This window comes from Flavobacterium sp. GP15 (genome assembly GCF_014281985.1).
Classification (GTDB): domain Bacteria; phylum Bacteroidota; class Bacteroidia; order Flavobacteriales; family Flavobacteriaceae; genus Flavobacterium; species Flavobacterium pygoscelis.
Window position 1 is genome coordinate 1 of the sequence record NZ_JACFTC010000001.1, and the last position, 461,373, is coordinate 461,373.

Sequence of the window (461,373 nt, forward strand, 5' to 3'; positions counted from 1 at the left end):
AGGAAAGTTATTTATGTTGAATTTTTCCCTTCTAAAGCCGAAGCAATGAAAAGAGAAAAGTATTTAAAAACTGGAATTGGAAGAGAATTTATTAAAAATTTAATCCACAACTAATAACCTAATTAACTCCCATTATTGAGATTGAGCAAAGATTCTAATAAACTTTATTCCTCAAAGCTAATTATATCAAGCTACTACAAGAAATAAAACATTTTTTAAAGTTTTTAGTTGCAATTCTCGAATTTAGATGTACCTTTGCACCCACATCGCGGGATAGAGCAGTAGGCAGCTCGTCGGGCTCATAACCCGAAGGTCACAGGTTCGAGTCCTGTTCCCGCTACTAAGTAGCCTTATTGAGATTACAAAACGCACATCGCGGGATAGAGCAGTAGGCAGCTCGTCGGGCTCATAACCCGAAGGTCACAGGTTCGAGTCCTGTTCCCGCTACTAAGAAAAAGCTTCAGAGAAATCTGAAGCTTTTTTGTTTATATTACTTTTAAAATTAAACTTCCTCCAAATTTAATTTGATTTAAATTACTTAATTTAGATTGTCAGTGCGAAGTCAGGAGACATTCGCAAAGCGTTTCATAATAACACGTGGGAGAGCTGGGGAAGATAGGTCCAAAATTCTAATTATTTTTTTACATACTAGTGGATACTGGATAATCTAGGTACATAACTTACCTTTTTGTTATACTTCCTCTTTCTTAATAAGCACTGTTTACTTTAAGAAGCTAAATAAACTTTCCTTATTTTTTAAATATTAGAAAATATATTATTAGAAAAATTAAAATGTAAAAAATGAAGGGTCATGGTTAACCTTCCAAGCATTAGATAGTCTAGGAAACAATTCCTTTTCACCAGATATAGTTTTCCAATTCATAATTTTCTCTCTAATTTCTAACTCTGCTTTACCATAAACAAATTCTTTTTGTTGGCTAATATGTGTAATTTTAATTTTGGCTTTACCAGATTTTAGCTGACCATTTATAGAAAGGGCAACGGGGTAGGATTTATTATTTGGATAGTACGTTCCTGTAATTTTTCCATCATCTAAATTAGTTTCAATAACAAAAGATAAATATGGTAAAGGCTGTGGATTTATAATATCTCCTTCTGAACCCCATGCTCCATTGAAAAACTCCCTTTTCTTAACTTGCTTTTTCTTAAAAACACCGTAAATAAAATACAAACCAGTACAAATTGCCGAAATTAAAGCAATTAGCATTGCTACAAAACTTATATAATCGGACTTAGAAAATGAATCTTTACTCACTTCTAAACCATTTAATCGTCTTTCCGTTTCTTTTGCTGTGTATGTTGTATACTTTACAAATTCACTATCTGATTTTCTTGCTTTTTCTAAAACAATTATTCTATTTTGTAAATTTAAAACGAGAGAATCTTTATTGTCCATTTTATTTATTATTTCTTGATATTCTTTCTAATTTTAAATGCTTATAATTTATCAACATAAGATGTTTTTTTTATAAAGATAATCGCAAACATAAACAATCTTATAAAAATCATCAATAAACTCGTTAAATTTTTCAAGATTTCCCGCTACTAGAAAAGCCTCAGAGAAATCTATAGCTTTTTTTATGGTTCAAGCTAAAAATTAAAAAAGCTCAAGAGACTTCTAAAAATTCACAATTTAAAAGAAACCAAAAAAAAATGCGCAAAGTCCACAGAGACATTTGCGCAGTTTTTATGAGAAGACTTGAATAAAGAATATTACCAAATTGTTATTCTGTCTTTTTTGGGCAAAAACATTTTATCTCCAGCTTGTACATTAAATGCTTCGTAAAAAGGTGTCGTATTCATTAAAGGACCATTAACTCGCCAATTTGGTGGAGAATGAGGATTATTGTTAATCCACAAACGCAGGAACTCGTCTTTCATTTTTACTCTCCATATTTTCGCAATAGAAATAAAAAAACGTTGGTCTGGAGTAAAACCATCAATTTTTGTATTTCCTTGTCCTTCTTCAGTCATTTTAAAAGCATCATAAGCAACTGCTATTCCAGCAATATCTGCCGTATTTTCGCCAACTGTCATTGCACCATTAATATGTAAATCACCTAAAACGGTATAAGTACTATACAAATTGATAACCTGTTGTATTCTTGCCTTAAACTGAGCATAATCCTCTTTTGTCCACCAGTTTTTTAAGTTACCATTCTTGTCATATTGAGCACCTTGATCATCAAAAGTATGGGTTATTTCGTGACCTATAACCATTCCAATACCTCCGTAGTTAAGCGCATCATCTGCATTATTATCAAAATATGGGGGTTGTAAAATACCTGCAGGAAAAACAATTTCATTTGCAGTAGGGTTATTATAGGCCGTAACTGTTGGAACTGTAGTAAACCATTCTGATTTATCGACTGCTTTGCCCAATTTTGCCAATTGAAATTGATTTGCAACTGAAGCCGCCGAAACCATATTCTCAAAATAAGTATTTCTAGCTATGTTTACTTTGCTATAGTCTTTCCATTTATCAGGATATCCTATTTTCTTAGTAATGGCAAACAACTTTTCCTTAGCTTTTTGTTTCGTACTTTGACTCATCCATTCTAATTTATCAATTCTTTTGGCATACGCTTTTTGAAGATTATTCACCAAGATCAACATTCGTTTTTTAGCATCTTCTGAAAAATATTTCTTTACATACAATTCACCCAACGCTTCACCTAAGTAATTATCAACAACATTAGCCATTTTTTCTCCACGTGTTTTTTGAACAGCTTGACCAGAAAGCACTTTGGTATACTCAAACGAGGCATCTACAAAAGGCTTACTTAAATCATCTGAATATCTTTCTATAGAATTTGCTTTCAAGTAAATTTTCCAATTAGTAATGGGGATGGTTTTTAATAACTTATTAAGGGCATCATAATAGGCAAGTTGTCCTACATTAATAGAATCGGTTTTTGCACCTAAATTGTTTAAAAAAGTAGTCCAGCCAATATTGGGATGTCTTTTTACAAGATCTGTGACAGCCATTTTATTATAATTTGCTTGCACATCTCGAAGTTCCACTTTTGTTTTATGCGAAACGGCGAGTTGTTTGTCGATGTCATAAACCAAATTAGCATTCTTTTTAGCCTCTATAGCATTACTACCTGTTTGTTGAAATAATGTAGAAAGGTATTTTTTGTACGCTTCCTGTATGGCAACAGTTGATGAATCTGATTTAAAATAATAGTCCCTGTCAGGCAAACCGATACCCGTTTGATAGATTTGGGCTATGTTCATACTACTATTTTTTTCATCGGGTGACACACCAAAACCTATAATAGAAGAATTGTCTACTTTTACTTGATCAACTACAAAGTTCATTAAAGACGGTAAATCACTAATTGCATCAATTTTGGCAAGTAAAGGCTTGATAGGTGTATAACCGCGTTTTTCAATCGTTACTGTATCCATACCTGATGCATAAAAATCTCCAACCTTCTGCGCTATACTTCCTGCTGAATTCTTGCTTTGCGAAATACTATCCAATATTCCTTGCAGACGCATTCGTTGTGGGTAATTCATAAACATATAGGTACCAACTCCGGATTGCGATGCAGGTATCTTTACAGAATCATACCATTTGCCATTTACATATTTAAAAAAATCATCACCAGGTCGCAATGTGGAATCTATTCCAGTGATAGCAATATTTTTTTCCCCTTGATGTTTGGAGCAAGCTGTAAAAGCTATGAATGCAATGAAGAGTAGTAATGAATTTTTCATAATCTAAATTATTTCTATTAAAGTGTAGTAAAACGCTTGAAGTTTGATATTTTAAAATGTATATGCCTGGCATAGCTAATTTTAGCAGAACAATATACGAATTCAGTTTTTAATTATAAAGTTTTTTGTTAGAATGGTTCCCACTTACTTCAGAGAAATCTGAGGCTTTTTTTATGTTCATTTTGAAAATTGATTAAAAATTACCCATAAAGAAGTCACCAATTCGCACTTTCGTTCTAAAAATACTTCTTCATAAAAAATCTTATAACAATGACTGAAGTATTATATCAATATAAAATTTAAATGGTATTGTATAACAAAACAGCCTTTAAAAAGGGTAAATTTCGAATAATTTATTAATAATAAAATTATGAGAAATTTTTCAATACTTCTGATATCACTTTTCTTTTTATCCTGTCAGCAAAAAGAAAACAAGCAAGATGCTGATATCAGTTCAGATGTTGATCCCAAAGGAAAAAAAATAGAACAGCAAAAAGAACAAAACAAACAAATAGATGACACCATAGCTATGAATTTTAAAAATCAAGAAGGTTTTTATATAGCAGAGGGCTCAATAGATTCTATTGATTCGAGAGTTTATCTAAAATTTAATAATGAAAATTTCAAACAGCTAGATGCAAAGATTGTCCCTACTACAGGAAAGGGAAACATCCGTTTCAACCAAATTATTTTCCCTGATAAAACCTCAGATGGCCCATTTGGAATGGATTTAAAAATTGACCTTAAACAAAAAGGAAATTACATTATAGTAATTGGACATTCATTAATGGCAGATAATCCTTTTTATGGAAAATTTAAAGTTCAGCTTGACGCAAAAAAATAGCAGAATAAAAAGCACCTTTTGATGGAGCTAATATATGTTAGAAAACCAAAAAAGATCAAACATTATTAAATGTTTGATCTTTTTTGGATACTTAAATATAAGCAATTTAATCTTGTAAATTATAGGGATAATTAGTGACCGTCAAATTCTCTGCGGTTATAAAAAGCATCATTATCACTGTCAGAATCATCGCGAGACTTCTCATCAGGATAATAGGAATCAAATACTTTTTTTTCATAGTTCCTGTCAAAATTTTGCTCTCGATTATATCGTGTTGTTTTTCTAAAAGTATTATAATCTATACTATTAGCCATGACAATTTTTGTGTCTTTATTTATGGTTACAGATCCAATAGGTATAATAATATGGCTATCTCCATCCTTATACATAAATTCATTTACACTTTCGTTTGTTATAGCTTCATGAACTTCATTTTTACTGTCTTCTATTAATCCTTTATCGACATTGACATCTAAATAAACTACGCGTTGCATATCTTTATTTACCCATAGATTGTCGACTTTACCAATAGTGCGGTTATCTGCATCTACAATTTTCCAACCTCTTACGTCCGAATAGTCTGAAGACACTTTATAATCAGAAAGTTCATCTAGTCGGTATAAATTTTTAACTTTATTTTCCATATCTCTTTATTTTTAATAGTATCAATTTATTTATTCTCTAAATCTTTTTACAGAAATTAATATGCAATCATTACTCTGTTGATAATTTCAGAGAACCTTTTCTGCCTCTTTTCTTTAGCATAATACAAGCAAAGCAGCTATTAATTAACTATAAAATTTCACACTATATAGAGTGATTTATTTCCACAACTTTCCTAATTAATTTGCTGTAGTATCTACACTTGTAGTGTTTTCGATCACTGTTGTGTTTTGAACCTGAGTTCCATTATCTTTCAAAAAGATGAAATATACAAGCGCTGCTATTAACACTATTGCTATAACCCATGGCCATATCGGCTTCTTTTTCTCAATTTTAATTTCTGCCATAACTAATTTTTTATAATTATTAATATTCAACTTTTATTTAAACTAAAGGTACAAATGAGTATGTATTACTAAGTATTTAATTTCAACTATAAATTACATAATTCCCAGCAACCTAAAAATTAACTATTTAAAATATTTTTGGAAAATTAAAGTTGAGAATCAAAAATTAAGATCAATGCTATTTTAATCTTAAAGAAAGATTGAAATTAAAAACCCATATAAAATAACATACCAACTATGAGTTCCCAAGGTTGAATTACAAAAAAATAGCCACAGATTAAATTAATTTTCACAGAATAAATCTTTTTAATCATATTAAGCTGCGGCTAAAAATTTTAAACCTAAAGAAAGATGTACATAAAGCACTCAGTTTTAAACTCAATTTATTGCCTATAAACACTCATAAATCAATCAATTTTTATTCACCAAATAAAATTCTGCGCACAAAATCAAAAGATACTCGTAAAGCAATTCATAGGAACTTTTTTAAAACAACAGAAATAAACAAGTCGTAAAAGTTATTTAAATCGAAATCTCTTTTACTTTTACCAAATGTTAGAAATTCTTTATCAAGATGAATATATTATAGCCATTAATAAACCCAGTGGATTGCTGGTTCACAAATCATTTTATGCACGCGATGCTAAAGTGTACGCCATTCAAGAATTGAGAAATCAAATTGGAGGGCAACACGTATATCCTATTCATCGTTTAGACCGCAAAACATCTGGTGTCTTGTTATTTGCTTTAGATAAGGAAGTTTTAAAAATTATGAATGATAGTTTTGCCACGCGTGAAGTCGAAAAAAAATATTTAGCCATTTTACGCGGTTGGTCACCTGAAGAACTAACGATTGATTATGACTTAACCAACGACGATGACATTACACAAAATGCAGTAACCTATTTTCATCGTTTACAAAATACTGAAATTACTTTAGAATTTAATAACAAACCAACTTCACGCTATTGTTTGGTAGAAGCGATTCCAGAAACGGGACGCATGCATCAATTGCGAAAACATTTCAAGCATATTTTTCATCCCATTTTAGGAAGTCGTCCTCATGGTTGTAATAAACAGAATAAATTATGGTTGGAGAATTATGAACTAAAAGGAATGATGCTTCATGCACATCAGTTAATTTTTAATCATCCCATAAAAAACGAACAAATTATCTTGAATGCCAAGATTAATGAAGAGTTTAGTAGAGTAGGAACCATTTTAAATCTAGATTTAAGTCAGTATCAATAGAATCATAATTTTTAAATGTTTTTCATATTGTATTGTTTAAAACTCACGCCAAAATACTATTATTACTGAAAACCGATTCAATATCTATTCCCCAAAAATTAAAAAAAGTAACTTATAAATAGCGTCTTTTTTATTCCATGCAATTCCTCAAAATAATCTGTAGTATTACATTTTTCTAAAAAATATACAGAAGAGAACAACAATCATTATTTAATTTAAAACGAAACAGGCTGATAAGTAAGAAAAGTTTATCTACTTTTGCCTTCGCAATGGTTTACCTATACTTTTCGGTATAGCTAACTAAGAGGGAATCAGGTGTAAATCCTGAACAAGCCCGTTACTGTAAGTTCCATGCAACATTTTGACAGATTTCTTTTATTAGTAAATCTTAACTTTTGCCACTGTTTTATCTGCATGATATAATGGGAAGGCGGTTCAAAATGGGAACAAGTCAGGAGACCTACCACTGCAAATACATTGAAGCTTTCGCGGACCAGAGCTTTCAAACACAAAAATTCAGAATCATATTTGATTTTAATGAATTCAATTACATCTATTTTTTTTAAATAGCCACATTGTTATGCACTTATGTAAATTAAGATTGTATCGTCTGTTACATGGTGGATTATTGTTGTTCGTATGGATTATATTTTCAAATCCAGTCGTTGCACAAAATAATCTTCCTGTACCTAAAAAAGAATCTGATTCTTTAAAACCACATCCTTTGAGTGAGGTGATACTGTATTTAAATAAGCGAGAATTTAAAATCGAATCGCCTATGCCAGTTCAAATTTTATCTGGCAAGCAATTAGAAAAACTAAATAGCCTTTCTGTTGCTGATGCTATTCGATATTTTTCCGGTGTTCAACTTAAAGATTACGGCGGTATTGGCGGATTAAAAACAATCAATGTTCGCAGTTTAGGGAGTGCACATACAGCGGTTTTTTATGATGGAATGACAGTAGGTAATGCGCAAAATGGACAAGTAGATTTGGGTAAATATTCCCTTGATAATATAGAAGCCATAGAATTATATAACGGCCAAAAATCCTCTATTTTTCAACCAGCGAGAGGTTTTTTTGCCTCTAACACACTCTTTCTTAGATCGAAAACACCAGAATTTAAAAAGGATAAAAATACAAATGTGCGTACTGCATTAAAAACAGGCTCGTTTGGACTTTTTAACCCTTCCCTACTACTAGAACAAAAGCTTTCTCAAAAAACCTCTTTTACTACGAGCGTAGAATGGACAAAAGCAGACGGACATTATAAATACCGTTATCAAAAAAAAGCCGGTTATGACACAACAGCTGTAAGACAAAATGGCGACGTTGCGGCCTTTAGAGGAGAAATTTCATTCAACTCAAAGATTAGCGAAACAGCAAAAGCAAGCTTGAAAGCCTACTTTTATAATTCAGAACGAGGATTACCTGGGGCGATTGTAGCTAATAACTACGACCATATTCAGAGACAATGGGATAGTAACTTTTTTATTCACGGCTCTTATCAAAACTCATTTTCGGATGCATATGATTTACTAGCCAATGTGAAATTTAGCAAAGACTTTAGTCGTTATCTGGATCCAGATTACAAAACGCTAGAAGGTGCTCTAGACAACAAATACTATCAAAATGAATTTTATGCCTCAATTGTAAATCTGTACAAGATAAATAAATGGTGGAAAATAGCGCTAGCAACTGATTTTTCAATTAACACTTTAGAGGCTAATTTATATCGTTTCCCCTATCCTACCCGATATTCCTATCTCGGTGCTTTATCCAGTGAGATGCATTGGAATCGTCTAGACATTCAAGCAAGTCTTTTAGATGCTTATGTAGATGAGCAAGTCAAATATTATCAGCAGGGAAAAAATCAGAATGTATTTTGTCCGGTACTCTCCGCTTCCTATCAACCCTTAGAAAATAAGAATTTCAGAGTGCGTGCTTTTTATAAGGAATCTTTTAGAATGCCAACTTTCAATGACTTGTATTATACTTTTATTGGCAACAGTTCCTTGAAACCAGAATTCACAACACAGTATAATTTTGGAACCACTTATTTGCTTGAACCTAGAAAATTTTTACAAACTGCCTCTTTTCAAGCTGATGTTTATTACAATCGTGTAAAGGATAAAATAATTGCCATGCCGTCTTCTAATTTATTTCGATGGACAATGATGAATTTAGGAGAAGTTGAAATCAAGGGATTAGACATCAATTTTAATATGATTTTCAAACTACCTGCAGAAATAGCACTAGATCTAGGCCTCTCTTACACTTATCAAATCGCAAGAGACATTACTCCAAAAGGCAGCACCTACGGAGACCAAATTCCTTATATACCAAAAAATAGTGGAACACTAACCTCCAGCATTAACTGGAAAAAATGGCAACTAAATTATAGTTTTATTTATACTGGTGAACGTTACAGTCAGAAAGCAAATATCCCTGTAAACTATGTACAACCTTGGTACACCAGTGATATGGCTGTAATTTGGGACACTACAATTTTAAAAAAACGTATAAAAATTGGTGCTGAGGTAAACAATTTAATGAATCAATATTATGATGTAGTCTTAAATTTTCCGATGCCTGGACGAAATTATCGATTAAACCTCGCTATTAATTTTTAAAAAAACAACCTAAAAAGTCAAATTATGAAAACAACAAAAAAAAATTTAATTCTTCTGATAGTCGTAATAAGCAGTTTTACTTCTTGTCAAGGTGATGATCCTATAATTAAAGAAGAAATAGTAGAACTTCCTTCACAAACACCAACAGCGGTTGAGGGTTTCTATCTTTTGAACGAAGGAAACATGAGTTCTAATAAAGCTTCATTAGATTATTATGATTACAAAACAGGAGTTTATAAACGTAACATTTACAGTCAAGCCAATCCAGAAGCTACGTTAGGGTTAGGAGATGTAGGAAATGACATTGCTGTTTATGGTAATAAAATTTATGCCGTTATAAACAACTCAAATAAAGTTGAAGTGATGGACGCGAAAACTGCAAAGCGTCTAAAGGTTATTGATTTAAAGAACGGACGTTACGTGACTTTTGGTAACGGAAAAGTATATGTGAGCTCTTATGATGGCGAAATAGGTTTAGATAACAACACTCCAAATGGTTTTGTTGCCGAGATTGACACAACCTCGCTAAACATAGGCAGAACAGTAAAAGTAGGCCGACAACCTGAAGGATTAGCCGTATTGGGACAGAAACTATATGTTGCTAATTCTGGAGGATACAATCCTACTGATTATGAAAGAACCGTATCTGTAATTGATTTAAAAAAATTTACAAAGACAAAAGATATTGATGTGGCTATTAACTTAAATCGTCTAAAAGTAGATAGTGATGGCGATATTTATGTAAGTTCTCGTGGAGATTATTATTCTATTGCCTCCAAATTATTTGTGATAGATTCAAAAACTGATTTAGTAAAAAAAACATTTGACATTGCCTGCGCAAATTTATGGATTGCCGGAGATCAAGCCTATGTAATTGGTTCAGAATTTAACTACACTACTTTCGAGAATGTAATTACTTACTCGCTCATAAACACAAAAACAGAAACCCTTTTACCGCAATCTTTTTTACCAAAATCTGTTAGCGATTTAATAACAACTCCCTACGGAATTGCGGTAGATCCAATATCATTTAACATTTATATCACCGATGCAGGAGATTATGTGTCTCCAGGAAAATTATACTGTCTTGATAAAGATGGAAACACAAAATTTACGGTGACTACCGGTGACATTCCAGCTCATATTGCTTTCAAACAAAAATTCAAATAACAATTAATAACCCTTTAAGTAATTCTAAAAATGAAAAAAATTCTATTTGCTTTGTCCCTAATCTTGACGTTGGCTGCTTGCTCTGATGACGAAATAGTCTCACCAGAAATTGAAATCACAACACCTAGTGGTGGTTTTGCAGTTGATAAAATGCAATGGCTAAGAATCGCACCGGAATTAAAAAACGCTGACAAGGCAACATATACTTGGTCTTTAGATGGTAAAGAAATTGCAAACACAGTCAATTTACTTTATACTTTTGCAGAAGCTGGATCTCATAACCTAGTTTTTAAAGTAAAAAATGAAGGCGGAGAAAACTCAAAAACTTTTACAATAACGGTAAACGAAAAAAGCTACTTTAATAAAATAACTCGTGTATTTGATTATTTACCTGCACCTGGACAATCCATTAACAAACTTCCTACTGCAACTGCTAACGACACTGATGAAACCATGCGTCTTGCAGCGGAAACAAAATTATCAGCCAATAATATGATTAGTCTTGGTGGTTTTGGTGGTTATGTAACTTTTGGTTTTGACCATACCATAATCAATAAAGAAGGAAATGATTTTATTGTTCTAGGAAATGCTTTTGAAAATAATGCAGAACCAGGCATTATTATGGTTTCTTACGATGCAAACGGAAACGGTAAAGCTGACGATGAATGGTATGAAATTGCCGGTTCAGAATACAACAAACCGACCACGATAAAAAACTATGAAATCACCTATTACAAACCAGAAAGTGAGCCAGTAAGCCCAACTGAACTTAATTACATCAAATGGACAGATAATCAAAACCAAACTGGATACATTTCTAAAAACCAATACAACAAGCAAAGTTATTACCCTTTATGGAAAGGTGCGACAGTGACATTCAAAGGAACTTTTTTAAAATCTAATTTAGAGAAAAAGTCACTTTGGGTTACTCCTGCTTACGAATGGGGATATGCTGATAACTGGTCAAATATGGATGAGAAAGCTCAAATTGATATTAGTTGGGCTGTTGATAAAAATGGAAAATCTGTAAAATTAGCTGCAATTGACTTTATTAAAGTATATAGCTCTAATCGTGCAGAAAACAGTTCAACTGGAGAAGTTTCAACAGAAGTTTCTGGATTTACTGATTTAAATTTAAAATAAATTTTACTCTATATCAAATAAAAAAAGCTTCAGAAAAACTGAAGCTTTTTTTATTTATTAAAATAGAGTAATTAATTATGACTTTTAAAAGGTTTTAAATTAAAGAGGATTTATTAAATATAAAAAAACCTGTAGCAAATGAGCCAACAGGTTTTAACTAAGTTCACTAAAAACGATACTAAACCAACAAACAATTATTAAATTATAATGTAATTCTTAATCTTCTGATACAATAGCAGTATTTCTATCGGCTTTAACATTTAATAATACAGCAAGTCCCTGATCATTAAGCATAGTCATATTTAGAGTGTCTAAAAGAGCTAAATCTTTAGAAACAAAACCTTTAAACCTATTGTAAGAAATATTCATTTCTTTTAATTTATTTAATTTTTCTAATTCTAGTGGTACGCCACCATTCATTTTATTATCAAACAAGCTAAAATTTTCAAGTGCAACTAAATTTTTAACATCTTTGCTTAATTCACCTACGAAGTTATTACTATTTAGAAGCAAGGTTTTAATGCTTGTAATCGCATAAAGTGAATTGGGAATGTATCCTTCAATTTGATTGTTAAATAATGAAAGTGTTTCTAAATTTCTTAGGTTACCAATATTTTCAGGAAGTTGTCCTGAAAGTCCATTCATATACAATTGTAAATCCTTTAAATTAGATAATTCGCAAATTGAAGTAGGAATTTCACCTAAAAACTTATTAAAAGACAAATCTAAAACTCTCAATTCTTTTAATTTTCCAATAAAAGTAGGTATGGTTCCTGAAATTTGATTTTTGTGTAAATCTAAAACCTCAAGGTTAACCAAATTTACAATCTCAACTGGAAGTGCACCAACTAAGTTATTGTTTTCTAAATGAATCGCAACCACTTTATCATTTTGTACTGTAACACCATTCCAACTAGAAACTGGTGATGACAAATCCCACGTTGTCTTCCATTGTTTTCCATTTGTAGATTCATACAATTTTATCAATGCATTTTGCTCTGCAGGAGACACCTTAGCAAACATTGAAAAGGAAAATAATGCGATTAATAATAAGCTGTATAGTTTTTTCATGATCTTGATGTTTTCTTTAACACATTTAAAAATAACATCATTATCGCTAATCAACAAATAAAATCGATGAAATACACAATTAAATAATTAACAAAAATAAAAATCTTACATTTATATATGCTTTATTTTATTTTAATTGAACTAATAAATGTAAACTCTGCGTTACTAACATTTTATTAAAACTCTTTTTTGTCATAATTTCATTCAAAAAAAAAAATTAAAAAACTCCTTAGTTTGAAATGCCGCTTGTATATAAAAGGAAAAAGATTCCTCATGAAATAATATTAATTTACACTAATAAAAAAGAAATTCAACTTTTATAAAATGCTTTCAATATTTTTGGCAAGATCAATATCTTTATCGGTAACACCATCTGCATCATGTGTAGTTAGACGAATAGTTACTTTATTGTAGACGTTGAATAGTTCAGGATGGTGATTGGCTTTCTCTGCAAAAAGTCCAACTTGAACTATAAAACCTAAAGCTTTTGAAAAATCTAAAAATTTAAAATTTTTCTCTATACCATTATTATTAAATTTCCAGTCTTTAAGTTCTGATAACTCTTTTTGTATTGATTTTTCTGTATACGTTCTCATAATGCATTTTTTAATTTTTATAAAGTTAGTTAAATTTTAAAGAATCAGAAATATATTAACTTTATTGATTATTTTTGAAAAATATCTTTTTACAACTTGAATACAGAGTACTCTTTTACAATTTATAATTCTACTGAACAACTTCCTTCAAACTGGGACAGCATAGCAGTCTCAAGTGTTTTTTTATCTAAAAACTATTTAAAAGTACTAGAACAATCATCTCCTGAAAATATGATTTGTCATTATATTGGTATTTTTAAAAAAGAAAAATTAGTTAGTATTGCCCTTTGTCAATTTCTTGATTTAAACAAATTAGAATCTTTTGGAGAGCGAGATAAATGCATTAAAACTACCGTTAGAAATCTAGTTTTCAAAAACTTTGCCTCACAAGTATTAGTAGTTGGAAATAACATGTTGACTGGCCAAAACGCATATGCTTTACTAAACGAAATAGAGGAGAAAACCGTAATTGCATTATTACACGAAGCTACTAAAGAATTAAAAAAACGCTACAAATCAAAAGGGATCACGATCCACATTACTACATATAAGGATTTTAGTAAAACGCAAATTGAAAACTTTGAAACTTGCGAATTTAAGAATGATTATCAATTTTCGACACAACCTAATATGATTTTTTATATTAACGAAAATTGGAAAATAGAACAAGATTACATAGATTCTCTTTCAAAAAAATACAGAGATCAATATAAAAGAGCTCGCAAAAAAGCAGTAGGTATTGAAAAAAGAAAATTACATCTAGAAGAAATAATTTTACTAGAAGATGCTATTTATGACTTGTATTTTCATGTGGCAAAAAATGCTCCTTTTAATACTTTTTTCTTACCAAAAAATCATTTCAGAGTTTTTAAAGAAATTTTTAAGGACCAATTTCTTTTCTACGGTTATTTTTTAAATGAAGAATTAATTGGATTTAATACTTTAATAAAGAACGGAAAAACGATGGACACTTATTTTCTTGGATATAACGATACCATTCAAAGGGAAAAGATGTTGTATTTAAATATGCTCTACGACATGATTGCCTATTCTATCAAAAAAGATTTTGATGAAATTGTTTTTGCAAGAACAGCTTTAGAAATTAAAAGTTCTGTAGGTGCTAAACCCGTAAAAATGTACGGAATTATATCGCATAATAATTCGATAGTAAATTCATATATGTCAAAAATATTCAAGTATTTAGAACCTGAAACCATTTGGCAAGAGCGAAATCCTTTTAAATAATAATATTTATACAACGGGAATTGCGACTTTCATTTGTTTTGGTAAAATTTCGATATTGAGTTTAGTTTCAGCTCCACAATATTCACCATCAATTTGAAAACTTACAGGAACGTTAGTAGCAATTACTGCTTTAGCAGTAGAAATAATTTCGACATCATTATTATCCAAAGGCATATTCCCAGTAATAATTTTCCCTAAAACAACTAAATCCATATTCTTTAAAATTACCAATTCAAACTTTCCATCGTCCATTATTCCGTTTGGATTTATAGAAACGCCTGTGCCATATTTTTGTGAATTGGCAATAACAATCATTCTTGCTTCACATTCAACCGTTGGAAAATCACCGGTGATAGTAGCGGTAAATGGATCGTCTAAATCAATTAAGGTGTTTACTGTTTGCAAGGCATAACCCAATTTTCCTCGAATACTGCTGTTTTCATAGTTTTTTATCATTTCGGCATTGAGACCAAGATCACTCAAATGAATGCTTTTTTTTCCGTTGATGGAAATCATATCCATTTCCATATAGTGATTATAAAATGCAATTGGCAAATTCTCTTCAATTGTAGTCGGCAAATTTAAGTCTACTGCTAGACCATTTGCAGAACCTGCAGGCAAAATACCAATAATAATATCTTCATCTTCTAGGGCTTCAGCAACCATTTTTATAGTTCCATCACCTCCAGCAACTATTACTCGCTCTGTTTTATGACTCTTATAAAATTCTTTTAGGCGATCACTATCTGATACTCCAGAAGTTTTGAAAATGTGGATATTAAAATTTTCCTTTTCTGCAAAAGCAGTTATGGTATTAATTAATTCAGTCTTATCAATACCTCCTGAAATAGGATTTACAACTAGGATACAATTATTTTTCAAAATTTATTCTGCTTTATTGATTAAAAATCTTTAAATTCATCTACTTTCAAAAGTACTACAATATATGAAACCAATTTTAAAATTATATCGAGGTTACGCAAATGAACAAGAATTAATTGTTATGGGTCATGTTTTTAAACCTACAACTACTGAAGAATATAATTTTCAAAAAAAAAAATTCAAAAATGCGAGATCTATTATCCGATTATTTAGAATTAAAACACAAAGCAATGCAGATGTTTATTTGAATCACTGTAATACTAAAATTCACACTAAAACCCTTAAAGATGGCTACTTTAAGTTTTGCGTTCCATTAGATCAAAATAATGCGTATGGCTGGATTGATTATGAAGTAAGCATCATTTATAATAAAGAGGTCATTAGCACAACTGAAAGCTATATTAGACCACACAAAGGGAATTTAGGCATTATTTCGGACATTGATGATACCTTTTTGATTTCTCACACCAAAAGCCCTTTAAAAAAATTATACATCTTATTATTTAAAAATATAGATAAAAGGAAAGTTTATACCGATGTTGTAACTCATTATCAAGCTTTAAGTACAGCCAAAAGAGACAACAAAGATGAATTTAATGTTTTTTTCTACGTATCTAGTAGTGAATGGAACTTATATTATTTCATTAAAAAATTCACTCAAATTCATAATTTACCTAAAGCAGTTTTACTTCTAAAAGATATTAAAACAAGCTTAAAAGATTTTTTATGGACTGGTAGAGGAGATCACAATCACAAATTTGAAAAGGTAAAACACTTATTAGAATTTTACCCCAATTTACAATATATACTTCTAGGTGATGATTCCCAGCAAGATGCTTTTTTATATGAAGCAATATGCAAAATATTTCCCGTTACTGTAAAAGCAGTTTACATTAGGCAAACCGGAAGCGTTAAAAAAGAAAAAGTAATCACTGTTTTAAAAAATTTAGAAACTTTAGATGTTGCTGTGTGCTATTTCAAAGACAGTAGCGAAGCTATTGCACATTCAAAAGCTATTGGAATAATAGAATAAAAAAAAGAGTCCCGTTTTAGGACTCTTTTTTTATTAGGCATTATCTATCTCTTCTTGAACTAATTCCCAATCGAGAAGTAGTTTGTCTAATTCTGCTTTTTTCTTATTGTATGCAGTAAAAAACTTAGCATCTTCTATGTGTTTGTCATAATTAGAAGCAAGCATTTTATCATCTTGCTGAATATCTCTTTCTAATTGTTTGATTTGACTTTCAACTTTACTTAATTTATTTTGCAAAGCCTTCCCTTTTTTCTGATCTTCATAAGAGGCTTTATTACTTTCTTTTGGCGAAGTCGCTTTTTGAGCATCTTTTTTCTCCACTTCACGCATATTTTCCATATTGCGCTGTTCTAAGAAATAATTAATATCTCCTAAATATTCTTTTATTTTTTGGTCTTTAAACTCGTACACTAAGTTTGACATTCCTTGCAAAAAATCCCTATCGTGAGAAACTAACAATAAAGTTCCACCAAATTTTTGCAATGCTGCTTTCAACACGTTTTTAGATTTTATATCCAAGTGATTCGTAGGCTCATCCATCAACAATACATTGATTGGTTGCAAAAGTAATTTACAAAGCGCTAAACGGTTTCTTTCTCCTCCAGAAAGCACTTTTACCTTCTTTTCTACATCATCACCTCTAAACAAGAAAGAACCCAGCATATCACGTACTTTCATACGATTCGTATCTGCTGCTGCATCTTCCATCGTTTGAAGTAAGGTAATTTCGCCATCCAAATACTCTGCTTGGTTTTGTGCAAAATAACCCAATTGTACATTATGCCCTAGTTTAATATTTCCTTGGTATTCAAACTCATCTACGATAGCTTTGATAAAAGTAGATTTACCTTGACCATTTTGTCCCACAAAAGCAATTTTACTTCCGCGCTCTACTAAAAGATTAATATCTTTTAAAATGGTTTTATCACCATAACTTTTAGTAACATTTTCTGCTTCTATCACTACTCTTCCTGGCTCTTTTGAAACTGGAAATGTAATATTCATTACTGAATTATCATCTTCATCAACTTCTATGCGCTCTACTTTGTCTAATTTCTTGATTAAAGACTGTGCCATAGAAGCTTTAGATGCTTTCGCACGGAACTTTTCGATTAACTTCTCTGTTTCTTCAATTTTTTTGGCTTGATTCTTTTGTGTTGCCAATTGCTTTTCACGAATTTCATGACGCAATTCTAAATATTCTGAGTAAGGCTTATTGAAATCGTATGCTTTTCCTAATGAAATCTCGATAGTTCTATTAGTTACATTGTCCAAGAACATTTTATCGTGAGATACAATCACTACAACTCCCGCATAATTACGCAAAAAACTTTCTAACCAAATAATACTCTCAATATCCAAGTGATTGGTTGGCTCATCCAGCAATAAGATATCATTAGATTGCAGCAACAACTTAGCTAATTCAATACGCATTCTCCATCCACCAGAAAAAGTCTCGGTTTGATTGTCAAAAACTTCACGTTTAAATCCTAAACCCAGTAAGATTTTCTCTGTATCACCTACATAATTATAACCACCAAGCAATTCAAATCGATGGGTGTAATCAGATAAATCTTCTATAATTTGACTATACTCTTCACTTTCATAGTCTGTACGAGTAACCAATAAATGATTAATTTGTTCAAGCTTTTTTTCTACAATTTTAATTTCTGTAAATGCTTCATAGGCTTCTTCCAAGACAGTTCTTCCTTCTTCAAAATCGATATCTTGACGTAAGAATCCCATTTGAACTTCTTTCTCTGTTGCAATCTGACCAGAATCGGGTTTGAAATCTCCAGCTAGAATTTTAAGCATTGTTGATTTTCCAGCACCGTTTTTTCCAACAAGACCAACTCTGTCTCCAGCACCCAATCGAAAGGTAACTTCTTCAAATAAATAAGAACCGCCAAAGGAAACAGATAAATTGTGTATATTAAGCATGTATTATGGTTTTATTCCTTTTTGAATATGTAAATTTGTAACTCCAAAAAAGGAAAAATTAAATTTTTTGCAAATGTTAAAAAAAGGATCCAAATTATATAGCATTTTAACAGGAACTTGTCCTAAATGTCAGAATGAGAGTATGTATTTCGACAAAAACATACTTCATTTGGATAAAATTTTAAAAATGAACGATACTTGCAGTCATTGTGGATTAAAATATCAAATAGAACCCTCTTTTTTTTATGGCGCAATGTATGTTAGTTATGGTCTAAATGTCGCCATCGGAATCGCTGCTTTTATCATTTCATTTTTGTTTTTTAGCTCAAGTCTAAAAGTAGCTTTTATAGTAATTATTGCAGCTATTGTTTTATCATTTCCATTTGTTTTGCGTTGGTCTAGAAACATTTACATTAACATGTTTGTTTCCTATGATCCAAAAACAAATTTAAAATAATATTATTTTTTAATCTTCTTGTAAAACCTTTTTATATCGACTTCGATATCTAAAGGTTTTTTTAATTCTATAAACTCAAAAAGAGCTTTCGCCATCGCTGGCCCTAGCATTACTCCTCTAGTTCCTAATCCATTCAGAATATGAATTGAATTATATTCAGCATGCGTTCCTAAAAGTGGTCTTCTGTCTTTTACAGTAGGACGAACACCTGCAAAATGAGATATAATTTCAAAATCACAGGTAATAATTTCCTTAATTCGCTCTATTAACTCTAATTTTCCTTCTTCTGTTGGCAAATCAGTTTTATCTTTCCAATTGTAAGTAGCACCAATTTTAAATAAATCGTTCCCTAAAGGCAAAATAAAAACGCTAGTATTAACAATTACATCTAAAGATAGTTCTGGTGCTTTTATAATAAAAAGCTCCCCTTTGGTACCGTCTAAGGGCAAATCATTAAAATACGGATTGGAATGTAAACCGAAACCTTCAGCAAAAATAATATGCTTTGCTTGAATATCTTTATAACTAATGTAACTTGATTCAACCTGCAAAGCTTTGTAATCAAATTTATCTTTAAGAAACAAATTATTTGATTTTAAATATTCTCTGTATTTATTTAAAAGCAATGAAGTATCAACGTAACCCGTCTCTAAAACTTCACCATATCCATATGGCGAATCTATACTCTCATATTTTTTTGAAATTAATTGAGTAGATAAAAAAGGAGTCAAAGCAATTTTATCTGAAGCTGAAAACCAATTATTTTGTTCTTCTATTGAAAAAAACTTCCTTAATATGGGAGTTTTAAAATCGACTTTACAAGCTATTTTTTTTTCAATAGTATCATAAAAATCAACCATCAATTCCAACTGTTCCTTTGCTTTCCATACTTCACTAAAACGTTTTAATATAACTGGATTATAAAGTCCACCAGCAATTTTAGAAGAATTTTGAGAGTCATCATCCAAAACAAATATAGTTTTTCCATTATTCAATGCTATTTCTGCGAATGAAATTCCTGCTAACCCACAACCTACAATTAAGTAATCAACCATTTGAGATACGTTCTATTAAAAAAGCAAATATAAGTCTATAAAAACAAAAAAACTCTTACTACAAGAGTAAGAGTTTTTTTTGTTTTGATATATATCAGAATTAATAATTCCACATATCCGATTCGAAATTTCGTATTTTATCTTTTACTCTTTCTGATTCAAGCAATTGATTTTGAGCATTATCTTTCATGTATTCGTCAATATTTCTATCACCGTACACATTTTCTTCTTTATAGATAACACTATTAAAACGCCTTGAATTTAAAATTTGATCAAATGAAATTGGTAATGCAGAATTTTTATCATTAAAAGCTTTAGCATCATGCAAAACTTCTCTTGCTGCTGGGAAAAATATCCAAAAAAGTTCGATATAATCTTTCTCATCACTATTCATAGAATAGACATCAGGAGTTACAGGACAAATTCCTAATAATCGATACTTTAATTCACTTTGACGTTTATCAAAATACCAATATCCTTTAATCTTATATTCAGTAACATCAGCTGCAGAAAGATCTTGTCTTAAAATATATTCTTCTGAAATTTTATTTCCAGCATTAATTTGCTCTCTACCTGCATCAGTAGTATCGATACGAGTTAGAGAAGCTTGAATATCTCCTAAAGATTTTTTAGTGTTAAAATAACTATCAGTATAAACTTCAGTAATTGCACCATTTTTCATTGCTTTTGTTAGAACATCATACAAAGATCTTCTATCTGATCCTACATTAGCAGTATCAATTGGAAAATATAAAGCAAAATTAATCTTTTCGCTTAAGTCAATAATTTCCCAAGTTGTTTTTCCCATCAAAACATCTCTATCATGCACATAACCGTAAGCTAATGGCTTATCATTATCTGAAATAAGTTGTGCAGCAGTTTTAAGTCCTATTTGGTCCGGAGTTTTAGCATTAAGCAAATTAGATTGCCCAAAAGTTGAAAAACTTCCCGTAATAGAAATAATAGCGATTAAAAAATTTCTTACATTCATCATTGTATCTTTATAAGATAATTAAGTAGATTAAAAAAACTACTAGTTATTGTATTTCAAAAATTACTGGTGCAGTTCTTGGCAATAAATAACTACCAGCTCCAATAAGTTTAGTTTTAATTTCAGAAATAGTAACTTGGTCACCTCTTCCTGCTTTTGCAAGCACTGCTTTACACTGTGCATTCATTTTATCTCCTTGTACAACTACTGTAGGTTGTCCTGTAACTTTAAGATTAAATCCAACAACATCTAAGCCAACTTCAAAATCAAAATCAACTAACTTAGCACCAATTGTTGCAATTTCAAGATTTGATTTAGGTCCTTTTACAACACCCATTTCACCTCTAATTGTACCAGCTGGACCAGGAATACCTTTAATTCTAAAAGCTTTTTTATCAGAAACTTTAGAACCATCATTAAGAGTAGCACTTACATTAATGACAACTTCATTTCCTGCACCTGGACTCATACTGTATTTTCCACCACCTGCAGAATTTAATCCTGGAGCAGAAGCAGTAACTTTATCACTAGATACACCTGCAAAAGATATAGTCATAGGATTGACAACACCTCTGTATACTACATTCATCTTATCAGCAGAAATTGTAGCAGAATTAGGTCTAGGAACAACAACATAATTTCCTTTAAATTTTAATGGAATAGATTTTCCATCTTCCATAAAAGTAAATTGACCATTAATAGCTTGCTCTCCAACACTTCCAGCTGTCATAGCAATAACCGCTTGACCGTTTACAATTTTACCTGGACCAGAAAAAGAAGTAGGTGTTGTATTTTTGTCATAACGACCTAAAACCACTTTACCTGTAACTTGTTCTCCTTGAAAATAAGCGCTTTTATCTAAAACTACTATCGCTTCATAATTGCTGTAAGAGGCAGCAGCAACAGCAGCCTTACCTAATAAAGTATTATAAACATCAGTTTCAGATTTTTTAACATCATTCTGCCAAGCAGATAATTTTGCTAAAGATGCAACAGCTGGGAAACCTTTAAAATGATAATCTAAATAATCAATCCCTACTCCGTCTTTATTTTTAACTTTAGATAAATCAAATTTACTATTCACTTCAGCTAAAATTGAAGCTAATTTTTGGTTATTACCTAAAGCAGATTTCATGTCTGCTTTGTATTTTTCTACAGTTGCAATAACTTCTTTACCTTTTGCAGAATACCCAGCTGGACTAAACCACAATTGGTCTAAGTTGTCGCCTTTATCCATTTCTTCATAAGGTAATTTACCAGTCTCAGGTTTAACTTGAGTACCCTTTAAAACATCTGTTTTAATTTTACCAATATAATCATAAAAAGTCTTAGTAATACCTTCTACTTTGTGTGCAGTAGCTGAAGCTGCAGTAAATTCTCCACCTGCTTCTGAAGCTTTTGCATCTAAACCAGCCAACATCTGAGTGTTAGACAATTCAGCCGAAGCATTAGAACTTTCAAATTTTTCATTCATTAATCCAAATGCAGACAACACTTCTTTGGACATATTTAATGCTAACATTGCGATAAAAACCAAGTACATTAGGTTAATCATCTTCTGTCTAGGGGTTAGTTTTCCTCCTGCCATATTTTCTAAATAATTAGTTTATTATTTTTTTATAGTTTGAAACTAATTATCCTTTATTATTCATTGCAGAAAGCATACCTCCATAAACGTTGTTCAAAGAAGACAAATTAGAAGTCAATGATAACATTTGATCTTTTAATTTTAAGTTGTTTTCAGCAACTTCTTCATTTATTTGAGCATTTCTAGATGCGCTTTGTAATTGTACTTTGTACAAACTGTTCAATGATTCCATTTGAGCAGCTGCCAATGTCAACTCTTCACTATATTTTTTAGTAGAAGCAATTGAATCTACAGTAGGAGAAATACTCTTAGCTGCTGATTCAAAGTTTTTAATACTATTTCCTAAACTAGCCATTAACTCACCATCAATTTTCGCATCTTTTAACATTGCGTCTAATTTTTGAGATAATAAACCTTGTGCTTCTGTAGTATTTTCTACTTTTTTAACCGCTGTTTTAGCTTGTCCGTTCCCTAATTCTGGATAAACCAAAGTCCAATCCAAATCATCATCAACTGGTTCGAATGCAGAAAGTGCAAAAATAAGTGCCTCCACTACAAGACCAATTGTAAGCATCAAGTTCCCTGTTATAACTCCAAATTCAATATGGGTAATTTTAAATAATGCCCCAATAATTACAACTGCCGCTCCCATACCATATGAGAAATTCATCACTTTTTTGCTTAATAATGCCATAATAATTTTTTTTTAATATTTAGTAGATTTGGTTTGTTTTTATTTCTTTTTTCCGTTACCAGTAGCTTTAGTTCCCATATAATCTTGAACCGTTCTAAAACCGATATAACTTCTTGCTGAGTCAGCATATTCATAATCTCTTGTACTTACCTGTAGGAAGTAAGCAACGTCCTTCCAAGAACCTCCACGCAAAACCTTACGTTTATTTGAACCGTCTTGAACATTTGGATTCATAGAAGATACATATTCATAAGCATTTGAATCATAAGATGAATCAGTCCACTCAGAAACATTTCCTGCCATGTTATATAAGTTATAACCATTTGGATCATAAGACTTAGCTTCTACAGTATATAGAGCTTCATCTGCAGCATAATCACCTCTATTAGGCTTAAAGTTTGCTAAGAAACAACCTCTGTCGCTTTTTGTATAAGGACCACCCCAAGGATAAGTAGCAGATTCTAAACCACCTCTAGCAGCATATTCCCATTCTGCCTCAGTTGGCAATCTGAAACTATTTACTAAATCATGACCTTTTTTCTTTGCTTTCACATAAGTATTCTTATTTAAAGTTCTCCAAGCACAAAATGCTTTAGCTTGAGTCCATTTAACACCAACAACAGGATAATCACCATAGGCTTTATGCCAGAAGTAGTCATTATGCATTGGTTCATTATAAGAATAAGCAAAATCTTTAATCCAAACTGTAGTATCTGGATAAACCTTTACTTCTTCAGTTTTGATAAAATCTTTTCTGTTACCCACTTTTGCTTTAGCAGCAGCCTGAATATCCATCCAAGAATACCTGAATTTTAATTTATTGACATCCATAGTACGCAAACCATTATATGATTCCGCTATTGGAATATACATAGAATCCATAACTTCAGTGTAATATTCATCTGGATACAATTTTGTATCTTTAATCAATTTTACTTTTCTGTTTAATTTTCTACCAGCATACTGATCATCAGAAGTTCCTACACTATAATAGTTATCATACATGTATTTATCGTAAGGCGACATCTTAGCAGGGTCCGAATCGTTAAAAGCAAAATCACCAATACTAGTGGCATTTTTACCTTTACCCGTTCCAGGAGTTTGCCCATTTAAATCTGCAAAAATAGCTAAACGAACTCTAACAGTAGAGTCTTTTACCCATTCTACAAACTGTCGGTACTCACTATTAGTAATTTCCGTTTCATCCATGTAAAAAGCACGAACAGTAACTGTTTTTGTAGGAGCATCTTCTACATTGGCTAAATCAGCATCTGATTTACCCATAATAAAAGCACCCCCGGGTATTAATGCCATTCCATATGGCTTCTCAGGATGCCATTTTCCTCCATTAATACCAACTAATTCTCCTTTATCGCTTGATTTACCACAGCTAACTAGAAGGGTTAAAATTGTTGCAAAAGCTATGAACTTCTTCATGTAAATTTGGTTATCTATTCATTATTTTTAAGGCTGTAAACCTATTTATTTTTTTTAACAAAAACAATTTTTTTAGCACTAAACAATTTTTTTTTTTTTAAAGCTAAATATCCAGTAAAAAAGGGGGTTACAGTATGTTTTTACGTTGTGCTTTCCACCATCTTTCGGGTAGCTCTTGGTTGCAAGCCAGTAAATATTCGTCAAAAGAGCAGGGTAACAACGTATTTCTTTTTAATTTATTATTAACATTTGATACAAATGGAATTTCTATCCACCATCGATCTGTTTTGTCACTTTTGTAAAAAATCAACTCTTCTTCTTCTAAAGGAACAATATATTTTAAGTAATTATTTTTACTTCCAAAAGGGTATTCATTTGAACGATAGTGAAATCCTTCTATAAAATACCAAACTATTTGAGCAATAATTACAGCTTCTTGTGCTGAATTATTATGATTAAATATCCCAAAAGAAGATACTTTATCACTTATCCCTGCATACCTAGAAAGCGAACAAATTTCTTTACCATTAAATCCGTTAGGCTGAAATGAAACAAAATTACCTGAATCAGAAGACTTAATTGAATTTAAATCAATACTCACCAAGTCCGCATCTCTAAAAACAGGCTCCGAAATCACAATATTATTACAAACCTCTCCTAATCTATAGGCATCGAAATATAATTTCTCTATTAAATCTATTTCTTCTTGTGAATTAAAATAAGTTTGAAATCCTAAATTACAATAATTAAATAAATTATTAGGTTCATCAATAATTATTTTTGTTAGATAAGAAGATGCCGACATTTCTTCCTCTTCTTTTCCAAAATCAAACTTACTATCAATAGCAACTAAGTTAACCATTTGCTCTAAATCATCATAAGCCCTATAAAGAGCGTAAGTTAAATCTTGAGAACCCCCAATTACAATTGGAATTATTTTTTTCTTAATTAAACTTGCTACTACTTTTTTTACTGCAAAGTAGGTATCGTCAATAGAATTTCCAGGCAGAATATCTCCTAAATCAGCAATCGAAGTATTCCAATTCCCAGGAAACAGACTATACAATTCCATTCTCACTGGAATTAAATCAATATCAGAAATTGCCTTTGCATCACCTCTATTGTCAAAAACGCCAATTATAGCAATTTTAATTTGATCCAGATCAGGGAATTGCTCTTCCGTATGAAGTACAATTTTACTCCCTAATTGCTGCGAAGTCAATGTACCAATATGATCTAAAACTTCACTGTCTATAGGTTTTAAAAAATCAAATTCCATTCTATTCTTTTTTTATCCTCTAACCAGCCTCTCTAAAGGAGAGGGAGACGAGATATTATGTTGTTTGATTTTACTATTTCTTTTTTGAAACTGCCTTTTTTACTGCTGGTTTTTTTGCAACGGCTTTCTTTACTGGAGCTTTTTTTGCAGCTACCTTCTTAGCGGGAGTTTTCTTGGCAATCATTTCTTGAACTTCCTCAAGTGTCAATTTTGTAGCATCAACATCCTTACTCAATTCAATTTTGATTTTGCCTTTAGTAATAACCGAACGACCCCAACGCGCTTTTTCTACTAAAATACCTTCGTCTTCCCAATTGTGCAAAACCTTGTCAATATTTTTTTGTAACTTATCTTCAATTAAGGCTTCGATATCAGATTGTGATAAATTATCAAAGTCATATTTTTTACTTACATTAATAAATAAACCGTCCCACTTAATAAAAGCTCCAAAACGCCCCACTCCTTTTTGAACACCTAGCCCTTTATAAACAGCTATTGGCGCATCTGCAAGTGCTTTTTCGTCAATTAATTCTTTAGCTCTTTCAAAATCTACATCTAAAGGATTTTCACCTTTCGGCAAAGAAACGAAAGCGGCTCCGTGACGAATATAAGGTCCAAAACGACCATTACTCACCTCAACTTCTTCGTCTTTATAATTCCCTAGATTTTTAGGCAGCAAAAATAAATTTAAGGTTTCTTCTAAAGTTATATTACCAATGTTTTGATCATTCATCAAACTAGCAAACTTTTTCTCTTCATCATCCGCAGCTCCAATTTGAGCCATTGGTCCAAATTTTCCTAAACGTACCGAAACTGGTTTTCCTGTTTTTGGATCTGTTCCCAGAATTCTCTCACCACTTTCTCTTTCAGCATTGGCCTCAACATCTTTCACATTAGGGTGAAATTGATCGTAGAATTCCTGCATCATTTTTGCCCATTCAATATTTCCTTCGGCAATTTCATCAAAATCTTGTTCCACTTTTGCAGTGAAATTATAATCTAATATATTACCAAAATTCTTTACTAAGAAATCAGTAACAATTGTTCCAATATCTGTAGGAACTAATTTTCCTTTATCCGAACCTGTATTCTCTTTCAGCAACTTCTCTCCTACTTTTCCAGATTGTAGAGTCAGTTGGGTATAATTACGTTCTTGACCATCAAGATTTCCTTTTTCAACATAATTTCTGTTGATAATTGTAGAAATTGTTGGCGCATAAGTAGAAGGTCGACCAATGCCTAATTCCTCTAACTTCTTAACCAAAGAAGCCTCAGTATATCTTGCAGCAGCACGAGAATAACGTTCCGTCGCTGTAATATAGTTATTTTGTAATTTTTCGTTGACTTTCATAGCAGGTAACATACCTTCTTGCTCTTCATCATCATCATCATTTCCTTCTAAGTAAACTTTTAAGAAACCTTCAAAAAGTAATACTTCACCAGAAGCTGTAAAAACTTCACCGTGATTATTAGCTTCAATTTTTACATTGGTGCGCTCTAGTTGCGCATCACTCATTTGCGAAGCTAAAGTTCTTTTCCAAATCAAATCGTATAAACGGGCTTGATCGCGATCGATGTTTACAGTATGACGTGACATATCAGTAGGACGAATGGCCTCGTGCGCCTCTTGAGCTCCTTTACTTTTATTAACAAAAGTTCTTGGCTTAGAAAATTCCTTACCATACGATTTAATAATCTCAGCTTGAGCCGCCTCCATGGCATCTTTAGAAAGGTTTACACTATCCGTTCTCATATAAGTAATAAGTCCCGCTTCGTACAAACGTTGCGCTAATTGCATGGTGATTCCAACTGGAAGATACAATTTACGCGCTGCTTCTTGTTGTAAAGTAGAAGTGGTAAAAGGTCCTGTTGGAGATTTTTTGGTTGGTTTCGTTTCTAAATCCGATACCTTATATGTAGAGCCAATATTTTTACTTAAAAAATCTTCCGCTTCTTTTTTAGTATTAAAATTTTTAGGCAGTTTTGCTTTAAATGACTTACCACTTTCGTTAGTAAATTCAGCCACAACAGAATAAGTTGCTACTGCATTAAAATTCTGAATTTCTCTTTCGCGTTCCACAATCAAGCGAACAGAAACAGATTGTACACGTCCGGCAGAAAGTCCGCCTTTAATTTTTCTCCATAAAACTGGAGACAATTCGTAACCCACCAATCGGTCAAGTACACGTCTTGCTTGTTGTGCGTTTACTAAATTATAATCTATTTCACGTGGATTATCAATTGCTTTTAAAATAGCATTTTTTGTAATTTCGTGAAATACAATTCGTTTTGTTTTTGATTTGTCTAATTTTAATTCTTCGGCTAAATGCCAAGAAATAGCCTCACCCTCGCGATCCTCATCACTTGCTAACCAAACCATATCGGCTTTTTTAGCTAATCCTTTCAATTTAGTAACCAAAGCCTTTTTATCAGCAGAAACTTCATATTTAGGTTTAAAACCATTTTCTACATCCACTCCAATTTCCTTAGAAGGTAAGTCTGCTATATGTCCATAACTAGACTCTACTTGAAAATCACTTCCTAAAAATTTCTCGATTGTTTTTGCTTTTGCTGGTGACTCTACTATTACTAAATTCTTTGCCATATCCCGATTGTTTGTGTCGGCAAAAGTAGAAGTTTTTTTTAAATTTAAAGTTTTTTAAAATTTAAAAGTCAAAATTCCCTTTGTAAGACACTACAAAGAACAAAGTTCAATAATAATATTTAAAAAAATAAAGCAAGTTATTATTTACAAAATAAGATTCTGAAAAAAGATTGTATCTTTTGTACTCTTTTTAAAATTCAAAAAAATAATAGTGAATGACTTAAAAATCATAACTTATTATTACAGTTAAAAATTATTATTCATTCTGAACAAAAACCTTATACAAAACATAAAAAACTAAAACATTGTTAATTCTTAGTCTGACATCTTGTCATATTTATTTGAATTCACTTATCTTTGCACTTTAAATTAGCTGATGGAAAAGATTATTGAAGAAAGCAAACAAGGCGAAAGTCTTGTTCTAGAACATAAACCCGAGAATACAAAGAAACTTTTTATAGAAAGTTACGGATGCGCAATGAATTTTTCGGATAGTGAAATTGTAGCATCTATATTATCTAGCAATGGATATAACACTACTCAAACTCTGGAAGAGGCCGATTTAGTATTAGTAAATACTTGTTCTATTCGGGATAAAGCTGAGCAAACAATTAGAAAACGTCTGGAGAAATACAATGCGGTAAAACGCATCAATCCAAAAATGAAGGTTGGAGTTTTGGGCTGTATGGCGGAGCGTTTGAAAAGTAAGTTCCTGGAGGAGGAAAAAATCGTTGATCTTGTTGTAGGGCCAGACGCTTACAAGGATTTACCCAATTTACTTAATGAGGTTGAAAACGGAAGAGATGCTATTAATGTAATTCTTTCAAAGGACGAAACCTACGGTGATATTTCACCTGTTCGATTGATGAGCAACGGAATTACTGCTTTAGTTTCGATAACCAGAGGTTGTGACAATATGTGTACTTTTTGTGTAGTACCGTTTACTCGTGGAAGAGAACGCAGCCGAGAGCCACAAAGTATTATGAATGAAATTCAGGACTTGTGGAATAAAGGTTTTAAGGAAATAACGCTTTTAGGTCAAAACGTAGATAGTTATTTATGGTATGGCGGTGGTCTGAAAAAAGATTTTTCTAATGCTTCCGAAATGCAAAAAGCAACTGCGGTAGATTTTGATCAATTATTAGAAATGGTAGCGGTTGGTTTTCCAAAAATGCGCCTTCGTTTTTCGACTTCAAATCCACAGGATATGCATGAAAGCATTTTGCATGTTATTGCTAAACATTCAAATATTTGTAAACACATTCATTTACCAGTACAATCAGGCAGCAATCGAATATTAAAGGAAATGAATCGTTTGCACAGCAGAGAAGAATACATGAATTTAATTGACAAAATCCGTTCTATTATTCCGGATTGTGCCATTTCGCAAGATATGATTTCAGGATTTCCAACGGAGACAGAGGAAGACCATCAAGACACATTAAGTTTAATGGAATATGTAAAGTATAACTTTGGCTATATGTACAGCTATTCGGAACGTCCCGGAACCTTAGCAGAAAGAAAACTAGAAGATGATGTACCCGAACTAACAAAAGCAAGAAGATTACAAGAAATTGTTGACATGCAACAAAAACATGCTTGGTTTCGTTCTGAAGAATTTATTGGAAATACGGTGGAAGTTTTGGTAGAGAAAGTTTCAAAAAAATCTACTGAGGAGTTTTCTGGAAGAAATTCACAAAGTATTACCGTGGTTTTCCCAAAAGAGAATTATAAAATAGGAGATTTTGTACATGTAAAAATTACAAGTTGCACAAGTGGCACTTTAAAAGGTGAAGCGATTGGATATTCTGAGATGAATTAAAAAAATAAATTATGAATTTATCTAATTTATGGTTAAGAAATAATAATGAGATTGCTTTGCATTATGCCTAGTAACTCCTCGCAATGACATATGGAAACAGTTCAAAACATAAAACAAAGATTTGAGATTATTGGGAATGACCCAAAGCTTAATCGTGCGATAGAAAAAGCCATTCAGGTTGCTCCAACAGATATTACGGTATTAGTTGCAGGAGAAAGTGGTGTAGGTAAAGAAAACATTCCAAGAATAATACATTCTCTTTCACACAGAAAACACGGAAAATATATCGCTGTAAACTGTGGTGCGATTCCGGAAGGAACTATTGACAGTGAACTTTTTGGACATGAAAAAGGTGCTTTTACTGGCGCTACAAATACCCGTGAAGGTTATTTTGAAGTAGCTGATGGAGGAACTATTTTCTTAGATGAAGTAGGTGAATTGCCACTTACAACTCAAGTAAGACTATTACGTGTTCTAGAAAACGGAGAATTCATCAAAGTAGGATCTTCTCAAGTTCAAAAAACAAATGTCCGTATTGTAGCAGCTACGAATGTCAACTTATTCGACGCTATAGAAAAAGGGAAGTTTCGGGAGGATTTATATTATCGATTAAGTACCGTAGATATTGTTTTACCACCATTAAGGGAGCGAAAAGACGACATTCATCTATTGTTTAGAAAATTTGTTGCCGATTTTGCACATAAATATAAAATGCCACCTTTAAAATTGGATGAAAACGCAATACCAGTATTACAAAAATTCCGCTGGAGTGGTAATATTAGACAATTGCGAAATGTTGCGGAACAAATCTCCGTTTTAGAAACCAACAGAGATATATCTGTAACTACATTGCAATCTTATTTACCAGAACAAGGAAGCAATTTGCCGTCTGTAATTAAGGACAAAAAGAGCGAAAACGATTTTAGTACAGAAAGAGAGATTTTATATAAAGTCCTTTTTGACATGAAAAGTGATTTGAATGATTTGAAAAAATTAACATTGGAACTCATTCAAAACGGAAGTTCTAAAGTGCAAGAAACTAATCAACATTTGATTAAAAAAATATACGGCTCAAAAGATAATGATAGTGAGATTGATTTTGAAGAAGAACCAAGATCTGCATTAATCACATCGCAAAACAATGATGATTTGTATCAAGAAAACGATGACAATTATCTTTTTGCTGAAACCATAGAGGAAGAAGAAACCTTACGATTGGAGCAAAAGGAAATTGAAATGATTAAAAAATCTCTTGAAAAAAACAAAGGAAAGAGAAAAGCGGCAGCAGATGAATTGGGGATTTCCGAAAGAACTTTATATCGAAAAATAAAGCAATTCGACTTGTAGTTAAAACTAAAAAAAACACTATTAAGAAGTAAATTAAATCACTTACTTTTATTAAACTAATATGAAAAAAATATATTTATTAGCGGCACTAATTATTCTTTTCGCTACCAACAGTTGTTCAGTATATAACTTTACAGGAACAGGGAAAATTGATGCAAAAACATTTCAAGTAGGCTTTTTTCAAAACAATGCGGAACTTATAGAACCTGGAATTGACAGAAGATTTACATTAGAACTTCAAGATTTAATCCAGAACCAGACTAACCTAAACTTAGTTAAAAACGGCGCTGATTTATCCTATGAAGGAGAAATAACAGATTATAGAATTAGTCCAATGACTGCAACAGCTGATCAAAGAGCAGCGCAAAACCGTTTGACTATTAGAGTAAATGTTCGTTTTACTAACAAGAAGAAAGAAACTGATGATTTTGAAAAACAGTTTACTTTTTTCTATGATTATCCTGCAGAACAACAATTAGCAGGATCAACGTTAAACTCCGCTTTAAAAGATATTTTTGAAAGAATTACACAGGATATTTTTAATGAATCCTTAGCCAAATGGTAGTAAATCATTGGTTTTAGATTTCAATTAAAAAAAAAAACAACACTCAAATTATTATCTTGCATGAATGTAACTGAATTTATTTATTTGATTAACAAAACTGATGCAATCAATGAAAAGCAGACAGAGGCTTTAGAAAAGGTAATAGATGAGTTTCCTTATTTCCAAAGTGCTAGAGCGGTTTATCTGAAAGGTTTATACAGTCAAAATAGTTTTAAATATAATGCTGCTTTAAAAAGAACAGCGTCACATTCAACAGACAGAGCTGTCTTATTTGATTTTATCACATCCGATACTTTTAGTTCGATTGATAAAACATCAAATGTGATAAAAGTAATAGAAACCTTTGATGTTCCGAATCAAGATATAGAATTTTTAAAAGTAGAACAAAAACAAGAAGAAGTAGATTTAAAATCTAATACAATACAAGAATCGATTTTAACTACTACACAAGATGTCCTATCTGTTGCTACTATTGAACCTACAGAAACAATTGAAGAAAAATTAGCTATTGGTCAGCCACTAGATTTCTCCAAAAAAGAACAACATTCTTTCCAAGAATGGTTACAACTTTCTCGCTCGCAACCTATAAAAAGGGAATCTGAAGAGACTATAGCGGAACCTATAATTTTAGAAGATGCAGATAAAAGAAAAAAAACAGAACTGATTGATAAATTTATAGAAACCAGTCCTAAAATCTCACCTGTAAAACACGGAGTGCCTTCTTCTATCAATCTCAATGTAAATTCTCAGGACAATTCTTTTTTGATGACAGAGACTTTAGCTAGAGTTTACTTAGAACAAAAAAAATATCAAAAAGCGATTCAAGCATATGAAATATTAATTTTGAAATATCCAGAAAAAAGTAGTTTCTTTGCAGACCGCATATCGGATATTAAGATTTTACAACATAACAATAATTAAACAATGAGCACATTTTCAATTTTTTTAGTTTTAATAACTATAGTTTGTTTTCTATTAATCGTAGTTATAATGGTTCAAAACCCTAAAGGTGGTGGATTATCTTCTACTTTAGGCGGTTCTCAAATGATGGGAGGAGTACAAAAAACAACTGACTTTTTAGATAAAAGTACTTGGACATTAGCAACAATTTTAATTGCGCTTATACTTCTTTCTACCTTAAGTTTTACTGGATCATTGAGCGATAACGATTCTAAAATCATTGATACTAAAACAAGTACAGCTCCTGTAGCTCCTGTTCAAAATACACCTGCTGTACCTAATCCAGCAAAATAAAAATACTTTCCCTATTTTTAAAATGCCAGCTTGTCAAAGCTGGCATTTTTTATAAGAAAATGTGTCAGTTTATATAGGATGGCATAATTTCTGAAATCCTATAAGCATTCATAAAAACAATAAAATAAAATATAAAATCATGGCTTTAAACATCAAACCACTTTCAGACAGAGTTCTTATCGAACCAGTTGCGGCTGAAACAAAAACTGCGTCAGGGATTTTTATTCCAGATACAGCCAAAGAAAAACCACAAAAAGGAACTGTTGTTGCCGTTGGAAATGGTACAAAAGAACATACAATGACTGTGAAAATCGGAGATTCTGTACTTTACGGAAAATACGCTGGAACTGAATTAAAATTAGAAGGAAAAGATTATTTGATTATGCGTGAGGATGATATCCTTGCGATTATCTAAAATCCCCTCCCGACCTCCCCAAAGGGGAGGAGATTGGAATCAATAAAATATTTACAAAAATATATCTAACTCGGATTTCTTCCCTTTAGGAAAAGTTTGAATAAATAAAGAATAATAAAAATGGAAAAAATATTTAAGATTGGGGATACAGTTCGTCTAAAGAGTGGAGGCCCACTAATGACTATCAATAACAACATTGACGAAATTCAATACGAAGGCCCAGCTATATTCTATGGAGAAGTAGAATGCAAATGGTTTGATAACAAAAATACTATTTGTAAAGAAATCTTCAAACAAGATGCATTAGAAGAATCAGAAGATTAAAAACTATTAAAACAATTGGCAATAGTATGGAAGCGCATAGCCCAAAGCCTACTGCCTAAAGCAATTTAAAATGGCAAAAGATATAAAATTTGATATTGAAGCACGTGACGGATTAAAACGTGGTGTTGACGCATTAGCAAATGCAGTTAAAGTAACTCTTGGACCAAAAGGTCGTAATGTAATTATTGGAAAATCTTTTGGTGGACCAAATGTCACGAAAGATGGTGTTACTGTTGCAAAAGAAATTGAATTGAAAGATCCATTGGAAAATATGGGTGCTCAAATGGTTAAAGAAGTGGCGTCTAAAACCAATGATTTAGCTGGAGACGGAACTACAACTGCTACCGTTTTGGCGCAAGCAATCGTAAAAGAAGGTTTGAAAAACGTTGCAGCTGGAGCAAATCCTATGGACTTGAAACGCGGTATCGACAAAGCTGTTGAAGCTATTGTTGCTGACTTAGCAAAACAAGCTAAAGTGGTAGGAAGTGATTCTGAAAAGATTAAACAAATTGCTTCTATTTCTGCTAATAATGACGAAGTAATTGGTGAATTAATCGCTACTGCTTTCGCAAAAGTAGGAAAAGAAGGTGTGATCACTGTTGAAGAAGCTAAAGGAACTGATACTTACGTTGATGTTGTTGAAGGAATGCAATTTGACAGAGGATATTTATCTCCGTACTTTGTTACTAATTCAGAAAAAATGGAAGTAGAACTAGAAAGTCCTTACATCCTTTTATACGATAAGAAAGTTTCTTCTTTAAAAGAATTGTTACCAGTTTTGGAGCCAGTTGCTCAATCTGGAAAACCACTATTAATTATTGCTGAAGATGTTGATGGTGAAGCATTATCTACATTAGTTGTAAATAAATTACGTGGAGCCTTGAAAATCGCTGCTGTAAAAGCACCTGGTTTTGGAGACAGAAGAAAAGCAATGTTAGAAGATATCGCTATCTTAACTGGTGGAACTGTTATCTCTGAAGAAAGAGGATATACGTTAGAAAATACAACTTTAGAGATGCTAGGAACTGCTAAGAAAGTAACTATCGATAAAGACAATACTACAATTGTAAGTGGTGCTGGTGAAGCTGACATGATCAAAAATCGTGTGAACCAAATTAAAGGTCAAATGGAAGCTACAACTTCTGATTATGACAAAGAAAAATTGCAAGAACGTTTGGCTAAATTAGCTGGTGGAGTTGCTGTTCTTTATGTTGGTGCTGCTTCTGAAGTAGAAATGAAAGAGAAAAAAGATAGAGTTGATGATGCACTTCACGCAACTCGTGCTGCAGTTGAAGAAGGAATCGTTGCTGGTGGTGGTGTAGCACTTTTGAGAGCTAAAAATGTATTAAGTACTTTGAAGGCTGATAATGCTGACGAAGCTACAGGAATCCAAATCGTATCTCGTGCCGTAGAATCTCCTTTGAGAACTATCGTTGAAAATGCAGGTCTTGAAGGTTCTGTTGTGGTTGCAAAAGTAGCTGAAGGAACTGGAGACTTTGGATATAATGCCAAAACAGACGAATATGTTGATATGCTGAAAGCAGGGATTATTGATCCTAAAAAAGTAACTCGTGTAGCCTTAGAAAATGCAGCTTCAGTTGCGGGAATGATCTTGACTACTGAATGTGCTTTGATCGACATTAAAGAAGAAAATGGTGGCGGAAACCCAATGGGTGGTGGTATGCCAGGAATGATGTAATATCTATCCGAAACAAAATAAAAATCCGTTTACCTAAAGTAAACGGATTTTTTATTTAATAGCAATTATAAATTATGGTAATGACAAACTATATTTTTAATAGAGACAAAAAAAATCCGAAAATTAAATTTTCGAATTTTGTATATAGGCTATTCTTTATCAGCTGGCCTTTTCTTTAATAACTTGATCAATACTGGAAAAGTAGAAATCAAGACAATGATAATAATAATATATTCGATGTGGTGTTTTAAATCAATGCCTTGCTTTAAGAAAATACCGTAAAGATAATGACCTGCAAAAATTAAGATAAAAGACCATAAGAATGAACTTAATATATTAAAGAACATAAACTTCTTTTTATCCATCGATACAATTCCTGCTATAATAGGAGCAAACGTTCTAAATATTGGTAAAAAACGGGCGAAAATAATAGCTTTTCCACCATATTTTTCAAAGAAATCCTTTGATTGAAGTAGGTATTTTTTCTTAAACCAAAAAGTATCTTCTTTCTTAAATAAGTAATAGCCACTTTTAGCACCAAACCAATACCCAACCATGTTTCCTAAAATACCCATTGCTGTGACTGAAAGTGAAAGCAAAAGAACATTCATAAAATCATTAGGAATATGAATAACATTGGCCATTAACTCGCCGCTATAAATTCCAGCTAGAAAAAGTAAACTATCTCCTGGAAGAAAAAAACCTGCAAAAAGTCCTGTTTCAGCAAAAACTATGAATAAAACAATGTACAAGCCTATTTGAACTCCACCAATACTCAATGTAATATAAAACTCTGGGTTGATCAATTGAGTCCAGTCAAAATTATTCATAAATGTCTTTTTTTGTTAACGTGTATAAGTTCGTGAAAGTAATAATAATTTATATCATCAACAATTTAAAACTCCACTTTAAAGTTTAATTAACTTAATTAAATTAAAGAAAAATCAAATGCTAATTCCCATGTAATTTAAAACTAATTTCTTTCATATAAGCAGCAATGATGTAGGCTTTCATAATCTTCGGCTGTAGCCTTTACCTCATCTGTATCGTGTCCTACTTTTGCAATTGCTTTTTTTACAGCTAACGGAGTTGTTTTTTCTTCGTTAATTATCAAATTAAGTTGATGTGTTGCAACATCCCATGAAGCCGATTTTACTCCAGGCACCGTATATGCCGCTTTTTGAATGCGCTTTTGACATTGTTCGCAATTCCCATTTACCTCTGTAACATATTTTGCATTTTTATTCTTTTTTTCTTGTGCTTGAGTTACAAACCCAACTAAAAAAAGTAAAAGAACTATACTTAAATTTTTCATTTTTTCTATTTTATTTTATTTTAAACTAATTATTTTATTTTAAATCGCAATCCTGCATAATACATTTGTCCAAAAACAGGTGCATAAACAATTGACGCATCAAAATTGGGACCAAAAGGATTCTCACTTCCCAGAATTGCTTTATCTTGTTTGTAATTTCCAATATTTTCTCCTCCAACATACATTTCGAAAGTAGAAGAAAAAGTTCTAGTAACTTGAGCATTCATCACAGAATAAGATTTTGAAAATTCCGGCAATCTATCATTTACTGGATTTGACACCGTATTAGGTAATTGTTGCTGACCAATCCAATTGAAAGTGTAATCAAATTTCCATTGTTTACCATGTTCTAGAATATGTGTTGCATATTCTAAATTACCAAAAAACCTGTGTTTTGCTTGTAAAGGATTTTGGTACTTTCCTGAAAGATAATCTGTGTTTACATCATAAAATTTATAAGCAGATCGCAAATTGAAATGTTGCGCCAATTCATAATTAAATTCGAACTGCATTGTATTGGCAGTGGATTTTCCTTTCAAGTTATAAATCAAAACTTGTTGTGGACTTTGCATCAAATCGACAACCGCTTGATTTTGAAAATCAGTTCTATAAAAATCAAAACCAACATCGGCACTTTTGCCAAAGAGCGAGAACTTTTGAGCAAAACTTACTCCGTAATTCCAAGCAATTTCTGGATTTAATCCATAAATTTTTCCATTAGAATCTAAAATATCAAAAGTTCTAGAACTCGCAAATAAAGGTTGATTTTCTGCAAAAATATTAGCAGAACGTTTTCCTCTTCCTGCTGAAAATCGCAAAACTGCCTTATCCCAAGGATTATACCTAGCGTGTAATCGTGGTGTTACGAATGTTCCGAGACGGTTATGATTATCAATTCTACCCCCTAGAATCAAACTAAAATTATCTGCATTGTCATAAGTATATTCAAAAAAAGCACCTATAGAAGTATCTGCTCTACTATAGTCATTAATATTTACAAATTCTTGGTATTTGTCGTAAGTAAAATTCAAACCTGTAGCAAATTTATTCATCGTATTGCTGATAATCGAGTTAAAAATCAAGTTCGAATAATAGCTGCTTTGTTTAATATTATATTGGTTTAAACCAAAATAAGAATTTTGATCATGAATATTAAATGCATTTTGAAAACCAATACTTTGATAAGGCATGTCTTTAAAAACATAACCTATTTTTGTAGAAATATCCAAACGTTCTGTATTAATTTCTGAACCCCAAAAATTAGTTGTCCCTTTGTCTTTATTGGTATTAAAATCTAATTGTCCTGTTTGTTTTTTATCATTCATGTATCTGAAATTGATAAAACTCACTAAACCTTTTTCTTCATCATAATACTGATATCTGTTGAGAACATTAATTTGTTTTGCCAACGGATTATCCAAAAAGCCATCTTTATTTTTATCCATTTTAGAAACTCTTGCATTGCCATGCAAAAACAAGCTACTACTCCATTTATCGGAGAGTTTAGTGTTAAAATGGGTATTTAATTCAAAACGAGAATCGGTAGAACCGTAAGCATTTAAGAAAAATGGAATGTCATTAATCGGCTTAATTAACTCCGTATTTATTTGGCCCGAAATACTCTCGTAACCATTCACTACGCTTCCTGCTCCTTTAGTGATTTGAATACTCTCTACCCAAGTCCCTGGTGTAAATGACAAACCATAGGCTTGAGAAGCACCTCGAACAGAAGGGACATTTTCTTCGGTTATCATTAAATACGGACTAGTTAGTCCAAGCATTTTGATTTGTTTTGTTCCCGTCAAAGCATCTGTAAAATTGACATCAATTGATGGATTTGTTTCAAAACTTTCTGCCAGGTTACAACAAGCTGCTTTAAGTAATTCTTTGCTGGTAATTATAGTGGTGTTTCCTGTAACCGTATAAGATTTTTGAATTCCTTTTTGCTTTTTTGTTATTTTTACTTCTTTCAAATTCTCTTGTGAAAACATAGGAATCGAAAGAAAAACAGCAATCAGAAGTATTGCTTTTTTATTCATTATAAATTTATTTAATGTTTATAAAAAGTAGACTCAAACCACAAAGAAGTGATCTGACTTTATAAAAAACATTAAAATCAAGCGTAGAAAATATATTGGCTGTACAATTTAAAGAGTGGTGGCGCATTTGCCTCGCAAAAATAAGAAGTGACTTCAATACTTTTAAGATTTTCAATCGAAAAAAAAGAAATGGTTTGTACTTGCTTAATAACAAAATAATAAGGAGCAGAAAAAGAAAACACTTTAAGAATTGTGTTATCTGATTTTTTTTGAAAGTTGACTACTTTATCTTTACAACAACTGTCTTTTTTAGTTACTGTTTTTTCGCAACACCCTTTTTCAATTTTTTGAGGAGCAATTCTATTTACCGAAATAGAGGCAATTTCGTCTCCACAGTAATGCACATTAAAAGCCATCCCTACATTGGAAACCAATAGTAGAAATGCTAAAATTATACTAGTGCATCTTTTTAAATTCATGTTGCAAAATTAGACAATAAACACAGCATTAAAATCAAAATAGTGTTAAAACTTATAATTCGAATTCCTGACCAATTAATGGAATTTTACAATTAAACCCATATTTTTCTTGAATTTTAATACGTAGTTCATCCGCTGGCTGATTTTCTCCGTGAACTAAAAATACTTTAGTAGGTTTATTTTGTAGATCCGATAACCAATTCACTAAATCATTTTGATCACCATGAGCTGAAAGACCTCCTATTTCTACAATTTTTGCATTTACAGGATAGTATTTTCCAAAAAACTTAATTTCTTTTGCTCCATCTAACATTTTTCGGCCACGAGTTCCTTCAGCTTGATAACCAACCATAATTATAGTTGTTTCTGGCTGCACAATATAATGCTCTAAATAACTCAAAACTCGACCTCCAGTAATCATTCCGCTAGCAGCAATAACTACTTTTGGGCGACTATCCAAAATTATCTCGTTTGTTTCCTTGTGTTCAGAAACTAATAGAAACATTTTACTCACTTTATCACATTCCTCAACCGATAATTTATGCCATTTTGGGTTTTCTCGAAATATATTTAAGGCATTAATTCCCATTGGTGTATCAATAATATAGGGCACATTAGGAATTCTTTTCTCTTGTTTTAATTGCCATAACAAATACATAATAGTTTGAGCTCGTTCTACGGCAAAACTCGGAATAATAACCGTTCCACCACTATTAATTGTATGATTCACATACTTTTCGAGCTCTGATTTAATATCTAAATGTGGATGCAACCTATTGCCATAAGTGCTTTCTAAAAAAACATAATCAGCCTTTTTAGGTTTAGTCGGCGGAAACATTAAAACATCATCATTTCTTCCAATATCGCCAGAGAAAACCAAAGTTTTATCTTCTAAGGTTATGGCAATTGTGCAGGCTCCTAAAATATGTCCTGCCGTAGTAAAAACAGCTTGAATTGAATCATTTAAAGAAACAGCTTCACCAATGCCAACCACACTGAAAAGAGGAAAAACTTTTTCCGCTTGTTCTACTGTGTAAAGAGGCTCAGCAATTTCGTGTTTAGAATACTTTCCTTGATTGGCTTTATTAGCTTCTTCTTCTTGAATTTTAGCACTGTCAAGGAGAATTAATTTCGTAATTTCTTTAGTTGGACCAGTACAATAAATTTTCCCATTAAAACCTTGGCTTACTAATCTTGGCAACCAGCCACAATGATCTAAATGACCATGAGTCAAGAGTACATAGTCTATCGTAGAAGGCAAAACTGGCAATGGATCCCAATTCATTTCTCTTAGCGGTTTAATCCCCTGAAACAATCCGCAATCAATCAAAATACGCACTCCATTACTTTCGACTAATGTTTTAGAACCAGTTACAGTTCCCGCTCCTCCTATAAATTTAACTTTCATCTTTATTGCTTTTTTAAAATCAATTAAAACCTCTATTCTTTAATTACATTCGCACAGCTCTGCAGCTTCTTTTAAAACATTTTTTATACGATTGGAACTGATTCCTATTTTTTCTAAAGCAGTAGTGTTGTTTACTATTTCTTTAACTAAAATCACATCCATTACCAATAGTTTGTCTTTTTCAGCAACAGTCAATGTTGTCAAACAAGTAATTGGATAGAGTGCATTATCATCATTTTTGGTCTTTAAATTATCTTTTGAAGGATAATCCCAACTCAACAAATTGATTCCTGAACATTTCGCAAAATCCATTGCGTCCTTAGTAAAGCGATTATTGGTAACAATCCAACATTTTGAAATTACATCTTCTTTTGTAAAAACAGGATGTTTTCTTTCCTTTAAATCATTAAATCGTGATAAAATATACATAGGAACTTTTACATCTGAAGCTGCTTCTCTACCCATATGAAATTTACACTCTACCATTGCTATAACTTCATTTTTCTTAATAAGCACATCTACTTCATGAGAAACACACTTACCTGATAAAGTTAAATTAGTAATTACATTATATCCTTCTGATGCAAATAGACGAGCAGTATATTTTTCGAAGAAAAAGCCAGCAGGACCCAATAAACGAATAGCTTCTCTAAGATTATAACGAGCTGCATGAGAATTAGCTGTTTTTTTTAACAATGCAAATGCCATTTTGTAAATCTTTTTTGTCGAAATACCTTCGTAAATTTCTTTTTGAATTTGCTTCATAATTCCATCTACAACTGCTACACTTGCTCCAGACTTTAGCAATGAACTTTTCAGTTTAACAGGATTAAACTCGACGATAAGACCCGAATGTTTTACTATCTTCATGCTTGAATAATTTTAATACCAACTCAATAATATTAAATAAAGATACGCATTAAAAGCTGCTCTATCTTTGTTTTTGATAATAAAATCCTGCAACAAATAGCAATAAAAAAAGAGGCTGAATTAAGAACCTTCTGATATAAAAAAGTATCCAATTGTAATTTCCAACAGCAAAAAACACTATATAAATAAAGATACAAATAAAAAGAAGGAAGAGAAAACAATACAACGCAGCGGCAAATTTCAGGAGTGAAATTTCCTTAAAGACTACATAAATAATACAAAGAGAAAAAAAAGTATTTAGTGAATATCTGAAAAACAACCCTGTAATTAGAGGAAAGAACTTAACAGCTGGCAAGGACAAATTAGCAAAGTCTTTCTTGAAAAAATCTAAAAAAGGATCATAGAATAATTCATTTTCAAAGGCACGAATTAGAACCAAAAAAAGAATTTGCAATATGATAAGTTTATTACTTACTATTTTACGAAACATATTTTGAAAATTTACGCACCCAGATTAACCATAATAAAAAAACAACACTATAAATAAATAATGGAAAAAGAACTTCATGCAATATCACTTCTTGTTTTGGAAAATAAAACAGTAATACAGTTAATGCAGCTATTCTAAAAACATTTAATAGATAAATAATTATACTTCCGCAAAAAATAAAGAGAAGAGTTGGTGTTAATTTGCTTGAAAAAGCTACTACAAATGAAACAAACAAAATTATAATACTAATTGCATTACAACCCTCTACGATGCGGGCAATATATTCCTTATGAAAAAATAATTTCATGTAGGATCCTGTATCGCTCTCTACTACCGAAACTTCTTCACCAAAAAATAGCAAAATCTGTTCTGTATTCTTACTCACAAACTTTGTAACAGCATCCGTTTTATTCTTTTCTAAACTGCCTAAATATTGCTGATAAATAAAAGTAAGAATGAAATAAGTTAAAAAAAAACTAGCCAAAAAAATTAAGAAAGGTTTATACTGAATAAAATATTTTTTCAAAATCTATATATTTTTAAACAAATTAATTTATTTTTTGAAATTACTTTAAATACTTTTACAAAATAAAAACAAAACGATGACATTTCAAGAACTACAACCAAAAGTAACTCAAATAACTTTGAATACTAGCCTTTCTCGTGATGAAAAGCTTTTAACAATTTGTCAACTACTTAGCGATTCTATTTCCCACTACAACTGGGTAGGGTTTTATTTTGCTAATCATGAAACTCAAACATTACATTTGGGCCCGTATGTGGGAGCAGAAACAGATCACACTGTCATTCCGTTCGGAAAAGGAATTTGTGGACAAGTAGCAGTATCTAACAATAATTTTGTAGTTCCTGATGTTGCTGCTCAAGACAACTATATTGCTTGTAGTTTTACCGTAAAATCCGAAATCGTGGTTCCATTATTTGTAAATGGAGAAAACATAGGACAAATTGATATTGACAGCCATGTAATTGATCCTTTTACAGGGGAAGACGAGCGTTTTTTAGAATTTGTAAATTTAGAAATTGCAAAACTTTATTAAACTAAATTACACTTATTCGTTATCTTAAATGAAAATAAAATTATATACAATTATTGCAATATTAGTTACGTTTTTTTCCTATTCTCAGGCCAACAAACCTATTAGTCGGATGATTTTTCTGGATTCATTAGACACTGAAACATCACAAGGGGAACATTTATACTCTAGAATTATTAAAAATTATTTTTCTGACAGAACAAGTTACGAATTTACAGAATATTATAAATCTGGAAACATAAAAAGCACCGGAATCACTAAAAATAAAGACTATTTAGAGATAGACGGGACTTATATTACCTATTTTGAAAACGGGAAAAAAGAATCTATTTCAAATTATAAAAATAAAAAAACAACTGGTAAGTCTTTCAATTATTACGACACCGGAAATATTCAATCAGAAATTGAATATTTAGAGAACGAAGACGAATTCGCTGTAAATTATAAAGTATTACAGGCATGGAATAAAGAAAATCAACAAGTGATATTTGATGGCAATGGCAAATTCGAATCATTTGAAAATGAGCATTACATTGTTAATGGCATAATTGCAAACGGACTTAGAGAAGGAAAATGGGAAGGATACAATAAATCCAACACTATAAAATTTATCGAAAATTATGCAAAAGGAAAATTAATTTCTGGTATCACTACAGATTCTAACGGTATCGAAATACCTTATACGTTATTATTTGAAAAAGCAAAACCAGAAAAAGGATTAAAACATTTTTACGATTATGTACGTTATAACTTTGTAAGACCAAATGAAACCGAATGGCAAAATACCTCTGGAAAAATACACTTAACATTTACCATAGAAAAAAATGCTACCGTAAATAACATCGCTATAATAAAAGGAATAAACGAACAATTAGATCAGCAAGCAATACGAACAATACAAACCTATAATAAATGGTTGCCCGGATATTCTAGAGGACTGCCAGTAAGAGTTCAATATCGCATTCCAATTACATTACCATCAAATAAATAGTTTATCAAAGAAAACAAATGAATTGTATTTGTCAATTCAAAATTTTATATTACTTTTGCAACCGTCTTACAATAGCTGTATGACATACATAAAAATCATTAAACAAATATTGGAATGTATTTAACTAAAGAGATTAAAGAAGAAATCTTCGCTAAACACGGAGAAAAAACAAACACTGGAAAATCAGAAGCTCAAATAGCTTTGTTCACGTATAGAATTACCCACTTAACGGAGCACTTGAAAAAAAATCGTCACGATTATAATACAGAGCGTTCATTAGTATTGTTAGTAGGTAAAAGAAGATCTTTGTTGGATTACTTGAAAAAGACTGAAATCAACAGATACCGTGAAATTATCAAAGTATTGAATATCAGAAAATAATCAATAAAAAAGAGGTGCGAAAGTGCCTCTTTTTTATTTTACAATTTAGAGTTTAAAAATTCTACTTCAGTCCTGACACAAAAGGGATTAGAATTAAAACTTCTCCAAAAAATGATTACTACCATAAAGTAATCGACAATAAAAAAAGTTTGGTTTTTCATTGGGTTTTAGGCATTAACTACGCAAAACAACAACTACAACACAACTAAAACCCATGTTTAACTAAAAAAATTAAATTTATGATTCCACAATTATTTGTAGAAACTATCGATTTAGGTGATGGCAGAAACATCACAATCGAAACAGGTCGTTTAGCAAAACAAGCGGACGGTTCTGTAGTAGTAAGAATTGGAAAAACTGTAATTTTAGGTACAGTGGTTTCCTCAAGAAAAGCAAGTCCTGGTATCGACTTTTTACCATTAACGGTAGATTACCGCGAAAAATTTGCTGCAGCAGGTCGTTTTCCAGGAGGTTTCTTCAAAAGAGAAGCACGCCCAAGCGATAGTGAAGTATTAACAATGCGTTTAGTTGACCGTGTATTGCGTCCACTTTTCCCAGATGATTACCATGCAGAAGTGCAAGTTATGATTCAGTTAATGTCTTATGACGAAGATATTATGCCAGATGCATTAGCAGGTTTAGCAGCTTCGGCAGCACTTGCTCTATCTGACATTCCTTTCGAAACTTTAATTTCTGAAGCTAGAGTTGGTCGTATTGATGGAAAATTCATCATTAACCCATCTCGTGCTCAATTAGCATTATCAGATATTGATATGATGATTGGAGCTTCTATGGATTCTATCGCAATGGTAGAAGGTGAAATGAAAGAAATTTCAGAAGCAGAAATGCTTGAAGCAATCAAATTTGCACACGAACACATCAAAAACCAAATTGCTGCTCAATTGCGTTTGCAAGCTGCTTTTGGAAAAAAAGAAGTTCGTACCTACGAAGGAGAAAGAGAAGACGAAGCTATTTATGCGAAAGTAAAAGCAGCATCTTATGATAAAATTTATGCTATTGCAAGCAAAGGTTCATCTAAACAAGAACGTACTGCAGCATTTGAAGAAGTAAAAGAAGAAGTAAAAACTTTATTTACTGAAGAAGAATTAGCAGAAAACGGAGATTTAGTTTCTAAATACTTCAAAAAAACAAACAAAGAAGCAGTTCGTAACGTAACCTTAGATTTAGGAACACGTTTAGACGGAAGAAAAACTACTGAGATCAGAGATATTTGGTGTGAAGTAGATTATTTACCATCAGTTCACGGATCTGCATTATTTACTCGTGGAGAAACGCAAGCATTGGCAACAGCAACTTTAGGAACCTCTAGAGAAGCAAACCAAATTGATTCTCCATCAGAACAAGGGGAAGAAAAATTCTACTTGCACTATAACTTCCCTCCTTTCTCAACTGGTGAAGCTCGTCCTTTAAGAGGAACTTCAAGAAGAGAAGTTGGTCACGGAAACTTAGCGCAAAGAGCCTTAAAAAATATGATTCCTGCTGATTGTCCTTACACTATTCGTGTAGTTTCTGAAGTTTTAGAATCGAATGGTTCTTCTTCTATGGCGACAGTTTGTGCTGGAACATTATCATTAATGGATGCTGGTATTCAAATGATTCGTCCTGTTTCTGGAATTGCAATGGGATTAATTACTGACGGAGATCGTTATGCTGTATTGTCTGATATTTTAGGTGATGAAGATCATTTAGGAGACATGGACTTTAAAGTAACTGGAACTTCTGAAGGAATTACAGCTTGTCAAATGGACATCAAAATTGACGGTTTGAAATATGAGATTATGGAAGCGGCGCTGGCTCAAGCTAGAGATGGTCGTTTGCATATCCTTGGAAAATTAATCGAAACTTTAGCAGCTCCGAAAGCAGATGTTAAAGCGTATGCTCCAAAAATCATTACAAGAAGAATTCCTAATGCATTCATTGGTGCCTTAATCGGACCTGGTGGAAAAGTAATTCAAGAATTACAAAAAGCTACTGGAACTACAATTGTTATTAATGAAGATCCTATTACTGAAGAAGGAGTTATTGAAATCTTAGGTACTGATCCTGCTGGAATTGAAGCAGTATTAGCTAAAATTAAGTCAATCACTTTCAAACCTCAAATGAATGAGTCTTACGAAGTGAAAGTAATTAAAATGCTAGATTTTGGTGCAGTTGTAGAATATACATCCGCTCCAGGAAACGAAGTTTTATTACACGTATCTGAGTTAGCTTGGGAACGTACTGAAAATGTTGCTGATGTAGTAAACATGGGCGATATTTTTGAAGTGAAATACTTAGGTATGGATCCAAAAACTAGAAAAGAAAAAGTGTCAAGAAAAGCACTTTTACCAAGACCTCCACGTGAGGAAAGAAAAGAGTAATCAGATCTTAAGTTTACTAAAGGTTTATTTATAGAAAACCCCAATTCATTTAGTTGAATTGGGGTTTTCGTTTTAATCAAGAAATATTATGTTTGATTACTACAATAAAAAAGCATGTTCTCTAAAGAATTCAAAAAAGCATTGCAAGAACTACCAAGTGCCGAAAAAATAAATTAATCTTTAGACTTTTAAAAATAGGTCTGGACCTTGCTAATAGATTGTATTTTGAACTTGTAGACACCTAAACTATTGAAGAAAAAAGAGCAACTTTCGAGTTGTTATTGAGTAAAAAAATTAAACAAATCACAAACCGTTTTTACTCAATAGGTTATTCATTACAAAATACGCGATATGTAAGTGGTGACATTACAGAACGTATAAAAAATAAATAAAGATAAATATGGCGAGATAATTCTTAATCTAAAAACGCTGAACGAACTATTACAATTAAACAACAAAAAAAATGAAAAAACAGCTATGCATGAGCATATCCTTTTTGCATTTACGTTATTGTAAGATTATTTAAAATTATGATTTTAATGAAAGCTATTGATGAAGAATTATTTAATTGAATTCAGAAATTATCTTGCAAGATTGGGAAAATTCATTTCTAATAACACGTTCTTAATACGAACCGCAATTAATAATAGTCTTGATATAAACTAGTTATTTAATGGCGAAACACCAAAATACATTGCAGTGTATCACAAAGAAATAAGAAAACAATGCTTTCTAAAATAGAGCTTATTTAATTCATTCTGAATTTGCTTCTATTAGAAACCTCTGAGAAAATGTTAGTTTTACGAATTATTAATTTAAAAAATCTTTTGAGCAATAAACTGCATTAGGGATAGTAGCAATTGTTTGAGCTCTTATTGTGAAGTAAAGCGGAACAATAAAGCGAGTGCGAATAGCCCGACCGCAGGGAATGCCACAATTTAAATTCAGTATGTATGTAATTTAAAAAATCTTTTCAAATTATTGTAACTTTTTTGTAACTCGCTACGTATAACTATTTGTACACTTAAAACTGAGGAGACAAAAACATGAGACAACTTAAAATCACCAAGCAGGTAACGAATCGTGAAACTGCATCATTAGACAAATATTTACAAGAAATTGGAAAAGTTGATCTTATTACAGCAGACGAGGAAGTAGAATTGGCTCAAAAAATTAAGGCTGGGGATCAAAAAGCCCTAGAAAAATTGACAAAAGCTAATTTACGTTTCGTTGTTTCGGTGGCTAAACAATACCAAAATCAAGGATTAACGCTTCCTGATTTAATTAACGAAGGAAACTTAGGATTGATTAAAGCAGCACAACGTTTTGATGAGACACGTGGTTTCAAATTCATTTCGTATGCAGTTTGGTGGATTCGTCAATCGATTCTTCAAGCTCTTGCTGAACAATCTCGTATCGTTCGTTTGCCTTTGAACAAAATTGGTTCTATCAATAAAATCAACAAAATGTACGCTTTATTAGAGCAATCTAATGAACGTCCACCATCTGCTGAGGAAATTGCAAAAGAACTAGACATGACCGTGAATGATGTAAAAGAGTCTATGAAAAACTCTGGTCGTCACTTATCAATGGATGCACCACTTGTAGAAGGAGAAGATTCTAACCTTTATGACGTTTTACGTTCGGGTGAATCTCCAAATCCAGATAGAGAATTAATACACGAATCATTACGTACTGAAATTGAGCGTTCATTGGAGACATTAACTCCAAGAGAAGCTGATGTTGTACGCTTGTACTTTGGTTTAGGCGATCAACACCCAATGACTCTTGAAGAAATTGGAGAAACTTTTGACCTAACTCGTGAGCGTGTGCGTCAGATTAAAGAAAAAGCAATTCGCAGATTAAAACACACTTCAAGAAGTAAAATCCTTAAAACTTATTTAGGATAAAATATAAATTCCACTGATAGGAATTGAACAGTAAACAACAGTTTGATTGACTGTTCGTTTTTTGATTGATGATTGAAACTCCGGCTGATTACCGGAGTTTTGCTTTTTTATCCCCCTAACCCCCAAAGGGGGAATTATAAAAATACTGCTTTTAGACATTGCAATTGATTTGGGCGTGTACCTTCGTAAAAACTTCGGGCCGGGCTTTTCGTTACAATCTTTTTTATTTTATTGTGCTACGCTACATAAAATAAAAAAGGATTTCCACTTCACTCCCTCACGCAAAACGGAATTAAAAACTCACCAATTGTCTTCATAAAAAAACTTTCGCAATCATATTAAATAAACTAATTTTGCAGAAACTACAACATAATAGTCTAAACCAGATTTAGATTAAACAACAACACAAATGAAAAATACACTTATTGCACCCTCAGTATTAGCAGCTGATTTTGGAAATTTACAACGCGACATCGAAATGATTAACAATTCGGAAGCGGATTGGTTTCATATTGATATTATGGATGGTGTTTTTGTTCCTAATATCTCTTACGGAATGCCCGTTTTAGAAGCAATTACAAAGCACGCAAAAAAAACAGTAGACGTTCACTTAATGATTATCGATCCTGATCGTTACATCAAAACATTTGCTGAATTAGGCGCCAATATACTTAGCGTACATTATGAAGCCTGTACCCACTTGCATAGAACTTTACAAGCTATAAAAGCTGAAGGGATGAAAGCTGGAGTAGCAATTAATCCACATACTAATATTGATTTATTAGAAGATGTAATAAATGATATTGACTTGGTTTGTGTCATGAGTGTAAATCCAGGTTTTGGAGGTCAATCTTTTATAGAGAACACTTACGCAAAAGTTAAAAAGCTAAAAGCATTAATTAATAGAACGGGAGCTACAACACTAATAGAAGTTGACGGTGGCGTTACGAACAAAAATGCAAAACAACTTGTTGAAGCTGGAGCAGATGTTCTAGTTGCTGGAAGTTTTGTTTTTAAAGCTGAAAATCCAGTACAAACCATACACGATTTAAAGAAACTAACTACTTTCTAGAAAATGGCGCCTTTAGCGCCATTTTTTATTTATAATAGTTTCCTATATAATTCAAAGTTCCCGGCTCTGTTACTAACTAATACAAAGCTTCCAGCCTTCAAAAGGCTAGAAGCTTTATAAAAAAAAGATAACAAAAAGCCACAAAAAAACCGCCAATCTTTCGAAAGGCGGTTTTTATTTTAATCTATGACAGCATTTTCTTTTTTGTCATAGAAATGATATTCTAAATACGTGTAAGCATCACGAGGTATGATTTTCACCCACTTTTTATGTTCAAGAAACCATTTTGAACGTAATGATGGAAAACCTTTGGTAAGGTATGCAGCCACAAATGGATGTACATTAAGCACAACATCTTTGTGGTTTTTTAATACTCTTTCTAGATCAAAAGTAATCTTGTCAATGATTTGTATTGGCGCTTCAATTTCGCCACTTTCATTATTAGGATCTTCCTCTCTAGTTTTAATATTTACTTCTGGTCTTACTCTTTGTCTAGTAATTTGAACTAATCCAAATTTGCTCGGAGGTAAGATCTTGTGTTTTGCTTTATCATCGCTCATTTCCTCTTTCAAGAAATCGAACAAGACTTTACGATTTTCGGGATTAGACATATCAATAAAATCAATGACTATGATTCCGCCCATATCACGTAGACGCAATTGTCTAGCAATTTCGGCAGCAGCAATCATATTGACTTCCATGGCGGTATCTTCTTGGTTGGTAGCCTTATTAGAACGGTTTCCGCTGTTCACGTCGATAACATGTAACGCTTCAGTATGTTCAATAATAAGATATGCTCCTTTACTCATGGATACTGTTTTTCCAAAAGAAGTTTTGATTTGTCTCTCTATGTTATATTTCTCAAAAATTGGAGTGTCCTTAGATTGATAAAACTTAACGATTGATTGTTTGGATGGTGCAATTTCTTGCAAATAATCCTTTGTTTGGTTGTACAACTCTTCATCATCAATTTGAATACCACTAAAGGTATCATTAAACACATCTCTTAGTATTGAAGAAGCCCTGTTGAGTTCTCCTAATACTTTGGACGGATGATGAGCAGTTGGTAATTTTTTACACATTGCAGTCCATCTGCTGAGCAGGTTCTGCAAATCTTTTTCTAATTCGGCTGTATTTTTGCCTTCGGCTACTGTGCGAACAATAACACCAAATCCTTTTGGTTTGATGGATTGTACTAATCGTTTCAAGCGTTCTTTTTCTTTTTTGTCTTCTATTTTTTGTGAAATAGAAACGCGGTCAGAAAATGGAACTAAAACTATAAATCTTCCGGCTAGAGAAAGCTCAGCGCTAATTCTCGGTCCTTTGGTAGATATAGGTTCTTTGACAACTTGTACTAAAACAGATTGATTGGCACTCAATACATCAGTAATGGTACCATCTTTGTCTATTTCTTTTTCAAACTGAAAGGTTTTTAGGGAGAAATCTTTTAATTTACCTGCGCTTACAAGTTTTATGAATTTCAGTTGGGAAGCTAAATTAGGACCTAAATCATGATAATGTAAAAAGGCGTCTTTTTCGAAGCCAACATTTACAAAAGCTGCATTAAGTCCAGCAACTGGCTTCCTTATTTTGGCAATAAAAATATCACCAACCTGGAAGTTGCTTTCTTCTTCTTCTTTGTGTAATTCAATTAGTTTTCCATCTTTTAATAAGGCAAAATCTACGGCTTCAGAACTCGATCGGATGATTAATTCTTTATTCACACTGTAAATTTTTATCCGAACTTTTAGCAACAAGTTTAAAATTTTAGTCCTCAAACCAAGGCTTAAGAACTTATATCTTAAAACTCATAACTGAATTGTAAGGATGGATTAAACAATATTTTAACAGGTATTGTACCCGGGGAAACTTATAGATTTTAGATTCTCGATTTCTGATTCTTGATTTCTGATTTTAATAAAATCTGAAGTCTACAATCGTTAATCTTAATTCTTAAATCATTCCGTTTCGATTTCAATGAACTTTTAAAAAGAAAAAAGTAGTTATAAACTACTTTTTCTTTTTGTGACGGTTAGCTCTCGCTCTTTTTTTACGTTTGTGAGTTGCTACCTTATGTCTCTTTCTTTTTTTACCACTTGGCATATCGTATCGATTTTATGATTAATTAATATTATTATTTTGCTTCGTTATTTATCTTAACTCCTTCTACAAAAACTTTTGCAGGTTTAAATGCAGGGATATTGTGTGCAGGAATTTTTATTGTTGTATTTTTTGAGATATTTCTACCTGTCTTCTCAGCTCTAGTTTTTACAATAAAACTTCCAAAACCTCTTAAGTATACATTGTCACCAGTCTCTAATGAATTTTTTACTTCATTCATAAAAGTCTCTACAGTTGCCTGAACATCTCCTTTTTCAAGACCTAGTTTCTCTGAAATTTTTGCTACGATATCTGCTTTCGTCATTTTCTTTCCTATTATATTATGTTGTACTATTTTTTTGAGGTTGCAAATATATGAATTTAAAAAACAATTAATCAACCTAATTCATTAAATTTTAATCACATAAACTTTTACTTTTGCAGTCTAATATTTAAACATGAATTTTTCTAACTTATTGATAAAATGGTACTTACAAAATAAACGTGATTTACCTTGGCGAAACACCACAGATCCCTACCCTATTTGGCTCTCGGAAATCATGTTACAACAGACCCGAGTAGCGCAAGGAACACCTTATTTTTTATCTTTTACAACCGCTTTTCCAACCATTTTTGATCTCGCCGCAGCAAGTGAAGAACAAGTACTTAAACTTTGGCAAGGTTTAGGGTACTATTCTAGAGCTCGAAATTTACATAAAACCGCTCAATATATAGCTTCTGATTTAAACGGTATATTTCCTGATAACTATAATGACTTACTAAAACTAAAAGGAATTGGAGAATATACAGCCGCCGCGATTGCTTCTTTTTCTCATAATGAAGTAGTACCTGTTGTTGACGGAAACGTTTTTCGAGTGCTATCTCGTTATTTTGATGTAGAAACTGATATTGCGCAGGCTTCCGCCAAAAAAGAGTTTACTGCTTTGGCTTTTGAATTAATACCTAAAGACAATCCTGCTCTTTTCAATCAAGCAATAATGGAATTTGGCGCTTTGCAATGCGTTCCTAAAAGTCCTAATTGCAGTATTTGTATTTTTAACGAAAGTTGTGCCGCTTTACAAAAGAAGAAAGTAGACCAATTGCCCGTAAAGTCTAAAAAAATAAAAGTTAGAAACCGATACTTTAATTATATAGTAGCATCAGATGAGAACCAAAACACGATCATACAAAAACGAACTGATAAAGGAATTTGGCACAACTTATATGAATTTCCTTTATTAGAAACAGAAAAAGAGGAAGATTTTAGTTTTGTTTCAGAACAAATACAAAACGAATATTTTAAAGAAAATAAGATTTCGAGTATCTTAGAAAACAACGACAAAAGTATTGTACATAAACTATCACACCAGCATTTGCATATTAAGTTTTGGAAAGTCAATATAAAAGGTGCTATTAAGGAAGGAATAGATCAAGACACATTAAGGTCATTTCCCTTCCCGATTGTGATTCATAATTTTATTGAAAAGGAATTAAATTAAATATTTCTAAAAAAATGTATCTTTGGTATAAATACCACAATCTACGATGAACGGAACATTAAATAAGGTTATGCTAATTGGTTTTCTTGGCGATGACATCAAAATGCACTATTTTGATGGAGGAAACTGCATTGGTAGATTTCAACTCGCCACGAACGAAGTCTATATAAACAAAACCACAAACGAAAAAATCACCTCTACAGAGTGGCACAACTTGGTTGTACGAAATAAAGCCGCTGAACTTTGTGAAAAATATCTTTCCAAAGGAGACAAAATATACGTCGAAGGCCGAATCAAATCGCGCCAATGGCAAGCTGAAGACGGAAGTACTAAACACACCAGCGAAATTCAAGTGACCGAATTTACTTTTCTAACAACCAAAAAAGATAGCGAAAGTAACAAACAATTTCCTGCAACAGATATTGCAAAAAACACTAATTTTGCCTCAGAAAAAAATGACTTGCCTATAAACGACTTGCCATTTTGAATGTTTAACTAATCTTTACTAATTTGGACCCAGAGCCCAGTTTGTCTTTTATTAACACTATCGACACCCATTTAATATTGGGTCTTTTAGCGATAGTTGTTTTGTTATTTTTCTCCGCATTAATTTCCGGTGCAGGAGTAGCATTATTGTCTCTTTCTCAAAAAGAAGTTGATTGCTTATCTCAAGAAAATAATTCTAAGGGGAAAATTATTGCTAAACTTTTAGAAAAACCAAAAAAATTATTAGCAACTCTTATGATTGCCAATAACTTTCTTAATATCTCTATAATTTTATTTTTTGCATTTATTGGAGAAAATATTTTTGAAGCAATTTCCAATCCGTTTTTAAAGTTAAACGTCGAAATAATTATAATTGCATTTTTAATTTTACTTTTTGCAGAAGTATTACCAAAAGTTTATGCAAGTAGAAATCACGTGAAATTTGCTAAAAATATTGTATTTCCAATTGCTTTTTTAGATAAATTATTATCGCCAATCAGCTTACCATTACGTGCATTCACTATTTATCTGCACAACAAATTAGGCAAACAGAAAACAAATTTTTCTGTCGATCAATTGTCTCAAGCACTTGAAATGACAACCTCTGAGGACACTTCTTCTGAAGAACAAAAAATTCTAGAAGGAATAGTTAGCTTTGGGAACACTGATACAAAACAAGTGATGAGTCCTAGAATTGACATCTTTGCATTGGAAATCACAGAACCATTTATTGAAATTTGTCCTAAAATTATTGAAAAAGGATTCTCTAGAATTCCTGTATATCGCGACAACATCGATCAAATAGAAGGTGTTCTTTATGTTAAGGATTTATTACCACATATAAATACAAACGAATATGACTGGAAATCATTATTAAGAGAACCGTTTTTTGTGCCTGAAAATAAAAAACTAGACAACTTATTAAAAGATTTTCAAAGCATGAAAAGCCATCTCGCCATTGTTGTAGATGAATATGGCGGTACTTCTGGACTTGTTTCGCTAGAAGATGTTATCGAAGAAATTGTAGGTGATATTAGCGATGAGTTTGATGACGAACACATTAACTTTTCTCAAATTGATGACAAAAATTATCTATTTGAAGGAAAAATAAATTTGAAAGATTTTTACAGAATTATTGATGTCGACGAAGAATTATTCGAAAATAAAAAAGGAGAAGCAGAAACATTAGCCGGATTTATTCTTGAAATTTTAGGAAATTTTCCAAAGAAAAATCAAAAAATAGCTTTTGAAAACTGTCTATTTACAGTAGAAACAGTAGATCAAAAAAGGGTAAAACAGATAAAAGTGACTCTAGAATAAATCTTTCCATAAGATTTGAAATAGATAAAAAGAACAAAAAAATGACAAAAAGAACTATTGCTTGCATGATAATAATCCTAATTTCACTTTTAAATTACAGTTGTAAAGACGAGGTTTTACCTAAACCTTCTAGCTACTTACGACTGGATTATCCCGAAGCAAAATATGTTGGTTTTGAAAATGAATGTCCTTATGCTTTCGAAATGAATTCGGATGCTATCATAAAAAAGGAAAAGAATTGTGATTATACAATTACCTATCCTAAAATGAAGGCCACTATTTACTTGACCTATAAACCTGTTATAAATAATATTGACAAACTGTTACGTGATGCACAGAAATTAACGTACGAACACGTTATAAAAGCAGATGATATTTTAGAACAACCTTATTTGAATCCCGATAAAAAAGTTTACGGTATGTTTTATCAAGTGGAAGGCAACGCAGCTACGAACGCACAATTTTACGCTACAGATAGTACTAAACATTTTGTAACTGCTTCTATTTATTTTTATGCCAAACCAAATTACGACTCTATAATGCCAGCGGCAAGTTATATCAAAAATGACATGCAACGATTAATGGAAACTTTAAAATGGAAATAATATTTTAAAAGTATTACTGTTTTAAAGAAACATATTTACAAAAAAAGCTTCTCAATTGAGAAGCTTTTTTTATGCGAAATTTTAAAATATTAGATTTTTACCTCTTTTACTTTGTATGTCTTACCATCTGCGGCAGCTTCTACCACTTTAGTCAATTTTGCTTGATCTTGAACTGTTTTGTCAAAAGTAACTGTAGCCAACTTTGTATCAAAATCTACTTTAGCATCTTGTACACCATCCAGTCCACTTAAGTCTTCTTGTATTGTTTTAGCACATCCTATAGCGCATGTCATTCCTTCTATTGCAAAACTTGCCGTCTGAAGATTTTCAGCTGCAATTTCTTTTTTTACTTTTGGAACAGTACTTTCAGTAGCTTCCGCAGTTCCTTTCAAATCTTTTTCATTGGTTTTATCTTTACATCCAACAAATAAGACACTAGCAAGAGCGAAGGTCAACATTGATTTTTTGAAATTCATTATATTATAATTTTAGAGATTAAGAGTTCCTTTTAATACTTCAAAATTAATCAAAAAAAGAAGGAATATTTCATAAAATAATTACAATTTTGGGGCAAAATCAGATTTATGAAATCAAACCAGTTAAAATGGCTCTACTTAACACTTCTAGCCCTAGTTTGGGGAAGTTCTTTTATATTAATAAAAAAAGGACTCATTGGTTTAACAGCTTTACAATTGGGATCACTACGCATTATTTTTGCTGCTCTTTTTTTATTCCTAATTGGTTTTAAAAATTTATCAAAAATTCCTGCTCGAAAATGGAAATATATTGCCTTGACTTCATTAGTCGGAACTTTTTTGCCTGTTTATTTATTTGCTATTGCTCAAACAGAAATTGAAAGTTCTGTTAGTTCTATTTTAAACTCCCTTACACCTTTAAACACTTTACTTTTAGGCGCCTTTTTTTTCGGATTGCATTTTAAAAGAAATCAAATTTTAGGAATATTAATTGGCCTAACCGGAAGCATTTTATTGGTTTTTAATGGCGCTCTTAATCACCCTGAACAAAACTATTATTACGCTATTTTGGTCTTAATTGCTTCAATTTGTTATGCATTAAACGTTAATATAATAAAAAAACATTTACACGATTTAAGCCCATTGAGTATAACAACTGGTAATTTTACAATATTGTTCATTCCAGCTTTTATCCTGTTATTTTTCTCTGGTTTCTTTGAAGTGGTTCAGGAAATCAAAGTACAACAGTCTGTGCTTTTTATTATGATATTAGGCATAGTAGGGACCGGAATAGCCAATATACTTTTCTTTAAGTTAATACAAATCTCATCACCAGTTTTCGCAACTTCTGTAACCTATTTAATTCCTGTAATTGCTTTTGGATGGGGATTGTTGGACAATGAAATACTTACGCCCGTTCAATATTTTGGCGCCTTTATTATTTTAATAGGTGTGTATTTATCCGCAAAAAAATAATTGCACCATTACGAAACAATGATAATTTAAAACAATAAAGGCTGTCTAAAAGACAGCCTTTATTTAAATAATTCAATTAAAGATTACTGAAAATCAGCATCCGATACTCCTTCGTTTATTTTGACATCTGATATTTTTATATCCAATTCAAAACCTACATTTTGTATAATATTAAAAGGAACTTTAACTCCTTTTACTACTCTGTAATCTGAATAATTTGTAGTTTGAGAAATGCTCTTACCACCTTGCTCCATCACTTTCGTTTCAGCAACTTTTAAACCTGTATTTACATCATAGAAAAGCGTTGTTTTACCATTTTTGATTGCGTAAGCATCCTTACCATTAATAGATTCAATACTCTCTAAAATTAACCCTTGTTTTTTAGAAAGTAAAAGCTCTTCAATTGGAGTAGCAGCTGCTTTCATTTCGGCAAGCGCAGCACCTTCAATAATCTGACGTTGCCCTTGTTGCATCACATAACCTCCTTTTTCATTAACCACTTGCTTCATTATACTCATTGTCCCCATAGCCAACTCTACCATTAATTTTCCTTTGGCATCAATTTTAGAAACAAAAGTCAATGGAGAAGGCGCTTGAGGAATCGTCGTTGTTCCATTCAATGCAATTGTTTTAACAGCTGAAGCTGCTTTCTCACCACCGATAGCTATAATATAATTATCAATAACTGTTTTTGCAGTCAATCCTGCTGGAACTGGTTTTTTAAATTCTGGTTTAGCAGTTGGATTTCCGTACTTATCAAAATAGAAAACTGGTATCTGTAATTTTTCTAATCCAGCTGCAACATCAGATGCTTTTCCAACAATTACAATTCTACTGTTGTCAACTTTAAAATATTTGTTTGCAACTCTTAAGACATCATCAGCAGTTACCGCACTTATATTTTTAATGTAATTTTCGTAAAAATCAGCTGGTAAATTTTGAGTTTGAATTCTTAATGCATATCCTGCCACAGTTTGTGGTTTTTCAATTTGCATTACAAATCGACCTATATAACCCGCTTTTACACTAGCTAACATGTCTTCAGTCACTTTTTCAGTTCTAATTTTTTTGTATTCTTTTATAATCTCTACAACCGTACTGTCTGTCACAGCATTACGAACTTGCGTAGAAGCATTAAAAGTAGCAATACGCTTATCACCACTTATCGCTGTTCTTGCACCATAAGTCCATCCGTGAGCTTCTCTCAAGTTCATGTTAATATAACTATTGAAGTCTCCACCCAAAATTTGATTTGCTATCAATACAGCAAAGTAATCTGGATCTGTCATTTTTAGACTTGACATATTAACAACTGTAACTTCTGACTGTACCGCATTTGGCATGTCTACAAAGTTAATTTGAGTGCTTGATACATCTTTTGGATCCGTATAAGAAATAGAAGGAGCGGTATCTTTTTTCCATGAACCAAAAAACTTTTCTACCATTTTTTTAGTTTCATTGAATTTTACATCTCCTACAATGATTAGATAAGCATTACTAGGAACGAAATACGTACTGTAGTTTCTTTTTACATCAGCCAAAGTAACATTTTTCAAAGTTGCTTCGCTTACATATTCACCAGAAGGATGATCTTTACCATAAGCTAAAACATCTACTACTCTTCTAGCAACGGCAGAAACACTTTTCTCATTTGCTTTAAGACCTTCAATAAGTTTGGTTTTTTCTTTATCAAATTCTTCTTGAGTAAAATTTGGATTTAATGCGCCATCGGCCATTAACTCTAAAACTCTACCTGCATACTTTGATAAAGAATTTGCTGAAGCACCATTTGAACTAAAGTTAATATTAGCTCCTAGAAAATCGATCTCTTCATTGAAAGCTGTTTTAGAAATTTTAGTTGTTCCACTTCCCATCAACGTACTTGTCATATCAGAAAGTCCTTTTTTGTCTCCTTCTGCATATGGATCATTATCTAAAGTAAGACTGAAAGCAACTCTAGGCAATTTATGGTTTTCAACAACCATAACTTTCAATCCGTTTTTTAATTCAAAGGTTTGCGGTTTTCCGATTTTAACGGTTGGAGCAACTCCAGGTTTTGGCTGAGGAATGATTTGTCCTTGCATAATAAGTGTTAAGAACAAGCTTGATAAAATTAATATTGATTTTTTCATAATGATATATCTTAGTTTTGAGCTTTGTCTTTAGATGGAACATAATCCAAAACTAATCTTTGATTTGGATTCAAATATTTCTTGGCGATATCTCTAATCTCTTCACGTGTAACCGATTGATAAATATCGTTCTCCGTATTAATTAAATTTACATCTCCGTATAATAAATAGTAAGTTGCTAAATTATCTGCAATACCATCAATAGTTGAGTTGCTGTTTACATATTGATTCTCGAATTTATTCTTTAATTTCTGTAAATCTTTCTCACTTATTAATTCTGTTTGTAGATTTACAACTTCAGAATCTATTTCAGCAAGAATATCAGCAGCCGTATTAGGAGCTTGAGGTAATCCGTAGATAATATAACTTCCGTAGTCCTCTTGACTGTTACTAAAAGCACCTATTTGCAAGGCCATTTTTTTATCGTCAACAATTTTTTTGTACAATCTAGAACTTTTTCCATCCGTTAATATCGAAGAGATCATGTCTAAAACTCTTGCATCTCTAGTTTTCATAGACGGTGTTCTATAGGCAGCTACAATAGCAGGAATTTGAATGTTTGCATCTTCAAACTTTGCTTTTATTGTTTCTGTGATAGGATCTTCTACAAAAGTTTCTCTTTTAATAGCTGCTCCTTTTTTGATAGGTCCAAAATATTTTTGAATCCATTCTTTAGCTTGCTCCTTTTTAAAATCTCCTGCAACAACTAAAACAGCATTGTTAGGAACATAGAATTTCTTATTAAAAGCTTGAAATTCCTCTAAAGTTGCAGCATCTAAATGTGCCATAGAGCCAATTGTTGCCCAACGATAAGGATGCTTCTTAAAAATATTCTTTTTTACTTCTGCCAAAAAGTTTCCGTATGGTTGATTGTCAACACGAAGTCTTTTTTCTTCTTTTACAACTTCATTTTGCGTGTTCACACCAATTTGGTTAATAATAGGATGCAACATTCTCTCTGCTTCCATCCACAATCCTAATTCAAGATTGTTAGACGGGAAAACTTCGTAATAATAAGTTCTATCGTCAGTGGTGTTGGCATTATTCACACCACCATTACTAGTTACAATTTTGAACCATTCTCCTCGCTTTATATTCTCTGTTCCTTCGAATAATAAATGTTCAAAAAAGTGAGCAAATCCAGTTCTTTCCGGATTTTCGTCTTTAGCACCTACATGATACATTACAGATGTGATGACAGTTGGAGCTGACGGATCATTGTGTAAAATTACATGCAAGCCATTATCTAAATTGTATTCCTCAAATGCTACTTTTTGAGCAGAGGCTACTCCTCCTAGCATAAACAAAGCACCTAAAGCCATTAATGATTTTTTCATAAGGTTAATAATTTTGTTAATATGAATAATAAGTAGTATTCCTAAAGAGATTGTTACAAAAAAAAAGAAGAAAAATTCTACTTTAACACTTGTTCAATTCAGTAAGAAGAGTAATGAAAAAAGAACAACAAAAGGATGAATTAATAAGTAGTGATATTTTTTGTTACACAGATTGCAAGTTAAAAATATAATTGTATATTTGCAACCTTAAAAATTATTAAAACCAATCAGTATGTATGCAATCGTAGAGATAGCAGGGCAACAATTCAAAGTAAGCAAAGACTTAAAGGTTTATGTTAACCGTTTGACTAATGAAGAAGGTTCAAAAGTTACTTTTGACAAAGTTCTTTTATTAGATGACAACGGAACTATCACTTTAGGCGCCCCAGCTATAGAAGGTGCTTCAGTAGAAGCTAAAGTGTTACAACACTTAAAAGGAGACAAAGTTATCATTTTCAAAAAGAAAAGAAGAAAAGGATACAAAAAGAGAAACGGTCACAGACAATATCTTACTCAAATTGTAATCGAAGGAATTACTGGTGTTGGTGCTAAGAAAGCAGCTCCTAAAAAAGCAGCAGCTGAAACAACAGAAGAAGTTGAAGCTCCTAAGAAAAAAGTAGCTAAAGCTAAAAAAGAAGATACACAAGAATAATAACAAAATAAAACTAATACGTCATGGCTCACAAGAAAGGTGTCGGTAGTTCTAAGAATGGTAGAGAATCAGAATCAAAACGTTTAGGTGTTAAGATTTTTGGTGGTCAAGCTGCTATTGCTGGGAACATCATCGTAAGACAAAGAGGTTCAAAACACAATCCAGGTGAAAATGTTTACATCAGTAAAGATCACACACTACACGCAAGAGTAGATGGAGTTGTTATGTTCCAAAAGAAAAGAGATAACAAATCTTATGTATCTATACTTCCATTTGAAGTTGAAGCATAATTGAATTGTTTTCAAAATAAAAAAAACCTTTAGAGAAATCTAAAGGTTTTTTTTATGCATAAATTTTTTAATTGCTATCTAAAGAGATGATTCTTAACTTTTAATTGAAACACTTCCTTTGTGACCAACTAATATAAAAAAGAAAAGTAGATATCAAAATACTGAATCTTTAAGAAACAAAAAAAACGCCCTATAAAGAGCGTTTTAATAAAACATAAATCGTTAAAGAGTAGTAAAAAACTCGTAGTGGCCGCGACAGGGTTCGAACCTGCAACCCTCAGAGTCGAAATCTGATATTCTATCCAGTTGAACTACACAGCCATTTTGATTATAGATTGCTTATTAACAATTTTAGATTTGTAATTTAAAATCGTTAACAACACTATCCTTTAAACCAATAATTTCTTTACAAGTGTTGAAATAGTTTTTCCTTCGGCAGTTCCGCCTAATTGTGCTGCTGCTAATCCCATAACTTTTCCCATTGATGCAATTCCAGAAGCTCCAGTTTCAGCAATGATTTTAGCGATTACCGCTTCTACTTCTGCTTCGGTTAATTGTGCTGGTAAGAATTTTTCGATTACTGCAATTTGAGCCAATTCAGGTTCTGCTAAATCCAAACGATTTTGCTCAGTAAAAATCCTAGCGCTTTCTTTACGTGTTTTTACTAATCTTTGAAGCAATTTAACTTCGTCATCAGCAGAAATTTCTTCTTTTGATCCAGATGCAGTCTGAGCTAATAATATTTCAGATTTGATAGCTCTTAAAGCTTCTAGTGCAACTGTATCTTTGGCTCTCATGGCAACTTTGATATCGTCCATGATTTGTATTGATAAACTCATTTTATTTTAGATATTAGATTCTTATTATTAAATTCTCCTTTACAAAATAATCCGTATAAGGACACTAAATTATTGCCCCAGATAGAAAAGAAAAGCCTTTTTGAAAAAAATTCATTTTTTTATAAAACTTAAAAAGCGACCTTGGAAGCTCTTTTAAGTGCTTATAAAAAAGAATTTTTGATAAAAGCTTGAAATGACAGCTGGATTAAGGCACACAAAATTAAAGAAATTTAATGGGAATAACAATAAAACCACCGTTTCCTATAGTAGAAAAAATAACCCGAAAATTCAATTGAGTTTTCGGGTTATTTTAATTTAGTAAGTATTACTTAATCTACATTATCATGCAAATATGAATTGTTTGAACGCAATTGTAAATCATTATTACTATCCGTTCCTACTGAAATTCTTGAATTCGTATTATTTGCAGGATTATTAGAAATATCAATCCCTAATCGTTTGTATGCAGGTTCCTTTTCGTATTCATCAATTTTAGAAACGTTGTTATGAAACTTATAATTGAATTCTTTTAATTTCTTTCTTCTCTCATCTGCTCTCATTCGCAACGACTCTTCTATTGTCATTTCCATTGGAGAAACTGGTTCAAAATCAACATTTACAGGCTCTGATTTTTCCACTTGTTTCATGGTAATATTCAACTCAGCAGGAATTACAACTTCTGGCGTTTTTGCAACTGGTTTAGCTGTGAATTCTGGCTCTAGATCCATATACTCTTCTAGAGAATACTTAATTATTCCACTATCAGTTAACTCCGTTACTGGCACAAATTGCACCGCTTCATTTACTTTAATCTCTTTTGTTTCGTTTGTAAGTTCGAAAAGAACTTTATTTTCCTTTACTTCTTCTACTACTGCTGGCTCTGTTTTAAAAAGAGGTAGATCAAATGAAAAAGTAGTCTGCTCTTGTCTTTCAACAACTTTTGGCTGCGGAATTTTGGCTTGTACTACTGGTGCTGTAATTGTAAAATCTACATCACTTATAGGAGAGACAATTTCGAAAGTTACGTCAAGATTTTTAATAAATTCTGACATCACTGTTAATTCATCTTTTTGAATCAAAGGTTGCTCAATTACTGACTCAGGAACGACAACTGGCTCAGGAATTACAACTGTATCTTCTAATAAATCAAAAACAACTCTTTCATTGGAGTTCGAAACTTGCGAATCTGCATTTAAATCAAATGCTGTAACTGATTTACTGCTTAGATTATAAACACTTCTTTGTTCATCCTCAAGCGTATGAATTATTTTCTTAGGTTCTGTATTTACAATTTCGTTTTGTTGCTCAATATCAAATCCTGTTGCAATTATAGTTACTGCAATAGCATCTCCAAGAGACTCATCTTCACCAACTCCCATAATAATATTAGCATTGTGACCTGCTTCTACCTGAATATGATCGTTGATTTCTCCTATTTCATCAATAGTTATTTCATTAGTTCCAGAAACGATAAGCAACAATACGTTTTTGGCACCAGTTATTTTATTATCATTTAACAAAGGAGAATCTAAAGCAGCGATAATCGCTTCCTTAGCTCTGTTTTCTCCAGAAGAAACTGAAGATCCCATAATAGCAGTTCCGCTATTAAAAAGAACCGTTTTAGCATCTCTTAAATCGATATTCTGAGTGTAGTGATGTGTAATAACTTCAGCAATTCCTCGTGAGGCAGTTGCTAAAACTTCATCTGCTTTTGAAAACCCAGCTTTAAAACCAAGATTACCATATACTTCTCTTAGCTTGTTATTGTTAATAACAATTAACGAATCGACTTGCTTACGCAATTTTTCGATACCGATTAAGGCTTGCTCTTGACGCACTTTACCTTCAAAAAGAAAAGGTAATGTTACAATACCAACCGTAAGAATATCTCTTTCTTTAGCCAATTGAGCTATTACTGGCGCAGCACCAGTACCTGTTCCACCACCCATTCCAGCAGTAATGAAAACCATTTTAGTATTGCGATCCAACATTTTTTCTATGTCAGAAATGCTTTCAATCGCTGATTGCTGTCCTACATCAGGATTAGCTCCAGCACCAAGTCCTTCAGTAAGATTAACACCTAACTGAATTTTATTTGGTACAGAACTGCTCTGTAAAGCTTGAGAATCCGTATTACATACGATAAAGTCAACACCTTTAATTCCTTGCTTAAACATGTGGTTTATAGCATTGCTTCCACCACCACCTACTCCTATAACTTTTATCACATTTGATTGATTCTTTGGTAAATCAAATGAAATACTTCCAAATTCTGAGTCGCTCATCATTTTATTTGGTTTTTTTTTGAAATTGTTATATTATTAATCTTTTTATTATTTTTAAAGGCCGCGCCTTTTACTCTGCATTATCTAAAAAATCTTTAATCTTATCTACATAACGATCAAAGAAATTTCGTTGTATTCTATTTACAGTAGAATTGTGTTTTTCATTTACACTTTGATCTACTTGTTCTTCAACACTTTCGTACACTTCTTGTATGGGCGCTTGAACAACTGCAGGTCTGTAAGTTGGAATTTTAGGTTGTTCTAAAGCCTCAACTCGAATAGCACTTTGTGATTTATTCTCAATACTCTTCATTACCAATCCTACCGCTGTTGCGTACAAAGGACTTGATATTTCCTCATCTGAATTTCCAGCTAAATGCTCATTTGGATATCCAATTCTAGTATCCATACCTGTAATATACTCTACTAACTGCTTAATGTGTTTTAATTGAGCACCGCCACCTGTCAGTACAATACCAGCAATTAATTTTTTACGAGGATCTTCATGACCATATGCTTTGACTTCTGTAAAAACTAGATCAACGATTTCTACAACTCTCGCATGAATAATTTTAGAAAGGTTCTTTAATGAAATTTCTTTCGGTTCTCTACCTCTTAATCCAGGAATAGAAACAATCTCGTTATCTCTATTTTCACCAGGCCATGCTGAACCAAACTTAACTTTTAATAATTCCGCTTGTTTTTCAATGATCGAACACCCTTCTTTAATATCATCTGTAATCACATTACCACCAAAAGGAATAACCGCTGTATGACGTATAATTCCATCTTTAAAAATAGCTAAGTCAGTTGTTCCTCCACCGATATCGATTAAAGCAACACCAGCTTCTTTTTCTTCTTGACTTAATACTGCATCTGCAGAAGCCAAAGGCTCTAAGGTTAATCCTGACAACTCAATTCCAGAACTTTGAATACATCTCCCTACGTTACGTATAGAAGAAGCTTGGCCTACTACAACATGAAAACTAGACTCTAATCTTCCGCCATACATTCCTATTGGTTCTTTTATTTCAGATTGGCCATCAATTTTGAATTCTTGTGGTAAAACATGTATGATTTCTTCACCAGGTAACATCGCCAATTTATTTACTTGATCTATCAAAAGTTGAATGTCGTTTCCTCCTATCACTTCTTCAGGATTATGTCTGCTTATGTAATCTGTATGCTGAATACTGCGAATGTGTTGTCCAGCAATTCCAACTACTACGTCTTTAATTTTGTAACCTGAATTATTTTCTGCCTCTTGAACTGCTTGTTGTATTGATTGTATAGTTTGAGTAATGTTATTCACAACACCTCTAGCCACACCTAAACTTTTAGACTTTCCAATTCCTAAAATTTCTAGTTTACCATATTCATTCTTTTTGCCTATCATGGCAACTATTTTTGTTGTCCCAATATCTAGACCTACTGCAATGTTATCTTTTTCCATTATCTATTATTTAGTGCAAACTACTTGTTCCGTAAATCGGAGGTCAATTTTTTTATATTTATACAACGAACTATCTAAAACTGCTTTTTGAAAAAAAGCTTTATAATTTTTAAATTTTCGCTCCACATTATTCAGATTACCAAAATCAATTTGATAATTAAAATTCCTGTTGAGCATTATTAAGCTACCATTTGGCATAATTTGTATTCCGATTATATTTTTTTTCAAAAATGAATCATCAAAAATTACGCGAAACAATTCAGCTAAATCTTCGTTATTATTTTTATTTATTTCTCCTGAAACAAGGGGAACTCTTGCAGTGAAATTTGATGACAAAGGCATTCTATCCCCTTCGTAATCAATATAAAAAGAACCATTACTATCAAATACTCTAGAAACAGGAGTCTTTTGTTTTACCACAGCTTTTAAAACACCATCAATACTCACAAATACATCTGACTTCTCAATCATCTGATGTGAATTCAAGTTTTTTTCTAGCTTATTCAAATCTAAATTAACTTTTTCAATACTCGTTACCGCACTATTATTTTCTATTAACAATTTATTAACCGTTTCCTGTTTAATAAAAGGCGCGTTATCTCCTACAAAAGTAATGATTGTTTTTGACAATTTCCTATTTTCATTTCGTTTTGAAGTAAATGAAAATAAAAAAATAACCAATACAAACATTAGCACTAATCGTATGTTTATCCAATTAAAGAGTTTCATTTATCGCTTTCTTAATTGATGGTACTAATTCTCCAATATTACCCGCTCCAATTGTAACAATAACGGTAGCTTCACTTTTCAAAATTGAGGCTATTAAATCCTCTTTTTCTACTAATTTCTTATTATTATTGGTCATCTTTTCCATAAGCCATTGAGAATTTATACCTTCCATAGGTAACTCACGAGCTGGATAAATGTCTAATAAAAGTACTTCATCGAATGCTGATAAACTTTTAGCAAAATCATCAGCAAAATCTCTTGTTCTGCTAAATAAGTGGGGTTGAAAAACAGCCAAAACTTTTTGATTTGGATACAACTCCCTAACCGCTTGATTCACTGCATTTATTTCAGTAGGATGGTGTGCGTAATCATCAATATATACTTTATCAACGGTTTTAATTTGATAAGAAAATCTTCGTTTAATTCCCTTAAATGAAGCAACCGCAGCAGCAATAGCTTTAGTTGGAGTACCAAATAAATCTGCCATTGCAATAGCCATTAGTACATTCATTAAATTATGTTTCCCCGGCAACCCAAAATGAATGTCCTTAATAACCGAAGTAGGTGTTTGAACGTCAAAAACATAACTTCCATCACCAATCCTAACATTAAACACTTTATAAACAGCCTCTTCATTTATAGCGCAAATAACCCCTTCTATAGGGAGCTCTTTGGTAATAAAGAGTTTAGATTTGTCTGTTATTTTTGAAGCAAATTCTACGAAAGATTCTTCAATTGCCTCACTTGTACCATAAATATCTAAATGATCAGCATCCATAGAAGTTATGCAGGCAATATTAGGATGCAGGTGTAAAAAAGATCTATCAAATTCGTCCGCCTCGACAACAGTTATAGTTTTTCCATTTCCAATTAAATTAGAATTGTAATTTTCTACTATTCCACCAATAAAAGCAGTTACGTCAGCTCCAGCTTCATTCAAAATATGACCTAAAATACCTGATGTAGTTGTTTTTCCATGCGTTCCAGCAACTGCAAAACAAAAAGTATCTTTAGTAATTAATCCTAAAACTTCTGCTCTTTTTTTAATTATATAATCTCTTTCTATAAAATAATTCCATTCAGAATGAGCAGTAGGAACAGCAGGTGTAACAATAACTAAAGTATTTTCATTGTAAAAATCTGAAGGTATCAAATTAATATTATCCTCAAAATGTATTGAAATTCCGCTTTCTATTAATTCAGAAGTAAGAACAGAAGGCGTTTTATCGTATCCACAAACTTGCTTGCCTAAATTTTTAAAATAGCGCGCAAGATTGCTCATACCGATTCCTCCGATACCTATAAAATAAACGTTATGTATTTGATTTAAATTCATTTTTAATTTTCAATATTACTTGTAATAGCACTTTTAGTTTTACTTCCAAAATACCCGTAGAATGTTAAACTTGATTTTACTGTAATTATTTTATTAATTTTATTATTTCCGCCACAATATCTTTTGTAGCATTTGGTTTTGCTAATTTTTTCATGTTTAAACTCAAATTGTTTTGAAGGTTTTCATCATGCAACAATTTGTTAAAAACAGACTCAAATTTATCCTCTAATTCACTCTCTTTTATCAATAAAGCTCCCTTTTTATCAGCAATAGCCTTGCCATTCTTAGTTTGGTGATCCTCAGCTACGTTAGGAGAAGGAATAAAGATTGTAGGCTTACCAACCAAGCATAACTCTGAAACAGATGACGCTCCGGCACGAGAAATAACAAAATCGGCAGCTGCATAAATTAAATCCATTCTATCAATAAAGGAGACCACTTGAACATCTTCTTTCTCTGAAAAATGTCTGTATTCTGACATATAAAAATTACCACACTGCCAAAAAACTTGAACACCAGAAGCTAATAAAAAATCCAATTCTTTTTCTATTAACTGATTTATTCTTCTAGAACCAAGACTTCCACCAAGAATTAATAAAGTTTTTTTATTGGTATCTAAATTAAAATAAGAAAGAGCTTCACTTCTTTTTGAGTAAATATCTAAAACATCTTGACGAACTGGATTGCCCGTTAAAATCATTTTCTCTTTTGGAAAAAAACGTTCTAAATTTTCATAAGCAACACAAATCGTATTTGCTTTTTTACTTAACAATTTATTTGTGATTCCTGGAAAGGAGTTCTGTTCTTGAATAACAGTTGGTATCCCCAATAAAGTAGCTATTTGTAATAATGGTCCGCTTGCAAAACCACCGGTACCAATGACAACATCTGGTTTAAATTGGCGTACAATTGTACGCGCTCTAAACAAACTACTAATTAACTTTAATGGAAAAAGTGCATTGTCAAAAGTTATTCTTCTCTGCAATCCGGCAATCCAAAGTCCCTTAATCCGATAACCCGATTGTGGTACTTTTTGCATTTCCATTTTATCTTTGGCACCTACAAAAAGAAACTCAGCATCTGGAAAACGAGTTTTTAATTCATTTGCGATAGCAATTGCAGGATAAATATGTCCTCCTGTACCGCCGCCACTTAATATGAATCTATATTGTTTCATTTTCTTAAACTTACTGAGTTAGTATTATTTTATATTACATTAGAAAAAAAATTACTTGTTTAAAACTGCTTGCATTGGATTTACAGCTTTGTCCTGAATTGAATAATCTTCTTCTAAAACAAATTCTTCTTCTAATTCTCTATCTATTAATTTTTGTAATGCTTCTTCTCTTTTTGCCGCTTCTTTTAATTCTTGAGTAATTTCCTCTTCTTTTTTAGTTACGCCTATAATAATGCCTAAAGCAATACAAGTCATCCAGATGGAAGTTCCTCCACTACTAATTAGAGGCAACGTTTGACCAGTAACTGGCAAAAGCTCTACAGCTACCGCCATATTTATCATGGCTTGAAAAATCATTGGAAATCCCAATCCTATTACTACCAATTTTCCAAAGAGTGTATTGGCTTTGTGCGAAGCAATGACAAACCTAAAAAGCAATAATAAATACAAGGATAAAACTCCCAAACCACCAATTAAACCATATTCCTCTACTATAATTGCATATATAAAATCGGAAGAAGACTGTGGTAAGAAGTTTTTCTGAACACTTTTTCCTGGTCCTAGACCATATATTTTACCTGAGGCAATGGCGATTTTTGCTTTTTCTATTTGGTAATCATCTTCATCGGGTTTGTTTGTACTAAAACTTTCAATTCGACTTTCCCAAGTTGCAACTCTATTAAAAAATTTGGCATCTGGAAAAGCTTTTGAAATCAATATAAAAAACCCAAGAAATAAAATACCAGTTCCAATAATAATAGCCAAGTATTTCATTGGATAACGACCTATAAAAGCCAACATTAATATCATAGAAAAAATCAATGCCGTTGTCGAGAAATTAGATGGAAGAATAAAAATTAGCGTAATGAAAACGGGCAACCAAAGCTCTTTTAAAGATTCTACAAAATCAATTGGATTTTCCCTTGTTTTGGATAAATAGCGCGCTACAAACACAAACAGCACTAAAGCAGCAAATGCAGACGGTTGAAATGAAATTCCAACCAGTGGAATTTGTATCCATCGGCTTGCATTGGCTCCACCAATTACAGTTCCTTTGATCATCGTTATAGCTAAAACTAACCAAACAACAGGCAACAACCATTTAGAAATTGATCTAAAATAATGATAAGGCACTTTATGTATATAATACACAATAAAGACTCCACATCCTATGTGAGCTAAATGTTTAACTAAATATCCTAAAGTATTTCCTGTTCCGTGGCCTATGTAAGCCAAATTACTACTCGCACTCAAAACAGGCATAAACGAAAACAAGGCGAGTAAGGCCACAAATGACCAAATCCCTTTATCTCCTTTTAAATTACCTATTAATCGCTTCATACTTTATTATCTTCAAATTTTATAAAACTCTTTTTATATTACAAATGCTTAACAGCTTGTTTGAATTGATTTCCTCTGTCTTCATAACTTTCAAACAAATCAAAACTAGCACATGCTGGCGATAACAAAACAGTATCTCCTTTTTCTGTTAATCTTTGAGCCATTTTTACAGCATCATTCATATTGTCTACTTCAACCATAATATCTACTACATTGCCAAAAACATCAATAATTTTTTTATTATCAACACCAAGACAAATGATCGCTTTTACTTTCTCCCGAACTAAAGCCATCAATTCATTATAGTCATTCCCTTTATCAACACCACCAACAATCCAAACGGTTGGTGTATTCATGCTATCTAAAGCATAAAAAGAAGCGTTAACATTAGTTGCTTTGGAATCATTTATATATTGAACATTCTGTATTTTTAAAACTTTTTCCAAACGGTGTTCTACTCCTTGAAAATCAGATAAACTCTCTCTAATAGTAGCTTTTCTTATTTGCATTAATTTTGCTACAGAGCTTGCTGCCATTGCGTTTTTCATATTATGCTTTCCTTCTAAAGCAATGTATTCTGTGTTCATTGTAAATTCTTCTTGACTGATTTTAATCTCCATTTTATTATCTTTTATATAGGCTCCTTCGCTGAAAATTTTCGTCAATGAAAAAGGAATTAATTTTGCTTTTGTTTTGTGAGTGCTTAACCATTGGTTAATCGCTTCATCGTCTGCATCGTATATGAGGTAATCATCCTCGGTTTGATTCATTGTTATTCTAAACTTAGAATCGATGTAATTTTCGTATTTATAATCATATCGATCCAAATGATCTGGACTGATATTGGTAATAATTGCGATATGTGGTTTAAAATCTTTGATTCCATCTAATTGAAAACTACTCAACTCCAACACATACGAATCGTATTTATTATCTGCTACTTGCCAAGCAAAACTCTTTCCTATATTTCCTCCTAAACCAGCATTTAATCCTGCTGATTTTAACAAATGATGAGTAAGCATTGTAGTAGTGGTTTTACCATTACTTCCTGTGATACCAATAATTGTTGCATTTGTATAAGGAGCAGCAAACTCAATTTCTGACATTATTGGAATTCCTTTTTCTTTTAGCTTTTTTACTATTGGTGATTTGTCCGGAATTCCTGGACTTTTCATCACCAAATCTGCATTAAGAATCAGATTCTCTGTATGCATTTCCTCTTCCCATTCAATTCCATTTATAAGAAGAACCTCCTTATAGTTCCCTTTTATTTTTCCAAAGTCTGATACAAACACCTCATATCCTTTCTTTTTTCCTAGAATAGCAGTACCAACACCACTTTCTCCTCCACCTAAAATCACTAATCTCATACTATCTTAATTTTAAAGTAATAATGGATAATATGGCTAACATGATGGCAACAATCCAGAATCGAGTTACAATTTTACTTTCGTGATATCCTTTTTTCTGATAATGGTGATGCAAGGGAGACATTAAAAATATTCTTCGGCCTTCGCCAAAGCGTTTCTTTGTATATTTAAAATAACTTACTTGTAGGACTACAGATAAATTTTCGACAAGGAAAATTCCACACAATAATGGAATTAGCATTTCTTTACGCACCGCTATTGCCAAAACAGCAATAATTCCACCAATAGTTAAACTTCCTGTATCACCCATAAAAACGGAAGCTGGATAAGAATTGTACCATAGAAATCCGATAAGTGCCCCAACAAATGCCGCTATAAAAACGGTCATTTCACCTGAATTGGGGATATACATAATATTGAGATAGTTTGAAAAAATGATATTTCCAGAAACAAAAGTAAATATGCCCAACGCGAGAACAGAAACTGCTGAAGTTCCGGCAGCAAGTCCATCAATTCCATCTGTAAGATTTGCACCATTAGAAACTGCTGTTATAATAAAAATAACCACAGGAATAAAAACCAGCCAAGCCCATTTTTGGTAACCATCACCAGTCCAAGCTAATAATTCAGCATAATCAAATTCATTATTTTTAAAGAAAGGTATTGTCGTTACTGTAGATTTCTCTTCAACGGGCGCTTGAACAATTACATTTTCTGTGGTAACTCTAAAAATATTTATTTTACCTGTATCTTGTCTTACAGTAACTGCAGGACTAAAATAAAGTACAGATCCCACAATCAAACCCAAACCAACTTGCCCAACAACTTTAAAAATTCCTTTTAATCCCTTTTTATCTTTTTTAAAGATTTTTATATAATCATCAATAAAGCCAATAGTTCCCATCCAAAGTGTGGTAACCGTCAACAAAACAATATAGATATTATGTAATTTCGCAAAAAGTATTACCGGAACAAGAGTGGCAAAAATTATAATTAATCCACCCATGGTTGGCGTTCCCGCTTTCTCATTTTGTCCGGCTAAACCTAACTCACGAACAGTTTCACCAACTTGTTGCCTTTGTAAAAACTGAATAATTCTTTTTCCATAAATAGTTGACAACAGCAACGATAACATAAATGCTAATGCTGATCTAACAGTAATGTATTGAAAAACTCCTGTACCAGAGATATCCAATGTTTTGTCTAGATATTCAAATAAATAATATAGCATATATGATTATGAGTTAGTTGATTATTTATTAAGTTGTTCTAAAATTTCCTTTATTGTTTCCATATCGTCAAAATGATGGCGAATGCCTTTTACTTCTTGGTAGGTTTCATGTCCCTTACCAGCAATTAAAATTATATCGTTAGGCTGAGCCAATTGACAAGCTGTTTTTATTGCTTGTTTTCTATCTGTAATACTTAAAACTTTTTTATAGTTTTGAGGTGCAACACCTTGCTCCATTTCATTAATAATAGCCTCAGGATCTTCCTCTCTGGGATTATCAGAAGTAAGTATCGCTTTGTCACTTAATGCAGTTGCGATATCTGCCATTATCGGACGTTTCGTTTTGTCTCTATTCCCTCCACAACCCACAACTGTAATTAGTTGTTCATTTTTAGTTCGAATATCATTTATAGTTTTCAAAACATTATCTAATGCATCCGGAGTATGCGCGTAATCTACAATTGCAGTAATATTGGTTGCTGATACTATAAATTGAAATCTTCCAGAAACGCTTTCTAAATCAGATAATAATCGAAGTACTTCAAGACTTTCCAATCCTAACTCAACTGCTGCACCATAAATCGCTAATAAGTTATAGGCGTTAAAAGTACCTATCAATTTTACCCAAACTTCATTTCCGTTTATTTTTAATAACAAACCAGAAAGTTGGTTTTCAAGAATCTGAGCTTTATAATCGGCATAAGATTTCAGAGCGTAAGAACGTTTTCTTGCTGTTGTATTTTGCAACACTATTTGTCCATTTTTATCATCGATATTAGACAATGCAAATGCAGTTTTAGGCAAATGATCAAAAAATGATTTTTTAACATCTCTATATTCTGCAAACGTAGGATGGTAATCTAAGTGATCATGCGATAAATTAGTAAATATTCCTCCCACAAAATGCAACCCTTCTGTTCTTTTTTGATGAATACCATGTGAACTCACCTCCATAAAACAGTATTCAACACCTTGATCTACCATTTCTTTTAGATAATGGTTTATGGCAATAGAATCTGGTGTAGTATGAGTGGCTTTATATTCAATAGTGTCAACTACAATTTTTACCGTAGAAAGCAACCCTACTTTAAAACCTGCTTTTTGGAATAACTGAAATAATAGGGATGCAATTGTAGTTTTACCATTGGTACCCGTAATTCCAACTAACTTTAAATGCTGAGATGGATCACCAAAAAAATTGGCCGCCATAAAAGCCATAGCAGTATTGGTATCTTTCACTAATACATAAGTAACCTCTTTTTCAATTTTTTCAGGAAAAGTGTCGCACACTATGGCTACTGCTCCTAGCTGAATTGCTTTTTCTATAAAATCGTGCCCATCAGAAACAGAACCTCTTATTGCCACAAAAATATCATTAGATCCAATTTTTCGAGAATCAAAATCTAATTTATGAATAGCAACATCAGTCGAACCCTTTACGGCCTCGATAGCTACCTTGTACAATATATCTTTTAGTAAACTCATGATAATTCTAATAATATCGTTGCGTTCTTAACAATATTTTGTCCCGCTTCTACCGATTGTTTTTTTACTTTTCCAACTCCTAAAATCCGTACCTTCAAACCTAAATTACCCAACAATGCTACTGCATCCATACCAGACATTCCTTTTAGATTTGGCACTAATTGTTGCTTAACGTGAGATTTAACAAAATAAGAATCGTAATCACTTTCTTGTTTTGGAATTTTTCTGTCTAAATTTTTAATTTCATTCGTTGAAGGCGCATCCGTAAATATTTTTTGTGCAATTCTTTTAAAAACGGGTCCAGCAACATCGGCACCATAATAATTATTATTGACTGTATTTGGTTTATGAACCACCACAATACAAGAATATTTAGGATTGTCTGCAGGGAAATAGCCAACAAAAGAAGAAGCATAATGTTTGTCTGCACCTCCATTAATTCCATAATTTACTGCCGCAGTTCCCGTTTTACCTGCCATTGAAAAATCTTTAGAATACAATTTAGATCCAGTACCTTTTTTAACCACATTCTCTAAAACCGCGCGCAATTTTAAAATAGTTGATTGCGAACAAATTCTTGGATTTAAAACTTCTTTATCGTATTTTTTTATGGTTCTATTCCATTCTTTAATTTCAGAAACGAACTGAGGTTTCACCATTTCCCCATTATTTGCAACAGCATTATAAAAAGCTAATGTTTGCATAGGTGTAATTGAGACGCCATAACCAAAAGCCATCCAAGGCAGCGAAATATTAGACCAATGTTTGTCTTTAGGTTGTGGTATATAAGGTCTTCCTTCGCCTTTTATTGAAAGTCCTAATGGTTTGTTTAATCCAAAATTATTAAGATGATTTACAAATTTTGAAGGTTCATTTTTATAATTCTCATACACCGCTTGAACCATAATCGTATTAGACGAAAGTTCAAACCCTCTTGCTAATGAAATCTTACCGTAACCCCCAATATGCGAATCGCGTACTTTTTTGCCAGAATAAACGATAACCCCACCTTTACTATCATAAACACTACTAGTATCTGCTTTTTTATCTTCAAGAAGTGCCATCAAATCGGCAAGTTTATACGTAGATCCAGGCTCATGTGATTCGGCTACTGCATAATTCGTTGTTTCGAAATATGAACCATCAGTGCCTCTTCCTAAATTTGAAATTGCTTTTACATGACCCGTTTTTGTTTCCATAACCACTACACAACCATGATCTGCTTCATATATTTCTAACTGTTTTAGTAAAGCATGATGCGCAATATCCTGTATGTAAACATCTATAGTTGAGATAACATCATACCCGTCTTGAGGATCAACTTCATTCAAATCTCTTATTGGCTTCCATTGCCCTTTGGCAATCTTTTGTTTTAAAATTTTACCGTCTTTACCATTAAGATAATCTCTAAACGCCCACTCTATTCCTTTACCATCATACGATTCGCCTTTTGAAGTGCGCTCATAACCTACCGTTCGTTCAGCAATTTTACCTATTGGATGTTCTCTTACCGTTTCTTGCTCGATTATAATCCCTCCTTTATAGGCACCCAAATTAAATAATGGAAAACCTTTAATTTTAAAGTATTGTGTATAACTCAATTTACGAGCAATCAAATAATATCTGTTTTTGTTCGCTCTAGCTTTTCGAAGTTCATTCTCATAAAAACCCGATGATTTACCTAAAACTGTTGCTAACGAATCTGACAATGCTCTAACATTTTTCTCAAATGATTCTGGCTTTGGAGCCAAAGCATCAAAATGTATTTCATAATTTGGAATTGAAGTAGCCAAAAGACTGCCATCAGCAGAATAAATATTTCCTTTATTGGCTGGAATTACAAAATTCCTAACGGTTCTTTCTTTAGCCAACTTTCTATAATAATCCCCTTCAACCCACTGAATATTAGTTAATTTAACGGCAATAGCAATAGCCATGACAAAAATGCCAAAAGCTACCATGTATATTCTATAAGATATGTGCTTATCTTCTACTGCCATAATTTTCCTAAAAAGGTTTTATCTTCTTCTTTTATTACTTTTATTTTTACTGGAGGAACTGTTGATGGGAAAATTCCTTTCTCAATCATTTTTTCAGAAACAGTAGACTCCATTTTCAGTTTCATCAACTCAGAACGCCTGTCAACAAACTCAGAGCGCAGCTCTTTAGCTTTATTAGTTAACTCGACAATTTTAAACACCTTTTGTTCAAATCTCTGAGTGTTAGCAATCATTAGAATAGCTAATAAAATTATAAAAACAATAAAACGCCAGTTCTTGACCGCATCCTCATTATTAAGGAATTTTGCCTTTAACAAACCGTATACTCCGTTTTTCATCTTTTAATAAATTATCTCTTTTCTGCTATTCTTAATTTGGCACTTCTAGCCCTATTGTTTTCTTTTATCTCTTGATTATCCGGAACAATTAGTTTACCGATGGTTTTGAATGGAACCGAAAAATTACCAAAAAAATCACGTTCAGGTTCTCCTTCAAACAGACCGTTTTTCATAAAACGCTTGACTAATCTGTCTTCTAAAGAGTGATATGATATTACACTTAATCTGCCTTCAGGACTTAAAATCTCTAGTGATTGCTCTAAAAATTCTTTCAAAACATCCATCTCTTGATTTACTTCAATTCGGATAGCTTGATAAATCTGAGCTAATATTTTATTTCGAATTCTTTCCGGTAAAAATCGCGCTAACACTTCTTTTAACTGATCTGTAGTTTTAATAGGACTATTTTCTCTAGACTCAATTATTGTTCTAGACAAAAGCGGAGCATTTTTTAATTCACCATAATCCAAAAAGACTCTCTTTAAATTAGCCTCATCATACTCATTAACCACTTTATAAGCATTTAAATCATTTTTTTGACTCATTCGCATATCCAATCCAGCATCAAATCGTGTAGAAAAACCTCTTTCTGGCACATCAAATTGATGAGAAGAAACTCCTAAATCTGCTAAAATTCCGTCTACACTTTTAATTCCGTAAAAGCGCATGAAACGTTTTATAAATCTAAAATTCTCATTAATCAGTGTAAATCTTTCGTCTGGCAATGCATTTGCCAAAGCATCCTCATCTTGATCAAAAGCAAAAAGTTTTCCTTTTGGACCCAGTCTAGACAAAATTTCTTTTGAATGACCACCTCCACCAAAAGTCACATCAACATAAACACCATCAGGTTTAATGTTTAAACCATCTACTGTTGCATGAAGCAAAACCGGATTATGATATTCCATTGTCGTCGTCATTTATATTACCCATTACTTCTTCTGCTAAATCTGCAAAATCTAAATCCTCACCACTTATTGATTTCTCATATAAATCTTTATCCCAGATTTCTACAATATTCACTGCCGAAGAAAACACTACTTCTTTTGCTATACTTGCAAAAGAAACCAAATCCTTAGGAACTAATAACCTTCCTAAAGCATCAATCTCAACCACCTTAACCCCTGCAGTAAAGCGACGAATAAAATCATTATTCTTCTTTACAAAACGATTGAGTTTATTTATTTTTTGCATCATTAAATCCCATTCCTGCATAGGATATAACTCTAGGCAAGGCTGAAACACAGAACGCTTCAAAACGAATCCGTTTTGAAGTGAGGAAGCCAATTGCTTTTTCAAAGGCGCTGGCATGAGCAATCTTCCTTTAGCATCGACTTTACATTCATATGTCCCAATAATTGTATCCAAAGAATAGTATTAAATGATGTAGAGCAAAAATATAAAAAAAATTACCACATTTTACCACTATATACCACTTTGTTAATAAGTTTAACCACTTTACTCCCGAAAAGCCTAATTTATAAGCAATCAGAGCTTTAACAATTATTTACTTTATTTGTAAGAAACATAATGTTATAAAAAACAACATTTTGAAGATGTCTAAACAGCCTATTAAAATGGTTCAGATAAATCAGAAAAAGACATAAATAGAGAAGAATAATCCAACAAAAAAGAGGGTTTTAATGTTTGAACAGAATAATTTTACAATTAAAAATTGTTGTAAGAATTAATTTTTATTTATTAAATCATATATTTGTCAAAATTGAAAATTCGGTTTCAAACAAAATGGAAAAAAACTATAAAAAAGAAGGTAGATACAGCTATTATGAAGCTGGAGAAGGAATCCCAATCGTTATACTTCACGGACTAATGGGAGGACTCAGTAATTTTGATGCTGTTGCTAGTTACTTTTCTACAAAAGGCTACAAAATCATCATTCCAGACCTACCCATATACACTCAAAATATTTTAAAAACTAATGTAAAAAGTTTTGCAAAATATGTAAAAGATTTCATCACATTTAAAGGTTTAGAACGCGTTATATTATTAGGTAATTCATTGGGCGGACACATAGCTTTGTACCACACTAAAATGTATCCTGAAAAAGTAGCAGGTCTTGTAATTACAGGAAGTTCGGGACTTTACGAAAGTGCAATGGGAGATAGTTATCCTAAAAGAGGGGATTACGAATACATCAAGAAAAAAGCAGAAGATGTTTTTTATGATCCTGCGGTAGCCACAAAAGAACTTATAGATGAGGTTTATGAATCTGTGAATGATAGAATAAAACTGATAAAAACATTAACAATTGCTAAAAGTGCAATTCGTCATAATATGGCTAAAGATTTGCCAAAAATGCATGTTCAGACTTGTATCATCTGGGGAAAAAACGATAAAGTTACACCTCCTGATGTTGCAGAAGAATTTAATAAATTATTACCAAATTCTACTTTATATTGGATTGACAAATGCGGACATGCTGCTATGATGGAACATCCAGATGAATTTAACAATTTACTGGAAGAGTGGTTAACCAATACACATTTACCAGTATAATTTTATACCAAGAGAATTTTTACACAACATAAAAATGAAAATTAATACCGCAGAATTTGTTATTAGTAACTCCGAAGTAAGCAAATGTCCTAAAGATTTTTTGCCGGAATATGCTTTTATTGGTAGATCAAATGTAGGGAAATCCTCTTTGATAAACATGATAACAAATCATAAGAAATTAGCAAAAACATCTGGAAGACCTGGAAAAACACAATTGATCAATCACTTTTTGATTAACAGCAATTGGTATCTTGTCGATTTACCAGGTTATGGTTATGCAAAAGTGTCTAAGAAAACAAAATCTATTTTTCAGGAATTTATAACAGACTACTTTGAAACAAGAGAACAATTAGTATGTGCATTTGTTTTGATTGATATTCGCCACGAAGCGCAAACTATAGATATCGAATTTATGTCGTACATGGGAGAAAGTGAAATTCCCTTCTGTATTATTTTTACCAAAGCAGATAAAATTAGTAAAGTAAAAATAGATTCACATATTGCCGCTTACAAGAAAAAAATGTTTGCTAATAACTGGGCCGAAATGCCTCATTATTTTGTAACCTCAGCAACAGAATCAACAGGAAAAGAAGAATTATTAGGCTACATAGACGAAGTAAACCAAGAAGTATTTAAAAACAACAATCAGTTTTAAAATGCTCTAAATAGACTTGGAAAAATAGACATGACAAGAAAAAAAATTATCTCAATTCCTATTTTAGCCATTGTTTTATTGCTTTTTGCTTCATGCAAAAGCAATACTTACGTCTTAACTAATATAGATTATAAAACAGGCGTTGATTTTACAAATGGAAAATGGTTGCTTAATCAATTAGATAGTCCAGGCTACAATTCTGAAAGGCTTACTAATGAGGCCGCCACCTTTTTTAAAGATAATTTAAAAGATCGCTATTTTTACAGAGAGGACGTGAGCAATTTATTGATACCTTATAAAATCCCATTAAACCCAAGTAAACAAAAACTTCAAGAGCTAAAAATCGGAACAGGTTTTGACTATTTCATCAATATTTCTTCTAAAAAAAACAAAGACGAAATAGGAATAATTGGACTATACGAAGACGAATACTCAACTGGAGCAAACCAAAGCGAGGTAACACTAGAAATATATGACTTGAATTCACAAGAAATAATCTATTCTCAAAGGGCAATTGGAAAGGAATCCGCTAAAAAAGAAAAGTCAGTATGGGAAACTCAAAAATCAAATAAATTAATCGATAACATTTCTTTTCACAGAAGCTCAAGTACGCTAATGACAGGAAGCTTGAAGAAGATCCTAAAAGATTTGCAAAAAAAATCTATACAAAATTAAAAATTCTTTCAGTCTAAAAAACCATTAATTCAACAAAAAAAACTGCAATTGAAACGAATCAAATTGCAGTTTTTTTTTGTTTAAATTTTGAAGCTATACTTCATACAGAATAGTTTGTGATAAAAGATTAACTATTTACCCAACTCTAATTTCTCTGCAAAATAATCGCAAAAATCTTTCATGGTATCTGACATTTTTTCGTCATCTGTAGCACGTTTAAAAGTTTCTGACATTGCTACTAAAGTTTGGTGAAAGAAAATTTTCATTTCATCAACAGGCATATCTTTCGTCCACAGATCAATTCGCATACTTTCCTTTGCTTTGCTATCCCAAATAGAAAGCATAATCGCTTTAGCCTCTTGCGCCTCCACACCTCCATCTTGAGCAGACCACATTAATTTTTCTGGAACACGGTTTTCATCTAATTCGACTAAAAACTTAATTTCGGATGTATTTTTATTTGACATTATTTTTTGGGTTTGTATTTAGATTTTTCGAACAACTCTTTTGCATTCATTTTTAATAATTCGGAAATAGGCATATCATTATTTTTCGCAAAAGATCGTACTATTTGCCAACCGATCCATGCTCCGACTCTTCCCGGAGAATCATTGTCAATCTCAAGATAAAATTTAGAGAAAGGAGCTGGGTTTATAAATCGGGAAATTAATTTTTGATCATTATTATAAAGCATTTCTCTTTCTATAAAATAGCGCCACATATAATTTTCATTTTCCTCACACCAAGTAATTTGTTCTGGCGTGTAACCCATTTTTTCTGCATCTGAATACTCAGGCAATAATAAATCTTTTAGATATAATTGTTTGCCATTGTATATCATCTGTGTTAAAAGATCTTTATCAAGGACTGGTGGAATTTTACGTGTCGAAAAACTAGCCACTAGGTCAGGAGCGATTTGTTTTTCTACAAAATTTTGCTTTAAATAATTTGGGAATTGATAAAATTTGTGCTCTTTTCCCAGATATAATTCTAAGGAGATGATGACTAAACTATCTGCATAAATAGCCTTATTATTATAGTCCATTTCTGCGATAACAGTAATCACTTTTGGTGTTTTTGTTTCTGGAAAATAATATTTAATGTGTTTAAAAAGAGTTTCTAATTCTTCCTTTTCAGGTTCAAAATTAGCATACTTTTTCTGAACCTCAGTGTACACTTCTTTCCAAATTGGATCCTGCATTTTGTTAATCCAAACACTGTTGTCATTTCCTGCAGGAAAAAAAAACGGAAATTGTTTTTTGACCTTATCTAAATCTTGAGGCTTCGTTTCAAAAAATAATTGATCAAAACGCTCCACTTTTACTTCTAAAGGAATTACCGCTATGGCAGTTTCAAATTTATTTTTCTTATTACAAGATAAAATAAAGAGACAAAAGACTACAAGCAACAGATATTTTTTCATATTTATTAATTAAATTTGTTTCTAAAGAAAAATTAGGAAACAAAAGAATGAGTAATTCATTTTGCAAATATACATTCCTGCTTCTTAAAATGTAAATTATTATGACTAAAAAAAGCACCATTCAAGTTGAAAAAATAAACGATCAAATTGTTAAGTGGTTAAAAACTTATGCCGAAAATGCAAAGGTAAACGGGTTTGTGATCGGTATTTCTGGCGGAGTAGATTCAGCCGTAACCTCAACCTTATGTGCTCAAACAGGATTAAAAGTTTTATGTGTTGAAATGCCAATTCATCAAGCACAAAGTCATGTAACTCGCGGAAAAGAACATATTGAACAATTAAAGTTACGTTTCCCAAATGTAAGTAGTATTGAAGCGAATCTAACGGATACTTTTGAAACTTTTAAAACCGTTGTCCCAGAAAATGAAGATGTTGCCAAATTAAATTTAGCATTAGCAAATACTAGAGCAAGATTAAGAATGACCACTTTATATTATTTTGCTGGAATTCATGGACTATTGGTGGCAGGAACAGGAAATAAAGTTGAAGATTTTGGAGTTGGTTTTTACACAAAATATGGTGACGGTGGAGTAGATCTAAGTCCAATAGCTGATTTAATGAAATCGGAAGTTTTTTTATTGGGTCATTATTTAAAAATAACTAAATCAATTTTAGACGCCTCACCAACTGATGGATTGTTTGGTGATGATAGAACAGATGAAGATCAACTTGGCGCTAGTTATGATGAGTTAGAATGGGCAATGTTACAAGATGAATCTAAAAAAAGCGCAACAGATTTTACAGGAAGAGAACGTATTGTTTTTGAAATATACAAGCGATTAAATCGTATAAATCAACACAAAATGATCCCAATTCCCTTTTGTAGAATCAATAAATATTAAAGAAATCATATTTTCTATTGATTTGCAATTAATTACAGAAATTATTTATTAATTTTACGAATCCAATTACAAACAATTCTAAAAACTTAAAATTATGATTAAAGTATGTATAGCCGATAACTATCCTGTTGTGCATTTTGGAGTAAAATCTTACTTTAAAGATAATGCAGACATTTCGATAGTTGCCAATGTTGGCAATTTCTTAATGGTGCGGGATATACTTCAAACAAAAGACATTGATGTCTTAGTAATAGATTTGGAACTAGAAGGTCTTTCCAGCATTTTTGAGGTCAAAGCACTTTTGAAAAATTTTCCAAAAACAAAAATCATTATCTATAGTGGTCTTTCTGAACAGATTTATGCACCAAATGCCATAAAAGCCGGAGTATCTGGTTTTGTACACAAATCTGAAAAATTAGAAACTTTAGGTATCTCTATTATCAAAGTCTACCAAGGCAAGATAATAATGAATGAGACAGTAAAGAAAAATTTAGCATTGATTGCTAAACAAACTAAAAGTGAACGTTTGTATCGCAAGTTATCTAATCGTGAAGTTGAAGTTTTACGTTATTTAAGTGGAGGTAAAAAGAACCATGAAATTGCTGAAATTTTAAATCTTAACGAAAAAACGATTAGTACATACAAATTGCGTTTATTAACTAAGTTAAATGTTACCAACCTAGTAGACTTAGTGGATAAAGCAAAAAAACTAGAAATAGTTTAGTATCGAGACATTACTCTTCCCAGTTTTTTAGAAAAAGAATGGATTAATGTATTGTAATCCATTATCATTGATAAAGACTCTGTATTATCCGAATTTGATTCAGATAGCACAGAGTTTTTTAATGTTTATATTGTACAACTACTCTACCAGTCTTATAAGAGAATTTTGTTTCAAGTTTTTTATAATCAATTATTTCAGTTATTACCTCAGTATTATCTACTCCAAATTCTCTAGAAATAGAATTCTTAGCATTTTCTATAAATTGACTTATCAAATACCACCTTAATGTAAATAAGTTATCCGTAACATTTTGATTCAACTGTTCTAATTTAGTTTTCGGAAAAATATTTTGTCCTTCCCAATCATGCAATACATATTTCTCATTATTCATCACAATATCTGTAATTATTTGAGCAAATTCCGGTTTCAAATGCATTATATATCTCTCTAAATTAAAATTATCATTTTGCAAATAAACACTTATTAAATCATTATATATTTCTTTAAACAAACCAGTTGCAAATTCTATTTCATCCTCCTGTAGACTTAAATATATTTCTTCATAAACCTTTCTATCTTTCATTACAACTACCTCCTCAACTTCGCCTTCAGGATTAGTTGCAATCAAAACCCCTTCAAATTTTTCAGAAACATTTCCGTATGATAAAAGTATATTTATAATTTCACATTCTACAATACCCAAAGTATCAACTTTTTCTATATCAACGAGATTTTGATTCTTAACAACTTCAAATGCTTTTTGTCCTGAATCTTCTGCTTGTTTTTGTTTTTTACCAACATCTGTAACTTCTTTTTGAACTAATTGTGCTAAGGTACTTTGCAACACTTGCTCTGAAATATCCATAATCCTAGAACATTCCTGAATGTAAATTTCTCTTTGAATACGATCTGGAATTTTTGAAATACTAGTAACCATATCTCGAATCAAATCTGCTTTTTTGATTGGATCGTTCTTGGCTTCATTCATCAAAAGTGACGCCTTAAATTGAATAAAATCTTTAGCATTATTTTCTAGATATAAAACTAAATCATCATGAGAAGTCTTTTTGGCAAAACTATCTGGATCTTCACCGTCAGGAAAAGTACATACTTTTACGTTCATCCCTTCCTCTAGTATCAAATCGATTCCACGAATAGAAGCACGAAGTCCTGCTGCATCGCCATCAAAAAGCATCGTTACATTCTTAGTCAACCTATTGATCAATCTGATTTGATCTGGCGTCAATGCTGTGCCAGATGAAGCAACAACGTTTTCTATTCCTGCTTGATTAAACTGAATCACATCTGTATAACCTTCAACTAAATAACAATTATTTAGTTTAGCAATAGATTGTTTGGCTTGAAAAATTCCGTAAAGGACTTTACTTTTATGGTAAATATCACTTTCAGGCGAATTTAAATATTTTGCTGCTTTTTTATCGTTGGTCAAAATCCTACCTCCAAAACCCAGCACTCTTCCTGACATACTTTGAATAGGAAACATAACACGCCCTTTGAAGCGATCAAATGGACGATCGTCTTTAGGAATTGTTAAACCGGTACTTTCCAAAAATTCTAATTTATACCCTTTTCCTAGCGCTTCCTTAGTAAAAGCATCCCAGGCTTCAGGAGAATAACCTAATCCAAATTTTTCAATAGTGTCATTTGTAAATCCTCTTTCTTTAAAATAAGAATAACCTATCGCTTTTCCTTCTTCTGAATTTAAAAGCGTATTGTGAAAATAGGTTTTAGCAAATTCTGAAACTAGATACATACTTTCTCTAATATCGGTATTTGCTTTTTCTTCATCAGTTTGCTCTGTTTCTTCGATTTCAATATTGTATTTTTTGGCTAAATACCGAATGGCCTCTGGATACGTAAATTGTTCGTGTTCCATCAAGAACGCAACCGAGTTGCCACCTTTTCCAGAACTAAAATCTTTCCAAATTCCTTTAGCTGGAGAAACCATAAACGAAGGAGAACGCTCCTCAGAAAAAGGACTCAATCCCTTGAAATTACTTCCTGCTCGTTTTAAATTTACAAAATCACCTATTACCTCCTCTACTCGAGCAGTTTCGAAAACAGTATCAATGGTCGCTTTTGAAATCAAAATATATTGGGAAATTAAAATTATTTTAAGATTGCAAAAATACGCAAATCAAACCTCAAATTCTAAATCTAAAACGAAAAAAAGCGCCTCTTCCGAAGCACTTTTTAAATAACTAACTAACTCAAATAAATCTTAATTAAAATCGAAACGCAATCCTAAAGAAACATTATTCTGATTCACAGCATTATTTTTAAATAACGGATTTAAATCATATTTCAAATATAAACTTGTCGATTTATAACCTGCATAAGTACTTAAACCATAAATAAAATCTGTTGTGTTAAAATCGCCTTTGACTTTATCAGTAACTTTTAGGTCATTGTCATTATATTTTATAATTTGCTTTGATTTCAAATTAACTCCTGCATATCCTCCGACTCCTAAACGAAAGCTATTGTGGGTTCTAAATAACGGTTTCCCATTTGAATCTTTATTACCAGAAAAATCAAATTCTAAATGTAAGGGCGCGACTAAATAAACATTTTTAAAACGTGAATCATTTAAATCTCTAGAATCTACAGTAAGATCTGTTTGATTTCCATTCACAACAAAACTGCGATTATCCGTTGGACGAAGATTATTATACATCAAAGAAAGACCATATTTAGCGTGCAAAAGATTATTCTTTTCTAAGATTCTACTATTGTACGTAACGCCAAGTTCATAAAAATGAGATCCAAAATACCTAAAATCTGACTTATTCACATTTCCATTTGTGACTACATTATTCAATCCCGCAGCAAAAACTAATTGGCTTGTAGTTCTTTTAGACAATCTACTTTCTTTATCCTCATATCCATTATAAAACTTCATCGAAGTCACATTGAATTCTCTATTATTAGAACCTATAGAATCATTACTAATCCCAATAATGACTATGGTTGAGCCTCTTTTATCATTTTCAGCATTATCAAATTTACCATCTACTCTATCTTGAATTAACTGATTCAATTTCTTCTCCTCTAAAGCTACTTTAGTTTCGATAGTATTGGCACGTACTTTTGCTTTTTCTAATTTGAGTGCTTCTGCTTTTTCTTTCGAAATTAATCCTTTTTCTACTTCTTGATCAATAGCATCTACTTCATTTTTTAATGCCTTTTTTTCTCTATCCTTCACCAACTTAATTTCGTCCCCTATTGCTTTGGCTCTTTTTTCAAAGGAAATCAATTTATTGTCTCTTCCTTTATTGTAGCCTGTTTCCGCAAGAGAATCATCTACTATTTCTATAGTAATGTCTTTAAACCAAACTTGACCTGTTTCATTTAATAAAACACCATAAGAAATAGAGGTAGCATCAACTGGTACAAATAATACGATTTCATATTTTTGCCAGTCTGTTGTTCCTTTAATGCGTCTATCGTTCATATTGTCAAAAGCGAGAACTTGAGCTGAATAATAATCAACACGCATCCATAATGCAGCACCAGATTTTGCTTTTTCACTTTTTACATATCCAGACATTTTAACTGTTTTTCCTTTATATAAATCAGATGGAACGGTTTTCATAAGGGAACCAAAACCATAAATCTTATTTTTAACTGACTTCATGGTAAAAATATTTTGATCCATTAGCTGTGGATTTTTTTCAAAACTCATGTTGTAATTAGGAGAATTTGGTTCCCAATATGACCAGTCTAGCACATATTTATAACTTCCCGTACTTTGAGCGTTTAATTTGGCGACCATAGCGACCAAAAGAATAACTGTAAATAAAATAATTTTTCTCATGATTTTCGTTTTTTGATTGATGATTGATGATTGGTTTAATCTTGATAATTTCTATTAACTAAAACTGTTTTTATAGCATTATAATTTTTACTGAATTTATCTAATGCTTTTTCTCTAAAAGATTGATTTAATTCGGTTTCAGCATCAGAGAGCAAGCTATTTGCACTAACAGTAATCCCTATATTGTTTGGTTGAACAGCTTTGTTTTCGTAGTTCGTGTTACTAATTTCAGCTAACAATTTTTCAGCAGAACTGTATCTTTTAGAAATATCTATGGTATTTCCACTATTTTCAACAGTACTATTTATCGGATTTCTAGTAGATGAATCTTTTAATGCATTAGATTTTTGAATTAGATTACTTTTCGAATTAGTGGCAACAGCAAGAACTCCAGAAGATTTTGGCATTCCGTTTTGGACCGTTTTAGATAAACCTTGCTGTTTTTTTCGAATAGGCTCTCCAATGTGTGTATCGTTTGCTTTTTGCTCAAGAACGATTGGGTTAATCGTTTTTGTTTCGACACTATCAGAAGTGTTAAAATAAAACGTTGAAATCATTAAAAACCCAACAAAACTAGCTGCAATATAAATCCAAGAGAACTTACTTTTTGGCTTTTCGGCAGCAGTTAACATACTATCCAATTTTTCCCAAGCCATTGGCGTCGGTTTTATTTCCCTTACGTTTAATTGCGCTTTAAATTGTTCTTCAAAATTATCTGGTTCCATAACTGTAATTTTTTAACTTGTTAATCTGTCCTTGCAACATTTTTCTAGCATGTGATAATTGCGACTTTGATGTTCCTTCACTTATTCCTAATAAACTTGCTATTTCATTGTGCTTAAAACCTTCGATCGCAAATAAATTGAACACCATTTTATAACCTTCTGGTAAGCCATCGATCAAAAACTGAATATCATTTATTGAAAATTTGCTTTCTATATTATTAAAGCTTTCTTCCAAATAACTTTCCTCTTCGATGTATTTAACTTTTTTATTGACTCTGATAAAAGAAATACATTCATTGACCATTATCCTTCTAATCCAACCTTCAAAACTTCCTTTATTTTCGAAGTTTTGAAGGTTAACAAAAACTTTCATAAAGGCAGTTATCATAATGTCTTCTGCTTGATGTATATCCTTTATATATTGGCGGCAAACACTTAACATTTTAGGAGAAAATTGAGTATAAAGCTGCTGTTGTGCTTGCCGATTATTTTCGACAGCCAACTGAATTAACTCTTTTTCTTGTTGATGTAATTGGATTACTTTCATAAATGATTTCAATGACAAAATTCAATAGTAATAGCAAAAAAAATATTCTTGTTTTAATTGCTTTTTGACATTGAATAAGACTTCTATTAGTATAGACGATAATGAAGACAAAAAGGTTGCATGGATAATTTTAAAAAAGTAAAAAAATATCTAAAAACAAAATTAAATTACTGATTTACAATGCATAAAAAATAATGTAGAGTACAGGATTTTTAATAAAAAAATCAATTATTCAAATTAAACTTATAAATTTTCTAATTCTATAATTTATTTTTTTCTTTCAATTACGTAGTTAACCATTAAGATTAGCGCCTCTTTATATTCAGAGTCAGGATAATTATCCAAAAGAGATAAGGCCTCCTGCTGAAATTCGATCATTTTATTTTCAGCGTAGACTAAACCGTTATTGTTCTTTACGAATGCAATAACTTCTTTAACTCTTTTTTTATCTTTATTGTGGTTTTTTATAGAATTGATCAACCAACTTTTTTCTTTTGAAGTACACGTATTCAAAACATGAATAAGTGGTAAAGTCATTTTTTGTTCTTTAATATCAATTCCGGTGGGTTTACCAATGGCTTCATCAGTATAATCAAACAAATCATCTTTGATCTGGAAAGCCATTCCTATAAGCTCACCAAATTTTCTCATATTCTCCACCTGAACATCATCTTCAATTACAGATTTTGCACCAAGCGCACAACAAGCAGCAATAAGTGTTGCTGTCTTTTTTCGGATAATGTCGTAATAAACGTCCTCGGTAATATCAAGTCTTCGGGCTTTTTCGATTTGTAGCAGCTCACCCTCGCTCATTTCGCGCACAGCGACAGATATGATCCTAAGCAAATCAAAATCACCATTATCTATAGAGAGTAATAATCCTTTAGACAATAAATAATCGCCTACTAATACGGCAATTTTATTTTTCCAAAGTGCATTAATAGAGAAAAAACCTCTTCGTCTGTTGCTATCATCTACAACATCATCATGCACTAAAGTTGCAGTATGAATCAGCTCTATGACACAAGCACCGCGGTAAGTTCGGTCATTTACGATGCCTTCTGAAACCATTTTGGATGTTAAAAAAACAAACATAGGTCGCATTTGTTTCCCCTTTCTATTGACAATGTAATAGGTAATTCTATTCAACAAAGCCACTTGCGAGGTCATCGATTCATAGAACTTTTTTTCAAAAAGTTCCATTTCTTTAAAAATGGGCTGTTTAATTTGAGAGGTGACATTCATTTCGCTTTCAAAGTTACATCTTTTCGTAGTTATAAACAGACTTAAAATAAATTTTACTAATCGAAATTAAAAAAACTTACTCTTAACATTGCTAACCAATTCTTAATTAACAATTCGTCATTGTTAAAGTTTCCTTAATTAGAACTTGTTATCTGACTTCTAAGTTTGCACCACAAACATAACTAGAAAAAAAATGAAAATTTTAAAACAAAATTTACTCTTACTTACATTAGTATTTTGTGCAAATTTAATGAGTGCTCAATCAAAAACTATTCAAGGAAAAGTAACTGATTCTTCTAAATTTCCACTGATGGGAACAACCATTTTAGTCAAGGGAACTAAAAAAACAACCATCACTGATGCCAATGGAAAATTCTCAATTAATACTGAAAAAGGAAATACTTTAGTTTTTACCTTCATCGGTTTTGTAACTAAAGAAGTAGTTGTAGATCGTCAAGAAAATTTAGAAATAACACTTCAAGACGACTCAGTAGTTTTAGGAGAGGTGGTAATTACCGCTTTGGGAATAAAAAGAGAAAAACGCGCTTTAGGATATGCCTCTCAGGAATTAAAATCAGATGATATTAATAAAGTAAACTCTGCTAATTTCGTTTCAAATTTAACCGGTAAAATGTCTGGAGTACAAATTACAGGCTCTGGAAATGGGATTACGAGCTCTTCGAGAATTACTATCAGAGGCGACAAATCATTAAACATTAACAACAACGGACCCTTATTTATTGTAGATGGTATTCCCATTAACAATACCGTTTATGGCGTAGGAAGTTCTGCAACAAATCAAGCCGACTTACCTACTGATTATGGCAACGGAGCTTCGGAAATTGATCAAGAAAATATTGAAAGTGTTAACGTATTAAAAGGGGCTGCAGCATCTGCTTTATACGGCTCTAGAGCAGCCAACGGTGTTATTGTAATAACAACCAAATCTGGAAAAAAGAATAAAGGTTTGGGAGTGACTATTTCTTCTTCTTTTATGACCAGTGAGGCATTGCGACTACCTGAGATTCAAGATCAATATGGCGCGGGTTCCAAACAAGTGTATGACCCAGGAGCCGATACCAATTTAGGACCACGTTTAGGTTCTGGTCTTGCTATACTTCAGAACGGAAGTCCAGGTTATGCAGTGGGCCAAGGCCAAGTTTTACCCTTTGAGTTTAGATACAACTTAAATGATTTTTTTAGAAAAGGAAGTTCAATTTCTAATTCTGTCTCTATTTCTGGATCGGATGAAAAAACAAATTTTAGACTTAGTTACGGAAAAACGACAAGCGAAGATATTGTTCCCAATTCTAATTTAAGAAGAGAAAACATAAGTTTAAATCTAAATTATTCTATTTCAGATAAATGGAAACTCGCAACTGTTGCCACTTATACTAAAAGCAACAGCGATAACACTCCTGTTACAGGTTATGGTAGCCAAGGTATTATGTATAATTTGCTTTGGAATCACACTAATGTAGATTTGGATTGGTTAAAAGAATATTGGATTATAAAAGACGTGAAACAAAACAGCATGTTTGGCTGGGGAGACAATCCTTTTAAAATTGCTTATGAAAATATAAATGCGTTTAAGAAAGGACGCATTTTTGGTAATGTTTCTTCAACATATCAAATCAATACTGATTTTTCCTTAATGGGAAGAATAGGAATGGATAATTCGAATGATTTTAGATGGTCTCGCAGACCAATTGGTTCCTCACGATATACACAAGGAATGTATCGCGAGCAAACTATAGGATTTACAGAATACAATGCCGATATGCTGCTTTCTTACGATCATACTTTTGGTGATTTTTCTGTTAAAGTTTCTTATGGAGCCAATAGCATGAACCAATACACATCCGAAAGTAAAATTGAAGGACAAGGAATAAGTATTCCTGGTATATATAATTTGCAAAACATCAATGTACTGCCTATTCAATCTAGAAATATTTATAAAAAGCGCATTAACAGTATCTACAGCTTAGCCAACATAGGCTATAAAGACTACTTGTATTTAGACCTAACAGTAAGAAATGATTGGTCCTCTACGCTTCCTGTGAATAACAACTCTTATTTTTATCCATCTGCTTCTTTGAGTTTTATTCCAACTTCTTTGTTTGAAATGAATGATAACATTGATTTTTTGAAATTGAGAGTAAACGCAGCATCTGTAGGTAACGACACCGATCCTTATCGATTAGTAAAAACCTATTCTAACGGTTCACTTCCTGGAACTTTGACTAATCCGGACGCAATTTTAAATAGTAATTTAAAACCTGAGATTGCCACATCGTATGAAGCAGGAATTGAAGCCCAACTTTTCAAGAAGAGAGTAACACTTGATGTGAGTTATTATGTCACTAATTCTAAAAATCAAATTGTAGGTTTAGATATTTCACAAGCTTCTGGATTTAATTCGAATGTTATTAATGCGGGTAAAATTCAAAATAAGGGATTAGAATTGGGATTGGGAATTACACCTATTAGAACCAAAGATTTTGAATGGTCGATAAATGCAAATTTCACTAGAAATAGAGGAACTGTAAAAGAGTTAACACCAGGAATTGACAATTACATCATTGCTCAAGGCCCAAGTGGCGGAACAATAGAAGCTCGTGTAGGAGAACGAATGGGCGACATGTACGGGCGTGGTTATTTGAGAAGTCCAGACAATCAAATTGTATTTGACGATATGGGATCTCCGATACTTGATACTAAAATAAAAAAAATAGGAAACTACAATCCTGATTGGATGTTAGGTCTTACTACTAATTTGAAATATAAAAATTTCAATTTCAATGCTCTAGTAGACATAAGACAGGGAGGGAAAATATATTCGATGACAAATTCTATCGGAATGGAAAGTGGCATATTAGCCGTTTCATTACCTGGTAGAGAAACAGGAATAATAGGAAAAGGCGTTGTACAAAATCCAGATGGAAGCTATAGTCTCAATACAACTTCAGTAAGTGCAGAAAACTGGTATTACTCTAATGCTTATAGAAGAGATAATATAGAAGCCAATACGTTTGATACTTCGTATGTAAAATTGAGAGAAGTGAGTTTGAATTATAGACTATCAACTAAATGGATAACTACTTTTAAAATGCAAAATCTAAGCATTGGTTTGGTAGGAAATAATTTAGCCCTTTGGACAAAAGTCCCTAACATAGATCCAGAAACACAAGCAATAAGTGGTGGCACTTTATTGCCCGGTTTTGAAGTTTTACAACTTCCCTCTTCTAGAAATTACGGAATCAAATTAAATGCTTCATTCTAAAATAATAATCATGAAAAAAATAATTTTACTAATAACACTATTCACATTTAGTGTTTCTTGCACCGATGGATTTGAAGAAATTAATACCAATAAAAACCAACCTACTACTTCACAGCCAAAGCAACTTTTACCAAATATAATATTCAATTTAGCAAATAGTAATGTTTCAGATTCATACAACTTTGGAGATATAGTAGCACAATACGGAGGCAATTATGAATACAATGAATTGGATATTTACAATTGGGGTTCAGATGATCGTTTTTGGGAAAAATACAAATGGCTGAATGACATATACGATCTTAAAAAACAAGCCATCGCTTTAAACGATAAAAACTATGAAGCTGTAAGTTTAATTTTAGAAACTTACTCGATGAGTTTAATTACAGATACCTATGGCGATGCTCCTTATTTGGAAGCTTCAAGAGGAGAAGAAGGCATCTTAAAACCCAAATATGATTCACAAGAGGAAATTTACACCCAACTGCTATTGAATTTAGATAAAGCCAATAGTATAATTGACACTAAATTAAAAATCGAAGGAGATTTATTGTTTAATGGTGACATGCTAAAATGGCGAAAATTTGCTAATTCACTACATTTAAGGTTATTGATGCGTATTTCTAATAAAAAAAATGTTAGCCTCACAATAAATGAAATTGTTAGCAAACCATCACAATATCCAATATTTCAGTCAAATGCAGACAATGCTACTTATTTTTATTCTGGAAGTTATCCTAACATTTCTCCAATGAGTGATGGTATCAATAGATTATACGGTTATAATATCGTAATTCCTTCTACTCATTTAGTAAACACCCTAATAGCAAATAGTGATACTAGACTTGACGAGTGGATTGACCCAATAGAAGGTAAAAATAATCATTTAGGGTTGTTACCAGGTCTTACATTAGATAAAATTGGAGAACCTACCAATTATTCTAGAAGAGCCGAAGATTATTTTTATACAAAAACAAAAATAGCCTCACTATTGATGACGTACAGCGAGTTAAACTTTTTATTAGCAGAAGCTAGTCAACGCAATCTTATTACTAATGGTAATGCACAAGGATATTACAATACTGCAGTAGAAGCTTCATTCAAACAATGGAATGTTACGATGCCTTCCAACTACTTAACAACTATTGCTCCTTATAATTCTACCACAGAAGTTTTATATGTACAAAAATGGTTGGCTCTATATCATACAGGAATTGAGTCATGGTTAGATTGGAAAAGAACAGGGAAACCTAGCTTTATAAAAGCAGGACCCGGATCCAAAAATAACGGTAAAGTTCCTAGACGCATCATGTATCCAAGTCTTGAACAATCTGTAAATGCAGAAAACAACAATAAAGCACTACAAAAAATGGGTGGTGATGATATTAACAAAAAAATATGGTGGGATAATTTTAATTAAATAAAAAAAACATGAAAAAAATATTTTTGATATTACTACTTTTTAGTGCTATACATAGTAAAGCACAACAAGCCGAAAACATAATTATCATTACTACAGATGGTTTTAGATGGCAAGAAGCTTTCAAAGGAATGGACGAAAATTTAGCAAGAGATAAAAAATTCAATCAGAACGACAGCAGCTACATTTATAAAAAATATTGGGCTGAAAATCCCAAAGAACGACGAGAAAAACTTATGCCTTTTATGTGGTCTGTTTTAGCAAAAAAAGGACAACTGTATGGCAATAGAACTTTAGGAAATAAAGTTAATAATGCTAATCCGTATTGGTTTAGTTATCCTGGATACAACGAAATCATGACTGGATATGCTGACACATTAATCAATTCGAATAAATATCCTGCCAATCCTAATGTAACCGTGTTAGAATATCTAAATAAACAACCTAAAATTAAAGGAAAAGTAGCCGCTTTTGGAGCTTGGGATGCTTTTGACAATATTTTAAATGAAAAAAGAGCTGGTTTTCCTGTAATATCTGCATTTGATAAAACAGGAGGCAAAAATCCAACAGCGAAACAGCAACTTATTAATGCCATGCTTGCCGATTCTTTCAAACCCTTTCACGAGGAAGAATGTCTAGATGTTTTTACCCATTATGGCGCATTAGAAGAATTGAAAACCAATAAACCTCGTGTGTTATACATCTCTTATGGAGAAACAGATGAATGGGCTCACGCTGGCTTTTACCGTTCTTATTTGGATGCGGCTCATCAAGTGGATGCCTGGATGAAGGAGATTTGGAACTTTGTGCAAAATGACCCACAATACAAAAATAAAACTGCGTTGATTTTTACTACTGATCATGGACGCGGCGATCTCACAAAAGCAGAATGGACTAGTCATGGCCCTGATATAAAAGACGCCTCTGAAATTTGGTTTGCTGCAATGGGACCACAGATTGAAGGTAAAGGAGAAATGACTAATGAAAATCAATTGTATCAAAATCAATTTGCACAAACCATTGCCAAAATCATGGGATATACTTATGAAGCAAAGCATCCTATTTCAAAAGAAATTCCTGGAGTAATTAAATAATTCGACCGTTTAGAAATTTAAAAAAGGGTTTGACAACAGTGTCAAACCCTTTTTATTTTTATAATCTGTAGGTGTTTTTTTTTTAAATTAAGCTTCTTTATTTGCTAACTGTCCACATGCAGCATCTATGTCTTTTCCTCTACTACGTCTCACTTTAACAACAATTCCGCTGGCTTCTAAAGCTTTAATATAAGCATTTATAGACTCTTCTGAGGCTTGTTGAAATTCTCCATCATCAATAGGATTATATTCAATCAAATTAACTTTACAAGGAACATATTTACAAAACTTCACTAATGCATCAACTGATTCTTTATTATCATTAATTCCTTTCCAAACCACATATTCGTAAGAAATCTTGCTTTTTGTTTTTCTATACCAATATTCTAATGATTCTCTTAAATCTGCTAAAGGGAAATTAGCACTAAACGGCATTATTCGAGAGCGAATTTCATCAATTGCGGAGTGTAAAGAAACAGCTAATTTAAATTTAACGTCATCGTCAGCTAATTTTTTTATCATCTTTGGTACTCCAGAAGTCGATACCATAATTCGTTTTGGAGACATGCCCAATCCTTCTGGCGAAATAATCATTTCGATTGCTTTCAAGACATTATTATAATTCATCAGCGGCTCACCCATTCCCATGAAAACAATATTCGATAAAGGATGATTGTAATACAACCTACTCTCTTTATCTATAGCTAATACTTGATCGTAAATTTCTCCAGGTTCCAGATTACGCATTCTTTTTAATCGTGCTGTGGCACAAAAATTACAATCTAAACTGCAACCTACTTGGCTAGATACGCAAGCTGTTGTTCGTGTATTAGTAGGAATTAAAACCGACTCTACAACTAAACCATCATGCAAACGAACGGCATTTTTTACAGTTCCATCCTCACTTCGTTGAATCGTATCTACATTGATATGATTGATGACAAAATTAGCTTCTAGCTTATTTCTTGTTTCTTTTGAAACATTCGTCATATCCTCAAAACTATGCGCCCCTTTACTCCAAAGCCATTCATATACTTGATTCCCACGAAAGGCTTTATCCCCATTCGTAACAAAAAATTCTCTTAATGCTTCTTTCGATAAGGCTCGAATGTCTTTTTTATCAATTTCCATGATGCAAATTTAATGACAATTTCTTGATTTGTTGTTTTGATAATTTGATAACTTTGCTACCAATTGAAAATTATCTAAATAATGCATTTCATTTCCCAAGAACTAGAAGACTACATCGAGCAACATTCTGAAAAAGAACCTGCTTTATTAGCCGCTTTAAACAAAGAAACCTATCAAAAAATTTTACTTCCAAGAATGTTAAGCGGACATTTTCAAGGTCGAGTTTTAAGCATGCTTTCTAAACTTATTCGCCCTGTAAACATATTAGAAATTGGAACTTACACTGGATATTCTGCTTTGTGCCTGTGCGAAGGAATGCAAGAAAACGGGACACTTCATACCATTGATATAAAAGAAGAGCTGGTTGATTTTCAGCGAAAGCATTTTGACAAGTCACCTTGGGGAAAACAAATTTTTCAGTATTTAGGAGAAGCGGTAGATATAATTCCAACGCTACAAACTAAATTCGATCTTGTTTTTATAGATGCCGATAAAGAAAACTATATCAATTATTTTGAATTGATTTTACCAAAGATGAATAAAGGAGGCATTATTTTATCTGATAATGTATTGTGGAGCGGTAAAGTTCTGGAACCTATTCAACCGAATGATATTAGCACAAAGATAATAATGGAATACAATAAATTACTGAAAGAAGATCCTAGAGTAGAAACAGTTTTGCTACCTATTCGCGATGGTTTGACTGTTAGTAGGGTTTTGTAATTAAAAAACAGCATCCAAAAATTTAGAACCTATCTAACAGATTTAGTCTATATTTATTAAAGAGCAATAGTATTATTAGACTTCTAAATATTATAAGTTTGGCTTTGGAAAATACTTTTTTTGTGCCACTTTATATAATTTATACATTAGGAAACCAAAAGTAAATCCGAACAAATAACCCGTTAAAATATCTCCTGGATAATGCAATCCTAGATAAATCCTACTGTAAGCAAATATAAAAGGCCAAAGAAAGATTAACACAAAATATTTAAAATACGATCTTAAAGTAAAATATAAAAAAGAAGCAACTGCCATTGAATTTGCTGCATGTCCAGAGAAAAAACTGAAAGAGTTGCGTACTTGCACCACTCTTATGAAAGAATTGATTTCAGGATTATTACAAGGACGCAATCTTTGAAATCCATTTTTAAATAAATTGGTCATTTGATCCGTAAACGTTACTAAAAGAGCCACAAACAATAAAAGATATAATGTTTGCTTCCCGCCAATTTTTTTAAAAATAACATACAACAAAAGTAAGAAAAGCGGAATCCAATTGCTTTGTTTGGTTATAAACAACCAAAGGGCATCGTAGGTAGGAGATCCTAAACCATTCAAAAAAACCAATAATTCAGTGTCTAAAGAAAGTATTTTCTCTAACATTACATTTGACGTTTTATAGGTCCAGAAACATCTTCAATAATTTCTTTAGTTCCTTCTAACGAGCCATTAACATCGCCAAGTAAGTTTTCTTTAGCTTTATTAAGTTCAGTACTAATATTTACAGCAAAATCATTATACTGAGACGTATCACCCAATAAGTTATCCTTTACTTTATTAATTTCCGAAGTGATATTACCCTGTAAATCTAATAATGATTGTGAATCAAATCCGTTAGATTCAGCTCCTTTTTGAATTTCACTTTTTATATCATTTGTAGCATTCTTTAACTGTGCCATCGCTTTACCCATAGTTCGAGCGACTTCTGGAACTTTATCAGATCCAAACAGCATTAAGATTATAAACATGATAAAAATTAATTCGCCACCACCTATACCAAACATAATTTTATTTTTTAGTGTTACAAAGATATTAAATTTTGAACCTTGTACTTTTAAATATTTCATAAAAAAAAAGACTCTTTTCAGAGTCTCTTTTTTTATGAAATATTTCTTTAGTCAAATTTAGATTTTACTTCTTCTTTTGGCCAAGTATTATTAGTTACATCAATATCAGCTGTTTCTAATTTTGGATCTACTTGTATTTTCTTAATTGCTTTTTCAGTAGCATATACTTTCTTAGCGGTATCATTGTTCTTTCTCCAGATTTGAGCAGGATATTTAAACATTTCGGTTGTATTGTCTTCATAAGTTAATTCAACAATAATAGGCATAATCATTCCGCCAGGTTTATTGAACTCTACTTCATAAAAATACTTCGGAGATTTTAATTTTGTTTTCTCGTCGGCTGTAAATTTTTTATTTACATAGTCTGAGAGTAAATTTACGTCTTCTATCTTAAATGCTTTTTTATTTTTAGCAGATAACTCTCCGCTTGTTCCAGGAACTAAATAAACGAAAGGTCCTTTTTCTTCACCAAAACGTCCTCTTTTTACTATTGCATCCTTTAATTCTTTAGTAGCGGTTTCAGAAACATAATATTGTTTTACCTCTTTTATTCCAATATCTACAAAATCAGTAGAATAAAACCAACCTCTAAAGAACCAATCTAAATCTACTGCCGAAGCGTCTTCCATCGTTCTAAAAAAGTCTTCAGGTGTAGGATGTTTGAACTTCCATCTGTTTGCGTAAACCTTAAAAGCATGGTCAAATAATTCTCGACCCATAATAGTTTCTCTAAGAATATTTAATCCCGTTGCTGGCTTACCATAAGCATTTGCACCAAACTGAGCAATGGTTTCTGAGTTAGACATAATAGGTTCTAAAAATTTCTGATCTCCACTCATGTAAGGAACTATTTTACTTGCTGGACCACGACTAGAAGGAAAATTTGTTCCTAATTCTTGTTCTGCCATATATTGCATAAAAGTGTTTAAACCTTCATCCATCCAAGACCACTGACGCTCATCTGAATTTACAATCATTGGAAAGAAATTGTGTCCTACTTCATGTATAGTCACACCAATCATTCCGTTTTTTATACGCTCACTTACCACTCCATTTTCATCTGGACGACCGTAATTCCAACAAATCATTGGGTATTCCATTCCTTGATCTTCTGCAGATACAGAAACTGCTTTTGGATAAGGATAATCAAAAGTATGAGAGGAATAACTTTTTAACGTATGCGCGACTGTTCTTGTTGCTGTTTCTCCCCAAAACGGATTTGCTTCTTTAGGATATATTGAAACTGCCATTACTGATTTCTCGCCCATCTTAACAGCCATCATATCAAGAATAAATTTTCTTGAAGTAGCTATTCCAAAATCTCTAACGTTTTTAGCGCTAAATTTCCATGTTTTTTTCTTGTTAGAAAACCCTTTTTCTGCTGCTTCTGCTTCCGCTTGGGTAACAATTACAACAGGCTTATCATAGGTTTTCATAGCCAATTCGTATCTTTTTACTTGCTCCGGCGTAAACACTTCGCTTCTATTGGTTAAATCTCCAGTAGCTTCCATAACATGGTCTGCAGGAACTGTAATATTAACATCAAAATTTCCAAAAGGAAGTGTAAATTCCCCTGTTCCCCAGAACTGCATGTTTTGCCATCCTTCAACGTCATTATAAACTGCCATTCTTGGGTAGAATTGTGCAATTACATATAATTTATTTCCGTCTTTTTCAAATAATTCATAACCTGAGCGACCTCCCTCTACTCTATAATTATTGATGTTGTAATTCCATTTTACACCAAAAGAGAATTTCTCTCCTGGTTTCATAGGCGTAACTAAATTGATACGCATCATAGTATGATTTATAGTATAAGACAATGGTTTTCCTGTTGCATCATTTACTGCTTCTATATTAAAACCACGCTCTAAATCTTGTTGTAAAAACTTATTAGCAAAGTTTGCTGCAGGAAAGACTTGCTCCATTCTTTGGCTATCAGCCAACGGAGTTTCTGACGTTTTTGCTGCTTGATTTTGATCTAACTGAACCCATAAATACTCTAAAGTATCAGGAGAATTGTTATAATAGGTAATCATTTCCGATCCTTTTATGCTAGATTTCTTGTCATCTAACTCAATATCTATTTTATAATCGGCTTGTTGTTGGTAATATGCTGGCCCTGGCGCTCCAGAAGCTGTACGAAACATATTAGGCGTTGCTAACAGATCATACATTTGACTAAACTTATTGTTGTCGTATCTTCCTGTTTGTTTAGTGGTTGTGGGTGGATTTTTCTCCTGTGCAAATAATAACGCAGGAAGAAATAATAATAGGGATAATTTTTTCATAGGTTTAATTCTGGTTTTCAGTCTGTGAAAATAATAATTTTATATAAATTTATTGTTAATTATTAATATTTTAACAACCCTTTAGAAGAAGATTCACTAAAAAGTAAGGTGTTTTTGACTCCTAATACATTAAAATGCATAATATTTTGCTGCTCAGAGTTTCCTTCTGTTATAACAGCATTATAAATATCTAACGTATTAATCTTATGTATGTCTTTAATACTAAAATAACATATAAGCACATCACCTTCCATTTCTTTACTTAAAAACTGAATTGGTTTTGCATGACCATTTACTTTGATGTAAAACTTTTCGGCAAGATACTTCTTAAAGAGAGTAAGATCTTCCTCGGTTTCTTTATCAGAACCTAAATTAATTTTCTTTTGGTATTTTTTAGCTAATGAATTATTTAAATCATCTACAAAAATACGAGTGGTTATTTGTATCATTTTCTTTTCGGGTGCGTAATTAACTTGGTACAATGCCACATAAAATTTATGAACATCAAAAGAAGTTAATGTTAAAAATAACATTCCCAAAAAAGTAATTAAAATTGTTTTTTTCATTTTTCAAAAGTAGTTATTCTTTTAAACTCTTCATTCTTGGTGATTAGAAAATCAATCAACATAAACTCATCTTTCTCTTTCAAAAGATTTTTAGACCTTGGGTCGTTTTCACAATAATCCAGAAAAAGTCCAATTTCGCTCGTTTTTAATTTTAAGGTATTCGTAAAAAAATACGAATCTACTCCTTTATACACTGTCTCTGAAAAACTGACAGTCGAACCTGCTTTTTCAACATCTTTCTTGAACATTTTAGAAACCATCTTAAAAATTCGAACAAAATCCATTCCGTTTTCTATAGTTCCATCAGAAGGCATCACTCTGTTTTTTGGTGAGGTTGCAGCATCATCAGTAAACTTTAGATCTACCATACTTTGAGAACTTGGTAGCGCAGGCTTAATTTCGGTTTTCCCTTTAATAATTACTTCCTTTAGTAAAGTAGTTTGAGATTCTAAATTAACAATAAACAAAGGTTTTGAAAAATCCTTTTCTTGCAATACAATCTTTTTAGATTTGAAAGAAGTACTCAAAACCAGCAAAGTATCTTTCGGCATGGCCAAAACATCAAAAAAACCTTGATTACTAATAAAGGTTCGCGTTTTCGAATTTAAATTAAAAACGTAACCGTTATCAACCAATGCGGTTTCGTTTTTGAATTGACCATGCAAGGGTTTTCTATTTTCATTTTGAGCAAAGATAAACTGAGTAAAAAAAATCAAACAAAGTATTTCGATTTTGGTTTTCATTTGGAGGTTGTTTTATATTATATTTTTAGGGAAGTAATTCAAAATTGCAACAAAATCTTTCTATAATTTATTTATTTTTCAAGAACGATAAGTGCTTTATATTCTTGAGCTAAGGTAATCATAAAAAAAGTAATTTCCTCTTCATTTTTAGAAGATAGCACTTTCAAGAAAGCATCATTTTCGACAATGTAGTATTTAAAACCACCAACATATTCAGAAGAAATACCTAATCTAGTAGTAAAAAAATCGTCTGTATACAATTCTGATATCTTATTTAGATTTATTTCTTTTTTTTCTAGGACTACCAATTTCTTCAACCTTTTTGTCCTGCCATTAATCTTGTTTATCAATGGATCAAGTTCCATCGAACCACCCAATAAACCTAACAACATAATTGGTTTAAAATCACCAGCGGTTTGTAGTTGTCGCTCTGCTGGAGAAAAACTTTTTGGCGCTTTAGACATTATCCCTAATGAAACTGCCGAAAATTCCTTTTTACTAACAACTACTTCTTTAAGCGGTGTTGTTTTCGGAGACATTTTTACAAATAATACTCCAGAGGAAAAAGTAGTTAAATTAATTTGTAACCGATGGGATTCTAGGTTTAAGGAAGTAAAAACCAAAACATCATTTATTTTAGCAGAAATAAAAAAATCACCAACTTTATTACTAACGGCTGTTTTATCATTTGCTGTGTTTAGAATGTTTACACCGCTGGCAGCAATTGAGTCTACAATAATTTTACCTTGCAGCATTTTTTCAATACCATTTTGGCCAAAAGAAATTTGGCTCATAAAAGACACAAAACCGATTATCAGTCTATTTATTTTCAACGGCAATTATTTGTTTATAATTTTCTGCAAGTTTTACAACTAAAAAAAGAGTTAAGGTTTTATTTTTAGCAATTAACGCATTGGCAAAATCAGCATCATCAATGCAGTAATATTGAAATCCCTTAATGTAATCTAAAGGGATTTTTAGCGTTTCCAGATAATATTGTTCTTCATACAACACATCCATTCGCGCTAGCAACTGTACTTTTTTCTCTACTATAATTTCTTTTTTCAACATGGCTTTGCGTCCCGAAACAGAATTAAGCAATCCATCGATTCCTCCTCCAGAAGTTGCTGTATATAGTTTTCTTTCGGCGGCTGTATATTTTTTCTGGCCATAAGGAATAATTCCTAAACTTTCTGCTGTAATAGCAGATTCATTTATTAATACTTCTTTCAAAATAATACTTTTGGCATGCATCACTACTTGTAAGATCTCTTGAAGTAAATCTTGATCTGTAACTTTGCGACGTAGAGTTTCTAAATTTACTGCTGAAAAAACAATAATATCACCCGTTTTAAGAGACAGGATAAAGTTTCCTTGCGCATCAGAAACCGTGGCTTTTTGAGTTGTAAAATTCACGATATTTACTTTATCAACAGCAACAGAATCTGCAAAAATTCTTCCTTTCATTTCTTTTATAATAACTCCTTGTCCCAATGCAGCATGCATCAAGAACAAAAACATCAACTGTAGCGTAATTTTAATTTTCACGGGCAATTATTTCTTTGTATTTATTTGCTAATTCTGTAAGCAAAAAGGTAATTGTTGATGGATTCTTAGATTTTAAAATCGAGACAAATTCATCGTTTTCAACGGCGTAATATTCAAAACCTTTTACATATTCCGAAGGTATTTTTAATTTACTTACCAAATAATCATTAGAAAACATACTTTCTAATTGAAATAAATAAAGTTCCTTCTTTTCTACTTTAACTTCTTTCTTGAGCATTTTGGTTCTTCCAGAAATCCAATTAAGCAATGGATCTGCCGAAATAGAGCCACCTACCATTGTACCCGCATTTGCTGTTGCATTGAGATTATTAGCCGTATTTAACCTTCTTTCAGCCGGCGTATACACTCTTTGTCCACTTGGAATAATCCCTAAAGAAACAGCGTTAATACCATTTCTAACGACCACTTCGTTTAATTGATTGACTACGGGTTTCATCCTAACTACAAACAATGAAGTTTGAAAATCTTCATTAGACAAAACCACTATCGTTTCTCTAAATTCTGTTGCACTAAATAATAATGTATCACCAACTGTAGCATATAAAGAAAAGATACCGTCACGATCAGAAACAACTGCTTTTTGTGTCTTTTTATTTATAACGTAAACATCCTCTAAAACCATTTTTTCTGCACTTACTTTGCCTTTCAAAAGTACCTGATCCCTTTCTTGTGCCTTGATTTGCATGGTAGAAAAGATTAAAAATAAACACACAATTCTAATCATAGTTAGGAAGCTGAATTTTGATTCACGGTAAAAGTATCCTAATGCCTTCTAAATTAACTATTAATGACTTGGTAAAAAAATGTTAATTAAAAACTTGAAATATAAAAAAGGGATCAATATCTTTAGCCTAAATATACCTCTCTAATATGAAAAACATACTAATAGCAAGTACATCAACACTTGCAAACGAAGAATTCTTAGACTATTTATTACCCGAATTAGAGCATCATTTTCATAATTGCACAACAATTCTATTTATTCCTTATGCCAGACCTGGTGGAATTTCTCATGATGATTATACAGCAAAAGTAGCAATGGCTTTTGCCAAAATAAACAAAAAAGTAAAAGGAATTCATGAATTTGAAGATGTTACATTCGCGCTAAAAAATGCAGAAGGAATTTTTACAGGCGGCGGCAACACCTTTGTCCTAGTATCACAGTTGCATAAAAAAGGCCTAATGACAACTTTATCTGAAGTGATAAAAAATGGAACCCCTTATTTAGGAACTAGTGCCGGAAGTAATATTTGCGGACTTACAATGCAAACCACTAATGATATGCCAATTGTTTATCCACTCAGTTTTCAAACTCTTGGAGTTATTCCTTTTAATTTAAATCCACATTATTTAGATCCAGACTTAAACTCCAATCACATGGGAGAAACTCGTGAAACTAGGATAAAAGAATTTCATGCTTACAATACTGTTCCTGTTTTAGGACTACGAGAAGGCAGTTGGCTTGATGTTAAAGGAGAAAAAATCACTTTGAAAGGAAATCTAAACGCTCGTGTTTTTAAACAAAACCAAGTACCAGAAGAATTAGAAGCAGAATCCGACCTTAGTTCTTTAAAATAAAACTTAAAAATAGAGACCAATCTGTTTTTTTTTATTTAAGATAGAAAATTAAAAAACCTCAGATGAAAGTTTGAGGTTTAAATAAAAAGATAATAAAACTCAAAAAGGTTTTTAAACAAAAAAGCCTTAAACAAAAGTTTAAGGCTTTAGAGCGAAAGACGAGGCTCGAACTCGCGACAACCAGCTTGGAAGGCTGGAGCTCTACCAACTGAGCTACTTTCGCATTATACAGTAAAAAATTTTCAAATTAAATTTGAAACTAAGAGCGAAAGACGAGGCTCGAACTCGCGACAACCAGCTTGGAAGGCTGGAGCTCTACCAACTGAGCTACTTTCGCATTAACAACGGTGCAAATATAATTAATAAGTTTGCTTGAATGCAAGTTTTTTTATTAAAAAATCTAAAACATAGCGCGAAATACTTTTCAATAAAAGTACTTTTAGAGGCTAATGAATTTAATATTAAAATATTATAACGCTAGAAGCTTCCAAAAATAATTTTAAAAAAAATGAAAAAAATAAAAAAAATCAGTGCTTTAGAGACTTATCCGGTAAGACATCCGGTGCTTCGTGAAGGAAAATCAATAGAAAGTTGTCATTTTGATGGAGACAATTTAGAGACTACGATTCATTTTGGATTGTATTTGCAAGATAATATCATAGGAGTTGTATCAGTATTCGAGTCAAAAAATGAAATTTTTACGAATAAAAAACAATTTCAAATCCGTGGAATGGCCGTTTTAAAAGAACAACAGAGGAAAAAATTTGGAGCAGAATTGATTATTGCTACCGAAAAACATTGTTTTGAACAAAAGCCCTGTTTAATTTGGTTCAATGCCAGAAAAGAAGCTATTGAATTTTATAAAAAAATGGGATATAAAACCAATGGTTTATCTTTTGAAATCAAAGACATCGGAACACATATTATTATGTCTAAAAACTGCTCTTCTTCATCTTAGAATTAAAAAAAAACTGGAATACGGACTAATTCAATGATTAAAAAATAGAATTGTTTTACCTTTAAATGAGATCATTAAAAGGATCAATACAATCGTTTTAAAATAAAATTTCCTTGTTGATTCCCTATTCAAAAAAAGGGAATCGACAAGGAAAAATAATATGGAAATAAAAACAAAATATTCAAAAGAAAAAGATGATTTTAATTTCAAATAAGAATGTTCGAATTTATGAAATTGATTTGATTCCGAATTTAGAATCTCTAGAAGGATGATAAATAAAGAAACAAGATTTATCTTTTATTACATTAATGATGTCTTTAGACAATTCAACTGGAACAGCAGGACAACCTTGACTTCTACCTAATCTATGATTGTTTTTTATAAAAGATTCAGAAACATAATCTGCAGCATGCATCACAACTCCTCTTGCTCTTGCGTTATCATTAACTCCTTTTTCTAAGCCATCTAATCTAAGAGACATACCGTGTTTTCCGTTATAAATTTCTCCTGTTGAATAAAAGCCTAAACTACTTTTATAAGATTCATTGGCATTTGAGAAATTGGAAGCAAATTCTTCACCGGTATTTCTTCCGTGAGCAACAAGAGAATTAAACAATACATCACCTGTAATTACATTAATTACCCAAAGTCTTTTAGTATTAGAAGACAAACTAAAATCAATTAAAGTTAAAATCTCTTTTTTAATTAATCCTTTTTCTTTTAAAGAATAGTACCCTTTTAAAGCTACTGCAAAGCTTTCTAATTTTGGCAAGGCAAATTTACTGGAGTGCAAATTATTATAAGCTGATTCAATTTTAGCCTCTACATTGGTCTCTACGACTTTCGAATAAAGGACAGGTTTAGTAGTTTTAGTTTCAGAGAATGAAGCTCTATTAATAGTAAAGGAAGCAAGTACAAATAAAATAGTAGGAATTATCGTATAAATCATTGATTTTCTTTTAGTTATAAGTGTTTGGGTTTGCAAACGTAAGAAAAAATAAAGAGCGAAAAATGTATTTAACACAATTATACTACTGTTACAAAGAAAAATAGTACTAATAATTCAACGAATCACTAAAAAAACAAAACTTCTTATGTTAATTTGGTTATTTTTGTTTGGATTAAACCATTAAAATATGTCAAAACCACATTCATTCTTGCTATTTTTTTTATTATTCTTAAATCTTAGCGCTTTTAGTCAAAAAAAGACACTTTTAACAAAATTTACTACAGAAAACATAATTATTGATGGAAAAATAGAGGAAGAAATATGGAAAACAGCAGCTCTTGCATCTGATTTTGTTATGTTTGAACCTGATAATGGCAAACCGATAAATGCAACAAAAAAAACTGAAGTGAAAATTGTCTATGATAACGATGCTATTTATATTGCAGCCTTACTTTATGATGATGAGCCTACTAAAATTAAAAAAGAAATCACCAATCGGGATGTTTTTGGTGTCTCTGATCATTTTTCGGTTTACATAAATGGATTTAACGATGGACAGCAGGATTTCCGATTTTTTGTAAGTGCAGCAGGCGTGCAAATGGATTGTATAGCCACTGAAGATTCTGAGGATTTTACTTGGGACGCTATTTGGGATAGTCAAGTAAATATAACTGATTTTGGTTGGATTGTAGAAATGAAAATTCCGTATGCTGCTTTGCGATTTTCTAAAGCGAATAAACAAACATGGGGTTTGAATTTTATGCGAGAAATTAAAAGAGACGTACAAAAATATACCTGGAATCACATTGATACAAAAATTGGAGCAGTGATTCCGCAAGCAGGAATACTTGAAGGAATTGAAAACATAAAAACACCTACTCGCCTATTTCTGATTCCTTACACCTCAGCCTACTATCAACAAAGTGACATTGGCTCTGACACTACCCTAAAAGCGGGACTTGATATCAAATATGGCATCAACGATTCCTTTACATTAGATGCTATTTTAGTACCCGATTTTGGACAAACAAAATTTGATAATGCTATTTTAAATTTACTCCCTTTTGAACAAAAATTTGAAGAAAACAGACCCTTTTTTACTGAGGGAACAGATTTATTTAACAAAGGAGGTTTGTTCTATTCCAGAAGAATTGGAGGAGAACCAAGTACGTATCCTAATCTTACGGATGAGGAAGAAATAACAAACTATCCTAGCACAGTGAATTTATTAAATGCTGTAAAAATATCTGGGCGTACAGAGAAAGGATTAGGAATAGGCTTTTTGAATGCCATTACAGAAAAAACGAAAGCGACTATTTTTAATTCCTTGACCAACGAAAAAAGAAAAGAAGTTATTGAACCTTTAACAAATTACAATGTTTTAGTACTCGACCAAAGATTCAATCAAAATTCCTCTGTTTCTTTTGTAAATGCCAATACTACTAGAAATGGAGAATTTAGAGATGCTAATACTTCTGCCTTAGTTTTTGACCTGAACACAAAGCAAAACACCTATAATTTATATGGAGATTTTAAGTTTAGCCATGTAAATACGCTTGAAGATTATAATGGATACAAAACAGCATTAAACTTTGAAAAAACAAGTGGAAGATATCGTTATTTATTTTCAGGAAAATACATCTCAGAAAACTATGATATAAATGACTTAGGAATTGTTTTTTACACCAATTACCACAGTGCTCTTGCAAATGGAAGTTATAGAATATTAAATCCAACAAAAGTATTTAACACCTTAAAGATTGAACAAGAACTTAATTTAGAAATTCAAAATACTACGGGAAAAATTCAAGAAAACTGGTATAAAACGGTATTCAAAGGCACCTCATTAAACAATGATTATTTTGAGTTAGGAATTGTTTTAAACCCACTAGAATCCTTTGATTTTTATGAGCCACGCGAGTACGGAAGTTATGTATATATACCAAAAAGAATTGCTTCTTATTTTGGTTTTGAATTGAATAGAAATAATCCATTAACGCTAGACATGACGGTCAATTTCACAAAATATGATGAACAAAAAAGAATTACAAGCGGATTATACATAAGTCCAAAATATAGATTTAATGATAAAATATCATTGGCCTACGCATTAGAATACACCAAAATGAAAAACGATCGAGGTTGGGTTGACTCTAATAATTCAGGAATTATTTTTACCGAACGCAATCGGGAGATCCTTCAGAACGATCTTACCGGAAAATATTCGTTAAACAATAAAATGACTATAAATCTTACTGCCAGATATTATTGGTCCTATTCTAAAAACCATGATTTTTTTACTTTACAAAACAACGGTTACTTGGCTCCAAACAGCACTTACAATTTAAATAAAGACCGAAATTTTAATTCATGGAATTTTGATTTATCCTATTCGTGGTGGTTTGCTCCAGGAAGTGAAATTTCAGTTTTATACCGTAATTACGGTCTTGAGAGAGCAAGTACGGTAGAAAAAGAGGTGTCAAAAAATCTTAAAAACATTTTTAATAGTGATCTTACCAATGTACTTTCAATAAGCTTGCGTTATTTTATTGATTATAACGTTATAAAAAACAAATTTTAATTTTTCTATAATAAATTGTAACAATGACTTAAAAAGAGAGTCTATTAAAAAAACTATTAAGTACGTCGGCAACTTGTTCCTATCATGCTATTTTGGTTTTATAATCATCATCATCAATCAAAATATGAAGAACTCGCTTTTACTTTGTTTTTTATTCATTTCCTTATTTGGCTACAGCCAAAAAAAAATCTTACAGACTAAATTTATTTCAGAAAAAATTGAAATTGATGGAAAGCTTGACGAAACTATTTGGCAATCGGCTCCAATTGCTAGTGATTTTGTTATGTTGACACCGGATAATGGAAAAAAAATCCCAGAAAATAGGAGAACTGAAATTAGAGTATTATATGATAACGACGCTGTATATATAGGTGCTTTATTATATGATGAAAGTCCAGATAAAATCTTAAAAGAAATTACTCAAAGAGATAATTTTGGTACTTCGGATCTTTTTGGTGTTTTCATAAATGGGTTCAATGACGGGCAGCAAGATTTCCAGTTTTTCGTAAACGCAGCTGATGGTCAAGCCGATTGTATTACCACTGATTCTAATGGAGAGGATTATTCCTGGGATGCCGTTTGGAAAAGTAAAGCGGTTATTACAGACAAAGGTTGGGTTGTAGAAATGCGAATCCCTTATGCAGCGTTGCGGTTTTCAGCAGAAAACAAACAAACTTGGGGTCTTAATTTTTTTAGAGAAATTAGACGAGATCGACAAAAATACACTTGGAATTTTATCGATACCAAATTAGGAACTTTTACCCAACAAACAGGAATTTTAGAAGGAATTGAAAACATAAAACCACCTACTCGTCTTTTCCTTTTACCGTATTCTTCATTTTATATAAATGCGAGTGATAAACAAAAAACAAAAGGAACTCTAAAAGGAGGTTTAGATCTAAAATACGGAATAAATGATGCTTTTACGTTAGACATGATACTTGTACCCGACTTTGGGCAAACAAAATATGATGACAAAGTCCTTGTTTTAGGTCCTTTTGAACAACAATTTAATGAAAACAGACCTTTTTTTACAGAAGGGACAGATTTATTTAGCAAAGGTAACTTGGTTTACTCGAGACGAATTGGAGGAAACCCAAGCATCTATCCAGAAATTAATAATGATGAAGAAATAATTGATAATCCTGCAAGCGTAAATCTTATAAATGCTTTAAAAATATCAGGCAGAACAAAAGAGGGATTAGGAGTTGGAATCCTAAATGCCGTAACCGAAAAAACCAAAGCTACCATAAGAAATAATAACACACAAGAAGTAAGAAATGAAGTAGTTGAACCCTTAACCAATTACAATGTTTTAGTTTTAGACCAACGTTTTCGCAAAAACTCATCAATTACTTTTGTAAATACAAATGTAACACGAAATGGCAGTTACAGAGACGGAAACGTGAGTGCTTTAGTTTGGGATTTAAATACTAAAAAAAATACATACAGCCTAACTGGAGATTTTAAATACAGTTTCATCAATGATATCGAAAACAAAAAAGGAGTTAATTCTCAATTGAATTTTTCTGAAACTAGTGGAAAGTTTCGTTATGGAATTGGTGCAGACATCACTACCAAAGATTTTGACAATAATGATTTAGGAATTAATTTTGAAACTAATTATTATAGTTTATACGGAAATGCCAGTTATAGGATTCTCAACTCTACCAAACATTTCAATAGTTTTAGCGCACGATTCGATACCTATTCTCAATTTCATAAAGAGAGTGGAAAAATTCAATCGGGAAACCTGAACTTTCAAATTAATGCAAATGATAAAAAAAATAGATCTTTATCAATAGGAATTGATGCTAACCCAGTAGAAACTTATGATTACTACGAATCTCAACAAGCTGATAAATATGTAATTCTTCCTGCTAAAATTGGAGGATTTATTTATATATCAACGAATTATAACAATAGGTTTGCAATAGATTTTAATCCCTCTTATGCTATTTTTAATGAATCTGGACGAACAACCTATGGTTTTGATTTCGGTCCTAGATACCGTTTTAATGATAAGTTATCCATTAATTATAATTTCAGCTTTTTTAGAAGAAATAATAACAAAGGACGTATCGACAGTATTGACGATGATCTAAATACAAACACACCAAACACCGTCATTTTTGCAAATAGAAACGTTATAACATATGCCAATACTTTTTCAGGAAAATATGCTTTAAATAGTCAAATGTCTTTTAATATTTCTTTACGTCATTATTGGTCTTATGCTGAAAATAAAAACACCTTAGCATTACAAAATAACGGAAGACTTACAAATTTTGCAGGATACACCACTAATAAAAATTCTAGTTTCTATTCTTGGAATGCTGATTTATCTTATTCGTGGTGGTTTGCGCCAGGCAGTCAAGTTTCTGTCTTGTATCGAAATAACGCAGGTGCTTTTGAAAGAAATATTAATAAGGATTTTAGAAATAATGTAACTAATTTATTAACTAATGACGCTTTAAATCATACCTTTTCAATTAGCGTTCGTTATTTTATTGATTACAATCAAGTTAAAAATAAATTCTAAATCCATTTATTTTAAAAAAAAGCCCTTTTGATTTTACATTAATCATTTTATTTTAACCAAATCTATATATCTTCAATAGTTAACTGAATTGGCGCTAAGGTTTTTAGAAATACTTTATCTTTGTTTAAAATAACTTTGTGATGAATAAAAAAGTAATTCTTATGATTTTGGACGGTTGGGGAAAATCTCCAGATCCAAAAATTTCTGCAATCGACAACGCTAATGTTCCTTTTATAAATAGCCTATATAAAAATTATCCACATGCTCAACTTCGAACAGACGGTTTGAATGTAGGATTACCCGAAGGTCAAATGGGAAACAGTGAAGTGGGACACATGAATCTTGGAGCTGGTAGGATTGTATATCAGGATTTAGCCAAGATTAATTTGGCCGTGGCCAATCATACTCTCGCTAAGGAACCTATATTAGTAGATGCTTTTAAATATGCCAAAACACACAATAAAAAAGTACACTTTTTAGGGCTACTTTCAGATGGTGGCGTACATTCGCACACTTCGCACTTACGAGGTTTGATAGATGCTACGCAAGAACATGGATTACAAAAAGTTTATGTTCACGCCTTTACTGATGGTCGAGATGTGGATCCGAAATCAGGCAAACATTACATTCAAGACTTACAAGATTATATAGCCAATACTTCCGTAAAACTAGCTTCGATCATAGGTCGTTACTACGCCATGGATAGAGACAGAAGATGGGAAAGAATAAAACTAGCCTATGATCTATTAGTCAACGGAATTGGAACTCATGTTACAAATGCCGTAGCATCTATCGAAGAAAGTTACGAAGTTAATGTCACCGACGAATTTATTCATCCTACCGTTATCGTAGATGCATTTGACAAACCACTCGCCACTATAGAAGAAGATGATGTGGTTATTTTCTTTAATTTTAGAACAGATCGAGGTCGTGAGCTAACAGAGGTTTTAACTCAAATGGATTGTCACGAACACAACATGCACAAATTAAACCTGTATTATGTAACACTCACTAATTATGACGAAACTTACAAAAATATAAAAGTCGTTTATAATAAAGACAATATTACAGAGACCCTTGGAGAAGTTTTAGAGAAAGCGCACAAAAAGCAAATTAGGATTGCGGAAACAGAGAAATATCCGCATGTAACATTTTTCTTTTCTGGTGGTAGAGAATTGCCTTTTGAAGGAGAATCTCGTATTTTAAAAAATTCTCCAAAAGTAGCTACTTATGATTTACAACCAGAAATGAGTGCTTTTGAATTAGCAGATGCATTAGTCCCTGAACTGAATAAAGGAGAAGTAGATTTCGTTTGTCTTAATTTTGCCAATGGCGACATGGTTGGTCATACCGGAATAATGAGCGCTGCAATACAAGCTTGTGAAGCGGTTGATAAATGTGTCGAAAAAGTAATTTCAGCTGCCTTAGCAAATAATTACACCACCATAGTTATAGCAGATCATGGGAATTGCGAAACCATGATTAATCCTGATGGAAGTCCAAATACAGCACACACCACCAATCCGGTACCAATTATTTTAGTAGATAAAGAGTTGAAAAAAATTCAAAATGGGGTTTTAGGAGATATAGCACCTACTATTTTAGAGTTAATGGGAATTGAAAAACCTAATGTTATGACACGTCATTCTTTGTTATAAATAAAAAATAAATGCATAAATGCTATCTCAAAAGGATAGCATTTTTTTTATAGAATACTTTAGTTATAAATTTTGTTGAACTAGTACTTCTGAATTCTGCCAAACAACGTAGTTAAGGTGCCTCAAGCATTAAGAATAGTACAAAAATACAGTGAAACTAATTCATAAATTAAATAAACAGCTCTACAAAATAAATAAACAGACCAACTATACCACCAACAACAGTTCCATTAATTCTGATAAATTGTAAATCCTTGCCTACTTCTAATTCTAACTTATCAGCAATTTCTTTTTTGTCCCAACTTTGCATAGAATTAGCAATCAAATCTCCGATGGCTTTTTTATTACGAAGCAAAATGCCCAATAAATCAATTTTTAAAAAATTATTAATTTTAGTAGTCATGACTATATCATTTTGAATGGTTAATCCAAAATTACTAATCATTCGAGCTAAACTTATTTTAATTTTTGATTCCTCACCGTTATTTATATCCTCAGTAACTGCTTTTTTTATTTCCTGCCAAATTGATCCAATATAATTCTGAAACTCTTCTTTCTGAGTAAAATCTATAATTATGGAGTTAATCTTTTGTTGCATTTCGGGAGCGTTTTTTAGCTCTTCAATAAAATTAAATACATATAAATTTATCTTTTCACGAATAGTACTATCAGGCTCTTTTGCACTATTCAAAAATTCATAAAGTCCATTATAAACCCCTTTTGCAATTTTTTTATCAGCAACGCCCATGGTGTACCAAGGTGTAGCACTTTTAACTTTCTCATCAATTTCAATCCTATTCGTTTCTAATTCTGAGGCCAAAACGGTCAATACATTGGTTATAAATTCAGTTTGTTTATCACTTTTTGATAGTGATTCTAAACCCAAAGCAATCCATTCACTAAAATTTAGTTGCTGCAATTTAATTTCAAACTGCTGCTGAATAAAATTTTTAACATCGGTATCATCAATAGTTTTTAGAACACCGGGAATTACATTTTCAACTAATAAAGAAGCAATTTTAGTTGAATTTTCCTCGTTTTTCAACCAATTAGTTGCTTTAGTAGCAAAATCAAATTCGTCTAATTTTATCTCTAATTTCTCTTTAATTAAAAATTCATCCGAAACAAAACTGCCTAAATTCTGACCAATAGCGTCTTTATTATTAGGAATTAAAGCAGTATGCGGAATTGGAATTCCTAATGGATGTTTAAACAACGCTACTACAGCAAACCAATCAGCAATTCCGCCTACCATAGCTGCCTCACTAATTGCTTTAAGCCAACCCACTTTATAATGATGCGCTACAAAAAAACAAACCACCGCTATTCCCAAAACAAATAGCGCAATGTTTTTCATCTTTTTTAAATTTGTTTTTTTGGTTTCATTCGAATTCATAAAATTATTTATTTTTTATTTTACACTAATTTACTGTTTTGTTTTCAAAGCATTTATTTGATTTCTATCTAATTTTAAAAAAAGAGTATAATAAAAACGCTTTTTATAAATACCGTATGAAACTAATTAAATAATTATAAAATCGTACTTTTGCAAACTGAAAAACAAGTATTATGATTATTGTAAAATCACGTGAAGAAATAGAATTGATGCGCGAAAGTGCGTTGATCGTATCAAAAACATTAGGAATGGTAGCTTCTGAAATAAAAGAAGGAGTTACTACTTTATATTTAGACAAATTAGCCGAAGAATTTATTCGTGATCATGGTGCAGTACCTAGTTTTCTAGGATTATATGGGTTTCCAAACTCATTGTGTATGAGTCCAAATTCTCAAGTGGTACATGGAATTCCAAATAACAAACCATTAGAAAGTGGCGATGTAATTTCTGTAGACTGTGGCGCTTACAAAAACGGATACCATGGTGATCATGCCTATTCCTTTGAAATTGGTGAAGTAGCTCCAGAAACTAAAAAATTACTACAAATTACTAAAGAATCTTTATATGTAGGAATCCGAGAATTAAGATTGGGGAACCGCGTAGAAGATGTTGGAAATGCCATTCAGAAATACACAGAAGCTCATGGTTACGGAGTAGTTCGTGAATTAGTAGGACACGGCGTGGGCCAAAAAATGCATGAAGATCCTGAAATGCCTAATTATGGTAAAAAAGGAAGAGGAAAACTTTTTGTAGAAGGAATGGTGGTGGCAATCGAGCCCATGATCAATCTTGGAACAAGAAATATAAAACAACACAAAGACGGTTGGACTATTACAACAGCCGACGGAAAACCGAGTGCCCATTTTGAGCATGACGTTGCTATAATTGATGGTAAACCAGAGATATTATCCACTTTTGCTTATGTGTATAAAGCGTTAGGAATTGTTAGTAATGAAGAAGATGAATTTAGAAAAACACCTTTAGTTCTGTAATGAAGAAACTTTTTAAACTCGTACTCAACACCATACCGCGCCCATTACTGATTCGTTTAAGTTACGTGGCACGTCCTATTATCGCTTTTTCATTAAAAGGAAACAAATTTACCGATCCTATTGACGGAAAAAGTTTTAAATCGATGTTGCCTTATGGCTACGAAACGCAAAGAAACAATGTTCTTTCTCCAAGTACACTTTCACTAGAAAGACATCGATTATTATGGTTGTATCTTAAAGATGAAACTGATTTTTTTACTTCTAAAGAAAAAAAGAAAGTATTACATTTCGCACCAGAACAAGCCTTCTATAAACTATTTAGAAACCAGAAAAACTTAGATTACACTACTACGGATTTATTTTCTCCTCTTGCAGATGTAAAAGCAGATATTTGTAACTTACCTTTTAAGGACAATCAATACGATGTTATTCTTTGCAATCACGTATTAGAACATATTCCGGATGATACCAAGGCAATGCAAGAATTATATCGTGTTCTAAAGCCGGGCGGAATGGCTATTTTACAAATTCCTCAGGATTTAAAAAGAGCAGTTACTTTTGCAGATGATTCGATTACCGATCAAAAAGAACGTGCTAAAATTTTCGGACAGTACGATCATGTTCGCATTTACGGAAGGGATTATTTTGATAAATTAAGAAGTATTGGTTTTACCGTAGTTGAAGAAGATTATACTAAGAAAATTGCACCCGAATTAGTCGAAAAATATTGCTTAGCTAAAGGAGAAATTATTCCTGTTTGTTTTAAATAAGATAGTGTTTTAGCAAAAAAAGATTCAAATCTGAATTCTATATAATTTGTTATATTTACCTCTCAGACATTTAGAAAGATGATTAAAACAATTTTTGCCCACTTTTTTCTGCTTTTTACAGTTAGCTCTTCTTTTGCACAAGCAGAAAAAGAGGTGGTTCCTCCTTACAATATCAAAACAATTTCATTTGTTCAAAACGAACAAAATATAATTCCAATCTTAAATTTGGGTGAAGGTTTTCAGTTGCAATTTGATGATCTTTTTGGCAACGAAGCCAATTACTATTATGAAATAATTCACTGTGATTATAATTGGATTCCTTCTGGATTACCCAAAAATGAGTATCTTGAAGGCTTTGATAATCAACGCATTCAGGATTACACCAATTCTTTTAATACTTTACAAATATATTCGCATTATAAACTATCGATTCCCAATCAATTTACGCGGAAATTAAAAATCAGCGGCAATTACATGATCAAGATTTTAGACGAAAACAAAGAAGTTGTTTTTTCTAGAAAACTTATATTATGCGAAGATTTAGTTTCAGTTCCCCTGCAAGTTAAACGCGCACGAACGGTTACTAATATGGATACGAAACAAAATTTAGATTTTGCCATTAGATCCAATACGATTACTTTTCAAAACGCATTAAAGAACGTAAGAGTGGTAATTATGCAAAATAGTCAACTAAATAACGCCATAAAAAATGTAGTTCCACAATATACAATTGGCAATGAGTTAATATATAAATACGATGCAGAAACACAATTTTGGGCTGGTAATGAATTCCTGTATTTCGAGAATAAAGACATCAGAGCTGCCGCGAATAATGTTGGAAAAATAGACTCTGACACAGCCATTTATGGTTCTCGATTGTACACAAATGCTGCAAGAGCTAATTTCCCTTATTCTTTCAGTCAAGACATCAACGGAAATTTTGTTGTTAAAAATATAAATGCATCAAATAGCGAAATCGAAGCAGATTACGCTTGGGTTTATTTTAGCCTTTCGGCTCCCAGTTTTAGACTTAACAAAGATATTTATGTTACGGGAATGTTTAACAACTACAATCTTACACCAGAATATAAACTCGATTACAATCCTAAAAAAGCAACTTACGAAAAGGCGATTTTAATTAAACAAGGATTCACAAATTTTCAATACACCATTGCAGACAACAAAGGAAACATTGATTTTGAAAATGCGATTGATGGTAATTTTTATCAAACAGAAAATAATTACACCGTTCTGGTTTATTACAGAGAAGGAATAGACCGTTATGACAGAGTAGTTGGAAAAGGCAGCGCAAGTTCTGTAAATAGTACCAACTAAAAATTCTTTTTTGATAATTGGCAAATCGACATCTATTTTTTGTAATTTTGACGACAACAAACACGATTTTACACACTTATTATGGTTTCTCAAATAACAAGAGGCATAAAAATATCTGTATTAACTAGTTTTGAAGGAACTTACTTCAAGAACTACAAGTTACACTTTGCCTTTAGTTACCAAATTACAATAGAAAACCACAGTAAAGATTCTGTACAATTAATTTCTCGTCATTGGGAAATTTTCGATTCATTAAATGATATTGAGGTTGTAGATGGCGAAGGTGTAATAGGAAAAAAACCTGTTTTAAAACCAGGTGAATTACATACCTATAGTTCCGGTTGCTTGCTCTCCTCTCCCTATGGCGCTATGAAAGGGTATTTTAACATGATCAACTTTACCTCTACCAAAAACTTTAAAGTTATTGTACCGTCTTTCAGATTGTGTGCTCCATTTGCTTTAAATTAGATTTTTAAACTCTGTTAGAAGCCAATCCTGCTCTCCAATACAAGTTTTCATGTTCTCGTTTGTTTTTTTCTAAGCAAAATAAGGAGCTTATAAAGTCGCTCTTATTTTACAAGAAAAAATACAACGACACCCACAAAAAGCTTTCCTTTTCTATCAGGGCTAAAAAGCAACTATATACAAGTTTAGTCTTTACTTAACAACATAAAATATCATTTCTTTAAAGAATCCTTCGTACTTTTGTTTTTTATTTAAAAACACAACGAAGATTTTTAATTTTATAATTTTACAACTATGTTAAAAGGATTTTTTCATGTACCAAAAGCGGTAAACGAGCCTGTAAAAAGCTACGCACCTAATTCACCAGAAAGAGCAGCTGTACTTGCAGCTTACAAAGCAATGTGGAATTCTAAAATTGACGTTCCACTTTATATCGGAAGCGAAGAAATTAGAACTGGAAATACTAAAACAATGTCAGCACCTCACGATCACCAACATATCGTAGGTACCTACCATTTAGCAGAGAAATCTCATATCGAAGGCGCAATAGCAACAGCACTAAAAGCAAGAAAAGCATGGACAAATATGGCATGGGAACACCGCGCAGGTATTTTCTTAAAAGCTGCTGAATTGATTGCTGGACCATATAGAGCAAAAATCAATGCTGCAACAATGATTGCACAATCTAAATCTATATATCAAGCAGAAATTGATGCTTCTTGTGAGTTGATCGACTTTTTACGTTTCAACGTACAATACATGACGCAAATTTACAGCGAGCAACCAAAGTCGAATTCAGACATGTGGAATCGTGTTGAATACAGAGCATTAGAAGGTTTTGTATACGCTATTACTCCATTTAACTTTACTGCAATTGCTGGAAACTTACCTGCAAGTGCCGCATTAATGGGAAATGTAGTCGTTTGGAAACCAGCAGCTACTCAAGTATATTCAGCTAACTTGTTGATGCAAATCTTTAAAGAAGCAGGATTACCTGACGGTGTAATCAATATGGTAATGGGAGATTCTGGAATGGTAACGGAAACGTTATTAGCAAGTCCAGATTTTGCAGGAGTTCACTTTACAGGTTCAACAGGAGTTTTCAATGATATTTGGGCAAAAATCGGAACAAACATCAGCAAATACAAAACATACCCTAGAATTGTAGGAGAAACTGGAGGAAAAGATTTTATTATCGCGCATCCATCAGCCAACCCAAAACAAGTTACCACAGGAATTGCTCGTGGTGCATTTGAGTACCAAGGTCAAAAATGTAGTGCTGCTTCTCGTGTATATGTGCCACAAAGTTTATGGCCAGCGATTAAAAGCCAATTAGAAACGGATTTGAAATCGATGAAAATGGGTTCTCCAGAAGATATGAGCAACTTTATTACTGCTGTTATCTCTGAAGCTTCATTCGACAAATTAGCGAAATTTATTGATCAAGCTAAAAAAGATACAGATGCTGAAGTTATCATTGGTGGAAACTATGATAAATCAAAAGGATATTTTATCGAACCAACTGTCATCTTAACAACAAACCCTAAATACACTACAATGGAAACTGAATTATTCGGACCAGTTGTAACTATTTATGTGTATGAAGATGCTAAATGGGCTGAGACTTTAGAATTAGTAGACACTACTTCTGAGTATGCTTTAACTGGTGCAGTTTTCAGTCAAGATCGTTATGCAATTGAAGAAGCTACAGTAGCGTTACAAAATGCTGCAGGTAATTTCTATATCAATGATAAACCAACTGGAGCTGTAGTAGGAATGCAGCCATTTGGTGGAGCTAGAGGATCAGGAACGAATGATAAAGCAGGTTCTATGCAAAACTTATTGCGTTGGACTTCTGCTAGAACAATCAAAGAAACTTTTGTAACTCCAGAAGATTACAGATATCCGTTTTTAGGAGAGTAATTAATTGTCTTAAAGTTTTAAAGTCGAAAGTCTTAAAGCTTTATACGAGTATAAAAAGCCGAATCTAACTAATTAGATTCGGCTTTTTACTTTAAGTTATTTCCTTGGCTGTTATATCGACTTTACGACTTTCAACTTTACGACTTATTAAACCACAAACTTCAATGGCAAATGCACTACTTTCTTAGTTTCAAAAAACTCATCCTCAAAGAAATCAGCTAAATTATACTCCGTTGCTTTTGGAAAGTCTTTTAATTCTTCCGTTAAATCACCACCTTTCAAATACAAAATTCCGTTTTTTAATTCGTGTTTGTTCTGTTTCTTAATTTTGGTTTTTACCCAAGAAACAAAATCCGGCATATTGGTAACGGCACGACTCACAATAAAATCGAAATCACCTTTTACCAATTCAGCACGCAATTGTTCTGCTTTTACATTTTTCAGTTCTAAAGCATCTACAACTCCTTGCACTACTTTTATTTTTTTGGCAATAATATCAATTAAATGAAATCGCGTTTCGGGAAAAAGAATCGCCAACGGAATTCCAGGAAAACCTCCGCCTGTACCCACATCAAGTACATAAGTTCCAGGTTCAAATTTTATAATTTTAGCAATTCCTAACGAATGCAAAATATGCTTGGTATATAAAGCATCTATATCTTTTCTAGAAATAACATTAATTTTTTCATTCCAATCATGGTATAAAAAATCTAGTTTTTCGAACTGCTCTTTCTGAATATCAGTTAAATTGGGAAAATATTTAAGAATCTCGTCCATCACTTATTTTTTTAACAAAAGTAACACTTTAGAGTTAAAATTTTTATCTCATTTTTGCATATCCAAAAATTTATAATAATTACCTTTGAAACTTATTAAAGACATATGAATAATACAGCTCCAACTTTTGCAAAGCAAGATAATCTGAAATTTTTCAGAACCCTTAACTCTCGGGTTAACAATTACTTTAAGGAAAATAAAATCCAGAAAACAGGTAATTGGAAATTATACTTAAAAACAATAATCTTATTTACTGTTTTTCTAGCTCCCTATTTCTTAATTCTAACCTTAGATATGCCTTTTTGGGCGCATCTTCTATTGACAATTGTAATGGGAATTGGAATGGCAGGCGTAGGAATGAACGTAATGCACGACGGAAATCACGGATCCTATTCTAATAAAAATTGGGTTAATAAATTTATGGGAGGAACTATTTATGTTCTTGCTGGAAATGTGTACAACTGGCAAGTACAGCACAATGTGTTACACCACACGTATACCAACATTCCAGGGCACGATGAAGACTTAGATGCAGGACGCGTTATTCGTTTTACAAAAGATGCCAAATGGTACAATTTTCACCGTTTTCAACAATATTACTCTGTTTTTCTTTATGGTTTACTAACTTTCAATTGGGCTATCACAACAGATTTTAGACAAATGAGAAGTTACTTGAAACGAAAATTATCTTACGGAGAAGCGAAAAGCCCAAAAATACTTTGGACCACTTTAATAATCACAAAAGTAATTTATGTGACTATTTGGATTGCTTTACCTATTATCATAGGAATCACGTGGTGGAAAGTGCTTATTGGTTTTTTTATAATGCATTATACTGCTGGATTAATTTTGAGTGTTGTATTTCAATTAGCACACGTTGTAGAGGAAACGACCAATCCTTCTCCAAATGAATTAGGCGAAATGGACAATACTTGGGCCATTCACCAATTGTTTACTACAACGAATTTTGCTCCAAAAAACAAAATTGTTAACTGGTATACAGGTGGTTTAAATCACCAAATTGAGCATCATATTTTTCCAAATATCAGCCACATTCATTACGGTAAAATTGCCAAAATAGTAAAGGAAACAGCTCAAGAATGCAACCTGCCTTATTACGAATATAAAACGATGAGAAGCGCTGTTATTGCACACTTTAAACATCTAAAACAATTGGGTATGAAACCTGCTCTATAAAAACAGCATTTAAAAACTCAATTTTCTTTTACAAGACCGCAACATAACTATTATTAACCACCCTGATTTTTACAGCAACTCAGGGCAATCAACACTATTTATAATGAACAACCCACTTTCAGACAGAATTAACAACCTATCTACATCACAAACATTAGCAATGGCAGCATTAGCTAGAGAATTAAAAGCAGAAGGAAAAGACATCATCAGTTTAAGTTTAGGAGAACCTGACTTTAATACACCTGACTTTATCAAAGAAGCAGCAAAACGAGCCATTGATGAAAATTATAGCACTTATTCTCCCGTTGATGGATATGTAGAACTGAAAGAAGCAATTTGCAGAAAATTTAAAAGAGACAACAACTTAGAGTACAAACCTTCTCAAATTGTAGTTTCTACTGGAGCAAAACAATCTTTATATAACATTGCACAAGTCATGCTTAATGATGGGGACGAAGTTATTTTACCCGCTCCATACTGGGTTTCCTATTTCGAAATTGTAAAATTATCTGGCGGAGTTCCTGTAGAAGTTCCTACCTCAGTAGAAACCGATTTCAAAATTACACCAGAACAATTAGAAGCAGCAATTACTCCTAAAACAAAAATGATGTGGTTTAGTTCTCCCTGCAATCCTAGCGGATCTGTTTACAGTAGAGACGAACTAACAGCATTAGCTAAAGTATTAGATAAATACCCAAACATATATGTTGTTGCCGATGAAATATACGAGCACATTAATTTCTCGGGAACTTTTTGTAGCATCGCCTCTATACCAGGAATGTTAGAAAGAACAATTACCGTAAACGGAGTAGCTAAAGCCTTCGCAATGACAGGATGGAGAATTGGTTACATTGGCGCACCAGAATTTATCGCAAAAGCGTGTACCAAAATTCAAGGTCAAGTAACTAGTGGAGCCAACAGTATTGCACAACGCGCTACCATAACTGCCGTTGACGCTGATCCTTCTGTATTAAACGATATGGTTCAAGCGTTCCATAGTCGTAGAGATTTAGTAGTAGGATTAATCAAAGAAATTCCAGGAATGAAAATTAACGTTCCAGAAGGCGCTTTTTATGTATTTCCAGACGTTTCTGCATTCTTCGGAAAAACATTAAAAGGAACTTTAATCAAAGATGCGAATGATTTCTCTATGTACCTTTTAGGTGAAGCTAACGTAGCGACAGTAACTGGTGAAGCTTTTGGTAACGCAAACTGCATCCGTTTCTCTTATGCAACTAGCGAAGATATTTTAAAAGAAGCCTTACGCAGAATAAAAGAAGCTGTCGCTTAATTAAAACACACTTTCACAATATAAAAATAGTTTAAGATTCGAAGTTTTATCGCTTCGATCTTAAACTATTTTTTTTTGGGCGTAACCCTGCTTTCACTAAAGTTACAGCACGGTCGGGCTATACGCTTCAATCTTTTTTATTATTTCGCTATCGCTTCATAATAAACAAGGATTTTCACTACTATCCCTTACGCAAATCTACAAATTGTTTATGTTTATATAAATTAACTTTCTTTACCTACTCAATTTACTAAAGAGTACAGAAACGAGTTAAAATCCATTAAATCAACAACATAATTATTTTTTATTACATCTATTTAAACAACAAAATGAATTTTGGTAAGAATATATTTCTATATTTGATTTAATAAACTATTTATTAACTTATTTTTAAATTACTAATTATAACCTATTTCAATATAAAAATATGGAAGCAGAAATTAAATTAAAGTTAGAACAATTACACAGTAGAGTTGATTCATTAAAAGATCAAATTAATACTGAAGAAGCTACTAAAAATGCTTTTGTAATGCCATTTATACAAATTTTAGGTTACGATATTTTTAATCCAACAGAAGTAATTCCAGAGTTTATTTGCGATATAGGAACTAAAAAAGGGGAAAAAATAGATTATGTTATTAAAAGAGATGGTGAACCTATATTAATAATTGAATGTAAAAATTGGAAAGAAAATGTAGATGCACATAATTCACAGCTACACAGATATTATCACGTTTCGAAAGCTAGATTCGGTGTTTTGACTAACGGGCATATTTATAATTTCTACGCAGATTTGGAAAAACCTAATATAATGGATGAAAAACCATTTTTCACTTTAGACTTATCTAATCTAAAAGATACTAGTTTAAAAATATTAGATAAATTTACAAAAAACGGATATAATTTAGAGGCAATACTAGATTCAGCAGAAGGATTAAAATATATAAAAGCAATAAGAAATGAATTTGAAAAAGAATTAAAAGATCCTTCAGATGAAATAGTTAAAATGTTAGTTAGTAAATTTTATGAGAAGCCATTAATAGCGTCTAGAATGACTGCTTTTAAAGAATACACTAAAAAAGCATTTTCTAATTCTATTAATGAGTCCATAAATTTTAGACTAAAGAATGCTTTAGATATTAATGAGACTATACCAACCAAAACTGACGAAACGATTTCATCAATAGACGACAGCTCTGAAGCACCAAAATTTGTAACCACGGAAGAAGAGCGTGAAGGTTCTCAAATAATAAAGGCAATATTAAGGGAAATGTTACCTACCTCAAGAATCGGATTTAGAGATACCCAATCTTATTTTGGCATTCTGTTAGATGACAACAATCGCAAACCTATTTGTCGTCTTCATTTTAATTCAGCAAATAAATATATTGAGCTTTTTAATAATGGTAAAGACAGTGGAGAAAAAAAACTATTAAATTCGTTAGATGATATTTATAACTATAAAAAAGAGTTATTACATACTTTGAAAAATTACGAATAATAATATTAGACATACTAAATAAATAAAGCAATTTGAATAATATTTTAAGCTAAATTAGAATATTCAATCTAAAAAAATCACTAAAGAATACTATAAATATTTTTTAAAATTGTGTAATACAATTTATTACAAGTTTCTACAACTTTGTATTATACATTAATTAAAAAATTATATCATGTTAAATACAGATGAAACCACAAAAGAAACAGTAAGCACATTAGAAGGATTAATTTCAATTCTAGAGGATGGAAAACTAGGATATACCAATGCAGCAGAACACGCTGAAGAGGCATCAATAAAATCTGATTTTATACAATATGCTCGTGAACGTTCCCTTTTTATTGTAGAACTTCAAGATGAAATAAACAGACTAGGAAAATCAACTGATGAGTCTGGTGGAGGAGCTTTAGGAGCGCTACACCGTACTTGGATTGACATTAAAGCGTCGTTTACTGGCGGAGATACAGAAGCGATTATAAACGCTTGTATTACTGGAGAAGAAGCTGCAATTGAGAAATATGAAGAGGTTTTGAAAAAAGACCACTTACAAACCAACCAAATTGCTATGATCACGAAACAATTAAATAGCATACAAAGTACTTTAACTAAAATTAAAGCAAAAAAAATATCTTAATTACTATTAGAATATTTTTATATAAAAACCACTTAGCTTATGCTAAGTGGTTTTTATTTTTTAATAACTATTTACAAATATGGTGTGCTGAGCTCCAATTTTAATCGAATTAACAAACCGTTATAAAAAACTCTTTTTATAATTCTATTTATTTTTAAAAAAATAGCTATTCGTTAGAAATCTTGGATAATTAATTAGACCTTTGCAGACTTTTTTGAGGGAACTCTAAAAAGACTAAAGTTTTAAAAATTAACAATTTATCATCAACTAGATGAAAAAGAAAATAGAAATACTTGCTCCAGCAAAAGATTTAATACACGGAATGGCAGCCATCAACAGTGGGGCCGACGCAGTATATATTGGAGCACCACAATTTGGAGCACGCTCTAATGCAACGAACTCGATCGAAGATATAGCTGAATTAGTAAAATATGCTCACTTATTCCACGCTCAAGTTTTTGTTGTAATCAACACCATCTTATACGATAATGAATTGGAAACGTGTCGTCAGATGATTTGGAAATTGTACGACATTAAAGTAGATGCGCTTATCGTGCAAGATATGGCAATCATGGAAATGGAGTTACCTCCAATCGTTTTACATGCAAGCACACAAGCAAACAACCGCGACGCTGACAAAATTAAATTCCTGAAAGATGCTGGAATGAAACGTGTCGTTTTAGCTCGAGAATTAAACCTTCATCAAATAAAAACAATTAGTACAGCATCAGATGTAGAATTAGAGTTTTTTGTAACAGGCGCTTTGTGTGTTTCCTTTAGTGGAAACTGCTACATGAGTGTTGCCAATGGAGAACGCAGCGCCAACCGTGGTTCATGCGCTCAAAACTGTCGTTTGCCTTACAACTTAATTGACGGACACGGTGAAACATTAATCAAAAACAGTCACTTACTTTCTATCAAGGATTTTGATGTTTCAGATCAAATTCCAAACTTAATCGAAGCGGGAGTTTGCTCTTTCAAGATAGAAGGCCGATTGAAGGATATTGTATATGTAAAAAATAATGTTTCATATCTAAGACAAAAACTAGATGCTTTTCTAGAAGGAAATGAAAGCTACACTAAAGCTTCTTCGGGAAAATGCACCTTTACTTTCGATTCTGCTTTAAACAAAAGCTTCAATCGGGGATACACCGATTATTTTGTAAACGGAAGAGACCAATCTATCGGGTCTTGGGAAAGTCCAAAATCAAAAGGTCAATATATTGGTAAATTAATCAAAACAATTGGTAACGCTTACCAAATTGAAAATGGAGAACTACTTAACAATGGCGATGGACTTTGCTACATAAACGACAACAATGAAGCAGATGGAATCTATGTAAATAAAGTCGAAAACGGCTTAGCCTATCCCAATGTTTTAAAGGAATTAAAAGAAGGCACTTTTATTTACCGCAATAATGATGCTGCCTTTATCAAAATCGTAGAGCGCGAAGATAGTGCGGTTCGAAAAATAAGTACTACTTTATTATTGACCGAAAATGAAAATGGTTTCGAATTAATCGCTACTGATGAAGACGGTTTTGTGAGCACAGTTCATTTAGAACATGCTAAAGAGCAAACTAAAAACAACGAATCTATTGCCGAAAATATAAAAACACAATTGGCTAAAACAGGATTCACTCCTTATAAAGCCGATGAAATTAATGTGATGTTTTCAGAAAACTGGTTTCTACCTATTTCAAAAATCAATGAAATGAGACGTACTGTTTTTGAACAATTATCAGCAATTCGTATGGCTGGCTACAAAGTTGAAGAACACCAATTGGTTAAAACTTCACATCCTTATCCTGAAACTAAATTAGATTTCATGTACAATGTATCTAACAAATTGGCACGTAAATTTTATGAGCGTCACGGTGTTACGGAAATAGAAAAAGCATTTGAATTACAATGGGAACCAGGAAAATCTCGTGTAATGACTACTAAATATTGCATCAAATACGAATTAAAAAAATGCCCTATACATCAAAAAGAAATTATGGGCGAGAAGTTAAAAGAACCTCTAGTCTTAAAGCAAGGCGAACTAGAATACAAATTGAAATTCAATTGCAAGCCTTGTGAAATGGAAATTTGGGAAAAAGATGCTGAGTTTGAAATTGAAGAAGATCATTTTCATTAATTGAGAAGTAAAATAAAAGCGTTCAAAAATTTATTTATAAATTTTTGAACGCTTTATTATTTCTAAAAATCAGTAATTTATCGATTTTTATTAAAGAATCTAATAAAATCAATTGCTCTTATTTATTTTTTTTAGTCGGTTTCTTTTTTGTAACCTTAGTTGCTTTTGGCTTTGCTACCTCTTTTGCATCCGATTTTACCTCTGCTTTTACTTTAGACTTTGGTTTAACATTATATAAGTTTACTACCTCTTCTATATCATCATACTTATATTCTTTTTCTTCAATCTTTTTCGCAATTTCTTGATTATCATTAAAATAATAGACTGCAAATTCTCTGAAAAAAGCATTATACCCTACAGAAGCTCCGTTTGAGCTCAAAGACACAAGTGTTGGATAATCTTCGTTTTTTCTTTTTAAGTAGTGATGTACTTCTTCAGAAACCACTTTCATTTTTCTAATTTTTATTTTATCTGCTTTTGTCTTTCCTTCTTTAATAGCATCACCCTCAACCTTAGCGTCTTTAATTCCATAGGACAATCCTCCTAAGTATAAGGAGACTTTGCCTTCCATTGTTTTACAAATCCAGCCTTCTTTTTCAATCTTTGTCTCTTTTCCTTTTGCTTTATATGTTTTTGTTTTAGTATAAAAGAAAGTATAAATCAACTTTTTATTTTCATCAAATATCTGTACCGAGTCAATATCTTTCCCATCAAATTTTTCGCTTTTATCAGCGACTCTCACTTTTATTCTTTTTTCCTTAAAACCTGGAAAATGCACTAGCCCACTAACATTTTGATTGTCCTTTTTAAAAACAATACCTTCTGCTTTCTGTTGCCCCATTCCCACATTGAATGTAATTTGGGAGTATCCTAATGTAGTTAGAAATAAAGCAGTGATCAATAAAAAAAAATTTGTTTTCATTATTTTTTGAATTATAATTATGATTTAAAAACCCACAAATATATAAATATAGTTCTCTTTTTGTGAGAAAATTCAATTTAAGTTATTCAAAAGTTATAACCATAAATTAAAATAAATTTTAACGTATTATAAAAAGTGTTTTTCTATTTTTACTACTCAATTAAGATGAGATAAAATGAAAATATTACTTCTAGGTTCTGGCGAGCTGGGTAAAGAGTTTACCATTGCAGCACAAAGAATCGGACAAAAAATAATTGCTGTCGATAGCTACGCAAATGCACCAGCGATGCAAGTTGCGCATGCTTTTGAAGTTATCAATATGTTAGACGGAACAGCTTTAGACCGTATTGTTGCCAAACATCAACCTGACTTTATTGTCCCAGAAATAGAAGCGATTCGTACGGAACAGTTTTACAAGTACGAAAAGCAAGGAATTGTAGTTGTTCCTTCGGCGAAAGCGGCCAACTTTACAATGAACAGAAAAGCAATTCGGGATTTAGCTTCAAAAGAATTAGGATTAAAAACGGCTAATTATCGCTATGCAACCACCGCTGAAGAACTACATAAAGGAGTTGAAGCAGTAGGAATGCCTTGCGTTGTAAAACCGTTAATGAGTTCGTCTGGAAAAGGACAATCTACAATAAAGACAATTGCCGATATTGATAAAGCATGGAATTATGCCGTTGAAGGTTCCCGTGGTGATGTAGTAGAAGTAATCGTCGAAGCATTTGTCCAGTTCAATTCGGAGATCACTTTACTAACTGTTGTTCAAAACAACAATCCCACCTTATTTTGCGCACCTATTGGTCATAGACAAGAACGTGGCGATTATATGGAAAGTTGGCAACCTGCACGTATTTCCGACAAGGACTTGTATGAGGCACAAGATATGGCCGAAAAAGTTACCGAAGCATTAGGTGGCGCTGGTCTATTTGGCGTTGAGTTTTTTCTAACAGATGAAGGCGTTTATTTCTCGGAGTTATCACCTCGTCCGCATGATACAGGAATGGTCACCTTAGCAGGAACCCAAAATTTTAATCAATTTGAATTGCATTTAAGAGCAATTTTAAGTTTACCGATTTTTGAGATTACTCTAGAAAAAGCAGGTGCTAGTGCTGTTATCTTAGCTTCAGAAAATTCAGAAAATCCAAGCTATTCCGGAATCGAAAAAATAGCAGCTTTACCAAAAACTGACTTTAGAATCTTTGGAAAACCAACTTCGAGACCATACCGAAGAATGGGAGTTGCACTTGCAAACGACATTCTAGAAACACCAATTGAAGAAATTGTGGAAAGAGCAAAAAATGCTGCTACCTTAGTAACCGTAAATTTATAATTATGAAAAAAATAATAGTAGCAACATTTTTATTTTTCGCAGTAGCAATAAGTGCTCAAGAAAAAAAAGAGGAAATAAAACCACAAATTGTAGAAGCCGCTTGCGGTCAATGTCAATTTGATATGAAAGGACATGGCTGCGATTTAGCCGTTCGCATTGATGGGAAATCCTATTTTGTAGATGGCACTTCAATAGATGCACATGGAGATGCACATGCTGATGACGGTTTTTGTGCTGCAGTCAGAAAAGCAGAGGTAGTTGGAAAAATAGTTGACGATAGATTTAAAGTGACTTCTTTTAAACTAGTACCTAAAAAATAAAAAAAGGCTTGCAATAATCACTGCAAGCCTTTCTTTTTACTACTTCTTTTTCATACTCGATTTTAGATTAATATTTTCGAATGTTGAAATATCAATTACTTCTTCTAAATCTAAATCAAAGGAAACTGAAATACTATCTCCGATAATTGTTACGGGCAACTGACTTGATATTTGAGAAGAACCCACGAAAATATTAGGATAATCTTTCACTTTAAAATAATAAAAGCTATTTCCGTTTTTAACATCATTTTGAATTCGAGTAACTACTGATTTTACTGTTTTTTTATTAGAGACATTATTGGGATTTATCTTGTTATCCGCCATATTATAGACGTTTTTAAAAGCGGTCAATGTTTCTCTCATCGTATTTCCTACTCCAACAATTGTATAATCGGAAATATCAACCATAGCAAACATTTTTACCAAACCTCCATCATCTTTAAGCGTCATCACATAAGCAGGTATATTATTGATGTTATACGGAATAGGCAGCGAAGCTTTATATCCTTTTTCTTGAACTTTCCCTTCGGCTGAACTTTGAGCAGCAAATTCTGTCGCTCCACTTTGCTTGTAAAAGGTCGCTTCTTTTGTTCTAGTATCTACCAATACAAAACCTACTGCAGACTCATCTTTCCCTACAGAAGTCAATCCGGTGTACCAATAGGATTTGTTATCTTTTCCGTACACTAAAGTCAAACCTTCTGTGGTTTGTAATTTATCTGCATTGGAGAAGTTCCAATACCCATGCACATATTCTCCCCAATCATTTAATTGGTCTTCTATAAAACCTAAAGGCTGAATGCGATCTACCCATAGTGGCGTTTTAGCAATTGAATATTCAGTCATAGCTCCCGATTGTGCATCAACAACAACAATTCCATTAGCTTCTTTTCCAGAAAAACCAATTCTCTTTTCATATTTAGTGATCACCCAAAATGGATTTCCAGCATCATCAATCTCAAAACTAAAATCGGCTAAACCAGCAGTGGCATATCCATTAAAATAAACATGGCGATGCAATTCACTACCAAAATAAGCACCGGGTTGGTACTTAATCTTTATCGCTTTTCCGCCCACATGTTGCACTAATTTCACATCACGCTCATTGGTTGCAGAAACCATTACATATCCTGCAGTTCCCTCTTGGTTATTAAACCATTTTAAAAGTCCAGAATGTAATAAGGGCGCAACCCAATACAACTCATCATTTACTTTTTGAATGCAAAAATCTCCTAATTCTACTTGACTTCCAAGAGCAGGCTGAGAACCTAATATTTTCTCTCCTAAAAGATAAGCTAACTTTTCATCGACCACTCTAATTTTATCTATAGAAATTGGAGCAATATGGTTTGTAATTTTTTCTCCATTTTTAACTTCACCAATTAATTTCTGATAGGAATCGCTTCTAAACATTTTCGTACTAGTAATAAGTGGTAATAAAATACAGTATGATAAAAGTATAGCTACTAAAACATATAAATACTTACTTGGCATAGCGGCAAGCTTTACCTGCTTTGTTTTTTCTGAAACCGTTAAACCACTAGAATATACAATAACTAGAATAACCAATACTAATAAAATAAAAGCGAATCCAGTAAAACCATAGTTTATTACTGGCAAATTGATGTAAAATAATATAAAGGCTACAACAGCAAGTGCTAAAACGGATAGAATTTTTTTCATGACTTTCTTTTTATACTTCATTAGTATAAAAGTTAAAGATATGTTACAAAAATTGCTGACAGAATTACAAGGACCAAGCATTCTGTCATGAATATTGCTATTTTTAATTCCTTAAGGTAAACAAAAGAGATTTTTTTAAATAGGGTAAAAAATAGTATTTTTGCATTTGATTCCTTTTTAATAGAAGAAATTGGTAAACAATAAAAAGATAAATATGAAAGCATATGTATTCCCGGGTCAAGGCGCACAATTCACAGGAATGGGCAAAGACTTATATGAGAATTCTCCACTAGCAAAAGAATTGTTTGAAAAAGCAAACGAAATATTAGGTTTCCGCATCACAGACATTATGTTTGAGGGAACTGCAGAAGAATTAAAAGAGACTAAGGTTACGCAACCAGCAGTTTTCTTGCACTCAGTAATTTTAGCAAAAACATTAGAAGATTTTAAACCAGAAATGGTAGCAGGTCATTCATTAGGTGAATTTTCAGCTTTAGTTGCCAATGGTACTTTATCTTTTGAAGATGGTCTTAAATTAGTTTCAAAAAGAGCACTTGCTATGCAAAAAGCTTGCGAAATTAAGCCTTCAACAATGGCAGCAGTTTTAGGATTAGCAGACAATATCGTAGAAGAAGTTTGCGCTTCGATTGACGGTGTTGTAGTAGCAGCAAACTATAACTGTCCTGGACAATTAGTAATTTCTGGCGAAACGTCAGCAGTTGAAAAAGCGTGTGAAGCCATGAAAACAGCTGGTGCAAAAAGAGCTTTATTATTACCTGTAGGCGGAGCATTTCACTCGCCTATGATGGAACCAGCAAGAGAAGAACTGGCGGCAGCTATTGAAGCAACTACGTTCTCTACTCCTATTTGCCCCGTTTATCAAAATGTAACTGCAACAGCAATTTCATCACCAGAGGAAATCAAGAAAAACTTAATAATCCAATTGACTGCTCCCGTAAAATGGACACAATCGGTACAGCAAATGATCGCTGATGGCGCCACTTTATTTACAGAAGTGGGCCCTGGAAAAGTATTAGCCGGTTTAATTGGAAAAATTGACAAAGAAGCGGTTACCGCGAATGCATAATATTAGTTAACAGTGATCCGTTTTTATGGGTCAGTCTATTTTAAAATAAAAAATCCTCATAAATACATTTTTATGAGGATTTTTGTTTTATAATCTATTCGCTTCTTCGCAATGATTATTTAATATTCCAGTAATCAAATAATTTTTGCCAGAATTTTCGAAAAAAACATACCAAGTGGTTCGTTTATTAGAGTTGTAAAAAATATAATTTGAACCAAGATATTTTAATTCTTGCGGAGTTTTCCGATTTGGAAAGTCTCTTATATTATCAGAAACAAATTGTATTAATTTTTCTAAATACTTGTCTGCATTTTCTTGATAAGAAAAGTATTTTTTATTGAATAATAAAAATACTAAATCATCGAAATAATCTAAAATATCATTTTTATAAATTATTTTTTCCAAGGATACTTACTTATTCGTTTCTTCATTTCTGATAAAAGCTCTTCAGGTGTATATCCATTTTTGAATTCCTTATCAAAATCGAAATTTTCTCCAATACCCTTTTGTTTTAAAGTAGTTTTGTAAGCCGTAATTGGTTCTTCCGCTTTGTTTGAATTTTCTATTTTATCGTTCATAATGAATGTATTAGCGAAACAAATTTACAAAAAAATCCCAAACCATCATTTTGATAATTTGGGATCTTTAATAAATATCAATTTAAAAATCTAACCTCTAATTTTCTGTTCCCATTTCCAAGCACTTGCCATCGCTTCTTCAAGCGTAGATTGTGCTTTCCAACCTAGAACATTATTTGCCTTGTCCGTATTGGCGTAAGCCGAAGTAATATCTCCTTCTCTGCGTCCTACAATTTTGTATGGCAATTTTTTACCGCTCACTTTTTCAAAACTATTTATCACTTCTAAAACAGAACTTCCTGTTCCTGTTCCTAAATTAAAGGTTTCTACTTTTGCTGTGTTTTTTTTGTTTATTAAACGCTGTAAAGCTATTACATGGGCTTTCGCCAAATCTACAACGTGAATATAATCACGAATAGCCGTTCCGTCTGGTGTTGGATAATCGTCGCCGTACACAGCCAATTCTTTTCGCAATTCAAAACCTGTTTGAGTAATAAATGGTACTAAGTTTTGAGGAACACCAATAGGCAATTCACCAATTTCAGCAGATGGATGGGAACCAATAGGATTAAAATAACGCAACAAAATAGCATTAATATTGGTCACTTTTGCGGTATCAGTTATGATTTCTTCTCCTACCGCTTTTGTATTTCCATAAGGAGAAACGGCCTGTTGAAGTGCTGCATCCTCCGTAATTGGCATCTTTTCGGCTTGACCGTAAACCGTACAAGAAGAACTGAAAATAAAATTGGCTTCGGGTTTTTGTTGTAATTGTTGTAAAACATAAATCAGTGCACTGATGTTATTTTCATAATACAACAAAGGGTCTTCAACACTTTCACCTACCGCTTTTGAAGCTGCAAAATGAATTACACCAGATATATCACTATTCCTTTTGAAAAAATCTTGTACTTTCTCTTTTTCGCGTAAATCTAAATTTTCAAAAATGGGCTTTTTGCCTGTAATTTTTTCAATTCCATCTAAAACACTCAAAGAAGTATTGGAAAGATTATCTACAATTATAACTTCAAAACCTTCGTTTTGCAATTCAACTACGGTATGAGAACCAATAAAACCTAAACCTCCTGTTACTAATACCTTCATTTTTATTAATTATTTTGCTTCAAGAATCTATTTTAAAAATTCTAAAACGCTATCTGTAATGTATTTAATTTGTTCATCATCTAACTCCGTATGCATTGGCAATGATAACACTTCTTGCACCAATTGATTCGTTACTGGAAAATTTTCTTCTTTGTAACGCGTATCTAAATAAGCTTTTTGAGAATGTAATGGAATTGGATAATAAATAGCACATGGAATTCCTTTGTCTAATAAATGCTGCATTAATCCATTTCTATCTGCCGCAATAATACGCAATGTATATTGATGAAAAACATGACAATCACAAATATCACATATCGTTGGTGAAATAATATTTTTATGTCCTTCAAAAGCGGCTGAATATTTTCTAGCGGCGTCTTGTCTTGCTTTGTTGTATTGGTCTAACAAGGGTAATTTAGCATTCAGAACAGCTGCTTGAATACTATCTAAACGAGAATTTACACCTACAACATCATGGTGGTAGCGTTCGTACATTCCGTGATTTACAATTCCACGTAATTTATGTGCTAAAGCATCATCATTAGTAAAAATAGCACCTCCGTCTCCATAACAACCAAGATTTTTAGACGGAAAGAACGAAGTTGCACCAACATGACCTATCGTTCCTGCTTTCTTTTTTGTTCCGTCAGAAAACTTGCAATTAGCGCCAATTGCTTGCGCATTATCTTCAATTACATATAGATTATGTTCTTTGGCAAGAGCCATAATAGCTTCCATATTAGCGGCACGACCAAATAAATGAACCGGTACAATTGCTTTAGTTTTTGGAGTAATGGCTTTTTTGATTCCTTCAATAGAGATATTCATGTTAACTAAATCAACATCTACTAAAACGGGTGTCAATTGTAGCAAGGCTATAACCTCAACAGTAGCAGCAAAAGTAAAATCGGCAGTAATTACCTCATCTCCTGGTTTTAAATCTAGACCCATCATTGCAATTTGCAAAGCATCGGTTCCGTTTGCGCATGGAATTACGTGTTTTACGTCTAAATAAGTTTCTAGAGATTTTTGAAACTGATGAACTTGAGGTCCATTAATATAAGTATTGGTTTCTAAAACTTCTTGAATTGAACTATTTACACTTTCTTTTATCTTATCGTATTGACTTTTTAAGTCAACCATTTGAATTTTTTTCATTGATTTTGCTTGTTTAAAGTTCGAAAGGATACTGTTTTTAAAAACAACGAACTCTTTCTAAAAACGAAGAACAAAAATAGTTATTATTGAGTTCAAACCAATGAACACCACTTAAAATAAATTCTATTTTGATGAAATAAAAAAGTGAAGCTGTAACAAAATAAATTTTAAGCATTTCATTCGAAGAAACTAAAATAAAGAAACCGTATTTTAGCCCCAAATTCTAAAAGATGCTTTTTCTCTATAACTTAGTGGTTCAATTTGCTGGTTTTTTATTAAAAATCACAGCCATTTTCAGTCCTAAAATGAAACTTTTTGTAGAAGGACGAAAAGATGTTTTTTTAACATTGCAACAAAAAATAAATCAATCCGATCAAACAATTTGGTTTCATGCCGCTTCTTTGGGCGAATACGAACAAGGTTTACCTGTTATAGAAGCTGTAAAAAAACAATTTCCGTCTCATAAAATCATTCTTACTTTTTTCTCACCTTCTGGTTATGAGGTTCGTAAAAACAACTCTGTAGCAGATGTAACAGTTTATCTTCCATTAGACACCAAGAAAAATGCGGATACATTTTTAGAATTAGTGCAACCCGATTTAGTTTTTTTTATTAAATACGAATATTGGCCCAATTATTTAGCGGGCCTTAAAAAACGAAACACAAAGACTTATCTAATTTCTGGAATATTAAGAGAAAACCAACTTTTTTTTAAATGGTATGGTGGTTTTTACAGAGAAGCATTAAACGCTTTCACTTACTTTTTTGTACAAAACGAAAAGTCTAAAAAACTCTTGCAAAGTCTAGGCAAAACAAATGTTTCAATTTCTGGAGATACTCGATTTGACAGAGTGGCTACCATTTTAGAAAAAGACAATTCATTAGATTTCATTTCTCAATTTAAAGACAACAAAACCACAATTGTTATAGGAAGTTCTTGGCCAAAAGATGAAAACTTATTGATTAATTTTATCCATTCAAACGCAATGAAAATTAAATTTATAATTGCGCCACATAACATCAAGAAAGAACAAATTCAACAATTAAAGAGTAGCATCACTAAAAAAACGGTCTTATTCACTGAAAAAGAAGGACAGAATTTAGCTGATTTTGATGTTTTTATTATTGATACTGTTGGTATTCTAACAAAGATTTATAGCTATGCAGATATTGCTTATGTTGGTGGAGGTTTTGGAAATCCTGGTGTTCACAATTTATTAGAACCTGCTACGTTTGGTGTTCCAATTGTCATCGGACCTAACTATTCTCATTTTCCAGAAGCAACCGCATTAGTCAATATGGAAGGTTGTAGTGTTATAACAAATGCTAAAGAATTAAAAGAAACCTTTATAAACCTAATTCGGAATGATGATATTAGGAATGAAAAAGGACATATTTGCGAAACTTTTGTACAAATGAATAAAGGGGCTACTTCTATAATTTTAAAAAATATTTTAAATGATACATTTTAAACCATTAGTCACTACAGATATAGAAACCATAGTGTTGTTGATGCAGGATTTCTATGCGATAGACAATTATCCTATTGACCTAAAAGTTAGCAAATCTTTATTTAAGGAATTCATTGCCAATGAAAATCTGGGAAAAGCATGGCTTATTTTGAACGAAGATGAAATTGTGGGTTATGTGATTCTAACTTTTATTTTCAGTTTTGAATACCAAGGAAAAATTGCTTTTTTAGATGAATTGTACCTAACCAAACAAGCTAGAGGCAAAGGAATTGGAGGTCAAACTGTATCATTTGTTAAGGATAAAAGTACAGAATTGGGATTAAAATTAATCTACTTAGAAATAGAAAATCACAATCAAAATGCACAAAAATTGTATATTGCCAACGGTTTTGAATTGCATAATCGAAAATTAATGGCCCACAAAATCAAGTAAAATTGCAAACTAAATATATAAACATGAAATTTTTAAAACTATTCCTATTATTATTTGTTATTCAGACACAAGCCCAACAAGGCGGTATGTGGATTCCTTCCTTACTAAAAGGCATGAACGAAACAGAAATGAAAAATCTAGGCATGAAAATGTCTGTGAAAGAGATTTACGATGTAAACCAATCTAGTATGAAAGATGCCGTTCCTCATTTTAACGGTGGTTGTACTTCTGAAGTAATTTCTCCAAAAGGATTAATACTAACCAATCACCATTGTGGATATTCTCAAATTCAATCACACTCTACAGTAGATCACGATTACCTTGCAGATGGTTTTTGGGCTTATAAAATGGAGGACGAATTACCAAACGAAGGTTTGACCGTAACATTTATTGTAAAAATTGAAGATGTAACGACAGCTGTATTGAACGGAACAGCTACACTTACAAATGAAGCAGAAAAACAGAAAAAAATCCAAGAGAACATTTCAGCATTAAGCAACTCTCTACCAAAGGAAAGTTGGCAAGAAAACAAAATTCGTACATTTTATGAAGGCAATCAATACATGCTTTTTGTAACAGAAACCTTTACCGATGTTCGTTTGGTGGGCGCTCCACCGACCTCAATAGGAAAATTTGGATCAGACACTGACAACTGGGTTTGGCCACGTCATACAGGAGATTTTTCTTTATTCAGAATTTATGCTGACAAAAATAATCATCCAGCAAAATACTCAAAAGACAACGTGCCTTATACACCAAAACACTTTTTACCCATTTCACTTGATGGTGTAGCCGAAGATGATTTTACTTTAGTATTTGGTTATCCAGGAAAAACAAATGAGTATTTACCCGCAGTTGCAATTGAGCAAATTGTAAATGAGTTAAATCCAGCAAAAATAGAAATTAGAGACAAAGCCTTGAAAGTTGCTGATGGTTTTATGCGAAAAGACAATGCCATCAAAATTCAGTATGCTTCAAAATATGCTAGTATTGCTAATTATTGGAAAAAATGGATTGGAGAAACTCAAGGATTAAAAAAATCAAATGCTGTAGCTGTAAAAAGAGAAGCTGAGAAAGTTTTTCAACAAAAAATAGTTAAAGCAGGGAAAGAAAAAGAATACGGAACACTATTAGCTGATTTCGAAAAGAACTATGCTGCAATCGCTCCTTATGCCGTTGCAAGAGAATATTTTATGGAGACAGTGCAACGCAATACAGAAATGCTTAGCACCGGATTTAAATTATACCAATTAGAACAAGTTTATAACGCTAAAGGTGAACAAGCTTTTAATGACAGAAAAACTAATTTAATTAGTAGTTTGGCAGATTTTTATAAAAACTTTAATGCAACAGTTGACGAAAAAGTTTTTGAACAATTGATTGATTTGTATGCTAATCAATCATCTAAGCAATTTTTACCAAAAGGATTAACGAACATTAATGCTAAAAATTTAGCTTCAGAAATATATAGCAAATCCAAACTTAAAGATTACGACAGCTTGAAAAAATTACTTTCTGGCGATGCAAAAACTGTAATAGCAAACTTAAATGCAGATCCCGCTTTTATCTTAGTAAAAGAATTGTCAGATAAGTACACTAAAGAGATTGCGCCAAAATATGATGAAATCAACTTAGAGATCACTGCATTGCAACGTACTTACATGAAAGCACAATTAGAATTAAACACGGACAGCCGTATTTTTCCAGATGCCAATAGTACTTTAAGAGTTACTTACGGAAAAGTAAAAGGATACGAACCTAAAGATGCTACTCTTTATACACCAATAACGTATTTAGACGGTGTAATGGAAAAGTATATTCCTGGAGATTATGAATTTGATGTTCCTGCAAAACTAATTGATTTATACAAAACTAAAGATTACGGTCCGTACAGCGAAAATGGAAAAATGCCAGTGAATTTTATAGGCACCAATCATACTACAGGAGGAAATTCAGGAAGCCCTGCAATTGACGCTTATGGGAATTTAATTGGACTTAATTTTGATCGAGTTTGGGAAGGAACAATGAGCGATATCTATTATGACCCTAGTATTTGTAGAAATATAATGGTTGACATAAGATATGTTTTATTTATTATGGACAAATATGCTGGTGCTAAAAACTTAATTAGCGAATTAAAACTAGTTCACCCAAAACAAGGTAAAACACTAAAAAAGAAGACCTTAAGTAAAAAATAAATTAAAAAAAGGGTTAAATTAGCGATATTAAAAACTAATTTAACCTTTTAATCAACTGGCATAATAATTGCTATTTAAATGAACGTTGGTGAAAAATATTATTTTTTAAAAAAAAAATAAAAATATATTTTACATATTAAAAAATTTATATCTTTGCCACGAATTAATAATTAACCTTTTATAATAAATTAAGATGAAAAAAGTATTTTTAAGTTTAGCTGCTGTTGCTGTATTAACTGTTGTATCATGTAAAAAAGCTGACGCTTCTGCTGAAGAGTCTGCTAACGCTGTTGATTCTGCTGCTATGGTAGTTGATTCTGCTGCTATGGTTGTTGATTCTGCTGCTACTGTAGTTGATTCTGCTGCTGCTGTTGCAACTGATGCTGCTGCTACTGCTACTGAAGCTGCTGCTGAAGTAAAAAAATAATTAGAACTTAAATTCTAAAAATTTTAAAGCCATCCCGCTAAGCGAGATGGCTTTTTTATTTCCTATCACTAGACTTCATAAAGAAACAAAGTGATTAATAAAAAAAGAGAATGTCTTTACTAATAAAGACATTCTCTTTTTTTATTAATCAACAACAAGGTTAGTCCTGAAAAATAAAATCATTGCCTGAAAAATCTAATATTTCAGAAACCGATCCATAACGTACAATTTCGTCGATCCCTTTTTGCAAACGCAATGAAGTTGTATATTTTCTACTGGTGGCAAAATGAACGCCATCCAACATTAGTTTAAAATAGAATTTTCCAGTTGAGGATTTAAATTTTAAAAAATCTGCTGTTTCTATTTCACGCTTAAATCTTTCAATATCTTCTTCACACTCAAACTTAAGCTCATAACTGAGACTAGTAAAAACCACTTTCCCTTTTCTAGAAGTAAAAACAAATTTATACTCATCATTAAACCTTCTACTAATAACAAAAGCCCCCATAATTTACTTTAAATAAATTTGACAATCAAAACGAATAAACACATGACTACTCGCTTCATTTTTTAAATTATGACATATCACCCATAAACTTCTTTATCTACTATAAAACACAGTCATTTGATGCTAAAAACTAACTATAACATTAGTTAATGTAATTTAATAGACTCGATAAAACATAGAGATTGTATTACTTTGAATCACACCAATAAATCTGAAGTAGTCATTTTATAAAATAAAAAAAGCTCCAAACATAGTTTGAAGCTTTTTTAGTACTCAGAGCGGGACTTGAACCCGCACGAACATTGCTGTTCACTGGATTTTAAGTCCAGCGTGTCTACCAATTTCACCATCCGAGCATTATGTGGTGTGGAGCGAAAAACGGGGCTCGAACCCGCGACCTCGACCTTGGCAAGGTCGCGCTCTACCAACTGAGCTATTTTCGCATTTTCAATTCTTTAAAAGAACCACAATACTTGTTGTGTATTGCGGATGCAAATTTAGGACTTTTATTGAGTTACGCAAGATTTTTTTATAAAAAAATACAATAAAAAAGCTAAACTTCTGATAACCTATTATTTAAAAACAATAAAATTATTTCCTAACTAACATTCTCTTAATTTCATTGAGTTTCATCAAGGCCTCCATAGGAGTAATAGTATTTATATCTAGATTTAAAATCTCTTCTTTTATCTCTTCTAACAAAGGATCATCTAAATTAAAGAAACTCATTTGCATTTCCTCTTTAGCCTCTTTAATTCCATTCAAGGCATCACTAGAATGATTTTTCTCTAATTTTTTCAAAAGCTTTTGCGCTTTCAAGATTACTATTTGTGGCATTCCGGCCATTTTCGCCACATGTATTCCAAAACTATGAGCACTCCCTCCTTTTACTAATTTTCGAATAAAAAGAACAGTGTCTTTGAGTTCCTTTACTGCCACGTTATAGTTTTGAATTCTAGGTAAAGATTCACTCATTTCATTCAATTCGTGGTAATGGGTAGCAAACAAGGTTTTAGGTCTTGAAGGATGCTCATGCAAAAACTCTGCAATTGCCCAAGCAATAGAAATTCCGTCATAGGTACTAGTTCCTCTTCCGATCTCATCTAACAATACCAAACTTCTATCTGAAATATTATTCAAAATTGAAGCCGTTTCATTCATTTCGACCATAAAAGTAGATTCACCCATCGAGATATTATCACTCGCTCCTACTCTCGTAAATATCTTATCAACAATACCCATTCTAACACTCTCTGCAGGAACAAAACTTCCCATTTGAGCTAACAGTACTATTAAAGCAGTTTGACGCAAAATAGCCGACTTACCAGACATATTAGGACCGGTAATCATAATAAGCTGCTGGGTTTCTCTATCCAAGAAAACATCATTAGCAATATACGGAGTACCCACCGGCAATTGTTTTTCGATAACAGGATGTCTTCCGTTTTTAATTTCTAGTTCGAATGTCTCGTCTAATTCTGGGCAAACATAATTATTTTTTATGGCGAGTTGGGTAAAAGAACACAAGCAATCCAACTGCGCTACCAAGTTCGCATTCATCTGTACTGGCTTAATATAAGTAGCAATCCAACCAACCAATTGCTCGAACAACTCTGCTTCAATTTTATGAATTTTCTCTTCAGCTCCTAGTATTTTTGTTTCGTATTCCTTAAGCTCTTCCGTAATATAACGCTCAGCATTAACTAAAGTTTGCTTGCGAATCCATTCCGCTGGAACTTTATCCTTATGCATGTTTCTCACTTCTATATAATAGCCAAAAACATTATTAAAGGAGATTTTTAATGAAGAAATTCCCGTTGCTAGAGATTCTCTTTTTTCAATTCCATCTAAGAATTCCTTACCAGAAGTTGATATAGCTCGCAAATCATCCAATTCTGCATGAACGCCTTTAGCAATAGCATTTCCTTTAGCAATAGCTACCGGAGCATCTTGATTCAATACCGTTTTTATTTTCTCACGCAACAATTCGCAACTATGCAAACTATCACCAATAATTTTTACTGCTTCTTGCGGACTTTGCAAGGCTAAATCTTTAATCGGAATAATAGCATCCAATGATTCTTTTAGATAAACCACCTCACGAGGAGATACTTTTCCGGCTGCTATTTTAGAAATTAAACGTTCTAAATCAGATATTTGTTTGATTTGATTTTGAATATTCTTAAAAACATCTTGATTGGCTTTCAAATAAGAAACTACCTCATGACGACTTTTTATTTTAACACTATCTTTCAAGGGCAGAGCCAACCACCTTTTTAGCAAACGGCCTCCCATTGGCGAAAGCGTTTTATCAATAACATCCAGCAAAGTAACCGCATTTGGATTGTAACTGTGATATAATTCGAGATTACGAATTGTAAAACGATCCATCCAGACATAAGCGTCTTCGGCAATGCGCTGAATACTCGTAATGTGTTGCACTCTATTGTGTTGCGTTTCAGAAAGATAATATAAAATTGCTCCCGAGGCAACAACGCCCTCTTTAAGCTCTTCTACTCCAAACCCTTTCAAAGAAACGGTTTGAAAATGCTTTGTTAAGGTTTCAAAAGCATAATCTTCCTTATAGATCCAATCTTCTAAATAAAAAGTATGGTAGTCCTCTCCAAAAGTTTCTCGGAAATCATTCTTATTATTTTTTGGAATTAAAACCTCACTAGGATTAAAATTCTGTAACAGCTTATCTATATATTCTGCGTTTCCTTGAGCCGTTAAGAATTCACCTGTAGATACATCCAAAAAAGAGATTCCTATTGATTTATTGGCAAAGAAAATAGCAGCCAAAAAGTTATTTGTTTTAGACTGTAAAACCTCATCATTCATAGAAACACCAGGCGTAACAAGCTCAGTAACTCCTCTCTTCACAATTGTTTTAGTCATTTTGGGATCTTCTAGCTGATCGCAAATTGCTACACGAAGTCCTGCTTTGACTAATTTAGGCAAATAGGTGTTTATAGAGTGGTGCGGAAAACCAGCCAAGGCAGTCTCTGTTTCAGAACCTGCTCCGCGTTTGGTTAGAGTAATACCTAAAATCTTTGAAGCCCGTACTGCATCATCACCAAAAGTCTCATAAAAATCCCCAACACGAAACAACAAACAAGCATCAGGATACTTTCGTTTAATCTCGTTATACTGCTTCATTAAAGGCGTTTCCTTAACCAATTTATCTTTAGATGCCAACTTACTTTATTTTAAAAATGAATGAAAAAAATTCTGTGAGCGAATTTATAGATTTATAGTCAATTATTAAAGATCCAAAAAAATATTAATGATTTTTAAGATGAAATTAAGCTATTGGCATGATTTTTTCTTTAAATTTGTCAAACCAATTAAAAAAAACAAATAAAATGAAAAAGATAATTACACTAGCATTATTACTAGTTGTAGGAGTTACGGCTTCTAACGCTCAAGAAACTTCAAAAGCACCTAAGAAAATCAAAGCTAAAACTACAGCAGTTGCAAAAATTGAAGGTGCAGGAATGGTTTTTCAAACAGAAACTATTGATTACGGAACTGTTGCTTATAATTCTGATGGTAAACGTGAATTTGTATTTACTAACAACGGAAACAAACCATTAATCATTACTAATGCACAAGGTTCATGTGGCTGTACAGTTCCTACTTATCCAAGAGAACCAATTGCTCCAGGAGCAAAAGGAGTTATTGGAGTAAAGTATGATACTTCTAGAGCAGGACAATCATTTAATAAAACAGTAACTTTGACAACTAACGCTGTTGAACCAACTAAAGTACTTACAATTAAAGGAAATGTTTTAGCAGCTGATGCCGCAAAAAGCTAATTAATATAAATTAATAAGAAGAAAGCTTCCCATGAATAGGAAGCTTTTTTTTTGAATAATAGCCAAAATATGAGAAAGCTTGAAAATAGCGAATTAAATCGAAAATCTATTGAAGGTTTCAAAGAATCCGAAAAAACGCCGATTATTTTAATATTAGATGACATTCGTAGTTTACACAACATTGGTTCTGTTTTTAGAACAGCAGATGCTTTTTTGATCGAAAAAATATACCTCTGTGGCATTACTGCTACGCCTCCCAACAAAGAAATACATAAAACGGCTCTTGGAGCTACAGAAACAGTTGCATGGGAACATCATCAAAACGTTCTTGAAGTTATAGAAAACTTAAAAAAGGAAAACGTAATGACGCTCGCAATCGAACAAGTAGAAAGCGCTGTTTTTCTTCAGGATTTCAAAGTTGAAAATAAAAAGAAGTATGCTTTAGTTTTTGGAAATGAGGTTTATGGAGTTTCTCAAGAAGCAGTTGCACTTTGTGATGGATCAATTGAAATTCCACAATTGGGAACCAAACATTCTTTAAACATTTCAGTTAGTGCCGGAATTGTAGTTTGGGATTTATTTGTTAAAATCAAGCAGTTAGAAAATAAGGTAGATTAGAAAATGTGAAAATTAATATTTTCTACTGATTTGTTTTCTTTTGAATTTCATCTAAAATAAAAAGGTAGTCTTCTTGATTTTTAACGAAATCCCTATCGGAAACATCAATTATCAAAACGTTCAGTTCCGTTTGAGATTTTATATAATCCAAATACCCATTGTTAATCTTATCCAGATAATCTGCAGGTATTTCTTGTTCGTAACTTCGTCCTCTTTTTTTTATGTTTTGAAGCAAACGCTCTGAATTTTGATATAAATAAACATACAAATCGGGCTTTGGCATTTCTTTATAGATGATATCAAATAGATTGCGATACAAGCGATACTCATCATCAGCCAAGGTAATTTTAGCAAAAATTAGCGATTTAAAAATATGATAATCTGCAACTATAAAGTCTTTAAACAAATCAAATTGAGCTAAATCATCTGATAATTGTTGGTATCGATCTGCTAAGAATGACATTTCTAAAGGAAAAGCGTATCGGTTTTGATCTTTATAAAATTTAGGCAAAAAAGGGTTATCCGCAAAACGTTCTAAAACAGTTTTTGCATTAAAATCCTCTGCAATTTTAGTAGTTAAAGTTGTTTTTCCCGCTCCGATATTCCCTTCAAAAGCAACATAATTAAATTGCTCTAAAGGAATATTTCCCAAAGGGCTTTTTAAATTTTGAACTATTTTACATTCACTTTCATCAAGAGAAAATTCTAATAATTCTACAATATTTTTTTTAAAAATAGGATGCTTCCAATCTAGATTTAAATCCTGAATTGGCAATAGAACAAATTTCCTATCTTGCATCAAAGGATGCGGAATTTGTAATTTTTCAGAATTAATTATTGCTTCATCAAATGCAATAATATCAACATCAATAATTCTAGATTGATATCCTGGAACTACGCCACGAACTCTTCCCAACTTTTTTTCTACTTTTAGAACTTGCGACAAAATTTTAGAAGCAGAACTTGTTGTATGCATCATTAAAGCACAATTGTAAAAAGCATCACTATCAAAACCCCAAGAAGGACTTTCGTATAACTTAGAAACCTTAATTACAGTTCCTATTTCTTGATGAATTAATGCTATACAGTTCTCAATAGTTTCCAGTCGATTGCCCTGATTACTCCCTAGCGATAAAATGACCTGATGTTGTGATTTCATATTAACCGCAAATTAACTAAAACAAATTTAGATAAGTCGCATCTTTATAAAGCTTGTTAATAACTAATTTTAGAATTATAACCTTTAAATTTGTAACATATTAAGCGCATCGAATACTTATTAAAAAAACACAAATATGAAATTTTTAGGAAATGTATTAGCGACCATCATAGGGATTTTTGTATTCTTTATGTTGTTCTTCTTTGGAATACTACTTATTGGAGCCGCTTTTGGTGGCGAATCGGAAGTTGTTACTGTAAAAAGCAACTCCGTAATCGAATTGAATTTAGACAGAATACAAAATGACTATGCAGGAAAATATAAAGATCCTTGGGTCACTATCTTTTCAGATAACAAAAAAATAGGATTAACGGATATCATTAATTCAATTGAAAAAGCAAAAACAGATACTGATATCAAAGGAATATCTATCTTAAATGACAATTCATCCTTAGGAATGGCACAAAGCAAAGCACTTAGAGATGCGCTAGAAAGCTTTAAAAAATCTGGAAAATTTGTAATGGCTTATGCTAATTCTTATTCACAAAAAGAATATTACTTAAACTCTGTTGCCAATACAATTTACATAAATCCTGTAGGCGATATGGATTTTAAAGGTCTCTCAGCAGAAATTATGTTTTTCAAAGACTTTCAAGAAAAATCTGGCCTTAAAATGGAAGTTATTCGTCATGGAAAATACAAAAGCGCAGTAGAACCCTTTTTAGAAAATAAAATGAGTGATGCCAATAGAGAACAAACTACAGCATTACTAAATTCAGTTTGGAGTTCTGTCGTTTCTGATATTTCTAAAAGCAGAAACATTTCAGTTACCAAATTGAATGAAATTGCAAATGGACTTTTGGCTCGAACACCAGAAATGGCAAAGGCAGAAAAACTAGTTGACATTATCGCTTATGAAGACGTGTACCACAGCGCTATCAAAAAAGCATTGAAAGTTGCTGAAAATGAAGACTACAACAAAGTAAACATAACCGATTATGCTCAAAAAATAGCCACAACAGCTCAGTCTTTTGACAGTAAGGATGAAATTGCAATTATTTACGCACAAGGAGAAATTATGAGTGGCGAAGGTGATGTAAACGTTATTGGCGAGGGTTCTATGCGTCGTTCTTTACAACAAGCCAGAAAAAATAAAAATGTTAAAGCAATTGTACTCCGTATTGATAGTCCAGGAGGAAGTGCATTGACTTCTGATTTGATTTGGAGAGAAATAGAATTAACCAAGAAAGTAAAACCAATAGTGGTTTCGATGGGTAATTATGCTGCTTCTGGCGGATATTATATTGCATGTAATGCAAATACCATTTTTGCAGAGGCAAACACAATAACAGGTTCTATTGGTGTTTTTGGTGTTCTTCCTAACTTTACTGCATTGGCAACTAAAATAGGAATCAACACTGAACAAGTTAAAACGCATGAAAATGCGGCAAATTATAGTCCATTTGTCCCTATTGACGAAAATTTTAAAGCAGTGACATTAGAAGGTGTAGAACACATTTACAAAACTTTTGTAACGCATGTTGCAGAAGGTAGAAAAATGACATTTGGCCAAGTAGATGCTATTGCACAAGGTAGAGTTTGGACAGGTTCCGAAGCGTTAAAAATTGGTTTGGTAGATAAAATTGGCGGACTAAATGATGCTATTGCAAAAGCGGCCTCTTTAGCTAAAATCACCAAATATAGCACTCAAAATTATCCAGAGTATCAGAAAAATTTGGATGATTTATTGGCTAATTTGCCTTTTGCTACCTCCAAAGCAACTTTTATAAAAGAAGAAATTGGAGAAGAGAATTATCGTATTTTACAAGAAATTAAAAGATTGCAAACCAGATCAGGAGTTCAGGCTATAATGCCTTTTGGAATTAACATCAATTAATTTTTTATACTACTTACTACAATCCGTTTGAAAGAAATTTTAAACGGATTTTTTTATTTTAATTTTAGCCCTATCAAGCAAGAGTCGATATAATACTAATGCAATAGACACTAGTAAATTATAATTACTATTTTTGCTACAATTACATACATTATTATTGCCTTATAAATTTAAACAAAACTAAATTATGTTAAAAACAATATTAAAAGTTATTGGCGCCTTCATCATACTTTTTCTGATTGCTTTATTTACTATTCCTTATTTTTTTCAGGATCAGATAAAAGCAAAAATTGCTGAAGCTATCAACGAAAAAGTTGATGCAAAAGTTAGCTTTTCGGATGTAGATTTAAGCTTAATAAAAAATTTCCCTGGTGCTAATGTTACCATCAGCAAATTGGCAATTATAAACAAAGCCCCTTTTGAAGGTGACACACTAGTATCATTAGGCGAGCTTAATTTAAAAATGTCTATTAAAGAATTATTTAAAGATAAAAAAGAAGCGATTAATATTGATGGAATTTCATCAAAAAACGGATTAATCAATATCATTTTCAATAAAGAGGGAATTGGTAATTTTGATATTGCTCTAAAAAATAAAGAGACAAAAGACGAAGGGAAAAGCGATCCTTTATTATTGAAAATTAAAGATTACAAAGTAGAAAATTTTCAATTTCGCTATTTTGATGAAACATCCAAAATAAAAATGGTTATTGATAGTTTGAATCATCAAGGAAATGGAGATTTTGCTTCGCAGAAATTAGATTTAGTCACTAAATCAACTGCAAAAGTTTCTTTAGACATGGACAAAGTCAACTACATGAAAAATGTCGCCTTAACCCTAGATGCAGTTTTAGGCATTGATTTAGAGAAAAGTAAATATACTTTTAAAGAAAATAAAGCGCTTATTAATCAGTTGCCTTTGCAATTTGACGGTTTCATTCAAATGGTAGAAGCGGGTCAAGTTTATGATTTGAAATTTAAGACTCCAACTTCTTCATTCAAAAACTTCTTAGGAGTAATTCCTGCGGCTTATTCTGCCAGTTTAGACAATGTAAAAACAACAGGTGATTTTACCGTTGTAGGATTTGCAAAAGGATTGTATTCTGATACAAGTGTACCAAAATTCAATATTGATATTAATTCCAAAAACGCCTCATTTAAATATCCTGACTTACCAAAAACAGTAGAAAATATAATTATTGATACTAAAATCATAAATGAAACAGGAATTCTAAATGACACTTACGTAAACATTGGTCAGCTATCTTTTAGAATAGACCAAGATGTTTTTAATGCAAAAGCAAAAATTACAAATGTTACGCAGAACGCAATCGTTGATGCTGCATTAAAAGGAACCATAAACTTGGCTAATTTAACAAAAGCGTATCCTGTTAAATTAGACAAACCTTTATCTGGAATTTTAAAAGCCGATGTTACGACTAAATTTGATATGGAATCGGTTGAGAAAAGTCAATATCAAAACATTAATAATGCGGGAACAATGAGCTTATCTGGTTTTAAATACGCAGATGAGAACGGAAAAACCATGAATATTAGTACTGCGTTGGTTCAATTTAACCCAAGTCAAGTTAACTTGAAACAATTTGATGCCACTACTGGAAAAAGCGACATTAGTGTAACAGGAATTTTAGAGAATTTCTATGGTTTTATATTCAGAAACCAAGAATTAAAAGGAAATTTCTTTATGAACTCGAAACAATTAGCTGTTGATGATTTTATGACCAAAGGAGAAGAGTCTAAAACAGATTCTAAAAAAGCAGAAGCAATGAAAATTCCTGCTTTCTTAAATTGTACGCTTACCGCAAAAGCGACTACGGTTTTATATGACAATTTAACACTGAAAGATGTTTCTGGAAAACTGATCGTAAAAGATGAAAAAGTAACTTTAGAAAACGTAAAAACTTCCATATTTGGTGGTACAATCGGTTTGAGCGGAGACGTTTCGACTAAAGGAAAAATTCCGACTTTCGACATGAATTTGAATTTGAATCAAGTGGATATTGCTCAGACTTTTACTCAACTAGATATGTTGAAAAAAATAGCACCAATTGCAGGAATTGTTAATGGAAAATTAAATTCGACCATTAAATTAAATGGAAATCTTGATGCAACTGAGTTTACACCTGATTTAAAAAGTATAACTGGTGATTTATTAGGGCAACTACTTTCTACCACTGTAAACTCTAGCAATTCAACTTTATTGACAGCATTGAGTTCTAATATTAAATTTATTGATGTAAGTAAAATTAACTTGAATGACATCAAAGCTGCTATTACTTTCAAAGATGGAAAAGTAAATGTAAAACCTTTTGACATCAAATATCAAGATATAAAAGCAACAATAGGCGGAACACATGGCTTTGACCAAACTATGAATTATAATTTAAAGTTTGATGTTCCTGCAAAATATTTAGGATCTGAGGTAAATGCTTTAATCGCAAAATTAGCACCAGCAGATGCAGCAAAAATAGAAAGCTTTCCTGTAACCGCCATATTAGTAGGTAATTTTACAAATCCCAAGATTACAACCGACATTAACAGTGCAGTAACTAAACTTACAACACAATTAGTGAATCAGCAAAAGGATCGTTTAGTAAAACAAGGAACCTCAGCACTGACAGATTTGTTAAATAAAAATAAAAAACCTGGAGACACCGTTAAAACAGTTATTCCGGCAACAAAAGAGGAAGTAAAAGCAAAAGTAAATGAAGAGGTAAAAAAGAAAGCAGCCGATGTATTGAATGGTTTTTTCAATAAAAAGAAAAAAGTAGCCGATACAACAAAGGTGAATTAAAAATTGAGTTATTTTAAAAAAGGCTAAAAAGTAAATTACTTTTTAGCCTTTTTTTTATACGTTTATGTTTACAATATATCCTTCTGAACTACGAACATTGAATACAGTTCCGTCATCAAAAATTAAATACTGCCCTTTTATACCTTTTAATTTTCCTTGAAATTGTGGTGTTTTATCTAAACTTAAACTAGCCACTTTCGTTGGATATTCTAAAACAGGATAATGCATTTCATACAGATCATTTTTTTGACTAAAGAAATATTCTTGCACTTCTGTTGGAATTAATTTTTCTAACTTCAATCTTTCTGCAATCAAATCTACATGTTCTACTGAATTAGTTAGCATTTTTCTCCAATTCGTTTTATCGGCATAATGATTCTTCAAGGCTACTTCTGTAATTCCAGCCAAATATCGATTGGGAACTTCAACAATAGAAATCGCCTCATTAGCTCCTTGATCAATCCATCGTGTTGGCATTTGAGTTTTTCTAGTTACCCCTACTTTCACTTCACTTGACAAAGCTAAATAGACAATGTGTGGCTGCAACTGTACTTTCTCTTCATAGGCTAAATCTCTGTCGGCAATACCCAAATGAGCAGTGCTTAATTCCGGTTTCATAATCCAATCTCCAACCGAAGCACTTGAATAAAAGCAATCGTAGCAAAAACCTTGGCGAAATATTTTTTTCTTTTTACCACAATTCAAACATTGGTAACCCACAAAGTTAATCTCTATATTTTTATCCAATAATTGATTAACATTTAGAAAACTATTTTCGAAAACCAAGTAATATTGTATTGGATTTCCAAATTCGGTTTGCATTTTGGTTAGAACACCTTCGTAAGTCATTGCGATTATTTATAGTTGTTGAATGAAAGTAAACTTATGATTTAAACTCACTTTGTAGAACACAATATGTTCTTTTGTAATTATAATATTCAATCTTTAGTACAATATAGAAGTGTTTTTTATAAAAAAACACTATTTTTGATACTTTGACAAAGTTAGTATTTGTCAATCGATATTCAAATCTTAAATTAACAATCGTTACTCTAAAATCAGAAATCTAAATGCCACTAACCATAATCAATTCGTTTGCTTCTTGGGTTCTCAAACAACGAATCCATCAAATCGAACTTTTCTTGAAATACCCAAATGAAGTTCAAGAAGAATTACTTATGAATTTAGTGCAGTCCTCAAAAAACACGATAATTGGTAAAAAATACGATTATACTTCTATCAATTCCTACGCTACTTTTGCAGCTCGAATTCCAATTTCTTGTTATGAAGAATTACAACCGTTGATAGAAAGAACGCGTCAAGGAGAACAAAATGTTTTTTGGGAAGAGCCGATAAAATGGTTTGCGAAGTCTAGCGGAACTACCAATGCCAAAAGCAAATTTATTCCGGTAAGCAACAAAGCATTAGAAGAGTGCCATTATAAAGGAAGTAAAGATTTATTGTGTTTGTATTTAAATAACAACGAAGATTCTTCACTTTTTACTGGTAAAAGTTTACGCTTAGGCGGAAGCTCACAGATTTACGAAGACAATGATACTTTTTTTGGTGATTTATCGGCGATTTTAATTGAAAACATGCCAATTTGGGCAGAATTCAGTAGCACACCAAGTAATAAAATTTCGTTGATGAGCGAATGGGAATCTAAAATCGCTGCCATTATAAATGAAACCAAAAATGAAAATGTAACTAGTTTTGCCGGTGTTCCTTCTTGGATGTTAGTTTTAATGAATAAAATGCTAGAGGAAACGGGCAAAGGAAATTTACTTGAAATTTGGCCTAATCTAGAAGTATATTTTCATGGAGGAGTAAATTTCGAACCATACCGAGAACAATATCAAAAAATATTACCTAAAAAAGATTTCAAATACTACGAAATATACAATGCCTCCGAAGGTTTTTTTGCCATTCAAGATGTAAACAATTCTAGTGATTTATTGTTAATGTTGGACTATGGAATATTTTATGAATTTATTCCGATGGACACATTTGGAACACCCAACCAAAAAGTAATTCGATTAGCAGACGTAGAATTATTCAAAAATTACGCTTTAGTAATTACTACTAATTCTGGATTATGGCGTTATTTAATAGGCGATACCGTTCGTTTCACTTCATTAAACCCATATCGCATTCGGGTTACGGGTAGAACCAAACATCACATTAATGTTTTTGGCGAAGAATTAATGGTCGAAAACACCGATCAGGCTATTGCCAAAGCGTGCCGATTGACTAATATACAAGTTGTTGATTATACTGTAGCACCCGTATTTATGGAAGGTAAAGAAAAAGGCGCTCACGAATGGATGATTGAATTTAAAGAAAACCCACAAGACCTAACTAATTTTCAAAAAATATTAGACGAAGCGATACAATCTCTAAACTCTGATTACGAAGCCAAAAGACACAATAATATGACGCTAAATCCGCTAATAATAAATGTAGCACGCAAACATTTATTTTACGACTGGCTGAAAGATCACAATAAACTGGGCGGACAACACAAAATCCCTAGATTGTCTAATCATAGAGATTATTTGGAACAGTTAAAAAATATGCAATTTAGTATCGTAGTTTAAATTTATAGATTTATAAAGGAAAATTCACTGATTGGTTTGATTACTTTTTTTATACATTACTCCATCATATCAATATGTCGGTCATGGTATCCTAAAAGATATAGAACACCATCCAATCCTAAGCTTGAAATAGAACTTCCTGCTTTTTCTTTAACGGATGGTTTTGCATGAAAAGCAATTCCTAACCCAGCTAAACTTAACATTGGTAAATCATTAGCGCCATCTCCTACTGCTATCGTTTGATTAATATGTATCCCTTCTTTATCTGCAATAGCTTGCAAATATTCGGCTTTCTTTTTGCCATCTACAATTTCGCCGAGATAATTCCCTGTCAATTTACCATCAATAATTTCGAGTTCGTTTGCGTGAACATAATCGATTCCTAATTCCTTCTGTAAGTATTTTCCAAAAAACGTAAAACCACCAGATAAAATAGCCGTTTTATAACCGTAATATTTCAAGGCTTTCATCAAGCGATGCGCTCCTTTTGTGATTGGTAAATTTTCTGCAACATTTTGCAATACATCTTCGCTTAGCCCCTTTAATAAAGCCATACGCTGTTTAAAACTTTCACTAAAATCTATTTCGCCGTTCATAGCTGCTTCGGTGATCGCACGAACTTGTTCTCCTACACCTGCTAATTCTGCTAATTCATCTATAACTTCAGTTTGTATCAAAGTAGAATCCATATCGAAACAAACTAAACGTCGGTTTCTACGATACATATTATCTTCCTGAAAAGAAATATCAACGTTCAGCGTTCGTGAAATTTCCATAAAACTAGCCGTCATAAAAGTTTTATCTACTATTGTACCGGTTACGGAAAGTTGAATACAAGAACGAGGAAATTCTTCTTTTTCAACAATAGAAACCCGACCTGTTAATCTTTTAATGGCATCAATATTTAACTTTTGATTGGACAAAATTCTTGTCACAGCCGCCAATTGAACAGCAGTAAGTGTTTCTCCCAAAACATTGATGCTGTAACGTTGTTGTCGTTGCCCTTTTACCCAAATTTCATAATCAGCAATAGAGATCGGAATAAACTTCACTTTGACTTCCAATTCATAAGCTTTAAATAACAAATCTTTCAATACAGGCGCAGAAGTGGATTCCGCTTTTATTTCAAATAAAATCCCTAAAGAAAGTGTGTCATGAATATCAGCTTGACCAATATCTAAAATTATTGCATCATAGTTAGCCAACACAGAGGTTAATCCTGCCGTTACACCTAATTTATCTTGACCAGAAACTTTTAATAAAATGACCTCTTTATCTTCTACTTTCATCCTGCATTATTTTGATTATGAAGTAACAAAAATCGGCATTCTAATCATGATAAAAAAAAATAATGCTTCTTTTTAGACACAATAACAAATAGTGTAAAATTGACACAAAAAAACCCGCTCAATGAAATGAACGGGCTAGTCTTTTTATCAAATATGCAATTTTTAAGAGGCAATCTCTAATCGCTTCAATAAATTTTTATTTAATGTTTCTTGTGCATACTTCACATCAATTTCTAATGTTTTATCATCAGAACTTGGCAATTCATACATCGCATCGGTTAAGATTGCTTCGCATAAAGAACGCAATCCACGAGCTCCTAATTTGTATTCTAATGCTTTATCTACAATAAAATCTAACGCTTCATCAGTGATCGTGAAAACAACTTCATCCATCAAGAATAACTTTTCGTATTGTTTGATTAACGCATTTTTAGGTTGTGTCAAAATTGCTCTCAACGTTTCTCTATCTAATGGATCCATGTGCGTTAACACTGGCAAACGACCAATAATCTCAGGAATCAATCCAAAATCTTTAATGTCTTTTGGAATAATATATTGCAACAAATTGTCTTTATCAATATTATCTACATTTTTTGATGTAGAATAACCAACAGCCTGACGATTCAATCGTTTAGAAATAATTCTTTCTATACCATCAAAAGCACCACCGGCAATAAACAAAATGTTCTGCGTATTGACCTCAACGAATTTTTGATCTGGATGTTTACGACCTCCTTTTGGCGGTACGTTTACAACAGTTCCTTCTAATAATTTCAGTAAAGCTTGTTGCACTCCTTCTCCTGAAACATCACGTGTTATTGATGGATTATCACTCTTACGGGCAATTTTATCAATTTCATCAATAAATACGATTCCTCTTTCGGCTTTGGCCACATCATAATCAGCTGCCTGCAAAAGACGAGTCAAAATACTTTCGACATCTTCTCCCACATAACCTGCTTCGGTAAGCACTGTTGCATCAACAATTGCCAACGGAACGTCAAGCATTTTAGCAATAGTCTTCGCTACTAATGTTTTTCCTGTTCCCGTTTGTCCCACCATGATGATGTTACTTTTTTCAATCTCTACTTCGTCATCTAATTGCTGTTGCATCAAACGTTTATAGTGATTGTAAACCGCAACCGACATTACTTTTTTAGTTTGATCTTGACCAATTACGTATTGATCTAAGAACGCTCTAATTTCTTTAGGTTTTTTCAAAATCAAATCACCAACAGATTTTGAACTTCCGCCAGATTTTAATTCTTCTAAAACAATTCCGTGTGCCTGTTCGATACATTTATCACAAATATGCGCATTGATTCCAGCAATCAGCAAGCTGGTTTCTGGTTTCTTTCTCGCACAAAACGAACATTCTAATACTGCTTTTGCCATTCTTTTAAGTCTAAAGCCATAAAGTCATAAAGTCAAAAGTCATTCGCATTGCTCCTGACTTTAGACTTTAGACTTTCGACTATATTTTTACTTTCTTATTAAAACCTCATCAATCATTCCGTATGCTTTTGCTTCTTCAGCAATCATCCAATAATCACGTTCACTATCTAAATGAACTTTATCAAAAGTTTGTCCTGAATGTTGAGAAATGATATGGTACAATTCATCTTTCAATTTCAACATTTCACGTAAGTTGATTTCCATATCAGTAGCAACTCCTTGTGCTCCTCCTGATGGTTGGTGAATCATAACTCTTGAATGTGGCAATGCCGAACGTTTTCCTGCTGCTCCTGCACATAGTAAAACCGCACCCATAGAAGCTGCCATTCCTGTACAAATGGTTGCTACATCTGGTTTGATGTATTGCATCGTGTCATAAATTCCTAAACCAGCGTAAACACTTCCTCCTGGAGAGTTCAAATAAATTTGAATATCCTTTGAAGCATCAGCGCTTTCAAGAAACAATAATTGTGCTTGAACGATGTTTGCAATTTGGTCGTCAATTCCTGTTCCTAGGAAAATAATACGGTCCATCATTAATCTTGAGAAAACGTCTAATTGTGAAATATTCAATTGACGTTCTTCTATAATATAAGGAGTCATATTAGTTGGTGGAGTCATTGCACCTACGATTTTATCGTAATACATTGAGTTCACTCCTTGGTGCTTTGTAGCAAATTTTTTAAATTCTTTACCGTAGTTCATTTATATAAGTTTAAAAGTTTGAATGTCTTAAAGTCAAAAAACATAACGCAAAGGTCGTACCTTTTTATAGTTAATGTCAATATGTCTCGTTTTTAGCCCAGGTAGCAGTGAAAAGCTTTTTGAAATCGTGTTGCTTTTTTTCTTGCATGAAAAGAGCGACTGAAAGAAGCTCCTTTTCTTGCTTAGAAAAAAGCAAACCCGATGAAAAAACTTGCAACGGATAACTGGATTAGCTCCTGACAGTATTATAAATAAAAAGAGCGCCAAAAAATATTTATTTTGACGCTCAAATATACTTATTATTTAGAAATTATTCTCCGTATGAAGCGGCAATAAATTCTTCATAAGTCACTTCTTTAGTTGTTGGATTTGCTTTTTCTTTAAATAAGTCAAGCATTTTCTCTCCTACCACTTGGTCAGAAAGTCTTTTTACTTCGTCTTGGTTAGACAACACTCTAGCCACAATTCCTTGAACTTCTTCGTCCGTTGGATTTGTTTGACCAAATTGAGCCATTTGTTGACGGATATTTTTTGTAGTGAATGATTTTAAGTCTTCAAAAGTAACTTTGATTTCGTTTGTAGCCATTGCTCTACCTTCGATCAACTGAAAACGCAATCCTCTTTCCGATCTTGCATATTCTACTTCAGCTTCCTCAGGAGACAATTTTTTCTCCCCTACTGTTTGCAACCATTTTTTTAAGAATTCAGCTGGTAAATCAAATTTCGTGCTTTCGATCAAGAAATCTTGAACATCAGCTAATAATTTTTGGTCTGCTTGTTGCGCGAATTGAGTTTCAGCATCTTCTTTGATTTTAGCTTTCAACTCCTCTAATGTAGCTACATTTCCAGCTCCAAACAATTTATCGAACAACTCTTGGTTTAATTCTGCCAATTCTGAACCGTTGATTGCTTCGATTGTAAAATCTACATCAACAGCAATTGTATGCACGTCATCATGACCAATTTTCATTACGTCCATCAATTGATGTGCGTCTTCAAACAAACCATTTGTATTTACAGTCACAACGTCACCAACTTTTTTACCGATGAATTTATCAGCAGTCGCTTTGTCTTTGAACATATCCAAAGAAATAGTCGTTGCATTGTTGATTCCAGCTTCTTCGTTTGCGAAAGTTCCCGTAATATCTGAATCTGCCACCACAACTTCTTGAGGAATTGCAGTACCAAATTGTTTTTGGATACGTGCTACTTGACCGTCAATCAATTTATCGTCAGCTTTAACTACATATTTTACAATGTCGTTTTTACCTTCAAGATCCAAAGTAAAGTTAGGAACCAATCCAATTTCGAATTCAAAAACCAATTCTTCAGCATCCCAAGAAAAGTTCTCGTTTACTTTAGGAAGTGGAGTTCCAAGAAGGTTTAATCTTTCTGATTGCACAAAACGCTCCAAAGCTAAGTCAACCACTTTTTGAACTTCTTCTTGTTTGATTGCTTTTCCGTATTGTTTTTCAACAAGATCTTTAGGCACAGCCCCTTTTCTAAATCCTTTAACGGTTGCCAAAGGCATTTTTTCGTTTATTCTTTTTGCTACTTGACCTTTGTAATCCATGTGAACTACAGTCATTACAATTGTCTCGTTTACAGCGTCTATTGCTACTCTTTTGATATCCATCTTCTTCTTTAATTTATTATTATAAATTCGGACTGCAAAATTATAAAATTTTTACAAGTTCCACAAGCTTTTTACTACTGAACCTTATGAGCGGATTCTGAGGTTAAAAATCTAAAATATGTACTGTGTTTTGGGCGTGTCCCACCTTCGTTCCTCTACGGTGAGTCAGGCTTTTCGTTGCAATCTTTTTAATCATTGCGCTGGCGCTGCATGATAAAAAAGGATTTTAAATGCAAACGAAGTTCACTGAATACCAAAAAAAATAGAATTTAATGAAGTAATCCTTCACGCGGGTTGTGTGTGGAAATGTGATATATCACAAAACTGAATTGGCTGTATATGAGAATAGAAAAATATATTTCTTTAAGATTAAATAGTATATTTGATTTCAAAGTTTAATTTTAAAAATGAACAACAAAAAATTTAGTTTTACTAATGGAAATAAGCGCTAAAATAGAATTTGCATTGAAAAAGTTAGAAACTCAAGAAAGCAGAATTTTAAAATTAGGCGAAATCATGCATCCTGGAGTTACCTACCCAGTAGATCTTCTTGCAAATACAGTAATGGATAGGTCATTACAATTAATATTTGGATTCACCACTCTAATTAGGAGCCAAAATTACATAGCTGCATGCCATTTAGTTAGACCTCATTTGGATAATATTATTAGATTTTCAGCTACATGGTTAGTAGAAAACCCACAGCAATTTGCATTGGACATTATTGACGGACGTCAAATTGATAAAATTAAAGATCGTGATGGAAATTTACTAAAGGATTGGTATTTAAAAAACAAACTAAACGATGAGTTTCCATGGGTTGAAAACATGTATAAACAAACTTCAGGATTTATTCACTTAAGTAATAAACATTTTTATTCGGGATTAAAGATAAAAGACATAAAAGAGCGAACTATAGAATTTAAAATAAGTAAGAATGATGTGTATATCACTGATGATTTAAGACTTGAGGCGATAATGGGAATGAATGAAATTACAGATATATTATGTGATTTTATAGAAGGCTGGATTCACACTAAAAAAACCTGTTAATGTTTTTTTAGTTGCTAGCATTGCAAAGCTAGCGTGAGCATCCCGATCATGCCGAATTAAACGATAATTACTTCCTGTCGCGAAAACATAAACTTAAAGTAAGATAAATGCTTTTTATATAAAATTTATAAAAATACCATTTCTTTAAATTACAAGTATAAATCTATTAGAAATTATTCACTTTCGAAATAGAAATCAAATTAATCTAATATAGTTTAAGAGTGGGACGCTTACAATAGCACTAAATATTGTAGTAAAATAATAATTAAAAAAGCTGTTTTTTGGTCATTTCAACAAACAAGAGAACAAACAAAGATTCTTCCTTCGTCAGAATGACAAAGTTGGAGGGTTAAAACCTCAACTAAATAACTTTGGTTTCAGCGGCACGCTCGCAGTAACTAAAACTTATAAAATATAATCATCTTCGATTTTGAAAAAGAAATAAAAAAATAAATTAAATTCGATTTTGAAAAAAAGTTGACTGAATTTCCCGCTACTTTTAAAAATCTAAAAAAATGGAACAGAAATACAGTATAAAAAACGGCGAAATAATATTTGATGAAATTTAATATTAAGCTTCGGGATAAAATGCTCAACTTTAAAACAAACACCAAACAAGATTTATTTAAACTATTAAAAAGGTATATTTGGTAAAATCGTAATGAATGCGGAAAACCAAAGGTTTCTATTTGTATAATTTAAAGTCTCAAGCTTGTTTTGCTGGGATTTAGAATTTCAAAGATTCCATAAAAACAAATCCATGAAGATCACTGCTCTATTTAAAGAATTTTACGAAAGCGAAAAAGCAGGAGGTGTTATTTTACTTTTTGTGACCATTATTTCTCTTGCCTTAGCCAACTCTCCTATTCAATCTAGTTATATTGCCTTTTGGGAATTTGACATAGGCGGTCACAGCATTACGCATTGGATAAATGATGCGTTAATGGCGGTATTCTTTTTGCTAATTGGTTTAGAATTAGAACGCGAAATCTACAAAGGAGAACTCTCTGATATAAAAAACGCTTCTTTTCCTCTTATTGGAGCCATGGGAGGTTTTATCATTCCGGCATGTATTTTTCTTCTATTCAACTTTGGTACTGCAACACAAGCTGGAGCAGGAATCCCAATGGCTACCGATATTGCATTCGCTATTGGAATTCTTTCTTTATTAGGCAACAGAGTTCCGCTATCATTAAAAATATTCTTGACTGCATTAGCCGTAATCGATGACTTAATTGCTATTATCGTTATCGCAATATTTTACACAAAAACGATTATCTGGACAAACTTATTATTGTCTCTAGCAGTGTTTGCAGTTTTAGTACTACTCAACCGACTTAAGGTTAAAAACCTAATTCCTTATCTCGTTGGAGGAGTTGTAATTTGGTATTTTATGTATAATTCTGGAGTTCACGCCACCATAACTGGAGTTTTACTAGCGTTTGCAATTCCGTTTGGTAATGGTGATAAAAAATCAACTTCTTATGTTTTGCAACATTTTTTACACAAACCGGTTGCCTTTATAATTCTACCGCTTTTTGCAATTGCTAATACCAGCATCGCTATTGGAGCTGATTGGCAAAATGGCTTAGGCGAATCAAACAGCATTGGTATTATTGCAGGCTTAATTTTAGGAAAGCCTATCGGAATTGTAGCTTTTGCTTTCACTGGAGCGTTAATTGGATTATGCAAACTACCAAAAGGACTGCAATGGAAAAATATTGTTGGTGTTGGTTTATTAGGAGGAATTGGATTTACGATGTCCATTTTCATTACTATTCTTGCCTATGATGATGTTGCCTTAATAAATAGTTCAAAAATTGCTATCATACTTGCATCGGTTACCGCAGGATTGCTAGGTTTTGTATTTTTAAAATTTACATTAAAACCTAAAAGAAAATCTAAAAAACTATCGGAACTTGAATAGCGTACTCACATTTAGTAAAATCGGAAAACATAAAAAAAGCCTCAAAATAAAATTATTTTGAGGCTTTTTTTTTAAAGAAAATAAAAATTAATTTAGTAGCCCGTAGCGGAATCGAACCGCTCTTACATGGATGAAAACCATGCGTCCTAACCGATAGACGAACGGGCCTTACTTTTCAATTCGAGTGCAAAAGTATAACTATTTTTCAGATTTGCAAAACCACATACCAAAACTAAAAACAGAAAACTATCTTTTTTTTTATTTCTAATTCATAATTAGCAATAAGAGTGAGTATTACATTCCTTTTTTTTAAAATATAATTTTACTATCTTTTAATACTATACATTCTTAGAAGTCGAAAACCTTATAATAAATCACAAAAAACGATTTTTAACCCAATAAATTTTCTGATTTTGGGGCAAAAATTAAAGAAAAAACTTTAATCCGTTTTAAAATCGTTGATCATAAATTTACATTTCTTCTTTATCAATTATAGAATTCAAATAAAAAAACTAATTTAGCTCGTGAAAATATTAATAACTCCTAAAAATAGATTTAAAATTAATTAGATTGAGAACGTATTTTAAATATATCATTTCACTATTTCTGACTTTTGCTCTGATTGTAAATGATTGTCCTTTAAATTCTCAAACCAATTCCGTAGATTATTATCAATTTTCGAATATAGTTATTTCAAAAGAATGGAACTTTGGTCGTTCTAAAACATACTTATTCAAGCAGAGAAATAGAGCTAAAAAAACTTCCTTTTTACATCTTATACTAAATCTACTTTTCAAAAAAATTCACAATTTCGAAACTCTACTAATCCTCAAAGTGCGAATTGTATCCTATCAAAATATAAGAGCTATCAAAGCGCAGCAGACCTTCTTGGTCAAAATAATTACTTCAAGTAATTCTGATTCTAGTTTATACATAGCTTAGAAATTTCTTTCTATGCCTTTATGCATTCTATGCATACCGACGATGCCAAATGTCTAATCATTTATCATTTACATGATGTATAAACAAAATAACAAATCACGTTTAGAAAAATCTAAACCCTTTATTCTTTGGACCAAAAGAAAAATTATGCTAATCATTACTGCTTTTATGATTGGAATGTCAAACGGAATGAATAAAGGAGATGAAATAACAATGAAAAATCAAAGTCAAACCGAACAACAACACAGAAAATATTGATTTCATTGCTATTAAACACCTAGCAAATCAATTAAAAAAAGTTCCTAAATCATTTTGATTTACAAACTAAAAAACTAAGGCTAACCAAAATAAGCTAGCCTTAGTTTTAACTAAAAATAAAATTATTTTCTTTTTCTATACAAGTGAGCTGCCGCTAATATTACGCCAGCAAAAATCAATATTGAAACCCACCAAAATAAGGGCAATCCAAAAAATGAATTTCCATCTGTAGTCACTTTTACTGTATCAATCATAATGCTATTTTTTACACAATTTACGCAATATTATTTAATTCAAATTAAACCAAACGAATTGTTATTTTAGTTCAAAAAGAAAAGTTTTAACACCAATATGAAATACAAATGACACAATGCAATTAGACTATATTGAAGATACTACAGATTTAGATGTCTATTTCAATTATAATAATACCTACAAGGTCCTAAAAAGACCTTGCAGGAAATTGAAGACTAAATTGATTGTAATGTACTTCATTAAATTATCATACTAACTAAAACGACTATAGCACTCCTAAATGGCACAACCTAATTAAACTTCATTGAAGATACTACATATTTAGATGTGTATTTCAATTGTAATAATACTTACAAGGTCCTAATAAGACCTTGCAGGAAATTGAAAACTAAATTAATTGTCATGTACTTCATTAAATTATTACAATAACGAAAAGAGTAAGGCACTCCTGCAAGGTTTTGAAAACCTTGTAGGTATTATTATTTATTAAAGTTAACAGCTAAAAATCACAAAAAGAATTAGGAGAAATCTGAAAACTAATTTAGTTAATAATTTAATCCTCTAATTATAAAAAAGCTTTTAAATAATACTACAACTTAACATTACGCAATCGCAACGCATTTGCTATTACCGAAACCGAACTAAAACTCATTGCCAACGCAGCAATCATTGGCGAAAGCAAAATTCCAAAAAATGGATATAAAACACCCGCAGCAATTGGAATACCAAGCACATTATAAAAGAACGCAAAAAATAAGTTCTGATTGATATTTTTCATCACCGCATGACTGAGATTTTTAGCTTTTACAATGCCTTGCAAATCACCTTTTACCAATGTTATTTTGGCGCTTTCTATCGCTACATCAGTTCCAGTTCCCATGGCGATTCCAATATCGGCTTGCGCCAAAGCTGGAGCGTCATTGATTCCGTCTCCCGCCATAGCCACAATTTTGCCTTCAGCTTGCAAACGTTTTATTTCATTTAATTTATCTTCTGGTAAACAACCCGCTTTAAAAGAGGTTAAATTCAACTCTTTTGCTACTGCTTTTGCTGTGTTTTTATTGTCACCAGTAAGCATAATCACTTCTACTCCTTGGCGTATTAATTCCTTTATTGCCGCTACACTTGTTGGTTTAATAGCATCTCGAATAGCAATAAAACCACAAGTCACACCGTCAACGCTAATATATGAAACAGTTTTTCCAAGTTTCTGTTCTGCTATAACTTTATTCTCTAAATCGACCGCTATTTCATTGCCAATCGTTTCCATCAAACTTCTATTTCCAAAAGCTACTTTTTTATTCGCTACAGTACCAACCACTCCTTTTCCTGAAATAGCTTGAAAATCTTGAACTTCTATTAATGCAATTTCTTTTAGTTCGGCAAACTTAACAACTGCTTGCGCTAAAGGATGCTCACTATATTTATTTAAAGAGGCGCAATTTTGCAATAGCTCGGCTTCGTTATGTTGCGTTGAAAAGACCTTCTCTACCGATGGTTTTCCTTCTGTGATTGTTCCTGTTTTATCGGTTATTAATACATTAACTTTGTTCATATTTTCTAAAGCTTCTGCATTTTTTATCAAAATACCAGAGTGTGCTCCTTTTCCAACACCTACCATTACAGACATTGGCGTAGCTAATCCCAATGCACAAGGACAAGCAATAATCAAAACAGCAATCGCATTTATAAATCCATAGACCAAAGCGGGTTCAGGACCAAAATTTGCCCAAACAATAAAAGTTATAATTGATGCTAGCACAACTGTAGGTACAAAATATTTTGCAATCTTGTCAGCTACTTTTTGAATAGGCGCTCTAGAACGACTGGCAGCATTTACCATTTGTACAATTTGCGAAAGCAGTGTTTCCGAACCCACTTTTTCAGCAATCATTACAAATGATTTATTTCCGTTGATGGTTCCCGCTACAACATCATCATTCACTTTTTTATCAACCGGAATGGGTTCACCCGAAATCATTGATTCGTCAATAGTACTTTCTCCGCTAGTAATTTTTCCGTCAACTGGAATTTTATCTCCAGGTTTTACACGCAGTAAATCTCCTTTTTTTATATCATGAATGGCTATTAATTTATCTACACCATTACTTACTATTGTGGCTTGCGTTGGTGCTAATTTCAAAAGTTCTTTTATCGCTCCACTCGTTCTACTGTGGGCTCTTGCTTCTAATAACTGACCTAATAAAACTAAGGTTAAAATAACTGTTGTAGCTTCAAAGTAAAGATGAACCGTCCCGTGATGCGTTTTAAATTCAGCTGGGAAAATTGCTGGAAAAAACAAACCGACTAAACTAAAAAGAAAAGCTACCCCTGATCCAATTCCTATTAGCGTAAACATATTTAGATTCCAAGTAACAATAGATTTCCATGCACGTACAAAAAACATCGAACAAGCATAAAAAACCACCGGAAGTGATAATATCAATTCTACCCAATTCCATGTTTGCGTATCCACAATTTTGTTCAATGGATTATTCGGAATCATATCTGACATTGAAATTATAAAAATAGGAATTGTAAACAGAAGCGAAATCTTCATTTTACGCCAAAGCTCATTATAGGCTTTATTTTCTTCACCATCTTTTGGTTCCATTGTCACTAAGTCCATTCCGCATATAGAACAATTTCCGGGATGATCTTGTATTATTTCGGGATGCATCGAGCAAGTAAACATGATTTTGGTTGCTTCTAAATCCGGAGCTTTTACCAAATCCATTCCACACACTGGACAATCGCCAGCATCATCATATACTTTTTCGCCCTCGCAAAACATGGGACAATAATATTTTCCTGCGGCATTTTTAGGAAGTTCAACAACCACTTCTTCTATTGGTAATTTTAAATCATTGGGATTAAAAACCTTTATGGAGTATTTTCCAGCAGCAGTAAGTACTTCTTGAAATTCAGAAGTTTGAATTGGTTTTTGCATGGTGATAGTAGCAATTGGCGGATCTAAAGTAACCGTTGCTTGTATTTCTTCCATTGCATTCAATGCTTTTTCGACTTTGTTTCTGCAACCATCGCAAAACATTCCAGTAATTGTATATTTATAGGTCATTATTTTATAGGATTTGATGTGGGAAGCAAAATTACCATAAATAAAGACGAAAGAACTTGTACAATTCTGGATCTCTTATGTAATATTTATAGGTTTTCTATGAGGTGTCTTTTTGGCTCTTTTGAACTTTTAAAGCATGTTGGCGTTAGACCTGTTATTTTTTTAAATTGTTTACTTAAGTGGGAAGAACTGCTATAGTTAAGTTGAAAAGCAATTTCATTTAAAGTTAACTCATCATAAACAAGCAACTCTTTGACTCTTTCAATTTTTTGAAGGATGTAATAGTGCTCAATAGTTGTGTTTTCTTGTTGCGAAAAAACACTGCTTATATAACTGTAATCTTGACCAATAACGGCAACTATATAATTTGATAAATTCGTCTGGAATTGATTGTCTTTAAAATAAACTAAATCAATGATCAAATTTTTTACTTTCTCGACCATTCGGCTTTTTTTATCATCAAGGATTTCAAAACCTAAGGTTATTAATTTCGCATTGAGTTGCTGCTCCTCTTCTTTGTCTAAAGTTTCGGAAATAACTGCGATTCCCAATTCGACTGAAATGGGATGGAGTCCAAACTTTACAAGTTCAGACTCCACGACCATAATGCATCGGCTGCAGACCATGTTTTTAATATACAGCTTCATTATTATTTAATAGTCTCTACAACTTCTCCACATTTTAGCATTTTAGTTCCATAATACGGATTTTTTACTGCATTCTCCTTACTTAACCAGTTAGCTCCTTTTCCGTCATTTGCCATAGGGCAAAACTGGTAATAAACAGGAGTTTGAAACTTAGCTACTTTAACCAAATCATACATTTTTTTAGACAAAGACACAAAAAGCAGTCTTTGTGCTTTTACATCTTGAGTTGCTGCAATACCCTTGGCATCAGCCATAACATTTTTCATTACTTTCATCCAAACTTTATGAACTTCTTTTGAAAGTTCACCCATCTTTACTTCGCTCAAAGAAGTGACTAACAATTTTGCTTTAGCAGCAACTGTTACGCCATCAGTCTTCACCAATTCATCTTTAAGTAGAAAATAATTCTCAAAAACACCATTTAATTTAGCATCCAGCATATCAGTTTTGAATGAAGAGACAGAGCTGCTTCTTGTTTGCTTAGGCATTTTGACTTTATCAGTTGAAGATTTTAAGTTTGTTGCATTTACATTTGAAATGAAAAATAAAACCATAATTGCAATCACAGATTTTTTTATAGTACTCATTGTGTTCTTTATTTAAAATTATATTTGAGTATAAATTTAATGATTTTAAAGTATCAAAGTGGCAGAATTTTATTCTTTTTAGTTTTGATAAAAGTCAAACTCCATTTTTTAGTATCAAAAAAAAAACAAACTAAAAAGAGAAACTGGAATACCCTATTTTAAAAAAAAAGCTCAGTATCGTAAGACACCAAGCTTTCCTATAAAGAAAATGAGCAAATTATTACTTTCCTTCTCCTAGAATCCCATTCATAACAGACTGCAAAACGGACAATACAATACTAAATAACAAGGCCGTAAAAAAGGTGTCTACTTTAAAACCACCTACAATATTGGTACATAATATAATAATAAGTGCATTGATGATTAGCAAAAACAATCCTAAAGTAAGAATCGTAACTGGCAAAGTAAAAAGCACTAAAATTGGCTTGATAAAAATATTAAGCAATCCCAATACTATTGCCACAATTAATGCGGTAGAAAAACCAGCGACATGAACCCCGGGCATAAAATTTGAAATAAGCAAGACTAAAGCTGCTGTAACTATTATTTTAATCAGTAAATTCATTTTTTGTGTTTTTTAAGTTTTAATAAATATAGTAATAATTAAAGTAGGTTTTACTATTGTAAAAAAGCAGTTACTTTTTGATAAAATTCTGCTGGATTTTCTGCATGCAACCAATGTCCAACATTTGGAATAGTTTCTATACTTGAATCAGGAAAATGCTTTTTGATATTTTCAAAATCGCGATCTAATATATATTTCGAATTTCCACCACGAATAAATAATGTGGGTTTGCTAAAAACGAGATCCTCTGGAAGCGCAACCCCAATTTCATCCATTTTATGATTAAAAACAGCTAAATTGAATCGGAAAGCCAATTGACCTGGCTCTACCCAATATAAATTTTTCATTAAGAATTGGCGTGTTCCAAAATCAGGAATAAAGTTTTTCATAATCTCTTCCACATCCGAGCGACTTGGTTTTATAGAGAAATCAACAGCATTTAATCCTGCCAAAATATCCTGATGATGCTGTGGATAAAACTTGGGTCCAATATCAGCAACAATTAATTTGCTTACTAATTCAGGATGTCTTGTTGCTAAAAGCATCGCTACTTTTCCGCCCATGGAATGCCCAATGATATTAATTTTTTCGAGATTATGAAGTTGACAATAGTCGAAAACATCTTCAACCATGATTTCATAACTAAACTCTTCCGACTGTAAACTGCGACCGTGGTTGCGTAAATCTAATGCATGGACTTCGAAATTTACAGCGAACTGTGTGGCTAAGGTTTTCCAATTATCAGACATTCCTAGAAATCCATGAAGGATTAATAGTGGCTGACCAGAACCTTCTATTTTTGAATAAAGCGATGACATAATTAAAGTTGTTATTCATTAGCAAAGTGTAAAGTTATAAAACAAATTCCACATATAAAAAATCACTAAAAATGGGTATTGTGAGTAGATTACAATGCGGTACATTTGCCCTGTATTTGAGGTTTTCTTGTAACTGAAATTATTTCACACGAACAAGCTGACAATCAGATATTAACTTTAATAAAATAAAAAAAATGATTAAAAAATTATTATTACTTTCAGTAATTGTATCACAACTTGCAGTTTCTTGTACAAACAATGACGAAACAGAAATTACAACTGACGCAACTTTACAAGAGCAAATTGCAGATATCGTTAAGCAACCGTACTCTAAGTTAACTCCTGCGGAGCAAAAAATTAAACTAGAAGTTGAAGCCAATGAAATGCTAAATCAACTAGAAAAATCTAAAACTTCTGGTGCAATTGAAGCCATGGAAAACTTAGAAAGATTATTACAAATTGATGCAATTGATGTATTTGGAGGTAAAAACAATAATAAGATAGAGGATATTTTAAACACTGCGGATGTTTACGGAATATACACTTGGAATAATACTAACAAAATCTGGGTTAAGACTACTTCAAAAACAGAACTTCAGTTTATTTTTCCTGCAAAAAAATCGCAAAATGCTAATAATGCTGTTTTTTCTTGTAAAAGTGTAGCGTCTAATGTAAAAATACAAATAGTCGATACATACGGGAATGGGTATTATGACAATGCAACTGGAATATATATTCAAATTCCAGATGTTAAAGATTCTTTCTTTTTACCTACATCAGCTGATGCCGTATTAACGATTGATAAAGTAGAAGCTGCTACTTTTGCACAGACTGCTAAATACTCTACTAAAAATGAAAGTCCAGATGATTTTAGCTATAAAATGACATTAAATGATGGTTATGCTTGGGAAATAAATGCAAAAAAAGCAACTGAAAACACTACAAGAGCTTCCTTTACTTACAATAAAAAGAATCTGATTGAGTTTAATGCTGGTAGTACTGCAAACATTGATGCACTTTTAGATAATGATGAAATTACATCATACAGAGGAAAAGCGAATGGTTTAATCAAAATAATGGAAAATTTTATTATTGTAGCTGATATGGATCTAGCAACAATGACCACTGACGAAGCTGCATTAAATAAAACTTTAATTAAGCCCAATTACAACAGCAGTACTTATTACTCAGAAATAAGCGCATACAATAAAGCTTTGGCAGAAGGAAATGTTAATTTAAGCAATAAAAACATCAAATTAATTTTGGTTTCTAAAAAAGACGGAACAAAAATAGCAGATGTTATCCAACGTTCTGTAAAAGGTTACTCCTTCATTAATTATTCACAATGGGTAACTGACAAAAACAATTCTAATGGTGGGTATTGGTCATGGAATAGCAACAACAGTAACGGCACCTTGGTTCAAGATTATGATCAAGTTTACAACTTAAAATTTGGTGATCAAACAGAAGTAGAAATGAGTGCTTATTTCTCTGCTGGATTTGAGAAATTTGAAGCTAAATTTGAAGATTTCATTAAAGCTTTTGATAGAAAATAAAAGATTTAAAATATTTTAAAAATAGGGCTGTCTCATAAGGACAGCCTTATTTCTTTTTAGTTGTTTTAATTATTATCGTACTCTGACCGTATCCGGACCAAATCCCTATTCCGCCCTTAATGTTAGATTTTAAGCTTGTATTAGAAGGATAGATTGGATTTCGGCTATTGACGATTTCATTTTGCCAACTATTCCAGAAATCTAATGATTCTTTATTTTGAGTTCTTAACTTTACGTGAATCACGTCTCCATCACTAAAGTAAGGAGTGAATTTAGTTTTAGGAAAAAGCAAAACCCCTCTATTTACTTGCTGCGAAACTGAAGTTGTTTGAAAGTTTAAATCATCTAAATTACCATAAAAAGAAGGCACAAAAACAGGCTCTTTACCTTCAATTTTTGTTGCAATTTGATAATAATTCTTTTCGTTTAGTGGGTCATCAAATTTTATAAAAACGTATCCTGTTGTATCTGAACTATTCTTTTTTAAATACTCGGCACTTTTTAGAGTTATACTTTTAGGGATCGTTGTAACCGATTGGATTACACGATTAAGATATTCAATTTTTAAAGTATAATTTTTTCCTGATTCGCCTTTTAAAATAGAGCCAAAATAAATAAATGGAGGTAATCTATTTTTGTCGTTTTTCACCATTAAAACTTCTGTTGAAACGCCATCAGATACTGTGATTTTCGCAGACCGTATTACATGATTTAAAACATTTGTAGAGTCTATCACATCCGTGACCGAAATACTGCTAGATAGTAAAACCTGAGCAAAATCACCTTCTTCAATCCACCCTTCAACTACCACTTTAGACTCCATAGTTTTCTGTGTACTAAAATCATCTTTAATACAACTTGTTAACAGTAAAACAAAAAGTAATAGAATGTATTTTTTCATATGTTAAAATTTAAAACTCCAGCTTATTGAAGGTAATATTCTGTATAAAACCTTCTTTTCTTGCTTAACAACTACACTGTTTTTATCTTTATTAACCTCGACATTCAAAACTACATATATGGGGTTTTCAAGATTGAAAGTGTTATAAATAGAAAAATTTAATGCACTTTCTTTTTTAATTGTTTTCACAAAAAAATAATTTACTGAGAAGTCAGTTCGAATATAACTAGGCATTTGGGCATTATTATATTTTGAATATTCTTTAACCGGATTGTTATTAATAAAATACCATGAAGTAGGAATTGTAAAGCGATTTCCGGAGCTGAAAATTTGAGTAACACCAAAATTCCAGTGAGAATTTAAATCATACATTCCCACCAAAGAAAGATTATGACGTCTGTCATATTTAGCATAATAACTGTTTCCATTATTTAGTGCTTCAAATTTGCGATCGGACCAGCTCAATGTGTAACTAAGCCATCCTGTAAACTTTCCGTTATTTTTTCGGACCATCGTTTCAATTCCGTATGCGGTTCCGTTGCCCACAAGCAAATCATTTTTCAAGGTCGTAATTTCGTTAAATTGCGTTACCCCATATGGATATTCCAGTAAATCTTTCATGGAACGATAAAATCCGCCAAAAGAAGAAACTAAATTTTTAGAAATATTTTGGTTGGAACCAAAAGAAAACTCATTTGAGGATTGTGGTTTTATTCCTTCTGAACTGGCGATCCAAAAATCAGTTGGAATTCCAACGCTTGAAGTAGTGATCATACTTAAATATTGATAATGCTTGTTATATGATCCGTAAAAAGAATAATGATCATTTAAACTATAGTTTAAAATTACACGAGGTTGAAAATGAAGATAAGAATCTTTCTTAGTACCTGCACTGTAATAATTAATGCGAAGTCCAATCTCTGCCTTAAAGTATTTATTTAAAACAGGCTTAAATGTTGTATAAACAGCTAGTTCATTGGCATTAATACTATTGTTTTGTGTGGTATTATTTGCGCTTACTAAATTCTCTAAAGTAATTTTTTGAGGATTCAAATAATGGTAGACATATTGTAAACCAGATTCTACAGGAATATTTTTAATTTGATAACGAAGTGAATTTGTATAACCTAAATCTTTAACGGAAGACGAAACTACAAATTGCATTGTGGCTTGCTCCATGTTTAATTCATTGCTATATTTAGTAAAATACAGCTCATTTAACATACTTATTTCTGGAGATAACGTAGTAAGTAAGGTTGGTGAAACGGTGAAATTATTCCATTTTAATTTTGTTTTTAAAGTAAGATTATCATCTTTTATTTTTAGTTCGTCACCACTAATAAAGGAATTAACACAAAACACATTGTTTTTAGAAATTTGAGTAATAAAAGTCAAATTCCCATCTGAAAATCCATATTTTAAATCTTGAACATCCTTGTTTTTTGAACTTGATTTTAATGCAGGTGCTAAAATCTCATCTATAAATGTTTTCCTGCCAGAAATATAAAGACCCGACTTATCAGTTATTGGGAGACCTAAAGTTACTTGGGATGCTAAGAGCCCTATGTTTCCCTGAATTTCAAATTGCTTTGGTGCTTCTTTAAAGGGAAGTAATACTGTAGTTGCGCTCAATCGGCCACCATATTTTGAATTGGAAGATGACTTATCAAATTCCACTGTTTTAATATGATCCGTATTATAAAAAGGAAAAACGCCTAATAAATGTGACATTCCGTAAATATGTGCTCCGCCATACAATATGGTATTATGTCCGGGATCACCCCCTCTTACATATAAATAACCGTTAGCATCGCCAGAATTTTGCACTCCTGGTGTTAATTGTAGTATTTTAATAATGTCTGTTGTGCCAAGCAAAGAAGGGACTGAAGAGAGCTGTTTTAAATTAAATGATAACCCGCCTCCAGTTAATGCGGTGATGCTAGTTTTTTTTTGGTTTAAAACAACAACTTCCTTTAAAATAGAAATATCAGTGTCTAAATCAATTGCTATCACAGTGTCTCTTGCAAACTCAATTTGAAGTATTCTCTCCACACATCCCACCTCACTGATTACAATTTTGAACTGACAAAAAGGAATTTTGTGAATAAAACGACCTAAACTGTCGGTGATCACGTATGAATTGTGATTATTAGCTTTAAAAGAAATGCGTGCGCCAGTTGCATTTTCGTTTTGGTTAATTGTAACATTTCCGCTGATCGTTCCTTGTTCTTGTGCAAAAAGACAGGTATAGAAAAACAGAAAAACGAGAGTAAATATTTTTAGCACTTTATTTTAATAAGAAAAATGCGAAATTAAACAATTATAACCCAACTATATCAGGTTATAATTGTTTAATTTTTATCTTATTTCATTTTTTGTAAATACATATTTACCACATTTTCTAAACCTAGATATAAAGCTTCTGAAATTAATGCGTGGCCTATAGATACTTCTAGCAAACCAGGAATATTTTGTTTAAAAAACTGAATGTTATCCAAACTTAAATCATGACCAGCATTGATTCCTAAATTTAATTCATTTGCAAAAATAGCCGCTTTGATATACGGATCAATTCCTCTTTCGTTGCCTAAACTATATTGGTGTGCAAAGGCTTCTGTGTATAATTCGATTCTATCGGTTCCGGTTTTTTTAGCGCCTTCGATCATTTCATGAATAGGATCTACAAAAATAGAAGTTCGAATACCGTGACGTTGAAACTCTTGAATCATCTCTGTCAAATAGGCTTGATTTTTTACTGTATCCCAACCTGCCGAAGATGTAATGGCTCCAATAGCATCAGGAACTAAAGTTACTTGCTCTGGTTTGCATTCTAAAACTAAATCTATGAAATTATGTTGTGGATTTCCCTCAATATTAAATTCCGTGTAGACGATCGGTTTCAAGTCACGTGCATCTTGATAACGAATATGACGTTCATCTGGTCGAGGATGAATGGTGATACCTTGCGCTCCAAATTTTTGAATATCGGTCGCTACTTTTAACAAATCGGGCACATTTCCACCGCGAGCATTACGCAAAGTGGCTATTTTATTGATATTTACACTTAACTTTGTCATGAAAACTGATTTTTATTTTGATACTACTATTTAGTAGAAGCAAAAATACAAAGTAAAATCTAGGACTTTTTGCTTATTTTTGATTATTTTGCATCGAATATTGAGGAATGATTTATGACAGAAATTACAGAATACATCACTAATGATTTTAAAGCGATTGACAGTCAAGATACCATATCTACTGTTCAAACGTTTTTTGACGATTTACATTTTTCGCATTTTCCAATTATCGAAGAGGGTATTTACATTGGGAGCATCGCAGCAGAAGATATTGAGACCTTTGATTTTGATAAAAAAGTAACCGATTATCGTTTTACATTAGAAGGTTTTTTTGCAAGAACCACAACAATTTGGCTTGATGTTTTAGAAGTTTTTGCCAAAAATCACACTAATTTAGTTCCCGTTTTGGATGAGAATAATACTTATGTGGGATATTATGAAATAGAAGACATCATGAAATTTTTTCATGAAACTCCTTTTTTGAAAGAACCAGGTGCCATCATCATTGTCAAAAAACCCATATTGGATTATTCTATGAGCCAAATTACTCAAATAGTCGAAAGTAATAATGGTAAGATTCTAGGAGTATTTATTTCCGAAGCAGATGCTTCTAGTGTAGAGGTGACTTTAAAAATAAGTTTAGGAGCAATGAATGAAATCATCCAAACTTTTAGAAGATACGATTATGAAATCATGTCCGACCATCAGGAAGATAATTACATCAACAATTTAAAGGAACGTTCTGAATATTTAGACAAGTACCTTAATATATAACAAAAAAATTAGGAAATGGTTTTCATTAAAAAAGAAATCACTATTTATTGGGTCCTCTTTTTTCAATTAACAACTATTTATCTCACTATCAAATTTAAAAAAAATGAAAGTAGCGATCTACGGTCAATATTATCAAAATAGCACACAACCCATTATAAACGACATCTTTGTTTTTCTCACCAAAAACAATGTAGAGATGATCATAGAAGCAAATTTTCTATCGATGCTTTACGAACGTAAATTAGTAGAGAATAAATATAAAACTTTTACTTCTCACTTAGAATTAGATTCTAGTTTTGATATGTTAATTAGTATTGGCGGAGACGGAACAATTTTAAGAGCTGCTACATTAGTTCGTGATTCTGGAATACCAATCTTAGGAATTAACGCAGGCAGGTTAGGTTTTTTAGCAAGCGTTCAAAAAGAGAATATATCTGAATTCCTTCAATTTGTGTTAGATAAAAAATACACTATTTCTCAAAGAGCACTAATTAGCATAGACTGTTCTACGCCAAATGAGTCTATTGAAGAAATGAATTTTGCGATGAACGAAATCACAGTGAGCAGAAAAGATACTACAGCGATGATAACCATTGACACGTATTTAAATGGAGAATATTTAAATTCCTATTGGGCAGATGGCTTAATTATTTCAACACCTACAGGAACAACTGGCTATAATTTAAGTTGTGGCGGACCTATCTTGACTCCAGATGTAAAAAGTTTAGTAATAACTCCTATAGCACCACACAACTTAACCACTAGACCTCTTGTTGTACCAGATAGTACCGAAATTCGATTAAAAGTTTCAGGTAGGGAGGCCAATTATTTAGTCTCACTAGACTCCAGAGTTACGTCGGTAAAGAATGAGTCGATACTTACTTTAAAGAAAACACCTTTTAATATCAATATGGTAGAAATACCAAGAGAAACTTTTGTACAAACATTACGCAACAAATTACTTTGGGGAGAAGACAAAAGAAATTAATTCATTTTGAAAGAATGCGATACGATTTTATCCTTTTTTAACGTTTAAATAAACAAATACTTATTTTGTATTAAATAACTATGATAAAAAAATAGAGAATTAAACGAATGGGTATTGAAACGAATTGATAATTATTATATTTGCACGCAATTTTTGATTAAATGAACAAGATTTTTTATTTTTTTATTTGTCTTATCCCATTCATGGGTGCTCAAGCTCAAATTCATGAGGTTGGAGTATTCTTAGGAGGTAGTAATTATATTGGAGACGTAGGACCTACAACGTACATCGCTCCAAATAAATTAGCATTTGGTTTACTCTATAAATGGAACAAAAGTCCTAGACATTCCTTTCGAGCTTCCTATATTCAGTCAGAGATTACTTCAAATGACTTAAATTCTAAAGAAAACAGTAGAACTCAAAGAGGATACCGTTTCGATAATGATTTAAAAGAATTTAATTTAGGTTTAGAATTCAACTTTTTTGATTTTAATCTTCACAATTTAGACAGAAAAATAACACCGTATGTTGCCTCTGGAGTCAGTTACTTTTTTAGCAAATACGAAATATCAGATCCTCAAACAGGCGCTAGATCTGGTGGAAGAACAGAGAGAAGAAAATCTATAGCAGTTCCTATGATAGTCGGAGTAAAATCAAATTTATCTCCTCATTTAATTCTTGCTCTTGAAGCCGGAGCACGATATACACTGACAGATAATATAGATGGCAGTTTTAATAACAATTTCGGAAATATAAATAATAATGATTGGTATGTATTTTCAGGAGTTACACTAACGTATACTTTTGGAGAAAAACCCTGTTATTGTGCACAATAAATAAATGAATTTACTACAGGACATTGACCCGTTAAGACTACCAAAACATCTAGCCATAATTATGGACGGTAATGGTCGTTGGGCAAAACAACAAGGACTTTTGCGAGCTTTAGGTCATGAAAGCGGAACAAAATCTGTAAAAGTAATTATAGAAGCTAGTGCTAAACTTGGCATTGAGTTTCTTACTTTATACGCTTTTTCTACTGAAAATTGGAACAGACCAAAATTAGAAGTCGAAACCTTGATGAGAGTATTGATTAATTCTTTGAAAAAGGAATTAACTACTTTGCAAAAAAACAACATAAAGCTTACTGCAATTGGTAATTTAGAGCAATTACCAAAATCGGCACAAAAGGAACTTCTTGATGTAATTGACAAAACAAAAGAAAATACGCAAATGACTCTAACCTTGGCCTTAAGCTACGGATCTAGAGATGAACTTGTCAATGCGGTAAGAAATATATGTAGTAAAGTTAAAAATAATATAATTTCAATAGACAGTATTGACGATTCAATTATTAATGAGCATCTTTACACGCAAAATTTACCAGACGTAGATTTATTAATACGAACAAGTGGAGAACATAGAATAAGTAACTTTTTGTTGTGGCAGATTGCTTACGCAGAATTATATTTTACTGACATATTATGGCCAGACTTTAAAGAACAAGATTTATATGAGGCTATCGTTAGTTATCAAAAAAGAGAACGTAGATTTGGAAAAACAAGTGAACAAATTAAATAATTTTTTAGTGTTAAATAAAAGCATAAAAATAGCCCTTACCGTTTTGATTTTTGGAAGTTTTTCATCAGTGAAAGCCCAAGAAAGAGTTCCTTTTGATCAAGGCAAAAAATACATTTTAGCCGATGTTGCTATAATCGGAGATATCAGTTTCAATTCACAAACTGTCGTTACTTTTTCTGGTTTACAAAAAGGACAAGAACTTACTATTCCAGGTGAAGAAATCAGTACTGCTATCAAAAAACTAGGAAAACTTGGTCTTTTTGATGAAATTACTTTTTATGTAAATAAAATACAAAATGACAGTATCTATCTTGACTTAAACCTTATCGAATTACCAAAATTAAATGAGGTAAAGTTTGTTGGGGTTAAGAAAAACAAAACAGAATCTTTAATCAAAGATAATAGTCTTACTAAAGGTAAAGTGGTCAATGAAAACTTGATAACAACTACTAAAAATTATATTGAAAACAAATATAAAAAGGACGGTTATTACAATACTAAAGTTAATATCAACACAGTAAAAGATACCACTGTTGCCAACCAAGTCAATATGCTTGTTACTATTGACAAAGGAACAAAAGTAAAAATACATGAAATTGACTTTGTAGGAAATACAAAGTTATCTGATAAAGTATTGCGCAAAGCAATGAAGGATACTAAACAAAAAAATCCTATCCGTATCCTAAAAGCATCCAAATTTATAAAAGAAAAATACAAATCTGATTTAGAAAAAGTGGTTGCTGCTTACAAGGAAAAAGGATATAGAGATGCTCGTATCATTTCAGATTCTGTAACTTATAATAAAGCTAAAAAAGCACTAGATATAAAAATTAATGTAGAAGAAGGTAATAAATATTATTTTGGAGATATTAAGTTTTTAGGAAATACTATTTATAGCGATCAAGGTTTGAGTCAAATTTTAGGCGTTAAAAAAGGAGACGTTTATAATGGAGTTTTACTTGAAAAAAGAATAGCCGATAAGACTAAGCCTGACGGAGAAGACATTACCAATTTATACCAAAATAACGGTTATTTATTCTCTAATATCAATGCAGTAGAAGTCAGAACAGCAAACGACACTATTGACTTTGAAATTAGAGTTACAGAAGGACCAATTGCTTATTTTAATAAAATCACCGTAGTAGGTAATGACAAAACTAATGACCGAGTAATTTATCGTGAGTTAAAAACTAAACCAGGCGAAAAATACAGTAAAGATTTATTAGTAAGAACAGTAAGAGAAATAGGTCAGCTTGGATTTTTTGATCCAGAAGCAATAGATCCTAAATTTAAAAATGTAGATTCATCAGCAGGAACTGTTGATATAGAATACAATCTTGTTGAAAAAGGGTCCAGCCAAATCGAACTTCAAGGAGGTTATGGTGGTGGTGGTTTCATCGGAACACTAGGATTATCATTTAATAATTTTTCTGCTAGAAACTTATTAAACAAAGATGCTTACAAACCATTACCAATGGGTGATGGTCAAAAAGTATCATTGCGTTTACAAGCGAGCACGTACTTTCAAACTTATAGTGTTTCCTTTTCGGAGCCATGGTTTGGTGGTAAAAAACCAGTTTCTTTTAGCACATCATTGTCATACAGTAAACAGTTTTTAAATAACTACATTACACAGAGAGCAGATAAATCAAAAAGTTTTGACATCCTGACTTTATCTGTAGGAATTGCAAAAAGATTAACTGTGCCTGATGATTATTTCGTATTGTCTCAAGCTGTAAGTTACCAACACTACTCTTTAAATAATTACAATACTGGATTATTTACTTTTGGAGATGGTACTTCTAGAAACTTAGCTTATACAATAGGATTAACAAGAAGTAGTAAAGGTTTAAATCCTATTTTCCCGACTTATGGTTCTGAGTTTAGTATAACAGCAAAAATGACACCTCCTTATTCGTTATTTAATGGGATCAATTATGCTACTTTAGGAGATCAACAAGAATACAAATTAAAGAACACTGTAGACAGACAAAATATACCTGACACAAACGGTAATATTGTAAATATTGGAGATTATATCGACAGTAATGGAAACAAGGTTGCTGACTATACTCTTGCTGCAGCAGATCCTAGTAAAGTGGATCAAAAGAGATTTAATTGGTTAGAATATTATAAGATAAAATTTAAGGCTGATTGGTATAGTAAAATATACGGGAAACTAGTTCTTAAAACGATGGGTGAATTTGGTTTCCTTGGTGCATACAATCAAGAAAGAGGAGCAGTTCCTTTTGAGCGTTTCTATCTTGGTGGTGATGGATTAGCAAATTATTCAATGGATGGTAGAGAAACTATTCAATTAAGAGGATATCCTAACAATTCATTGACACCTACAAATAATGCAGGAGAGCAAATTGGAGCAACTGTATTTAATAAGTTTTCAATGGAAATGCGTTATCCTATAACCTTAAAATCATCGGCATCAATTTATGCCTTAGCCTTTGCAGAAGCAGGTTCATCATATGCTAGTTTTAAAAGCTACAATCCGTTTGCTTTAAACCGTTCTGCTGGTGTTGGTTTACGTGTCTTTATGCCGGCATTTGGATTATTAGGAATTGATTTTGGATATGGTTTTGATAGCCTTCCTGGAGAAACAAAAGCACATGGATGGGAACCTCACTTTATTATTGGTCAACAATTTTAATAAAAAGTGCTCATGATTTCTAAATAAAATAGCTTTTATGAAAAAACAATTTTTATCTGTATTTTTAGCATTGATCACATATTCTGGGGTTAATGCTCAAGCCAAAGGAACGAAATTAGGCTTTATTGACATGGAATACATTTTAGAAAATGTATCCGATTATACGGAAGCTAAAAATCAGTTAGATCAAAAAGCCAATAAGTGGAAATTAGAAATTGAAACAAAAAAAATTGAAATCAATAAATTAAAAGAAGCCCTAAAAGCAGAAAAAGTTTTATTGACTAAAGAACTAATAGAAGAGAGAGAAACCGAAATTGCGTTTCTTGAAAATCAAAACTTAGAATATCAATTAAAAAGATTTGGGCCTAATGGAGATTTAATGATTCAAAAATCTACTTTAGTCAAACCAATACAAGATCAAGTTTTTACTGCAGTTCAGGATATAGCTGAAAGATTAAAATATGATTTCATTTTTGATAAATCTTCAGATCTAACAATGCTTTTTGCAGCCAAAAGATTTGATATTAGTGAGCAAGTTTTACGAGTATTAAACAGAACAGAAAAAAGAGAGCAACTCACTAAAAAACAGCAAAAAGAAGCTGAAATAAAAGAAAGCAAAGAAGATGCTTTGGATGATAATCCAGATTTAGCAGAAAGAAAAAAACTTATAGAGGAGAAAAAGACGGCACGTGAACAAATTCTAGAAGAGAGAAAATTGCTTCAAGAACAAAAGAAACAAGAATTTGAAGATAAAAGAAAACAAATTCAAGCTGAAAGAGAAGCTAAAAAAGCTGGCACGGTTTCTGCAAATATCAAAGAAGACAATGCGGTAACCACTCCTAAAAATGTTGAAACTAAAAAAGAATCCTTGGAGGAATCTAAGCAAAAAGAAAATGATGCGAGACTAAAAATTTTAGAAGACCGTAAAAAGGTTATTGAAGATCGCAAAAAAGAATTAGACGAAAAAAGAAAAAAAACAATAGAAGAAAGAGAAGCTCTTAAACAGGCTAAAGAAGAAAAAACAAAAGAAAATACAAACAATAATTAATTACTTAATATTTTTAAAATGATGAAACAAATCAAAACTCTACTAATTGCTGCGATATTAATGTTAGGAGCAAATCAAACTATTAATGCACAAGCAAAAACAGCTCATGTTGATGTAAGTGAAATTATGACAAAAATGCCAGCAATGTTAGATGCTCAAAAACAACTAGATAAATTGAGTGGTACATATGATGTTGAATACAAAAAAATGGTTGATGAATACCAAGGAAAATTAAAAAAATACGAAGCAGAAGCTGCAACAGTAACAGAAGCGATCAATGGAGACCGTTCTAAAGAAGTTCAGGACATGCAAAAAAGAATTGTTGATTATAGAGATAATGCTCAAAAAGAATTACAACAAAAAGAATCTGATATCGTTAAACCATTAATGGAAAAAGTAAGAGCTTCTATCCAAAAAGTAGGTAAAGCAAAAGGATTCCAATATGTATTAGACGGTTCTTCTCTTTTACTTGCTGATGGTCCAAACTTGACTGCTGATGTAAAAAAAGATTTAGGTTTCTAAAAAATAGAACATTTATTTGATAAACCGCTCCAACTATTATTAGCTGGAGCGGTTTTTTTTTGGACTAATAATTTTTTAGGAATTTTAAATCAGAGCACTTAACTTTGTTTTAATGGAAAACAATGAAGCAATAGGAATATTCGACTCTGGTATTGGCGGCACCTCTATTTGGTCGGCTATTCACGAACTACTACCTAACGAAAAAACGATATATTTAGCAGATAGTAAAAATGCACCTTACGGACAAAAAACGAAGGAAGAAATCATCGCTTTAAGCATGAAAAATACAGAGTTCTTACTCAATATGAATTGCAAGTTAATTGTTGTGGCATGCAACACGGCTACCACCAATGCAATTCAAGAATTAAGGGCAAAATACGATGTACCATTCATTGGTATTGAACCTGCTATAAAACCAGCTGTATTGCATTCTAAAACTCAAATAATTGGGGTCTTAGCGACACAAGGTACCTTAAGCAGTACCCTTTTTAATAAAACCACAGAGAAGTATCAGGACACCAAAATAATTGAACAAGTAGGCAATGGATTAGTTCAGCTGATAGAGTCTGGACAAATCAATTCTCCTGAAATGACTCAATTGCTCAACTCCTATCTTAAACCAATGATAGAAGCCAACATAGATTATTTAGTATTAGGCTGCAGTCATTATCCTTATCTAATCCCACAGATTAAAGCTATTCTACCTAATCATATTCAAATAATAGATTCTGGTGAAGCAGTTGCCAAACAAACTCAAAAACTATTGAGTGAGACCATAGGATTTAATTCATCTACTAAAAGTGAAACAGTATTTTATACAAATACTGACTCCTCTGTTCTTAAACAAATTTTAGGAAATAAATATAAAGTACAAGAAAAGGAGTTTTAAACTATTTGTCTTCTTTTAACCAGCCAGAATACATAACATAATTATTAGAAATACGTTCAATTTCTCCAGCAAAATCAGATTGATCGATATCTTTGACTTTTTTTGCAGGAACTCCTGCCCAAATTGTACCAGCACCAACAACTGTATTTTGAGTAATTACAGCACCTGCTGCCACAATAGAATTACTTTCTACAACACAATTGTCCATGACAATGGCTCCCATACCAATTAATACGTTATCATGAATGGTACAACCATGCACAATTGCATTATGGCCAATTGAAACATTATTACCAACTACGGTAGCGTGTTTTTGATAAGTACAATGTATTACAGCTCCATCTTGAATATTGACTTTATTGCCAAATTTGATAAAATTTACATCTCCTCTAATAACAGCATTGAACCAAACACTACAATTTTCTCCAAAACTAACATCGCCAATAATTGTTGCATTTTCGGCTACATAACAGTCTTCAGGAATAGATGGCGTTTTGCCATTGACAGTTTTAATAAGCATAATAAATATAAATTAATTAATTGCGGGACAGTTACAATCGTATTTTACGGGTTTGCAAAACAAATCCATTCCCAAAGTGATTTGGTGATATCCACCGTTATCAAACTTAACGTTTCCTGATAATTGAGAATAAGTATAAGCGAACATAAATTTATTGAAATTTACACCGACAATTGGAGTAATATATTGTAATTTTTGTAAAGCAATAGTGTTTCTATTTTTATATTCGGCACCATCAAAACTTCTTCTATAAGACAAACCACCCCAAAGTCTTCCAAAATCTAGATTTTTATAAACTTTTAGATTTACATCAATAGACTTCTCTTTAGTTTTGTCAACCATTTGAAATAAAAGGGAAGGTTCCAATAATAGTTTTTCTTTATTACCAAAAATATAGCCTACGCTCAATAAATATTTTCTTAAATTATCACTTTCATACACGCTATAGATATCACGTCTAGTCTCAACAGCATTCTTGACTGTTGCATGCGCATAAAAATCTAGAAAATTATAAGAAGCACCAATATCTACATTAAAATAAGTGTCTTTTTGAACAATAGAACCATTAATATTAGGATCATAATCACCGGATTTTAAAAATTCAGTTTCGTCTAACTGACTTTGAATTAATCCTGCACTCATACCAAAAGAGAGTTGATTTAAATCAACTTCATCTCTAGAGAACATTAAGTGATAAGCGTAGGTAAGTTTAACTCCTTTTTGAGAATGATAACCATTTTTATCATTAAAAAGAATAATTCCTGCACCCGCTTTTTCTCCTACTCTACCGTTAAAACTAATTGTTTGCAACTCCGGAGCATCATCTTGATTAAACCATTGTTTCCTAGCTGTTAATCTAACTTTTGCACAATTAGATGCACCAGCCATAGAGGGATGAATCAAATAATAGTTGTCAGATAAATAATCCGAGTAAACTGGAATCCCTTCTTGTGCGAAACAATAAAAAGATAAAAAAAACAGTGAAATAGAAATTCTAAGTTTAAAAATCATTTAAGTATTATTAAGCAAATAAAGAATTTAAAATCAATATAATACTTCAATTAAAAAAAAAGTAATTGCATTAAATTTAAACTAAAGTTAATTTATTCATTAAAAAACCAAATATAGGTATTCGTAGAAAATAACTTTAGTAAATTTGTAAAAATTTGAAAAACAATGAAAACGATAACAATAAAAGAAACACAAAACCCAACTATATTAAAGTTTGAATTTCAAGACTTTATCACTCAGAATGAAAGTTTTGAATTTAAAAACATTGATGAAGCTAAACCATCGGCTTTAGCACAACAATTATTCTATTTACCATTTGTAAAAACAATTTACATTTCTGGAAATTTTATTGCTATAGAAAAATACAGCATTGTGGAATGGGATGATGTCAAAGATGCTGTTGCAGAACAAATAGAGAAATTTGTAAACGATGGGGGTACGATTATAACCGTAGATGAAAACAAATCTAAAAAACAACCTGTAACTGTTTATGGTGAAACAACACCAAATCCATCAGCATTAAAATTTGTAGTTAGTAAAATGCTAACTAAAAATGCTATCGAATTTAAAAACATAGATCAGACTTCGGCTTCTCCTTTAGCAAAAGAACTTTTTAAGTTTCCTTATGTAAAAGAAATTTTTATCGATGAAAATTATATTTCTGTAACGAAATATGAAATCAATGATTGGCAAGAAATAACTTTAGAATTAAGAAGCTTTATCAAACAATATATTGAAAATGGTGGAACTGTTTTAGACGAAAATTACGTTGCAACAGTAATTGCTGAAGAAAGCACTAAAGCTCAAGAATTTGATAATTTAGATGTAACTTCACAACAAATCATCAACATATTAGAAGAATATGTAAAACCTGCTGTACAAGCTGATGGAGGTAACATAGCGTTTGAATCTTATAACGAAAGTGACAAAACTGTCAAAGTGATTTTACAAGGTGCTTGTAGCGGATGTCCATCTTCTACTTTTACTTTAAAAAGTGGTATAGAAAACATGCTTAAAAGTATGTTAAATGATGAAAGCATTAAAGTAGAAGCGGTAAACGGATAAAACCTTACTGAATTTCAACGTGTTATGTTAAATAAAATTAAATTTATTCAGTAGATATAAATAAATTTGTATTTTTATAATTAACCAAAAACACAAAACATGTCTATATTAAAAGTAATAGAAGTACTTTCAAGCTCAGAGAAAAGTTGGGAAGATGCAGCTCAAAAAGGAGTTGCAAAGGCATCACAAACAATAAAAAACATTCGTTCTGTTTATGTTAAAGAACAAAGCGCTAAAGTTAGTGATGGTGGTATAACAGAATTTCGACTGAATATGAAAATAACATTCGAACTCGAATAAATTAATTATCGACTAGAAATAGAATAAAAAAAGCATCTCATTAGAGGTGCTTTTTTTATTCACTATATCTTCATAAACATTTACAAAAGTAAAAGAAAACTAAACAACAAAACAGCAGTATTGATTGAGTAGACATTATTATTCTTTTCATGAAATCAACAAAATTAATATAGCATCTGATTATCAGTAAATTATTAGTGTTTTAATAAAGTAATGTTCACAAAAAAAGACTATTATTGCGTAACTAATCAAACAAAATAATATGGGACTATCATCATTTTTTAAGAATTTATTTGGCTCTGCCAAAGAAACTGCTATTGAATTAACAGATAAAGCAGAAAGTACTTTAGAGCAAGCAAAAGAATCTGCGGCTCCGTATTTAGAAAAAGTAGAAAATTTTTCAGAAGAGACCTTAGAAAAAGCAAAAGAAACAGCAAAACCTTATTTGGAAAAAGCACAAACTATGGCTGAAGATACATTTGAAAAAGCCAAACAAACTACAACTCCCATTCTAGATAAGGCAGAGAATTATGCAAATCAAGCCAAGGAAACATTAAATGAATACTCTGAAAAAGCTGAAAAATCGATCGGTGATGTAGTAGATTCACTTAAAGAGAAGGCAGGAATGTCTAACGAAAAAGCAAATGAAATAGCAGTAGATACTACAACCAAAATTAATACTACTGCTGAAGCAATTAAAGAAAATGTACAAGAATTCACTAGTGATTCAGAAACCATTCTAAAAGACTCTGTGGATTCTTTAAAAGAAAAGACTAACACTGTTTCAGAAAAAGTAGAAGATTTTGCAGAAGAAGCTAAAAATACTATTGCAGACAATGTAGAAGAATTAAAAGAAGCAACTCAAAACACAATAAATAAAAAAGAAGAGAACTTAGATTAATTTAATAAAATGAATTAATTTGTATCTTTGTACATCAACCAAACCTTCTCATATGAGAAGGTTTTTTATTTAGAAAAAATGAATTTAAATCCAGAACAAATAACAGACTACGCAAGCCATTTTTTAAAAGTACTAATTGATTATTCACCAAAATTAATTTCTGCCTTTCTTATCCTATTCGTAGGGCTTTACGTTATACGTTTAATAAATAGATTTATACGAAAGTTAATGATTAGTAGAAAGTTAGAACCTACATTAACAAAGTTCTTAGCAGATATATTACTTTGGGTGCTAAGAGTACTATTATTTGTATCATTTATTGGCAAATTAGGAATAGAAACCTCCTCATTTGTCGCTATTTTAGGAGCTATGGGACTTGCAGTAGGATTATCACTTCAAGGTTCCTTATCTAATTTTGCAGGCGGAATGCTAATTATTTTATTCAAGCCATTTAAAGTTGGGAATACAATTGAAGCTCAAGGTGTTGTCGGAACGGTTTCAGAAATACAAATATTTGTAACTAAATTAATTACAAGCAACAATCAAACTATTTTTATACCAAATGGATCTTTATCTAATGGAACAATTATCAATTACTCGTTACAAGAAACAAGAAGAGCAGATTTGAACATAGCGATATCCTACGACACCGATATCAAAAAAGCTAAAGAAATTATCATGACTGTTTTAAATAGCAATCCAAAAATATTAAAAACACCTGCAGCGGAAGTCTCTGTAAAAAGCCTGACCGATACCGGAATTCAATTAGCGGTTAGACCTTGGGCAAAAAACGAACATTTCTGGGGCGTTTATTCAGATACTTTAGAGGAATGTAAAAGAGCTTTTGATGCTGCAGGAATAACTATTCAACCATTTGTAATGGAACTTTCAAAAAGCACAGAAAACAATTCAAAAAAAGAGCAAAGCAATCAATAGATGTTCAAAGAAGTTTTAAATTACTTTTTTGAAGGAGTAATCATAAAATCTTTTAAGTAATAAGGTTCAAAATAAGCTACATCAACTGTGTCGTTTATTTTGAACTTTTCATAACTTATTGCACTCATTTCTTTAGCAGATGGGTATTTGATATTTTCTAAAAAATAAAAGTTTTCTTTAGTTAATACAGACTTGCATTTTTCGGCGCAGTCACCAACGAAGTAAAGTTTTTCTTCTAACTCTGAAAAAGAATCTTCTGAAATAATTTCGGCTAAGATTTCTCTTTTTTTATCAAATTTTTGATTAAAAACAGCACTGTAAACTTCCATTCTTCTGGCATCAATCATCGGAATTATTAATCCATCAGAAACTGAAACTTGCCTTGCTAAAACTTGTAATGTATCAACAGCAATCAAAGGAATCCCTAAAGCAAAACAAAGCCCTTTTGCAGCCGAAACTCCAATTCTCAATCCTGTATAAGATCCTGGACCTTGACTTACAGCAATTGCCTTTAAATCTTTTAAACTAATATCCGCTTCTTTAACAATTTCCTCTATAAATACGTGTAAACGTTCGGCATGAGAATACCCTTCCTCTGCAATTTCTTTACATAATATTGTTTTACCCTCTTTTGCTAGAGCTACAGAACAATTTTTGGTAGCAGTCTCAATATTTAATATATATTCCAATTTCAGATTTTATTTAAAAATGAAAATCACAATTATAAAAATTTTATAATTGTGATTTAAAAAATGATGCATTAATCAATTACTTTTTATTTTTTGTTTTTTCATTATCAGTTTTTAAAGAAACTAAATCTCCTGAATTCAAATCTTTAGTTACTGTTGCATAAGGTCCTGTAATAACAACATCGCCTTTTTGAAGCCCTGTTAAAACTTCAATATTTGTATCATCTTGAATTCCTGTTTTAATAATTCTAATTTTGGCCTTGTCTCCTACTTTAACAAAAACACACTCGAATTTTTTATCTACTTTTGGGGCGTCCTTTTGTTCATCTTTAGGATCTACAACAACAATATTTTTTACAGCAGTAGTATCCGACTTAACCACAACAGAACTAATAGGAACTGACAAAACATTCGCTTTTGTTTGAGTAATAATATCAACTGTTGCAGTCATTCCCGGTCTAAAAGGAGAATATGTATCCGGTTTTCCTTCTAATAAGTCTTTATAGGAATCTTTCAATATTCTTACCTTAACCTTAAAATTAGTTACTTGATCTGCTGTCAAAGCTGAACTAGCCGAATTAGAAATACTAGTTACAGTTCCTTTAAATTGTTTTTTCAAATAGGCATCAACTTCTACGTTTGCCTCATCTCCAACTTTAATCTTTACGATATCATTTTCATTAACATTAACTTCAACTTCCATATTATTCAAGTTGGCAACTCTTAAAATCTCAGTTCCTGTCATTTGTTGCGTCCCTAAAACACGTTCTCCTAGTTCAACATTCAATACTGAAATAGTTCCATCTGCAGGTGCATAAATTGTAGTACGCCCCAAATTGTCTTTCGCTTCGTTTACAGTTGCAGAGGCACTTTGTACATTAAAGTAAGCACTTTGTTTTGCTGCTTTTGCAACTTCATAGGAAGAAACTGCTTTATCCCAATCTGATTTTGAAATAATTCCTTTTTCAAATAAAGTTTTATTTCTATCATAACTTGATTTAGATTCATTGAAAGAAGCATCCGCTTGACTTAAATTGGCTTTGGTTCCTGATAAATTAGAAATGGAACGATTGTAACCAGAAGTATATAAATCAGGATTAATTTTTACTAATAAATCTCCTTTCTTTACTACCTGTCCTTCTTTTACATTCAAAGAAATAATCTCACCTGAAACTTCCGACGAAATTTTAACTTCAATTTCTGGTTGAATTTTTCCAGTAGCCGAAACAGTTTCTACAATAGTCATTGGTACCACTTGAGCCGTTTCTATTTCGGTACCTTTCTCCTTATTACCGATTACTCCTGACTTTGAAAGAATTACTAGACTTGCAATTAGTACTACAGCACCTCCTATTAGGATATAAATTGTTTTTTTAGACATAATTAATTTAGTTTTTGATGAGAGAAATTCCAAAATAGAATTCTAAGATTTTAATTTTAAAAATGTAATCGTACTTAGTTCTAATAACTTCTGATTGCGCATTAGTTAATAAGGTTTGCGATTGGTTAAAATCGAAAGAGTTCATTAAACCAACATCATATTTTTCTTTTGCATAATCGTAGGCTCCTTGTCTGGCCTCTAAGGCTGCTAAAGAGGATTCATAAGTATTAAGAGCTCCTTTAGCATCTGCAAAAGCAGTGAAAACATTTCTCTGTAAATCCAAATCTTGTTGTTCTACTGCAATCTTTGATTTATCAAGACTTACTTTAGAGCGCTCTATGTTATTGCTTACCGAAAATCCATTAAAGATTGGAATTGAAATTTGCACACCAAAAGATTGCCCTTTATTATTACTAAATTGATCAAAAAATGGTTCTGGTCCACCTAATACTCTACTGAAATTAGGAGCTAAAACATTTTGATTGGTACCTTCTACAAACCCCACTACTGATGTGGGACTTGCCGCATTTGGCACAACTCCAGTGATCCTATCGCTATAAGCAACTCTAGAATTAAAACTATAAAAACCTTGAATGGTAGGCATGTGAGCTCCTCTTGAAATTTCAAGATTTTTTTGTGCTATTTCTAGATTAGTTCTAGCAATTTTACTTTCTATTTTAGTTTCTAAAGCTTTACTATAAATTGCCGAAGGAGATTGAGATAAAATATTATTTTCATCATTAATATTGGTATCATCAACTACCTCAAAGTTTTCAAAATCTTTAAGCTGTAATAGTTGACTTAAACTCAACTTAGAAATTAGCAAAGCATTTTCTGCAACAATAACATTTTGATTATTTAAGGCAACTGTAGCTTTAATATCTAATAAGTCACCTCTAGGAATAGAACCCGCATTCACCAATTCCTGTGATCTTGAAAATTGCTTTTCATTGATTCCTAATTGTTCTTTTTGAACCTTTAGATTTTCTTTATTAAAAAGAACTTGCAAAAAAGCATTAGCAACATTCAATGCAACATCTTCCTGCATTTTTACCAATTGATATTGAGAAGCTAAAATTGACAAATTCGCTTTGCGCAAATTATTTTGATTTTGTAAACCTCTATAAATATCAATTCCAACATTTACACCTGCAGATGTAAATTGTGTAGTTTGATTTTGAAGAAGTCCTGTTGTAATATCCTGATTCAAACCAATATTCCAAGAATGAGATGCACTAGCATTAACAGATGGAAGAAATTTACCTATAGCGCCTCTCTTATCAATTAACGCAACCTTAGAATCAAGTTCAGTTTGCTTAATCGAAATATTATTCTTTATAGCATATTGTACACATTCCTCTAGAGTCCATTTTTTGGCTTGTGCTTGTATAGTCACACAACCTGCTACAATAGTTATTAAACTGAGAAAAAATCTTTTTTTCATATTTTTTTTGAATAAAAGTGCAGAAACGATGCAAAACAAATTTAAGTTTTTATAACAAAGATCACTGTATTAATATAAATTATTTTACTCGTAATTACATTATAAAGCTATTAGACTTTAAGAAATAGCTTTTGTTACAAAAAACGATAAAAAAAGAATTCTTTTGTTAATTTTACTGCATTAAACTAAATTAAAAATGTCAAAATCAAGTTTTATATATAGCCTAGTTGGCTTCTGCATCTTCATGAGTAGTTGTGCACCAACAAATAAAATCGATGCTTTAAAACCAGAGCCTGATGATGCAACGCCCTTAGTTTATGAGAACACACCGTCCTTTATAAACATGCCTATTAGTGTAAAGATAAAAGACATTGAGTATCAAACAAACTCCGTCTTGAACGGACTTATATATGAAGATAATACTATTGAGGATGATGATATTGAAATGAAGATATGGAAGCTTGCTCCCATCACAATAAAAAATGACAACGCAGCAAAAGGCGAAAAAATCAAAACTACACTTCCCTTAAAAGCAGTAATTAAATACAGAATCGGAACCAAAAAATTAGGCATTGAAATGTATGACATCCGTGAATTTCATCTCGACGGAGTTGTTACACTAATTAGTGATGTAGCTTTGGTCAATTGGAAATTAACTACAAAAACAGAATTAAAATCTTTAGAATGGAATGAAAATCCAACGATGACTCTTTTTGGGAAAAATCTTCCAGTGACCTATCTAATAAATCCCGCAATCAAACTTTTTAAAACAAAAATTGAAACAAAAATTGATGCTATTATAGAAAAATCAATGGACTTTAAGCCAAATGTATTAGAAGCACTTGAAAAGATTTGCACACCATTTCAAATGAGCGAAAGTTATGAAAGTTGGCTTAGAATTGTTCCCATCGAAATATACTCTACGAATGCTAAGTTAAAAAATGATGCTTTTATTTTAGACATGGGAATGAAATGCAATATGGAAACTCTTATAGGAAGACAACCAGAATCAAAATTTAACGCATCAAAAATTACCTTAAAACCTGTCACTACGATTCCAAATGCAATTTCTGCAAATATTGTTGCTGTTTCCACCTACAGAGATGCTTCGAAAATAATAACCAAAAACTTTTATGGACAAGAATTAGGTTCAGGATCAAAAAAAGTAAAAGTACAAGAAGTTTCTATTTGGCATAAAAACGGCAAAATGATAATCGCATTAGACCTTTTGGGAGCCGTGAACGGAACTATTTATTTATCTGGAACTCCTCAATATAATGAACAAACAAAAGAGATTTACTTCAATCAATTGAATTACGTATTAGACACTAAAAGTAAATTGATGAGAACTGCAAACTGGCTTGCAGAGGGTATAATTTTAAAGAAAATTGAACAAAGCTGTCGCTATTCTATAAAACCAAATTTAGAGGAAGCACAAAAAAGTATGATGACTTATTTAAAAAATTACTCGCCAATGCCAGGAGTGTTTGTAAACGGCAAAATGGAAGAAATTCAGTTTGAAAAAATTCAATTAAACAACCAAGCAATCCTTGCCTTCATTAAAGTAAACGGCGTAGTGAATGTATCTGTCAACGGTATAAAATAATGATAGACAAGTTTCGAAATAAATTTATTAGCCCACTTTATTCTTTCTCATTCTATAAACAGCATACCCAATGCCTCCAACTAAAAGATAAGGAATTGCCATTAAATAAACTATCCCATCGTTAATAGCCTCAGCTTTTGCAGTATTACCTTCGCTAGTTAAGGCAGCACGACACATTGCGCACTGTGCATTTGAAGAAACAGAGAAAAGACCGAAAAAAAGAAGACAAAAATAAATTGACCACTTTCTTTTTATATTTTTTGTTTTAATATACATAATAAGGTGAAATCATTAAATAAACTACTACTCCAGTAACAGCAACATATAACCAAATAGGAAATGTAATTCGTGCAATCTTTTTATGCATTTCGAAATTTTGCGATAATGCCCTCACGTAAGTTATTAATACCATTGGTATAATAGCTATCGACAAAATAATATGAGAGGCTAAAATGAAAAAGTAGATATAACGAACAAATCCTACACCGCCAAATTTTGTAGAATCGGCCGTCATATGATATGCAACATACATCACAAGAAAAGCAACTGACAAGGCAATTGCACCTGTCATTAAGCCTTCGTGGAGCTTTTTTTTACCATTCTTAATAGCAACAACTGCAGCGATTAAAAGTAAAGCGGTCAAACCATTAGTAGAGGCATAAATAGGAGGCAAAAAAGAAAGCGGCGCTACATCAAACCCAAAGTCTTTAAGTTTTACACCAAAAAGGATCGCAACAACAACTGGAATCACAATAGAAACAGCAATAATGAGTCTATTGTATTTTTGTTCTAATGAATTATTTTTCATTTATTCTGCTAATAATATATTAATATCTTGTTGAATATTTCTAACCCCTTTTTTATCTAAACCATCGTAATATAAAATTGGATTTCCATACTCATCATTTCTACAACGGATATTCCCGTTTTTATCAATCAAAGCAAACAAACCAGAATGCTCAAATCCACCTGCAACTTTATTGTTTTGACCAGCATAAAGATTAAAACCTTTATTTGCTAATTTAAAAATATAGTCTTTATCACCTGTTAAAAAATTCCAGTTGGAGGATTTAACCCCTAAATCTTTAGCATGCTGCTTTAATACTTCAGGCGAATCGTGTTCTGGATTAATAGTAATAGACACAATTCCAAAATTGGGATTCCCAAAAAACTTATTTTCAAGAATAAGCATGCTTTCATTCATCTTTGGACAAATTGTTGGACATGTTGAAAAGAAAAATTCCAATACATACACTTTCCCTTTATAGGTTTCATTGGTAATTTTCTTATTATCTTGATTAACTAATTCAAAATTTGGAACAGCTCCAATTTTAATTAGTTTACCTTCATCTGCAGTTTTAGGTTTAATACGATCTAATCGTTCTCCCTGAACCGTTTTATCATTTTTAATTCGTTCGACAATTTTTGGGATTGCATAAATTCCAAAAATTAAGATAATAAATGAAATACCTATATATGATTTATTTTTAAGCATCTTATAATAAATTAAATTTGTCTAGTAGCGTTTTTATTTTTTTTGTAGGCAGCACGATATTCATAAAGAATAACTTTAAAATCATCTAACATTTCGTTACTCAACTCAGCTGGATGAAAGGTATTATATCCTTCTTTAGTTCCTTTAACTAATTTTCTACCGCGAAGGTTTCTATTTTTATCAATAATATAAACTTTAGAAGTTCCAAGTTTATCGTCTAATTTCTCTACTAATTTTAATTGCTCATAATAGGCTTTAATCTCTTCTGGAGAGGCGAAAACAAAACGCCATTGAGAAACATCAGTAAACATAGCAAAAGCATCAACTACTTTCTTGGCATCACTTTCTGTTCCTATAGGACAGAGGATAACAAATTGAACATCTTTAAATTTATGATAAGTCTGATATATCTTTTGGTTTAAATTAAAAAAATTACCTCTATTTTTTAAAAGTTCAGTTCCTGAAAAACCAAGAATAGTCACTTTCCCATTTAAAGTAATTTCCTTACCATCTAAAGTATTCCAATGCCCAAAATCAGCAGTATTAGTAGTTAGGGTTGGCAACTTTGTATATCCGTTTACACCAGAAGCAAAGAATAAATAAGCTACAATAGGCAAAACAAATAGAACGAAAAGAACAATATTTTTTTTCATTATAATACCTTAATTTTACTATATAAAAAAAGGTACCCGCTAGAACGGATACCCTCTTTATGAATTAATATTTTTTTAAAAATTCCATTTAATGGTAGAGTTTTTAAACACCTCATAAATATAATCCCCTTCGGTCAAAAGAATAAAGAGTAAATATAAAATCAGAAAAATTACTGGAAAAACAACTGCACTCCTTAAAGTACTTTTTTCACCTTCCATGTGCATAAATGCCCAAACGATGTAATATGCTTTATAAAGAGTTAGCGCATAAAAAACCCAATTAAGAATGTTCATACTCAGAAAATCGTTCATAAAAAGAAAATCTGGTTTTACTATTCCTAGATAAACCTCTACTATTGTAACGGCAGACAATATTCCGAAAACCTTCCAGATTCTACCTATGTTAGATACGTGTACGTGTGACATAACAAATATTTTTTTTGAAATTAAACTAGATAGAAAACAGTAAATACAAATACCCAAACTAAATCGACAAAGTGCCAGTAAAGACCCACTTTCTCAACCATTTCATAGCTTCTTCTTTTTTCATAAGTTCCGATAAGAACATTGAAAAATATAATGATATTAATAATAATACCAGAAAAAACGTGGAAACCGTGGAAACCTGTGATAAAGAAAAAGAAATCAGCAAATAATTTATTTCCATATTCATTTCTGATCAAGTTTGCACCTTCAACAACGTATTGAGCATCGCCCAATCTTGCTTCAGATTCTTTTCTTGAAAGAATTGTTTTTTGCTTTTCTTTATTCACAACCTCTGTTCTAATCAAAAGTTCTGGATGCGCTTTAAAACCTGCCTGAACTTCCTCTACAGAGAATGAAGGCAAAGAAGGCTCACTCATAAACCATTTTGCTTTATCTCTAGTAAGTTGCTCTCTTCCTTCTGGCAAAGCAACTGCAAACTCAGCTAATGCTACACGTTTACCGTCCTTGTCAACAAATTGAAGTAAACTACCCCCTTTTGTCTCAATAGCACCATATTCACCTTTAATAAAGTTTTTCCATTCCCAAGCTTGAGATCCAACAAAGATTATACCTCCGATAATGGTTAAAAACATGTAAAGCGCTACTTTACCTTTTTTCATTTGATGACCTGCATCAACAGCTAATACCATTGTTACAGATGAAAAAATCAAAATAAAAGTCATTAATGCAACATAATACATCGGAGCAGATACTCCGTGCATAAACGGGAAGTGAGTAAACACTTCATCGGCTATAGGCCATGATTCAATAAATTTAAACCTAGAAAAACCATACGCCGCAAGAAACCCTGAGAAAGTTAAAGCATCCGATACGATAAAAAACCACATCATCAATTTGCCATAACTAGCCCCCATTGGCTCATTGTTGCCTCCCCAAGTTTTCTCTTCACTATTAGCAGTAGTAACTGTCGATTCCATATAAGTTATTCGTTAAAAAGTTCACAAATTTACGTTTTTTTCTTATTTAAAGAAATATAAAAATAAAAACAAATAAACCCACAATAAGTCTAGAAAGTGCCAGTACATTGCACCTAGTTCAATTCCAAGGGTTTGAGATGAATTGTATTTTTGTTTAAAATGATTATAAATTATAATTAGAAGTGAAATCATACCACCAGCAAGGTGAATCAGGTGCACAACCGTTACAACGTACAAAAAAGTTGTCGTTATTGAACTTCCACTTCCAGTGAAATAATAACCACTATTTACTATTTGTCCGAAACCTACAAATTGTAAAATTACAAACAAAATTCCAAGAAATAAGGTACTCAAAAGAAAAACTGAAGTTTTACCCTGATCGTCTCTCATTATTGCTTTTTTAGCCAAATAAAAGGTAACACTACAACCAATAATTGCTGCAGTACTATAATAAAATGCCGATGGCAACTGAAAGTCTTTTAACCAATCTACTCTTGATTTACTTACTACAAAAGCACTTGTAAGCCCTGCAAACATCATCGTCATACTGACCATAGAAAACAGCAAAATCAATTTATATGATCGTGCAGTTCTAGATTTCTGTTCATCTGTTGTCATTATCATTTCCATAACTATCTTAAAAATTTATCTATTATATAAACAAGTTGCAACAATGTAATATACAAAACACTGACCAACATCAATGTACGTGCTGCTTTAGCCGTTCTTAACTTGTACAATCTAAAAGCATAAAATAACATCCATAACCCCAAAATAAGTACTACAACTGCAGCAACTGGAGTTATATATAATCGTCCAGTAAATCCTAAAACCGGTAATAAGGACGCTAAAATAAGCCAAATTGTATATAAAATAACCTGCAATGCGGTTCCTTTATCTTTTTTTCCTGTTGGTAACATAAAGAAACCTGCCTTCTCATAATCTTCATACAAAAACCAACCTATTGCCCAGAAATGAGGAAATTGCCAAAAAAATTGAATTAAAAATAATGTACCTGCCTCAATACCAAACTCTCCAGTTGCTGCTACCCAACCTAACATAAAAGGAATAGCTCCAGGAAAAGCACCAACAAAAACCGACAAAGAAGTCATGGTTTTTAGCGGAGTATAAACACTAGTGTATAAAAATATTGATATAGCCCCAAACATAGCTGTTTTAGGGTTAATTGTATAAAGAAGTACTAATCCTATTACTGTTAAAAAACTCGCTACTAACAAAGCGCTCCCTTTAGACATTCTTCCAGAAGGAACAGGACGATTTTTAGTTCTGTCCATTAAAGCATCTAGGTCTTTTTCGATAATCTGATTAAATGCATTTGACGCACCCACCATACAGTAACCTCCAATAGCTAACTTAAACAAAATCAACCAGTTTAAAGAATGAAGATCGTTTATCCCTAGCATAAATCCAGCTAAAGACGAAAAAACAACACTCACAGCTAGACGCGCTTTAGTGATCTCGCGAAAATCTATATAAATGGATTTGAAGGAAAGGGTACTTTTAGTTGCGTTCAATGCTAGTAATTATTTTAGTTGTAAAAACTTTTGCAAAAGTAGGTTATCAAAAGGGATTTGACAAAAAACAATTCACAAAAAGAGTATTTAAGATTCAAAATAACAATTAATAATCAAAATACCAATTAAAAATATCTGCACGCAATCCTATACTGAACCAATTTGTACTTTCAGTAAAGTTAACTGCCGTATTCGTATTGGGGTCAAAACTCCTGTAAATATAACTTCCAAACAGTTTTAAATTAGTAGCTGGATTAACCAAATACCCTCCTTGAATATCGGCAATAAAAATTGCAGTTTTATTTCCTTGACCTACTTTAACACCACTATCTAAAGGACGCTGTTCGTCATAATCTTTATAAATATTTCCTCCATAATTAAAACCATCTTCTGCAGAATCAAAATCTAAACCTCGAGTACCAATTGTAAATTTAGCATCCGCAAAATATCTGCCTTTATGATATCTTGCAATGGCTAGAAGTTCGTTAAAATTTCCTCCCCATTGATGCCCTAAACTCTGATTGTTATGACCATAATTGGTAATTGGCTTGCTGTGCGAATACACATAAGGACGAACATGATTGTATTCTAGTTGCAATAATAAATTATCAATTTTGAAAGCATTATAGTATTTCACTCCAAGCTGATATCCGTATTTATTTTTCCAACTATTATCTCTTTTTTTAACATCACCCAAGGAAAATTCATCTAAGATAAATTGCCCATAAAAATTAATTTGATCACTCCATTTGTATTTATACGTCAATCCCAAAACTGCGTTTCCACTTCTTGCAGAAGAAGCGAATTCTACAGATCGATAAAAAATAATTGGATTTACAAAGCTTACATCAAAACCTCTATTATTTGTATTGGTCCAAATCACAGACTCAAAGAAACCTAGATTTAATCGATTAGAAACATTCCAACTCAAATAATGATTTGCCATAAACTTAGTAGCATAAGTTCTTTCTACCGTAACTTCAGGTCTTACATCCTTGAGCCACATATAGGTATTGGTATATTTAATTTTCCAAAAATTTGTATTTAATTTAAAATAAGGATATGGACTTGCGCCATCGCTTTCTAATAAAGATCGGTATCCATCACCGATAAAATTTCTTCCGTAACCCAATTGCAAGTCGATGAATTTGCTTGGAGCTAAAGTCAAATTAGCTTCTGCTAAAGGGAAATCAAATCCATCTGTTTTAAAATCTTTAGCAATTCCCATTCCAGGAACTATAGCAGGATTTCCTCCGGCGGGTTTTATTGATTGCGCATATCTGTTGTAGTAATCTGCAAAACGACCTTGACTTTCAAAAACTGTAGTTGTAAAATTAAGCATCTTACCCAATCCCCCACGAAAATTAATTCCTCGAGTATTCACATAAGTGTAAGAAGACTCACTATGAGATGCTTTTCCAGCCTGTAAATCAAATATCGGGTTCAATGTAAACCAATAGTCATCCCCCTTAATTTCTACCATACTTTCATTCCACAACTTTCTTTCCCACCAACTAGATGCTTTCTTTTTTAAATCTTCATTTACTAATTTGAGATTATAATATTTAGACACCTCAGAATACGTGTATGGTTTTGAAGCAGTATGATTATTAGTTCCTATTTGATTTAAGGAAGCATCAAATTGCGCATAATAACTATGTGAAAAAGGAACATTTAAGTGACTTTCAAATTCAGGATTATCAAATTTTTGATAGACAATATTATCTAGTTCCGTAATTTTTTTAGTATAATTAGGCATAATTTTAGCCTTAGCCAAAGCTTCTGAAGCTATCACTTCTTTTGATTTCAATGGAATTAAAATCAGCAGTGTAAATTTAGCGTAAGTAGGATTACCATTGTAAGTAGCTGGTAGGATTTTAGGAAATTTATCAAAAACTCTTTTCGTTTCTTCAATCAATTTTTCCTCTGCAGCATCAATATATATAACTTTAAAAGATCCTTCTCGATCAACCTCGAAAAGCACTTTTAAATTTCCTTTAAAATTAGTGTCTTTTAATTGTTGTGGAACTTTAAAATTTTCAAAAACAAAATCTTGAATTTGATCATAAAAACAATTTTCTATTGCCTTTGATTCTAAATTCACACAAGTTGAAAAAACAGGAAAACGCTCAGCAGAATTTAAAGACTGCACAGAACTACTTGTAATCTCTTGTGCGGTCACTGAAAAAGAAAACAACATTAAAAAAAATAAAATTATTCCTTTGTTGCAGTTTATAGTATTCTTCAATTTAGTATTCATTGTTTGAATTTTCGCCATTAGCAATCAATTTTGCACCAGAAGTACCAATTCTTTTAACCCCAAGTTCAATCATAGCAACAGCTTCATCATAAGTCCGTACTCCTCCAGCAGCTTTAACAGGAAGTGGCGATGCATTTTCAAGCATCATTTTGATAGAAGGAATTGTAGCTCCATTTGGCAAGTTATTTTCCGTTTTATAAAAACCCGTAGATGATTTTACAAAAACTTTTGAAAATAATTCTTCTTGAAAATTAGAAACAATTACATTTTTGATCAAACTTGACAATTGAATAATTTGTTTATCATTGAGTGCTGCCACTTCAATTATCCATTTTACAACTTTATTATTCTTTAAACCTAATTGTGTTCCTTTTAGGATTTCTTCTTTTAACAATTCAACATCTCCATTTTTGAAAGCTTCATAATTACAAACAAAATCAAGATCATCAGCACCATCCTCAATAGCTTGAGCAGCTTCTTTAAGTTTATCTTCAATCAACGATTTTCCTTCTGGAAAATCAATTACAGTACCTATTTGCAAATTTGATTTTTCTTTAAGAATCATTTGTTTTGCTAAAGAAACCCTATCTGGCCTAATCATAATAAGTTTAAAATGTTCTTCGATAGCTTCTTGGATAAACCCTTTAGCGACAAGAATATTTTCCTGTTCGCTAATACCTGCTTGCGTAGCTGTTTTTAAATAGGTAGAATCTAAATATTGCTTTATATTCATGATGTTTTGATTTGATAATTGTAGCAAATTATGACTTACAAAAATACATTATATCTGAACATATCTTTCAAATAAAATTTTCTATTTGTATTATACAATCTAAAAATAGCCTTTGTTATATGAATTCAAATGTGAATTAAAAAATTACAAACTAAAGAGTTACATCCATATAATAAAAAAGTCCCACATAAGTGGGACTCAAATTTTAATTTTACTTCGTTTTATTATTAAAACCAAATAAAGTAATAAGAAGTAATGATAAGCACGCACCTGAAACATTTGCCATAACATCAAATATATCTGCTTGTCTGGTTGTAGTGAAAAAACCTTGAGCTAATTCGATTCCAATTCCAAAAAAAAGAGAAAAAAGAAATGAAAAAACTAATGGTTTATAACTAACTACTTCTTTATACTGATTCTTAAAAAATAAAAAGCAGAAGGTTGTTAACACAAAATGAAAAAACGCATGAACGAATTTATCTATATTTGATACATTCCCTAAAGGAACACTACTAAACTGTGCTAAACAAAAATAAGAAATAATCAAAGACCAGATTAGTGCGGCCCAAAAATAGAGCTGTTTACGCACCTATTAATTCTTTATAAGCTTCACTAGAAAGCAATCCTTCTACTTCACTCATGTTTGCTATTTTTATCTTGATCATCCACCCTGCACCATAAGGATCAGAATTTACGCTTTCTGGATTACTTTCTAAATCGTCATTGAAAGCAATAATTTCTCCTGCTATAGGAAGAAACAAATCTGAAACGGTTTTTACTGCTTCTACTGTCCCAAAAACTTCATCTTTCTCTAAAGTTTGATCTAAAGTTTCCACTTCAACATAAACAATATCTCCTAATTCTTTTTGAGCAAAATCTGTGATTCCTACTGTTGCGATATCGCCTTCAATACTAATCCACTCGTGATCTTTTGTGTACTTTAAATTTGCTGGTAAGTTCATCTAAATTGTAATTGATAATTATTAATTGTGTTCTTTGTTACAAATGTAACAATCTTCTATTCATTTCTGGTTGAGATTCAAAAAAAATTAATTCCCAAAGTTATAACGAAGGGTAAAGCCTGAACGAATATTGGTTAACGGAAAAGAAGTAGATATTACTGCTTTTGAAAACGAATGGTCATAATAGAAAATTGCTGTCAAATTTTTACTAAAAGAATAATCTGCTTTTATTTTTAGTGACCATATATTCTGTCCTCCCGCTAATTGATTGTTGTTATAATCTAAATAGCGAACAATGGTCTGATTATTTCTATACGCTACATCAGCTGCGATATTTATATCACTTTTTATTATCCCTGTTGGACTATCTGCCAATCTCGATGAGAGTACAACATCCTTAAAACGATATCCCATTCCCACTATATATTCAACACCTTTTACTTCGGTTAAAAGATTATTATCAAAACTCATTGACAACGCTCGGTCTTTTTTGATTTCAGTAAGGACTTTAAAAGAACTTTTCAATTCGAAATCCATTCTAATTAGCGGACTAAATTGTTCTACTAAATTTATATTAGACATAATAGTCTGATTTAAAAAATTACCACTTAGATCTACTCCATTAGGCGTTTTATCATAATCAAAATTAGATCTAAAAGCATTTATGGTGTAGGAAGCTCTGTAATTATGCTGCAAAGAAAAGCGTTTAAAATTTTCTTTAAAAAGACTATAACGCATCAAGCCATTGTATTTAACCGCCCAATTGGGTATCGGAAAACTTCTAAAAATACCTAATGAAACCGCAGAGGCATCGCCACCAGAATAAGCCGCCAAAAATGCTGGCAATAATACTGACTGATTGTTTTTACCATATCCTAAAGGAAATCCTTCTGGATCTCTATTCAATGGGTTGTTAATGTCAATACCTCGTTCTGTGGCTAATCTATTTGCAATTGTAAGACGGTTGGCTCTAAAATCATCAAAAGCTGCCGAACCATTTTCATCACTAGTAGAAAATGAAGTTTTTATTAACACAGTTGAAATTGAAAAAATACCTGTATTGTAAGGAGATCTAGCGTTATAAATACCATTTGTAACATCATATTGTTCTGATGAGTTTTCAGATATAGATCTGTCTAATGTTAAATCAATCTTCAAGTCTGGAAACAAATCTATATTGGCTGTGGCTTTAAACAACTTGTTACTTACCTGAGTGAAATTTTGGTTAAAATCAGGGTAATCCGTTAACCATCCGTTTTTTGCAGCTTCATATCGAATATCATCTTGGCTTCCAAAGATAAAACCTAAAGAAGGTCTTGAGGAACCTAAAAATCCAATTCCCGGCGTATATCCTGGTAAAACCGTACCACTATTATAGGTATAATTGACCTGAATGTTTTTTACACTAGTTAAAACCCCAAGCAAACCATCCATAAAAGGATTGTTTTTTGGAATTTGATTCGCATTAGCATTTACTATTTTCTCCCCAGGTTTTGGCAGTACTGTTTTTGCTTTAGGAGTTGTTTTAGAGTTGTTTTTTGAAATACCCAAATACTTATACAACATCTCCATATTGAATGTGGTATTTATATTATTTGAATTCGCATTTTGAATCGTATTTCCTAAATTATAATCAGTACCGTCAATACTAATTTGCGAAAGCGCGTTAGAAGCACGTTGCCAAGTATAATCACCCGTATAAGAATAATTTGCTTTTACAAAACTAAATAATGGTATTTTATTAATTGGTATTTCATAATTAACTACCAATTGTTGCATGTGCTGATTTGGATCTCCTATATCCCAATAACTATCCCAAATGGTAAAACTATCAATAGGTTCATTGTCTTCATTTAAATAATTTTTTACAATATTACTTGAAGAAGCTGTGTAATTTAACTTTAGCGATTTAGTTAAATTATAATTAAAACCATATTGATAATTAAAAGCAAAATTTCTACGATATAAAGGATCTAGACCAATACCTTCTACTTCTACTTGCCTAAATTGCTGACGATTATATTGTCTATTTATATTGGTATTGAAAGTTATATTAGAAGGCAAATAATTAAAATTAAAGTCACTCAACAACTTCCAGTAATTACTTTTTTTCAAAAACTCGTTCTTTTTAAAAGGTTCGATTGGTTTAGATTGAAAAGTATATCCATAATCTACTGATGAGTTGGCTTGCTGATCTACATAATCTTCTATTTCAAAATCATGTCTTTCTACTTGATTAAAAGACTGAGAAAAAGTAAAGTTTTCAGGATCATACAAATGTTGTTTTTGCTCTGGCTGACGTTCTTTTCTTACTCCGATAAAGTTTATACTTTTCCTTTTAGTATAATCTACTGCTCTATTAATTATATTATCTCTCTTATTTTGATCAGTGGTGTTTTCTAGTAATTGCTTTAGTTTTATATCTTGATTAAAAGGGTCGTACTCCGGGGTAATTGTTTCTTCGCCAATAGCATAATTAAAAGGTAAATTAACGCCCCATTTTTGTGGCAATAATTTACCTAAATTCACATTAGTTACAATATTATATTGTCTTGTATCTTCTCTACTTCGTTCGTTTGGCCCTTGTTCTAAAGATCCAAAACCAATAGTGGTTTTTCTACCGGAAGCAGAAATCGTAGCAAAATCAGCAAGGTTGGTATCAACATTAAGAACTGCTGCCATTCCTCCGTGATTATCCATATCTGCCAATCGAAGTTCATTAAACCATACTTCTCCTTTTATGTCATTACGGGCATCACTATTTTTTAGACCTACCATAAGTGTTCGTACTAATCCAAAATTTGGATTCCCTTTTATACCTAATTTCAACCCATTACTTCCATCTCCTTCTGGTCTATTTGGATCTGAATCTGGATAATAAATTCCGTCAGCAGGCAAAGTCATCGGATCGATGCTCATTGCTATAATTTTTAATTTAGTTAACAATGCCAATGATAAATCGATTTGATTTTCCTCTGGCCAAACGGCTTCGGCGCTTAAAGAACTACAATCAGAATTAGAAATTCCTGCAGGAACCGTTACTTTCAATGGAATTTCTATTTGGTAAAAATTTTGTGTAAAGTCATTTCCAAAACGAATAAAACCTACCATTTGATTGTCTTGAAGAGCGATTTCTCCTGGCAATGATTCGGCATGCAAGAACATTTTTAATTTCTTGAACTGACGCATATCAATACTAACATTTTTAAAAACAGCTCTTGAATCTCCAGGTTCTAATCCGTCACCCGAAACTCTTAAAGCCAGCGCCTGTTCATTTTGATTAATAATGGTATTGTTATTATAAAGTTGCTCTCTTTGAACTCCTGGAGGCGAAATATAATTCACGGGGCATCTTTCATTATTTTCTTGCACACTTACAGCCTGAACATCTAAAATAGTATTGTCATCTGCCAGATTTAAATCATTAAAATCAAGAGCATTTGTATATCTTCTCCATTCGCCACGAACCAAATCTAAGGCTCCAAAACGAACTGTAACCTCAGACGTAAATCCAGTCATAAACATTCTCATGAAACGAATTGATCTAAAATCAGAAATGTTTCCTATTGTATTCTCTGGTTGAGAAACAGGCACTTTAAATTGCAACCACCTCGCTTCTGTGGTAGAACCATCAGGCAAAGTCACTTGTGTATTTCTTACATCAGTTACATAATTTTGACCAACATTCATCCCCGGCTCAATAGCAACACTATATTCGTAGTAAGCATTGATGGTATTCATCGTATTGTCTCTATTAATATCCTCAACATCAGGCAAAGTTGTCGCTCCTCTATTAGGATCATTTATATTAACAGCCGAATTTCCTTCGGTACCATTATAATTTTTATACCTATCTAAAATGCTTCCAGTAGTATTTAAATAATAAATGTAATCATCTGCTGCAGGATCTAGTTCAGAGGCAAAATTAGTATAAACAGAACCTTCATTCGCATTAGACAAACCATCTAAACCTATATCTTGGTTTTTTCTGTTATCAGCATTGTTATCAAAGGCATAAATCAAGGATTGAGACGCAGGAACATCTCCCCATAAAGGTCTTGGATTTGTTAATATTTGATCTGGACCTAAACCATTTTCATATTGTTTTCTTCCATCTTTTAGTACATCTTCTGATATTTCACCTAAATTAAAATAAATTTTTCCTGTATTTGTCAAAGGTGATTGTCCTTTTCCCACATAGGGATCTAAAACCCAAAACTGAATATACTCTACATTACCTTGTTCAAAATTGGTAGCATTCAAAGACCTCATGATTCCTCCAAAATTACTAGCTGGATCCGAAGCGGTAGTAGTACTATTATTATAAGAACCTCTTTCGGAGGGATAATAACTCAAGTCTAATGTATTTACAACTTGGGTTTGGCCTTGCGCGATATCTGTAAGTGGATACAACTCTCTACTAAAAATTCTTCTGGTTGAATTAAGTGAAAGATCTTCATTAGAAATTCCAGAAGGTTTTTGAGTATAAAAAATTGGGTCAATAGAATACCATGATAATTTGGCTCTTTTGAATCCATAACTTAAATCATTTGCATCAGCATTAAAATTATAATTACTTTTTGCATTTCTAGCAGGAGTAGATGCTAAACTCCAAGAATAAGCAGAACGCATGTCTATAGTAGATTGCGAGCCTTCAAAATCATCAACATAAATAGTAGATTCTCCCTGAAACTTATCTGCTTTGGGCGAATCAGGTTTCAAAAAAGCTACTTCACCTCTTATCGAAAGATTAGAGGGAACATCAGTATCAATATTTGGCAATTTATTTACTAAGCGTGTCAAAAAAGGAACCGCAGTAGAGAAATTAGTATTAAATCCAAAAATAGTATTATTAACAGATTCTTGACCAAAACTTGATTTTTGTGTAAATGGTTTTTCAGACATTTTTAGAAATGTACCACCAACTAAAAAATTATCAGAAATTTTATGTTCTACATTAACTCCCATGAAACGTCTGGTTTGCTGACCAAAAATCGAATTATTCTCTAAAGAAACTTCAATTGGTGTATTAGAAGCTTGTAAAGAAGGATCCAATATTTGAACACGACCTAATTGATAATTAACACTATAATCGACACCTTCAACCAAAACTCTTCCCGCAGCAGTAACTACTACTGAACCTTGAGGAACATTGAATGCTCCAATTGGAATACCATCGCCACCACTTGACTTATACTTACCTCTTAATAGAAATTTATTTTTATCACTATCTTGCAAAGCACCTGATTGTGTATTTCGGTACATACTTCGAAAAACATATTTCTTTTGATTTTCATTATAAGTTGTCGTATTATTATAATTTTCTGCTGATCCAGTATTTGTTAGTTTTGAAAATAATAATTCACCAAAAGGTTCTTTAGTTGTAAATATAATTCTCCCGTTCTGAGCATCAATTGTTAGACCAGGCATGAAATCAAAAAAACCATCTCCTCCATCTTGAGGATCGTTGTTATAATTTAACTTATCTAAATTAAAAACTTTTAGCAAAGGCGTTTCAGCAACTTTATTTTCTTTGGAAGGATTGGCAGGAAAAGGACTTCCCGCAACTGGACTAATATAATTTAGTGGTGAAGGATCAGAATACAGGATATTAAATCTAAAATCTTCTTGCTTTAATTGGTATCCACCTTGAATTTGGTATATATTTTTCATCATCAAATTCCAAACGGGATTTTTTACGTTTGTCAAATTGCTTTTCAGCATTTTTAATACTAAACTTTGTGAAATAATTGCTTGATTAGATGGATTCGTTCCTGTTACCACCGTCGCATCTACACCGTCATTACCAAACTCCCCTACTTGATAAACTTTATCACCAATTGTATATTGATAGGCAACAGCAAGCACTTCATCATTAGCTAATCTTTGTTGCAAGGAAATATACCCAAGTTGCGGATTAAAGGTATATTCATTTGGATTAAGTTTTCTTGCATTTTCAAGTTTAGAATAATCTTGACCTTCGCTAATCGTAATATTAAAACCAGAATTAGCCGTTACAATTTCACGAATATTAGCATTCAGTAATCCTGTTCCTAATGTAATTTGCGCTGGATCATAATCATTATTCGAGTTGTCCGTTGGAGAATCTGGCGGATTATTAAAAATGCCATTAGAAGGATTTAAAACTACCACCTCGGTATCTGGTAAACCAGACAATTGTCCTTCACCTAAATCCTGAAGCGCAATAATATTTCTTAAGTTATTGTTAGTTGTAGTTACCCTATTTTGCTTATTTGTTACCCAGATTTCAATTCTAGAAATTTGAACTCTACTATCTATAAATGGGTAATTTGCAAGTGATTTATCATATCTATTTCTAAAATACTGAGATAAGAAAAAGTGTCTGTCTGAATCATAATCTAATGCAAACATCTCGAAATTTTCAATAGTACCTCCACCTTCTGCAACTAAACTTTTTGTTTGTGATTTTTGTTCCGAAAAAACACCTGTTATAGTTGTCTTACCAAATTGAAGCTTGGTTTTGACACCAAATAAACTCTGTGCCCCTCTAATCAAAGAACTGTTTAATGGCATGCTCACATTTCCCACCTCTATTTTCTGAATAATATCATCCTCTGAGGGGGAATAATCTAGTTTTATTAAATTCTGAAAAGCAAATGTTGATTGCGTATCATAATTAGCATTTACATTAAGTCTAGTTCCTACTTTACCCATTAAACTCATACTAATTCTTTGATCAAAATCAAAAGTTAGATTAGAACGATTTCTTGGAGAAAAAGAGGGATTATCTTGTTTCGTATACCGCATACCAATATCCATCTCTACAGATCCGGTAGGCTTTACATCAATTGTATTACTTCCAAAAATTGATTCGAAAAGACCCGATTTAATGTAATATCTTGGCAATAAATCCTTTTTAGCCAGATCGCTACCTTCTTTTTTACCATCAACAGCATCGACTTTTTTCTTAAAATAGTCTCTCATCGACTCTTTTAAAACTAAATTCTCGTATTCTTTTGGAGTTAAAATTATTGGATAATTGATAGAAAACCCTTCTACAGAATTGGTATAAATATACCGATCAGTAACAGGATCATAAGTATATGCAGAAATAATACTTTTTGGATTTTTTAGTTGAATTTTCCCTTTAGAAAATCCATTTTTAGTCGTATCCTGAACAACTTGTTCTACTTGAGCTTGTGATACAAAACCACAAAATAAAACAAGCAAAAAAATACAAATTTTATGCATAGAATTCGTGTTTCTTATGTAGCTTTTAAAGGCTTTTTAATGCTTTTTTAATAATTGTCTCTACAGAAGCATCTGGATCTTCTTTGACAATTTTTTCAATAATTTTCTCTGAAGTTTTACGTACAAATCCTAAAACTTCCAAAGCAGATAACGCTTCATCTCGATTTGTATTGCTTTGTGACATAGAAACTTCGTCTAAATCATATAATTTTAAGACTTTCTCCTTTAAGTCCAATATCACTCTTTGAGCTGTCTTACTTCCAATTCCTTTTATGGACTGGATTGTAACCACATCTGCAGACCCTATAGCGTTGGTAATTTGTTTAGGATCTAGCGAGGATAACATCGTTCTAGCGATACTCGCTCCAATTCCTGAAACGGATAGCAATAATCTAAAAATTTCTCTCTCTGATTTTTCTATAAAACCAAAAAGTGTATGCGCATCCTCTTTAATTTGAAGATGCGTATACACTTTTATAAAATCTGTATTGGGCAGTAAAGAATAAGTATGTAAAGAAATATTAATATGATAACCAACACCACCACAATCAATAACAATATGCGTTGGTGACTTCTCTACTAATTTCCCCTGTAAATGTGCTATCATACTTAAAATATATTTTCAAATATAATAAAATTAACAGAGGATTAACTTAAAATTATAACTTTAACTATATTGCTACAGTATAAATATTGATTTAGTTTCTCTTTTTAATTGCTTTTTCTTGAGCATCAATTACGGCAATTGTTGCCATATTAACCATTTCCTCTACGCTAGCACCCAATTGAAAAATGTGAACAGGTTTCCCCATACCTAACATAATAGGCCCTATAGAATCAACCTTATTTAATTCTTTCAAAAGTTTATAGGTAATATTTGCTGCGTCTAAATTTGGAAAAATCAAGGTGTTTACTTTCTTACCCGCTAATTTTGAAAAAGGAAATTTATCTTTTAACATTTCTGAGTTCAAAGCAAAATCGGCTTGTATTTCTCCATCCACTATCATTTCAGGATGATTTTTATGCAAGTATGAAACTGCTTCTCTTACTTTACCCGCATTTTCACTTGTCGATGAACCAAAATTAGAAAAAGATATCATTGCTATTACGGGTTCTATTCCAAACATTTTAGCTGTTTTGGCTGTCATGATCGCAATTTTAGCCAAATCATCAGCTGTTGGATCAATGTTAATTGCCGTATCCGATAAAAACATTGGTCCACGAGCGGTCATCATCATATTTGTAGTAGCTACAATAGATGCTCCAGGCGCTTTTTCTATAAGTTGCAACATTGGTTTTACCACCGATGGATAACTTCTAGAGTGTCCCGTTACTAATGCATCTGCTTCTCCTTCATTAACCATCATTGCAGCAAAATAATTTCTTTCTCTCATTAGTTTTTGAGCATCAAAGAAAGAAATACCACGTCTTTTTCTGGCAGTCCAATATGTGGTAGCAAACTTATTTCGACGTTCATTTTCTACGTCAGTTTTTGGATCAATAATAGTAACATCTGCGTCAAAACCAATTTCTGCTTTCAACTCTAAAATAATTTCTTTATTCCCTAACAAAATTGGAAAACCAATTCCTTCTTCCCAAACGATTTGAGCTGCTTTTAGAACATCTAAATGATCCGCTTCGGCAAAAACGATTTTTTTAGGATCCATTTTTGCTCTGTTTGTCATCAAACGTAACATCTTATTGTCATTTCCTAGACGGTCCAATAATTCTTCCTCGTACTTATTCCAATCCATTATTGGATTTTGCGCTACACCAGAATCCATTGCAGCTTTTGCAACAGCAGGAGCAACAACGGTAATTAATCTTGGATCAAAAGGTTTTGGAATAATATATTCACGACCAAAATTCAGCTTAGTTGCTCCATAAGCAACATTTACTTGTTCCGGCACAGATTCTTTTGCTAATAAAGCTAAAGCTTTGACAGCCGCCATCTTCATTTCTTCATTGATAGTAGTAGCGCGAACATCAAGCGCTCCTCTAAAAATATAAGGGAAACCAAGAACATTATTTACTTGATTAGGATAATCTGAACGACCTGTAGCCATAATTATATCTTTACGAGTCTCCATCGCAAGATTATAATCAATTTCTGGATCTGGATTTGCCATAGCAAAAACGATAGGATTTTCAGCCATTCCCTTCAACATTTGAGCAGTCATTATATCTCCTGTTGATAATCCTAAAAATACATCTGCTCCATTTAATGCTTCTTCAAGACTCATTGAAGCACTATCCTTAGCATATTTTAATTGAAGTTCAGATAGTTTAGGATTATCCTTAGTTAATAAACCTTTGCTATTGAACATAAAAATATTTTCAATTTTCACACCTAATAGCACATATAAATCGGCACAAGCAATAGCTGCTGAACCTGCTCCAGAAACCACTAATTTTACTTCTTCGGCTTTTTTATCTGCTAATTCCAATGCATTCAATAATGCCGCTGAGGATATAATGGCAGTACCATGTTGATCATCATGCATAACGGGAATATTCAATTCCTCTACCAGCCTTCTCTCAATTTCAAAAGATTCCGGCGCTTTGATATCTTCTAGATTAATTCCACCAAAAGTTGGTGCTATATTCTTTACAGTTTGAATAAACTCTTCAATATCTTTAGTACCAATTTCGATATCAAAAACATCAATATCAGCAAATATTTTAAACAACAAACCCTTTCCTTCCATTACTGGTTTAGAAGCTTCTGGTCCGATATCACCAAGTCCTAAAACAGCTGTTCCATTAGTAATTACAGCAACTAAATTTCCTTTGGCAGTATATTTATAAACGTTATTTACATCCTTAACAATTTCTAAGCATGGCTCAGCTACGCCAGGAGAATAAGCCAATGATAAATCTCTCTGCGTTGCATATTTCTTTGTAGGAACAACTTGAATTTTACCAGGAGTTGGCTTTGCATGATATAATAATGCTTCTCTTCTTTTACTATTTTTTTCCATTGATATTAGATTTTTATCTAGTCTACAAAGATAGAAGACTTGTCTTAAAAAGTTATCTTTTATCGTATTCTTTTCTAAAATTTAAAGTCATACAAACATATTTAAACAACAACAGCCACATAAATTGCGGCTGTAGTTATCATTTTGAAAATAAATTCTTACTGTGTAATATAAGAATTCAAATGCTCTATAGTATCCTTTTGAATATCAATAATGGCTTTTACCACATCACTAATTGAAATTATTCCAATGACGACATTATTTTCTAAAACAGGTAGATGACGGACTCTTTTGGTGCTCATTAATTCCATACAAAATTCTAAATTATCTGAAGGATTTACTGTAATAACATTTGTTTCCATGATCTCATGTACCAAGGCTTTTTTTGATGATTTTGCTTTTAAAACAATTTTTCGAGCATAATCTCTTTCAGATAAAACACCTTTTAAAACAGTATCTTCAATAATGAGAATAGCACCAATGTCTTTTTCACTCATTACTGTCAATGCTTCATACACTGTATTTGTTGCAAGTATAGAATAAACTTCCTTTCCTTTTGTACTTAAAATTTGATTAACAGTCATAACTCTTTGATTTTGTGAGATATAAAGTTAAAAAAAATATAATAAAAACAAGGAATAAAGATTAAATAAATAAAATTGAAACTTAAAAAAGTTATAGACTATTTTTTTATCGAAAATTTTTTTGTTAAAATAGCATAAATATGGAATCTATAAAAAAATTACTGCAAAAAATCAATATTCCTTTTTAATCCTAAAAACTTAGCTCTTTTGATAGGAGATTTTTTAAAAACAGTTTTGAAAGTTTCTTCAGTAATTTCAATCCAATCTTTTTTAGACATCGTCAACAACTCAGAATTTGCTGTAAATAAGGGTTCGTTGTGCTTTTTTGAAAACTTATTCCAAGGACAAACATCTTGACAGATATCACATCCAAAAGCCCAATCATTAAATTTTCCTTTCATCTCTATAGGAATATTTTCTTTTAGCTCAATCGTAAAATAGGAAATACATTTACTACCATCTACCACATAAGGAGCAACAATCGCTTCAGTAGGACAAGAATCAATACAAGCAGTGCAATTGCCACAATGATCAGTAGTAGCATTATCATATTCTAAATCGAGATCAATTATCAATTCTGCAATAAAATAAAAAGAACCTACTTTTTGGGTTATTAAATTACTGTTTTTACCAATCCACCCCAAGCCACTTTTAGATGCCCAAGCACGATCTAATACTGGTGCAGAATCTACAAATGCACGCCCAGACACATCCCCAATAGTTGATTGAATTGAAAATAAAAGCTCTTTCAACTTCTCCTTAATAACAAAGTGGTAATCTTCACCATAAGCGTATTTAGAGATTTTAAATGCTTCTGGATTTTGATGTTCTTCTGGATAATAATTTAATAGCAATGAAATAACACTCTTTGCATCTTCAACAAGTAAAGTAGGATTTAATCGTTTATCAAAATGATTTTCCATGTAGGACATCTGTCCATTATTATTATTTTTCAACCAATTTTCCAAACGCGGCGCATCTTCTTCTAAAAAACCAGCTTTAGAAATACCACAAGACAAAAAACCAAGACGAATTGCCTCAGATTTGATGAATTCTGTATATGTTGATTTATTTTGAATGATATAAATTAGCAGTTAAAAAAAAAGATTAAAACTCTATATAAAACAATAATTTTTACACTTATGCTTATTAAAAAAAACTAGAACAAGCCTCCCTGAATATTAGTTTTAATCTTTCCTAAATGTTTATAAGCTTTCTCAGTAACTTCTCGTCCTCTTGGTGTTCTCATAATAAAGCCTTCTTGAATTAAAAATGGTTCATAAACCTCTTCAATTGTTTCACTACTTTCTGAGACTGCTGTTGCCAAAGTTGACAAACCAACAGGACCACCCTTAAATTTATCAATAATTGTATTCAAGATTTTATTATCCATCTCATCTAAACCATGAGCATCAACATTAAGTGCTTTTAAGGCATATCGGGCAATTTCAATGTCAATACTTCCATTTCCTTTAATTTGGGCAAAATCACGGACTCTACGCAACAAAGCATTCGCTATACGAGGAGTACCTCTACTTCTGCCAGCGATTTCAATAGCAGCCTCCATGGTTATAGGCATATTAAAGATTGAAGCACTTCTTTCTACAATTGTAGTCAATAATTCAGTAGTATAATATTGCAAGCGAGAGGCAATACCAAAACGAGCACGCATCGGGGCTGTTAATAAACCTGATCGTGTAGTAGCGCCAATTAATGTAAATGGATTTAAATTAATTTGAACCGTACGTGCATTAGGTCCAGACTCTATCATGATATCAATCTTGAAATCCTCCATTGCAGAGTATAAATATTCTTCAACTATTGGACTTAATCGGTGTATTTCATCTATAAATAGAACATCTCTCTCTTCAAGATTTGTCAATAAACCTGCTAAATCACCAGGTTTATCCAGAACAGGTCCAGAAGTTATTTTAATACCTACTTGAAGTTCATTAGCAAGAATATTAGCCAAAGTGGTTTTACCTAATCCCGGAGGCCCATGAAATAAAGTATGATCTAGCGCTTCATTTCTTTGATTCGCAGCTTGAACAAAAACTTTTAAATTTTCCAGAACTTGGTCTTGACCAGCAAAATCATCAAAGGAAAGTGGTCTTAACTTTTTCTCAATATCAAGCTCTTCTGCATTATAACCGTTTGAGGTTGGATCTAGATTTTCATTCATGAAACAAAGATAGAATAAAGTTACAAGTAAAAAAAAATGCCTTCCAGAATTGAAAGGCATTTTTTTATATTTTAAAATCTAGTGATGTAAAACTTCTTCACCAGGCTTCATTGGTACATTTTGAGGAACAAAATCTACATCATGATTAGGATTACTATAGTCATAAGGCCATCTGTGAACTTCTGGAAGTTCTCCAGGCCAGTTACCATGAATGTGTTCTACTGGAGCAGTCCATTCAAGTGTATTTGATTTCCATGGGTTTTGAACCGCTTTTTTCCCGTAAAAAATACTACTGAAAAAGTTGTAAAGAAAAACCAATTGAAAAACACCTCCTACTAAAGCAAATGTTGTAATAAGAACATTTACATTTTGTAAGTCATCAAATAAAGGAAAGTTAGTGTTAGTATAATAACGTCTTGGCAAACCAGCTAATCCAATAAAATGCATTGGGAAAAATACTCCATAAGCACAAACTGCAGTTACCCAAAAGTGAATGTAACCTAAGTTCTTATTCATCATTCTACCATACATTCTAGGAAACCAGTGGTAAACACCAGCAAACATACCGTATAAAGCAGAAATCCCCATTACTAAGTGAAAGTGAGCTACAACAAAATAAGTATCGTGAACGTTAATATCTAACGTACTGTCTCCTAAAATAATCCCTGTTAAACCACCAGTAATAAAAGTAGATACCATTCCTATTGAAAACAACATCGCTGGATTCAATTGTAAATTACCTTTCCATAATGTTGTTATCCAGTTAAAAGCTTTAACAGCAGATGGAATCGCAATTAATAATGTAGTAAAAGTAAATACAGATCCTAAGAAAGGATTCATACCTGAAACGAACATATGGTGACCCCAAACTATTGTAGATAAAAATGCAATAGCTAAAACAGACATAATCATAGCTCTGTAACCAAAAATTGGCTTACGAGAACTTGTTGCCATAACTTCTGATACAATACCCATCGCAGGTAAAATAACAATATAAACCTCAGGGTGACCTAAAAACCAAAATAAGTGTTCAAATAAAACTGGAGAACCACCTTGATAATGTAAAACCTCTCCCGCAATATAAATATCAGACAAGAAGAATGAAGTACCAAAACTTCTATCAAAGATTAACAATAAAGCTGCTGATAATAACACTGGAAAAGATACAACACCAATAATAGCTGTTACAAAAAACGTCCAAATTGTTAATGGCAATCTTGTCATTGACATTCCTTTAGTTCTAAGGTTGATTACAGTAACTATATAGTTCAAAGACCCTAACAAAGAGGAAGCAATAAAAATAGCCATTGATATTAACCAAAGTGTCATACCCATACCAGAACCTGGGATTGCTTGTGGCAAAGCACTTAAAGGAGGATAAATTGTCCAACCAGATGATGCAGGTCCTGCTTCAACAAATAAAGAAGAGAGCATGATTACAGCTGACAAAAAGAACAACCAATAGGAAACCATATTCATAAATCCTGATGCCATATCACGAGCTCCGATCTGAAGAGGTATAAGTAAATTACTAAAAGTACCACTTAAACCAGCTGTCAAAACAAAGAAAACCATTATGGTACCGTGTATTGTAACTAAAGCTAAATAAATGTCATTAGCCATAACTCCATTAGGTGCAAATTTATCACCTAATAAAATATTAAAAATTTTAAAAGATTCCTCTGGCCATGCTAATTGCATTCTAAAAAGCAAAGACATCATAACCCCTATAACTCCCATTATAATACCTGTAATTAGGTATTGTTTAGAAATCATTTTATGATCTATACTAAAGATATATTTAGTAATAAAAGTTTCTTTATGATGGTGTTCGTGTTCGTGATCTAATGCGTGATCGTGACCTTCTGCTGACATATATGTTTACTTTAAATTTTCTTAATAATTATTTCATAGCTATTTTAACAACAGCTGTACTATCACCAACTTTAGTTGAATCTTGCTTTACAGCACCATCAACTGCAGGTGCAGCAGAAGCCTTAGCTTCTTTTACTTGATTTACCAAAAGAGCTTGCTCACTCACCCATTTTTTATAATCCTCTGGAGTATCAACAATTACTTTCATTTGCATATTGTAATGCGATGCACCACAAATTTTATTACATAACAATAAGTAATCAAAAGTGTAAGGATCTAAAGCAGTTTCACCTTTAGCAACTAGTTCAACACTTTTCTTAGCTCTTAAGTCATTAATATGCGCTACTTTTTCAATCATATAAGGCAACTCTCTATATTCAGCAGTTGTCAAGATTGGTGTAAAAGCAAACTCAGTAACCATTCCAGGAACACAGTTCATTTGCGCTCTAAAGTGAGGAAAATAAGCTGAGTGCAAAACATCTTGTGATCTCATTTTAAAATGAATCTTTTTTCCTTTCGGGATATGTAATTCTGTAACTACAATATCGTCTTGAGAATAAGGATCTGACATATCAACACCAAGACTATTTACACCTTCGATCAATCTAACATTCGCCTTACCCAAAACATTATCAGTTCCTGAATATCTTGCTTTCCAGTTAAATTGCTGTGCATATAATTCAATTACAATAGTGTCTTCATCTTCATCAACAAACATAATGTTTGTCCAAGCATATAAACCATATAATATTAAACCAGCTAAAACAACTGCAGGAATAACACTCCAGACAGCTTCTAATTTATTATTATCAGCAAAGTATAACGCTTTTTGATCTTTTTTACCTTTATATTTAAAAGCAAAATAGTGAAGTAACGCTTGAGTAATTGCCTGAACAATAAAAATAAGTACCCAAGTAATATTCATTAAATTATCAACATCCAAACCGTGCTCAGAAGCAGGAGTGTGAAGAACAAGAGGTCCCCATTTAAATAAACCATAAATAGTGAAGATGTAAAGAAAAGCTAAAAATGCAAACATGATATAACCTTGTACGTTATTATCATCATCTGTAGCTACTTCTGATGTATCTGAATTGGATCCAACTTGCGTTAGGTCGAATATTTTAGTCAATTGCCATAAAGCAACAGCTAATAAAACTAAAACTATAATTACCAACAAACTTGTCATCTGTTTTCTACTTTAAATATTAATAATGGAAATGTTTACTTTCATCGATGAAAGGATTTCTTTTTGGCAACAATGGTGATTTAGATAATGCTGTAAAAACAACAAAGATAAATAAACCAAGGAAGAAAAGAACAGAAGCAATCTCAGAAACTCCAATAAACCATCTGTCACCTACTGTTCCAGGCATAATCATAAGGAAGAAATCAAGATAATGACCTGCTAAAATTACAACACCAGCCATAACTAAAACCCATGTAATTCGTTTAAAATCAGTGTTAATAAGAATCAACAAAGGGAATAAAAAGTTCATCACAACAGCTCCAAAGAATGGAAGATTGTATAATTCGATTCTAGTTATAAAATAAGTAACCTCCTCAGGTATATTAGCATACCATATCAAAACGAATTGTGAAAACCATAAATAAGTCCAAAACACACTAAATCCAAACATAAATTTAGCTAAATCATGAATATGACTTGTATTTACATGCTCTAAAAGACCTTTTGATTTTAAATACAAAGTCACTAATGCTATAATGGTGATACCACTTACAAAGAAACTTGAGAAAACATACCATCCAAACAAAGTACTAAACCAGTGTGGATCAATAGACATAATCCAATCCCATGACATAATAGATTCAGTTACTATAAAGAAAACTAAAAATATTGCTGATATATTAAAATTCTTTTTGTAATTAAGATTATCATTTGACTCATCTTGAGCTAAACAATTTTTTCTTGAAAAGTATTGATATAAATTCCATCCAACCAAAAACACTGCAGCTCTAATAATCCAAAAAGGAAAATTTAAGTAACCCGTTTTATTAGCAATTAATTTATCTGCAGCAACTACTTCAGGATCCAACCATATAAAAAGATGATTTAAGTGCAAACCTGATAATAATAAAACTATAAAGAAAATAACAGAACCTACAGGCAAATATGAAGTTATACCTTGCATCACTCTGAATAATACAGGAGACCAACCAGCTTGAGATACTTGTTGAATAGCGTAAAAAGCTAAAACACCTAGAGAAACTAGCATAAAAAAGATACAAGCAACATAAAAAGCTGCCCATGGCTTATTTTGTAATTGATGTAAAACATGATTTAAATGTTCTGCATGCTCTTTTTCTTCACTAACTACATGAGTCTCTCTCTTAATATTAGAATCAGCTTGAATAGCTTCAGCCTCAACTTTAACCTGAGTGCTATCATCAACAACAGCAGCAGTTCCTAAGGCTGTATTAGCCACTTTATCATCTGCTAAAACTAGCTTTTCAGTACTAGCTTTTTCATGTGAAGCATCAGTTGATTTAGACTCTTCATGTTTTGCTTCACCATGGCCACCATGACTTTCCGCTGCGAGAATTTTTTCAACTTCTTGAATATCTTTGGGTGCAGTATAAAAACCATATCCAATTCCTAACGCACCTACGGCCATCAAGATGAATGAAAAAGTTTTTAGTTTACTTGAAAATGTATACATATCTATTACGATCAGTTTGTTCAACAATTATAATTCGCTTTTTAGTTTTAGAACATAGTCAGCAACTAACCAACGTTCTTGGGGATTCAATTGATTGGCATGTGAACCCATCGAATTCAAACCATAAGTTATAACATGATAAATACTTCCACCAGTTATCACTCTATCTGCATAGCTAGGAACACCTAGAAACTTTTCTCTTTCTACCAATTTACCTTTTCCATTTCCTGAAGAACCATGACAAGAAATACAGTAAATATCAAAAAGCTCTTTTCCTTTTTCAAGGTTTTGAACAGAAGAATCAAGTGGAGATTTAAGATTAGCTTTTGCTAATTCATAACCAGCTGTAGTGTTCTCATACTCATAAGGCTCAAAGCCTCGGTTAATTGAACCTTCAGCAGGCAATTGTCCTTCTTTACCATCTTTAAATGCATTCGACTCAGAGTAAGTTTCATAACCTACTGATTCGTACATATTTGGAAAATATTGATAGTTTGGTGCCGTAGTATTATGGCAAGATGAAACTAAAATAGTTATACCAAATAAAAGTGTTATTTTATATACGCTTTTCATATCTAATTTAATGCTTATCTATTACTTTAACTTCTACAGCTCCTGTGTTTTGAAAAAAAGAAATCAATTCTTCTTCATTATCCCTTACAGCAACTTCCATTAAAAAATGGTCATCTGTAGTTCTTACATCTGGATTTTCAGCTTCTTTAAATGGCCATAATCTACTTCTCATATAAAAAGTAATAACCATTAAATGCGCAGCAAAGAATACAGTAAGTTCAAACATAATTGGAACAAAAGCAGGCATGTTTTCAATGTAACTAAAACTTGGTTTACCACCAATATCTTGTGGCCAATCTTGAATCATTATATAGTTCATCATCCAAGTGGCAAATGAAATACCTACACAACCATAAAGAAACGAACAAATCGCTAATCTCGTAGGTGCAAGTCCCATTGCTTTATCCAAACCGTGTACTGGGAATGGAGTAAAAACTTCTTCAATATGATGATGAGCTGCTCTGGTTTTTTTTACCGCATCCATCAAAATATCATCGTCATTATAAATGGCGTATATTACTTTATTACTCATGGTGTGAATCTTTATTTGCTTCTCTTTCTCTTTTATAATTATCTCCAGTTCCTTTAAGAATTGTTTTTACTTCAGCTTGAGCGATCACAGGGAACGTTCTAGAGTATAATAAAAATAATACGAAGAAGAAACCTATTGTTCCAATGAATGTTCCAATATCAACAAAAGTTGGTGAAAACATCGTCCAAGAAGAAGGTAAGTAATCTCTATGTAACGAAGTTACGATAATTACAAATCTCTCAAACCACATTCCTATATTTACAACTATTGAAATTATAAATGAAAACATAATACTAGTTCTTAATTTTTTGAACCACATGAACTGAGGAGAAAAAACATTACAAGTCATCATTGACCAATAAGCCCACCAGTAAGGTCCTGTTGCTCTGTTAAGAAATGCATATTGTTCATATTCTACACCAGAATACCAAGCAACAAACAATTCAGTAATATAGGCAACACCAACAATAGATCCTGTAATCATGATTACAATATTCATCAATTCAATATGTTGAACTGTGATATAGGCTTCAAGATTAGATACTTTTCTCATAATAATAAGCAAGGTATTCACCATTGCAAAACCAGAGAAAACTGCACCAGCAACAAAATATGGAGGAAATATGGTAGTATGCCATCCTGGTATTACTGATGTTGCAAAGTCCATCGATACAATTGTGTGTACTGAAAGTACAAGTGGAGTAGCTAAACCTGCTAGAACCAAAGATACCTCTTCGAAACGTTGCCAATCTTTAGCTCTACCGCTCCAACCAAAACTTAATATTGAATATACTCTTTTGTTAAAAGGAGTTATAGCTCTATCACGCAACATAGCAAAATCAGGTAACAAACCAGTCCACCAGAAAACTAATGAAACTGATAAATAAGTTGAAATTGCAAATACGTCCCAAAGCAATGGAGAGTTAAAATTCACCCATAATGAACCAAATTGATTCGGAATTGGTAATACCCAATAAGCTAACCATGGACGACCCATGTGAATAATTGGGAATAAACCTGCTTGAATAACAGAGAAAATTGTCATTGCTTCTGCAGAACGGTTAATTGCCATTCTCCATCTTTGACGGAAAAGTAATAATACAGCAGAAATTAAAGTTCCTGCGTGACCAATACCAACCCACCAAACAAAGTTCGTGATATCCCAAGCCCATCCAACAGTTTTATTTAATCCCCATGTACCAATCCCTGTAGACACGGTGTATATAATACAGCCTAATCCCCAAAGGAAGGCTATTAATGCGATTGAAAATACAATCCACCAATGTTTGTTTGCTTTACCTTCAACAGGTGCTGCTACATCTACAGTTACATCGTGATAAGTTTTATCACCTATAACTAAGGGTTTTCTAATGGTTGCTTCGTAGTGAGACGACATAATCCTTTATATTGATTCTTAATTAATTTATTTTGTACTAGGTATTTCTAACTTTAACGTGATAAATCACATTTGGTTTTGTTCCAACATGTTCTAACAAGTGATACATTCTTTCATCAGCTGCTAATTTTGTAATCTCAGCCTCTGAATCATTTACATCACCAAATTTCATTGCTCCTGTAGAACAAGCATTTGAACACGCCGTTTGGAATTCACCATCAACAACAACTCTTCCTTCTCTTTTTGCTTTTAAAATAGTCGCTTGTGTCATTTGAATACACATAGAACATTTTTCCATAACTCCACGAGAACGAACATTAACATCTGGGTTTAAAACCATACGTCCTAAATCGTCATTCATATTATAATCGAATTCACTGTTTTTGTTGTACAAGAACCAGTTAAAACGACGCACTTTATAAGGACAGTTATTCGCACAGTAACGCGTACCAACACATCTATTATAAGCCATTTGATTTTGACCTTGACGCCCGTGAGAAGTTGCCGCAACAGGACAAACTGTTTCACAAGGTGCATGATTACAATGCTGACACATTACAGGTTGGAAAGAAACTTGAGGATTATCTCCTGCTTTCTCCATTTCATTAAATGTAGATAAAGAACTAGACAAACCAGCTATGTTATCTTTTCTTTCATTGTCACCAGCAAAAGTGCTTTCAGAAGAATAATATCTATCAATACGCAACCAGTGCATATCACGACTTCTTCTAACTTCAGATTTACCAACAACAGGAACGTTATTTTCAGCATGACAAGCAATTACACAAGCCCCACATCCAGTACAAGCATTTAAATCAATTGAAAGATTAAAATGGTGTCCTGTTGAACGATCGAAAGAAGTCCATAAATCTACCTTAGTTGCTTCTACTTCTTTATGATCCAACGAAACCATTGGTTGTTCATTCCAAATTTTAGCATCTTTAGTATTAAAGATCTCTAAAGTAGTTTCCTTAATAATATCACCTCTTCCCATTAATGTCTTCTGACCTTGAACACAAGCAAACTCATGTTCTCCTCCAGATTTTGTTAATGTAATTGATTGCACATTATTGAAACCTTTATATAAAGTGTAGGCATTTAAACCTACCATCATTTCTTCTTTTAAAGCCGCTTTACGACCATAACCTAATGCTAATCCAACAGTTCCTACAGCTTGACCTGGCTGAACAATTACAGGAACGTTTTCTAACTTCAACCCATCTGCAGTCGTGATCGTAGCATAACTACCGTTTAAACCACCATTTGCAACAATCTCATTAGATAATTCATATTTCTTAGCATCTGCGTTCGAAACAGTAACATAATTATCCCATGAAACTCTAGTGATAGGATCCGGAAACTCTTGCAACCATGGGTTGTTAGCTTGCTGACCATCACCCATACCCGTTTTAGTATACAATACTAACTCTAGACCTTGAGCAGCCTTAGACTGAGACAAAGCACTAGCAGCAGCTTTAAAGTCAACTGAAGCAGCAGAAACACTTGGCACTGCCCCAACAAAAATACCATCATGTAAAACTTTGTTCCATGAAGAACCAGTAATTATTGAAGCTGCATTTCCTTTAACATAATCATAGTAAGAACCAGGAATACCGTTTAAAGATAAAAGCACTTCTTGAAATTGTTTTGTATCAAAAAGAGGGCGAATTGTTGGTTGCGTTATTCCATAAGTACCTTTTGTAATACTTACATCATTCCACGATTCCAAATAATGAGGAACAGCAGCAGCAATCTTACTTAACAAAGCAGTTTCATCTTCTTTTAAAGAAAAAGCTACTGATGTTTTAACCTTCTTTAATCCTTCAACAAAAGAAGCACTATCTGCTAAAGTATATACAGGATTCACACCACTCATAATCAAAGTATGAACGCTACCAGCTTTCATATCAGAAATTAATTGAGTAAGTTTTGCATTCGATCCTTTTCTTATCTGTCTAACTCCTGAAGTATTAAAAGCTTCACTTGCTAACATTTGATTAATGCCTAAAACTAATAATTGAGCATTTTTATCTTGAATACCAGAAACTAACAATCCCTTAGAACCAGCTGCTTTTAATTGCTGAGCTGCTTTTGTTACTTCTGATTTAAAGGCAGCATCTAAACTTACCCCTATAGAAGAACCTGTTATTACATTATATATATGAACTAAAGCTTGTTTTTGATTTGCAGTTGACATAGCAACACGCTTATCAGCAGCAGCTCCAGACAAAGTCATATTCGACTCTAATTGAAAGTGACGTGACATTTTACCCGCTTTAGGAATTCTTCCTTTAGCATAGCCAGCATCATATCCTCCACCTTGCCAATCACCTAAGAAATCAGCTCCAACAGAAACAATCAATGACGCTTTAGAAAAGTCATAATCTACTAAAGCTCTTTCTCCGTAAACCGATTCAAAAGCATCTAACGCTTCAGATTCAGAAACCGCATCATAAATAACATGTTTTGCGGCTGTATTTTTACTTAAAAATTCAGCAATAAGTTTTTCAGTAGATGGACTTGCTAACGTATTAGTTAACAAAACAACCTGACCTCCTTTTGCAGCAGCATCAGCTAAACTTGCTTTTAACTCAGAATCAACAGTAGCCCAAGTTGAATTTTTACCTTCAATTTTTGGCTCTTTCAAACGCATACTGTCATACAATGACAAAATAGACGCATGGATTCTAGCATTAGCACTAAAATTAGCTCCAGCAATTTTATTATTATCTATTTTAATAGGACGTCCTTCGCGAGTCTTTACTAAAAGATTAGCAAAATCAAATCCGTCAAAAACAGAAGTTGCATAATAATCAGCTACTCCAGGAATAATTTGCTCTGGCTGAAGAACGTAAGGTATTGATTTGTTTACAGGACCCTCGCAAGCTGCAAGCGTAGCCGCCGCAGTACTAAAACCAACGTACTTTAAAAAATCACGACGTGATGTTGACGAAGATGATAAAGCATCACCGTTTCCTAAAAACTCATCAGTAGGAATTTCTTCAACAAATTCGTTATTTCTAAGCGCCTCAACAATAGAACTATTTTTGTCTAGTTCCTCAACACTTTTCCAGTATTTTTTGTTTGATGACATATATAAATATTAAAATCTTAATAATTTGATTAATAATGGCATTTACCACATTCTAAACCTCCCATTTGAGCTGCAGTTAATTTCTCAACTCCGTATTTTTTAGAAAGCTCAGCGTGAATTTTAGTGTAATATTCATTCCCTTCCATCTTAACGTCAGTTTTTCTATGACAGTCAATACACCAACCCATAGTTAATGGAGCGAATTGTTTTTGTATTTCATATTCTTGAACTGGACCGTGACAAGTTTGACATTCAATTCCAGCAACAGTAACGTGCTGAGAGTGATTAAAATACACGAAATCAGGTAAATTATGAATACGAACCCATTTTACAGGTTGTGTTTTACCAGTATAACTTTGAGTTTCAGAATCCCAACCAACTGCCGTATATAATTTTTGAATCTGTTCATCATAAAAAGCTTTGCTGTACTCAGGAGTAGCAGTAGTTTCTGCAACTTCACCAATTCCTTTATGGCAGTTCATACAAATATTTAAAGAAGGTATACCTGCATTTTTACTTACTCTAGCCGCAGAGTGACAATATTTACAATTAACTTCATTTTCACCAGCATGAATTCTGTGTGAGAAATGAATAGGCTGAATAGGCGCATAATCTTTATCTACACCAATCTGCATCAGAAAACCATAAACAAAATAAGCACTAGCCAACAATAAAAATATTGAAGTTACTAAAACCAAGAATTGATTTTTCGCAAATGCTTTCCATATTGGAGTTGTCGCCGCTTTTGGAGCAACTACAATTCCGTTTGCACTAGCCACTTTAGATAAAACCTTGTTTACCAAAAATAACATCACTACCAAAACAATCATAACAAGTGCCAAAGCACCTAAAATTATATTATTTGAAACTCCACTATCAGAAGCAGCAGTTCCAGGAACAGCTTCTTTTCCTGCAGCAGGAGCGGCAGCCTCAGCTTTAGGCTCAGAGGTATAAGCAATGATATTATCAATATCACCATCAGAAAGTTGTGGAAAAGCAGACATAACCACTTTATTATTCTCTTCGAAAACCTTTACAGCCTGCGCATCTCCCGATTTTATTAAATCAGAACTGTTTCGAACCCACTTATGAAGCCATGAAGCATCATATTTACCTGCAACACCTCTAAGTGCAGGACCTGTAGCTTTTGCATCCAACTTGTGACATGCAGCACAGTTTGCATTAAAAAGCTCTTTTCCCTTAACCGGGTCAGCACTTCCAGAAGTAGCTGAAGCATCAGCTTCTTGAGCAAATGAAGTAAAGGAAATAGTTAACATAAAAGCTATGCTAAAAATTAATTTCCTTGAGATCGAATTACGGTTACCCACCTTTTTCATAAACTATATTGATTATCTAATAAAAATTGGCATAGTTTTTTCTAATTGAATTATAAAAACTAGTCCTTAATTTTAAAACTTCGACAAAAATACGACTTAAGAACTATTCTCAAAACCTTAAAATAGTCTTAATTTCAATTTATATCAATTCTAAATAACATTTACGCTTTGGCATCAATCATTAAATATTATTTTTGCACAAAAACAATCACATTATGAGAATTTTAGCCCTTACGAAAGCCTTTTTTTTAGCTCTAACATTATTTATTTCCTGTTATAACTCAAACGCACAAGCTACAAACATAACTGTAAAACAAGACACTAAATTTGAACAATTGCTAAATGAGAAGAGAAAAACGAATATTTCTAATGCAATAAACGAAAGATACCAAATTCAGATATTTAGTGGCGAAAGCGAAAAAGCAAAAAGCACATTAAATGAATTTAGACAAGAATTTAAAGATATTGATGCAACAATATTTTTCTTTACACCCAATTACAAGGTTTGGGTTGGAAATTTTAAAACAAAAATTGACGCGGAACGCAATTTGATTGAAATTAGAAAAAAATACAATAATGTACATTTGATAAAACCTAACAAATAGCAAAACACCACATTCTTAAAACAAGAAAACCACTCTAAAGAGTGGTTTTCTTGTTTTACATATATTCATTCTTTATAAATTATGGAATTAGAAGTTTAAAAAAAACCACTTTGCAACAAAAAAAAGAATGCAATATTACTTTAATACATCAATTACTAAATTGACTTTTCATACCTACTAAAAACACACTTTAAAGTGGAAATAAGAAAAATAAATAGCTTTACCCAACTACCTATTATTTATCAAGCATGCTATTTTATAACCATTTATTAATCCCCATTTAAAAAGTAAATCCTTTTGATTGAATGACTCTCTTTTGCTAAAAAAATATAAAAATTGGGCACACTAAATTTAAATCAATATTAATGTTTAGTTATTAAAAAAAAATCATTTTAACCTAAAATACTTTTTAGAAAAGCAAATGATAAGTAATGAAACCTAATTGCTTTATTCAAAAAATGAAGAAAACTAAATTACAATACTGATTTCAAAACTCAGTTCCGGTAACACTTTCAAAATAGAAAGAAAACAATAAATCAATTAAGAAAAAAACTATCTTCAATTCATAATCCAATCCGAATTACTTTATACAATGTGAAATAATAATATAAAAAAACTAAAGTGAATTTTTAATTAAAATTTGAGAAGTATTAATCATAAAACTAAAACCACAAATAACTCATCAGCTTTATACTATTTACATTTATTAATAAATTTTAAAAATATAGTCAATCGATAAAAAGTGTTACTTACTAATCATAAACATCGTCTAAATCAATTACTTTTTTAATTGAATTTTTATCTAAGCAAGAAGTAACATTTATAAAAAAAAATAATAGAACAATTAGTCTAAAATAAAATCCCAGTTTTTTAAGTATAAAAAATTGTTAAAAAAATCTGTGTTGTAGATAAAAAAATTCAATCAAAATGTTTAAAAAAAGGTACTATGATATAAAATACAACCCAAATTTTAAAACTTTAGTATCATTCCAATTTAAATATTTACAACTACATATAATTTTATTTTTATTCTTTTTTCGTTAATAGCAATCAAATGACAAAACAAAAAAATTGATGAAATTTGAAATTATTCAGGATAAAATAAAATAGATTTATTAAGTGCTAAAAAAAGCCAATATAATTCTTGTGTGTTCAACATATAAAAGCAGAAACTCACATACTATCATAAATAAAAAAGGAGAGTCATATCTGCATAATAATTTTAGTATTCTAACAGTAAACTTTATAAAAAAGAAAATAAAAAAATTTTAGTTGTTAGTGAAATTTAAAAAATCAAACAAATACATTAACCTATATCGTTAAAAACAAAAAATCCCGACGAATCGGGATTTTTATATAAAAATAGAATGAAATACTATTTCAATTTCTTTTTGATTGCTACTTCATGATATGACTCAATAACATCTCTTTCTTCGATATCATTGTATCCTTTTATTTGAATACCACAGTCATAACCTTTAGCTACATCTTTTACATCATCCTTGAAACGTTTCAATGCTAACAACTCACCTGTGAAGACAACAACGCCTTCTCTAATGATTCGCATTTTAGCATTTTTGACGATTTTACCATCCATAACCATACAACCTGCAATAGAACCTACTTTAGAAATTTTGAATATCTCTCTAATTTCAGCAGTACCCAGAACTTCTTCTTTCATTTCAGGAGCTAACATTCCTTCCATTGCATCTTTTAAGTCATCAATTGCAGCATAGATAATAGAGTAATAACGGATATCGATTTCTTCTTTATCAGCTAATTGTCTAGCATTTCCGGCAGGTCGAACATTAAATCCGATAATAATTGCATCTGATGCAGAAGCTAACATAACGTCAGTCTCTGTAATTGCACCTACCCCTTTATGTATAATATTAATTTGAATTTCTTCAGTAGATAATTTAGAGAACGAATCAGATAATGCTTCAACTGATCCATCAACATCTCCTTTAAGGATAATGTTCAATTCTTTAAATTGACCTAAAGCTATTCTACGTCCAATTTCATCTAAAGTAATATGACGCTGTGTACGTACTGATTGTTCACGCATTAATTGAGAGCGTTTAGAAGCAATTTGTTTCGCTTCTTTTTCTTCTTCAAACACATTGAACTTATCCCCTGCAGTAGCTGCTCCATCAAGACCCAAAACGGATACTGGAGTAGAAGGACCTGCAACAGTTACAATATTACCACGTTCATCATGCATGGCTTTAATTTTACCATGATGTTTACCTGCAAGCATATAATCTCCTACTTTTAAAGTACCATTTTGAACTAAAATTGTAGAAACATATCCTTTTCCTTTATCTAAGAAAGCCTCAACAACTGTTCCTTGTGCTGCTTTATTTGGATTCGACTTCAAATCAAGCAATTCTGCTTCTAACAAAACTTTCTCTAGTAACTCTTTCACACCTGTTCCTACTTTTGCAGAAATATCATGTGATTGAATTTTACCACCCCAGTCCTCAACAAGTAAATTCATACCTGCTAATTTCTCTTTTATTTTCTCAACATTAGAGTTAGGTTTATCAATTTTGTTGATAGCGAAAATTATAGGAACATTTGCTGCTTGAGCGTGGCTAATTGCTTCTTTTGTTTGCGGCATGATGTCATCATCAGCAGCAATTACAATAATAGCAATATCAGTAACTTGAGCTCCACGTGCACGCATCGCGGTAAACGCTTCGTGACCAGGAGTATCTAAGAATGCAATTTTTTGTCCGTTATCTAATGTTACTCCGTAGGCACCAATGTGCTGTGTAATTCCTCCAGATTCTCCTGCAATAACATTTTCCTTACGTATGTAATCTAGTAAAGATGTTTTACCGTGATCGACGTGACCCATCACAGTTACAATAGGCGCTCTAAAAACTAAGTCTTCCTCTCTGTCTTCAACAACTTGAATCGCTTCTTCAATGTCTACCGTAATAAACTCAACTTCGTAACCAAATTCATCAGCTACAATAGTTAATGTTTCAGCATCTAAACGCTGGTTCATGGTAACCATGATTCCAAGTGACATACACGTACCAATAACTTTAGTAATTGGCACATCCATCATAATAGCAATCTCCCCTACAGTAACAAATTCAGTAACTTTAATAGTTTTACTTCCTTCATCAATAGCTCTTTGCTCATCATCTGATTTCTGACGGTGCGTATCTCTTTTATCTCTTCTATATTTAGCCGCTTTAGATTTCCCACCTTTTCCTTGTAGTTTTTCTAAAGTTTCTCTAATTTGATTTTTAACTTCTTCTTCTGTTGGCTCAACTTTAGCAACAATAGCAGGTCTATTTCCTTTTACAAAACCAGGTCTAGCACTTCTATTTGCATTAAAACCACCACCTCCTACATTAGGAGTAATCTTATTAGGATTTGGTGCACCAGGAACTCCAGGAGTCGCAGGTGGTCTAGGAGCACCCGGTTTAGGAGCTATCCTTTTACGTTTATTTTTATTAGCATTTGCTGCTGCAGATCCTGGAGCTCCCGGTTTATTTGGAGTAATCTTAGGCTCTTCTTTTTTCTTTTTTGGCTTGTTGAATTGAGATAAATCAATAATTTGACCTGTCAAAGTAGTACCAGACAATTTTTGATATTGTGTAGTAATTGTTTCATCAACTGGAGCTTCATCAGTTTTTACAACTTCTGCTTTAGCAACTGCTTTTGCTTCAGGAGCAACTTCTTTTGATGCGTCTTCTTTAACCTCTTTAATTTCAACAACAGGTTTTACCTCTTTTTTGTCTGAAGCGTTTTTTTCGCTTAAAGGTTTTTCTTGTACCGGTTTTTCAACTGACACTTTCTCAGGAGTAGCTTCATTCACCGTTTGCTTCACTTCAGGAGCTTTAGCAATTGGAGTTTCTACTTTTTCTACAGCTTTTGCTGGAGAAATAATTGAAGGTTTCTTAGGACTTAAGTCAATCTTTCCTACTTGAACTGGACCTGATATAACCGCTCTCGCTTTTATAACTTCCTGTTGTTTTAGACGATCTTCTTCCGCTCTACGCTTGTCTTCAATTTCTTTTTCACGCTCTAAACGCAAAGCCTCTTTTTCTTTTCTTTTCTCTTCCCCTACTTCTTTAGAAGCTTCTTTATTCCCTTTGTCGCCTGCAAATTCACCGCACAAGACATTGTATACATCATCAGAAATTTTTGTGTTTGGATTTGACTCAATAGCAATTCCTTTATCTTTTAGATAATCCACAGCTCTTTCCAAAGAAATATTCAATTCCCTTAAAACTTTGTTTATTCTAATAATTCTCTCTTCAGACATAAAACCTTTTTATTATTATCTTTTTTGTTATTCCTCGCTTTACTTCTAACCCGATACCTACCGAGCAAGAATTCATTGTAAAGCGGCATGTTTATCGTTGAAGAACTATTGACTAACTGTCAAATTCTTCTTTCAATATTCTCATTACATCTAAAATCGTTTCCTCTTCTAGGTCTGTTCTTCTCACTAAATCATCCACATCTTGTTTCAAAATACTTTTTGCAGTATCCAAACCAATTTTTGCGAATTCTTCAATAACCCAGCTTTCAATTTCATCTGAAAACTCCGTTAATTCAACATCATCCTCATCAGCTGTTGCACCAGCAACATCGCCTTCGCGAATAACATCTAACTCATAACCAGTCAAAAGACCCGCTAATTTTATATTATGCCCACCACGACCAATAGCTTTTGAAACTTCTTCAAGCTTCAAGAAAACTTCTGCTCTTTTTGTTTCCTCATTAATTTTGATAGAAGAAACTTTTGCTGGACTTAATGCTCTAGTAATAAACAATTGAATATTACTTGTATAATTGATAACATCAATATTTTCATTTCCTAATTCACGAACAATTCCATGAATACGAGAACCTTTCATACCAACACAAGCTCCAACAGGATCAATACGATCGTCATAAGAATCTACAGCTACTTTTGCTTTTTCACCTGGGATTCTCACTACTTTCTTCACCATGATCAAACCGTCAAAAACTTCAGGAATTTCTTGTTCAAACAATTTTTCTAAAAACTTCTCTGAAGTTCTAGACATAATAATTTGAGGTTTATTTCCTTTCAATTCGACACTTTCGATAATTCCTCTAACGTTATCTCCTTTGCGGAAAAAATCAGAAGGAATTTGTTTTTCTTTTGGTAAAACGATTTCGTTTCCTTCATCATCAACCAAAATAACTACTCTTGGACGCACATGGTGCACTTCAGCAGTATAAATATCACCTATTAAATCTTTAAATTGCTTGTAAAGATTTGTATTATCGTGTTCATGAATTTTTGAAATTAAGTTTTGGCGCAAAGCTAAAATTGCTCTTCTACCTAAATCAATTAATTTCACTTCTTCGGAAACTTCTTCACCAATTTCAAAATCAGGCTCAATTTTTCTAGCTTCTGTTAAAGTGATTTCAAGATGATCAAAATCTAAGTCTTCATCAGCAACGATAACCCTTCTTTGCCATATCTCCATATCGCCTTTGTCTGGATTGATAATAATATCAAAATTATCATCTGATCCGTATTTTTTCTTCAATGCATTTCTAAATACATCTTCTAAAATTGCCATAAGCGTTACACGATCAATAAGTTTATCATCTTTAAACTCTGAGAATGAATCGATTAATGCTAAGTTTTCCATGCGAATTCTTTAATTAAAATGTTACTGTAACAATTGCTTCTTTAATATTTCCATAAGGCAACTTAAGTTCTTTTTGAACTGTCTCCTTGCCTTTTCCTAACTTTTTAGGCTCTCTTGCTTTCCAAGACAAAACTACAAAATCATCATTAGCATCCACTAATTCAGCTTCAATTATTTCTCCCTCAGTCTTAACAATCAATGTTCGACCTATATTTTTCTTATACTGTCTTACTAGTTTCAGTGGTGATCCAACTCCTACCGAAGCTACTTCTAGAGAATAATCTTGCTCCTCTCGGTCTAAATTATTATCGATAAAACGACTCACATCAATACAATCTTGTAATGCAACTCCATCATCACCATCTAAGTTGACGATTACCTTAAAAGCATCAGTTACCACAAGGTCTATCAAAAATATTGATGGCTTCTCTAAAAGACAATCTACCAATAACGTATTTACTTTTTCTTTAAATGTCATAGTTTTTATAAAAAGAGGGGACATATTAGTCCCCTCATTATCTAGATTTTAATAAATAACGGTGCAAATATAGTGTTTTTTTTTATTAACTAAAATAATCGGTTGCTTTAAAAAAAATCCTTACCTTTATTTACGGAAATAAATAAGTATTTTCTCCATAATTTAACACTTTTTAACTATGAAACGCATTTTAGTCCCAACTGATTTTTCTGAATATGCAGAAAATGCACTAAAGACAGCAGCTTTAATCGCCAAAAAAAACAATTCAGAAATCTATTTGTTGCATTTATTAGATTTACCTAACCAAATGAACGATGCTATTACAGCAGGAAGCAGCATTCCTGAAGTAATGTTGTTTATAAAAAAAGCAAATGAAAAATTACAAAAAATAACTGAGCAACCTTACTTAGACGGACTTACAATTTACACTTCGGTACAGTTTGAAAAGGCGTTTGATGGGATTTTAACATTCAACAAGAAAAATGAAATCGATCTAATCGTAATGGGATCTCATGGAACCTCAGGAATGGAAGAAATACTCATTGGCTCTAATGCCGAAAAAGTAGTAAGAATGTCTGAAGTACCTGTTTTAGTGATAAAAAAAGACGCAAAAGATCTAAAGTTTGAAAACTTCGTATTTGCTTCAGATTTTTCAGAAGAAACCGTAATACCCTTCAAAAAAATGCTAGAATTCACCAAAGCTTTCAACGCAAATTTATCCTTAGTAACAATTTCAACTCCAAACAGCTTTAAAAACACACTAGAAGCGGAGCAAAAAATGAATGAATTCGTTAAAAACTATGAAATAGAAAACTACTCTTTACATTTATTCAATGACAGCAATATCGAAAACGGTATTAAAAATTTCAGCAAAAAAATAAATGCCGATCTAATTGGGATCTGTACCCACGGAAGAACAGGATTGGCACATTTTTTTAACGGAAGTATCAGTGAGGATTTAGTAAATCATATTAGCAAACCTGTTATCACTTTCAAAATTTAAAACTTCATTACAAGCAAAACTTCAAAACTTTAATAAATTAAAAAAAAGCGATTTAAAAAAAAGTAATTGTAGTTGATTAAATTCCATAAAAAAACCCCTCAAATTTGAGGGGTTTTTTGTTGGTCTACTAGGACTCGAACCTAGAAAGACTGCACCAAAAACAGTTGTGTTACCATTACACCATAGACCAGTATTGCGGTTAGCGAGTGCAAATTTAGAATAAATTTTAGTTTGCACAAACTTTTTACAACTTTTTATCAAAAAAAAATCACTTTTTCAAAAATCAATATTGCCAACTCCACGAAAGATATTCATAATCAATGCTTTATTAAAATACATTACTTTTGCAGAAAATTTTGTTAATGACTACCTCTATAAACAAAAAAACATTTTCTTTGTAGCTTACATTTAAATTAAATTTTCGACATGGCTAAAGCAAGTTTCAATTTCAATAAATGGAATACAATCATTGGTTGGTTTACATTTGGAATCGCATTATTAACCTATACTTTGACAGTTGAGCCAACCATGAGTTTTTGGGATTGTGGCGAATACATAGCTACCGCTGCAAAACTAGAGGTAGGACACCCGCCTGGAGCTCCTCTATATCAAATGATTGGTGCTTTTTTCGCAATGTTTGCTACAAGTAGCACAAAAATCGCATTAATGGTCAACATGATGTCAGTTTTCTCTAGTGCCTTTACCATTTTATTCTTGTTTTGGTCTTCGTCAATAATTTTAAGAAAACTTGTTGCTCGTTTTTCTGATTCAAAAAATAACGAAACATTAGAAAATAATACCAATAAAAATAACGATATCGTTGTATTAGGAAGCTCATTTGTTGGAGCTCTAGCGTACACATTCTCAGATAGCTTTTGGTTTAATGCCGTTGAAGCAGAAGTTTATGCAATGGCTTCTTTATTTATTGCATTACTATTCTGGTTAGGTTTAAGATGGGAACAAGATATGAACACACCAAGAGGAAACAGATGGTTGCTACTTATATCTCTTGTAGTTGGACTTTCTTTTGGAGTTCACTTTATGGCTTTGTTAACAATTCCTGCAATTGGATTTCTTTACTTTTTCAAAAATTATAAAGTTGTAACGATTAAAAATTTCATTATTGCAAATATTGTTGTTGTTGGAATCTTACTTTTTATTTTTAAACTGCTATTGCCTTTGACAATGGGATTCTTTGGAGAAACAGAAGTTTTTATGGTTAACAGTTTAGGTTTACCTTTTGATTCTGGAACTCTTTTTGTAGCTATTTTGTTAATTGCCTTGTTTTACTTTGGTTTAAAATACACCAATAAAAAAGGGTTAGTAACTTACAATACTCTTATACTTTGTATCCTTTTTATCTTGATTGGTTTCTCTACTTGGATTATGCTTCCGGTGCGTGCAAATGCAAATACTGTAATTAATGAAAATAAACCTTCGGATGCGCGTGAAGTTCTAGCCTATTATAACAGAGAACAATACGGTGTAAATCCTTTGTTTTACGGACCTCAATACACAGAGAATTTTGCAGGACTTGACAAAAACAACCCTTACCTTGACAAAGCTCCTAACTACGAGAGAGATTATAAAACAGGAAAATATGTTATTGTAAATAATTACAAAAATGCCGGACAAAATTCTGATGATAATCATAAAACATTTTTACCAAGAATGTGGAGTGATGGACATATTGAAAACTACATGAACTTTACCAATCCTCCTACTTTCAGATTTAACCCTGATTATCCGTATGAAGAGGATTTAGCTAAATACGGTATTGATGCTAGCCAATTAAGTGAAGAAGATTACAATAAGGCAATTGCTCAACTGAAACAGGAAACTGAAAAAACGATAAACGAATTTAGACATGCTTATGCCCAAAAACAGATTGACAACGAAGGGTATATCAAATTCCTAAAAAGCTATAGTAATTATTTAATTGTTGATAAGCCTACAACTGTAGACAACCTTGGGTTTATGGTCGAGTATCAATTTGGTTATATGTACTGGAGGTATTTGATGTGGAACTTTGTTGGCCGTCAGAACGACATTCAAGGAAGGTATGATTACTTAGATGGCAACTGGTTAAGCGGGATCTCCTTTATAGATAACTTACATTTAGGAAGTCAAGATAACTTACCGTCTGATGTACTTAATAACAAAGGTCGTAATGTCTATTTCTTTTTACCGTTTATTCTGGGACTTATTGGATTAATGTATCACGCTAACAAAGATTTAAAAAGCTTTTATGTCTTACTCGCTTTATTTCTTTTTACCGGTATAGCATTAAAAATCTACTTAAACGAAAGGCCTTTTGAACCTCGAGAGCGAGATTACGCCTTAGTTGGTTCTTTTTACGTATTTGCGATCTGGATTGGATTTGGAGTTTATGCCTTATATGAAAGTGCGCAAAAATATTTAGCTCCCAAAATAGCAGGTCCGCTGATTATTGTGGCAAGTTTATTAGCCGCTCCAGTACTAATGGCTTCTCAAAACTGGGATGATCACGATCGTTCTGGAAAATATACTGCTACTGCAATTGCAAAAGCATATCTTACTTCTTGTGACCCTAACGCTATATTATTTACAATTGGTGATAATGATACATTTCCTTTATGGTATGCCCAAGAGATAGAAGGAGTTAGAACTGATGTTAAAATAGTAAATACTAGTCTTTTTATGACTGATTGGTATATTGATCAGATGAAGACTAAAACCTACGAAGCAGATCCTTTGCCTATTTCATTTACACACGATCAATATGTAGGTGATAATCTGGATTATGTAGCTTATATTCCTAAGGTACAAAGTCGATGGGATATAAAAGATTTTATGGACTTTATCAAAAATCCAAAATCTACAATTGAAATGCAAAACGGACAAACTATTCATTTTTATCCAACCAATAAAATTAGAATTCCTGTTGATAAAAACATAATTATAAAAAACAAAGTAGTTTCTGCGCAATTCAACGATTCTATTGTTCCTTATATTGATATTGACATTAAAGGAAACGCATTATATAAAAACAGGTTAATGATGCTTGACATTGTAGCCAACAACAATTGGAAAAGACCAATTTATTTTAGCGGTGGTGCTTTTGACAATGAAGATTACATCTGGATGAAGGAATACCTGCAATTAGAAGGAATGGTTTATAAATTAGTACCTGTAAAAACAGCTTTAGCAAAAGATGCTAGTCCACTAGAAATGGGTCAAGTAGATGCTGATAAGATGTACTCTAAAGTAATGGAATGGGATTGGGGAAATAGCGATAGTCCGAAAATATACCATGACCCAGAAACAAGAAAAAATAGTATTAATTATCGCTCTTATCTTTCTAGATTAATGAATCAGCTGATTGTTGAAGGAAAAAAAGATAAAGCTAAAAAAATAATCGATTTGGCTATGACAAAAATGCCTATTGATAATTTTGGATATTATTCCTTAGTCGAACCTTACGCTGGCGGCTATTATAAAATTGGAGAAAAACAAAAAGCACAACAATTACTCCAAAAGCTTATTGGTAAATACCAAGAAAACCTTAATTATTACGGCAAGCTAAAAGCTTCAGAACAAAGTAGTATAGCTACACCAATTATTATTGACATTGAGCGCTACAGAAGTTTATTGCAAGTGATGAAGGAAAATGGAGATTTAGATTTCTACAATAAAAATAAAATTACTTTTAATACTTACATAAAGATGTTCGAGCGTTTTGAACGTGAAAAGGAGTAATTATTTTACATAATTTTAAAATGAGTTAATTAGAAATAAAGGCAACTGCAATCATTTCTAATTAACTCATTTTTATTTTCAGCAAGTCGTTTTATAAATTAATTACTATTTTCTATTATTCTAATTATGAAATTATATTGGATAAAGACACATTGGATAATTAAAAAGCTATTTTCAGAGTTTATTTGGGATAAAACCAATACTAAAAACACAGTTTATCTCACGTTTGATGACGGACCAATTCCTGAAGTTACTCTGTGGGTTCTAGAAAAACTAAAGGAATATAATGCTAAAGCCACTTTTTTTTGCATTGGCGATAATATCGATAAAAATCCAGCGGTATTTAAAAAAATTGAAGACGATAGTCATGGTATAGGAAACCACACCTACAATCATTTGAACGGCTGGAAAACAAAAAACAAAACCTATCTAGATAACATTAAGAAGTGTGAAGAAAAATTGCAACACAGTCTTAAAAAAAAGAAAAAATTACAATCAAAACTCTTTAGGCCGCCTTATGGAAAGCTTAAAATTGCCCAATCTAGAGCGATTAGGCAATTAGGATATAAAATAATAATGTGGGATATATTAAGTGCCGACTTTGATCCATCTATTTCTAAAGAAAAATGTTTAGAAAACGTATTGACCAATATAAAATCAGGTAGCATTATTGTTTTTCATGACAGCGTCAAAGCTTCCAATAATTTAGAATATGCATTACCCAAAACATTGGAATATTTAAAACAAAATAATTTTACTTGTGGTATTTTATAAAATGCTATAACTGATCTTGAACAATACCGATAAGAGTATTAGCATCTAACTCACCCGACTGCCTCCATATCATTTCACCTTGCTTATAAATCATTAAAGTGGGTACTCCTTTTATACGAAGTGCCTCGGCCAACTCTTGATTTTTATCAACATCTATTTTAATAACTTTTGCTTTATCTCCAAGAGCAGCTGCAACATCTCTTATTACAGGATGCATAGATACTGACGGTTCATTCCACTCGGTGTAAAAATCAATTAACACGGGGACTTGCGTATTTATAAGTTCTCCAAATTTTGACATAAACTCAAAAATTTATTTATTTTTAAAAGTAATTAAAAATCAGTTGTTGTAGTAAAAAAATAGTTTTTTATTAAAAATTAAAAATAATTTCTGATAAATTAATTTAGATAAAAATAAGTAATTATTTAATTATAACCGTCATGTTTGGTACAATTACATTGCCATTACTACCTGAAAAACGCTGAATAAATACTTCGATATAATCATTAACTTTCATTTCTGTGGATGCATTCAATGGTATCACAACAAAATCATTTACAGAATTACCTTTACCATAAACTTTGTAATTATCTAAAGTCACCCCATTTTTAGCCAAATAAATTATATAAATACCTGTAGCTGGGACTTGAAAAGAAATAGATCCAGAAATTTGGAAAATCCTCTTCTTTTTACCTAAGTAAGTTAACTTTGAGAGATTATCACAAGAAAACCTAAATAAACTTGAAGAAGTACTTACTGCCGCTATTTTATATTTAGTTGAAGAATCAGTTATATTAATTCCAAGCCCGCCAGGAGGAGCATAATCTGCTCCAAAGTCACCTGAGGCAACCGCATCACTTTCTGTAGGAATACCTGCACACCTAACGCTCCAGCTATTATTAAAACTATATCCTCCATAAGTTCCAGAAGTATACTTATTTATATATCCATTTGGATTGTTACCTGTAAAAACTACACTTTCCATAACTGCGTCACCAGTAATTGCTAGACCACTTGTAGATACATCAAATCCAATTGCTGATACATTAACTTCAGAAAAACCTCCTTGTTTTTGTACTAAACCAAATGTTCCAGTTAATTTCTCGAAAGTCCCAGTATTATTTCCGAACCATCCTAAATTACTCAATAGCAATTGACTGATATTACTGTATGTAATTCCAGTTGTATTCCCAGAAAATTGAACAGTACTAATAAAAACTAATCCTAAACCATTTATAGAACCAACATTAGCAGAATTGGCAACAATACAATCTCTAAATATTAGATTTTCAGTACTTGCACCACTAATATTAAAAACTTTTCCACTAGTTGATCTAATGGTAAGTCTAGATATTGTACCTCCTGTTGCACCATCAAAAATATTGCCTGTCGAAAATAAAATGTCATCGCCAGAATCAAGACCCTGTATATATGCACCATTTAAATCTATGGGTTTGTCAAGAACAACAGTTCCATTTATTTCGTACAAATAATTGGTTTTCAAAATATATTTACTACCACCGCCAGCACTTAATTCATCTGCTAAAGCAGTTGCTAACACATCTGTAGATTTTATTCTTTTAAAATTTAACCTACCATTAGTATCTGTGTTCAATTTAACCCAAGAATTAGTAGCTGTAGTATAATGGTAAAATGATTTTAAGGTTGTATCGTAAACGATTAATCCATCTGCTGGAGCAGGACTTGTAATGGCTAATCTTTGAGCAGTGGTCATTCTAGGAGTTAACATTCCTTTCGTGGTCGAAGAAACATCTAGCATAGCACTAGCATTAGGTGTTATAGTTCCTATTCCTACTTGGGCATAAGATTGCACCATGCAAAACATAAATGCAAAAATCCAAAAGTTGCGTTTTAAAGTAATTTTTTTCATAATAAGGTCTGTTTATCTTTTAGATTTTGGGAATCATATACGCTAATTTACTACTATTAATAGAATTAGAACTTGCATAATACTAAAAAAAGATCAAAAATGAAAAATTTAAGCTAATAAATATCAAATATAATATTTTTAACCAGTTTTTTTTTATTTATTATATTATCATTTTAAACTTGTAATAGAAATTAAATTAGGCAATTCCACTACCTCTTTTTAGTTCTATAACGGTAATCTCGGGCATAATTCCTACTCTTCCAGGATAAGCATGAAATCCAAAACCTCTATTTACATATACGTATCTCCCCATATGCTCATACAAACCTGCCCATTGCTTATAAACATATTGTGCTAAACTCCATTTAAAATAGCCAGGAATTTCGATACCAAATTGCATACCGTGCGTATGACCTGAAAGTGTTAATTGGTAATGTTTTTTATCGTGTTGTACTACATGATCCCAATGAGAGGGATCATGACTCATCAAAATTTTAAAATCTTCTTTTTGCAATACTCCCGCAGCTTTGTTTAAATCTCCTGCTTGCTTAAAATTATGACCCCAATTCTCTACTCCTACCAATGCTATTTTAGAATCCCCTTTTTGAATAAAAGTATGTTCATTCAACATCAAATCGAAACCTATTTGACCATATAAGTTTTTAATTGCTTTGAAATTTTCTTCTTTTGCTGTTTCATTAGGCCATGTTACGTATTCACCATAATCATGATTCCCAAGTACCGCATATTTGCCATACGCGTGTTTTTTTATTCTATTAAACGTTTCAATCCAAGGATGCATTTCAGTTGCATGTGTGTTGACAATATCTCCGGTAAACAAAATCAAGTCTGAATTTTGCTCATTTACCAAATCAATTGCATAATTTATCTTTTCAGCATTGTCAAAACTACCGCTGTGAACATCTGATATTTGAGTAACAGTAAAACCATCAAAATCTTCTGGTAAATCAGGAAAGAAAATACGTTGTTTTATTACTTTGTAATTATATTTTCCAACAGTGACACCGTAAATCAAAGACAGAAATGGAATTGTAGCAATTCCTATACCAATTTGACTAACGAACTTGCGTCGCGATTCAAAAAAATCAGCTTCTTTATCATAATTAATAAAGTAATTAACGGTTCCGGCACCTAATCTAAAAATGTCTTCGCCTAATAAAAATAACGTCAAAATTAATTTTGGCACATAAACGATCAGCAATAGGGCCATCGTAATCATTGTTTGATGCGTTTGACCTACACTACGATCAAATTGCATTAAAGAATAAACAATGTATATCAGAAATAAAATACTCAAACTCTCTACTACGATCAAAACTGGCCTCGACCTTATGAGCGTTTTTAAGGCTTGAAAAGTATATAATTCGACAATAGTAACAATAACAAAGAGGAGCGCGAAACGAAAGATCATTTTAATTTAATTTTAAACAAAATAACAAATTAAGAAAACACAATTGGTTTTTATTAATCTAAATTTAACTAAATATACACTTTCGTAAAAGGGAGAATCTGATTAAATTTAAAAACACTACTGTTTCTAGGTTACAACAAAAGCCTATTGCAAAAACTTAAATATTTTTTATTAAACAAAAAAACTAGCTCTAAAACTAAGAACAATCATAATTTAGTACAAAAAAACAGCATTAAAAGCTATAACTAAACAAACGATCTTAGATAAATAAACCAAACCTACACTTCTTTATCTATGCAATTTTGTACTTTTGAAAACTATACAAAATAATACTCATGTCACAACAAAAACGCTTATTCTTACTGGATGCTTACGCTTTAATTTTTAGAGGTTATTATGCCTTTATAAAAAACCCAAGAATTAATTCTAAAGGAATGGATACTTCGGCTATAATGGGTTTTATGAACTCCTTAATGGATGTCATAAAGAGAGAAAAACCAGATCATTTAGCTGTAGCTTTTGATAAAGGCGGAAGTCAATTACGAAATGATATTTTCCCGGAATATAAAGCGCACCGTGACGCCACTCCCGAAGCTATAAAAATTGCAATTCCTTACATTCAAGATTTATTGACTGCAATGCATATTCCTATTATAGAAGTTTCTGGATTTGAAGCTGATGACTTGATAGGCACGATCGCAAAACAGGCAGAAAAACAAAACTACCAAGTTTTTATGGTTACACCCGATAAAGATTTTGCTCAGTTAGTTTCCGAAAACATTTTTATGTACAAACCCGCTCGAATGGGCAACGGTATAGAAATATGGGGCGTTCCAGAAGTCTTAGCTAAATTTGAAATCGAGAGACCTGACCAAGTAATTGATTTTCTGGGAATGATGGGAGATGCTGCAGATAATATTCCTGGACTTCCAGGAGTGGGAGAAGTGACTGCTAAAAAATTATTAAAGGAATTTGGAACCATGGAAAACCTTTTAGCCAATACAGATAAACTAAAAGGAAAAATGAAGGAAAATATAGAAGCCAATAAAGAAAAAGGATTACTATCTAAAACCTTGGCCACTATATTATTGGATTGTCCCGTTCAGTTTAATGAAGATGATTATGAATTATCAAAACCTGACGTAGAAAAAACTGATGCTTTATTTCAGGAACTAGAATTTCGTCAAATGAAAGCACAATTTGACAAATTATACAATCCTTCTTCAGCAGAAAATGAAACTAGTGACGGTACTGATGAAAAAACTTCAAAAAAATTACCTGCAAAAAAAACCAATGAAGAACAGTTTGATTTGTTTGGCTTTTCTGAAGAAAATAACGATGAAGTAAAATCAAATTCTTTCTATGCAACATTAGAAAATACGGACCACAACTACACTTATGTTCAAGGAGATTTAGGAGTAAAGCTTTTTATACAGAATTTAATGAAGCAAACTTCGGTTTGTTTTGATACAGAAACAACTGGAATTGATGCTTTAAATGCAGAATTAGTAGGAATCTCTTTCGCTTGGGAAAAAGGAAAAGCATTTTATGTTCCGTTTCCAGAAAATCGAGAAGAAACTCAGCTTCTTATTGATAAATTTAAACCTTTTTTCGAAAGTGAATCGATAGAGAAAATTGGACAAAACATAAAATACGATTTAAAAATAGTAGCACAATACGGCGTTGAAATTAAAGGAAAACTTTTTGACACGATGATTGCACATTATTTAATTAATCCTGATATGCGTCATAATATGGATATTTTATCAGAAACGTATTTAAAATATTCACCCAAATCAATTGAAGAATTAATTGGAAAAAAAGGCAAAAACCAAAAATCAATGCGCGATGTTGCATTAGAAGAGATTAAAGAATATGCTGCTGAAGATGCAGATATCACTTATCAATTGAAACAAAATTTTTCTCCAATTCTGGATAAAGCAGAAACGAAAAAATTATTTGAGGAGATCGAAATTCCTTTAATTCCCGTTTTAGCAGCAATGGAATTAGAAGGAATTAATCTTGATGTTCCTTTTCTTAAATCGATGTCTGTTGAAATGGCGGCAGAAAGCAATGCGCTGGAGCAAAAAATTTACGAAACGGCTGGTGAAAAATTCAATTTAGCATCCCCAAAACAATTAGGTGATGTCCTTTTTGACAAAATGAAAATTGGTGGAGCCAAACAAAAGAAAACTAAAACAGGTCAGTATGCAACTGGAGAAGAAATTTTATCTTATTTAGCAAACGACAATCCTATTGTAAAAGATATTTTAGAATGGCGCCAAATGGTAAAACTGCAAAGTACTTACATAGATGCTTTACCCAATCAAGTTGATACAAAAACGGGTCGTGTACATACTGATTACATGCAAACCGTCGCTGCTACAGGACGTTTAAGCTCTAACAATCCGAATTTACAAAACATACCCGTTCGAACGGAAAGAGGCCGTTTGATTCGTAAAGCGTTCATTCCTCGCGACGAAAATTACACCTTAATTTCTGCGGATTATTCCCAAATAGAATTGCGGATTATTGCTGCTTTATCTGGTGAGGAGAATATGATAAAAGCGTTTCAAAACAATGAAGACATTCATAAAAGTACCGCAGCCAAAGTATTCAACGTTCCTTTAGAAGAAGTGACAAAAGAACAACGTAGCAATGCTAAAACAGTAAATTTCGGAATTATATATGGCGTTTCTGCCTTTGGACTTTCGAATCAGACTTCACTTTCGCGCAAAGAAAGTGCTGAATTGATTGATGCGTATTATACGACTTATCCGAAACTAAAATCTTATATGGCCAATCAAGTAGATTTTGCTAGAGAAAACGGATATGTTCAAACTGTTTTAGGAAGAAGAAGATACCTGAAAGACATTAATTCTGCCAATATGATGATAAAAAGTGGCGCCGAACGAAATGCTGTAAATGCACCCATTCAAGGAAGTGCCGCTGACATTATAAAAATTGCAATGATTAATATTCATAAAAAATTAATAAATGAAAATTGGAAATCAAAAATGCTGCTGCAAGTACATGATGAGCTTGTTTTTGATGTTCATAACTCTGAATTAGAAAAAATTCAACCTATGATTAAGCATGAAATGGAAAATGCTTTCAAACTAGATGTGCCTTTAGAAGTAGAAATAGGAATAGGTAAAAACTGGTTAGAAGCGCATTAAAAGCACTAGTCAGTTGTCAGTGATAAACTAGTTGTCACCAAGAATAAAACAATCACATTAATTTTAAATGAGATTGTGTGCTTTCTCGCAATGACAATAATCCAAAAAAAAATCCATCTAATCGATGGATTTTTTTGTTTTTTATAACTTCCTGGTAGATTCTCTTTCTTTCAGTTTAGTTTTAATAACCTTGGTTTCATAAGGAACATGCTCTTCTTTAGACTCCAACCTATCAATAAGCAATTTAGCAGCAACCTCACCTATTTCTATTCCGTGTTGGCTTACTGTTGTTAATCGCGGTGACAATCTTCTCGAAGCTAAGATACCGTCAGCAAATCCAATTACAGAAAGTTGTTCGGGTATTTTATATCCTTTTTTAAGTCCAATTTTTAATGCGGCAACAGAATCGGTTTCTTCTAAAGCAAAAATTCCGTCAATGGTATTATTGTCAAGAATTCCTTCTATTTTGTCATTCAAATTTTCTTCAGAATCAGTTCTAAGAATAATATCTTTATTTACAGGAATATTATTAATTTCTAAAGCTTCTAGATATCCTTGAACTCTTAATTTACCCACACTCAAATTGTCTATAGAAGACAATAATGCAATGTTTTTACATCCAAGATTTATCAAATGTTGCGTAGCATTTAAAGCAGAATCAAAATCATCTACTATAACTTTGTCACAATCAACACCTTCGGCAATCCTATCAAACATAACAATGGGAGTTCCGTCATTAATAATTCTAGAAAAATGTTCATATTCTTGATTTTTTTGTGCCTCTTCAGAAACAGAAACAATAAAACCATCAATAGTCCCATTACTCAACATTTCCATAGTATGCTCTTCTTTTTCTAGCGATTCATTAGAAATACACATAATTACATTGTACCCATTTTCATCTGCAATTTTCTCAATACCACTAAAAACTTTTGCAAAAAAAGAGTTTAATATATTTGGAATAATAACACCTATAGTCTTCGTTTTTCTATTTTTAAGATTTAAACCAATAACATTGGGTTTATAATTTTTAAGTTTAGCATATTCCTTAATTTTAACTTTGGTTAACTCACTAATCTCCGGACTATCATTTAGCGCTTTTGAAACTGTAGAAACAGAAACATTGAGTTCTTTTGCGATTTGTTTTAAAGTAGCTTTAACTTTCATAAATAAATTAAATATATAAAATGGAAAAAATCCATTAATGAGACAAAGCAATGTTTAGAATAATAAACATAGTACAAACAAAAATAGTTTATATAATACACAATAGGGCTCTAAAAAATAAGAAATACTCAATATTTTATAAAAAACAAAAGACCGCTAGACAACAATCTATTGGTAAGTAAAATTGTAAATTTTCAGGACAGAAGCATATTTTAAATATACATTTGATAATCAGCACTAAAACAAGTTTAAAATAATCTTTTAAGGTATTTGCATTTAAAATAATTAATTGTACTTTTGCAACCCCTTTATGGGGATGGAATGTTTAATTAAAATAATATTATGGACGCATTAAGCTACAAGACACAATCAGCAAGCAAAGCCACCGTTACAAAAGAGTGGATCGTTGTTGATGCTGATGGGCATAACTTAGGACGTATGGCTTCAAAGATCGCAATGATCCTTAGAGGTAAATACAAAGCAAGTTATACACCACACGTTGACTGTGGAGATAACGTAATTGTTATCAACTCAGAAAAAATTAACCTTACTGGAAACAAAATGGACGAGAAGACTTACATTCGTCACACAGGTTACCCAGGAGGACAAAGATCTTTAACTGCTAAAGTATTGCAATCAAAAAACCCTGCATTATTAGTAGAAAGAGCAGTAAAAGGAATGTTACCTAAAAACAAATTAGGAGCTGAACTTTTCAGAAATTTAAATGTTGTTGTAGGTTCAGAGCACAAGCAAGGCGCTCAAAAACCGAGAACAGTTAACCTTAACGATCTTAAATAATGGGAGTTATTCACAAAATCGGTAGAAGAAAAACCGCTGTTGCACGTGTTTATGTTTCAGAAGGAACAGGAGTAATCACTGTAAACAAAAAAGCATTCGAAACTTATTTCCCAACTGCAACTTTACAGTACAAAGTATTACAACCAATGTCTATGACAGAAAATGTAACTAACTTTGACGTTAAAGTTAACGTTTACGGAGGTGGTTCAACTGGTCAAGCAGAAGCTGTAAGAATGGCATTAGCACGCGTTATGTGTGAAGTAAATGCTGAAAACAGAGGAATATTGAAACCAGAAGGTTTATTAACAAGAGATCCAAGAATGGTTGAACGTAAGAAATTCGGTCAGAAGAAAGCTCGTAAGAGATTCCAATTCTCTAAACGTTAATATTACCTGTCTTGCACACTATGTACAGGACAGTATCAATTTATTATTGAATTTAAAAAACACAGTTGTTGTTGCTCTCCTACCGAGGTAGGAAATAGTTTAGCATCTAAATGTATAAAGCCGGGAAACCGCCATTTGTGCATTGCTAATCAACAGAACGTAAACTAGAACAAAAATGGCAAACAAAATAGAAGTTAAAGACTTACTAGAAGCAGGTGTTCACTTTGGACACATGACTAGAAAATGGGATCCAAACATGGCTCCTTACATCTATATGGAACGTAATGGTATTCACATTATCAATCTATATAAAACTGCAGCAAAAATTGAAGAGGCAAATGACGCTTTGAAAAAAATCGCTGCATCAGGTAGAAAAATATTATTCGTTGCTACCAAAAAACAAGCAAAAGACATCGTTGCTGAAAAAGCAAAAGCTGCAAACATGCCTTACATCACTGAAAGATGGCCTGGTGGAATGCTAACTAACTTTGTAACTATCCGTAAAGCTGTTAAAAAAATGGCTACTATTGATAAAATGAAGAAAGATGGTACATTCATGACTCTTTCTAAAAAAGAGCGTTTACAAGTTGATCGTCTTCGTGCTAAATTAGAGAAAAATTTAGGTTCAATCGCTGACATGTCTAGACTACCAGCTGCTTTGTTCGTAGTTGATATTAAAGCGGAACATATCGCAATAAAAGAAGCTCAAAAATTAAACATTCCAGTTTTCGCAATGGTTGATACTAACTCTGATCCACGTGAAGTAGAGTATGTAATTCCTGCAAATGATGATGCTTCTAAATCAATTGATAAAATTTTAACTTTAGTTACAGCTGCAATTACTGAAGGACTTTCTGATAGAGGTTCTGATAAAGAAGGTGATGCAACTCCTGCTGCTGAACCTGTAGAAGCAACTCCTGTTGCTGAAGCTCCTGCTGTAGAAGCTGCTGCTCCAACTGCAACTGAAGAATAAAACAAAAAGAATTTCCAAATTCTAAAATTCCAAATTCCAAAAATTAAACTCAGCAATGATTTGATTTATCAATTGGAAACTGGAATTTTGGGTTTGGATTTTTTTATTAAAACTATTTTTTAATTTAAAATATAAAAAACATGGCAACAATTACTGCTGCAGACGTAAATAAATTAAGACAAACTACAGGTGCCGGAATGATGGACTGTAAAAAAGCTTTAGTTGAAGCTGATGGAGATTTCGATAAAGCAATACAAAACCTTAGAGAAAAAGGACAAAAAGTTGCTGCTAATCGTTCTGACCGTGAGTCTTCTGAAGGAGCTGCTGTTTCTTTTATTAATGCAGACAAAACTAAAGGAGCTATTATAACTTTAAACTGTGAAACAGATTTCGTAGGTAAAAATGAATCTTTCGTAACTTTAGCTAAAGAATTAGTTGAAAAAGCGATCAACTTTTCTTCTAAAGAAGAATTTTTAGCTTCAGATTTTAACGGAATGACTGTTGCTGAAAAATTAATTGAGCAAACAGGTGTTATTGGTGAAAAAATCGAAATCGGTGGTTTTGAAATCTTAGAAGGTGCTTTTATCGGATCTTATGTTCACGTTAATAAAATTGCTGCATTAACATCTATTTCTACAGCAGTTGATAATGCTGAAGTTTTAACTAAAGATGTGTCTATGCAAGTTGCTTCTATGGGAGCTGATACATTATCTTACAAAGATTTTGATCCTGCTTTCGTAGCTTCTGAACTTGCAGCTCGTATTGCTATAATCGAAAAAGAAAATGAAGAAGCAAAACGTTTAGGAAAAACGTTGAAAAATGTTCCTAAATATATTTCTTTCTCTCAATTAACTGAAGAAGTTCTAAAACAAGCGGAAGAAGATGCTAAAGCAGAATTAAAAGCAGAAGGTAAACCAGAACAAATTTGGGATAAAATTATTCCTGGAAAGGTGCAACGTTTCATTTCTGACAATACTACTTTAGATCAAGAAAAAGCTTTATTAGATCAAAACTTCATCAAAGATGATAGTAAAAAAGTTGGTGATTATGTTAAAGGATTCAATGTTGAAATTACAGGTTTCAAAAGAGTTAGTTTAGGATAATCTATCTTAAACTTCATATTAAAAAATCCCATTTCAAAGCAATTTGAAATGGGATTTTTTTTTATATTTGAATTCTAATATTATCAAAAATGCAAACTAAAACTCGTTGCGCTTGGTGCTTATCAAGTGATCTCTATAAAGAATACCACGATCAAGAATGGGGAAAACCAGTTTATGATGATGCTATTTTTTTTGAATTTCTAATTTTAGAAACATTTCAAGCAGGATTAAGTTGGATTACTATTTTAAAAAAAAGAGAGCATTTTAGAAAAGCTCTTAACCAATTCGATTACATAAAAATAGCACAATACCAAGAAGATAAAATTCAAGCACTCTTAATAGACCCCGGAATCATACGCAATAAATTAAAAGTTCACTCCGCCGTTTCAAATGCAAAAGCCTTTATGAAAATACAAGAAGAGTTTGGAAGTTTTTCTAACTATATCTGGAATTTTACTAATCAAAATCCAATAATCAACCACCCCAAAACACTAAAAGATGTTGTTGCTACTACTCCACTTTCAGATACAATTAGCAAAGATTTAAAAAAAAGAGGCTTTAAATTCGTCGGTTCTACAGTAATTTATGCCTTTTTACAAGCTACTGGAATCGTCAAAGATCATCTACAAGATTGTTGGATTAGCAAACAATAAAACCCTGTTTTACTTTTAATAATATCCCAAAAAAAAATACCATTTAAAAATTTGGGCGACTTATAAAAAATCAATTATTTCTCTATAAATACCATAAACCGAAATAAATTACTACATTTGCAGCTCACTTTAGGGGTGTCTGCAATACTGTAGGCTGAGATTTTACCCTCTGAACCTGATCTAGTTCATACTAGCGTAGGGAAAAGTAAGATGACTTCATCGCGCACTCCTATGCGTAATTGTAGCCATTCCTAAAGTATAATTGAATAAAATTATAACGGAATGGAACTAAAAATAAACAATCAAATAAAACAATTTCAAGCAGATGTGCTACACATCCAAGACGTGCTTGATATTGAAAATTCCCAAAAACAAAATGGAATTGCCGTTGCTATTAACAATATAGTAATTCCAAAATCAAACTGGAATTCACACATTATACAAGAAACCGACGAAATTTTAATTATTTCCGCAACTCAAGGAGGATAATTGGGCTGCTCGGGCTGGCTATCCATTGCAAGTTCGCAGTCAAAAAACTCAAAAACACAGTCGCAACAAGAGCTTCCTTTGGTCGCTTTCTTACTCCTTGTTTTCTAGAGTTTTTGCCTTTGCGAGCTTTTCATTACTATCCCTAGCAGAACAACTACATTTTCAAAACACAACTAGAGAACACTACTAAACACAAAGACTAGAACTATGAACAACGAAGAAAAAATTTCCAGGACACCTTTTCCAAACTCCACTAAAGTTTATATAGATGGTGAAATTCACCCAATAAAAGTGGCGATGCGAGAAATTCATTTAGCAGACACCAAACTTTCTAGAGGAGGCATAGAAACAAATCCTGCTGTAACAGTTTATGATACTTCAGGGCCGTATACGGATCCAAATATTGAAATCGACATTAGAAAAGGATTGCCAAGAATTCGGGAACAATGGATTTTAGATCGCAATGATGTAGAAGAATTGACTCAAATCTCCTCCGAATATGGAAAAAAACGTTTAGAAGAGGAAAAATTAGATCACTTGCGTTTTGAATATTTACACAAACCGATGCGTGCTAAAAAAGGAGCCAATGTTTCGCAATTGTATTACGCAAAACAAGGAATTATCACTCCTGAAATGGAATACATTGCCATTCGCGAAAACCAGCGCTTGGAACAAATAGAAAATCAAACTAAAGCCATGCAGTGCCAGCACGAAGGTCATAGTTTTGGAGCCAACACTCCAAAATCTAAAATTACTCCCGAATTTGTGCGCAGTGAAGTAGCACGAGGAAGAGCAATTATTCCAAATAACATCAACCATCCCGAGAGCGAACCAATGATTGTGGGACGCAATTTCCTTGTAAAAATCAATGCAAATATTGGAAACAGCGCTGTAACTTCAAGCATTGAAGAAGAGGTAGAAAAAGCAGTTTGGGCATGTCGTTGGGGAGCTGACACAATCATGGATTTATCTACAGGAAAAAATATTCATGAAACTAGAGAATGGATTATTCGTAATTCTCCTGTACCTATTGGTACCGTTCCTATTTACCAAGCGTTAGAGAAAGTAAACGGAATAGCCGAAGATCTAACTTGGGAAGTATTCCGCGATACTTTGATAGAACAAGCAGAACAAGGCGTTTCTTATTTTACAATTCACGCGGGAGTTTTATTGCGTTACATTCATTTAACCGCAAATCGTGTTACCGGAATCGTTTCTCGTGGAGGATCTATAATGGCGAAATGGTGTTTATTTCACCACAAAGAAAATTTCTTGTACACGCACTTTGAAGAAATTTGCGAAATTATGAAACAATATGATGTTGCCTTTTCATTGGGAGACGGCTTACGTCCAGGATCAATTGCCGATGCAAATGATGCCGCACAATTTGCCGAATTAGAAACATTAGGAGAGCTCACAAAAGTGGCATGGAAACATGATGTTCAAGTCTTTATTGAAGGTCCTGGTCACGTACCCATGCACATGATAAAGGAAAACATGGACAAACAATTAGAACACTGTGATGAAGCGCCTTTTTATACACTGGGTCCATTAACCACAGATATTGCTCCAGGATATGATCATATCACCTCTGCCATTGGAGCTGCAATGATAGGTTGGTATGGTTGCGCGATGTTGTGTTACGTAACCCCAAAAGAACACCTGGGCTTACCTAATAAAAAAGACGTAAAAGATGGAGTGATCACTTATAAAATCTCTGCTCATGCTGCCGATTTAGCCAAAGGGCATCCAGGAGCACAATACCGCGACAATGCATTGAGCAAAGCACGTTTTGAATTCCGTTGGGAAGATCAATTCAACTTATCGCTAGATCCAGACACCGCAAGGGAATTTCACGACGAGACCCTTCCTGCCGATGGCGCTAAAGTAGCACATTTTTGCTCGATGTGTGGACCAAAATTCTGCTCGATGAAAATATCACAAGAAATTCGCGATGTAGCTGAAGCAGAAAAAGGGATGAAAGAAAAATCAGAAGAGTTTATAGAACAGGGTAAAGAAATTTACATCTAGAAAAAGGCAAACAACGCATGATTGTGATTTCAAATCCCGTAGTTTTAAATAGAGAAAAATTCCTTATCAACACCCTTTTTGAAGAGGGATTGGAATTGTTACATGTACGAAAACCTAATTATTCTGATGAAGAAATGAAAAGTTTTTTGTCTGAGATCAATCAAGAATTCAGATCGAAATTGGTATTGCATAATCACCACCATTTGGCAGCAGAATATGGTATTAATAGGATTCATAACCCTGTCAAAATTCAAAAATTTGGCTGGGATAAACCTAAATTTTCCACATCAACGCATTCTTTAGAAGAGTTTAATGAATTATCAACTTTTTTTGAATATGCCTTTTTAAGTCCTGTGTTTTCCTCTATTTCAAAAACAAATTATCATCCAACAAACGATTTATTTTTAGAGATTAAAAAAAGAACCAATTTTAAAACAAGAATGATTGCGTTGGGCGGTATTCAACCAGAAAACATACCCAAACTATTACAATCCGATTTTGATGATTGTGCGCTTTTAGGAACTATTTGGAACGATGATAATCCAATAAAAAAATTCAAAATATGCCAACAAATCGCTCATATGCATTAAGTATAGCAGGTTTTGATCCCTCTGCTGGGGCTGGTATTCTAGCAGATATTAAAACTTTCGAACAGCACCAAGTGTATGGCTTTGGTATTCAAACAGCCAATACAATACAGACTGAAAATAAATTTTACGATATACAATGGACCGACTTAGACTTTGTGTTAAGTTCAATAGAAGTTCTATTTAACGACTATGAAATTAAAGCCGTAAAAATTGGCATAGTTCCCTCTTTATCTTATCTAAAAAATATAGTTTTTTTGATTAAGCAACTATCCCCAAAAACGAAAATTATTTGGGATACAGTTTTAAAGTCGAGCACAGCATTTGATTTTTTAACAATCGAAAATAACTCCGAATTAATTTCAATTTTAAACGAAGTAGAACTTATAACACCTAATTATGAGGAGATTTTAAAATTAGGAACTGCAAAAGAAAATGCAGATTCAATTACGGAGCGACTAACTAAAAACTGTGCGGTACTCATAAAAGGCGGCCATCATCCTACCGAAACGGGAACTGATTTTTTACACAATCAAAGTCAGATCTTTAGAATTTCACCAGAAACTACCAAAATATATGCTAAACATGGTTCTGGTTGTGTATTATCAGCAGCTATAACGGCTAATCTAGCATTAGATCAAAATCTTTTAAACGCATGCAAAAACGCAAAAATATATTCTGAAAAATTTCTATTATCGAACCCTTCTAAACTAGGCTATCATTATGTATAATAAATTACAATACATTTCTCAAGGAAATACAGTCGAAGAACAAATAACAAATATTCGCAAAGCATTAGACAATGGTTGCGAATGGATTCAATTGCGATTTAAAACTCAAAATACAATGGATCTATTCAATTTAGCCGAGTCTACAAAAATTTTATGCGATGTTTATTCTGCCAATTATATTATTAATGACAATGTTTATTTAGCCCAACAATTTGAGGCCGATGGCGTTCATTTAGGATTGACAGATATGAAAATCAGTGAAGCCAGACAAATTTTAGGCGACACCAAAATGATAGGTGGCACTGCTAATACTTTTGCTGACATTCAGCAAAGATCTGCTGAGCAATGCGACTATATTGGTTTAGGACCTTTTCAACATACAGATACTAAAGAAAATTTGAGTCCAATTTTAGGAATTGAAGGGTATCGTTCAATACTGAAAAAAGTAAAATCAAAGAAGATTGCAATTCCAATATATGCTATTGGAGGAATTGCGCTCGAGAATATAGAAATATTAATGGAAACTGGCATTTACGGTATTGCTGTTTGTAGTCTGATTACAAAAAGCGAAAAGCCTAAAAAACTAATTAGTCAACTTAACGAAAAAATATATGGCAGCGTCACTATTTAAAATTGGAGATAAAATTTTAGAATCGCGATTATTTCTAGGAACGGGAAAATTTGGATCAAATATCCAAATGGAAGAAGCCATACTAGCATCAGGAAGTGAATTAGTAACCGTGGCACTTAAACGAATTGATTTAGAAACCGACACAGATGCGATATTAAAACATTTACAAAACCCAAGAATCAATTTATTACCCAATACTTCAGGTGCAAGAAATGCCAAGGAAGCTGTTTTTGCAGCGCAATTAGCTAGAGAGGCACTAGAAACAAATTGGCTTAAACTCGAAATTCATCCGGATCCAAGATACTTAATGCCTGATCCTATCGAAACTTTGAAAGCAACAGAAGAACTCGCTAAATTAGGATTTATCGTTTTACCGTATATTCACGCTGATCCTGTTTTATGCAAACGATTAGAAGATGTAGGAACGGCAGCTGTAATGCCTCTGGGTTCACCGATAGGAAGTAACAAGGGCTTAAAAACGATCGATTTTTTAGAAATCATCATCGGACAAAGTAAAGTTCCAGTTATAATTGATGCTGGAATTGGCGCTCCATCTGATGCCGCAAAAGCAATGGAGTTAGGTGCTGATGCCGTTTTGGTCAACACTGCAATTGCTGTTGCAGGAAATCCTAAATTAATGGCAGAAGCCTTTAAAGAAGCTGTTATTGCAGGTAGAAAAGCTTTTGAAGCCAAACTCGGTCAACAATTTAATCATGCGATAGCTTCTAGTCCTTTGACTGCTTTCTTATATGAATAAAATATTGAAAACGGCACGCAGATTTTGCAGATCTACACAGATAAAAAATTAAATTTAAATGAATATGCCAGAATCTGCAAAATCTGCTTGCTAAAAAATCATTATTGTTATTTTTTAATATTAAGTAATACATCTAATTAATACTAATTATAAAAATCTAAACAAATGACTGAAAATGAGATATCATTCAAAATAAGAGGAGCAATTTTCAAGGTTTATAATACACTCGGACCAGGTTTATTTGAATCGGTTTATGAAAGTGCTTTGAGTTATGAATTGACTAAAATGGATTTAAAAGTTGAAAGACAACTTGCAATCATAATTCGTTATAACTAAATCATATTAGATGTTGCTTTTAAAATTGATTTATTAGTAGAGGACAAAGTAATTGTTGAGCTGAAATCTGTCGAAGATTTAGCTCCAATTCATTACAAGCAAATTACAAATTATCTAAAGCTTACTAATAAGAAATTAGGAATACTAGTCAATTTCAACACTACAACCATTTTAAATGACATCAAAAGAATTGCCAATAAAATATAAAAATCTGCGCAAATCTACCAAATCTGCGTGCCATAAAAAATCAAATGAACACATTCAAATCAGTTTTTGAACAATATAATTGGGACGACATTCAATCCAAAATATACGCAACCAGCCATGAAAAAGTGGAGCAAGCATTGGCGAAAAACAAACGCAATCTCGATGACTTTATCGCATTGATTTCACCCGCAGCACAACCCTATTTAGAACAAATGGCACAACAATGTCATACGCTCACTAAAAAGCGATTTGGAAAAACAATACAAATGTACGCTCCGCTATATTTAAGTAATGAATGCCAAAATATTTGTACCTATTGCGGTTTTAGTTTAGACAACAAAATCAAACGCAAGACTTTATCTGATACAGAAATAAAACAAGAAATAGCTGTTCTAAAGAAAGCAGGATTCGATCACGTTTTATTAGTGACTGGCGAGGCCAACTACACGGTAAATATCAATTATTTCTTGAACGCTATCGAACAAATAAAAAAGGATTTTTCTATAATTTCTATCGAGGTGCAACCACTTTCTCAGGAAGAATATGAGCGTTTGCATGAAGCTGGCGTACATTCTGTTTTAGTATATCAAGAAACCTATCATCAAGAAGTATATAAAAAATACCATACGAAAGGCAAAAAATCAAATTTTGATTATAGGCTAGAAACACCCGATCGTATTGGCAAAGCTGGCATTCATAAAATAGGATTAGGCGTTCTATTAGGTTTGGAAGATTGGCGGACCGATAGTTTTTTTAATGCCTTGCATTTGGATTATTTACAAAAAACATATTGGCAAACTAAGTATTCTGTTTCTTTTCCGAGATTACGTCCAGCCGAAGGAATTATAGAACCTAATTTTATAATGGATGATAAAGATTTAACCCAACTCATTTGTGCCTATCGTTTGTGGAATGAAGAGCTAGAAATTTCTATATCGACAAGGGAGAATGAAAAATTTAGAGATCATATTATTGCTATAGGAACTACAAGCATGAGCGCGGGCTCTAAAACAAATCCAGGTGGTTATGCTGTAGATCCGCAATCCTTAGAGCAATTTGAAATTAGCGACGAACGCTCTGCAGCAGAAGTTGCAGCGATAATAACTCAAAAAGGATACGAACCCGTTTGGAAAGATTGGGATAGAACCTTTAGTCAAAAGTCGAATGTCGAAAGTCTTAAAGACAGCTCGATTCTTCATTAAGTATTTTATTGCCTTTATAACTTTCGACTTTAAAAAATTTAAGACTTAATTAAAATGAGCATTATACAAGATTTTTTACGTTATAACAGACAAACCATGTTGTCTGAAATTGGTTATGAAGGACAAGAGAAATTAAAAAAATCGAAAGTTCTTGTTATTGGAGCTGGCGGTTTGGGTTGTCCTGTTTTGCAATATATTGCCACTGCTGGTGTAGGAACAATAGGAATTGTAGATTTTGATAAAATTGAAATTCACAACTTACATCGTCAAATTTTATATACCGAAGAACAAATAGGCTTTCCTAAAGCTTCAACTGCAAAAAGTGTCATAGAAAAACTAAATCCGTTAATTACAGTTTTAGCTTTCGAAGAAAAAATAACGATTGAAAATGCTGCGAGAATTATTACTGATTTTGATTTGGTCGTTGATGGCTCGGATAATTTTGGCACGCGCTATTTAGTGAATGATACTTGTGTGACTTTAGGGAAAACATTAGTTTATGGAAGTATATTAGGATTTGAAGGACAGTTAGCAATTTTTAATCATTTAGAAAGTAAACATTTGCGTGATTTATTTCCGGAACCACCAAACCCTAAAGACGTTCCTAATTGCAATATGAATGGGGTTTTAGGTACTTTACCAGGCCTAATTGGATTGATGATGGCACATGAAACTTTGAAGTTGATTATAGGTTTACCAACTTTGCATAATGAATTGGTTTTGTTTAAAACTTTGGATTGGAGTTTTACAAAGCTGACTTTTTAAATTTAGGAGTTGGAACACGGATGACACAGATTGGAGAGATGAACACGGATTTTTTGTTTTCGAAATAACTTGTTTTTAAAAGCTGTTAGCTCTTTCCCAAAGTTTAAAAATAAAATTAGGAATACTTTTGCCCCAGATGGTAGTGGAAAGCGCTGACTGAAAAAAACTATTTTTTCTAGACAGAAAAGAGCGACCGGCAGGAAGCTCCTTTTATGGCTTTAGAAAAAAAGTTTTTTGACGGAAGACTTGCAACGAACAGCTGGAATAGGCCTTAATTTTCATTACTTAAAATAGACATAAATTCAGTGCGCTTAATTTCACGGCATCCTAGACTTTCAAGATGGGGATTATAAACCTGACAGTCTAATAATTTATAGTTTTGTGTTTTTAATTGTTCTACCAAAGCGATAAAAGCCACTTTTGAGGCATTAGAAACTAACGAAAACATACTTTCGCCGCAGAAGATAGTTCCTAAATCGATTCCGTACAAACCACCGACTAATTCTTCGTTTTGCCAAACCTCAACTGATTTGGCTATTCCTAAATTATTAAGATTACAATATGCTTCAATCATGTCATTGGTAATCCAGGTTCCGGTTTGACCGTTTCTTTTTACATTTTGACAATGAGCAATTACTTCTCTAAAGTTCTGGTTGAAGGTAACTTTAAAGTTTTTCCTATTTAGGATGTTTCGCATACTTTTCGAAACAATTAATTCTTCTAGAAATAAAACCATTCTAGGATTGGGAGACCACCAGAGAATAGGATCTCCAGGTTCAAACCAAGGAAAAATACCGCTTTTATATGCCAACAATAAACGCTCAGTAGATAAGTCGCCCCCGATAGCTAAAACACCATCGCGATTGGCTTGGGAAACCGGCGGAAAAAATAAATCGTTAGTTAGGTAGTGCATTAATACAAAAATCAAGTCAATGATAGTGGTAAAATCATTAAAAAAAAAACCAAATTCCAATTTTAAGACAAGCTAAAGTTGGAATTTGGTTTTTAAAAATTTTATAATTTTATTTTAGAATGGCAAATCGTCAGCTTCTTCTTCATTTAAATTTGTTGCTGGAGCAAATGCTTGTGCTGCCGGCATTGGAGGCATTTGTGCTGCAGGTGCATCGGCTTGTGCTTTTGCAATTCTCCAACCCTGAATTGTATTAAAATAAACTGTTTCTCCCTGAGGATTAGTCCATTCTCTACCTCTTAAGTTAATATCAATTTTAACAGGTTCTCCTACTTGAAAACCATTTAATAAATCACATTTATCTTGAACAAATTGAACTAGAATATGCTGTGGATATTGCTCATCAGTAGTAACAACTACATCTCTTTTCTTGAAACCTCCAGATCCAACTTCTTTAGTTTGATCGATCATTTTAATTTTTCCTGTAACTTCCATCTTCTCTATTTTAATTGTTTGCTCTCTTTATTTTTTGGCTAAAAGTACCTTCCAAGCGGTAAGTACTTCGTTTTTATTTAAATATTCTTTAGCTAATTGGTATTTCTTGATTTCATCATCTGCACTCAGTACCCCTTTTACTTCAAAATTTTCTTTTACAAATATAGTAATTTCTTCAAGAGTTGGCAAAGATTCGACATTTCCTAACATGCCTAAATCATTTCCGTTAAACACAGCACTTTGCTTTACAAAATCAGGAATGGCATCTACTCCAATTCCTAAAGTGGTTAGTGGTTTTGGCACTTCAAAAAGTCCTTGATTGGATCTCGAATACCAATTTCCGCCCAATCGAGATACTAGATCAATCTTATGTTGATCAATCGCTCCATTTTGATCTAAAATACTTTCGTCGATATGAATTCTGACTACTTCGCAAAGAATTAAATTTCCTGCTCCACCTTCTGTTCCTAAAGCAATAATTTGAGTCACTTTACATTCAAATTGAACGGGCGATTCTTTGACTCTAAATGGTTTTACAACCTCTGAAGGAATTGGCGTTAAGCCTGATTTTAAAAACTCATCAACACCTTCAGCATATTCTGTACTGGCAAGCGAAGTTTGTTGCACCATATCATAATTCACTACATTAATTACTACTTCACCCGTGGCTTCGGCATTAATCAAAGTGTGTTTTATAGAATTGTCTCGTACCCTTCTTGCAGGAGAAAATATAAGAATAGGAGGATTTGCGCTAAATACATTAAAAAAACTAAAAGGAGATACATTTGGATTTCCTTCCGTATCCATTGTACTGGCAAAAGCGATAGGCCTTGGACCTACGGAACCTTGCAAATATCCTTGTAATTTTGCCGTTTCTATACTTTTAGGATCAATAGTAATCATACTTTAAGATTTAGTTCTTGTAGCTACAAAAGTAGACAATTGAATTAAATTTTAGAACGTCAATAAGAGAATTAGATTAAAATAATAGTGTGATTTTTTCAAAATAAAATTCTTTGATTGATCCTAAAATACTTCCATCTTTAATTCGTTATATTTATACCTCAAAATTTTATTTATGCAGTTTTCTGACCGAAGAAATACAACCCGTTGGATTATTATTTTCGCCTCTTTTTTGATCGTTTCATTGATACTTTGGAATACTTATACCTTTTTCCAGATTTTCAAAAATGAAGAACGTTTAAAAATGAATCTTTGGGCAAATGCGCAAAAAACTTTCATCAATGCTAATGAGACTACGGATGTCGAACTTCCGTTACAGATTTTCAGCAATAATACGTCAATACCAATTATTCTTACAGAGAATGATAGCATAATTAATACCGTAAACATTGACGATATTATTGTAAAAGACAAAGATAAAGCAGTAGACTTTTTACACAATTTAAAAAATGAAAATGAACCTATTGTAATAGAATATGTTCCCGGAAAATTTCAGAAATTATATTATGGTAATTCTTCTTTGCTCAATAAATTAAAATATTATCCTGTTGCATTAGTACTTATTATTGTGCTGTTTGGCGGCCTAGTGTATAATTTTTATAGAAGCACCAAAATGGCAACTCAAAACAAGCTTTGGGCGGGAATGGCAAAAGAAACAGCACATCAAATAGGAACTCCGCTTTCGTCATTGATTGGCTGGGTTGAAATTTTAAAATCGGAAGCCGTTGAAGAAAGTACGACGATTGAAATTGAAAAAGACATTGAGCGTTTGCAAACCATAACGGATCGTTTCTCTAAAATAGGATCGGAACCCAAATTAGAGAATAAAGATATTGTTGCCGAAACCCAACAATCTTATGACTATTTGCAATCTCGGTTTTCTAAACAAATTGAATTCTCTTTTCAAGCGCCACAAACAAAAATTATGGTTTTGCTAAATCCTACTTTGCACAGTTGGACAATTGAAAATTTAGTAAAAAATGCAATTGATGCCATGAAAGGAAAAGGTAAATTAGCATTAGAAATCAAGCAAGAAGGCGATTTAGTCAAAATAAATATTTTGGACACCGGTGCAGGAATTCAAAAAAAACAGTTTAAAGCTATTTTTGAACCCGGTTTTACCACTAAAAAAAGAGGTTGGGGATTGGGTCTTTCCTTGACAAAGAGAATCGTAGAGGAATACCACAAAGGAACCATAAAAGTGCTTCAATCGGAAATCGGAAAAGGAACTACCATGCAAGTTATTTTAAAAAAAATAGTTTAGCACTACTCTCTTTTTGACGATTTAACTGGTTTAGATTTTGAGATAAAAAGTGCATTTTCACCATTCCATTTATACGTTTCAGTCCATTTACTTATTTTTAAAAGATAAGTATTGTCTTTCTCTGAGTCTTGATCGTATTCTCCTTCTTCAATTTGCTTGACTATTAAATCCGGTTTCCCTCCAGTTTCTTTAGGAAAAACAAAATTTTCTGAATAATAATACACTCCAGCATCACCCACTTCTTGTTTTTCTGGCAGCATCACAAAACTTTTACCGTTCCATCCAAAATAATAGTATAAGGTCGGAATGCCGCATGCCTCTCCGCTAAAACTAATTCTATAAATATTTTCTAGATTGGTCAAACCTAAACTACCAATAGTCTTATTTTGAAAAAAATAACTACCATCAAGATTTTTTGTGATTGTTTTTTGCCCAACAACAGCATTCTCACTATCCAGGATTTTTACAGAAATGCTAACTGAATTTTTTTCAAAACCATCTGCATCTTTTACAGTTTCAATTTTATCTATAGCAGTTAGATAAGTATAGTCGGCACTTTTAGAAAAACCAACAGCCAAAAATCCTTTCCATAAAAAACCTTGAACTAATTTTCCAATATTATTTTCATATTCAATTGCAACCCAAGAAACATTTAATCCTTTAATTTTTAAATCATTTTCAGTCGCTCTAAGTACTTTTATCTTTTTTCCTAATTGCAGGGAATCGAGCAAATTGGATTGTATAGAAGGCATTTCTCTAACATAACAATTTTTAGCGGCAACAATAGTTTCATAAGCATCATAATTATTCCAATAATAATTATGACTGCTTTTCTCTTGACTAAAAATTATAAAAGGAAATAAAAAAAGTATTGAAATTAGAATTTTTTTCATGACGAATGAATATAAAAAATCCACGAGTTTAGAAATAAATTACCAAATTCGTGGAAATAAAAATTATTAATTTTATGTTATAGATTGTTTGTAATTGCTTGTGCCAAAGATTCGAATTCTTCTTTAGAAAGAGAAACTTTATTTTGAAAACGCATTTCATCCATTTCGTTCAACGGAATTAAGTGTACGTGCGCATGAGGCACTTCTAGACCAACAACGGCCATACCAACTCGTTTACAAGGGACTGTTTTTTCTAAGGCTATTGCAATTTTTTTTGAAAACTGCATTAATCCTATATACAATTCCTCTTCTATTTCAAAAATCTTATTAATTTCTTTTTTCGGAATACAAAGTGTATGTCCTTTTGCATTGGGATTAACGTCTAGAAAAGCTAGAAAATTATCGTCCTCAGCTATTTTGTAACAAGGAATTTCTCCGTTTACAATTTTGGTAAAAATACTTGACATAGTAGAAATAATTAATTGATTGTGATTGCTTAGTCTCTTGTAATTTCAAGTATTTCAAATTTCAAAACGCCATTAGGAACCGTGATTTCAGCGACTTCTCCAACTGATTTACCAAGTAAACCTCTACCTATAGGTGAAGTTACTGAGATTTTACCTGTTTTTAAGTCAGCTTCACTTTCTGCAACTAATGTATATTTCATTTCCATGCCATTGGTTTGATTTTTTATTTTAACATTAGAAAGAACCAAAACTTTAGAAAGATCTAAATTTGTTTCATCTATCAAACGAGCATTAGAATGTACTTCTTCTAATTTGGCAATACGCATTTCTAACATTCCCTGTGCTTCTTTAGCCGCATCATATTCTGCATTTTCAGAAAGATCGCCTTTGTCTCTAGCTTCAGCAATATCTGCAGAGGCTTTTGGACGCATCACACTTTTTAAATAATCTAACTCTTCCCTTAATTTCTTTAACCCATCAGCGGTGTAATACGATACTGTACTCATAACTTCCTTATTTATATAAATAGAAAAAATCCCATCAGGACGGGATTTCTTTCCACAAAGATACTATTATTTTTATTTGCCTATAATTATATGTTAATCATATATAATTCAAAGTTAAATAATTTAAATTTGTTTCGCTAATACTTTGACACTTTTAAAATGAAAAAATACGCCGCTTTTTTTTTTATTATTCCTTTCTTTTTTTCCTGTAGCGATTCAGGAGTAAAGAACACCAATCCTTACTTACCTAACTATTCAGTTCTTATTGACCTCAACTTAAACTTGCCCCAATATTCTGATCTAAAATTTGTGAGCAATGCGGTGTTAATTCCAGAAAAAGGGGTTCGTGGCGTTATTGTTTTTAATACTGGTAGTGGCTACAATGCTTTTGATGCCGCTTGTCCTAACCAAGCATTATCTTCTTGTTCTACTATGACAATAAAAGGTATCAATGCCCTTTGCGCTTGCGACAATCAAGAATACAGTTTGTTTACCGGACAAGGAAAACTGCAATACCCAATGAAACAATATCGCGTTCAGATAAATGGTGATGTGTTGCGAGTTTTTAATTAAATTACAATTTATAACTTATCGAGAACAAAATTACTCTTGGTAAAAGATAAGTGTTTCGCTCACTGATTACATAATCTGAAAAAGAATAATCATTTTTTAGTTTATTGTCAAACAAGTTATTGGCGGTTAGTTCAAAACCTAAAGGACTATTTTTCTTTTGGTATCGTAAAGAAGCATTAGCAATATCATAAAAATTACTTTGATTTGCGTTATTTGTATTTTTCAGGTTTTCATATTCCAATTTAAAAACCCAAGATTTAAAAAAATTCACATTTGCATCAGCATTTATTGCATCAGTTTGAAAATTTGACTTTGTCAATCCTGAAAGCTGACTAAATCCTTTATTATAACCAATGCTGAAATCTGGCCATTTGCGATAAGCGGTTTTAATAACCAAACCAAAATTTTGACTATTTCTATCATTTGTGGTAATAACACTGTTGATGATTTGACTGTAATTAAACCAATTCAAGCGCGTGTTTAGTTTTAGATTAAAACGATAAATCCTTTTACTAAAAGAACCATTTATACCATAAGTAGTTTCAGGATTGTCGCTTAAAATTGGAGTATTAAATTGATCGATTCCATCTAATTGAATCTCATTGCGAATGGTTTTTATTTTTTTATTGAAATTTGCCATTGCATTCCAAGTAATACCTCGATACATATTCATTTTTGAATACCTTAAATTAGCTGTATGGAATTGTTCATTTTGCAAAAGCGCATTTCCTTTGTATACCAAATTGTAATTTTGTAAAGTATAATTAGGAGCTAATTGACTTACTTCTGGAAAATTATTTTCTAATTTATAATTAAAATTAAGCGTTTCAGATTTATTAAATTCATACTCGCTATTCCATTGTGGTTGTAAAAGTGTTTTAGATAAGTGTTGTTCTCTACTAATTTGATTCGTTTTTAAATTATAAAAATGGACATAAAGACCAGGTTTATTAGTCCACTTTCCTATTCTAAATTTATACTCAACGCCAGCGTAAGCATCATTTAATTGGTATTTTATGTCATTACCAAATCCAGCCGATGCAAAATCATTACTAGTTCCGTTAGTAAGAATTTGTTTTTCGGCAGTTGTAAAACTTGAAGTGCCTGAATTATTCCCAACATTAGTATACAAATGGTTGAAATTATTAATAATCCAATAATGCTTAAATAAAGCATCAATACTATTAATTTTTACTTTTTTGATTTGGTTAATCGTGTAAGAAACATCATTTTGTAACGGAATTAAGCCCACAAAAAAAGGCTTATCAGTAAACCATTGATTTTTTGGTGTATTGTTATCATACGCTTGGTTTATTACAAAAGTCGTAGTGTGCTGCTCATTGTAACTTTTATGCCATTCTAAATATTGCTTTACGGACACATTATCTGCCTTACTGATAGTTTCAAAAACAGTTGAATTTGCAGCTGTTATCGAATTTACAGTGCTAGATAAATCATTAGTACTAGATTGATATTGGGCGTTGTAATACCATTTTTCTTTATTGGTAGGCGAATAATCTAGTTTGATATTCCCTATTCCCAATACGGAACGATTTTCGCCATTTTGCAATTTATTTTCGAAAGCAATGGCACTATTTTGTAGATATTCGTTTTTACTTTCTGTTTTGGTTGCTGTTAATACTTTAGAAAAAATACTGAAACCAGAAATCGTCAATTTTGAAGAGGTTTCGTGGCTAAAATTTAAAGCTGCAAATTGGGATTGATTGGTTACTACATCCGTATTATCATTTGCAAAAGAATATAGATTAGTAAACGATTTTCTCCCCGAAAGAAACGTGCTCATGCCACCGCCAAAACGCATTAAATCATCAAAAGTAAACGTGCTTCTGCCGATGTTATTGGCATCGCCTATAAAACTCAAATTTGTTTTGGGCGCATAATAAAACAAAGCAGTATGAGCGAGATAAAAACCATTATCAGCATTTCCTACTTCGGCACCCGCTTCGACATCACCAAAGACAAACTTTTTTTTATGGGCTTTTAGTTTTACGTTCATAGCCAGTTCATCACTATCCGAAACTTGTTTCATAAAGCCTACCTCATTAAAGTTGTCTATAACTTCAATTTTGTCCATCGCATCCGCAGGAATATTTTCGACAGCTAGTTTTGAGCCTCCGCCAAAAAATGATTTTCCCTCAACGAGCATTTTGGTTACTTTTTTGCCCTGTACCGTAACATTTCCTTTTTTATCTACTTCAACACCGGGTAATTTTTCTAGAATTTCTTTCATTTTGCGCTCGTTGCCGTTAGCAAAACTTTTTACATCAAATGTCATGGTGTCTTTCTTGATGACTATAGGCTTAAACTCATGTTTGATGACAATTTCTTTGAGTTGTTCCCCCGTAGGTTTTAGTTTAAAATCATGACTTGTATTAGTGGCATCATTTGTCATTATAAAAACCTCTTCTACAAAACCAATATAGGAAACAGTGATTTCATATTTTACGTCCGCATCTAGTTCTAGGCGATAACGTCCTTTGTTATCCGCAATAGCGAATTTTAAGTTGGCTTTCTCTTGTAATGGTTTTGCAATAACATTAGCAGATTCTAATGGTTTATTTACATCGTCCGAGACCACACCTACAAGAATTTTTGTTTGGGAGAAACAGAGAGTCGTAAAAAATAATAAAAAAAGTGTTTTGAACATTAAAAGTGAAATAGTTAAAAAAATGTACTTAAAATTTACATTCCCATTTGTGTTTGTAGTCCTTTTTCATAAACCTCTTTGGTTACCGTTTTTCCTTTTGGGAAATCTATAGTAATCGTATTATCATTTAAATTGATTACTGCGGCTAAATATGTAGTTCGATTTTCTGTGAGTTCTAAGATGAGACCAGGCAATCCATAAAAATTCTTAGGACCAAACGAATAGGGTAAACTAGGCGCAAACCATGCAGTTACCTCCTTAACACTTCTTTGCCCTTTACGATTAACAAAGAATATTTTTTTTATTGCTTTATAACAAGTGTAGTCTGCAATAATTTTAGACTCCGTACTTATTTCCCAATTTGTGTTGCTATAAATACTTTCTATTAGGACTCCCTCTTTTGTTTTATCTATTTCAATTTTACGTTCAATATCGATATAAATTTCAGAAGAAGAAGTAAAAGCCATGCTAGCGATATTTTTCATTTTAACTTCATACTCTGAAAGATTATCTAATTTTTTATTAATCTTGAAACTAGATTTAGATTTATTAAATAGCAATTCAAATTGTTGCGTTTTTGCATCATTAACCATTTGAGTAATGAAATCTTTCTTATCTTTTGGCACTTCACCTAAATCAACAGACATTTGTACATTATAAAAAACCTTACCTGATTGTGCAAGAGTGCTATTTAAAACAAAGAAAATAAAAAAAAGAGTAATTGTATTTTTCATTGTATGTTATTAGTTTTTTTTAATAAATTTAATTTTGATAAACAAAATAAATCATTTAGACTATATTTTTTTTAAGTTTTAGTTGTTAAATAAAATTGGTAAACCCCTTCAAAAAATTCTTTTGCAGGGGTTTAATAATTTAGCAGTTTGACATCAAAGCATTTAACAAGTCAATATCATCTTCTCCACAATTATAGGTGTCCACAACATACTCATAAATATCAATTGCCATATCTTGACATGGAGTGGCTTTAACTAAAAGCATCTCATTTTTTACTGAAATTTTTAATTTTGCAACTTCATTATTATTTGCCATTGCAACTCCACTAAATGCTACCACTGCAAAAGCGCTGAATAGTATATTTTGATAATTAAATTGGTTTAAATTTATAAATATTTTCTGGTTAACCAAGGTAAATATCAAAAAAAATAAACAAGAATTACATTTAAAATTTAACGAGTTGTTCGTCTGATTAAGGAGATGTCAATAAATCAATTTCTTACAAAATTTAAAAAGATTAGAAATTCATAAACCTTTAGCTTTCTAAAATAAAGTATCATTTCAATTAAAACTTCAAATTCATCCCTACTAAAAAATTAATTACTGCTTGCGCATAATAACCGACCCCAGACGTTACACCGTTTATTATCAGCTGTAGAAAAATTTAAATTGGCTTTTTCTTGCAATGGCTTAGTATAACAGTAGCAGATTCTAATGGTTTATTTATATCGTCCGAAACCACTCCTACAAGAATTTTCGTTTGGGAGAATGATAGAGTGGTGAAAAAAATGTTTTGAACATTAAAATTGAAATAGCTTTAAAAATGACTTAAAAATTTACATTCCCATTTGTGTTTTTATTTCTTTTTCATAAACCTCCGCACTAATTGTTTTCCCTTTTGGAAAATCAAGTGCAAGTTCCTTATCTGTAAAAATCTCTATGGAAGTAGCATAAAAAGTAGTTTCTCTATCTACTAGTTCCAAGATGAGTCCTGGCAAGCCATTAAAGTATTTAGGACCATATGCATATGGCAAACTTGGAGCAAACCATGCAGTAATAGGAATGCTGGTATTTACTCCTAACCTATTAATAAACTTCATGAAATAAGTGGCTTTGTAACATAAATAATTATCAATTATCTTACTTTCACTCGATATTTCCCATTGTAATTTATCATGCGCTTTCTTTATGAGTTTTCCATTGTCCTCCCGTTTTATTGCAGTATTAGTGTACTTATCGAAAAAATAATCACTTTCGTTCGTTACAATAAAAGCCATCGTCCTAGCCATTTTTCTTAAGCCATTATTTTCAGCGTCAGAAATTAGATACTTGTCCAAAACTGAACTTGACTGTGTACTGTTAAATTGCAACGTACAAGTTTGCTTGTTTGCGATTTCAACTGTTGCCTCATTTAGTTTGTTAAATTCTGGATCTTTACTAACTGTGCCATAACCAACTAATTGAATTTTATAAATAACTTTACCAGAAACTGATTGTCCAAAACAATTAGCCATCGTTGAAGCGCAAATACAAATGAATATAATTTTTAATTTTTTCATGATTTTAACTTTAAAATACAAACAAAACTTTCAATAGTTTTGTTTATATTTTTTAATAATTAATTAATTCTGTGGAGTTTTCGCATCTTCACAAGCTTGGTAATAACCTTAATAAGCCGCATAATTTTGCTCTGCATAATGTGTGCCATTACCATCATATACGCGGTCTACATAATTCATTGCTTTTGTAGTACAATCTTGCACTTTTAAAACAACTTCCTTTTTCTGTTTCTCTTTTTTCCCCTCTTTCAATGCCAAAGCATTTGCCATTGCAACTCCACTAAATGCTACCACTGCAAAAGCAGTAAATACTAATTTTTTTATAATTAAATTAGTTTAAATTTATAAATATTTTCTGGTTAACCAAGGTAAATATCAAAAAAAATAAACAAGAATTATATTTAAAATTTAACGAGTTGTTCGTCTGATTAAGGAGATGTCAATAAATCAATTTCTTACAAAATTAAAAAAGATTAGAAATTCATAAACCTTTAGCTTTCTACAATAAAGTATCATTTTAATTAAAAATTCAAATTCATCCCTACTAAAAAGTTAATTACTGCTTGCGCATAATAACCGACCCCAGACGTTACACCGTTTATTATCAGCTGTATAAAAATTTAAATTGGCTTTCTCTTGTAATGGTTTTGCAATAACATTCGCAGATTCGAATGGTTTATTTACATCGTCCGAGACCACACCTACAAGAATTTTTGTTTGGGAGAAACAGAGAGTCGTAAAAAATAATAAAAAAAGAGTTCTATACATTGTAACTAAAAAATCTATAAAAATGAACCATTAATTTTTATATTTACTATTTATGAAATTTTTCAATATCCTTCTTGTTTTGTAAAAGCCTCTTCTATTTGCTTTTGAGTTAATATTTTTATTTTATCTAAGAATTTTACATCAAAATCAAAACTACTATTAAGGTTTATACTTTTAACACCATAAATAGCATTTCTCACTTGGAGTTCTAAAATTAATCCTGGTAAATTACCATAACCAATAGGACCATTAGGAAAAGGTAGTTTAGGGCAATACCACGCTACAACAGGATGGTTCCACACCTTATCACCATAGACCACTTTATTACTACTAGTTGCTTTATAGCATAAATAATTATCAATTAATTTAGTTTCACTAGTCAAGTTCCAATCACTTTTAAAAACTTCTTCACCGTAAATATTCTCTCCCAAATAAGGACTTTGTTTTAATACTTTCCCCTTTATACTGTATATCATTCCTGTGTAGTGTCCCATTGAAAGAGTAAAGCTTTTAGAACCCAAATTACCATCGATTTCTAATTTTTTTTCGTTATAAAATTTAGAACCATTTTGAGTAATAATTAATTGAAAATTTAATTTTTTACAATCAATCATGGATTTCAAAAATAAATTTTTTAAAGTAGCGTTGTTATTAAATAAACCAACTTCATTCTCTATATTCAAGCCATAAACGACACTGATATTATTTTCTTGTCCATTTGCTGAGGATACAAAGAAAATTAAAAAAACAATAATAGTATTTTTCATTGTAAGTTATTAATTCTTAAAATCGCTAATTTTTGCAATCATTTTTTCTAATTCTTTTTCATCGATTATTTTATACTCTTTAATTTTAGGTAAGATAGGAGGATTATTAAGATTCATTTCAATTTTTTTAACCTCAAAAAGAACATTCCTAACTTGTAATTCTAAAATCAAACCAGGTAAATTACCAAAACCATTTGGCCCAAACGAAAGAGGTATTTTAGGGCAATACCAGGCTATTACAGGAAACTTAAAATTCCCTTTAGTATTTATAATTGTTTTAATAGCAGTAGCTTTATAACACAGAAAACCTTGAATTTCTTTTGTTTCATTAACCAAAGTCCATTCGTAAAGTTCATTTTTAAGTAAAAAATTCCCAAAACTTTTATCTAATTCAGAAAGTGCAAAGTCTTTTGTTTGATAAATTACCCCTTTATAACCTGAGGCAACAATAGCCAATTGATTGTTATTTTCTCCTATTTCAAGTCCTTTGTTTAAAGAAAAAAAAGAATTTTGCTTATCGAATAATAAATTAAAAGTCAAATATTGCGCATTATTTACAGCCTCCGAGTATAATTTTTTGAATGGACCATTCTCTTTAAGTCCTTCTAACATTTCAATACTTAGCCCATACTCTACAGTTCCGTTTTTTACTTGTCCAAGACAAGAAACGAAACAAAACAATAATATGATCTTTATTAACTTCATTATTTATAAATTTTACGAAAATCATTATTTAATTAATCACACTTAAAAAGAAGAAATTATATAATCATAAACCTACAAAATAATTCATCATCAAAAAGCATTTATTTTAATAAAATAGTATGTTATTTATAAATTTAGAACTTCTTTTCACTAATATTGAATGTTAAGAATACCTACAAAATTAAAAAAGGCTAGAAGTTCATAAACTCCTAGCCTTGTTCAATAAAGTATCATTTCAATTAAAACTTCAAAGTCAGTCCTACTAAAAAGTTAATTCCTGCTTGCGGATAATAACCGGCTCCTTCTAAAGTAGCAATTGCTGGCGGATTAGACTCATCATCATCATAATTATAGAAAAAACCATTTGATATGTATTTGTAATCAAAGATGTTATTTACTAAAGCTGAAAGATAAATCGATTTGAAAATTGATTTTGGAATAATCTCATACGAAACATTCAAATCATTCGTAAAATAGGATTTTAGTTTAGATCCTTTTGCATCAATATTTGCCATATATTGTTCCCCAACATACTTTGATAAAAAAGAAACTTGAAGGTTCATTATTGGAACATAACTCACTATATTTCCTGCAATAAAATCAGGTGAAAAAGCAATATTGGTATCTCCTAACGAGGTTAAAACACCATCTCTCTTAAAGAAAAAATCTTTGTTTTTATTTGTGCTCACCGTTATATTTGGTCTAATAAATAAATTATCCAAAATAGAAATTGTTGCATCAACCTCTACACCTAAACGATAACTATCGCCACTATTTTCACGTATTGGCGCACCTACATCGTCTAATGCTCCTGTAACGATCAACTGATCTTTGTAAGCCATATAATAAACATTGGCGTTCAACTTTATTTTTGAATCCACATGACGCAATCCCAATTCAAAATCGTTTAATTTCTCTGGGCGTGGACTCCCGTTTTCATAATCGGATCTGTTCGGTTCGCGATTGGCTCTGGCATACGAAAAATATAAGGCGTTGTTAGCATTAAGCTCATAATTTAATCCCGCTTTAGGATTAAAGAAATTAAAATTATCATTGACCAAACCTGCTTCGGCACTATTGGCTTTATAATGAACGTTTCGAAGTTGTAAATCTCCGTATAAATTTAGCTTTTCTGTGATTTGGAAATTGGCTTTCGCAAAAACATTTCCATCCATTTTTGTCGCGGCATCATCATAATAATGATCATCTAATTCAGATTTTGAGGCATAGCGCGCCCAAATTATTCTTCCAAAGTGATTTCCTTCGTACTTATTGTAACCGCCTCCTAAAATAACATTCCATTTTTCTTCTTTATAACTGGCCGAAAAAGTAGTTCCATAAAAATCATTTACCAACCATTTCTGGCGAATCAAATCAGTTTTATTAATGGTAGTTGCATCAATCACAATTGGAGTCAATCCATATTCCACAAACTTTGCATTCGGCTTATAATTTTCATAAAAACCCTTTCCTTTGGTATAATGAAAAGCCAGATTCGTACTCCATTTTTCGGATGCTTTTTCGTTCCAGTGCAATTGATAATGATCTTGTTGGTAGTTATCCGTTTCATTGTCATAAAAACGAAGTACTCCAAACTTATCTGTATACTTCCCCGCAGGATTAAACGTTCGGTCATTTCTTAGTTTGTCCAAATCCTCTAAACCATTCCAAGATTGATAGGTTTTTTCATTTCCGCCAAAAGCTAAGGCTTTAATTAAAGTAGTTTTGCCCACATAAGTTCCTTGAAGAAAATAGGATTTTAAATCCGAAAAAGCCCTGTCAATATAGCCATCTGATTTTAAAGCAGACAAACGCCCAGCGATTTCAAAATGATCATTCATCAAACCAGTACTAAATTTAACGGTGTGTTTTCTAGTGTTAAAACTTCCAAACGAATTAGCGATTTCTCCCGTGCTTTCCTTAGCGTATGTATCGGTCAACATATTCAAGCTTGCACCAAAAGCTCCCGCGCCATTGGTTGATGTTCCTACACCACGTTGCAATTGCAAACTTTCTACTGAAGAAGCAAAATCAGGCATATTCACCCAAAAAGTTCCATGACTTTCGGAATCATTATACGGAATTCCGTTGATGGTTACATTGACACGAGTAGCATCACTTCCACGAACACGGATTCCGGTATAACCTACTCCATTTCCTGCATCAGTAGTGGTAACCACGGACGGTAAATAATTCATCAAAATAGGAATGTCCTGACCGAGATTACGAGATTTGATGTCTTTTTTAGTCAGATTACTAAAACTAACGGGAGTTTTTGGAGTAGCACGAACTGCCGAAACTAATACTTCGTCTAATTGATTGACTTTTGTAGAATCTTTTACTTGTGCAAAAGAAATAGAAGAGGATAATGTAAAGAAAACAGACAGTATAAAAGTGCTGTTTTGTACCTTTTTGCCTTTAAGGCTAGAAAAATTGCAAATAGTTTTCATCCGTAAAAAAGATTACGAATAAAAGGGGGAATTATTCTTTTTTTTAAATTATTGATTGTTTTTATGACAAAAAAATAGTGTGCACACTATAATTTGTCATTTTTTCCCTTAGCAACATTACTTGCTCAGGTTCGTTGGGTATGATCTCAGCCTGTAATTCTGAATTTTCAGAATCTAAGCACCCCTTTGAGACGCAGCAAAGGTAAAAAAGTATTAAGATAAAAGTAACAAGTAGCCTAACATTTTTTGCAAAGCAGTCAATCAAAAAAATTACTAACTACAACTCAACGTTTTACCTCTTTAAATAAAAAAATATTTTAATAGTAATCAAATCACAGCAATCAAAAAGAAACCACTATTACACTCTCTTATCTAAATAATTGATTTTTCGACAGTATTTTCAAAAACCTGGTTTCTTTCTTGTTTTCTTAATTTCGGAAATAGACTTTTTATTTTTAATTCTTTTTCGAATAGCTGCTTTTGGAATCTTAGTTGGTTTTCTTTCTTTAGGAACTAGTAAACCGTTTTTTATAAGTGATAAAAAGCGTTTGGTTACAATTTCTTTATTTTTTAGCTGACTTCGGTCTTCATCACAATTCAGAATCAAAATTAATTCAGACGTTAATCTGGAATACAAATTAGTTTCAAGTAGTATTTTTTCTTCTTCTGAAAGGGCTTGCGAATTTTTCAAATCAAAACTCAAAACTACCTTAGACGAAACCTTGTTTACATTTTGTCCTCCTGCTCCGCTACTTCGAACTGCCTTATAGTGCAACTCTGCTAGTATTTTATGAATTTCCATGCTGCTCTATTATTTCTGTTATCTCTTAAGATTGATGTGCCGGCTTCAACAAATCATTTACTGTTTTTACAGGATTAAAGGTAAGTAATGGAACCTCAACAAATACCGTAAGCCAATTATCCATAGCACCATTCCATAATCCAGGCAACTCATAAGCCTTGATATTTTGTCCCATGCAAATTTTATCTACAATAAAACCGCTGTTGTGATCTACAAACTGAGCTAAATTAAATTTCTCGTTTTTATAGTTTTTAATGCCGCAAACTAAGTCTACAGGATTAAAATGAGTGGCGGCATTGTGAATTCTTTTTTGTTCTTTATCCGATAAATTTATTTGGGCACTTTCTACAATTTGCAACGAAATTCTACCTTCTTTATTCTGAACCCAAAAAGGACCGCCGCCTGGTTCTCCTTCATTTTTGACCATACCACATACTCGAATCGGTCTATTAAGCGCTTCTTTTATAAAGGCTATTTTATCATCTACAGTGCCTTTTTCAAAATCATCTGCTACTTGCACATTTAATTTTTTTCTAAGGAAAACACCAATTTCTTGTACTTTTTCTTGACTTAAAACTGTTGCGTCAATTAGTCGCAAATAATTAAAAACTTGTTGTTGCAATTCAACCAAAATTCCCGCCAGTGCATTTTTATACAATGCAATTTTTTGGTTGTTATTATGAATTACATTGTCAATATTTTTTATAAAAATGACATCTGCGTTTAGTTCATTTAAATTTTGAATAAGTGCTCCATGACCGCCTGGTCTAAAAACCAATTCGCCATTTTCCTCTCGAAAAGGTTTATTTTCTGTATCAACGGCAAGAGAATCTGTGCTTTTGTTTTGATAGGAATATGTTACCTTAATTTTGGTATTTGTTTCCTCTTCAACCTTATGCTTTATAGAAGTAATTATTTCCTCAAAATGAGACTGGTGCGCTTCAGAAACCGTAAAATGCAAATTTGAGTTTCCATTAGAACTAGAATAATATCCACACTCATATAAATGCTCTTCTATTGGTGAAGCCACATTGGAAGCGTATTTATGAAAAGGCAAAATCCCTTTGGGTTTATTAGCAAAATCAAAAAAATCACTAGAGAGCAAGAATTTTACAAAATAATATTTTTTATAATCATTCTCTAAATCATCAAAATTGGTGAGTTCTGATCGCAACTTTGAATTTATTGCTTCAAAAAAAGGAAATTTCTCAAGTCCAACTAAGAATATAGAAAGTCGACTCGCTTTTTTTCGATTTATATAGGCATTTATCGTTTCGTTTTCTAAATCAAATTCTTCTAGAAATGCAATTAAAAACTTAAACATTCTTGTTGCGGCACCAGAGGCAGGAACAAATTTCAAAAGTGTTAACGACTCCTTGTTCTCCTCAAAAAATGCAGCTTTTTCTATAAAATCATTTTTAGACAATTTTAAAATTCCATTATTCAAACTCGCCGGCTGAATCAACTTTGTTTTGCAGATTCCATTTTGAATAAACTCTAATTGCTTTACTACTTGATCCACTGAAATTTCACGTTTATAAAGCTGTACAAAATCCAAAGAAGAAAACCCATGTTCTTTAGCTTTTGTCAAATCATCTACGATTGCAATAGCCTTTTTAAGTCGCGATTCTTTATCGCCTGTCAAACGGATAAAAGGCTTATTATTGCTAATTAAAGACTGTTTAAAAACCTCAAAAACACTTTCTCGACCTTCTGTTTTGTCTCTTAAATCATCTTTTTCCCAAGGCACATCAATATCGGTAAGAAAAAACAAATCGTATTCATGTTCCTGAGCTGCTTTTTGCAACAAAGGATCACAATAATTGTAATACACATCAGAAAAAACTTTGGTGACCAACAAATTCGTATCGCAAAACAAGTATTTATTAGCAAGTACTAGTTTCTCATTTTCTAATTGAACTTGACCATACGCTATAGGAAGCATATCGGACAGATCACATATTTTTTGTTCTTTATCCCATTTTTCTTGCAGATAATCTCTTGCAAACTCAGGAGTCCAAACCGTATGATAATGTGCAGCAAGTTGTTTAGCTAATGTTGTTTTTCCGGTGCTTTCGGGACCAAACAAAGCTATTTTTATAACTGAACTTTTTTGTTGTCTAAGATTTTTTTCCATTCTAAATAGCCATAAACGGCAATAATTGTAAATACTATATACTGAAAACTGGTAAAAGTGTATCCTTTTGCCAAATATAAAGGAATAGAAAGCAAATCTCCAGCAATCCAGAAAATCCAGTTTTCAATTTTTCTTTTGGCCATAAGCCACATTCCCACAAAAAATATGCCTGTTAATAAAGTATCTAAATAGGAATACCAACTGGTAAATTTATCAAAATAAAGATAAACGATTACCACAAAAACAAGGGTAGCAACAAAAATTAGTATTGCCATTCCTTTCTCTTTTTTTGTCATTATTGCTATTGGAAACTCCTCAACATCTTCTTTTTTTCGGGTCCAATGATACCAACCATAAATACTCATTATAAAATAATACACATTGATCATTGAGTCTCCCAACAAGCTCCATTGCCATAGCAAATAAGCATAAATAGAAGTGCTAATTAATCCCGTGGGGAAAACTAAAATATTATCTTTCTTAGCATACCAAACACTACATAAGCCAAAAAAAACAGCAATAAGTTCTAGATAAACTTCATGTACTGGATAATCATGATATTGTGCAAAAAAGTGATCAAACATGCTATTCTATTATTTTGTTGGGTTAAAAAACGCTACATCATTTTCAAAAGCGGTTCCAATAACTACTAAATCAGCTCCCGCATCATAAGCATTTTGAATTCCTTGCAAACATACAATTCCGCCACCAACAATTAATGGTATTCCTATATTTCTAGAAACTGTTGTTATCATTTCTAAAGGAACGGGATATTTCGCACCACTTCCTGCTTCGAGATAAACCAGTTTATTCCCTAACATTTCTCCCGCTTGAGCTGTTGCCAAAGCCATATCTATATTTTCTCTATCAATTGGTTTGGTTTTACTCACGCGTTCTACTGCTGTTTCGCTTCCGCTTTCTATTAAAATATAGCCTGTAGATATAATTTCGAGTTGGGTTTTCTTTAATAGCGGAGCTGCTTTTACTTGATGGGATATCAAATAATCTGGATTTCGTCCAGAGAGTAAAGAAAGAAACAAAATTCCATCGGCATGACTGGAAATTTGCGACGGGTTTCCGGGGAATAAAACAATGGGCAAATTACAGTTTAGTTTTATTTTTAAAATCAATTCGTCTAGAATATTATTTTCGACAAGACTTCCTCCAATAAAAATATGAGTCGCCGGTGACTGATTGATTTTCAGAATCAATTCTTTTATATTTTCTAAAACTATTTTATCAGGATCCAGTAAAATCGCTAATAATTTGCGATTCTCTGATCTTGCCAAAAGTATTTGACCATATATATCCTTATCTTTATTTTTCATAATAAACGTAAAAGTATGCGTTTTTTTGAAAGTGAGCCAAACTTTAAGAAAACTTATCTTAGTTTTAGGAATCAAAAATGCGAGAATTACAACTGTATGATAAAAATAGAAATTTTAGAAAAATATGGCGCTTTTAGACGCCTTTATAAAAAATCAGAAATCATTTTCGAGAAGGATAAATTAGCCACACATTATTACCAAATCATTTCTGGCTCGGTAAAAATGAATAATTTTAACGATGAAGGTCGCGAATTTATTCAAGGTTTTTTTACTGTAAATCAATGTTTTGGTGAACCTCCTTTGTTTTTAGAAAGAACGTATCCCGCAAATGCTGAAGCAGTCGAAGAAGCTGAATTAATCTGTGTTTCTAAAGCTAATTTTCTCCAACTAATGGCTGAAAACCCCGAAGTTTCTATTATTATGATTGAAAATTTAGCGCAACGTTTGCATTATAAATCGGTAATGGCTGCTGAGATTTCTACTCAAGATTCAGAACACCGCCTTTTGCAATTATTTGATTATTCGATTACTTATTTTAATTTTAAAAAAGAAAATAATGGTTTCCATATTGATTTAACCCGACAACAAATGGGCGATTTAACGGGACTTCGCGTAGAAACTGTAATACGAACCATCAAAACATTAGAAAAAAAAGGAGAACTAAAAATCATTAATAGAAAAGTATATCGTTGATTTTCTGGTTTATGATATAGGTCATAAATAAACATATTGATGTGTCTGTAAATTTGTAATAACAAAAAATTTAACTATCATGTCACTATATCAAAAAACACTCGCTGATTTCAACAACAATTTTATTGGTTTTGCAACTTTAATCGTTATTGGACAAAGTTGTTTAGGTTCAGCTGCTGCAATGAATATCCTAAGAAACGGAACAAGTATTTTGCAAATGGGACAATTGGCAATTATTGTATTAATTTGCATGCTTGTTAATACGTCAATTTTAGCCCAGATGAAACATAAAGTAATTTTTAACTTGACTATCATCAGCGTTATTTCAAGTATTTTCTTTATTTTAATGAACACCTTAATTATCCGATGATAAAAGAAATTGAAAACCGAGAAGATCTAAAACTGTTAGTTAGCACTTTTTACGAAAAAATAAGAGCGGATCAGGAAATCGGTTTTTTCTTTAATGAAACCATTACCAACTGGGAAGAACATCTAGAAAAGTTGACCGATTTTTGGGAAATGAATATATTTGGTACTCGAAAATTTACTGGAAACCCAATCGTAGCGCATAACGCAGTAGATAAAAAATTCAACCAGCAGATTACGTCAAACATCTTTGGTATTTGGCTGAATATATGGTTTGCTACTATTGATGAATTATTTGTAGGCGAAAATGCCGATGTTCTAAAACGTAGAGCGCAGAAAATGAGTACTTTTCTTTTTATGAATATTTTTGAGAGTCGCAGAAAAGTGTAAATGCTTTCAATTTGAGATTACTTAAAAGTGGCGACACGAAGACTCAGAGCCAGTAATCTTCTGATTATTTCTTAATAAAAATAAATTTTTATCTTTTAGTATTGCTTTGTAACGCTGGAAGCGTCTCCTATATATGGTGTTTAGCGGTGAGACGCTTCCAGCGTGACAACTAGCGGTGATTGCGTTAGTAATAAAAAAAGTTTGTGCCTTTGTGCCTTTGTGCCTTAGCGGCAAGTACAAATTAAAGACCACTTAAAAGCAATTCCTCGAAGTCTCAAAGTCACTAAGTTTAGGATTATCTTGATTTGTAAAACTAAAAGAAGTTGTGACTTTGTGTCTTTGCGGCAAAAAACGCTACGTAACTATTTTAAACATTTAGTTGAAAGGCATATACCAAAGTAAAACCTTCAATTTCCTCAAAATAGATTTTGAAATTTTTGATTAAGCGATCAAAATGCAATTCAGAAATGGCTTCTTTAGTTTGTAATTCAAAACTATTGACTTTAATATGATTTTTGAAACTGATTCCTTTTTCGTTTCTGATTTTAAAAATAGCTTCTTTAGCACCCCAAATCACGGTTAATTTCCGAATATACTCTTCGTTATCGATTAAATACTGAAATTCTGAATCGCAGAATTTATCGGCTATTTTTATGATTTTATCACGTTGTAATTCAATGTCGATTCCCACGGTTTCGTCGCTTAGAATAATTGCAGAAAATTCATGTGAATGCGTGATTGAAATGTGCTTGCCATCTTTAAGATGTGGTTTTCCAAATTCATCATAGTACAGATCAAAATCGGTATAACCGGCCAAATGAAATAATTTGCGCACGCTGAGAAAAGCGCGTTGGTGCAATGGTGATTTCATTCCGGCTAATCGGATGCTGTTTTTTTCGTTTAAAACTACGGTATCCAAAAGTTCTTGGTAAGATTCTGTAATCTTCCAAACTAGAATTTGTGTTGTTGAATTAAAGGATATTGTCTTGAATAATGGCATGTTAGTATCGTGATCCCTAGCCCCGATTGAAGCGACATCCTTTTATAATAGTAGGCTTCCAGCCTGCGAAAGGCTGGGAGCCTACTATTATAAAAGATACAGTGCAAAGCGGGAAATAGCTCCTTAAACTAAAAATAATTCAGTTTAAAAAAATTATTTTACTGATTTTTAAAAGATTACAAAATTAAACAATTCATAAATATTTAGGAATCCTTTTAAAGTCATAACTTTATTGCGTAATTTTGCAAAAAATTTACATTACAAATATACTATAAATGAGTACTACAACTATGCCTTTTGTGGCTTTCAAAGTAAAAGACATTTCTCTAGCGGCTTGGGGAAGAAAAGAAATTGAACTAGCTGAAGCTGAAATGCCAGGTTTAATGGCACTTCGTGCTGAATATAAAGACGAACAACCGCTTGCAGGTTCTCGTATTGCAGGATGTTTGCACATGACTATTCAAACTGCGGTTTTAATCGAAACATTAATCGCTCTTGGAGCTGAGGTTACTTGGTCTTCTTGTAACATTTTCTCTACGCAAGATCAAGCTGCTGCTGCAATTGCTGCTGCTGGAATTCAAGTTTACGCTTGGAAAGGTCTAAACGAAGAGGATTTTGACTGGTGTATTGAGCAAACCTTATTCTTTGGTGAAGATAGAAAACCATTGAACATGATTTTGGATGATGGTGGAGATTTAACCAACATGGTTATTGATCGTTACCCACATTTAGTAGCTGGAATCAAAGGATTGTCTGAAGAAACTACAACTGGAGTTCACAGACTTTACGAAAGAGTAAAAGCGGGAACATTGCCAATGCCTGCAATCAATGTTAATGACTCTGTTACTAAATCGAAATTTGACAATAAATACGGTTGTAAAGAATCTGCAGTTGATGCAGTTCGTCGTGCAACTGACATTATGTTAGCTGGAAAAAGAGTAGTTGTTTGCGGATACGGTGACGTAGGAAAAGGAACTGCTGCTTCTTTTAGAGGTGCTGGATCTATTGTAACCGTTACTGAAATTGACCCAATTTGTGCTTTACAAGCGGCAATGGACGGTTTTGAAGTTAAAAAATTAAATACTGTTGTTGCAAATGCTGATATCATCATTACAACAACTGGAAATAAAGATATCGTTCTTGGTTCTCACTTTGAACAAATGAAAGATAAAACGATCGTTTGTAACATCGGACACTTTGATAACGAAATCGACATGGCTTGGTTGAACAAAACTCACGGAGCGTCTAAAGTTGAAATCAAACCTCAAGTAGACAAATATACTATCGCAGGAAAAGATATCCTTATCCTTGCTGAAGGTCGTTTGGTAAACTTAGGTTGCGCTACAGGTCACCCAAGTTTTGTAATGAGTAACTCTTTTACAAACCAAACTTTAGCTCAAATCGAATTGTGGAAAAACAGCGCGGCATACAACAATGACGTGTATATGTTACCTAAACATTTAGATGAAAAAGTGGCAGCTTTACACTTGGCTAAATTAGGAGTTGAATTAGAAACATTACGTGACGATCAAGCGGCTTACATTGGTGTAGAAGTTTCAGGTCCATTCAAACCAGAATATTACAGATACTAGTCTGATTTGTCATTCCGACAAAGAAGGAATTTTATTTTAGATTTAAACCCTTACATTAACTGAGCTAAATTCAGTTTGAATGTGAGGGTTTTTATTTTTAGCACTACAGAAACAAAACAAATAAGCGTATTTTATGAAAAACTTTTTATTTTTAGGCGTTGCTATTCTCTTTGAGATTATTGCAACCTCAGCACTAAAAAAATCGGAAGAATTCAGTAAGTTAATTCCAAGTATCATTACAATTGTAGGTTATTGTGGTGCCTTTTACTTTTTGAGTTTTGCCATAAGAACCATTCCAATAGGAATTGCTTATGCAATCTGGTCTGGAGTTGGAATTGTTTTAATTACTATAATTGGTGCTGTTTTTTTTAAACAAATTCCAGATTTACCCGCAATCCTCGGTTTATCGCTAATTTTAATTGGAGTTATCATAATCAATGTTTTTTCAAAAACTACAGGTCATTAATTGCATAAGTCTTAGCAGTGAATTTCAGATTTATATCTATTGATGATTTCTTGTTTTTGGGCAGTCCCTGCGTAAAAACTTCGGGTCGGGCTATTCGCTGTATCTTTTGTTCCGCTAAAGCTTCACAAAAGGATGCCGCTGCTATCCCTTATGCAACCCACTGTTAATTCCTACAAAAAATAAACCTTAATGACAATTATACTTTTATATTCCTTTATATTTGAGGCTTATAAAAAATTCTAAATTATGAAACTTCTATTAATTACAATAATAGCACTTTTAAGTACTCTTGCAACAAAAGCACAATATTCTAGTGCTCAAAGACAAATGAATGCGGCGGTTCAAATGACAAGACAGCAAAACCTGATGTATATGCAAATACAACAACAGCAACTTATATTACAACATAACAAAAACAACACTCAAACAGCAGAAATTAAACTGAGTAAAGAGCAACGAAAAACTAAAAAACTAGAACAAAAAATAATACAACTTAGTGAAGAAAAAGCCAATTTAGAAATCACTAAAAACAATCTAAAAACTTCAGACGATAATAAATTAGCCAAAAACATTACTAAAACAGAAGAAAAAATAACTAAAGCTAAAACAAAACTAGAATCTTCGGAAACAAAAATAAAAACATATGAAGCTGAGATCGAAAAATTAAGAGTAGATAGAGAAGCACTCACAAAAAAACAGGAGGAAGAAAAAGAATTAAAAAAGGAAGAAAAGGAATTAAAAATAAAACAAAAAGAAGCTAAAAAAGAATCCAAAAAAAATTAATTTTTAAGCTAACATAATATTGATCCTCGCAAAAACAGCTGTTTTTCGAGGATTTTTTTTGATTGATACTTATTTCTCATTAAACCTTTCTTGTTATTTGATATCTTAATGAGAATTAACTCTTGCACTATGTCAAAATCCTACGCCATTTTATTTTTTTTACTTTGTTCTTTGTTTTCTCACGCTCAGGAAAAATACACTATCAAAGGGAAGGTAATCGGTGCAAATGACAAATTCCCATTAGAATCAGCTACGGTTTATTTCACTACTGTAAAAGATTCTACGATGTTAGAATATACCCTTACCGACAAAAATGGTGATTTTATACTAAGTGTAAAAAAACAAGAAAAGCCTGTTTTTCTAAAAGTAACCTATATGGGTTTTGAAACACATAAAGAACTTGTTCCGGAAATTAACGGCAACAGAGATTTTAATACTATTGCGCTTAAGGAATCGGCAAATATGCTTTCTGGTGTAACAATTATTACTGAAGAACCTCCGATACGCGTAAAAAATGATACTATTGAGTTTAAAGCTTCTTTATTCAAAGTTCGCCCGGACTCAAATGTAGAGACTTTACTCAAACAATTACCTGGTTTTGAAGTAGACAGTGATGGCAAAATTACCGTTAACGGAAAAGAAGTAAATCAAGTATTGGTCAACGGAAAACCATTTTTTGATCGCGATGGAGTGATGGCTTTAAAAAATTTGCCCGCAGATATCATTAACAAAGTTCAGGTTTCCGACTATAAAACAAAAAAAGAAGAATATACAAAATCAGCTTCAAGCTCAGATAATGCCAGCATTAATTTAACAATTGACAAAGAAAAAAACAAAGGCTATTTTGGTAAATTCCTAGGCGGTTATGGTACCGATGATCGATACGAATCTAGTTTTATTGTCAATTTATTTGACAATAATAGAAAAATAAGCCTTTTAGGATCTTCAAATAACATTAATGCTCCAGGCTTCTCTATGGATGAGGTTTTTGATAATATGGGAGGAGGCAGAAACGCTAGAGGAAATACTTCAAAAAATGGAGCAAAAGGAATTACCAAATCAAACTTATTAGGGTTAAACTATTCGGATGAATGGATCAACGGTTTACAAACCTCGGCTAATTATAATTTTTCGAATACAGAAACCGATAATTTATACAAATCCAAAGCAATTAATTTCTTGCCTACAGGAAATTTTACAACGGAATCGGAATCGAAAACAAAAAATGATAACACGAGTCATAAAGCGGGTGTTGAATTAGAGTATAAAGCAATTCCAAGCATTCAAATATTTGCTGCGCCAAAGTTTTCTAGTACTAAATCCGATAGTTATTCCGATTCAAGAAGCAATTCTACAGATGAAAATGGAACATTGACCAATGACTCGAAATCGAAATCAAGCACTCAAAACGATTCGAATAATTTTCAGAACGCGATTAATTTCAATAAAACATTTGAAAAAAAAGCCAGAAATTTGAGTGTCGTATTCAACAATAACAACTCTAAATCAAACAGCAACGGATTAACCCAATCGGAGACAACCTATTATGCAACTCAAACAACTGACAATAGAAATCAAAACACCATTTCTGATAGTTCAAGCGATTCCTATGCTGCGGAAATAGAATACACAGAACCCGTAACCGATTCATTGCGTTTTAGAATAGGACTTGCATATAATTTCAATACTACAGCAAACGAAGTTCGAACCTATAATTTTAATTCTTTAAATGAATCGTATTCAGAGTTGAATGACTTACAATCTAATTATACTTCTTCAAAACAAAATAGTATTATTCCAAAAGCTGGAATTCGATTTGAAAAAAATAATTTTACAGTCGACATCAATTCGTCCTCTTCTATTGTTCAATATAACAATTATTCTAATTATTTAAACCAAGCAACCGATCTCAACAAAAAATACATTTTACCCAATGTTAGCGGACAAGTAAGATATAAATTCGATCGCTCAAAAGCACTTACAACGAGATATAACTACTCGGTTTCATTACCGTCTTCCAATCAATTACTTCCTGTTGTAAATCTTTCTAATCCGCTGAATACGGTCATTGGTAACCCTGATTTAAAACCAAACGAAAAGCACAGTGCGAATATTAATTATAGAAATTTTGATTTCCGTACGCGTTCTGGATATTCTATTTTTGCTAATGCAGACTTTTACAGCAGTGAAATTATATCGTCCTCTGTTTACGATGCCAATAGGAAGAGAACAACTACTTACGAAAACATATCCGGAACTTATGTTATTTCTGGAGGAGGAAGTTGGAATAAATCGATCAAACAAGAAGCTAATTTATTGCGATACGGCATTTCAATGAATGCCAATTTTTCAACTTCAAAAGGCTTTACTGACGGTGTTTTGTTTGACGCAACCTCGACAGGAATAAGTCCTAGAGTATATGCAAACTACGATTACGGAGAATTTTTCACAGTAGCACCTTCATATAATTTCTCTTATAACGAAACCCAATATGATAATTATCTGACCAAATCAAGTTCAAATGTCGTACATCGATTAAACATACAAACTACTAGCTATTGGCCAAACAATTGGACGTGGGGAAATGATTTTGGTTATACGTACAACTCTAAACTTTCGTCTGAATTTAAAAAGGATTTTTATCTCTGGAACACCAGTTTATCGTATACTTTTTTTGATAAAAATTTCATCGCAAAAATCAAAGTCTATGACTTACTAAATCAAAATCAGAGTAGTACCAGAACAATCTCAGCAACCACAATACGCGATGATGAAAACACAATTTTAAAGCGATATGCTATTTTCTCATTAACCTACAAAATACAAGATTTTTCAGGAATGAAAAATCCTCCAGGAGGCAAAAATGGTAAAGGTCGAGGAAACAGAGCGGTGCCAATAGACATGTAATAATTATTAATTCAGATAATTGCAAAAACAAAGCCCTTGATTTTTCATCTCAAGGGCTTTGCTTATTTTTACTACTATGGGAATGTTTTTATTTTCTTTTTTGAGCAAAAAAGCGTTTCATTAAATCAGCTGCTTCATCAGCTAAAATTCCAGAAACAATAGTAGTTTTAGGATGCAGCTTTGTTCCCATTTTTACAAAACCACGATTTTCATCGCTAGCGCCATACACAATTTTAGAAATCTGACTCCAATACAAAGCACCAGCACACATTTGACAGGGTTCAAGCGTAACATAAAGTGTACAGCCTATTAAATATTTGCCGCCCAAGAAATTAGCCGCCGCAGTAATAGACTGCATTTCCGCATGAGCAGTTACATCATTTAGTAACTCAGTCAAATTATGACTTCGAGCGATAATTTTATTATCAATTACTATAATAGCGCCTACAGGAATTTCGTCTTTATCAAAAGCCATTTCTGCTTCCTGTAAAGCTTTTTTCATGAAATATTCGTCGGTAAAAGGATTTATCATAGTGTTTAATTCGTAGTACGATATAAGCGATAGCTTTCTAAACTATATATTGTAGTTTTTAGGATTTTGTGACGTTGAAAAAACATCTAGAATATAAATTCTATGTTCTTCAATTCGGTACACTATTTTGAAATTTCATTTCGGGAAAAAGCGAATTGCTTATGAATTAAACAATGGTTCTATTGGATTTTTTTCAGGGAATAAATTTAGCTTATCACCTAAATCAAATAAGGTTTCTACAACTAAATCCGCGTTTTGCGGGCTTTTAGTGTAGATATAATTATAACTATTTCGAATAGATTCTATTGCATTTGGAGACCAAATAACCGGCTTCACTTTTTAATGATTTTTTTTCGAGCTTCCTCAGATGAATACCCTGCTTCTCCTGCATCCGAAAGCTTCATAATTTCACTTAAGTGACTTTTATATTGATTTATAGTTAACGACTCTCCACTTGTAGAATAAGTATAAATATCATTATTTAGTAAATCTTCTATTTTATTTAATAACTGTACATTTTCAATATCTAATATTCTGTGCACAATATTTCTGCGTTGGATTTCTACATTCATAGTAACTGAATTTATTTCAAAGTTATAAAAAAAATCCGTTAATAAACCGATAGAAAAATCGAATGCGGTTGCAAATACAGAATGTAAATTTACAATTTGCGGAATTTATTATTTAAAACCGTAAATTCGCTTTTTATATTCTAATGAAAAACAACTTACTCCAAAACATAAATTCTCCATCCGATTTGCGCTTAATCGATGAGGCTCAGCTTCCTGAAGTTGCGCGAGAACTACGTAATTTTATCATCGATATTATAGCGGTAAAAGAAGGTCATCTAGGTGCCAGTTTAGGTGTAGTAGAACTTACTATCGCCTTGCATTATGTTTTTGACACGCCAAATGATTTATTAGTTTGGGATGTGGGTCACCAAGCTTACGGACACAAAATACTTACTGGTCGAAGAGATGATTTTCACACTAACAGACAATTAGGCGGGATTTCCGGTTTCCCAAAAAGAGACGAAAGTATTTACGATACTTTTGGCGTAGGCCACTCCTCTACTTCTATTTCTGCCGCTTTAGGAATGGCAATCGCTTCTAATTTGAAAGGAGATTTCGAGAAACAACATATTGCAGTAATTGGTGATGCATCAATTGCGTCCGGAATGGCTTTTGAAGGATTGAATCATGCCGGAGTTACAGATGCTAATTTATTAGTGATTTTAAATGACAATGCTATTGGAATTGATCCCAGTGTTGGTGCCCTAAAAAAATATCTCACTGCCGTAAAAGAAGGAAAAAATCCGAGACAGAATAACATGATCAAATCCTTGAATTTTGATTATTCAGGTCCTATTGATGGCCATGATATTTTTGCCGTAATCAAGGAATTAAAACGTTTACAAAAAATAAAAGGTCCTAAATTCCTTCACGTTATTACCACAAAAGGAAAAGGACTAAAACAAGCAGAAGAAGATCAGGTAAAATACCATGCACCAGGCAAATTTGACGCTTCTACTGGTGAAATATATATAAAAGCAGAGGAAAATCTTCCTCCAAAATACCAAGATGTTTTTGGCTTGACCGTATTAGATTTAGCCCGAAAGAACGAAAAAATAATTGGAATTACTCCAGCAATGCCATCGGGAAGTTCCTTAAATTTTATGATGAAGGAATTTCCAAAACGCGCTTTTGATGTAGGAATTGCAGAACAACACGCTGTCACGCTTGCCGCCGGAATGGCTACACAAGGAATGATTGTGTACTGCAACATTTATTCTACATTTTTACAAAGAGCGTATGATCAAGTCATTCATGATGTCGCTTTACAAAACTTACCGGTTATTTTTTGTTTAGACAGAGCGGGTTTAGTCGGTGAAGATGGCGCTACGCATCATGGCGTTTTTGATATCGCTTATTTGCGTTGCATTCCAAACATGATTATTTACGCTCCAAGAAATGAAATTGAATTGCAAAATATATTATACACTGCCCAATTAGGATTAAAACATCCTATTGCTATTCGATATCCGCGCGGTCGTGGTGTAATTCCGGATTGGCAAAAAAATTATCAAGGAATTTACCAAGCAATAGAAATCGGTAAAAGTGACTGTCTAAAGCAAGGTTCTAAAATTGCTATTTTGTCTAATGGAACTATTTGCAACAACGTTACTTTGGCTATTGCCAAAACAAAAAATCCAGAACAGCTAGCACATTATGATTTTCCATTTGTAAAACCACTCGATGAAAATCAATTGCATTCTATCTTTAAAAAATTCAAAACGATCATCACAATTGAAGATGGGACAGTTATTGGAGGTTTTGGTAGTGCAATTCTTGAATTTGTCTCAACAAACCATTATTCATCACAAATTACCACTCTTGGCATTCCAGATGAATTTATTCAGCATGGAAATGTAGCCGAATTGCAACAATATTGTAAAATAGACGTTAAAAGTCTCGAAATACTTTTTTCAAACTTTTAAAATATTTATTTTGCGCCGTTAAATACAATCACTCCCAAATGAAGTTATTAACCTACACTTTACTCTTTTTTATCTGCACTTTTTCTATAAAATGTTTTTCTCAGGACTCTACAAAAGTATATATATTTGATACCTTAAGACCTGCTACAAAAAAAATGATTGTAGCTAAACCTTCTATAAAGTATTTTAAAATTAGAACAAAAACCCATTATATTCCTTTGACGTATTGGAACAAAAAAAACACATTGGGTTTTGACATTTCCGAAGTAGCTTTTTTTAATTGGAATGCAGGAGGAACAAGTTCGATTTCCGGTTTATTAAAAGGGAATTTTATAAGAAACTACAGAAGAAGCAATTACAACTGGTCTAACGAGTTAATTTTTAGATACGGTGTAAACAAGCAAGACGGACAAGGTCTTAAGAAAACAGACGATGCCATGAAATTAAACTCTACTTTTGGATATCGAAAAGACACGCTCTCCAACTGGTTTCATTCTGCTAAATTTAATTTTAACACGCAATTCACCAACGGTTATGCTTATCCTAATACCGATAGAGCTATATCGAAACCATTTGCTCCAGCGTATATTTTTATGGGAATTGGTGCTGAAAACATTAATGTAGAAAAAAATAGAACTTTTTATATTTCGCCATTTACCTTCAAAACTACTTTGGTTTTAGACCAATCTTTGGCCAATCAAGGTGCTTTTGGGGTTGATAAAGCTACTTATGATCTAGACAAAAATCTTATAAGTGAAGGAAAAAAATCGAAAATGGAACTTGGTTTTCTAATCACTGGAAAATACCGAAAAGAAGTTTTTAAAAATATAATATTAGAGAATCGAGTGAGTTTGTATTCGGATTATATTAATCGTTTTGGAAATGTAGATATCGATTATGATTTGCAAATAGAGCTTGTCGTAAATCAATATGTAAAAGCCAACATAGGCGCTCACGTAATTTATGATGATGATATTAAATCTAAAAAAGAAGTAGCAGGAATTCAAATCACTCAAGGCCCAAGAACCCAAATAAGGCAAGCCATAGGTGTTGGTTTAGAATATGTGTTTTAATAAAAAAGTCCTGATAAAAATCAGGACTTTTTTATATCGTTACAGTAAAGTATTAATTAGTTTTTTACAGCGGTTATTGTTTTATAAAACAAAAGCGCATTTCCATCTGTAAGCATCGAAATAAAATGACAAATGTGTAATAATCTTTCGTAAACATTCTCTTTCTCTAAATGGTGTTTCTCAGGCAATAATTTTAAAATTAAGGAATCGTAGTTAGATTCCGTTTCATTAAATCTATTATTATAAGCCGTTATAAATTTATCTAAAAGAGTTTGAATAATTTGATATCCTACAATTTCTTTCTCTATTACTTCTCTACTCTGATAAATATTATTAACGCTAATCTTAATAATATCATCCATCTGGACTTTGTATTTGCTTTTATCCATCAACGAATAAGGGAACTTACCATTTAGGATTGCTTCCTCATTAGCTACAAAAACACTCACTGCATCATTAATTAAACTGCCAATTGCCAAAGCACGCAAATAACTAATGCGATCCTCTTTCGTGGTTAGTGTTTTATATTTTGATGTGTCGATACTGTCCTTTACTAATTTAATTAGATATTCTAACGCAAAATCTTCAGATACCAATCCTAAGTTTATTCCGTCTTCAAAATCTATGATGGTGTAACAAATATCATCTGCTGCTTCTACCAAATAAGCTAAAGGATGTCTTTCGTAACCAATATCATCTCCTGATTTATTGGGAATCATACCCATGTCGGCGGCTACTTCCTGAAAAAAGTTTTTATCGGTCTGAAAGAAACCATATTTTTTATCTGCAATATTCTTCGTTGGTTTTTTAGGCAAGCTTTCTTTTGGGTATTTCATAAAAGCGCCCAAAGTAGCGTATGAAATTCGCAATCCGCCTTCAATTCCGGGACGACTGGCTGTTAAAACGGAGAAACCATTTGCATTCCCTTCAAAATCTATTAAATCTTGCCATTCTTTATCAGAAACTTGTCCCTTGTATTTTTGGCCGTTCCCAATTGAGAAATATTCTCCTATTGCTTTTTCACCAGAATGCCCAAAAGGTGGATTTCCAATATCATGTGCCAAAGAAGCTGCTGCTACAATAGCTCCAAAGTCATTCATGTGAAAACCATGTACTTCTTTAAGATGCGGATATTTTTCAATAATTTTTTTACCAACTAGTCTTCCTAAAGAACGTCCCACAACTGAAACTTCTAAACTGTGCGTCAAACGCGTGTGTACAAAGTCAGTTTTAGAAAGTGGAATGACTTGTGTCTTGTCCTGCAAACTTCTAAAAGCTGCCGAAAAAACGATTCGATCATAATCTACTTCAAAACCCAAACGTGTGTCATCTTGTTCTACACGCAATCTTTTGCCTTTGTCGCCTTGTCTTCTTAGTGATAAAAGTTGTTCCCAGTTCATTTTGTGATGGATATATTATGCTGAATTTATAAGGAGCGAATATAAAGAAAAAGTAAGAAGCGGAAATAAAAAAAGCTGCCAAAAATGACAGCTATAGCGCTTAAAAATATATATTATTTTTCTTAAAGTTTCATTTTTGCCGCAAACTCATGTTTCTTTACCACATAAGTAACTGATAATGTATCGTGCCAACCTCTTCCATTATCATTAAGAAAAGTAAAAGCTTCAAAAGCAATCATTCGAACTAGAGTTCTAATAATTACACTTTTCATATTCGGTTTATTGCCGTTATGCTTTACGACTAAAGTTTTAGTAAAATATTTACCAAATGTTCTGGATAAATACATTTCCATTATAGCGTAATAAAAGAATAAAACTACCAGACCAAAAATGATATTTTCAATTAGAGTTAGAGATATAATCCACTCAGAAAGTTTAAAATTACCCGTTAATTCTCCCAGTATATTTATGGCTGCACCAATTCCCATTGTAAGTAAGTAAACAATAAACAAATCGATTATACAGTTTAAAAATCGTTGTCCTTTAGAAGCTAAAAGATCTTCAGTAATCATAAATTCTTTAGTTTCCATTTTTGTTTTTTTTTAGGAGAGTAGATTTTATAGGATGCTACATTTCTCAAATATAGCGAATTAATGTGGCTTTAGTATCAATATTGACAGACAATACTAGCCAACGGTAGTGAAAATTCAGATTTATTTACAAAAGAAGATTATAAAATCAAAGGAGCAAAACCGAGCTGCTTAATTATTCGTTTTTTCAAATAATCTCATTTTATTTAAAATACTATAATTTTCATTCGAACCAAAAAATTCAAGAAAAGCATTTCTATCTTCAAGAAAATTATCTCTACATATACTTTTAGTATGATCAATATAGGTCTTTGCTTTTACTATACAGTGTTTTTGCAAAACATTCATTAAAAGACTATCTGCAATGAACAAACGATTGAATTCTATACAAAAGGCTAAGAAAAAATCCTCGATCACACTGGCTTGTTTCGAATTTATAACCAAATCGTTGGTACACGTAGAATATATTAAACGTAAAATATTCGTGCTAACTTTTTTAGTATATTGAATTGCTTTCATAATCACATTCTTTTGATAATACAAATATATCTCAGGTTGAGAACTTTATCTTTATACTATTTTATGATAGATTTATGAAATTCTCACTCTTATCGAATGCTTTAGACTTTTTTAAATCAAAAAATTACTTTTGCTTTTAACACAAAATAAATTAGCGCTTTAATAATAACGAAAGCATTAAAGCTTATTCATCAATACAAAAGGCAATTATTTTGAATAGAAATAAAGTTTTGACTCCATAAAAAGATACATTTGAATTTTAGATAAAGTTCTAGAACCTATTATTTACCCTTTTTACAAAGTAACGTATTGAAGTAAAAAATGAAAAACACTCTTATTGTAGTATTCTTACTGATTTTTAGTGTGCAACAAATTAAATCACAGACTGTTTTAATTCATAAGACAAAGCAACCCATAGTTATTGATGGTGATTTATCCGACTGGCATTCTCCTTTTTCGCAGCCATTTGTTATTCATAACTCTGAAGAAAAAGCAACACAAACAACCGTTGCGTCTCTCTCTTGGGATAATAATTTTTTATATATCGCTTACAATAGTATCGATTCTGAAATTGTAGGCAAAGCAAGGAATCAAGATTCTCCTCTCTTTGAAACTGATGATTTAGTAGAGATTTTTATTAGTCCAGATGCAAAAGTTAAAAATTACATTGAAATTGGCGTAAATGCTTTCAGCAGTAATTACGATCTGCTTATTCGATGCATTGGAAGTGACTGCGCCAAACGAAAATCTGATTTATCAATTAGTGTAAAAGGATTGCAAACAGCTTCAAAAATTACCGATTCTGGATATAGCGTAGAAATTGCTGTTCCGTTTTCGAGTTTAAACGAAATAACAAATGGCAATTTTAAAACTCCAAAAATTGGAACCATTTGGAAAGGAAATTTATTCCGAATTGACTTCGGACAAACTAAAGAATACCAATCCTTAAAAGCCTATAAAAGCAAAAAATATGGTTTTCATCAAGCAGCCGAGTTCGCAGAATTACGATTTGTGAAGTGATTGTAATGTAAAATGAAAGTCTTTATAGGAATTGTTTTTATGTTGATTTTTGGAACGCGCGGGACGTTTGCGTTATCAATGAGAATTTAATCTAGATTCCCAATTTTTAGGCGAACGTGAAGTGTGAAAGATTCCAATTACCGTTATAGTATCGTTGGTAGTTATATAATGAATTCCATAAGGAAAACGAGTTATAAAAAGAATTTTTACAGATTTGTATCTTTTTTGAAATGAAGAAGGATTTCTAGTAATCTGATTCAAACCAACTTCTAAACAAAGTTCAAAGTCATAAGATAGTCCTTTTCTTTGTTCTTCATACCAAAGAATTGTTTCTTCAATATCCAATAATGCTTCCTTTATAAAATGTATACTGTACATTTATCTTAATGAATCAATATGTTTTTTCACATCTTGCCAAGTAAAATATTCAGCTCTACCTTCCTCGACTTTTTGCAATCGAAAATCTAACTCCGATTTGAGTTCCGATGAAAGATCAATGTCTTTTTTAGAAACACTATCCCATAACTGCTCAACTAAAACAATTTTCTCAGCAGTAGTTATTTTATTTAAATCTTTGATTTCCATTTTATAAAATTACAAAAAAAAAATTCATAATAACCTTAATAAATTATCCTTTATTTACAATATTAGATTCAAATCATCGCTTCATTTCTTCGTGAGTATATGTATTACCGTTAGTAATATCTGTCAGTGCTTTTTGAATAAGTATTTCTTTTCCTATTTTATTTTACATAAAAAAGTCTACATAAAAGTAACAGTAAAGCTTTTTAGCAATTACGATTATTCACTAACTTCAACTAAATTAATATCGATTTGAATTCCGTTCATTAAGGTATATTCTAATTTAACGAAACCATATTTATCGTTATAGAAAGCTACCAGTTTACTTTCGCCGATATTAGATTTTGCAGTTGAATTAATTTTATAACAATCTAAACTTCCAAGACTAGTTTTGATTGCTTCTTTCCCAACAATTACATAAGTGTAATCTAAAAGAAGTCTACCTTTCCATTCTCCCCATTGTTTGTTTGACCAATGATCGCCAATGCTCATCTTGTCAGTCCAAGTGTAACCAACAGGCTTATTTAATTTAATATAAGGAAAGGGACAGGTTTCTAATGCATTCAAAAATCCGATTCTGGGAGGATGAATCCAAACATTCTCTTTATTTTCGACTACTCCAGTTGAACTAAAAAATTTAGGATTGGGTTCAAAATTATAACGGATTTCAGTTTGATTTTTGTTTATCCGTTGAAACATCTTTGGTTTTATAACGGACATTTTAATGGCATCAATTTTATTTTTATCCACTTCATTAGTAGTTAAACTGTCTTTTGTATTATTGACGAGAAAATATTTGTTTTCATTCTTTTGAATAGAATAGGAATACATAAATGTTTTGCCAATTTGATAAATAACATTATTCTTATCTACTTTACTTTTTTCTATTTTAACTCCATCATATTGTTGCGCCATGCAAATGTTGGAAATTACTAAAGCAATTATGAGCAGTTTGTTTATTTTCATTTGAGAAGTATTAAAAAAGATATAGGATAAATTTAAGTAAATTCTTTCATTATTGCTGAAAATTTTATAATGCAAAAAGAAAGTCTTTTTAAGGACTTTCTTTTTTTGTTTTAGATTTTTTGTGCTGTTAGGAATATCTAAAACACTTTACAATTCGAGATTTGAGCAAACACCAAATTTTAAAAATCAAGTAAATTTAACTCCTCTAATCTGATTGCCATTGCATATTTCGAAACGCCAAACAACTCAGAAATAGATCTAAAACTCTGATTATTGTACCTTTCTGCAGTCGCTAACTCTAAAGAAAGCCCACGTAAATTTCTACATTTATATTTTAGTTTACTTGGCGAATTTTGAATTAAGTTAATAGCACTATCTTCATCTATTAAAAATTTATCAGTCAAAAAAAGTTCAAAAAATATTTGTTTAACTATTTTAGCTGGCATCAAAAAATAAGTAGCAAATTTATCTGCTTGAATTTCCTGCAAATTCCTCATGTCGTTTTTCATGGCGCCATCTAAAGGTCTATCTCTATGCATCACATTTTGATTATGCAAAATCGCATGTCCTAATTCGTGAGCAGCGGTGAAGTTTTGAATATTCTTTGCATAATTATTTGATATTAAAACTATTTTATCTTTTTGATTGATTAAACCCGCGATTTCAGAGTAAGAATTATTATTTTCAATAATACCTATATTCGGTAATATTTCACAATTATATCCTAAACATTTCTTTAAAGCAACACTAGGATTCAAAATCTTTACTGGATGATCTGGAATATCACGATTCCAAATTTTATCTCTATTTACCCACATCAAATTTTGAAAAGCAATTGCAACTTTCTCGATTTCTGAGTTAGTTAACCTATTCCTAGACTTAATTTCTAAAAGAAGGTTAACTTTTTTTTGGAAATCAATTTTAAATTTAACTTCATCCGCTAAAATTTGAATTTTTGAAAATGACAAATCATTTAACTCCAACAACTTTTCTCTAAAAATATTAGTTTCTAAAATAATTTTAGTTGTCCAAGAATATTCACTAACATTAAAAGATAAAAGATTTAACTGAATAATTGATATACTTCCAGCAAGTCCAGCCACTGCGCCACTTAGTGCAACTTGAGAGTCACCTCTTGCTGATTGAAATGCATTATCAAAAACAAATACAGAAATTTCAGCTAATTCAATACAAAGTTTCGAAATAGCTATTGGTATATCCACAGATGTTTTTAATTCATCCAATGCTTTTATTGAAAGTTGATTTTTAACTAAAGCATTGGTTTCTTTATTTCTTTTTTCTCTTGCACTAATTGTTACTCCAAATTGAACAGCATCTTCTTGAAATAATTTCACTAATTCAGGAAAAATTCTGAAATGAATTTCGTCAGACATTTTTATTAATTTAGGAAGAACCTTTTCATAATTAGCACGTCCATTAGTTAATGAAATAACTGTTACTAGCAATTTAGCGGATAACATTCCTTGAAACGCAGCAGCGCTTCCTGAACCAGGTTTATGATTTCCAGCGCCAAACTTATCTAAAAGATCTTCTGTGGTAAATTCTAATAAATTTTCAATATCCATAATATATATATTTTATTTTTACGAAGATAAATTCAAGCGGAAGTCTCGTTCATTCGTAATGATATTTTAAATGACTTATATTACTATATAATTAAATTATATTTTTTTGATTTGGTGATTAACAATAATATTTCTCACCATAGAAAAGTTAAATTTATAGCACCGATTCCCTAGCCCTGATAGCAGTGGAAATCCTTTTTTGCCGTTGTTCGGCGAAAAAGATTGTAACGGATAGCAGGAAACAGCTCCTCAAAAAAAAAACCATTCTCCTCACAAAAAGGAGAACGGCAGTTTTCTAATTATATAAAATCGTCGTTCTTGAAAAGTGTGAAATTAAGATCCACACATTTCGCAATCGTCTGGATCAGAATTTCTGGCCATTTCGATCATCGTTCTGTATTCTTCAGAGCTCATTTCTACTTGAGCAGCAGGAACCGCTACTTGTATCGGTTTAGCTTCCACTTCGATTGGCTCAGCTTTTTTATCGTTGTTTAATGTAAATTTAATCGCATCAACCGCAGCTTTTGTTCTTAAATAATACATTCCAGTTTTTAATCCAGATTGCCAAGCATAGAAATGCATTGAAGTCAATTTAGAGTAATTGGCGTTTTGCATAAACAAGTTCAATGATTGTGATTGATCTACAAAATACCCACGTTGACGTGACATATCAATAATATCTTTCATTGACATTTCCCAAACTGTTTTGTACAATTCTTTCAAATCTTGCGGAATATTCAAATCTTGAACTGATCCGTTATTACGCATTAATTCTTGTTTCAAGGTTTCGTTCCACAAGCCACGCTCTACTAAATCGTGCAATAAATGCTTGTTTACCACGATAAACTCACCTGAAAGTACTCTACGTGTATATACATTAGAAGTGTAAGGTTCAAAAGCTTCGTTATTACCCAAAATTTGAGAAGTTGAAGCAGTTGGCATAGGCGCTACTAATAACGAGTTACGCACACCGTGTTCCATTACTTCTTTTCTTAAAGAAGCCCAATCCCAACGACCTGACAAATCCTCATCTTTCATTCCCCACATATTGTACTGGAATTCTCCTTGAGACATTGGCGATCCTGCGAAAGTAGAATACGGTCCTTCTTCTTTTGCCATTTCCATAGAAGCGGTTACAGCAGCAAAATAAAGCGTTTCAAAAATTTCTTGATTCAGCTTTTTGGCTTCGTCAGAGGTAAATGGCAAACGCAACATAATAAATGCATCTGCTAATCCTTGTACTCCAAGACCAATTGGTCTGTGGCGCTTATTAGAATTTTCTCCTTCAATTACAGGATAATAATTTCTATCAATAACTTTGTTTAAGTTTCTTGTTACGCGTTTCGTCACCGTGTACAACATGTCGTGGTCGAATTTCTTACCATCCACAAACATTGGTAACGAAAGAGACGCTAGGTTACAAACTGCGATTTCATCTTTAGAAGTAAACTCCATAATCTCTGTACATAAGTTCGATGAACGAATAGTACCTAAATTTTTCTGATTTGATTTTCTATTGACTGCATCTTTATACAACATGTATGGCGTTCCAGTTTCGATTTGCGATTCTAGAATTTTCTCCCATAATTCATGCGCTTTAATGGTTTTTCTTCCTTTCCCCGCTTTTTCATAACCGATGTACATGGCTTCAAATTCGTCACCATAAACATCATACAAACCTGGACATTCATTAGGACACATCAAAGTCCAGTAACTATCTTCTTGTACACGTTTCATGAATAAATCAGAAGTCCACATCGCAAAGAATAAATCTCTAGCACGCATTTCTTCTTTTCCAGTATTCTTTTTCAAATCTAGGAATTCGAAGATATCAGCATGCCACGTTTCGATGTAAATCGCAAAACTACCTTTACGTTTTCCACCACCTTGATCTACATATCTTGCCGTGTCATTAAAAACTCTTAACATAGGAACAATCCCGTTTGAAGTTCCGTTGGTTCCACGAATGTAAGATCCAGTTGCACGAACGTTGTGAATTGACAATCCAACGCCACCTGCAGATTGCGAGATTTTAGCGGTTTGTTTCAACGTATCGTAAATTCCGTCAATACTATCATCTTGCATCGCTAACAGAAAGCAAGAAGACATTTGCGGTTTTGGAGTTCCTGCGTTGAATAACGTTGGTGTAGCGTGTGTAAAGAATTTTTTAGACATTAAGTCATAAGTTTCAATCACTGAATCCAAATCACCTAAGTGAATTCCAACCGATACACGCATCAACATATGTTGCGGACGCTCTACAATTTTACCGTTTATTTTAAGCAAATACGAACGCTCTAGTGTTTTAAAACCAAAATAATCGTAGTTGAAATCTCTATTGTATATAATATGCGAATCTAAAAATTCCGCATTATCCATAATCACTTTATGCACTTCCTCTGATAATAAAGGAGCTTCTTGACCATTTCTTGGATTCACATAATGAAACATATCGTTCATAGTTTCCGAGAAAGCTTTTTTGGTATTCGAATGCAAATTTGAAATCGCAATTCTCGCAGCTAATTGTGCATAATCAGGATGCGCAATCGTCATCGAAGCCGCAGTTTCGGCAGCTAAATTATCTAATTCTGACGTAGAAACTCCGTCATAAAGTCCTTCAATCACTCGCATAGCTACTTTTACAGCATCTACCAAATCATTCAAACCATAGCATAGTTTTTTAATTCTATCTGTGATTTTGTCAAACATTACAGGCTCTTTGCGACCGTCTCTTTTTACTACGTACATAATTTTTTTGTTTTTTTAAAACAACAAATCCCTTTGCTGTTTTTAGTTATTTGTTAATCTGATTTTGCCACGAAGGCACTAAGGCACAAAGTTTATTTATGCTTTTTGTTTATCTTTTTGTCATAGAGACAAGAAGTTATTTCTACTTGGATTGACTTATTTTTTGGCCACAAAGACACCAAGGCACAAAGATTCTTCATGCTTGAGTAACCTTTTTAGATTGCTACATCACCAAAAAAATAATGAAATTTTCACTTAAAACTAAACCTTACTTTTCTTTGCGGCTTAGCGTCTTTGTGGCTCAATACTAAAAGTCAGCGTCAAAAGATATTTTTTGAGCATCAACATCAGTGTTCATCACACCCGATTTTTGATATTCAGCTACTTTCTTTTCAAAGAAGTTTGTTTTTCCTTGAAGCGAAATCATGTCCATAAAATCAAATGGGTTTGAAGTATTGTATTCTCTATCACAACCAAGTTCCACTAACAATCTATCGGCAACAAACTCTAAATATTGAGTCATCAATACTGCATTCATTCCTATTAAACTTGCAGGAAGTGATTCTGTGATAAATTCTCTTTCAATATTCAAAGCATCAACGATGATGCTTCTAATTCTTTCTTTTGGAACTTTATTAATTAAGTGGTGGTTGTGCAAATGCACTGCAAAGTCACAGTGAACACCTTCGTCACGAGAAATTAATTCGTTAGAGAATGTCAAACCTGGCATCAATCCACGTTTTTTCAACCAAAAAATAGAACAGAATGCTCCTGAGAAGAAAATTCCTTCTACGGCTGCAAATGCAATCAATCTTTCAGCAAAAGAATCGGACTCAATCCATTTTAATGCCCAGTCTGCTTTTTTCTTAATCGCAGGAAAAACTTCTAAAGCATTAAATAAATCATCTTTCTCCGCTTCATCTTTCACGTAAGTGTCAATTAACAAAGAATAGGTTTCACTATGGATATTCTCCATCATGATCTGAAAACCATAGAAAAATTTAGCCTCAGCATATTGCACTTCATTTACAAAGTTTTCTGCTAAATTCTCATTTACAATTCCATCAGAAGCAGCAAAAAATGCAAGAATATGCTTAATGAAATACCTTTCATCATCATTCAACTTATTATTCCAGTCGTTTAAATCCTGAGATAAATCAATTTCTTCTGCCGTCCAAAAACTAGCTTCCATTGATTTATAAAACTCCCATATATCATGATGTTTGATAGGAAAAATTACGAAACGATTTTTATTTTCTTGTAAAATTGGCTCTAGTTGTGTCATTGTATGGATTTATTTTTTTTATGCGTTTAATGAATTTTGTAGCTTTTTGAGCTTTACAAAGGTTGTGAAATATTGCGGTAATAAAAAGCCAAACTTATCCACAATCTCCCCTAGTTTTTAACAAAGGAAAGAAATAGATGTGATTTTACGATTTATTACAAAATACTGTAATACAGCGAATTAAAAACGTTAAGAAACGCTAAAGCACCGTAAAACATAGGGTTTAGTAAACAAAATAATAAGGTAAAGTTTATTTTTATTTTTGGTTTTTTAAGTCTTGTGCTACTTGCTCTAATTCCATATACCAGTCTTCACCGAATTTTCGAATTAAGGCCTCTTTGACAAACTTATAAACAGGAACTTCTAATTCCTGACCTAAAGAACAAGCGGGATCACAAATGTCCCATTTATCATAATTAACTGCGGCAAATTCCGTAAAATCTTTCACTCGAACAGGATACAAGTGACAAGACACCGGTTTTTTCCAATCGATAATTCCTTGGTTGTAGGCTTGCTCGATACCACATAGCGCAGTTTTACCGTCAAACATTACATAAGCACAATCTTTACCATCAATTAGTGGAGTTTCAAGTTCACCATCTACACCAGTAACCCAAGTTCCTTGCGCTTCGATAGCATCAATTCCTGCTTTACGCAAAAATGGTTTCACTTTAGGATAAATGGTTTCTAAAATCTTTGTTTCATCTAAGCTTAAAGGGGCTCCAGCATCACCGTCAACACAGCAAGCGCCTTTACAAGCGGTTAAATTACAAACAAAATCTTTTTCGAGTAAATCCTCTGAAACTATGGTTTTTCCTAATTGAAACATTATTCTGTAGTGCTTATATAATTAACCGCAAAGGTAATTAAGAATCCCATAACTTAAGGTTTAAAAAACAACTTTAACAAGACCAACTTGCCTAGACTCCTAAAAAATTTAATTCGCAAATTTTATCATAAAACTTCAATTTTAATCTCTTTGTACCCAATAATTCCCCTTTAAAAATGGATTCAAATTATTTGTAAAAAAATAATTAACGAGTTAAAAAATTCTAAACAAGCAAAATTTTACAAATAGAGTGGTTGTTGCTACTGATATTAATTTGATACTTAATCAAAAAGAGTAACTTTGCAGCAAAAAAAAGCCCATGCTAGGATTAGACATTAAGGAAATTATAACCGTAGGAATGGTTCTGTTTGCAGTAATTGACATTATTGGTTCTATACCAATTATCATCGGATTACGAGCAAAATTTGGACATATCGAATCAGAAAAAGCGTCCTTAGTTTCAGGAGTTATAATGATCACCTTTCTATTTGTTGGAGAAGAGTTATTAAAATTAATAGGGATCGATGTCAATTCATTTGCTGTAGCAGGTTCATTTGTATTGTTCTTTTTGGCTCTTGAGATGATTTTAGGCATTCGTATTTACCGTGATGAAGAAGCCAGTTCCGCCTCTATCGTTCCTCTAGCTTTTCCTCTAATTGCTGGAGCAGGAACAATGACCACTTTACTTTCATTGCGCTCTCAATTTCACACAGCAAACATTATCATCGCCATTGTTTTGAACATAATTCTAGTATATGTAGTACTAAAATCTTCTTCTAAGATAGAGAAAATGCTAGGAAAAAATGGACTTGGTGTGATTAGAAAGACGTTTGGAGTAGTACTTTTAGCAATAGCTGTTAAATTATTCGCTGCGAATGTTAAAGGTTTGTTTGTCTAAAATAAATTTACCTAAATTTACGCCCTTAAGACCCGATAATAAAACAAATTAGATTCTCAACGAATTTCGTTTGACAATAAAACCATCTACTTGATACTTTTAAAATAATAACACATTATGAAAATTTTTATTAACATATTGGTATTTTTAGCAATTTCTCTAATTCTATTTAATGTTACTTTACTTGATTTTAGAAATCCATTTCAAGGAGATAGTGTAGTTGCATTTATTGGCATTGCAGCTTCTTTTTGTGCGGTTATGATACTTTTGATTTTTAAAATGTCAAAAAGAATTGAAGAAAAAACCAACGGAAAATAAATCCTTATGTTTGATGTTTTAATAATAGGAGGTGGCGTTTCTGGAATGTCATGTTCGCTTATTTTGGGCTCAGCAAAAAACAAATCTTTTGTTTCTGATAAAAAAATAGGCATTTTTACCCATCAAAAAACCTCTTCATTACAAGAAGCATTATTCAACAATGCATACGGAATTCCGAGTGGAAAACTGGGCTCCGATTTATTAAAAGAAAGTACGGGGCAACTCTCAGCAACTCATCCTCAGATCTTACAAATACCTAACGAAAAAGTACTTAAAATTGAAGGAGAGTTTCCCAATTTTACCGTTATAACTAATCGATCAAACTACAACACTAAAATGATCGTTATTGGTATTGGCGCAGCAAATACATTTGCCATAGAAGGCTTGATGCAATATGTAGAACCTCACAAAAAATCGCTTCCAGAAAAACAAAGAATTCAACTCAAAAATGACGATCATAAAGTTGCCGAAGGCATTTATGTAATTGGAACTTTAGCAGGCTGGAGAAGCCAACTCGCAATTGCAGCTGGTAGTGGCGCTGCAGTAGCAACAGACATTCTTACTTTATGGAACCACGGCATACAAACTCATGCTCACGATAGCATAAGATAATTAGAAAGTAATAATTAATTTGCAGTAATGATTTTTCTAACTGTAATATGATTTTCAGTATCCGTTTTCCATAAATCTCCTGTAACAGACACTTGTTCTCCTACTTTAAAAACCTTATAGTTCTCGTGCCCTCCAACATTTACGATACTTACCGTTGCGTAGAAGATTTTATTATTGCTGGTTTTAATTTTGGCAGTATAGCCATCCTTACCAAACTCAACCGCATCTACTGTTCCTTCAATTGCATTTTTATCTTTCATACCTGCACAAGCGAATACGAAAGCAGTAAGCAGCAAAAGAAAACTTATTTTAAACTTATTCATTAATCGATTATTTTAAAATTGCCTTAATCATTGCATCTTCTTTTAATACAATTTCATAATAATATTTTTCTCCATAAAGTTGCCTTGCAAATTCACCCACCAAATACCGTTGCACTAAAGATTTACTTTTTCCAAAATTCAAGTCCAATCCGTTTCCAAAAATGAACTTTTGAAAAGCATCATAATAAACATTAGTCTGTTTCATTTTGACTTGAAATTGCTCAAAAGTCAATCCTTTAAAACTACTTCTATCTTTATCCAGTTGCTCGAATACAAAATTTCCTAAAATGCCCGACTGCAATAAATAGGCAGTACCTTCATTGCCATGTTCTACTTCAAGAGGCACAAAAACGTCTGGAACAATTCCGCCTCCGCCATAAACAATTTTCCCTTTTTTAGTTTTAAATTTTATTTCTTTTAAAACCTTAATACTATCTTTATCAAACAATTCGCCATTTGTATAACGAGATTCTGATTCTTTAAAATAAGCTTCATTCCCTTTTGTATATGGTTTCTGAATAGAGCGACCCGTTGGCGTATAATATCTAGCAATCGTTAGACGCACTGCAGAACCATCGGAAAAATCCATTTCGCGTTGCACTAATCCTTTTCCAAAAGAACGACGCCCCACAATTGTACCTCTATCATTATCTTGAACAGCACCCGCAAGAATTTCACTCGCTGAAGCACTATTTTCATTTATCAAAACAAATACATTTCCGTTTTCAAAACTTCCTTTTTCGGTCGCAAAAGTCTTATCTACATTTCCTTTTTTATTTTTAGTAAAAACGATTAGTTGTTTGTTTGGCAATAACTCATCAGCAATTGCAATGGCTTCTTCCATATAACCACCTCCATTATCACGAACATCAATAATTAATGATTTTGCGCCTTGCTGCTTAAGGTTTATTAAGCCGGTCATAAACTCGCTATAAGTAGTTTCGGCAAATCGATTGATTTTGATATAACCCGTAGTAGCGTTTAAAAGCAATGCCGCATCAACACTTTTTATGGGAATAACATCTCTTTTAATTTTTACTTTTAGTTTCTTGCCTTCTGACTTTCTATAAATAGTAAGTTCAATATCAGAACCTACTGTTCCTTTTAATTTAGAAAACAAACTATCACTTGGTAATTTTCGTCCAAATAGTTTTGTTTTATCGGCATACAAAATACGATCTCCAGACTCTATACCTGCTTTTGCAGAAGGACCATCAGCAACCGGTTTTATTACAGCAACGGAATCTTTATACATATAAAAATTGACTCCAATTCCCACAAAATTTCCTTTCATACTTTCTGCTACTTGCAGTTGTTCGCTTGGAGGCATATAAATAGAATGTGGATCTAGTTTAGCTAATATGTTATTGACCGTTAGATCTACTATAGAATCTGTATTAACAGCATCAACATAATCATTATCTATAAAATCGATTAGTTTATTGAGTTTGCTTTTCGAATTGTTTTTTACTAGATATTCTGCTGTGTTTGGGAAATTTAACATACCACCCAATACAACACCTAAGGCAAGTGTTGCAAAAAAGAGAAGAGGTAAAAATTTTGTATTAAATTTCATTTGATGGTCACATTATTTTAATAGTAACAGCTTTTTTTGGCAACTTTTAAATGACTTCTATTCTTCTAACTCAGGAATATGCTCTACCTCTACTCCTGCTTTTATCAAAAACTGAATGCCAGAATCATCGCGATAACCGTTGTGATACACGACTCTTTTTATTCCGGATTGGTGAATCAGTTTACTACATTCTTTACAAGGCGAAAGTGTAATATATAAGGTAGCGCCTTCACAAGATTGTGTAGATCGAGCTACTTTTAAAATCGCATTAGCCTCAGCATGCAGCACATCCCAACGTGTCAAACCCGCTTCATCTTCGCAACAATTTTCAAAACCAGAAGGCGTTCCGTTATAACCATCTGAAATAATCATTCGATCCCGGACAATAATTGCGCCAACTTGTTTGCGTTTGCAGTAAGACAAAAGACTCCATTCACTAGCAATTCTAAGATATGCTTTGTCGTACTTATTCAATTTCTTTTCGTTCATATTTATCGGTGCCAGATTTCGCTAGCGATAATCATTGGTATAACAACTCCTATTATAAATGCTGACATCACTAAAGTCCAGTCTCTTTTAGAGAATCTAAAAATAGTTTGTACAATATAAGAAAGCACTAAAACTACAAAAACCACTACAATCTGTGCGGCTTCTATACCTAATGCAAATTCACTTAAAGGTAAGATTTTAGAACTTGCGGTACCTCCTAAAATAGACTTAAAATAATTTGAAAAACCCAAACCATGGATTATTCCAAAAAAGAGCGTGATAAAAAATACCAAGTTAATACTTTCCTTCTTGCCGGATTTTCCTGCCGTAAATAAATTGAATAAAGCTGTTATCAAAATGGTTATAGGAATAAGTAATTCGACAACATTTACTTTGATAGCAACTATACCAAAAACAGACAACATCAATGCCATGGTATGCCCAATAGTAAAGAGTGTTACTAATAAAACGACACGTTTCCAATCACTGAAAGAGAAGGGAACAGCAAGAGCTATTAAAAATAGAACGTGGTCATAGGCGTGTATATCTAAAACGTGTTTTAATCCTATTTGAAAGTAAATCCAAAATTCTGACATTAGTACAATATTAAGTTGATAAAGGGCTGTAAACTTACGATTAATTTTGAAAATGATTGATTTGAATATTTAAATAAACGGAAATGAAAACATATATTTTTAAAAGAAAAAAAATTAAAAATTAAAAAATCAATAAATTTAAAAATAGATTTATCTTTGTGGGTTAAAAAACAAAAACTATGTCATTTTCAGATTTATTTGATAGCGGATTTAAGCAAAGAAACCAAGGTCATTTTTCAGCTATTGTTCGTGTGGCGCTTACTGATGGAAAAGTTTCTCCAGAAGAAAAAGGATTTTTAGACAAACTAGCCATTAAACTTGAAATTTCTCCTGCAGAATATGAAGAGATTTTAGAAAATCCTTTAAATTTTCCAATAAACGCTCCCTATTTACACGAGCAAAGATTAGATCGTTTGTTCGACTTAGTTCGAATGATTCATGTTGATCATCATTTAGGAGACAAACAAGAATTACTTCTTAGAAAAATTTGTATCGCATTAGGTTTTAATATTGATAATGTTGACTACATCGTAAACAAATCATTAAAATTAGCAGATAAAGAAGTTGATCTTGAAACTTTTTTGTTTGAAATGCAAAACATGAATAAATAAAATATAAAAAAAGCTTCCATTATAATTGGAAGCTTTTTTTTTGTGCTCTTTTTATTTTTAGTATTTGCTTAATTTAGCATTTTCCATAAATTCCTCTGCTTTTTCTACCATATTGTAACTTCCGCAGAAAAAAGGAACGCGCTGGTGTAATTCAGTCGGTATAATTTCCATAATACTACCAAAACCATCCGAAGCCTTTCCTCCTGCTTGCTCTACAATAAATGCCATCGGATTACACTCGTACAACAAACGCAATTTACCTTTTGGAGCCTTAGAACTAGTAGGATAAATATAAATACCACCTTTGATCATGTTTCTATGAATATCTGAAACTAAACTTCCGATATAACGAGAAGTATAAGGTCTGTCTTCTTCTTCAGTCTGACAATATTTAATGTAATTTTTTACTCCTTGTGGAAAATGAACATAATTCCCTTCATTAATAGAATAAATATGTCCATCCTTAGAAAATTGCATATTAGGATGAGACAAATAAAACGTACCAATTGCAGGATTCAGAGTAAATCCATTTACACCATGACCAGTTGTATAAACCAACATTGTAGAAGTTCCGTAAATTACATAACCTGCAGCCACTTGATTAACTCCTGGTTGCAAAAAATCCTCCATTGTTACAGGAGATCCTATTGGGGTTACTCTTCTGTACACTGAAAAAATAGTCCCCAAAGACACATTTACATCAATGTTTGAGGAACCATCTAAAGGATCCATGAGCACTACATATTTATTATTATGGCTTTTATCACTTCCTGCTACGGTAATAAATTCATCATTTTCCTCTGAAGCTATTCCGCAAACAATTTCTCTATTGATTAAAGTTTGAATAAAAACCTCGTTGGCATAAACATCTAATTTTTGTTGATCTTCACCTTGAATATTTTGTTCTCCAGCTGCACCAATGATATCCACTAATCCCGCTTTATTGACTTTATAATTAACCACTTTTGCAGCTAATCGGATAGAGTTGATGATTCGTGACAGTTCTCCAGAAGAATATTGAAATGCATTTTGGTTTTCGATGATAAACTCACCTAGTGTTTTGTTGCGTTCTTTCATTGCGAAATCGTTGTAGTTATTTTGAAGTCACAAATATCGGTTTTTTTGTGAAAATGAATTCAATAATATTTACTTAGTTTATCAGTATTGTATATTTGCTTTCAAAATCACTACTTTATAAGCTCATTAGCTTTGTAAGTACCCACTAAGAACGATAAAAACCAACTATTTATGAATATTAGAAAAGGAAAAGCCGAGGACATGAAAGCTGTTTTGAACCTAATTCAAGAATTAGCAACATTCGAAAACGAGCCCGATGCAGTTCAAATCACGGTTGAAGATCTTGTTCGGGATGGTTTTGGAACAAATCCATTATTTCAAGTTTTTGTTGCCGAAGTAGAAACCGATACTACAGAAACTAAAGAAATTGTTGGAATCGCCTTGTATTATTATCGCTTTTCTACTTGGAAAGGAAAAACAATTCATCTGGAAGATTTAGTTGTAAAAGAAAAAATGCGAGGAACAGGATTAGGCTACGCCTTATATTCTGAAATTTTAAAACAAGGCAAAAAGGATAATGTAAGAAGAGTGGAATGGAATGTTCTGGATTGGAATACGCCAGCAATAGAATTTTACAAAAAATCGGGAGCAAAAATTCTTGATGGTTGGTTAGTAGTACAAATGGACGAAGAAGGAATTAACCATTTTGTTGATTCTAAATTAAAAATTTAAATCCATTGCAAACTATTATTGCGCATATGGACAAAAAAACATAAAGTTTAAGAACGGTAGAATTAATAGTAATATGAGAGTATTTAAATTTGGTGGAGCGTCTGTAAAAGACGCCGAAGGAATAAAAAATGTCTATGACGTTTTACAAAAAGTGGGCTATGAAGATGTGTTGCTAATTGTTTCTGCTATGGGAAAAACAACCAATGCATTAGAATTGGTTATTAAAAATTATTTTGATAAATCTCCCGAATTAAGTTCGGCGGTTCAAGAGGTAAAAAAATACCACAATCAAATTGTAATGGACTTATTTGAGGATGAAAAAAATGCAGTTTTTGCAGCTGTTAATTCTCAATTTTCAGATTTAGAATACTTTTTAGCAAACAACAAATCTCCTAACTATAATTTTGTCTATGATCAAATTGTTAGCTTTGGCGAATTAATTTCGACTACTATTTTGAGTCATTTTATGACTTTTATGGGTATACAAACACAATGGCTTGACGTTCGCAATTTTATAAAAACTGATGCAAATTATAGAGATGCAGAAGTAGATTGGGAACTGACTCAAAAAAACATATCAAAAAATATAAAAAGTAAAATCCTTAATATTACACAAGGATTCTTAGGCTCCGACGAAAATAATTTTACCACAACATTAGGTCGTGAAGGATCAGATTACACCGCAGCTATTTTTGCTTACTGCTTGAATGCCGAAAGCGTAACCATCTGGAAAGATGTTCCTGGAGTGATGAATGCCGATCCAAGGTATTTTGAAAATGCAAGCTTGCTTAATCAAATTTCGTATCGTGAAGCAATCGAACTCGCTTTTTATGGTGCCTCGGTAATTCACCCAAAAACGTTGCAACCTTTACAAAAAAAAGAAATTCCTTTATACGTAAAGTCTTTTATAAATCCTTTGTTAAAAGGAACTAGTGTTTCAAAAGGAGTCGATTTAGAACCTCATTTATCTTGCTTTATCGTCAAGAAAAATCAACTATTGATTTCGCTATCCTCGATAGATTTCTCCTTTATAATGGAAGAGAACATTAGCGAAATTTTTGCCTTGTTTCACCGTTTTAAACTCAAAGTAAACCTAATTCAGAATTCTGCCATTAGTTTTTCTGTTTGTGTCGAAGACAAATTCAATAACTTTAATGAGTTGAATGCGATTTTATCTAAAAAATTTAAAGTTGATTTTGAAGAGAATGTTACTCTTTACACCATCAGACATTTTAATGATACCGCAGCACATACCGTTGAAGAAAACAAAGTTGTTTTACTAAAACAAGTAAGCCGAGAAACTATGCAAGTCGTGACTAAGGAAATATAAAACTATTTATATAGACAAACTAATGGGAATTAAGGAGTAATCTTGATTCCCATTATCTTTTAGGGGAAATTTCTAACTTTACTCCCTAATAAACTCATTCTGATAAAATTAAATTATAAATACTACTTTTGATGCTTTTGAGTAACTGTATTTATGTTTAAAAAATTTCTTTTTTGGCTCACAATAAGTTGTTTTTCTGGGCTTCATGCTCAAGAAATCAATACCTTATACAAAACTAAAAAAATTATTCCTTCCCGCGATACAATTTACATTGAAAAAGAAAGTATTAATTCCAGCTTTTTTAAAATACTCGATTCGGATGGAAATCCCATTGACACTGCTTTTTATCAAATAAACTTTAAAAAAGGGATTCTATTATTTAAAGAAAATAGCCCTTTACAAAGGGATTCCATTACTGTAAAATATTTAAAATTTCCTGATTTATTAACTCAAGAATACAAGATCTATGACTCAAGTCGTCTGGTAAACAATGAGTCGGGATTGGGTAATTTATATAAAATAGAACAGAAAAGTACAAACAAAAACATTCCTTTTGATGGCTTAAATACTTCAGGAAGTATCACAAGAGGAATAACCATTGGAAATAATCAAAATGCAGTATTAAACTCTAATTTAGACCTCCAAATAACCGGAAAAATTTCTGAAAAAGTAAGCCTAAGAGCCTCTATTCAAGACAGCAACATCCCATTACAAGATGGAGGTTATTCACAAAAATTGGATCAGTTTGATAATATTTTCATGGAATTATTTAGTGACAAATGGAATATTCGAGCAGGTGATTTATTCCTTGAAAATAAGAAAACACAATTTCTAAATTTCAATAAAAAAGTACAAGGACTTGCTACTAGCTTAGACTTTGATACCGCCACAAGCAAAACAAATGCATTTGCCTCCGCAGCTTTGGTTCGCGGTCAATATGCTAAAAGTGCTATTATTGGTCAGGAAGGAAATCAAGGTCCTTATAAATTAAAAGGACAAAATGGAGAATTATATGTATTAGTCATTTCGGGATCTGAACGTGTTTATGTAAATGGCACTCAGCTAAAAAGAGGAGACAATAACGACTACACAATCGATTATAATGCTGGAGAAATCATCTTTACACCTTTGTTTACCATTACGTCTGAAATGCGAATTACGGTAGAATACCAATATTCAGATCGAAATTATACTCGATTTGTAACCTATGCAGGAGCCACACACGAGAATAACTCTTGGAGTTTTGGTGGTTATTTATACTCTGAAAACGACCAAAAAAATCAACCTTTACAGCAAAATTTGTCGCAAGAGCAAGCAGACATATTAATTAATGCAGGAGATAATCAAAATCTTATGGTCGCGCCTTCAGCCTATGTAGATTCCTACTCTGACAACAAAGTTCTTTACCGAAAATCTGTTTTAAATACTGTTGAAATTTTTGAATATTCAACAGATAAACAAGAAGAACTTTATAATGTGAGATTTACTTTAGTGGGCGATTTTAAAGGAAATTATAGTTTAACCAATTCAACCACGATCACAAGAGTATATCAATATGTTGCGCCAATAAATGGAATTCCACAAGGAAACTACGAACCAACCGTGCCTTTGGTTGCACCTACAAAAATTCAAGTAGCTACTTTTTTAGGAAAATACAAACCCACTGAGAAAACAGCAATCGATTTTGAAATAGGAATTAGTAACAATGATAAAAATTTATTCTCTTCATTAAATGATGGTGATAATAAAGGATTAGCAGGGAAAATAAATGCCAAACAACGTCTTTTCTCTAAAAAATGGACTCTAGATGCTTTTACAAATTATCAATTTGTCCAAAAGGACTTTACCTCAGTGGAGCGATTGTACACCATTGAATTTAATAGAGATTGGAATTTAGGAACGCTGGCAATTGGGAACCAAAGCCTACTTATTTCAGGCTTAGAATTAGATTTAAATCCAAAAAACAATACCGTTAGCAAAGGAAAAATAAAGTATCAGTTTGAAAAATTAGATTTCTCTGATAATTTCTCCGGAAATCGACATTTATTAGATGGATTTTTTCAACTTAAAAATTGGAATTTCAAAAATCAAAGCAGTTTTCTAAAAAGCAATGGCAGCCTCCTTTCCTCTCATTTTGTTAGAAGTCAATCTCAAGTTCGGTTTCATTTTGATAAAAACTGGATAGGCGCAAGCTTACGACTAGAGGACAATCAAGAGAAAAATAAGAATACCAATGCATTTTCTGCATTCAGTCAAAAGTTTACAGAATATGGATTTTTTACAGGAAGAGGAGACAGTACCAAAGTTTTTGTAGAATTAGGATATCTAAAACGCACTAATGATAGTTTACAAAAAAGCATTATTCAAAGGGTAAATACCTCTCAAACTTTTCGTTTAAAATCAAGATTAATTCAAAGCAATTCGAGTGACTTATCTGTATATGCTAATTACAGGATATTAGAATTCAGTAATGATTCTAGAAAAAAAGAATCATCGCTAAACTCTAGAATTGTATACACAGACCGTTATTTCAATCAATTTATTCAAAATACTACTACTTACGAAACCAATTCAGGAAGCATTCCACAGCAAGAATTCACTTATGTAGAAGTCCCTATAGGACAGGGAGTTTACACTTGGAATGACTATAACAACAACGGAATTCAAGAGTTGCAAGAGTTTGAAATAGCTCCATTTATAGATCAAGCCAAATTTATCCGCGTTTTTTTACCGAATCGATTGTATATTAAAACCCATCAAAATAAATTTTCGCAGTCTTTGACATTAAATCCAATCCAGTGGCAAAATGAGAAAGGAATAAAAAAATTCTTATCCTACTTTTATAACCAAACAGCTTTTATAATGGATAGAAAAAACAGGAATAATGGTGCCAACTTTGAATTAAATCCTTTTAGTTCAAGTAATGAAAATGTTTTAGGCTTAAATTCGAGTTTAAGAAATAGCTTGTTTTATAACCGAGGAAGGCAAAATCATTCTGTAACCTACACTTACTTAGAAAGCAAAACAAAAAATCTTCTTTCTACGGGATCACAAGAAGCAACAAATAGTTCTCATCAGTTACAATACAATCATTTATACAAAAAAAGTTGGCTCTTCGGATTTTTGATCAAAACTATTCAAACAGCAATAAATTCCGAGAATTATTTAGAAAAAAACTATGAAATAAGCGGTTACCAACTCGCACCAAAAATTAGCTATTTATTTTCTAAAAATACGAGTTGGGATATTTTTTATGAATTACAAAAAAAAGAAAATCAAATAGGCTTATCAGAAAAATTAATTCAAAATCGTTTTGGAACTTCTTTTTCTTATGCGAGTGAATCTAAATTTACCATGAATGGAGAGGTTTCTTTTTATCAAAATAAATTTGATGGAAATGAGTTTTCTTCTGTTGGATTTCAAATGTTAGAAGGCTTGCAAACAGGGCAAAATTTGACTTGGAAACTACTAATACAAAGAAATATAACACAGTTTTTAGATATCAACTTAAATTATGAAGGTAGAAAAAGTGAAGCCAATTTGGCTATTCATACTGGAAACATACAATTAAGAGCTTATTTTTAATTTTTTAACATTATGTTTAGGAAAAAAGTTATTAAATTTAGATGTCTTAAACATTTTCTAAAAACCTTAAATAAATTATCATGAAAAAATTATTTTTATTGTGTTTTGCTTTTCTATTGTCTGGTAGCTTTTATGCTCAAGAAACTGCAGCACAAAAGAAGAAAGCAGCTGCCAAAACAGAAAAAGCAGCAGAGAAAGTAGCTAAAGCAAAAGCAGATGCTAAAGAAACAGCTTTGAAAACCAAAACTGAAGCTAAGAAGAAAGAAACAGAAGCGAAAGCAAAAGCAACTGATGCAAAAGCGAAAGCAACCGAAGCGAAAGCAAAAGAAAACAAAGCGAAAACCACTGAAAGTAAAACAAAAGCAACTCAAACAAAAGAGAAAGCTCTTGAAGCAAAAAAAGAAGTAAAAGCAAAAGCGGAAAAAGTAGAGGCAAAAGCAGCAAAAGTACAAAAGAAAGCGGAAAACCTTAAAAAAGAAGCACCAACAGCTAAAGCTACGACAAAAAAAGCACCAGCAAAAATTAAAGAAACCAATGAAAAGGCACCAAAAATTGCAGATAAAATAACTGGTGAATACAACGGTAAAAAGGTATATACAGGTCCTAGAGGAGGAAAATATTATATTAATGCAAACGGAAATAAAACATACATTCAAGATTAATTCCATTTAAAATAAAAAACAAAGGGGACTTTCTAAACAATTGTCCCCTTTGCTACGTTATGACCATTGCACTAGCGAAAAAAAATTAATGATATCAAATTTTAATAAAAAAACAATCTTAATTGCTCCCTTAAACTGGGGTTTGGGTCATGCTACCCGCTGCATACCAATTATTAAAGCATTGATAGAAAATAACTACATCCCAATTATTGCTTCAGACGGTGATGCTTTAGCTTTATTAAGAAAAGAGTTCCCCAACCAAAAAACATTAGAACTCCCCTCGTACCAAATAGAATATGCGGGAAAAGGAGAAAATCTAAAATGGAAATTATTTAAAAATGGCTTAAAAACAATCAAAGCCATTCAAGAAGAGAAAAGAATTACGGAACATTGGATTGAGCAATACGATATTAAAGGAATCATTTCGGACAACAGATTTGGAGTTTACAGCACAAAAGTTCCTTGTGTTTACATCACACACCAACTGAAAGTACTGTCTGGAAGTAGCACTTGGTTAAGCAGTAAAATACATCAAAATATCATTAAAAAATTTGACGCTTGTTGGGTACCCGATTTTGATGAAACTCCTAATCTAACCGGAAAATTAGGACATCTAAAAAAGACTCCAAAAAACATACAATACATTGGACCATTAAGTAGGTTGCAGCTTCAAGAAAAAGAAAAGAAATACGACTTAATGATTGTTTTATCAGGACCAGAACCTCAACGAGGAATTTTAGAAGCGAAATTAAGATCAGAAATTATAAGATATTCTGGCAAAATAATTTTTATAAGAGGAATTATAGAAAAAGAACAAGTAAAGCAGCAAATAGAAAATGTGAGTTATTATAATTTTATGAATGCTACTGAGATATCAAATGCATTTAATGAAAGTGAAATTGTACTTTGTCGTTCTGGATATACTACAATTATGGATCTTACACAACTAAACAAAAAGTCTTTTTTTATCCCTACTCCAGGACAATTTGAACAAGAATATCTTGCTAGAAAACTACAAGAAGAAAACGCTGTTCCATTTGCCTCACAAGATGATTTTAAAATAGAAAACTTGGAGCAAGTTGCGAATTACAAAGGATTACCAAAAACAGAAATAAAAACGGATTGGAGTTCCTTATTTCATGTTTTTAAGAAGTAGCATTACAGCTGCTTTTTTTTACTTTTTACTTTTTGAAGCGTAAAAGAAAACTCTGATCCTACACCATAGGTACTATCAACATATATTTTTTCGTCATGTGCCTCGATAATATGTTTTACAATAGCCAAACCTAAACCGGAACCGCCTTCTGTTCTTGCACCGCTTTTATCTACTCTGTAAAAACGTTCAAATAATCTGGAGATATTTTTCTTTACAATACCTTCTCCGTTATCAGTCACTCTAACGATTAATTTTTCTTCGGTCAAATCCTCTATGCTCACTTCAGTAGTTCCTTTTTTCTCCCCGTATTTAATAGAGTTCACGATTAGATTCATAACGACTTGTTGAATCTTTTCTTGATCTCCGATTACCATAATGGGAATACTATATTTCATGTCAAACATAAGAATAATGTCTTTTTTAGAAGCTTTCATTTCTAATAAATCAAAAACATTTTGAATTAATTTGACAATATCAAATTGAGTAATCTCAAGGTTTAACTCTCCTATTTCGAGTTTAGAAATCATGTCTAAATCTTGAACAATGTAGATCAATCTTTCAACTCCTTTTTCGGCACGTTCTAAATATTTTTTTCGAATTGTTTTATCATTCATAGCTCCATCAAGCAACGTTGACAAGTAACCTTGAACCATAAAAAGAGGTGTTTTAAGTTCATGGGAAACATTGCCTAGAAATTCTCTCCTATATTCTTCTCTTACTTTTAAAGTTTCAATTTCTAATTTTTTATCCGTAGCAAACTTTTTTACTTCACGCGTTAGCGTTGCCATATCAGTCGTTATAGGCTGATTCATAAAAGTACTCGACTCTAATAAAGCAACATCATCGTATATTTTTTTTACTTTTTTGTAAATAAAGCGCTCTACTCTATACTGAAGAACGATAAAAGAAAAAACAGCAATACAAAAAGCAAAAACCAGACAAAATTGATATGAAAATTTAAAAAAAAGATGCGTTAGAAATCCTACCAATACGGTAGAAAAGAAGGTAATGTAAAGCGAAGACTTAACAGCAAATCGATATGTTTTTTTAAAATTTATAGTCATCTATACTTCAAACTTATATCCTACTCCTTTAATTGTTTTGAATAATTCTTCTCCTATTTTTTCACGTAATTTTCTAATGTGAACATCTATAGTACGTCCGCCAACAATGACTTCATTACCCCAAACTCGATCTAGAATTTCATCTCTTTTAAATACTTTTCCAGGTTTTGAAGCTAAAAGGTAAAATAACTCAAATTCTTTTCTGGGCAATACAATTTCAATATTGTCTTTTACAATTTTATATTCTTCGCGATTAATTTCGATACCACCTACATTCAGCGTTTCGCTATTTTGATCATTTTCTTTTAAACGACGCAACAAGGCTTTTACTTTACTTACTAATAACTTTGGCTTAATTGGTTTAGTAATATAATCATCTGCGCCAGCATCAAAACCTGCTACTTGAGAGTAATCTTCGCTTCTAGCAGTCAAAAAAGTAATTAGTACATTACTTAATTCTGGTATTTTTCTAATGTTTTCACACGCTTCCATTCCGTCCATTTCTGGCATCATAACATCCATTATAATAAGGTCTGGAATTACTTTTTTTGCTTTGGCTATAGCCTCTTTACCATTAGAGGCCGTAAAGATTTGATAATCTTCTTGAGAAAGATTATATCCTATTATTTCTAAAATATCTGGCTCGTCATCGACTAATAGAATTTTGGTGTTTTTTTTCTTCATAAAGCGTCAAAAGTTGTTTTTTTTATGGTAAATGTAATCATAAATAGGAAACTGAAAAGGTGTTAACGGTAATTTAATATTGGAGCAATTTATTAGCAAAAACAAAACATAACCCTAACAAGACGGTAACTTACATTTTACATTTCGGGACTTACTTTGCAAAAAAAAAACAAAACAAATGAAATTCAAAATACTTTTTATATCGTTATTTATAACTGCTATTTCTTTTTCACAAAACAAAGGAACAATAACTGGAATCTTGACCGACAAAGAGGCAAACAATCAATCCTTACCATTTGCTAACGTACTTATTGCTGGAACTAATATTGGAACAAACACTGATATTGACGGTAAATTCTCGATGTCTGTAGTTCCTGGTAATTATACAATTCAATTTAGTTTTATTGGATACGAATCTGTTGAGATTCCTGTGAAAATTATAGCAAACCAAACCTTGACCATCAATCAAGCATTAGGTTCTGCAGGATACAAATTAGAAGATGTAATTGTAAGAGCTAGTACTGTAAGTAGGCAAAAAGAAACAGCGCTGTTATTAGAACAAAAAAATGCTGTAGACATTAAGCAGTCTATTGGTGCTCAAGAATTATCAAGAAAAGGAGTTAGTGATGTTGCCACTGCTGTTACAAAAACGACTGGTATTACAAAACAGGAAGGAACAGGGAATATTTTTGTTAGAGGATTAGGAGACCGCTACAATTCGACAACCATGAATGGACTTCCAATCCCTTCTAATGACCCAACCAAGAAAAACCTTAATTTAGATATTTTCTCTACCGATATTGTAGAATATGTATCAATAGACAAAGTATACAACGGAAAATTCTACGGCGATTTTGCGGGTGGTAATGTTGACATTATCTCTAAAGAACACAAAGGCAAAAGCTTTTTAAAATTTCAATTAGGATCAAAGATAAATACGAATGCCTTGAAAGTAGACAATTTTAATTTACTACAAGGTTACGGAGCTTTAGGCTTTACCAATCGTGCTATACCGTCAAATCCTTTGACACAGTACAATTATAAAACAAATCAATTAGAGAATAAAGCGCCAATTGCTAGCTCTTACAATATTTCAGGAGGAACGTCATTTAAAGTTGGTGAAGAAGGGAAAATTAGCATTTTCGCTAATGCTTCTTACGACAATGAATTTAACTCTAAAAGTAATGGCTCTGCAAAAGGATCAGTATCTGGAACAGGTGTTGCAAATAAAAATTACCATACTTACACTGACATTAATTACAATACCAACACGACTGGACTGTTAAATTTAGGGTACAAAATAAACTCAAACAACACCGTTAACTTTAACTCATTATTCATTAACACAAGTACACAATCTAAAAAAGAATACAGTGGTTACTTTGCGGATGGTGGTGATGGCGGAAATGCTTTAATTAGAAGAAATGAGTACAATAAAAATGCTTTATGGGTTAATCAATTATTAGGAGAACATAAGTTTAAGGAGCGTTCTAAATTTAATTGGGGATTATCATATAACAGTATTAAAGGAGATACTCCAGACCGAACAACAAATACCTTAAACAAAGTGGCCGCTGGTTATACACTTTTATCTAATGCTGGAAGTAACAATCGTTATTTTCAAAATTTGAAAGAAGATGAAGTTGCTGCAAACTTAAGCTACGATTACAAATTCAGCAAAACGGAAGAAGGGGAATACAAAGGAAAATTCACTTTTGGATATAGCGGACGAGTTAAAACTAGAAACTTTGAAGCCACACAATTTAATTTTAAATCTGATAATACTCACTTATCTGACATTGTAGATCCAAACAACTTAGATTTATTTTACAACCAGTCTAATTTAGATAACAACTATTTTAAAATTATCACTTTTAGAGGCGATCAATTTGAATCTTCAGCTTTAAATCCACAATTTTATAAAGGAGACCAAAACATAAATGCAGGGTTTCTAAATACAGAATATAAATTGAACAAACTAACGACTGTTATAAGTTTAAGAGCAGAAAAAATAGCTCAAAAAATCACTTGGAACACCCAACTTGATCCTATTACAAAAAGCAGTCAGCTGGATAAAACTGCTTTCTTACCTAGTATCGTAATGAAATATGAATTGGCAGAAAAACAAAACTTGCGTTTGGGCTTAAGCAAAACTTATACCTTACCACAATTTAAAGAAAGAGCACCATTTTTGTATGAAGAAATTACTCAAGTATATATTGGAAACCAAAAACTGTACGCATCAGATGATTACAATTTAGATCTAAAATGGGAATTTTTTCCTAAAAACGAAGAGCTAATTTCGGTAACTGCTTTTGGGAAATACATTCAAAACCCAATGAACGAGGTAACGATTAATTCCTCTACAAATGACATTTCTTATGTAAACACAGGCGATTATGGTTATGTAACGGGAGCCGAAGTAGAATATCGCAAGCAACTATTGAATATTGATACCGAAAATTCTAAAAAACTTTCTGCAGGTGTAAATGTATCTTACTTATATTCTAATCAAGAATTAAACTCTAATAAAGTGAAGAAAGAAACAGATTTCGAAGTAGATTTTACCTCTAAAAAAGGAAAATTCACAGGAGCTTCTGACGTATTATTAAATACCGATTTAAGTTTTTTTAATGAATGGAACAATAAAAAAAGCAATCTAACTTCAACATTAACGTATTCTTATTTCTCTGATAGAATATATGCTATTGGTACCTTACAAAGAGGTGATATTGTTGATAAAGCATTTGGTACTTTAGACTTTGTAGCTAAATCTAAACTAAATGAAAAAGTAGGATTAAGTTTTCTTGTAAAAAACATTTTAAATCCTACCATCAATCAAGTTCAGGAAAACACAAATGGAGATGTAAACCTATTAAGCTACAAAAAAGGATTATCACTAAGTCTTAGCATTAACTATCAGTTCTAAATAATTAAGCAAACATCTAAAAAGAGGCTATTCATTAATACGAATAGCCTCTTTTTTTGTTTCAAAAACTTATTAGTGATCTTCAAACCGTTCTTAACATCGCAACAATAAGCTAACATTAAATAGCCTTTTTTTTAATCTAAGGTTCACGTTAACCTAACTTTAGAAAAAAGCTTTTGTTTGATATTTGTCCTAATAAAACAAATGAAAAAACATTAAAAAAACTATGAAAAAATTAACTGTAAATCTATTAAGTCTTTTAGTTGTAACTGCAGGAGTAATGACCAGTTGTACTTCTAACGATTCAGACACAACTAATCCTTCAACCTCAAAATTTATTGCTAATGCAGATGATTTTAAAGGAACAATAACAGAAGGTGAAGTAGTTCTAGATGCTAGTAAAGTTTATAAACTTACTGGAAAAATCCAAGTAAACAATAACGCTACTTTGACAATTCCTGCAGGAACTGTAATTCAGGGAACTGGTGGAACAGCGTCTTATATTGCCGTTGCACAAGGAGGTAAAATCAATGTAAACGGAACAGCATCAAAACCAGTTGTAATGACAAGTGGAAAGGCTACAAAAGCTGGTGGTGACTGGGGTGGATTAGTTATTTGTGGAAAAGCACCAATTAATCGCATTAGCGGAGGCGCAAGTAGTGCACAATCAGAAGTTGGTGATTTAACTTATGGAGGAACAATATCTAATGACAACTCTGGTTCTATTAAATATTTAAGAATAGAATATGCTGGAGCACTTTTTAATGCTGATAAAGAGTTTAACGGACTATCGTTATTTGGTGTAGGTTCTGGAACAACAATTAGCTACGTTCAATTAATTCACGGATCTGATGATGGAGTAGAATTCTTTGGAGGAACAGTAAACACGGATCACATAATCTCTATAGGAAATGAAGATGATCAATTTGATTGGACTGAAGGTTGGTCTGGTACAAACACAGATTGGTACGGTAGATTAGATTACGGAACAGGAAATAGAGGTATTGAAGCAGACAACTATGAGTTTGGTTTTGCAAATACTCCAATCTCTAATCCTACTATTACAAACCTAACACTTATTGGACCTGGAAGTACTGCTAATACAACTGCATTTGCAGAAAACCAAGCAATTAAACTAAGAAGAGGAACAAAAGGTATTTTTACCAATGTGGTGATCAAAGGTTGGGCTACAGGTTTTGATCTAGAGCATGATGAAACGTTAGCAAATGCTGGAACGTCTCTAAAAGTTGTTAATTTCAAAATTGATTCGGATGTAACAACTACTATGAAAGGAAAAACTACTGCTGTAGCACCTGCAACTTCAGGAGTTAGCGCAACAGTAAATGCTAATTTTGCTACTACTTCTGCAACAGCTACTGGAGCTGGAAATGGAGTTGGAATGCCGAGCTGGGCTGCTGGATGGGCAACTGGATTCTAATAATAGAAATAAAATAGTAAAATGCCTCTCTTTTTGGAGAGGCATTTTTTTTGGTACACTATTTGAATATTTTTTTGTACATTTACTATTCAAATAAATCTGATGGCAAAAAACTACTTTTATACTATTACTTTATTGGTCTTTTTATTTTCCTTAAGCGCTAATGCTCAAGAAACTAAGCCGCAGCCAAGAACGCAAGATTCACCTACAATAGAAGGTTTAAACTTGTATCCAAATCCTGTGAGCAATGGTAAAGTTTACATTGCTACAAAAAATGATTTAGACAAAGAAATAATCATTTTTGATGTTTTAGGCAAAAAAGTACTTCAAACACAACTTAGCTCCAGAGAGCTAAACGTTTCTACCTTAACTTCTGGGGTTTACATCATAAAAATTAATGAAAAAGAAGCCTCGGCAACTAGAAAATTAATTATACGATAAGTATTCTAAAATAAATAAAAAGCTCCAAAATAATTTGCAGCTTTTTATTATGTCCAAAAAATCCATCAGGATGGCGTTTTTGATAACATCGAGCATTTTTTGATTACTTTTGTAAAAAAAATATTTTGATTTCAGCTGCTGATATATTTTCTATTTCTAGTCAAAAACAATTTGAGAAAATTGCCTTAAAAGTATTTCGTCATCAGTACGAAAATAATCAAGTGTATCGTGAGTTTTGTGAACTTTTAAAAACAGATTCTCATAAAGTAAAATCAGTAGAGCAAATTCCATTTTTACCTATTCAGTTTTTCAAAAGTCACAATGTAGTTTCAAACACTGATGCTATCGAAGCAGTTTTTACAAGTAGCGGTACCACTGGAACAATAACGAGTAAACATCTTGTAACAGACGCTTCTATTTACGAAGAAAGTTATCGCAAAGGGTTTTCAGAGTTTTACGGAAACATTGAAGATTACGTCGTTTTGGCTTTACTCCCTTCTTATCTGGAGCGCGAAGGATCATCGTTAATCTATATGGTCGAAGATTTAATAAAACTTTCTAATCAACCAGAAAGTGGGTTTTATTTACACAACCACGATGAATTAATCAAAAAATTAATCGAATTAGATCAGGCAGGACAAAATGTGATTTTAATTGGAGTTACTTACGCTTTATTAGATCTAATCGAGAAACAGCAATTCAATTTGAAACACACGATTATAATGGAAACTGGCGGCATGAAAGGCAAACGTAAAGAAATGATTCGGGAAGAACTGCATCAGCAACTTTGTGAAGGTTTTGGCGTTTCTAGTATACACTCAGAATACGGAATGACTGAATTGCTTTCTCAAGCCTATTCCCTAGGAGAAGGCATATTTGAATGCCCTTCTTGGATACAAATCCTCATTCGCGACACTGAAGATGCTTTAACTTATATTCCACAAGGAAAAACAGGCGGAATCAACGTGATTGATTTGGCTAACATCAATTCTTGTTCTTTTATTGCTACTCAAGATTTGGGCAAAAAAAATCCCAACAACTCTTTCGAGGTATTGGGACGTTTTGATAATTCTGATATTCGAGGATGTAACCTGATGGTGATGTAAATCTTATTCATAAATATCTTTTCGATGACCTAAATCTACTACATCGATTAAAAGAACATCATCAATTATTTCATAAATCACTCTATAATCTCCAACACGTATTCTATATCCTTTTCTTCCTTTTTACTTTTTACAACCTGAAGGTCTAGGATTTTTTGATAAACTTCCAATCGCAAATAATATTGGATTAGCTATCTCATCTGATAACTTATCAAACTTCTTCTGCGCTTTTTTGGAAAAATCAATGTTATAGATTTGACTTTTTTGCTTCCCTTGTTTTCAAATAATCTTCAAATGAAATTCGATAACCATCATCCTCCTTTTTGGCTTCATCATAAAGGCGAACGTCTTCTAAATCCTTCAATTTTTCAATCATTTTATTGTATTGCTTTATAGGCAAAACAACAGCCGTTCTATTTCCTTTTTCATCAGTTAAAAATTGTGTTTCCATAATTTTAAATATTTAAAGTAAAGTTATGAAATTAAACAACTCTAACTACAAAGTAATTTTTCTTGCCGCTTTGCAACAACACAAATTGATTATTGATTAAATCTTTAGTCGAAAGCATAAAATCTTCTGCTACTTTCTCTCTATTTACTGAAATAGAATTAGCAGTCAAAGCACGTCTTGCTTCACCATTTGATTTAAAAAAGCCTGTTTTTTCGTTTAATACGTCAATTATATTAATTCCAGTTTCTATTTCAGGTTTTGCAATTTCAGCTTGAGGTACACCATCAAAAACATCTAAAAAAGTAGCTTCATCCAACTGTTTTAAATCCTCTGAAGTTGAATTCCCGAACAAAATATTAGATGCTTTTATCGCATTTTCTAAATCTTCTTTTGAATGCACCATTACTGTAATTTCTTCAGCCAAACGTTTTTGTAACAAACGCAAATGCGGTGTTTCTCTATGCTTCTCTGTTAAATCTTCAATTTCTTCTTTCGATAAAAAAGTGAAAATTTTAATGTATTTCTCTGCATCTACATCAGAAGTATTCAACCAATATTGGTAAAACTTGTAAGGTGAAGTTCGCGCTGAATCCAACCAAATATTTCCTCCTTCAGATTTTCCAAATTTAGTTCCGTCTGCTTTTGTAATCAAAGGACAAGTTAAAGCATACGCTTTTCCACTTGCAATTCTACGCACTAATTCCGTACCAGTAGTTATGTTTCCCCACTGATCACTTCCACCCATTTGTAGCGTACATTTTTTATCTCTATACAAATGCAAAAAGTCATATCCCTGAACCAATTGATAAGTAAACTCGGTAAATGACATTCCTTCGGCAGCTTCAGAAGTCAAACGCTTCTTCACAGAATCCTTCGCCATCATATAATTTACGGTAATATGTTTACCTACATCACGAATGAAATCTAGGAAAGAAAAATTCTTCATCCAGTCGTAATTGTTTACTAATTCAGCTGCATTGGGGGCATCTGAAGTAAAATCAAGAAAACGACTCAATTGTGCTCTAATGGCTTCTTGATTGTGACGCAAAGTAGGCTCGTCTAATAAATTTCTTTCATTGGATTTTCCTGACGGATCACCAATCATTCCGGTTGCACCACCTACTAAAGCTAATGGTTTGTGTCCAGATAACTGAAAATGTTTTAATAACATCACTCCAACTAAATGTCCTATATGCAATGAATCGGCAGTTGGGTCAATTCCCACATATGCCACACGCATTTGTTCCATCAAATGTTCTTCTGTACCTGGCATAACATCGTGGAGCATTCCTCTCCAAGTCACTTCTTCAATAAAATTTTTCATCTTTTTTAATCAATTTACTTTCGTCAATTCAGCCTTTTGGGCTTTGTATGCACAAAGATAAAATTTATTGTGGATTCGGTTATTGGTTTATGGGGTTATTCAAAAAAAAATATTCGTATTTTCGTAGCATGATTTTAGTAACAGGAGGAACGGGATTAGTAGGCGCACATTTATTGCTTCATTTAATTGAATCACAAACTAGAGGGAGCGAGAGAATTCGGGCAATATATCGAACTACTCAAAGTATCGAAAAAACGAAATCGCTATTTCAACTTTACAAAAAGTCAAATTTATTTGACAACATACAATGGATTCAAGCCGACATCATCGATGTTCCTTCTTTAGAAAAAGCTTTTATTGGGATTACTCAAGTCTATCATTGTGCTGCCCTAATATCATTTGATCCAAAAGACGAAGAAAACATTCGCAAAATAAATATCGAAGGAACTGCTAATATTGTCAACTTTTGCCTCAGCTATTCCATTCAAAAACTGTGTTATGTAAGCTCAATAGCTGCACTTGGCGATTTAGCCGCTCACGAAACCATAATCACCGAAGAAACCGAATGGAATCCCGAAAAACCACATAGCGATTATGCCATTTCTAAATATGGTGCTGAAATGGAAATTTGGCGAGGACAACAAGAAGGTTTAAACATATTAATTGTAAATCCAGGCGTGATCATTGGTCCGGGATTTCAAGAACAAGGAAGCGGTTTACTTTTTAAGAAAGTAGCTGATGGATTATCATTTTACACTCTTGGAACAAGCGGTTTTATTGCCGTAAGCGATGTTGTAAAAATCACAACTGAATTAATGAATAGTGAAATTTGCAATGAAAGATTTACATTAATTGCCGAAAACAATTGTTTTAGAGACATCTTAAACAACATTTCTGATGGTTTGCAAAAAGAGAGGCCCACTAAACATGCGTCACCGTTTTTTATGGAAATAGTATGGAGAATGGATTGGATTCTATCCGTTATTTTTAAACAAAAAAGACAATTTACAAAGGCTACTGCAAAAGCATCCTACTCTAAAAGCTCGTACTCTAATCAAAAAATAAAAGAAACCTTAAACTTCAAATTTAAAGCGATCAATTCCTATATAAAAGAGATCTCAAATCTTAAGCTATAGCCAAACCTATTCAACAGCCTGCATTTTCATAGCAGGTTCTTTTACCATTTCTTTATCAATAAGTCCTTTTCTTCCTCTAACCAACGAATCAGAATTATATCTCTGAGTTTTTTCTAACTTTATATTTTTAGTGTTTTTAAGTTTCTTTTGCTCGGCTTTAACTATGTCTTCTGCAGATTTTTTCTCTTTGTTAATTCGTTTGGCTACTTCATCAAACATGACTTTGTACCCTTCATAATCAGTAGAATAATAAACATTACTAGTAGCAAACTGAAGACTATCTACTTTATACTTTTTAAATATAAAATCTCTTGGATTTATTTTTAAACTATCTATAGAAGTTGGATTTTGATATTTTATAGCATCCAAAAGCGATATGTCATACATTATATCTACCATAACCTCTTTTTCAATTAGGCGTTTTGGTTTTTTAACCGCATCGTCTTTACAACTTATAAAAAGGGTCAATGAGACTATAAAAAAAATTATTCTTTTCATTTATCAGAAGTTTTTATCTTTCAAATAACAAACGTTTACCCGCACGTATATCTTTGACCTTAAAGGCAGTATAAACCAATTGACCATTTACGAAAGTATGAGTAATTCTAGACTTAAAAGTAAACCCTTCAAAAGGAGACCAACCACATTTTGCTATTATATTTTCTTTTTTTACGCTCCAAGGCAAACCAGAATTTACTATGACTAAATCTGCATAATAGCCCACTTTGATAAAACCACGTTTCTCAATTTTGAATATTTTAGCAGGATTGTGACACATCTTTTCCACAATTTTCTCTACACTTATTTTTCCTTGATGAAATGCTTCAAACATTGCTACAACAGCATGTTGCACCAGCGGACCTCCAGAAGGAGCGTTCATGTAAGATTTACTTTTCTCCTCTAAAGTATGCGGAGCGTGATCTGTGGCAATTACATCAATACGACCATCAAGCAATGCTTCCCACAATACTTTTCTATCATTTGCAGTTTTCACGGCAGGATTCCATTTTATCAAATTCCCTTTTGTTGCATAATCGTCATTCGTAAACCATAAATGATGAATACAAACTTCTGCAGTAATTTTTTTATCTTCTAACGGAATTTTATTGGTAAACAAATCCATTTCTTTTGCAGTTGAGAGATGAAAAACATGCAAACGAGCTCCTGTTTTTTTGGCTAAAGCCACTGCTTTTGACGAAGAAATATAACAGGCTTCCTCACTGCGAATCAAATGATGCACTGTAACTGGAATATCCTCTCCAAACTCTTCTTTGTATTTTTCTAAGTTATTCTTTATTGTTGTTTCGTCTTCACAATGCACAGCAATTAGCATAGAAGTATTAGAAAATATTTTTTCGAGTGTCGCTTCATTATCGACTAACATATTTCCAGTAGAAGAACCTAAGAAAATTTTTATTCCCGCAACATTTTTTGGATTTGTTTTTAAAACTTCCTCCAAATTATCATTTGTTGCGCCCATCATAAAAGAATAATTCGCATAGGACTTTTGCGCAGCTAACTCATATTTTTGTTCTAATATTTCTTGAGTAACTGCATTAGGAATAGTGTTGGGCTGCTCAATATAGGAAGTAATACCTCCTGCAATTGCCGCTTTTGACTCTGATTCGATATCGCCTTTATGAGTTAAACCGGGCTCTCTAAAATGCACTTGATCATCAATAGCACCTGGCATCAAATAATTCCCTTCGGCATCGATAATTTTGCAATCCGCAGATTTAGCACTGATGGTCTCTGAAATTTCAACAATTATATCATTCTCAATTAATAGATCGCCTTCAAAAATCACTCCTTCGTTTACTATTTTGGCATTCTTAATTAAAATCCTGTTCATCGTTTATTCTTCTATAATGTATTAAATAACTTCTTTAATCTTAGTGCGATAACCCCAAAAACAGCTTCAATAATTATTGAGTTACTCATTTTTGATTGTCCTTTTGTTCTATCGGTAAAAATAATAGGAACTTCGGTTATCTTAAATTTTTTGCAGTAGGTTCTGTATTTCATTTCGATTTGAAACGCATAACCAACAAACTTTATTTTATCTAAATTAATTTCTTCTAAAACTCTTTTTTTATAACAGACAAAACCCGCTGTAGCGTCATGAATTTTCATGCCAGTAATCCATCTTACATAAACCGAAGCAAAATAAGACATCAAGACTCTACTTAGAGGCCAGTTTACTACATTTACTCCTGTAACATATCGCGAACCAATAGATAAATCGGCATCACCCAAGTGACACGCAGTATATAACTTCTCTAAATCGTTTGGATTATGCGAAAAATCAGCATCCATTTCGAAAATATATTCGTATTTATGTTCTAATGCCCATCTAAATCCGTGAACATAAGCTGTTCCTAGACCGGATTTTTTTTCTCTTTTTTCTATAAATAATCTACCTCCAAATTCCTTTTGAAGTAAAACAACCTTGTCAGCAGTGTGATCTGGCGAATTATCATCAATTATTAGAATATCAAAAGTTTTTCGTTGAGAAAGCACAGATCGAATAATGCTCTCAATATTTTCAATTTCGTTATAGGTAGGAATTATAACAATACAATCATTCATATTTTGACTAATTTCAAGGCAAAAGTAAACTTTTTATACTATTACAGCCTTAATAAAATTATAATAAAAAGAATGATATAAAAATTAGTAATTTTGCGACCCTATGATCGAAACTATACTTCATCCAAGAATAATAGAGAGCAAAGACTGGGCAACCGTTCTTTTTGTTCTATCATTTGCTATAATTGCAATTACCAAATCTATATTTGAAAATCGTTTTGGTGACTTTGCCAACCTTATTTACTCAAACAAATACATAAAAGTTTACAAAGACAGTACGAATTTAAAAAGCGGATTTACACTTTCCTTGTTTTTTGTACAAATGATTTCTTTGACGTTTTTTATACAAATATCACTCAGTTATTTTGGATATGCCTCAAAAACAGATTGGCTTTTATATATTCAAATATTTACTTTTCTAATATTCTTTATTTTATCTAAATATTTGATTGAAAAGATCATAGCAACTTCCTTTAATATCGAAGAGTTTACCGAACAATTTAATCTTCAAAAAGTTACTTACAGGACCTATATTGGGTTATTAATACTCCCTTTTAATATAATTTTGTTTTATTACGACTCATTTTCGAGAAATATCCCACTTTTTATAATTGCGATTGCGCTGATAACAAACGCATTAACCTATTTGATTTCAATAAAAAATTATCAAAAATTAATATTCGGTAAGTTGTTTTACTTTATTTTATATCTTTGCACTCTCGAAATAGCACCCTATTATTTTATGTATTATTGGTTTATAAAAGGGAATGCTTAGAAAAAGTGAAAATATGAAAGTGAAAACAATTTTGGTATCACAACCTGAACCTAAGGTAGAAAATTCACCTTACTTTGAACTTCAACAAAAGCATAAAGTAAAAATTGATTTCAGACCTTTTATTCATGTAGAAGGAGTAAGCGCAAAAGAGATTAGACTTCAAAAAATCGATCTTAACAATTACTCTGCTATTATTTTAACAAGTAAAAATGCTGTAGATCACTTTTTTAGAGTTGCAGACGAAATGCGCTTTAAAGTACCTGAAGGTTTGAAATACTTTTGTCAATCAGAAGCGATTGCTTTTTATTTGCAAAAATATGTCGTTTACAGAAAACGAAAAATCTATGTAGGACCAAAGGATTTTGCTGATTTATCGCCATTGATTAAAAAATACAAAGACGAAAAATTCTTACTACCTGCTTCGGATCAGTTGAATGCTGATGCTCAAACGACATTAAATGCATTAAAAGTAGATTGGACGCCTGCTGTTTTTTATAGAACAGTAATGAGCGATCTTTCAGATTTAGCAGATGTATATTATGACGTATTGGCTTTCTTTAGTCCAACAGGAATTAAATCATTGTTTATGAATTTCCCTAAATTCGAACAAAACGATACTCGTATTGCTGTTTTTGGTAGTACGACACAAAAAGAAGCTCTGGATCATGGTTTACGAGTTGATATACTAGCACCAACGCCAGCTACACCTTCAATGACTATGGCTTTAGAAAAATATATCGTAGAAGCCAACAAGAGTAAATAAATTACTTCTATTTTAAATACACAAAAGCCATTCCTAATCAGAATGGCTTTTTTTTATGATTGAGTATATAAAAAAGAGCTACAACCTTTCTACTTCATCTTTTTTAATTAAATTTGATTTTGAACTTAAACTAAAATTTAATTTTTGGTTTACAATAGCAACTTATGAAAATAAATTCTTTAGTAGTAGAAATTGACGGTATTGACAAAGAAATTCTGCGTGATTTAATGAATGATGCTCGCAAACCAATTCTTCAAATTGCTAATAAAATAGGCATTTCTGGCGCGGCAATTCACCAACGATTAAAGAAATTAGAGCAGTCTGGAGTGATATCAGGATCTAAATTTACTGTTAGCAACAAAGTTCTTGGCTATAACACAATGGCTTTTGTTGGTATTTATTTAGACAAAGCTTCTAGTAATCCAGAGGCCGTTAGAGACTTAAAGAAAATTCCAGAAGTTTTAGAATGCCATTACACGACCGGAAATTGGTCTATTTTGATTAAAATTATCTGCCGAGATAACGAACATTTGATGCATTTATTAAACACTAAAATTCAAGCAATCGATGGTGTTTCTAGAACGGAAACCTTTATTTCCTTAGACCAACAAATTGACAGACAGATTCAGCTGTAAGGATTAAATCAAATGAATAAATCATAAAAAAAACCGACTCAATTAACAATCGAGTCGGTTAATACTTTTCTATAATTTGAAATTATCAAATTAATCTCTTCTACTTCCTCCCATATAGATTGAAACATAATACAACAAAGTTGCAATAGATCCCAAAGCAGCCACAACATAAGTTCTTGCAGCCCATTTAAGCGAATCTTTAGCTCCAGCTTGTTCTTGCTGCGTAAGCATTCTTTTATTCTCTAACCAAGCCAAAGCACGGTTACTCGCATCGTATTCAACCGGCAAAGTAACAATAGAAAATAAAGTAGTTGCTGCAAAAATGACAATTCCTACTAACAACAATTGCGGAAAGGTTTTTAGCATCAAAATTCCAGCTAATAAAATCCATTGCATGTAACTTGAGGCTACATTTACAATTGGCACCAATTTAGAACGCATCGTCAGCCATTGATAACCCACAGCATGCTGTACCGCATGTCCGCATTCATGTGCCGCAACCGCAGCCGCAGCCGCATTTCGTTGATTATAAACGGCCTCACTTAAATTTACTGTTTTATTAACAGGATTATAATGATCCGTTAATCTTCCCGGAGTAGAAATCACTCTTACATCACGTATCCCATTGTCAGCAAGCATTTTTTCAGCGATTTCTGCTCCCGACATTCCGTTTTGCAACTGCAGTTTAGAATAAAATTCGAATTTGCTTTTTAGTCTCGAACTCACCAACCAACTGAAAAGCATAATTGCTCCAGCAAGAATTAAATATCCCATTCCCATATCTTTGTATTTTAATTTTTTATAAACACTACTGAAACATCAAATTGTGAACCAATTATTAAAATTGACAAATTGACATTTGTTAAATAATTGATAATTCATATTAATTACTTAGTCTATTTTTCAAAATCTACTAACTATTAAACTTTTGTCCTACTGAAAGCATATTTATAAGCTTATAAAACATCACTAGAACTATTCTAGCATTAAAATCAGAAGGAATTATTCACATAAATAAAATTGAGCATTTGTTTATTAATCCAAGCTCAACGACACTTCTCTATTATTTAAATAGGGATTAGAAGCACAAAAATCAATATTCAAAAAAAAAAAAAAAAAAATCCAAATCCCAGCAATTGGAATTTGGATTTTTTTAATTTAAAAAACTGTAGTTCTATCCTACCAAATTAATTATTTTACCTGGAACGATAATCACTTTATTTGGTGTTTTACCTTCTAACTGCTTAATGGTTCTATCATCTTTCATAACGATTTCCTCAATTTGCTCCTTGGTTAAATCCAAAGGTAATTTGATGGTGAAACGCATTTTCCCATTGAAAGAAACCGGATATTCTTTTTCACTTTCTACTAAATGAGCTGCTTCAAAAACTGGAAAAGCAACCGTTGCAATTGAACCTTCGTGACCTAACAACGACCACAACTCTTCAGCAATATGTGGCGCATAAGGCGAAATTACAATGGCTAAAGGTTCTAGAATAGCACGAGAATGACAATTTTGAGTTGACAATTCATTTACACAAATCATAAACTGAGATACTGACGTATTGAAAGAGAAATTCTCGATATCTTCTGCTACTTTTTTGATGGTTTTGTGTAATGATTTTAAATTGTCTTTTGATGGTGCATCGTCTGTAACAATCATACCGTTATCATCAAAGTACAAACGACATAATTTTTTTAAGAAGCCAAAAACTCCCGAAATTCCAGCAGTATTCCAAGGTTTAGCTTGTTCTAATGGACCCAGAAACATTTCGTACAAACGCAACGTATCGGCTCCGTATTCGTTACAAATATCATCCGGCGTAACAACGTTATATTTTGATTTGGACATTTTTTCTACTTCTCGACCAACGATAAAACTTCCATTGTCTTCGCAAATGAATTCAGCATTCTTGTAATCTTCTCTCCATGCTTTGAATCTTTCAATATCCAATTCATCAGAAGCATTTACAATAGAAACATCAACGTGGATTGGTTGCACATTTTGACCTTCTATCTTATTTTTAGAAACATAGGTATTAGTTCCTTCCAATCGATACACAAAAGCACTCATTCCCAAAATCATTCCCTGATTAATCAGTTTTTTGAACGGTTCTTCGGTTGGTGCATAACCTTTATCTTTTAAGAATTTGTTCCAAAAACGAGAATACAATAAATGTCCTGTCGCATGTTCGTTACCTCCAATATATAAATCTACACTTTCCCAATAAGCCAATGCTTCTTGGCTAGCAAATTCGTTTTCATTTTGCGCATCCATATAACGCATCCAATAAAAAGAACTTCCCGCCCAACCCGGCATTGTGTTTAATTCTAGAGGAAAAATGGTTGTATTATTTACTAAATCTGTATTGACTACTTTATTTTTCTCGATATCCCAAGCCCAAACTAAAGCGTTTCCTAAAGGTGGCAAACCATCTTCTGTTGGCAAATACTTTTCTACTTCTGGTAAAATAATAGGCAAATGTTTCGCATCAATCATTTGAGGCAAGCCATTTACATAATAAACTGGAAACGGTTCTCCCCAATATCTTTGACGAGAAAAAACAGCATCACGCAAACGGTAATTTGTCTTTCCTTTTCCTTGTTTTAATTTTTCTAGCGCTTCAATCGCTTTATAAGTTCCTTCTTTATATCCTAATCCGTTTAAAAAATCAGAATCTATTAATTGAAATCCATCCTTAGAACCAAAAGCGGCCTCAGTAATATCTTTATCAAAAATATTCTTGATTTCTTGCATTCCTTCTTGCCCTTTGAAGAAATTCGCAAAAGCAAAATCTCTTTCATCTCCGCAAGGAACCGCCATCACTGCTCCAGTTCCGTAGCCAGCTAAAACATAATCCCCAATCCAAACCGGAATTGCTTCTTTAGTAAATGGGTGCTCAGCATACGCTCCTGTAAAAACGCCTGAAATTGTTTTAACATCCGCCATACGCTCTCTTTCAGATCTTTTTGACGTTTTTTCGATATAGGATTCAACAGCTGCTTTTTGTGCTGGAGTTGTAATTTTGGCAACCAAATCATGTTCTGGTGCCAATGTCATAAAAGTCACTCCAAAAATAGTATCAGGACGTGTCGTGAAAACGTCAATAATCTCGTTATGACCTTTCACATTAAAGGAAACCATCGCTCCAACAGATTTTCCAATCCAGTTTCTTTGACTTTCTTTGATGCTTTCGCTCCAATCAATATCATTTAAACCTTGCAACAAGCGCTCTGCATAAGCAGAAATTCGCATGCTCCACTGCGTCATTTTTTTTCGAACTACAGTAAAACCACCGCGCTCAGAAACGCCATTTACAATTTCGTCATTGGCTAAAACAGTACCTAATCCTGGACACCAGTTTACTTCCGTCTCCGCTAAATAGGTTAATCTGTATTGTAAAAGGATTTTTTCTTGCTGCTCTTTTGTGAAAGCGTTCCATTCACTTGCTGAAAATTGTTGAATAGTATCATCACAAACAGCGTTCACATTTGCATTTCCTTCTGATGCAAAAACAGCAACCAAAGACGAAATATCTTCTGCTTTGTCGCTCTTATTATTGTACCAAGAGTTAAACAATTGTATAAAAATCCATTGTGTGTGCTTGTAATAATCAGGATTTGAAGTTCGCACTTCACGACTCCAATCAAATGAAAATCCAATAGTATCTAGTTGCTTTCTATAACCAGCAATTTTATTTCCTTCTTTATCAAAACCACCATCAATATTTACAGCCGTTGTATCTTCTGGACGTTGCCCAGTTTGAATGGCATACTGCTCCGCTGGTAATCCAAAACTATCATATCCCATTGGGTGCAACACATTAAAACCTTGGTGTCTTTTATAACGAGAATACACATCCGATGCAATATATCCAAGCGGATGTCCTACGTGCAAACCTGCTCCAGAAGGATAAGGAAACATATCAAGCACATAATATTTAGGTTTGTCTGAATTGTTTTCGGCTTTAAAGGTTTGGTTTTCTAACCAATATTTGCGCCATTTGGCTTCAATTTCGTTCGGATTGTATTTCATAATTTAAGATTCATAGCAACTGATCTACTCATTTGCTTCATTTTTTTCTGGAAATGATTGTTTTAAGGTGTCAAATTTACGTTTATTGTACGAAAGTTGAAACTTTGGTCGTTATTAACTTCAAATAAAGAAATTCTTTATTATTTTTACCCAATAATTTCAATAAACTATGAGTTCTTCCTTTGATAATTTTCAAAAACGCCGTTTAATCTCTTCCTATTTTTCAGTAGTACTAAGTGTTTTCTTAGTTTTATTTCTACTTGGAATTTTGGGTCTTTTTATTATAAATTCTAAAAAACTAGCTAATGATTTTAGAGAAAATATCGCTATGACGGTTTTCTTCAAAAATGAAGCTAATGATAGTATTATAAAAAGTTTTGGAACCGAATTAAAATCAAAACGTTTTGTAAAATCATTCAATTTTGTTGACAAACAAGTTGCAGCAAAACAACATACCGACATTATCGGAGAAGACTTTATGACTTTTCTAGGAGAAAATCCATTACAAAACTCCTATGATATTCATCTAAAAGCAGATTATGTAATCAAAGATAGTATTGCAAAAATTGAAACTAGTTTACGTAAGAATATCATGGTGTCTGATATTGTTTATGACAAACAACTAGTAAATCTAGTAAACGACAACATCAAGAAAGTAAGTATGTGGATTTTGATAGTGAGCGGTTTCTTGACTGTGATCGCTGTTTTATTAATCAACAGTTCACTGCGATTATCGATTCATTCAAATCGTTTTATCATTAAAACCATGCAAATGGTAGGCGCTACAAAATCATTCATTAGAAAACCTTTTGTTATGCGTAGTATAAAGCTAGGAATGATTGGAGCAATATTAGCAGTGCTAACTTTGATTGGAGTTTTACTTTATGTTGAAAATAGTTTTCCAAACCTTGGAATTTTAGAAGACAAAGCTTCGATCGGAATGGTATTATTAGCTGTTTTAGGTATTGGAATTCTAATCACTTGGCTAAGTACCTATTTTGCTACACAACGTTTCTTAAATTTAAGAACAGATGATCTGTATTAATTTAAGATCTTAGATTAACGATTTTTTAGATTTAATAAAAAAAAGCCTGCTAATTTACCACAAATGAAAAATAACGAAAATAAATCAGATTTCCTTTTTGACAAAGTAAACTATAAAATTCTACTAATTGGTATCGGAGTTATTGCCTTAGGATTCATACTCATGTCTGGAGGAGGAAGTAAAGATCCAAATGTATTTAGTGATGCTATTTTTAATTTTAGAAGAATTAGATTGGCTCCAACTACGGTTTTAATTGGATTTGGAATCACCATTTACGCTATACTTAAAAATCCAAAGAAAGTATAAATGAATACAATTCAAGCTTTTTTAATTGCTATTATAGAAGGATTAACAGAATATCTTCCAATTTCCTCAACAGCTCACATGGTTTTTCTTAGTTCCTATTTTGGAATTCAAGAAGATGATTTTGTAAAACTTTTTCAAGTTTCCATTCAATTTGGAGCCATTTTAGCTGTAGTCGCATTGTATTGGAAAAAGTTTTTTGACTTCTCAAAATTCAATTTTTACATCAAGCTTATATGTGCTGTCATTCCCGCTTTAGTATTAGGGAAATTATTTGATGACAAAATCGAAGCTGTATTAGGCGACCCCATTCCTATCGCTATTGTATTAATATTAGGTGGAGTAATTCTACTTTTTATTGACAAAAAATTTCAAAATCCAACGGTTTTAAAAGAAGAGGATATTACCGTAAAAAAAGCAGTAGTTATTGGATTCTGGCAATGTTTAGCCATGATGCCTGGCACAAGTCGATCAGCAGCTTCTATTATTGGAGGAATGCAACAAGGACTTACAAGACATGTTGCTGCCGAATTTTCTTTTTTTCTGGCGGTACCTACCATGATGGCAGTTACTTGTTATTCGCTATTTTTAAAAACATACGAAACCTCACAAATGAAAGGTTACGAATTAATTTTAAAGTCAAACGAAAACATTCAATTATTCCTTATTGGTAATGTGGTAGCTTTTATAGTAGCAGTTATTGCTATTAAATTTTTTATCGAAATCATCAAGAAATACGGTTTTAAACCATGGGGTTGGTACCGAATCATTGTTGGTTTGTTTTTATTGGTTTACTTCTCATATTTTAAATAATTCACTTTGAAGACAGTCGAAGATTTTCTAGACGGACAAATTTTACTTATTGATAAACCTTTGAATTGGAGTTCTTTTCAGGCAGTAAATAAATTAAAATATGCGCTAATCAACAAACTTGGACTTCCTAAAAAATTCAAGATTGGTCATGCTGGAACTTTAGATCCATTAGCAACTGGCTTATTATTAGTATGTACAGGGAAATTTACCAAAAGAATAACAGAACTTCAAGGTCAGGCCAAAGAGTACACTGGAACTTTTTATATTGGTGCTACTACTCCATCTTATGATTTAGAAACCGAAATTGACCAGACGTTCTCAATTACACACATTGACGAAACTTTGATTCACGAAACCGTGAAACAATTTCTAGGCGAAATCGATCAAAAACCACCCATTTATTCTGCTATAAAAAAAGATGGTGTCCGTTTGTACGAACATGCACGTGCCGGAGAAACTGTCGAAATTGCTTTCAGAAAAACGACGATTCACGAATTTGAAATCACCCGAATTGCGCTTCCAGAAATCGACTTTAGAGTAGTTTGCAGCAAAGGAACTTATATCCGATCACTTGCGTATGATTTTGGAAAGGCAATGAATTCAGGCTCACATTTAATTGCTTTACGCCGTACCAAAATTGGAGATTATAATGTGATCAACGCTACAGACGTAACTATTTTTGAAGAAAACTTAGGAAAAGAGATCTAATTTTTTCACCTTATCGAGTAAATATTCTAGATTCATAACAGTAAAGTTTTACCGTGGTGAAGTTTAAATTAGATGAAAAGCCGAATTAACTTAAGATTCTGGGCATCTAATATTTATTTTTAAACCAAACCTATTTACTCTAAAAAGCAAAAACACATGACAAATCATTAAATGAATTTGCGATGTGTTTTCTCTAAAAAACAAAGCAGTTGTAAAAAATGCTTTATTTCTAACTGGCTTCAGCCACTCGTTAATAATTAGCAAGGCGCTTTCCTCCAAAAAGAAAATGCGATACATAATCATACACTTTTTCAAGTAATTTTTTCATAATAATGTTTTTTTAATTGTTAGACAATCTGATTAACACCTATAAAAAAAGCAAATCAAAATAATAGATTTGGTTAACAATCAGCAATTTACAATTATTTTTAGAATAAAAAAAATAATTTTTAGAACTTAAGAAAGCTTCTGTAAATTAATAAAATATAACTACTGATTTTTTAAAATTTAAGAATCAAACTCTTGCATTAAATTGATAATTTCTTCTTGAGTACTTACTCCTTTGTCGTGCAAGTACCAAAGTTGCAAATTAGTTTTAGCTGTTTCATCAACAACTCCAAATTCCTTTTTATAATTTTGAATTAATTCGATCGCACCTTTTGGTCTTGGTCCCCAATGTCCTAATAATTCTCCTGTTACTTTATCAACAACGATAACTATTGGGATTGATTTTGAATTATTTGTTAAAAACAACTTCATTAAATCATCATTTTCATCACGCAAAACAATTTTTAGTTCAATTTTACCTGATTCTAGAGCCATTTTATTAACAACTGGTAACAATTGGGCTGCATCACCACACCAACCTTCTGAAATAACCAACCAAATATAATCTCCTTTTAATGATTTTAACTTTTGACTAATTTGTTCTGTTATTTGCACGGTTTTATCCAAACGATTCATTCTAGTCTCATTTAGAGTACTGTAATGCGTTAAATCTTCAGATTGTTCGTTTCCTGTAGCTTTACCTTGCAATAATAAATCAGAAACTAATTTTCTATATTCTAAATAAGGATGACTATTAAACAATCCTTTGGCTATCGAAGTTTTCATAATTGTTAGTTTATAGTTACAAAGTTACCATAAAAAAGAGGTTAAAATGTGACATTTGTCACTTTCTAAAGTACAAAAAGAGTAATTTTATACCAAATAACGAAAATGGATTTAAAAACAAAATCAATTGGACTCATTCTTTCAGGAGGAGGTTCTAAAGGTTTGGCACATGCTGGAGCAATAAAGTTTTTAGAAGAACAAAACATAATACCGGATCGCATTGCAGGAACAAGTGCTGGTTCTATTGTAGGAGCTTTGTACGCTTGGGGAAAAACACCTGAAGAAATACTAACTTTTTTTAAATCGATTTATCTTTTTCATTGGAAACACCTGACGTTCAAAAAAGCTGGATTAATAGATTCTGGTTCCTTCAAACAGTATTTTCATACGATATTTAAAGATGCATTAATAGGTGATTTAAAAATTCCAATACAAATTACCGCTACCGATATGGTGCGGGGAAAACTAAAGGTTTTTGGGCCCGATACAAAAATAATTGATGCTATATTGGCCTCTTCAGCCTTTCCAGGAATTATGTCTCCTTATGAAATTAACGGTCGTCTGTACAGCGACGGAGGCATTTTAAATCATTTTCCAACTGATATTTTACAAGGACATTGCGAAACGTTAATCGGAATTTACGTAAGTCCAATTCAGAAAATTGAAGCAAAAGACCTAAATTCAATCAAGGCCGTTACTACAAGAGCTTTTGACATTCTTTCGGCAAATTCAAATATGCACAAATTTAACTTTTGCGATTGGGTAATTGAACCTACCGATTTGACTTTGTACAGCACTTTTGAAACTAATAAAATAAAGATGGATACTGTTTTTAAAATTGGCTATGAAGCAGCCAAAGAATCCTACGAGAAACTTAATTTATAAAATATAGACATCCCTTTTTTTAAAAATCAGAATATGTCTATATTTGCACGAATCAACACAACGCAAAATGAAATACAAAAGAATTCTTCTAAAATTAAGTGGTGAAGCTTTAATGGGTGATTTGCAATACGGAATTGATCCGAAAAGATTAGGTGAATATGCCGACGAAATCAAGCAGATCCATGAAAAAGGAATTGAAATCGCTATTGTAATAGGTGGTGGAAATATTTTTAGAGGAGTTGCTGGTGCAAGTGCAGGAATGGATAGAGTGCAAGGAGATTATATGGGAATGCTTGCTACCGTAATAAACGGAATGGCTTTGCAAGGTGCCTTGGAAGAAAAAGGAATGAAAACTAGATTGCAAACAGCCTTAAAAATGGAGTCGATTGCGGAACCTTACATTAAAAGAAGAGCAGATCGTCACCTTGAGAAAGGAAGAATTGTAATTTTTGGAGCTGGAACAGGAAACCCTTATTTTACAACAGATACTGCCGCTGTTTTACGTGGAATAGAAATTAATGCCAACGTAATCCTAAAGGGAACACGTGTAGATGGTGTTTATGACTGTGATCCAGAGAAAAATGCTGCTGCCGTGAAGTTTGATTTTATTTCGTTTGACGATGTCCTTAAAAAAGGATTGAATGTAATGGATACTACTGCATTTACTTTAAGTCAAGAAAACAAATTACCAATCGTTGTTTTTGATATGAATACAGCAGGAAATCTATTAAAGATTTGCGAAGGAGAAAATATAGGAACAGTTGTAAATATATAAGCACAACAAAAGTAGATATAGAATACAAAGAGCTAAAATTTTAAAGAAATGACTGAAGAAATTGAATTTATATTAGATAGTACCAAAGAATCTATGATCGGTTCTATTGCGCATTTAGAAAAAGAATTTTTGAACATCCGCGCTGGAAAAGCCTCACCAGCGATGTTAGGAAGTGTCTTTGTAGATTATTACGGATCAGCGACACCGCTTTCTCAAGTTTCTAAAATCAGTGTTCCTGATGCAAGAACAATTACTTTGCAGCCATTTGAAAAAAATATGTTGCAACCTATTGAAAAAGCAATTATGATAGCCAACATTGGATTTAACCCAATGAATAATGGTGATGTAATTATCATAAGTGTACCGGCATTAACCGAAGAAAGAAGACGAGAATTGGCTAAACAAGCTAAAGTAGAATCTGAAGATGCTAAAGTAGGTATTAGAAATGCTCGTAAAGATGCTAACACTGATATTAAAAAACTAGAAAAAGACGGAACCTCTGAAGACATTTGTAAAAGTGCTGAAGAAGAAGTTCAAAACTTAACGAATAGTTTTATCAAAAAAATTGATGAGTTATTAGTTTACAAAGAAGCTGAAATCATGAAGGTTTAATCCTTATAGCATTTATATAAAAAACCGTGTTTCAAAAAAATATTTTTTTGAAACACGGTTTTTTTATTTTTACAAAAAAAATCGGACTAGGTACTAGAAACAAATTTAAGTCCAATTATAGAACTTATTAGTGTTGTTATAAAGAATATTCTCCAAAAATCAGCGGGTTCTTTAAAAATAAAAACACCAACCAAAACAGTTCCTACGGCACCAATTCCGGTCCAAACCGCATAAGCAGTTCCTATAGGCAATGTTTGTGTTGCTTTATAAAGCAATAGCATACTAACGGCCAAACAAGCTAAAAATCCTGCTAACCACAATGTAGCAGTCATTCCCGAACTTTCTTTGGCTTTGCCTAAACAAGTTGCAAAACCGACTTCGAAAAGACCACCAATAATCAATAAAATCCAATTCATATTACTGTTTTAAAATTAATACCGAAGGAACGCCACTCAACCAAATACTTCTTGAATCTACTAATTCCTTCCAACTTCCTAAACTAATCAGCATCAAATCTTGCTGTCCTAAAAACTCACTTTCGATAGTTCGATTGTCAATTAGATCAATGTTATTTGGATATTTTTCTTGCAAAGAATCTACAGCGCTCTTGATGACAAAATTAGAATTAAAATACCCATTTACATCAAGTATCACCAATTTTGAATTGTTGTTATAAATTAATTTCTGAGCATATTCTATCAAAAAGGAATCTTCAGTACTAAAAATAGGAACAAATACACGATTGACTTCTTGTAAATCTTTGTCGATCAAAATACCAATTGGCATTTTAGTTTTAGAAATAATCTGTCGGGTTCTTTCATCAAAAGGAGAATTTTCAAACAAACCTTCTTTTCCTGTAAACTTATCAATCAATCGATCTGGATTAATAATCCGAGTGGTAAAGCCAATTACTTTTCCTAAAATAGTGCCTTCAAAAATAGATTTACCCAAACCTATTAATAGCAAATCATAATCTCCTTGATTGGCTATATCTGCGATTTCAGTTTCAATATCCACAGTTGCTTTAAAGATAGTTTTGATATCCTGTTGTAACAATTGAGACTCCTCAACAATTGGATCAAAAGTGTTTTTTTCTTTATCCTCTAAATTAAAAGAGTGTACCTCATCACTCAAAGACAAATGCATAGCGGTTATACAAGATTGTGCTTTTTGCTTCTTGGTCAAACTGTTTGCCAAACGCAGCAATGATTTTCCTTTTTCATTATTTCCAAAGGATATTAAAACACGGTATTTGTTAAAGTTAATTGGCTCAACAATTGCATCGCTGTCTTTTGTCTTAAAAATATAATTGATCAAGTCTAATGCGGGTCCAGTCATAAATGTTGTAACCAAAGCCATAATAACCATCATGGTAAAAACTTCTGGCGTCAGCACTTTAAGTTCTAAACCTATATTGAGAACGATTAATTCCATCAAACCTCTGGTGTTCATCAAAGCGCCAATAGTAAGACTGTCGCGCCAACTTTGACCTACAAACTTGGCTGCTAATGCACTTCCTAAGAACTTTCCAACAACAGCAACTAGAATGATGAATCCTGTTACTTTCCAGAGATAAGGATCGTTTAATAATCCTATTTCAGTTTTTAAACCTGTAAAAACAAAGAACAAAGGAAGCAAAAGAATTAAAGCTACATCTTCGACTTTTTCTATAAAAATAGTTCTGAATTTTGGAACATCTGGCATAATTGCTCCAGCCATAAAAGCACCAAATAAAGCATGAATTCCGATAACTTCAGTAGCATAAGAAGACATAATCAACACGAGGAAAAAGATGGCAACTACTGGTTTTACAATACTATCCTTAGAACCGTATAAATCCCCAATTCGTTTTAAAAATGGTTTTACTATAAAAATCATAGCAAGAACATAAAGTACCGCAAGCATAATAATATATAGCGAACTAACAAAAGTTCCTGCTTTTACAATAGCGATTACAACTGCCAGAATACACCAAGCCGTAATATCATCGGCGGCAGCGCAAGTAATTACGATTGCACCTAATTTTGTTTTATGAATTCCTCTTTCCTGAACAATTCGTGCCAAAACAGGAAAAGCGGTAATACTCAATGCAATCCCCATGAAGAGACTAAAAGAAAGAAACTTAACACCTTCTGGAGCAAACTGATCGTATACAAAATAGGAAAGACCAATACCTAGCGCAAAAGGAATTACAATACTGGCATGACTGATTACAATGGCTTCATTAGCCTTATTTTTTAGGACTTTCATGTCTAATTCCATTCCGATGACAAACATGAAAAGGATTAGACCTATCTGACTTAAAAACTTTAAGTTCCCTAAAGACTCTACGGGAAATAGCGCCGCTGAAAATTCCGGAAAATACATCCCTAATAAAGAAGGACCCAGAACAATTCCGGCAATAATCTCTCCGATAACTGACGGCTGACCAATTTTTTTAAAAACCCAGCCAAAAAAACGAGCAACCAAAATTATGGTTATAATTTGTGCTAAAAGAATCGCTAATGGATCTTGAAAATTGTATTGCATAGAAGCTAAAAAATCTTTCCAAGAACCATTTCCGCTTGCGGGCGTAACAATAGTTTTACTCGCTTCTAAGAATTTCCCTTTACTAATAATCCAATATATTAAGGCAGAGAATCCGCCAGTTACAGCGAAATAAAAAATAGTATTTTTATATTTTTTCATATCTAATTTTACGGCATTAAACTCGAATTCAAAAACGGGCTAAGAGTAGCCAAATGTATCATTATTATTCTAATATTTATATTGTAGTAAATAAAATATATAAGCTGAAACCAAAGTTAAAACCATCAAAAAAAAGAAGCTAAAATTAATGACTTAGAATCCATTTAATTACCTTTACATCCTTTAAATATTAAATATGGCGAAGTGGTTTAGCATAGGATTTTGGGAACTAGTAGCTCGAATTGTCCTCAAAAATAGAATTTTAATGTTATCGATTATTATTGCGATAACGGCTCTTTTAGCATTACAATGGAAAAATATACAGTTTTCATTTACAGAGGCTAATTTACTTCCTGACGATCACATCGTTAATAAAGAATACAATGCTTTTTTAGATAAATTTGGCGAAGAAGGAAACTTAATCGTGGTTGGTGTAAAAGATGATGCTTTTTTTACACCAAAAGCTTTCGCTGCTTGGAACAAATTAATGACCGAAATCAAAGCGCAAAAGGAAGTCGATTTAGTGGTCTCGATAAATGATTTAAAGCAACTAAAGAAAAATGAATCATTACAAACTTTTGAATTAGTCCCTTTTGTTGATTCTAAGAAAACAAATAGTGCAGCATATTTGAATTCAATCAAGAAGGATTTGTTTCAGAACATGCCTTTTTACGAAGGTTTACTTTTTAATAAAAAAAGCGGAAGCATTCGCTCGGCTATTTATCTAGACAAAAAAATTGTAAATACTGCACATCGTAAGGATTACATTGTAAAAGAATTTATTCCAAAAATAGATGCTTTCGAGAAAGAAACCGGAATTGACTTACGTGTTTCCGGAATGCCTTATATCCGTACGTTAAATGCGTTGAGTATTGTAAATGAAATCAGTCTGTTTATTGGTGCTTCGTTACTATTAACTTCCTTAATATTTTTCTTCTTTTTTCGTTCGTTTCGCGCTACATTGATTGCCATCATAATTGTAATTATTGGTGTCATGTGGACTTTTGGATTATTAGGATTATTCAATTACCAAATCACGGTTCTTACTGCACTTGTTCCAACATTAGTTATCGTTATTGGAATTCCGAATTGTATTTTCCTAACCAATAAATACCAGCAAGAATATAGCGCACACCACAACAAAGCAAGAGCTTTGCAGCGCGTTATTACAAAAGTAGGAACAGCAACGCTGATGACTAATCTAACCACGGCGGCGGGATTTGCCACTTTTATAATTACTAGTAGTCATCTTCTTAAGGAATTTGGTATTATTTCCTCTTTAAGCATTATTTCTCTTTTCTTTTTATGTTTGATTGTAATTCCTATTTATTACAGTTACCAACCCGTTCCTAAACAAAAACATTTAGAACATTTAAATCGTAATTACACCCGTAAATTCATAAACTGGATTGCAAAAACAGTAAAATACAATAGAAAATATGTCTATATCGTTGCCTTAGTTGTATTTTTAGTAAGCATTACGGGCGCTTTAAAAATCAAAACTTCAGGAAGTCTTATCGAAGATATGCCGAAAAATACTAGCTTTTATAAAGACATTTTATTTTTCGAAAAAGAATTTGAAGGAATTATGCCTCTTGAAATTACGGTTGACACCAAAAGAAAAAAAGGGGTTATGAGTTTGTCTACACTAAAAAAAATGGACGAATTACAGGAAACTATAGAAGAAATTCCAGAACTTTCTAAACCTATTTCGATATTAAACCTAGTTAAATATTCAAAGCAAGCGTATTATAATGGTAATCCTGATTATTATGATTTACCAACCTCACAAGAGCAAAGTTTTATTTTAGGTTATGCTAAAAACGCCACAAAAAACTCGAAAAACAATTTAATGAAAAGCTATGTAGATAGCACAGGACAAGTGGCAAGAATCACCACTTTTATGAGAGACATTGGCACCGGAAATATGGCTAAAATCGAAGATAAACTTTGGGCAAAAGCCAATAAAATTTTTCCTAAAGATCGCTATCACGTCGTTATGACTGGTAAAGCATTGGTTTTTGAAAAAGGAACACAATATTTATTAGACAATCTTGTCACTTCATTATTATTTGCAGTATTTTTAATTTCACTATTAATGGTTTTCATGTTCCGTTCTTTTAAGATGGTGATTGTTTCATTGATTCCAAATTTACTTCCGCTTGTAATTACTGCTGGATTGATGGGTTATTTTGGCATTCCATTAAAACCTTCAACCATTTTAGTTTTTAGCATTGCTTTTGGACTTTCAGTTGACGATACGATTCACTTTTTGGCACAATACCGTCAAGAACTAAAGCGCAATAATTGGAAGATAAAAAAATCAGTTTTTGCTACAATAAAGGAATCGGGAATAAGTATGTTTTATACTTCGGTAGTATTATTTGTTGGTTTCTCTGTATTCATGTTATCTGATTTTGGCGGCACTGTCGCTTTGGGCGGATTAATCGCTATTACCTTAGCCTTCGGAATGTTATCAAACTTAATGTTATTGCCTTGTCTAGTTTTAACATTAAACAAATCATTGACAAACAAGCAAGAATTTATTGAACCTAAAATTGTTATTTTAAATAATCCAAAGGAAACAGACAACGAAGTTTTGCATTAATTCCGATTTATTATTAAAAAATTACCTTACAATTTTACAATGAAATTATGAAAAGATTAATGATCGCTATTCATTAATAAAAAAATTATTGTGCCTCAACTTTTTTTAAAGTAAAATAGTAACCTTTTAAGGGTTAGTCCATTTTGTTAGATTAAGTTCAAATCTAAATCTCTTAACAGCTGTTTGCGTAAGCTTTTTAATACTGAATTGACAATTATTGATTGCATTTTGATATTAAAAATCCGTTAACAGCTGTTAACTTATTTATAATGGCTATTAATAAATCTCCCTAAACCTAATACCTTTGCAAAGTATTAGAACAATACTATAAAAATCTATTCCTATATAACTACTTAAAGTAGCACATATAAATTAAAAAATTGCGTCATGAACCTTAGAAAAAAAATTTTAACTAGTGCTTTATTCTTCGTTTTCGTCTATTCTGCTTCTGCACAATATATAGTAAAATCGAGTGATTTAAATCAAGAAGGAGCCTTAGAATTAGCAAAGCAAGCCAATTTAGAAGCTCAGAAACTTAACAAAAAAGTTTCTGTTGCTGTATTAAATTCCTCTGGTGTTACTATACTTTTACTTAAAGGCGATAATGTAGGACCTCATAATACAGAAGCATCAAGAAGAAAAGCATACACCTCATTTTCTACGAAAACACCTAGTTTGCTATTAATGAAAAATGCAGAAGAAAGTAAGGATGCTAAAAATCTAAATACCTTACCCGAATTACTTTTATTAGGTGGAGGCGCACCCATTTGGAAAGATGGAAATTTAGTAGGAAGCATTGGAGTATCCGGTGGTGGAGGCTCTGAAAACGATAACAATATTGCTATAAAAGCAGTTGAAAATTTAGGTTTTAAAATCAGTCAATAATCTCTTAATTAAATTACAATGAAAATAAAAAGTCTATTACTAGTATTATTTCTTGCTACAGCAAGTATGTCATTTGCGCAAGAAGTAAAATACCAATTATCAAGTCATATTTTAGATATCACGCAAGGAAAACCGGCAGCTGATGTTAAAATAACTTTATCCAAACAAGATAAAGACGAGAAATGGGTGAAAATTGATGAAAAATACACAGACAAAAACGGACGTATAGCAGATTTTGTTAAAGCAGACGGAAAAGATCATACTGGAATTTACAAACTTACATTCCACACTGAACCTTATTTCAAAAAGGCGGGACAAAAATCATTTTATCCTTTTATCGAAATCGTTTTTGAATTGAAAGATAATGAACATTACCATGTACCAATTACACTTTCTCCATTTGGATATTCTACTTACAGAGGAAACTAAAATGCATAGTTAGTTTTATTAATGTAAAACTAGATTTAAAAAAATTGAGGAGGACTCGAATTCTGAAACTAATCAGAATTCGAGTCCTCTTTTTTATTTTAGAATTTTCTTTTTCCTTAAATTTACAAAACATGACTTTTTTTTAGATGACACTCGAGAATTAAATGCCTCTTTATAAATCACTTATTTTGACAAATTCTAAAAAAATAAATATAACTAGCATGACAGAAAGTTTTGGAGACAAAGTAATCAATTTTAATAGACAATTAAACTTTTCGGGATCGCTTCCTGATGGCTTTAAAGTCATTAATCCATATATGGACAATCCTGAAACGATGCAAGTGATGCAGCAATTTTACCACAAATTTTACTCTGATACAGAACAACGAAAATTTATTGTCGGTATTAATCCAAGTCGTCATGGAGCTGGTGTAACAGGAGTTCCTTTTACAGATACAAAGCGATTGGAAAGTGTTTGTGGCATCAAAATGGAATCTGCACATACACATGAAATATCCTCTGTATTTATGTATGACATGATTGCAGAATATGGTGGAGCAGCAACTTTCTATAAACAATTTTACATCAACTCCCCTTTTCCGTTAGCTATCGTAAGGAAAACGAAAGAAGGTAACTGGCTCAATGCAAATTATTACGATGATGCTTCTCTTTTTGAAATGGTAAAGGAATTTATGATTTTGACCTTAAAAAATAATATTAGCATCGGATTAGATACTTCTGAAGTATATGTATTAGGAAAGAAAAATGCATTATTCATTCAAAAATTAAATAAAGAAGCCCATTTATTTGAGCAATTAAAAGTATTAGAACATCCGCGATACATCCAACAATATAAATCAAAAGAGAAGCAACTTTATATTGACAAATACATACTCACACTCAATAATCAATTATGAGCACTACAAAAACAGCTGTAATTTATACGATAGGTCACTCTACTCATCCCATGACAACTTTTTTGAGTATGCTTCAATCATTTGATATCAAAACTGTTGTTGACATCCGTCGTTTTCCGGGTTCACGTAAATATCCGCAATTCGATCAGGAAAATTTAAAAATTTCATTAGAAAAAGCTGGAATACAATACATTCATTTAGTTGATTTAGGAGGAAGAAGAAAAGCAGATAAAGACTCGAAAAACACAATTTGGAAAAATGAATCTTTTAGAGGCTATGCCGATTATATGGAAACCGAAGCTTTTGAAAAAGGGGTTGAAAAACTCGAACAAATTGCCTTAAAACAAGCCACTGCCTATATGTGTTCTGAAGCCGTTTGGTGGCGCTGCCATCGCTCAATGGTTTCTGATTATCTTAAAGCAAAAGGTTGGAATGTTCTACATATAATGAACATCGCTAAAGTTCAAGAACACAAATACACCGCACCCGCAAGAATAGTGGATGGAAAGGTGTTTTATTCAAAGGAAACCTAGTGGATTATTTATCCAAATGTTTTAAATTATAATTAGAAAGTCAATCATGAAAACAACATTCAAAATAGGTGACCAAGTAAGTTGGAACTCCGAAGCGGGAATAGTTTCAGGAACCATCATCAAAATACATACTGAGAATTTCGATTACAAAGGTTATACCCACCACGCAACCGAAGAAGATCCTCAATATGAAATAAAAAGTAGCAAAACAGATCATATTGCGGCGCATAAAGGAACGGCGCTTACCAAAATATAGAACACTTTGTTATAAAATATTTTTAGATTTATAATATATCCTATATTGATTTCGCGAATTACAGCTAGTAAAATTCAATTGTACTAGAAATAATATGACTACTTTTGAAAATAATAAATATGTTTCATCCTCACTAAAAGGAAATTCTTAGCAACATACAACGATAGCAAATGACAAATAAAGAACAACAAGAAAAAAAAGCCAAACAGTTTCATAAATTACATCGTTCCGGAGAAATGCTTTTATTTCCAAATGTTTGGGATTCTTTGGGTGCCGTTTTATTAGAGAGTTTAGACTATCCTGCTATTGCAACGGCGAGTGCCTCTATTGCCTACACAAACGGTTATGATGATGGCGAACAACTACCTTTTAGTAAATTATTGACGCTCTTAACCACTATTGTAAACAGTGTAAATATTCCTGTAACGGCTGATATTGAAAGTGGCTACGCTACTAATGACAATCAACTTCAAGAAAACATAAAACTGCTTCTAGCTACTGGTATTGTTGGAATTAATATAGAAGACACTAATAAAGAAACCAATAAACTTATACCTATCGACATGCAATGCAATAGAATTCGAATTATAAGAAATGTTGCTGACAGTATGGGAATTTCATTATTTATCAATGCTCGAACGGATGTTTACATTCACGGAGAAGAATTTAACACAACCGAATCTAAATTAGAGGAAACATTAAAAAGAGGTTTAGCTTATCAAAATGCGGGTGCAAATTGTTTGTTTCCAATTGCGATCCGAAAAGAAGAAGATATTAAGAAATTGGTTGATGAAATTAAAATACCAATTAACATTTTAGTACTTCCAGAGGTGCCTGAATTACATATGCTAAAAAAGATGGGGGTGATAAGAGTAAGCTTAGGACCAGCGTTTTTAAAAATAGCAATAAAAGCTATGAAGGATATGGCTTTAAAATTAAAAAATTTAGAAGGCTTGTCTGAAATTACAAAAAATGAAATAACAAGTGATTATTTAAAAGAGTTAGTGACTAAAAAATAATAAATTATAATGACAACAAGAATTTCGATCAAAGATCTTCAACCGGAAGCTTATAAAGCAATGATGGCTTTAGAAAATTACGCACAAAGCACTGACCTCTCTGTACAACTTAAAGAACTTATAAAAATAAGAGCCTCACAAATTAACAAATGTGCCTATTGTCTTGACATGCATACTGAAGATGCTATTAAACTAGGAGAAAGCGAACGTAGAATTTATTTATTATCCGCTTGGAAAGAATCTCCTGTATTTTCTGAAGAGGAAAAAGCAGTATTGCAATTAACAGAAGAAGCGACCAATATCGCAGAAAACGGAGTAAGCGATGCTACTTATAACAACGTAATCAATCATTTTGGCGAAAAAATTACTGCTCAAATTATCATGTTAATAGTAGTAATTAATTCTTGGAATAGGATTGCGATTGCCACAAGAATGATTTATAAAAAATAAAGATTGTTTAAAAAAACATTTACACTTTTTAAGGATTTAGAAATCTAATTTAAAGTGTCCTAAAATATCGAAATTTACAACCGATCTTAGCTTTTAATAAAAACCGATTATAGGAATCATCAATTAAAACAAAAATATATAAACAAGCATATTTCTTAAATTTAACCAAATGAATTTATAGAAAAACGCTAATGTAATGTTAATACCGGCAATACTGGAGGCATTAGTTTTGAAATTACTGTTATATAATCTATCTTAGCATTTAGCAAAAAGTATCATAATGAACAATTCCTATTTTTTATATAAAAAATCTCTCAAGTTGGGTCTTGTTATGTCTTTGCAGTATAAACAAGACGATGCTTTTTTAAAAAGCTCAAAAGAGTTTATATCTTAAACCCTGTCGCAACCCAAGACAGGGACTCCTTTACTATTCAATTTATCTTTATAAAATAACGCATCAAAGCTTTGATGAAGTTTTTCATGGTCAAATCCCATCTTTTAATAGTGTGGGTATTTGATATTTGGGTATTAAAAAAACTTCTAAAAAGTAGTGCAACAAAAAACTAATAAAATGTCAAAAAGTTTAATTTTAACTACCGGAGTATACGATATGATTAAAGACCATGTCAAAAGAAAAAAAGCAACAGCAGTTCAAGAAGCTACATTATTATTGCAACTTAAAAATGCAAAACAAGTCACAAGAAAAGAATTACCAGAAAATGTAATTAACATAGATACTCGTGCAACTATCAAATACCTAGATACTAACGAAGAGGAAGTTTTTACATTTGTTGCTCCAGACAAAGCAAAAAGAAGAAACAATACGGAATCGATTATGTCTACAATGGGTCTAGCATTAGTAGGTTGTCAAGAAGGTGACATCATTAATTGGGTTTTTGAAGAAGGAGAAAAAGAAATTGAATTATTGAAAGTAGAAAGAATCTAAATTCAAATCCTTTTAGCTACTAATTAGCACCAAAAAAAACAGTTTCAAATTTAATTTTGTGACTGTTTTTTTTTGTTTAAATATATTAGATTATTTTAATTTATTTTTTAAAATTAAGATTACAACCATAAAAAAGCCTGATTATGGAGCGCATTCTGCTTGAGAAATTTGAATGTTTTGTATTTAGAAAAACAAATAACCACTAAAAACAATTACCAACAAAACATCTAAATTTTGGCCACGTGTTAGCCCCGATAGTAGCGGCATCCTTTTGCTTTTTTCTCAAAAAAGTAAAAGATATAGCGAATAGCGGGAAATAGCTCCTTATTACCTCATTTCCCATCATAAAAATAGAAACAAATCAATTATATTTGCATTTCGGTTGCGAGACAATTTTTAATATCAATTATATACCTAAAATGAGACATACAAGAGTTAAAGACTTACTAAACAGTACCACGACACTTCATGAAGTAAATGCAAAAGGATGGGTGAGAACTTTTAGAAACAATCAATTTATTGCTTTAAATGATGGTTCTACGATTGATAATATTCAATGTGTAGTCGATTTTGAAAACACGCCAGACGAAACTTTGAAGAGAATTACTACTGGAGCTGCAATATCGGTTACAGGAACTTTGATCGAAAGTAAAGGTGCTGGACAGAAATTTGAGATTCAAGTAGCAAAACTAGAAATTCTTGGAGATTCAGATGCGGAGAAATTCCCAATACAACCTAAAAACAAACCAAGTCTTGATTTCTTGCGTGAAAATGCGCATTTAAGAGTTAGAACAAATATGTTTGGAGCAATTATGAGAGTACGTTCGGTATTGTCGTATGCGGTTCATAGTTACTTTCAACAAAAGGGTTTTGTATATGTAAATACACCAATCATTACAGGATCTGATGCTGAAGGCGCTGGTGAAATGTTTAAAGTAACGGCGCTACCATTTGACGGAACACCAAGAACCGAAGATGGGAAAGTAGATTACAAAGAAGATTTTTTTGGTAAAGAAACCAACTTGACGGTTTCTGGACAATTAGAAGGAGAAACTTTTGCAATGGCTTTGGGTCAGATTTATACTTTTGGACCAACCTTTAGAGCAGAGAATTCAAATACTTCTCGTCACCTTGCTGAATTTTGGATGATTGAGCCAGAAGTCGCTTTTAATGATTTGAATGACAATATGGATTTGGCTGAAGATTTTATTCAGTATGTTATTAAATATACGATGGATAAATGTCCTGAGGATTTAAAATTCTTAGAAGGTCGTTTATTAGATGAAGAAAAATCGAAACCAGCTGCTGAAAGAAGCGAAATGCCACTTTTAGAAAAATTAAATTTTGTCCTTGAAAATAATTTCAAACGTGTTTCCTACACGGAAGCAATTGATATTTTAAGAGAATGTACGCCAAATAAAAAGAAAAAATTCAACTATATTATCAACGAATGGGGTGCTGACTTACAATCAGAACACGAGCGTTATTTAGTTGAAAAACACTTTAAATGTCCAGTAATCTTGTTTGATTATCCTGCGAATATCAAAGCATTTTACATGCGTTTGAATGAAGATGGAAAAACAGTTCGTGCAATGGACATCCTTTTCCCTGGAATTGGAGAAATCGTAGGTGGATCTCAAAGAGAAGAGCGTTTTGATGTTTTAGTTGAAAAAATGAAAGCTTTAGGAATTGACGAAGAAGAATTATGGTGGTATTTAGACACTAGACGTTTTGGATCTGCAGTTCACTCTGGCTTTGGTCTTGGATTCGAGAGATTGGTTCTTTTTGTTACGGGAATGACTAACATTAGAGATGTAATTCCTTTTCCTAGAACACCACAAAACGCTGAATTTTAAAAATTTGTTTCAAGTTTAAGGTTTAAAGTTGTTTGAATTTTCTACAACATTAAACCTTAAATCTTAAACTTTTTAAACATTAAAAATGCTAAAGCAATTCTTAAATTTAAAATTATCACAGAAATTATCTCCTCAACAAATTCAGTTGATGAAGCTAATTCAATTGCCTACGCAAGCCTTTGAACAACGTTTGTTAGAAGAAATGAACGAAAATCCGGCTCTTGAAGCTGGAAAAGAAGAAGATGAATTCGAAAATGACGAGTTTGAAAACGAAGATTACGATGATTATGATGACGCCGAATCAGAGCGAATAGATGCAGAAGACATTAACATCGATGAATATCTAAGTAACGACGAAACTCCAGATTATAAAACGCAAGCCAATAATTATAGTGACGACGATGAAGATCGCGAAACGCCATTTGCAGCGCCAGTAAGTTTTCACCAAGATTTAATTAATCAATTGAACACTTTCATATTAAATGATGAAGAACGTGAAATTGCAGAATTTTTAGTGGGAAGTATTGACGATATGGGATACATTCGTCGCAGTGTGGCTGATATGGTAGACGACATGGCATTTACGCAAGGTATTTATACCGATGAGAAAATGGTTGAAAAAATGATGCAAGTTATTCATGAACTAGAACCTTCGGGTGTTGGAGCGCGTGATTTACAAGAATGTTTATTGTTGCAATTAAAACATAAAACGCCAACAGAGTATGTAGAACTTGCTACTGATATCATCGAGAATCAGTTTGATGCCTTTACTAAGAAACATTACGATAAGTTAATTCAAAAATATAGTGTTTCGAACGAGCAACTTAAAAAAGCGGTTCATGAAATAGAAAAACTAAATCCAAAACCGGGTGGCGCATTTACAGGAAACAATAAAATTACCGAAAATGTAGTCCCTGATTTCGCGATTAGAATTGTTGATGGCGAATTAGAATTAACCTTAAATGGTAGAAATGCTCCTTCCCTGCACGTTTCTAAAGATTATCAGGAAATGATGCAGACCTATAAGGATTCGCGTGATAAATCAGCACAGCAAAAAGATGCGGTTCAGTTTATCAAACAAAAATTAGACTCGGCCAAATGGTTTATTGATGCGATACGCCAACGTCAGGAAACACTTTTTGTTACGATGAATGCAATTATGCATTATCAAGAAGAATTTTTCTTAGATGGTGATGAAACCAAATTGAAACCGATGATTTTAAAGGACATCGCTGATATGGTAGGTCTTGACATTTCGACCATTTCACGTGTGGCCAACAGCAAATATGTAGAAACGCCTTATGGAACGAAATTAATCAAAGAATTTTTCTCTGAAGCGATGAAAAATGATCAGGGTGAAGATGTCTCTACCTTAGAAATCAAGAAGATTCTTCAAAATACGATTGAGGAAGAAGATAAGAAAAAACCACTTCCGGATGATCAATTGGCTGAAATCCTAAAAGAAAAAGGGTATCCTATTGCCAGAAGAACCATTGCAAAATATAGAGAACAACTCGATATTCCTGTAGCGAGAATGAGAAAGAAAATGTAAGATTGCTTATTTGAGATTTAGTGCTGACAAATAAAATAATACTTATTATATATTTATTGCGCCATTTTTCTCTAAAGCAATTCAAAAAAATAATCTTTCTATAAAATAAAAAACCCTTTGAGAATTTAAAATTCTGAAAGGGTTTTTTATTTTATCCACTTTTATATTTCAATCTAGTTCCGCTTCGCTCTTCTTGGTTGAGTTTTACTTCTCCTGATCTTTTCGCATGGCATGATAATATGCCGCACGACTTAGAGGCTCGTATTCTTCGGTTTCTCCAAGCATCACTAATTTATCATTATCCGTTTTACGAAAACTATAATTAGCTAAATTTCCGGTACGCGTACATACAGCGTGAACTTTAGTTACATATTCGGCAGTTGCCATAAGCGCAGGCATTGGACCAAAAGGGTTGCCTTTAAAATCCATGTCTAAACCAGCTACAATAACACGAATCCCTTGATTAGCCAAATCGTTACAAATTTTAACGATTTCGTCATCAAAAAATTGAGCTTCATCTATACCAACTACATCGCAACCCTGAGCCAAAATTGCAATATTTGCAGCAGCAGGAACAGGTGTTGAGCGAATTTCATTGGCATCATGTGAAACCACCATTTCTTCATCATAGCGGGTATCAATAGCAGGTTTAAAAATTTCAACTTTTTGTTTAGCAAATTGTGCTCTTTTGAGACGACGAATCAATTCTTCGGTTTTACCCGAAAACATAGAACCGCAAATGACTTCAATCCAGCCGAACTGCTCTTTATGATTTACTGTATTTTCGAGAAACATTTTGTATTTTTCTGACTTAAAAAATGAATAGTTTTTATTACTTTGTAATAGAGAAATCGACTTAAAAATTTTATACTTTTACGTCGTTTCAAAAGTATGACATTTTTATTAAAAGGTCGCTTCTTCCACTAGCTAAAATAAAACTCCGGAAGGAATATATCGAAAAGACCCGCCTAACACACTACAATTTCAAAGTTATGAAAAAAAAATTGGAAGCTGATCTCATCAGCATTGCGCACAGAGTATTACAGTTAAAAAATAAATCTGACATCAATCAATTATATTTAGAAACACAGAAATTATACGAAAAATTGGCTGTTCTAAGATTTGTAGAAGATCATTTTAGCGAAGCAAAACCCACCATTGGATATTCAGAGATTTCAAAAGAAATCGAATCTGTTTTTGAAAATCCCAGTTTAGAATCAGAGTCGATCCATGCAATAGAAGAAAATCCTATTGAAGAAAACGCTGAAGTTGAAATAGAAAAGGAAGAAGAAAACGCTATTCAAGAAAATAATGAAGTTGTATTAGAAAAGCAAGAGGAAAAAACTTCTTTATCTAGTGAAAATCCAACAGAAGAATTACCTTCAATTGAAGTAATAGAGGAAACTGAAAATATCACAGAAGAATCAGAAGAAAATACTTTTGAAACTACAGAAGAAGAAACTATTAACGAAGCCGTTGAAGAAACTGAAGAAGAAACTAAAACAGAAGTTACACAAGAAAATGCAGCACCGATAATCACAGAATCGGAAAATACTCCCTTTGTTCCTGCTTTCGAAATGTCACCTGTAGAAGAAGTCGAAACAGAACTAGAAACACCTAAGAAATCAGATGTTGTACAAATATCATTTGAAGAACTATTAGGAGGAAATTATCATGATACCTTATTTGTTAAAAAAGATCAAGTACAAAATACCGCTGCTGTGATTGAAACTCCAATACCCGCTGAGGAGAAAAAAACAGCCGTTTTAAAAACCAATATTATTGAAGCTGAAGTAGCTGAGCAATCAGAACCAAAAACAGTCTCTCTTAATGATAAGTTATCCAAAGGAATAAATATCGATTTAAACGATAGATTGGCTTTTATAAAACATCTTTTTGGTAATAGCAGCGAGGATTATAATCGCGTTTTAAGCCAATTAATCACCTTTAATACCTTTTACGAAACAAGAGATTTTGTTCAGGAAATGGTAAAACCAGATTATAACAATTGGGACGGAAAACAAGAATATGAAGACCGTTTTATGGACATTATTGAGAAAAAATTCTTGTAATTTATTATTAAATTGAATGAAAAAGAATTTTAACAAATTTAGAAGAACTGAAATTTGTAATTAATTATCTAACTATGTCAAAATTATATATCGTTCCTACGCCTATCGGCAATCTCGAAGACATGACTTTTCGAGCGATTCGAATTCTTAAAGAAGTCGATTTGATCCTTGCAGAAGATACGCGTACGAGCGGAAAGTTACTGAAGCATTTTGAAATTGGCACACACATGCACAGCCATCACATGCATAATGAACATAAAACAGTTGAGAATTTAATTTCTAGATTAAAAGCAGGAGAAACAATTGCATTAATTTCTGATGCTGGAACTCCAGCGATATCAGATCCTGGTTTTTTACTGACTCGTGCCTGTGTAGAAAACGGAATCACTGTAGAATGTTTGCCCGGCGCCACTGCTTTTGTACCTGCATTAGTAAATAGTGGCTTGCCGAATGATAAATTTATTTTCGAAGGTTTTTTACCTGAAAAGAAAGGACGCCAAACTCGTTACTTAGAATTAGCTGAAGAAACTAGAACGATGATTCTCTATGTTTCCCCTCATAAATTAGTAAAAACGTTAGCTGAATTTGTTACTTACTTTGGTGAGGATCGCCAAATTTGTGTTTCTAGAGAACTATCAAAATTACACGAAGAAAACCGAAGAGGTACAGCAAAAGAAGTTTTGGCTCATTTTGAAAAAACGCCTCCAAGAGGAGAAATTGTAGTAGTGGTTGCCGGGAAAACCATCGTTAAAGAAGCTAAAAAATCTAAATTTTCACCAGATGAAGAAATATGAATAAAGAGAAAATTATAATAATTGGCGCTGGATTATCGGGTTTAATGATTGCCTATTTGCTTCAAAAAAAAGGCTATAATATAACTATTTTAGAAGGAGACAAACGCATTGGTGGACGTATAGAAACTCTTACGGGTTCTAGCGGAGCAACAATGGAAATGGGAGCCACTTGGTTTAGTAAACCGCATCAAAATCTTATTGCATTATTAGAGGAATTCGAAATACCTTATTTTAAGCAACATACTCAAGGCATATCCTTTTTTGAAACGATGTCGTTTGTTCCTCCACAAAGATTTGAAATTTCGGATGCCGAAGAAGCTTCCTTTAGAATAGTGGGTGGAACGGCCAAATTAATTGAAAAATTAATTACTAAAGTTGGCTTAGAAAATATTAAAACCAAAGCTAAAGTAACAGCTGTAAAAGAAATTGAAAATTATATAGAAATTACAGATTCTAAAGGAATTAAACACACAGCAACAAAGATTATCAGTACTTTGCCTCCGCATTTGTTAGTTCAAACTATACAATTCGAACCTCATTTGCCAGAAAAAATTCAGCGATTAGCCAAAAAAACACATACTTGGATGGGCGAATCGATAAAATTTGCGGTTGAATATGCCAATCCATTTTGGAAAGAAAATAATTATTCAGGCACACTTTTCAGTCAAGCCAGTATCATTCAAGAAATGTATGATCATAGCAACAATGACAATAAAGGATTCGCGCTCAAAGGATTTCTAAATGGCGGCACTTATACACTCACTAAAGAGCAACGAGAAGAAAAAGTAATACTTCAATTGACAAAAGTCTTTGGTAAAGAAGCTGCGAATTATGTTGCCTATCACGAAAAAGTATGGCGCGAAGAACCACTCACTTTCTTTCCTTATGAACAACTCGTTTTGGGACATGAAAATAATGGAAATTCCGAGTATAACAAACCACTCTGGAACGATAAGTTATATGTTTCTGGTTCAGAAACTGCCTCCCAAAATCCAGGCTATATGGAAGGAGCAATGGTTGCTGCTAGAAATATAGCTACTCAATTTTAATACACTACAAGATGAATATAGCTACTTTTTTAGAAAAAATAAATAAAAATCCAGAATCGATTTCTTTTACTGAAACGATTGCAGTAATAGAAGAAAACTACACTTTCGAGCCAACAGCATTCGAAAATGCAGTATTACACAATACGGTGGAGGAAAATACTGGTTCTTGCAAATTATTTGCTTTTGCAGAATTACAAAACTTATCTCAGTCAGACACTTTATCTTGTTTTGGCGCATATTACTATGACGAAGTGTTAAAAAACCCTGATGGGAACAATCACCAAAACATCCGCAATTTCATGAAAACCGGTTGGGAAGGAATTGCATTTTATGGCAGTCCTTTAAAATTGAAGTAAACTATTTAAGACTTTTGATTTTCAGAATACAAAATCTAAAATCAGAAATCGATAATCCTCAATCAAAAATTACATGCGTTGGACAATTCAACCTAAACCTTCCGAAGATAAAATCAAGCATCTGGCGCAGGCCTTAAATGTGGAAAATTTTGTAGCGCAATTATTAATTCAGCGAGGTATTGAAAATTTTGAAGAGGCTAAGGTTTTTTTTCGTCCCTCTCTAGAGCATTTGCACGATCCCTATTTAATGAAAGATATGGAAAAAGCAGTCGAGAGAATTGAAAAAGCAATTCAGAATCAAGAGCGTATTCTTGTTTTTGGCGATTATGATGTAGATGGTACAACGGCAGTTTCGCTTGTTTCTTCTTATATAAAAAGCTATTATCCTGAAGTAGCTACTTATATTCCAGACCGTTATCAGGAAGGCTATGGCGTTTCCTTTATGGGAATTGACTATGCCGATGACAATGGATTTTCACTAATCATCGCTCTAGACTGTGGTATAAAATCGATTGATCATGTTGCTTACGCAAAAGAACGAAACATCGATTTCATCATTTGTGATCACCACCGTCCAGGAGAAACATTGCCCGATGCGGTTGCAGTTCTCGATCCAAAAAGAGAGGATTGCAACTATCCGTATGACGAATTATGCGGTTGCGGAATTGGATTTAAACTGATTCAGGCTTTAGGAAACAACAGAAGTCAAACCATAGAAGATTTAATTCCTTACTTAGATTTAGTTGCCGCTGCCATTGCCGCCGACATTGTTCCTATGACTGGTGAAAATCGAGTTTTAGCCCATTTTGGATTACAAGTAATCAATAGCAATCCGAGACCTGGAATTAAGGCTTTGGTGCATCAAATAAAAAAGAAAGTTTTAGATATAACCGATGTGGTTTTTATTATTGCACCGCGAATAAATGCTGCCGGCCGCATCAAACACGGAAATCATGCCGTAGAATTATTAACGGAATTTGATTTTGAACAAGCACAGCAATTCGCTTCTGAAATTGAAGCTTACAACTCGGAACGCAAGAATTTAGATAAATTAATCACTAAAGAGGCACTAAAACAAATTGAAGAAAACAATGAAAAAGAGCGTTTTACATCAGTAGTTTTTCAGGAAGATTGGCACAAAGGAGTAATCGGAATTGTCGCTTCTCGATTAATTGAAACGCATTATCGTCCTACTTTAGTTTTTACAAAAAGTGGCGATAAATATGCTGCATCTGCTCGATCTGTAAAAGGATTTGATGTGTATAATGCACTCGAAGCTTGCTCAGAACATTTAGAACAATTTGGCGGACACATGTATGCTGCCGGAATGACTTTAAAAGAAGAGAACTATCTGTTATTTAAAGAAGCATTTGAAAGAGAGGTTGAAAAAACCATTCATCCTGATATGCTGGTTCCGGAAATTTCTATTGATGCCGAAATTGATTTCTGTGATATTACTCCAAAATTAATCCGAATTTTAAAACAATTCGAACCTTTTGGACCCAAGAATATGACTCCAACTTTTTTAACGAAAGATGTCAAAGACACTGGATACGGAAAACCAATGGGACAAGACGAGGAGCATTTACGTCTTTTTTTAAAACAAAATGGAAGCGAAGGAATCGCAGCAATTGGTTTTGGTTTAGGAGATAAATTTGATTTGACAACAAACCAAAAACCTTTTCAAGTTGCCTATAATATTGATGAAAACGAATGGAACGGAAAAACATCAGTTCAATTAAGATTAAAAAGTATTAAGTAATGAGCACAGAAATAAAGCAAAAAAAAGATCCTTACGCCGCCTTACGTTTTAAAGAATTCAACACTTTTTTACTCCTGCGTTTCGCTATGGTATTTGCTTGGTCGATGCAATTCATTATCATAGAATGGCAAGTGTACAGCATTACCAAAGACCCTCTTTCGTTAGGAATTATAGGATTAATGGAAGTAATTCCAGCTATTTCCTTAGCTTTATTTGCCGGACATGTTGTAGATCAAAAAGAGAAAAAAGGACTACTTGTAAAATGCATTCTCGCTTTTTCAGTCATCAGTTTTGGTTTGTTTTTGCTTACTTGGCCAGTCGTGATTGGCGATATTTCTACACAATCTATTTTATATTCTATTTATTTCTTAGTTTTTTTAGGCGGACTAGTGAGAGCCTTTCTAGGACCAACTATCTTTTCTTTTCTTTCCCTAATAGTTCCCAAAAAAGTATATCCTAATGCAGCAACTTGGAGTAGTTCTGTATGGCAAATTGCCTCAGTTGCTGGCCCAGCGCTAGCGGGATTCTCGATCACGCTTATTGGTGTACATTGGTCGATGTGCACTGTTTTTGCTTGTTCTCTTTTTGCATTATTGGCTTTATCTCAAATAAAGAAAAAACCTATTCTGAATCCTAAAATTGGAGAACCTGTAATGCAGAGTTTATCCGAAGGAATCAAATTTGTATTCAACAACAAAACAGTATTAGGAGCCATTACATTAGATATGGTTGCCGTTCTGTTTGGGGGCGCTATTGCTTTATTACCCATTTTTGCACAAGATATTTTAAAAGTAGGCCCTGAAGGTTTCGGTTTTCTAAGAGCTGCTCCTGCAGTTGGTGCTTTTTTAACGATGATCATAACAGCTTATGTTCCATTGAGTAAAAATGCAGGACTAAAATTGCTAGCCGCCATATTTGCTTTTGGAATCTGTATTATTGTTTTTGGACTTTCTACTATTTTCTGGGTTTCACTAATCGCATTATTCTTTAGTGGTGTTTTCGATGGAATCTCAGTAGTGATACGTCAAACCATTTTGCAACTAAAAACTCCAGATCACATGCGTGGCCGAGTTTCAGCAGTAAACTCTATGTTCGTAGGCTCTTCAAACGAATTAGGTGCATTCGAAAGTGGATTAACAGCGCGATTAATGGGAACTGTAACTGCGGTTGTTTTTGGCGGAACCATGACTCTTATAGTCGTTTTGACTACTGGAATAATATCACCGACCTTTAGAAAACTAGATTTAAGAAAAGATTTAGAGGAACACGAAAACGGATAATAGTTGTTTTTTATTTAGAATAATTATAAATAATACTTATATTTGCTTCAAATATTTTTTGAAATGCAAACGATAAAACAGATTTATATAAATGATTTTGGAACTTCTTTCTACTGGAGAAAAGAAAACAAAGTCATCGTTGATAAAGTGCAATTGGTCTTTAAAGAAATGGGATTCTACTGTAATAAATTAGAAATCGAACAATTTAAAGAATGTATTATAGAAAGCTATAGTGTAAATAGCGAATGTGCAGATTGCGAACTAAAAAGCAAATGCTACAAATTTTTATTGAAAACACCTTTTTCACAAATTGACTTAGCAGTTACAATGCAAGAATTAGACAAGCTTAAAGATCTTGTTGAAGGTACTTTATTTAAAATAAATCTTGATGATTATTTGTATGGCGTAGGAATGAATTAGTTATCGTATTTTTTGATTTCAAAATTCTCACCATCAAAAACACCGTAGGTAAAATAGCTAATCCAGTCACCAAGATTAACATATTCAGCATTTTCGCCTACCGAAAGTTTCATCGGTAAATGACGATGACCAAAAACAAGGTAATTATAATGTTTGGTTTCTAATTTTCGCTTTGAATACAAAATAAGCCATTCGTTCTCTTCACCTAGAAAAGTTACGTCTTCATCGCCAGAAATTAACTTATTTTTAACCGATAGATATTGCGCTAAACGAACACCAATATCGGGATGAACCCAACGAAAAAGCCATTTAAAAAAAGGATTTGTAAATACCTTTTTCATGCGTTTATATCCTAAATCTCCTGGACCTTTTCCGTCACCATGACCGATTAGGAATGTTTTATTTCCAAACGTATATTCTTGATTGTCATGAAAAACAGGGATATTCAATTCTTTTTGAAAATAATCCTCCATCCATAAATCATGATTGCCAACGAAGAAGTATATAGGAATTCCACTGTCTCTAATTTCGGCTAGTTTTCCCAAAACACGAATAAATCCTTTGGGAACAACCGTTTTATATTCAAACCAAAAATCGAACAAATCTCCCAAAATAAAAATAGCTTCTGCGTCTCGTTTTACTTCGTCAAGCCAAGCTACAAATTTTTGTTCTCGAGGAAAACTCAATTCTGGAGTTGGCGCACCAAAGTGTTGATCTGAAGCAAAATATATTTTTTTATTTGGAGTTAATTGCATGAATTTATAGTGTAGATTTCACATTATCAGAAGCATACCATTCAGCAAAAGAAGAATCTGTTTCTTGCAATTTTAAGGAAAAAAGAGCTATTCCATCTGGCAATCTATTGATGATTCTTTTTGAAAAATCAACAACCATATTCTCGCTCGTTGGTTGGTAATCGACCAAAATAACATGATGACCACGAGTAATTAATTCGTTAGCTAATTCTACGTGTGGCGTTGTTCCGTTAAAAACAGTTGCATGATCAAATTGATCTACAATTTCTTCTTTCACAATTTTTTTCAAATCGGTAAAGTCAATGACCATTCCAAATTTAACATTAGAACGATCGGTAATTGGAGATCCTATTACAGTAACAGATAGCTTATAACTATGCCCGTGAACATTTTTACATTTCCCGTCATAACCATATAAGGCATGTCCGGTCTCAAAACTAAATTGTTTGGTAATTCTTATATTGCTCATCAGACTTTTATTTTAATGCAAATTTAGTGAATAATTAAAGTTCTTTGTCTCTTTTTTTTGCACTCGTATACATCCAATAGGCTAACAAAACTAGAACCACAAAAGGAATAAGAGAACCTATAACAACCCCTATTTGATAGCCGTTGTCTGTGGCATTTTTTAACTTTTCTTCTATGTTTACTTTTTGAACAAGTGTTAGAATTGTGATCATGAGTTATTTTTTGAATTGTAGTAACGCTTTTATAGTAAAATCAGAAAGAACTAATCTACCCGAAATTGCAGCACGTTCTATAAGAAGTATTGACCAATGTTGAGTTCCTTCCCACAAAACTTTTTTCATTTCTAGTAATGCATCAGGATTATAGCTTGATAATTTTGAACTAAAATCAACAACTGCAGCGTCAAGCTCCAAATCAGTTTCAAAAATCCCTGCATACAATCCTTTGCTAAAAGCCCATTGAGCCGATTTCCAGTCTTGCGCTGCCAAAGTCATTTCTGACATGGCATTTTTACCTATTTTTCTAGAAACAGCAGGTTCTATAACAAATGGACCAATTCCTATTGCCAACTCAGAAAGTTTTATAGAAGCATTATTTGTAGCCAAAGTATAGTCGCAAGCGCAAGCTATACCAACACCTCCACCAACTGCTTTACCATGGATGCGCCCAATTATAAGTTTAGAACACGATCGCATAGCATTGATTAAATGAGCAAATCCAGAAAAAAACTGAGTTCCTTCTGCTTCATTAGAAACTGCTAAAAGTTCGTCAAAAGAAGCTCCTGCACAAAAAGCACCTTTACCCTCACTTTGTAAAACTATAACTGAAACTAAAGAATTATTACTTAAATTATTAAATTCAGACGTAAGCCTATCTAGCAATTCTCTAGGAAAAGAATTACTCGAAGGATGACCAAATGTGATGATTGCTATTTTATTTTCGATGGTTGTATTAAGAGAACCAATAGGACTTTGTGACGACATATCAATTTTTTTTTGAATGTAAAAATACAATTATCAAGAGGAATATGTGTATTTGGAAAGAATTAAAAACAGTATAAAACAAGGCTTCTAAAACACAAAATAAAAAAGGCTCTGCAAAACTGCAAAGCCTTTCATTCTCTTGGTGGTGGAGAATATCGGATTCGAACCGATCACCTCTTGCCTGCCAGGCAAGCACTCTAGCCAAATGAGCTAATCCCCCAATTTCCCACAAATATAGTATAATATTAGATTAAAACTAAAAAATATTTTAAAAGCTAGAGGATATTATTACTAAATAATTTTCTAAGCATAAATTAATTATAATTATTAAAGTAACAAACAATAAATTAGTTTTTAACAGAAATAATTGATTTATTCTAAATATTAAAAATTCAAAAATCAGCTTTAAGTGCGCATTTATAATAGTACTCCTTGAAGAAAATGGATACTTAAGTGGCAAATTCGCAACATTGGCAGTATATTCGCAAACTTAAAAAATAAACCGCATAAGACTTTTATAGTTTTACAAATCTATCTATAGTATGAAAAATTTATTCTCTAATCTATTGTTTAAAGTTTTTATTGCCATTGTGCTGGGAATAGTTTTTGGTCTCTATCTTCCGGAATCTGTAAATAGAATTTTCACCACTTTTAATGCCTTTTTTGGACAGTTTTTAAATTTTGCCATTCCATTAATCATAATGGGATTGATAATGCCTTCAATCTCAGATTTAGGAAAAGGTGCTGGCAAACTGCTTTTACTTACTGCTGCTATTGCTTATGGCTCAACTTTATTTTCAGGTTTTATGACTTATTTTGTTGTATCTGATTTTTTTCCACAACTTTTAGAATCTCATGTTAATAATGTTGCTGTAATCGGAAATTCAACATTAGAATTAACTCCTTACTTTACAATTTCAATTCCACCTGCTTTAGATGTGATGACGGCTTTAGTTTTTGCCTTTGTAATCGGATTAGGACTTTCCTATCAAGAGAAGTCAAGCTTAAAATTAGTCGTAAAGGATTTCGAAAAAATCATCATGCAGCTAATAGAAAATGTAATTGTTCCTTTATTACCCTTATTTATATTAGGCATATTTGCAAGCATGTCCTTTAGCGGAAAAGTATTCTCAATTCTCTCCGTTTTTCTCAATATCATCGGTGTTATTTTTGCATTACACATTGTCTTATTACTGCTACAATTCACCATTGCTGGGGTAGTAACAAAAAAGAATCCTTTCAAATTATTACTAACAATGTTGCCTGCATATTTCACAGCACTAGGAACACAATCCTCTGCAGCTACTATTCCTGTTTCATTAGAGCAAACAATAAAAAATGGAGTTTCTGAAAAAATAGCAGGGTTTGTCATTCCTTTATGCGCAACCATACATTTGTCTGGAAGTACAATGAAAATCACAGCTTGTGCGATAGCACTAATGATTTTGCAGGGAATGCCGTTTGACTTCGCTCTCTTTTCCGGTTTTATATTTATGTTAGGAATCGCTATGGTTGCTGCGCCTGGAGTTCCTGGAGGAGCAATTATGGCTGCTGTTGGAATATTACAATCGATGTTGGGTTTCAGCGAAGAGATGATTGGTTTAATGATCGCACTATATATTGCAATGGATAGTTTTGGTACCGCCTGTAATGTTACAGGAGATGGAGCAATTGCGCTAATTGTAGATAGAATTACTAAAGAAAAATTAGTAGCTTAAATTATTTAAAAAACAATACTGATTACTAATAGAATTCTAACCAAAACACAATAGATTAAACAAATAAAACCCCAATAATGGGGTTTTATTTGTTTAAAAAAAGAACTAGAAAAAATAGAATACTACAATTGTACAACAATACTTTATTTTATTCTTACTACAATTTTTTTATTGATTCTTTTCTAGATACTAATATTTAACTGTTCCAACTTGTCTCATAATGCGAACAATCTTAGTTTTTCTATTATTAATATAAGAAGAGGAACTTGTAGCCTTAAACTTTCTAGGATTTGGCAAAATCGCAGCGATTCCAGCCGCTTGAATTGGAGTTAGATTAGCGGCATCTTTTCGATACCAATGTTCTGCCGCAGCTTGAGCTCCATAAACACCATCACCCATTTCGATACTATTTAAATATACCTCCATAATGCGTTCTTTACCCCAAATAATTTCTATTAAAACCGTAAAATAAGCTTCTAACCCTTTACGGAGATAACTACGTCCTTGCCATAAAAAAACATTTTTAGCGGTTTGTTGCGATATGGTGCTTCCTCCTTTTATTCTGCGACCTCTTTCGTTACTTTTATATGCTTTATGCATGGCACCAAAATCAAAACCATTATGCTTCAAAAAAGTTCCGTCTTCACTAGCTATAACGGCTTTTTGAAGATTATCAGAGATATTCTTAAGTGGTTCCCAATCATGACTAAAGTAAACTTCATTCCCTGCCGTTTTATTTTCTATTGCGCGAATAACCATTAATGGTGTAAAAGGAACGGGAACAAACTTATAAAGTACCACGAAAAACAGGGAAATACCAAAAAACCATAAAAGTGCTTTAAATAAAAAACGAGAAATTTTACTCGTAAATGAAGTATCTTCCTTTTTTTTGACGGGTTGTTTTGTTTTTTTAGACGTTGTTTTTCTTGCCATTATATTAAATCTGCTAATTCTGTTCCTACTAAACTTCCTATTGCCACTCCCATTCCTCCTAATCGGACTCCGCAATATACGTTATCTGATAATTGAGAAACAATAGGATTCTTGCGTGCACCAATACCCATTATACCACTCCAGCGATGGGCGATTTTAAATTTTTGGTTCGGCAAAATTACTTCTTTTAATAACTGTTCCAATTTTTTTTGCACAATTTCTGTATGTCCAAATACAGTAGTTTTTTCTGCCTCAAAATTTAAGTTTCTTCCGCCACCAAGTAAAATACGATTACCAATATTTCTAAAATAATAATACCCTTTATCCAAATGAAAAGTACCTTTTATAACTAAATCAGGTATTGGTTCTGTTATTAAAACTTGCGCTCTAGCAGGAATTACTGCGGCATTGGTTAGCGTATTAGCAAAACCATTTGTCGCAAACAATAATTTCTGGGTTCTAAAAGAAAAGTCTCCCAAAGCAACCTCTACCTCATTTCCTTTATCTAAATATCCCGTTACTGTTTGTTGATTTAAAATCAAAATATTTGCTGAAACTGCATTTTTCAATAAGGCCTGCATCATATTACCAGTATCAATCTGTGCTTCAAAAGGATTAAAAACTAAATGTTGCTGAATACCCGAAAATCCAAAACGATTCTCTTCTTTAGCAAAAACAGCTGCCTTAAAAAGCGGTTTTAAAACACCATTAATAAAAGGGAGCTTTTCAATACATTCTGCATATGCAGACTCCGCTTCTTTTAGAAAAAGCTCATAGCCTCCATAGGATTTAAAATCCAAAGCAGTGTCGCCGAGTCTTTTTCTTAACAATTGCAGTCCTTCCCAACGTTTTTTAATAAGATCAATTACCTCTTGCTCCGAATGGGTCTCTAAATCATCAATAATTTCAGAAATACTACCAAAACAGGCAAAACCAGCATTTTTGGTACTCGCTCCTTGTGGCAAAACTCCTTTTTCTAAAACTAATATTTTACTCTCTGGAAATCTTTCGCGCAAGCGCAACGCAGCATGTAAACCCACAATTCCACTGCCAACAACTGTATAATCAACGTTTGTAAACCAGTTTTTCAACTCCCAATAACTCAAATCCATGCCTAAATGTTTTTATAAAAATAATAATTTTCAGGAGCTAATCCCGCTATCCGTTGCAATCTTTGTTTTTTTTTCAAACAAAAAACAAAGGATTTACACTACTATCGGGGCTAAAAAGCATTAGTATAAAGCGAGAAAGATCAAAATAAATTGGCTATTTTTATGGTTCGAAATAAAACAACTAATAAAATGAAAAAATTACTATTAATTCCCTTAATAATGATGAGTTTAAACGCAGTGGCGCAAAACGTAATGACGCCGGAATTACTTTGGAAACTAGGAAGGGTAAATCCTTTAGGACTTTCAAACGATGGTAAAAACATTGTTTATCAAGTCACTTTCCCCTCTGTTGCTGAAAACAAATCAGAAACTAAAATGTACACTTTACCAATAAACGGAGGAACTCCAACTGAAGTAAAGGAAACAAAAACACTTCTAAAAGATAAAAACATTTCTCCAGACGGAAAAAATATTGTTTATAACGAAGAAGTAAAAATAGACAAAGTTCACGGAAAAGATTTTTATCCCGATTTACAAAAATCAGATGCTCAAATCTATGACGGATTAGATTATCGTCATTGGGATACTTGGAACGACGGAACATTTAATCATGTTTTTTACAAAGAGAATAAGGAAGGTGCAATTGGCATTGATGTTCTAAAAGGGGAAAATTTCAATAGTCCACAAAAACCATTTGGTGGCGACGAAGACTACATTTGGTCTCCAGACAGCAAAAACATTCTTTATGTTTCAAAGAAAAAAGCGGGAACGCAGTATGCAACTTCTACCAATACCGACATATATGAGTACAACCTAGAAACTGGAAAAACGACAAACAGAACCGAGGGAAATCTAGGTTATGATATGGCGCCACAATTCTCACCTACTGGAAATTTGACTTGGTTGCAAATGAAAAGAGATGGTTATGAAGCGGACAAAAATGATTTAATTGTTAGTTTTAAAGGCATGAAAATGAATCTAACTGCCAATTGGGACGGAACAGTAGATAGTTTTATGTGGAGTAAAGACGGAAGCAAAATCTATTTTGTAGCGCCAATTGACGGAACAAAACAATTATTTGAGGTTAACTTTCCCGGAGTAACGAGAATTGCAATTACAGTTCGCCAAATTACAAATGGTGATTTTGATGTGAATGCAATCGTTGGTTTCTCTGGTGATAAAGTGATTGTAACTAGAACAGATATGAATCATGCTGCAGAAATTTTTTCTTATGATTTAAAGAAAAAAAACTGGAAACAATTATCTAACGTCAACACGAGTACTTACAATTCTTTGGCGTTAAGCAAAACCGAAAGAAGATATGTGACTACAACAGATGGTAAAAAAATGTTAGTTTGGGTTATTCTTCCTCCTAATTTTGATGCTACTAAAAAATATCCTACACTTTTATATTGTCAAGGAGGACCGCAATCTCCCTTAACGCAAAGCTATTCTTTCCGTTGGAATTTTCAGTTGATGGCCGCAAACGGGTATGTAGTTGTGGCACCAAATCGTCGCGGAATGCAAGGTCATGGTGTCGAGTGGAATGAGCAAATTAGTAAAGACTGGGGCGGACAAGTTATGCAGGACTATCTAGCCGCGATTGATGATGTTGCCAAAGAAAAATATGTAGATGCCAATCGTCTTGGATGTGTTGGTGCTAGTTATGGTGGTTATTCTGCTTTTTATTTAGCTGGAATTCACAACAATCGTTTTAAAACATTTATTGCTCATGATGGGATTTTTAACACACAAAGTATGTTTGGAATTACCGAAGAAGTATTCTTTAATAATTGGGATTTTGGCGGAGCGTATTGGGAAAAAGACAATGCTATTGCTCAAAAAGCTTACAACGAATTCAACCCGATTAATCATGTAGATAAGTGGAACACTCCAATCTTAATCATACAAGGAGGAAAAGATTTCCGAGTAGCAATTGGACAATCTCAAGAGGCTTTTCAAGCAGCACAATTGCGCGGAATAAAAAGTAGATTTTTGTATTTCCCTGAGGAGAATCACTGGGTTTTAAAACCACAAAATGCTCAAGTTTGGCAAAAAGAGTTTTACAAATGGCTAAAAGAAACTTTGTAATAGCATTTTTTTTTAAATAAATAAAACCTCACTTTTTAGTGGGGTTTTTTATTGCCTTAAATATTTTGAATATCTTAACTTGAATGCTTATTCAAATTTTTATCTTTGAAAAATGGAGAACAAAAAAAGTTACATTCCGCTAAAAGTTTTTATTAGCTACCTTCTGTTGGTACTTCTTTTTGGAAGTGTAGGTTGGTTTCTGTACACGGAAAACCAAAATTTTTCTAAAAATGAAAAAAGATTTAGCAACAAAAATAGTTCTCTGTTAAAAGTCAGCACCATCTTGTCTGACTTATACAAAACGGAAAGCTTAGCCCGAATTGCCATTCAATCAGAATCAAATAAGGATTTTGATAAATATGTCTTAAAAACTAAGACTCTCCAAACAGATATTGATTCTCTAAAGACGATCGTCTCTACGGAATACCAGAAAACACTATTAGACAGTGTACAATTATTATTGACCAGAAAAATAAAAAACATACAAGAGTTAAAAACGATAAAGAGCAAAAGTGAAGATGAAAATGCAGTAAGCAATGCCATAACTGATTTAACCAAAATTCAGTCCTCGATGCGAAAATTACAAATGGAAGATTTTGTAAAATCTCCTGCATCTATGGCAAATTACGAGCGTAACGTTCTCAAAAAATACGTTGATTATCTGAATCAAAACATCCCTGATGACAGTACCAATACGCTAACAAAAAAAGAGTCAGACTCTATTGTAAGCGTGTCGAAAATGTTGCTGAATGAAGTAAAAAAAGAAACTGCCAACAAGAAAAAACGCTTAAACTCAGAAGAAACTAAACTGATCCAGAACGAAATTCTCATCTCGGACCAACTGCGTAAAGTATTTGGTATAATAGAACGAGAAATTATCTTAAACACTACTTCAAGTTACTTAGCACGTGAAAAATCATTAAAAAAAACCAATCAAATAGTGACTACTGCTGCCGCAATTGGTTTATTATTGACCTTATTCTTCCTAATTTTAATCATAAGCGATTTTTCTAAAACGCAGTCTTATAAAACGCAATTAGAAATGGCTAATCTAAAAGCTAAAAAACTACTGACTAGTAGAGAGCAACTTATATCGACGGTAAGTCATGATTTAAAAACACCTTTAAGTACGATTATAGGCTATACAGAATTGCTAGGAAATTCCGAATTAAACACCAAACAACAGCATTTTACTAAGAACATAAAAGGATCTTCTAGTTATATCTCAAAATTGGTTCAAGACTTATTAGATTTTACACAAATTGAAGCAGGCAAAATTACTATTGACACCGTTCCTTTTTCATTAGCAGATGTAATAAATGAGTTAGCGAGCAGCATTCAAGCTGTTTATTCACAAAAACCCATTGATTTAAGTATCACGATTGACGAAAAATTACAGCAAAAAATTATTGGAGATCCGTTTCGACTAAGACAAATACTCTCCAACATTATCGGAAATGCGTTTAAATTTACTGAAAAAGGATTTATTAAAATTGATGGAAAAGTAAATTTAGGGACTCAAACATTAACCCTATCAATTAAAGATTCTGGAATTGGAATAGATGAAAAGAGTCAACAATTAGTTTTTGAAGAGTTTACTCAAGCGGATGAAAAAATAGAAAAAAAATATGGCGGAACAGGATTAGGACTTACTATTTCTAAAAAAATGGCTGCTATATTAGGTGGAGCTTTAAGTTTAGAAAGCGAAATAGGCAAAGGAAGTACTTTTACAATCCAACTTCCTTTAGTGTTTGACAATACCGCTATAGAAGAAAACCTTTCCTCTATTGATAAAACACAATATAGAGCCGTTATTATTGATGATGATCAAAGCTTGTTGCAATTAACCACAGAAGTTTTGAGACAGAATGATTTTATAATATTCCCTTTCGATAAAGCCACAGAGGCACTTTTGTGGATAGAAAAAAATGCATTCGATTTTATAATTACAGATATTCAAATGCCAGTGATGGATGGTTTTTCATTTTTAAAAGAACTACAGAATAAGTCTTACACAGAATATGAAAACCAACCTGTTTTTGCAGTTACAGGAAGAGGCGATTTAGATTTAGATTATTATAAACAAGCAGGATTCACGACTGTTATTCGCAAACCGTACACCCCAAAAACCATACTTACTACTATAAAAGCAATCCTAAATAATACGGTGATTCCGAAAGAATTTGCCACTACAAACTCCTCTAAAAACCACAATAAAGGGTATTCATTAAAGGCATTAAAAGCATTTCTATCAGATGATAAAAATGCTTTAGAAGAAATTTTACAATCTTTTATGATTGACGCTAAGGAAAATTTATTTTTATTAGAGGAAGCAATACTGGCTGTTAATTTTCAAGAAATTAAAAACATAGCGCACAAAATGAATCCGATGTTTAAGCAAATTAAAGCTTTTGAGATTAGTGCAATTTTAGATGAATTAGAATTAAAAGACGAAAACTTAGCTGAATTAAAAAGTAAAATTAGCACTTTAAAAAGTAAAATTGAAGTTCTTTTTAAACTAATACAAAAAGATAAAACTAATTGATTCCGTAGAGCTTTAATTTATTATACAATGTTTTTCTATTAATTTTCAACAGCTTAGCAGCTTCTGTTTTATTGTGATTGGTTCGATTTAAGGCTTCTACTATCGCTTCTCTTTCATTTTCTGATAAAGAAAAATCAGTTGTTTCAATTTTCTCTTGCTGAAAAAATTCAACAGGAAGTACCTCTTTTTCGATAAAATCATCTGGAGATAGTAAGGTTGCTCTCTTGATACAGTTTTGAAGTTCTCTTAAATTTCCAGGCCATCTGTAATTTTGAAAAATTGACATGACTTCTTCAGAAAAACCAATTACATTTTTGTTTAATTCCTGATTAGATTTTTCAAGGAAAAAATCGGAAAACAACATTAAATCCTCACTTCGTTCTAGAAGAGAAGGAGAATGAATCGAAAATTCATTTATTCTATGATACAAATCTTCTCTAAAATCGCCATTCTTGACTGCTTCTCGCAAATCTTCATTTGTAGCAGTAATAATTCTAATGTCTACAGCTATTTCTTTATTGCTACCAACCGGTTTTATTTTGCGTTCTTGTAAAGCTCTCAAAAGCTGAATTTGATTTTCATAAGATAAATTACCAATCTCATCTAAAAAAATAGTCCCGCCATTTGCCGCTTCAAAAAAACCAATTTTATCTTGAATAGCCCCAGTAAATGATCCTTTTACATGACCAAAAAACTCACTTGCTGCCAATTCTTTAGGAATCGAACCACAATCGACTGCTATAAAATTGCTGTTTTTTCTAGCACTATTTTTATGAATACTTTTTGCAATCACCTCTTTACCGGTTCCGCTTTCACCAATAACAAGCACCGACATATTTGTTGGGCTAACTAGTTTAATATATTCAGCTAGCTTAAGTGATGCAGCGGATATTCCTTGTATAAAACTACTTTCCTTTTGTACAGTTATTTTTTTAACAGTTTTTGAAACTATAGTTGGATCGTCAATAACAATTGATTCCTGAGCAAGCGCATTTGTAATAACTAAAAGTACTTCTTCGGGATTAAATGGTTTAGAAATATAATCTGTTGCACCATTTTTGATCGCTTTGACTGCCGTGCTCACATCTGAATAGCCAGTCATAAGTAAAATAGGAACATTGGGATTAATAGTTTTAATCTCAGCCATAAGTTCAATTCCATCATAATCAGGAAGTCTCAAATCTGTCATAATAAGATCAAAATCAGTATCTTTTATTTTAATTTTCGCTTCTGATCCTGAAAAAGCCGTGACTATCTCAAAAGATTTTTTTATCAGAAACTTTTCTAATAATTTGCAAAAAGGCACATCATCCTCAATCAATAAAATTCTAGCCATTAGGTTTCACTTTTGATGCTAAAATAAAGTTATTTAAATTGTATTGTGCTAATTTTTTGCAAAAAAAAGAGAGACTATAAAAATAGTCTCTCTTTGCAATAAATAAATCTCCAATTACTTATTTATCCAGTTCCCATTAGCATCTGCATAAACAGTAGCTTTCTGGTCTTTAACTGTGATTTCTAGTTTGTATTCTTGTTTTTCATTGATATAAGCTTTTCCAAGAACTGCACCTGGATGGGCAACTTCTAATGCTTTTTGCACTGCTTCTGGAACTTTTTCTACTTCAATATATCTTTCTTGAACTAATGAAGATTGATTTTTAGTGTCATTTAAAGGAACATTTATTGCATGAGCTGACAAACTTCCTAAAATAATTGCTGCTGATAAGATTAACTTTTTCATAGTATTTATCTTTAAATTATTATTTTCTGTGTTTATTTTTGAATCCATTTTCCGGTTTCATCTGCGAAAAGGTTTCCTGTTTTTTCACCAACTGTAACGTCTAATTTGTATTCCTTTTTTTCATTAATAAATGCTTTATTTAAAATGGCATCAGGAAAAGCAACCTTTAATGCTTCTTTGATCGCTACCGGAACCTCTTCTAATTTAACTTCCTTATATTCTTCCTGAATCGTTATTGTTTTTACAATTTCTGTATTGTTTTGAATAGTTCCTGCATATGTAGATAAACTTCCTAAAACGATTGCTGCTGATAAGATTAATTTTTTCATGATATATATTTTAATTATTAATTTCTATGTTTATTTTTGAATCCATTTTCCAGTTTCATCAGCAAAAAGATTTCCTGTTTTTTCACCAACTGTAACGTCTAATTTATATTCCTTTTTTTCATTAATAAATGCTTTATTTAAAATAGCATCAGGAAAAGCAACTTTTAATGCTTCTTTGATCGCTACCGGAACCTCTTCTAATTTTACTTCTTTATATTCTTCTTGGATAGTTACTGTTTTTACAATTTCTATCTCGTTTTGAACATTCCCTGCATAAGTTGATAAACTTCCTAAAACGATTGCTGCTGATAAGATTAATTTTTTCATGATATATATGTTTTAAATTATTTACTAGTTATATTGTTTAGGTTAATAGAATAATCATACCAAATATAAATAGCTAAGCAACAACACCATAAAAACCTATAATACAGCATTTTAATAATTTATAGTTTATAACTAATATGTATAAATTGGGTAAAAGGATTAAGAACTTGGGTAAATTTTACACAAATCAAAACCATTCATCTAAAAAAAAATCAAAAAAAAAGACCTTACATTGCTGTAAGGTCTTTATAAATAAAATATATTTTTTATTCTGGATCGTTCATTTTAAAAGTATCCATAAATGCAGTTGTGTAATCACCTGCGATATAGCGAGGATCATCCATTAACTGTCTATGAAAAGGAATAGTAGTTTTTATACCTTCTATTACGAATTCATCTAATGCTCTTCTCATTTTACTAATCGCTTCTTCACGAGTTTGCGCTGTTGTAATCAACTTGGCAATCATAGAATCATAATTTGGCGGAATAGTATATCCTGAATACACGTGAGTATCTAAACGTACTCCGTGACCTCCTGGCATATGAAGTGTAGTAATTTTTCCTGGAGAGGGACGGAAATCATTATAGGGATCTTCAGCATTTATTCTGCATTCGATTGCATGTAATTTAGGTAAATAATTCTTACCAGTAATTGGAACTCCAGCAGCAACCATAATTTGCTCACGAATCAAGTCATAATCTATAACTTGTTCTGTAATTGGATGCTCCACTTGAATACGCGTATTCATCTCCATGAAATAGAAGTTACGGTGTTTATCTACCAAAAATTCTACAGTACCAGCTCCTTCATATTTAATAAATTCTGCTGCTTTTACAGCCGCTGCACCCATTTTTTGACGTAATTCATCCGTCATAAATGGTGAAGGTGTTTCCTCAGTCAATTTTTGATGACGTCTCTGAACAGAACAATCTCTTTCAGAAAGGTGACAGGCTTTACCGTAAGAATCACCTACAACTTGAATTTCTATATGTCTAGGCTCTTCAATTAATTTTTCTAAATACATACCATCATTACCAAAAGCTGCAGCAGACTCTTGACGAGCACTTTCCCAAGCTTTTAATAATTCTTCTTCCTTCCAAACGGCACGCATCCCTTTTCCACCACCTCCAGCCGTAGCTTTTAGCATTACTGGAAAACCAAACTCTTTAGATAATTTTAAAGCTTCCTCGTACGATTCTAAAATCCCAACCGAACCAGGAACACAAGGAACACCTGCCTCAATCATAGTAGATTTAGCAGAAGCCTTATCTCCCATTCTATCAATCATTTCTGGAGAAGCTCCAATAAATTTGATCCCGTGTTCTTGACAAATTTTAGAAAACTTTGCATTTTCAGATAGAAAACCGTATCCTGGATGTATTGCATCAGCATTTGTAATTTCAGCAGCCGCAATTATATTTGACATCTTCAAGTAAGATAAATTACTTGGAGGTGGACCAATACAAACTGCTTCGTCAGCAAACTTTACATGTAAACTTTCAGCATCAGCAGTAGAATAAACAGCTACTGTTTTAATACCCATTTCCTTGCAAGTTCTAATGATACGTAATGCAATCTCGCCTCTATTTGCAATTAATATTTTTTTAAACATCTTTTTTTAATTTAAAATTCAAATAATAAATTCCAAACCTCCAACATTGGAATTTGGAAATTTGGAATCTAAAAATGTTATGATGGATCTACTAAGAATAAAGGTTGGTCAAATTCAACTGGTGACATATCATCTACTAAAATTTTAACAATTTTACCAGAAATTTCAGATTCAATTTCGTTGAATAATTTCATTGCTTCAATTACACAAAGAACATCTCCTTGAGCGATTGTTTTACCTACTTCAACAAACATTGGTTTATCTGGAGATGGTTTTCTATAAAAAGTTCCAATAATTGGAGATTTTATAGTGATGTAATGAGAGTTTTCTGCTACTGGCGCTTCTGCCGCTGCTACTGGAGCAACTGCTTGAGGCGCTACTGCTTGCTGAAGTGTTGCTTGAGCTGGCATTTGCTGTACATAAGTAGTCTCTGTTACATTACCTTCTAAGGTTGTTCTAATAGTGATTTTTACATCATCCATCTCTAACTTAACCTCTGCAACTCCTGAATTTGCTACAAACTTAATTAGATTTTGAATTTCTTTTAAATCCATGATTATTTGTTTTTAGTTTAAATTTATTTTTTATCGTAAGCCCATTTTAGATAAATAGAACCCCAAGTGAAACCACCACCAAAGGCAGCAAAAATTAATGTATCTCCTTTTTTAAATACATGTTCGAAATCGCTCAGTACTAATGGTAATGTAGCTGAGGTTGTATTTCCGTATTTCTCAATATTCATTAGCACCTTTGAATCTTCTAGATTCATTCGGTTTGCTGTAGCATCGATAATACGTTTATTAGCTTGATGAGGAATTAACCAGTCAACATTTTCATTAGTTAAATTATTTCTTTTCAGAATCAATTCACTAGAATCTGCCATGTTTGTTACAGCATATTTAAAAACAGTTTTACCGTCTTGAATAATATTGTGTCTGTTCTCTTTTATTGTTTCTAAAGTGGTTGGATTAAGTGAACCACCTGCATCAATTTTCAAAAAATCTCTACCTATTCCATCACTTCGAAGGTATTCATCTTGCAGTCCTAATCCTTCGTAATTGGGCTCAAACAATACTGCTCCTGCTCCATCACCAAAAATGATACAAGTTGATCGATCGGTATAATCTACAATAGATGACATTTTATCAGCACCAATTAAAAGTACTTTTTTATATCTTCCAGACTCTATATACGCAGCAGCCGTTGACATACCGAATAAGAAACTAGAACAAGCTGCTTGTAAATCGTAAGCAAAAGCGTTTGTAGCTCCGATTTCAGTAGCTACATAAACTCCTGTTGCAGCAACGGGCATATCTGGTGTTGCAGTTGCCATTATTAGCAAGTCTATTTCAAGCGGATCAATATTAGCTTTGGCTAATAAATCTTGAGCTGCTTTTATAGCTAAAAATGAAGTTCCCTTACTATCATCCTTAAGAATTCTTCTTTCTTTTATTCCTGTACGAGAGGTAATCCATTCGTCATTGGTATCCACCATTACTTCGAGCGCTTTGTTAGTAAGTACAAAGTCAGGAACATAGGCTCCAACAGCGGTAATTGCGGCTGTGATTTTATTCATTGTGTGCAATTTATTTCTAGTCAAATGCTGCCATTTGAAAATTTTTAAAAGACTTGAAAATTACAAAAAAAATTCCGTTTTCTATGACTTGAAACTTCATATTTAACAAAAATCATAAAGAACAAAAAAACTCTCACGATGTGAGAGTTCGAATATTATTTGCAAAATGTATTAAGCAACAGCTACAGATTTATCTATAACAACTTGCCCTCTGTAGTACATTTTACCTTCATGCCAGTAAGCTCTGTGATACAAATGCGCCTCTCCAGTGATAGGACATGTAGCGATTTGAGCTACAGTAGCTTTGTAATGTGTTCTTCTCTTATCTCTTCTTGTTTTGGAGATTTTTCTCTTAGGATGTGCCATTTTACTATATTATTTATCCGTTAATAGTTGCTTTAATTTGTCCCAACGTGGGTCTATATTTTCTTCTTCTTTATTATCTTCTTCTATGCTTACTTCTTTTACGGCTAACTCATTGAGTTTCGTCAAAGCTTCGGTTTTTAAAGTTCCGTCTTTTACGCCAGGATGAACTCTTCTTAAAGGCACCGACAATACAATCATTTCATAAATATATTGAGCAACGTCTATCTCAAATTCTCCATGAGGCAAAATCAATAATTCTTCATTTTCATTGTTAAATTCTTCGCCAAAACGAACAATTAACTTCATCTTGCCTTTTATCGGCAAATCAAAATCTTCGCTTGTTAGATCGCAAGGTACATTTACAACCCCTTTATGCTCAAAAGCCAATTCTAACAGCGTACTTTTTTTCTCTAAAACTACGTTTACTTTGATATCTGAATTTTGATATTCATTATAATCAAAGATTTCAAAGAACGCATTATTTATTTGATACTCAAAATGATGTTTTCCTGGCTTTAATCCTATAAAAGGAATTAAATATTCTTTAGTATTCTTCATTTCCACAACATTTTGACCTTAAACTTCGGGAGTGCAAAGATATAAAATTATTGCAAATCTAATAATCTTATTCACTTTTTTTTGTTCACAACTACTTTTCTTTTGTTTTTAGTGGTTTTTGACTGATTTCGGCATACTGATTTCTGGAATTATAAATATCCAATGCCAGATATACCGCTTCTTTAAAGGAGTTATAGTCCGCAATTCCTTTTCCAGCAATATCATAAGCAGTACCGTGATCTGGCGAAGTTCTAATTTTATTTAAACCAGCTGTGTAATTTACGCCATTACCAAACGACAATGTCTTAAAAGGAATCAATCCTTGATCATGATACGTAGCTATAACAGCATCGTATTTCTCATATTGATTGCTACCAAAAAAACCATCCGCCGCAAAAGGACCGAAAACCAAAGTTCCTTTATCAAATAATTTTTTCAAAGCAGGCTTTATAATTAAATCGTCTTCTGTTCCGATAACCCCGCCATCTCCACAATGAGGATTTAAACCTAAAACGGCAATTTTTGGCTTGTTGATACTAAAATCTTGTATTAATGACAACTTAACCGTTTCAATTTTTTTTCTAATTAATTCTTCTGTAAGATGAGAAGCCACCTCGTTTAAAGGAATGTGATCGGTTAATAAACCAACTCTTAGATTATCTTGAACCATCAACATCAGCGCATTTCCCTCTAGTTCTTGATCTAAATAATCAGTATGTCCTGGAAACTTAAACTCATCCGACTGCACATTATATTTATTTATTGGTGCTGTAACCAAAACGTCTACAAGTCCTTCTTTTAAAGCTTTGGTTGCTGCTACAAACGACTTTATAGCATATTCTCCTGCTTTTGGGTCATTTTCTCCTAGCTTTAAGTCTACGCCTTCTCTCCAAAGATTAAGGACATTAATTTTACCAACAACGATCTGATCTAATTTGTCAATTCCATGCAATAAAGAGGTCGATTGAAACCCTTTTTTAACAAACGACAATAGCTTTACATTCGCAAATATCACCGGAGTACACAACTCTAACATACGAGTATCCTCAAATGTTTTTAAAACAACCTCGCTTCCAATACCGTTTAAATCCCCTATAGAAATTCCTACGATTATATTTTCTGCTTTTTTCATCATGACATACCGTTATTTATTGCTAATTTTGAAGTGCAAATTTAGTAAAATAAAACAAGAAATGTTTACAGGAATTATAGAAACGCTTGGCACTATCCAAGAAATAAAAAAAGAGAACACCAACGTACACATCACAATGGATTCCTCAATTACAAGCGAACTTCAGATTGATCAAAGTGTTGCTCATAACGGAATCTGCCTTACTGTTGTAGCCATAAAAAACAACTCCTACACCGTAACTGCAATTGATGAGACAATAAAAAAAACAAACTTAGGTTCTTGGAAAGTTGGCGACAGCGTGAATCTTGAGAGAGCCATGAAACTAGGCGACCGACTTGACGGACATATAGTTCAAGGGCATGTGGACCAAATAGGTACCTGCATACTAGCAGAAGAAACCAATGGAAGTTGGCTTTATAGTTTTGAATACGACGAAACACTTAATAACATTACCATTGAGAAAGGCTCAATTACTGTAAACGGCGTTAGCTTAACAGTGGTAAATTCAAAGAAAAACCAATTTAGTGTCGCGATAATTCCTTACACACACGAGCACACAAACTTTAAATCCTTCGAAGTAGACACCAAAATAAATTTAGAATTCGATGTAATCGGAAAATATGTAAGTCGATTATACAGTAATAAGTAGAAACATAATATTTTTTTTAAAAAAAAAACTCCAAATTAAATTGGAGTTTTTTTTTTAAATTTACTTTCATATACAATATAAGCTCCAAAGAATAAAGTGATTATAAGTAATATATAAATATTATTATCAATAGAAAGTCCAGGTGGTGGTGGTGGTGGTGGTGGTGGTTGTAATCCTCTCATAGGCTGAGGCGGCGTCTCAGCAACCATACTCATAATCCCCATAAAGAATACCAGCAAACTTCCTATGATTTTTTTAGTGATTTTCATGACTTGTAAATAACAAAATACTCTTTTTACAAGAAGATTTTAATTAAAATTAATTCGCTACAAATTAAGCATTTACTTTTAACAAAAAAAAACAATAATTACAAAAATACTCTTTATAACCATTTGCGAATCTAATAAGCGCAAATAAAAAGCCCTTACATTGCTGTAAGGGCTTGATTTTAAACTGTGGTCCCACCTGGGCTCGAACCAGGGACCACCTGATTATGAGTCAGGTGCTCTAACCAGCTGAGCTATAGGACCGGTTTAGAGTTTGCAATATTACTACTATTTTTGATTTGTTACAACTTTTTTTTAATTAGATTTTAATAAAATTCACTAATTAAAAACTTCTAAATTCAAACTAACTGAATGCTAGAAGAATACTCACAAATCTAAAAACAGATTTATTTTATTTCTTGACACAATTCAATTAACACTCCATTTGTACTTTTAGGATGCAAGAAGGCAACCAGCTTATTATCCGCTCCTTTTTTAGGAACTTCATTCAGTACAATAAATCCTTCTCCTTTCAACCGATTAATTTCTGAAACTATATCTTCAACATCGAAAGCGATGTGATGGATTCCCTCTCCTTTTTTCTCTAAAAACTTAGCAATGGGACTTTCTGTACTAGTAGCCGCCAAAAGCTCAATTTTATTGGGACCATTCATAAAGAAAGATGTAGTTACTCCCTCGCTTTGTACTTCTTCAAATTTATAGGCTGGAACGCCAAAAAGTTTTTCGAAAACTAAATTCGATACTTCTAAATCCTTAACAGCAATACCAATGTGTTCTATTTTTCTCATTTTTTATATATTGAATAGATTGTAGCGCAGTACGAAAGAAATTTACTTATTACTACTACGCCTATTTATTAATGTAAAAATAAACATTAAATACAAAAAAACAGCGCTCTTAAAAAAGGAAGCTAAACTAAATCCTTCATAATAATTTTATAAAAACTGGAATCACATTAATTATAATTGTTATTTTGTAGATTCTAATTTGATTTGATATGTTGAAAAACAATTTAAAATACGTCTCTTTATTATTCCTTTTCATAGTTATTGGCTGTGCCAAAAGAGGCTCTATCACTGGAGGCTTAAAAGACACCATTGCTCCTGTCTTAAAAATGAGTTTTCCAGAAAACTTTAACACCAACTTCAAAGGAGATCAAATTAAGTTAGTATTTGATGAAAATATTAAATTAAAAAATTTAAACAAACAACTAATTATTTCACCTCCAATGAAAAACGAGCCGTTGATTCTTCCAACTACGGCAAGTAAATACATTACTATAAAAATAAAAGACACCTTACAACCCAATACGACTTATAGTTTTAATTTTGGACAAAGTATCGCTGATAACAACGAAGGGAATCCATTAAACCAATTCAAATATGTGTTCTCTACAGGCGCTTATGTTGATTCCTTAAGCCTTGGCGGAAAGATCAAAAGTGCCTATGACAAAGAAATAGAACCATTTGTATCGGTAATGCTTTACGAAGTTAACGATACTTTTAAAGATTCTGTTGTTTACAAAGAAACTCCAAGATATGTAACCAATACATTAGATAGCCTAAAAACCTTTCGCTTAGAAAATTTAAAGTCTGGAAAATACCTTCTTGTGGCAATGAAAGATGTAAACAACAATAATAAATACAATCCAAAAACAGATAAAATTGGTTTTTATAAGCAATACATCACAGTTCCAAATGATACCCTATACGAATTAGAGTTATTCAAAGAAGCCTTACCTTTTAAAGCTTTTAAACCCACACAAGCATCTGGAAACAGACTTATCATGGGTTATGAAGGGAATATGATTTTAGCGAATACCAGACCAAAGTTAATTTTGAAAAACAACAACGAAATTCTAACAACAGTTGTTACTCAATTTCCTAAAAAAGATTCTCTTCAAATATGGTTTAAACCTCTAAAAGTAGATTCCTTAGCCTTATCGGTTAGCAAAGAAAAATATACAACTGACTTTAAATTTAAAATTAAAGATCAAAAAAAAGATACCTTAAGCATTACACCTGCCTATACCGGAATATTGCATTTTAGAAATCGATTTACGCTAGAAACCGCCACGCCAATAGTGAAATTTGACAAATCAAAAATAAAATTGATTAACAAAGACTCTGTTGCTGTTGCTTTTACAACTGAATATGACGAATTCAATCAAAAAATATTTTTTGACTTTAAAAAAGAACCATCAGAAAAATATACATTCTCAATTTTACCCGGTGGTTTAACTGATTTTTTTGACAAAACAAACGACACTTTATCCTATAAAGTAAATACTCAAAACGCTTCTGATTATGGGAATCTCAAAATAAAACTGGAGAATGTCAAACAATTCCCTGTAATCATAGAACTAACTAATGCTAAAGGAGAAGTTTTAGCCTCAGAATATACGGAAAGCAATACAACAATAGATTTTAATCTTTTAGAACCTACACAATTCACATTGAGAGCTATTTATGACGATAATAAAAATAAAATTTACGATTCAGGAAACTATCTAGAGAAACGTTATTCTGAAGAAGTAATTTATTTTTCAAAGGAAATTGACGTTAGAGCCAATTGGGATGTTGAGCAAGTTTTTGATTTGAGCATACCTTATTCACCAGAAGTAAAAAAGAAAACAGACAATATGAAAAAGTAGAACTTTAGTTTTTAAGTTCAAAAACATCTCTGTCATTTAGAAATGAAAACTTTTTACGCATTTCAATCAACTTTGTTTTATCCAATTTTACACTAAAAGCAACTTCCTCTTCTTGTGGAACTACTACGTAATCTCCTAAGTAATCCAACACTTGAGAATGACCAATATAATTATGTCCACTCGCATCTTCACCTGTTCTGTTGACTCCAACTACATAACTTACGTTTTCAATTGCTCTTGCTTTCAATAAAGCATCCCAAGCAGATGTCCTAACTTTTGGCCAACTTGCTACATAAATCAGTAAATCATACTCTTCCACATTTCTAGAAAAAACAGGAAAACGCAAATCATAACAAACCAGAGGACATATTTTCCAACCTAGATATTCAACAATTAATTTTTGAGTTCCAGCGGTATACACCTTTTCTTCGCCAGCAAGCGTAAACAAATGTCTTTTATCATAATGCTGTATTTCACCCAAAGGAAATACAAATAGCATTCTATTATAGAAATTACCTTTTTCCTCGACAATAATACTTCCCGTTATAGCGCTATTTCTGGCTTTCGCCAAAGATTGCATCCACAAAACCGTTTCGCCTTGCATAGTCTCCGAAACAGTACTAGGATTCATTGTAAATCCGGTTGTAAACATTTCCGGAAGCACAATAAGATCGACATTTTCAGAGATAGCATTAATTCTCTCTTCAAAATAATCGCGATTTAATTTTGGATTTTCCCAAACCAAAGGAGCTTGAATTAGTACAACTTGCATCTTTTTATTTTTTCATAAAATTAAGTATAATAACAGTACTTTATGTTCCTTATATTAGCAAAAAAAGACATGAAAAAGACACTCGTTTTATGCACAATACTTTTCTCTATTTTTGCATTTAGCCAAGAGAAATCAGGAGCAAAACAATTTTGGAAAAATTTACAACAACAATGTGGAAAATCTTTTGAAGGCCAAGTAACAGAAGGAACTGACAACGATGCTTTTCGTAATAAAAAACTAGTGATGCACGTTCGTAATTGCGATAAAAACACAATTCGAATTCCATTTTTTGTAGCAGATGATAAAAGTAGAACTTGGGTGTTAACGTATAAAAACGACCGAATCGAACTCAAACACGATCACCGTCATGAAGATGGATCCGAAGATAAAATTACCCAATATGGCGGAACAACAACTAATTCTGGTTCATCAACACTCCAGTTTTTTCCGGCAGATCAAAAAACGTGTGATTTACTTCCAAATGCCGCTGCTAATGTTTGGTGGATTACTTTAGACGAAACTTCATTTACTTATAATTTAAGAAGAATTGGGTCTGATCGACTTTTTACAGTAAAATTCGATTTAACAAAAACAGTTCCAACTCCTTCGGCACCTTGGGGATGGAAAGACTAAAGATATCTGAATAAATTAAATAAAAAAAACGCATTCAAATAAATGAATGCGTTTTTTATAATGTAAATTCTCTGCATGTTCTCGATTACGCTCGAACTGACAAAGAATATATGGAAAATTATCCTTTCAAACTTGCTGATAAATATTCTCTGTTCATACGAGCAATATTTTCTAAAGAAATTCCTTTTGGACATTCTACTTCACAAGCTCCAGTATTAGTACAGTTACCAAAACCTTCAGTATCCATTTGTGCTACCATGTTTAACACACGATCTGTAGCTTCAAGTCTACCTTGTGGTAAAAGTGCATACTGAGAAACTTTAGCAGCAACAAATAACATTGCAGATGAGTTTTTACAAGTAGCGACACAAGCTCCGCAACCAATACAAGCAGCCGCATCAAATGCATTATCAGCATCTTCCTTTTTAATTGGAATTGCATTTGCATCGATGGTATTCCCTGAAGTGTTTACCGATATAAATCCACCAGCGTGCTGAATTCTATCAAAAGCACTTCTGTTGACTACTAAATCTTTGATTACTGGAAATGCAGCTGCACGGAAAGGCTCGATTGTAATCGTATCACCATCCTTAAACATACGCATGTGTAACTGACAAGTCGTTACTCCTCTATCTGGTCCGTGTGCTTCACCATTGATGTACAAAGAACACATTCCGCAGATTCCTTCGCGACAATCGTGGTCAAATGCAACTGGTTCGCCACCTTTACTCATTAAATCTTGATTGAAAACATCAAGCATTTCAAGGAATGACATGTCTGGCTCAATTCCGTCGATTTGATAATCGACCATTGCTCCTTTATCTTGGGCGTTTTTTTGACGCCATATTTTTAATGTAAGTTTCATACTTTTATTAGTTTGAAAGTCAGAAAGCCGAATTTCAAAAGCGCTATATTTCAGGCCTTTGAACTTTAGACTTGGGACTAATTTCTATTTATAATTTCTCTGAACTAGTTTCACGTTATCAAACACTAATGGCTCTTTGTGTAAAACAGCATCACTAGGTTTTCCTGTGTATTCCCAAGCTGCTACATACGCGAAATTTTCATCATCACGTTGCGCTTCACCCTCTGGAGTTTGATATTCTTCACGGAAGTGACCCCCACAAGATTCATTACGATGTAATGCATCCTTAGCGAACAATTCTCCTAATTCTAAGAAATCGGCAACACGAGTCGCTTTTTCTAATTCTTGATTAAAACCATTAGCAACACCAGGGATTTTTACGTCTTTGTAAAATTCTTCACGTAAAGCTGCAATTTCTGCGATCGCTTCATTTAATCCTTTTTCGTTACGTGCCATTCCAACTTTATCCCACATAATTTTTCCTAATTTTCTATGAAAATAGTCAACAGAATGTGTTCCGTTAGTGTTCATGAATCTTTCGATTTGGTCTTTCACATTTTTCTCTGCTGCTGCAAATTCAGGAGTATCAGTAGAGATTGGTCCCATTTTAATATCAGGAGATAAATAATCACCTATTGTGTAAGGCAATACAAAATAACCATCAGCTAAACCTTGCATCAAAGCAGAAGCTCCTAATCTGTTAGCTCCGTGATCAGAGAAGTTAGATTCTCCAATAGAGAAACAACCTGGAATTGTAGTTTGTAAATTATAATCAACCCAAGTACCACCCATTGTGTAATGTACCGCAGGGTAAATCATCATTGGAGTTTTATATGGATCTTCATCGACAATCTTATAATACATTTGGAACAAATTACCATACTTATTAGAAACTACTTCTGTTCCTAATTTAATGATCAGTTCTTTATCGTTTGCATCTAAGTGGCGAATTAAAACTTGCTCTTTTCCGTAACGTTGAATTGCCGCAGCAAAATCAAGATATACAGCTTCACCAGTTTTATTTACACCGTAACCAGCATCACATCTTTCTTTGGCAGCACGAGAAGCAACATCACGAGGAACCAAGTTACCAAAAGCTGGATATCTTCTTTCTAAGTAATAATCTCTTTCTGCCTCAGTTAATTCTGTTGGCTTTTTTTTACCATCACGAATTGCTTGTGCATCTTCTAATTTTGCAGGAACCCAAATACGACCGTCATTACGCAATGATTCTGACATCAAAGTCAATTTCGATTGGTGATCTCCAGAAACTGGGATACATGTTGGGTGAATTTGTGTATAACAAGGATTAGCGAAAAACGCTCCTTTTTTGTGGATTTTCCAAGCTGCAGTAGCGTTAGATCCCATTGCATTTGTAGAAAGGAAAAATACATTACCGTATCCACCAGAAGCAATTACAACTGCGTGAGCTGAATGTCTTTCTATTTCACCTGTAATCAAGTTACGAGCGATAATTCCTCTTGCTTTTCCGTTTACAATTACTAAATCTAGCATCTCGTGACGGTTGTGCATTTTTATTTTTCCACGACCTATTTGACGGTTCATTGCAGAGTAAGCTCCTAGTAAAAGTTGCTGACCTGTTTGACCTCTAGCATAAAAAGTTCTAGAAACTAATGCTCCACCAAAAGATCTATTGTCTAATAATCCACCATATTCACGTGCCAATGGAACTCCTTGAGCCACACACTGGTCGATAATATTTGTAGAAACTTCAGCTAAACGGTGCACGTTTGCTTCACGAGCGCGGTAATCTCCTCCTTTTACAGTATCGTAAAACAATCTGAAAGTTGAATCTCCGTCTCCTTGGTAATTTTTTGCAGCGTTGATACCACCTTGTGCCGCGATTGAGTGCGCGCGACGTGGTGAATCTTGGAAACAAAATGCTTTAACGTTATATCCTAACTCTGCTAAAGTTGCAGCAGCTGAACCTCCAGCTAATCCTGTACCAACAACAATAACATCAAGATTACGTTTGTTTGCAGGGTTAACTAAATTAATATGATCTTTATAATTTGTCCATTTGTCCGCAATTGGGCCATTTGGTATTTTTGAATCTAATGCCATTATAATTGAATATTAATGATTGAAATGATGAAATAATGCAATAAAAATAAATCCGAAAGGAACTACTATCGCGAAAACATATCCTAATTTATGTAATGAACGGGAATACTTATTGTTGAAACCCACTGATTGCATTGAAGAATTGAAACCGTGCCACAAGTGTAATGACAATAAAAGGAAAGATACACAGTACAAAGCAGTACGAACCGGACTTTCAAATTTCGCCACTAATTCGTGGAAATATCTTGTCTCGTTTAATGGATTAACATCAACATACTTGTAAACCATTTCCGGAAACCAAAAATCATAAAAGTGAACTCCTAAAAATGCAAAAATCACCAATCCAGTGATAATCATATTTCTTGAAGACCAAGAAGAATTAGCCGCTCCGTTGTTTTTAGCATACGCAATTGGTCTTGCACTTCTATTTTTAAGCTCTAGAACAATACCCATTATAAAGTGAAAAATCACTCCAAGAATTAATATTGGCTGAATAACATATTGAACCAACGGATTGTTTCCCATGAAATGAGAAATAGAATTAAAAGTAGACGAACTAAAAACCGACGTCATGTTAATGAAGAAATGCTGTGCTAGAAACAACATCAAAAAGATTCCTGAAAGCGCCATTGCTACTTTTTTAGCTATTGACGACTTCAATAATGCAGATTTTGCCATAATATTAGAATAATTTGTTTTAAAAAATATTACAAAAATAAACCAATTAGACAGTACCTACAACCTTTTAAATGTTATTTATAATGAATTTAAAGTGTTTTATCTAAAATTCCGAGAATTCCTTAAATAGCAAGGCTGTTTTGAAAAAATACTTCAAAATAGTTAAACAAAAAATCTATGAAAATTCTTTCCAACTTTGAAAGTATATTTTAAAAAAAAGCAATAAAAACAACTTAAAAATAACAATTCTATAATTAAAATCATATAAAATTTTTAAAGTCATAAAAAAAATCTATAATGCCAGATTTGTAGTAATAAAGCAACGCGATTATTCTCTTTTTTATTTAATTTCAAAATTGATTAGAGGATACAAAAAGAATAATGAAAAACTATTTTTTTAAATTAAAACATACCAATTTTCACAATTAAAAAAACTTAAAAATTGATTATTAAAAATCCTCGTTAAAAACTAATTGAATTTTTATGCTAATAATTAGCAAAAAAAAGAGATGTGTTTTCTTTAATTGAAATTTAAAAAATATTTTAAATTAACTATATTTTGCAACATATTGTTGCACAATAGAATCCGTATTTTCATTTCTTATTTTCTGCTCTAATTGAATGGGAGGAGAAGCTCTTTCTAAACAATTCTTAACTGCACAAGTTTCGCAAGTAACTCCAACAACTTGCTTGGCTAAAGCATCGTCTTCCATGAATTTAAATTTTTTCTTAACCGCAGGAGTGATCAAAATTCCAACAGAAATACTTCGAATACAATCTTCTTTAAAAGGATCCGGCGTGGCAGATGAAAAAACTAAATATTCATTCTTACTATTATCATAACTAGATATTTGGGCATCAAAAAAATGACTCTTTTTCTGCGCTAAAGATTCTTCAATAGTACGAATAGAAACCCATCTTCGGCAATAATGCTCATTCATTTCATTTGCATGAGGCTCTTGCTGATTGGTAATGTGTAGTTCTTTTTTTATTTGATATGTATCGGTTCCAATTTTGTGAGACATCCTTAGAAAAAAGAGATTTTTTAATTGAAAATCCTTAGGCAAAATATTCGTTAATCTTTGATAAAAAGATTCTGGAGACACATTAAAACCACTCATTAAAGCAATCATTTCCTGTGGCTTCGGATTTTTTTTGGCCAAAAATAAATTTAATTCATCGATCAGTTTTTGTCTTTGTATCAGCAATGCTCCCGCAAAATAAGAGGCATAAAAATTATTTAAAACCTGATCAAAATTATCAAATTTAATCCAGCTAAAAGTGTACAATCGCTCCGTAATTTCAAGAAAATTGTACGCAATTTCCTTGGCTAATATAAATGCTTTTTGAGGTTGATCGATACCTTCTGAAAGCAACAAAGTTTTGCTCTTAGGCACAAATATTGATCTTAAATCTCCTAATTCATTTTGCTCAGAAAAAACCAATTCTTTTATAGTATACCCATATTCTTCTGTAAGTATGGCTGCTAGTTCATCAATAGAAATTGTAGTTTCGATATTTACATGAAAAGCTTTAGAAAAATCTAATACTTTTTGCTCTAAATCTTCAAAATAATTATTGTGTGCTTCTTGATATGATCGCAACGCTGCCAAAAAAAAGCTTTCTCTTGTGAGGTTATAATGCTGCGCTATTTCGATAATCGTACTGATAAACGCATTCACTTTTGCAGGAGCATTTGCAATGATATCGATCAAATCATTTTCTTGAATTCCAAAAACCTCTAATGGAATCTCTTTTAAAATACCCGATTTCAAAATTTCTCCAATAGGCGCAAGATTGTTATCTAATTTTAATGAAACCATGTGGTCATAGGAAACTTCTAATTTTTCAGCCAAAAGAACAATCTTATCTGTTTTAGGATACTTTTTGCCTTTTTCAATTTCGTTTAAATACGATTTTGACAAATCCGTAATCTTGGCCAAACCAAACAAAGATAAATTCTTATTGGTACGCGCTTGTTTGAGTTTTAACCCAAAAATCAGTTTAATATAATCCTTTTCAATGTTCATATTTCAAAGATAGAAAAATTAAATTCTTACGCAAAAAAAATATTTTTCAATTTTAGCGTACGTTCGCTTGTTTTATAAAAAACTTTTTGTAGTATTGCAATGTTCAAGAATGAAATATTCTCAAACAAAAATCATAAGTGTTAAATTAAAAACGTTTAAAAATGGATTTAAAAGAAGTATATTCTGAAAATTTGTTAAATTTCTCAAAAGAAACTACCGAATACTATCCGGAGATCTTAACTGGCGAAGCAATGACTTTTTTGTCTTTACTTCATGAAAAATTCAATAAAAAAAGACTTGAACTTTTATCGGAGAGAGAAAAGCAACAAGCCTTGTTTGATAAAGGTGCGTTACCTCAATTCCCTGTTGAAACGAAAAGTATTAGAGAAGGAAATTGGGAAGCAGCTCAGACTCCAAATGATTTAATGGATCGAAGAGTTGAAATAACAGGACCCGTAGACCGAAAAATGGTGATCAACGCCTTAAATTCTGGCGCTAGAACTTTTATGGCAGATTTTGAAGACAGCACTTCACCCACGTGGAGCAATCTGATGAACGGCCAACAAAACTTAAAAGACGCAGTCAATAAAACAATCACTTTAGAAGACAAGCTAAAAAATAAAAAATACACTTTAAACGAAAAAACTGCAGTTTTAATAGTGCGACCAAGAGGTTTACATTTATCTGAAAAGCATATTTTGATAAATCAAGAACAAGCCTCAGGATCTTTGATCGATTTTGGACTTTACGCATTTCATAATCACAAACAACTTATAGAAAACGGAACGGCTCCTTATTTTTATATTCCAAAATTGGAACATTATCTAGAAGCAAGATGGTGGAACGAAGTCTTCGAATTTACGCAAGAGTATTTAGGTGTAAAAAAAGGGACTTTTAAAACTACCGTTTTAATAGAAACGATTACTGCCAGTTTTCAATTGGATGAAATCATCTACGAATTAAGAGATCATATTGTGGGATTGAATTGCGGACGTTGGGATTATATTTTTTCCTATATCAAGAAATTACGAAAAAACCCTGCATTTATAGTTCCAAATAGAGATCAGGTGACAATGGCAGCTCCCTTTATGTGTGCTTATTCGCAATTGGTAATTCAGAGATGCCACAAGCGCAACATCCATGCAATAGGCGGAATGGCAGCACAAATTCCGATTAAAAACAACGAAGAAGCTAACAAAATTGCTTTTGATAAAGTAATTGCTGATAAAGAAAGAGAAGTGAAAAATGGTCATGATGGCACTTGGGTGGCTCATCCAGATTTAGTTCCGTTAGCCATGAAAGTATTTGACAACTACATGCCAACAAAGAATCAAATTCACATCAAGAGAGCGGATTTAAACATTACAGAAAGCGATTTACTTGAAACTCCAAAAGGAACCATTACTGAAGAAGGAGTTCGAAAAAACATTAGTATATCTGTTTTATACATGGCCTCTTGGCTTAACGGACAAGGCGCTGCTGCATTACACCATTTAATGGAAGATGCTGCTACTGCCGAAATATCGAGATCACAGTTGTGGCAATGGCTTCAAAACAAAATGGTTTTGGACAATCAAAAAGTACTCTGCGAAAAATACTATCATCGTTTGGCGATGGAGGAATTTGAAAAAATTAGAGAATTAGTGGGTGACGAAAATCACGATAAACAAAAATACAGATTAGCAGAGCAATTACTAGACATCTTAGTAGTAAACGATAAATTCATCGAGTTTCTGACTATTCCAGGATATAAATATCTATAACACATACTAAAAACTATTAACACACAACCAAAAAAATACAAACATGAAAACTACAGAAACAAGAATACAAGAATTAGTTACTGATTGGCTTACAAACCCAAGATGGGAAGGAATTCAGCGCCCTTACACTGCTGAAGAAGTAGTAAAATTACAAGGATCTTACCAAATAGAACATAGTGTGGCCAGAATTGGAGCAAACAATCTTTGGAATAAATTAAATGCCCAAGACTTTGTAGCTGGTCTTGGAGCGCTAACCGGAAACCAAGCCATTCAGGAAGTAGAAGCCGGACTTGACGCCATATACTTGAGTGGTTGGCAAGTTGCAGCTGATGCTAATGTAGCTGGGGAAATGTATCCTGATCAATCCTTATATCCTGCTAATAGTGTTCCCTTAGTAGTAAAAAGAATAAACAATGCATTGTTGCGAGCAGACCAAATACAAGTAGTAAACGGAACTGCGGATAAAAAAGAATATTTGGTTCCAATAGTTGCAGATGCCGAAGCTGGTTTTGGTGGAAATTTAAATGCTTTTGAATTAATGAAAGCAATGATTGAGGCTGGTGCTGCTGGAGTTCATTTTGAAGATCAATTGAGTTCTGCAAAAAAATGCGGTCATTTAGGCGGAAAAGTATTGGTACCTACACAAGAAGCGATTAACAAACTGATTGCTGCCCGTTTAGCAGCAGATGTTATGGGAACACCAACCATTGTGGTAGCAAGAACAGATGCAGATGCAGCCAATTTACTTACAAGTGACATTGATCCTAGAGATGCAAAATTCATTACAGGAGAAAAAACTGGAGAAGGATTTTTCTATGTAAATTGTGGCGTAGAACAAGGCATTGACAGAGGATTAAGTTACGCACCTTATGCTGATTTAATTTGGATGGAAACTAGCAATCCTGATTTAGATTATGCTAGAAAATTTGCAGAAGGAATTCATGCTAAATTTCCAGGAAAAATGTTAGCATACAATTGTTCTCCTTCTTTCAACTGGGCTGCAAAATTATCAGTGGCTGAAATGGAAACTTTTAGGGAAGATCTTGCTGCAATGGGTTATAAATTTCAGTTTATTACATTAGCAGGTTTCCACGCCTTGAATACAAGTATGTTTGAATTATCAAAAGCGTATAAAGAAAGAGGAATGGCTGGTTATTCTGAATTGCAAGAGCGCGAATTTGCTTTGCAGCAACACGGTTTTAAAGCAGTTAAACACCAAGGGTTTGTAGGAACCTCTTATTTTGATGCCGTGCAAAACACTGTAACTATAGGAAAATCATCTACTACTGCGATGAAAGATTCAACTGAAGCCGCACAGTTTTAATATTATTCAAAAAAGACAGCACAGACTATAAATAATTATAGAATCTAGACAAAGCATATCATTTAAAATTTAATTTTAAAATGATATGCTTTGTCTTTTGTATTAAATTTTACCAAATGCATAACTTAAAACGATATAAACTTAGTATTTTTGAGTAATTAAAAGTTTAAAACGAATTGTTATGAAATACCATCAAATTGATCGCAGTTTATTCATAAAAAATCGCGCAAAGTTCATGGCTCAAATGAAGCCAAAAAGTGTTGCGATTTTCAACTCAAACGATATATATCCCGTTTCTGCTGATAGTACTTTACCCTTTGCACAACACCGAGACATTTTTTATCTAAGTGGTGTAGATCAAGAAGAAAGCATCTTATTACTTTTTCCAGATGCTCCTTATGAGCACCAAAGAGAAATTTTATTCCTAAAAGAAACAAGCGAACTTATTGCGATTTGGGAAGGCGAAAAACTCACAAAAGAACGCGCCTTTGAAGTTTCTGGAATTAGAACCGTTTATTGGTTACAAGATTTCGAAAAGATTTTATTCGAAATGATGACACATTCTGATACTATTTATATCAATACCAATGAGCATTACCGTGCCACTGTAGAAACAGAAACTCGTGAAGCTCGTTTTGTAAAATGGTGGAAAGACAAATATCCAGCACATACAGTCGCAAAAAGTAACCCAATATTACAGCGTTTGCGTTCTGTAAAAGAAACAGAAGAGCTCGATTTAATTCAAAATGCATGTAATATTACCGAGCTAGGTTTTAGAAGATTACTTTCTTTTGTTAAACCTAACGTAACCGAATATGAAATTGAAGCCGAACTGATTCATGAATTTGTTCGAAATCGCTCTAAAGGATTTGCTTACACGCCAATTATTGCTTCCGGAAATAATGCGAACGTTTTACATTATATTGAAAACAACCAACAGTGTAAAGCGGGAGATTTAATATTACTGGATGTTGCGGCAGAATATGCTAATTATTCTAGTGACATGACCCGAACAATTCCAGTATCAGGAAAATATTCAAACAGACAAAAAGACGTTTACAACGCCGTTTTAAGGGTGAAAAATGAAGCTACAAAAATGCTTACTCCAGGAACATTATGGAAACAATACCATATTGAAGTAGGGAAAATCATGACTTCAGAATTACTTGGTTTGGGCTTAATTGACAAAGCTGATGTTCAGAACGAAAATCCAGACTGGCCAGCGTACAAGAAATATTTCATGCACGGAACTTCACACCACATGGGCTTAGACACGCACGATTACGGAATCCTGACTGAACCAATGCAAGCCAATATGGTCTTTACTGTTGAGCCAGGAATATATATCCCTGCTGAAGGTTTCGGAATTAGATTAGAAGACAATTTAATCGTTCAAGAAAGTGGCGAACCCTTCAATATGATGCGCAACATTCCTATCGAAATCGAAGAAATTGAGGAATTAATGAATTCTTAACACCCTTTAATTATAGAGCACAAATCGGTTTGCAGCAATGTAAACCGATTTTTTTTGGGCGCAACCCAACTTCCGTAAACTACAGTTGGGTCGGGCTATTCACTACAAGTCCTCGCAACGCATAAAAATGCGAAGCTGTGGGCTTTTTGTTGCAATCCCTTGCGCAGTTTACGAGAAACCATCAATTTCAATGTCGCCAATTCTAAAAAAATTTCTAAAACTGTAACTTTACCTATCTATTTTAGACCTATTTAACAAACCTATTATTTTAGTTTTTTTGTAATAATTTTAAAAATGAACTTCGCAAGTAATAATTTGAGTTCAAACATTTGTTAATTATCGAGGTTACAAAGACTTTGTTTACTTTTAATTATCAAAACAATAACATTATGTCTGTGCGGTAAATGAATCACACAAAAATATTGTTAGAACTAAAAAAGAAATAATAAACTTAAAACATACAATCATGCAAGCACACGAAATAGATTATCACATATATGGCGAGGAAATGCAATATGTAGAAATAGAACTAGACCCACAAGAAATAGTAATTGCCGAAGCGGGCAGTTTTATGATGATGGACAATAATATCCAGATGCAAACTATATTTGGCGATGGATCGGCACAACAAAATACTTTGTTTGACAAATTATTAAGTGCTGGAAAACGAGTTCTAACTGGCGAAAGTCTTTTTATGACCGCCTTCATCAATCAGAATAATACAAAAAGCAAAGTTTCATTTGCTGCTCCTTATCCCGGAAAAATTATCCCAATAGACTTAACACATTTTGGAGGAAAATTTATTTGTCAAAAAGACTCTTTCCTCTGTGCTGCAAAAGGAGTTGCTATCGGAATCGAATTTTCTAAAAAATTGGGTCGTGGCTTATTTGGTGGCGAAGGTTTTATCATGCAAAAAATAGAAGGCGACGGAATGGCGTTTGTGCATTCTGGAGGAACATTAGCCAAAAAAGAATTAGCAGTTGGTGAAATCCTAAAAGTAGACACTGGTTGTATCGTAGGATTCACGAAAGATGTCGATTATGATATTGAATTTATAGGCGGAATCAAGAATTCTATTTTTGGTGGTGAAGGATTATTCTATGCCACACTTCGTGGGCCAGGAACAGTATATATACAATCTTTACCTTTTAGCAGACTAGCCGATAGAATAATTGCATCGGCACCCAGAGCTGGCGGAAAAAGTCGTGAAGAAGGCAGTTTATTAGGCGGATTGGGTAATTTATTAGATGGCGATAACCGATTTTAAATTATTGATAATCTTAATAATTTCCAACACTAAATTCTCATCCTAAAGAAGGAAGAATCAACCTTGTTTTGCAAATTAAACATTACTAACATTATAGGAGTCTCTATTAAGTGAGCAACTTGATGAGATTCCTCCTTCATCGGAATGAGAAGATAATAAGAATTTATAATTATCGATTTCTCCTCTATGAACTTATAACTCTATAGGGTTTAAAAAAATTAAAACCTTAATTTTGCAAAAAACTTAATTTTCCATTTTGAAACAAACCCAATTCAAAAACACACAAATCTCTTACTCCGATGTTGGCAAAGGAACTGCTATTGTTTTACTTCATGGTTTTTTAGAAAATAAAACTATGTGGGATTTTTATGTCCCCGAATTTGCCAAAAAAAATCGCGTAATTACTATAGATTTGTTAGGCCATGGCGAATCAGAATGTTTGGGTTATGTGCATACAATGGAAGATCACGCAGATGCCGTTTATGCTGTTTTATCAGAACTGCGCATTCGCAAAGCTTTTTTTGTAGGGCATTCTATGGGTGGTTATTTAGCTTTGGCTTTTGCCGAATTATATCCTGAATATATAAAAGGAATCGCTTTATTAAACTCAACCGCAAAAGCAGACAATGAGGAACGAAAAATAAATCGAGATCGAGCAGTAAAAGCAGTAAAACAGTCTTTCGTAAATTTCATATCTTTATCTATTGCCAATTTATTTAGCGAAAACAATAGAGAGAGACTTGCATTAGAGATTGATAAAGTAAAAAAAGAAGCCCTTAAAACACCATTACAAGGAATTGTTGCTTCGTTGGAAGGAATGAAAATCAGAACGGATCGCGAACATGTTTTACACTTATCGACATTTCCTATCTTAATGGTTTTAGGAGAAAAGGATCCTGTACTTCCTTATCACGAAACTAGTAAACAAATAGAACAAACAAAAGTAGAGCTCATCACTTATGCAGATGGCCACATGAGCTATATTGAAAACCAAGAAAACTTATTGAAAGTTTTAATAGCATTTTTTAAGAAAATTTAAATCATTCCAGCTCTCAAATAACCGCGTTCCACCAATTCCTCTTTATTTTTTAGATGAAACATTTTGCCTTCTTTCATCAAGGCTAATTTAGTAGATACTTTGATCACATTTTCATAATTGTGATCCGTGATTATAATTCCTTTTACTGATGCTTTTTCTATAATTAGTTTATTAATTTTATCGATCATGATTGGCGATAAGCCATTATAAGGCTCATCCAATAAAACAAACTTAGAATCATTGTACAGAATTAATTTAATTTCTAAATACCGTAATTCTCCTCCCGATAAATGCTTTATCTTCTTAGTTAGCATGGATTGAATCATATCATCGGCAGAAAAATGCGCTATTTTATCTTTAACAATAGATAATGCAATAACCTTTTTAATGGAAAGAGAATTTGGAATAAAATTATCCTGCGGCAAGTAACTAATTTGGTTAATTAAAGCGCTAGTATTCGCTTTGACAATACCGTCCACACGAACAAACTTAAAATCGGCAGCTTCGATACCAAAAATAATTTTTAATAATGTCGATTTCCCAGAACCATTTCTACCTAAAATTCCAACAACTTCATTCGTCTCACATTTCAAATAAACATCTGAAATTATAATTTTCCCATTATATTGTTTTTGAACGCTATCCACTTCTAGAACTCTTTTAGTCATAACAATTTAACAATTAAATTAAGGACCAAAATCAAGAACACTGAAAAGATAAAATTCATGATAAAACCATAAATCAAAAGATATAATTTTGAAATTCCGTTATTATAATAAAACAGATACTCGTTCTTAGAGTTCACTTCTTTGAGCAATACACTAATAAAAAATCCAAAAATAACAAGAACATATTTAAAGGTTTCAAACCCTACAAAGAACCACACAACACTACTTAATGATAGATTTATTATCAAAGTACTTTTGTAAAACTCGAATATATTAGCGACTTTTCTAATAGCTTTATAATTTAAATTTTTTCTTCAAATGGTATATTCTTATCTAAAATTTCACTTAACAAAAACACAATTTGTTCGATATAATTACTCAAAACGGATTCATTTATAATGGAATTTAATTCTTTTTCTTCTTTAAAAATAAAAGGTAAAAATCCAGATTTTAAATTTTTAAAAGATACAATTCCTGCTTCAATTAGTTTTCCTTTTGCTTCCTGCTCATACATATAAGCATAGGCCAAAACTTGAATAATTTTATCGCTTTTAATGTCTTCTGTCAAACCATTCCAAGTTTTTAGCATAACATTAGCCTTATCAACTTTTCCTGTTTTATAATCAATAATACGAATTATTCCGTTGCGCTCTTCAATTCGATCCACATTTCCTTTTATTAATACCGGAAAAGGCAAACTAGGATGATGTAAAGACCTTTCATAAGTTTGTTCTAAAGCAATGATCTTAATGGCATCTCCATTTTTCACACTTTCTAATTCGACTTTTAAGAAATTAGAAACGTTTCGTTTAGCAACTTCAAAGGCCAATAAATTACGACCTTTTTTAATCTCTCCTTCTTTATAAACAAGTTTGAATTGTTTGAGAACCTCAACATCTATTTGCTTAAAACAATTGATTAGATCACTTTCTGATATGAATTTCCCGATGAAAGGTTCATATAAAACTTTCAAGGTTTCATGAATAATCGTTCCTAAAGTATTCAGGGCAATATTCTCCTCTACTTCTTCCACTTCACTGATGCGCAATATTTTTTGGAAATAAAACTGAATTGGATTCCGAATATAACTCGTCAAAGCAGAAGGAGAAAATCCTTTATCAGCAATTTCTTTTAGACGAATCATTACAGATTCCGATTTTGGAATCACCATGGGTTGATAAGCAGTTTCGGGAAGATCAGCATTATAAATCTCATGTGTTAAATTATGATTGATCTGTTTTTCGACTTCGAGTTGGGTGATAAAACGACTTTTTTCACCAGCATCTAATCCTTCACTTTCTGTGTTATAAAGCAAATAAATGTTTTTAGCGCGTTGCAACAAATGATAAAAATGATACGTATAAATAGCATCTTTCTCTTTGAAAGTAGGCAAGCCTAATTCGCGTTTTACATCATAAGGAATAAATGAATTTTGTGATTTTCCTGCTGGAAATTTTCCTTCATTCATCGAAGTAACAATAACAGTATCAAAATCTAAAACCCGACTTTCTAAAACTCCCATAATTTGCAAACCGTTCAAAGGTTCTCCTTCAAATGAAACTTCGGCAAGATCTATTACTTGCTTGTAAATTGCATAAAGTGTTTCTATTTTATCAATATGTTGGTGTTTGGAATAATAATTATTTAGTTTATTAATAACTTTAAAAATGGCAAATACAAAAGCTTTAGTAATTTTCTCTTCTTCATTATCATTGCTCAAATTATTTTTTATCGTTAACAATAATTCAGAAATACTTTCAAGCACCGGAATAGAGCCACTTTCCCATTTTTTAAATAATAAAACAAATAACTCCGACGGAACTGCATTCAATTCCACTAATTTTTGATGCGTAATAAATGTATAATTGTTTTTATTAATGATACTGACTAATGCTGTAGTTTTAGCATAAGGTTCTACCAATGGATGAGTCAGTATATCCAGAACATCCTTGTAATAAAAAACATAACTGTTATTATTTCTAGACAGAGCGTTGGTATGCATTTTAAATAATTTAGCAATCAATATCTGTGCGGGATTATTTTTACTTGAATAACCCATAGTGATATTCAACGCACCAACAGTTGATGGTAAGGAATACAAAAGTGGCACTAAAAGATTTTCTTCCCCAAGAACAACAGCAACTTTATCTAATTTTCCATTAGCACCTAGGCTTTGAGAAGTATGGATTACGTTTTCAATAATACTCCCTGCTATTTTGGCTTGACCAATTGTTTTAGGTGTACCAATAACATGGATGTTTTTTGATTGCGAAAAATCATCTACAATCCATTCAAAAGGATTAGACTTATAATGTTTCCAACTTTCTTTAAAACGTCTTACAAATAAACCTGCATCGTGATAAGGATCGTTTAAAAAGGTTTGATCAACATCCCAAAATATTTTAGCTTGATCAGAGGCTATTAAATGTTGTATGATTTTCTCCTCGGCAGTATTTAATGCATTAAAACCTGCAAATACAAATTGCTTCTCGACAACAGAATCTGTAAAGTGATTCAGATTGTTAACTGCTTCTCTATAAATCAAACCTTGGTAGCCAATTCCTTTATTTAAAAGATGCGTATAAAGTGATTGATAATAATTAGGCAACAATTTCCAAAAATCAATATACTTCTCTAACAATTCTGTTTTATTCTCGACTTCAATTCCCCATTTCTTAATATCTTCTATATCCTTGAGATAAGAAAGAACGTGAGAAGGATCTAATAAATAGCGATCTATCTCGTTAAAATCTTGCAAAAGTGTTTTCGCCCAATTGGCAAAGAGCTCAAAAGTTTGCTGATTTGTTTTATCCGTTATAGAAAGGTAAACTTCATAAAATTCAAATAAAAGTTCGATTGGATCTACAGTTCGAATACCGGCAATATTTTGGACAAAATCTTCAATACTTATAATTTCTGGAGAAAGAATATTGCTATCTACTTGATTTTTTAAGGCTTCAATCAAAAACACTTTTGCACGTTTATTGGGTAGAACCACAATTGTATTAGAAAGGGTGTTAGAGTAATCTTCAATTAAAACAGTAGCAATTTTATCTAAAAAGGAGGTATTTGTCATTGTATAAAAATAAAAAAAACGCCCCGATAAATCGAGGCGTTTTCTATAAATATTTAGAAAGAAATTATTCTTTGATCAAAGAAATCTCTACTCTTCTGTTTTCAGCTTTTCCTTTTGCAGTCTTGTTAGAAGCAATTGGTTTAGTTTCACCAAAACCTGTAGATCTTAATCTATCAGTTTCAATACCATTTTCGATTAAGTAATTTTTAACTGCTGCAGCTCTGTTTTCAGATAATGCTTGGTTAAGTTCATTACTACCATCGCTATCAGTATGTCCTTCGATCATGAATTTTGAGTAAGGATATTCTTTAAGGATTGAAGTGATTGATTGTAAAACTGTGTAAGTTCCTTTTTGGAAAGTAGATTTACCAGAATCAAACAAGATTACTTTACCATAGTTATTTAAAGTTTTCATAACTTCTTCTGAAACTTCTGGACAACCTTGATTAGCAACAGTACCTCTTACAGTAGGACATTTGTCATCTTTGTCTAAAACACCATCTCCGTCAGTATCTGGCCAAGGACAACCTGCGTTTTCTCTTGGACCTGCAACAGTAGGACATTTGTCATCTTTATCAGCTACACCATCTCCGTCAGCATCTGGACAACCTTTTAAAGCAGCTAAACCAGCAACATCTGGACAAGCATCATCTTTATCAGCAATTCCATCTCCATCAGTATCAGGACAACCTTTTAAAGCAGCTAAACCAGCAACATCTGGACAAGCATCTTCACTATCTTGAATACCATCTCCGTCTGTATCAGGACATCCGTTGAATTGTTTTAAACCAGCAACATCTGGACAAGCATCATCTCTATCATAAATTCCATCACCGTCAGTATCTTTTCCACCAAATTTGAAGATTAGACCTGCAGTATGTTGAAAGTGAGATGGAGCATCAGGAACTCCTGCTGCATCTTCTCTATCTCCGAAAGATTTTTTGTATTTTGTAGCAAGTTCTAAACCGATATTATCAGTAAACCAAAAAGTTAAACCTGCACCTGGGTTAACAGTACCATAGCTACTATCTCCGAAGAAAGTATAACCTCCACCAACAGATAAAGACGGATCGATAACTTTAGATTTAACTAAACTCATGAAACTATATTTGATAGTTGCATCAATACCGTAATACATTAAATCACCAGGATTAGAAACTACATAACCACGAGAATCGTGACCTGGAGCTGTTGGATTAAATTTCACATATTTGTCGATCTTGTTAACAGATCCAGAAATACCGAATGAGAAATTATCTCCTACATATTTAGACACACTTAAATAAGATACAGATGGAAGAATATTCCAATTGTCTTTAACTGCGAATGGTTGAGAAAAATGACGATCTAAAAAGTTTTTTCCTCCACCAGCACTTGTTTTTGTATCCACGGCGTTAACCCCAAAAGAGATAGCCCATGGATTGTTACTGTCTTGTGCATGAGAGCTAAGTCCCATCACCATCATTACAGTAAGTAATAGTTTGTTAAGATGTTTCATACTTTAATTTTTTAATTAAAATTTAGTTAATTATAAGCAAAAGTAATGCGTAATTATCTAAATACAAAATCAAATGTTAAAAAAAACCTACAAAAATCCTTAAATGTAGGAATTATGCAATTTGACATTGAAATTATATAACATTTAGCTTTACTCCAACTTCAATAAATGCGTTAATAGCCTTGTCTAAGTGCGCTGTTGTATGTGCTGCAGATAGTTGTACTCTAATTCTTGCTTTATCTTTAGGAACTACTGGAAAGAAGAAACCAATAACATAAATTCCTTTTTTCAATAACTCGTCAGCCATTGTTTGTGATAATTTAGCATCATACAGCATTACGGGTACGATTGCAGAATCACCTTCAACAATATCAAAACCAGCTTTTTTCATGCCTTCTTTAAAATAATTTGTATTCCATTCTAATTTATCACGTAGAACAGTATCTCTTTCTAAAATTTCGAAAACTTTTATAGAAGCTCCAACGATAGCTGGCGCTAGTGAATTAGAAAACAAATAAGGTCTTGATCGTTGTCTCAGTAATTCGATTATTTCTTTTTTTGCTGTAGTATATCCACCCATCGCTCCACCTAAAGCTTTACCTAAGGTTCCTGTGATAATATCAACACGTCCCATAACTCCTTTTGCCTCAAGGGTTCCTTTTCCTGTTGCGCCGATAAATCCTGCTGCATGACATTCATCAACCATAACCATTGCATCATATTTATCTGCTAAATCACATATTTTATCTAATGGAGCCACAACTCCATCCATAGAGAAAACACCATCTGTAACAATTAATTTAAAACGAGTACCTGCTTCTGTAGCTTTAATCAATTGCTGTTCTAAATCCTCCATGTTGCTGTTTTCATAACGATAACGAGCCGCTTTACACAAACGCACTCCATCAATAATCGAAGCATGATTTAAACTATCTGAAATAATGCAATCTTCTGCCCCTAATAATGGCTCAAAAACACCACCATTTGCATCAAAAGCAGCTGCATAAAGAATGGTGTCTTCTGTACCGTAAAATTCAGCTATCTTTTTTTCTAAAGTTTTATGAATATCCTGAGTTCCACAAATAAAACGTACGGAAGACATTCCGAAACCATGAGTGTCTAAAGCGTCTTTTGCAGCCTGAACAACTTCTGGATGAGAGGACAAACCAAGATAATTATTAGCACAAAAATTTAAAACTGTTTCGCCCGTAGAAATGGTAATTTCAGCTCCTTGAGGCGATGTAATTATCCTTTCTGATTTAAATATACCGTTATCTACAATAGTTTGAAGTTCTGTTTCTAGGTGTTGTTTTATTTTTCCGTACATAATTATTTTATTTATAAATTTATTTTTGCGAATAATTCATTTAATCTACAAATTTACTACTTCGATTCCTTTTCCGATGTAAATAAGCGCTTTTTTTATCACTTTATAACCCATTGATTCTATTGCACTTTGATAATCTTCTAATTGCTTCTGGTATTTAACATGGTGCATTCCTGTTTTATAATCCAGCAGTAACACCTCTTTATTCTTAGTAAAAACCATTCTGTCAGGCTTAACAGTTGTTCCTTCTTTTTGAATAATAGTTTGTTCATTCAAAATTTCATTCCCTTCGGCAAAAAAGTTCTCTAACTCACTGTGATCGATAATCTCCTGAATGGTATTACGCACTATTTCTTTTTGACTAAAGGTAATTAATCCACTCTCAATAGATTTCGTTAGTGCCAATTCGACATCTGACTTCGTTTTTACAAAAGATAAAATCTCATGAACAAGATTACCATATTCTATAGCTTCTTGTTGTAATGTTCCCCACATCAAAGCTTCTCGTTGAGCTATTTTAATATTCTTTGGATTTAAAATTTCAAGAACCACCGGAATTGTTTTAGAGGTATCCACATGTTTCTTTTGTGCAGAAAGCTTCGTCGGATTCCCAAATTCATATTCTGATTTTTCGGGATCAAAAACGTATTTATTTTCTAAGTAATTAATAAAAAAAGCACACATATTATTTTTAGGAATTTCTCCTTTTCGAGACAAATTCATATTCGAAATAACATACAATTGTTCTTCTGCCCTCGTTAAAGCCACGTATAATACATTGATGTTGTCTAGCAATTCCTCTTGTTTCTTCTGATTATAAACTTCCGCAGCTGCTACACCAAAACCTTCTACCGCACTGCTATTATCAATGAGTACTTTAGGCAAACCAAATTCTTCTTCTTCGGCGTTAAGCCACAATTTGTCTTTTGGTTTTCTATTATAATCTTCTTCTGCAAAAGGAAAAATAACAACCGGGAATTCTAATCCTTTTGATTTATGAATGGTCATAATCCGCACTGCATTATTCCCCTCTGGTGACGGAATACTAAATTTTTCTGCATTTTTATCCCAGAAATTCAAGAAATCGGAAATCCCTGCTTGATTGCGAACGTCACGCTCTAAAACGATATCTAGAAAATATTGAATGTAGGCATTCCCCACCCCAACCCTCCCCGAGGGGAAGGGAGCTGAAACCGGTATAATAGAATCTACAAAACTTTGTTGGGCAAATAACTCTTTAGCTATTTTATCTAAAACAAACGGAATGTTTTTTAAAACCTCATCGTTTGTAAATCGAATTACTTTATAACCTAACCCATTTAAAAACAATGTTCTTTCTTGATCTAATAAAACTTGCTCCTTCGTAAAATGATATTCACCGTCAACTTCAATAATTAACTTCGACTTTAAACATACAAAATCAACAATATAATCAGCTATCAAATGCTGCTGCCTAAATTTATAATCTTCAAGTGATTTGGACTTAAGTTCCATCCACAGAACTTTTTCAGCATTCGTTGGATTTTTTCTATTCTCTTGTGCTTTTTCTATCAGAAGATGAGAGTGATTCCCTCCTGTCAAGTATCCGAAACCATCTGAATTACCACCCATTTCTTCGCCCTTTGCTTCGGAAAGGGACATGGAGAGGAATTTGCTAATAATAACCTCAACAGCTTCATACAATGATTTTTTTCGAATGTTCTGAAATGACAATTCTACATTAAAACTCATCAGCCATTTTTCAAAATCAGCTTCTTGTTTTTGTTCCATTCCTTGCGCAATGAAATCATGAATGGGCAATTGGTCTTGAATATTTCGAGCTAAATATTGCAGAAAATTAGCTTTGGCTTCTAAATCAGAATTATTTTTTAAATATTTCAAGATATGTATAATCAACCGGACTTCGGTGGCGTTTTGAATCATCAACGTTTCTGAGGACAAAAGCGGAATTTTTTGTTCGGTTAGATAATTAGCGATCGCAATACCTTGACTTCTCTTCCTTGTCAAAATCACGATGTCTTTATACTCAAAACCTTGGGAAATTACTTTTTGAATGGTGTTTAAAGTCGCCAAAACAAACAGTTCAACTTTATCTAAACCTTCCTCTTCTCCTGAAAATTCAGAAGCATCCTCTGCTTTCTCCACTTTTGGAATGAAAGAAATGTTTACGTAACCTCCCGTTTTATCATTTGTCTTTTGGTGACTATGATTCGCATAAAGATCTTTATAATCTGGATGTTCAAATTCATTAGACAACATCTGAAAAAAATCATTATTGAATTCAATTACCTCAGAATACGAACGGTAATTTTTATCTAAATGCTCCAGTACTTTTTCAGGATTATTAAACGGATTTTGATCCTTACTCAAATCTATAAATTGTTCTGCTTTTCCGCCACGCCATCTGTAAATAGATTGTTTTGGATCGCCCACAATCATCAAAGTTCCTTTTTCGCCGTCTGTTTCACTTGAAGTAGCATTATCGATCAGCGGAATTAAATTTTGCCATTGCATCTCAGAAGTATCCTGAAATTCATCAATAAAAAAATGTCGGTAACGCTCTCCCAATCTTTCATATATAAAAGGCGCAGGTTGGTTTTGAATTTCTCTATGAATTAACGCATTAAATTCAGTGATTGAAAGTACGTTTTGCTCGCTTTGAATTTTCTTCAATTCATTACTAACGGTATTTAATAAGGAAAGCGGTGTAATATTTTTTAAAAAAGCTTTATAAAAATCTCTTTTTTCAAAGGCTTTATAAATTGTCTTTAACGTTTCAAGTAATTCAGGAATTATGTTTTCAATAATCGCTCGATCTTTGGCGGTTTTATTAATTTTTACATCGTCAAATTCGTGATAGGTTTTATTTTTAGGATTAAACTTCCCTTCTTGAATACTCACCAAATGTTTTGGAAAATAAGCTCCAGAAAACGATTTAACATCAATTCCGTTTTTGTCTATTAAAGAAAGTGCTTCTTCAGCAAGAACTACGCTTTCTTTTTCTAAAAGTTTACAAGCCTCTGTTAGTTTCTGTTTAATTTCTACAAATTCGGTGATGGATTTATCTTGAAAATGCGTGATTTCGTTTCGGTTATTCTCATTTAGAACCAAACGACCTGTATCCAGAATTTCTCGTGAAATATCCCAAGATTTATCATCATCGGTTTTTTCCATCGTAAAATCGATGAGTAACTTAGTTAGCGTTTCATCTTCTCCGGCTTGCGCAATAATAGCATCAACGGCTTCGACTAATAAATTTTCGGTATCTAAAGTAACTTCAAAAGTCATTGGTAAACCCAAATCATGTGCAAAAGCACGAATAACTTTATGGGTAAATTTATCGATAGTTGAAATATCAAAAGCGGCATAATTATGAATAATATGCTTGATAATCTGCTGGGATTTAGTTTTGATTTGAAGGAGAGAAAGCTCGGTATCCTTAGCTAAGTCTTGCATTAAATCTAAAGCTTTTTGGCTTGGTTCGTCTTTTGCAAATTCTGACAAACTACCTACAATACGGCTTTTCATTTCGTGAACCGCTTTATTGGTAAACGTAATGGCAAGAATATTGCGATAAGCATCATTTTTCTTTGCTACAAGAATAATTTTAAGGTATTCTTTGACTAAAGCGTATGTTTTTCCGGAACCAGCTGAGGCGTCATATATGGAAAAAGAGGGTCTCCCCACCCCAACCCTCCCCGAAGGAGAGGAAGCCGAAACTGGATTTAAATTATTTTTCAAATTACTTTGATTTATGATTAACAATCTCTGATGGAATCGCAACGTGTTAATTTCTCGAATATCTTAGCCCTGATGGAAACGACATCCTTTGTTGCCGGAGTTCGGCGAGAAAGATATAGTGTACAGCAGGAAACAGCTCCAAAAAAAACAACTATTACTAGCGTAATTTTAAAATTTGGCTCTAAACTTCGGGATAAACCTTAAAAGTAGTATTTTTGCAGCATGGAAACAAATAGACAGAAAAAAATAGGTGGGGTAATCCAAAAAGATTTGGTTGATATCCTACAAGGTGAAGTGAGAAAAAACGGAGTTAGTAATTTAGTGATTTCGGTATCCAAGGTTGTTGTAACTTCAGATTTATCTGTGGCTACAGTGCATTTAAGCGTTTTTCCTCAAGATAAAGCCAAAGAGATTTTAGAGGCGGTTAAGTCAAATTCTAAAACTATAAAACACGATTTGTCGCAACGTGTGCGTATGCAATTGCGTAAAGTTCCTAATTTGGTTTTCTTTATAGATGACTCTTTAGACTATATTGAAAAAATAGACAATGCATTAGCAAACAGAGACAATCCAATAGAAAATAGGGATTTGTTAGACAAACGTAGATTTCAATAAAATTTGAATTTTCCTCTTTACATAGCCAAACGCTACATTAGAAGTAATAGCAAAAATTCTGCTATAAATATTATCAATCGTATTGCCAGCATGGGAATTATTGTTGGTGCAATGGCTTTGTTTGTGGTTTTGTCTGTTTTTAGCGGATTAAAAGTTTTTAGTCTTTCGTTTACAAACGAAATTGATCCTGATTTGAAAATTAGCAGTACGCTAGGGAAATCATTTTTTGTTTCTAAAGATCAAGAAAGCGAGATCAAGAAAATAGCAGGACTTGCTTCTTATTCTAAAATTATTGAAGAACGGGTTTTGTTTACCTTTAACGGAAAACAAGATGTTACTTATTTAAAAGGGGTAGATTCTACGTTTACCAAAGTAAATGCAATCGAGAAAAAGCTTTTTAATGGGCAATGGCTTAAGCCAAATACCTATCAAGTTGTGGTTGGTTACGGAATTTCTCAAAAATTCTCGATGGGCTTACTCGATTTCAGTAATCAGCTTGAAGTTCTAGTTCCTAAACCTGGAAAAGGCGCTATAGAAAATCCAGAACAAGCTTTTAATAAAACAGATCTTATTCCAGTTGGTATTTATGCGATTAGCGAAGATTTAGATTCTAAATATGTGTTTGCCGATTTAGGTTTAGCACAAGAATTATTGGAATATAAAACCAATCAAGTTTCTGGAATTGAAATTAAAGTAAAACCTGGAGCTGATGAAAATGCTATTATACAAAAAGTAAAAGCCATTTTTAATAATACAATCACTGTAAAAAACAGAGCACAACTGAATGAATCACTTTATAAAATGTTAAATACCGAAAATATTGCGGTTTATTTGATCTTTACTTTGGTGATTGTAGTAGCACTATTTAACTTAATAGGTGCGTTGATTATGATGATTCTAGATAAAAAGGGAAACCTAAAAACCTTGTTTAATCTTGGAACAGAAATAAAAGATTTGCGCAAGATCTTTTTACTTCAAGGAACGCTACTAAGTCTTTTTGGTGGAATTATTGGACTTACTTTAGGAATTATAATTGTATTGTTGCAACAACAATTTCAGTTGATTATGATTACGCCTACATTGGCATATCCAGTAATTTTTTCTATAGAAAATGTTTTGATTGTGATGGGAACAATAGTAACGCTTGGCTTCATCGCTTCGTTGATTGCGAGTAGTCGAGTGAGTAAGAAGTTATTGGAATAGGATTTCAGATTGAAGATTAACGATTTTTGATTTCAGATTTTTGACACATAAAAATCAATACATAGAGCATTGCAGATTTAAAAAAAACTACACCAATTTCACTAATTCTAATCAATTAATTCGATAAAATTAGCGAAACTCGTGTTTTAAATCATTTTAGTGCTTAATCTTAAATCGATTTACTATACCAATTCATAACCGTGATAAGCTTCTTCAATTTCATTTAAAGCAGCAAACAATTCTTCTGGTCGATCTAAGGTTACTAATTTTTGTTTGTGAGGTTTAAAAGAATGAATTCCTTTAAAATAATTAGTGTAATGCGGACGTGTTTCTACAATTCCTAGACGCTCTCCTTTCCATTCCATAGCCCAGGTAAGATGGTTGCGAACAGCCTCTACTCTATCAATAACGGTAGGTTTTGCTAAATGCTCGCCCGTTTTCATGAAATGTTTGATTTCATTGAAAATCCAAGGATAACCTATTGCAGCACGACCAATCATAATTCCGTCAACACCGTATTTGTTTTTATATTCCAATGCTTTTTCTGGGGAATCGATATCTCCGTTACCAAAAATTGGCATCGTAATTCTAGGATTATTTTTTACTCTGGCAATATGCGACCAATCCGAATGGCCTTTATACATTTGCGCTCTTGTTCTGGCGTGAATACTTAAAGCAGCAACACCGATATCTTGCAACCTTTCTGCAACTTCATCAATATTGATCGAACTATCGTCCCAACCCAATCGAGTTTTTACCGTAACTGGCAGATGCGTACTATCGATAACGGCTTTTGTGAGTCGAATCATCAAATCGACATCTTTTAAAACCCCGGCACCTGCGCCTTTGCAAACCACTTTTTTTACTGGACAACCATAATTAATGTCTATTAAATCAGGATTTACAGCAGAAACAATTTTAGACGACATGGCCATCGCTTCCTCATCTCCACCAAATATTTGAATACCAACGGGACGTTCATAATCGAAAATATCTAACTTCATTCGGCTTTTGATCGCATCACGAATTAATCCTTCTGAGGAAATAAATTCCGAATACATTAAATCGGCGCCATGAAGTTTGCATAATCTGCGGTAGGGCGGATCGCTCACATCTTCCATTGGTGCGAGTAGTAAAGGGAAATCAGGTAATTCTATGTTGCCAATCTTGACCATCTGCTTAATTTTTTTGCAAAATTACAACTTTCAACTCAAGTCTAGAAAATTTTCTTTTCGGTTAAGTATTTCCAGTATCGTTTTGGGACGTGTTGTAAATGTAATTTTGTGTTTTTTCTTTCTTTAATATTGGTGTGATCAAAATATTCCCACCATAATTTTTGGTATTCAATTTCAGAATCCGAGAAAACAGAACTACTTTTATCATCAATCAGCTTGAGATCTAAATCTAAAGATACTATTTCAACATTTTTTAAATCGTAAAAAACGCCATATTTTCTGCGAAGGTCATATATAAGCCATTTTTGATCTTGATATCTATTTTTAAAATGATTCATTATCAAAGTTAATACATCAAAATCCGGATCAATTTTAGCAAAGTAAATTCCATCTTTCAATAATTCAAATCTAATAAAAGCTTCCATTCGATGCTTTTCTCTACCGACGCTTTTTGTTAATTGTGAAACCTGCAAAACAGCATCGTTAGAAAAATCTTTCATCACATTCTGATTTTTATTGGCCACAGCGTAATTAATCACTTTAAACAAAAGATCTTCCACACCCACTTTCTCTGACAAAAAAGCATAAATCAAAGTCCGAACTCCATCATTTTGCAACTGATCTGTAAGCTTTTTAATCACACGATCAGACTTTGTAACATCTGTTACAATTTCTATAGGAGTAGCGAAAATATTTTGCTGTGAATCGCCTTTTTTTATGATTTTCGGTTGTTGATATTTAAATTCGAAAATCTCAAAAACAGCAGTCAAAAAACCTTCAAAAGTACTATCGTAAGAAAGAATCGTCATTGAGTAATGATAATTGGTTGCTAAAAGGATTTTCGAATTTTGATTTGGTGTCAGACAAAATTATTTCTTTTAAATTCAAGGCATTTAAAAACTTAAGATGTGAATTTTCACTACTTACTGAAATGAAATAGCGAGCACGATTAACCGCTACGCCAATTTTCTTGAGATGTTCTAAAGTAAGATTTTGAAAACGCCTTGCTTGAACAATCTTATGCGCTGATTTTACTCCGATGCCAGGAACACGCAAAATCATTTCTAAAGATGCATTTTGAATAATTACTGGAAATTGAGTAATATTCCGCAAAGCCCAACTCATTTTTGGATCTACTTCTAAATCTAAAAACGGATTACTTTTATCCAGAATTTCATTGGCTTTAAAGCCATAAAAACGCATCAACCAATCGGCTTGGTACAATCTGTTTTCTCTAACTAAAGGAACTTGAGCACCTATTGCGGGTAATCTGGCATCATTAGAAATGGGCACATAACCCGAATAATAAACTCGTTTAAGATCGAAATTTTTATAAAAATGATCAGCCACTTGAATGATTTGAAAATCATTCTCCTGCGAAGCGCCCACAATCACCTGCGTACTTTGACCTGCAGGAGCAAATTTTGGCGTGCTTTTAAATTTTTTCTTTTCTTCTTTATATTGAATCAATTCATTTTTGACAAAACCCATCGGTTTAATCATGTCTTGATGGTTTTTATCTGGCGCTAAAAGTTTAAGTCCAGATTCTGTAGGAATTTCTAGATTCATACTCAATCTGTCAGCATACAATCCTGCTTCCCGCATCAACTCATCCGATGCGCCTGGAATACTTTTGAGATGAATGTAACCATTAAAATTATGTTCGAGACGTAATTTTTTAGCCACTCGAACAAGGCGTTCCATCGTATAATCGGCGTTTTTAAAAATTCCTGAACTCAAAAACAAACCTTCGATATAATTTCTTCGGTAAAAATTCATGGTTAAATCTACGACTTCTTCCACCGTGAATGCAGCCCGCTGAATGTCATTACTTTTGCGAGTAACACAATAAGCACAGTCATAAATACAGAAATTAGTGAGTAGTATTTTAAGTAATGAAACACAACGACCATCCTCAGTATAGGTATGGCAAATTCCCGTTGCGGATGAATCTCCCAGTCCTTTGTTTTTATTTTTACGATTTCCACCGCTAGAAGAACAGGACACATCATACTTAGCTGCATCTGCAAGAATCTCCAGTTTTTCTTTTACTTTTTCGTAATTCAATAGCAAGTATTTAAAGATTTAATACTGCAAAATTAAGTATAAAGTTTCGTGTAACTAGGTAACAATTAGTTAATTTAGAGCGTAGAAGTTGTTAAAATTGAATGCGAATTAAATAGGCAAAATTGTTAAAAACTTTACCTTATATTTGCACATTAAATGCAGTAGCATTTGGATTTTAAATTGACAGACACAGAAGATGAAGCATATTAGAAATTTTTGCATTATTGCACATATTGACCACGGTAAAAGCACACTTGCCGACCGTTTATTAGGAGCAACCCAAACCGTAACGGCTCGTGAGGAAAAAGCACAGCTTTTAGACAATATGGATTTAGAGCGTGAACGTGGGATTACGATTAAGAGTCATGCGATTCAGATGGAATACACGTATAAAGGAGAAGAATACATCTTAAACTTGATTGACACTCCTGGACACGTGGATTTTTCATATGAAGTTTCCCGTTCTATTGCCGCTTGTGAAGGCGCGCTTTTGATTGTGGATGCGGCACAAAGCATACAGGCACAAACGATTTCGAATTTATACTTAGCTTTAGAAAACGACTTAGAAATTATTCCCGTTTTAAATAAAGTAGATTTACCATCTGCGAATCCTGAAGAGGTTTCTGATGATATTATTGATTTACTAGGATGTGATCTGGAAGATATTATTCATGCTTCTGGGAAAACAGGTTTTGGTGTCGAAAATATTTTGGCAGCAATTATCGAAAAAATTCCACCACCAAAAGGAAACAAAGACGAACCATTACAAGCTTTGATTTTTGACTCTCACTACAATCCGTTTCGTGGAATTGAAGTTATTTTCCGCGTGAAAAATGGAGAAATAAAAAAAGGGCAAAAAATTAAATTCATGGCTACAGGCAATGAATATTTTGCGGATGAGATTGGTACTTTAAAATTGAATCAAGTTCCTAAACAAGTAATTTCAGCAGGTGATGTTGGTTATTTAATTTCTGGAATAAAAGAGGCAAAAGAAGTAAAAGTGGGAGACACTTTGACGGATGCAAAAACGCCAACAACTAATATAATTACTGGTTTTGAAGATGTAAAACCAATGGTTTTTGCTGGAATTTATCCTGTAGACACTGAAGATTACGAAGAGTTGAGAAACTCTATGGAAAAGCTACAATTGAACGATGCTTCATTGGTGTTTTTACCAGAAAGTTCTGCGGCATTAGGATTTGGTTTCCGTTGTGGATTTTTAGGAATGTTACACATGGAGATTATTCAAGAGCGTTTGGAGAGAGAGTTTAATATGACCGTTATTACTACAGTTCCCAACGTTTCGTATCATGCGTTTACTAAAAAAGATCCGGAAACAATTCTGATTGTAAATAACCCTTCTGACTTGCCTGAACCTTCTCGTTTAGATCATGTTGAAGAACCTTTTATAAAAGCCACTATTATTACAAAAGCTGATTACGTAGGAAACGTGATGAGTTTGTGTATTGAAAAACGTGGTTTGATTACCAACCAAACGTATTTGACTACAGAACGTGTAGAGTTGACTTTTGATATGCCATTGGCAGAGATTGTATTTGACTTTTATGATCGTTTGAAAACCGTTTCTAAAGGATATGCCTCATTTGACTATACACCAATAGGAATGAGAACCTCTAATTTAGTAAAAGTAGATATCTTATTGAATGCAACAATCGTAGATGCTTTATCTTCCTTAATGCATGTTGACAATGCTTACTCGATTGGTAAAAAAATGTGTGAAAAGTTGCGAGAATTAATTCCGAGACAACAATTTGATATTCCTATTCAAGCTGCAATTGGAGTAAAAGTAATTTCTCGTGAAACGATCAAAGCCTTGCGTAAAGATGTAACTGCAAAATGTTACGGTGGAGATATCTCACGTAAACGTAAACTTTTGGAAAAACAGAAAAAAGGTAAAAAACGTATGAGATTAGTTGGTAATGTTGAGATTCCGCAAGAAGCGTTTATGGCGGTTTTGAAATTGAATGATTAAATCCCCCTAGCCCCCGAAGGGGGAACTACAATATTGAGAAGCCTGATGATGTAAAAATTGTCAGGCTTTTTTGTTTGAAAAATTATATTTTTTTTTTAAAATTATATTCTTTCCGAAAATTCAAAGCTTAAAATCTTATTCCTTTTTTTACTAACTTTGTTTTTATGGAAACTATCAAACTAAATATCGACCTCAATGTCAATCAATTGATTGAAGCCGCAAAACAACTTTCTCCCAAAGACCGCTTAAAACTCAATGATGCCATTTGGAATCATGATATGGTTATTCCTATTGAACATCAAAAAATAGTTTTAGAACGAATGGCAAAAGCTAAAACTAATCCTGAACGCTTGTTGGATTGGGACGAAGTTTCTAAAGCGCTTTAATTGAGTTATATTTTAAAAATAGATAGTGATGCTTTCAAAAACATTCAAGAAACTACTGAATGGTATGAGATGCAATCCAAAGGTTTAGGACAACGCTATAAAACTCAGACCAAAAAACAAATCAATTCTTTAAAAAAAGACCCTTATTTATTTTCTATCAAATATGGCGGAATACGTTGTAGAAAAATCGAAAAATTTCCTTTCTTAATTCATTATTTGATAGACGAAAATACAAAAACGATAGCTATTTTTGCAGTTTTTCATACTTCGAGAAACCCTGAAATATGGAAAGCTAATCTAAATAAATAACATTTTTATGGAAAGCTAATCTAAATAAATAACATTTTTGAAGATGTAAAAATCCTTACCATCATTGGCTACAAAACTTTGTACCTTTGCACCTCAAAACAATTTAAATATAGAATCAAGTTCGCTTTGTTCATCGCAATAACTATGATAGAAGATAAAAACCAACAACGTACTAGTATCGCTCAATTAGGAGAATTCGGACTAATAGATCATTTAACAAAAAACTTTAAAATAAATCAAGCTTCCACACTAAAAGGGATTGGTGATGATGCTGCCGTATTGGATTTTAAAGACAAAAAAGTAGTTGTTTCTACTGATTTATTAATTGAAGGGGTACATTTTGATTTGGCGTATATGCCATTAAAACATTTGGGATATAAAGCAGTTGTTGTAAATGTCTCTGACATTTGCGCTATGAATGCCAAAGCGACACAAATTACGGTTTCTGTAGCCGTTTCAAATCGTTTTCCTTTGGAAGCATTAGACGAATTATTTGCTGGAATTACACATGCAGCTACTGAATATAATATTGATGTAATTGGTGGCGACACCACCTCATCACAAAAAGGATTAATCATTAGCATTACAGCTATTGGCGAAGCAGATGAAGAGGAAATAGTATATAGAAATGGTGCGAAACAAACCGATTTATTGGTGGTCACTGGTGATATTGGAGCCGCTTATATGGGATTACAGGTTTTAGAACGAGAGAAACAAGTATTTCAAGTTAACCCAAATTCACAACCTGATTTAGATGCATACACGTACTTAATAGAACGTCAATTAAGACCTGAAGCTCGAAAAGATGTTCGCACTTTGTTACATGCTTTAGAGATAAAACCCACCTCAATGATAGATATTTCAGATGGTTTATCATCAGAAATCATGCATTTATGTAAGCAGTCAAATGTTGGCTGTAATCTATACGAAGATAAACTTCCTATCGATCCTCAGTTTATAAACGTTTGTGAGGAATTTAATATTGATAGCACAACTGTAGCCATAAATGGCGGAGAAGACTATGAATTACTTTTCACAATTGCGATGGAGGATTTTGAAAAAATAAAAGGGAATCCAAACTTTACAATTATAGGACACATGACCCAAGAAAGTGAAGGAATTCATTTAGTAACGAGAGCCAATACTAAAATTGCTTTAAAAGCGAGAGGTTGGAACGCTTTAGCAGAATAATTCTTGAACAACTACCCTAAAAAAACGACACTTTTTCAGGTGTCGTTTTTGCTTTAAAGATTTAAAATAAAAGTCCTTTATTTTTAGCTTCACGCACTAAATCAGCATCACTACCTTGCTCTACTGATAGTAATTCCTTTAAGTTTATTTTTCGTTGCTTTATTGCGGCTAAAGTTAGCGGTATGTACTGATTCATATCATTCAGTTTAGTGCCTTTGGACAAATGAAATAAAATTTGCTTATCTAATGGATCAATTTCAATTGTATCTGCTTCAGCTTGACTTATCATTTTAAGAACCGATTCACTGTAATATTTTTTATTTTTTATAACTGTATCAAAAGCAAAAAGCAATTCATCAAAAGTCAAGTCATTTTTTATAACCAAACCATCAGGATTAATTGTCTTTATAATTGTCTTTATTTTTAGCAATTCACTAAACATGGTTAACAATATGATTTTGCAATTTGGCATGTATTCTAAAAGCAATTTAGCTAAATCTTCTCCAGAAAAAATATTTTTTTCTTCATAAGAAGGCATACTAATATCCAAAAAAGCAATGTCAAAGTGATCAATACTCCCATCGGTGATTATATTGTATGCTTTCTCACAATCATTGGCTTGAGTGATTACAAATTCAAATTCTTCAGGCTTGTATCGAGTAATTGCATTTTTATACCCTTGTATAATAAAAGGATGATCATCAACAATCAATATATTACTTTGTTTCTTTTTTATTGTTGAATCCATTATCAAATGTTCTTAGTTAATTATTTTTTATTCAATAGGAATCGTAATAATTATAGTTGTTCCCTGTCCTTTATTCGATTTTATTTCTACTTGACCATTACATTCCTGAACTCTAAAAAGGATGTTTTGAATACCAATTCCTTTTTTAGCTGTTTTAAGATTAAAACCTATTCCATCATCGCTAATTTCAAGTTTAAGATTATTTTCTGCTTGAGAAAACGCTACTTTTATGGTATTAGAATCTGCGTATTTATTACTGTTTTGAAGTGACTCTTGGATAATTCTATACAAACTGATTTTAACAGCATTATCAATAGATTCCCATCTAATAGTAGCATCGATAACTGAAATAAATTTTGATTTATAGGTCTTACGCTGTTCTTCAAACAACCTATCTAGTATAACAACGAAATTATTGATTAATTCTGATTTTTCTTTACTTAAATCATGAGAAATTTCACGAATATCTTGTTCGATATTTTTTAATTCTGACAAATAGGCTGTTCTTTGTTTTATTGCTATTTGATCCTGAAAGCCATTTAAACCGTCTAAATTCATTCGAACACCAAACATTCGCCCTAATACACCGTCATGTAATTCGCGAGCAACTCTATTCTTCTCTTTGATCCTATTCTCTTCAATTGTACTTTGCTGTGATAACATTAAATTATAAATTTCTGCATTGGCTTTTTGTTGCTCTTGTTTGAACAACAATTCTCTGTTTTTTGTCTTCTGCGTTTTAATGATTAAAATAAGAATTCCCAAAACGGCAAAAGCACTAAAAAAATAAACCATATTTCTATTCCTAATCATCAAATCAGAGTTCTCACTTTTTATCTGATCTGTTTCATATTCGATACGAGTAAATTTCTCTCCTATTTTTCTCTCTGAACTCTGTAAACTATCATTAATTCGAATATATTGTTTAGCATAAAAAGCCGCTTTTTTCGGTTGCAATGTTGAAAGTCGCTTAAGGGCTAATAAAACACTTCTATAATTCTTAGAAGTCATCGACAAATCAAGAGCTTGCTTTAAAAATTTTAAAGATTTTAAAGAATCATTTTTGGAAGCAAAATATTCTGACAAGCGCAACTTACTAACTATGATTCCTGAAGAGAGTTGTAACGAATCACGAATTTTGAGCGCTTCATAAAACTGCTGTGGTAAATCTGTAAAATCGCCTGTTTTAAATTTCGAATAAGCTAAATTATCTATAAGCATAGCATATAAGGAGGCCTTATCTGTTTTTAAGTTTTTTTGTTCAAGCCCTTCTATGAAATATGTAATAGCTTTTTTATGTCTATTGCTATTTTGATATATATATCCGATATTGTTTAAAGAGGTCGCTTTCGATTGAAAAACTGAAGGCATTATTTCATTATCGATGCTTGAAAGTGCTTTTAAGTTGTATTCAATCGATTTATCATACTCATCTATTTCCGTATATATTGTACCTAACAAGTTATAAGAATCATAGTAAATATCAGGAAATTCCTGACCTTTAACAGCTCTGAGCGCATTAAAAACAGTTATCTCACTACCCATGAAATCGCCTGCATTGAATTGCAATAATGCTTTATTGAGCCTTGTTTTTGCTAAATTATAAACATCCTCACGTTTGAGATAGAGTTTCTCGGCTTTAGAATAATATATAAAAGCACTATCGGCAACGCCTTGCGTTACATAAAAATCTCCTAAATAGTTGTACGCTTTTAATTTACTTATGGTATCTTGATTAGAACTGGTTTTTTCTAAAATGACGTCAACAGTTGTTTTAAAATCACCCCATCTGTCCATATTATAATAGCGGTTTGCTACTTTAAATAGGTTAACCGTATTTAACGAATCACTATGCTGATCAATAATAATAGAAAAAGCTTTTTGATTGAACTGCTTTCTTTTTTCTGGCGGTAAATTAAAATCATTTGCCAATGAAAGATAAGACGAAAGACTATCTTCAGAAGAGTCTATGGTTGCGCTAAATTTATTTTTTTGATTACAACTTAGAAAAATAAATAAAACGAGAAGCAATAATGGATAAATACTTTTCAATAGAATTTTTATATTTCACCAAAAATAGCAAAACAATTGCTATAAAAAAAGGCTGTCAAATAATTGACAGCCTTAACTATATTGAAGATAAATAGTAATTAATCTACCTTTTTGTTTCCTCCTACTGATCCTGCTCCTATAATATCAACTTTCTTATTTCCTCCAACAGATCCTGCTCCTATAATATCTACCTTTTTATTACCACCAACAGAGGCCGCACCAATAATTTCTACATTTCCGTTATTATCTGTAAGTGATATTGTATTGGCTTGAGTTGAAGTAAAAGAAGTTAATACCATTATTAAAGAGAATAATCCGATTGTTAAGATTGATTTTTTCATAATTTGAGAGTTTGAATTTGTTGTTTATCCTACCGTATGAAATCACTTTTTCGTTGATTTCTTTTGTAAAACTACATAGGATATTCCTAGATTTGCTTGTTACAAAAGCGGATATGGTAAAACACGCCCATCTGATAGTGAACGACCTTCAAATTATGACAATTGACTGCTTTTTAAACTTTTAAGTAATTTCCGGTAGAAAAATCGGAAATAATGAGATCAATATTAGACTTATAAGTTTTAGAAAATGGAAGTTTTACAGCACTATTTTTTATGTAACACAATGAATTCCCGCTGTGTATTCTGGAAATATAATTGCGATTTACAATATAACTATTATGAATTCTAATAAATGGGTGCGATAAAACTCCTTCAAAATGCTTTAATGTTTTAAAGGCGGTAATCATTTCACCATTGTATAAATAAATATCTGTAGAATTATTATCTGCTCTTAGATAGCAAATATCATCTGCTTCGATATAACGATAATCACCATAGGATTTAATACATAAAGTCAGAGATTTCATAGAAGAAAAACCTTGGTCTGGTGTCATAAACATTGGTTTTTCACTGCGTGATACTGCTAAATTAAGATTAATCTCCTCAGCAATAGCACTCTTATTTAGTTTTAAAATTAATTTTACAAAATCAATTTGTTGAACTGGTTTTAAAAAATAATCAAAAACACCATATTGTATTGCTTCAAAAGCCAATCTTTTTTTTCTAGTAGTAATGATAAATCTAGGAGGAGTTTTCAAATATCTATTTACTTCATTAATCATTAATAAAGACAGATTGCTAGTTGTATTAGTTGGGTCAATTTCTAAGAAAACCAATTCTGGCGTGTGTTCTAAAATGAGATTAAGACCCTCAGAATAATTATTGGCAGCAGCAAGAAATATAAGCTCTGAGAAGCCATCAGCAATTTCTTTTGTTATTAAAGCGCTGACAGCGTTATCGTCATCAATAATAATATAGGAGTAATTCATCACTTCTTTTGGGTTGAATTTACGATCATCAATACAATTCAGACAGTTGAAACACACTACTTTTCTAGAAATAGTATACGTAAAAGTATTAATTATTAAGCAGAAAGATTTTTTTTAAAACCTAAATCAACTTTAGAATATTTGTTTTGATAACAACACCTAAAATGCATGCCAATTAAGACAATGAATTAAGCTGAATTTCGAAGCACTTATATTGTCTTATAAACAAGAAAGGCTTCCCTTTACGGAAAGCCTTTCTATTATAAAATAAGGTTTAATTACATTTTCATCAACCAATTTTTCATTGCAACTTCGTCTTCAATGATTGATTTCAAGTCAGAAATACTAACACGATCTTGTTTCATCGTATCTCTATGACGAATCGTTACCGTTTGATCCTCGATCGTTTGATGGTCTACAGTAATACAAAAAGGTGTTCCTAAAGCATCTTGTCTTCTATAACGTCTTCCTACAGCATCTTTTTCATCATAAGCCACATTGAAATCCCATTTTAAATCTTCAATAATTTTATGAGCGATTTCTGGTAAACCGTCTTTTTTTACTAAAGGTAAAACGGCTGCTTTTGTAGGAGCCAAAACTGATGGTAATTTCAATACTGTACGAGTTGAACCGTCTTCTAATGTTTCTTCTTTTAAGGAAGTAGCAAAAACAGCCAAGAACATTCTATCTAATCCTACTGAAGTTTCTACTACATAAGGAACATAATTCTGGTTCAATTCAGCATCAAAATACTGTAATTTTCTGCCTGAAAATTGCTCATGTGCTTTTAAATCAAAATCAGTACGAGAGTGAATACCTTCTAATTCTTTAAATCCAAATGGGAAATTAAATTCGATATCTGCTGCAGCATTTGCATAATGCGCTAATTTTTCATGATCATGAAAACGGTAATTCTCTCTTCCTAAACCAAGAGACAAATGCCATTTTAAACGGGCTTCTTTCCAGAATTCGTAATGCTTCATTTCTTCGCCTGGACGTACAAAAAATTGCATTTCCATTTGTTCAAACTCTCGCATTCGGAAAATAAACTGCCTTGCAACAATTTCATTTCTAAAGGCTTTTCCGGTTTGTGCAATACCAAAAGGAACTTTCATTCGTCCTGATTTTTGTACATTTAAGAAATTTACAAAAATACCTTGTGCCGTTTCTGGACGCAAGTATAAATCCATTGCAGTATCAGATGATGCACCAAGTTTTGTACCGAACATCAAATTAAATTGTCTTACCTCAGTCCAGTTTCTTGATCCTGATTCTGGGCAAGCTATTTCAAGTTCTTCTATTAATGCTTTTACATCTTCTAGATCTTCATTACCAAGCGAACGTCCCATTCTTTCCAGAATTTCTCTTTCTTTCGATTTATATTCGATTACTCTTGCATTAGTAGAAATAAATTCAGCTTCATTAAAAGCTTCTCCAAAACGTGTACGCGCTTTTTCGATTTCTTTGATTGCTTTTTGATTTAGCTTTTCGGCATAATCTTCAATCAAAACATCCGCTCTATAACGTCTTTTTGAATCTTTGTTATCTATCAATGGATCGTTGAACGCATCTACGTGACCAGAAGCTTTCCAAGTTGTAGGATGCATCAAAATTGAAGAGTCAAGCCCCACAATGTTGTCGTTCATTTGAACCATCGCTTTCCACCAGTATTCGCGTATGTTCTTTTTTAACTCCACTCCGTTTTGTGCATAATCATAGACTGCACTTAAACCATCGTAGATTTCGCTTGACGGAAAAATAAATCCGTACTCTTTTGCGTGCGAAACTACATTCTTAAATAAATCTTCTTGTTTTGCCATAGTACTGCAAAAATATAAAAAGTACACTACTAAAAAAAGGAATTAGTTGAAGTTTGAACCACTGATTTGTTTATTTTTACAATTAAATCTCTGATTATATGTTTAAAAGCATCATTAATCTCTTTTTTCCAAAAGTGTGTTCGGGTTGTAACGCTATTTTGATCAGCAATGAAATTGTAATTTGCACGAGTTGCAGACACAATCTTCCTTTGACAAACCACCATTTGAATCCCGAAAACGATGCTTTCAAGAAGTTTTATGGCAGGATTCCAGTTATTTATACTTCTACACTCTTATATTTTCATAAAAAAGGGATCGTACAACAACTCATTCATAATTTAAAATACAAAGGACATGAGGAAATAGGAACTATACTTGGCGAATGGTACGCTGAGGATTTAAAAGACATAAAATCCTTGGCAACAGTAGATGTTATTATTCCGGTTCCTTTGCATCGAAAAAAACTAAAAGAAAGAGGTTACAATCAAGTAACTACTTTTGGAAAGGCACTCTCTTTTAGTTTAAACCGAAATTATGAGGAACATATATTATTTAGAAATACGTATTCTAAAACACAATCTAAGAAAACACTTTTAGGCAGAACAGAGGGAATAGAAACTGTTTTTGATGTCTCATTTTCAGAAAAAGATCACAACAAACACTTCCTATTGATTGATGATGTATTAACTACAGGCTCTACTCTGGAGGCCTGTTCTAGAGCCTTACTAAAAATTCCGGGTGCTAAAATTAGTATTGTTTGTATGGCAATGGCACATTCCTAGTTTTATAATTTACTGATTTATATAAGTGTTAAAATAGCCACATTCGGCTATCACATCTTGATAATATTTGGTGTTAGAATAGTTGTTTTTTAAATTTTGAAATCCATTCCAAGCTAAAAAATTAATTCCATCGTCTTTGATATCCCACCAATTATTAGCTGTGTAATATTTTTTATTATAAAATTCGTTGCGCTCACATTTGGCTAATAAGTAAAAACATTTAGCTTTTTGCTCGTCATTTTTAGCAGCTTGTAATGCTTTTTGATAATACATTTTTGACAGCGAGCAATCTGTAATTATTTGTTTTATTTTATCTTTAAATTCATAAGGACTCGAACCATAACCTAGAATGCTACCTTCGTAAAATATTCTAGCGTTACCAAAATGAGTAATATTATAAAAGGCGTTCCCTAATAATAAGGCGTTTTCATACACCTCTTCTTTCTTCTCTATTTTGTCCTGCATAAGTTGCATTGCGGTAAGAAACTCTATTTGATTGTATTTCTTTTTTTGACGCTCTACATGTTCACAATCGTGACAATCCTTAATTTTTCCGTTGAAAGGATTGCCATAAAAAACTAAATATTGCAAGTCTCCCGCTTCCTTCATAAAACCAATTGCTTCGGGAATTTTATTTTTAAAAGTGGCCGTAACTGCCTGGTATTTACTAATTTTAGATAAATTTAAATCGTAAATTTTCTCTGCTATAGTTTCAATGGCAATCTTATTTCCTTTAGACAAAAAGGACTTCATTTCCTCAATATTTTTTTCATTATCATAAAAATCGGCTTCTTTAGAAAATAACTCTGACATAACTTTGTTTTTCTGCGCTTTATACAAAGCAGCAATATAACTCTTACTCCAAGCAGTTGCATTTTCGTAACGAAAATTCTCTAAATTCAGTTTAGGCAATTCAAAATACAACCAATTCAAATCGGAAATAATTATTTTTTCTGAGGCTGCATTAATCTTATCCATTTTACTCAAATTATTCACGAATCGAAGCAATCTCAATTGGCTCACAGCCAAAGGAGTTTTAGGCATTTTGGCTTCTGCAGCACTAAATTTTTTATCTGCTTGAGCAAAATTGCCATTCAGCGTTTCTAAATATCCTGCAGCAATATTCCATAAATAAGGTTTTAAAGTGGCATCGGTAGCAGCAATAGTTGTCACTAAATTCAGTGCTGTTTTATTAATACTATCTTTAACTATTTGCTTGTTTTGAAAAACTGTTCTGTCTTTGAATGACTTGTCAATTTTGTTTTCTTGATTGTTTATCAATCGTGTCAATAAATACTCAAGATGTTCACTTTTGGGATTTAAATCAACTATATTTTGAATGGCTTTTATTTCGTCTCCATAATATCCTTGTACCGACCATAGCGCCACTTTTTCGTCATTATTCTTAGCCATTGCTAAAGATTGATTCCAATCCTTTTGATCATAAGGATGAAAACTATACGCAGCAACTACTCGTAATCGTGGACATTTATCAAAAACTTGCGCATATTGATAATTCGATTTCGCGTAATTATGATTTCTATATTCTAATCCTGCCAAATAAGAAAGTGCTCTATAATACAGCGTGTTTTTAGGAACGGTGCTTTCTGTTTTCTGAAAAAAAGAATCTGTAATTTTCTTATTGTTACTATAAAAATTTGCTTTAATTGTTAGCAACCAATACCTATTTTTTAAAAAGGGATCTTTAGTTTCATTGTACAAACGCTCAATATTCTTAACACGTCTTGCGTCATTATAAAACACTACTTTTTGAGATTCATAACTCCAATAATCCTTATTTATAGATACGGTTTCTATAGCTTGGGCATTGTAGAGAAACTCCATAAAATTATAAATCTTTTTATCTTCTAAATTGATCATTTTAGACCATTTTGTGACGCTGGCATTCGATTTTTTTGTGCTTAAAAACGAATAAATATTGGCTACAGTTGTTGCGCTCGAATCTACCAAAAAGAATTTAACTTCTTTTTCGGATAGACTTCCTTTTAGATAAGCGCTCCAATCACTAACGATGTCATCGTTAAATCTGGTGTTGTGTTCTTGATCGAAACCAATACCATAAAACACATCAGAGGATAAAAAAAGTGGTGTATAGGATTTGTCTACAAATGTTTCTGGAGTAAAATTAGAATCAAAAGCCCAACCCCAATCTCCATTATCACTGCAGGCATAAATAACCGAATATACAAATAAGCCAATCGCACTAAAAACGAGTAATAACTTGCTGGAAGATATCTTTTTCATAATTTTTTATATTAATTTCATCTAAATCGTAAAATATAATTTCTTTAGGTATTTGTTTTAGATTAGAATTTAAATCCTTTGCCATTTCTAACAAATTTTCCTGAGAAATTGACTCTAATTTTAGCACATCATTCTCTTTGTAAAATGTACCTTTTTTATAGTTAGACTGTTTTACAGTAAAATAGTTTTTATTTTTAAAATCAAAATTTGGATCCTTTTTAAAGTTCGAAACATCAATTTTATTTCGCAATCCAATGACACGATGATCGCGAATGTGCACTGCCCAAGAATAAATTGGTAGAGCAACATCTATTTCTAAAGGATACTTTTTTAAACTTTCAAGATACCGATTCGCGATACTTCTATCATAAATAGAATTTAAAGAATCTGGTGCTATCACTCCCATGTTATAGTACATTAAAACTCCTTTATCTACATTAGGAATTTTAGTTTTTGCAAAATATTTTATTTGATGCAAACGTATTGTTGCTGAAAGCGTTTTACCAGAAATAGCTTTAAAATGATCTATAAAACTTAAATAAGTATCTCGGCTTTTCAACGTCCAATCACAATCGATTTGAATTTCTTGAATCTTAATTTTATTTTTAATATTTATCTGATTAACAAAGTCATATGTTTTTTGAGCTAAAACTTTAATGTCAAGTTTATCATTAAGCATCACTTTATTTTTAATGTAAACAACTGGAACGATCTCAAAACCATTTGTTACTGTTTCAAAGCGAATAGCCGTAACAGGAAAAGGCTGTCGTTTATCATCTAAATCGATGTCAAAATAACGAACATATATTTTTTTTACATGATTATCCCTTAAGCATTGCTTTTCTATTTTAGACAATTTGAAAATCGTTTTCCAATAATAAAAAGCAGCCGATGGCACCTCTCTTATGGTACAAGAAATGAATAAAGACAAAAAAGTTAATATGATTAAATATTTCTTCAAAAAAATTATAGGGTTATTTTAGCTACAAAAATAGTGATTTAAATTGCTTTAATGAATCCAGAAATACAATGATTTTTATCCTAAATATAAACGAATAAAAATGCTGTTAAAAATTAAAAACGGACTGATTATCAATTATTATCCTAATAAAACGAAGCAACTATCAATTAATTTAATGAAATTATAACAAAATAGAATTTCCGATTCCAAACTTAAATGTCTAAATTTGAATAAAATAATACTTTACATTAATTTAAACAATCATATTATGGCTTTTGAATTACCACAATTACCTTATGCTTACGATGCATTAGAACCAAATATTGATGCTCGCACAATGGAAATCCACCATACGAAACATCATAATGCTTATACCACTAATTTGAATGCTGCTATTGCAGGAACAGATATGGAAGGCAAAACTATAGAAAACATCTTGATTAATCTTGACATGAAAAACATGGCTGTTCGTAACAACGGTGGTGGTTTTTATAATCATAATCTATTCTGGACAGTTATGGCTCCAAACGGTGGCGGATTACCAACTGGTGATTTATTAGCTGCAATCGAAGCTGCTTTTGGAACTTTCGAAGAATTCAAAGCTAGTTTTAGTAAAGCTGGAGCTACTCAATTTGGTTCTGGATGGGCTTGGCTTTGTGTTCACAAAGGCGGAAAAGTTGAAGTTTGCGGAACTCCAAATCAAGACAATCCATTAATGCCAGGAATTGGTTGTGGCGGAACTCCAATTTTAGCAATGGATGTTTGGGAACATGCTTACTACTTGAATTATCAAAACAGAAGACCAGATTATATCGAAGCATTTTTCAATGTAATTAACTGGACTGAAGTAGCAAAAAGATTTGCTTTAGAAAAGTAATTAAGGCAAAAGCTTCGTTTTAGATATAAAACTATAGCTACTTTAACATAAAAAAGTCGAATGAACTAATTTGTTCATTCGACTTTTTTTATACCTTAAATTTTACTTGAGTTTATTGCATAAAAAAGGTGGAATTACTTCCACCTTTTTTGCCCCAAATCTACCATAAACTTAACCTACTAATATTATGGTGACCTAAATTTATAGTAGTTCTTGTTTGTTACCAAATATATCAGACAAACAACTTGTATATCCGATTAAAAACAATTAGCGCTAATTTTTAGTAAGCTCGTGCGTCTTTTCCTTCATAAAAATTCATAAAAGCTCGGTTTACAACTCTGTTTCCTCCAGGAGTTGGATAATCGCCTGTAAAATACCAGTCTCCTAAATTCTTAGGACAAGCTATGTGTAAATCTTCAACTGTTTGAAAAATAATTTTAACCTCCGCTTTAATCTCAGGAGAACTAAGCATTTCAGCAATTTTATCTGATACTTCTTGCGGCTCAAATGGAGCATATATAGCTGTAACATAATTTATGACTTCAGTATCAACAAAATTCTCTTGCGCTTTACATTTAGCATAAACCTCATCAACTATATGGTATAAGTTTCTCTCTTTTAAAAGCGCTAATGCAGCTCTAAAAGCGACCAATCCTTCCATCTTTGCCATGTCAATTCCGTAACAGTCTGGATAACGAATTTGTGGAGCCGATGAAACAACTACTATACGCTTTGGATTGAGACGATCCATCATCTTTATGATACTCATTTTTAACGTAGTTCCACGAACAATACTATCATCGATGATCACTAAATTATCAGTCGGTTTTATCACACCATAAGTAACATCATATACGTGAGCTACTAAGTCATCGCGACTGCTATCCTCTGTAATAAAAGTTCTCAATTTAGCATCTTTAATAGCGACTTTTTCAGTACGAATTTTTACCGCTAATAATTCCTGCAAAGATTCTTTAGTTAATGTATTTCTATTTTTAAGAATATAATTGTTCTTTCTTTGATTTAAAAAATCCTGTGCTGCCTCTACTAATCCGTAAAATGAAGTTTCGGCAGTATTGGGAATATAAGAGAAAACCGTATTGTCAGTATCTTGATCTATTGCTTTTAAAACTGCTGGAAGAATAAGCCTTCCTAATGTTTTTCTTTCTTGATAAATTTCTGCATCACTTCCTCTAGAGAAATAAATACGCTCAAAAGAACACGATTTTCTAACGGTTGGTGTTAGAATTTCTTCCATAGTAATCGTTCCATTCTTCTTAATTATTAATGCACTTCCCGGCTCAATTTCTTGCACTTTGTCAAAAGGAACATTAAATGCGGTTTGGATTACAGGCCTTTCTGAAGCGACAACTACGATTTCATCATCTTGATAAAAATAAGCAGGACGAATCCCAGCAGGATCTCTAAAAACAAAAGCATCACCATGTCCTAAAAGTCCAGCCATAGCATAACCACCGTCTAAATTTTTAGAAGCACGTCTTAAAATTTTCCCTACATCCAATCGTTCCGCAATAACAGGCGAAGCTTCTCTTTTATTTAACCCTTCATTTTTACATTCTTGGTATAAATCTGTAACTTCATCGTCTAGAAAATGACCGATTTTTTCCATTACCGTTACGGTATCTGCCATTTCTTTTGGATGCTGACCCAATTCGATTAAACTTTGAAAAAGTTCTTGGACATTAGTCATATTAAAATTTCCTGCCAAAATAAGATTGCGATGCATCCAATTATTCTGACGTAAAAAGGGATGAACACTTTCGATACTGTTTTTACCAAAAGTTCCGTAACGAACATGTCCTAAAAACAATTCTCCTAAATACGGGATCTTTTGTTTTTGAAGCGCTACATCGTCAGCATATTCTGGATGAGCGGTTAATTCTTCGTTTATTCTATCATTTATTTGCGTAAATACATCTTGAATAGGTTGCGAATCATTAGATCTAACACGACTAATATAACGCTCCCCAGGTTCTACGTCTAATTTTATACTTGCAAAACCAGCACCATCTTGTCCTCGATTGTGTTGCTTTTCCATAAGAAGATACATTTTTTGGATTCCGTAAAATGCAGTTCCGTATTTCTCTTTGTAAAATTCAAGCGGTTTGAGTAGTCTTACTAGGGCTATACCACATTCGTGTTTTAAAGCGTCGCTCATTGTTTGTGTTTTGTAATTGTTGTGTTATTCTAAAAATAAATTTGTAATAATTAGCATTGATCACTCTTGCTAAAAAGGGCGCAGTTAGTTGCTTTTTTATTAAACGAAAAAACCTCGTTTCCGAGGCTTTTCTATATTATAATTCTATATCAAATTGTGTCAATGATTTGAACTGTTGCAATCTTGACAAAACATCACTCTTTTGAAGAGTAACCATTTTTTCAGTTCCAAATTTCTCTACGCAAAAGGAAGCCAAATTAGAACCTTGAATAATTGCATTTTTCATATTGTCGAATGAAATATTTTCACTCTGTGTAATATAACCCGCAAATCCTCCTGCAAAAGTATCTCCTGCTCCAGTTGGATCAAAGACCTCTTCTAATGGTAAAGCAGGCGCGAAGAAAACTTCTTTATTGTGAAACAATAATGCTCCGTGTTCTCCTTTTTTGATCACCACGTACTTAGGTCCCATAGTGTGTATTTTAGCCGCAGCCTTAACTAAAGAATATTCTCCAGAAAGCTGACGCGCCTCTTCATCATTGATTGTAATTACATCAACACGTTTTATTACCTCTAATAATTCTGGCAAAGCACAATCCATCCAGAAATTCATAGTGTCTAATACTACTAGTTTTGGCTGAGTTTCCATCTGATCCAGAACACTGCTTTGAACTAACGGATGTAAGTTTCCTAACATCACAATATCTGAATTTTTATAATCCTGAGGTACTTTTGGCTGAAAATCTGCTAAAACGTTTAATTGTGTATCTAATGTATCTCTTGAATTTAAATCGTTATGATAACGACCACTCCAGAAGAAAGTTTTTCCTCCTTTTACTACTTCTAGACCAGAAATGTCAATATTTTTTGATGTTAATAAGTCTAGATATTCTTGTGGAAAATCGTCTCCAACTACAGAAACTATAGCCGATTGCAGATTAAAAAAAGAGGCAGATAGTCCTATATAAGTTGCCGCACCACCTAAAATTTTATCCGTTTTTCCAAAAGGAGTTTCAATTGCGTCGAAAGCTACAGTTCCAACAATCAATAATTTATTCATTATATACGTTTCGAATTAAGGCGCAAAGATAGTTTATAAGTAATAAAATTGCAAAGGTTTATATTCTCAAAATTATCATAAAAAAATAAACATAATTTAAGAATCAACACTACTGAAAATGAACATATTGATATGATTTAATTCATATGCTCAAAATATATTTAATTGATTTAAAAAACAAGTTTTTTTTATAAAATTACACTTAAAAAATTTTATAAAATATTCATGAAAACACACTACAAATCGTACTTCTTATCAAAATAATTTTTTAATATTCCGATTTGAATTAAAACCATAAAAGGAACTATTAAAATCGCATATAAAATATTCTTAGAGAAATGTAATCCAGAAAATAGAGCAGAACACTTATCCGAATAGATTTTAGGTGTTCCTAAAGAAACAATATCGCTTGAATCAAAAATAGAATAAATCGATAAAGCTATCAAACCTAAACCTATGAATACCCAAGTAGATTTGGAAATTAAAGGTTTATAAACTTTAATTTTACTTTTTTCAGCTACTAAAACCTGATTCATTATTCGTGAAGTAAAGTCAACAGATGGTGACACTAAAAAACTTTCGCTCATCATTTTATCAACAAGATCTTCTGTATATTTATCAATCTCTTTCATAGTATTCTAATCTTTCTAATTGCAATTTATCTTTAAGAATAATTGTTAATTTTTGCCGACTTCTAAATAATTTTACTTTAGCATTATTAGCCGTAATATTCATTATTTTCGCTATTTCTTCTAAATTTTGATCATCAAAATAAAAGAGAGTTAACAGAAAATTATCTTCTTTTGGCAATAAATTCAAACAATCTTTAATGGTTTGTTTTCGCTCTTTATCCTCTAAAACACTCAAAGCATTACTCATTGTTTTAATTAAATCTATCGAAAATTCATCTATTGAAATATTATTTTCCTCTTTTTTACTTTTCTTCAAACGATCTAAACAAGTATTGTATGCAATTTTATAAATCCATGTAGAAAACTTAGAATCTCCCTTAAACTTTTTCAAAGAAGTATAAATTTTGATAAAGGTATCTTGAGCTACTTCTTCAGCTTCTTCGTTGTTTTTAACCATTTTTAATGCCAATGAAAAAACCATGTCTTTATAACGATCGACCAAAACAGCAAATTCATTTGCTTGCCCTTTTAGAATTAAATCGATATAATGCTGATCATTAAAAGTACCCATACCCCAATAAGACGACAATTAGATCATCAAGGTTACAATTAATTCAAAATTTCAACCCAAAAAGTAAAATCCTTGTATTTTTCTAATAAAACATTAAACCAAACTTTTATTTATATAAAGAATAAAAATCCTATTATTAAGGAAGATTACAATTCAACAATAGTGCAAAATATTGCTTGTGTGATTTATGTATTGTTTTTTTTATAATTGTAGTAACTTGAATTTCAAAATTACATTTTTTTTTAAAAGTTGTAACCCAAGTTAAGATAGTGTCGTCATATGGAATATCAATCATTTAAAACATATTATTATGATAGCAGAAATTTTAGTACCCATAAGTTTTTTTCTAATGATATTCGGGATTATATATCTCTTATATTCTACTAGAAACAGAGAACGTTTAGCTCTTATAGAAAAAGGAATAGACGCCAGTATTTTTTTTAAAGGACAACAAAATAGCCTCTCGACTTGGAAGATTTTTACAATAAACCTAGCCTTCTTATTAATAGGAAGTGGCATCGGAATTTTTATTGCTTTACTAATTACAACTTATACCTCTTTAAATGACAATGCCGTTTATCCTTCAATTATTTTTATCATGGCTGGAGCGGGTTTACTCGCAGGATTTCATAACGCCAAAAATTTAGACAAAGAATAAATTTAGCAAGAATTGACAAAAAAAACGTATCAAAACATCTTTTTGATACGTTTTTTTTATTCCTTAGAAGCGGTGTTTTCATAAAAGGAATCAACAGAAAGTTTCGCCTGCATAGAAGCCATTACCGCCAACTCATCACATCTTTCATTTTGCGGATGGTTGTTATGACCTTTTATCCATTTAAAATCAACTATATGCTTTCGGTAAATTACTAGAAAACGTTTCCACAAATCTGAATTTTTCCGATCTGCAAACTTTTTTTTCTCCCAACCTAAAACCCATTTTTTAACTACAGAATCGACCACATATTTAGAATCTGAAATCACCAATACTCTTGTATTAGGATTTTTAAGTTTTTCAAGACCTACAATAACAGCCAACAATTCCATTCTATTATTAGTAGTCAAACGGAATCCTTCATAGAATTCTTTTTTATAAGGCTTACCAACCCATTCCATTACCACACCGTAACCGCCATTGCCAGGATTGCCTTTTGCAGCGCCATCAGTATATATATGTACGTCGTATTCCATATCGTTTATTAGACTTTAAAGCCTTTGAATTACTATTGCTTTTTTTGACGATCTATTAAAATGAATATACTTTAAAATTCAATCAAAATTCTTTAAATTATTCATTTAACAAACCCAAAATAACCTCAGGAAAATATTTTTGCTCCAGTATATGAATTTTAGAAGCCACGTCCTCAGCTGTATCTTCTTCTGTTACAAGCACTTTTTGTTGAAAAACAATAGCACCTTCATCATAATTTTCATTAACGTAATGAATCGTGATACCCGTTTCTTTTTCCTTATTTTCTACTATTGCTTTATGTATGTGCATTCCATACATTCCTTTCCCACCATACTTAGGTAATAAAGCTGGATGAATATTTACAACCTTATTAGGATAGGCTTTAATTATATTTTCAGGGAATTTCAATAAAAAACCAGCCAAAACGATCCAATCCGGTTTAATTATATTTATTTTTTGTAGTACTTCACCGTCATTTAGGTCTTCTTTTGAGAAAATCTGAATAGCCACTTCGTAGTTTTTTGCTCTTTGAATTACACCCGCATTTGGATTATTTGTAAAAACGGCAACAACATTTGCAATTTCTTTTTTTGCAAAATATTGAATGATATTCTCAGCATTAGTCCCCGATCCAGAAGCAAAAACAACAATTTTTTTCATATAAATAGTCTCTTTTAAAAGCACAAAAAAACGCATAAAATTTCAAAAAAAATAGCAATGCCTCTGCTTTGTTAAAATAAATTTTATACATTAGTAGTCACATTTATTAACTTAATGGTTGTTTTCAAATAAAGTTTTTTATTTTTGCCAACAAATTAAATTCTAAAATTAAAGATTATGTCAGACATTGCATCAAGAGTAAAAGCGATTATCGTAGACAAATTAGGTGTTGACGAAAACGAAGTTGTAACAGAAGCAAGCTTCACTAATGATTTAGGAGCTGACTCATTAGACACTGTAGAGCTTATTATGGAATTCGAAAAAGAATTTGATATTCAAATTCCAGACGATCAAGCAGAAAACATTGCTACTGTAGGTCAAGCAATCTCTTACATCGAGGAAGCTAAAAAATAATAAGTTCACACCCGGTCCTTAGAAATTCTGTTTCTAAATCCGGGTGTTATTATTTTTTTTTAAAAAATTAAATTGGAGATTGAAGTTCAATCAAAAATATATTTATTGTAATACCCATGGCTCTTTTGTAATTTAGTACAGTAAAGAATGCATGGGTTTTATTTTTTTAAAGATAACAAAAATAAAGAATTTATGGTATTAAGACGAGTTGTAGTAACAGGTTTAGGCGCTCTTACACCTATAGGAAATAACATTGAAGAATATTGGAATGGGCTTATTACAGGCGTAAGCGGAGCTGCACCTATAACTTATTTTGACGCTTCAAAGTTTAAAACTCAGTTTGCTTGTGAATTGAAAAATTTCAATGCTGAAGATTTTTTAGATAGAAAAGAAGCAAGGAAGATGGACCGATATGCACAATATGCAATGGTAACATCCGAAGAAGCTGTAGCTGATGCTAATTTCAATTTTGAAAAACTAGACAAAGACAGAGTTGGAGTTATTTGGGGTTCAGGAATTGGCGGATTAGAGACCTTTCAAATCGAAATGCTTAACTATGCTGCTGGCGATGGAACACCAAAATTTAATCCTTTCTTTATACCAAAAATGATTTCGGATATTGCAGGTGGTCACATTTCTATAAAATACGGGTTTAGAGGTCCAAACTTCACAACTGTTTCAGCTTGTGCTTCTTCAACTAATGCCATTATTGATGCTTTTAATTATATTAGATTAGGACACGCTGACGTTATGGTTACGGGTGGATCTGAAGCTGCAGTTACCATTGCAGGAATGGGTGGTTTTAATGCCATGCATGCCTTATCAACACGAAATGATGATCCAAAAACAGCTTCAAGACCAATGGATAAAGACCGTGACGGCTTTATTTTAGGAGAAGGTGCTGGAGCATTAATACTGGAAGAATACGAACATGCTATCGCTCGTGGCGCAAAAATTTATTGCGAAATAGGTGGTGGCGGAATGTCTGCAGATGCCTATCACATTACTGCACCACATCCAGAAGGACTTGGCGCTAAAAATGTAATGCTAAACTGTTTGAGAGATGCTGGATTACAAGCAAGCGATGTTGATGGTGTAAATATGCACGGAACATCAACTCCACTTGGTGATTTAGCCGAATCAAAAGCGATATTACACGTTTTTGGAGAACATGCCTATACAATGAACTTGAATTCGACAAAATCTATGACTGGCCATTTACTTGGAGCAGCAGGAGCTGTCGAAACTATATCATCAATTCTATCATTAAAGCACGGAATTGTCCCTCCTACTATCAATCATTTCACTGATGATGAAAACATAGATTCTAAACTTAACTTTACATTCAACAAAGCTCAAAAAAGAGACATGAAGGTTGTAATGAGTAATACTTTTGGTTTTGGAGGTCATAATGCTTGTGTATTAGTAAAAAAATTAGAAATCTAATTACATATGCGTATAATCAGAAAAATATTTTCAAAATCCCGTTCTCTTGAAGACGGGATTTTTTTTGATTCTATTCAGAAAATTCTCGGTTTTGCACCATTAAATCTTGACAATTACAAAAAAGCATTTACACATCGTTCTGCTAATAGACTTGACAGTGAAGGAAATCCTATAAATTATGAAAGATTAGAATTTCTAGGAGACGCAATGCTTAGTTCTGTTATTGCTGCCTATTTATTCGATAAATCACCTTTGGGCGATGAAGGATATCTCACCAAAATGCGTTCAAAAATTGTAAGTAGAGAACACCTCAATGAACTAGGTAAGGATTTAAATTTAGTACATTATATAGAGAGCAAAGTTCCTATACAGCATTTTGGAGAAAACGTGCATGGAAATATTTTTGAATCTCTCGTAGGTGCAATTTATTTAGATAGAGGATATGAATACTGTGAAAAATTTATACAAAAAAGAGTGGTTGCACCTTATGTAGACATCACTCGATTAGAAGGAAAAGTGATTAGCTACAAAAGCTTAGTTATAGAATGGTGTCAAAAAGAAAAAAAAATATTTCATTATGATATTTTTGAAGATAATGGTATTGACGGACAACGACTATTTGGAGTAAAACTTAGCATTGACGATAAAGTAATTGCAAAAGCAAGAGCAACTTCTAAAAAGAAAGCAGAAGAGAAAGCATCGCAACGCGCCTATTTTGCATTTCAAGAAAAAATGGATCGAAAATAATCTTAAAATTACTAAAACTACAACGTTATCGTTCATAAATTAACGAAAACATCTTATTGCAAGACCTAAACTCATCATTAGAAATGGTATATTTACATCATTATATTTTAATGCAATGGGGATTCAAAAACTAGATCTTGGAGAATTTGATGAAATTGATTATTATTTAATTGCTATACACACTTTATTAGAAGACTATTGTTTAGCATATTTTATTAATCAAAAACTACCTATAAATTTAAGTAAAAGTGAAGAAGACATTCAAATTAATATAAAGGAAGGAGAAATAAATTTTTCTAGATTTTATTATAATGATGATGACAGTAACTTTACTTGGAATTTAATTCAAAATAAAAATGAGGTTATCCAGCACAAAGAAGGAAATACTCAAAATTTATTTTCAAATGTAACCATGGAAGTGGCTACAAAAGCCTATTTACTTCCGGAATTAAAAAAGGTAGATTATTTTTTAAAAATAGAAAATAATGAAGGACCTCTTGACCTCTCTAACATACAACTTTTGTTAAATACCATAGACAATGTATCTACTATTTTCATTGTCGACAAGAAACAAATAAAATCTAAAAACAATTTAATTTTTTAATAAAATGCTCACAAACAAAAAAACTAAGATTGTAGCCACATTAGGACCTGCATGTAGCACAAGAGAAATCATAAAAGATATGATCGACTCTGGTGTAAATGTATTCCGGGTGAATTTTTCGCATGCTGACTACAATGATGTAAAGGAAAAAATAAGCCTTATACGAGGTCTAAATGAAGAGTTTGGATACACAACAGCTATCCTTGGTGACTTGCAAGGCCCAAAACTTCGCGTTGGAGTTATGGAAGAAGGTGTTGTAGTGCATGATGGCGATTTAATTACATTTACAACTGCTGAAGACATACTGGGAACTGCCAAAAAAGTTTTCATGAAATATAAAAACTTTCCAAATGATGTAAATCCTGGCGAAAGAATACTACTTGACGATGGTAAACTTATCTTTGAAATTGTAGAAACAGATAAAATATCTGAAGTCGTAGCCCGAGTAATTCAAGGCGGAGAGTTAAAATCTAAAAAAGGAGTAAACTTACCAAATACAAAAATATCACTTCCGGCAATGACCGAAAAAGATATTGCTGATGCTATTTTTGCAATTGAACAACACGTAGACTGGATTGCATTATCATTCGTAAAAACTCCGGAAGATTTACAAGATTTGCAGGAATTAATCGCTAAACATTCAGATTACAAAATTCCAATTATTGCAAAAATTGAAATGCCAGAAGCATTAGAAAACATTGATAAAATTGTTGCCTACTGTGATGGTTTGATGGTAGCGCGTGGTGATCTAGGTGTTGAACTACCTGCACACGAAGTTCCTTTGGTACAAAAAGAATTAATACGCAGAGCAAAAACCGCTAGAATACCTGTAATTGTTGCAACCCAGATGATGGAAACAATGATTACAAGCCTAACACCTACACGTGCTGAGGTAAATGACGTAGCCAACTCGGTTATGGATGGTGCTGATGCTGTAATGTTATCAGGAGAAACTGCAACAGGAAACTATCCCGTTCAGGTAATTCAAAAAATGACACAAATCATTCAAGCAGTTGAAGATTCTCCCTTAATTCACGTACCGCAAAACACACCACAAATTAAAACAAAACGTTTCATTACAAAAACAATTTGTCATCACGCTGCAACTATGGCTAATGCAATTCAGGCAAAAGCGATTTGTACGCTTACTAATAGTGGCTACACTGCATTTCAAATTTCGGCTTGGCGACCTAATGCTCACATCTTAGTTTTTACCTCTAATAAACGCATTCTAACTCAACTTAATTTATTGTGGGGAGTACGTTCGTTCTTATATGAAAAAACAGTAAGTACTGATGATACCGTAACTGACATTAATGAAATCGTAAAAGCAAAAGGATTTGTAGAAAAAGGAGATTTTCTTATTAATCTAGCAGCGATGCCTATTAAAGATAAAGGAATGGTAAATACCTTAAGAGTTTCTGAAATAGAATAATACGCTTTCCTATAAAAGAATATTAAGACCGTTTTGTAGCAATTACAAAACGGTTTTTTATTTATACAAAATGGTATTTCTTTCTAAAAATATTAAGAATAATTATAGAGTCTTAAACAAAATAAAATTTATATTTGACCAACAATAAATAAAAGCAATTATGAGTTTCAATTCTAAAAATCCATTTTTAAATAACAAAACTTTTTCAACTGCAGTTTCAAGAAAAGAGGAAGTGCATCAAGCAACAATTATTGACTACAACCAGGAGATGACTCTTTCGGGAACAATTAATAAAAGTATAATTTTATTTTTACTACTCACAGCAGCTGCCATGATTACGTGGTGGATGGCTTTTAACGGAATGAATCCTATGGTGCCAACAATAGGAGGAGCAATAATTGGATTAATCTTAGTGGTAATTGCTGCCTTTAAACCACAATACTCTGCTTACCTAGCACCCGGTTATGCCGTATTTGAAGGATTATTTATAGGTGGGATTTCGGCAATATTTGAAGCAAAATATTCAGGAATTGTAGCGCAAGCAGTTGGAGCAACATTTGTAACTTTTATGGTTTGCTTGGTATTATACAAATACAAAATTGTAAAAGTTACAGAGCAATTTAAATCTGTTGTTATTGCAGCTACTTTGGCAATAGCAACCTATTACTTAATATCATGGCTTTTTTCTATGTTTACTAGCTTTGTACCGGCACATTATGGAAGTTCAATGATGAGCATTGGAATTAGCGTTTTTGTAATCATAATTGCTGCTTTAAATCTATTTTTAGATTTTGACAGAATAGAAAAAGGAGCCGAACAAAAAATGCCTAAGTACATGGAGTGGTATGGTGCAATGGGATTAATGATAACTTTAGTTTGGTTATATATAGAATTTTTAAGATTGTTATCTAAACTTAATAGCAGAAACTAATCATATCAATAAGGCTTAAAAAAGAAAACCTTTCCAAATTGGAAAGGTTTTCTTTTTTAAGCTGCTTTCTCAAAAGCAATATAATGACTAAGTTCTCCCTTAGTATTAAACACTGGAAAACCTTTTATCAAACAAACATAAGTTTCACCATTTTTCTTATAGTTAATTAATGTTTTCTCAAAAGGCTCCAATTGCAATACTGCATTTCTAATTTCATTTGATGTAATTGCATTAGTGGCCTCACCTTGAAACATTCTAGGGCTATTACCAATAACTTCTTCTGGATTGTATCCATTCATGGCCTTAATTCCATGAGATGCAAAAACAATTTTTAATGTAGCATCCGTAACAATAACGACTTCTTCTTTAAGACTATTTTTTAAATCCCATTTATTTTCAGCCCATTTATTTTGAGAAGCCATTAAAGTCAATTTATTAAAATCTACAAAGAAATTTTTAACTTCATCCAAAAAATTATTATGAAAATCCCAACAATAAATTGGAGTGGATTTGTTTTTTAAAGTACCGTGATACAATGCAACTGCCTCTTCATAATGTCTAAAATCATTCATAATATGTGTATTTATAAATCAAATGTAATTTTATTTATAAACATAAAATAGTAATTTAATAATTTTAACCCTTGTTGAAGGATCTAAAAATCAAATTTCAACTGAACAACGACAAACTGTTTTTGCTCTGTATTCAAATTACTTATAGATATACCTAATAAACGAACAGAGTTTTTCATTCTTTCTTGATATAAAAGTTCACTCACAATTTCAAGAATTAAAGCTTTATCTGAAACAAAATAGGGCAAAGTTTTACTTCTGGTTTGTTGTGTAAAATCACTATATTTTATTTTGAGGGTAATTGTTTTGCCTGCAACCTGGTGTTTTTTTAATCTTTTTTCTAATGTCTGTGCAATACTTTCCAGCTTCTCTATCATAAAAATTTCGGAAGAAAGATTGATATCAAAAGTATTTTCGGCAGCAACTGATTTAGTAATCCGATTAGATTTTACTTCACTGTTATGAATACCTCGTACCACATTGTAGTAGAAACTTCCAGATTTACCAAAGTTTTTTTCAAGAAATTCTAAAGACTTATCCTTTAAATCTAAACCAGTAAAAATTCCAAGTTGATACATTTTCTCCGTAGTAACTTTACCAACACCATGAAATTTTCGAATAGGAAGTACTTCTAAAAACGAAACTACTTCGTCAGGATTTACTGTTTTTTGACCATTCGGTTTGTTGTAATCACTAGCAATTTTAGCAACAAACTTATTAACAGAAACTCCCGCAGATGCTGTTAAGCCAACGGTATCAAAAATGCGTTTTCTAATTTCTTGAGCTAATAAAGTTGCGCTAGGATTTCCTTTTTTATTTACAGTTACATCAAGATACGCTTCATCTAGTGACAAAGGTTCTACTAAATCTGTAAATTCATGAAAAATTTTTTGAATCTGACTTGAAATCTCTTTATAACGTTCAAAACGTGGAGTAACAAAAATTAGATCGGGACAATTCTTCTTTGCCAATGCACCGCTTATAGCACTACGTACTCCAAACTTCCTTGCTTCATAACTTGCCGCAGCAACAACACCTCGATTTTCTGATCCACCTACAGCAATGGGTTTACCACGTAATAAAGGATTGTCCATTTGCTCTACCGAAGCATAAAACGCATCCATATCAACATGTATAATTTTTCTATTTGGGATTAAATCCTGCATTATAAACCAATTCAGTAATCATCATTTATTTATTAGAAGTCTCTCAATAAATTATAAATTTATGTGCTTATCCACTTTTAATTTATGAGCTTTCTTTTCTGTTGGAAAAAAGAAACTTAGTGGTTTTGATTTGAAATGATTCCAAATCGAAATCGTTACAAATCGAAGTTCAAACAAGGATATAGCTCGAGAACGAAAAGCAAGTCCTAAAGAAAGACTAAAGCTTACTATAAAATTGACTAAACCAATAATTCCTATTCCAAAAATACCCCAAAACAACATCGAAGTGCTTACTTTATAATTAGCACCATACAAAGCCAACGCCAAATTTCCACTACCAAAAGTAATGTGGCGAACATCTAAATTCAATCCTAAAAATAAACCAATAGATGCTGTACTTCCCATGAATACGCCAAACCAAAAATTAGAGATTATACCCGCCCATCTTTTTTCATAGAGTTTAGCAAGTTTAACGGTTCTTATTTTTCCAAAATTTCTTTTCAAAAAAGGATGTTCTGTAATCCTAAAATATACTTGATTGTGTTTGTCTCTATTAGCAACACTTCCTGATATAATACCCGATAAAAATAAAAACATACCTGCTATTGCAGCATGAAAAATTGCCAAAGAATGAATTGGGCTCAAATCAATAAGTAAGGATTCCCATTTTGTTGCCGCTATATTATAATGCAAAAAATAATCGATTAACCAAATTCCCAATAGCGAAACTGGAAAAGCCATAATAACATTCCCAACAAAAGCAATGAATTGTGATCGAAACACTCGAGCAAAAAGAACAGCAAACGCTTTGTGTTTCTGTGCTCCTTTCCCTTCTTGACCAACACCTTCTTCTAACGCTCTAATCAAAGCAGAAGCAGTCATAGCGGGCTGTTTTGTTGCCAATGTATAACCTAATAAATAGATGGTAATAAAACCAAACGCGTAGTTCATGCTATATAAAAAGGCATGACCAAAAAAACTAGTATCTACCTTAGATAGAAGTACTTTTATCACACATAAAATACCTACTATAAAACCACCTCCTAAAGCCGTTTTGAACATCTTAAAATATTCAGCACGGTTTTCTGTTATGTAATGTTCTCCTGTTTTTGCGGTATGTTGCGTAATCTCGTAAGAAATCAATTGAGTACTTTCTGCTATAAACTTACGGACATTGTTTTTGTAACAATTGTATTTGACTAATTGTAAGGCTAATGCAATACCATTATTCTTTTTATCCTTCTCAGTATCGACTGTCAATAAAGAAATTAAAAAATTAAGACGAACCAATTGCTGTCTGATTTTTAATAAATTTTGATTTACTCGAAGTGAAATTCCGTACTTAGAACTGTTATGAAAAGCTTTTTCAACAAAGCCTTCACACTGTTTTTGAAGTACTAATAATTGAGAAAAAGACAAGTCATCTGAGGTTATATAATGTTTATCCGAAGTTCTAATTCGTTCCTCAATTAAATACAACTCCTTTTCAAATGCAGAAAAAGGACTTTCTAAATCATCAAATTCAGGAACCATCTTAATAACATCAGTCTCCATGGCACGACCACTTATTCGTTGTATGAGTAAGTGTTCCGCAATTAATAGTTCTGACAACGCAGAGTTAGATTCCATACTATCATAGATAGAATTGAACTTTAAAAGATCATAAAGTTCTGCCAATTGGTTTAGCGGAATTCTATTGATCCATATACCATCATTAGCTAAATAAAAAACCTGATTTAGAACATATTCTAAGGTATCTTTTTGAGGTTGATAGGGCAAAAACTTAGCGAAAATTCTTTTCTTTACTTCAAAAATAAAATCTACATCTTGCAGTATAGCTGCATCTGAAAGGATTTTATTAAATTTTCTGTCTTTTAAAATTTCCTTTAAATATATAGAAAGTTGTTTTCGACAAGAATAATTTTGTTTTAAAAAAGAAATTATCTCTTGCAAATCGACCGACTGTACTTTTTTTATTTTCAATGGTCTAATTAATCGAATAAGTTCGACTAATGGCTCTAATACATCATTTGTATCGCGCCAAGATTGTGCTTCACCGAAAAATTCAGTTAGGAGACCTGCGGCAGTTGATTTTGGTTTTTCTTTGAAAAATAACTTCATTATTGGAATTCAATTTTTGTAAAAATACAAATCAGCGAAAGAATTTACGATAAGTTATTCATAAAAAATTGATAAGTAAAGGTGAAATAATTCTGGAATCAAGAATATTAATGTAATAAAGCACTTTTTACTTCAACTTCTAAACAGATTAAAAAAAAACTATACCTAAAAGTTTTTATAAATTCTATTTTCAAATAATTTCAATTAAAACCTACCATAATGAAACTTTAAAATATTTAATACCTTTGGTAAGTGATTATAAATACCAAAAAACAAATATTCTAATAAATTGAGAAGAATATTTGATTAAAATAAACAACAAAATATCCCTCTTCTTTATACAGTTTTGCAAAAAATTAAAACATAGGAGAAAAAATAACACCGATAAAAATGATTGAAATAGAAAGAAAGTTTTTAGTCAAAAATAATTCTTTTAAAGAGGTTTCTTTTAAACAAAATCATATTGCCCAAGGCTATCTAAGTTCTGTTCCTGATCGTACAGTTCGAGTTAGAATAAAAGGCAACAAAGGTTTCTTAACAATTAAAGGCGCTTCTAATGAATCTGGGTTGTCACGATTTGAATGGGAGAAAGAAATGCCAGTTCAGGAAGCCACAAAACTTTTAGATCTATGCGAGAAAGGTGTAATTGACAAAACTCGTTATGAAGTAAAAATGGGAGAACATCTATATGAAATTGATGTATTTCACGGGAACAATGAAGGCTTAATTATAGCTGAAATTGAACTTCAATCAGAGAATGATGCTTTTGAAAAACCAAATTGGCTTGGCGCTGAAGTTACGGGTGATATTAGGTATTACAATGCTTATCTAAGTAAAAACCCCTTTTCAGAATGGAATCATTAGTCTACCATCACTTCAATCGTAACAAGCATTCCTCCGCTACCTTTATTAGAAGCAATTTCCATAAAAGCGCGTTTTGACAAATCGATCTCTCTTGATTTTACAAACGGACCTCTATCGGTAACTTCTACAACAACTGATTTACCATTAACTTCGTTGGTTACTCTTACTTTTGTACCAAAAGGAAGTTTTTTATGTGCTGCGGTGTATTTATTGTTATCAAATCTACTCCCGCTAGATGTTTTTTTTCCAGTAAACTTATCCGCATAATAAGAAGCGTGAGCTTGCTTCTTGTAAGGTTTAAAAACTTCTAAAACAGCAACTAAAGAATCAATTTTTTTTTCTTGAATTTCTATAACAACTTTAGCCTTCTTAATAGAATCTTTTGTAACTGGTACTTTTTGTTTATTAATAACAGAGCTTTGCCCGCTAACTAAAGTAATTGTTGCCAACAAAAAAAATAAAGTAATTGATTTTTTCATGTATATTTTATTAGTTAAACCTATCAAACAAAAACTATACCTAGATAAAAAAGCTCTATTTCTAGAGCTTTTTTAATAGTTTTATTACAACCACATAGACCAAGGAATTCTACTTAAAATAAGCAACAAACCTAAAGTATAAAAAATAGAAAAAGTTTTAAATTTTGATTCTGAAGTTGCCAGTTTTTTATGTTTAGACCAACCTATTGTAATTAGAGTAATCGCAATTATATTAATTAACGGATGTTCTACTGCGGTCAATCTATAATCTGCGTTTTTCATTACTTCACCAACGCCCATTTCAAAAAGTTTAAATCCTCTTTGAGATACAAAATACAAGATTAAACCCACTAATAATTGTGTATGCGTTCCTATCAATGCAAAAATAGCAATCTTTCTATCTTTGGCAGTAAATTCTTTTTTTGAAAATAAACCAATTAAGGAATTTGCCACTGCAATTACTAATAATAAGAGCGCTAAATAAGCCCAACCGGAATGAAATTTTTGAATAAAATTGTACATAAATTAAGTTTTTGTTTAAAACAAATATAGGAAAAAAAGACATAAAAAAAACGGCATTTCACTGATAAAGTGAATGCCGTTTTTTAAATAATTAACTTTTAATTAAAAATTATAACGCAAACTAAAGTTCCATGTTCTTCCGAAACCGAAGTAAACATTATTAGCAGTAGCTACACCATTATAAGTTCTTCCTGAAGACGCATAAGTTGGTCCAGAAGAACCAGAAATAAAGTCATCAGCAAATATGTTACTTTTTGATTCAGCAATGTAAATTTTATCTAAAACGTTATTCACGTTCAATCTAAAACTTACTGAATCATCTTTATCTTTACCTACTAACATTTTGTATGAAAAACCAGCATCCATTAAACCATAAGCAGGTATTTTTAATGATCCTTTATTCGTAGCAGATTCAAAATTCCCAGGAGAAATTGAAGCATAAACATTCTCATTATAGTTGTAATTAGCATCAACAGTAACTCTAGTAACCACTTCGTATGAAGCACCAACCGAAGCTGTTAATTGTGCTGCATCACCCACTTTTACTTTGTCTAAATATAAAGTTTTTGCAGTTCCACCAGCAACAGGAATATTTGAAACATCGTATCTATTACTTACACTATTGCCTTTATATCTCCAATCTCCAATAGAAAACATCCCATTAACTTTGAATTTATCAGTCACTTTTGAATTAGCTTCAAATTCAATACCAGAGTGAATTTCAGTGATTCCTGAGAAATCGAAATATCCACCAACATTATCACTACCAGTATCAGAACTTCTTTGGTATCTATCAGCCCACTTTGTGTTGTAAACATTTACATTAATATTCACAATACTTGAACGGAAACCATATCCAGCTTCAAATCCAGTAATTTTTTCGTTCACTAAATTTCCATTTAGTTTTGATTTATTATTAGGATAAACAGCATTAAAAAATGGTTGCTTAGAATAATATCCAGCGTTAACAAAAACATTGTGACTTTCGTTGATATTGTAGTTTGCACCCCCTTTTACGTTACCTCCTAAGATATTCTCAAAATCCGTTTCTCTTAAGTCATATTCAGGATTAGGAGTTGTTGTATTTTGTTTGAATTCAGGATATAAAAAACGATCTACTCTCTTAAATCCTTGTTGAGAAACTGCAGCTTGAACAAAAGCAGTTAATTTATCTGATGAATATTCTAATTGTGTAAAAGCTCCCAACCAATTTACTTTTCCATCTTGGTCAAATCCAATTTTTTCATTAACACTAGAAGCAGCAAATGGGTTTAAAGAAGGACTTAAAGAATAAGTTTCAGTAAGTTTTCTTCCTGGGCTTGCAAAATTCAAATTAGCATTATCAACAAAAACATCAGCACCTAAAGCATTATTTAAAGTTTGATAATGAATTCCTTTATAAGTTCTAGCATCAATACCAAAATCTAAGGTTAAAGCATCAGTTAATTTTTTATTCAAACTTACAATACCACCATACCAGTCATGTGAATTAAAAGAAGAAACTTGCGAAATTCCAGAGGTATTATTAAGTACAGTAGCAGAACCCACTTTTTTACTTCCTGTATCTGAACTATTTTGATATTCAGTTCCAACTTTACCTCTTGTTTGTGGAACACCATTAATCATTATAGTTTGACCAGCATTCCAAGCTTGAATCTTATCATAATCAATTATACCATTAGCAGTTCTAAAAGCATCATTTACATAATTCAACCCTCTAATTCCACCAACACCATTTGCTCCTGCACCACGACCCCATGATCCGTAAACTATTGTAGACAATTTAGTTGTCTCATTAATTTTCCAATCCCAATTGATAGAACCCACAGGTTTATGGTAGTAATTTCTTCTTATATTATACTCTTCACCACCTAAATTACCCCAATCTGAATTGTATCTTGTATTAGGTTCTCCATTAGACCCATATTTAAGGTAAGTTGCAAGAGAAATAGAAGTACTTCTTTGATTATGCCATTGTGGAGCACCTGTAAAAGTAAATTGAATATCATGTTTATCATTTGGCTTATAACCAAAAGCTATAAAATAATTTTGTCCTTCAAATTGAGTTCCATCAACATAACCGTCTCCTTGAGTAGCACTCAATAAAACAGAAGCTGACAATCCATTTTTCATAACCCCAGTATTATAAGAACCTTGGATTTTTAAATAATTTGCATTACCAAATGAAGAAGCAAAAGAACCACCTTCTTTTAAATCAGATGTTTTTGTAACTACATTTATAGTACCTCCTACAGAAGCAATAGCTAATTTAGAAGATCCTAAACCTCTTTGAACTTGCATAGCAGAAGTAACATCAGACAAACCAGCCCAGTTACTCCAATACACAGCACTATTCTCCATATCATTAACCGGCATACCATTAACCATTACAGCAATGTTTTTTTGATCAAAACCACGAATGTTGATTCTAGAATCTCCAAAACCACCACCAGATTTAGTTACATATACTGAAGGAGTGTTTTTTAATATTTCAGGAAATTCTTGTGTTCCTAATTTTTCTTGTATTTCAGCAGCTTTAATTGTTGAAACAGCAACTGGCGTTTTTCTTGCCTTAGCAACATCAATTACACCGCTTTTTACTACTATTTCACTTAATTCATTAGAATTAGATTTTAAAACTATTGTCCCTAAATTAACAGTAGCTCCAGATCCTACTGAAAATCGCACTGTTTTAGTTTCAAAACCTAAAAAGGAAATAACTAATTCTCCAGAACTTGCTGTAGTATTAATAGAAAATTTCCCGTCAAAACCTGTTGAAGTTCCTGTTGCCAAACCTTTTACAGCAACATTAGCCCCAGGCAAAGTACCTTCACCATCAGTAATTACTCCTGTAACTTTCCCCTGAGAAAAGGCTGTAGTAACTACTAAAAGTAACAATCCTGACATTAACCAATTTTTAATTGTCTTCATTTTTTTTAGTTTAATAATATTTGGCAAAAATATAACATTTTTTGTTTAAAAAGTTAATATAAGGTTAAGAATGAGGCTTTTTTTTGGGTTAAAAATTCAAAAAAAAATATTTAATATCAATTATATATTAAAAAGATTACAATTTTAAATTAGTTATTGTTTTTTAGTTAATCATGTGCGAAATAACGAGAGAAAAAAATTAATCAAAAAACGTTACAAACCACTTAGTTCTTAAAAAAAAGGAATTTAAAGAACTTATTATACTAATTTAAGTGTAAAAGTCATAAAAAAAAGAGAAATCAAAATGATAGCATTATTCTTTGATAGCTGAATTATAGACACAACTTTAAAAAAAATTACTACTTCATTAAATTCAGCCTCATCTACTAACACAGCTAATAATTGAATAGTATAGTTATGGATTCTTTTTATTGAAAATTAAATAAAATGTTAATCCAATTTAAATGGAATTTACACTCTCTACTTGCAGTCAAACGAAATGATTGTTATTGTGAAGATTGTTCAATAATAAAAAAAGAGCTTTCACTTTAATAGAAGTAATTCGATTAACGAGCTTTTCATCTCTAAATACATTTCAGTGTTCATTTGAAAAAGTAAGAAATACTGAATTATATTTGATGACAAACACCAATAGAGTTATATCAAGGTAGAATAAAAATTATTTGAACGAAAGCTAATCAAAAAGACTCTGAAAATTAATTTAAAAAAGCATTCTGTATAGCATTATAAATTGGCTATACTGTCTAATTCAAATTTAAGAGGTTTTATTTTTTCAAGAAAACGTGCTTTATTATTACCCGTCATCGGTTCACCGGTAGGAAGTTTTAACCGTAATGCATCAACTTGAACCCCATTTTTCCAAAAACGATAGCATACATGTGGCCCTGTGGCAAGACCTGTACTACCCACTAAACCGATAACTTGTCCTTGAGAAACACGCTGTCCGCGTTTTACTAAAATTTTTGACATGTGCAGGTATTGTGTAGAATAAGTACCATTGTGTTTCACTTTTACAAAGTTACCATTCCCTGCAGTAAAACCACTTTGCTCCACAACTCCAGCTGCAGTGGTAGTTATAGGTGTACCTCTTGGAGCAGCGTAATCCGTTCCTTTATGCGCTTTCCATGTATGCTGAACGGGATGAAAACGATTTGATGAAAATCTAGAAGATATTCTACTAAATTTTATAGGCGATTTAAGAAAAAAATTCTTGAGTGTTTTACCTTGTTCATCATAATAATCAATCTTATCAGAATTGGGATTTTGAGCAAAAGGAAATGCATAAATTATTTTTCCTCTATATTCAAAAAAGGAAGCTTCCATTTCTTCTACTCCATCATAAATGGTGTCATTTATAAATCGTTCTGTAAACGTAATTGCAAAACGATCTCCTTTTTTAAGCTTCATAAAATCGATAGAATAGGCATATATTTTAGCAATTTTCCCTGCTAAAGCACCCTCAATTTTAGCATTCCCAAGAGTTTCAGATAAAGATTCCTTTAAAACACCACCAATTGTTCTTCTCTTAATTGTAACTGGTTTTATTTTCTTATAAGCAACTACAGCAGTATCGCGAAAATCGATTACATAATAAGTCAATGCATCAGGTTGGTAAATAAAAACCTGAAGATTGTGTTTTTTATTTTTAGAACGAAGCAAAGTATAAGGCTTATTAAACCGTATTGACTGTACATTAAGAGTATCTTTTATGGCAGCAATAATATCATAAACTCTTCGGTCTCCGATATTTTGATTTTCAATAATATTTCCAAAAGTATCTCCTTTTTTTATTGTGTCATGAACAACATTAAAATCGGCATAAACAAAACCAAAATCCACTTTTTTAGGAACTGGTTTTACTATTTTTTCTGTTGCCACTTCCTTTGTTTTATCACATGAAACCAAAGAAAACAACACTATTATAATTATCAATATTTTTTTCAAACCTATTTTTTTTTCAGTCTACATTTCCACTCCCCAATTTTCTAATTCATGACTACTCCATAATTCAGGAAAAAAAATTCTTCTCTGATACTTTGGATGCATGTATTTTTTCCAATCACTTCCTCCTGTTGCCTCACCATCACCTTTTCCGCTATTATCAATATATTTTTTTGCCGTATTCAAATGTTGCATCACCCAAGTAATATTTACAGTATGATCATAATGACGCATTGCCGCAATTAGAGCCGGATCATTTTGATCTACTTCTGGCAATTGTTTAAATTTTTGCCAAATATTAATGGTATTGTATTCTTCCATATGATTTAGGAAGCTTTTTTTATATTTTTTTTCAAACTCATCTAGCAAGTATGACTTTTTACCCGTGTGATAATCTTTTCCTGCTGCTTGCCAATACAAATGTTCGAAAGCAAATTCATAACTAGTAGTTCTATCAATAGAAGCCCTAAAGCGATGATCAATAAGATTTATAAGATCCGTAGAAGAAAATTCGATCAATCTATATTGTGCACTTTGAAAACCACTTGCAGGCGTCAAGGTATTCCTAAACTTCATGTATTGCTCCACTTCCATACCGTCAGCCATTATACTAAAAGAGGTTGTTAGCATATCAAAATAACGTGTGATACGCAGCAACCGCTCTGTAAAGAAGTCCGTTTTAATATTTTTACAATAAGAGATTTGTTGCATCTCCCAAAGTATCATTTTAAAAATCAATTCATTAACTTGATGGTACATAATAAAAACCATCTCATCAGGAAGCGTTGTTCTTTGAGTTTGAAGATTTAATAAAGCATCTGTTTGTATGTAATCCCAATAAGTAATAGGTTTAGACCAAAGCAGTCCCTCAAGTTGGGTCTCTGTTTTTTGATTTATAGCTTGGTACTTTAGGTCTATTTGTTTTAATAAATCTTCTGAATTCTCGTTAACGCTCATTCTTATTTTGTTTTAAAAGGATACTTCAAACCTTTATACTCTTCAATATCTGCCTTGATTGATCCTACTGCTAAACTAGCTTTTATCCTAAGTGGAATTTTATTGTTATCATCTGAAATCCAAACCGTAAGACTCTCTTGTTCCTTAAAAACTCGTCCCGATTGCACTAAAGGTCTAAAAACCATGCATGACATAACGCCAAATTTAGTGGTTATATTTTCTCGTCCAATAAATTTTAGCTTAAATTTTGTAGTTTCATCATCGAAAAACATATCAATGGCAATTGCTTCGTTTATTTTTAACTTATCAATATTAGGATGATTCCTTAAATAATAAAAAGTAGATAAGATATCTTGAGTGTTTTTTGGAATCATTAAGGTTTTTTCAGACTTGTGCTTGTAATCCTTTACAAGAACTTTATTCGTTGATTGATTAAAAAAGCCTTCTTGATTTTTGGTATATCCACCTTCATTAATATTCCTTACATATTGATATGGATTCCCTGTTTCTTTATCAATGTAACTTTCGTAAACATCATCTACTTTAAAGAAAAAACGAGACATTCCAGTTGTGTAGCCTTTCCCTACAACATGAAACGATTTTTTGTTATTTACTGTAGCATCTTTAACCTCTAAAGTTGCATAACCAGCATTTACTATACCGTAATGGATTCTAAATTTAAAATATTCACCTACGCCGTAAGCATCCTCTTGAGGAGAATCAAAACTTACTGTAGTTATAAGAATTAAGAGTAATATTAATTTTTTCATTTTTTTTTGTATGTCGGATTAATAACCCTATAACTGCAAATTTTGTTCCAAATATATCAAAACAAAAAAACTCAGTCAAATAATGACTGAGTTTTTATGCTATTAACTAACCAAAAAACTATAAATTATGAAATTTATATCAAATTAGGAAGGAAACCACCCCTTCCAGTTTTGCGAGTGCAAAGGTAGTTAACAAACCTAAATATTATCAGTTAAAAATATACTTTAACACTATATATGCAAAAAAACATACCGTTCATCGATTAAAATTTCACATAATATAAAAATAACGTGTTTCTATAGCGTTCCACGCAATTCCTGTTCTCTCTCAATTGACTCAAAAAGTGCTTTAAAGTTACCCGCACCAAAACCTTTAGCTCCCATTCTTTGAATGATCTCAAAAAACAAAGTTGGTCGATCTTGGACTGGTTTGGTGAAAATTTGTAATAAATAGCCTTCTTCATCAGCATCAACCATGATCGCTAATTTTTCGATTTCATTTAAATCCTCTTTCATCATTTTCATGTGATCCCCCAAGCGCTCTGGAATAGCTTGATAATAAGTATGAGGAGGAGCAGATAGGAATTCTATACCTCTAGCTTTTAGTTGAGACACCGTTTTAATAATATCATCTGTTGCTATGGCGATGTGCTGAATTCCAGGTCCACCGTAAAAATCAAGATATTCTTCGATTTGTGATTTCTTCTTTCCTTCTGCAGGTTCGTTAATTGGAAACTTTATTCTTCCGTTACCATTAGACATTACTTTACTCATCAACGCAGAATATTCCGTATTAATTTGTTTGTCATCAAAAGAAAGGAAATTAACAAATCCCATGACATCTTCATAAAACTTTACCCAAGTATTCATTTCATTCCACCCAACATTACCCACCATGTGGTCAATATATTTTAATCCTGTTGGCTCTGGGTTGTAATCTGACTTCCATTCTTTGTAACCTGGCAAGAAGATACCTTTATAATTCTTACGTTCTACGAAAATATGAACCGTTTCTCCGTAAGTATAAATCCCTGAACGAACAACTTCTCCAAATTCATCTTTCTCTACAGTTGGCTCCATAAAAGAACGAGCTCCACGCTTCATAGTCTCTTCATAAGCACTTGTAGCATCTTCAACCCACAAAGCAGCAACTTTTACTCCGTCACCATGTTTTCTTAAATGGTCATTTATTGGAGAGTTTTCATTTAAAGGCGTTGTCAAAACGATACGAATTTTATCTTGTTTTAACACATAAGAAGTTCTGTCTTTTACCCCCGTTTCTAATCCAGCATAAGCTAATGATTGGTAACCAAAAGCAGTTTTGTAATAATGTGCTGATTGTTTCGCATTTCCTACATAAAACTCTACGTAATCTGTTCCTAATAGTGGAAGAAAATCTTGAGCTCCTTCAAATATTTTCTCTAGTCCGTATTCTACTGATTTTAATTCTTTTGACATATTTTCTTTTAATTAGATAATTGGTCAATTAGAAAATTAGATGATACTCACATATACCAATTTTCTAATTATTCAATTTTGTTGTTGCTATTATTTTATTTAATATTCGTATAATTTCTGATAAATCCTTCAAAAGCATTTCACAATCAGGATAAGCTTTATGAGCATGGCATAAAAACAACCAATATTCTGTTTCGTCCGCCTCTTTAATCGCTATTTTTAACTTATGTATAAAATCAGCTTTGCTTTCGGCATTTTGCGATTCTTTTGAATTCGCCCCTATTGAAGTTCCACTTTTAAGTAATTGATTAGCAATTACAAACTTCTTTGTTTCTTGTAATGCTTCTGTGTAATCAATTATTCTCAAAGCGAAATCAAATGTTTTAACCAGAAGGGCATTACCTTTATATTTTTCGTTGAAAGTCATGTTTTTTAAGATAGATAATTAGTCAATACCGATAGTTAGTCAATTATTATAAACAGAATATTTAGTACACTCGATTATTAATTATCTAATTTTCACGTTACCTAATTATCTAATTTTTCTTATTCTACCCAAGATTTGTAATACTGTCCATCATCTATTCCCATGGCTTCTTCAGTAACCATTAATGGTCTAAAAGTATCTACCATTACCGCTAATTCTTGTGTTTCTTTATGCCCAATACTACGTTCCATTGCTCCAGGCGCTGGTCCGTGAGGTATTCCTTTTGGATGCAATGTTATATGACCTTGTTCGATATTATTACGAGACATAAAATCGCCATCTACATAATAAAGAACCTCGTCACTATCAATATTACTATGATTGTAAGGTGCCGGAATTGATTTAGGATGATAATCGTACAACCTTGGCACGAAGGAACAAACGACGAAAGTCGAAGTTTCGAAAGTTTGATGAACTGGTGGTGGTTGGTGAACTCTTCCTGTTATAGGTTCAAAATTATGAATACTAAAACCGTAAGGAAAATTATAACCATCCCATCCTATCACGTCAAAAGGGTGTGTTGCATAAACAACCTCATGCATCATACCCTCTTTCTTTATTTTGATCAGAAAATCTCCTTTTTCATCATGTGTTTCTAATTCTGTTGGCAAAATAAAATCACGTTCACAAAAAGGGGAATGTTCTAAATGCTGACCTGATTCATTTTTATAGCGTTTTGGTGTATAAAAAGGAGCGAAAGATTCGACATAAAAAAGTCTATTTTCTTCGGTTTCAAAATCAATTTGATAAATCATACCTCGAGGAATAATTAGATAATCACCATATTCAAAAGGAATATTTCCCATCATGGTACGTAATTTTCCTTTTCCCTTATGAATGAAAATCATTTCATCAGCATCGGCATTTTTATAGAAATAATCACGCAGTGATTTTCTTGGAGCTGCTAATCCTATGGTACAATCTTTATTAAGCAACATAGCCTTTCGACTGTCTAAAAAATCGTCTTCAGGTTTTAGTTCAAAACCTTTTAATAATAAAGATTTTATGTTTTTTCCGATAGCAATTTTGGGTTCTACAGAATACGATTTTACAATCTCTTTAATTTGAGTGGGTCTGTGCACATGATACAACAAAGAAGCATGTCCGTTAAAACCCTCTGTTCCAAAAAGCTGCTCGTAATATAGACCACCATTTGGTTTTTCAAATTGCGTGTGTCTTTTTTGGGGAAAGCTCCCCAATTTGTGGTATATAGGCATGATTATTTGAGATTAGAAAATTTATCAATTCTTAAATTCGATCAATTAATAAGGAGACATGAGCAAGAATAGTGTACGTACAAAATTTTAGAATTCTCTAATGTGCCTTCTTATTTAAATAAAATATTATTCAGGATTTCTTTTGATAAGAAATTGCAGATATCCCAATAAACCGTTCCAACTTGTTTTCATAATAACAAATATCGGAATTTTTTTTATTATAAATTAAATTTAAAATATAAACCCAATACTAAACCAAGTAAAACCTTTGGGAAGTTCAGGAGACCAAGAGTACTTGATCTCTATAGGACCAATTACGGTTTCTAAACCATAACCCACAGCATATCCTGAATATTTAGGAAAAGAAACCCATTCTACCGATTCAAAAATTCGATTTCCAGCGTTTGCATAATTGGCAGAAAAATTGACATGATTTTTTTTATAAAATTCATAATCTAATGTAACCGTAGATTTGATATAACTATTAGCCACTATACTTAAATAATCATAACCGTAAAGGTATTTAAACCCATTTAGAGGATTATAACCATAGCCTCCTAATATAAAATTAAAGTAAGGAACACTTTCTTGTCCAAAGGAAAAACCTGCATCAGTTTGAAATTTTACAGTTGCATGATCAAATACCGTTGCAACTACACCAAAATCACCTTTGGCTATTGAAAAAGGTTGAAAGTTACCCGCATAATCGGACGAAATTAAATAAGATTGTAGGTCTCCCGAAAAATACCATCCTTTTTTTGGAAAATATTTATTGTCAAATGAATCAAACTTCATGTAAGCAAAAAGACTTAAATAACTACTTTTATCAATTGTAGGATTTACATCGGCTAATGTTTCTGATTTTATTTTTAAAAACTTAAGTTCTGCTCCACCTCCCACTAAAAACTTTTGCACAAACAAAGATTGAAAATACAATTGATTGGTTAAATCTGAAAAATCAACATTAATAGAATTTAAAAGAGGAGATGCTGCTGCAATAGTACTAATTTCTTTGCCTATGTTTCTATTAAATTGATTGTAATGAGACTTAAAACCAATGCTTAAATTAAAACCATTTTCGATATAATAATCTAGATTATAGCGAAAATTATCTCCCAGAATAATATCTAATGACGCTATATCATTTTTTAGAAGTGCTTTTTTACGAGTCAAATTTACTAATACACCACTTTTGAATAAATTATCATAATGAAGTCCAAATTTCAGATACGTTTTCGTGGGGTTTTCTTTTAAACTAAGGTTTAAATCGACTCCTTCCTTATTGGGTTCAAATGAATACGAGATCGAACTAAAGTTTTGTGTTGCATTGATGTTATTGATTCCTTTTAGCAAATCATTATAACTGATATTTGTTCTGGGCTTAAAACGCAATTTCCCGCTGATGTACTCTTTTGTATAATCTTCTAAACGATTGGTGTTAATCGCTCTAATTTGCAAACTATCCGAACGGAGAATTAATCTTGGTTTTTTATACGGATTGGATTCATCTGTCAATTGCCTCAACTGTTCAAAAACTCCAAAAGCAGCCTCTTCTCCTTTGGTAATAATTTCTTTTCCTTTATCAAAAGAAATAACGCCATATTGTGTAATGTCTGGTTTTATATAAACATCTGTATCTGCTACATTTTTCTTCATTCGTTCTATGGATTGAAGATTAGTAATCTGAACCAAAATTTTGGTAGCATCTTTTAGCTGATTTCTGTCTAATAAATCGTTTTGCACATCTACACCTATGATAATATCTGCGCCCAATTTACGAATCTCCTCAATAGGATAATTGTTAACTACTCCACCATCTACTAAAATTTGCCCATCAATTTCTACGGGAGAAAATAACGAAGGAAATGCAGAACTTGCAATCATTGCTTGCGCCAAGTTTCCTTTATTCAAAAGCACTTCTTTACCCGTTTCTATGTTAGTACCAATACATAAAAAAGGTGTGGGAAGCTGATTGAAATCCTTAATATCTCTAACATTTCTGGTAATTCTACTCAATAAATTATAATTGTACATCCCTTTTGACAAAGCTTCGGGAATTCCTATCTTAAATTTGTTAAAAGGCAAAACGAGCGCATACAACTCTTCATTTCTTCTTTCGTAGAAATTTTTTGAAGATCTTGGAATAAAATCATTGATCAACTTATTGAAATCGGTTTCTTGAAATATCGAATCGATTTGAGCTGCATTGTATCCGGTGGCATAAAGTCCGCCAATAACCGCACCCATGCTAGTTCCTCCAATATAATCTACTTTTACTCCGGCCTCTTCTAGTACTTTAAGCACTCCAATGTGTGCAAATCCTTTTGCCCCTCCTCCGCTCAAAACCAAACCTATTTTAGGTTTTTTTTGTTCTTGTGCGAATGTAATTTGGGAGAAAATAAAAATAGTAATTAGAGAATATACGAGTTGTTTAGAAATTCTATTTAAGCCCCAGATAGAAGTAAAAAGCCTTGATGCTGAAAAAGCTATTTTTTCTTGAAAAAAAAGAGCGCCCCTAGAAGCTCCTTTTTTTGTATTAGAAAAAAAGATTTTTTGCAGAGAGCTTGAAACGAATAGCTGGAAAAGGCTCATAAAGAAAAGAATTAATTATTCTGGTAAAATTCGACAATTTTTTTGGCTTTTGACACACCTATAACGTCAGAAATTTCTTTTTCAGTGGCTAATTTCAATCTTTTAACACTTTTAAAGTGCTGGATCAAAGTCAACATTGTTTTCTCACCAATTCCGGGAATGCTCTCTATAGAAGAGTTTAGGGCCGCTTTACTTCTTTTATCTCGATGAT

The 461,373-nt window shown here is 32.3% G+C and carries 411 protein-coding genes, 11 tRNA genes, 2 pseudogenes and 2 riboswitches (1 of these 426 only partly in view); of the genes and pseudogenes, 184 read left to right on the forward strand and 240 right to left on the reverse strand.

Features of this window, described 5'->3' with window-relative positions; translation table 11 throughout:
- Nucleotides 1-267 precede the first annotated feature (267 nt).
- Nucleotides 268-340: transfer RNA gene (locus H2650_RS00005), tRNA-Met, on the forward strand.
- A 34-nt stretch (nucleotides 341-374) separates the two neighbouring features.
- Nucleotides 375-447, forward strand: a tRNA-Met gene (locus tag H2650_RS00010).
- Between the two features lie 340 nt (nucleotides 448-787).
- On the opposite strand, the gene H2650_RS00015 is transcribed toward H2650_RS00010, so the two are convergent.
- Together H2650_RS00015 and H2650_RS00020 are read right to left on the reverse strand one after the other, a co-directional pair.
- Nucleotides 788-1,417 (reverse strand): hypothetical protein, encoded by a 630-nt coding sequence (locus H2650_RS00015; protein ID WP_188048714.1) that lies wholly within the window; start codon nucleotides 1,415-1,417, stop codon nucleotides 788-790.
- 317 nt (nucleotides 1,418-1,734) lie between these two features.
- On the reverse strand, nucleotides 1,735-3,747 hold the full coding sequence (locus tag H2650_RS00020) for a M13 family metallopeptidase (protein WP_188048715.1): 2,013 nt from the start codon (nucleotides 3,745-3,747) through the stop codon (nucleotides 1,735-1,737).
- A 370-nt stretch (nucleotides 3,748-4,117) separates the two neighbouring features.
- Between H2650_RS00020 and H2650_RS00025 the strand changes: the two genes are divergently transcribed.
- On the forward strand, nucleotides 4,118-4,591 hold the full coding sequence (locus H2650_RS00025) for a hypothetical protein (protein WP_188048716.1): 474 nt from the start codon (nucleotides 4,118-4,120) through the stop codon (nucleotides 4,589-4,591).
- A gap of 131 nt (nucleotides 4,592-4,722) precedes the next feature.
- On the opposite strand, the gene H2650_RS00030 is transcribed toward H2650_RS00025, so the two are convergent.
- Both H2650_RS00030 and H2650_RS00035 read right to left on the reverse strand, forming a co-directional pair.
- Nucleotides 4,723-5,235 (reverse strand): PRC-barrel domain-containing protein, encoded by a 513-nt coding sequence (locus H2650_RS00030; protein WP_188048717.1) that lies wholly within the window; start codon nucleotides 5,233-5,235, stop codon nucleotides 4,723-4,725.
- Nucleotides 5,236-5,433: 198 nt separating this feature from the next.
- Nucleotides 5,434-5,601 (reverse strand): hypothetical protein, encoded by a 168-nt coding sequence (locus H2650_RS00035; RefSeq protein WP_188048718.1) that lies wholly within the window; start codon nucleotides 5,599-5,601, stop codon nucleotides 5,434-5,436.
- A gap of 552 nt (nucleotides 5,602-6,153) precedes the next feature.
- Here H2650_RS00035 and H2650_RS00040 point away from each other — a divergent pair.
- The 4 genes from H2650_RS00040 to H2650_RS00055 all read left to right on the forward strand — a co-directional run bounded on the left by H2650_RS00040 (nucleotide 6,154) and on the right by H2650_RS00055 (nucleotide 11,797).
- The gene (locus H2650_RS00040) at nucleotides 6,154-6,852 is read left to right on the forward strand and encodes a pseudouridine synthase (protein ID WP_188048719.1); all 699 of its coding nucleotides are present in this window, start codon (nucleotides 6,154-6,156) and stop codon (nucleotides 6,850-6,852) included.
- 253 nt (nucleotides 6,853-7,105) lie between these two features.
- Nucleotides 7,106-7,335: riboswitch (cobalamin riboswitch) on the forward strand.
- Between the two features lie 97 nt (nucleotides 7,336-7,432).
- Nucleotides 7,433-9,484 (forward strand): TonB-dependent siderophore receptor, encoded by a 2,052-nt coding sequence (locus tag H2650_RS00045; protein WP_188048720.1) that lies wholly within the window; start codon nucleotides 7,433-7,435, stop codon nucleotides 9,482-9,484.
- Between the two features lie 24 nt (nucleotides 9,485-9,508).
- On the forward strand, nucleotides 9,509-10,654 hold the full coding sequence (locus H2650_RS00050) for a YncE family protein (RefSeq protein WP_188048721.1): 1,146 nt from the start codon (nucleotides 9,509-9,511) through the stop codon (nucleotides 10,652-10,654).
- Nucleotides 10,655-10,684: 30 nt separating this feature from the next.
- Nucleotides 10,685-11,797, forward strand: coding sequence for a PKD-like domain-containing protein (locus H2650_RS00055; protein WP_188048722.1), 1,113 nt, complete (start codon nucleotides 10,685-10,687; stop codon nucleotides 11,795-11,797).
- Nucleotides 11,798-12,013: 216 nt separating this feature from the next.
- Here H2650_RS00055 and H2650_RS00060 read toward each other — a convergent pair whose 3' ends face one another.
- Complete coding sequence (locus H2650_RS00060; RefSeq protein WP_188048723.1) at nucleotides 12,014-12,868, reverse strand: leucine-rich repeat domain-containing protein; 855 nt, start codon at nucleotides 12,866-12,868, stop codon at nucleotides 12,014-12,016.
- Nucleotides 12,869-13,185: 317 nt separating this feature from the next.
- Nucleotides 13,186-13,464, reverse strand: coding sequence for a 4a-hydroxytetrahydrobiopterin dehydratase (locus tag H2650_RS00065; RefSeq protein WP_188048724.1), 279 nt, complete (start codon nucleotides 13,462-13,464; stop codon nucleotides 13,186-13,188).
- Nucleotides 13,465-13,560: 96 nt separating this feature from the next.
- Here H2650_RS00065 and H2650_RS00070 point away from each other — a divergent pair, with 96 nt between their 5' ends.
- Nucleotides 13,561-14,709: a peptidogalycan biosysnthesis protein gene (locus H2650_RS00070; RefSeq protein WP_188048725.1), complete on the forward strand. Its 1,149-nt coding sequence runs from the start codon at nucleotides 13,561-13,563 to the stop codon at nucleotides 14,707-14,709.
- Nucleotides 14,710-14,715: 6 nt separating this feature from the next.
- Here the strand turns inward: H2650_RS00070 and H2650_RS00075 are convergent, their stop codons facing one another.
- Complete coding sequence (locus H2650_RS00075; protein ID WP_188048726.1) at nucleotides 14,716-15,591, reverse strand: diacylglycerol kinase family protein; 876 nt, start codon at nucleotides 15,589-15,591, stop codon at nucleotides 14,716-14,718.
- Between the two features lie 64 nt (nucleotides 15,592-15,655).
- Between H2650_RS00075 and H2650_RS00080 the strand changes: the two genes are divergently transcribed.
- Entirely contained in the window at nucleotides 15,656-16,624 is a 969-nt protein-coding gene (locus H2650_RS00080) for an App1 family protein (RefSeq protein WP_188048727.1), read from the forward strand.
- Nucleotides 16,625-16,657: 33 nt separating this feature from the next.
- On the opposite strand, the gene H2650_RS00085 is transcribed toward H2650_RS00080, so the two are convergent.
- Nucleotides 16,658-18,565: an ABC-F family ATP-binding cassette domain-containing protein gene (locus tag H2650_RS00085; protein WP_188048728.1), complete on the reverse strand. Its 1,908-nt coding sequence runs from the start codon at nucleotides 18,563-18,565 to the stop codon at nucleotides 16,658-16,660.
- A 73-nt stretch (nucleotides 18,566-18,638) separates the two neighbouring features.
- Here H2650_RS00085 and H2650_RS00090 point away from each other — a divergent pair, with 73 nt between their 5' ends.
- On the forward strand, nucleotides 18,639-19,022 hold the full coding sequence (locus H2650_RS00090) for a DUF983 domain-containing protein (RefSeq protein WP_188048729.1): 384 nt from the start codon (nucleotides 18,639-18,641) through the stop codon (nucleotides 19,020-19,022).
- Nucleotides 19,023-19,024: 2 nt separating this feature from the next.
- On the opposite strand, the gene H2650_RS00095 is transcribed toward H2650_RS00090, so the two are convergent.
- The 7 genes from H2650_RS00095 to topA form a co-directional block, all read right to left on the reverse strand.
- Entirely contained in the window at nucleotides 19,025-20,077 is a 1,053-nt protein-coding gene (locus H2650_RS00095) for an FAD-binding oxidoreductase (RefSeq protein ID WP_188048730.1), read from the reverse strand.
- Between the two features lie 100 nt (nucleotides 20,078-20,177).
- A complete protein-coding gene (gene gldN, locus H2650_RS00100) occupies nucleotides 20,178-21,068 on the reverse strand; it encodes a gliding motility protein GldN (protein WP_188048731.1) in 891 nt (296 codons plus the stop codon).
- Between the two features lie 46 nt (nucleotides 21,069-21,114).
- Nucleotides 21,115-22,656 (reverse strand): gliding motility protein GldM, encoded by a 1,542-nt coding sequence (gene gldM / locus H2650_RS00105; RefSeq protein WP_188048732.1) that lies wholly within the window; start codon nucleotides 22,654-22,656, stop codon nucleotides 21,115-21,117.
- Between the two features lie 46 nt (nucleotides 22,657-22,702).
- Nucleotides 22,703-23,350: a gliding motility protein GldL gene (gldL, locus tag H2650_RS00110; protein WP_188048733.1), complete on the reverse strand. Its 648-nt coding sequence runs from the start codon at nucleotides 23,348-23,350 to the stop codon at nucleotides 22,703-22,705.
- A gap of 39 nt (nucleotides 23,351-23,389) precedes the next feature.
- On the reverse strand, nucleotides 23,390-24,787 hold the full coding sequence (gene gldK / locus H2650_RS00115; RefSeq protein WP_188048734.1) for a gliding motility lipoprotein GldK: 1,398 nt from the start codon (nucleotides 24,785-24,787) through the stop codon (nucleotides 23,390-23,392).
- Between the two features lie 127 nt (nucleotides 24,788-24,914).
- On the reverse strand, nucleotides 24,915-26,066 hold the full coding sequence (locus tag H2650_RS00120; protein WP_188048735.1) for a formimidoylglutamase: 1,152 nt from the start codon (nucleotides 26,064-26,066) through the stop codon (nucleotides 24,915-24,917).
- 73 nt (nucleotides 26,067-26,139) lie between these two features.
- Nucleotides 26,140-28,671 carry a type I DNA topoisomerase gene (gene topA / locus H2650_RS00125; RefSeq protein ID WP_188048736.1) on the reverse strand — a complete coding sequence of 844 codons (2,532 nt, stop codon included), beginning with the start codon at nucleotides 28,669-28,671 and terminating at the stop codon, nucleotides 26,140-26,142.
- Nucleotides 28,672-29,047: 376 nt separating this feature from the next.
- Here topA and miaB point away from each other — a divergent pair, with 376 nt between their 5' ends.
- The 8 genes from miaB (at nucleotide 29,048) to groL (ending at nucleotide 36,097) form a co-directional block, all read left to right on the forward strand.
- Entirely contained in the window at nucleotides 29,048-30,493 is a 1,446-nt protein-coding gene (gene miaB, locus H2650_RS00130) for a tRNA (N6-isopentenyl adenosine(37)-C2)-methylthiotransferase MiaB (RefSeq protein WP_188048737.1), read from the forward strand.
- Nucleotides 30,494-30,583: 90 nt separating this feature from the next.
- Nucleotides 30,584-31,840 (forward strand): sigma-54-dependent Fis family transcriptional regulator, encoded by a 1,257-nt coding sequence (locus tag H2650_RS00135; RefSeq protein ID WP_188048738.1) that lies wholly within the window; start codon nucleotides 30,584-30,586, stop codon nucleotides 31,838-31,840.
- A gap of 61 nt (nucleotides 31,841-31,901) precedes the next feature.
- Entirely contained in the window at nucleotides 31,902-32,405 is a 504-nt protein-coding gene (locus H2650_RS00140) for an LptE family protein (protein WP_188048739.1), read from the forward strand.
- A gap of 60 nt (nucleotides 32,406-32,465) precedes the next feature.
- Nucleotides 32,466-33,326, forward strand: a complete 861-nt coding sequence (locus tag H2650_RS00145; protein WP_188048740.1) for a tetratricopeptide repeat protein — start codon at nucleotides 32,466-32,468, stop codon at nucleotides 33,324-33,326.
- A 3-nt stretch (nucleotides 33,327-33,329) separates the two neighbouring features.
- Entirely contained in the window at nucleotides 33,330-33,659 is a 330-nt protein-coding gene (secG, locus tag H2650_RS00150; RefSeq protein WP_188048741.1) for a preprotein translocase subunit SecG, read from the forward strand.
- A gap of 139 nt (nucleotides 33,660-33,798) precedes the next feature.
- On the forward strand, nucleotides 33,799-34,074 hold the full coding sequence (groES, locus tag H2650_RS00155) for a co-chaperone GroES (protein WP_007137725.1): 276 nt from the start codon (nucleotides 33,799-33,801) through the stop codon (nucleotides 34,072-34,074).
- A gap of 120 nt (nucleotides 34,075-34,194) precedes the next feature.
- Entirely contained in the window at nucleotides 34,195-34,398 is a 204-nt protein-coding gene (locus H2650_RS00160) for a YodC family protein (protein WP_188048742.1), read from the forward strand.
- Nucleotides 34,399-34,468: 70 nt separating this feature from the next.
- Nucleotides 34,469-36,097, forward strand: a complete 1,629-nt coding sequence (groL, locus tag H2650_RS00165) for a chaperonin GroEL (protein WP_188048743.1) — start codon at nucleotides 34,469-34,471, stop codon at nucleotides 36,095-36,097.
- Nucleotides 36,098-36,246: 149 nt separating this feature from the next.
- On the opposite strand, the gene H2650_RS00170 is transcribed toward groL, so the two are convergent.
- From H2650_RS00170 to H2650_RS15970, 5 genes are all read right to left on the reverse strand, one after another.
- Complete coding sequence (locus H2650_RS00170) at nucleotides 36,247-36,927, reverse strand: DedA family protein (protein ID WP_188048744.1); 681 nt, start codon at nucleotides 36,925-36,927, stop codon at nucleotides 36,247-36,249.
- 143 nt (nucleotides 36,928-37,070) lie between these two features.
- Nucleotides 37,071-37,412 carry a heavy-metal-associated domain-containing protein gene (locus tag H2650_RS00175; RefSeq protein ID WP_188048745.1) on the reverse strand — a complete coding sequence of 114 codons (342 nt, stop codon included), beginning with the start codon at nucleotides 37,410-37,412 and terminating at the stop codon, nucleotides 37,071-37,073.
- A 29-nt stretch (nucleotides 37,413-37,441) separates the two neighbouring features.
- The gene (locus tag H2650_RS00180) at nucleotides 37,442-39,451 is read right to left on the reverse strand and encodes a TonB-dependent siderophore receptor (protein ID WP_188048746.1); all 2,010 of its coding nucleotides are present in this window, start codon (nucleotides 39,449-39,451) and stop codon (nucleotides 37,442-37,444) included.
- A 77-nt stretch (nucleotides 39,452-39,528) separates the two neighbouring features.
- Nucleotides 39,529-39,930 carry a hypothetical protein gene (locus H2650_RS00185; RefSeq protein WP_188048747.1) on the reverse strand — a complete coding sequence of 134 codons (402 nt, stop codon included), beginning with the start codon at nucleotides 39,928-39,930 and terminating at the stop codon, nucleotides 39,529-39,531.
- Between the two features lie 52 nt (nucleotides 39,931-39,982).
- Complete coding sequence (locus tag H2650_RS15970) at nucleotides 39,983-40,588, reverse strand: MBL fold metallo-hydrolase RNA specificity domain-containing protein (protein ID WP_370566795.1); 606 nt, start codon at nucleotides 40,586-40,588, stop codon at nucleotides 39,983-39,985.
- A gap of 104 nt (nucleotides 40,589-40,692) precedes the next feature.
- On the opposite strand from H2650_RS15970, the gene H2650_RS15975 reads away from it, so the two are divergent.
- Nucleotides 40,693-40,749 carry a zinc-finger domain-containing protein gene (locus H2650_RS15975; RefSeq protein WP_370566796.1) on the forward strand — a complete coding sequence of 19 codons (57 nt, stop codon included), beginning with the start codon at nucleotides 40,693-40,695 and terminating at the stop codon, nucleotides 40,747-40,749.
- Here H2650_RS15975 and H2650_RS15980 read toward each other — a convergent pair.
- The 4 genes and pseudogenes from H2650_RS15980 to xrtF all read right to left on the reverse strand — a co-directional run.
- Nucleotides 40,727-41,338 (reverse strand): annotated as a pseudogene (locus H2650_RS15980) (MBL fold metallo-hydrolase); the annotation flags it as partial. The gene H2650_RS15975 and the pseudogene H2650_RS15980 sit on opposite strands and share 23 nt — an antisense overlap.
- 39 nt (nucleotides 41,339-41,377) lie before the next feature.
- A complete protein-coding gene (locus H2650_RS00195; protein WP_188048749.1) occupies nucleotides 41,378-42,208 on the reverse strand; it encodes a restriction endonuclease in 831 nt (276 codons plus the stop codon).
- A 61-nt stretch (nucleotides 42,209-42,269) separates the two neighbouring features.
- Nucleotides 42,270-42,698, reverse strand: a complete 429-nt coding sequence (locus H2650_RS00200; RefSeq protein WP_188048750.1) for an exosortase F system-associated protein — start codon at nucleotides 42,696-42,698, stop codon at nucleotides 42,270-42,272.
- Complete coding sequence (xrtF, locus tag H2650_RS00205) at nucleotides 42,688-43,224, reverse strand: exosortase family protein XrtF (protein ID WP_188048751.1); 537 nt, start codon at nucleotides 43,222-43,224, stop codon at nucleotides 42,688-42,690. Before xrtF ends, H2650_RS00200 begins: the two co-directional genes overlap by 11 nt.
- 76 nt (nucleotides 43,225-43,300) lie before the next feature.
- On the opposite strand from xrtF, the gene H2650_RS00210 reads away from it, so the two are divergent.
- From H2650_RS00210 to rpe, 6 genes are all read left to right on the forward strand, one after another.
- Nucleotides 43,301-43,756: a GAF domain-containing protein gene (locus H2650_RS00210; RefSeq protein WP_188048752.1), complete on the forward strand. Its 456-nt coding sequence runs from the start codon at nucleotides 43,301-43,303 to the stop codon at nucleotides 43,754-43,756.
- 28 nt (nucleotides 43,757-43,784) lie between these two features.
- On the forward strand, nucleotides 43,785-44,744 hold the full coding sequence (locus H2650_RS00215) for an energy transducer TonB (protein ID WP_188048753.1): 960 nt from the start codon (nucleotides 43,785-43,787) through the stop codon (nucleotides 44,742-44,744).
- A 114-nt stretch (nucleotides 44,745-44,858) separates the two neighbouring features.
- Nucleotides 44,859-45,125, forward strand: a complete 267-nt coding sequence (gene rpsO / locus H2650_RS00220) for a 30S ribosomal protein S15 (RefSeq protein ID WP_188048754.1) — start codon at nucleotides 44,859-44,861, stop codon at nucleotides 45,123-45,125.
- A 239-nt stretch (nucleotides 45,126-45,364) separates the two neighbouring features.
- Complete coding sequence (locus H2650_RS00225; RefSeq protein ID WP_188048755.1) at nucleotides 45,365-47,506, forward strand: polyribonucleotide nucleotidyltransferase; 2,142 nt, start codon at nucleotides 45,365-45,367, stop codon at nucleotides 47,504-47,506.
- Between the two features lie 1,046 nt (nucleotides 47,507-48,552).
- Nucleotides 48,553-49,416: an RNA polymerase sigma factor RpoD/SigA gene (locus H2650_RS00230; protein WP_007137700.1), complete on the forward strand. Its 864-nt coding sequence runs from the start codon at nucleotides 48,553-48,555 to the stop codon at nucleotides 49,414-49,416.
- 409 nt (nucleotides 49,417-49,825) lie between these two features.
- Complete coding sequence (gene rpe / locus H2650_RS00235; RefSeq protein ID WP_188048756.1) at nucleotides 49,826-50,488, forward strand: ribulose-phosphate 3-epimerase; 663 nt, start codon at nucleotides 49,826-49,828, stop codon at nucleotides 50,486-50,488.
- Nucleotides 50,489-50,667: 179 nt separating this feature from the next.
- On the opposite strand, the gene H2650_RS00240 is transcribed toward rpe, so the two are convergent.
- Together H2650_RS00240 and H2650_RS00245 are read right to left on the reverse strand one after the other, a co-directional pair.
- Nucleotides 50,668-52,212, reverse strand: a complete 1,545-nt coding sequence (locus tag H2650_RS00240; protein WP_188048757.1) for a ribonuclease E/G — start codon at nucleotides 52,210-52,212, stop codon at nucleotides 50,668-50,670.
- 410 nt (nucleotides 52,213-52,622) lie between these two features.
- Complete coding sequence (locus tag H2650_RS00245; RefSeq protein WP_262487700.1) at nucleotides 52,623-52,943, reverse strand: HU family DNA-binding protein; 321 nt, start codon at nucleotides 52,941-52,943, stop codon at nucleotides 52,623-52,625.
- A 103-nt stretch (nucleotides 52,944-53,046) separates the two neighbouring features.
- On the opposite strand from H2650_RS00245, the gene mutY reads away from it, so the two are divergent.
- Genes mutY through gldD form a run of 4 tightly spaced genes read left to right on the forward strand, consistent with a single transcriptional unit; the run spans nucleotide 53,047 to nucleotide 56,498 of the window.
- Nucleotides 53,047-54,087: an A/G-specific adenine glycosylase gene (mutY, locus tag H2650_RS00250; RefSeq protein ID WP_188048758.1), complete on the forward strand. Its 1,041-nt coding sequence runs from the start codon at nucleotides 53,047-53,049 to the stop codon at nucleotides 54,085-54,087.
- Between the two features lie 46 nt (nucleotides 54,088-54,133).
- Entirely contained in the window at nucleotides 54,134-54,574 is a 441-nt protein-coding gene (locus H2650_RS00255) for a single-stranded DNA-binding protein (protein WP_188048759.1), read from the forward strand.
- Nucleotides 54,575-54,597: 23 nt separating this feature from the next.
- On the forward strand, nucleotides 54,598-55,893 hold the full coding sequence (gene gldE, locus H2650_RS00260; RefSeq protein ID WP_188048760.1) for a gliding motility-associated protein GldE: 1,296 nt from the start codon (nucleotides 54,598-54,600) through the stop codon (nucleotides 55,891-55,893).
- Between the two features lie 41 nt (nucleotides 55,894-55,934).
- Complete coding sequence (gene gldD, locus H2650_RS00265; protein ID WP_188048761.1) at nucleotides 55,935-56,498, forward strand: gliding motility lipoprotein GldD; 564 nt, start codon at nucleotides 55,935-55,937, stop codon at nucleotides 56,496-56,498.
- Nucleotides 56,499-56,587: 89 nt separating this feature from the next.
- Here gldD and H2650_RS00270 read toward each other — a convergent pair whose 3' ends face one another.
- Nucleotides 56,588-56,974 carry a heavy-metal-associated domain-containing protein gene (locus tag H2650_RS00270; protein ID WP_188048762.1) on the reverse strand — a complete coding sequence of 129 codons (387 nt, stop codon included), beginning with the start codon at nucleotides 56,972-56,974 and terminating at the stop codon, nucleotides 56,588-56,590.
- Nucleotides 56,975-57,082: 108 nt separating this feature from the next.
- On the opposite strand from H2650_RS00270, the gene H2650_RS00275 reads away from it, so the two are divergent.
- Nucleotides 57,083-57,949, forward strand: a complete 867-nt coding sequence (locus H2650_RS00275) for a DMT family transporter (RefSeq protein ID WP_188048763.1) — start codon at nucleotides 57,083-57,085, stop codon at nucleotides 57,947-57,949.
- An 83-nt stretch (nucleotides 57,950-58,032) separates the two neighbouring features.
- Here the strand turns inward: H2650_RS00275 and H2650_RS00280 are convergent, their stop codons facing one another.
- Nucleotides 58,033-60,081: a pitrilysin family protein gene (locus H2650_RS00280; RefSeq protein WP_255462767.1), complete on the reverse strand. Its 2,049-nt coding sequence runs from the start codon at nucleotides 60,079-60,081 to the stop codon at nucleotides 58,033-58,035.
- Between the two features lie 11 nt (nucleotides 60,082-60,092).
- Nucleotides 60,093-61,418, reverse strand: a complete 1,326-nt coding sequence (locus tag H2650_RS00285) for a pitrilysin family protein (RefSeq protein ID WP_188048764.1) — start codon at nucleotides 61,416-61,418, stop codon at nucleotides 60,093-60,095.
- Between the two features lie 232 nt (nucleotides 61,419-61,650).
- Between H2650_RS00285 and rplU the strand changes: the two genes are divergently transcribed.
- A complete protein-coding gene (rplU, locus tag H2650_RS00290) occupies nucleotides 61,651-62,070 on the forward strand; it encodes a 50S ribosomal protein L21 (RefSeq protein WP_188048765.1) in 420 nt (139 codons plus the stop codon).
- A 23-nt stretch (nucleotides 62,071-62,093) separates the two neighbouring features.
- A complete protein-coding gene (rpmA, locus tag H2650_RS00295) occupies nucleotides 62,094-62,360 on the forward strand; it encodes a 50S ribosomal protein L27 (protein ID WP_121924086.1) in 267 nt (88 codons plus the stop codon).
- Nucleotides 62,361-62,607: 247 nt separating this feature from the next.
- On the opposite strand, the gene H2650_RS00300 is transcribed toward rpmA, so the two are convergent.
- From H2650_RS00300 to mraZ, 15 genes are all read right to left on the reverse strand, one after another.
- Nucleotides 62,608-62,681: transfer RNA gene (locus H2650_RS00300), tRNA-Arg, on the reverse strand.
- Nucleotides 62,682-62,749: 68 nt separating this feature from the next.
- Nucleotides 62,750-63,199 (reverse strand): GatB/YqeY domain-containing protein, encoded by a 450-nt coding sequence (locus tag H2650_RS00305; protein WP_188048766.1) that lies wholly within the window; start codon nucleotides 63,197-63,199, stop codon nucleotides 62,750-62,752.
- A 329-nt stretch (nucleotides 63,200-63,528) separates the two neighbouring features.
- Nucleotides 63,529-65,487 (reverse strand): cell division protein FtsZ, encoded by a 1,959-nt coding sequence (gene ftsZ / locus H2650_RS00310; RefSeq protein WP_188048767.1) that lies wholly within the window; start codon nucleotides 65,485-65,487, stop codon nucleotides 63,529-63,531.
- A gap of 67 nt (nucleotides 65,488-65,554) precedes the next feature.
- On the reverse strand, nucleotides 65,555-66,937 hold the full coding sequence (ftsA, locus tag H2650_RS00315) for a cell division protein FtsA (RefSeq protein ID WP_188048768.1): 1,383 nt from the start codon (nucleotides 66,935-66,937) through the stop codon (nucleotides 65,555-65,557).
- A 6-nt stretch (nucleotides 66,938-66,943) separates the two neighbouring features.
- Nucleotides 66,944-67,666 (reverse strand): cell division protein FtsQ/DivIB, encoded by a 723-nt coding sequence (locus H2650_RS00320; protein WP_188048769.1) that lies wholly within the window; start codon nucleotides 67,664-67,666, stop codon nucleotides 66,944-66,946.
- Nucleotides 67,653-69,002 (reverse strand): UDP-N-acetylmuramate--L-alanine ligase, encoded by a 1,350-nt coding sequence (murC, locus tag H2650_RS00325; protein WP_188048770.1) that lies wholly within the window; start codon nucleotides 69,000-69,002, stop codon nucleotides 67,653-67,655. Before murC ends, H2650_RS00320 begins: the two co-directional genes overlap by 14 nt.
- A gap of 85 nt (nucleotides 69,003-69,087) precedes the next feature.
- Entirely contained in the window at nucleotides 69,088-70,179 is a 1,092-nt protein-coding gene (gene murG, locus H2650_RS00330) for an undecaprenyldiphospho-muramoylpentapeptide beta-N-acetylglucosaminyltransferase (RefSeq protein ID WP_188048771.1), read from the reverse strand.
- A gap of 51 nt (nucleotides 70,180-70,230) precedes the next feature.
- Nucleotides 70,231-71,520, reverse strand: coding sequence for an FtsW/RodA/SpoVE family cell cycle protein (locus tag H2650_RS00335; protein ID WP_188048772.1), 1,290 nt, complete (start codon nucleotides 71,518-71,520; stop codon nucleotides 70,231-70,233).
- A gap of 38 nt (nucleotides 71,521-71,558) precedes the next feature.
- On the reverse strand, nucleotides 71,559-72,890 hold the full coding sequence (gene murD / locus H2650_RS00340; RefSeq protein ID WP_188048773.1) for a UDP-N-acetylmuramoyl-L-alanine--D-glutamate ligase: 1,332 nt from the start codon (nucleotides 72,888-72,890) through the stop codon (nucleotides 71,559-71,561).
- Between the two features lies 1 nt (nucleotide 72,891).
- Nucleotides 72,892-74,121 (reverse strand): phospho-N-acetylmuramoyl-pentapeptide-transferase, encoded by a 1,230-nt coding sequence (gene mraY, locus H2650_RS00345; RefSeq protein WP_188048774.1) that lies wholly within the window; start codon nucleotides 74,119-74,121, stop codon nucleotides 72,892-72,894.
- Between the two features lie 21 nt (nucleotides 74,122-74,142).
- A complete protein-coding gene (locus tag H2650_RS00350; protein WP_188048775.1) occupies nucleotides 74,143-75,606 on the reverse strand; it encodes a UDP-N-acetylmuramoyl-L-alanyl-D-glutamate--2,6-diaminopimelate ligase in 1,464 nt (487 codons plus the stop codon).
- Complete coding sequence (locus H2650_RS00355; protein WP_188048776.1) at nucleotides 75,603-77,606, reverse strand: penicillin-binding protein; 2,004 nt, start codon at nucleotides 77,604-77,606, stop codon at nucleotides 75,603-75,605. Before H2650_RS00355 ends, H2650_RS00350 begins: the two co-directional genes overlap by 4 nt.
- Nucleotides 77,597-77,944, reverse strand: a complete 348-nt coding sequence (locus H2650_RS00360; RefSeq protein ID WP_188048777.1) for an FtsL-like putative cell division protein — start codon at nucleotides 77,942-77,944, stop codon at nucleotides 77,597-77,599. Before H2650_RS00360 ends, H2650_RS00355 begins: the two co-directional genes overlap by 10 nt.
- Before the next feature lie 11 nt (nucleotides 77,945-77,955).
- Nucleotides 77,956-78,864, reverse strand: a complete 909-nt coding sequence (gene rsmH / locus H2650_RS00365; RefSeq protein ID WP_188048778.1) for a 16S rRNA (cytosine(1402)-N(4))-methyltransferase RsmH — start codon at nucleotides 78,862-78,864, stop codon at nucleotides 77,956-77,958.
- Nucleotides 78,839-79,312 carry a division/cell wall cluster transcriptional repressor MraZ gene (gene mraZ, locus H2650_RS00370; RefSeq protein WP_188048779.1) on the reverse strand — a complete coding sequence of 158 codons (474 nt, stop codon included), beginning with the start codon at nucleotides 79,310-79,312 and terminating at the stop codon, nucleotides 78,839-78,841. The genes rsmH and mraZ overlap by 26 nt, the downstream gene beginning before the upstream one ends.
- Nucleotides 79,313-79,690: 378 nt before the next feature.
- Between mraZ and H2650_RS00375 the strand changes: the two genes are divergently transcribed.
- From H2650_RS00375 to H2650_RS00385, 3 genes are read left to right on the forward strand one after another with little or no spacing between them, the layout of a single operon-like run.
- Nucleotides 79,691-80,461 (forward strand): alpha/beta fold hydrolase, encoded by a 771-nt coding sequence (locus H2650_RS00375; RefSeq protein ID WP_188048780.1) that lies wholly within the window; start codon nucleotides 79,691-79,693, stop codon nucleotides 80,459-80,461.
- A 34-nt stretch (nucleotides 80,462-80,495) separates the two neighbouring features.
- Nucleotides 80,496-81,116 carry a ribosome biogenesis GTP-binding protein YihA/YsxC gene (gene yihA, locus H2650_RS00380; RefSeq protein WP_188048781.1) on the forward strand — a complete coding sequence of 207 codons (621 nt, stop codon included), beginning with the start codon at nucleotides 80,496-80,498 and terminating at the stop codon, nucleotides 81,114-81,116.
- Between the two features lie 30 nt (nucleotides 81,117-81,146).
- On the forward strand, nucleotides 81,147-81,791 hold the full coding sequence (locus H2650_RS00385) for a hypothetical protein (protein ID WP_188048782.1): 645 nt from the start codon (nucleotides 81,147-81,149) through the stop codon (nucleotides 81,789-81,791).
- 131 nt (nucleotides 81,792-81,922) lie between these two features.
- On the opposite strand, the gene gldC is transcribed toward H2650_RS00385, so the two are convergent.
- Entirely contained in the window at nucleotides 81,923-82,258 is a 336-nt protein-coding gene (gldC, locus tag H2650_RS00390) for a gliding motility protein GldC (protein WP_188048783.1), read from the reverse strand.
- The gene (gene gldB, locus H2650_RS00395; RefSeq protein ID WP_188048784.1) at nucleotides 82,258-83,214 is read right to left on the reverse strand and encodes a gliding motility lipoprotein GldB; all 957 of its coding nucleotides are present in this window, start codon (nucleotides 83,212-83,214) and stop codon (nucleotides 82,258-82,260) included. The genes gldC and gldB overlap by 1 nt, the downstream gene beginning before the upstream one ends.
- A gap of 101 nt (nucleotides 83,215-83,315) precedes the next feature.
- On the opposite strand from gldB, the gene nadE reads away from it, so the two are divergent.
- Together nadE and H2650_RS00405 are read left to right on the forward strand one after the other, a co-directional pair.
- Nucleotides 83,316-84,116 (forward strand): NAD(+) synthase, encoded by an 801-nt coding sequence (gene nadE, locus H2650_RS00400; RefSeq protein WP_188048785.1) that lies wholly within the window; start codon nucleotides 83,316-83,318, stop codon nucleotides 84,114-84,116.
- A gap of 94 nt (nucleotides 84,117-84,210) precedes the next feature.
- On the forward strand, nucleotides 84,211-84,840 hold the full coding sequence (locus tag H2650_RS00405) for a response regulator transcription factor (protein ID WP_188048786.1): 630 nt from the start codon (nucleotides 84,211-84,213) through the stop codon (nucleotides 84,838-84,840).
- A 118-nt stretch (nucleotides 84,841-84,958) separates the two neighbouring features.
- On the opposite strand, the gene dnaG is transcribed toward H2650_RS00405, so the two are convergent.
- The 5 genes from dnaG to H2650_RS00430 form a co-directional block, all read right to left on the reverse strand.
- Nucleotides 84,959-86,950 (reverse strand): DNA primase, encoded by a 1,992-nt coding sequence (gene dnaG / locus H2650_RS00410; RefSeq protein WP_188048787.1) that lies wholly within the window; start codon nucleotides 86,948-86,950, stop codon nucleotides 84,959-84,961.
- A 132-nt stretch (nucleotides 86,951-87,082) separates the two neighbouring features.
- The gene (locus H2650_RS00415; RefSeq protein WP_188048788.1) at nucleotides 87,083-88,678 is read right to left on the reverse strand and encodes a hypothetical protein; all 1,596 of its coding nucleotides are present in this window, start codon (nucleotides 88,676-88,678) and stop codon (nucleotides 87,083-87,085) included.
- A 35-nt stretch (nucleotides 88,679-88,713) separates the two neighbouring features.
- On the reverse strand, nucleotides 88,714-89,403 hold the full coding sequence (locus tag H2650_RS00420) for a hypothetical protein (protein WP_188048789.1): 690 nt from the start codon (nucleotides 89,401-89,403) through the stop codon (nucleotides 88,714-88,716).
- Nucleotides 89,390-89,950, reverse strand: a complete 561-nt coding sequence (locus H2650_RS00425) for an RNA polymerase sigma factor (RefSeq protein ID WP_188048790.1) — start codon at nucleotides 89,948-89,950, stop codon at nucleotides 89,390-89,392. The genes H2650_RS00420 and H2650_RS00425 overlap by 14 nt, the downstream gene beginning before the upstream one ends.
- A 267-nt stretch (nucleotides 89,951-90,217) precedes the next feature.
- Nucleotides 90,218-91,195 (reverse strand): polyprenyl synthetase family protein, encoded by a 978-nt coding sequence (locus H2650_RS00430; RefSeq protein WP_188048791.1) that lies wholly within the window; start codon nucleotides 91,193-91,195, stop codon nucleotides 90,218-90,220.
- Nucleotides 91,196-91,388: 193 nt separating this feature from the next.
- On the opposite strand from H2650_RS00430, the gene H2650_RS00435 reads away from it, so the two are divergent.
- Genes H2650_RS00435 through H2650_RS00445 form a run of 3 tightly spaced genes read left to right on the forward strand, consistent with a single transcriptional unit; the run spans nucleotide 91,389 to nucleotide 96,992 of the window.
- A complete protein-coding gene (locus H2650_RS00435; RefSeq protein WP_188048792.1) occupies nucleotides 91,389-94,478 on the forward strand; it encodes a SusC/RagA family TonB-linked outer membrane protein in 3,090 nt (1,029 codons plus the stop codon).
- Between the two features lie 10 nt (nucleotides 94,479-94,488).
- Nucleotides 94,489-95,898 carry a SusD/RagB family nutrient-binding outer membrane lipoprotein gene (locus tag H2650_RS00440; RefSeq protein ID WP_188048793.1) on the forward strand — a complete coding sequence of 470 codons (1,410 nt, stop codon included), beginning with the start codon at nucleotides 94,489-94,491 and terminating at the stop codon, nucleotides 95,896-95,898.
- An 11-nt stretch (nucleotides 95,899-95,909) separates the two neighbouring features.
- Complete coding sequence (locus H2650_RS00445) at nucleotides 95,910-96,992, forward strand: alkaline phosphatase family protein (RefSeq protein ID WP_188048794.1); 1,083 nt, start codon at nucleotides 95,910-95,912, stop codon at nucleotides 96,990-96,992.
- 87 nt (nucleotides 96,993-97,079) lie between these two features.
- On the opposite strand, the gene rlmN is transcribed toward H2650_RS00445, so the two are convergent.
- The gene (gene rlmN / locus H2650_RS00450) at nucleotides 97,080-98,123 is read right to left on the reverse strand and encodes a 23S rRNA (adenine(2503)-C(2))-methyltransferase RlmN (RefSeq protein WP_188048795.1); all 1,044 of its coding nucleotides are present in this window, start codon (nucleotides 98,121-98,123) and stop codon (nucleotides 97,080-97,082) included.
- A gap of 81 nt (nucleotides 98,124-98,204) precedes the next feature.
- Here rlmN and H2650_RS00455 point away from each other — a divergent pair, with 81 nt between their 5' ends.
- Nucleotides 98,205-98,846: an O-methyltransferase gene (locus H2650_RS00455; protein WP_188048796.1), complete on the forward strand. Its 642-nt coding sequence runs from the start codon at nucleotides 98,205-98,207 to the stop codon at nucleotides 98,844-98,846.
- A gap of 90 nt (nucleotides 98,847-98,936) precedes the next feature.
- On the opposite strand, the gene H2650_RS00460 is transcribed toward H2650_RS00455, so the two are convergent.
- The 8 genes from H2650_RS00460 to H2650_RS00495 form a co-directional block, all read right to left on the reverse strand.
- Nucleotides 98,937-99,509, reverse strand: a complete 573-nt coding sequence (locus tag H2650_RS00460) for a phosphatase PAP2 family protein (RefSeq protein WP_188048797.1) — start codon at nucleotides 99,507-99,509, stop codon at nucleotides 98,937-98,939.
- Nucleotides 99,509-99,910, reverse strand: a complete 402-nt coding sequence (locus H2650_RS00465; protein WP_188049495.1) for a twin-arginine translocase TatA/TatE family subunit — start codon at nucleotides 99,908-99,910, stop codon at nucleotides 99,509-99,511. The genes H2650_RS00460 and H2650_RS00465 overlap by 1 nt, the downstream gene beginning before the upstream one ends.
- A 110-nt stretch (nucleotides 99,911-100,020) precedes the next feature.
- Entirely contained in the window at nucleotides 100,021-102,264 is a 2,244-nt protein-coding gene (locus H2650_RS00470) for a M1 family metallopeptidase (protein ID WP_188048798.1), read from the reverse strand.
- Nucleotides 102,265-102,326: 62 nt separating this feature from the next.
- Nucleotides 102,327-102,830: a DUF6702 family protein gene (locus H2650_RS00475; RefSeq protein WP_188048799.1), complete on the reverse strand. Its 504-nt coding sequence runs from the start codon at nucleotides 102,828-102,830 to the stop codon at nucleotides 102,327-102,329.
- Nucleotides 102,827-103,573: a hypothetical protein gene (locus tag H2650_RS00480; protein WP_188048800.1), complete on the reverse strand. Its 747-nt coding sequence runs from the start codon at nucleotides 103,571-103,573 to the stop codon at nucleotides 102,827-102,829. The genes H2650_RS00475 and H2650_RS00480 overlap by 4 nt, the downstream gene beginning before the upstream one ends.
- 71 nt (nucleotides 103,574-103,644) lie before the next feature.
- Nucleotides 103,645-104,406: a hypothetical protein gene (locus H2650_RS00485; RefSeq protein ID WP_188048801.1), complete on the reverse strand. Its 762-nt coding sequence runs from the start codon at nucleotides 104,404-104,406 to the stop codon at nucleotides 103,645-103,647.
- The gene (locus H2650_RS00490; RefSeq protein WP_370566785.1) at nucleotides 104,393-105,121 is read right to left on the reverse strand and encodes a carboxypeptidase-like regulatory domain-containing protein; all 729 of its coding nucleotides are present in this window, start codon (nucleotides 105,119-105,121) and stop codon (nucleotides 104,393-104,395) included. Before H2650_RS00490 ends, H2650_RS00485 begins: the two co-directional genes overlap by 14 nt.
- Entirely contained in the window at nucleotides 105,111-105,827 is a 717-nt protein-coding gene (locus H2650_RS00495; RefSeq protein WP_255462773.1) for a carboxypeptidase-like regulatory domain-containing protein, read from the reverse strand. The genes H2650_RS00490 and H2650_RS00495 overlap by 11 nt, the downstream gene beginning before the upstream one ends.
- Before the next feature lie 185 nt (nucleotides 105,828-106,012).
- On the opposite strand from H2650_RS00495, the gene pepE reads away from it, so the two are divergent.
- Nucleotides 106,013-106,720, forward strand: a complete 708-nt coding sequence (pepE, locus tag H2650_RS00500; protein ID WP_188048803.1) for a dipeptidase PepE — start codon at nucleotides 106,013-106,015, stop codon at nucleotides 106,718-106,720.
- Nucleotides 106,721-106,870: 150 nt separating this feature from the next.
- Here the strand turns inward: pepE and H2650_RS00505 are convergent.
- A tRNA-Gly gene (locus H2650_RS00505) sits at nucleotides 106,871-106,943 on the reverse strand.
- 41 nt (nucleotides 106,944-106,984) lie between these two features.
- Nucleotides 106,985-107,057, reverse strand: a tRNA-Gly gene (locus tag H2650_RS00510).
- 171 nt (nucleotides 107,058-107,228) lie between these two features.
- Here H2650_RS00510 and H2650_RS00515 point away from each other — a divergent pair.
- Entirely contained in the window at nucleotides 107,229-107,678 is a 450-nt protein-coding gene (locus H2650_RS00515; RefSeq protein ID WP_188048804.1) for a GNAT family N-acetyltransferase, read from the forward strand.
- A gap of 226 nt (nucleotides 107,679-107,904) precedes the next feature.
- Here H2650_RS00515 and H2650_RS00520 read toward each other — a convergent pair whose 3' ends face one another.
- A complete protein-coding gene (locus H2650_RS00520) occupies nucleotides 107,905-108,627 on the reverse strand; it encodes a murein L,D-transpeptidase catalytic domain family protein (RefSeq protein WP_188048805.1) in 723 nt (240 codons plus the stop codon).
- A gap of 187 nt (nucleotides 108,628-108,814) precedes the next feature.
- Here H2650_RS00520 and H2650_RS00525 point away from each other — a divergent pair, with 187 nt between their 5' ends.
- From H2650_RS00525 to gpmI, 3 genes are all read left to right on the forward strand, one after another.
- The gene (locus tag H2650_RS00525; protein ID WP_188048806.1) at nucleotides 108,815-111,208 is read left to right on the forward strand and encodes a DUF5916 domain-containing protein; all 2,394 of its coding nucleotides are present in this window, start codon (nucleotides 108,815-108,817) and stop codon (nucleotides 111,206-111,208) included.
- Between the two features lie 124 nt (nucleotides 111,209-111,332).
- On the forward strand, nucleotides 111,333-113,750 hold the full coding sequence (locus H2650_RS00530) for a DUF5916 domain-containing protein (protein ID WP_188048807.1): 2,418 nt from the start codon (nucleotides 111,333-111,335) through the stop codon (nucleotides 113,748-113,750).
- 140 nt (nucleotides 113,751-113,890) lie between these two features.
- Complete coding sequence (gene gpmI, locus H2650_RS00535; protein ID WP_188048808.1) at nucleotides 113,891-115,408, forward strand: 2,3-bisphosphoglycerate-independent phosphoglycerate mutase; 1,518 nt, start codon at nucleotides 113,891-113,893, stop codon at nucleotides 115,406-115,408.
- Between the two features lie 169 nt (nucleotides 115,409-115,577).
- Here gpmI and H2650_RS00540 read toward each other — a convergent pair whose 3' ends face one another.
- A complete protein-coding gene (locus H2650_RS00540) occupies nucleotides 115,578-116,765 on the reverse strand; it encodes a DUF445 domain-containing protein (protein ID WP_255462774.1) in 1,188 nt (395 codons plus the stop codon).
- 212 nt (nucleotides 116,766-116,977) lie between these two features.
- Between H2650_RS00540 and map the strand changes: the two genes are divergently transcribed.
- From map to pruA, 5 genes are all read left to right on the forward strand, one after another.
- On the forward strand, nucleotides 116,978-117,796 hold the full coding sequence (gene map / locus H2650_RS00545) for a type I methionyl aminopeptidase (protein ID WP_188048810.1): 819 nt from the start codon (nucleotides 116,978-116,980) through the stop codon (nucleotides 117,794-117,796).
- On the forward strand, nucleotides 117,796-118,566 hold the full coding sequence (locus tag H2650_RS00550; RefSeq protein ID WP_188048811.1) for a class I SAM-dependent methyltransferase: 771 nt from the start codon (nucleotides 117,796-117,798) through the stop codon (nucleotides 118,564-118,566). The genes map and H2650_RS00550 overlap by 1 nt, the downstream gene beginning before the upstream one ends.
- A gap of 78 nt (nucleotides 118,567-118,644) precedes the next feature.
- Nucleotides 118,645-119,901, forward strand: a complete 1,257-nt coding sequence (locus H2650_RS00555) for a DUF5103 domain-containing protein (protein ID WP_188048812.1) — start codon at nucleotides 118,645-118,647, stop codon at nucleotides 119,899-119,901.
- Nucleotides 119,902-119,982: 81 nt separating this feature from the next.
- On the forward strand, nucleotides 119,983-120,369 hold the full coding sequence (gene apaG / locus H2650_RS00560) for a Co2+/Mg2+ efflux protein ApaG (RefSeq protein ID WP_188048813.1): 387 nt from the start codon (nucleotides 119,983-119,985) through the stop codon (nucleotides 120,367-120,369).
- A gap of 291 nt (nucleotides 120,370-120,660) precedes the next feature.
- A complete protein-coding gene (pruA, locus tag H2650_RS00565) occupies nucleotides 120,661-122,289 on the forward strand; it encodes an L-glutamate gamma-semialdehyde dehydrogenase (protein ID WP_188048814.1) in 1,629 nt (542 codons plus the stop codon).
- A gap of 147 nt (nucleotides 122,290-122,436) precedes the next feature.
- Here pruA and rsmG read toward each other — a convergent pair whose 3' ends face one another.
- Nucleotides 122,437-123,066, reverse strand: coding sequence for a 16S rRNA (guanine(527)-N(7))-methyltransferase RsmG (rsmG, locus tag H2650_RS00570; RefSeq protein ID WP_188048815.1), 630 nt, complete (start codon nucleotides 123,064-123,066; stop codon nucleotides 122,437-122,439).
- A 105-nt stretch (nucleotides 123,067-123,171) separates the two neighbouring features.
- On the opposite strand from rsmG, the gene H2650_RS00575 reads away from it, so the two are divergent.
- The 5 genes from H2650_RS00575 to H2650_RS00595 all read left to right on the forward strand — a co-directional run bounded on the left by H2650_RS00575 (nucleotide 123,172) and on the right by H2650_RS00595 (nucleotide 129,829).
- Nucleotides 123,172-124,263 (forward strand): acyl-CoA desaturase, encoded by a 1,092-nt coding sequence (locus tag H2650_RS00575; RefSeq protein ID WP_188048816.1) that lies wholly within the window; start codon nucleotides 123,172-123,174, stop codon nucleotides 124,261-124,263.
- Nucleotides 124,264-124,366: 103 nt separating this feature from the next.
- Nucleotides 124,367-125,554: a pyridoxal phosphate-dependent aminotransferase gene (locus H2650_RS00580; protein WP_188048817.1), complete on the forward strand. Its 1,188-nt coding sequence runs from the start codon at nucleotides 124,367-124,369 to the stop codon at nucleotides 125,552-125,554.
- A 427-nt stretch (nucleotides 125,555-125,981) separates the two neighbouring features.
- The gene (locus H2650_RS00585; RefSeq protein WP_188048818.1) at nucleotides 125,982-127,055 is read left to right on the forward strand and encodes a type I restriction endonuclease; all 1,074 of its coding nucleotides are present in this window, start codon (nucleotides 125,982-125,984) and stop codon (nucleotides 127,053-127,055) included.
- 175 nt (nucleotides 127,056-127,230) lie between these two features.
- Nucleotides 127,231-127,689: a PA2169 family four-helix-bundle protein gene (locus tag H2650_RS00590; RefSeq protein WP_188048819.1), complete on the forward strand. Its 459-nt coding sequence runs from the start codon at nucleotides 127,231-127,233 to the stop codon at nucleotides 127,687-127,689.
- A gap of 271 nt (nucleotides 127,690-127,960) precedes the next feature.
- Nucleotides 127,961-129,829, forward strand: a complete 1,869-nt coding sequence (locus tag H2650_RS00595) for a U32 family peptidase (protein ID WP_188048820.1) — start codon at nucleotides 127,961-127,963, stop codon at nucleotides 129,827-129,829.
- Nucleotides 129,830-129,947: 118 nt separating this feature from the next.
- On the opposite strand, the gene H2650_RS00600 is transcribed toward H2650_RS00595, so the two are convergent.
- Nucleotides 129,948-130,751, reverse strand: coding sequence for a hypothetical protein (locus H2650_RS00600; protein ID WP_188048821.1), 804 nt, complete (start codon nucleotides 130,749-130,751; stop codon nucleotides 129,948-129,950).
- 175 nt (nucleotides 130,752-130,926) lie between these two features.
- On the opposite strand from H2650_RS00600, the gene purT reads away from it, so the two are divergent.
- Nucleotides 130,927-132,087 (forward strand): formate-dependent phosphoribosylglycinamide formyltransferase, encoded by a 1,161-nt coding sequence (gene purT, locus H2650_RS00605; protein WP_188048822.1) that lies wholly within the window; start codon nucleotides 130,927-130,929, stop codon nucleotides 132,085-132,087.
- 2 nt (nucleotides 132,088-132,089) lie between these two features.
- Nucleotides 132,090-132,407, forward strand: coding sequence for a DUF6370 family protein (locus H2650_RS00610; RefSeq protein ID WP_188048823.1), 318 nt, complete (start codon nucleotides 132,090-132,092; stop codon nucleotides 132,405-132,407).
- Nucleotides 132,408-132,446: 39 nt separating this feature from the next.
- Here the strand turns inward: H2650_RS00610 and H2650_RS00615 are convergent, their stop codons facing one another.
- Nucleotides 132,447-134,090 carry a hypothetical protein gene (locus tag H2650_RS00615; protein WP_188048824.1) on the reverse strand — a complete coding sequence of 548 codons (1,644 nt, stop codon included), beginning with the start codon at nucleotides 134,088-134,090 and terminating at the stop codon, nucleotides 132,447-132,449.
- Nucleotides 134,091-134,304: 214 nt separating this feature from the next.
- On the opposite strand from H2650_RS00615, the gene fabD reads away from it, so the two are divergent.
- Nucleotides 134,305-135,177: an ACP S-malonyltransferase gene (fabD, locus tag H2650_RS00620; protein WP_188048825.1), complete on the forward strand. Its 873-nt coding sequence runs from the start codon at nucleotides 134,305-134,307 to the stop codon at nucleotides 135,175-135,177.
- Nucleotides 135,178-135,264: 87 nt separating this feature from the next.
- On the opposite strand, the gene H2650_RS00625 is transcribed toward fabD, so the two are convergent.
- The 4 genes from H2650_RS00625 to H2650_RS00640 all read right to left on the reverse strand — a co-directional run bounded on the left by H2650_RS00625 (nucleotide 135,265) and on the right by H2650_RS00640 (nucleotide 138,017).
- The gene (locus tag H2650_RS00625) at nucleotides 135,265-135,582 is read right to left on the reverse strand and encodes a hypothetical protein (RefSeq protein WP_188048826.1); all 318 of its coding nucleotides are present in this window, start codon (nucleotides 135,580-135,582) and stop codon (nucleotides 135,265-135,267) included.
- Nucleotides 135,570-135,755: a hypothetical protein gene (locus H2650_RS00630; protein WP_188048827.1), complete on the reverse strand. Its 186-nt coding sequence runs from the start codon at nucleotides 135,753-135,755 to the stop codon at nucleotides 135,570-135,572. Before H2650_RS00630 ends, H2650_RS00625 begins: the two co-directional genes overlap by 13 nt.
- A 90-nt stretch (nucleotides 135,756-135,845) precedes the next feature.
- Nucleotides 135,846-136,859, reverse strand: a complete 1,014-nt coding sequence (gene galE / locus H2650_RS00635; protein WP_188048828.1) for a UDP-glucose 4-epimerase GalE — start codon at nucleotides 136,857-136,859, stop codon at nucleotides 135,846-135,848.
- Between the two features lie 27 nt (nucleotides 136,860-136,886).
- Nucleotides 136,887-138,017 carry a DegT/DnrJ/EryC1/StrS aminotransferase family protein gene (locus H2650_RS00640; RefSeq protein ID WP_188048829.1) on the reverse strand — a complete coding sequence of 377 codons (1,131 nt, stop codon included), beginning with the start codon at nucleotides 138,015-138,017 and terminating at the stop codon, nucleotides 136,887-136,889.
- A gap of 230 nt (nucleotides 138,018-138,247) precedes the next feature.
- Between H2650_RS00640 and H2650_RS00645 the strand changes: the two genes are divergently transcribed.
- The 4 genes from H2650_RS00645 to H2650_RS00660 all read left to right on the forward strand — a co-directional run bounded on the left by H2650_RS00645 (nucleotide 138,248) and on the right by H2650_RS00660 (nucleotide 142,547).
- Nucleotides 138,248-139,489 carry a 3-deoxy-D-manno-octulosonic acid transferase gene (locus H2650_RS00645; RefSeq protein WP_188048830.1) on the forward strand — a complete coding sequence of 414 codons (1,242 nt, stop codon included), beginning with the start codon at nucleotides 138,248-138,250 and terminating at the stop codon, nucleotides 139,487-139,489.
- Nucleotides 139,476-139,922 carry a GNAT family N-acetyltransferase gene (locus tag H2650_RS00650; RefSeq protein ID WP_188048831.1) on the forward strand — a complete coding sequence of 149 codons (447 nt, stop codon included), beginning with the start codon at nucleotides 139,476-139,478 and terminating at the stop codon, nucleotides 139,920-139,922. The genes H2650_RS00645 and H2650_RS00650 overlap by 14 nt, the downstream gene beginning before the upstream one ends.
- A 23-nt stretch (nucleotides 139,923-139,945) precedes the next feature.
- Nucleotides 139,946-142,120, forward strand: coding sequence for a S46 family peptidase (locus H2650_RS00655; RefSeq protein ID WP_188048832.1), 2,175 nt, complete (start codon nucleotides 139,946-139,948; stop codon nucleotides 142,118-142,120).
- 193 nt (nucleotides 142,121-142,313) lie between these two features.
- Nucleotides 142,314-142,547 carry a hypothetical protein gene (locus H2650_RS00660; protein ID WP_188048833.1) on the forward strand — a complete coding sequence of 78 codons (234 nt, stop codon included), beginning with the start codon at nucleotides 142,314-142,316 and terminating at the stop codon, nucleotides 142,545-142,547.
- A 160-nt stretch (nucleotides 142,548-142,707) separates the two neighbouring features.
- Here the strand turns inward: H2650_RS00660 and H2650_RS00665 are convergent, their stop codons facing one another.
- The 4 genes from H2650_RS00665 to mutS all read right to left on the reverse strand — a co-directional run bounded on the left by H2650_RS00665 (nucleotide 142,708) and on the right by mutS (nucleotide 146,253).
- Nucleotides 142,708-143,055, reverse strand: a complete 348-nt coding sequence (locus H2650_RS00665) for a DUF1508 domain-containing protein (protein ID WP_188048834.1) — start codon at nucleotides 143,053-143,055, stop codon at nucleotides 142,708-142,710.
- Between the two features lie 270 nt (nucleotides 143,056-143,325).
- Nucleotides 143,326-143,411, reverse strand: a tRNA-Leu gene (locus H2650_RS00670).
- A gap of 11 nt (nucleotides 143,412-143,422) precedes the next feature.
- Nucleotides 143,423-143,498, reverse strand: a tRNA-Gly gene (locus H2650_RS00675).
- A gap of 148 nt (nucleotides 143,499-143,646) precedes the next feature.
- Nucleotides 143,647-146,253, reverse strand: coding sequence for a DNA mismatch repair protein MutS (gene mutS / locus H2650_RS00680; RefSeq protein WP_188048835.1), 2,607 nt, complete (start codon nucleotides 146,251-146,253; stop codon nucleotides 143,647-143,649).
- A 167-nt stretch (nucleotides 146,254-146,420) separates the two neighbouring features.
- Between mutS and H2650_RS00685 the strand changes: the two genes are divergently transcribed.
- Together H2650_RS00685 and H2650_RS00690 are read left to right on the forward strand one after the other, a co-directional pair.
- Entirely contained in the window at nucleotides 146,421-146,873 is a 453-nt protein-coding gene (locus tag H2650_RS00685; RefSeq protein ID WP_188048836.1) for a DUF1573 domain-containing protein, read from the forward strand.
- 69 nt (nucleotides 146,874-146,942) lie between these two features.
- Nucleotides 146,943-147,491: an RNA methyltransferase gene (locus H2650_RS00690; RefSeq protein ID WP_188048837.1), complete on the forward strand. Its 549-nt coding sequence runs from the start codon at nucleotides 146,943-146,945 to the stop codon at nucleotides 147,489-147,491.
- A gap of 22 nt (nucleotides 147,492-147,513) precedes the next feature.
- On the opposite strand, the gene folK is transcribed toward H2650_RS00690, so the two are convergent.
- Nucleotides 147,514-148,650 (reverse strand): 2-amino-4-hydroxy-6-hydroxymethyldihydropteridine diphosphokinase, encoded by a 1,137-nt coding sequence (folK, locus tag H2650_RS00695; RefSeq protein ID WP_188048838.1) that lies wholly within the window; start codon nucleotides 148,648-148,650, stop codon nucleotides 147,514-147,516.
- 136 nt (nucleotides 148,651-148,786) lie between these two features.
- Between folK and sppA the strand changes: the two genes are divergently transcribed.
- Together sppA and H2650_RS00705 are read left to right on the forward strand one after the other, a co-directional pair.
- Nucleotides 148,787-150,547 (forward strand): signal peptide peptidase SppA, encoded by a 1,761-nt coding sequence (gene sppA / locus H2650_RS00700; protein WP_188048839.1) that lies wholly within the window; start codon nucleotides 148,787-148,789, stop codon nucleotides 150,545-150,547.
- Nucleotides 150,548-150,734: 187 nt separating this feature from the next.
- Nucleotides 150,735-153,362: an AsmA-like C-terminal region-containing protein gene (locus tag H2650_RS00705; protein WP_188048840.1), complete on the forward strand. Its 2,628-nt coding sequence runs from the start codon at nucleotides 150,735-150,737 to the stop codon at nucleotides 153,360-153,362.
- A gap of 54 nt (nucleotides 153,363-153,416) precedes the next feature.
- Here H2650_RS00705 and H2650_RS00710 read toward each other — a convergent pair whose 3' ends face one another.
- The gene (locus H2650_RS00710; RefSeq protein WP_188048841.1) at nucleotides 153,417-154,211 is read right to left on the reverse strand and encodes a DUF2797 domain-containing protein; all 795 of its coding nucleotides are present in this window, start codon (nucleotides 154,209-154,211) and stop codon (nucleotides 153,417-153,419) included.
- 221 nt (nucleotides 154,212-154,432) lie between these two features.
- Between H2650_RS00710 and H2650_RS00715 the strand changes: the two genes are divergently transcribed.
- Nucleotides 154,433-155,959 carry a GH3 auxin-responsive promoter family protein gene (locus H2650_RS00715; protein WP_188048842.1) on the forward strand — a complete coding sequence of 509 codons (1,527 nt, stop codon included), beginning with the start codon at nucleotides 154,433-154,435 and terminating at the stop codon, nucleotides 155,957-155,959.
- A gap of 56 nt (nucleotides 155,960-156,015) precedes the next feature.
- Here the strand turns inward: H2650_RS00715 and serB are convergent, their stop codons facing one another.
- From serB to H2650_RS00735, 4 genes are all read right to left on the reverse strand, one after another.
- Nucleotides 156,016-157,248 carry a phosphoserine phosphatase SerB gene (gene serB / locus H2650_RS00720; RefSeq protein WP_188048843.1) on the reverse strand — a complete coding sequence of 411 codons (1,233 nt, stop codon included), beginning with the start codon at nucleotides 157,246-157,248 and terminating at the stop codon, nucleotides 156,016-156,018.
- A 162-nt stretch (nucleotides 157,249-157,410) separates the two neighbouring features.
- Nucleotides 157,411-158,643, reverse strand: a complete 1,233-nt coding sequence (clpX, locus tag H2650_RS00725; RefSeq protein WP_188048844.1) for an ATP-dependent Clp protease ATP-binding subunit ClpX — start codon at nucleotides 158,641-158,643, stop codon at nucleotides 157,411-157,413.
- An 87-nt stretch (nucleotides 158,644-158,730) separates the two neighbouring features.
- On the reverse strand, nucleotides 158,731-159,408 hold the full coding sequence (gene clpP / locus H2650_RS00730) for an ATP-dependent Clp endopeptidase proteolytic subunit ClpP (RefSeq protein ID WP_188048845.1): 678 nt from the start codon (nucleotides 159,406-159,408) through the stop codon (nucleotides 158,731-158,733).
- A 310-nt stretch (nucleotides 159,409-159,718) separates the two neighbouring features.
- A complete protein-coding gene (locus H2650_RS00735) occupies nucleotides 159,719-161,044 on the reverse strand; it encodes a trigger factor (protein ID WP_188048846.1) in 1,326 nt (441 codons plus the stop codon).
- Between the two features lie 435 nt (nucleotides 161,045-161,479).
- Between H2650_RS00735 and H2650_RS00740 the strand changes: the two genes are divergently transcribed.
- Both H2650_RS00740 and nhaA read left to right on the forward strand, forming a co-directional pair.
- Nucleotides 161,480-162,097: a hypothetical protein gene (locus H2650_RS00740; RefSeq protein ID WP_188048847.1), complete on the forward strand. Its 618-nt coding sequence runs from the start codon at nucleotides 161,480-161,482 to the stop codon at nucleotides 162,095-162,097.
- 760 nt (nucleotides 162,098-162,857) lie between these two features.
- Nucleotides 162,858-164,024 (forward strand): Na+/H+ antiporter NhaA, encoded by a 1,167-nt coding sequence (gene nhaA / locus H2650_RS00745; protein ID WP_188048848.1) that lies wholly within the window; start codon nucleotides 162,858-162,860, stop codon nucleotides 164,022-164,024.
- A gap of 96 nt (nucleotides 164,025-164,120) precedes the next feature.
- Here nhaA and H2650_RS00750 read toward each other — a convergent pair.
- The 7 genes from H2650_RS00750 to H2650_RS00780 all read right to left on the reverse strand — a co-directional run bounded on the left by H2650_RS00750 (nucleotide 164,121) and on the right by H2650_RS00780 (nucleotide 171,175).
- A tRNA-Glu gene (locus tag H2650_RS00750) sits at nucleotides 164,121-164,192 on the reverse strand.
- Nucleotides 164,193-165,346: 1,154 nt separating this feature from the next.
- Entirely contained in the window at nucleotides 165,347-165,478 is a 132-nt protein-coding gene (locus H2650_RS15825; protein WP_255462775.1) for a hypothetical protein, read from the reverse strand.
- Nucleotides 165,479-166,068: 590 nt separating this feature from the next.
- Nucleotides 166,069-168,558, reverse strand: a complete 2,490-nt coding sequence (locus H2650_RS00760) for a heavy metal translocating P-type ATPase (RefSeq protein WP_188048849.1) — start codon at nucleotides 168,556-168,558, stop codon at nucleotides 166,069-166,071.
- Between the two features lie 86 nt (nucleotides 168,559-168,644).
- Nucleotides 168,645-169,205, reverse strand: a complete 561-nt coding sequence (locus tag H2650_RS00765) for an AraC family transcriptional regulator (protein ID WP_188048850.1) — start codon at nucleotides 169,203-169,205, stop codon at nucleotides 168,645-168,647.
- Nucleotides 169,206-169,207: 2 nt separating this feature from the next.
- The gene (locus tag H2650_RS00770; protein ID WP_188048851.1) at nucleotides 169,208-169,792 is read right to left on the reverse strand and encodes a DUF3347 domain-containing protein; all 585 of its coding nucleotides are present in this window, start codon (nucleotides 169,790-169,792) and stop codon (nucleotides 169,208-169,210) included.
- Between the two features lie 220 nt (nucleotides 169,793-170,012).
- Nucleotides 170,013-170,357, reverse strand: coding sequence for a phage holin family protein (locus H2650_RS00775; protein WP_188048852.1), 345 nt, complete (start codon nucleotides 170,355-170,357; stop codon nucleotides 170,013-170,015).
- A gap of 53 nt (nucleotides 170,358-170,410) precedes the next feature.
- The gene (locus H2650_RS00780) at nucleotides 170,411-171,175 is read right to left on the reverse strand and encodes an alpha/beta fold hydrolase (RefSeq protein WP_188048853.1); all 765 of its coding nucleotides are present in this window, start codon (nucleotides 171,173-171,175) and stop codon (nucleotides 170,411-170,413) included.
- A 194-nt stretch (nucleotides 171,176-171,369) separates the two neighbouring features.
- Here H2650_RS00780 and H2650_RS00785 point away from each other — a divergent pair, with 194 nt between their 5' ends.
- Nucleotides 171,370-172,731 carry a hypothetical protein gene (locus tag H2650_RS00785; RefSeq protein ID WP_188048854.1) on the forward strand — a complete coding sequence of 454 codons (1,362 nt, stop codon included), beginning with the start codon at nucleotides 171,370-171,372 and terminating at the stop codon, nucleotides 172,729-172,731.
- A 46-nt stretch (nucleotides 172,732-172,777) separates the two neighbouring features.
- Here the strand turns inward: H2650_RS00785 and H2650_RS00790 are convergent, their stop codons facing one another.
- The 3 genes from H2650_RS00790 to H2650_RS00800 all read right to left on the reverse strand — a co-directional run bounded on the left by H2650_RS00790 (nucleotide 172,778) and on the right by H2650_RS00800 (nucleotide 176,709).
- Nucleotides 172,778-173,632 (reverse strand): DUF4249 domain-containing protein, encoded by an 855-nt coding sequence (locus tag H2650_RS00790; RefSeq protein ID WP_188048855.1) that lies wholly within the window; start codon nucleotides 173,630-173,632, stop codon nucleotides 172,778-172,780.
- Between the two features lie 3 nt (nucleotides 173,633-173,635).
- Nucleotides 173,636-175,918: a TonB-dependent receptor domain-containing protein gene (locus H2650_RS00795; RefSeq protein ID WP_188048856.1), complete on the reverse strand. Its 2,283-nt coding sequence runs from the start codon at nucleotides 175,916-175,918 to the stop codon at nucleotides 173,636-173,638.
- Nucleotides 175,919-175,995: 77 nt separating this feature from the next.
- Nucleotides 175,996-176,709 (reverse strand): pyridoxine 5'-phosphate synthase, encoded by a 714-nt coding sequence (locus H2650_RS00800; protein ID WP_188048857.1) that lies wholly within the window; start codon nucleotides 176,707-176,709, stop codon nucleotides 175,996-175,998.
- A gap of 114 nt (nucleotides 176,710-176,823) precedes the next feature.
- On the opposite strand from H2650_RS00800, the gene H2650_RS00805 reads away from it, so the two are divergent.
- The 8 genes from H2650_RS00805 to murI all read left to right on the forward strand — a co-directional run bounded on the left by H2650_RS00805 (nucleotide 176,824) and on the right by murI (nucleotide 185,173).
- Entirely contained in the window at nucleotides 176,824-177,483 is a 660-nt protein-coding gene (locus H2650_RS00805; protein ID WP_188048858.1) for a CBS domain-containing protein, read from the forward strand.
- A 103-nt stretch (nucleotides 177,484-177,586) separates the two neighbouring features.
- Nucleotides 177,587-178,471 carry an NAD kinase gene (locus H2650_RS00810; RefSeq protein WP_188048859.1) on the forward strand — a complete coding sequence of 295 codons (885 nt, stop codon included), beginning with the start codon at nucleotides 177,587-177,589 and terminating at the stop codon, nucleotides 178,469-178,471.
- A 161-nt stretch (nucleotides 178,472-178,632) separates the two neighbouring features.
- A complete protein-coding gene (locus H2650_RS00815; protein ID WP_188048860.1) occupies nucleotides 178,633-179,307 on the forward strand; it encodes a DUF6089 family protein in 675 nt (224 codons plus the stop codon).
- A gap of 4 nt (nucleotides 179,308-179,311) precedes the next feature.
- A complete protein-coding gene (locus H2650_RS00820) occupies nucleotides 179,312-180,052 on the forward strand; it encodes an isoprenyl transferase (protein ID WP_188048861.1) in 741 nt (246 codons plus the stop codon).
- Nucleotides 179,985-182,714: an outer membrane protein assembly factor gene (locus H2650_RS00825; protein ID WP_188048862.1), complete on the forward strand. Its 2,730-nt coding sequence runs from the start codon at nucleotides 179,985-179,987 to the stop codon at nucleotides 182,712-182,714. Before H2650_RS00820 ends, H2650_RS00825 begins: the two co-directional genes overlap by 68 nt.
- 37 nt (nucleotides 182,715-182,751) lie before the next feature.
- Nucleotides 182,752-183,762 carry an OmpH family outer membrane protein gene (locus H2650_RS00830; RefSeq protein WP_188048863.1) on the forward strand — a complete coding sequence of 337 codons (1,011 nt, stop codon included), beginning with the start codon at nucleotides 182,752-182,754 and terminating at the stop codon, nucleotides 183,760-183,762.
- A 21-nt stretch (nucleotides 183,763-183,783) separates the two neighbouring features.
- Nucleotides 183,784-184,284: an OmpH family outer membrane protein gene (locus H2650_RS00835; RefSeq protein ID WP_188049498.1), complete on the forward strand. Its 501-nt coding sequence runs from the start codon at nucleotides 183,784-183,786 to the stop codon at nucleotides 184,282-184,284.
- Between the two features lie 112 nt (nucleotides 184,285-184,396).
- Entirely contained in the window at nucleotides 184,397-185,173 is a 777-nt protein-coding gene (gene murI, locus H2650_RS00840) for a glutamate racemase (protein ID WP_188048864.1), read from the forward strand.
- A gap of 1 nt (nucleotide 185,174) precedes the next feature.
- Here the strand turns inward: murI and H2650_RS00845 are convergent, their stop codons facing one another.
- Both H2650_RS00845 and H2650_RS00850 read right to left on the reverse strand, forming a co-directional pair.
- Entirely contained in the window at nucleotides 185,175-185,693 is a 519-nt protein-coding gene (locus H2650_RS00845) for a gamma carbonic anhydrase family protein (protein ID WP_188048865.1), read from the reverse strand.
- Nucleotides 185,694-185,705: 12 nt separating this feature from the next.
- Nucleotides 185,706-186,704: a type IX secretion system membrane protein PorP/SprF gene (locus H2650_RS00850; protein ID WP_188048866.1), complete on the reverse strand. Its 999-nt coding sequence runs from the start codon at nucleotides 186,702-186,704 to the stop codon at nucleotides 185,706-185,708.
- Between the two features lie 165 nt (nucleotides 186,705-186,869).
- Here H2650_RS00850 and H2650_RS00855 point away from each other — a divergent pair, with 165 nt between their 5' ends.
- From H2650_RS00855 to H2650_RS00870, 4 genes are all read left to right on the forward strand, one after another.
- Entirely contained in the window at nucleotides 186,870-187,769 is a 900-nt protein-coding gene (locus H2650_RS00855; protein ID WP_188048867.1) for a NifU family protein, read from the forward strand.
- A 99-nt stretch (nucleotides 187,770-187,868) separates the two neighbouring features.
- On the forward strand, nucleotides 187,869-188,069 hold the full coding sequence (locus tag H2650_RS00860) for a dodecin family protein (RefSeq protein ID WP_188048868.1): 201 nt from the start codon (nucleotides 187,869-187,871) through the stop codon (nucleotides 188,067-188,069).
- A gap of 262 nt (nucleotides 188,070-188,331) precedes the next feature.
- Nucleotides 188,332-188,970: a hypothetical protein gene (locus H2650_RS00865; RefSeq protein WP_188048869.1), complete on the forward strand. Its 639-nt coding sequence runs from the start codon at nucleotides 188,332-188,334 to the stop codon at nucleotides 188,968-188,970.
- Nucleotides 188,971-189,048: 78 nt separating this feature from the next.
- Nucleotides 189,049-189,906, forward strand: coding sequence for a mechanosensitive ion channel family protein (locus tag H2650_RS00870; protein WP_188048870.1), 858 nt, complete (start codon nucleotides 189,049-189,051; stop codon nucleotides 189,904-189,906).
- A gap of 20 nt (nucleotides 189,907-189,926) precedes the next feature.
- Here H2650_RS00870 and tsaB read toward each other — a convergent pair whose 3' ends face one another.
- The 3 genes from tsaB to H2650_RS00885 form a co-directional block, all read right to left on the reverse strand.
- Nucleotides 189,927-190,595, reverse strand: coding sequence for a tRNA (adenosine(37)-N6)-threonylcarbamoyltransferase complex dimerization subunit type 1 TsaB (tsaB, locus tag H2650_RS00875; protein ID WP_188048871.1), 669 nt, complete (start codon nucleotides 190,593-190,595; stop codon nucleotides 189,927-189,929).
- Nucleotides 190,596-190,674: 79 nt separating this feature from the next.
- Nucleotides 190,675-191,976 (reverse strand): efflux RND transporter periplasmic adaptor subunit, encoded by a 1,302-nt coding sequence (locus H2650_RS00880; RefSeq protein ID WP_188048872.1) that lies wholly within the window; start codon nucleotides 191,974-191,976, stop codon nucleotides 190,675-190,677.
- Between the two features lie 7 nt (nucleotides 191,977-191,983).
- Complete coding sequence (locus H2650_RS00885; protein WP_188048873.1) at nucleotides 191,984-193,420, reverse strand: TolC family protein; 1,437 nt, start codon at nucleotides 193,418-193,420, stop codon at nucleotides 191,984-191,986.
- A gap of 196 nt (nucleotides 193,421-193,616) precedes the next feature.
- Here H2650_RS00885 and H2650_RS00890 point away from each other — a divergent pair, with 196 nt between their 5' ends.
- Nucleotides 193,617-195,026, forward strand: coding sequence for a DUF4403 family protein (locus H2650_RS00890; RefSeq protein ID WP_188048874.1), 1,410 nt, complete (start codon nucleotides 193,617-193,619; stop codon nucleotides 195,024-195,026).
- Between the two features lie 27 nt (nucleotides 195,027-195,053).
- Here the strand turns inward: H2650_RS00890 and H2650_RS15985 are convergent, their stop codons facing one another.
- From H2650_RS15985 to H2650_RS01020, 26 genes are all read right to left on the reverse strand, one after another.
- Nucleotides 195,054-195,203, reverse strand: coding sequence for a hypothetical protein (locus H2650_RS15985; RefSeq protein WP_370566786.1), 150 nt, complete (start codon nucleotides 195,201-195,203; stop codon nucleotides 195,054-195,056).
- An 88-nt stretch (nucleotides 195,204-195,291) separates the two neighbouring features.
- Nucleotides 195,292-195,834 (reverse strand): DUF420 domain-containing protein, encoded by a 543-nt coding sequence (locus H2650_RS00900; RefSeq protein WP_188048876.1) that lies wholly within the window; start codon nucleotides 195,832-195,834, stop codon nucleotides 195,292-195,294.
- Entirely contained in the window at nucleotides 195,835-196,521 is a 687-nt protein-coding gene (locus H2650_RS00905) for an SCO family protein (RefSeq protein ID WP_188048877.1), read from the reverse strand. It lies immediately after the preceding gene.
- A gap of 11 nt (nucleotides 196,522-196,532) precedes the next feature.
- Nucleotides 196,533-197,174 carry a hypothetical protein gene (locus H2650_RS00910; protein ID WP_188048878.1) on the reverse strand — a complete coding sequence of 214 codons (642 nt, stop codon included), beginning with the start codon at nucleotides 197,172-197,174 and terminating at the stop codon, nucleotides 196,533-196,535.
- A 75-nt stretch (nucleotides 197,175-197,249) separates the two neighbouring features.
- Nucleotides 197,250-197,600, reverse strand: a complete 351-nt coding sequence (locus H2650_RS00915; RefSeq protein WP_188048879.1) for a cytochrome C oxidase subunit IV family protein — start codon at nucleotides 197,598-197,600, stop codon at nucleotides 197,250-197,252.
- Between the two features lie 20 nt (nucleotides 197,601-197,620).
- Entirely contained in the window at nucleotides 197,621-198,598 is a 978-nt protein-coding gene (locus tag H2650_RS00920; protein WP_188048880.1) for a cytochrome c oxidase subunit 3, read from the reverse strand.
- A 42-nt stretch (nucleotides 198,599-198,640) separates the two neighbouring features.
- Complete coding sequence (locus H2650_RS00925) at nucleotides 198,641-199,228, reverse strand: cytochrome c oxidase subunit 3 (protein ID WP_188048881.1); 588 nt, start codon at nucleotides 199,226-199,228, stop codon at nucleotides 198,641-198,643.
- A gap of 2 nt (nucleotides 199,229-199,230) precedes the next feature.
- The gene (gene cyoE, locus H2650_RS00930; protein WP_188048882.1) at nucleotides 199,231-200,133 is read right to left on the reverse strand and encodes a heme o synthase; all 903 of its coding nucleotides are present in this window, start codon (nucleotides 200,131-200,133) and stop codon (nucleotides 199,231-199,233) included.
- 106 nt (nucleotides 200,134-200,239) lie between these two features.
- Nucleotides 200,240-202,393: a capsule assembly Wzi family protein gene (locus H2650_RS00935; RefSeq protein WP_255462777.1), complete on the reverse strand. Its 2,154-nt coding sequence runs from the start codon at nucleotides 202,391-202,393 to the stop codon at nucleotides 200,240-200,242.
- Nucleotides 202,383-203,126, reverse strand: coding sequence for a deoxyribose-phosphate aldolase (gene deoC, locus H2650_RS00940; protein WP_188048883.1), 744 nt, complete (start codon nucleotides 203,124-203,126; stop codon nucleotides 202,383-202,385). The genes H2650_RS00935 and deoC overlap by 11 nt, the downstream gene beginning before the upstream one ends.
- A 211-nt stretch (nucleotides 203,127-203,337) precedes the next feature.
- Nucleotides 203,338-203,715: a VanZ family protein gene (locus tag H2650_RS00945; RefSeq protein WP_188048884.1), complete on the reverse strand. Its 378-nt coding sequence runs from the start codon at nucleotides 203,713-203,715 to the stop codon at nucleotides 203,338-203,340.
- The gene (gene gcvH, locus H2650_RS00950) at nucleotides 203,708-204,088 is read right to left on the reverse strand and encodes a glycine cleavage system protein GcvH (RefSeq protein WP_188048885.1); all 381 of its coding nucleotides are present in this window, start codon (nucleotides 204,086-204,088) and stop codon (nucleotides 203,708-203,710) included. The genes H2650_RS00945 and gcvH overlap by 8 nt, the downstream gene beginning before the upstream one ends.
- An 87-nt stretch (nucleotides 204,089-204,175) precedes the next feature.
- Complete coding sequence (gene sprA / locus H2650_RS00955; protein WP_188048886.1) at nucleotides 204,176-211,321, reverse strand: cell surface protein SprA; 7,146 nt, start codon at nucleotides 211,319-211,321, stop codon at nucleotides 204,176-204,178.
- A 25-nt stretch (nucleotides 211,322-211,346) separates the two neighbouring features.
- Nucleotides 211,347-211,928 carry a Holliday junction branch migration protein RuvA gene (gene ruvA, locus H2650_RS00960; RefSeq protein ID WP_188048887.1) on the reverse strand — a complete coding sequence of 194 codons (582 nt, stop codon included), beginning with the start codon at nucleotides 211,926-211,928 and terminating at the stop codon, nucleotides 211,347-211,349.
- Between the two features lie 91 nt (nucleotides 211,929-212,019).
- Complete coding sequence (locus tag H2650_RS00965; protein ID WP_188048888.1) at nucleotides 212,020-214,302, reverse strand: NADP-dependent malic enzyme; 2,283 nt, start codon at nucleotides 214,300-214,302, stop codon at nucleotides 212,020-212,022.
- Nucleotides 214,303-214,460: 158 nt separating this feature from the next.
- Complete coding sequence (locus H2650_RS00970) at nucleotides 214,461-214,886, reverse strand: CBS domain-containing protein (protein ID WP_188048889.1); 426 nt, start codon at nucleotides 214,884-214,886, stop codon at nucleotides 214,461-214,463.
- Between the two features lie 158 nt (nucleotides 214,887-215,044).
- Nucleotides 215,045-215,968 carry a tRNA epoxyqueuosine(34) reductase QueG gene (gene queG / locus H2650_RS00975; protein ID WP_188049500.1) on the reverse strand — a complete coding sequence of 308 codons (924 nt, stop codon included), beginning with the start codon at nucleotides 215,966-215,968 and terminating at the stop codon, nucleotides 215,045-215,047.
- A 77-nt stretch (nucleotides 215,969-216,045) separates the two neighbouring features.
- Nucleotides 216,046-217,068: a Holliday junction branch migration DNA helicase RuvB gene (gene ruvB / locus H2650_RS00980; RefSeq protein ID WP_188048890.1), complete on the reverse strand. Its 1,023-nt coding sequence runs from the start codon at nucleotides 217,066-217,068 to the stop codon at nucleotides 216,046-216,048.
- A 78-nt stretch (nucleotides 217,069-217,146) separates the two neighbouring features.
- Nucleotides 217,147-218,943, reverse strand: a complete 1,797-nt coding sequence (locus H2650_RS00985) for a cbb3-type cytochrome c oxidase subunit I (protein ID WP_188048891.1) — start codon at nucleotides 218,941-218,943, stop codon at nucleotides 217,147-217,149.
- A 28-nt stretch (nucleotides 218,944-218,971) separates the two neighbouring features.
- Nucleotides 218,972-220,132 carry a cytochrome c oxidase subunit II gene (locus H2650_RS00990; RefSeq protein WP_188048892.1) on the reverse strand — a complete coding sequence of 387 codons (1,161 nt, stop codon included), beginning with the start codon at nucleotides 220,130-220,132 and terminating at the stop codon, nucleotides 218,972-218,974.
- Between the two features lie 19 nt (nucleotides 220,133-220,151).
- Entirely contained in the window at nucleotides 220,152-221,624 is a 1,473-nt protein-coding gene (locus H2650_RS00995; RefSeq protein ID WP_188048893.1) for a quinol:cytochrome C oxidoreductase, read from the reverse strand.
- Nucleotides 221,625-221,651: 27 nt separating this feature from the next.
- Nucleotides 221,652-222,197 carry a cytochrome c gene (locus H2650_RS01000; RefSeq protein WP_188048894.1) on the reverse strand — a complete coding sequence of 182 codons (546 nt, stop codon included), beginning with the start codon at nucleotides 222,195-222,197 and terminating at the stop codon, nucleotides 221,652-221,654.
- 7 nt (nucleotides 222,198-222,204) lie between these two features.
- Nucleotides 222,205-222,729, reverse strand: coding sequence for a DUF3341 domain-containing protein (locus H2650_RS01005; protein WP_188048895.1), 525 nt, complete (start codon nucleotides 222,727-222,729; stop codon nucleotides 222,205-222,207).
- Complete coding sequence (gene nrfD, locus H2650_RS01010; protein WP_188048896.1) at nucleotides 222,722-224,125, reverse strand: NrfD/PsrC family molybdoenzyme membrane anchor subunit; 1,404 nt, start codon at nucleotides 224,123-224,125, stop codon at nucleotides 222,722-222,724. Before nrfD ends, H2650_RS01005 begins: the two co-directional genes overlap by 8 nt.
- Before the next feature lie 37 nt (nucleotides 224,126-224,162).
- Entirely contained in the window at nucleotides 224,163-227,219 is a 3,057-nt protein-coding gene (locus H2650_RS01015) for a TAT-variant-translocated molybdopterin oxidoreductase (RefSeq protein WP_188048897.1), read from the reverse strand.
- A 29-nt stretch (nucleotides 227,220-227,248) separates the two neighbouring features.
- Nucleotides 227,249-228,556: a c-type cytochrome gene (locus H2650_RS01020; protein ID WP_188048898.1), complete on the reverse strand. Its 1,308-nt coding sequence runs from the start codon at nucleotides 228,554-228,556 to the stop codon at nucleotides 227,249-227,251.
- 215 nt (nucleotides 228,557-228,771) lie between these two features.
- Here H2650_RS01020 and H2650_RS01025 point away from each other — a divergent pair, with 215 nt between their 5' ends.
- On the forward strand, nucleotides 228,772-229,161 hold the full coding sequence (locus tag H2650_RS01025; protein WP_188048899.1) for an SPOR domain-containing protein: 390 nt from the start codon (nucleotides 228,772-228,774) through the stop codon (nucleotides 229,159-229,161).
- Nucleotides 229,162-230,536: 1,375 nt separating this feature from the next.
- On the opposite strand, the gene infB is transcribed toward H2650_RS01025, so the two are convergent.
- The 3 genes from infB to rimP form a co-directional block, all read right to left on the reverse strand.
- Nucleotides 230,537-233,449: a translation initiation factor IF-2 gene (gene infB / locus H2650_RS01030; protein ID WP_188048900.1), complete on the reverse strand. Its 2,913-nt coding sequence runs from the start codon at nucleotides 233,447-233,449 to the stop codon at nucleotides 230,537-230,539.
- 112 nt (nucleotides 233,450-233,561) lie between these two features.
- Complete coding sequence (gene nusA / locus H2650_RS01035; protein ID WP_188048901.1) at nucleotides 233,562-234,815, reverse strand: transcription termination factor NusA; 1,254 nt, start codon at nucleotides 234,813-234,815, stop codon at nucleotides 233,562-233,564.
- Between the two features lie 13 nt (nucleotides 234,816-234,828).
- On the reverse strand, nucleotides 234,829-235,293 hold the full coding sequence (rimP, locus tag H2650_RS01040; protein WP_188048902.1) for a ribosome assembly cofactor RimP: 465 nt from the start codon (nucleotides 235,291-235,293) through the stop codon (nucleotides 234,829-234,831).
- Nucleotides 235,294-235,471: 178 nt separating this feature from the next.
- Here rimP and H2650_RS01045 point away from each other — a divergent pair, with 178 nt between their 5' ends.
- A complete protein-coding gene (locus H2650_RS01045; protein ID WP_188048903.1) occupies nucleotides 235,472-236,296 on the forward strand; it encodes a universal stress protein in 825 nt (274 codons plus the stop codon).
- A gap of 119 nt (nucleotides 236,297-236,415) precedes the next feature.
- Here the strand turns inward: H2650_RS01045 and H2650_RS01050 are convergent.
- Nucleotides 236,416-236,486: transfer RNA gene (locus tag H2650_RS01050), tRNA-Gln, on the reverse strand.
- Nucleotides 236,487-236,722: 236 nt separating this feature from the next.
- On the opposite strand from H2650_RS01050, the gene H2650_RS01055 reads away from it, so the two are divergent.
- Nucleotides 236,723-240,034, forward strand: coding sequence for a DUF2723 domain-containing protein (locus H2650_RS01055; RefSeq protein WP_188048904.1), 3,312 nt, complete (start codon nucleotides 236,723-236,725; stop codon nucleotides 240,032-240,034).
- A gap of 126 nt (nucleotides 240,035-240,160) precedes the next feature.
- Entirely contained in the window at nucleotides 240,161-240,808 is a 648-nt protein-coding gene (locus H2650_RS01060; RefSeq protein ID WP_188048905.1) for a polysaccharide deacetylase family protein, read from the forward strand.
- A 4-nt stretch (nucleotides 240,809-240,812) separates the two neighbouring features.
- Here the strand turns inward: H2650_RS01060 and H2650_RS01065 are convergent, their stop codons facing one another.
- The 3 genes from H2650_RS01065 to H2650_RS01075 all read right to left on the reverse strand — a co-directional run bounded on the left by H2650_RS01065 (nucleotide 240,813) and on the right by H2650_RS01075 (nucleotide 244,132).
- Complete coding sequence (locus tag H2650_RS01065; RefSeq protein WP_188048906.1) at nucleotides 240,813-241,109, reverse strand: co-chaperone YbbN; 297 nt, start codon at nucleotides 241,107-241,109, stop codon at nucleotides 240,813-240,815.
- 121 nt (nucleotides 241,110-241,230) lie between these two features.
- On the reverse strand, nucleotides 241,231-242,700 hold the full coding sequence (locus H2650_RS01070; RefSeq protein WP_188048907.1) for a hypothetical protein: 1,470 nt from the start codon (nucleotides 242,698-242,700) through the stop codon (nucleotides 241,231-241,233).
- Nucleotides 242,701-242,896: 196 nt separating this feature from the next.
- The gene (locus H2650_RS01075; protein WP_188048908.1) at nucleotides 242,897-244,132 is read right to left on the reverse strand and encodes a metallophosphoesterase; all 1,236 of its coding nucleotides are present in this window, start codon (nucleotides 244,130-244,132) and stop codon (nucleotides 242,897-242,899) included.
- Between the two features lie 335 nt (nucleotides 244,133-244,467).
- On the opposite strand from H2650_RS01075, the gene polA reads away from it, so the two are divergent.
- Complete coding sequence (polA, locus tag H2650_RS01080; RefSeq protein WP_188048909.1) at nucleotides 244,468-247,311, forward strand: DNA polymerase I; 2,844 nt, start codon at nucleotides 244,468-244,470, stop codon at nucleotides 247,309-247,311.
- Between the two features lie 141 nt (nucleotides 247,312-247,452).
- Here the strand turns inward: polA and H2650_RS01085 are convergent, their stop codons facing one another.
- The gene (locus H2650_RS01085; RefSeq protein ID WP_188048910.1) at nucleotides 247,453-248,478 is read right to left on the reverse strand and encodes a LacI family DNA-binding transcriptional regulator; all 1,026 of its coding nucleotides are present in this window, start codon (nucleotides 248,476-248,478) and stop codon (nucleotides 247,453-247,455) included.
- A gap of 342 nt (nucleotides 248,479-248,820) precedes the next feature.
- On the opposite strand from H2650_RS01085, the gene rplM reads away from it, so the two are divergent.
- The 14 genes and pseudogenes from rplM (at nucleotide 248,821) to H2650_RS01155 (ending at nucleotide 260,127) form a co-directional block, all read left to right on the forward strand.
- Nucleotides 248,821-249,276 carry a 50S ribosomal protein L13 gene (gene rplM, locus H2650_RS01090; protein ID WP_188048911.1) on the forward strand — a complete coding sequence of 152 codons (456 nt, stop codon included), beginning with the start codon at nucleotides 248,821-248,823 and terminating at the stop codon, nucleotides 249,274-249,276.
- On the forward strand, nucleotides 249,276-249,662 hold the full coding sequence (rpsI, locus tag H2650_RS01095) for a 30S ribosomal protein S9 (protein ID WP_039108715.1): 387 nt from the start codon (nucleotides 249,276-249,278) through the stop codon (nucleotides 249,660-249,662). The genes rplM and rpsI overlap by 1 nt, the downstream gene beginning before the upstream one ends.
- 175 nt (nucleotides 249,663-249,837) lie before the next feature.
- Entirely contained in the window at nucleotides 249,838-250,635 is a 798-nt protein-coding gene (gene rpsB / locus H2650_RS01100; protein WP_188048912.1) for a 30S ribosomal protein S2, read from the forward strand.
- Nucleotides 250,636-250,775: 140 nt separating this feature from the next.
- Nucleotides 250,776-251,738: a translation elongation factor Ts gene (tsf, locus tag H2650_RS01105; RefSeq protein WP_188048913.1), complete on the forward strand. Its 963-nt coding sequence runs from the start codon at nucleotides 250,776-250,778 to the stop codon at nucleotides 251,736-251,738.
- A gap of 89 nt (nucleotides 251,739-251,827) precedes the next feature.
- Nucleotides 251,828-252,391: a DNA-3-methyladenine glycosylase I gene (locus H2650_RS01110; RefSeq protein WP_188048914.1), complete on the forward strand. Its 564-nt coding sequence runs from the start codon at nucleotides 251,828-251,830 to the stop codon at nucleotides 252,389-252,391.
- Nucleotides 252,392-252,512: 121 nt separating this feature from the next.
- Nucleotides 252,513-252,610, forward strand: a riboswitch (TPP riboswitch).
- A gap of 63 nt (nucleotides 252,611-252,673) precedes the next feature.
- Nucleotides 252,674-252,880 (forward strand): sulfur carrier protein ThiS, encoded by a 207-nt coding sequence (thiS, locus tag H2650_RS01115; RefSeq protein WP_188048915.1) that lies wholly within the window; start codon nucleotides 252,674-252,676, stop codon nucleotides 252,878-252,880.
- Between the two features lie 207 nt (nucleotides 252,881-253,087).
- Entirely contained in the window at nucleotides 253,088-254,911 is a 1,824-nt protein-coding gene (thiC, locus tag H2650_RS01120; RefSeq protein ID WP_188048916.1) for a phosphomethylpyrimidine synthase ThiC, read from the forward strand.
- A 17-nt stretch (nucleotides 254,912-254,928) separates the two neighbouring features.
- Nucleotides 254,929-255,501 carry a thiamine phosphate synthase gene (locus H2650_RS01125; RefSeq protein WP_188048917.1) on the forward strand — a complete coding sequence of 191 codons (573 nt, stop codon included), beginning with the start codon at nucleotides 254,929-254,931 and terminating at the stop codon, nucleotides 255,499-255,501.
- On the forward strand, nucleotides 255,474-256,229 hold the full coding sequence (locus tag H2650_RS01130; protein ID WP_188048918.1) for a hydroxymethylpyrimidine/phosphomethylpyrimidine kinase: 756 nt from the start codon (nucleotides 255,474-255,476) through the stop codon (nucleotides 256,227-256,229). Before H2650_RS01125 ends, H2650_RS01130 begins: the two co-directional genes overlap by 28 nt.
- Nucleotides 256,222-256,860: a thiamine phosphate synthase gene (locus tag H2650_RS01135; RefSeq protein WP_188048919.1), complete on the forward strand. Its 639-nt coding sequence runs from the start codon at nucleotides 256,222-256,224 to the stop codon at nucleotides 256,858-256,860. The genes H2650_RS01130 and H2650_RS01135 overlap by 8 nt, the downstream gene beginning before the upstream one ends.
- Complete coding sequence (locus tag H2650_RS01140; RefSeq protein ID WP_188048920.1) at nucleotides 256,841-257,617, forward strand: thiazole synthase; 777 nt, start codon at nucleotides 256,841-256,843, stop codon at nucleotides 257,615-257,617. The genes H2650_RS01135 and H2650_RS01140 overlap by 20 nt, the downstream gene beginning before the upstream one ends.
- Nucleotides 257,618-257,782: 165 nt before the next feature.
- A pseudogene (locus tag H2650_RS01145) lies at nucleotides 257,783-258,160 on the forward strand (GxxExxY protein).
- 44 nt (nucleotides 258,161-258,204) lie between these two features.
- Nucleotides 258,205-259,362 (forward strand): 2-iminoacetate synthase ThiH, encoded by a 1,158-nt coding sequence (thiH, locus tag H2650_RS01150; protein ID WP_188048921.1) that lies wholly within the window; start codon nucleotides 258,205-258,207, stop codon nucleotides 259,360-259,362.
- Nucleotides 259,363-259,416: 54 nt separating this feature from the next.
- Nucleotides 259,417-260,127, forward strand: a complete 711-nt coding sequence (locus H2650_RS01155) for a HesA/MoeB/ThiF family protein (RefSeq protein WP_188048922.1) — start codon at nucleotides 259,417-259,419, stop codon at nucleotides 260,125-260,127.
- Nucleotides 260,128-260,398: 271 nt separating this feature from the next.
- Here the strand turns inward: H2650_RS01155 and aat are convergent, their stop codons facing one another.
- From aat to H2650_RS01170, 3 genes are all read right to left on the reverse strand, one after another.
- Entirely contained in the window at nucleotides 260,399-261,040 is a 642-nt protein-coding gene (aat, locus tag H2650_RS01160; RefSeq protein WP_188048923.1) for a leucyl/phenylalanyl-tRNA--protein transferase, read from the reverse strand.
- Nucleotides 261,041-261,154: 114 nt separating this feature from the next.
- Nucleotides 261,155-261,532 (reverse strand): DUF3127 domain-containing protein, encoded by a 378-nt coding sequence (locus tag H2650_RS01165; protein ID WP_188048924.1) that lies wholly within the window; start codon nucleotides 261,530-261,532, stop codon nucleotides 261,155-261,157.
- Nucleotides 261,533-261,559: 27 nt separating this feature from the next.
- Nucleotides 261,560-262,435, reverse strand: coding sequence for a flavin reductase family protein (locus H2650_RS01170; RefSeq protein WP_188048925.1), 876 nt, complete (start codon nucleotides 262,433-262,435; stop codon nucleotides 261,560-261,562).
- A 175-nt stretch (nucleotides 262,436-262,610) separates the two neighbouring features.
- On the opposite strand from H2650_RS01170, the gene H2650_RS01175 reads away from it, so the two are divergent.
- Entirely contained in the window at nucleotides 262,611-263,759 is a 1,149-nt protein-coding gene (locus H2650_RS01175) for a PAS domain-containing sensor histidine kinase (RefSeq protein WP_188048926.1), read from the forward strand.
- A 2-nt stretch (nucleotides 263,760-263,761) separates the two neighbouring features.
- Here the strand turns inward: H2650_RS01175 and H2650_RS01180 are convergent, their stop codons facing one another.
- The 3 genes from H2650_RS01180 to greA all read right to left on the reverse strand — a co-directional run bounded on the left by H2650_RS01180 (nucleotide 263,762) and on the right by greA (nucleotide 265,625).
- On the reverse strand, nucleotides 263,762-264,652 hold the full coding sequence (locus tag H2650_RS01180; protein ID WP_188048927.1) for a hypothetical protein: 891 nt from the start codon (nucleotides 264,650-264,652) through the stop codon (nucleotides 263,762-263,764).
- Between the two features lie 77 nt (nucleotides 264,653-264,729).
- A complete protein-coding gene (locus H2650_RS01185) occupies nucleotides 264,730-265,119 on the reverse strand; it encodes an HIT family protein (protein WP_188048928.1) in 390 nt (129 codons plus the stop codon).
- 29 nt (nucleotides 265,120-265,148) lie between these two features.
- Entirely contained in the window at nucleotides 265,149-265,625 is a 477-nt protein-coding gene (gene greA, locus H2650_RS01190) for a transcription elongation factor GreA (RefSeq protein WP_188048929.1), read from the reverse strand.
- A gap of 159 nt (nucleotides 265,626-265,784) precedes the next feature.
- Between greA and H2650_RS01195 the strand changes: the two genes are divergently transcribed.
- On the forward strand, nucleotides 265,785-266,198 hold the full coding sequence (locus H2650_RS01195) for a hypothetical protein (RefSeq protein ID WP_188048930.1): 414 nt from the start codon (nucleotides 265,785-265,787) through the stop codon (nucleotides 266,196-266,198).
- Nucleotide 266,199: 1 nt separating this feature from the next.
- On the opposite strand, the gene H2650_RS01200 is transcribed toward H2650_RS01195, so the two are convergent.
- The 12 genes from H2650_RS01200 to H2650_RS01255 all read right to left on the reverse strand — a co-directional run bounded on the left by H2650_RS01200 (nucleotide 266,200) and on the right by H2650_RS01255 (nucleotide 280,117).
- Complete coding sequence (locus H2650_RS01200; RefSeq protein WP_188048931.1) at nucleotides 266,200-268,866, reverse strand: carboxypeptidase-like regulatory domain-containing protein; 2,667 nt, start codon at nucleotides 268,864-268,866, stop codon at nucleotides 266,200-266,202.
- A 35-nt stretch (nucleotides 268,867-268,901) separates the two neighbouring features.
- Nucleotides 268,902-269,600 (reverse strand): GLPGLI family protein, encoded by a 699-nt coding sequence (locus H2650_RS01205; protein ID WP_188048932.1) that lies wholly within the window; start codon nucleotides 269,598-269,600, stop codon nucleotides 268,902-268,904.
- 139 nt (nucleotides 269,601-269,739) lie between these two features.
- The gene (locus H2650_RS01210; RefSeq protein WP_188048933.1) at nucleotides 269,740-269,940 is read right to left on the reverse strand and encodes a hypothetical protein; all 201 of its coding nucleotides are present in this window, start codon (nucleotides 269,938-269,940) and stop codon (nucleotides 269,740-269,742) included.
- A gap of 497 nt (nucleotides 269,941-270,437) precedes the next feature.
- Entirely contained in the window at nucleotides 270,438-271,160 is a 723-nt protein-coding gene (locus tag H2650_RS01215) for a GLPGLI family protein (protein ID WP_188048934.1), read from the reverse strand.
- A gap of 108 nt (nucleotides 271,161-271,268) precedes the next feature.
- Nucleotides 271,269-271,454: a hypothetical protein gene (locus tag H2650_RS01220; protein WP_188048935.1), complete on the reverse strand. Its 186-nt coding sequence runs from the start codon at nucleotides 271,452-271,454 to the stop codon at nucleotides 271,269-271,271.
- 536 nt (nucleotides 271,455-271,990) lie between these two features.
- Entirely contained in the window at nucleotides 271,991-272,695 is a 705-nt protein-coding gene (locus H2650_RS01225) for a GLPGLI family protein (RefSeq protein ID WP_188048936.1), read from the reverse strand.
- Between the two features lie 9 nt (nucleotides 272,696-272,704).
- The gene (locus H2650_RS01230) at nucleotides 272,705-273,400 is read right to left on the reverse strand and encodes a GLPGLI family protein (protein ID WP_188048937.1); all 696 of its coding nucleotides are present in this window, start codon (nucleotides 273,398-273,400) and stop codon (nucleotides 272,705-272,707) included.
- Between the two features lie 239 nt (nucleotides 273,401-273,639).
- Nucleotides 273,640-275,850: a TonB-dependent receptor gene (locus tag H2650_RS01235; RefSeq protein ID WP_188048938.1), complete on the reverse strand. Its 2,211-nt coding sequence runs from the start codon at nucleotides 275,848-275,850 to the stop codon at nucleotides 273,640-273,642.
- 400 nt (nucleotides 275,851-276,250) lie between these two features.
- Complete coding sequence (gene arfB / locus H2650_RS01240; RefSeq protein WP_188048939.1) at nucleotides 276,251-276,652, reverse strand: alternative ribosome rescue aminoacyl-tRNA hydrolase ArfB; 402 nt, start codon at nucleotides 276,650-276,652, stop codon at nucleotides 276,251-276,253.
- A gap of 25 nt (nucleotides 276,653-276,677) precedes the next feature.
- Nucleotides 276,678-278,789 (reverse strand): DUF4301 family protein, encoded by a 2,112-nt coding sequence (locus H2650_RS01245; RefSeq protein WP_188048940.1) that lies wholly within the window; start codon nucleotides 278,787-278,789, stop codon nucleotides 276,678-276,680.
- The gene (gene pnuC / locus H2650_RS01250; protein ID WP_188048941.1) at nucleotides 278,750-279,373 is read right to left on the reverse strand and encodes a nicotinamide riboside transporter PnuC; all 624 of its coding nucleotides are present in this window, start codon (nucleotides 279,371-279,373) and stop codon (nucleotides 278,750-278,752) included. Before pnuC ends, H2650_RS01245 begins: the two co-directional genes overlap by 40 nt.
- A 9-nt stretch (nucleotides 279,374-279,382) precedes the next feature.
- A complete protein-coding gene (locus H2650_RS01255; protein ID WP_188048942.1) occupies nucleotides 279,383-280,117 on the reverse strand; it encodes a geranylgeranylglyceryl/heptaprenylglyceryl phosphate synthase in 735 nt (244 codons plus the stop codon).
- 96 nt (nucleotides 280,118-280,213) lie between these two features.
- On the opposite strand from H2650_RS01255, the gene H2650_RS01260 reads away from it, so the two are divergent.
- The 3 genes from H2650_RS01260 (at nucleotide 280,214) to H2650_RS01270 (ending at nucleotide 281,566) form a co-directional block, all read left to right on the forward strand.
- Nucleotides 280,214-280,810, forward strand: coding sequence for a Crp/Fnr family transcriptional regulator (locus H2650_RS01260; RefSeq protein ID WP_188048943.1), 597 nt, complete (start codon nucleotides 280,214-280,216; stop codon nucleotides 280,808-280,810).
- A gap of 79 nt (nucleotides 280,811-280,889) precedes the next feature.
- Nucleotides 280,890-281,180 carry a hypothetical protein gene (locus tag H2650_RS01265; protein ID WP_188048944.1) on the forward strand — a complete coding sequence of 97 codons (291 nt, stop codon included), beginning with the start codon at nucleotides 280,890-280,892 and terminating at the stop codon, nucleotides 281,178-281,180.
- Entirely contained in the window at nucleotides 281,177-281,566 is a 390-nt protein-coding gene (locus H2650_RS01270) for a group III truncated hemoglobin (RefSeq protein ID WP_188048945.1), read from the forward strand. The genes H2650_RS01265 and H2650_RS01270 overlap by 4 nt, the downstream gene beginning before the upstream one ends.
- 367 nt (nucleotides 281,567-281,933) lie before the next feature.
- Here H2650_RS01270 and H2650_RS01275 read toward each other — a convergent pair whose 3' ends face one another.
- On the reverse strand, nucleotides 281,934-282,566 hold the full coding sequence (locus tag H2650_RS01275; RefSeq protein ID WP_188048946.1) for a 4'-phosphopantetheinyl transferase superfamily protein: 633 nt from the start codon (nucleotides 282,564-282,566) through the stop codon (nucleotides 281,934-281,936).
- A gap of 275 nt (nucleotides 282,567-282,841) precedes the next feature.
- On the opposite strand from H2650_RS01275, the gene ahcY reads away from it, so the two are divergent.
- The 4 genes from ahcY (at nucleotide 282,842) to H2650_RS01295 (ending at nucleotide 288,314) form a co-directional block, all read left to right on the forward strand.
- Complete coding sequence (ahcY, locus tag H2650_RS01280) at nucleotides 282,842-284,158, forward strand: adenosylhomocysteinase (RefSeq protein WP_188048947.1); 1,317 nt, start codon at nucleotides 282,842-282,844, stop codon at nucleotides 284,156-284,158.
- A gap of 133 nt (nucleotides 284,159-284,291) precedes the next feature.
- A complete protein-coding gene (locus H2650_RS01285; protein ID WP_188048948.1) occupies nucleotides 284,292-284,624 on the forward strand; it encodes a multidrug efflux SMR transporter in 333 nt (110 codons plus the stop codon).
- A 246-nt stretch (nucleotides 284,625-284,870) separates the two neighbouring features.
- On the forward strand, nucleotides 284,871-285,407 hold the full coding sequence (locus H2650_RS01290) for a hypothetical protein (protein ID WP_188048949.1): 537 nt from the start codon (nucleotides 284,871-284,873) through the stop codon (nucleotides 285,405-285,407).
- A gap of 129 nt (nucleotides 285,408-285,536) precedes the next feature.
- Entirely contained in the window at nucleotides 285,537-288,314 is a 2,778-nt protein-coding gene (locus tag H2650_RS01295) for an outer membrane beta-barrel protein (RefSeq protein ID WP_188048950.1), read from the forward strand.
- Nucleotides 288,315-288,402: 88 nt separating this feature from the next.
- Here the strand turns inward: H2650_RS01295 and H2650_RS01300 are convergent, their stop codons facing one another.
- Together H2650_RS01300 and H2650_RS01305 are read right to left on the reverse strand one after the other, a co-directional pair.
- Nucleotides 288,403-288,846: a nucleoside deaminase gene (locus tag H2650_RS01300; RefSeq protein WP_188048951.1), complete on the reverse strand. Its 444-nt coding sequence runs from the start codon at nucleotides 288,844-288,846 to the stop codon at nucleotides 288,403-288,405.
- Between the two features lie 332 nt (nucleotides 288,847-289,178).
- Nucleotides 289,179-289,418 (reverse strand): hypothetical protein, encoded by a 240-nt coding sequence (locus H2650_RS01305; protein ID WP_188048952.1) that lies wholly within the window; start codon nucleotides 289,416-289,418, stop codon nucleotides 289,179-289,181.
- Nucleotides 289,419-289,561: 143 nt separating this feature from the next.
- Between H2650_RS01305 and H2650_RS01310 the strand changes: the two genes are divergently transcribed.
- Both H2650_RS01310 and H2650_RS01315 read left to right on the forward strand, forming a co-directional pair.
- Nucleotides 289,562-291,343: a 1-deoxy-D-xylulose-5-phosphate synthase gene (locus tag H2650_RS01310; RefSeq protein ID WP_188048953.1), complete on the forward strand. Its 1,782-nt coding sequence runs from the start codon at nucleotides 289,562-289,564 to the stop codon at nucleotides 291,341-291,343.
- Between the two features lie 38 nt (nucleotides 291,344-291,381).
- Complete coding sequence (locus H2650_RS01315; RefSeq protein ID WP_188048954.1) at nucleotides 291,382-292,416, forward strand: DUF3078 domain-containing protein; 1,035 nt, start codon at nucleotides 291,382-291,384, stop codon at nucleotides 292,414-292,416.
- A 56-nt stretch (nucleotides 292,417-292,472) separates the two neighbouring features.
- Here H2650_RS01315 and H2650_RS01320 read toward each other — a convergent pair whose 3' ends face one another.
- From H2650_RS01320 to H2650_RS01330, 3 genes are all read right to left on the reverse strand, one after another.
- The gene (locus H2650_RS01320) at nucleotides 292,473-293,816 is read right to left on the reverse strand and encodes a deoxyguanosinetriphosphate triphosphohydrolase (RefSeq protein ID WP_188048955.1); all 1,344 of its coding nucleotides are present in this window, start codon (nucleotides 293,814-293,816) and stop codon (nucleotides 292,473-292,475) included.
- Nucleotides 293,817-293,938: 122 nt separating this feature from the next.
- Complete coding sequence (locus tag H2650_RS01325; RefSeq protein WP_188048956.1) at nucleotides 293,939-294,406, reverse strand: RDD family protein; 468 nt, start codon at nucleotides 294,404-294,406, stop codon at nucleotides 293,939-293,941.
- A gap of 171 nt (nucleotides 294,407-294,577) precedes the next feature.
- On the reverse strand, nucleotides 294,578-294,925 hold the full coding sequence (locus tag H2650_RS01330; protein ID WP_188048957.1) for a hypothetical protein: 348 nt from the start codon (nucleotides 294,923-294,925) through the stop codon (nucleotides 294,578-294,580).
- Nucleotides 294,926-295,246: 321 nt separating this feature from the next.
- Here H2650_RS01330 and H2650_RS01335 point away from each other — a divergent pair, with 321 nt between their 5' ends.
- Nucleotides 295,247-295,945, forward strand: a complete 699-nt coding sequence (locus H2650_RS01335) for a carbohydrate-binding family 9-like protein (RefSeq protein ID WP_188048958.1) — start codon at nucleotides 295,247-295,249, stop codon at nucleotides 295,943-295,945.
- A gap of 75 nt (nucleotides 295,946-296,020) precedes the next feature.
- Here H2650_RS01335 and H2650_RS01340 read toward each other — a convergent pair whose 3' ends face one another.
- The 7 genes from H2650_RS01340 to H2650_RS01370 form a co-directional block, all read right to left on the reverse strand.
- Entirely contained in the window at nucleotides 296,021-296,323 is a 303-nt protein-coding gene (locus H2650_RS01340; RefSeq protein WP_188048959.1) for a type II toxin-antitoxin system RelE/ParE family toxin, read from the reverse strand.
- The gene (locus H2650_RS01345; protein ID WP_188048960.1) at nucleotides 296,324-296,530 is read right to left on the reverse strand and encodes an addiction module protein; all 207 of its coding nucleotides are present in this window, start codon (nucleotides 296,528-296,530) and stop codon (nucleotides 296,324-296,326) included. It lies immediately after the preceding gene.
- A 216-nt stretch (nucleotides 296,531-296,746) separates the two neighbouring features.
- Nucleotides 296,747-297,493 (reverse strand): hypothetical protein, encoded by a 747-nt coding sequence (locus H2650_RS01350; protein ID WP_188048961.1) that lies wholly within the window; start codon nucleotides 297,491-297,493, stop codon nucleotides 296,747-296,749.
- A 179-nt stretch (nucleotides 297,494-297,672) separates the two neighbouring features.
- On the reverse strand, nucleotides 297,673-299,079 hold the full coding sequence (locus tag H2650_RS01355; protein ID WP_188048962.1) for a cyclodeaminase/cyclohydrolase family protein: 1,407 nt from the start codon (nucleotides 299,077-299,079) through the stop codon (nucleotides 297,673-297,675).
- A 333-nt stretch (nucleotides 299,080-299,412) separates the two neighbouring features.
- Nucleotides 299,413-301,827: a ribonucleoside-diphosphate reductase subunit alpha gene (locus H2650_RS01360; RefSeq protein ID WP_188048963.1), complete on the reverse strand. Its 2,415-nt coding sequence runs from the start codon at nucleotides 301,825-301,827 to the stop codon at nucleotides 299,413-299,415.
- Between the two features lie 307 nt (nucleotides 301,828-302,134).
- Nucleotides 302,135-303,112 (reverse strand): ribonucleotide-diphosphate reductase subunit beta, encoded by a 978-nt coding sequence (locus tag H2650_RS01365; protein WP_188048964.1) that lies wholly within the window; start codon nucleotides 303,110-303,112, stop codon nucleotides 302,135-302,137.
- A gap of 256 nt (nucleotides 303,113-303,368) precedes the next feature.
- Nucleotides 303,369-303,941 carry a DUF3109 family protein gene (locus H2650_RS01370; protein WP_188048965.1) on the reverse strand — a complete coding sequence of 191 codons (573 nt, stop codon included), beginning with the start codon at nucleotides 303,939-303,941 and terminating at the stop codon, nucleotides 303,369-303,371.
- 319 nt (nucleotides 303,942-304,260) lie between these two features.
- On the opposite strand from H2650_RS01370, the gene H2650_RS01375 reads away from it, so the two are divergent.
- The 3 genes from H2650_RS01375 (at nucleotide 304,261) to H2650_RS01385 (ending at nucleotide 305,769) form a co-directional block, all read left to right on the forward strand.
- On the forward strand, nucleotides 304,261-304,839 hold the full coding sequence (locus H2650_RS01375; protein WP_188048966.1) for a MarC family protein: 579 nt from the start codon (nucleotides 304,261-304,263) through the stop codon (nucleotides 304,837-304,839).
- Between the two features lie 117 nt (nucleotides 304,840-304,956).
- The gene (locus tag H2650_RS01380; RefSeq protein ID WP_188048967.1) at nucleotides 304,957-305,157 is read left to right on the forward strand and encodes a hypothetical protein; all 201 of its coding nucleotides are present in this window, start codon (nucleotides 304,957-304,959) and stop codon (nucleotides 305,155-305,157) included.
- Between the two features lie 6 nt (nucleotides 305,158-305,163).
- A complete protein-coding gene (locus H2650_RS01385; RefSeq protein WP_188048968.1) occupies nucleotides 305,164-305,769 on the forward strand; it encodes an FAD-dependent oxidoreductase in 606 nt (201 codons plus the stop codon).
- A gap of 14 nt (nucleotides 305,770-305,783) precedes the next feature.
- Here H2650_RS01385 and H2650_RS01390 read toward each other — a convergent pair whose 3' ends face one another.
- Genes H2650_RS01390 through H2650_RS01405 form a run of 4 tightly spaced genes read right to left on the reverse strand, consistent with a single transcriptional unit; the run spans nucleotide 305,784 to nucleotide 308,753 of the window.
- Nucleotides 305,784-306,092 (reverse strand): hypothetical protein, encoded by a 309-nt coding sequence (locus H2650_RS01390; RefSeq protein ID WP_188048969.1) that lies wholly within the window; start codon nucleotides 306,090-306,092, stop codon nucleotides 305,784-305,786.
- A 7-nt stretch (nucleotides 306,093-306,099) separates the two neighbouring features.
- Nucleotides 306,100-307,668 (reverse strand): S41 family peptidase, encoded by a 1,569-nt coding sequence (locus H2650_RS01395; RefSeq protein ID WP_188048970.1) that lies wholly within the window; start codon nucleotides 307,666-307,668, stop codon nucleotides 306,100-306,102.
- 57 nt (nucleotides 307,669-307,725) lie between these two features.
- Nucleotides 307,726-308,157, reverse strand: a complete 432-nt coding sequence (locus H2650_RS01400) for a dCMP deaminase family protein (RefSeq protein ID WP_188048971.1) — start codon at nucleotides 308,155-308,157, stop codon at nucleotides 307,726-307,728.
- 2 nt (nucleotides 308,158-308,159) lie between these two features.
- Nucleotides 308,160-308,753 carry a HupE/UreJ family protein gene (locus H2650_RS01405; RefSeq protein ID WP_188048972.1) on the reverse strand — a complete coding sequence of 198 codons (594 nt, stop codon included), beginning with the start codon at nucleotides 308,751-308,753 and terminating at the stop codon, nucleotides 308,160-308,162.
- 179 nt (nucleotides 308,754-308,932) lie between these two features.
- Here H2650_RS01405 and H2650_RS01410 point away from each other — a divergent pair, with 179 nt between their 5' ends.
- Nucleotides 308,933-309,364: a TerB family tellurite resistance protein gene (locus H2650_RS01410; RefSeq protein WP_188048973.1), complete on the forward strand. Its 432-nt coding sequence runs from the start codon at nucleotides 308,933-308,935 to the stop codon at nucleotides 309,362-309,364.
- 57 nt (nucleotides 309,365-309,421) lie between these two features.
- Here H2650_RS01410 and fbp read toward each other — a convergent pair whose 3' ends face one another.
- Nucleotides 309,422-310,441 (reverse strand): class 1 fructose-bisphosphatase, encoded by a 1,020-nt coding sequence (gene fbp / locus H2650_RS01415; protein ID WP_188048974.1) that lies wholly within the window; start codon nucleotides 310,439-310,441, stop codon nucleotides 309,422-309,424.
- Nucleotides 310,442-310,612: 171 nt separating this feature from the next.
- Here fbp and H2650_RS01420 point away from each other — a divergent pair, with 171 nt between their 5' ends.
- The 5 genes from H2650_RS01420 to H2650_RS01440 all read left to right on the forward strand — a co-directional run bounded on the left by H2650_RS01420 (nucleotide 310,613) and on the right by H2650_RS01440 (nucleotide 317,846).
- Entirely contained in the window at nucleotides 310,613-311,113 is a 501-nt protein-coding gene (locus H2650_RS01420) for a GNAT family N-acetyltransferase (protein WP_188048975.1), read from the forward strand.
- A gap of 73 nt (nucleotides 311,114-311,186) precedes the next feature.
- On the forward strand, nucleotides 311,187-312,443 hold the full coding sequence (locus tag H2650_RS01425) for an aspartate kinase (protein WP_188048976.1): 1,257 nt from the start codon (nucleotides 311,187-311,189) through the stop codon (nucleotides 312,441-312,443).
- A gap of 153 nt (nucleotides 312,444-312,596) precedes the next feature.
- A complete protein-coding gene (locus H2650_RS01430; RefSeq protein WP_188048977.1) occupies nucleotides 312,597-316,028 on the forward strand; it encodes a hypothetical protein in 3,432 nt (1,143 codons plus the stop codon).
- An 80-nt stretch (nucleotides 316,029-316,108) separates the two neighbouring features.
- Nucleotides 316,109-316,690 carry a hypothetical protein gene (locus tag H2650_RS01435; RefSeq protein WP_188048978.1) on the forward strand — a complete coding sequence of 194 codons (582 nt, stop codon included), beginning with the start codon at nucleotides 316,109-316,111 and terminating at the stop codon, nucleotides 316,688-316,690.
- A gap of 88 nt (nucleotides 316,691-316,778) precedes the next feature.
- Nucleotides 316,779-317,846, forward strand: a complete 1,068-nt coding sequence (locus H2650_RS01440; RefSeq protein ID WP_188048979.1) for a glycosyltransferase — start codon at nucleotides 316,779-316,781, stop codon at nucleotides 317,844-317,846.
- 2 nt (nucleotides 317,847-317,848) lie between these two features.
- Here the strand turns inward: H2650_RS01440 and H2650_RS01445 are convergent, their stop codons facing one another.
- Together H2650_RS01445 and H2650_RS01450 are read right to left on the reverse strand one after the other, a co-directional pair.
- Nucleotides 317,849-318,910 (reverse strand): cell wall metabolism sensor histidine kinase WalK, encoded by a 1,062-nt coding sequence (locus H2650_RS01445; protein ID WP_188048980.1) that lies wholly within the window; start codon nucleotides 318,908-318,910, stop codon nucleotides 317,849-317,851.
- Complete coding sequence (locus tag H2650_RS01450; protein WP_188048981.1) at nucleotides 318,911-319,594, reverse strand: response regulator transcription factor; 684 nt, start codon at nucleotides 319,592-319,594, stop codon at nucleotides 318,911-318,913.
- A gap of 178 nt (nucleotides 319,595-319,772) precedes the next feature.
- On the opposite strand from H2650_RS01450, the gene H2650_RS01455 reads away from it, so the two are divergent.
- From H2650_RS01455 to H2650_RS01470, 4 genes are all read left to right on the forward strand, one after another.
- The gene (locus H2650_RS01455) at nucleotides 319,773-322,523 is read left to right on the forward strand and encodes a TonB-dependent receptor (protein ID WP_188048982.1); all 2,751 of its coding nucleotides are present in this window, start codon (nucleotides 319,773-319,775) and stop codon (nucleotides 322,521-322,523) included.
- Between the two features lie 226 nt (nucleotides 322,524-322,749).
- Nucleotides 322,750-323,961 (forward strand): hypothetical protein, encoded by a 1,212-nt coding sequence (locus tag H2650_RS01460; RefSeq protein WP_188048983.1) that lies wholly within the window; start codon nucleotides 322,750-322,752, stop codon nucleotides 323,959-323,961.
- Between the two features lie 102 nt (nucleotides 323,962-324,063).
- Nucleotides 324,064-324,402: a T9SS type A sorting domain-containing protein gene (locus H2650_RS01465; protein ID WP_188048984.1), complete on the forward strand. Its 339-nt coding sequence runs from the start codon at nucleotides 324,064-324,066 to the stop codon at nucleotides 324,400-324,402.
- A gap of 125 nt (nucleotides 324,403-324,527) precedes the next feature.
- Nucleotides 324,528-325,508 (forward strand): acyl transferase, encoded by a 981-nt coding sequence (locus H2650_RS01470; RefSeq protein WP_188048985.1) that lies wholly within the window; start codon nucleotides 324,528-324,530, stop codon nucleotides 325,506-325,508.
- A 3-nt stretch (nucleotides 325,509-325,511) separates the two neighbouring features.
- Here the strand turns inward: H2650_RS01470 and H2650_RS15830 are convergent, their stop codons facing one another.
- The 3 genes from H2650_RS15830 to tyrS all read right to left on the reverse strand — a co-directional run bounded on the left by H2650_RS15830 (nucleotide 325,512) and on the right by tyrS (nucleotide 327,283).
- Nucleotides 325,512-325,610: a type II toxin-antitoxin system RelE/ParE family toxin gene (locus tag H2650_RS15830; protein WP_370566798.1), complete on the reverse strand. Its 99-nt coding sequence runs from the start codon at nucleotides 325,608-325,610 to the stop codon at nucleotides 325,512-325,514.
- 145 nt (nucleotides 325,611-325,755) lie between these two features.
- Complete coding sequence (locus H2650_RS01480; RefSeq protein ID WP_188048986.1) at nucleotides 325,756-325,959, reverse strand: hypothetical protein; 204 nt, start codon at nucleotides 325,957-325,959, stop codon at nucleotides 325,756-325,758.
- A 31-nt stretch (nucleotides 325,960-325,990) separates the two neighbouring features.
- Nucleotides 325,991-327,283, reverse strand: a complete 1,293-nt coding sequence (tyrS, locus tag H2650_RS01485; protein WP_188048987.1) for a tyrosine--tRNA ligase — start codon at nucleotides 327,281-327,283, stop codon at nucleotides 325,991-325,993.
- Between the two features lie 128 nt (nucleotides 327,284-327,411).
- Between tyrS and H2650_RS01490 the strand changes: the two genes are divergently transcribed.
- Nucleotides 327,412-328,419 (forward strand): NAD-dependent epimerase/dehydratase family protein, encoded by a 1,008-nt coding sequence (locus H2650_RS01490; RefSeq protein ID WP_188048988.1) that lies wholly within the window; start codon nucleotides 327,412-327,414, stop codon nucleotides 328,417-328,419.
- A gap of 6 nt (nucleotides 328,420-328,425) precedes the next feature.
- On the opposite strand, the gene H2650_RS01495 is transcribed toward H2650_RS01490, so the two are convergent.
- From H2650_RS01495 to H2650_RS01505, 3 genes are read right to left on the reverse strand one after another with little or no spacing between them, the layout of a single operon-like run.
- The gene (locus tag H2650_RS01495) at nucleotides 328,426-328,917 is read right to left on the reverse strand and encodes a DUF4296 domain-containing protein (protein ID WP_188048989.1); all 492 of its coding nucleotides are present in this window, start codon (nucleotides 328,915-328,917) and stop codon (nucleotides 328,426-328,428) included.
- A 13-nt stretch (nucleotides 328,918-328,930) separates the two neighbouring features.
- On the reverse strand, nucleotides 328,931-330,271 hold the full coding sequence (locus H2650_RS01500) for a dihydroorotase (RefSeq protein ID WP_188048990.1): 1,341 nt from the start codon (nucleotides 330,269-330,271) through the stop codon (nucleotides 328,931-328,933).
- Nucleotides 330,272-330,282: 11 nt separating this feature from the next.
- Nucleotides 330,283-331,008 (reverse strand): polyprenol monophosphomannose synthase, encoded by a 726-nt coding sequence (locus tag H2650_RS01505; protein ID WP_188048991.1) that lies wholly within the window; start codon nucleotides 331,006-331,008, stop codon nucleotides 330,283-330,285.
- A gap of 103 nt (nucleotides 331,009-331,111) precedes the next feature.
- On the opposite strand from H2650_RS01505, the gene H2650_RS01510 reads away from it, so the two are divergent.
- The 3 genes from H2650_RS01510 to H2650_RS01520 all read left to right on the forward strand — a co-directional run bounded on the left by H2650_RS01510 (nucleotide 331,112) and on the right by H2650_RS01520 (nucleotide 333,181).
- Nucleotides 331,112-331,783 carry a DUF4271 domain-containing protein gene (locus H2650_RS01510; RefSeq protein WP_188048992.1) on the forward strand — a complete coding sequence of 224 codons (672 nt, stop codon included), beginning with the start codon at nucleotides 331,112-331,114 and terminating at the stop codon, nucleotides 331,781-331,783.
- Nucleotides 331,784-331,796: 13 nt separating this feature from the next.
- Nucleotides 331,797-332,546: a uroporphyrinogen-III synthase gene (locus tag H2650_RS01515; protein WP_188048993.1), complete on the forward strand. Its 750-nt coding sequence runs from the start codon at nucleotides 331,797-331,799 to the stop codon at nucleotides 332,544-332,546.
- A 164-nt stretch (nucleotides 332,547-332,710) separates the two neighbouring features.
- Nucleotides 332,711-333,181 (forward strand): Lrp/AsnC ligand binding domain-containing protein, encoded by a 471-nt coding sequence (locus H2650_RS01520; RefSeq protein WP_188048994.1) that lies wholly within the window; start codon nucleotides 332,711-332,713, stop codon nucleotides 333,179-333,181.
- A 90-nt stretch (nucleotides 333,182-333,271) separates the two neighbouring features.
- Here the strand turns inward: H2650_RS01520 and H2650_RS01525 are convergent, their stop codons facing one another.
- Both H2650_RS01525 and leuS read right to left on the reverse strand, forming a co-directional pair.
- On the reverse strand, nucleotides 333,272-333,961 hold the full coding sequence (locus H2650_RS01525; RefSeq protein ID WP_188048995.1) for a zinc metallopeptidase: 690 nt from the start codon (nucleotides 333,959-333,961) through the stop codon (nucleotides 333,272-333,274).
- Between the two features lie 394 nt (nucleotides 333,962-334,355).
- Nucleotides 334,356-337,217: a leucine--tRNA ligase gene (leuS, locus tag H2650_RS01530; protein ID WP_188048996.1), complete on the reverse strand. Its 2,862-nt coding sequence runs from the start codon at nucleotides 337,215-337,217 to the stop codon at nucleotides 334,356-334,358.
- 169 nt (nucleotides 337,218-337,386) lie between these two features.
- On the opposite strand from leuS, the gene H2650_RS01535 reads away from it, so the two are divergent.
- The 4 genes from H2650_RS01535 (at nucleotide 337,387) to truB (ending at nucleotide 340,086) form a co-directional block, all read left to right on the forward strand.
- Nucleotides 337,387-338,262, forward strand: coding sequence for an ABC transporter permease (locus H2650_RS01535; RefSeq protein WP_188048997.1), 876 nt, complete (start codon nucleotides 337,387-337,389; stop codon nucleotides 338,260-338,262).
- 63 nt (nucleotides 338,263-338,325) lie between these two features.
- The gene (locus H2650_RS01540; protein ID WP_188048998.1) at nucleotides 338,326-338,568 is read left to right on the forward strand and encodes a DUF3098 domain-containing protein; all 243 of its coding nucleotides are present in this window, start codon (nucleotides 338,326-338,328) and stop codon (nucleotides 338,566-338,568) included.
- Nucleotides 338,569-339,378, forward strand: coding sequence for an undecaprenyl-diphosphate phosphatase (locus tag H2650_RS01545; RefSeq protein WP_188048999.1), 810 nt, complete (start codon nucleotides 338,569-338,571; stop codon nucleotides 339,376-339,378).
- 6 nt (nucleotides 339,379-339,384) lie between these two features.
- Nucleotides 339,385-340,086 (forward strand): tRNA pseudouridine(55) synthase TruB, encoded by a 702-nt coding sequence (gene truB, locus H2650_RS01550; RefSeq protein WP_188049000.1) that lies wholly within the window; start codon nucleotides 339,385-339,387, stop codon nucleotides 340,084-340,086.
- Nucleotides 340,087-340,593: 507 nt separating this feature from the next.
- On the opposite strand, the gene H2650_RS01555 is transcribed toward truB, so the two are convergent.
- On the reverse strand, nucleotides 340,594-341,199 hold the full coding sequence (locus H2650_RS01555; protein WP_188049001.1) for a thioredoxin family protein: 606 nt from the start codon (nucleotides 341,197-341,199) through the stop codon (nucleotides 340,594-340,596).
- A gap of 105 nt (nucleotides 341,200-341,304) precedes the next feature.
- Here H2650_RS01555 and H2650_RS01560 point away from each other — a divergent pair, with 105 nt between their 5' ends.
- From H2650_RS01560 to frr, 3 genes are all read left to right on the forward strand, one after another.
- Nucleotides 341,305-342,084, forward strand: coding sequence for a patatin-like phospholipase family protein (locus H2650_RS01560; RefSeq protein WP_188049002.1), 780 nt, complete (start codon nucleotides 341,305-341,307; stop codon nucleotides 342,082-342,084).
- A gap of 67 nt (nucleotides 342,085-342,151) precedes the next feature.
- Nucleotides 342,152-342,859, forward strand: coding sequence for a UMP kinase (gene pyrH / locus H2650_RS01565; RefSeq protein ID WP_188049003.1), 708 nt, complete (start codon nucleotides 342,152-342,154; stop codon nucleotides 342,857-342,859).
- A 48-nt stretch (nucleotides 342,860-342,907) separates the two neighbouring features.
- Entirely contained in the window at nucleotides 342,908-343,471 is a 564-nt protein-coding gene (gene frr, locus H2650_RS01570) for a ribosome recycling factor (RefSeq protein WP_188049004.1), read from the forward strand.
- Between the two features lie 86 nt (nucleotides 343,472-343,557).
- On the opposite strand, the gene H2650_RS01575 is transcribed toward frr, so the two are convergent.
- Both H2650_RS01575 and H2650_RS01580 read right to left on the reverse strand, forming a co-directional pair.
- Nucleotides 343,558-343,887, reverse strand: a complete 330-nt coding sequence (locus tag H2650_RS01575; protein ID WP_188049005.1) for a multidrug efflux SMR transporter — start codon at nucleotides 343,885-343,887, stop codon at nucleotides 343,558-343,560.
- Between the two features lies 1 nt (nucleotide 343,888).
- Nucleotides 343,889-346,159, reverse strand: a complete 2,271-nt coding sequence (locus H2650_RS01580; RefSeq protein ID WP_188049006.1) for a cation:proton antiporter — start codon at nucleotides 346,157-346,159, stop codon at nucleotides 343,889-343,891.
- Between the two features lie 196 nt (nucleotides 346,160-346,355).
- On the opposite strand from H2650_RS01580, the gene H2650_RS01585 reads away from it, so the two are divergent.
- The 11 genes from H2650_RS01585 (at nucleotide 346,356) to rpoN (ending at nucleotide 357,610) form a co-directional block, all read left to right on the forward strand.
- The gene (locus H2650_RS01585; RefSeq protein WP_188049007.1) at nucleotides 346,356-348,767 is read left to right on the forward strand and encodes an RND family transporter; all 2,412 of its coding nucleotides are present in this window, start codon (nucleotides 346,356-346,358) and stop codon (nucleotides 348,765-348,767) included.
- Between the two features lie 387 nt (nucleotides 348,768-349,154).
- Nucleotides 349,155-349,652: a heme-binding protein gene (locus tag H2650_RS01590; protein WP_188049008.1), complete on the forward strand. Its 498-nt coding sequence runs from the start codon at nucleotides 349,155-349,157 to the stop codon at nucleotides 349,650-349,652.
- Nucleotides 349,653-349,670: 18 nt separating this feature from the next.
- Complete coding sequence (uraH, locus tag H2650_RS01595) at nucleotides 349,671-350,081, forward strand: hydroxyisourate hydrolase (RefSeq protein WP_188049009.1); 411 nt, start codon at nucleotides 349,671-349,673, stop codon at nucleotides 350,079-350,081.
- 221 nt (nucleotides 350,082-350,302) lie between these two features.
- Nucleotides 350,303-350,998 (forward strand): SMUG2 DNA glycosylase family protein, encoded by a 696-nt coding sequence (locus H2650_RS01600; RefSeq protein WP_188049010.1) that lies wholly within the window; start codon nucleotides 350,303-350,305, stop codon nucleotides 350,996-350,998.
- The gene (locus tag H2650_RS01605) at nucleotides 350,995-351,531 is read left to right on the forward strand and encodes a DUF488 family protein (RefSeq protein WP_188049011.1); all 537 of its coding nucleotides are present in this window, start codon (nucleotides 350,995-350,997) and stop codon (nucleotides 351,529-351,531) included. Before H2650_RS01600 ends, H2650_RS01605 begins: the two co-directional genes overlap by 4 nt.
- Nucleotides 351,532-351,577: 46 nt before the next feature.
- Nucleotides 351,578-351,787, forward strand: a complete 210-nt coding sequence (locus H2650_RS01610) for a DUF2945 domain-containing protein (protein WP_188049012.1) — start codon at nucleotides 351,578-351,580, stop codon at nucleotides 351,785-351,787.
- A gap of 170 nt (nucleotides 351,788-351,957) precedes the next feature.
- Nucleotides 351,958-352,806, forward strand: a complete 849-nt coding sequence (locus H2650_RS01615) for an isocitrate lyase/phosphoenolpyruvate mutase family protein (protein ID WP_188049013.1) — start codon at nucleotides 351,958-351,960, stop codon at nucleotides 352,804-352,806.
- A 9-nt stretch (nucleotides 352,807-352,815) separates the two neighbouring features.
- The gene (locus tag H2650_RS01620) at nucleotides 352,816-353,256 is read left to right on the forward strand and encodes a carboxymuconolactone decarboxylase family protein (protein WP_188049014.1); all 441 of its coding nucleotides are present in this window, start codon (nucleotides 352,816-352,818) and stop codon (nucleotides 353,254-353,256) included.
- A 571-nt stretch (nucleotides 353,257-353,827) separates the two neighbouring features.
- Nucleotides 353,828-354,202, forward strand: coding sequence for a GreA/GreB family elongation factor (locus tag H2650_RS01625; RefSeq protein WP_188049015.1), 375 nt, complete (start codon nucleotides 353,828-353,830; stop codon nucleotides 354,200-354,202).
- A 419-nt stretch (nucleotides 354,203-354,621) separates the two neighbouring features.
- Complete coding sequence (gene asnS, locus H2650_RS01630; RefSeq protein ID WP_188049016.1) at nucleotides 354,622-356,058, forward strand: asparagine--tRNA ligase; 1,437 nt, start codon at nucleotides 354,622-354,624, stop codon at nucleotides 356,056-356,058.
- A gap of 85 nt (nucleotides 356,059-356,143) precedes the next feature.
- Nucleotides 356,144-357,610: an RNA polymerase factor sigma-54 gene (gene rpoN, locus H2650_RS01635; protein ID WP_188049017.1), complete on the forward strand. Its 1,467-nt coding sequence runs from the start codon at nucleotides 356,144-356,146 to the stop codon at nucleotides 357,608-357,610.
- A gap of 204 nt (nucleotides 357,611-357,814) precedes the next feature.
- Here the strand turns inward: rpoN and H2650_RS01640 are convergent, their stop codons facing one another.
- Nucleotides 357,815-358,405, reverse strand: coding sequence for a thymidine kinase (locus H2650_RS01640; protein ID WP_188049018.1), 591 nt, complete (start codon nucleotides 358,403-358,405; stop codon nucleotides 357,815-357,817).
- A gap of 197 nt (nucleotides 358,406-358,602) precedes the next feature.
- Here H2650_RS01640 and H2650_RS01645 point away from each other — a divergent pair, with 197 nt between their 5' ends.
- The 7 genes from H2650_RS01645 (at nucleotide 358,603) to H2650_RS01675 (ending at nucleotide 365,343) form a co-directional block, all read left to right on the forward strand.
- Nucleotides 358,603-359,682, forward strand: a complete 1,080-nt coding sequence (locus H2650_RS01645) for a hypothetical protein (RefSeq protein ID WP_188049019.1) — start codon at nucleotides 358,603-358,605, stop codon at nucleotides 359,680-359,682.
- Between the two features lie 74 nt (nucleotides 359,683-359,756).
- Nucleotides 359,757-360,476 carry a 16S rRNA (cytidine(1402)-2'-O)-methyltransferase gene (rsmI, locus tag H2650_RS01650; RefSeq protein WP_188049020.1) on the forward strand — a complete coding sequence of 240 codons (720 nt, stop codon included), beginning with the start codon at nucleotides 359,757-359,759 and terminating at the stop codon, nucleotides 360,474-360,476.
- Nucleotides 360,473-361,525, forward strand: coding sequence for an FAD-dependent oxidoreductase (locus H2650_RS01655; protein WP_188049021.1), 1,053 nt, complete (start codon nucleotides 360,473-360,475; stop codon nucleotides 361,523-361,525). The genes rsmI and H2650_RS01655 overlap by 4 nt, the downstream gene beginning before the upstream one ends.
- 11 nt (nucleotides 361,526-361,536) lie before the next feature.
- Entirely contained in the window at nucleotides 361,537-361,881 is a 345-nt protein-coding gene (locus tag H2650_RS01660) for a HopJ type III effector protein (protein ID WP_188049022.1), read from the forward strand.
- A gap of 73 nt (nucleotides 361,882-361,954) precedes the next feature.
- Entirely contained in the window at nucleotides 361,955-363,643 is a 1,689-nt protein-coding gene (gene recJ / locus H2650_RS01665; RefSeq protein ID WP_188049023.1) for a single-stranded-DNA-specific exonuclease RecJ, read from the forward strand.
- Nucleotides 363,643-364,923, forward strand: coding sequence for an MFS transporter (locus tag H2650_RS01670; protein WP_188049024.1), 1,281 nt, complete (start codon nucleotides 363,643-363,645; stop codon nucleotides 364,921-364,923). The genes recJ and H2650_RS01670 overlap by 1 nt, the downstream gene beginning before the upstream one ends.
- A gap of 63 nt (nucleotides 364,924-364,986) precedes the next feature.
- Nucleotides 364,987-365,343 carry a hypothetical protein gene (locus H2650_RS01675; RefSeq protein WP_188049025.1) on the forward strand — a complete coding sequence of 119 codons (357 nt, stop codon included), beginning with the start codon at nucleotides 364,987-364,989 and terminating at the stop codon, nucleotides 365,341-365,343.
- Here H2650_RS01675 and H2650_RS01680 read toward each other — a convergent pair.
- The 5 genes from H2650_RS01680 to H2650_RS01700 form a co-directional block, all read right to left on the reverse strand.
- A complete protein-coding gene (locus tag H2650_RS01680; RefSeq protein ID WP_188049026.1) occupies nucleotides 365,340-366,098 on the reverse strand; it encodes a UDP-2,3-diacylglucosamine diphosphatase in 759 nt (252 codons plus the stop codon). The genes H2650_RS01675 and H2650_RS01680 overlap by 4 nt on opposite strands.
- Nucleotides 366,099-366,102: 4 nt before the next feature.
- Nucleotides 366,103-366,567, reverse strand: coding sequence for a 6-carboxytetrahydropterin synthase (locus H2650_RS01685; protein ID WP_188049027.1), 465 nt, complete (start codon nucleotides 366,565-366,567; stop codon nucleotides 366,103-366,105).
- A 34-nt stretch (nucleotides 366,568-366,601) separates the two neighbouring features.
- Complete coding sequence (locus tag H2650_RS01690; RefSeq protein ID WP_188049028.1) at nucleotides 366,602-366,778, reverse strand: hypothetical protein; 177 nt, start codon at nucleotides 366,776-366,778, stop codon at nucleotides 366,602-366,604.
- 3 nt (nucleotides 366,779-366,781) lie between these two features.
- On the reverse strand, nucleotides 366,782-367,549 hold the full coding sequence (locus H2650_RS01695) for an enoyl-CoA hydratase/isomerase family protein (protein WP_188049029.1): 768 nt from the start codon (nucleotides 367,547-367,549) through the stop codon (nucleotides 366,782-366,784).
- A gap of 143 nt (nucleotides 367,550-367,692) precedes the next feature.
- Nucleotides 367,693-367,769: transfer RNA gene (locus H2650_RS01700), tRNA-Ala, on the reverse strand.
- A gap of 322 nt (nucleotides 367,770-368,091) precedes the next feature.
- Between H2650_RS01700 and H2650_RS01705 the strand changes: the two genes are divergently transcribed.
- Nucleotides 368,092-369,267, forward strand: coding sequence for a dicarboxylate/amino acid:cation symporter (locus tag H2650_RS01705; protein ID WP_188049030.1), 1,176 nt, complete (start codon nucleotides 368,092-368,094; stop codon nucleotides 369,265-369,267).
- 189 nt (nucleotides 369,268-369,456) lie between these two features.
- On the opposite strand, the gene mtgA is transcribed toward H2650_RS01705, so the two are convergent.
- Nucleotides 369,457-370,200 (reverse strand): monofunctional biosynthetic peptidoglycan transglycosylase, encoded by a 744-nt coding sequence (mtgA, locus tag H2650_RS01710; protein WP_188049031.1) that lies wholly within the window; start codon nucleotides 370,198-370,200, stop codon nucleotides 369,457-369,459.
- Nucleotides 370,200-371,312, reverse strand: a complete 1,113-nt coding sequence (locus H2650_RS01715; RefSeq protein WP_188049032.1) for an FAD-binding oxidoreductase — start codon at nucleotides 371,310-371,312, stop codon at nucleotides 370,200-370,202. The genes mtgA and H2650_RS01715 overlap by 1 nt, the downstream gene beginning before the upstream one ends.
- A 189-nt stretch (nucleotides 371,313-371,501) precedes the next feature.
- Between H2650_RS01715 and H2650_RS01720 the strand changes: the two genes are divergently transcribed.
- Nucleotides 371,502-373,403, forward strand: coding sequence for a S9 family peptidase (locus H2650_RS01720; protein WP_188049033.1), 1,902 nt, complete (start codon nucleotides 371,502-371,504; stop codon nucleotides 373,401-373,403).
- 112 nt (nucleotides 373,404-373,515) lie between these two features.
- Nucleotides 373,516-375,948 carry an ATP-binding protein gene (locus tag H2650_RS01725; protein ID WP_188049034.1) on the forward strand — a complete coding sequence of 811 codons (2,433 nt, stop codon included), beginning with the start codon at nucleotides 373,516-373,518 and terminating at the stop codon, nucleotides 375,946-375,948.
- Here H2650_RS01725 and H2650_RS01730 read toward each other — a convergent pair.
- The 10 genes from H2650_RS01730 to pdxA form a co-directional block, all read right to left on the reverse strand.
- Nucleotides 375,941-377,284, reverse strand: a complete 1,344-nt coding sequence (locus H2650_RS01730) for a sigma-54 dependent transcriptional regulator (RefSeq protein WP_188049035.1) — start codon at nucleotides 377,282-377,284, stop codon at nucleotides 375,941-375,943. The genes H2650_RS01725 and H2650_RS01730 overlap by 8 nt on opposite strands.
- A gap of 114 nt (nucleotides 377,285-377,398) precedes the next feature.
- Nucleotides 377,399-377,689, reverse strand: a complete 291-nt coding sequence (locus H2650_RS01735) for a hypothetical protein (protein WP_188049036.1) — start codon at nucleotides 377,687-377,689, stop codon at nucleotides 377,399-377,401.
- A gap of 32 nt (nucleotides 377,690-377,721) precedes the next feature.
- A complete protein-coding gene (locus H2650_RS01740) occupies nucleotides 377,722-378,018 on the reverse strand; it encodes a hypothetical protein (protein ID WP_188049037.1) in 297 nt (98 codons plus the stop codon).
- A 30-nt stretch (nucleotides 378,019-378,048) separates the two neighbouring features.
- A complete protein-coding gene (locus H2650_RS01745; RefSeq protein ID WP_188049038.1) occupies nucleotides 378,049-378,345 on the reverse strand; it encodes a hypothetical protein in 297 nt (98 codons plus the stop codon).
- Between the two features lie 266 nt (nucleotides 378,346-378,611).
- Nucleotides 378,612-379,958, reverse strand: a complete 1,347-nt coding sequence (accC, locus tag H2650_RS01750; RefSeq protein WP_188049039.1) for an acetyl-CoA carboxylase biotin carboxylase subunit — start codon at nucleotides 379,956-379,958, stop codon at nucleotides 378,612-378,614.
- A gap of 77 nt (nucleotides 379,959-380,035) precedes the next feature.
- Entirely contained in the window at nucleotides 380,036-380,512 is a 477-nt protein-coding gene (gene accB, locus H2650_RS01755; protein ID WP_188049040.1) for an acetyl-CoA carboxylase biotin carboxyl carrier protein, read from the reverse strand.
- Between the two features lie 23 nt (nucleotides 380,513-380,535).
- Nucleotides 380,536-381,534, reverse strand: a complete 999-nt coding sequence (locus H2650_RS01760; RefSeq protein ID WP_188049041.1) for a beta-ketoacyl-ACP synthase III — start codon at nucleotides 381,532-381,534, stop codon at nucleotides 380,536-380,538.
- A 171-nt stretch (nucleotides 381,535-381,705) separates the two neighbouring features.
- Entirely contained in the window at nucleotides 381,706-381,900 is a 195-nt protein-coding gene (gene rpmF, locus H2650_RS01765; RefSeq protein WP_007137315.1) for a 50S ribosomal protein L32, read from the reverse strand.
- A 9-nt stretch (nucleotides 381,901-381,909) separates the two neighbouring features.
- The gene (locus tag H2650_RS01770) at nucleotides 381,910-382,458 is read right to left on the reverse strand and encodes a DUF177 domain-containing protein (RefSeq protein WP_188049042.1); all 549 of its coding nucleotides are present in this window, start codon (nucleotides 382,456-382,458) and stop codon (nucleotides 381,910-381,912) included.
- 91 nt (nucleotides 382,459-382,549) lie between these two features.
- A complete protein-coding gene (gene pdxA, locus H2650_RS01775; protein WP_188049043.1) occupies nucleotides 382,550-383,593 on the reverse strand; it encodes a 4-hydroxythreonine-4-phosphate dehydrogenase PdxA in 1,044 nt (347 codons plus the stop codon).
- A 58-nt stretch (nucleotides 383,594-383,651) separates the two neighbouring features.
- Here pdxA and H2650_RS01780 point away from each other — a divergent pair, with 58 nt between their 5' ends.
- Nucleotides 383,652-384,239, forward strand: a complete 588-nt coding sequence (locus H2650_RS01780) for a riboflavin synthase (RefSeq protein WP_188049044.1) — start codon at nucleotides 383,652-383,654, stop codon at nucleotides 384,237-384,239.
- A 35-nt stretch (nucleotides 384,240-384,274) separates the two neighbouring features.
- Here H2650_RS01780 and H2650_RS01785 read toward each other — a convergent pair whose 3' ends face one another.
- The 3 genes from H2650_RS01785 to mce form a co-directional block, all read right to left on the reverse strand.
- Complete coding sequence (locus H2650_RS01785; RefSeq protein WP_188049045.1) at nucleotides 384,275-384,508, reverse strand: hypothetical protein; 234 nt, start codon at nucleotides 384,506-384,508, stop codon at nucleotides 384,275-384,277.
- A 187-nt stretch (nucleotides 384,509-384,695) separates the two neighbouring features.
- Nucleotides 384,696-384,769, reverse strand: a tRNA-Ile gene (locus H2650_RS01790).
- Nucleotides 384,770-384,912: 143 nt separating this feature from the next.
- Nucleotides 384,913-385,314, reverse strand: a complete 402-nt coding sequence (gene mce / locus H2650_RS01795) for a methylmalonyl-CoA epimerase (protein WP_188049046.1) — start codon at nucleotides 385,312-385,314, stop codon at nucleotides 384,913-384,915.
- 209 nt (nucleotides 385,315-385,523) lie between these two features.
- Between mce and H2650_RS01800 the strand changes: the two genes are divergently transcribed.
- Nucleotides 385,524-387,179 (forward strand): Ig-like domain-containing protein, encoded by a 1,656-nt coding sequence (locus H2650_RS01800; protein ID WP_188049047.1) that lies wholly within the window; start codon nucleotides 385,524-385,526, stop codon nucleotides 387,177-387,179.
- Nucleotides 387,180-387,183: 4 nt separating this feature from the next.
- Here H2650_RS01800 and H2650_RS01805 read toward each other — a convergent pair whose 3' ends face one another.
- Nucleotides 387,184-387,951 (reverse strand): amidohydrolase, encoded by a 768-nt coding sequence (locus H2650_RS01805; protein ID WP_188049048.1) that lies wholly within the window; start codon nucleotides 387,949-387,951, stop codon nucleotides 387,184-387,186.
- A gap of 69 nt (nucleotides 387,952-388,020) precedes the next feature.
- Here H2650_RS01805 and H2650_RS01810 point away from each other — a divergent pair, with 69 nt between their 5' ends.
- The gene (locus tag H2650_RS01810; RefSeq protein WP_188049049.1) at nucleotides 388,021-388,584 is read left to right on the forward strand and encodes a hypothetical protein; all 564 of its coding nucleotides are present in this window, start codon (nucleotides 388,021-388,023) and stop codon (nucleotides 388,582-388,584) included.
- A 118-nt stretch (nucleotides 388,585-388,702) separates the two neighbouring features.
- Here H2650_RS01810 and H2650_RS01815 read toward each other — a convergent pair whose 3' ends face one another.
- From H2650_RS01815 to H2650_RS01830, 4 genes are all read right to left on the reverse strand, one after another.
- Nucleotides 388,703-389,449, reverse strand: coding sequence for a succinate dehydrogenase/fumarate reductase iron-sulfur subunit (locus H2650_RS01815; protein WP_188049050.1), 747 nt, complete (start codon nucleotides 389,447-389,449; stop codon nucleotides 388,703-388,705).
- 84 nt (nucleotides 389,450-389,533) lie between these two features.
- Nucleotides 389,534-391,534: a fumarate reductase/succinate dehydrogenase flavoprotein subunit gene (locus H2650_RS01820; protein ID WP_188049051.1), complete on the reverse strand. Its 2,001-nt coding sequence runs from the start codon at nucleotides 391,532-391,534 to the stop codon at nucleotides 389,534-389,536.
- A 12-nt stretch (nucleotides 391,535-391,546) separates the two neighbouring features.
- A complete protein-coding gene (locus tag H2650_RS01825; protein ID WP_188049052.1) occupies nucleotides 391,547-392,212 on the reverse strand; it encodes a succinate dehydrogenase cytochrome b subunit in 666 nt (221 codons plus the stop codon).
- A gap of 548 nt (nucleotides 392,213-392,760) precedes the next feature.
- Entirely contained in the window at nucleotides 392,761-394,242 is a 1,482-nt protein-coding gene (locus H2650_RS01830) for a helix-turn-helix domain-containing protein (RefSeq protein WP_188049053.1), read from the reverse strand.
- Nucleotides 394,243-394,403: 161 nt separating this feature from the next.
- Between H2650_RS01830 and aceB the strand changes: the two genes are divergently transcribed.
- The 5 genes from aceB to H2650_RS01855 all read left to right on the forward strand — a co-directional run bounded on the left by aceB (nucleotide 394,404) and on the right by H2650_RS01855 (nucleotide 401,109).
- Nucleotides 394,404-396,005, forward strand: coding sequence for a malate synthase A (aceB, locus tag H2650_RS01835; protein WP_188049054.1), 1,602 nt, complete (start codon nucleotides 394,404-394,406; stop codon nucleotides 396,003-396,005).
- A 43-nt stretch (nucleotides 396,006-396,048) separates the two neighbouring features.
- Nucleotides 396,049-397,329, forward strand: a complete 1,281-nt coding sequence (gene aceA / locus H2650_RS01840; RefSeq protein ID WP_188049055.1) for an isocitrate lyase — start codon at nucleotides 396,049-396,051, stop codon at nucleotides 397,327-397,329.
- Between the two features lie 181 nt (nucleotides 397,330-397,510).
- The gene (locus H2650_RS01845) at nucleotides 397,511-398,803 is read left to right on the forward strand and encodes an aminopeptidase P family protein (RefSeq protein ID WP_188049056.1); all 1,293 of its coding nucleotides are present in this window, start codon (nucleotides 397,511-397,513) and stop codon (nucleotides 398,801-398,803) included.
- Between the two features lie 466 nt (nucleotides 398,804-399,269).
- The gene (locus H2650_RS01850) at nucleotides 399,270-400,070 is read left to right on the forward strand and encodes a TIGR00266 family protein (protein WP_188049057.1); all 801 of its coding nucleotides are present in this window, start codon (nucleotides 399,270-399,272) and stop codon (nucleotides 400,068-400,070) included.
- A 256-nt stretch (nucleotides 400,071-400,326) separates the two neighbouring features.
- Entirely contained in the window at nucleotides 400,327-401,109 is a 783-nt protein-coding gene (locus H2650_RS01855) for an alpha/beta fold hydrolase (protein ID WP_188049058.1), read from the forward strand.
- On the opposite strand, the gene H2650_RS01860 is transcribed toward H2650_RS01855, so the two are convergent.
- The 5 genes from H2650_RS01860 to H2650_RS01880 all read right to left on the reverse strand — a co-directional run bounded on the left by H2650_RS01860 (nucleotide 401,106) and on the right by H2650_RS01880 (nucleotide 411,365).
- Nucleotides 401,106-401,777 carry an ATP-binding cassette domain-containing protein gene (locus tag H2650_RS01860; RefSeq protein ID WP_188049059.1) on the reverse strand — a complete coding sequence of 224 codons (672 nt, stop codon included), beginning with the start codon at nucleotides 401,775-401,777 and terminating at the stop codon, nucleotides 401,106-401,108. The genes H2650_RS01855 and H2650_RS01860 overlap by 4 nt on opposite strands.
- A 301-nt stretch (nucleotides 401,778-402,078) precedes the next feature.
- Nucleotides 402,079-404,853 (reverse strand): PD-(D/E)XK nuclease family protein, encoded by a 2,775-nt coding sequence (locus tag H2650_RS01865; RefSeq protein WP_188049060.1) that lies wholly within the window; start codon nucleotides 404,851-404,853, stop codon nucleotides 402,079-402,081.
- A 64-nt stretch (nucleotides 404,854-404,917) separates the two neighbouring features.
- Nucleotides 404,918-406,351: an OmpA family protein gene (locus H2650_RS01870; RefSeq protein WP_188049061.1), complete on the reverse strand. Its 1,434-nt coding sequence runs from the start codon at nucleotides 406,349-406,351 to the stop codon at nucleotides 404,918-404,920.
- 133 nt (nucleotides 406,352-406,484) lie between these two features.
- Entirely contained in the window at nucleotides 406,485-407,678 is a 1,194-nt protein-coding gene (kbl, locus tag H2650_RS01875; RefSeq protein WP_188049062.1) for a glycine C-acetyltransferase, read from the reverse strand.
- A gap of 45 nt (nucleotides 407,679-407,723) precedes the next feature.
- Nucleotides 407,724-411,365: a UvrD-helicase domain-containing protein gene (locus tag H2650_RS01880; protein WP_188049501.1), complete on the reverse strand. Its 3,642-nt coding sequence runs from the start codon at nucleotides 411,363-411,365 to the stop codon at nucleotides 407,724-407,726.
- Nucleotides 411,366-411,641: 276 nt separating this feature from the next.
- Here H2650_RS01880 and rbfA point away from each other — a divergent pair, with 276 nt between their 5' ends.
- Together rbfA and H2650_RS01890 are read left to right on the forward strand one after the other, a co-directional pair.
- Nucleotides 411,642-412,034, forward strand: a complete 393-nt coding sequence (rbfA, locus tag H2650_RS01885) for a 30S ribosome-binding factor RbfA (RefSeq protein WP_188049063.1) — start codon at nucleotides 411,642-411,644, stop codon at nucleotides 412,032-412,034.
- A 3-nt stretch (nucleotides 412,035-412,037) separates the two neighbouring features.
- A complete protein-coding gene (locus H2650_RS01890; RefSeq protein ID WP_188049064.1) occupies nucleotides 412,038-413,237 on the forward strand; it encodes an FtsX-like permease family protein in 1,200 nt (399 codons plus the stop codon).
- A 182-nt stretch (nucleotides 413,238-413,419) separates the two neighbouring features.
- On the opposite strand, the gene dusB is transcribed toward H2650_RS01890, so the two are convergent.
- From dusB to H2650_RS01905, 3 genes are read right to left on the reverse strand one after another with little or no spacing between them, the layout of a single operon-like run.
- The gene (gene dusB, locus H2650_RS01895; RefSeq protein WP_188049065.1) at nucleotides 413,420-414,412 is read right to left on the reverse strand and encodes a tRNA dihydrouridine synthase DusB; all 993 of its coding nucleotides are present in this window, start codon (nucleotides 414,410-414,412) and stop codon (nucleotides 413,420-413,422) included.
- Nucleotides 414,413-414,453: 41 nt separating this feature from the next.
- Complete coding sequence (locus H2650_RS01900) at nucleotides 414,454-415,221, reverse strand: TIGR03915 family putative DNA repair protein (RefSeq protein WP_188049066.1); 768 nt, start codon at nucleotides 415,219-415,221, stop codon at nucleotides 414,454-414,456.
- The gene (locus H2650_RS01905) at nucleotides 415,199-416,479 is read right to left on the reverse strand and encodes a putative DNA modification/repair radical SAM protein (RefSeq protein ID WP_188049067.1); all 1,281 of its coding nucleotides are present in this window, start codon (nucleotides 416,477-416,479) and stop codon (nucleotides 415,199-415,201) included. The genes H2650_RS01900 and H2650_RS01905 overlap by 23 nt, the downstream gene beginning before the upstream one ends.
- A 196-nt stretch (nucleotides 416,480-416,675) precedes the next feature.
- Between H2650_RS01905 and lepA the strand changes: the two genes are divergently transcribed.
- The 4 genes from lepA to thiL all read left to right on the forward strand — a co-directional run bounded on the left by lepA (nucleotide 416,676) and on the right by thiL (nucleotide 420,358).
- A complete protein-coding gene (gene lepA / locus H2650_RS01910; protein WP_188049068.1) occupies nucleotides 416,676-418,472 on the forward strand; it encodes a translation elongation factor 4 in 1,797 nt (598 codons plus the stop codon).
- Between the two features lie 164 nt (nucleotides 418,473-418,636).
- The gene (locus H2650_RS01915; protein WP_188049069.1) at nucleotides 418,637-418,858 is read left to right on the forward strand and encodes an addiction module protein; all 222 of its coding nucleotides are present in this window, start codon (nucleotides 418,637-418,639) and stop codon (nucleotides 418,856-418,858) included.
- Nucleotides 418,859-419,167 carry a type II toxin-antitoxin system RelE/ParE family toxin gene (locus H2650_RS01920; protein WP_188049070.1) on the forward strand — a complete coding sequence of 103 codons (309 nt, stop codon included), beginning with the start codon at nucleotides 418,859-418,861 and terminating at the stop codon, nucleotides 419,165-419,167.
- A 144-nt stretch (nucleotides 419,168-419,311) separates the two neighbouring features.
- Nucleotides 419,312-420,358, forward strand: coding sequence for a thiamine-phosphate kinase (gene thiL, locus H2650_RS01925; protein WP_188049071.1), 1,047 nt, complete (start codon nucleotides 419,312-419,314; stop codon nucleotides 420,356-420,358).
- Nucleotides 420,359-420,419: 61 nt separating this feature from the next.
- Here the strand turns inward: thiL and H2650_RS01930 are convergent, their stop codons facing one another.
- From H2650_RS01930 to H2650_RS01950, 5 genes are all read right to left on the reverse strand, one after another.
- The gene (locus H2650_RS01930) at nucleotides 420,420-421,106 is read right to left on the reverse strand and encodes a response regulator transcription factor (protein ID WP_188049072.1); all 687 of its coding nucleotides are present in this window, start codon (nucleotides 421,104-421,106) and stop codon (nucleotides 420,420-420,422) included.
- A 27-nt stretch (nucleotides 421,107-421,133) separates the two neighbouring features.
- A complete protein-coding gene (locus H2650_RS01935; RefSeq protein ID WP_255462779.1) occupies nucleotides 421,134-423,158 on the reverse strand; it encodes an ATP-binding protein in 2,025 nt (674 codons plus the stop codon).
- Between the two features lie 98 nt (nucleotides 423,159-423,256).
- Nucleotides 423,257-423,499, reverse strand: coding sequence for a 3-oxoacyl-ACP reductase (locus H2650_RS01940; RefSeq protein WP_188049073.1), 243 nt, complete (start codon nucleotides 423,497-423,499; stop codon nucleotides 423,257-423,259).
- A 173-nt stretch (nucleotides 423,500-423,672) separates the two neighbouring features.
- Complete coding sequence (locus tag H2650_RS01945) at nucleotides 423,673-424,488, reverse strand: LytTR family DNA-binding domain-containing protein (RefSeq protein WP_188049074.1); 816 nt, start codon at nucleotides 424,486-424,488, stop codon at nucleotides 423,673-423,675.
- Nucleotides 424,489-424,766: 278 nt separating this feature from the next.
- Nucleotides 424,767-426,308: a glycine--tRNA ligase gene (locus tag H2650_RS01950; protein WP_188049075.1), complete on the reverse strand. Its 1,542-nt coding sequence runs from the start codon at nucleotides 426,306-426,308 to the stop codon at nucleotides 424,767-424,769.
- A 98-nt stretch (nucleotides 426,309-426,406) separates the two neighbouring features.
- Between H2650_RS01950 and H2650_RS01955 the strand changes: the two genes are divergently transcribed.
- Complete coding sequence (locus H2650_RS01955; protein ID WP_188049076.1) at nucleotides 426,407-427,090, forward strand: ComF family protein; 684 nt, start codon at nucleotides 426,407-426,409, stop codon at nucleotides 427,088-427,090.
- A 9-nt stretch (nucleotides 427,091-427,099) separates the two neighbouring features.
- Here the strand turns inward: H2650_RS01955 and H2650_RS01960 are convergent, their stop codons facing one another.
- Nucleotides 427,100-429,355, reverse strand: a complete 2,256-nt coding sequence (locus H2650_RS01960; protein WP_188049077.1) for a hypothetical protein — start codon at nucleotides 429,353-429,355, stop codon at nucleotides 427,100-427,102.
- Nucleotides 429,315-430,316 carry a hypothetical protein gene (locus tag H2650_RS01965; protein ID WP_188049078.1) on the reverse strand — a complete coding sequence of 334 codons (1,002 nt, stop codon included), beginning with the start codon at nucleotides 430,314-430,316 and terminating at the stop codon, nucleotides 429,315-429,317. The genes H2650_RS01960 and H2650_RS01965 overlap by 41 nt, the downstream gene beginning before the upstream one ends.
- 268 nt (nucleotides 430,317-430,584) lie before the next feature.
- Between H2650_RS01965 and H2650_RS01970 the strand changes: the two genes are divergently transcribed.
- The gene (locus H2650_RS01970; RefSeq protein WP_210645509.1) at nucleotides 430,585-431,193 is read left to right on the forward strand and encodes a superoxide dismutase; all 609 of its coding nucleotides are present in this window, start codon (nucleotides 430,585-430,587) and stop codon (nucleotides 431,191-431,193) included.
- 280 nt (nucleotides 431,194-431,473) lie between these two features.
- Here H2650_RS01970 and H2650_RS01975 read toward each other — a convergent pair whose 3' ends face one another.
- The 4 genes from H2650_RS01975 to H2650_RS01990 all read right to left on the reverse strand — a co-directional run bounded on the left by H2650_RS01975 (nucleotide 431,474) and on the right by H2650_RS01990 (nucleotide 435,635).
- Complete coding sequence (locus H2650_RS01975; RefSeq protein ID WP_188049079.1) at nucleotides 431,474-433,372, reverse strand: amidophosphoribosyltransferase; 1,899 nt, start codon at nucleotides 433,370-433,372, stop codon at nucleotides 431,474-431,476.
- 136 nt (nucleotides 433,373-433,508) lie between these two features.
- On the reverse strand, nucleotides 433,509-434,432 hold the full coding sequence (locus tag H2650_RS01980) for a PfkB family carbohydrate kinase (protein ID WP_188049080.1): 924 nt from the start codon (nucleotides 434,430-434,432) through the stop codon (nucleotides 433,509-433,511).
- A 236-nt stretch (nucleotides 434,433-434,668) separates the two neighbouring features.
- Nucleotides 434,669-435,064 carry a hypothetical protein gene (locus tag H2650_RS01985; RefSeq protein WP_188049081.1) on the reverse strand — a complete coding sequence of 132 codons (396 nt, stop codon included), beginning with the start codon at nucleotides 435,062-435,064 and terminating at the stop codon, nucleotides 434,669-434,671.
- Nucleotides 435,051-435,635 carry an RNA polymerase sigma factor gene (locus tag H2650_RS01990; protein ID WP_188049504.1) on the reverse strand — a complete coding sequence of 195 codons (585 nt, stop codon included), beginning with the start codon at nucleotides 435,633-435,635 and terminating at the stop codon, nucleotides 435,051-435,053. Before H2650_RS01990 ends, H2650_RS01985 begins: the two co-directional genes overlap by 14 nt.
- 310 nt (nucleotides 435,636-435,945) lie before the next feature.
- Between H2650_RS01990 and H2650_RS01995 the strand changes: the two genes are divergently transcribed.
- The gene (locus H2650_RS01995) at nucleotides 435,946-436,293 is read left to right on the forward strand and encodes a DUF6249 domain-containing protein (RefSeq protein ID WP_188049082.1); all 348 of its coding nucleotides are present in this window, start codon (nucleotides 435,946-435,948) and stop codon (nucleotides 436,291-436,293) included.
- 56 nt (nucleotides 436,294-436,349) lie between these two features.
- On the opposite strand, the gene rnhA is transcribed toward H2650_RS01995, so the two are convergent.
- The gene (rnhA, locus tag H2650_RS02000; RefSeq protein WP_188049083.1) at nucleotides 436,350-436,826 is read right to left on the reverse strand and encodes a ribonuclease HI; all 477 of its coding nucleotides are present in this window, start codon (nucleotides 436,824-436,826) and stop codon (nucleotides 436,350-436,352) included.
- A 97-nt stretch (nucleotides 436,827-436,923) separates the two neighbouring features.
- Nucleotides 436,924-437,487, reverse strand: a complete 564-nt coding sequence (purN, locus tag H2650_RS02005) for a phosphoribosylglycinamide formyltransferase (RefSeq protein WP_188049084.1) — start codon at nucleotides 437,485-437,487, stop codon at nucleotides 436,924-436,926.
- A 177-nt stretch (nucleotides 437,488-437,664) separates the two neighbouring features.
- Here purN and H2650_RS02010 point away from each other — a divergent pair, with 177 nt between their 5' ends.
- The 6 genes from H2650_RS02010 (at nucleotide 437,665) to H2650_RS02035 (ending at nucleotide 443,064) form a co-directional block, all read left to right on the forward strand.
- Nucleotides 437,665-437,901: an acyl carrier protein gene (locus H2650_RS02010; protein ID WP_007137004.1), complete on the forward strand. Its 237-nt coding sequence runs from the start codon at nucleotides 437,665-437,667 to the stop codon at nucleotides 437,899-437,901.
- Nucleotides 437,902-438,093: 192 nt separating this feature from the next.
- Nucleotides 438,094-439,347, forward strand: coding sequence for a beta-ketoacyl-ACP synthase II (gene fabF / locus H2650_RS02015; RefSeq protein WP_188049085.1), 1,254 nt, complete (start codon nucleotides 438,094-438,096; stop codon nucleotides 439,345-439,347).
- A 6-nt stretch (nucleotides 439,348-439,353) separates the two neighbouring features.
- Nucleotides 439,354-440,094 carry a ribonuclease III gene (gene rnc / locus H2650_RS02020; RefSeq protein ID WP_188049086.1) on the forward strand — a complete coding sequence of 247 codons (741 nt, stop codon included), beginning with the start codon at nucleotides 439,354-439,356 and terminating at the stop codon, nucleotides 440,092-440,094.
- Between the two features lie 115 nt (nucleotides 440,095-440,209).
- On the forward strand, nucleotides 440,210-440,698 hold the full coding sequence (locus tag H2650_RS02025) for an IPExxxVDY family protein (protein WP_188049087.1): 489 nt from the start codon (nucleotides 440,210-440,212) through the stop codon (nucleotides 440,696-440,698).
- Nucleotides 440,699-440,702: 4 nt separating this feature from the next.
- Complete coding sequence (gene pyk, locus H2650_RS02030; protein WP_188049088.1) at nucleotides 440,703-442,133, forward strand: pyruvate kinase; 1,431 nt, start codon at nucleotides 440,703-440,705, stop codon at nucleotides 442,131-442,133.
- Nucleotides 442,134-442,293: 160 nt separating this feature from the next.
- Nucleotides 442,294-443,064: a Bax inhibitor-1/YccA family protein gene (locus H2650_RS02035; protein ID WP_188049089.1), complete on the forward strand. Its 771-nt coding sequence runs from the start codon at nucleotides 442,294-442,296 to the stop codon at nucleotides 443,062-443,064.
- A 56-nt stretch (nucleotides 443,065-443,120) separates the two neighbouring features.
- On the opposite strand, the gene H2650_RS02040 is transcribed toward H2650_RS02035, so the two are convergent.
- From H2650_RS02040 to H2650_RS02050, 3 genes are all read right to left on the reverse strand, one after another.
- Entirely contained in the window at nucleotides 443,121-443,636 is a 516-nt protein-coding gene (locus tag H2650_RS02040; RefSeq protein ID WP_188049090.1) for a PAS domain-containing protein, read from the reverse strand.
- Between the two features lie 83 nt (nucleotides 443,637-443,719).
- Nucleotides 443,720-444,802: a DNA polymerase IV gene (gene dinB / locus H2650_RS02045; protein WP_188049091.1), complete on the reverse strand. Its 1,083-nt coding sequence runs from the start codon at nucleotides 444,800-444,802 to the stop codon at nucleotides 443,720-443,722.
- Nucleotides 444,803-444,853: 51 nt separating this feature from the next.
- Nucleotides 444,854-446,923: a recombinase gene (locus H2650_RS02050; RefSeq protein WP_188049092.1), complete on the reverse strand. Its 2,070-nt coding sequence runs from the start codon at nucleotides 446,921-446,923 to the stop codon at nucleotides 444,854-444,856.
- A 390-nt stretch (nucleotides 446,924-447,313) separates the two neighbouring features.
- Between H2650_RS02050 and H2650_RS02055 the strand changes: the two genes are divergently transcribed.
- Nucleotides 447,314-447,787, forward strand: a complete 474-nt coding sequence (locus tag H2650_RS02055; RefSeq protein ID WP_188049093.1) for a CYTH domain-containing protein — start codon at nucleotides 447,314-447,316, stop codon at nucleotides 447,785-447,787.
- On the opposite strand, the gene H2650_RS02060 is transcribed toward H2650_RS02055, so the two are convergent.
- From H2650_RS02060 to uvrC, 11 genes are all read right to left on the reverse strand, one after another.
- A complete protein-coding gene (locus H2650_RS02060) occupies nucleotides 447,784-448,266 on the reverse strand; it encodes a septal ring lytic transglycosylase RlpA family protein (RefSeq protein ID WP_188049094.1) in 483 nt (160 codons plus the stop codon). The two genes, H2650_RS02055 and H2650_RS02060, sit on opposite strands and share 4 nt — an antisense overlap.
- Before the next feature lie 84 nt (nucleotides 448,267-448,350).
- On the reverse strand, nucleotides 448,351-448,788 hold the full coding sequence (locus H2650_RS02065) for a hypothetical protein (protein ID WP_188049095.1): 438 nt from the start codon (nucleotides 448,786-448,788) through the stop codon (nucleotides 448,351-448,353).
- A 102-nt stretch (nucleotides 448,789-448,890) separates the two neighbouring features.
- A complete protein-coding gene (locus tag H2650_RS02070; protein ID WP_188049096.1) occupies nucleotides 448,891-451,719 on the reverse strand; it encodes a TonB-dependent receptor domain-containing protein in 2,829 nt (942 codons plus the stop codon).
- Nucleotides 451,720-452,463: 744 nt separating this feature from the next.
- The gene (locus H2650_RS02075; protein WP_188049097.1) at nucleotides 452,464-453,684 is read right to left on the reverse strand and encodes a peptidoglycan DD-metalloendopeptidase family protein; all 1,221 of its coding nucleotides are present in this window, start codon (nucleotides 453,682-453,684) and stop codon (nucleotides 452,464-452,466) included.
- Between the two features lie 18 nt (nucleotides 453,685-453,702).
- A complete protein-coding gene (locus H2650_RS02080) occupies nucleotides 453,703-454,638 on the reverse strand; it encodes a tryptophan 2,3-dioxygenase family protein (protein ID WP_188049098.1) in 936 nt (311 codons plus the stop codon).
- Nucleotides 454,639-454,640: 2 nt separating this feature from the next.
- Nucleotides 454,641-455,408, reverse strand: coding sequence for a DUF3108 domain-containing protein (locus tag H2650_RS02085; RefSeq protein ID WP_188049099.1), 768 nt, complete (start codon nucleotides 455,406-455,408; stop codon nucleotides 454,641-454,643).
- 297 nt (nucleotides 455,409-455,705) lie between these two features.
- Nucleotides 455,706-456,866: a 4-hydroxyphenylpyruvate dioxygenase gene (gene hppD / locus H2650_RS02090; protein WP_188049100.1), complete on the reverse strand. Its 1,161-nt coding sequence runs from the start codon at nucleotides 456,864-456,866 to the stop codon at nucleotides 455,706-455,708.
- 64 nt (nucleotides 456,867-456,930) lie between these two features.
- A complete protein-coding gene (locus H2650_RS02095) occupies nucleotides 456,931-457,293 on the reverse strand; it encodes a four helix bundle protein (RefSeq protein ID WP_188049101.1) in 363 nt (120 codons plus the stop codon).
- A gap of 119 nt (nucleotides 457,294-457,412) precedes the next feature.
- Nucleotides 457,413-458,570, reverse strand: coding sequence for a homogentisate 1,2-dioxygenase (locus H2650_RS02100; protein WP_188049102.1), 1,158 nt, complete (start codon nucleotides 458,568-458,570; stop codon nucleotides 457,413-457,415).
- A gap of 231 nt (nucleotides 458,571-458,801) precedes the next feature.
- On the reverse strand, nucleotides 458,802-461,162 hold the full coding sequence (locus H2650_RS02105; protein WP_188049103.1) for a patatin-like phospholipase family protein: 2,361 nt from the start codon (nucleotides 461,160-461,162) through the stop codon (nucleotides 458,802-458,804).
- 11 nt (nucleotides 461,163-461,173) lie between these two features.
- Nucleotides 461,174-461,373: the 3' portion of an excinuclease ABC subunit UvrC gene (gene uvrC, locus H2650_RS02110; protein ID WP_188049104.1), read on the reverse strand. It continues 1,594 nt past the right edge of the window; only the last 200 of its 1,794 coding nucleotides appear in the window; its start codon lies beyond the right edge, outside the window; its stop codon occupies nucleotides 461,174-461,176.

What these genes read in the sequence shown, in the direction of transcription:
- H2650_RS00640 (WP_188048829.1), bottom strand. Translation starts at nt 138,017, where the DNA reads ATGAAAAAAATTCAAATGGTTGACTTAAAAAGTCAATACGATAAGATA.
- rsmG (WP_188048815.1), bottom strand. Translation starts at nt 123,066, where the DNA reads ATGGACGAGATTCTTAAATATTTTCCCAATTTAACTGATATTCAGAAA.
- H2650_RS00180 (WP_188048746.1), bottom strand. Translation starts at nt 39,451, where the DNA reads ATGAATAAAAAAGCAATACTTCTGATTGCTGTTTTTCTTTCGATTCCT.
- dusB (WP_188049065.1), bottom strand. Translation starts at nt 414,412, where the DNA reads ATGGTCAAGATTGGCAACATAGAATTACCTGATTTCCCTTTACTACTC.
- H2650_RS15825 (WP_255462775.1), bottom strand. Translation starts at nt 165,478, where the DNA reads ATGATTGATACAGTAAAAGTGACTACAGATGGAAATTCATTTTTTGGA.
- H2650_RS01380 (WP_188048967.1), top strand. Translation starts at nt 304,957, where the DNA reads ATGAAAATTTTTATTAACATATTGGTATTTTTAGCAATTTCTCTAATT.
- H2650_RS01130 (WP_188048918.1), top strand. Translation starts at nt 255,474, where the DNA reads ATGCCAACAAATCGCTCATATGCATTAAGTATAGCAGGTTTTGATCCC.
- H2650_RS01995 (WP_188049082.1), top strand. Translation starts at nt 435,946, where the DNA reads ATGATAGCAGAAATTTTAGTACCCATAAGTTTTTTTCTAATGATATTC.
- H2650_RS01520 (WP_188048994.1), top strand. Translation starts at nt 332,711, where the DNA reads ATGAAAATAAATTCTTTAGTAGTAGAAATTGACGGTATTGACAAAGAA.
- H2650_RS01695 (WP_188049029.1), bottom strand. Translation starts at nt 367,549, where the DNA reads ATGTCGTCACAAAGTCCTATTGGTTCTCTTAATACAACCATCGAAAAT.
- H2650_RS01720 (WP_188049033.1), top strand. Translation starts at nt 371,502, where the DNA reads ATGAAAAAATTACTATTAATTCCCTTAATAATGATGAGTTTAAACGCA.
- H2650_RS01110 (WP_188048914.1), top strand. Translation starts at nt 251,828, where the DNA reads ATGCAAACTAAAACTCGTTGCGCTTGGTGCTTATCAAGTGATCTCTAT.
- lepA (WP_188049068.1), top strand. Translation starts at nt 416,676, where the DNA reads ATGAAGCATATTAGAAATTTTTGCATTATTGCACATATTGACCACGGT.
- H2650_RS01870 (WP_188049061.1), bottom strand. Translation starts at nt 406,351, where the DNA reads ATGAAACATCTTAACAAACTATTACTTACTGTAATGATGGTGATGGGA.
- H2650_RS00080 (WP_188048727.1), top strand. Translation starts at nt 15,656, where the DNA reads ATGAAACCAATTTTAAAATTATATCGAGGTTACGCAAATGAACAAGAA.
- pruA (WP_188048814.1), top strand. Translation starts at nt 120,661, where the DNA reads ATGTTAAAAGGATTTTTTCATGTACCAAAAGCGGTAAACGAGCCTGTA.
- mraY (WP_188048774.1), bottom strand. Translation starts at nt 74,121, where the DNA reads ATGCTATATTATTTATTTGAATATCTAGACAAAACATTGGATATCTCT.
- H2650_RS00740 (WP_188048847.1), top strand. Translation starts at nt 161,480, where the DNA reads ATGGAAATAAGCGCTAAAATAGAATTTGCATTGAAAAAGTTAGAAACT.
- H2650_RS01815 (WP_188049050.1), bottom strand. Translation starts at nt 389,449, where the DNA reads ATGAAACTTACATTAAAAATATGGCGTCAAAAAAACGCCCAAGATAAA.
- kbl (WP_188049062.1), bottom strand. Translation starts at nt 407,678, where the DNA reads ATGTACGGAAAAATAAAACAACACCTAGAAACAGAACTTCAAACTATT.
- H2650_RS01465 (WP_188048984.1), top strand. Translation starts at nt 324,064, where the DNA reads ATGGCAAAAAACTACTTTTATACTATTACTTTATTGGTCTTTTTATTT.
- H2650_RS01680 (WP_188049026.1), bottom strand. Translation starts at nt 366,098, where the DNA reads ATGCAATTAACTCCAAATAAAAAAATATATTTTGCTTCAGATCAACAC.
- H2650_RS01525 (WP_188048995.1), bottom strand. Translation starts at nt 333,961, where the DNA reads ATGGGAATGGGATATTTAATTCTTGCTGGAGCAATTATGCTTTTCAGT.
- H2650_RS02025 (WP_188049087.1), top strand. Translation starts at nt 440,210, where the DNA reads ATGGGGATTCAAAAACTAGATCTTGGAGAATTTGATGAAATTGATTAT.
- H2650_RS01450 (WP_188048981.1), bottom strand. Translation starts at nt 319,594, where the DNA reads ATGAAGAAAAAAAACACCAAAATTCTATTAGTCGATGACGAGCCAGAT.
- H2650_RS01420 (WP_188048975.1), top strand. Translation starts at nt 310,613, where the DNA reads ATGAATATTAGAAAAGGAAAAGCCGAGGACATGAAAGCTGTTTTGAAC.
- H2650_RS00020 (WP_188048715.1), bottom strand. Translation starts at nt 3,747, where the DNA reads ATGAAAAATTCATTACTACTCTTCATTGCATTCATAGCTTTTACAGCT.
- H2650_RS00385 (WP_188048782.1), top strand. Translation starts at nt 81,147, where the DNA reads ATGACAAGAAAAAAAATTATCTCAATTCCTATTTTAGCCATTGTTTTA.
- H2650_RS00655 (WP_188048832.1), top strand. Translation starts at nt 139,946, where the DNA reads ATGAAATTTTTAAAACTATTCCTATTATTATTTGTTATTCAGACACAA.
- H2650_RS01260 (WP_188048943.1), top strand. Translation starts at nt 280,214, where the DNA reads ATGATAAAAATAGAAATTTTAGAAAAATATGGCGCTTTTAGACGCCTT.
- H2650_RS00480 (WP_188048800.1), bottom strand. Translation starts at nt 103,573, where the DNA reads ATGAAAACCAAAATCGAAATACTTTGTTTGATTTTTTTTACTCAGTTT.
- H2650_RS01390 (WP_188048969.1), bottom strand. Translation starts at nt 306,092, where the DNA reads ATGAATAAGTTTAAAATAAGTTTTCTTTTGCTGCTTACTGCTTTCGTA.
- thiL (WP_188049071.1), top strand. Translation starts at nt 419,312, where the DNA reads ATGATAGAAGATAAAAACCAACAACGTACTAGTATCGCTCAATTAGGA.
- nhaA (WP_188048848.1), top strand. Translation starts at nt 162,858, where the DNA reads ATGAAGATCACTGCTCTATTTAAAGAATTTTACGAAAGCGAAAAAGCA.
- H2650_RS01865 (WP_188049060.1), bottom strand. Translation starts at nt 404,853, where the DNA reads ATGACAAATACCTCCTTTTTAGATAAAATTGCTACTGTTTTAATTGAA.
- H2650_RS01405 (WP_188048972.1), bottom strand. Translation starts at nt 308,753, where the DNA reads ATGTCAGAATTTTGGATTTACTTTCAAATAGGATTAAAACACGTTTTA.
- H2650_RS01555 (WP_188049001.1), bottom strand. Translation starts at nt 341,199, where the DNA reads ATGAAAACTTCGATAGCCAAAGGATTGTTTAATAGTCATCCTTATTTA.
- H2650_RS02085 (WP_188049099.1), bottom strand. Translation starts at nt 455,408, where the DNA reads ATGAAAAAATTAATATTACTCTTAATTCTTATAACTACAGTAAGTTTT.
- H2650_RS00350 (WP_188048775.1), bottom strand. Translation starts at nt 75,606, where the DNA reads ATGAGTTTACTAAAAGATATATTGTACAAGGTAGCTATCGAGGCCGTA.
- murC (WP_188048770.1), bottom strand. Translation starts at nt 69,002, where the DNA reads ATGAATTTAAATCAAATACATAACGTTTATTTTATAGGTATCGGAGGA.
- H2650_RS02035 (WP_188049089.1), top strand. Translation starts at nt 442,294, where the DNA reads ATGAGTTTCAATTCTAAAAATCCATTTTTAAATAACAAAACTTTTTCA.
- fabF (WP_188049085.1), top strand. Translation starts at nt 438,094, where the DNA reads ATGGTATTAAGACGAGTTGTAGTAACAGGTTTAGGCGCTCTTACACCT.
- H2650_RS01600 (WP_188049010.1), top strand. Translation starts at nt 350,303, where the DNA reads ATGACAGAAAGTTTTGGAGACAAAGTAATCAATTTTAATAGACAATTA.
- H2650_RS01580 (WP_188049006.1), bottom strand. Translation starts at nt 346,159, where the DNA reads ATGAAAAAATATAAAAATACTATTTTTTATTTCGCTGTAACTGGCGGA.
- H2650_RS01660 (WP_188049022.1), top strand. Translation starts at nt 361,537, where the DNA reads ATGAATATAGCTACTTTTTTAGAAAAAATAAATAAAAATCCAGAATCG.
- rpsI (WP_039108715.1), top strand. Translation starts at nt 249,276, where the DNA reads ATGGGAGTTATTCACAAAATCGGTAGAAGAAAAACCGCTGTTGCACGT.
- H2650_RS00445 (WP_188048794.1), top strand. Translation starts at nt 95,910, where the DNA reads ATGAAAAAAATATTTTTGATATTACTACTTTTTAGTGCTATACATAGT.
- H2650_RS01215 (WP_188048934.1), bottom strand. Translation starts at nt 271,160, where the DNA reads ATGAAAAAATTAAAAATTATATTCATTTGTATTTGCGCTTCAACGATG.
- H2650_RS00920 (WP_188048880.1), bottom strand. Translation starts at nt 198,598, where the DNA reads ATGGAATCGACAGTTACTACTGCTAATAGTGAAGAGAAAACTTGGGGA.
- H2650_RS00045 (WP_188048720.1), top strand. Translation starts at nt 7,433, where the DNA reads ATGCACTTATGTAAATTAAGATTGTATCGTCTGTTACATGGTGGATTA.
- aceB (WP_188049054.1), top strand. Translation starts at nt 394,404, where the DNA reads ATGGATTTAAAAGAAGTATATTCTGAAAATTTGTTAAATTTCTCAAAA.
- H2650_RS01900 (WP_188049066.1), bottom strand. Translation starts at nt 415,221, where the DNA reads ATGACGATTCTTTCTTACGATAGTACTTTTGAAGGTTTTTTGACTGCT.
- H2650_RS00305 (WP_188048766.1), bottom strand. Translation starts at nt 63,199, where the DNA reads ATGAGTTTATCAATACAAATCATGGACGATATCAAAGTTGCCATGAGA.
- mtgA (WP_188049031.1), bottom strand. Translation starts at nt 370,200, where the DNA reads ATGGCAAGAAAAACAACGTCTAAAAAAACAAAACAACCCGTCAAAAAA.
- H2650_RS01510 (WP_188048992.1), top strand. Translation starts at nt 331,112, where the DNA reads ATGATCGAAACTATACTTCATCCAAGAATAATAGAGAGCAAAGACTGG.
- gldM (WP_188048732.1), bottom strand. Translation starts at nt 22,656, where the DNA reads ATGGCAGGAGGAAAACTAACCCCTAGACAGAAGATGATTAACCTAATG.
- H2650_RS00435 (WP_188048792.1), top strand. Translation starts at nt 91,389, where the DNA reads ATGAAAATTTTAAAACAAAATTTACTCTTACTTACATTAGTATTTTGT.
- H2650_RS00845 (WP_188048865.1), bottom strand. Translation starts at nt 185,693, where the DNA reads ATGCTTATTAAAACTGTCAATGGCAAAACGCCATCTATTCCTGAAGAC.
- rplU (WP_188048765.1), top strand. Translation starts at nt 61,651, where the DNA reads ATGTATGCAATCGTAGAGATAGCAGGGCAACAATTCAAAGTAAGCAAA.
- H2650_RS00420 (WP_188048789.1), bottom strand. Translation starts at nt 89,403, where the DNA reads ATGGAACCAGATAATTTTGAAGAACAATTTAAAGCGCAATTAAACGTA.
- H2650_RS01745 (WP_188049038.1), bottom strand. Translation starts at nt 378,345, where the DNA reads ATGAAAAAATTAATCTTATCAGCAGCAATCGTTTTAGGAAGTTTATCA.
- frr (WP_188049004.1), top strand. Translation starts at nt 342,908, where the DNA reads ATGACTGAAGAAATTGAATTTATATTAGATAGTACCAAAGAATCTATG.
- H2650_RS00785 (WP_188048854.1), top strand. Translation starts at nt 171,370, where the DNA reads ATGATTAAAAAATTATTATTACTTTCAGTAATTGTATCACAACTTGCA.
- pyrH (WP_188049003.1), top strand. Translation starts at nt 342,152, where the DNA reads ATGAAATACAAAAGAATTCTTCTAAAATTAAGTGGTGAAGCTTTAATG.
- clpX (WP_188048844.1), bottom strand. Translation starts at nt 158,643, where the DNA reads ATGGCAAAAGCAGTATTAGAATGTTCGTTTTGTGCGAGAAAGAAACCA.
- H2650_RS00440 (WP_188048793.1), top strand. Translation starts at nt 94,489, where the DNA reads ATGAAAAAAATAATTTTACTAATAACACTATTCACATTTAGTGTTTCT.
- H2650_RS01460 (WP_188048983.1), top strand. Translation starts at nt 322,750, where the DNA reads ATGAAAAAATTAACTGTAAATCTATTAAGTCTTTTAGTTGTAACTGCA.
- H2650_RS00185 (WP_188048747.1), bottom strand. Translation starts at nt 39,930, where the DNA reads ATGAATTTAAAAAGATGCACTAGTATAATTTTAGCATTTCTACTATTG.
- accC (WP_188049039.1), bottom strand. Translation starts at nt 379,958, where the DNA reads ATGTTTAAAAAAATATTAATTGCAAATAGAGGCGAGATTGCATTACGT.
- H2650_RS00210 (WP_188048752.1), top strand. Translation starts at nt 43,301, where the DNA reads ATGACATTTCAAGAACTACAACCAAAAGTAACTCAAATAACTTTGAAT.
- serB (WP_188048843.1), bottom strand. Translation starts at nt 157,248, where the DNA reads ATGAAAGTAGAAGATAAAGAGGTCATTTTATTAAAAGTTTCTGGTCAA.
- H2650_RS01355 (WP_188048962.1), bottom strand. Translation starts at nt 299,079, where the DNA reads ATGGATATTGAAAATTTATTAGAATTTACCACAGAAGATCTTTTAGAT.
- aceA (WP_188049055.1), top strand. Translation starts at nt 396,049, where the DNA reads ATGAAAACTACAGAAACAAGAATACAAGAATTAGTTACTGATTGGCTT.
- H2650_RS01430 (WP_188048977.1), top strand. Translation starts at nt 312,597, where the DNA reads ATGTTTAAAAAATTTCTTTTTTGGCTCACAATAAGTTGTTTTTCTGGG.
- H2650_RS00170 (WP_188048744.1), bottom strand. Translation starts at nt 36,927, where the DNA reads ATGAATAATTTTGACTGGACTCAATTGATCAACCCAGAGTTTTATATT.
- H2650_RS00735 (WP_188048846.1), bottom strand. Translation starts at nt 161,044, where the DNA reads ATGGATATCAAAAGAGTAGCAATAGACGCTGTAAACGAGACAATTGTA.
- infB (WP_188048900.1), bottom strand. Translation starts at nt 233,449, where the DNA reads ATGTCTGAAGAGAGAATTATTAGAATAAACAAAGTTTTAAGGGAATTG.
- H2650_RS01275 (WP_188048946.1), bottom strand. Translation starts at nt 282,566, where the DNA reads ATGCCATTATTCAAGACAATATCCTTTAATTCAACAACACAAATTCTA.
- pdxA (WP_188049043.1), bottom strand. Translation starts at nt 383,593, where the DNA reads ATGATGAAAAAAGCAGAAAATATAATCGTAGGAATTTCTATAGGGGAT.
- H2650_RS00360 (WP_188048777.1), bottom strand. Translation starts at nt 77,944, where the DNA reads ATGAAAAACGGAGTATACGGTTTGTTAAAGGCAAAATTCCTTAATAAT.
- H2650_RS00885 (WP_188048873.1), bottom strand. Translation starts at nt 193,420, where the DNA reads ATGAAAAAAAGATTTTTTCTCAGTTTAATAACTATTGTAGCAGGTTGT.
- H2650_RS00880 (WP_188048872.1), bottom strand. Translation starts at nt 191,976, where the DNA reads ATGTCTAAAAAAACAATTTATATCCTAATAGGAGGTGCTGTAGTACTA.
- H2650_RS01295 (WP_188048950.1), top strand. Translation starts at nt 285,537, where the DNA reads ATGTCAAAATCCTACGCCATTTTATTTTTTTTACTTTGTTCTTTGTTT.
- secG (WP_188048741.1), top strand. Translation starts at nt 33,330, where the DNA reads ATGAGCACATTTTCAATTTTTTTAGTTTTAATAACTATAGTTTGTTTT.
- H2650_RS00600 (WP_188048821.1), bottom strand. Translation starts at nt 130,751, where the DNA reads ATGAAAACAAATTTTTTTTTATTGATCACTGCTTTATTTCTAACTACA.
- deoC (WP_188048883.1), bottom strand. Translation starts at nt 203,126, where the DNA reads ATGAATATAAAGCAATATTTAGATTCTACCTATTTAAAAACAGCTACG.
- H2650_RS00995 (WP_188048893.1), bottom strand. Translation starts at nt 221,624, where the DNA reads ATGTATACATTTTCAAGTAAACTAAAAACTTTTTCATTCATCTTGATG.
- H2650_RS01505 (WP_188048991.1), bottom strand. Translation starts at nt 331,008, where the DNA reads ATGAATGATTGTATTGTTATAATTCCTACCTATAACGAAATTGAAAAT.
- H2650_RS00775 (WP_188048852.1), bottom strand. Translation starts at nt 170,357, where the DNA reads ATGAATTTACTGATTAAAATAATAGTTACAGCAGCTTTAGTCTTGCTT.
- mutY (WP_188048758.1), top strand. Translation starts at nt 53,047, where the DNA reads ATGAATTTTTCTAACTTATTGATAAAATGGTACTTACAAAATAAACGT.
- H2650_RS02050 (WP_188049092.1), bottom strand. Translation starts at nt 446,923, where the DNA reads ATGAAGTTATTTTTCAAAGAAAAACCAAAATCAACTGCCGCAGGTCTC.
- H2650_RS00515 (WP_188048804.1), top strand. Translation starts at nt 107,229, where the DNA reads ATGAAAAAAATAAAAAAAATCAGTGCTTTAGAGACTTATCCGGTAAGA.
- thiH (WP_188048921.1), top strand. Translation starts at nt 258,205, where the DNA reads ATGAACACATTCAAATCAGTTTTTGAACAATATAATTGGGACGACATT.
- rbfA (WP_188049063.1), top strand. Translation starts at nt 411,642, where the DNA reads ATGGAAACAAATAGACAGAAAAAAATAGGTGGGGTAATCCAAAAAGAT.
- H2650_RS00970 (WP_188048889.1), bottom strand. Translation starts at nt 214,886, where the DNA reads ATGACTGTTAATCAAATTTTAAGTACAAAAGGAAAGGAAGTTTATTCT.
- H2650_RS01825 (WP_188049052.1), bottom strand. Translation starts at nt 392,212, where the DNA reads ATGGCAAAATCTGCATTATTGAAGTCGTCAATAGCTAAAAAAGTAGCA.
- dinB (WP_188049091.1), bottom strand. Translation starts at nt 444,802, where the DNA reads ATGCAGGATTTAATCCCAAATAGAAAAATTATACATGTTGATATGGAT.
- H2650_RS01135 (WP_188048919.1), top strand. Translation starts at nt 256,222, where the DNA reads ATGTATAATAAATTACAATACATTTCTCAAGGAAATACAGTCGAAGAA.
- H2650_RS00120 (WP_188048735.1), bottom strand. Translation starts at nt 26,066, where the DNA reads ATGGAATTTGATTTTTTAAAACCTATAGACAGTGAAGTTTTAGATCAT.
- H2650_RS01705 (WP_188049030.1), top strand. Translation starts at nt 368,092, where the DNA reads ATGAAAAATTTATTCTCTAATCTATTGTTTAAAGTTTTTATTGCCATT.
- H2650_RS01425 (WP_188048976.1), top strand. Translation starts at nt 311,187, where the DNA reads ATGAGAGTATTTAAATTTGGTGGAGCGTCTGTAAAAGACGCCGAAGGA.
- groES (WP_007137725.1), top strand. Translation starts at nt 33,799, where the DNA reads ATGGCTTTAAACATCAAACCACTTTCAGACAGAGTTCTTATCGAACCA.
- H2650_RS00375 (WP_188048780.1), top strand. Translation starts at nt 79,691, where the DNA reads ATGGAAAAAAACTATAAAAAAGAAGGTAGATACAGCTATTATGAAGCT.
- H2650_RS01495 (WP_188048989.1), bottom strand. Translation starts at nt 328,917, where the DNA reads ATGAAAAGAATAATTTTTTTTATAGTCTCATTGACCCTTTTTATAAGT.
- H2650_RS00040 (WP_188048719.1), top strand. Translation starts at nt 6,154, where the DNA reads ATGTTAGAAATTCTTTATCAAGATGAATATATTATAGCCATTAATAAA.
- H2650_RS01715 (WP_188049032.1), bottom strand. Translation starts at nt 371,312, where the DNA reads ATGGATTTGAGTTATTGGGAGTTGAAAAACTGGTTTACAAACGTTGAT.
- map (WP_188048810.1), top strand. Translation starts at nt 116,978, where the DNA reads ATGATTATTGTAAAATCACGTGAAGAAATAGAATTGATGCGCGAAAGT.
- H2650_RS01785 (WP_188049045.1), bottom strand. Translation starts at nt 384,508, where the DNA reads ATGAAAATCACTAAAAAAATCATAGGAAGTTTGCTGGTATTCTTTATG.
- H2650_RS01780 (WP_188049044.1), top strand. Translation starts at nt 383,652, where the DNA reads ATGTTTACAGGAATTATAGAAACGCTTGGCACTATCCAAGAAATAAAA.
- purN (WP_188049084.1), bottom strand. Translation starts at nt 437,487, where the DNA reads ATGAAAAAAATTGTTGTTTTTGCTTCTGGATCGGGGACTAATGCTGAG.
- H2650_RS00915 (WP_188048879.1), bottom strand. Translation starts at nt 197,600, where the DNA reads ATGTCACACGTACACGTATCTAACATAGGTAGAATCTGGAAGGTTTTC.
- H2650_RS01060 (WP_188048905.1), top strand. Translation starts at nt 240,161, where the DNA reads ATGAAATTATATTGGATAAAGACACATTGGATAATTAAAAAGCTATTT.
- H2650_RS01375 (WP_188048966.1), top strand. Translation starts at nt 304,261, where the DNA reads ATGCTAGGATTAGACATTAAGGAAATTATAACCGTAGGAATGGTTCTG.
- H2650_RS01830 (WP_188049053.1), bottom strand. Translation starts at nt 394,242, where the DNA reads ATGAACATTGAAAAGGATTATATTAAACTGATTTTTGGGTTAAAACTC.
- H2650_RS00415 (WP_188048788.1), bottom strand. Translation starts at nt 88,678, where the DNA reads ATGAGAAAAATTATTTTATTTACAGTTATTCTTTTGGTCGCTATGGTC.
- H2650_RS00860 (WP_188048868.1), top strand. Translation starts at nt 187,869, where the DNA reads ATGTCTATATTAAAAGTAATAGAAGTACTTTCAAGCTCAGAGAAAAGT.
- H2650_RS00430 (WP_188048791.1), bottom strand. Translation starts at nt 91,195, where the DNA reads ATGAATGTCACCTCTCAAATTAAACAGCCCATTTTTAAAGAAATGGAA.
- H2650_RS01410 (WP_188048973.1), top strand. Translation starts at nt 308,933, where the DNA reads ATGTCATTTTCAGATTTATTTGATAGCGGATTTAAGCAAAGAAACCAA.
- topA (WP_188048736.1), bottom strand. Translation starts at nt 28,671, where the DNA reads ATGGCAAAGAATTTAGTAATAGTAGAGTCACCAGCAAAAGCAAAAACA.
- recJ (WP_188049023.1), top strand. Translation starts at nt 361,955, where the DNA reads ATGCGTTGGACAATTCAACCTAAACCTTCCGAAGATAAAATCAAGCAT.
- miaB (WP_188048737.1), top strand. Translation starts at nt 29,048, where the DNA reads ATGGAAAAGATTATTGAAGAAAGCAAACAAGGCGAAAGTCTTGTTCTA.
- H2650_RS01025 (WP_188048899.1), top strand. Translation starts at nt 228,772, where the DNA reads ATGAGAATTTTAGCCCTTACGAAAGCCTTTTTTTTAGCTCTAACATTA.
- H2650_RS00855 (WP_188048867.1), top strand. Translation starts at nt 186,870, where the DNA reads ATGAAAACGATAACAATAAAAGAAACACAAAACCCAACTATATTAAAG.
- H2650_RS00905 (WP_188048877.1), bottom strand. Translation starts at nt 196,521, where the DNA reads ATGCTTAAAAATAAATCATATATAGGTATTTCATTTATTATCTTAATT.
- H2650_RS00590 (WP_188048819.1), top strand. Translation starts at nt 127,231, where the DNA reads ATGTTAAATACAGATGAAACCACAAAAGAAACAGTAAGCACATTAGAA.
- H2650_RS00645 (WP_188048830.1), top strand. Translation starts at nt 138,248, where the DNA reads ATGCTTTTTCTCTATAACTTAGTGGTTCAATTTGCTGGTTTTTTATTA.
- H2650_RS00990 (WP_188048892.1), bottom strand. Translation starts at nt 220,132, where the DNA reads ATGACAAGTTTGTTGGTAATTATAGTTTTAGTTTTATTAGCTGTTGCT.
- H2650_RS01310 (WP_188048953.1), top strand. Translation starts at nt 289,562, where the DNA reads ATGAAAAACAACTTACTCCAAAACATAAATTCTCCATCCGATTTGCGC.
- ruvA (WP_188048887.1), bottom strand. Translation starts at nt 211,928, where the DNA reads ATGATAGCACATTTACAGGGGAAATTAGTAGAGAAGTCACCAACGCAT.
- H2650_RS01065 (WP_188048906.1), bottom strand. Translation starts at nt 241,109, where the DNA reads ATGTCAAAATTTGGAGAACTTATAAATACGCAAGTCCCCGTGTTAATT.
- H2650_RS00335 (WP_188048772.1), bottom strand. Translation starts at nt 71,520, where the DNA reads ATGAAGCGATTAATAGGTAATTTAAAAGGAGATAAAGGGATTTGGTCA.
- H2650_RS01970 (WP_210645509.1), top strand. Translation starts at nt 430,585, where the DNA reads ATGGCTTTTGAATTACCACAATTACCTTATGCTTACGATGCATTAGAA.
- rnhA (WP_188049083.1), bottom strand. Translation starts at nt 436,826, where the DNA reads ATGGAATACGACGTACATATATATACTGATGGCGCTGCAAAAGGCAAT.
- H2650_RS01955 (WP_188049076.1), top strand. Translation starts at nt 426,407, where the DNA reads ATGTTTAAAAGCATCATTAATCTCTTTTTTCCAAAAGTGTGTTCGGGT.
- polA (WP_188048909.1), top strand. Translation starts at nt 244,468, where the DNA reads ATGTCACAACAAAAACGCTTATTCTTACTGGATGCTTACGCTTTAATT.
- H2650_RS00815 (WP_188048860.1), top strand. Translation starts at nt 178,633, where the DNA reads ATGAACAAGATTTTTTATTTTTTTATTTGTCTTATCCCATTCATGGGT.
- gldK (WP_188048734.1), bottom strand. Translation starts at nt 24,787, where the DNA reads ATGAAGAAGTTCATAGCTTTTGCAACAATTTTAACCCTTCTAGTTAGC.
- tyrS (WP_188048987.1), bottom strand. Translation starts at nt 327,283, where the DNA reads ATGAAAAATTTTATTGAAGAAGTGACTTGGAGAGGAATGCTCCACGAT.
- H2650_RS00985 (WP_188048891.1), bottom strand. Translation starts at nt 218,943, where the DNA reads ATGTCAGCAGAAGGTCACGATCACGCATTAGATCACGAACACGAACAC.
- rnc (WP_188049086.1), top strand. Translation starts at nt 439,354, where the DNA reads ATGCGTATAATCAGAAAAATATTTTCAAAATCCCGTTCTCTTGAAGAC.
- H2650_RS00495 (WP_255462773.1), bottom strand. Translation starts at nt 105,827, where the DNA reads ATGCAAATCAAGGCACAAGAAAGGGATCAGGTACTTTTGAAAGGCAAA.
- fbp (WP_188048974.1), bottom strand. Translation starts at nt 310,441, where the DNA reads ATGAAAGAACGCAACAAAACACTAGGTGAGTTTATCATCGAAAACCAA.
- murG (WP_188048771.1), bottom strand. Translation starts at nt 70,179, where the DNA reads ATGAAACAATATAGATTCATATTAAGTGGCGGCGGTACAGGAGGACAT.
- H2650_RS00780 (WP_188048853.1), bottom strand. Translation starts at nt 171,175, where the DNA reads ATGTCATCGCTTTATTCAAAAATAGAAGGTTCTGGTCAGCCACTATTA.
- H2650_RS01395 (WP_188048970.1), bottom strand. Translation starts at nt 307,668, where the DNA reads ATGAAATTTAATACAAAATTTTTACCTCTTCTCTTTTTTGCAACACTT.
- H2650_RS00065 (WP_188048724.1), bottom strand. Translation starts at nt 13,464, where the DNA reads ATGAGAACGTATACAGAAAAATCAATACAAAAAGAGTTATCAGAACTT.
- H2650_RS01540 (WP_188048998.1), top strand. Translation starts at nt 338,326, where the DNA reads ATGAAAAATAACGAAAATAAATCAGATTTCCTTTTTGACAAAGTAAAC.
- H2650_RS01535 (WP_188048997.1), top strand. Translation starts at nt 337,387, where the DNA reads ATGAGTTCTTCCTTTGATAATTTTCAAAAACGCCGTTTAATCTCTTCC.
- ftsZ (WP_188048767.1), bottom strand. Translation starts at nt 65,487, where the DNA reads ATGATGAGCGACTCAGAATTTGGAAGTATTTCATTTGATTTACCAAAG.
- H2650_RS02105 (WP_188049103.1), bottom strand. Translation starts at nt 461,162, where the DNA reads ATGAGCCTTTTCCAGCTATTCGTTTCAAGCTCTCTGCAAAAAATCTTT.
- aat (WP_188048923.1), bottom strand. Translation starts at nt 261,040, where the DNA reads ATGCACTACCTAACTAACGATTTATTTTTTCCGCCGGTTTCCCAAGCC.
- H2650_RS01820 (WP_188049051.1), bottom strand. Translation starts at nt 391,534, where the DNA reads ATGGCATTAGATTCAAAAATACCAAATGGCCCAATTGCGGACAAATGG.
- H2650_RS01230 (WP_188048937.1), bottom strand. Translation starts at nt 273,400, where the DNA reads ATGAAGTTAATAAAGATCATATTATTGTTTTGTTTCGTTTCTTGTCTT.
- H2650_RS00195 (WP_188048749.1), bottom strand. Translation starts at nt 42,208, where the DNA reads ATGAAGATAGTAAAACATTCGGGTCTTATCGTCGAGTTTAATCCTGTT.
- H2650_RS00085 (WP_188048728.1), bottom strand. Translation starts at nt 18,565, where the DNA reads ATGCTTAATATACACAATTTATCTGTTTCCTTTGGCGGTTCTTATTTA.
- H2650_RS01175 (WP_188048926.1), top strand. Translation starts at nt 262,611, where the DNA reads ATGCAGTTTTCTGACCGAAGAAATACAACCCGTTGGATTATTATTTTC.
- H2650_RS02095 (WP_188049101.1), bottom strand. Translation starts at nt 457,293, where the DNA reads ATGACTTTCAACGAAAAATATAAAGGTAATGCCCTTCTGGTTAAAACA.
- H2650_RS01945 (WP_188049074.1), bottom strand. Translation starts at nt 424,488, where the DNA reads ATGAATTACTCCTATATTATTATTGATGACGATAACGCTGTCAGCGCT.
- purT (WP_188048822.1), top strand. Translation starts at nt 130,927, where the DNA reads ATGAAAATATTACTTCTAGGTTCTGGCGAGCTGGGTAAAGAGTTTACC.
- pepE (WP_188048803.1), top strand. Translation starts at nt 106,013, where the DNA reads ATGAAAAACATACTAATAGCAAGTACATCAACACTTGCAAACGAAGAA.
- H2650_RS00935 (WP_255462777.1), bottom strand. Translation starts at nt 202,393, where the DNA reads ATGAATACTAAATTGAAGAATACTATAAACTGCAACAAAGGAATAATT.
- H2650_RS00460 (WP_188048797.1), bottom strand. Translation starts at nt 99,509, where the DNA reads ATGTTAGAGAAAATACTTTCTTTAGACACTGAATTATTGGTTTTTTTG.
- H2650_RS01195 (WP_188048930.1), top strand. Translation starts at nt 265,785, where the DNA reads ATGAAAAAATACGCCGCTTTTTTTTTTATTATTCCTTTCTTTTTTTCC.
- gcvH (WP_188048885.1), bottom strand. Translation starts at nt 204,088, where the DNA reads ATGAACTTACCAGCAAATTTAAAGTACACAAAAGATCACGAGTGGATT.
- murD (WP_188048773.1), bottom strand. Translation starts at nt 72,890, where the DNA reads ATGAGATTAGTGATTTTAGGTGGAGGAGAAAGTGGTGTTGGTACTGCT.
- H2650_RS01545 (WP_188048999.1), top strand. Translation starts at nt 338,569, where the DNA reads ATGAATACAATTCAAGCTTTTTTAATTGCTATTATAGAAGGATTAACA.
- H2650_RS01075 (WP_188048908.1), bottom strand. Translation starts at nt 244,132, where the DNA reads ATGATCTTTCGTTTCGCGCTCCTCTTTGTTATTGTTACTATTGTCGAA.
- H2650_RS01020 (WP_188048898.1), bottom strand. Translation starts at nt 228,556, where the DNA reads ATGAAAAAGGTGGGTAACCGTAATTCGATCTCAAGGAAATTAATTTTT.
- H2650_RS00320 (WP_188048769.1), bottom strand. Translation starts at nt 67,666, where the DNA reads ATGAAACTCTTTAATTGGATAAACATACGATTAGTGCTAATGTTTGTA.
- rlmN (WP_188048795.1), bottom strand. Translation starts at nt 98,123, where the DNA reads ATGGAAATTGATAAAAAAGACATTCGAGCCTTATCGAAAGAAGCATTA.
- H2650_RS01480 (WP_188048986.1), bottom strand. Translation starts at nt 325,959, where the DNA reads ATGGAAACACAATTTTTAACTGATGAAAAAGGAAATAGAACGGCTGTT.
- H2650_RS01950 (WP_188049075.1), bottom strand. Translation starts at nt 426,308, where the DNA reads ATGGCAAAACAAGAAGATTTATTTAAGAATGTAGTTTCGCACGCAAAA.
- gldC (WP_188048783.1), bottom strand. Translation starts at nt 82,258, where the DNA reads ATGTCAAATAAAAATACATCCGAAATTAAGTTTTTAGTCGAATTAGAT.
- H2650_RS00710 (WP_188048841.1), bottom strand. Translation starts at nt 154,211, where the DNA reads ATGACTTACGAAGGTGTTCTAACCAAAATGCAAACCGAATTTGGAAAT.
- gpmI (WP_188048808.1), top strand. Translation starts at nt 113,891, where the DNA reads ATGAATAAAAAAGTAATTCTTATGATTTTGGACGGTTGGGGAAAATCT.
- H2650_RS00685 (WP_188048836.1), top strand. Translation starts at nt 146,421, where the DNA reads ATGAAAAAGATAATTACACTAGCATTATTACTAGTTGTAGGAGTTACG.
- H2650_RS00765 (WP_188048850.1), bottom strand. Translation starts at nt 169,205, where the DNA reads ATGAAGCTGTATATTAAAAACATGGTCTGCAGCCGATGCATTATGGTC.
- arfB (WP_188048939.1), bottom strand. Translation starts at nt 276,652, where the DNA reads ATGGAAATTCATAAAATACTAGCAGAGTTGCACTATAAGGCAGTTCGA.
- rplM (WP_188048911.1), top strand. Translation starts at nt 248,821, where the DNA reads ATGGACGCATTAAGCTACAAGACACAATCAGCAAGCAAAGCCACCGTT.
- H2650_RS01620 (WP_188049014.1), top strand. Translation starts at nt 352,816, where the DNA reads ATGACAACAAGAATTTCGATCAAAGATCTTCAACCGGAAGCTTATAAA.
- rimP (WP_188048902.1), bottom strand. Translation starts at nt 235,293, where the DNA reads ATGACATTTAAAGAAAAAGTAAATACGTTATTGGTAGATTGTCTTTTA.
- gldN (WP_188048731.1), bottom strand. Translation starts at nt 21,068, where the DNA reads ATGAATGTAAGAAATTTTTTAATCGCTATTATTTCTATTACGGGAAGT.
- accB (WP_188049040.1), bottom strand. Translation starts at nt 380,512, where the DNA reads ATGGATTTAAAAGAAATTCAAAATCTAATTAAGTTTGTAGCAAATTCA.
- H2650_RS01330 (WP_188048957.1), bottom strand. Translation starts at nt 294,925, where the DNA reads ATGAAAGCAATTCAATATACTAAAAAAGTTAGCACGAATATTTTACGT.
- H2650_RS00870 (WP_188048870.1), top strand. Translation starts at nt 189,049, where the DNA reads ATGAATTTAAATCCAGAACAAATAACAGACTACGCAAGCCATTTTTTA.
- H2650_RS00580 (WP_188048817.1), top strand. Translation starts at nt 124,367, where the DNA reads ATGAACAACCCACTTTCAGACAGAATTAACAACCTATCTACATCACAA.
- H2650_RS00200 (WP_188048750.1), bottom strand. Translation starts at nt 42,698, where the DNA reads ATGTTTCGTAAAATAGTAAGTAATAAACTTATCATATTGCAAATTCTT.
- thiS (WP_188048915.1), top strand. Translation starts at nt 252,674, where the DNA reads ATGGAACTAAAAATAAACAATCAAATAAAACAATTTCAAGCAGATGTG.
- H2650_RS02010 (WP_007137004.1), top strand. Translation starts at nt 437,665, where the DNA reads ATGTCAGACATTGCATCAAGAGTAAAAGCGATTATCGTAGACAAATTA.
- H2650_RS00585 (WP_188048818.1), top strand. Translation starts at nt 125,982, where the DNA reads ATGGAAGCAGAAATTAAATTAAAGTTAGAACAATTACACAGTAGAGTT.
- H2650_RS01985 (WP_188049081.1), bottom strand. Translation starts at nt 435,064, where the DNA reads ATGAAAGAGATTGATAAATATACAGAAGATCTTGTTGATAAAATGATG.
- H2650_RS01610 (WP_188049012.1), top strand. Translation starts at nt 351,578, where the DNA reads ATGAAAACAACATTCAAAATAGGTGACCAAGTAAGTTGGAACTCCGAA.
- H2650_RS00965 (WP_188048888.1), bottom strand. Translation starts at nt 214,302, where the DNA reads ATGGAAAAAAATAGTAAAAGAAGAGAAGCATTATTATATCATGCAAAG.
- asnS (WP_188049016.1), top strand. Translation starts at nt 354,622, where the DNA reads ATGAGACATACAAGAGTTAAAGACTTACTAAACAGTACCACGACACTT.
- rpe (WP_188048756.1), top strand. Translation starts at nt 49,826, where the DNA reads ATGAAAAATACACTTATTGCACCCTCAGTATTAGCAGCTGATTTTGGA.
- H2650_RS02070 (WP_188049096.1), bottom strand. Translation starts at nt 451,719, where the DNA reads ATGAAGACAATTAAAAATTGGTTAATGTCAGGATTGTTACTTTTAGTA.
- rpmF (WP_007137315.1), bottom strand. Translation starts at nt 381,900, where the DNA reads ATGGCACATCCTAAGAGAAAAATCTCCAAAACAAGAAGAGATAAGAGA.
- H2650_RS01155 (WP_188048922.1), top strand. Translation starts at nt 259,417, where the DNA reads ATGAGCATTATACAAGATTTTTTACGTTATAACAGACAAACCATGTTG.
- H2650_RS00550 (WP_188048811.1), top strand. Translation starts at nt 117,796, where the DNA reads ATGAAGAAACTTTTTAAACTCGTACTCAACACCATACCGCGCCCATTA.
- H2650_RS01290 (WP_188048949.1), top strand. Translation starts at nt 284,871, where the DNA reads ATGAAACTTCTATTAATTACAATAATAGCACTTTTAAGTACTCTTGCA.
- H2650_RS00660 (WP_188048833.1), top strand. Translation starts at nt 142,314, where the DNA reads ATGAAAAAAGTATTTTTAAGTTTAGCTGCTGTTGCTGTATTAACTGTT.
- H2650_RS00890 (WP_188048874.1), top strand. Translation starts at nt 193,617, where the DNA reads ATGTCAAAATCAAGTTTTATATATAGCCTAGTTGGCTTCTGCATCTTC.
- H2650_RS01980 (WP_188049080.1), bottom strand. Translation starts at nt 434,432, where the DNA reads ATGAATAAATTATTGATTGTTGGAACTGTAGCTTTCGACGCAATTGAA.
- H2650_RS00925 (WP_188048881.1), bottom strand. Translation starts at nt 199,228, where the DNA reads ATGGAAATGATAATGACAACAGATGAACAGAAATCTAGAACTGCACGA.
- H2650_RS00830 (WP_188048863.1), top strand. Translation starts at nt 182,752, where the DNA reads ATGAAAAAACAATTTTTATCTGTATTTTTAGCATTGATCACATATTCT.
- H2650_RS00405 (WP_188048786.1), top strand. Translation starts at nt 84,211, where the DNA reads ATGATTAAAGTATGTATAGCCGATAACTATCCTGTTGTGCATTTTGGA.
- H2650_RS01245 (WP_188048940.1), bottom strand. Translation starts at nt 278,789, where the DNA reads ATGGAAAAAAATCTTAGACAACAAAAAAGTTCAGTTATAAAAATAGCT.
- H2650_RS01350 (WP_188048961.1), bottom strand. Translation starts at nt 297,493, where the DNA reads ATGAAAATAAACAAACTGCTCATAATTGCTTTAGTAATTTCCAACATT.
- H2650_RS01265 (WP_188048944.1), top strand. Translation starts at nt 280,890, where the DNA reads ATGTCACTATATCAAAAAACACTCGCTGATTTCAACAACAATTTTATT.
- H2650_RS01770 (WP_188049042.1), bottom strand. Translation starts at nt 382,458, where the DNA reads ATGAAGAATACTAAAGAATATTTAATTCCTTTTATAGGATTAAAGCCA.
- H2650_RS01640 (WP_188049018.1), bottom strand. Translation starts at nt 358,405, where the DNA reads ATGTTTCTCGAAAATACAGTAAATCATAAAGAGCAGTTCGGCTGGATT.
- yihA (WP_188048781.1), top strand. Translation starts at nt 80,496, where the DNA reads ATGAAAATTAATACCGCAGAATTTGTTATTAGTAACTCCGAAGTAAGC.
- H2650_RS01385 (WP_188048968.1), top strand. Translation starts at nt 305,164, where the DNA reads ATGTTTGATGTTTTAATAATAGGAGGTGGCGTTTCTGGAATGTCATGT.
- H2650_RS01180 (WP_188048927.1), bottom strand. Translation starts at nt 264,652, where the DNA reads ATGAAAAAAATTCTAATTTCAATACTTTTTTTATTTCCTTTTATAATT.
- H2650_RS01165 (WP_188048924.1), bottom strand. Translation starts at nt 261,532, where the DNA reads ATGGAAGTTACAGGAAAAATTAAAATGATCGATCAAACTAAAGAAGTT.
- H2650_RS01975 (WP_188049079.1), bottom strand. Translation starts at nt 433,372, where the DNA reads ATGAGCGACGCTTTAAAACACGAATGTGGTATAGCCCTAGTAAGACTA.
- ftsA (WP_188048768.1), bottom strand. Translation starts at nt 66,937, where the DNA reads ATGGAAAAAGATAACATTGCAGTAGGTCTAGATATTGGGACAACAAAA.
- H2650_RS00280 (WP_255462767.1), bottom strand. Translation starts at nt 60,081, where the DNA reads ATGAAAAAATCAATATTAATTTTATCAAGCTTGTTCTTAACACTTATT.
- rpsO (WP_188048754.1), top strand. Translation starts at nt 44,859, where the DNA reads ATGTATTTAACTAAAGAGATTAAAGAAGAAATCTTCGCTAAACACGGA.
- H2650_RS00760 (WP_188048849.1), bottom strand. Translation starts at nt 168,558, where the DNA reads ATGACCTATAAATATACAATTACTGGAATGTTTTGCGATGGTTGCAGA.
- H2650_RS00910 (WP_188048878.1), bottom strand. Translation starts at nt 197,174, where the DNA reads ATGAAAAAAAATATTGTTCTTTTCGTTCTATTTGTTTTGCCTATTGTA.
- clpP (WP_188048845.1), bottom strand. Translation starts at nt 159,408, where the DNA reads ATGAACTACGGTAAAGAATTTAAAAAATTTGCTACAAAGCACCAAGGA.
- H2650_RS01455 (WP_188048982.1), top strand. Translation starts at nt 319,773, where the DNA reads ATGAAATTCAAAATACTTTTTATATCGTTATTTATAACTGCTATTTCT.
- H2650_RS00270 (WP_188048762.1), bottom strand. Translation starts at nt 56,974, where the DNA reads ATGAATTTCAAAAAATCAATGTTGACCTTCGCTCTTGCTAGTGTCTTA.
- H2650_RS01360 (WP_188048963.1), bottom strand. Translation starts at nt 301,827, where the DNA reads ATGTACGTAGTAAAAAGAGACGGTCGCAAAGAGCCTGTAATGTTTGAC.
- H2650_RS00610 (WP_188048823.1), top strand. Translation starts at nt 132,090, where the DNA reads ATGAAAAAAATAATAGTAGCAACATTTTTATTTTTCGCAGTAGCAATA.
- H2650_RS01655 (WP_188049021.1), top strand. Translation starts at nt 360,473, where the DNA reads ATGAATAAAGAGAAAATTATAATAATTGGCGCTGGATTATCGGGTTTA.
- H2650_RS01725 (WP_188049034.1), top strand. Translation starts at nt 373,516, where the DNA reads ATGGAGAACAAAAAAAGTTACATTCCGCTAAAAGTTTTTATTAGCTAC.
- H2650_RS01445 (WP_188048980.1), bottom strand. Translation starts at nt 318,910, where the DNA reads ATGACTATAAATTTTAAAAAAACATATCGATTTGCTGTTAAGTCTTCG.
- H2650_RS01585 (WP_188049007.1), top strand. Translation starts at nt 346,356, where the DNA reads ATGGCGAAGTGGTTTAGCATAGGATTTTGGGAACTAGTAGCTCGAATT.
- H2650_RS01085 (WP_188048910.1), bottom strand. Translation starts at nt 248,478, where the DNA reads ATGAAAGTTAAAGCTACTTTAAAACAAATCGCAAAAGAACTCAATGTT.
- H2650_RS00160 (WP_188048742.1), top strand. Translation starts at nt 34,195, where the DNA reads ATGGAAAAAATATTTAAGATTGGGGATACAGTTCGTCTAAAGAGTGGA.
- H2650_RS01940 (WP_188049073.1), bottom strand. Translation starts at nt 423,499, where the DNA reads ATGAAAAAATCAATCTTAACAATCGGATTATTCTCTTTAATAATGGTA.
- H2650_RS01735 (WP_188049036.1), bottom strand. Translation starts at nt 377,689, where the DNA reads ATGAAAAAGTTAATCTTATCAGCAGCAATTATTTTAGGAAGTTTGTCA.
- hppD (WP_188049100.1), bottom strand. Translation starts at nt 456,866, where the DNA reads ATGTCAAAAGAATTAAAATCAGTAGAATACGGACTAGAGAAAATATTT.
- H2650_RS00715 (WP_188048842.1), top strand. Translation starts at nt 154,433, where the DNA reads ATGCCACTAACCATAATCAATTCGTTTGCTTCTTGGGTTCTCAAACAA.
- H2650_RS00520 (WP_188048805.1), bottom strand. Translation starts at nt 108,627, where the DNA reads ATGATTTATACGATAATTCCTACTATTTTATTTGTACTTGCTTCCTTT.
- H2650_RS01200 (WP_188048931.1), bottom strand. Translation starts at nt 268,866, where the DNA reads ATGTTCAAAACACTTTTTTTATTATTTTTTACGACTCTCTGTTTCTCC.
- H2650_RS00900 (WP_188048876.1), bottom strand. Translation starts at nt 195,834, where the DNA reads ATGAAAAATAATTCATTAGAACAAAAATACAATAGACTCATTATTGCT.
- H2650_RS01345 (WP_188048960.1), bottom strand. Translation starts at nt 296,530, where the DNA reads ATGGAAATCAAAGATTTAAATAAAATAACTACTGCTGAGAAAATTGTT.
- H2650_RS00135 (WP_188048738.1), top strand. Translation starts at nt 30,584, where the DNA reads ATGGAAACAGTTCAAAACATAAAACAAAGATTTGAGATTATTGGGAAT.
- H2650_RS00555 (WP_188048812.1), top strand. Translation starts at nt 118,645, where the DNA reads ATGATTAAAACAATTTTTGCCCACTTTTTTCTGCTTTTTACAGTTAGC.
- H2650_RS01760 (WP_188049041.1), bottom strand. Translation starts at nt 381,534, where the DNA reads ATGAATAAAATCACAGCCGCAATTACCGCTGTTGGAGCCTATGTTCCT.
- H2650_RS00090 (WP_188048729.1), top strand. Translation starts at nt 18,639, where the DNA reads ATGTTAAAAAAAGGATCCAAATTATATAGCATTTTAACAGGAACTTGT.
- sppA (WP_188048839.1), top strand. Translation starts at nt 148,787, where the DNA reads ATGAAATTTTTAGGAAATGTATTAGCGACCATCATAGGGATTTTTGTA.
- H2650_RS00215 (WP_188048753.1), top strand. Translation starts at nt 43,785, where the DNA reads ATGAAAATAAAATTATATACAATTATTGCAATATTAGTTACGTTTTTT.
- H2650_RS01615 (WP_188049013.1), top strand. Translation starts at nt 351,958, where the DNA reads ATGACAAATAAAGAACAACAAGAAAAAAAAGCCAAACAGTTTCATAAA.
- H2650_RS01285 (WP_188048948.1), top strand. Translation starts at nt 284,292, where the DNA reads ATGAAAAACTTTTTATTTTTAGGCGTTGCTATTCTCTTTGAGATTATT.
- H2650_RS01930 (WP_188049072.1), bottom strand. Translation starts at nt 421,106, where the DNA reads ATGGATTCAACAATAAAAAAGAAACAAAGTAATATATTGATTGTTGAT.
- H2650_RS00770 (WP_188048851.1), bottom strand. Translation starts at nt 169,792, where the DNA reads ATGAGTACTATAAAAAAATCTGTGATTGCAATTATGGTTTTATTTTTC.
- H2650_RS01960 (WP_188049077.1), bottom strand. Translation starts at nt 429,355, where the DNA reads ATGAAAAAGATATCTTCCAGCAAGTTATTACTCGTTTTTAGTGCGATT.
- H2650_RS01625 (WP_188049015.1), top strand. Translation starts at nt 353,828, where the DNA reads ATGTCAAAAAGTTTAATTTTAACTACCGGAGTATACGATATGATTAAA.
- H2650_RS01005 (WP_188048895.1), bottom strand. Translation starts at nt 222,729, where the DNA reads ATGAGTAATAAAGTAATATACGCCATTTATAATGACGATGATATTTTG.
- H2650_RS00275 (WP_188048763.1), top strand. Translation starts at nt 57,083, where the DNA reads ATGAAATCAAACCAGTTAAAATGGCTCTACTTAACACTTCTAGCCCTA.
- H2650_RS02040 (WP_188049090.1), bottom strand. Translation starts at nt 443,636, where the DNA reads ATGAATGATTTTAGACATTATGAAGAGGCAGTTGCATTGTATCACGGT.
- H2650_RS00015 (WP_188048714.1), bottom strand. Translation starts at nt 1,417, where the DNA reads ATGGACAATAAAGATTCTCTCGTTTTAAATTTACAAAATAGAATAATT.
- H2650_RS01675 (WP_188049025.1), top strand. Translation starts at nt 364,987, where the DNA reads ATGCAAACGATAAAACAGATTTATATAAATGATTTTGGAACTTCTTTC.
- H2650_RS01590 (WP_188049008.1), top strand. Translation starts at nt 349,155, where the DNA reads ATGAACCTTAGAAAAAAAATTTTAACTAGTGCTTTATTCTTCGTTTTC.
- H2650_RS00285 (WP_188048764.1), bottom strand. Translation starts at nt 61,418, where the DNA reads ATGAAAAAATCATTAATGGCTTTAGGTGCTTTGTTTATGCTAGGAGGA.
- H2650_RS01685 (WP_188049027.1), bottom strand. Translation starts at nt 366,567, where the DNA reads ATGAGCAATATAAGAATTACCAAACAATTTAGTTTTGAGACCGGACAT.
- H2650_RS01055 (WP_188048904.1), top strand. Translation starts at nt 236,723, where the DNA reads ATGGCTAAAGCAAGTTTCAATTTCAATAAATGGAATACAATCATTGGT.
- H2650_RS00690 (WP_188048837.1), top strand. Translation starts at nt 146,943, where the DNA reads ATGAGAAAGCTTGAAAATAGCGAATTAAATCGAAAATCTATTGAAGGT.
- H2650_RS01070 (WP_188048907.1), bottom strand. Translation starts at nt 242,700, where the DNA reads ATGAAAAAAATTACTTTAAAACGCAACTTTTGGATTTTTGCATTTATG.
- H2650_RS01800 (WP_188049047.1), top strand. Translation starts at nt 385,524, where the DNA reads ATGTTGAAAAACAATTTAAAATACGTCTCTTTATTATTCCTTTTCATA.
- H2650_RS00025 (WP_188048716.1), top strand. Translation starts at nt 4,118, where the DNA reads ATGAGAAATTTTTCAATACTTCTGATATCACTTTTCTTTTTATCCTGT.
- nrfD (WP_188048896.1), bottom strand. Translation starts at nt 224,125, where the DNA reads ATGTCGTCTCACTACGAAGCAACCATTAGAAAACCCTTAGTTATAGGT.
- H2650_RS02080 (WP_188049098.1), bottom strand. Translation starts at nt 454,638, where the DNA reads ATGAGCGTTAACGAGAATTCAGAAGATTTATTAAAACAAATAGACCTA.
- H2650_RS00705 (WP_188048840.1), top strand. Translation starts at nt 150,735, where the DNA reads ATGTTAAAAACAATATTAAAAGTTATTGGCGCCTTCATCATACTTTTT.
- uraH (WP_188049009.1), top strand. Translation starts at nt 349,671, where the DNA reads ATGAAAATAAAAAGTCTATTACTAGTATTATTTCTTGCTACAGCAAGT.
- H2650_RS01340 (WP_188048959.1), bottom strand. Translation starts at nt 296,323, where the DNA reads ATGTACAGTATACATTTTATAAAGGAAGCATTATTGGATATTGAAGAA.
- H2650_RS01810 (WP_188049049.1), top strand. Translation starts at nt 388,021, where the DNA reads ATGAAAAAGACACTCGTTTTATGCACAATACTTTTCTCTATTTTTGCA.
- H2650_RS01315 (WP_188048954.1), top strand. Translation starts at nt 291,382, where the DNA reads ATGAAGTTATTAACCTACACTTTACTCTTTTTTATCTGCACTTTTTCT.
- apaG (WP_188048813.1), top strand. Translation starts at nt 119,983, where the DNA reads ATGGTTTCTCAAATAACAAGAGGCATAAAAATATCTGTATTAACTAGT.
- H2650_RS15970 (WP_370566795.1), bottom strand. Translation starts at nt 40,588, where the DNA reads ATGTATTTGTTATGGCAATTAAAACAAGAGAAAAGAATTCCTAATGTG.
- H2650_RS01730 (WP_188049035.1), bottom strand. Translation starts at nt 377,284, where the DNA reads ATGGCTAGAATTTTATTGATTGAGGATGATGTGCCTTTTTGCAAATTA.
- H2650_RS00665 (WP_188048834.1), bottom strand. Translation starts at nt 143,055, where the DNA reads ATGGGGGCTTTTGTTATTAGTAGAAGGTTTAATGATGAGTATAAATTT.
- H2650_RS02060 (WP_188049094.1), bottom strand. Translation starts at nt 448,266, where the DNA reads ATGAAAAAATCAATTACTTTATTTTTTTTGTTGGCAACAATTACTTTA.
- gldB (WP_188048784.1), bottom strand. Translation starts at nt 83,214, where the DNA reads ATGAAAAAATATCTGTTGCTTGTAGTCTTTTGTCTCTTTATTTTATCT.
- H2650_RS00835 (WP_188049498.1), top strand. Translation starts at nt 183,784, where the DNA reads ATGAAACAAATCAAAACTCTACTAATTGCTGCGATATTAATGTTAGGA.
- H2650_RS02055 (WP_188049093.1), top strand. Translation starts at nt 447,314, where the DNA reads ATGATTGAAATAGAAAGAAAGTTTTTAGTCAAAAATAATTCTTTTAAA.
- H2650_RS01335 (WP_188048958.1), top strand. Translation starts at nt 295,247, where the DNA reads ATGAAAAACACTCTTATTGTAGTATTCTTACTGATTTTTAGTGTGCAA.
- H2650_RS00595 (WP_188048820.1), top strand. Translation starts at nt 127,961, where the DNA reads ATGAAAAAGAAAATAGAAATACTTGCTCCAGCAAAAGATTTAATACAC.
- H2650_RS01140 (WP_188048920.1), top strand. Translation starts at nt 256,841, where the DNA reads ATGGCAGCGTCACTATTTAAAATTGGAGATAAAATTTTAGAATCGCGA.
- H2650_RS01850 (WP_188049057.1), top strand. Translation starts at nt 399,270, where the DNA reads ATGCAAGCACACGAAATAGATTATCACATATATGGCGAGGAAATGCAA.
- H2650_RS00055 (WP_188048722.1), top strand. Translation starts at nt 10,685, where the DNA reads ATGAAAAAAATTCTATTTGCTTTGTCCCTAATCTTGACGTTGGCTGCT.
- H2650_RS01605 (WP_188049011.1), top strand. Translation starts at nt 350,995, where the DNA reads ATGAGCACTACAAAAACAGCTGTAATTTATACGATAGGTCACTCTACT.
- H2650_RS00230 (WP_007137700.1), top strand. Translation starts at nt 48,553, where the DNA reads ATGAGACAACTTAAAATCACCAAGCAGGTAACGAATCGTGAAACTGCA.
- H2650_RS00540 (WP_255462774.1), bottom strand. Translation starts at nt 116,765, where the DNA reads ATGAAAAACATTGCGCTATTTGTTTTGGGAATAGCGGTGGTTTGTTTT.
- H2650_RS00455 (WP_188048796.1), top strand. Translation starts at nt 98,205, where the DNA reads ATGCATTTCATTTCCCAAGAACTAGAAGACTACATCGAGCAACATTCT.
- H2650_RS01670 (WP_188049024.1), top strand. Translation starts at nt 363,643, where the DNA reads ATGAGCACAGAAATAAAGCAAAAAAAAGATCCTTACGCCGCCTTACGT.
- H2650_RS01500 (WP_188048990.1), bottom strand. Translation starts at nt 330,271, where the DNA reads ATGAACAGGATTTTAATTAAGAATGCCAAAATAGTAAACGAAGGAGTG.
- H2650_RS01045 (WP_188048903.1), top strand. Translation starts at nt 235,472, where the DNA reads ATGAAACGCATTTTAGTCCCAACTGATTTTTCTGAATATGCAGAAAAT.
- H2650_RS00095 (WP_188048730.1), bottom strand. Translation starts at nt 20,077, where the DNA reads ATGGTTGATTACTTAATTGTAGGTTGTGGGTTAGCAGGAATTTCATTC.
- H2650_RS01170 (WP_188048925.1), bottom strand. Translation starts at nt 262,435, where the DNA reads ATGATTACTATTGATCCTAAAAGTATAGAAACGGCAAAATTACAAGGA.
- H2650_RS00825 (WP_188048862.1), top strand. Translation starts at nt 179,985, where the DNA reads ATGAGGCTATCGTTAGTTATCAAAAAAGAGAACGTAGATTTGGAAAAA.
- H2650_RS01325 (WP_188048956.1), bottom strand. Translation starts at nt 294,406, where the DNA reads ATGGAAACTAAAGAATTTATGATTACTGAAGATCTTTTAGCTTCTAAA.
- H2650_RS02065 (WP_188049095.1), bottom strand. Translation starts at nt 448,788, where the DNA reads ATGTACAATTTTATTCAAAAATTTCATTCCGGTTGGGCTTATTTAGCG.
- H2650_RS01000 (WP_188048894.1), bottom strand. Translation starts at nt 222,197, where the DNA reads ATGAAAAGCGTATATAAAATAACACTTTTATTTGGTATAACTATTTTA.
- H2650_RS01490 (WP_188048988.1), top strand. Translation starts at nt 327,412, where the DNA reads ATGATTTTAGTAACAGGAGGAACGGGATTAGTAGGCGCACATTTATTG.
- gldD (WP_188048761.1), top strand. Translation starts at nt 55,935, where the DNA reads ATGACAAAAAGAACTATTGCTTGCATGATAATAATCCTAATTTCACTT.
- H2650_RS00530 (WP_188048807.1), top strand. Translation starts at nt 111,333, where the DNA reads ATGAAGAACTCGCTTTTACTTTGTTTTTTATTCATTTCCTTATTTGGC.
- H2650_RS00800 (WP_188048857.1), bottom strand. Translation starts at nt 176,709, where the DNA reads ATGACAAAGTTAAGTGTAAATATCAATAAAATAGCCACTTTGCGTAAT.
- gldL (WP_188048733.1), bottom strand. Translation starts at nt 23,350, where the DNA reads ATGGCATTATTAAGCAAAAAAGTGATGAATTTCTCATATGGTATGGGA.
- H2650_RS01185 (WP_188048928.1), bottom strand. Translation starts at nt 265,119, where the DNA reads ATGTCAAGTATTTTTACCAAAATTGTAAACGGAGAAATTCCTTGTTAC.
- H2650_RS01435 (WP_188048978.1), top strand. Translation starts at nt 316,109, where the DNA reads ATGAAAAAATTATTTTTATTGTGTTTTGCTTTTCTATTGTCTGGTAGC.
- thiC (WP_188048916.1), top strand. Translation starts at nt 253,088, where the DNA reads ATGAACAACGAAGAAAAAATTTCCAGGACACCTTTTCCAAACTCCACT.
- H2650_RS01235 (WP_188048938.1), bottom strand. Translation starts at nt 275,850, where the DNA reads ATGAAAACTATTTGCAATTTTTCTAGCCTTAAAGGCAAAAAGGTACAA.
- H2650_RS01990 (WP_188049504.1), bottom strand. Translation starts at nt 435,635, where the DNA reads ATGGGTACTTTTAATGATCAGCATTATATCGATTTAATTCTAAAAGGG.
- H2650_RS15985 (WP_370566786.1), bottom strand. Translation starts at nt 195,203, where the DNA reads ATGTGTCGTGCTGCCTTAACTAGCGAAGGTAATACTGCAAAAGCTGAG.
- H2650_RS00820 (WP_188048861.1), top strand. Translation starts at nt 179,312, where the DNA reads ATGAATTTACTACAGGACATTGACCCGTTAAGACTACCAAAACATCTA.
- H2650_RS01690 (WP_188049028.1), bottom strand. Translation starts at nt 366,778, where the DNA reads ATGATCACAATTCTAACACTTGTTCAAAAAGTAAACATAGAAGAAAAG.
- H2650_RS01270 (WP_188048945.1), top strand. Translation starts at nt 281,177, where the DNA reads ATGATAAAAGAAATTGAAAACCGAGAAGATCTAAAACTGTTAGTTAGC.
- H2650_RS02100 (WP_188049102.1), bottom strand. Translation starts at nt 458,570, where the DNA reads ATGCCTATATACCACAAATTGGGGAGCTTTCCCCAAAAAAGACACACG.
- H2650_RS00575 (WP_188048816.1), top strand. Translation starts at nt 123,172, where the DNA reads ATGAATAATACAGCTCCAACTTTTGCAAAGCAAGATAATCTGAAATTT.
- rsmH (WP_188048778.1), bottom strand. Translation starts at nt 78,864, where the DNA reads ATGACGACGACAATGGAATATCATAATCCGGTTTTGCTTCATGCAACA.
- H2650_RS01805 (WP_188049048.1), bottom strand. Translation starts at nt 387,951, where the DNA reads ATGCAAGTTGTACTAATTCAAGCTCCTTTGGTTTGGGAAAATCCAAAA.
- nadE (WP_188048785.1), top strand. Translation starts at nt 83,316, where the DNA reads ATGACTAAAAAAAGCACCATTCAAGTTGAAAAAATAAACGATCAAATT.
- H2650_RS00175 (WP_188048745.1), bottom strand. Translation starts at nt 37,412, where the DNA reads ATGAAAAATTTAAGTATAGTTCTTTTACTTTTTTTAGTTGGGTTTGTA.
- H2650_RS01125 (WP_188048917.1), top strand. Translation starts at nt 254,929, where the DNA reads ATGATTGTGATTTCAAATCCCGTAGTTTTAAATAGAGAAAAATTCCTT.
- rpmA (WP_121924086.1), top strand. Translation starts at nt 62,094, where the DNA reads ATGGCTCACAAGAAAGGTGTCGGTAGTTCTAAGAATGGTAGAGAATCA.
- H2650_RS01205 (WP_188048932.1), bottom strand. Translation starts at nt 269,600, where the DNA reads ATGAAAAATACAATTACTCTTTTTTTTATTTTCTTTGTTTTAAATAGC.
- folK (WP_188048838.1), bottom strand. Translation starts at nt 148,650, where the DNA reads ATGAAATCACAACATCAGGTCATTTTATCGCTAGGGAGTAATCAGGGC.
- H2650_RS00615 (WP_188048824.1), bottom strand. Translation starts at nt 134,090, where the DNA reads ATGAAAAAAATTCTATCCGTTTTAGCACTTGCTGTTGTAGCCTTTATA.
- H2650_RS01515 (WP_188048993.1), top strand. Translation starts at nt 331,797, where the DNA reads ATGAAAGTGAAAACAATTTTGGTATCACAACCTGAACCTAAGGTAGAA.
- H2650_RS00470 (WP_188048798.1), bottom strand. Translation starts at nt 102,264, where the DNA reads ATGAAAAAATTATCCCTATTATTATTTCTTCCTGCGTTATTATTTGCA.
- nusA (WP_188048901.1), bottom strand. Translation starts at nt 234,815, where the DNA reads ATGGAAAACTTAGCATTAATCGATTCATTCTCAGAGTTTAAAGATGAT.
- rsmI (WP_188049020.1), top strand. Translation starts at nt 359,757, where the DNA reads ATGTCAAAATTATATATCGTTCCTACGCCTATCGGCAATCTCGAAGAC.
- H2650_RS01320 (WP_188048955.1), bottom strand. Translation starts at nt 293,816, where the DNA reads ATGAACTGGGAACAACTTTTATCACTAAGAAGACAAGGCGACAAAGGC.
- H2650_RS01575 (WP_188049005.1), bottom strand. Translation starts at nt 343,887, where the DNA reads ATGAATTGGATTTTATTGATTATTGGTGGTCTTTTCGAAGTCGGTTTT.
- H2650_RS01255 (WP_188048942.1), bottom strand. Translation starts at nt 280,117, where the DNA reads ATGAAAAATAAAGATAAGGATATATATGGTCAAATACTTTTGGCAAGA.
- H2650_RS00060 (WP_188048723.1), bottom strand. Translation starts at nt 12,868, where the DNA reads ATGAAAAAACTATACAGCTTATTATTAATCGCATTATTTTCCTTTTCA.
- H2650_RS01365 (WP_188048964.1), bottom strand. Translation starts at nt 303,112, where the DNA reads ATGACACAACTAGAGCCAATTTTACAAGAAAATAAAAATCGTTTCGTA.
- H2650_RS01400 (WP_188048971.1), bottom strand. Translation starts at nt 308,157, where the DNA reads ATGAACGAAAAGAAATTGAATAAGTACGACAAAGCATATCTTAGAATT.
- H2650_RS01225 (WP_188048936.1), bottom strand. Translation starts at nt 272,695, where the DNA reads ATGAAAAATACTATTATTGTTTTTTTAATTTTCTTTGTATCCTCAGCA.
- H2650_RS01560 (WP_188049002.1), top strand. Translation starts at nt 341,305, where the DNA reads ATGGATTTAAAAACAAAATCAATTGGACTCATTCTTTCAGGAGGAGGT.
- H2650_RS00465 (WP_188049495.1), bottom strand. Translation starts at nt 99,910, where the DNA reads ATGTTTGGTATAGGTGGTGGCGAATTAATTTTTATCATGTTTATAATC.
- H2650_RS00525 (WP_188048806.1), top strand. Translation starts at nt 108,815, where the DNA reads ATGTCAAAACCACATTCATTCTTGCTATTTTTTTTATTATTCTTAAAT.
- H2650_RS00355 (WP_188048776.1), bottom strand. Translation starts at nt 77,606, where the DNA reads ATGGCAGTAGAAGATAAGCACATATCTTATAGAATATACATGGTAGCT.
- H2650_RS01300 (WP_188048951.1), bottom strand. Translation starts at nt 288,846, where the DNA reads ATGATAAATCCTTTTACCGACGAATATTTCATGAAAAAAGCTTTACAG.
- H2650_RS00145 (WP_188048740.1), top strand. Translation starts at nt 32,466, where the DNA reads ATGAATGTAACTGAATTTATTTATTTGATTAACAAAACTGATGCAATC.
- greA (WP_188048929.1), bottom strand. Translation starts at nt 265,625, where the DNA reads ATGAGTACAGTATCGTATTACACCGCTGATGGGTTAAAGAAATTAAGG.
- H2650_RS00650 (WP_188048831.1), top strand. Translation starts at nt 139,476, where the DNA reads ATGATACATTTTAAACCATTAGTCACTACAGATATAGAAACCATAGTG.
- H2650_RS00425 (WP_188048790.1), bottom strand. Translation starts at nt 89,950, where the DNA reads ATGAAAGTAATCCAATTACATCAACAAGAAAAAGAGTTAATTCAGTTG.
- H2650_RS00140 (WP_188048739.1), top strand. Translation starts at nt 31,902, where the DNA reads ATGAAAAAAATATATTTATTAGCGGCACTAATTATTCTTTTCGCTACC.
- galE (WP_188048828.1), bottom strand. Translation starts at nt 136,859, where the DNA reads ATGAAGGTATTAGTAACAGGAGGTTTAGGTTTTATTGGTTCTCATACC.
- H2650_RS01645 (WP_188049019.1), top strand. Translation starts at nt 358,603, where the DNA reads ATGAAAAAAAAATTGGAAGCTGATCTCATCAGCATTGCGCACAGAGTA.
- H2650_RS01845 (WP_188049056.1), top strand. Translation starts at nt 397,511, where the DNA reads ATGAAATACCATCAAATTGATCGCAGTTTATTCATAAAAAATCGCGCA.
- rpsB (WP_188048912.1), top strand. Translation starts at nt 249,838, where the DNA reads ATGGCAAACAAAATAGAAGTTAAAGACTTACTAGAAGCAGGTGTTCAC.
- sprA (WP_188048886.1), bottom strand. Translation starts at nt 211,321, where the DNA reads ATGCATAAAATTTGTATTTTTTTGCTTGTTTTATTTTGTGGTTTTGTA.
- H2650_RS00050 (WP_188048721.1), top strand. Translation starts at nt 9,509, where the DNA reads ATGAAAACAACAAAAAAAAATTTAATTCTTCTGATAGTCGTAATAAGC.
- H2650_RS00030 (WP_188048717.1), bottom strand. Translation starts at nt 5,235, where the DNA reads ATGGAAAATAAAGTTAAAAATTTATACCGACTAGATGAACTTTCTGAT.
- H2650_RS00035 (WP_188048718.1), bottom strand. Translation starts at nt 5,601, where the DNA reads ATGGCAGAAATTAAAATTGAGAAAAAGAAGCCGATATGGCCATGGGTT.
- ruvB (WP_188048890.1), bottom strand. Translation starts at nt 217,068, where the DNA reads ATGAATGAAAATCTAGATCCAACCTCAAACGGTTATAATGCAGAAGAG.
- H2650_RS00630 (WP_188048827.1), bottom strand. Translation starts at nt 135,755, where the DNA reads ATGAACGATAAAATAGAAAATTCAAACAAAGCGGAAGAACCAATTACG.
- tsf (WP_188048913.1), top strand. Translation starts at nt 250,776, where the DNA reads ATGGCAACAATTACTGCTGCAGACGTAAATAAATTAAGACAAACTACA.
- H2650_RS00805 (WP_188048858.1), top strand. Translation starts at nt 176,824, where the DNA reads ATGACAGAAATTACAGAATACATCACTAATGATTTTAAAGCGATTGAC.
- H2650_RS01305 (WP_188048952.1), bottom strand. Translation starts at nt 289,418, where the DNA reads ATGAATGTAGAAATCCAACGCAGAAATATTGTGCACAGAATATTAGAT.
- H2650_RS01860 (WP_188049059.1), bottom strand. Translation starts at nt 401,777, where the DNA reads ATGACTAAAAGAGTTCTAGAAGTGGATAGCGTTCAAAAACAATATAAT.
- fabD (WP_188048825.1), top strand. Translation starts at nt 134,305, where the DNA reads ATGAAAGCATATGTATTCCCGGGTCAAGGCGCACAATTCACAGGAATG.
- leuS (WP_188048996.1), bottom strand. Translation starts at nt 337,217, where the DNA reads ATGAAATACAATCCGAACGAAATTGAAGCCAAATGGCGCAAATATTGG.
- H2650_RS00225 (WP_188048755.1), top strand. Translation starts at nt 45,365, where the DNA reads ATGATTCCACAATTATTTGTAGAAACTATCGATTTAGGTGATGGCAGA.
- H2650_RS01370 (WP_188048965.1), bottom strand. Translation starts at nt 303,941, where the DNA reads ATGTTTCAATTAGGAAAAACCATAGTTTCAGAGGATTTACTCGAAAAA.
- H2650_RS00790 (WP_188048855.1), bottom strand. Translation starts at nt 173,632, where the DNA reads ATGAAAAAATACATTCTATTACTTTTTGTTTTACTGTTAACAAGTTGT.
- H2650_RS01740 (WP_188049037.1), bottom strand. Translation starts at nt 378,018, where the DNA reads ATGAAAAAATTAATCTTATCAGCAGCAATCGTTTTAGGAAGTTTATCT.
- H2650_RS00255 (WP_188048759.1), top strand. Translation starts at nt 54,134, where the DNA reads ATGAACGGAACATTAAATAAGGTTATGCTAATTGGTTTTCTTGGCGAT.
- H2650_RS01915 (WP_188049069.1), top strand. Translation starts at nt 418,637, where the DNA reads ATGGAAACTATCAAACTAAATATCGACCTCAATGTCAATCAATTGATT.
- H2650_RS01440 (WP_188048979.1), top strand. Translation starts at nt 316,779, where the DNA reads ATGATATCAAATTTTAATAAAAAAACAATCTTAATTGCTCCCTTAAAC.
- murI (WP_188048864.1), top strand. Translation starts at nt 184,397, where the DNA reads ATGGAAAACAATGAAGCAATAGGAATATTCGACTCTGGTATTGGCGGC.
- H2650_RS01015 (WP_188048897.1), bottom strand. Translation starts at nt 227,219, where the DNA reads ATGTCATCAAACAAAAAATACTGGAAAAGTGTTGAGGAACTAGACAAA.
- pyk (WP_188049088.1), top strand. Translation starts at nt 440,703, where the DNA reads ATGCTCACAAACAAAAAAACTAAGATTGTAGCCACATTAGGACCTGCA.
- pnuC (WP_188048941.1), bottom strand. Translation starts at nt 279,373, where the DNA reads ATGTTTGATCACTTTTTTGCACAATATCATGATTATCCAGTACATGAA.
- H2650_RS00865 (WP_188048869.1), top strand. Translation starts at nt 188,332, where the DNA reads ATGGGACTATCATCATTTTTTAAGAATTTATTTGGCTCTGCCAAAGAA.
- groL (WP_188048743.1), top strand. Translation starts at nt 34,469, where the DNA reads ATGGCAAAAGATATAAAATTTGATATTGAAGCACGTGACGGATTAAAA.
- H2650_RS00850 (WP_188048866.1), bottom strand. Translation starts at nt 186,704, where the DNA reads ATGATTTTTAAACTTAGAATTTCTATTTCACTGTTTTTTTTATCTTTT.
- H2650_RS00810 (WP_188048859.1), top strand. Translation starts at nt 177,587, where the DNA reads ATGAAAGTAGCGATCTACGGTCAATATTATCAAAATAGCACACAACCC.
- ahcY (WP_188048947.1), top strand. Translation starts at nt 282,842, where the DNA reads ATGAGTACTACAACTATGCCTTTTGTGGCTTTCAAAGTAAAAGACATT.
- rpoN (WP_188049017.1), top strand. Translation starts at nt 356,144, where the DNA reads ATGCTAAAGCAATTCTTAAATTTAAAATTATCACAGAAATTATCTCCT.
- H2650_RS00475 (WP_188048799.1), bottom strand. Translation starts at nt 102,830, where the DNA reads ATGAAAAAAACAATTTTAATTACTTTTTTGGGAATGTTATTTTTAACA.
- mce (WP_188049046.1), bottom strand. Translation starts at nt 385,314, where the DNA reads ATGAGAAAAATAGAACACATTGGTATTGCTGTTAAGGATTTAGAAGTA.